Below are 365,444 nucleotides of genomic sequence, written 5' to 3' on the forward strand. Positions count from 1 at the left end.
GCCTGACCTTCCTCGGCCAGTTCACCAAGTTTGAGAATTACACCGGTACCGCTGCCCTGTACCAAGGTGATTAATTAGGGTATCAGTTAGTTTTAGGAATTCTGGTCGGGGTCTGTGCCCTGGTCATCGCAGTATTTCAACATTTTAATATTCAAAGAGAGTAATCATGTTTGGACGACTTCTGCCGAAAGAAGGTAAATTTTTCGATCTCTTCAATGAGCATGCTGAATTTTGCGTGAAGGGTGCACGTGAGATGGTTGCATTGATGACCAATTTCGATGACCTGGAAATTCGTGTACATGCTATCGAAGGCATCGAAAAGCAGGCAGACAAGGTGACACATGCGACGCTGGACGCGCTGCATAAAACCTTCATCACGCCGCTGGATCGCGATGACATCCATCAACTGATTACCCGCATGGACGACATCCTCGACCTGCTCGAAGATGCAGCACAAACCATCTCCCTGTACGACATCAAGGCCATCACACCGGAAGCCAAACGCCTGGCCGAGTTATGCCTGGCTTGTACCGAAAAGGTCAAAGCTGCGGTCGGCCTCCTGCACAACATGGACAACTCGCGCGAAATCCTGACTATCTGCCAGGAAGTGGATCGCCTGGAATCGGATGCCGATCACGTCATGCGCGCTGCAATGTCCAAACTGTTCCGCGAAGAGCCGGACGTGCGCAACCTGATCAAACTCAAAGCCATTTATGAATTGCTGGAAACCGTGACCGACCGTTGCGAAGACGTAGCCAATATCATCGAAGGCATCATTGTCGAGAACGCTTAAGTCCGGCGCAACCCGGCCTGTCTTGCGCTGCTATTACATCGCGCAAGACGGAGCCATAAAGTTTCGCGGTTGCTGACACCGTTGTCCGCGACGTACGCAGAATCAACAAGAAATAAATATCCATGCAAACTCTTCACATGAGCTTTTATGTCCTGGCCTTTTTGATCATATTGGCTTTGGTCTTCGATTTCATGAATGGCTTTCATGACGCGGCTAATGCGATCGCAACGGTCGTCTCTACCGGCGTACTGAAACCGCAAACTGCGGTCATGATGGCGGCCTCATTCAACTTTATTGCGATTGGTGTATTCCACCTGAAAGTCGCATCGATGATAGGCAAGGGCACCATCGATCCTATCGTGATTGACCACTACGTCGTCTTTGGCGCCCTGGTTGGCGCCATCGTCTGGAACGTAGTGACCTGGCACTTCGGTCTGCCATCGTCCTCGTCGCACGCGCTGATCGGTGGTCTGGTTGGTGCTGCAGTAGCCAAAGCCGGTACCGATGCACTGATCGCTTCGGGTCTGATCAAAATCATCGCTTTCATCGTCTTGTCTCCTTTGCTTGGCTTCCTCTTTGGTTCGCTGATGATGGTGCTGGTGTCCTGGCTCTTTGTCAGGTCGACGCCGCGCAATGTGGATCGCTGGTTCCGTCGCCTGCAGCTGGTTTCGGCGGCGATGTACAGCCTGGGCCACGGTGGTAACGATGCACAAAAAACCATGGGTATCATCTGGATGCTGTTGATCGCCGCAGGTGCGACTACCGCTGAAGATCCGCTGCCATGGTGGGTAGTCATCAGCTGCTACAGCGCGATTAGCCTGGGTACCTTGTTTGGTGGCTGGCGTATCGTGAAAACCATGGGGCAGAAAATCACCAAGCTCAAACCAGTTGGCGGCTTCTGTGCTGAAACCGGTGGCGCGATTACCTTGTTCCTGGCAACTGCGCTGGGTGTGCCGGTTTCGACCACGCACACGATTACCGGTGCGATTGTCGGTGTCGGCGCTTCGCGCAAGATGTCGGCTGTGCGTTGGGGTGTGGCGGGTAATATCATCTGGGCCTGGATCTTCACCATTCCGGCTGCAGCGTTTATGGCTGCGATTGCCTGGTGGTTGGGAACGATGATCTTGTAATCATTTCCGTTTAATAAAAAAGCCGCTTCATGCGGCTTTTTTTATTGCGTGTCTGGTTTGTGTGCATATTCACATTGCAAACTTGGCAAGTTCGCGAGGCGTAAAGCTTGACACACTGGTAAGGACATTCTGTCCTAGGGCTTTATGTCCAATGTTGAACACGGTTGGCATAACTTAAAATAAATACACTGCTATGGCGCTGCGATGCAGGATTTTGAGGCAGCGCGCCTCAGGATAGATAGCTTCAAGTAATAACCTGGAAATACTGAAAAATCATGGATTGGGTTCCGATAGTCTTCGTTGTGTTCAAAGCCCTCGTGCTTGTCACGGGCATGTACTACGCCATCAAATGGCATTACGACCAAGGGAAAAAGGGCAAGCTGACGGAGAGAGGCGCGGTGTTACGCGCGAGCGGTAAAGTAGTCGCTATCTTCATGCTGTCGCTTCTGATTCTCGGAGGCTTTACATATGTTCTTGTCAGCGTAGCTGGCCTGGATATGGGGTGGCCGTGGTGGTAAAGAGCGGGAGCTGAAAAAGCAGCAGCTTCGCTGATTCACGCTAGTGCATACATAAAGTAAACCTAAGTGGCTGCCGGACCACCCCCGGCAACCCCGCTCTCTACGGAGAGAGCGCCGAATCAGCAACAATCAATACGCAAACCAAGCACCCAATAAAAAAGGCCTGCTAAACAGCAGGCCTTTTTGCAACTACTCAAATTAAAACTAAGCTTACAGCACCTCACTGGCATGATCTGCTAGGCGCGAACGCTCACCGCGTGCCAGAGTGACATGGCCACTATGACCCCAGCCCTTGAAGCGATCAACCACATAGGTCAAGCCGCTCGAGCCTTCGGTCAGGTAAGGCGTATCGATCTGCGCGATGTTACCGAGACAGATGATTTTGGTGCCTGGACCTGCGCGGGTGACCAGGGTTTTCATTTGTTTCGGCGTCAGGTTTTGCGCTTCATCGATGATGAGGAATTTGTTGACGAAGGTACGGCCGCGCATGAAGTTGAGCGACTTGATTTTGATGCGTGAGCGGATGAGGTCTTGCGTTGCGGCGCGGCCCCATTCACCAGCATCATTGTCGGACTTGTTCAGCACTTCCAGGTTGTCGTCGAACGCGCCCATCCATGGCGACATTTTTTCTTCCTCGGTACCAGGCAGGAAGCCAATGTCTTCACCGACCGGCACCGTGACGCGGGTCACGATGATTTCGCTGTAGAGCTTGGTTTCCAGTACCTGCGCCAGGCCTGCAGCGAGTGCCAGCAAGGTTTTACCGGTACCCGCCTGACCCAGCAGGGTGACGAAGTCGCACTCAGGGTCCATCAACAGGTTCAGGGCGAAGTTTTGTTCGCGGTTGCGAGCCGTGACGCCCCAGACGCTGTTCTTGGTGTGTGCATAGTCACGCAAGGTCTGGATGACTGCGGTTTTGCCATTGATTTGTCGCACCTGGCCGTAGAACGACGCTTCGCCGTTTTGCGGTTCCATGAAGACAAACTGATTGACCAGCATCGAAGGCACGACCGGACCGCTTAGGCGGTAGAAGGTGTAGCCGGTACCGTGTTTGTTTTCCTGCCAGGACTCCATGCCTTTCGCATGCTTGATCCAGAAGTCGTCCGGCAATTGCATGATGCCGGAGTAGAGCAGGTCGGTATCTTCCAGTACGTGGTCGTTCAGGTACTCTTCCGCTGGCAGGCCCATCGCGCGCGCCTTGATGCGCATGTTGATATCTTTCGATACCAGCACGATGGCACGACCCGGATACTGGGCTTCCAGTGCACGTACCACGCCGAGGATCTGGTTGTCGGCTTTGCCCATAGGCAGGCCTTCAGGCAGCGTGACGTTTTGCAGCTTGGTCTGGAAGAACAAACGGCCTTTGGCATCCTTGTTGCCCAGTTTGGACAGCGGGATACCTTCGTCGATCGCATTTTCTTCCACACCGCTGACCAGAGCATCCAGTGAACGGGATACCTGGCGTGCGCTGCGCGCGACTTCGGACATGCCTTTCTTGTGATCGTCGAGTTCTTCCAGCGTCATCATAGGCAGATAGACGTCGTGTTCCTCGAAGCGGAACAGCGAAGTCGGATCGTGCATCAGAACATTGGTGTCGAGTACAAATAATTTGGTGACGCCGGATTTATCAGTCGGGCGACGGGTGCCGGATTTTGGTGCCAGCGCGACGGTTTGTGCCGAGGAAGCGGCGCGCGGTTTAGTAGCGGGGGCTTTGTCTGCGATTTTTGCGCGGACAGGTGCCGGGGCTGGGGCTGCTTCAGTTTTGCGTGCTACCGGTTCAATCAGAGTCAGCGATTTGACAATCTTGTCCTTATCCGCCTTCGGATAGTCTCGCGGTGACAGCAATGCAGCAGGCTTGGTCGGTAGTTTAGGCAGGGGCATCAGGACCTCGATCTAGAAAGTTTGAGAACATTTACAACAGGTACTAACGGTGATGCAGACGCGAAAAAGCGCGGTGGAGGAGAAAAAATGGCAAAAGAAAATGCCGGCCGGAGGAGGGTGTACAAATCAAAAAGTAAAAAAGCCGTTTGGGAAGGCTCATGGCCTAATCCGCAAACGGCTTTCTTAGAGAAAAATTCTTTTGAATTCAATGGGTTTTGCAAACCTAAGCAAGAGCCTTCACAAACTCCAGTACGTCATCGATGTGTCCAGGCACTTTCACTCCACGCCATTCTTTCACCAATTTGCCTGACTCGTCAATAATAAAAGTGGAGCGTTCGATACCGCGTACTTTTTTGCCATACATATTTTTCATCTTCATGACATCGAACATGGTGCACAGTGTTTCGTCCGGGTCGGAGATCAGTTCGAAGGGCAGTGCCAGTTTGGCCTTGAAGCCTTCATGCGAACGTAGGCTGTCGCGGCTGACGCCGAATACTTCGGCATTAGCGGCGCGGAATTGCTCATGCAGGTCGCGGAAATGTATGCCTTCGGTGGTGCAGCCCGGCGTGTTGTCCTTCGGGTAGAAATACAGGACGATTTTTTTCCCTTTGTAATCAGCGAGTTGAAAGGTTTGCTCACCAGTCATGGGCGCGGAAAAATCCGGTACGATTTTGTTCAGGGCAGAAGGGCGTTCTGCTACGGGAGTGGCTTGATCCATTTATCTCACTTTCTCTGCCGATAGTGCAGCGCTGCAGGCGCAGCGGCATGATGGTCGATCGATTTGCTACCAGTTCGGCGTATGCGTGAAAAACGCGAGGAGCAATACGCAATAAGCTATACGGCCGAGCACACAGATGGGGGCGAGTTTTTATCCTTCAAGCAATGAAATTAATTTAATTTCATGCGTGAAATATTCGTTAATACCTGTCGGACACTATACAAAAGACAATAATTTCCCGACTTGGTTCTGTGCGGACTGCACTCGAGTGTAGTCCGTGCAGCTTGCCCCAGCCTTACAGGATTAGTGCGAGGGCGACCTTACGGCCTTCAGCCATGAGGATGTTGTAGGTGCGGCAGGCAGCCTGGTTATCCATGCATTCGACGCCGATGCGGCGCGAGGTAAGCGAGGCGGTCAGACGTGGATGGACGAAGCGCTGGGTGGCGCCGGTGCCGAGGATGACAACATCGGGGGTGATCGCATTGATTTGCTCGAAATTTTCGGCTGTCAGCGCGTCGAACGAGGTCACTGGCCATGCAACCGGTTTGATTTCAGGTAATACGACCAGGCTGTAGTTGTATGGAATTAAATTGATTTCAATGCCATTTTCATCATACGAGGTGACAGTCTGGTATTGCTGGGTAGCGGTGCTGTGTAACTTCATGGCTGGGCAGTCGGGAGTCGGAGCGGGTTTCCGCCTGTTTCCGAATAATTGGATGGTAAAGAAGGCTTATTGTAACGTTTTCAGCTTTAAAGCAGCCTTTATCGATTGATAAAATCGCTTCCTTTCGGCAAAATGGATCTCTTTCGCGGTGCACCATTGCCACCGTCATTTTTCGCTTGCTCCCGCGCGCTTTACTCCGCGGCCACAGATCGTAGGGTGCAGGCGTTTCAATTAGAGCTTAGTAAAGACAAGTTCTGAAATTCACAAGGAACATTAGCTGTGCGACCGATTCAAAAATCGAAAAAACTGGATGATGTTTGCTACGACATTCGCGGCCCCGTGCTCGAAAAAGCGCGGCAAATGGAAGAAGACGGTCACAAGATTATCAAGCTGAATATCGGCAATCTCGCCGTATTCGGTTTCGACGCGCCGGACGAGATCGTGCAAGACATGATCCGCAATATGTCGAACGCCTCCGGCTACACAGATTCCAAAGGTTTGTTTGCGCCGCGCAAGGCGATCATGCATTACACGCAGGAAAAGAAAATCACCGGCGTGACCATAGATGATATCTACCTCGGCAACGGTGCGTCCGAGCTGATCGTGATGAGCATGAATGCCTTGCTCAATACCGGCGACGAAGTACTGGTGCCTTCGCCTGATTATCCGTTGTGGACCGCCGCGGTCAGCTTGTCCGGCGGCAAGCCGGTGCACTATGTCTGCGACGAGCAGGCAGACTGGTTTCCGGACATCGAAGATATCAAGAGCAAGATTAATTCGAATACCAAGGCGATTGTCGTCATCAACCCGAACAATCCGACGGGTGCCCTGTATCCGGTAGAGCTGCTGGAACAGATCGTTGAGCTGGCTCGTCAGCATCAATTGATCGTGTTTGCAGATGAAATCTACGACAAGGTACTGTACGACGGCAACACGCACACCTCGCTGGCTTCGCTGGCGGACGACGTCTTGTTCATCACCTTCAATGGCTTGTCGAAAAACTACCGTTCCTGCGGCTATCGCGCAGGCTGGATGGTGGTTTCCGGTGAGAAGCGTCATGCGCGTGATTACATCGAAGGCCTGAACATGCTGGCGTCGATGCGCCTGTGCGCCAACGTGCCGGGGCAGTATGCAATCCAGACCGCATTGGGCGGCCACCAGAGCATCAATGACCTGGTCGGGCCGGGTGGTCGCTTGCTGCGCCAGCGAGACCTTGCGCATAAGTTGCTGACCGAGATCCCGGGTGTGACCTGCGTCAAGCCTAAGTCGGCCTTGTACATGTTCCCGCGTCTGGATCCCAAGATGTATCCGATCAAGGACGACCAGGACTTCGCACATCAATTGCTGGCAGAAGAAAGTGTATTGATCGTGCAGGGTACGGGCTTCAATTGCCCGACTACAGACCATTTCAGGGTAGTATTCTTGCCGAATTCAGATGACCTGACGGTCGCGATCGGTCGAATCGCGCATTTCCTTGAAGGCTATCGCAAGCGCCTGGGCTAAGCCCCGGACTCTATTTCAGTCACCACGCTCTTCGTCTTGGAGAGCGCTGTTTTTCATGTGACATTATTTATACAGAGATTATGAAATCCATCAAAGTTGGCTTGTTAGGAATCGGCACCGTCGGTGCGGGTACATTCAATGTTCTGAAGCGTAACCAGGAAGAAATTTCCCGCCGCGCCGGTCATGGTATTGAAATCGTGATGGTGGCTGACCTGAATGTGGAACGCGCCAAGGAATTGGTTGGCTCGCACTGCGAAGTGGTGAGCGACGGCAATCTGGTTGTTTCCAATCCTGACATCGACATCGTAGTCGAACTGATTGGTGGCTACGGCATTGCGAAAGACCTGGTACTGAAAGCGATCGCCAACGGCAAGCACGTCGTGACCGCGAACAAGGCTTTGCTGGCGACCCACGGCGATGAGATTTTCAAAGCTGCACAAGACAAAGGCGTGATGGTTGCGTATGAAGCCGCAGTAGCTGGTGGCATTCCTATCATCAAGGCTTTGCGTGAAGGCCTGACCGCCAACCGCATCGAATGGATCGCCGGCATCATCAACGGCACCACCAACTTCATCCTGTCCGAAATGCGTGACAAGGGCCTGGATTTCGATACCGTTTTGAAAGAAGCGCAACGCCTGGGTTATGCCGAGGCTGATCCTACCTTCGATATCGAAGGCGTGGATGCTGCGCACAAGGCGACCCTGATGTCGGCGATTGCATTCGGTATCCCGGTGCAGTTTGACAAGGCGCACGTGGAAGGCATCACCAAGCTGGAAGCGGTTGACATCCGTTATGCAGAACAACTCGGCTATCGCATCAAATTGCTCGGCATCGCCAAGCGCACACCGCAAGGTATCGAGCTGCGCGTGCATCCGACCCTGATCCCTGCCAAACGCCTGATCGCGAATGTCGAAGGTGCGATGAATGCGGTACTGGTGCAGGGCGACGCCGTCGGCGCAACTTTGTATTACGGCAAGGGTGCAGGCGCTGAGCCTACCGCATCGGCCGTGATTGCCGACCTGGTAGATATCGCGCGTCTGGCGGATGCAGAACCAGCGCATCGTGTGCCGCATCTGGCGTTCCAGCCAAATGCAATGGCCGATACGCCTATCCTGCCGATTTCGGAAGTCACCACCAGCTACTACCTGCGCATGCATGTAGCGGACAAACTGGGTGTGTTGGCAAATGTCACCAGCATCCTGGCGGATTCGACGATCTCGATAGACGCCATGTTGCAAAAGGAACCAGCCTTGGGCGAAACCCAGACCGACATCATCATGCTGACGCACCAGACGCAAGAGAAGAACGTCGAAGCTGCGATCAAGAAAATCGAAGCCTTGCCTACCGTTATCGGCAAAGTGACCAAGATCCGCCTGGAACACCTGAGCTAATCTGGCAGCCAACACCGGTGAAGTTAGTTAAATCCGGCTTCACCGAGTCTCTTCATCGCTTATTTTGCTGATTTCGCCGAAATTGGCTCTTCATCCCCGGCGACTATCCCTGTTCTGCTCCCCAGGCCTGCTCCGGACGCTATAATAGTGCTCTGTATGTAATGTGCTGCCTTGCCGGTATCATCCTGTTTCCTGAGCAAGTCGGCCACCAACCAAGTCAATTACTCTATGCAATACATTTCCACTCGCGGCCTGGCGCCGGCACAGTCGTTTTCTGAAATTTTGCTGGGCGGTCTGGCGCCTGACGGTGGTTTGTATCTGCCTGAGACTTACCCGCAGGTCAGCGACGCTGAGCTGGATGCCTGGCGCACGCTGTCGTATGCCGACCTGGCTTACGAAGTGCTGCGCAAGTTTGCGACCGACATTCCGGATGCCGACCTCAAGGCACTGGTACATAAAACCTATACCGCCGATGTGTATCGCAATGTGCGCCATGGCGAAGAAGCTGTGCGCATCACGCCTTTGCGTACGGTAGAAGAAAAGAATGGCAGCAAGCTGGTATTGCAAGCCTTGTCGAATGGTCCGACGCTGGCTTTCAAGGACATGGCCATGCAGTTGCTGGGCAATCTGTTTGAATACACGCTGGCGAAGCAACATGCCGAGTTGAATATTTTTGGCGCGACTTCCGGCGATACCGGCAGCGCGGCCGAGTACGCGATGCGCGGCAAAAAGGGCATACGTGTCTTCATGCTGTCGCCGCACAAAAAAATGAGCGCATTCCAGACTGCACAAATGTTCAGCCTGCAAGACCCGAACATTTTCAACATCGCGGTGGAAGGCGTGTTTGATGATTGTCAGGATATGGTCAAGGCCGTCTCGAACGATCACAGCTTCAAGCAACAGCAAAAAATTGGTACCGTGAATTCGATTAACTGGGCGCGCGTCGTGGCGCAAGTGATCTACTACTTCCGTGGTTACCTCAGCGCGACCACCAGCAACGAACAAAAAGTATCGTTCACCGTACCCTCCGGTAACTTCGGCAACATTTGCGCAGGTCATATCGCGCGCATGATGGGCTTGCCTATCGATAAGCTGGTTGCAGCAACCAATGAAAACGATGTGCTGGATGAGTTCTTCCGCACCGGTGTGTATCGCGTACGTAAATCAGCCGAGACTTACCACACCACCAGCCCGAGTATGGATATCAGCAAAGCGTCGAACTTCGAACGCTTTGTCTATGACTTGCTGAATCGTGATGGCGATCGTGTACGTGCCTTGTTCCAGAAAGTGGAAACAGATGGCGGCTTCGATCTGTCCGGCAAGCCGGGCAGCGACGGTGACGAGTTCAAGAATATTGCGAAGTTCGGTTTTGCTTCCGGCAAATCGACACACAGCGATCGCGTCGCTACCATCCGTGACCTGCAAAACAAGTATGACTTGATGATAGACACCCATACCGCAGATGGCGTGAAAGTCGCACGTGAGCACCTGACACCGGGTGTCACCATGATCGTGCTGGAAACAGCATTGCCAGCCAAGTTCAACGAAACCATACGCGAAGCGCTGGGGCGTGATGCCGATCGTCCGGCTGGTTTTGAAAATATTGAAGACTTGCCGCAGCGCTTTGAAGTGATGCCTGCAGATGTTAACAAGATGAAGAGTTTCATCGCCAAGCATACAGGTCTGTAATACCGGAATTGCCGCCTGCGCGCGGCAATCGACAGGGCAAGCGGAATACCATGTTTCCGCTTACTATCGTTCCATGATCCATTATCGAGCCCAGCATGAGTGAACCTAAACCGATGTTGAGTGTGGCCGAGGCCCTCGACTTCCTGCTTACTTCCGCCCAGAAAATTACCGAGACTGAAACCCTGGCTACGCTGGATGCGAACGGTCGCGTCCTGGCCGTTGCACAGGAGTCGCAACTGAATGTACCGCCAGTCGATAACACATCCATGGATGGCTATGCGGTGCGTGCTGCTGATTGCGCCAGCGGTGAGGCGGTCTTGCGTGTCAGCCAGCGCATCCCGGCCGGGCATGTCGGCCAGCCACTAGAGGCTGGTTGCGCAGCGCGTATTTTTACCGGTGCCATGATCCCGCAGGGTGCGGATGCCGTCGTTATGCAGGAAGTCTGTGTCGCATCCAAAGGTGCGGACGGCGACCTGGTCACGGTCAAACACGCCCCGGTCTCCGGCGAATGGATACGCCGTGCAGGAGAGGATATCCGTGCCGGCAGTACCATATTGACTGCCGGCCAGCGCTTGCGTGCGCAGGAACTCGGTCTGGCCGCTTCGGTCGGCCTGGCGCAATTGCCAGTGGTGCGCAAATTGCGCGTTGCGGTCTTCTTTACCGGTGACGAACTGGCGATGCCGGGAGAAGTGCTGAAACCAGGCGCTATCTACAATTCGAATCGCTTCACATTGCGTGGCCTGCTGGAAAACCTCGGCTGCGAAATCAGCGATTTCGGCATCGTGCCGGACACGCTGGCAGCGACCCGCGACACCTTGCGTCGTGCCGCCGCTGAAAACGACCTGATCATTACTTCCGGTGGCGTTTCGGTCGGCGAAGAGGATCACATCAAACCTGCGGTCGAAGCCGAAGGCCATCTGAATATGTGGCAGATCGCGGTCAAGCCGGGCAAGCCGCTGGCGTTCGGTGAAGTGAACCGCAGCGCCAAAGGTGGTACTGCTTACTTCCTCGGTTTGCCGGGTAATCCGGTATCTAGTTTCGTCACCTTCATGCTGTTTGTGCGACCATTCATCCTGCGTCTGCAAGGTGTCGAAAATGTGGCGCCCAAGGCTTATCCTATGCGTGCCGATTTCAATCTGAACAAGGCCGACAAGCGCAACGAATTCCTGCGCGCGAAGATCAATGAGCAGGGTGGCCTCGATTTATTTCCTAACCAGAGTTCGGGTGTGCTGACCTCAACTGTGTGGGGCGATGGCCTGATTGATCATCCGTCGGGCAAGACCATAGCGGCCGGTGATACCGTGCGCTTTATTTCATTCAGCGATTTGATGTACTGATAGTGATATGAATATAGAACTTCGTTTTTTTGCCAGCGTACGTGAAGCGCTGAAGGTAGCCCAGGAGTCGGTCACCGTACCTGCCACTGTCAAAACCGTGGGCGACGTGCGCGCTTTCCTGCGTGAGCGCGGTGGCGTCTGGGCTGAAGCACTGGCGGACAGCCGCCCTTTGCGCATGGCTTACAATCAGGAAATGACAAGTGCTGACACCGCAATCGAAGAGGGGAGTGAAGTTGCTTTCTTTCCTCCGGTAACCGGCGGCTGATCAGACGGAGCAGAGCATATGCCAGTACGTGTACAAACCGAAGATTTTGACGTCAGCCAGGAAGTCGCTGCCTTGCGTGCGAATAGCCCGCAGGTCGGCGCAGTCGTAACCTTTATCGGTACCGTACGCGACATGAACGACGGCTCCAACGTGGCCGAGATGGAGCTGGAACACTATCCCGGCATGACCGAAAAAGCCCTGCAAAACATCGTTGAGCAGGCGAAGGCACGCTGGCCTATTTTTGATGCGCTGGTGATCCATCGCATCGGGCCTTTGTTGCCACTCGAGCAAATCGTGCTGGTTGCGGTTACCTCGGCACATCGCGGCGAAGCTTTTTCTGCCTGCGAGTTCATCATCGATTACCTGAAAACAGACGCGCCGTTCTGGAAGAAAGAACAAACACCGCAAGGTGCGCGCTGGGTTGATGCCCGTACCACGGACGATACCGCGCTGGCCAAGTGGAAGCTTCCAGGAGCGGCCAAGTGAGCTGGCTCGCAGTCGGCCTCGGTGCAGCACTGGGTGCCTGGTTGCGATGGGGGCTAGGCCTCTGGTTCAATGCGGTAAATAACGTCGTGCCTATCGGTACGCTGGCGGCCAACCTGATCGGTGGTTATCTGGTCGGACTGGCAGTGGCCTTCTTTAGCGGCCATCCGGGCGTGCCGCCGGAATGGCGCTTGTTCGCCATCACCGGTTTCCTCGGTGGCCTGACCACTTTCTCTACCTTCTCGGCCGAAGCCGTGATGCTGCTACAGCGCGGCGACTATATGTGGGCGTTGACGCATACCGTACTGCACCTGGTCGGTTCTATCGCTTGCTGTATTGCAGGTTTTGCTACCTATCGCGCATTCGCGGCATAGACTACTATGGACGCTGCCAGCCGCGTTAGTGCTGGCCAGGAGCTGATAACAGCTGTTTCACCTGATATCGCATCTTTTCCCACGATTTCTGCCCATTTGGGGCCATACTGCGGGCTTATTACAGCTATTCCGGCATCTCCCGCTTGAAAAGTAGTTGCTTGACCCAATTTTCTTTCCATTAATGAATTCTTCTTTGGAGAGTATGCAATGCGTCTCGATAAACTAACTACCAAGCTGCAGGAAGCGCTCGCTGATGCGCAAAGCCATGCAGTCGGTAACGACAATCAATATATAGAACCGGTACACGTACTGGTCGCCCTGTTAAGCCAGGACGACAGCAGCACGCGTTCGCTGCTGCAGCGTGCCGGTGCCAACATCAATGGTATGACCACCGCGCTGCGCAGCGCACTGGATCGCCTGCCCAAGGTTTCCGGCAATGGCGGCGAAGTGCAGATAGGGCGCGACCTGAGCTCCCTGCTGAATCTGGCCGACAAAGAATCGCAACTACATGGCGACCAGTTCATTGCCACCGAAATGGTCTTGCTGGCCCTGACCGAAGACAAATCGGAAGCGGGCAAGATTGCACGTGAAAACGGGCTGACGCGCAAAGCGCTGGAAGCTGCGATCAAGGCCGTACGCGGCAGTTCGAAAGTGGATTCGGCGGATGGTGAAGGCCAGCGCGAAGCTTTGAAAAAATACACGCTGGACCTGACCGAGCGCGCCCGTATCGGCAAGCTGGATCCGGTCATCGGCCGTGACGATGAAATTCGTCGCGCGATCCAGGTATTGCAACGTCGCTCGAAAAACAATCCGGTCCTGATCGGCGAACCTGGCGTCGGTAAAACCGCCATCGTCGAAGGCCTGGCGCAACGTATCGTCAACGGTGAAGTGCCGGACAGCCTGAAAGGCAAACGTGTGCTGTCGCTGGACATGGCGTCGCTGCTGGCAGGTGCCAAGTACCGTGGTGAATTCGAGGAACGGCTGAAAGCAGTGCTGACCGAGCTGGCCGAAGATGAAGGCCAGACCATCGTCTTCATCGATGAAATGCATACGCTGGTTGGTGCAGGCAAGGCCGAAGGCGCGATGGACGCGGGCAATATGCTCAAGCCTGCGTTGGCGCGCGGTGAGCTGCACTGTGTAGGTGCGACCACGCTGGATGAATACCGTAAATACATCGAAAAAGATGCCGCGCTGGAACGTCGCTTCCAGAAAATCATCGTGGCTGAGCCAACGGTGGAAGCAACCATCGCTATCCTGCGTGGCTTGCAGGAAAAGTATGAGCTGCATCACGGCGTTGATATCACCGATCCGGCTATCGTCGCAGCGGCTGAACTGTCGCATCGCTACATTACTGACCGCTTCCTGCCGGACAAGGCGATCGACCTGATCGATGAAGCTGCGTCGAAGATCAAGATCGAACTCGATTCCAAACCGGAAGTGATGGACAAGCTCGACCGTCGTGTCATCCAGTTGAAGATCGAGCGTGAAGCGATCAAGAAAGAAAAGGATGAAGCGTCGCAAAAACGCCTGGCCCTGATCGAGGAAGAAATCGATCGCCTGGGACGTGAGTACGCTGATCTGGAAGAGATCTGGAAAGCTGAAAAATCGTCGGCCCAGGGTAGCCAGCAGATCAAGGAAGAAATTGAAAAAGTCCGTCTGCAGATGGAAGAGGCGACGCGCAAGAGTGACTGGCAGCGTGTCTCTGAGCTGCAGTACAGCACCTTGCCACAGCTGGAAGCGCAACTGAAGAATGCCGTCAAAGGCGAGGTATCGGGCGGCAAGCCGCAACTGGTACGTACGCAGGTCGGTGCAGAAGAAATTGCCGAAGTCGTTTCGCGTGCTACCGGTATCCCAGTCTCGCGCATGATGACGGGCGAACGCGAGAAGTTATTGCAGATGGAAGATGCGTTGCATAAGCGCGTGGTCGGTCAGCATGAAGCCATCGTTGCGGTGTCTGATGCCATCCGTCGTTCGCGTGCTGGTCTGGGTGATCCGGATCGGCCATATGGTTCCTTCATGTTCCTTGGACCTACCGGCGTTGGTAAAACCGAGCTGTGTAAAGCATTGGCTTCGTTCATGTTCGATACCGAGGAATCGCTGATCCGTATCGACATGAGTGAATTCATGGAGAAGCACTCGGTCGCCCGCCTGATCGGTGCGCCACCAGGTTATGTTGGTTACGAAGAAGGCGGTTACCTGACCGAAGCAGTACGTCGCAAGCCATATTCGGTGATCCTGCTCGATGAAATCGAGAAGGCGCATCCGGATGTCTTCAACGTCCTGTTGCAGGTGCTGGATGATGGACGCATGACGGACGGGCAGGGACGTACGGTGGACTTCAAGAACACCGTGATCGTCATGACCTCCAACCTGGGCTCGCACAAAATCCAGTCGATGGAAGGCAATGAACCTGCGCTGATCAAGATGGCCGTCATGGCTGAAGTGCAAGGTCACTTCCGGCCTGAGTTCATCAATCGCATCGATGAAATCGTGGTCTTCCATGCACTGGATGAAAAGAACATCGGTTCGATTGCGAAGATTCAGTTGCAAGTGTTGGAACAACGCCTGGCACGCATGGATATGTCCATGGATGTCACCGAAGACGCGCTGCAGAAAATCGCAGAAGCCGGATTCGATCCGGTATATGGTGCACGTCCTCTGAAACGTGCGATCCAGCAGCAGATCGAGAATCCTTTGTCCAAGGCTATTCTGGAAGGGAAGTTCGGGCCTAAGGATGTGATTGCGGTGGATGTGCGGGATGGCGACTTGGTGTTTACCAAAAAGATGTAAATGCATCCCTAGCTGCATGGAGTGATAAAAAGCCCGTCATGTGATGAACATGGCGGGCTTTTTTTATACGTTGGGATCAGGCACCTATGGTCATCAGGCTGGCATTGCCGCCAGCTGCTGTTGTATTGATACACAGGGCACGCTCGTTGACGAGACGCCATAGCGGGATAGCATGCGGGAATTCTGTCGTCACGACAGGCACGATGGCACCTTCGCGCGCTGCCAGTGCGATGCGCAGATCCGCTTGGTGCTGGTCGTGTTCCAGCAAGGCGAGACGCAGCTCCTTGCATGCATGCTGATGCTCTATGGTGATGATGCTGGCGCGCAAGTGTGCAGGGAAGTCTGGTGGTACCAGCAATGCAGTGTTTTGCAATAAGACGACCTGGTTCCCGGTCGCATAGACCGCGCACATTTGATTCAGCAATGCTGGCGTTGTTTCAGCGACGCACAGCACGGCACCGCGTGCAGCAAAACCCAAGGTATTGATCTCGCCAGTGACGCCGTGTAAACGGATGATCTTGCCGGACGGACTGGTGCGCACATATTCGACGATGAGCTGGCTAAGTGTTTGCTCTTGGCGCGGAATACTCCAGGTCAGCAGTTCTGCCAGCGCAGTTTCTATGTACCGTGCTTCTTCCCTGTCTTCGTCGTCCGTTTTCTCTATGCTTACGGTGCCGCTATGTTGCAGGCGTTTCAGATAAAACGGGCCGCCTGCCTTGGGGCCGGTGCCGGACAAGCCCTCGCCGCCGAAAGGCTGTACGCCGACTACCGCGCCGACGATGTTGCGGTTCACATAGACGTTGCCGACGTGGGCGTGATGCGTAACGTAAGCTATGGTTTCGTCTATGCGTGTGTGTATGCCCAGGGTCAGACCAAAGCCGGTGGCATTGATATCCCTGATCAATTGCGGCAAGTCGTCGCGCTGATAGCGCAGCACGTGTAGTACTGGGCCAAATACTTCGCGTTTCAATTCGGCGATGCTGTTGATCTCCAGGATGCAAGGTGCGACAAAAGTGCCATTTTCAGCTGTTGCCGGTAACGTCAATTCATAAATTTTTTTATCTGCGTTTTGCGCGATGTAGTCCCGCAGATGTCCTTGTGCCTCTGCGTCTATCACCGGACCTACATCTGTCAGCAGACGATCAGGATTGTCGATCTGCAGTTCCTGCATCGCGCCTTTCAGCATATGCAGGGTTGTTTCGGCGATGTCGGTCTGAAGGCACAAGACACGCAGCGCAGAACAACGTTGGCCTGCACTGTCGTAAGCAGAGCTGATGACGTCATGTACTACTTGTTCACATAGGGCAGACGAGTCGACGATCATGGCGTTCTGGCCGCCGGTTTCTGCAATCAACGGGATGTCCCTGGCTTCTGCGATGCTGCGTCGTGCCAGCTTGCGATTGATGCTGCGTGCGACTTGTGTCGAGCCGGTGAAGGCCACGGCTGAAACACGTTCATCTGCGACCAGCTGTGCACCGATAGTCTCGCCATTGCCGGGCAGATAGAGCAAAACATTTTCAGGTACACCGGCCTGGTGCAATAGCTGTACCGCGCGGAAAGCGATCAGTGGTGTTTGTTCGGCTGGCTTCGCAATGACGACATTGCCTGCCGCCAGTGCTGCGCTGAGTTGCCCGGTAAATATGGCTAAAGGAAAATTCCATGGACTGATACAAGCGACCAGTCCTAGCGGTGGTGCACCTTCCGACGCGATGGCTTGCGTGCTGTAGTAACGCAGGAAGTCGATAGCCTCGCGCAGTTCGCCGATTGCATTCGGCAAGGTTTTGCCCGCTTCGCGTACGGCCAGTGCAATGAATTCGTCTGCATGTTGCTGGAACAAATCTGCGGCACGCAGCAAGATGGCGGCTCGCTGCTCCGCGGTGTGCGCTTGCCATGTACTCATGCCTGTCACTGCATGAGCGATTGCCTGCTCGGCATCAAGCTGGTTCGCGTGGGCTACCGTGCCGACCACATCGTTGTGATCTGCCGGATTGCGTATCGCGATGGCTGCGCCATATATCGCTGCACCCGTCAAAGGCAGCGCATGCCATTGTTGTTTGCCGTAGGCGCTTAAGCTTGCGCTGAGTGCACGCAAGACATGTTCATCGCTCAGGTCTATGCCGCTGGAATTTTGCCTTTCCGCGCCATATAGATCGACCGGTAAGGGTAGCGCCGGATGTGGCTGACCTGCGTACTGTGCAGCGAGTGCAACCGGGTCTTGCAGCAGTTGGTCTATGCTGATGTGCTCATCGACGATTTGATTGACGAATGACGAGTTGGCTCCATTCTCCAGCAGTCGTCGCACCAGATAGGCGAGCAGGGTTTCGTGGGTACCGACCGGTGCATAGATGCGGCAAGGCACGTTCAAATGTTCAGGGCCGACGATCTGGTCGTACAAGGTCTCGCCCATGCCGTGCAGGCACTGGAACTCATAATCAGTTACCTGCAATGCTTGTGCCTGTTGATAAATGGTGGCGAAGGTCAGTGCATTGTGGGTGGCGAATTGCGGATAGATGACGTCGTTGGCAGCGAGCAGTTTTTGCGCACAGACCAGATAGGAGAGGTCGGTATAGGCTTTACGCGTATAAACCGGATAGCCGGACAAACCATCCACTTGCGCACGCTTGATTTCGGTATCCCAGTACGCACCCTTGACCAGTCGAACCATGAATTTCCGGCTGCTGCGATGAGCCAGGTCTATTAGGTAATTGATGACGTAAGGGCAGCGGTTTTGATAGGCCTGTACGACGAAACCCAAGCCATCGTAACCTGCCAGCTCAGGATCAGCCGCCAGCGCTTCCATCAAATCCAGTGACAGTTCCAGTCGGTCTGCTTCTTCCGCATCAATGTTGAGACCGATGTCGTACTGCTTTGCCAGCAGTAACAGCTGTTTCAGGCGTGGCAGCAGTTCCTGTATGACACGCGTACCTTGTGCGCGCGTATAGCGCGGGTGCAGCGCCGACAACTTGACGGAGATGCCGGGACCGTTGCGTATGCCGCGTTGTGCGCTGGCTTTGCCGATTGCGTGTATCGCGGCGGTATAGGATAGATAGTAAGCCTCCGCATCGGCTGCGGTCATCGCCGCTTCGCCCAGCATGTCGTAGGAGTAGCGATAGCCGTGCTTTTCATGTTCACGACTGTTTTCCAGTGCTTCTTCTATCGTTTTTCCGGCGACAAACTGGCTGCCCAGCATGCGCATGGCGAGATCGACACCTTTGCGTATCAGCGGTTCACCGCCTTTGTTGATGAGGCGGGTCAGGGCGGCACCCAGGCCATCTTCGCTGGCGCTGTGCAGCAATTTGCCGGTAATGAGCAAGCCCCAACTGGCGGCGTTGACGAAGAGTGAGGGCGAGGTGCCGAGATGGCGTTGCCAGTCACCTTTGCTGATCTTGTCTGCAATCAGGCGATCCGCAGTCTGGTGGTCGGGTATGCGCAGCAGCGCTTCGGCCAGGCACATCAGGGCGATGCCTTCTTCTGACGACAGCGAGAATTCATGCATCAAAGCGTCGACACCAGAGGCGTGGCTGCGTTTGGCGCGTACGCTGGTCACCAGTTGTTTTGCGAGTGCCCGGCTGGCACTTTGCAAAGCCGGATTGCTTGAGATCTGCATCAGCAAATTTTGTACGGCGGTGATTTCATCGAGCCGGTAAGCACTGCTGATGGCATCACGTAATGGCGTGGCGGTAGTAGATACTTCTGCGGCAAAGGAGGAAAAGGGGGACTCGGACGAAGCAGTCCGATTTTGATTTGCTGCTGAGCTGGTAACGATATCGTTAGGGGTAGCCATAGCCTGATGCGCCAAGTAAATGAGTCATCCTATAGCAGACAGCATACAGCGGAGAGTGCGGCGATTAAAGCGGTTTTGAAAAATAAGCGCTGCATGATGAGCCCATGCCGGGACCATCATGCTGCGGGCAGATCAGGTTCTTTACCGATCAGAACAGGTGCGACAGGCGCACGTAGACCGAGCGATAGGTTGGTTCGCTGATGTAGGAAGTTTGTGTCAGTACATTGGCCGTATTAAATGCCTGCGTTAAACGTTTTTCCTTGGATGCAAACAGATTCAACGCCGATACATTGAGCGAGGTTTGCGGCGTCAATTGGGTGCGTGCACTCATGTCGAAGCGGGTGAGCGATTCGACTTTGTTGCGGGCGTATGTATTGTTGGCCAATTTGTAGTGCTGGTCGTAGCCACTGGAGAAGTTCGCACTTGCACCCAGCGTGGTTTTGATTGATGGCAGGAACCAATCCATACCCAGATTGGCGATGCGATCCGGCTGATCAAGGAAACGACGTTTTTCACCGGTCTGTTTTGAGATCAGGCTGGTTTTGACCGCAGTCAGATTCGACCACAAAGTCAGATTACGCGAACCACCGATCACACTAAAAGGAATGCGTGCTTCCAGTTCTACGCCATACATGGTGCCGTCACCGCCATTCTGTGGACGTGACACATAGCGTGTACCCTCCAGCGCAGTGATATTTTCCAGCTTGTCGGAGAAGTCGCGCTTGAAGCCTTTGGCGCTCAGCAAGCCCTGACGTCCTGCGATGAAATGATCGATCGCGACGTCGTAGCCGATGATGCTTTCAGGGCTTGCGTTTGGATTGCCGGCAGTATCTGGTGTCGCGAAGGAGTTGGTGGTGACTGTGCTGACAGTTGGAGACAAATCACGCAAGACCGGTCGACGTACAGTCTTGGCGAAGCCAGCACGTAAATCGGTACTTTCGTTTAAGGCCTGACGTAAGCTGATGGACGGCAGCAGCGCATTGTCATCTTTGGTGGTGGTGCCGCCAAAATAGTCGCGGGTGCGCACAGAAGCGCGTTCCTGGCGTACACCTACGGTGATCAAATTTCCAGGCATCAGACGCATGCTGTCCTGGACATAGAGACTAGTGATCTCTTCCTTGATGTTGTAGCGACGATTCAACGCCGGTGTCGCAACTACGCCGTTGGTGCGATCTGCATTGTCTTCACCGCGTTCTTCCGTAGAACGGCCGATACCATATTCAAGCGTGTGTTTGTCTAGTGTTGTTGTTGCCGATATCTTGGTTTTGAACAGATCGAGATCGATTGCTTCCTGGCGTTGACGTGTCTGATCCAGGTTGCCTGCTGCGTTGTAACGTTTGGAGTCACGTGTCGTATTCTCGCTGGCATTCTGGCGATCAAAGGATGCATTGATTTCTGTATTCCCCGAGAACTGATGTTTCCATGCACCGTACAAGCCCTTGTTTTCCCTGGTGCGTTTGCGGTCTTCGTCTTCCAGTCGGGTCACTGTCTGCCGGTTTGCCGCCAGTGTGCGGGTGGTGTCATCACGGTACTCGGTAGTACGCATGTAGGATGGTTCCAATACCAGACTGTTGTTGCTGTCGATATTGATATCGATGCGCGGCGTGAAGTTGGCTTGTTCAAAGCGACGCTTGTTTATATTTAAAGTGCTGCCTGCAATCGCGGCACCACTTGCATTATTCAAAAACGTATCGCGACTTTCCGAGCGACGTTGCTGCTGTACACCGCCAGTCAGCGTCATGCGGACTTTCTCATTACCCAGCGTGTAGAAAATCGTCGCATCTCCCACCGGGCCGTTGTGCTCCAAAGCACCTGCACCGACACTAACTTCATTCGGCAAAGCCTTGGCGCCCTGTTTCAGGATGATGTTCACTGTACCGGCAGCGCCTTGTGCATCCTGGCTGGCGAGTGGTGTATGGATGATTTCTATGCGCTCCACCATGGAGCTCGGTATGCGGTCCACTTGCACCGTACGTTCCGCGCTGCCGTCCAGTATGCGGCGGCCATTGATCGTTACCTGCGTGTACTCACGACCGATATTGCGCAGCTGGATTTCACGCGCACGGTTGGCGCCATCGAAAGACACGCCAGGCAAACGACGCATTGCATCGCCCAGTGGCTGATCGCCGAACTGGTTCAGTTGTTCTGCATCGATGACGGTTTTTTGATTGATGGCCTCATGTCGTGCTTCGTGTGCACTTTGGGCAGCACTATCAATTTTGTCGGCAGTGACGGAGATGGCAGGTAAGGATGGATCGTCTACAGTCTGTGCAAAGACGGTGTGCGAGATGAGGGTGGCAATTATTGCTACGGTTTTTCGTTGAAAGGGGATCATGGACAGCCTGTATTGAGAAGTCTGGCGGGCTGGCAACATGCCTGGCTGGCTACTGGATAGTGTTTGTTGCTTTCTTGCTAAATGGCAACGGCGAGGATTATAACTTCAATAATAATGAGAATCATTACTATTTGTATATAAGCGTGCTCTTATTTCAGGGCGCGCTTAAATCCAACACATGCTTCGGCGCACAGATGGCGTCGGGGAGGAGGGGCTATAAGGCAGGCGTGTGCAAATTTACAGCAATTCCACACTATCCAGATTCAGGTAACAGCTTTCGCGCGTGGTGCTCACAAAGTCCGCCAGATAAGGCTGTTCCGATACCTCGGGCAGACAGGCGGCATACAGTCGCCCCGTCAGGCCTTCACGGGTGATGCGCTTGGCTTTGACGTAATCACGGTTCAGATAGTTTTGTGCCGCCCACACCGGCAAGGTTGCGATGCCGCGTCGGCTGGCAACCAGTTGCAGCATGGCGACGGTCAGTTCGGTCGTGCGGCGTGCGACTTGCACACCGGCCGGCTTGAGCACCTGGCGTACCACGTCCAGCATATCGTCCGGTACCGGGTAAGTGATCAGTGTGTCGCCGATGAAGTCCTCGGCAGTGAGGAATTCCTTGTCGGCCAGTGGATGGTCGTGCGCTACCAGGGCGACGATTTCAAAACGGAACAGTGCGTGGTAATCGACTTTTTCATCAGGATCGATTTCGGCGACGATGGCGACGTCGGCACGGTGTTCATATAGCAGACCGACCGGATCGGCCTGGAAGCCGGAGACGATGTCTAGCTCGACTTCCGGCCAGCGGCCGCGGAATACATCCATCGCCGGCATCAGCCAGTCGAAGCAGGTATGGCATTCGACTGCGATGCGTAATTGTCCGGCGACGCCTTGCGCCAGCCGCACCAGGTCGCGCTCGGTCTCGGCGACTTGCGGCAAGACGGTATCGGCCAGCTTCAGCAAGCGTTCACCGGCCGGGGTGAAGCGCACCGGTGTGGTCTTGCGTTCAAACAGCGTCGTGCCGTGATGATCCTCTAACTGCTTGATTTGATGCGATAAAGCAGATTGGGTGACATTCAGCAGTGAAGCCGCACGGAGCAGGTTGCCTGCTTCGCGCAGGGCCAGCAGGGTTTTCAGGTGGCGTAATTCAAGGATGGATTGCACTATGAATTTTTCTCATGATGAATCTTAAAATTTATCGTTTGAATCATAGTTCATCTGCGCGCACCATGGCAAGCTTCAAAAATCTATATCGGAGTTGGGCATGGCTAAGGCGCATATTTTGGGTTTCCCTCGCATCGGGGCCCAGCGCGAATTGAAATTTGCCGTCGAATCGTACTGGCGCGGCGATACGGGACTCACAGCCTTGCAGGAAACCGGCAGGGCCTTGCGCCAACGTCATTGGGCGATACAGGCAGCAGCCGGGCTGGATTATGTGTCAGTGGGCGATTTCGCCTGGTATGACCAGGTTTTGAATACGCTGGCTTTGCTCGGCGCGGTGCCTACCCGTTTTAAATTCGCCCCGAAGAAGTTGACGCTTGCGGACTACTTCACGCTGGCACGCGGTAATCCCGAGCACTTTGCGATGGAAATGACTAAATGGTTTGATACCAACTACCACTACCTGGTGCCTGAGTTCACGGCTGATATCAGTTTCGACGGCGGTGTGGATTGGCTGTTTGAAGAAAATGCCGAAGCGGTCGCCCTGGGTCATGCGACCAAGGTCACGCTGGTCGGTCCATTGAGCCTGCTGTATCTTGGCAAGATCAAATCCGGCGTCGCGCATAAACTTGATCTGTTGCCCAAGGTGATCGCAGGCTATCAGCGCGTGTTGCAGCGCTTGCAGGAGGCAGGCGTAGAGTGGGTGCAGATTGATGAACCTATCCTGGCGCTGGACCTGGACGCCACATGGCGAGCCGCGTTTGCGCCGACTTACCAGGTCTTGTCGCCGGTCGCGCCCAAGCTGCTGTTGGCCACTTACTTCGATCAGGTGCGGGAACACAGCGCCTTGCTGCGCAACCTGCCGGTAGCCGGTGTGCATCTGGATCTGGTGCGTGGTATCGGGCAGTTGCCAGCATTCCTGCAAGACTGGCCGCAGGATCGTGTGTTGTCAGCAGGCGTAATCGATGGTCGTAATATCTGGCGTGCTGATCTGGATAGCGCGCTGGCCTTGCTACAACCCTTGCATGCAGTGTTGGGTGAATGCTTGTGGGTCAGTGCAAGTTGCTCCTTGCTGCACGTACCGGTGGATCTGGCGCATGAAAACAAACTGGATGCCGAACTCAAAGGCTGGCTGGCGTTTGCAACACAAAAGGTTGCCGAAATCACGGCACTCAAACGCGCGTTGAATGGCGAAGAGCAAGCAGTGCAAGCGCAGTTCACTGCGGCTGCTTTGGCGGTCGCAGCACGCAAGGTTGCACCGCGCATACATAATCCTTTGGTGCAGAAGCGCCTGCGTCAGATCGACGACATTCCAGCGACGCGCAAAAATGTATTTGCCGACCGCATCGTCAAGCAGCAAGCGCGTTTCAATTTGCCTGCTTTCCCGACCACGAATATTGGTTCCTTCCCGCAAACAACGGGTATCCGTCAGGCGCGTGCACAGTACAAGCGTGGCGAGATGGGGCATCTGGATTACCTGAACCGCATGCGCGAAGAAGTGCGTCTGGTAGTGCAGAAGCAGGAAGAGATAGGTCTCGATGTGCTGGTGCATGGTGAGCCGGAACGCAACGATATGGTCGAGTACTTTGGCGAGCAATTGTGGGGCTATGCTTTCACTGCGAACGGTTGGGTACAGAGCTATGGTTCGCGCTGCGTCAAACCACCGTTCATCTACGGTGATGTGTACAGACCGGAAGCGATGACCGTGGGCTGGAGCGAGTACGCGCAGAGCCTGACCAGCAAGCCGATGAAGGGCATGCTGACGGGGCCGGTCACCATGTTGCAATGGTCTTTCGTGCGTGATGATCAGCCGCGTGAGCAGACAGCTTTACAGATCGCATTGGCATTGCGTGATGAAGTGGTCGACCTGGAAAAAGCCGGCATCGGCATGATACAGATTGATGAACCTGCATTCCGCGAAGGCTTGCCGTTGAAGGCTGCGGACTGGCCGCACTATCTGGATTGGGCGGTGCAGGCTTTCCGCATCACTGCTTCCGGCGTGCAAGACGATACGCAGATCCATACGCACATGTGCTACTCTGAATTCAACGATATTTTGCCGTGGATTGCGGCGATGGATGCTGATGTGATCACCATCGAAACTTCACGTTCGGATATGGAGTTGCTGGATGGCTTTGGAGAGTTTGCCTATCCGAATGATATCGGTCCCGGCGTCTACGATATCCATTCGCCACGCGTACCTAAAGTGGAGGAAATGCAGCGCCTGTTGCGTAAGGCGCGTGGCGTGATTCCTGACCAGCGTTTGTGGGTGAATCCGGATTGCGGCCTGAAAACGCGTGGCTGGCCGGAAACCACTGCAGCTTTGGAGAATATGGTGCTGGCGGCGCGTATCTTGCGGACAGAGGTCGCAAAGCAGGGGCAAGCCGCCTGAGCGGTGCGGCATCGGTAAGCAAAACGGGTACATGTCTGGCACTGTACCCGTTTTTTCATGGTGAACAGCGTTACGGCGGCGGTGAGACGCCTGTATACGCGGTAATCGTATGTATTCAAGCCGGTAATTGTTAGAATGACGCATTACGGGGCCGCACCGGCTGTATTGCGCGGCTTTCCACCCATCATTCTTGCCAAGATAGACATTCCCTATGTTGAGTTACCGTCATGCCTTTCATGCAGGCAATCACGCCGATGTACTCAAGCATCTGGTCCAGATTCAGTTGCTGAAATACCTGAATCAAAAAGATACGCCTTACATGTATATCGATACCCATTCGGGTGCCGGTGTGTATGCACTCGATGGCAACTACGCCGCAAAAAATGCCGAGTTCGAAACCGGTATTTCCAAACTTTGGGATCGCAAGGATTTGCCGGAACCGCTGGTCGATTATGTGCAGGTCATCAAGGCGCTGAATCCTAGCGGCAAGCTGCGCTATTACCCGGGCTCGCCTTACTGTGCAGATGCCATCATGCGTGAACAGGATCGATTGCGTTTGTTTGAATTGCATCCGGCTGACAGCAAGCTGCTGGCAGATAATTTCCGCAAGCTGGAAGCGCACGCTGCCGAGCAGGGCAAGCGTCCGACCGTGCGCGGCAAGCGCGTCATGATAGAACGTGCGAACGGCTTCCAGGGCCTGAAAGCATTGCTGCCACCGCCATCGCGTCGTGGCCTGGTGCTGATTGATCCACCGTATGAAGACAAGACTGATTACCGCACCGTGGTGCAAACGGTTTCCGATGCGTTGACACGTTTTGCTACGGGTACGTACGCAGTCTGGTATCCGGTACTCAATCGTCTCGAATCGCGCCAGATGCCGGATAAGTTAAAACGCCTGCCTGCAAATGGCTGGTTAAATGTCACATTATCGGTGACGACGCCGTCGCCGGACGGTTTTGGTTTGCACAGCAGTGGTATGTTTGTGCACAACCCGCCGTGGACGCTGGAACCCATGCTACGCGAGTTGATGCCGTATCTGGTTAAAACTCTGGGTGGTGATGAGGGTGCCGGTTTTACGCTGGAATCGGGTCAAACTGTCGCGACGAATACCGGAACGCGGCGAGTATAGGGGCAGGAGGAAGCTCGTAACAATTGTTGTACCGAAAAACCACAGACATTTCTGTTTTCTACATATAGAAAACACAAGGGAAACGGAGGGCTTGCGTCGAGGAAATATTAACGGAATAATGGCCTGAATAGATTTGCAGCAGCAGCTACAAATTGCCAGTCCGTTTTATGACTCGTAGTCTGTGGTGAGACACCATCCATCCATGCGGTATCGTCTAAAGAATAAAAATGAAGATATCGTCCGGATGTACAGAATGTTTGATCGTTTGTGAATGCTGCGATGCCCGTGCATGGCAGGCATTTTTCAAGATTTGACAGGGACGTGCCTTGGTTGATCTATGCGTTCTGCTTAATAAACAGAGACCACAATCTTGATGATCACCAACCTCAATCAGCATTTGCCTGATGACCATCCCCGCGTAAAGGAGTTCTTCCTGGCGCGACAACCTATATTGAACACCGACCAGGATCTGGTCGCGTATGAATTATTGTTCCGTCGCGCCTCGTCCGGTCCCGCCAATGTGGTGGATGACCTGGCTGCTACCGCTTCTGTGATCGCGCATGCGTCCGAGCTTGGGATAGGTAATGTCATCGGTAATTCATTGGGCTTCTTCAACGTCGATGCTGCAGTGCTGATGTGCGATTTCGTGAATTTCCTGCCTAGCGACAAGGTCGTGCTGGAAATCCTGGAGACGGTAGAGATTACGCATGAATTGGTCGAACGTGTTACAGAATTGGTGAGACAAGGTTTTACATTTGCGCTGGATGACGTGATTTCGCATTCAGATGAGCTGAGGAATCTGCTACCGCTGATCAAGATCATCAAGATCGATATCACCGGCATGAGTCACACCGAGCTGAGCAAACTGGCCGCGCATTTCCGTAACGAAGGCAAGCTCTTGCTGGCAGAGAAAGTCGAAACAGTCGAGCAATTCGAGGCTTGCATGGAACTCGGTTTCCATTACTTCCAAGGCTACTACTTCGCGCGTCCTGTCATCCTCTCCGGTAAAAAGCTCGCACCGTCGCAACTCGCGATCATGCAACTGATGACGCTCATCATGGCTGACGCTGAGACTGCTGAAATCGAACGCAATATCAAGAAAGATGCATCACTGGTACTGACCTTGCTGCGCCTGGCCAACACGCCTGGTGTCGGCGTCACGCAGCGGATAGATTCATTGGGACAAGCGCTGACCGTGCTGGGGCGCCGCCAATTGCAACGCTGGTTGCAGATCATCCTGTACGCTGAACATAACAAAGGCAGCCACTTCACTTCACCTTTGCTGCAACTGGCGACGACGCGCGGCAAACTACTGGAACTGATCACCGAACAACTGCGTCCTGATAATCGTTCGATGGCAGACACGGCTTTCACCGTCGGCATCATGTCGCTGATGGATACGCTGTTTGGCCAGTCCATGGAAGAAATCCTGGATCAGGTTTCGGTAGTAGACGAAGTCACTGACGCCTTGCTGTATCGCAAGGGCTTTTATGGTGATTTGCTGAAACTGGCGGAATACATAGAGCAAATAGAAAAGACCGGTGCCTTGCTGATTCCTACCTTGCAGAAATTGGAACTATCGATAGAGGATCTGTACGCCTTGCAACTGACTGCGTTTGAATGGAGCAACAACGTATCTGCTTGCGTCTGATTCTTCCCTGGTAATTCCTCGCCTTTCCTGATACTGCCTGCGACTTGCAGGCACGCATGACGTTAAAATAGCGGCATGACGAATCAAGCTAATACCAACGACAACGATGATGACGACGGCGACAACAGCGCGCCGCCGATTCCTGCTGGCTCCAAGAATTACATGACGCCGCAGGGGCATCTGCGTATGAAAACCGAACTGCTGAAACTGATCGATGTAGAGCGGCCGGAAGTGGTGCAAATCGTTTCCTGGGCAGCGTCGAATGGCGATCGCTCTGAAAACGGTGACTACATCTACGGCAAACGCCGCCTGCGCCAGATAGACGGCCGTATCCGCTTTCTCACCAGGCGCCTGGATCTGGCCGAAGTGGTGGACCCGAGCATCCATCACGGCAGCGACCAGATATTTTTCGGTGCGACCGTACGCTATGAAACGCAGTCCGGCGAAGAGCAGACGGTCACCATACTCGGCATCGATGAACTGGATCCGTTGAATGGCAAGATCAGCTGGATATCGCCGGTTGCGCGTGCGCTGACCAAGGCACGCGAAGGTGATACCGTGATCCTGAAAACACCAGGCGGTCTGGAAGAATTATTGATACTGGAAGTGAGCTATCCGGCCCCGCAATGAGGCCAGATTAGAAGTGAAGGTAAGCGTAAGGCTAAGACTACTTAGCCTTTGTCACGCAACAGACGGGTGACGCCCGGGATACTGCGCAGATTGCGCATCAGGCGCGCCAGATGCACGCGATCTTCGACCTGTACCGTGAAGTGCAGGTAAGTGATCATGTGGTCCTTGTCTTCATCCATACCCACATGCGTGATGTTCGAGTCGGACTCACCGATCTCTGCTGCGACGCGTGCAAGTATGCCTTTTTCATTACGAGCCAGCAGCGTGATGCTGCAGTCGAAACGACGATCAATATCCGAGCCCCAGACCACATCGATCCAGCGATCCGGTTCTTTCAAGCGCTGTCTTCTGCCGACGTCACAATCATGCGTATGGATAGTCAGGCCCTGGTCGCGCTTCATCTGGCCGATGATGGTGTCACCCGGGATAGGCTGGCAACAGGAGGCCAGTTGTACCGATACGCCTTCGCTACCGTAGATGACGACAGGATCAATTTTCTTCGGCAAGACTTCGCCATCGGCATCGATCTGCGGACGCGGTACCAATTGATCGTTCTCGACCATGCCGAGGATGTGACGTGCCACCAATGCGGCCATGCGTTTGCCAACGCCGATGTCGGCATACAAATCGTCCAGCGATTTCGCGCTCGACTCATTCAGCAGACGTTCAGCTACCGGGGCTGGCAGTTCAGGATCGAGATTCAGGGTCACCAGTGCTTGCGATAGCAGGCGGCGCCCCAGTTCTATTGATTCGGTCAGGTTAATGGTGCGCAGGTGATGCCGGATCGCCGAGCGTGCCTTGCCGGTACGTACGAAGCCCAGCCAGTTCGGATTCGGGCGCGAGGTCGGTGAAGTAATGATCTCGACGATGTCGCCGTTGCGTAATTCGGTGCGCAGCGGTACCTGTTCCAGATTGATTTTGACTGCAATGGTCTGGTCGCCGATGTCGGTGTGGATCGTGTAGGCGAAATCCAGTGCCGTCGCACCGCGTGGCAACGCGATGATTTTTGACTTCGGCGTGAAGACGTAGACAGAGTCGGGGAACAGGTCGACCTTGACGTGTTCCAGGAACTCGGCGGAGTCGCCAGTCTGTTTCTGGATATCGAGCAAGGATTGCAGCCAGGCGTGTGTGCGTTGCTGAAGGTCGGACAGGCTGCCTTCATCGTCCTTGTACAGCCAGTGCGCAGCGACACCGGATTCGGCAACGCGATGCATGTCCTGGGTACGGATCTGGAACTCAATCGGCGTACCGTACGGGCCGATCAATGTGGTGTGCAGCGACTGGTAGCCATTCAGTTTCGGAATGGCGATGTAGTCTTTGAACTTGCCTGGCATAGGCTTGAACAGCGCATGCAGGGTGCCGAGCGCGACATAGCAATTCGCAAAGCTGTCGACCACGACACGGAAGCCGTAGATATCCAGCACTTGCGAGAAAGACAGACGCTTGTTCAGCATCTTGGTGTAGATGCCGTACAGGGTTTTTTCGCGGCCGTAGACTTGTGCCGGGATGCCGGTTGCGTCCAGCGTGTTATTGACCGATTCGAGGATCTTGCTGACCACTTCGCGACGATTGCCGCGTGCTGCCTTGACTGCCTTGGCCAGCGTTTTATAACGCATAGGGTACAAGTGCGAGAAGGCGAGGTCTTGCAATTCGCGATAAATATTATTGAGGCCGAGCCTATGTGCAATCGGTACATAGACTTCCATCGTTTCGCGTGCGATACGACGTTTTTTGACAGGTGCCATCGAACCGAGCGTGCGCATATTGTGCAGGCGGTCGGCCAGTTTGACGAGTATGACGCGCACATCGCGCGCCATCGCCAGCAGCATTTTGCGGAAATTTTCCGCCTGTGCTTCTACCTGGCTTTGGAATTCGATTTTTTCCAGCTTGGACAGACCATCGACCAGATTTGCGACCGGCGCGCCGAAGCGTTCGATCAACTCATCTTTGCGGACATCCTGGTCTTCCATCACATCATGCAGCAGCGCTGCCATGATGGCTTGTGCATCCAGCTTCCAGTCGGCGCAGATTTCCGCGACAGCGATAGGGTGCGAGATATAGGGTTCGCCCGACATCCGCATCTGACCCAGATGTGCTTCATCCGAGAAGCGATAGGCTTCCTTGACCTTCTTCAGTTCGGAAGGCGTCAGGTACTCGGATAGTTTGGTCGTGAGCTGCGTGACCGAAGCTACACCAGCGACAGGTGCTGGTGTGGTGGCGGTGGATGCGGTTTTCTTTTGAGGCATTTTGGCCGAGCGGTCAGGAACCGCTCGGTTAGTTGAAGCGATGGATGCTGTTGAATCTGTAGGTGTCAGGTTCATACTGATAGTCTATCAGCCGCATCGCGGTTAGCCAGAGATTATTAGCTAGGGACTTTTTTCAACATTTCAAGGCCGACATGGCCAGCAGCGATTTCGCGCAGGGCGATCACGGTTGGTTTGTCTTTTGCATCGACTTTAGGTGTGTGGCCTTGCAACAACTGACGTGCGCGATAAGTCGCTGCGAGGGTCAGTTGGAAACGGTTGGGAACTTGTTTGAGGCAGTCTTCGATAGTAATGCGGGCCATACGTACTCCTAAAAATTCGATATCAGCTTAAATTGGCATGAATGCCCAATTGGGCGAACAGGGATGCGTTGCGAGTTGACTGTTGTGCAAAGCGACAACGAGCGGCTTTTACGATCGCGCTCAACTCAGCTAAAGCAACGGTAAAGTCTTGATTGATAATAACATATTCGAACTCGGAAGCGTGCGCGATTTCGCCGCCCGCAGCGAGGATACGACGAGTAATCACGTGATCTTCGTCCTGGCCGCGTTTTTTCAGGCGTTCTTCCAGGGCGGCGATCGACGGTGGCAGGATAAAAATGCCGAGCGCATGCGGGAATTGCTTTTTGACCTGCTGCGCGCCTTGCCAGTCAATTTCCAGCAGCACGTCGGTGCCAGCAGCGATCTGATCAGCAATTTGTATGCGGGAAGTACCGTAATAGTTGCCAAAAACCTCAGCAGATTCGAGAAATTCATTGGCCTGGCGGCGTGCCAGAAAGTCATCTGGTGTTGTAAAGAAATATTCACGGCCGTGCTGTTCACCTGGGCGCGGCTGGCGCGTGGTGTAGGAAATCGACAATTTGATGGCCGGTTCCTGTTGCAACAGGGCATTAACCAGACTGGATTTGCCCGCGCCAGACGGGGCAACGACTAAAAACAGGCTGCCGGAAGAATGGACTTGCTCAGACATCGGTGTCCTTGATGAATGGTTGAATATGAAAGCGATAGTTCGCAATGGCTATCGCTGATATGCGATTGTAGCGCCGCTGTCTGCGGATTTACTCCAGATTTTGTACCTGTTCACGCATTTGTTCGATCAGCAGTTTCATCGCCATCGATGCGTCGGACAGTTCCTTGACTGCCGCCTTGGAGCCGACCGTGTTGGCTTCGCGGTTCAGCTCTTGCATCATGAAATCCAGGCGTTTGCCGACCTGGCCACCTTTTTTCAGGATGGCGCGGGTTTCGCTGAGGTGGGCAGCGAGGCGGGTCAGTTCTTCCGCCACGTCGACGCGTATACCGTACAGCGTGACTTCCTGGCGAATACGATCCAGTGCTTCTTCGCGCGTGACGCTGGCTTGCGCGTTGCCATTGCCAGCGGCTAGTCCCAGTGCTTCCATCATGCGTTCGGTGGCTTTTTGCTGGAACTGGGCGACGACCTGCGGCATCAGCGGTGTGATTTTTTGCACAATGGCTTCCATGTCGTCCACACGTGACAACAACATGGTTTGCAGCGCAGTACCTTCACGTTCGCGACTTTCGACGAAGGCATTCATGGTGGTTTGCATCGCTGCGGCGACATCCGCCTGCAGGGTTTCCTGGCTCATCTCGGCTTCTTCGATCACGCCGGGCCAGCGCAATAATTCATTGACCGAGAGTGGGGCGGCATCGGCGAAGCGGCTGCGTACTTCAGCTTGCAGCTTGGCGACGGCGTCCAGTGCGCCCTGGTTCAGTGCCTGCGTCGCACCGTTGGCGACTTTACGGCCAAAGCTCAGGCGGCATTCGACCTTGCCACGGGTGAGGCGAGCCATGATGGCTTCACGCAACACCGGTTCCAGTGCGCGTAAATCATCGTTAATACGGAATTGCAAATCAAGGAAGCGCGAGTTGACGCTTTTGACCTCTATGGTCAAGGTGCCACTGCTGGTCTCATGGGTGGTGACGGCATAGCCGGTCATGCTGCAAATGGTCAAAATGAGTTCCTCGTTTTTCTTTACAAAGCGGCGATTTGTCCACACAATCCACAACGAACAAGGTTGCCGGATAGCGGTAGCCGGAAAAGGGATGAGCCTGTTTGCTGGCGCGCTTTCGCCGTGCTGTATTTCCCAGGCTCGCTAGACATTATTTATAGGACGACATGGCTGCGCAAAACAATGCCCCGTTGCCGGATGGTTTGGAAATCGCTGGATATCGCATTGTAAAGAAGATTGCGTCTGGCGGGTTCAGTATTGTCTATCTGGCCTACGATGAAGATGGCAATGCGGTCGCCATCAAGGAATACCTGCCGAGCTCGCTGGCGCTGCGCCAGCCGGGCGAACTGGTTCCGGCGATTTCACCGGAAAACCTGCCGGTCTTCCGTATCGGCCTGAAATGCTTCTTCGAAGAAGGCCGTGCGCTGGCACGTATCGCCCATCCGAACGTGGTGAGCGTGACCAACTTCTTCCGCGCTAACGAAACCGTGTATATGGTGATGGGCTACGAGTCCGGTCGTTCCTTGCAGGACCACATCCTGCGTCGTCGAGACAAGGGCGAGAAACCGCTGGTTTCGGAGCGCTTCATTCGCAAAATGTTCAGCCACGTGATGAACGGCTTGCGCGAAGTTCATACGAATAAACTGCTGCATCTGGATCTGAAGCCAGCCAACATTTATCTGCGCGTAGACGGCACGCCCATCCTGCTGGACTTCGGCGCAGCACGCCAGACCTTGCAATCCGATATGCCCAAGCTGTATCCGATGTACACACCGGGTTTTGCAGCACCTGAGCTCTACGTGAAGAACGGTAGTCTCGGACCTTGGACAGATATTTACAGCATAGGCGCATCGATGTTCGCCTGCATGGTAGGCGCCCCGCCGCAACCGGCAGACCAGCGCAAACTGAATGACAAGATGGATGGCCACTTCAATAAGCTGGAAGGCGTCTATTCATCCGACCTGATCAAGGTCATCCGCTGGAGCCTGATGGTCGATCCGCTGGAGCGTCCGCAAAGCGTATTTGCATTGCAAAAAGCCTTGCGCGAGCCAGCGCCGGAACAGCAGGGCGACGCCAAGCTGCAGCAAGTGGCGCGCAAGATTAAAAACATATTCAACAATATGGGTAAACGCTCGTCCAACGTATCGACTACGATACAAGAACATACGCGTTAAACTTACCCTAACTCATTCCGACCCGACCCAGCCATGCGATTCTCCGTCTACCAAGAAAGCCATATAGGCGGTCGCAAGAACAACCAGGACCGCATGGGCTACAGCTTCACGCGTGATGCCTTGCTCTTGCTGGTAGCTGACGGCATGGGTGGTCACATCATGGGTGAAATGGCGGCGCAGATTGCGATGCAAACCATCGCTTCGATGTTCCAGGAAAATGCCACACCTTACGTCAAGAAGCCGGAGCGCTTCCTCGAAGACAGCTTCTTTGCCGCGCATCGCGAAATCCATCGCTACCGCGCCATCAATAATCTGCCGGAAACGCCACGTACCACCATCGTCGCCTGCCTGATCCAGCACAATAGTGCGATGTGGGCGCATTGCGGTGATTCGCGCCTGTACTGGATGCGTAACGGCCAGATCCTGGCGCGCACACGCGACCACTCGCGGATAGAAACCCTGATTGCACAAGGCAAGGTTGATCCGTCGGAACGCGATACGCATCCGGAGCGCAACAAGCTATTCAACTGCCTCGGTGCGCCGAACATGCCCATCGTTGAAATTTCGCGCCGTGCCAGCCTGCAGGCGGGCGATATCATGTTGCTGTGCTCGGACGGTCTGTGGTCGGTCTTGCCGGATCACGAACTGGCGCAGCGCCTGCATAACAACACCATCGTGCGTGCGGTTCCTGAATTACTCACGACTGCTACTGGCATCGCCGGTAAAACAGGGGATAATGTCACCGCTTTGGCGATGATGTGGGAAAGCAGCGAAAACCTGCATGGCAACAGCACCATCACCACGCACACCTTGCCGATAGGCAGTGTCACCACCACGATCCAGGCGCCACGGCACCTCGATCTGGAAAATGCAGACACCTATAACGATTCAGAAATCGAAAAAGCGATTGAGGAAATCCGCAACGCTATCGATAAATCATCACGTATCACTTCCAGGAATTAAAGCCACATGTCGTATGAAAATCGTCCCAGCGGACGCGCCGCTGACGCCTTGCGCGCCATCAAACTGACCCGTAACTACACCAAGCATGCCGAAGGTTCGGTCCTGATTGAGTGCGGCGATACCAAAGTCATTTGCACCGCCAGCATCGAAGATCGCGTGCCTGGCTTCCTCAAGGGCAAAGGCCAGGGCTGGTTGACAGCTGAATATGGCATGCTGCCGCGCTCGACACACACACGCATGGATCGCGAAGCTGCACGTGGCAAGCAATCCGGCCGTACCCAGGAAATCCAGCGCCTGATCGGCCGCTCACTGCGCGCCGCGTTTGACTTGCAGGGATTTGGCGAGCGTACCTTGCATCTGGATTGCGACGTCATCCAGGCCGACGGTGGCACACGCACCGCAGCGATTACCGGCACCATGGTTGCTGCTTACGATGCGTTCAGCAAACTGGTCGCGCAAAACGTCATTCCGGCGATTCCGCTCAAGCATTTTGTGGCTGCGATCTCGGTCGGCGTTTATAAAGGCCAGCCAGTGCTGGATCTGGACTACGCGGAAGACTCGGATTGCGATACCGACATGAACATCGTCATGACTGATGCTGGCCACTTCATCGAAGTGCAGGGCACGGCAGAAGGTGCTGCTTTCGACCGCGCGACCATGGACAAATTGCTGGACCTGGCGCAAGACGGCATCAGCGACCTGATCGTGCTGCAAAAACAGGCCTTGGCAATAGCTGCGTAAAATAGAGCCTGCGCTGCGCGGACTTGCTTTTATGTAAATATCGCAGCGCCTGGCCCCAGCGGTAGTGTCAAATCACCCGGCTGTATTTGAGGCCGGGTTTTTTATCGTTTTTATTTTCGGATCATCATGTCGCGTACCCTTATCCTCGCCTCCAATAACCAAGGTAAATTAAAAGAATTCAGTGCCTTGCTGTCATCCATCAATTTTGATGTGCACGCACAGGGCGAATTCAACGTACCGGAAGCGGAAGAACCGCACGTCACCTTCGTGGAAAACGCGATCGCCAAGGCGCGTCACGCGGCACGCCTGACCGGCAAACCAGCACTGGCCGACGACTCTGGCGTCTGCGTCAATGCACTGGGCGGTGCACCGGGCGTGTACTCGGCACGCTATGCTGGTGAACCCAAATCCGATCAACGTAACAATGAAAAACTCATCGCTGACCTCTCTGCGCATGTGGATAAATCCGCCTACTACTATTGCGTGCTGGTCTTCGTTCGTCACGCTGACGACCCGCAACCGGTAATCGCAGAAGGTCGCTGGAATGGTGAAATGCTGGCGGAGCCACGGGGGCAGGGCGGCTTTGGTTACGATGCTTATTTCTGGTTGCCGGAGCAGCAAAAAACAGCTGCAGAATTAACAGCTGAAGAAAAAAATCGCCTGTCCCATCGCGGCCAGGCCTTGCGTGCCCTGATAGAAAAATTGCGATGATCCCGATTAAACCGATCAGCGCCGACGTCGCTGCTGCGCTCGATCACTCGGGACCGGCACGCGTTGCCACGACCTATCTGAAGCCAGGTGCGTTAAGCCTGACTGCATTGCCGCCGCTGTCGCTGTATGTACATTTCCCGTGGTGCGTGAAGAAGTGTCCTTATTGTGATTTCAACTCGCATGAAGCGACCGGCGGTTTCCCGGAAGATGAATACCTGTCCGCCTTGCGCGCTGACCTCGAGATGGCTTTGCCACTGATCTGGGGCCGCAAGATTTATACGATCTTCATCGGTGGCGGTACACCTAGCCTATTGTCCGCCGCAGGACTGGATCGCCTGCTATCCGACATCCGTACCTTGCTGCCGCTGGACGGCGCGGTCGAAATCACGATGGAAGCCAACCCGGGCACCTTTGAAGCGGAAAAATTCAAGTCCTACCGTGCCAGCGGCATCAATCGCCTGTCGATAGGTATACAGAGCTTTAATCCACGACATCTGCAAGCGTTGGGCCGTATCCATGACGGTGACGAAGCACGTCGCGCAGTGGACATTGCCGCCAGCAACTTCGACAACTTCAATCTCGACCTGATGTATGCATTGCCATCGCAAACGCTGGACGAGGCACGGCAGGACGTGCAAACGGCGATCAGCTATGCGCCACCGCATTTGTCGCTGTATCACCTGACGATGGAGCCGAACACGGTCTTCGCCAAATATCCGCCTAACGTGCCGGATGACGATACCAGTGCCGACATGCAGGACATGATAGAGCAGGAAACCAGTGCCGCCGGTTACCAGCACTACGAAGTCTCCGCCTATGCGCAGCCCAAGCGCCAGGCGCGGCATAACCTCAACTACTGGCAGTTCGGTGACTACCTTGGCATAGGTGCAGGCGCGCACACCAAACTCTCATTCCCGCATCGCGTGATCCGTCAGGCGCGTTACAAACAGCCGAAAAGCTATATGGAGCAAATGCGCCTCGGCAATCCTATCCAGGAAGAAAAGGAAATCACGCGCGACGAACTTGGTTTTGAATTCATGCTCAACGCGATGCGTCTGGTCGAAGGCGTGGAGGTCAACATGTTCGCCGAACGCACCGGCATGCCGTTGAATGCAGTGGAGCGGGCGCTAAACGAGGCTGAAGCCAAGGGTTTGCTCTACCGCGACCATAAAACCATCAAGCCGACAGTGCTGGGCCAACGCTTCCTGAATGATTTGCAGGAAATGTTTCTGGCGGATTGAAACAAATAATCGCCGGACAGTCGGCAATTCCAGGGGAGTTAGGTATAATGCGACCTCTTGGAAGTTGATGGACTGCTTCGCCGGTTAATTGCACGCTCGTGCAATGCGTAGTAAATCGGACGGATGTGGTTTCTTCGTCAACATCTCAAAACGGAAGTGTGGCCGAGTGGTTGAAGGCACCAGTCTTGAAAACTGGCGACGGTTTATCCCGTTCGTGAGTTCGAATCTCACCGCTTCCGCCATTATTCCGTTCCTGCTATTCCCTCACGACATGTGCCGTTAAGCATAACTTGGCCACTTGGACAGCTTATGCTTTATTTCCCGATGGGCCACATTATGTTTTATTCAATAAATGTGATACCTCCGGTGATATTCCAATAATTAAAAAATCTGGGCGTAAAAAAACCGACCACTAAAGGTCGGTTTTTTTGTATTAGAAGAGATTGGTTTTAGGTTTGGCTGCTTTCGTTTGCACCGGTCTGTTGAAGATGCGCCTGAACTTCTTTCAGGACCTTGAATAAATTGGCGACCGGCGACAGAATTTCTTCTGGTACTCTCGCCACAATTTCTCGTCGTGTGACTGCTTTCCCTTCTGCCCATAAATCAAGACAAGCCACCTCAAGATACGGCCAAGCTGCAATAACTTTGGATTCTTGTCGTCGTTTCAAATAAGTTTTCCATCGTTCGCCTAATTGACGAGTGGTTTTATTTGCCCGCAAATAAAGCTGCCTTGCTTCCACATCCAGTCGGCGCGCTGCCTCCCGTGCGCTGATTGGTGTTGGTAAAAGCAGAAATTTAGAAAGTTGCTTCTCGATTTCCAGCCAATCTATCTCCCTTGGTGTCTTATGTGGTTTAGGGGCCGCGGACGATAGTTGCAAAACTAATTGCTCTTGTATCAGTGGCGGTTGCCAGTTACTTAGGTCGCCGGTGAGTAGTTGCGTGAGGCTAGTGCCGTGATGGGCAGCAATCTTCATGCTAATAGCTAATGTCGGAGTGCCATCTCCTTTGAACCAATGATGCACCGTACTTTTAGCAATTCCTATTCTGCGTGCAAAAGAAGCACTTTGCCCCTTGTGCATCTCAGTGATAATTCGTGTGATGGCTGCGAGATATGCGTTTCGACTCACCTCGACGGTCATGTTTTCTTGCGAGGCAAGCAATTCTCCGACTTGCCTTGCCCGCCACAATTCATCGGGTTCAATCGCAACATCAGCTTGGTATTCTTTTTCTTTCGCTAACGGCTCGCCGCAATGCGTACACCAGCCTGGGACAACGAAGGCGGCAGCGTGACGAACGTTGTCTTTTCCGCAGTGTTGGCAGTGGCGTGTCAAACGTTGGCCATGCCTGCTACATACCGAGACCTCTGCTGACTCCCATGCCAAACGGAAATATGGTTGTCGTCCGCATTCGATGTCTTCTGCAAAGCACGCGCTGCAGAATTGACCCCGTTTCACGATAGATAACCCGTTCTGCGCAATAACTTCTCGCCATGGCAAGAAGGTTAGTCTATCCAAACCTTGAACAGAGGTTAAAGCAGATAGTCCGGCCGACCAAGTCAATGCCGACTCCCGGATACCTGCGATTTGTCGTTCATGCCAATCAAAGTCCGCAGCGACTATTTGTTCGAAATATTCTGCAATCGTACGAGAAAGCACCAGAGTCGAAACACTATGGGATGCGGCCAAACGGCAAAAGTAGCTGACTATACTTTCAACTTCAGAAGTCCCTTTTCCGTATGGGACGAGTGCATGTAAAGTTGAGCGCGGATTGCGTTGAATTTGACTCATGCAACGCTCCTGCTAGGCCGGCGATTATTATGAAGATGCGAGCGCGGCATTGTTCTCGTTAATCCTGGATTGATGGCAGCTTCACCATCCATAATCTCCTCCAAAATTTGATGCCGTTGCGCCTCTGTCAAAAGTGCGCGTCGCAATGCATCAACTGACCAGCGTCCGTCCTTTTGAGCCAGTTTCGCTGCGCGGGTCAGTACGCAGCTCAAAGTGCCGACACAGCCTAGTGTATTTTCCAGAAGAGCTTCGGCATGTGGCATGAGCTGCTCGCCCCACAAGTCGGGGAGAGTGTTCTGGAATTTTTGAACGCAAGCCCGAAATGCGCGCAAGTCTTCTTCACTGTCTTGTCGATATCGCTCGAAATGCAGCACATGGGTGCGCCTGGCAAGCTGGCCGGACAGTGAAACCAGTTGGTACAGGTCATAAGCGCCGACCAAGACCATTTGAGTACCGCATTCGTTGGCAAGGGATTTCAGCGTGTCGAGCTGAATTCCCAGCCGACTCTGTCGCGTCTGGCGAATGATGTGAGCTGCTTCGTCAATCACCAAGAAACGTGTTTTTCGGGCGGTCAATGCTCTTTCGACTGCCGTACGCAATGCACTAAGGCTATTGCCCGTAGCTCCTCGCGGACGCACCATCTTTCCAGTTTCCGCATCGATGCCATATGCGGTCTTTGGCATGTTCAGGTCACCTTCAAGTTGTTGCAAAATCCGCTGGTAGAACAGTCGCCAAGAAAAATCATCTTCGCCGGAAGAAGGCGCTTGAACATACACCGCCGGTATTACTCCTGCATCTTGCTCCATCTCCGCAGCTGCCTTCTGCAGTGCATTGCTGACGATGTGGGTGGCTAATGTGCTTTTGCCCACACCAGTCGGACCGCAAACCAGCAGAATGCTATCTTGGCTTTCTGGATAAATGAGAGTTTCCAGTTCGTTCATCATCTGGCCAATGCGGGTATGTTTGATGCGTACGCCATTGAGTTTCTCTGGAGAGTCTGGCAGCGCCGACAGTTGCGATGGCGTGGTGTGGTTAGTTATTTTGGTCATGGAATTCATTCTAAAAATTATCAAAATCAGGTAAAAGGCTGGACTCTGTTGTATCGGGAAGCGTTATTGACAGCTTGGGCGTGACTGACCTGATTTCCGCAGGTGCAGCGGATTCGGAGGCGTCTTCTACAAGACAGGTTTTCATTGACTGAACAACTGGGTTAATGCTGCTCAGTTGTAGGTGGTTATAAAGGGCCTTGTTTTCTTGTTGACGGTCCATAGCGATTTGCATAGCTCCTTCAGGCTTAAAGACCTGCATGAATTCACGAAGTCGCTGCATAGCCTTCTCGTCGTCGTGATGCTCTTTGCTGTGTTTGCGGTATTCCTCGGTAAGGGCTTTTCGTTCTGTCTCCGTTAATTGACCCAGTTGCACCATGGCTCGGCATCGGGCGTGAACCCATTGGTTTTTTAAGCGCACGTATACCGATGAAGCGTCCCAAGGGTCATATCTCACTTGCAGGGTTTGACCTGCTATACGGTGGTCTCTGAATTCAGCATTCCAATAAAACATGTCGTTAACTTTGATTCCGTGTTGTCGATGCACCTTGCGCAGTCCACCGCGGTCAGCGGGAGGACAAGTTGCAATCAGAAAGTCTTGGTTGCAAAGTATTTGGCGTTGCGGACGAGCACCGCTATCCCTGATACCTTTGGCGTGTAGTTCAACTGGACTGCAGTCCAAAGCAGGATGGCGTTGCTGGTTGTAGTAGTCGAACGCCCAGAATTGCAGTCCGCAATACATCGATTCCAACGTCCATGTTGCAAATTTCTCTGGCAGGTGTGACCCAGAAAGAGACCTGACGTTTTTTGTCCCTTTTGTGTTGCCTGCTAGGTTGTGTACATATTCAGAGTGTGCGCGTCCAAACATCCGCTCAAGTACCGCGCCGTGGCGGGGCTGGCCAGCAGGACGAAACCGCAAGTGCACTCCCATTACCTGCAAAAACGATTCAAAGGCTTCGGACATAAAATCGCGACCGTTGTCCACCACGATGAATTCAGGTAGTCGCTCATGACGGTTCACAATGTCCCGCATGACCATCATTACTGACCGGTATGACGGTGGGTCATAGGTCAGATAGAAGGCAACGATGCGCCTCGTAAATGAATCGACTGCCAGTGAGAGCCAAGGTCTCCCGAGCGGCTTGTCGGAGCGGCTTGAAATGAGCTCTATATCAAGTTGTGTATGGTCGACGTGTATGTATTGAAATGGACGACTGCCATGCATTGGCGTGTCGTAGCGCAAAAAATCAGTCCATTCGCTGTTTTGGTAGGCCATCCGTTTTCCATGGCGAGTTCGCACGTCAGCTTCGGTTTGCTGCGTCTTGATGTAGTTAATCAATGTTGGATATGACGGCGCTTGAATGCCTATCGAATCGCACGCAACGCATAACTCCCTGTGACAGTTCTTGTAGTTCTTTGCTTCAGTCGTGCGCCATTTCGTCTCATAAATTTTATGCAACATGTCGACCTGTTCCGTGCTCAATCGCTCACTTCGATTGCCCCTTGCCGTGGTACGTGGGACAAGCGCTAAAACGTCGTTGGCACCGTTGGCGGTTGCTGCGCGTTGGCGCGCAAGCCAGCGGCGCATGGTGCGTTCGCTGACATGCTGCTGCTCAACATCATTTAAGATAGCTCGTCGGTGCAAGGCAGAATTCAGTGCTTCCTGAGAGTGACGTACCAAATCGAGGTCAGCGTGTGTTGCGGGGTTATCCATAACTATTTGGCCAGACTCAAAAGCATGGGTTAGCCAAGTGCGGGTGAGACTAAGAGTGGCTCCGTCTGCTTTGCGGCAGACGACGTCTTTCTCCCCGACCAGCGAAATTACCAATTGCTGTGATTCATAGTGAAAGCAGACTCCTTCTGCGATTTCGAAAACAAACCGTTCCTGACCAAGCGCGAGGGGGGCTTGTTGTTCCGCCCGTACGAAGTCACGGAATGTGGCATCCCGATAGAGCCGAGAGCGGCGCGGTTCTGAAAGCAGCTCATGGTCCAAGTCTGCGACGGCCAGGTTATCGGCGATTGCTTTGAACAAAGCATCGGCACTGAAGTTAAATGGTTGGGCGATTAGTTCTGCGATATGCAAGCAACCCTGCTGCGCCAGTATCGCGTTGAGACGGACAAGTTCCTGCTGGTCGCAAGGCGGGGCTGCGGAATGAAAGTAATCCGCCAGATGCAATAGGTTGTCTACGCGACGTCGAGGTAGGTCTAAGTCGCTGAAGATGCGATAGGCAATGCCCAGGTTGGCCAATTGCTTTTCAATTTGTGGTGAATACCATCTCCCGTCGCTGCCTTTTACAAAGCGGTAAGGGGTTTTTTCAGCTAGCCGCTCTAGCTTGCTTTCCGACTTCCATTCTTCCAGCGTAAATCCATCTTGGCGTATAACAAGAAAGTCGGGGAAATGAGTAATTCGTCGAATTTCGCCAGTAGCTGGGTCAATCAGCTCCAACTTCAATTCAGTGGGCTGCGCGTAGTACTCAAGCACTCGCGGGTCATACTCTCGCTCGATAGCAGCAGCGAACTCGATGTGACGACTCTCGGTGCGAATTTCGCACCCCATTTTATGACTTGCCAAAAGCGTAATGACGTTGCCACCGCGTGATTTGACGTCACGTACGGGAGCCTGCGTTCTTGCGTTTGTAACTAATACGCGGCCTGAGCGTGGTGTTTCCAGGCGGTCGAATAAGTCAACGAGTTGTGTTTTATCTAGCATCAGCATTCCCAATGAATTGGTTCCTGCTGACATATAGAAACGTAGTCAATGATGTTAAAAAGTCTGGGGACTGGGTGGCGATTTTAGGTTTTAAGATTCGATGTAATCGAACCTTAAAGTTATGGTGTGCCCATAGCAATCGGATAGCAGGTTCGCGTACGAACCATAATGCTGGGAAGCGTTGGTAGATGAAAAGGCGCCGCGCAAAGTCGATGCCAAAGAACTGCCAAGTAGGCTTAAAGAATTGGGAAAATATGAAACGCCAGAGCGGCTTAATCGAAAAGTTAATACTCGCCGTTTTGCTACAGCGCTTTCCTTCGCGTAATACCCAACATTTGAAATAGGGGCTTTGAGGTTGAGCGTAGTTAGCTGAAAACGACCACGCCAACTTTAAGGCACAGCGACTTAGTCTGCCTGATATCTCTTTAGATAGTGCGGCCTGTTTAGGGCAGCATATAAAGCGCTTATCCATCGATTCTCCATTGTGAACCCTCTCACAAATAGCGAATCGACTTGCTGATGGTGTCAGCAAAGCAGTAAAACTAATTAGTTTTCTAGCATTTGGTCATAGACCTGAAAAGTAGGTTATCTAGCATTTGGGTAATTGGCAAGACCCATGGCAATTTTCTCGACCGCCCCAACCGCACAGGCTTTACTATTGCATGAGGCGAATATATGGCCTCTTAGAGACGCAACATGCATAATGCAAATTACTTAATAACAACTTTTAAGCGGCTCAATGCTCGACGATATCAAAAAAACACTATGGGCGACTGCCGACAAGTTACGCGCCAATATGGACGCGGCGGAATACAAACACCTTGTCCTCGGTCTAATTTTTCTTAAATACATCTCCAACACTTTTTCAGCCCGTCAGGCGGAGCTGGCTTTACGCTTTGCTGACGAGTCGGATGAGTTCTTTCTGCCAGATGCCAGTCCCGAGTTAATTGTGGAAGAGCTGGAAGACCGCGATTACTACAAGGCCGCCAACGTTTTCTGGGTGGCCGAAGGCGCCCGATGGGAAGCCTTGCGTGCAGCGGCCAAGCAACCAGACATCGGCAAACGCATAGACGATGCCCTAACCGTAATCGAGGGCGAGAACCCCAAGCTTAAAGGCATCCTAGACAAGCGCTACGCCCGAGCGCAACTGCCAGATGGCAAGCTGGGCGAGTTGGTGGATTTGGTGTCCACTATCGGCTTTGGCACTAACGCATCGGAAGCGCGCGATGTATTGGGGCAGGTGTACGAATATTTCCTAGGCATGTTCGCCAGCGCGGAGGGTAAGCGCGGCGGCCAGTTCTATACGCCTGCCAGTATTGTTAAAACCTTGGTTGCTGTCCTGGCACCGCATCATGGACAGGTGTATGACCCTTGCTGTGGTTCAGGCGGGATGTTCGTGCAATCCGAGAAATTTATCGAAGCCCACGGTGGCAAGCTGGGTGACGTGTCCATCTACGGCCAGGAGGCCAACCCGACCACGTGGCGCTTGGCAGCAATGAACTTGGCGATTCGCGGCATCGACTTCAATCTGGGCCGCGAACCCGGCGACACCTTCGTCAAGAACCAGCATCCTGACCTGAGGGCAGACTTCATTCTGGCTAACCCACCATTCAATATCAGCGACTGGTGGCACGGTAGCCTAGAAGGCGACCCGCGCTGGGTCTACGGTGACCCACCAAAAGGCAATGCCAACTACGCATGGTTGCAGCACATGTTGCATCACCTTAAGCAAAATGGCCGTGCTGGTATCGTGCTGTCCAATGGCTCGATGAGTTCGAGTCAGAACAATGAGGGCGTCATCCGTGCTGCCATGGTCGATGCTGACGTGGTGGAGGTGATGATTGCCTTGCCAGGCCAGTTATTCTTCAACACACAGATTCCTGCATGTCTATGGTTCTTGACCAAGCAGAAGAAGCGTAAGGGTGAAGTGTTGTTCATAGATGCACGCAAGCAGGGCAAGATGATTTCTCGCGTACAGACCGAGTTGGACGACGATGCAATTAAATATATTGCAGATACGGTCGCGGCATGGCGTGGCGAGGTGGATGCTGGAGCGACCGTCGTCGAATATCAGGATGTACCGGGCTTTTGTCGTAGTGTGCCTTTAGTTGAAATTGCCCAGCATGGGCATGTGCTGACCCCCGGGCGCTATGTGGGCGCCGAAGAGGTCGAGGATGATGACGAAGTCTTTGCTGACAAGATGCAAAAGCTTACGGAAAAGCTGGGCGAGCAGATGGCAAAGGGTGCCGAGTTAGATGCGTCGATTCGGGAGAAGCTGGGGGGGCTGGGTTATGAGTTCTGAATGGCCGGTTCTTGCGTTAGAAGAGTGTTTGGATGCATTGATTGACTATCGTGGAAAAACACCAGAAAAAACAAACTCTGGTATTCCTCTGATTACAGCAAAAATCATCAAAGCGGGACGAATTGAAACACCGACCGAGTTCATTGCGGTAAATAACTATGATTCATGGATGCGACGAGGTATTCCGAAGGCTGGCGATGTGGTTCTTACAGTAGAGGCTCCATTGGGCGAAGTCGCTCAACTCGGTTTGGAAAAAATAGCGCTAGCTCAACGTGTCGTGACGTTGCGTGGTAAAGCGGGATTACTTGACAGTACATACCTGCTATACCTGCTGCAGTCAGAAGAGACCCAAGGCCAACTGAGGTCTAGGGCCACTGGGACGACTGTTCTTGGTATCAAACAAAGCGAGTTGCGTAAGGTACTAATTAAAGTCCCGCCTCTTGAAGTTCAGTTGGGTGCGGCGCAAATTTTAAAGACACTAGACGACCGCATTACCCTCCTGCGCGAAGCCAACGTCACCCTCGAAGCCATCGCCCAAGCACTGTTCAAATCTTGGTTTATCGATTTTGACCCCGTGCACGCCAAGATGGAAGGTCGCGTCCCCGAAGGCATGGACGAGGCCAAGGCGGCGCTATTTCCGGATGGGTTTGAAGAGTCTGAACTGGGCTTGGTTCCTAATGGGTGGCGGGTTGTCACGTTGGGGGAGATTTGCGCTGTAACCATAGGAGGTCTTTGGGGAAAGGATACAAAAGAAGATGATGACTTGGTGCCGGTTATTAGTTTGAGAGGTGTTGACCTTGAAAATCTTCGGTCTCTTGGCTTTGCGAAAGATGCTCCTTTGAGGTGGGTAAAGCCATCAGCAATGGAAAAACGTCGTGTTTGCGATAAGGAGGTTCTTATTGCATCCTCTGGTGCGGGACCATGCGGCCGGCCTCTGTGGGCTGGAACCTCTTTTGAGTCGATATATGGTATGCCAGTGATTTTTTCGAATTTTGTGAAACGCCTAGATTGCGGTAATTCTGCCAAAGCCATTTACGTCGACCGCTTGCTGGCAGAGATGCGCAATAGTAAAGAAATCTGGAACTACATTAATGGAACGTCGATTCCAAATCTTGACGATAAACGACTGTTAGCGTCCAAGCTTATCGTTTTGCCAAGCGATGCGATTCTGTCCGCTTTTGAACATATTGCTCGCGCAATTTATTCAAGACTGTATTCAGAACAATCTCAAACTCTTGCTACCCTACGCGATACGCTATTGCATAGGCTAGTTTCCGGCCAACTGCGCCTTCCAGAAGCAATGGAAGCACTTGAAGCAATTTAAAATTAAAAAAGACATCAGGGAGTGATGCCAGCATGACCGAAGACCAATTAGAACAAGAAGCGCTGAGTTGGCTGCAGAATGTCGGCTACACGCTTCGCTATGGGCCGGATATTGCGCATGACGGTCTTACGCCGCAACGTACAGGTTATCGTCAAGTCATCTTGCCTTATCGTTTGTGTGAAGCTATTCAGCGGCTGAATTCCGACATTCCAGCCGCTGCACAAGAAGATGCCTTGCAACGGATGATGGACTTGGGTATCCCTTCGCTATTGTCCGCTAACCGCGCTTTTCATAAGCTGCTGGTGGGTGGGATACCAGTGCAATATCAAAAGGATGGCGAAACTCGAGGAGATTTTGTGCGCTTGGTCGATTGGTCCGACGTCACCCGCAACGAGTTCTGGGCAGTTAATCAGTTCAGCATTAAGGGACCGCATCACACACGTCGGCCGGATATTATTCTTTTCATTAACGGCTTGCCTTTGGTGCTATTGGAACTTAAAAATCCTGCCGATGAGACGGCGGACATCTGGAAAGCGCACGACCAGATTCAAACGTATAAAGAACAGGTTCCCGACGTTTTTCAGTACAACGAGATACTGGTCATTTCAGACGGTTCGGATGCGCGCTTGGGTTCTTTGTCGGCAGATGCCGAGCGCTTCATGCAATGGCGCACCATCGATGGCATCAACATAGACCCATTGGGTGAGTTCAATGAGCTAGAAACTTTGGTGCGGGGCGTGCTGGCGCCGCAGTATTTGCTGGATTACCTGCGTTACTTCGTGTTGTTCGAGGATGACGGCAGGCTAGTCAAAAAAATCGCTGGCTACCATCAGTTCCACGCGGTGCGTGCAGCTATCGAGCAAGTGGTAGCGTCATCGCGAGTCGATACACCAGCCAACATCCAAGGGAGGGGTGGTGTCGTCTGGCACACCCAAGGTAGTGGTAAGAGCATCACCATGACCTGCTTTGCGGCGCGGGTCATGCAAGACACGGCGATGGAGAATCCCACCATCGTAGTCATCACCGACCGCAATGACCTGGATGGCCAGCTGTTTGGCGTGTTCAGCCTGGCGCAAGACCTGTTGCGTGAGCAGCCAGCGCAGGCACATACCCGTCAAGAATTGCGCCAGTTGCTGACTAACCGTCCATCGGGCGGGATTATTTTTGCGACCATCCAGAAGTTTATGCCTGGCGAGGACGAAGACATATTTCCCGTCTTGTCTGACCGGCGCAACATTGTGGTCATAGCCGATGAAGCGCACCGTACCCAGTACGGTTTTGAAGCCAAGCTCAAAGGTAAGCCAGGCGAAGAAACCTACAAAGTCGGGTACGCCCAGAATCTGCGCGATGCCTTGCCGCAGGCCACATTCGTGGCTTTCACTGGCACACCGGTTAGTAGCGTAGACCGAGACACGCGCGCCGTCTTTGGCAACTACATCCATGTCTACGACATGCAGCAGGCAAAGGAAGACGGTGCCACGGTCGCCATCTACTATGAATCCCGTCTGGCTAAGTTGAGATTAAAAGAGGCTGACCTCTCCGTCCTTGACGACGAAGTCGATGAATTGACGGAGGATGAGGAAGAAGGCACACAAGCACAACTCAAAAGTCGCTGGGCTGCTTTGGAAAAGGTGGTTGGTGCCGAGCCTCGCGTTGCTAGCGTTGCGGCAGACTTGGTAGCGCACTTCGAAGAGCGTAATAAAGCACAAGACGGCAAAGCCATGGTCGTGGCGATGAGCCGTGATATATGCGTGCATCTCTACAACGAAATTATCAAGCTACGTCCTGAATGGCATGACACTGACCCCGAGAAGGGCATAGTCAAAATTGTCATGACAGGTAGCGCCAGCGACAAAGCCCTCTTGCGCCCGCATATCTACAGCAACCAGGTAAAGAAACGACTGGAGAAGCGCTTCAAGGATGCTAGCGACCCAATGCGTCTGGTTATCGTGCGCGATATGTGGCTGACCGGATTTGATGCCCCATGCGTGCATACCATGTACGTAGACAAGCCGATGAAGGGACACAACCTGATGCAGGCAATTGCCCGTGTCAACCGCGTGTTCAAGGATAAGCAAGGCGGCTTGGTAGTTGACTACATTGGCATTGGCAATGAACTCAAAGCTGCCATGAAGGAATACACCGCCAGCAAAGGTCGTGGCAAGCCGACCGTTGATGCGCATGAAGCGCTGTCAGTTTTGCTGGAGAAGCTCGATGTGCTACGAGCCATGCTGCATGGTTTTGACTATTCGAGTTTTAAGTCTGGAGGACACAAGACTTTGGCTGGAGCGGCTAACCATGTTCTTGGCATTAAGTCAGAAAGCAAGGACAACAAGCGCGATGGCAAAAAACGCTTTGCCGACACAGCACTTGCGTTGAGCAAAGCCTTCAGCCTTTGCTGCACTTTGGATGAAGCGAAAGCGCTGCGCGAAGAAGTCGCCTTTATGCAGGCGGTCAAGGTCATCCTGACCAAGCGCGATATCAGTAATCAGAAAAAGACTGATGAGCAGAGGGATGCCGCTATTCGGCAAATCATCAACCAAGCCGTCGTGAGTGACAGTGTTGTCGACATTTTCGATGCCGTCGGTTTGGAGAAACCAAATATTGGCCTGCTGGACGAAGAGTTTCTGGCTCAGGTTCAAAAACTACCTGAGAGAAACTTGGCAGTTGAGCTGTTAGAGCGACTGTTGGAAGGTGAAATCAAAAGTAAGTTCGCCAGCAACCTAATTCAGCAGAAGAAATTTTCCGAATTGCTAACCGGCGTTATTACGCGCTACCAGAACCGTAGCATTGAAACTGCGCAGGTGATGGAAGAGCTGGTCGAGATGGCAAAGAAGTTCAAGGAAGCAGCGAATCGTGGTGAGCAATTAGGGTTGACCGACGATGAGGTGAAGTTCTATGACGCCCTGGTCAACAATGAATCAGCCGTGAAAGAATTGACAGATGAAACGTTGAAGAAGATTGCACATGAACTGACAGAGAATCTGCGTAAAAACATCACGGTCGATTGGTCGCAGCGGGAAAGCGTACGTGCCAGTTTGCGGCTGATGGTTAAGCGTATTTTGCGTAAATACAAATATCCGCCAGACATGGCAGACAACGCGGTTGAATTGGTACTACAGCAGGCTGAGGCGCTCGGAGAGACGTGGGCCTAACTAAATGAAAGTTTATTTGAATGAAGACTAATAAAAAACCTTGGCCATTAAGCACACTGTCCAACGCTAGGGGCATTAGGCAACGTATTGATACCAATCCAGACTTTCAACGTCCCGCAGTATGGTCTAAAGCGCAAAAGCAATTGTTGATTGACAGTATCCTGCGCGAGTACGACATCCCTAAAATGTACTGGCGCAAAATCGATGAAAAACCTGACCGCTACGATGTCGTTGATGGGCAACAGCGGTTAAGAGCAATTTGGAGTTTCGTCGATGGAGAGTTTGATATCCCGAAGGACGCTGAAATGGTGGACGGTTTGCCGGTAGCGGGATGTGGGTATGCAACGCTACCCGACGACCTTCGGGTTCGATTTGACCAGTACTCTTTAGACGTCGTGGTCTTGGAGGATACGGACGAAGAGGAAGTGCGTGAAATGTTCTTGCGTTTGCAGAATGGCACTTCGTTAAAAGCGCAGGAAAAGCGAAATGCTATGCCTGGTGAAATGAGACAGTTCGTGAAGTCACTGACTGAACAACAGATTTTTCAAAAAGTCGGCTTTACAAATGCACGCTTTACATTTGACCACGTGGCCGCTCAGTTGGTATGTCTTGAGAAGGCTGGTGAGCCTATAAACGTAAAGGATGCAGATTTAAACCGTATGTATCGGGACAACCGACAATTTGATGTTCAAGGGAAAATTGCAAAGGGCGTTCTGCGTACTTTGAACCTGCTAGCAGAGGTTTTTACTGATAAAACCCCCGAACTTGAACGTTACAACGTCGTCTCTCTTTACTGCGTTTTTTCTGAATTACAGAGATTGTACGCGGTGAATGAAGTGAAGCAAGAGTTGCGGACTTGGTTCTTGGATTTCGAGAGTCGACGACGTAACCAAGAAAACTTGGATGAGGACCAAATAGCACCTGAATGGTTAGCCTACAAAGAAAAGATAAGTCACAGCACGGATTCACAAGATTCAATTAAATTTCGGATGGATTTCTTACTAAGAGATTTACTTGCCCGTTTTCCAAATCTCTCTTTAAAAGATAATCAACGTGATTTTACTCATAATCAGAGACTTGCCGTCTTTCGGCGGGACCAGCAAATATGCCAAGTGCGTCTTAATTGTTCAGGCATAAGAGTCGAGTGGGATGATTGGCACTGTGACCATAAGACCGCTTGGAACAACGGGGGACGTACTACTGTACAAAATGGACAGGTAAGCTGCCCTGCATGTAATTGGGCGAAAGGCGGAAGTTGAAAGTGGCAACAAATAAATTCTGGAAAGATGACTTTAATCCCAATGATTACGACGACATCAAATCAGCTGAGGTTGAGCGAGAAAGATTGAGGCAGGAAAACTCGACCACCAACTGGATTTACGTCGGAACGGACATTCGCCATTTTGACGAAGCAAAAATTGGGTTAACCAGTGGCGCCCTCGGTACCAGAGCAAGCAGCAGCCAGAACCCGCACTTTACATTGCTATGCGCATTCAAGGTGAAGGACGGTATCACTCCCTTAAAGCTCGCAGAGATTGAAGAATCTGTCAAAACAATGCTTTGTGGCCGTTATGAGGCCATTCCTCATTATGGCTCCAGATGGAATTCAGAGTGGTTTCGTGTCAGCCCGCAAGAAATGCGCGAAGTGGTGCAGCATTTTCTTTACGACAATTACAATTGGTATATGTACTCCTATTACTGTCATGAACGTGACGAGGGCGTTATTAACGGTTGGGAAAACACGCGATTGATTAATGGCGGAGACAATCTCCGTTATGGCCCGCGAGATTTGAGCACCCGACCGATTGCATTCGAGTGCCTTACGTTTCCTGGCTGTGGCGAAGATTGTGATTGCTGGTGATTCATTGAGCGCTTTATTGCTCATAACATCCAGTTTTTAAGTTCAACTTCGAACGCCAGCAATCCCATATTTATGGGATTAGTTTCCTGATAACAAACAAGTACATTGCGCGTTGGCATTTAATTTTGGCAACGAACATGGCCTTACTCTCATTTCAAGAAGCTCTCTTCGATTCGGCAGGATTTACAAGACGCCATCTGCTGTTGGGCAATGGTTTTAGCATTGCGTGCCGGCCGGATATTTTCGCTTACGGAAAACTCTACGAGGAGGCAGACTTTTCAAAGTTGTCTCCAACCGTCAAAAAGGCATTTGAGGCCCTAAGTACGCAAGATTTCGAACGAGTTATCAAAGCTCTACGAGATGCGAAAGCAATCTTGGCCGCGTACGGTGGAACTCCTGCATTGCTCAAGACCCTAGAAGACGATGCAAACGGGCTGCGAGAGCTTCTTGTTCAAACGATTGCCTCATCTCATCCAGCTTGGCCTGGTGAGTTGACTGAGTTGGAATACACGTCATGTCGAAAATTTTTAGCAAACTTTGACTCAACGTATACGTTCAACTACGACTTGCTGCTGTACTGGGTTCAAATGCACACGCCGGAGGGTGTTGAGCCAGATTCGGATGATGGATTCCGGAAATCTGAAGAAAATTTCGATGCCGAATATGTTGTTTGGGAGCCAGGTCAAAGCCACGAGCAAAACATGCACTTCTTGCATGGTGCGCTTCATGTCTTTGATGCAGAGACTGAAATTCAGAAGTACACCTGGAGCAATACTGGGGTGCGGTTAATTGACCAAATTCGCAACGCCTTAAACAAAGACTACTATCCACTTTTCGTATCGGAAGGGACGAGCGCAGAGAAATATGCGCGAATCAGACACAACGATTATTTAGCGAAGGCCTATAGGAGCTTTAGTGAAATTCGTGGTGCTCTATTTGTATACGGTCATTCGCTCGCGGCAAATGATGAACATTATTTGAAGAGAATCGAGAAAGGGAAGATTGAGCACCTTTACATCGGTTTGTATGGTGACTTCAATTCACCAGATAATAAGAACATTGTACGTCGAGCTGAGAAAATGACTAACGCTCGTCGCGGGAAAATACCCTTAAGCGTCACGTATTTCGACTCATCAACTGCAAAAGTCTGGGGCAAGTAATCTTACTTATTTCGTGCTGTTGATTGACTTGGCTACGGTCTTTTCGGAGGAGATGGGCTGATTTCATGCGCTTCTTTACAGGAGCGCCTCTTTTCTGCATTGTCGTAATCATTTTGGATTTTCTACAGCGTACAGTGCGTCGGTTACAGGCTAGGAGTAGCCATTCATATAGGCCATTCCATACCGGTTCGAGCGATGCTGAATCGGCGTTAAGGCTAATTGATTAATGCGACCGTTGTCATTGAAGAATATCTGTAAGAATGACTGTATCGACACTTGGCGCTTTTATAATGCGCAAATAATCATCAGAATAACTGAGGGAGACAATGTCACGTATTCGTCGACTTGAAATTCGCAATTTTCGTTCGATACAGCAACTCGATTGGGCTCCTTCCAATGGATTGAACTGTCTTATTGGCCCGGGTGATAGCGGCAAGTCAACCATCCTCGACGCCATCGACTACTGTCTTGGCGCGCGGAGAAGCGCACCATTTGGCGATACAGACTTCTTCAATCTGGACGTCAGTCGTACTATCGGGATTGCGGTCACTCTAGGTGCGCTACCCGACGCGCTGAAGAATATTGACACCTATGGAGATTTCCTGCGCGGATTCAACCTTGTTACTGGGGTAATTGAAGATGAACCGGGCTCAGGCTTAGAAACGGTTCTGACACTAAAACTCGAAGTCAAGGATGACCTCGAGCCAAGATGGACACTGTATTCCGAGCGAGCTGCCCAGCAACAATTGGAGCGGTCTCTGGCTTGGAAGGACCGCAACCTGCTGGCTCCTGCCCGTATTGGTACATATGCGAACACGAGCCTTTCATGGGCAAGGGGCTCGGTTTTAAACAGGCTCACTGAGGAACGAGCGAATCTGGGCTCGGAACTCGCTGGTGCAGCCCGTGCTGCACGTGCTACTTTTGGCGCTCAGGCTGGTCCTCAGTTCGCACAGACGTTACAAGCTGTCACTCAAACAGCAATCGGCTTGGGCATTGCTGTTGGTGCGAGCACTCAGGCGCTGCTCGATGCTCACTCGGTGTCAATTGGTGATGGTGCTATCGCGCTCCATAGCGAGGCCGGTATTCCATTGCGGTCGCTGGGCACTGGTTCGGGACGACTTCTTGTGGCCGGACTGCAAAGGGCTGCGGCTGCGGCTGCCACCGTCGCCTTAGTGGACGAAGTCGAATATGGACTTGAGCCACACCGACTCATGCGACTGCTCGATTCACTTGGTGCGAAAGATGCGGCCGAGCCGCTGCAGGTTTTTATGACCACTCATTCACCTGTTTCGCTCAGAGAGCTCTCTGGCAGTCAGCTTTATGTCGTGCGTCAGCATGCAGGCAATCATAAAATCACATGTGCGGGTACTGACGACGGTATCCAAGGCACTATACGAAAATCAGCCGAGGCTTTTCTAGCCAAGTCCATCATCGTCTGCGAAGGTGCCAGCGAGGTCGGATTTGCTCGCGGGATGGACCAGTGGTGGGTCCAATGTGGTGCTACATCGTTCTTGGCCCATGGAGGCTCATACGTGGATGCCAGCGGAGGAAGCCCCGACCAGTGTTTCATGCGAGGAGAAGCATTTCTCAAGTTGGGCTATCGCGTTCTTGTTTTCATCGATGCTGATAAGCCGGTTACAACTGTCGGACTGGTCGATAGATTCGTAGCGGCCGGAGGCCAGTACCTCACGTGGAGTCAAGGCTTGGCACTTGAGGACGAGCTATTCCGCCACTTAAGCAACGATGCGGTGCACGCACTGTTGAATAAGGCGGATGAGATGATTGGCCGCGAGCTCATGGCTGAGCACGTCAGGTCGAAGTCGAACGGAGAAGTAACCTTGGATGCCATAGAGGCCGAACGGCAGAATGGCGGCTATACAGCTGCGAGCCGAGCATTGCTCGGAATGGCCGCTCGCAACAATAAAAACGGCTGGTTTAAGTCAGTGAGCGGTTTTCAAGAAGTTGCCAAGGACATCGTTGGCCCTAATATCGCGAATGCGCAGCCGGGCTTTATCAATATTACAAATCAGCTCTATGGGTGGACGAGTGCCGCCGCCTGAAATCGACATCTTTCAAGCGCGTCTAGGCTCAATTACCGCCCCTGCAGGATGCGGCAAGACTCAGCTCATCGCAGATGCGCTCAGTCAGCACACTGAAATTAAGCCAGTCTTGGTACTTACGCACACCAATGCTGGAGTTACGGCGCTACGTGCCAGACTCCAGCGTGGCGGCGTCCCAAATTCAGCATTCAGAGTATCAACCATAGATGGTTTCGCGATGCGGTTAGCGGCAAAATTTCCGCTTCGTACGGGGCTCAACGCGCGTGTTCTCGAGTTGGCCAACCCGAACGCTGATTACCCAGCCATCCGAGTCGCTGTGCAAGGGCTCCTGCGGGCAGGCCATATCAGTGACCCCATCGCAGCGACTTATTCGCGCTTGCTGGTGGACGAGTATCAGGATTGCAATACCGCACAGCACGCTATGGTCTGTTCTATCGCCCAAACGCTGCCCACTTGTATTTTTGGTGACCCGATGCAGGCGATATTCGGCTTTCGGGACCCGCTGGTTCAATGGACGCATGAGGCTCAGGCTTCGTTCCCGCCCATCGGCGAGCTGCAGACTCCTTGGCGATGGCGGCTTGCAGGTATGGATGCACTAGGTGCCTGGCTACTCCAAGCTCGTGCATCACTGCAGGCGGGCCAACCTGTGGACCTGCGTGAAGCGCCAGAGGGCGTCCAGTGGGTTCAACTAACCCAAGGCATGGAAGTGCAACAGAGAATGGTAGCCGCCCGGACGGAGGCACCAAACCGAGACGGCCGTGTTCTAGTGATTGGCGACTCCATGAACGCCAATGGTCGCCATCAACTCGCTATGCATACCCCGGGTGCCACCTGCGTCGAGGCAGTCGACTTGAGGGACCTAGTGAATTTTGCTCGTCAATTCGACTTGGGGGGAGTTAACGCACTAAGACAGGTCGCAGAGTTCGCGACTTCACTGATGACCTCGGTTGGAACTGCAAACTTGCTCACAAGAGTAAATACGATACGAAGTGGCCGCTCCCGAACGCCCCCCACGTCTGCAGAAGCCGCAGCCGTGGCGTTCGTCGCGGCACCTAGCTACACCACCTCGATTGACCTGTTCCAGTCTCTTTCGAACCAACCGGGTGCACGTGTCTACCGACCCGAAGTGCTGCACTGTTGTATCTCAGCGCTGAGAGCAGCCGGGGGGGACGGTGGGTTCATTGGCGCCGCCATGCAGGCCCGCGAGCGAAACCGCCATCTGGGGCGGCCGTTAGGCCGGCGCGCCGTTGGAAGCACGCTTCTTCTGAAAGGGTTGGAAGCTGACGTCGCGGTCATTCTTGAGCCCGAGCGCATGACTGCGCAGCACCTGTATGTGGCTCTAACGAGAGGTGCAAGGCGAGTCGTGGTTTGCTCGGCAACGCCTTTGCTTACTCCTGCCATGGGCCGCTAGCGAAAGCGCACTAAAAGATGAGTCCATGGTTTTGCAAGACGGACGGTGATGTAGCAACTGTTTTGGGCAAACCTTCCCGCGATTTTTCCATCTTTGTCTCAGAGATGGCTAAGGCTGGGACTTTGGGGGAGGGCAAGCCTAGCCCAGTGATATCTCTAATTCCAAGCCCTTAGTTACACATGGCACCACAAGGAGTGTTCGCTTAGGGTCGGAAGCAGGCGTCTGCTATCGGCCAGAAGCGGATATCCATTTATCGTTGGGATTCATGGTGTGGGCGTTGGTCGCCAGCATTAGAATCGGGTTTCATGGCATTGTTAGCTATGAAGCTACGGTTATGTAAAAGAACTTTAATTAGCGTTGGTGGCTAAGGCTTAAACCAAAGCTGGTCAATAATTTACGGAATATTATGAATATGCCTGAAAATTTTTTGCGGCTTACTCAAGTTCTACGAGATGGCATTGATGCATCTAATCTAGAAATGTGGGAAAAAGTTCAAGGAATAGAAGTGTTGGACAGCTTGGACTTTTTGTTTCGTTCTGGGCTTGCAACTAAAGCCGTTACAACTGTTCTTTTGGACACTTTGCCGCCACTTCCAAACAATGCGGCGACGGCATTTGCGTTGACAGGTTACGTCTACTTAACAACGCAGAATTCAACGACAGAGTCCAAACAGAAATAAGTTATATGTCCGCTTTCGGCCAATAGCGGACGTTCAATTGTTTCGGCCCCATATTCATGGGATGTTTGCGAGTAAGCAACTCGGCAATACTCCATGCCTAGTCGAAAATATGCAAATGCACCTTTGATTCAGATAAATGGAAACTGCATGCAAAGCAAAAAGATATTTTTCACCATATTGCAGGTAATTGCATTGGCCTTAGGTAACTTGCGATGAAATTGCGAATAGTAGTAATTAGTAGTGGATTTACTAATTAGTAAATCCACTACTAATTCTTATTAGGTTTCCCATCGTTCAGGGCTAAATGTTCTTGCCAGACTGAATCGCTTACGTCACTCCATATTTCTATCGACCGTTGTTGCGTCCACCGACTCCAAACATAATTCCCATCTAAATTATGTCCTGAGCCGCCGCTGAGTAAATAAATGCGGCCTGAATTTGTAGTCGCACGTAAGTTTTTTAAATCTAACTCGGTTACGGTCGAGCTAACTCTTCCTTCACGGTTTTCCATGCAATACCCTATTAGGTGACGTTTACCATCGGGTAGTTCGAGGACCTGCCAAGAACAAAGTGTAAGCGTGTTCTGTTCTTCGACGGAACGTGTAGGCCAGATAGTCATTTGCTTCTCCTTTAGAAATTCGCTATTCAAAAAAGTGAATTGCTGAGCAAAAAAAATCGCAATAACTTTTCAAAAGTGTAACGGGCGAATAGACCGAGAACGTGGAGAAATTAAGAAAAACTTTGAGCGAGCAACAGAGTGTTTTTTCTTTTGGACACGATATGTTTTATTTCGTGGCCTTCGGCCACTTTATGTTTTATATCGGTATTGACGGGTGTTTGAGGCCTCTAGGTAAGGCGGACAACTTATGCTTTATTTGTAGGTCGTGTATTAGCTAACGGCACACGACAGACAAAGAAATCCCACCGAGATTGCTCAGGGCGAGAGGTACTTTATCGCTATTTTTTGTCTTACTCGGACTGATTCCTGCAAGTACTTAGAACCCCGTTTCACGCCAGGCCACCGAGGCGGCAACACGCAGGAATCGTAGCGCTGGTATTTCCCAGTCTCCGGCTATGGTGACACGTCCACGCCATGCCGGACTGGTGGCAGGTAGCGCCTCATCGGTATCCAGCACCACGCGATAGATGGCATGCTCCGGATACAAGCTGCCGTTCTTTTCGCGCACCAATACATCACCGCCGAATAGTGAGGCCAGTTCTGGCTCATTCAGGGTGCGGCTGGCATCGCGGTCTATGCTGACGACATTCAGGCGCCGGGCCGGTCCTGCCATGCCATCAGCGATGAACAGTGCACGGTCGCCTTTTGAAATACGACGTACCGCTTCTTCGTCAACGTAAGTCACCACTTGCCAGCGATCTGCAGCGACCAGTGAGCCGAGATATTCCTGGCTCTTGAGTGCTTCGCCGGGACGCAAATCGGGATCGATGTCGACCAGCACGCCAGCGTAGGGGGCAACAGGTTGATAGCGTTGGAGATCGGTACTGACGGCGACTCGCTCCGCGTTGGCATAGGCCAGTTGATCGTTGAGTACTTGCCAGTCTTTACGGCTGTTTACGTCGAGTCCGGCCGCAGCTGATTGCCACGCCAGCGATTCATATTTGGCGTCGGACTCGGTGGCGCGCAGATCCAGCTCCGGTGATGACAGCTGTATCAGTGCTTGCCCGGCTGACACCGCCTGACCACTGGCGACCGGCAGCGCGTCCAATGTGGCGTGGGGCGGCGCATAGAGCGCCAGCCTGGTTTGCGGCTGCAACAGGCCGGAGCTGCGTACCCGATCCGGCCACGGCAGCAGGAAGATAAAAATAAACAGTGCTGCCAGTGCTGCACTGCGTCGGGCACGTTTGCTGTGTCTTATGTCCGGCCAGCGTGTACGCCATACCTGAATTTCGCGCCATACCGGCAACGCAACAAACCAGCATATCTCCACGATAAATAGCAGAATCCCGACCGCTTTGATGAAGAAGTGGTAGACCAGTACAGCGATGCCGAGAAAGAGTATGAGGCGATAGATCCAGATTGCCCATGCAAACAGGATCAGACCGGTATTCATGCGTGGCGAAAATGCTTCCGGCGCTGGTTCACCCAATGCAAACAGGCGCTCACGTAGATCCCAGCGCGCGAGTGCGAACGCGCGGTTGTGCAGGTTAGGCAAGCCCAGGTAGTCCGACAGGATGTAGTAGCCATCAAAGCGCATGAAGGGGCTGGCATTGATGAGCAGGGTGCTGATCCAGGTGGTGGTCGAGAGCAGGAAGGCGACTTGTTTGGGGCCGCCTTCCGGTAACCACGCCCACGCCAGAGTCGCCCAGGCGGCGATGCCGAGTTCAGTGATGATCCCGGCACTGGCTACGGTTAATCGTTTTTTTCTGTCGGCGAGTTTCCAGACTTCATTGGTATCGGTATAAGCGACCGGCCACATCACCAGAAACGCCAGCCCCATGGTTGGTACCCGGCAACCGTAGCGTTTGGTGGTCAGCGCATGGCCCAGCTCATGGCAGGTCTTGGCGAAAAAAATGGCTGCACCGTATAGCACCGCACCATCCCAGCTGAGCGTGTCCATCAGCGTGGCGGAGAATCGATCCCACTCGCGGTAGGCACCGATCAATCCAAGCACACCGGCAAGAATCGTCAGATGACGGAAAGTGGGGCTGAACAGGAACGCCAGTCGCGGTTCCAACCAAGTCAGCCAGCGGTCAGGTCGCAATAACGGAACACGGAAAAACAGATAGTTATGCAGCAGCCACTGATGCCAGTTGCCACGTTGCTTGGCGCGCATAGCGGCCAGTGCAGGGGCCGAACCTTTTTCTGCCTGCAGCAATTGCTGCTCTCCCAGAAACGTCAATAGTCCATTGAATGCTGCGCTATCAAGCTGGAGCGCCGTTATGCTGTTGATCTCGGCGAGGATGGTTTCAGCATCGCCCATATTCCAGCGACTGAGCATTTCAAAACTAGGCCAGTCGAGCTGGAAAAACATATTGCGCACAGGATCATGCAGCGTCCAGCTCGGTTGTCCGTCGGGCAAGCGCGGGCCGACGCTGATGGACAGTTCCTGGCGCAGAGCAGGTAGGCTAGAAGGCATGCGTACTCAAATCGCCAGGAATTGACGGATGCTGGCCAGCGGTCGTCGTAGTACCCAATAGACCAACGGTACATAGCTACCACCCAATTTAGCCGTTCCTTTGAGGCCCACGCGCTGGTCGGTGCTGGCATTCAGTTTTGCGCGTACCCGGTAGGCGTAGCTGCCATCGGGACGCGCTGTGGCACGATGGCTCATGTAACGCAGGGTGCCGGATATCGACGACAAGGGAGCGGCTGCCAGGTACAAAGACAGTGGCGCTTGCTCGCTGACCGGGACAGCATCACCTATCGGTACCCACGCTTCGATTTCAATATCGTTAGCTGCGGCTACCTGCATGATGCGCTCTCCGGTTTGTACCGGACGACCTACCCATTCGGATGGATCATCGAACAATACGGTACCCGCTTGCGGTGCCACCACGCGCGAACGTTGTGCCTGACTTTCGAGGAAGCTGGCCTGCGCCTGTTTCTCGGCGATCCTGCCCAGGAGCGTAGCTAATTGCGTTTTTGCACGCGGGTCATTCAACATGAGTTGTGCGGCTTGCCGGTACTCGGCTTGAGCCGTACCCAAGGCTTCGCGTGCTACTTCCAGGCGGCTGCCGATAGGTGCCTGATCGAAAGAAAATAGTAGCTGACCGGCGGCGACGGTCTGGTTGGGCGTGACGGCGAAATCTGCAATGACGCCATCCAATGGCGCACGTATGGTGGCCGGATTGGCTGGTACCAGCTCACCGGGCGCCAGCACCGTGAGGCGCACTGGAAACAATAGAACGACCAGTAATCCGACACCTGCTGCGAGACGGCGACGCCAGCGTTTGTCTGCTGCACCACCATGCCACCAGGCCCGTAAGCGCGCCGGAATAGCGGCAAGCGACCAGCGTGCAGGACGATGCATGGCGCGCCACGCGTGCTGCCAGATATCCATCCATTCTTCTAGCAGCGCCAATTCGTCCGGGCGCAATGGATGATCGCCTGCCAGCAGCAAGCCAGCCTGATCAGCAGTTGGGTGATTGTTTTCGGGATGGCGCAGTCCGCGCAGCGGTATCCATGTTACTGCTGCAGGCAACCATTCGTCCCACGCAGTAGTTATCGAGGCGGGTAGCTGTGTCGCATCGACCGTTAGCGCTCCACCGCTTGTATGCTGGGTCGCGAGCGTGCGGCACAACTGGTTCAGCCATTGTGCATATGGCGCATTGGCTTCGACCGCCACCACGCCGGACAGTGTGTGTACACCACTTGTGCCTAACCATAATGCAGCCTGGCGGTAAGGCAGCAAAACGCGCGTGTCGTTGACTGCGAGGAAGGCAAGTTCATTGGCACTGGCAGCAGCGCGTGCGCGCTGAGCCAGTTCGATTAACTTCAGTAGCGGATTACCTGCTGCGCCGTCGCTCATGCCCCCGGTCTCGCTCCTGTCGTACTACGCGCCAATACGGCCAGGCGTTCGGCACCAGCTTCGCGCGTGGTACGCATTTGTTCAGTCAGGCTGGCGCGACCGATAGGTTCGGCGATGCCGCGCTCTAAATGAGCGCCTTTGTTACCTTGTCCATCTTTGGTCACAACGATTTTGAAGGTCTGTACTGCGATCCGTCCCTGCGCATCCCGTGCCACCACCTTGAAGCTAATTGTGCCTTCGAAGGCGGGAGGTGGAGTGCCTTCAAAACGTCCGGTGCGGGAATTGAATTGGAGCCAGCCTGGCAATGGCATGCCATTGGCTTGCGTTGCGCTCAACTCTATGGTGCTGGATGAGATAAAGGCATCGCCTGGTATTTGTACTGCAATGCGACTGCCGCTGCTCACACTCAAGTCTGCAATTGGACTATTGATTAACAATACGTCACTGTTGACCGTCGATTCCGCACGCACAGTGGAATCGAAAGGCGAAGACAAGGTATTGCTATCGAGTGTGGACACGCTCGGATTTAAAACACTGGACCAAGTGCCGGATGGCGACGGCGCGAAAACGGGCGCGGGAACTGAGCCAGGGCCGCTTGGCGCCGGTGGTTCTATGCTCGGCTGATGGATTACCTGCGGCGGCGGGGTTTGCGTCTCCACAGGTAATGGTGGCGGTGCTGTTGATGGCAGTACACCGACGGTCAATTCATTCGCGCTGCTGTCGCTGGCAGTATTGCCAGCCAGATCGGTGATGGTTGCGACCACACTGTATTGATGGTTCATGACCAGGGTCAAGGTGCCGCTAACCGGTACCGCTGTTGCCAGATCCAGGGTCCAGCTACCGGCCACTGGCGTAACGTTATAGGTAGCACCGCCGACTGTGACGGTCATGGTCTCACCGGCCGCCAGTGTGGCGCTACCGGTCAATACCGGTGTGAGGCTGGTGGTCGACTGTGTATCGACGGTAGGCACGCTGGCCGCGGTATCGTAGACATAAGCCTGGGCTGTCACGTTGCCATCGTTGCCCGCAATATCGACTACCTTGACCAGCAAGGTGTTACTGCCGCTGAGCGTCTGGCCGCTCAGCGACCAGGTGTCAGTACCGACGGTGGCGGTAGCAACGATCCAGGTAGCGCCATTATCCAGCGAGACCTGGACAGTCTCACCGCTGGCCAGATTGGCTGACAAAGTACCGCTGATAGTTTGTGCGGCGACGTTGGTAATGAAGTCGGTGGACGAAGCGCCGCTGTCAGCCGAGAAGGAGATGCTAGCCACGCTGGTCATCGGCCCAGTCGTATCGAGTACATAAGCACGGCTGGTGGCGGTACCGTTGTTGCCTGCTGCATCAGTGACGCGCAATTGCAGGGTGTCGCTGGCGGCCAGCGTGACGCCGTTCCAGGTCAGTGTCGTGCCGGATACCTTGCTGGTGATGTCGGTCCACGTCGCACCGTTGTCGAGTGAGCCGTAGACAACATCACCGGCTGCTGGTGCCGCGCTAAGCGTAGCACTGATGGTTTGCGCCGCGGTGTTGGTGATCAAGTCGGTTGCGCTGCTGCCGGTGTCGGCTGATAGCGCGATGTCGCTGAAACTGATGCTCGGTGCCGTAGTGTCGAGTACATAGGCTTGCGAGTAAGGCGTGCCATTATTACCAGCGTCGTCGCTGATGCGCACCTTCAGCGTGCCGCTGCCGTTTAAGGTTTGATTGGCGAGTGACCAAGTGTTGGCGCCGACCGTGGCGGTGGCGAGGGTCCAGGTAGCGCCATTGTCGAGCGAGACGTAGACGCGTTCACCAGCGGCCAGATTGGAAGTTAATGTGCCGCTGATGGTTTGCGCTGCCGTCTTGGTGATGAAGTCGCTGCCTGAGGTTCCGGTGTCATCCGAGAAGGCGGCACTGGCGACGGTATTGGTCGGTGCCGAGGTATCGATAACGATATCTTTGTTTGCACCCAGCGATCCGGCCGTGCCCGGCGTCGCCAGAATGATATTGGCGGATTGCTGGGAACCCCCTGCATCGATAATCGAGGCACCGTTGAGCGCCAGCGCGAAGGCCGAGCTGTAGTCGAGGTCGGCACTGTTCTCGCCAGCCCCGACGGTGTAGCTAAAGGTCAGCGTGCCGGTACCACTGCCGCCGGTATAGGTGGCAGTGCCACCACTGGCAAGCGCAAGGGTCGGCGTGCCGAAGGTGGTGTCGACATTGATCGCAGTGGAAAAATCGACCGTGATCGTGATGGTCGAGCCGGCGCCATAGGCACCGTCGGATGTGCTGGAGCCGACGCTGGTGATGGCGGGGTTGGTGCCGTCAACATTGATGGCGGCCGTGCTGCCTACGCTGTTGAGGGTAGTCACGATGTCGTTGCCAGCGGCATCCTGCATTAGGGCTCCGCCGGTTGATAAGGCGCCTATCGTAATGCCATTGGCGTCGATGTCACCACTAGGTACGATGTAGCGGAACAGCAGCGCGCTACTGCCCGAACCTGATACATAGTCAGCATAGCGAGTAGTGGAACCGACAACGAGGGCGATCCGCGGCGTGCCGCCGAAGGTGTCGACGATGACTGCCTCACTGAAGTTAACGGTGAACTCCAATGTGCCGCCAGCGCTATAGGTACCGTTGGCCGGGACTGCGACTGAGGTTACGGTAGGCGCGGTGGTGTCGATGGTGATGGTCAGTCCGCTGGAGGCGGCTGAGACGTTACCGGCGGTATCAGTGGCGACGGCAGTGATAGTGTGGCTGCCCTGGGTTAAGACGCCAGTAGTGTAGGTCCAGCCACCGGCACCAGCGACAACAGTGCCGAGCATTGTAGCGCCATCGTACAGCGTGACTGTGCTGCCATTTTCTGCCGTACCGCTCAGCGTAGGCGTGGTATCGAGCGTGATGTTGTCATTGTTGAGCGGACCTGTATCACTGGACGTTGCCAGATCCGGCGTGCCGGGCGTGGCCGGGGCGCTGGTGTCCAGCGTATAAGCTTTGCTTTGCGGTGTGCTTTGGTTGCCGGCAGCATCGACCACCTTCAGTTGTAGCGTGTTGCTGCCAATGAGGGTGGCGCCGTCCCAGCTCAGGCTGGTGCTGCTAACTTTACTGGTGATGTCGGTCCAGGTCGCGCCGTTATCCAGCGAGCCGTACAGGATATCGCCAGCAGCGAGTGGTCCGCTCAGCGTGGCTCCTATGGTCTGACTAGCGGTCTTGGTGATGAAATCACTGTTGCTGCCACCTGTATCGGCTGACAGCGACAGGCCGCTGAAGGTAGTGGTCGGTGAGGTGGTGTCGTACTGGTAGGCCTGCGACAGCGCGGTGCTAACGTTACCGGCAGTGTCGCTAACCCTGACCAACAGGGTACCGTTACCCGTCAGTGTGCGGGGCAGTGACCAGGTGTTCTGGCCGACGGCGGCGGTGGCGGCGGTCCAGGTGCTGCCATTGTTGAGCGACACATAGACTGTTTCGCCGCTGGCCAGGTTGGCCGATAACGTACCGCTGATGGTCTGTGCCGCTTGGTTGGTGATGAAGTCCGTTGGCGAAGTCCCGGTGTCGCCGGAAAAGGACGCAGTGGCTACAGTGGTGGTCGGTACACTTGTGTCGAGCGTGTAGTTGCGGAAGCTCAGCGCGCTGTCGTTACCAGCCTCGTCGGTGACCTTGAACATGATGGAGTTGGCGCCCGTACCGAGAGTGGCACCATTCCAGTTCAGTGAGGTGCCGCTAACCTTGCTGGTGATATTGGTCCAGTGCGCACCGCCGTCGACTGAACCCCAGACGACATCGCCACCGACTGGTGCGCTGCTCAGCGTGGCACTGATGGTCTGCGACGCGCTGTTAGTGATGAAGTCGGTGTTGCTGACGCCGGTGTCGCTTGACAAGGCAATGCTGCCGAAGGTGGTCGTCGGCGGGGTGCTGTCGACTGTGTAGCTTTGGCTGCGCACCGTGCCGTCATTACCGGCGGCGTCAGTGACTTTGAGCTGTAGCGTGTTGCTGCCGGTGAGAGTGACGTTGTCCCAGGTCAAGGTAGTACCGCTGACTTTGTTGGTGATGTCGGTCCAGTGGGCGCCATTGTCGATCGAGCCCCAAACGATATCTGTGCCGGCTAGTGGGCTGCTGAGTGTAGCAGTGATGGTCTGGCTACTGTCCTGCGTGATGAAGTCAGTCCCCAAGGTGCCTGTGTCGCTCGACAGTGACTGGCCACTGAAGGTGATGGTCGGTGCAGTAGTGTCCAGGGTGTAGGTGTGCGAAAACGCGGTACTGGTGGAACCGCCGTTCGTCACGCGCGCCATGAAGGTGTTGCTGCCGGACAGCGTGGTGGTGGTGCTCCAGGTGCTGCTGCCGACCGCATAGCTAGTGGCGTTGTTCCACGTGCTGCCGTTGTCGTAGGAAACCTCGATCCGCTCACCGCTGCCCAGGTTGCCAGAAAGTGTGCCGGTGATGGTTTGCGCGGCGGTCTTGGTTATGAAATCGGTATTGCTGGTACCGGTGTCGGCCGACAGGTGGGCATCATTGTTGACCACGATGGTCGGCGGAGGAAGTGCCTTGACGTCGGTGATTTCAAAGTTCTGGAAGGTGGCATAGGCATTGCCGGTGAAGGTTACGCTACGGATATCATTGAGCGAGGTTGCGATGCTGGACAGGGCGTTGCCGGCTTCGACACCATTCACTACAACCGGCGCCAGAACGTTGCCATTGATATCAGTGACTTGCATAGTAAACGTGCCGTTGTCCGCGTGTGCCAGCATGGAGGCCATATCAAAGGTATAGCCACTTTTTATGCTGATAGTGAAAACGAAGGATTCCGCGTTTGCATTTAGAGGATACAGGCCCATGTCTGCACCACCGGTATTCAGTATGTAGAGGTAGGGCGCGGAAAAGGTCAGTGGCTGGCCGCCTACGTTTTTGGTAATGCTGGTTTTGGGGATATTCTCATCGCCATCAACACCATAGATGATGCTTACGGTTGTGAGCACGTCATCGTATTGCATCAGCGCGAGTTCATGCGCGTCGATAGCGCCGCTATGCGCTTCCAACGTCCAGTCACCGCCGAGACGGGAGGCGCCGGTCAGGTCGGTCGACGCAGCGACATCAGCACCGGTAGCCCGGGCAATGCCGTCTATCAATTGCGCACCACCGGTACCCGCCGCCACGTCACAACCGTACAAGAGTAAATCGCCGTCTGCGCTTAGCGCCTGGCCCAGCTGTGCCAACTCGGCCTGCGTGACGGCGGAGTTTAACGATGATGCGGTCAGTACATTGGTGCCGAGATTGATCGTGCCTTCAGAACCATGCGACAGGATGTGGATGGCATCCAATCCATTTTGGCTGGCCGCCCACTGCGCGATTTGCGCCAGACCGTCACGGCTGCCGTCGAATTCGACGATGCCCACGCCATCGCGTATGCCTGCTTCCAGTGTTTTGTAATTTGCCAGCGAAGTATCAACCAGCACCACTTCCTTCTTGCCATCGTCTTTCGCTGGTTCTGCTGCACGTATTGTGACTGCCGGTGGTACCGGCGGCGGGGCGCTGTCAGGTGTGGCGGCGTGAGCTGCGTCGGCGACTGCGCCATCAAACATGAAACGCTGCTCCAGCGACATTAGCTGCGAAGCACGGCGTAATGGGCGACGCGTGCTGAGGGCCGCTGCGGTAAGGTTCAGTGGAGTGATCGTTTGATTCATGGCAGGCTCCTCGAAGGGCGCGGGTGGTGCAACTAAATAGTGTGTAGAGAACTAACGCTGCGGCGGTGCCATCAGGACTTTGCCGCTCATGCCAGCAACCAGTTCGCTGAAGCGACCGTCAATGACGGCAGTCAACTTGACCGACTGACTGATAGGGTCGACACGGGCGCCGATGCGTTGTACTTTGGCCGGATAGGTTTTGCCGGTCTCGTCTATATTGACCTGGAAGGCGGCGCCATTGCGCACCCAGGCGAGCCAGCGCGACGGGACGATGAATTCCAGTTCCAATTGACTGTCGTCGAGGATTTCCAGTAGGGCCTGACCTGGTTGTACGTATTGCTGCTCGCGCGCTTTTTGTTCGGCGATACGACCGCTGAACGGGGCGGTAATCTGACACTTGCCGATTAACGCGCGGTTGGCTGAGACTTCGGCCTGGGCCTTGAGTACATCAGCCTTGGAAATATCGAGTTCAACTTTGCCGACCGAATTAAGCTCGGCCAGTTTTTGATTGCCGCGCCATGCCGTATCGGCCGCCATCAATGCAGCCTCCGCTTTGGCCAGCTGGGTTTGCTGCAGCGCGCAGTCAAATTGCACCAGGGTTTGCCCCTGCTTGAATGCTGCGCCTTCGGTCAGTGGCAAACGATTGATCTTGGCACCTATTTCTGCCGCCAGAGTGGTGTAGCGACGTGGCGACAATTGCGCACGGATTTCACGTGTTTCCAGCGTTGAGCCAACGACTGCTTGCGGCGGGGCGGCTTGTATGAGCGGAGTCAGTACCAGCAGCGTGCAGGCCAGTGAGCGACGCAGGTTGGTACCGATTAAAACTTGCTTCATGGAGCGCTTTCAATTTCCGGCAACTGGCCCTTGTTCCATGTCTGCAGCGATTTGGACACTGCATCGGTCAATGAGGCCAAAGGCATGTCTGATGCAGCGTCTATAGTCGGTTCCATGCCCAGTGTGGCTTGCAGGCGCGATGCGGCGGCCTGTGCATTCGACAAAGCCTGATAGCGACGCAGTTGCGATAGTGCGGCTGCGCTTTGTTGCGAAATACGATCAAGCGCAGATTGTTTTTGCGCATCTGCCTGATTGGATACATGCTGGGTAATACGGTTATCTACCTGCGCGATCGCATCGGAGCGTTCGTATTGACGTGCAGTGTTTGCGTATTGCAGGCGCGCGATATGTAATTGGCTCAGCACGGCCATTTGCATTGCCATCCGCTTTTGATCAGCCAGTGCAACACCGGCATCGGCCAAGCGCATTTGTGCCGGTGCTGCCAGCAGTCCCAGCAAGTTGAACGATAACTGTATGCCAGCTTCGTTCCAGCTTTGATTGATCAGATAGCTGTCATCACTATGCTTGGCACCGTAGTTGAAAGACAGGCCAGGGAACAGCTTGAGCATCGCGCGACGCGTTTCTTGTTGCGCGATACGCGAGTTATAGATGCCCTCACGCAGATCAGGATTGCGCAGCAAGGCGACTTCTTCCATCTTGTCCAGCGGCTGATTCAACCAGGCGGTATTGATATCACTTGCTGGTTCGACCACCGTATAGTCAGTGTTCAACGGCAACGCAGTCAGGTTGGCCAACTCGATTCGTGCGGTCGACAACTCTTGTTCTATGGTTTCCAGCAAGCGCAGGTTTTCCAGCAATTGACGTTGATAACGCAGCGGTTCTAGTGGTGAACGGATGCGGTCGTCTTCTGCTTTGCGTGCGTCCTGCAAGGCTTTTTCCGAATCTGTAATGGTGGTGCGCAGCAAAGGCAATAATTTTTGTGCGGCGACGACGCGCCAGTAAGCAGTGCGTACATCCAGGATCAGGTTATGCAAGGCCTTGCGGCGACGCTCGCCAGCGATCATGACGCGGTCAGCATTTTGACGCGCAGCGTAATAGCTCTGTCCGAAATCGAGCAAGCTCCACGAAATACCGATTTCGGTCGTGGTTGCCTCGCGGCTGGATGAGATGTATGGATTGGCCAGTGAAGGCTGACCGGTAACTGAGTCGACGCTACGGGTGATCAGGTCCTTGTCGCGATCACGGTATCCGGCCGATGCCATCAGCTTGGGCAGCATGTCGAACTTGCCAGCTTCAAAGGTGCCCATCGCGACAGCTTCTTCCAGCGCACGATAACGACGGTCTGCGTTGTACTTGATGGCACGGGCAATCGCGCCGTCCAGGGTCAGCGGTCCTGCCAGTGGTTCTATATCTTTTTGCAAGGCGGCTTTGTCTTGCAGCAGCGTGTCGCGGATTTCCGGTGTCGAAAGCCGGGCATTATCGACATTGAAGGTAGAGCAGCCGCTTAAAACCAGCACGCTGGTGACGGCAATCGCGCCCATCTTTACACCAGATAAACGAACGAAGGGATGCTTAAGGGTTTTGTACATAGATTGATTTTTTTGGTTATTCGATTTATCTGGCGCGACTTAACTATTTGGCAATTTTCTGGCTTTCCAGATTTTCCTCGCTGCAATATTTTACTAGCTAACTTTCTAATAAAAATACAATTAGCCTCATCTATTTTTTAACAACAAAACGGGCTGCTGATTGCTGATCAGGCCGATTTTTGATAAGGCACACGAGTCTATTCATTTCAAAATGAATGTAAATACTGCAAACGCAGTAGGTGAGTGTTCCTGCCATTCCCATCCAGCAGAAAAAAATCCCGCCGAGATCGCTCAGGGCGGGAAATGCTTTACTGCTATTTTTACGACCCAGTCAGGTAGTGACCCTGGCCGCTCTTGTTGATCCGAAACCGATTTGAATTGTGTTCAATCGATACCGGTTGCCGTCGCGACAACGGCAAGTCGATGGCGTGGTGGCGTGACCGCGCGTTTGATGCTGGATAGTTTGGAAGTCAGGGCAGGCCGCACCGGTGTCGAGCGCGCTGCTTCCTGCTGTTGCTGTTCGGCCTGGATTGCGTTGGCGTCGATCTTGAAGACGCTGACGGTTTGTTCCAGCTTGACTGCCTGATCCTTGAGCGAGGCCGCCGCAGCCGCTGCTTCTTCTACCAGTGCCGCGTTCTGTTGTGTGACGTTGTCCATTTGCGAGATGGCTTGGTTGACCTGTTCTATGCCTGCGCTTTGCTCTTCGCTGGCAGCCATGATTTCAGCCATGATGTCGGTTACGCGTTTCACGCTGTCTACAACTTCTGTCATGGTTGAGCCGGCTTGCGCCACCAGTTTGCTGCCGGTGTCGACACGACCGACTGAGTCGTCGATGAGTGCCTTGATTTCCTTGGCGGCGGCAGCGGAGCGTTGTGCCAGGTTGCGTACTTCGCTGGCGACGACGGCAAAGCCACGACCTTGTTCACCGGCACGTGCCGCTTCGACTGCAGCATTAAGGGCCAGGATGTTGGTCTGGAAGGCGATACCGTCGATGACGCCGATGATGTCGGTGATTTTTTTCGCGGAGTCGTTGATGCCGTTCATGGTGACCACGACTTCGCTGACGACGTCACCACCCTTGATCGCTATTTCGGAAGCAGACATGGACAGGCTGTTGGCCTGACGTGCGTTATCTGCGTTCTGTCTGACGGTAGAGGTCAGTTCTTCCATCGACGAGGCGGTTTCTTCCAGTGAGCTGGCTTGTTCTTCGGTGCGGGAAGAGAGATCCATATTGCCGCTGGCGATCTGGTTGGAGGCGGTCGCCATAGTCGAGGTACCGCTGCGCACTTCGTCGACGATACCGATCAGGCTTTGGTTCATGTCTTTCAGTGCTTGCAACAACTGACCGGTTTCATCTTTGGATTTGACATCGATTTTGCTGGTCAGGTCGCCGCTGGCCACAGTTTGTGCAACCAGTACTGCTTCGTTCAGTGGGCGCGTAATCGAGCGGCTGATGAAGATGCCCAGGCCTATGCTGAGGAGCAGGGCAATGGCAGAGATCGCGACGATGATGGTGATCGATTGTCGCGCTGCGAGGTCGGCTTCAGCGCTTTTCGCATCAACTACTTTCTGCATAGCAGTGACGACTACACCGATGTCTGCAACGATTTGTCGACGCAGCGGACTGCATTCATTGACGAGGAATTTGCCGAAGGCTTCCATTTGATCCGCATCGCGGAACTGACGCGGGCGTTTGAGTTCTTCCGCCATGGTCAGCAAACCTTTGCTGACTTTTTCAAAGTTGGCATCGCCTTTGAAGTGGGGCGTCATCTGCGCCAGGGCTTCCAGATAGATGGCTTTTTGCTCATCCAGGATGTCCAGTTCTTTCACCGCATCTGCTTTGTTGGTGAAGATGTACGCATTACGCGCCGCAAGGCCGGTCTGGCCGAGCGCTTCACGCGCGGCGTAGAGGCGCTCCAGTTGCTGGGTGCGGATTTGGTTTTGTGCCGCGATGACACCGTCGATCTGATTTATTCGCATCAGGGCGAATATCGCGATCAGCAATGTAAGCAGGGCTGTGATGCCGAATCCGAGGGCTAGCTTGGTTCCTACCTTCATATTTGCAAACATCGTTATCTCCCAATGTACGTCATTGAAGTTCTTCGCTGAGTGATGATTAGTCCGAAACGCGTTTGTGAAAAAAAGAGGTCCAGAGGCCAGAAAAAAGCGTGATGCCATGAGGAAATTTTCATGACGCTACCATGCTGTATGGAAATAAACGCTCCCATAAATATGAGATTTGATGCGGATTTGCGACGGTTTTTGCTAAAAAACGTCAAATGAAATTAAGCCCAACTATTTTTAATATGCGCTTAACAAGATGTGCACCAAATTGACGCGTGCTGACGTGTCAGTTGTGCTGTATTTGCGGGCTTATTCGAGGTACCTGATCTTGTGCAGATAGGCATAAAGTTGCTGGCGCTGCGAGGTGTCGAGCTGCAGGCATTCGCCACCTATTGAGATCGTCAATTCACCATCAGAGAACAAGCCTGCAATGACGGGAGGCGACTTGGAGTCGAAGCTGAGTGATGGGAATGCGATGTGTTCGGTTGAAGATGGTGTGCCATTCTCGTGACCGCTAATGGAGTGCACATTGGATGAGATAAGTGCGGGCACCTTTTCGGTGTAGGCTCTCTGCAATTGCAGGATATTTGGTTGCGATGAGGTATCGCTATCGGCTACTCCTGATTCGCTCCGGCGAGTAGCGATAAATTGTTCATCCAGTACGGTGTCGGGAGTGGCGAAATAGAGGCGACCACGGCGGTCTTTGACTTTAACGATGGCTTCATGCGTCAGCGCACGCAACAACAAGGTATTGATCGCAGAACTATCGCGTTGCAGCACATGGGCCAGTTCTTTCGGTGTCATCGGGCCATTGCCGAGTGCATCGATTGCTTCTGCGACCTTGCTGCCTGGACGAGGAGAATATCGAGAAGGTGGTTTTTTCATGGCATCGGTTTCAGATGTGACCAGGGCGGTTTAGCTGCTTCTTTTGGAATGCTCGCGTTCTGATCTGGTAAATATGCGCGCTGGTCGTTGATCTATACTCAAATGAATAGAATGATGCGTCTTTTTATACGGAAATGACGCGGGATTAGTCTCGAAGGTTGGGGAGGATGCGTCGCCAGACGGCTAGCGAGCGCCGAAATAGCGGTAGCGGTGCGGAAGAAAAAGGGTGCTGCCGGGGTGGGATTTAATTGCCGGATGTCGGCTTGTCCGGGGTGTTGTCAGGGAAGGGTTCGGCTATCGTATCGATGATTTTGATCATTTGATTGAGCTGATAATCGGACATTTGCTGCATGGTTTTCACCGCATGTGCGATGCGTTTGTCCATAGCAGGATAGCTGTCTGTCGCATCTTCCTCCGAGTCGGAATGCTCCGCCACGCCTTCATTCAGCCATGAGAAAGTAACGCGACAGGCTTTGGCCAGTTTCTTGATGGTTTCGGTTTCCGGACCTTTGCTGCCGACACCTTTCAGGATGCGGCTAATCGTCGCTTGCGGCACGCCCGAAATACGGGCGAGTTCACTTTGCGATTTGATGCGCGCGGCCTTCATGGCCTGGTCCAGTCGGTTTCCTATAGTCATGCAAAGACTATACATATGCGCATAATCACGATCAAAGAAACAATCATTTGTGCATAGTTTTAAACCATTCATGCATATATCGTGTTTTTCTGCATGTCCGGCGCTGATCAGGAGTGCTGGTAGTAAACTTGAAACTCCGTATTTGGAGTATATTATATCCATATATGGAGGTAATCATGAGTGCAGCTTACGCTTATCCGAAGAGCCGATTTGAACCAGCAACGCTGGTAGACCTGAACGCGAAGTCAGAAAGAGAGCGCTTGTCGCGCTCCGCGCTGAAAGGTTTTTTCTTGCTGGCCGCGGCGTGGAAGCTGCGCGATGAAGATGCGCGCGAGTTGCTGGGCGGTTTGTCCAGCAGTGCTTTCTATGAGTGGAAAAAGAATCCTGATCGTCTGCTTGAGGTCGATCGCATCACGCGCATTTCCTATCTGATCGGTATCTACAAGGCGCTGCACATTTTGTACGGTGAGAAGCTGGCGGATGAGTGGGTCAGTCTGCCGAATAAAAACGTGATTTTCTCCGGCGTGTCGCCGCTGGCTTATATGCAGGCTGGTGGCTTGCTGGCGATGCAGACCGTACGCAAATTACTGGATGCACGACGCGGAGGCTTGTGATGGCGTCACCTCCGTTAGTGCTGTTGCGGCAGTTTGATACCTGCCGCTTAATCCCTTCGCGTTTTGTCGATAAAGAAGATTCAGTACTGGTTGCGCTGTCCGAAGACGAGAAGCATCTGGCCGATATCTTTGAACTGGATAATGCAACCAATGCGCGCCTGATCGCCGAGCATGGCAGGGCTACCGGCATCGGTGTCGACGAGCTGGTGTTTGGTGTGCCTAACTTTCGCATGATTAATGCAGCCTATACCTATGCGCGGCCGGAAGGCAGTCGCTTCAATACCGATGAACGCGGTGCCTGGTATTGCGCTTTCGAGTTGCAGACAGCGCTGGCCGAGATCATCTTTCACAAGACGGTCGAGTACTACGAGATAGACCGTTTTGACGATAGTGTGCGTTATCAAGTCTTATTGGCGGATTTTAATAGCGAGTTTCATGACCTGCGCGGCGCGACGCGTTATGCCAAATGCCTGGCACCTGATAGCTATCTTGCGTCGCAAAAGCTGGCAGTACAGTTATTGGAAGCAGGAGCGCTGGGGATTATTTATCCCAGCGTGCGGCATGCGGGCGGTACCAATCTGGCATGCTTCCGTCCGGCACTGGTTGGGAATGTGCGGCGTGGGCAGGTGTATGAACTGACATGGTCGGGTACACCTGAACCCAAGGTGAAGGCGGTACGTAAATAGGTGGTTCTGGAGATCAGGCGCCCTGTTGCATCGCCTTTGCCACGCTGTCCTTGTTCAGCACGTCGCCCCATGACTCGATGCGGTAGATGTCGCCAAATTTGTGGATGACCATGCCGTATTGTTCGCGCAGCTTGTCGACTTGTTCATCTATCGAACTTTTGTCGATACCTGTCAGGTCATCGATCGCGGTGGGAGTGGGGCGCTCCAGTAAGTCGATCGCAGATGCCAATACAAACAATCTGCGCGCATCATCCAGCGGATATTGCGGTACCCCGAATTTATTCCTGGTAACAGTCATGCGATCATCCTTTTCTCTACGGACGGCGGCAGATGTGTTCTGCCGCTTGCGGCCAGAGGTATAAGCATGCGTGTTGACGCTATTTTGAATACGCTACCCTCAATATAGTACCGACTCTGCTGACTGGCAAAAATTCCATTTGCCGATGACCAACATTTTGGTTTCGGCTCCGTGCCACCAGATAGGCATTTTTAAGTTAGTCTTATGCAACTTGGCCTGGATAAGGCTAAGCAAGCAGACTGGCTCTGCTAATGTCTTTCCCATCAGAATTCCTTAACGTCGCGGGTTTGCCGTTTTGCATGCTCGCTGCGGCTGTCGTTGCTGTTTTTTAGAAAGTGCCTGAACTCATGTTTGTGCAATCCCTACGTATGACGCAACGCGACTGGCGTGCCGGTGAACTGCGTTTCCTGCTGGTGTCGCTGATTGTTGCGGTAGCTGCTTTATCTTCTGTCGGTTTCTTTGTTGATCGCATGCGTGCCGGTTTGAATCGCGATGCACATCAATTGCTGGGTGCTGATCTGGTGATACGGGCAGATGAGCCGATCGCTGCAGCCATGCGCAAGGAAGCACAGCAACGCGGTTTGCAACTGGCAGATACCACCGTGTTTCCGAGTATGGCGATAGCCGGTGAGGGCGAGCAAGCGGTATCCAAGCTCGCTTCGATCAAGGCTGTGACGACCGGATACCCGTTGCGCGGCAAGCTGAAAGTGGCGGAGACGGTAGCAGGTGAGGGCGAAGTGACAGATGTCATTCCCGCCGCTGGTACGGTATGGGTCGATCCGGGCATCCTGGAAAGCCTGAATGTCGCAGTCGGCAGTCCGCTGAAGCTGGGTGATAAAACCTTCACGATTGCCAAGGTACTTAACTTTGAGCCGGATCGCGGCGCAGGTTTTATGAACTTCGCGCCACGGGTAATGCTGGCGCAAACTGATCTGGCCGCCACCAACCTGGTGCAGAACGGCTCACGTGTCAGTTATCGCATGCTGGTCGCTGGCAAGCAAGCGGACGTTGCTGCGTTTGATAAGCAGGTGCTGGAACAGATAGAGAAGCAAAACCTCAAGGGCGTACGCACCGAATCGCTGGAATCCGGACGACCGGAAATGCGCGCCACGCTGGAGCGCGCCGAGCAATTCCTGTCATTGGTTGGCTTGTTGTCGGCAATGCTGGCCGCAGTCGCAGTGGCGATGGCGGCACGTCGCTTCATGCTGCGCCATGTTGATGCCTGTGCGATGCTGCGCTGCCTGGGCATGACGCAGAATCAGGTAACCAGCCTGTACCTGATTGAATTCCTGATTGTCGGTTTGCTGGGCAGTGCAGTAGGTGCCGCGATTGGCTTTGCTGCGCACTTTGTGCTGATCGAATGGCTGGGCAAATTGGTGACGAATGGTTTGCCTGCGGCTTCCTTCTTGCCGGCGGCGCAGGGCATCGTAACCGGATTGCTGTTGCTGATTGGCTTTGCCGTGCCACCTATCCTGCAGTTGCGCAATGTGCCGCACAACCGTGTGATACGCCGTGAGCAGGATATGCCGCAGCCGATGACGATCGCGACCTATGTATTGGGTTTGCTGACCTTTGTCGGCTTGCTGTTGTGGCAGGCGGGTAATGTGAAGCTGGGTTTGCTGACGGCAGCGGGCTTCCTCGGAGGCCTAGCTGGCTTTGCGGTGATTAGCTGGTTTGCGCTGAAGTCTTTGCAATCGCTGCGCGGCTTGATCAATCACCCGAGCTGGCGTTTTGCCGTCACCGCATTGCAGCGCCGTCCGGGTGCGACGGTGGTGCAGGTGGTGGCACTGGCTTTGGGCTTGATGGCCTTGCTCTTGCTGACGGTGATACGTGGCGACCTGGTTTCAGCCTGGCGCAACGCGACACCACCAGATGCGCCGAATCGTTTCGTGATCAATATCCAGCCTGAGCAGAAGGCGCAGATAGAAGCACGCCTGGCACAAAACAATATCGCCGGTAATGATCTGTATCCGATGATACGTGGCCGCTTGCTGGCGATTAACGGCAAGGAAATCACCGGTGAAACCTTTATCGAAGATCGCGCCAAGCGTCTGGTCGACCGCGAGTTTAATCTGTCGACCATGATGAAGATTCCCGAGCAAAATGAAATCACCGCCGGACGCTGGTTTGATAACAGCAAACCGGAAGCTTCGGTCGAAGTCGGCCTGGCCAAGACCCTGAACCTGAAGCTGGGCGATCATTTGAAGTTCGATGTCGCAGGTGAAACTGTCGACGTTCCTATCACTAGCTTGCGCAAGCTGGAGTGGGGTTCGATGCGGGTGAATTTCTTTGTCATCATCAATCCTGCTGCGATGAAAGATATGCCGCAAACATGGATCACGGCCTTCCATTTGCCGCAGACGAATACCGGACTGGAAAACCAGTTGACGCGCGATTTCCCCAACCTGACGGTAGTCGATATCGGCAGCATGCTGAAGCAGGTGCAGGAGGTGATAGACCAGGTGGTGACGGCAGTTGAATTCCTGTTCCTCTTCACACTGGCATCGGGCATGCTGGTCCTGTATGCGGCGCTGGCCAGTTCCCAGGATCAGCGCACACGTGAGGCTGGCTTGTTGCGCGCTTTGGGTGCAACGCGCAAGCAGTTGTCGCAATCACAATGGATCGAGTTTGCACTGGTGGGTGGCCTGGCTGGTTTGCTGGCGGCAACGGGCGCGACCGCAGTGGGCTGGAGCCTGGCGCATTTTGTCTTTGATTTCGAATGGATGTTCAGCCCGGTGGTGTGGCTGGCAGGACTGGGCATAGGCGCTGCCTGCGCGTTTATCGGTGGCTGGGTGGGCTTGCGTCATGTCCTCAAGCAACCACCTTTGCAGACCCTGCGCGAAGCCTGATTTTGGCGGGGCATGATGCCGTATCGAATAGCGATGCGGTATCATGCAGGCTATGACTACTGAACAAGAAACCCAGCCTGCAACTATCTATGAAATGATAGGCGGCGACGCCAAAGTACGTGAACTGGTAGACCGGTTTTATGACTTGATGGACCTCGAACCTGCGTATGCCGGTATACGCAAGATGCATCCGACCACACTGGAAGGTTCGCGCGACAAACTTTACTGGTTCCTGTCCGGCTGGACCGGCGGTCCGAATATGTTTGTTGAACGTTTTGGTCATCCACGTTTGCGTGCACGCCATCTGCCTTATGCGATCGCGACCGATGAGCGTGACCAATGGTTGCGTTGCATGGAAACCGCGATGCAGGATGTCGGCATCGAAGAGCGTATTCAAAAACGTTTGCAGCAAGCGTTCTATGACACCGCTGACTGGATGCGTAATACGCACGGTTAAGCATCCGGCAGTTTTCCCCGTTACACCCGAATAAAGTCCAATCATGACTCAACTGCATTTCATCATCCTGGCAGTGCTGGCTGCAGTCATCATCGTGTTGCAGGTGGTGGTCTTGCTGCGCGCACGCAGCACCGATATCACACCGCAGCTAACGCAATTGCAGAATGAGATTAAAGCGCATCAACAGCAAGGTGCTGAGCGCATAGAGCGCGAACTGCGCGAGCAAGTGCAGTCGACCGCACAATCGACCCGGCAGGAATTGGGCAATAACTTTACGCAATTTCAGCAAGCGCTGGCGACCCAGCTGACCAGCGTCGCCACACTGCAAAACAATCAGATCGATTCCTTTGCCCAGCAACTGGCCAAGCTGAACGAAGCCAATGCCCAGCAGCTGGAAGCGATGCGCCTGGCAATAGGTGCGCAAGCGCAAGCCGGACGCGAAGAACAGGCGACAGCACTGAAAAATTTCGGTGACACGCTGAATCAAACCTTGAGTACGCTGACTGAATCGAATGCGCAACGCATGGCTGAGGTGCGTGCGACGCTGGAAGCCAAGATCAAGGACTTGCAAACCGATAACGGCACGCGCCTGGAAGAGATGCGCAAGACCGTCGATGAGAAGCTGCATGCGACGCTGGAGCAGCGCCTTGGCGAATCCTTCAAGCTGGTTTCGGATCGCCTGGAGAAAGTGCATCAGGGCCTCGGCGAGATGCAGCAACTGGCGATCGGTGTCGGCGATCTCAAACGCGTGCTGACGAATGTCAAAACCCGCGGTACCTGGGGTGAAGTACAGCTGGAGATGTTGCTGGAACAGGTGTTAACACCGGATCAGTACGCGAAGAATGTGGAAACCGTTCCGCGTTCCGGTGAGCGTGTCGAGTTCGCGATCAAGTTGCCAGGTACTGACGATGGACAGACACCGATCTGGATGCCTATCGATGCCAAATTCCCGAAAGAACAATATGAACGCCTGGCGGAAGCTGCTGATCGCGCCGATGCAGATGGCGTGTTGCTGGCCGGGCGTGAGCTGGAGCGGGTAGTGCGCTTTGAGGCGAAGAAAATCGCCGAAAAGTATTTGTCGCCGCCATTAACCACAGACTTTGCGATCCTGTTCTTGCCGACTGAAGGTTTGTACGCAGAAGTCATGCGTCGTCCTGGTCTGGCTGATGATTTGCAACGCACGCATCGTATCAGCATCGCTGGCCCATCGACCTTGTCGGCTTTGTTGAATAGCCTGCAAATGGGCTTCCGTACTCTGGCGCTGGAAAAGCGTTCGTCCGAAGTGTGGCAAGTGCTGGGTGCAGTCAAAACTGAATTCGGCAAATTTGGCGACGTGCTGGCAGCGACCAAGACTACCCTGGAACGTGCGGCGAAGAATATCGAACAAGCTGAAACACGCAGCCGTCAAATGACGCGCAAACTCAAATCAGTTGAAGCGTTGCCGAGTGAGGCCGCGCAGCAATTGCTCGGTGTAGACCTGCCTTTGGGTGATCTGCTGGACGAGTAAGAGTAGCAGTGGAATTGCAAATTCGTTGCTCGCCTGCAGCCTTTTTTAAATCATGATAAATTGTCGACATCTGATGCGATGTGTGTGCTGACGTATTCGCGCATACCTCGCATCAGTTTAACGTTCTCGGGGCGGGGTGCGATTCCCCACCGGCGGTAATTACGTTTAGGCGTATAGCCCGCGAGCGCTTGCTGGAGTTTCCGGTCTGCTTTCTGCAGACAACTTCAACAAGGTCAGCAGACTCGGTGTGATCCCGAGGCCGACGGTCATAGTCCGGATGATAGAGAACGGAATGACTTTACACGCACGGTAACGTGCGCTTTGCCATTCCTGTACGCCCTGCATTTTATTTGCAAACAGGAGCTTCACATGCCACAAACGCAACAAGCTATAGATATCAAATCTAAATCAGCAGTACGTCGTATCGCTTTCATACAAGCGAGCTGGCACAAGGAAATCGTTGATCAATGCCGCATCGCATTCATCGCTGAAATGGCCGAACGCGGCTACACCGAAGACAGCATCGACTTCTTTGAAGTCGCGGGCGCATTTGAAATCCCGCTGCATGCGAAGGTATTGGCCAAGACTGGTCGTTATGCCGCCGTGGTCGGTACCGGGCTGGTGGTCGATGGTGGTGTCTATCGTCACGAGTTCGTGTCGCAGGCTGTCATCAGCGGCTTGATGCAGGTACAACTGGAAACAGAAGTGCCGGTTATCTCCGCAGTGTTGACACCGCATCACTTCCACTCGCACGATGAGCATCAAAACTTCTTCTTCCAGCACTTCCTGGTGAAGGGTAAGGAAGCGGCGCATGCTTGTGCGGACACGATTGCGCGTTTGCAGAAGATAGAAGCGCTGACGCAGGAGCGGATTGCTGCCTGATGTCGGTTTTGCTCCCCGAGTAGTTTGGAGAGTTGGAAATGGGAATGCCGCTTGGATTTACTAAGCGGCATTTTTTATTGGTGGGTTGGTTTTCGTTCGCTTGTTGCTGATTCTGTTTGCTCTTCGTAGAGAGAAAAGACTCAGCAACATCAACACGCAAACCAGACCAACAATAAAAAAGGGAGCCGAAGCTCCCTTTTTACTTATTACCGTTTGGTTTCCATCTGGATCAACGGTTCAGTTGATTGCGGTGGAACCGGTTTGCGTTCACGTGGTACACGTGGTGGCGCTACGTATTTGGCGGCTTCTTCCTGAGCTGCACGCAGCTTTTCAGGGTTGGTGGAAGCCAGTACCAGGCCTGCAGCTTGCAGGACTGCTGCCAGGTTGTCGGTCGACAGTGCGGCTGGTGCTGCGACTGGAGCTGGAGCAGCAGCAGGTGCCTCTACTGGTGCAGGTGCAACGACTGGAGCCGCAGCAACTGGTGCCGGAGCAAGTTCGATTACGACTGGCGCAACTTCAACTGCTGGTGCAACCGGTGCAGCTTGCGCAACAACTTCTGCGGCCACTGTTTCTGCAACTGGTGCCGCTACCACTACCGGAGCAGCTGCAACGACTGGTGCCGGTGCTGGAGCAGGGGCAAATACGACTGCCGGAACAACAACTTCACCTTCAACTTTGGCCACTTCCTGCGGTACCACCGGAGCTGGGATAGCTGCGGTGAGGGCGCTGACTGGTGCTTCGGCTGCGACAGCTTCGTTGACTACTGCTGGCGCTGGTGCTGGCGCGGCTTGCTGTACCTGAACTTGCGGTGCAGTTTCGTCTTGCGATGCGCTTACGTCTTCTTCGCTACCTTCGTTTTCAGCACCTGCTTCGGTGTTGTCACGATCGCGACGATTACGGTTGCGGCCACCGCGACGGCGACGACGACGTGGTTGTTCTTCGCCTTCAGCGGCTGGAACAGGGATGCCGTTTGCATCCAGTACCACGACTGCTTCAGTTGCTTCGCCGGCTGGAGCCGGGTTGCGGGTAGGTGCAACGCTGGCAGCAACTGCCGCGCCTTGCAACAATGCCGAATCCTCAGCGACTTCCTTGCGTTCTTCGCGTGGTGGACGCGGTGTGCGTTCACGGCGGCCTTGTTGACCTTCAGCATTGCCTTCACGTGGTTCACGCGGTGGGCGTGGCGGACGGGCCTGTTGGGTTTCTGCTGCTGGTGCTGCTGGTTTAGCTGTTTCTTCGCGTTCTTCACGATCGCGACCACGACCACCGCGGCTGCGGTTGCGTTGGTTACGGCCACCGTTGGCATTGCGTTCGCCACGTTCGCGGTTACGTTGCTGTTTGTCTTCTGCTACTGGCTGGGCTGCTGCCGCTTTTGGCTGTTCAGCACCGCCGCCGAGGAAGGCGAACAGTTTTTGGAAGAAACCTTTGGATTCAACAGGCGCTGCTTTGGCGGCTTCTGCTGGTTTGCGTTCCACGATAGGGGCTGGTTGATCCGGCGTAATGCCTTTTACCATGGCTTCCTGGCGTGGCTTGCTTTCTTCTTTTTGACGTTTGCCGTAGCTGATGTCGGTGTCTGCTTCTTCCGTCATCGCGTAGCTGGCTTGTGTTTCTTCCAGGCGTGGATCATCGTGCTTGATGCGTTCCAGCTTGTAGTGTGGTGTTTCCAGATGCTTGTTCGGGATCAGGATGACGGAAACGCGGTGACGTGTTTCGATCTTCAGGATTTCGCCGCGTTTTTCGTTGAGCAGGAAGGCTGCAACGTCGACTGGTGCCTGAACATGGATCGAAGCTGAATTTTCTTTCATTGCTTCTTCCTGAATGATGCGCAGGACTTGCAATGCGGATGATTCGGTATCGCGGATGTGGCCGGTGCCGTTGCAACGCGGGCAGGTCACATGGCTGCCTTCGGACAGCGAAGGACGCAGGCGTTGGCGCGACAATTCCATCAGGCCGAAACGCGAGATCTTGCCCATTTGGACGCGGGCACGGTCGTAGTGCAGTGCATCTTTCAGGCGGGTTTCGACTTCACGCTGGTTCTTCGCGTTTTCCATGTCGATGAAGTCGATGACGATGAGACCGCCCAGATCGCGCAAGCGCAATTGCCGGGCTACTTCTTCAGCCGCTTCACAGTTGGTGTGGAAAGCTGTAGTTTCGATGTCGCTGCCGCGGGTAGCGCGCGCCGAGTTGACGTCGACCGATACCAGCGCTTCGGTGTGATCAATGACGATGGCGCCGCCGGATGGCAGTGGAACGGTACGCGAGTATGCGGTTTCGATCTGGTGTTCGATCTGGAAGCGGGAGAACAGAGGCACGTCGTCGCGATAGCGCTTCACACGGTGCACCATATCCGGCATGACGTGGCTCATGAACTGCTGAGCTTGTTCGTAGATTTCGTCGGTATCGATGAGGATTTCACCGATATCAGGCTGGAAGTAGTCGCGGATAGCGCGGATCACCAGCGAGGATTCCTGGTAAATCAGGAATGCGCCGCCACCGGATTGACCGGCGCCTTCAATCGCACGCCACAATTGCATCAGGTAGTTCAAATCCCATTGCAATTCATCGACATTGCGGCCGATACCAGCGGTACGGGCGATCACCGACATGCCTTGCGGCAAGTCCAGTTTGTCCATGGTTTCGCGCAGTTCCTGGCGATCTTCCCCTTCGACGCGACGCGATACACCGCCACCGCGTGGGTTGTTCGGCATCAGAACCAGATAGCGGCCGGCCAGCGAGATGAAGGAGGTGAGTGCAGCGCCTTTATTGCCGCGTTCTTCCTTTTCGACCTGGACCATGATTTCCTGGCCTTCGCGCAACGCATCTTTAATCGAGGCGTTACGGACATCGACGCCTTCCTTGAAGTAGGTGCGGGCAACTTCCTTGAATGGCAGGAAGCCGTGACGATCTTCACCGTAGCTGACAAAGCAGGCTTCGAGCGAAGGCTCGATACGGGTGATGACGCCTTTATATATGTTGGACTTGCGTTGTTCGCGTCCGGTTGTTTCGATATCGATGTCTATGAGTTTTTGCCCATTGACAATAGCAACACGCAATTCTTCTTGCTGCGTTGCATTAAATAACATGCGTTTCATGTAAGTGCTCCGTGGCTCTAAGGCCGTTTTTTTATGTGCAGTAGCACTACATATAACCGTCGAGGCACAAGTGAATCGCAAGCATGTGTCCTGCGTGAAGCGAATAGTGGCGACAGCTATGGCTATCGGGAAAATTCGCAGCAAGCTGCAGTTCTACGGTGCGTTTCTATGTGGCATCAACGGCGATATGCGCCATCTACAGCAACAGTACAGGGATGTACGCGGGGCAGGAAGGTTTGGGGAGGGAATTGCCTTGGTGTGTGATACTTAGCGCTAATGCGCTGTAGTCACAACGGGGCGCGGATAAAGTGAAGCGGATGCCGAATGCGCACTTGATCTGCATCGTGCGCGTCGATTGAATCGAGCGCTACAAACACAATCGCGAGTGGTGAGCAAATTGGTTGAGCCATACAGAGCATGGGCAGAATCGGCAAACAGTTTCAACTTTATCAACCAGCAAGCTTGCCATTAAACGGCGAGCTTGCCGGACTTATCCTAACAATCCAAACATTCTTGACCAACACCCTTACGCGTTATCCGATTACAACAACGGTGCAACCTTGACTCGCACAGGGGCGCTGCATACACATCTTTTCCATCGAATTTGCAAATTGGCGAGGCCGATGGAGACGCCCCTGTGTAGAATGTGCTTTTTATTCTTACACCTGCAATGGCTACTAACCATTGCGAATTGATTATATATTCAAAATGAAGGACTTAGCGATATTTTCTGGGAAAGAGGCTCAAACCCGCTCGCCCTCCCGGTCATCACAGGTCCAATCACCCGTTCCGGCTCAAGTTCAGCTTGTTACGATCAATGATGAAGACGCCGGACAACGCATAGACAACTTTTTGTTGCGTATTTGTAAAGGCGTGCCGAAAAGCCACATCTATCGCGTTTTGCGCTCTGGAGAGGTGCGCGTTAACAAAGGTCGCATAGATCAAACCTATCGTTTGGCTGAAGGCGATATCGTCCGCATCCCACCGATCCGGATCGCCGAAAAAGCGCCATCGACCGCGCCCGGTGCAGAATTCAAAATCTTGCTTGAAGACAATCATTTGCTGGTGATCGATAAACCGGCCGGTGTTGCCGTGCACGGTGGTTCGGGTGTCAGCTATGGCGTGATCGAGCAATTGCGGGCAGCACGTCCAGATGCCAAATTCCTGGAATTGGTGCACCGTCTGGATAGGGATACTTCCGGCGTACTGGTTTTGGCCAAGAAGCGCTCGGCGTTGACAAATTTGCATGAGCAAATCCGTGGCGGTGAACCTGACAAGCGTTATCTGGTGCTGGTGCATGGCGACTGGAAGAATGCGCGCCAGCATGTGCGCTTGCCGCTGCATAAATATACGACGCCGGAAGGTGAGCGTCGGGTACGCGTACAAGCCGATGGTATGGAATCGCATACGGTGTTCAACCTGATTCAGCGTTACGGCCCGTTTGCCTTGCTGGAAGCAGAATTGAAAACCGGTCGTACGCACCAGATCCGCGTGCATCTGGCATCCAGCGGCTTTGCGATCGCTGGTGATGATAAATATGGTGATTTCGCGCTGAATCGTGATTTGCAGAAAGCTGATGGCGAACGCGTGCCCTTGAAACGAATGTTTTTGCACGCACATCAAATTACATTCATCCATCCGGAAACCGGCAAGTCAGTGACGCTGAATGCGCCTTTGCCGCCGGAGTGCGAGCGCTTCCTGAAGAGTTTGAAGAAGTCCGCTAATTAATTGATGCGTGCTGGTCGCGAGTCGGTCAGCGCGTCATATCTATTTATATAGTTAAAGGAGCTGGCAGCGCGCTGCCGGGTTACATGGCAAGAAAGCAATTTGATCTCATCGTTTTCGATTGGGATGGCACTTTGATGGATAGCACGGCAGTTATCGTTAACTGTATACAAGCAGCAGCCAAAGACCTGGGATTGCCGATTCCGGCAGATCAGGCCGCTGCGCATGTAATCGGACTGAGTCTGCAAAAAGCGATGGAAACAGCATTGCCGGGCATCGATCCTAAATACTACCCACGCATGGTCGAGCGCTACCGTTATCACTACCTGAATCAGGATGGTGGTCTGACCTTGTTTAAAGGTGTGCGCGAGATGCTGGAAGATTTGTCGCAGCAGGGTTACTTCCTGGCAGTGGCGACCGGCAAGAGCCGGGTTGGTTTGAACCGGGCGCTGGATGGTACCAAGTTGCTGTCTTTGTTTGATGCGACACGCTGCGCTGACGAAACTTTCTCCAAACCGCATCCTGCGATGTTGCAGGAGCTGACGCGTGAGCTGGGGCAGGATATGAAGCGTACGGTGATGATCGGCGACACCACGCACGATTTGTTGCTGGCACAGAATGCAGGTGCCGCTGGCGTGGCCGTGCATTACGGCGCGCATACTCCGGCTGAGCTGACAGCGCTCAATCCAATGTATGCAGCAACTTCGGTGGCAGAGCTACACACCTGGCTGAATGAAAACGGATAAGCAAGATTGACTACTGAGATCCTGATTCCGGTTTGTGACTCGGCTGCGCTGGAAGACGGCGGCAAGGGCGTGCGTTTCCCGGTGACGGCGGGTGGTGAAGATGCGGGTGCTTTTGTAATTCGCTACAACGGCGTCGCTTATGGTTACCTGAATCGTTGCGCGCATATTCCGATTGAGCTGGACTGGAATAACGGCGAGTTTTTCGAGTCGGAACGACGTTACCTGATCTGCTCCACGCATGGCGCGGTTTATCTGCCTGAAACCGGACGTTGTGCTGGTGGCCCATGCCGCGGCGGGCGCTTGCGCGCAATTGTCGTCATCGAGAAGGATAATCAGGTATTCTGGCAGGCAGACGAATACGTAAGACCCGCGCGCGCATAAGCGGCGCGGAACAAAACACACGACATCATGAGCAACGATAACGACAACCTGAATCAGCCGTCTGCATGGCAGTCATCCGCGGCCCCTGCGCCGAAGAAGGAAGGCTGGGAACGCGAAGTGCTGGAAAAACTGGCCTTCGCCACGCTCAAGGAGCAGAGGGCGCGTCGACGTTGGGGCATCTTCTTTAAATTTGTCACGGTGGCGCTGATTGCGTTCGCGCTGTGGATGAGCTTCGGTCCATCGGTCGGCGATATGGAAAACGTAGGTCCGCATACTGCGCTGATCAAGATCGAAGGCACGATAGAAGCGAAGGGCGCGGGCGATGCAGATACCGTGATTTCCGCTTTGACCAAAGCCTACGCAGATCCGGGTTCGGTTGGTTTGATTTTGCAAATCAATAGCCCGGGTGGCAGCCCGGTACAGGCGGGCATCATCAATGATGAAATCACGCGCCTGCGCAAAAAGTATCCGCAAAAACCTTTGTATGTCGTCGTCAATGAAATGTGTGCGTCCGGTGGTTATTACATCGCGGCTGCAGCTGATCGCATCTATGTTAACAAGGCGAGCATCGTCGGTTCTATCGGTGTGTTGATGGATGGCTTTGGCTTTACCGGCACGATGGAAAAGCTGGGCGTTGAACGACGCATGCTGACCGCTGGTAATAACAAAGGCTTTATGGATCCGTTCAGCCCGCAAACCGAAACGCAAAAGCATTACGCGCAAGAGATGCTGAATGAAATCCACGAGCAGTTCATAGACGTGGTGCGTAAAGGACGCGGCAAGCGCCTGAAAGATACGCCTGAAATTTTCTCTGGCCTGGTCTGGACTGGTGCCAAATCGGTGGAACTAGGTTTGGCCGATGGCTTCGGTACGGTTGAAAGCGTCGCGCGCGATGAATTCAAGTCGACGAATATAGTTGATTACACGCAGCGTGAAGGTTTGTCTGATCGTGTATTGCGCAAGTTCGGTGCGGCAGCAGGCGCATCTGCGATGAAAGCCATTACCGAACAAGCAGTTCCTACGCTGAAGTAATTCGCTCGAAAAGCCACATTGCGGTGTTGCATTAATGCGGCGACGCAAGAGTGTAACTGAGCTTGAAATCTGTTTGCGCTTGTCTATATTGGTAGTGCGCTATCAGCATCTGGAGATGTGAATGCAACAACGTCTGCAACTGCTAAGGGGCATCCGCTCGCATTTCGGTAGCGTGTCTATGCTGGAAAAATGAAGGTCTTCGACCTCTCCTAATGTCTCCTACGGAGACAGGCAAAACGGCGATGAAACATCGCCGTTTTGCATTTGTGCTCAGCTATCTGCGAGCAGTAAAAAGACGGTAGGTTTTTTGTGGAAGTCGGGCGTTTTGCCGGACGTCAAATCTGCTTTCCAGCGCGCCGCGGTTTGCGTTTTGATCACTTCTGATGGCAGCGTGAGATCGGTGGCGACGCTGATCAGCGTATTCGGATTGCAGGTGTTGACGAGAGTCTCGAGCAAACCGGCATTGCGATACGGTGTTTCAATAAAGAATTGCGTTTGCTTTTCCTGGCGCGAGCGATCTTCCAATTGCTTGATGCGTTTGCTGCGTGCTGCGGCATCGATAGGCAAGTAACCGTTGAAAGCAAAATTCTGTCCGCTCAAACCACTGGCCATGACTGCGAGCAACAGGGAAGAAGGGCCGACCAGTGGGCGTACCTGTATGCCGCGCGCATGTGCGAGACGCACCAGGTTGGCACCCGGATCTGCGACAGCAGGAACGCCTGCTTCTGAAATCAGGCCAGCATCCTGTCCGGCCAGCAAGGGCTCAAGTAATGCAGGCAATGCCTTGGCTTCAGTGTTGACGTTGAGCTCGCTGATCCGGATTTCCTGTATCGGTTTGGCCAGGGTATTACGAGTGCCTATCAGTTTGAGGAAGGCGCGCGTGGTCTTAGCATTTTCGGCGACGAAGTAATCCAGTTTCGCGGTGATGCTTTGTACTTCTTGCGGAATGATGTGAGCCAGCGGATCGGTGTCGGCGACCTCGGTCTGGCCCAGTGTGTTTGGTATGAGGTAGAGAATGCCTGGCATGTTGTTTGTAATGCGCTGCTTATTTAAGTGTTGAAAAATGCGATGTTGGCGCGACGCAGCATGCCGGTCAAGGCGATCAAAGGCAGGCCGGTGAGGGCGGTCGGATCGTTGCTGGTGATTTTTTCCAGGATGGCGATGCCCAGGCCTTCGTTTTTTGCGCTGCCCGCGCAGTCGTAAGGTTGCTCTATGTGCAGGTAGGCATCGAGTTCTGCATCCGGCAAATCGCGGAAAGTCACGAAGGTTTGGATATTTTCCAGCTGGATCTGCGGTGATGAAATGTCGCTGCGACCATCGAACAGGCAAAGTGCGGTGTGGAAAACGACTTCGCGACCACGCATTTTCTGCAATTGCAGCATGGCGTTGGCATGGTTGCCCGGTTTGCCTATTTGTTCGCCGTCCAGTGTGGCGACCTGATCCGAGCCTATGATTAGCGCGCCCGGTGCCCTGATGGCGATGGCTGCAGCTTTTTGTTGTGCTAATCGCAACGCTGTGGCGGACGGGGTTTCCCCTGTCAGGGCGGTTTCGTCTATATCCGGCGTCATGACTTCAAACGGCAGGCCCAGCCGGGAAAGCAATTCTTTGCGGTAAACCGAGCTGGAACCGAGGATCAGGCGTGCTGGCGGGGCGGAAGAAGGCATTTATTTGATGTTTATTTGAATGAGCGCTCAAAAAAACTGCGCTAACGCTTTGACGAATAAAGGAAAAGCCTGTTATTATCGCAGGTTTTCCGGGTTCGGCTAAGCCTATGAATGCTTTTGTAATTGACGCCTTCGAGTTCAGTCGGCATAGAGAGCAGCGTGAAGGCGACGTTGCAATCGCTGATTTGCCGCGGCTTGCTGCAGAATCCGTAAATATGCCTGCATCGCTGCATTGGTCTTTGCATGGTGGTACTGATGGTTTGGGCCACCCGCAACTGACTATGTCGGTATCCGGCTCAGTTCATTTGATGTGCCAGCGTTGCATGACGCCACTGAAATTCGATATTGCATCGGAATCCGTGCTGGTTCTTGCAAAAAACGATGAGCACGCTGATGAAATAGACGCGTTGCTGGCAGACGACACCATAGATGTGATAGTCGGATCCAAGACATTGAATGTTACTGATCTGATTGAGGACGAGGCTTTATTGTCGCTTCCTCAGGCGCCTAAGCACGATGTGTGTCCAGACAATGCAGCAGTTGAGAGTGCGATGAATGCAAGAAAACCATCGCCGTTCGACGTGCTGAAAGGTATGAAGCAATAGATTCGCTGCAGCTGTGAGGCCTTAAGCGGGCATATTGAGATTTTGTAGTAAGGATTATCGGTTTTGCCGTGAGTTTGCAAAACGGATGTGTTAGAATTTTAGAACTTAAGGTTTAGGAGTTATCATGGCTGTTCAACAAAACAAAAAGACACCGTCGAAACGCGGTATGCACCGTTCGCACGACTTCCTGGTTGCTCCGCAACTGAGCGTTGAGCCAACCACCGGTGAAACACACATGCGTCACCATATCAGCCCTAACGGCTTTTATCGTGGCCGTAAAGTCCTGAAAACCAAAAACGACGAATAATCATTCGTCTTTCAGGCAAAGAAAGCGGCGCGGTAAGTTCATAACTTTGCGCCGTTTTTTAATATGCTAAAACAGCACATTCCGTCATTTTGAATCAAGCTGAATCTGGCCCATAATGCGGTTAGAGTGACGCCCTGAGTCAATCCAATGACAATTAAAATATCTATCGACTGTATGGGTGGTGATCACGGCCCCTCAGTCACCATTCCTGCTGCTATTTCGTTTGTTCAAAGCGAGCCAGATGCCGAGCTTATTTTGGTCGGGCTGGAAGCATCGCTATTGGCCGAACTGAAAAAACACAAGGCCAGTGAACATCCACGTTTATCGATCGTGAATGCGACCGAGGTCGTGACGATGGACGACCCCCTCGAAATCGCTTTGCGCCGCAAGAAGGATTCTTCCATGCGTGTCGCGATTAACCTGGTCAAACAGGGCGATGCCGATGCTTGCGTCTCGGCCGGTAATACGGGTGCCTTGATGGCGATCTCGCGTTACGTGCTGAAGACCTTGCCGGGTGTGAATCGTCCCGCCATTTGCAGCATCCTCCCGAATCAAAAAGACGGCCCTACCTATATGCTCGACCTCGGCGCGAACGTCGATTGCGAGCCGCAGCATTTGCATCAGTTTGCATTGATGGGTTCTGCGCTGGTATCGGCGATGGAAGGCAATCCGCGTCCTACCGTCGGTTTGCTGAATGTCGGCGAAGAAGATATCAAGGGCAATGAGGTGGTCAAGCAAACCGCAGTTTTGCTGCGTGCAGATCACGAGCAGGGCAGGCTGAACTTCTACGGCAACGTAGAGGGCAATGACATTTTCAAAGGCACGACCGACATCGTCGTATGTGACGGTTTCGTCGGTAATGTCACTCTCAAGGCTTCCGAGGGACTGGGACGTTTCGTCAAGAGCGTACTCACCACTGAATTTAAAAGCAGCCCGCTGAATCTGCTGGGCGCATTGATCGCACGTGGAGCCCTGAAAGCAATTTCACAACGAATGAATCCTTCTCGCTACAATGGCGGCAGTCTGCTGGGTCTGCGTGGCCTGGTATTCAAGAGTCATGGTGGCGCGGATGCTTATGGTTATCAATGGGCGATCAAGCGTGCGTTTGACGCCGCCAAGTACGATGTGTTGACGCGTATTTCGACCAAGATTGCCGATTTGATGCCGCAATCTGACGCCTCACCAGAAGATTCCGCTGTGGCAATATCTAATGCAACATCAATAGAAAAATAGAAAAGCGCATGACTATTTACAGCAAGATTATCGGTACAGGCAGCTACCTGCCACCTAACCGCGTTACCAATCAAGAACTGGCTGCGCAATTGGCCAGCAATGGCATCGAAACTTCCGACGAATGGATCGTTTCGCGCAGCGGTATTTCAGCACGTCACTATGCAGATGCAGGCGTGCAATCCAGTGACCTCGCAGTAGAGGCCGCGAAGCGTGCACTGGATATGGCCAAGCTCGGCGTCAATGATGTCGACCTGATTATCCTTGCGACCTCAACCCCGGATTTCTTCGGCGGCTTCCCAAGCACTGCCTGCGTGGTGCAGCGCAAACTGGGCATCACGAATGATTGCGCCGCTGTCGACGTACAAGCGGTATGCAGCGGCTTCGTCTACGCGGTATCGATCGCGGACAACTTCATTAAGGCCGGGACGCATAAAAACGTGTTGGTCATCGGCGCGGAAGTGTTCTCGCGCATCATCGATTTCGAAGATCGCACTACCTGCGTCTTGTTTGGTGACGGTGCCGGCGCTGTCCTGATGACGGCTTCGCAAGAGCCTGGCGTGCTGGCAACCAAGCTGCATGCAAATGGTAACTACGGCGATATTCTGTGCTTGCCTGGCAAGGTCAACAAGGGTGTGGTTGAAGGTAGCGCCTTCCTGTATATGGATGGCCCTGCTGTGTTCAAGATGGCCGTTTCGGTGCTGGATAAAGTGGCGCACGAAGCGCTGGAATTGGCCGGTATGGAGTCGTCGGAAGTTGACTGGATCATCCCGCATCAGGCCAATATCCGTATCATGCAAAGCACAGCCAAAAAACTGGGCCTGGGCATGGACAAAATGATCGTGACTGTCGATCAGCACGGTAATACTTCAGCTGCTTCGATTCCTATGGCGCTCGACGTTGGTGTGCGTGATGGTCGTATCAAGCCAGGCCAGAACGTTATGATGGAAGGCGTAGGCGGCGGCTTCACCTGGGGCGCGGTGCTGGCACGGATGTGATCCCGGGGACAGGGACGCAAATCGTTTTTTTAAATAAAACTAGAAAACAAGCATGAGCAAATTCGCATTCGTTTTTCCAGGGCAAGGGTCGCAAGCGATCGGCATGCTCAACGGTTTCGCTGACAACGCAGTCGTGCAGCAAACTCTGGCAGAAGCATCGGACGCATTGCAGTTCGATCTGGCTAAATTGATTTCCGAAGGTCCGAAGGAAGAGTTGGACCTGACTACCAGCACCCAACCGGTCATGCTGACGGCCGCTGTCGCGATGTATCGCGCGTGGATCGCTGCAGGCGGCAAGACTCCGGCGCTGGTCGCTGGTCATAGCCTGGGTGAATATTCCGCATTGGTTGCGGCTGGCGTGATCGCATTCAAGGATGCCGTGCCGCTGGTGCGTTTCCGCGCCAAGGCGATGCAGGAAGCCGTTCCTGTCGGCCAGGGTGGCATGGCTGCTATCCTCGGTTTGTCCGACGCGGATGTACTGGCTGTGTGTGCGGAAGCAGCGCAAGGTGATGTAGTCGAAGCGGTTAACTTCAATGCTCCAGCGCAAGTTGTCATCGCTGGTCACAAGGCTGCGATCGAGCGTGCCTGCGAAGCTGCCAAGGCGAAGGGCGCCAAACGCGCGTTGTCGCTGCCGGTTTCTGCGCCGTTCCATTCGTCTTTGCTGAAGCCTGCATCGGATCGTTTGCGCGAATACATGGCAACGCTGACTTTCAATGCACCACAAATTCCATTGATCAATAACGTCGATGTCGCTATCGTCAGCGATGTTGATGGTATCAAGGACGCCCTGGTGCGCCAGGCTGCCAATCCGGTGCGCTGGGTTGAGACGGTGCAAAAAATGGCTGCGGATGGCGTCACTGACGTCGTTGAATGCGGTCCTGGCAAGGTATTGGCTGGTTTGACCAAGCGTATCAACGGTGAGTTGGCCGGACATGCAATTGTCGATCAAGCGTCGCTGGACGCTGTTTTGGAGCTTTTGAAATAATGACTACAGTTGATTTGAGCGGCCAGGTCGCCCTGGTCACCGGCGCTTCGCGCGGTATCGGTCGTGCGATTGCACAGGAATTGGCTAAGCAGGGCGCCAAGGTAATCGGCACGGCAACGTCGGAATCCGGTGCCAACGCGATTTCCGAGTATCTCGGTAACGGCGGCAAGGGCGTCGTGCTGGACGTTAATGACGCCGCGCGCTCGGTCGAGCTGATCGATGAGATCCAGAAAGAATTCGGTGCTGTCAGCATCCTCGTCAATAATGCAGGCATCACCCAGGATCAACTGGCGATGCGCATGAAGGACGAAGAGTGGGACAACGTCATTGCGACCAACCTGACTGCGGTCGGACGCTTGTCGCGTGCGGTTTTGCGCGGCATGATGAAGGCTAAAGCTGGTCGTATTATCAACATAACATCAGTTGTCGGCTCGTCCGGCAATGCTGGCCAGATGAATTACGCTGCAGCCAAGGCTGGTGTGGCTGGCATGAGTCGTGCTCTGGCACGTGAGATCGGTAGCCGCAACATTACCGTCAATTGCATTGCACCTGGTTTTATTGATACGGATATGACGAAAACCCTGAGCGAGCAGCAAATTGCTGCCTTGCTGCAACAGGTTCCGTTAGGACGTTTGGGCGCGGCGGAAGACGTTGCTGCTGCAGTGAGTTTCCTTGCATCGCCTCAGGCGAGTTACATTACTGGTACCACGTTGCACGTCAACGGCGGTATGTATATGAACTAAATTTGTAATTAGTCACTTTTAGCCGAAGTTTCAGGTTTCTTGATGACAAAAGCTAAAAATGAATTTTCGGTGCGCAAACCTGCTAAAATGCGCGCACTTTCTGTAACCACCCATTGGAGTTAAAACATGTCGGATATCGAACAACGCGTTAAGAAAATCGTCGCTGAACAACTGGGCGTCGCCGAAGCAGACATCAAAATCGAATCGTCTTTCGTTGACGATCTGGGCGCTGACTCGCTCGACACCGTTGAACTCGTGATGGCGCTCGAAGACGAATTCGAAATGGAAATCCCTGACGAACAAGCCGAAAAAATCACTACAGTGCAGCAGGCGATCGATTACGCCAAGGCACACGTAAAAGCGTAAGTTGTTTTGAACGACTCTAGGAGAATTGCTTGAGCCGCTCTAGTAAACGTCGTGTCGTCGTCACTGGTCTTGGTTGTATTTCTCCCGTCGGCAACACTGTCGCAGACGCATGGAATTCGCTTCTTGCAGGGCAATCTGGCATTGCAACCATCACCAAGTTTGATGCGACACCCTTCAGCACACATTTTGCTGGAGAAGTAAAAAACTTCAATATCGAGGACTACATTCCCGGTAAAGAAGCGCGCCACATGGATACATTCATCCACTACGGCGTGGCAGCTGGCATGCAGGCAATGCGAGACAGCGGTTTGGTTGTGACGGAAGAGAATGCCGAACGTATTGGCGTCATCGTCGGTTCCGGTATCGGTGGCTTGCCGCTGATCGAAGAAACCCACGCTGAACTGACCAATCGTGGCCCGCGTCGCATCAGCCCGTTCTTTGTGCCTGCGTCCATCATCAACATGATTTCAGGTCACCTGTCGATCATTTATGGTCTGAAAGGTCCGAATCTGGCGATTGTGACTGCATGTACCACTGGTTTGCATTCGATCGGCGCTGCTGGTCGTATGATCGAATACGGTGATGCGGACGTCATGATTGCAGGTGGTGCCGAATCGACGATTTCACCGCTGGGTCTGGGTGGTTTCGCTTCTGCACGCGCCTTGTCGTCGCGCAACGATGATCCTGCTACGGCTTCCCGTCCATGGGATAAAGACCGTGACGGTTTCGTCCTGGGCGAGGGTGCTGGCGTGATGGTGCTGGAAGAGTACGAGCATGCGAAAGCACGCGGTGCAAAAATCTATGCGGAACTGTGTGGTTTCGGCATGAGTGGCGATGCTTATCACATCACTGCTCCTAACATGGATGGCCCACGTCGCAGCATGACGAATGCACTGAAGAGCGCGGAAATCGCTGCCGATCAAGTGCAGTACCTGAATGCACATGGCACGTCGACCCCATTGGGCGATAAAAATGAAACGGATGCAGTGAAAGCCACATTTGGCGCACATGCGAAGAAGCTGACAGTCAACTCGACAAAATCGATGACAGGTCACTTGCTCGGTGGTGCCGGTGGACTTGAGTCGGTATTTACCGTGCTCGCCTTGCATCATCAGATTTCGCCGCCTACGATCAATATCTTCAATCAGGATCCGGAATGTGATCTCGACTACTGCGCTAATACCGCGCGCGAGATTCCTATTCAGTACGCCATGAAAAATAACTTCGGTTTTGGCGGTACGAACGGTACCTTGATTTTTGGTAAAGTCTGATCAAAATCCGATTATTCCGTAAGGGTAATCGGATTTTTTACTTATTCCTCCCATGTCTATTGCGGTATCAGCCGTAGTGCAGCAGTCCAGATGCTTAGCCGGGCTGCTGGTGCTGATGTGCGCAACCTTGTTTTTGATTGCCGCAGTGCTGTTGTTCGGGTTGGTTGGGGATTTGAGTTTGACAGTACGGAGCTTGCTTGCCGTCCTATGCGTAGCATGTGGATCTTATGTATTTTTCCGGACTCTAAGGAATGGGAAAATATATAAGATACAAATATCGGGTAATGGTCAGATCCGTCTGGCTGGACTGCCTGCAGGTGAGAGGGGGGAACCGGGTGAGGGCGAGTTGGTGGAATTGCTGCCGGACTCGACTTTATGGCCAGGTTTGTTACTCTTACGTCTACAAAATGCCGTCCGGCAAACGCATAATGTAGTGATCTTGCCGGATTCAGTAACACCAGATAGTTATCGGGCCTTATTAGTCGCTTGTCGCTGGATAGTCATGCGACATGCAGACGCTGATAAGCAGCGTATCAGCGGGATTTAGTTACGAATTTTTTGAACCAAACAAGTTTCGTCCAGTCAATTAGGCGAGCCGCGTGCGTGTTGCAGAATAACAAGGGAATGGATTGACGACAGAACGCGATATTGATCAGCAACTTGTCGAGCGTGTACAACGTGGCGACAAAAAAGCTTTCGAGCTATTAGTGATCAAGTACCAACGGAAATTGATGCGACTGGTGTCGCGGCTAGTCCGCGACCAGGCTGAGGCTGAAGACGTAGTGCAGGAAGCATTCATCAAGGCGTATCGCGCATTACCGCAGTTTCGCGGTGATTCGGCGTTTTACACCTGGTTATATCGTATCGGCATCAACACCGCGAAGAACTATTTGGTCACCCAGGGCCGTCGTGCTCCGACATCAACTGAAGCAGATGTCGAAGAAGCAGAAACTTTTGACGACGGAGACCACCTAAGAGATATCAATACACCGGAATCGTTGTTGGCAACCAAGCAAATCGCGCAGACTTTGAATGTGGCGATGGAGGAGTTGCCAGAAGAGTTACGAATGGCGATTACTTTGCGAGAGATCGAAGGACTGAGTTACGACGAGATAGCTGAATCGATGGGTTGCCCTATCGGTACAGTACGCAGCCGGATCTTCCGGGCGCGTGAAGCCATCTCGGAAAAATTAAGGCCGTTGCTGGATACGGCGCTCGATAAACGTTGGTGAAAAATAAATAAAGAAACGCTTTTTGCTGCAAATATAGGGGTAGCCTTAATTTTTTCGAGGTAGTGATGAATACGATGAATATGACGCGGGAACAGATATCAGCTTTTGCCGATAACGAATTGTCTGATGGACATGTCGATATCGCTTTGGCTGCATTGCGCCAGCAAGAAGGACGCGATACGTGGAATATGTATCATCAAATCGGCGACGCCCTGCGTTCCGACGATTTGAATACGCAGTTGAGTGCAGATTTCAATACGCGCATGTTTGCCATGCTGGATGCAGAGCCGACCATCATGGTGCCTGCAGAGAAACGCGTAGCCGTGGCCAAAAAGGATGCGGCGTTCCGCCGCTTCGCCATGCCAGCCGGTATGGCTGCTGCTGTCGCGGTCGCCGCTTTCCTGACCGTACCGCAAATGATGACGCCGAATGCGCCGGTAGTAACGGCTGCCGCAGCGCCTGAAACGATTACTGTCGCCAGCAAGGATGGTGAAGTCCTGCGTGATCCGCGTATAGACGACTATCTGTTGGCACACCAACGTTTTTCACCTTCTGTGTACAGCAGTGCGCAGTACGCCCGCGCAGCTACCTTCGCTGTTGACTCAGACAAGTAATAAATATGCGGCAAACATTAGGTTTTTTTAAATTCGTAGTGCTTTTTTCCAGCGTCATGGCGTTCACCGCTTATGCGGAGGATGCCGGCGCTGGTCACGAACAGCAAGATACGCAGGTATGGCTGAAGAAAATCCAGTCATCTGCACAGAAGCTGAATTACTCGGGCACCTTCGTCTATCAGCAGGGCAATCACGTACGCACCTCGCGTATCACGCATATCTTCAATGGCAAGAACGAGCTTGAGAAACTCGAGATACTCGATGGCAAGCCGCGTGAATACATCCGCAACAATGAAGAGGTTGCCTGCTACATCCCGGAAGTGAAATCGATACGTGTAGAAAAGCGCGTGACGAAAGACGTCTTCCCGGCCATCCTGGGTGCCAATCCGGCAGACCTGGCTGAGCACTACCATTTCAAAAAAGGCGAGACTGGCCGCATAGCTGGTTTTGATTGCCAGGCCATTATCCTGGAGCCGAAAGACAAGCTGCGTTATGGCTACAAGCTGTGGGCTGACAAATCGACTGGTCTCTTGCTCAAGGCACAGACGCTGAACGAGAAAAATGATGTGGTCGAACAGATTGCATTTACCCAGCTGTCCATCGGTCATATCGATCCTAGTCGTGTGAAATCGAGTTTCCCGAATACCCAGGGCTGGCGCGTAGAAAATGCCGTCATGAGTGAAACCAATTTGTCCGGCTGGTCGGTGAAGGATATTCCGCCCGGCTTCAAAAAAATACGTGAGATGAAGCGCCTGGTGACCGATACCGCACCTGCGAATGCAGCGGACAACGCCGCGCCTACGCAACGTGAAGTGTCGCAAATTGTTTATTCGGACGGATTGGCAGCGATCTCGGTCTTTATTGAATCAGGTACGCAAAGCCGGACCGAAGGCTCGATGCAGCAAGGCGCGATGAACATCGTCGGCAAGCGGCAGGGTGATTATTGGTTGACGGTAGTGGGCGAGGTGCCTGCGGCAGCGATCAAGCAGGTTTCCAATTCGATAGAGTTCAAGTCTAAATAAGAATTTTTGAATTTATGAAAACAATTCCTCTCGTGCACAAAAAGCTCTCCGTAGTTTTATTCGGTGTTGCGAGTGCATTCTTTATTCCTGCGCTTGCAGGTGTCGCACCTGCTGTCGCTGCACCATCCGTTGCCGGTTTGCCTGACTTCACCGATCTGGTTGAAAAGACCGGTCCGGCGGTGGTGAATATCCGTACTACGGAAAAAGCCAAAGTCAGCCAGCAAGGCAATGCTGCGACTGACGATGAAGAAATGCAGGAATTTTTCCGCCGCTTCTTCGGCGCACCAATTCCCCCGCGCCAGCAACAGCCTGCGCCACGTGGACGTGGCAAAGCCGCACCTGAAGCGGAAGAAGAAGTGCCGCGTGGTGTGGGCTCTGGCTTCATCATTTCTGCTGACGGTTACGTCATGACCAATGCGCACGTCGTCAATGGTGCGGACGAGGTCTATGTCACCCTGACTGACAAGCGCGAATACAAAGCAAAAATCATCGGTGCGGACATACGCACCGACGTCGCAGTCGTCAAGATTGAGGGCAGCAACCTGCCGCGTCTGGTGATGGGTGACTCCAACAAGATACGTGTAGGTGAATGGGTGATCGCGATCGGTTCGCCGTTCGGCCTGGATAACTCTGTGACGGCGGGTATCGTGTCGGCGAAAGCACGTGATACCGGTGATTACCTGCCTCTGATCCAGACTGACGTGGCTGTCAACCCGGGTAACTCGGGTGGTCCGCTGATCAATATGCGCGGTGAAGTGATCGGTATCAACTCTCAAATCTACAGTCGCTCCGGTGGCTACATGGGCATCTCGTTCGCAGTGCCTATCGACGAAGCTATGCGTGTGGCAGATCAATTGCGCACTACCGGTAAAGTGACGCGCGGTCGTATCGGCGTGCAGATCGGTGAAGTCACGAAAGATGTTGCCGAGTCCCTCGGTTTGCCGCGTCCGCAAGGTGCGCAGGTACAACGCGTGGAACCAGGTGGTCCGGCTGAAAAAGGTGGCCTGGAAGCTGGCGACGTGATCCTGAAATTCAATGGCGTCAGCATCGAGCGCTCCAGCGATTTGCCACGTCTCGTTGGTGGTACCAAACCAGGTACCCGTTCCGTGATCTCGGTATGGCGCAAGGGCGCAATGCGCGACCTGAACCTGACGGTAGCCGAGCTGGAAGCCGACAAGGTCGTGAAGAAAGAAGAGAAGAAGCCGAAGGCTGAGCAGGTTGCGAATGCGCTCGGCATGATTGTCAGCGACCTGAGTGCAGCACAGCTCAAGGAACTGAAGATAGATGGCGGTGTCCTGCTGGAAGCGACTGAAGGTGCAGCAGCGCGTGCCGGTTTGCGTGCCGGTGACATCATCCTGCGTCTGAATAACACAGACATCAAGGATGCGCGTCAATTCAACGGTCTGGTAGCCAAACTGGATACCAAGAAAACCACCTTGCTGCTGGTGCGTCGCGGTGATTCCTCGCAATTCGTGACGATCAAACCTCTGGCGCAGTAAGCCGACTAACGAAGATGAGGCTGCCTGCTGAAAAGCTCGCAGCCTTTTCTTTTGCCTGCGAAGGTCATCCTTGATGCAATTCACACTTTATTCGCGTACCTACTGTCATTTGTGCGATGACATGCTGCAGGCATTGCAAACCTTGCTCGGGCCGGATACTTATCCGATCCACGTGCTGGATGTCGATGCTGATCCGGCCTTGGTCGCGCAATATGATGAACTGGTACCGGTGCTGCTCGGTCATAAGGAAGGGCAGGCGGCACAACAGCTGTGCCACTATTTTCTGGATGAGGCCGCGGTACGGGCCTTTGTTGCACATTCATAAACGGTATCGTCAGCTTCAGCGGCGCGTATCGGCGGAAATGATAGGGCTAATGTGATTTCGTACGAAATTGTCACACCAAACGCAGAAGCCGGGAATTTCCGGGATTTCCCCTCTGAAATCCGGTAAAATGCCGTGGCCGTCATCCCTCTGTAACAAGGCGCTCGCTTGGGGAAGCATCCCAGCATAGAGCGCTTTTTTTGTAATTGTCACTTGGTTAATGAACAACATTCGCAATTTTTCCATCATCGCCCATATCGACCACGGTAAATCGACTCTTGCCGACCGCATTATCCAATTGTGCGGCGGCTTGTCCGATCGCGAAATGGAGGCGCAAGTCCTTGATTCCATGGACATTGAGCGTGAGCGCGGGATTACCATCAAGGCGCAGACCGCAGCCCTGACGTACAAGGCGCGTGACGGCGAGGTCTATAACCTGAACCTGATTGATACACCGGGCCACGTCGATTTCAGCTACGAAGTCAGCCGTTCGCTGTCTGCCTGCGAAGGTGCTTTGCTGGTAGTCGACGCGTCACAAGGCGTGGAGGCGCAAACCGTAGCGAACTGCTATACCGCGCTGGATCTGGGCGTGGAAGTGGTGCCGGTACTGAACAAGATCGACTTGCCATCTGCTGATCCGGCCAATGCCTGTGCAGAAATCGAAGAAGTGATCGGGATTGATGCCAGCGATGCTGTGCATTGCTCGGCCAAAACCGGCCTCGGTGTGCAAGACGTACTGGAATCGCTGATTACCAAGGTGCCGCCGCCTAAGGGTGATGCGAGTGCACCGCTGCAGGCATTGATCGTCGATTCCTGGTTCGATAACTACGTCGGCGTGGTGATGCTGGTACGTGTGGTGAACGGTACTTTGCGTCCGAAAGACAAAATTCTGTTGATGGCCAGCGACTCGCAGCATCTGGTCGAAAGCGTCGGCGTGTTCACGCCTAAATCGATTTCGCGCGATGCGCTGACAGCCGGGCAGGTGGGTTTCATCATCGCCGGTATCAAAGAGCTGAAAGCAGCCAAGGTCGGTGATACCGTGACCCTGGTCAGCCGTCCTGCAGCCGAGCCTTTGCCTGGTTTCAAGGAAGTGCAACCACAAGTGTTTGCCGGTCTGTTCCCGGTGGAAGCCAACCAGTACGATGCTTTGCGCGACTCGCTGGAGAAACTGAAGCTGAATGACGCCGCCCTGATGTACGAGCCGGAAGTATCGCAGGCGCTGGGCTTCGGCTTCCGCTGCGGTTTCCTTGGTTTGCTGCATATGGAAATCGTGCAGGAACGTCTCGAACGCGAGTTCGACATGGACCTCATCACGACCGCGCCTACCGTGATTTACGAAGTGGTCTTGCGCGACGGTTCCATCCTGATGGTGGATAACCCGTCGAAGATGCCGGATCCTTCGAAAATCGAAGAAATCCGTGAACCTATCGTCACCGTCAATCTCTACATGCCGCAGGAGTATGTCGGCTCGGTGATTACGCTGTGTACGCAAAAACGCGGCATCCAGATGGACATGAGCTACCACGGCAAACAGGTCAAACTGATCTATGAAATGCCGATGGCAGAAATCGTGCTCGACTTCTTCGACAAGCTGAAGTCGACCTCGCGCGGTTACGCGTCCATGGATTACGAGTTCAAGGAATACCGTTCATCCGATGTGGTCAAGGTCGATATGCTGATCAATAGCGAGAAGGTTGATGCGCTGGCGATCATCGTGCATCGAGCCAACAGCCAGTATCGTGGACGTGCAGTAGCTGCCAAGATGCGCGAGCTGATTCCGCGTCAAATGTTTGACGTTGCGATTCAGGCCGCTATCGGTGCCAACATTATTTCGCGTGAAAACGTGAAAGCGCTGCGTAAAAACGTTTTGGCGAAATGTTATGGCGGCGATATCAGCCGTAAACGCAAGCTGCTGGAAAAACAAAAAGCCGGTAAGAAACGCATGAAGCAAGTGGGCTCGGTAGAGATTCCACAGGAAGCGTTCCTGGCAATTCTACAAGTGGATGAGAAATGACGTTTCAAGACATCTTAGGTAATTTTTCGCTGATTCTTTTCATCCTGATGGTGGGAACCGGCGTCGTCTGGTTCCTCGATGTGCTGTACCTGAAGAAGCAACGACGTGCCAAGGCAGACGCAGTGCTGGCGGAATATGATGCACGCAATGCGAAGCTGGCAGGCGAGGGTATCAAACCTGACACGACCGGCCGTTCTGCACTGGAAGCCAGCCTGTTGCGCCAACCGGCCTGGATAGAGTATTCGGGTAGCTTCTTCCCGGTGATTGCGTTGGTGTTCTTCCTGCGCTCCTTCCTGTACGAGCCGTTCAAGATTCCGTCGACCTCGATGGTGCCGACACTGCAAGTCGGTGACCTGATCCTGGTTAACAAATACCAGTACGGCATCCGCTTGCCTATCATCAACAAGAAAATCATCGATGTCGGCACACCGCAACGCGGTGACGTTATGGTCTTCAAATACCCGGAAAACATGGCGCTGGACTACATCAAGCGCGTGGTGGGCGTACCTGGTGATACTGTCACTTATCGCAACAAGCGCCTGATCGTGAATGGCCAGCCGGTGTCCTACAAGCCTTTGCCAGACTATCTGGATGAAGAGACATTGAGTTACTCCAAGCACCTGAGCGAAGATTTGAACGGTGTGGCCCACCAAATCCTGAATAATCCACGTGCACCGTCCTATGTGGCTAATCCGCACGACTTCCCGAACCGGGAATTGTGTAATTACGATGTAGAAGGATTTACCTGCAAGGTCCCTGCTGGACAATATTTCATGATGGGTGATAATCGGGATAACAGCCTGGATAGCCGTTACTGGGGTTTCGTGCCGGATAAAAACATTGTCGGAAAGGCATTTTTTATCTGGTTGAACCTGAACAACTTCCCGAGCAACCTCGGTCGTATCGGTAATTTCCAGTAATCAATATCAGGAGCGTGTACATGGGATACCCGTTGCAGAACAAGCGTTATCAACAAGGCATTAGTTTGGTAGGCCTGATCGTGGTATTGGCTGTGATAGGCGCAATTGCAGTATTGGCAATGAAAGTAACGCCTACCGTGACTGAGTATTTCTCGATCAAGAAGGCGATTGCCAGCGTCAAGGCGGCAGGCGGCTCGGTACCGGAAATGCGTGCGGCGTTTAACCGCCAGGCTGAAGTAGGTTATATCGATGCAATCGATGGCAAGGATCTGGACATCGTCAAGAATGGCGATGACACTGAAATCAGCTTTGCCTATCAAAAAACGATACCGCTGGGGGGACCGGTCAGCCTGCTGATCGATTATGCTGGTTCGACCGGTAATGGCGTGGCAAAGAAAGCTCTACCTTAAGGCGATGAAACGATAGAAATAAGCGATAGAAAAATGGATTTAACGTTATTGCAAAACCGGCTGGGCCACACTTTCAAGGATGCTGTCTTGTTGCAGCAGGCTTTGACACATCGCAGCCACGGTAGTGTACATAACGAACGCCTTGAATTCCTCGGCGATTCCATTTTGAATTGCGTGGTTGCCTCGCTGTTGTTTGATCGTTACAGCAAGATAGATGAAGGTGACTTGTCACGTTTGCGCGCCAATCTGGTCAAGCAACAATCGCTGTACGAAATCGCACAGCGCCTCGAGTTGTCGCACTTCCTGCGCCTCGGTGAGGGTGAATTGAAATCGGGTGGTTTCCGTCGTCCGTCTATCCTGGCTGATACGCTGGAAGCGTTGTTTGGTGCGATCTATCTCGATGCCGGTTTCGATATCGCACGCGATGTTATCCGCGCGCTCTACATTCCGATACTCGATAGCGTCGATCCCAAGACACTGGGCAAAGACGCCAAGACTTTATTGCAGGAATACCTGCAGGGTAAAAAAATCGCTTTGCCGCAATACAATGTGGTCGCTACCCATGGTGCCGCCCACAATCAGGAATTCGAAATCGAATGTCTGGTTCCCAAGCTGGACATCCAGGTATTTGGCACTGGCGGCAGTCGCCGTGCCGGTGAGCAGGCTGCAGCCAAGCTGGCACTGGAAGCAGTGCAGGCCGCATTCGTCAAAGCACCTGCTGCCAGCCGCAAAGCCAAACCGCGTACCGCGCAACTGAAGCTGGCAGGTATCGCGACGGTGCAACTGGATGAAGCTGACAAGGCAGCCAAGGCGCCGGCAAAGACCGAAGCTAAAAATACCAAGGCTGAAATCAAGCCTGTTACTGAATCAACTGAAGCGCCGACCAACGATGGGCAAAAGAGTCTGATCGCCGAGCATGATGCCGGGAAAACGACATCTGCCACATCTGATGACGGCGCAACAAAATCTTCTACCACTACACATTCTAAAATTGCATGACTGAATCCGCCGCACTGTCTCACTTTCGATGCGGTTATATCGCGATCGTCGGTCGCCCTAACGTCGGTAAATCGACTTTGATGAATGAGTTGATCGGCGCCAAGGTCAGCATCACATCGCGCAAGGCGCAAACCACGCGCCATCGCATCACCGGCATCCAGACTGTGGAAGATGCGCAGTTTGTGTATGTCGACACGCCTGGTTTCCAGACGCGTCATGCGAATGCCTTGAACAAGACACTGAACCGTACGGTGACGAATACGCTGACTGCCGCGGACGTCATCCTGTATGTAATTGAAGCGGGTACTTTCGGCCAGGCCGATCAACAAGTGCTGGATCTGATCCCGAAAAATGTTCCTTGCATACTCGTGATTAACAAGTCTGATCGCACCAAGGACAAGGCAGTTTTGCTGCCGTTCGCACAGCAAATCGCCGCCAAGCATGACTTTGCAGCCGTGGTGCCGGTGTCGGCCAAGCTGCGTTTCCAGCTCGATGGTTTGCAAGGCGAAATCAAAAAATACCTGCCGGAAAACCCGCCTATCTTCGGCGAAGATGACATCACTGACCGCAGCGAAAAATTCCTCGCTGCTGAAATCGTGCGCGAAAAAGTATTCCGTTTCGTGGGCGATGAATTGCCGTACACCAGCACTGTGCTGATCGAGAAATTTGAAGTCGAAGGCAATCTGCGTCGCGTATTCGCTGCGATCCTGGTTGAGCGCGATACCCATAAATCGATGGTCATCGGTAACAAGGGTGCCCGTCTCAAAGATATCTCTACCCAGGCGCGTCTCGATATGGAACGCCTGTTCGGTGGCCCGGTGTATCTGGAAATCTGGGTCAAGGTCAAATCAGGCTGGGCTGATAACGAAGCCGGTCTGCGTGCATACGGATACGAATAGCCCTAGCTAAAGATGGCTGCATCTATCGCCGACGTCAGTTCTTTCAACGACTCTTCAGCCGAAGAACAGCCGTCGGTGCCCGCAGAAAGTGTTGCGGAAACATCTGCTGCGAAACCTGCAAAATCCATCAAAGCGGCACCACGCCGTGCCCGTACCCCGGAAAAAGAATTCCGCATCGCCGGACAACCCGGCTTTGTACTGCACAGCTATCCCTACAAAGAAACCAGCCTGATCGTCGATGTGTTTACACGCGATCATGGCCGCATTGCGCTGGTCGCCAAAGGTGCCAAGCGTCCGCATTCCCAATTGCGTGGCGTGCTGCAAACCTTCCAGCCTTTATCAGTCGGTTGGAGCGGTAAGGCTGAAGTCCGTACGCTGACTGCGGCAGAGTGGGTTGGTGGGCTGTTGCCGCTGGAGAAATCGGCTCTGCTATGCGGCTTTTACCTGAACGAATTACTGGTGAAATTGCTGGCGCGTGATGATCCGCATCCGGCTTTATTTGATCACTACATCAGTGCCCTGAATCAGTTGGCGCATGACGAACCGGCAGCGATAGTATTGCGCAAATTCGAGCGCGCCTTGCTGCAGGAAACCGGCGTCGCCAGCGACTGGCGTGTCTGCGCTGCCAGTGGCAAGGCGATCACCCTCGAACAAATTTATGTGCTGGATCCAGAACGTGGTCCGCGTCCTGCGCGTCCATCCGATGTCTGGCCACGCGTCTCCGGCAAGACCTTGCTGGATATGGAAAACGAAGATTACAGCGATGCGCAAACGCAAACGCAAAGTAAATTCCTGATGCGTTTCCTGCTCGCGCATCATCTCAATGGTGCGCCTCTTAACACTCGTCAAATATTGATCGACTTGCTGCAGCTTTAACGGAACCCCATACATGAGCTATCTTCAACCAGCTTCTACCATCATCGATCTCGGCATCAATATCGACCACGTTGCCACCTTGCGCAATGCGCGCGGCACGGTCTATCCGGACCCACTGCAAGCTGCCTTGCTGGCGGAAGAGGCCGGCGCTGATGCGATCACGCTGCACTTGCGCGAAGACCGTCGCCATATCAAGGATGCGGATGTCGAGTTGATCCGTCCCAAGCTGTTGACACGCATGAACCTGGAATCGGCAGTGACGACCGAAATGGTCGACTTCGCCTGTCGTATCAAGCCGCAAGATGTTTGCCTGGTCCCGGAGCGACGCGAAGAAGTGACCACCGAAGGTGGGCTGGATATCGTTAAGTATTTCGATGTGGTTGCTGCAGCGATCCGCCAATTGCAAGCCGAAGGCATACGCGTGAGTCTCTTCATCGATGCCGATGCAGAGCAAATCCAGGCAGCAGCGGAAGCAGGTGCGCCCGTCATAGAGTTGCACACAGGCCGTTATGCCGATGCACATGATGCCAAACAACAGCAGGCCGAACTGGAGCGCGTGCAACGCGGTGTAGCGGAAGGGATTGCGCGCGGCCTGAAGGTCAATGCAGGCCATGGCTTGCACTACACCAATGTGCAGGCCGTCGCGGCCATTCCGGATATCTCCGAACTCAATATCGGCCACGCCATCGTTGCGCATGCGGTATTCGTCGGTTGGCAAAACGCGGTGCGCGAAATGAAAGCCATCATGATCGCGGCACGCCTGGCTGGAATGAAAAAATGATATACGGCATAGGCACCGACATCCTTAAAATCGATCGCATAGAAGCGGCGCTGGGCCGCCATGGTGATCGCTTTGCCGAGCGCATACTGGGTAAGGAAGAGCTGGAGAAGTACTATCGTCGCAAGGCCAAGGTAGAGGCACGCGGTTTGCGCTTCCTGGCTACACGCTTCGCGGCGAAGGAAGCATTTTCAAAAGCGATAGGGCTGGGCATACACATGCCCATGACCTGGCGTGCTGCGCAAATACTGAATGCACCCAGTGGTAAACCTATCATCGTCACCAGCGGCAAGCTGGAAGAATTCATGCAGGAAAATGGACTGACCGCACAGGTTTCGATAACGGATGAAGTCGAGTATGCGGTCGCTTTTGTGATTGTGGAGAAAAAATGAACGCAGCAGTGTTAAGTACAGCAAGCTCAAATGCAGCAGAAAAATTCGGTCCGGTAATGCTGGACGTGGTCGGTGCCACGCTGAGCGCGGACGATATCCGTCGCATCCAGCATCCGCTGACCGGTGGCGTGATCCTGTTTGCGCGTAACTATACCGATCGTGCGCAATTGACCGCGCTGACGGCTGCTATCCATGCGGCGCGTCCGGGTATCGTCATCGCAGTCGATCATGAAGGTGGCCGTGTCCAACGCTTCAAAACGGATGGTTTCACGCATCTGCCAGCGATGCGCAAACTGGGTGCGCTGTGGGACAAGGATGTACTGGCAGCGACCAAGGCTGCGACCGATGTCGGCTATGTGCTGGCCGCCGAGTTGCGCGCTTGTGGCGTCGACTTGTCGTTCACGCCAGTGCTGGATCTGGACTATGGTGAGTCGGGTGTGATCGGTGATCGCGCCTTCCATCGCGATGCACGTGTGGTCACCATGCTGGCGAAGAGTCTGAACCATGGCCTGATGCTGGCAGGCATGCTCAACTGCGGCAAACATTTCCCCGGCCACGGTTTTGTCAAAGCGGATTCGCATCTGGAAATCCCGGTTGACGAACGCGAACTCAAGCAAATCCTGGCGGAAGATGCCGCACCATACGACTGGCTCGGCCTGAGTCTGGCGGGGGTGATGCCAGCGCACGTGATCTATCCGAAAGTCGACAAGCATCCAGCTGGTTTCTCACGTAAATGGCTGACCATGCTGCGCAAGGATTTCGGTTTTGAAGGTTTGATCTTCAGTGACGACCTCAGCATGGAAGGCGCGAGTGTTGCAGGTACTGTGATTGATGGTGCGCATGCAGCACTGCACGCGGGCTGCGATATGGTGCTGATCTGTAATTCCCCGGACAAGGCAGATCAACTGCTGGCTGGCTTGCAGGTCAAGGATAACAAGGCAGCGCAAGAGTCGGCTGCCCGTATTGCGGCGCTGACCCCGCAGTCACCAGCATTGAGCTGGGATGCCTTGCAACAGGACGCGCGTTATCTCGCGGCGAAGAAGGCTGCAAAAGCACTCGCTGCATCTTGAGTGCATACTTGTGCCACCGTGAGTAAATACGTAAACCAACATGTCTGAAACCGACGCGCCAGATCCGCGGGCAATCGTGCTGGAAACGGTTGCGAAGCTGCCGAATTTGCCCGGCGTGTATCGCTATTTCGACGCGGAAGACAATCTGCTCTACGTCGGTAAGGCACGCGACCTGAAGAAGCGTGTCTCCAGTTATTTCCTGAAGAACCTGGCCAGCCCGCGCACTGCGCTGATGGTAGAACGCATCGCGCGCCTGGAGACGACCGTGACCCGCAGTGAGGCCGAAGCCTTGCTGCTGGAAAATAATCTCATCAAGACTCTGCAGCCGCGTTACAACATTTTGTTCCGCGATGATAAGTCTTACCCCTACCTGAAAATCACCGGGCAGGAATATCCGCGCATGGCTTACTACCGAGGCGCGGTCGATAAAAAGAATCAATACTTCGGGCCATTCCCCAGCGGCTGGGCAGTGAAGGAATCGATGCAGATACTGCAGAAGGTTTTCTTGCTGCGCACCTGTGAAGATTCGGTCTTTGCCAATCGCACACGACCTTGCCTGCTGCATCAAATCCATCGCTGCAGCGGCCCCTGCGTCAACTACATCAGCAAGGAAGACTACGCGCTGGATGTGGAGAATGCTGCCAAGTTTCTGCGCGGTCGCCAGACCGAAGTGCTGGAAACCTTGCAAGGCAAGATGCTGGCCTATGCGGAAGAGCTGAAGTTCGAACAGGCGGCGGTCGTGCGTAATCAGATCAATGCCTTGTCGCGCGTACTGCATCAGCAAAGCATGGAGACCGGCAGCGATGCTGACATCGACATTATTGCAGTGGTGGTGCAGGGTGGTCGTGCCTGCGTCAACCTGGCGATGGTGCGTGGCGGTCGGCACCTGGGTGACCGCGCTTACTTTCCGACTCATGTAGACAATGCGCTGACCAGTCCGGAAGAGTCGATTGCCAGCGAAGTGATCAAGGCTTTCCTCGCGCAGCATTACATTGATAAGTTCATACCCGGCACCCTGATCCTGAATACCGAGCTGGATGAGCCGGAACTGATGCTGGCGCTAATGGAGCAATGCGGCCATCGCATCAACCTGGTGTTTCAGCCGCAAGGCCAGCGTCGCCAGTGGCTGGAGATGGCGCATAAGGGGGCGGAAATATCATTGGCGCGCCTGCTGTCGGAGCAGGGCTCGCAACAGGCACGCACGCGTATGCTGGTGGATGCGCTGGGCATAGATGTGCCGGATCTGGAAAGCTTTCGTGTCGAGTGCTTCGATATCAGTCATACTCAGGGCGAAGCGACGCAGGCGTCTTGCGTGGTGTTTCATCATCACGCGATGCAGAATGGCGAATACAGACGTTACAACATCAACGACATTACACCGGGCGATGATTATGCTGCGATGCGCCAGGTGCTGTTGCGCCGCTATGAGAAGGTCGCGAATGGTGATGGCGTGATGCCGGACGTGGTGCTGATCGACGGCGGCAAAGGCCAGGTCGAAGTGGCGCGTCAGGTGTTTGTCGAGCTGGGACTCGATATCAGCCTGATCGTTGGTGTCGCCAAAGGCGAAGGACGCAAGGTCGGCCTCGAAACCCTGGTCTTTGTTGACGGCCGTGCCGAGCAGGAGCTGGGCAAAGAATCGGGTGCCCTGATGCTGATTGCACAGATACGAGATGAAGCACACCGCTTTGCGATCACCGGCATGCGTGCCAAGCGTGCCAAGGCACGCCAGACCTCGCGTCTAGAAGAGATCGAAGGGATTGGTGCCAAGCGTCGACAGAAGCTGTTGGCGCGTTTTGGTGGCTTGCGGGGCGTGGTGGACGCAAGTATTGAGGATTTAGCCTCGGTCGAGGGCATTTCAAGGCAATTGGCTGAAGACATTTACAAGCAATTGCATTAGATTACGGGTGCGCATGCAAATGCCTGTGCACATTCATGAAAATGTAAAGTTTGATATGCCTTTCAATATTCCTATTCTCCTTACATGGTTACGTGTCGCGCTGATCCCGCTGATGGTCGGCGTGCTATACATACCGGATTCGTGGTTGGGCTCATTCAACAAGACCCAGGGTCTGGCTGCCACTTTGATTTTTATCGTCGCTGCGCTGACCGACTGGATCGATGGTTTTCTCGCGCGTCGCTGGAATCAGACTTCGGCCTTTGGTGCCTTCCTTGATCCGGTCGCGGATAAGCTGATGGTGGCCGGTGCCTTGCTGGTACTGATAGAGCTGAATCGCGTGAACGCGGTCATCGCATTCATCATTATCGGACGTGAGATTACGATTTCTGCATTGCGTGAGTGGATGGCGCAAATCGGCGCATCAAAATCGGTCGCGGTGAGCTCGCTAGGCAAGATCAAAACCATCGCGCAAATGGTGGCGATACCGATGCTTCTTTACTATGAAAGTATTTTCGGTATCAATCTTCAATACTGGGGGGATATCCTGTTATGGGTGGCTGCTGTGTTGACGGTGTGGTCCATGTTCTATTACTTGCGTAAGGCCTGGCCGCTGATTAAGGAAAGTGCAGGGCATTTATTGTAATTTTGCTGCGAGGAACGCTTGACATGCAAAGGCATTCCTCTATAATGTGCACCTGTTGTTGATGCGGGAGTAGCTCAGTTGGTAGAGCGCAACCTTGCCAAGGTTGAGGTCGAGAGTTCGAGACTCTTCTCCCGCTCCAAAGGTTTTCAAAAGGAGCCGCACTGGCTTCTTTTTTTATTGAGTGAGCAATCATTCAATTAGTGGTGGTAGTAACAGATATGCGGGAGTAGCTCAGTTGGTAGAGCGCAACCTTGCCAAGGTTGAGGTCGAGAGTTCGAGACTCTTCTCCCGCTCCAGTTTCAAAGCCAGAACATGGCGAGCTGTAGCAAATAAAAAGGGGCTTACGCCCTTTTTTTACGTCTGTAGCTTTTGCAGTGCGCTCACAGTGAGCTTTTATTCTTTATACGTGCTGAGCCAGGATCAGTTCAGACTTGGCGCAGTATCCCATGCACATCAATCGATGTGTCCCTGCGTCAAAATCCAATCTTGTTTTTATCTTCGGTTCCACCCGTTGACGAGTGTAATTCTTCGTGCGCTGCATCGGCGATGGTCCGTTTGTCAGCCTTACGGTACTTCCGTTGTATCGCGCCCGCGCTGATCGTTGTCGACAGCTGTTTGCTATGTCTGCGCAAATACTAAAGGGGCAATATTTTTCTGTTTCTTTGTAATTCTGCCTGCCGGCATATGCCTGAACAGTCGTTACTCAAGCTTTACCCCTCGTCATTTTGTACTATTGTTCATAATTTCGCGCATAAATACGTGTTTATGTACAAACAGGAGCCAAAGTTACGCAGGGTCCGGCCCATGCCAAAGCGACATTTAATATTACTTACAACTAGTGTGCGCGGTTGCTCGCGGCCATGTATCTGGCCATCAATATGGCGCAGGCAGGAGCGTAGCAGAACGTCTTGCAAAGACGCGCCATACTAGGGCATAATACGCGCTGTCGGAAAACCTTTCCGACACCGGATTTCCAAAAGGAAGCTCGTAGCCCAGCTTCCTTTTTTATTCGCTGATAGTTTCTTATTTTGTATACGTTTTGTTCCAGGCATGCGGAAATGTTGCTTGCAAGGTACAATACGGCCCCATGGCGGGGTAGCAAAGTGGTTATGCAGCGGCCTGCAAAGCCGTTTACGCCGGTTCGATCCCGACCCCCGCCTCCAGTTTTTCCTAAAGCGCCGCGGGCGCTTTTATTTTTTGATCTTGTTTTAGAATCGTGACATGCCCGGGTGGTGAAATAGGTAGACACAAGAGACTTAAAATCTCTCGCCGGTAACGGTGTACCGGTTCGATTCCGGTCCCGGGCACCATACTCATGAAAGTCTATGACCTCTGCTGTGAGCTGGAACATCGCTTCGAAGGTTGGTTTGCTTCCGAAGATGATTTCCTCACGCAATCCTCGCAAGATTTGATCGCATGCCCGATGTGCGGCACGCATCAGATCAAGCGCTTGCCATCTTCCCCTCGTTTAAATTTATCCGGTGCTACCACGCGCGTGAGCGACAATGGTGCTGCCGCACGCTTGCAGGAACAGTTGCTGGAATACGCACGTAAAGTGGTGGCTAATACTGTGGATGTAGGCAAGCAGTTTGCCGAGGAAGCGCGTCGCATCCACTACAAGGAAGTACCCGAGCAGGCGATACGGGGCGTGGCGACGGTAGAAGAATGTGCCGAGCTGGCGGAAGAGGGCATCGATGTGATGGCATTGCCACTTCCGGTTCCCGTCAAACAAACACTTCAATAAACGATCGGAAATGATATGCGTCAAATTGCATCGCTGGCCGGGCTCAAGGACCTGGTCGGGCAAGAGCTTGCAGTATCCGACTGGTTACAGATCACGCAGGAGCGCATCAATCAATTCGCGCAAGCCAGCAGCGATCATCAATGGATACATATTGATGCGGAGCGCTGTCGGCGTGAGTCGCCGTACGGCATGCCGGTCGCACATGGTTTCCTGACTTTATCCCTGTTGCCGATGTTGCTGTCGACAGCCGTTGCTTTCCCGCCGTGCAAGCTGGCCGTGAATTATGGTTTGAATCGGGTCAGGTTTCCGGCGCCGGTATTGGTCGGTCAGCAGATCCGCGGGCGTATGTTATTGCAGGCGCTGGAAGAGATAGACGGTGGCGTGCAGATGGTGTGGGAGGTAACGGTGGAAGCCGAGAGTGGCGACAAACCAGTGTGTGTGGCGGAACTGCTACTACGGCATTACGGTTAACTGAATTTACCCGCCACGATGAGGGCGATGATCTCTGCTATAACCTGGCGGTGATCATCGCCTTTTTTATTTAACGCTTTGCGTACTGTGTCGCGCCAAACAGGATTTCCTTGGCTTTGTCATCGGCGACCGGCTGGCGCACGTCGACAAACATGGTGGTGCCTTTCTGGACCGCAGGGCGAGCGTTGATTTCATCAAACCAGCGTTTCAGGTGCGGGTAGTCAGTCAATACGATGCCTTGCTTTTCCCACGAACGCAGCCATGGGAAGGTCGCGATATCGGCGATGGTGTAGCTGTCGCCTGCCAGGTATTTGCTTTCCGCCAGGCGGCGATCTATCACACCGTACAAACGCTTGGCTTCATTGGTGTAGCGATTGACGGCGTATTCGATTTTTTCCGGAGCATAGATGCGGAAGTGGTGCGCTTGTCCCAGCATAGGGCCGACGCCACCCATCTGGAACATCAGCCATTGCAGCGTAGTGAATTTTTCACGGTCGGTATCGCCGAGGAATTTGCCGACCTTGCTGGCGAGGTAAACCAGGATCGCGCCGGATTCAAACAAGGACATTTCCTTGCCGTCCGGGCCGTCGCTATCGATGATGGCCGGGATTTTGTTGTTTGGTGAAATCTTCAGGAATGCAGGAGTGAACTGGTCACCCTTGCCGATATCGATGTGGTGGCTGCGGTACGCGAGGCCGCATTCTTCCAGCATGATGTGGACTTTGTGGCCGTTCGGCGTGGCGGTGGAATAAAGGTCGATCAATTTTTTCTCCAGGGAAGATACGAAGGCTAAGCGCAGGGCAGTGCGCAACTCGGAATATGTCGAACCAGATTATGCAGAAATTCGGCATTCCTTGCTGCGAGTCGCATGAAAAACCGCAGCGACGGAATGGGTATGGCTGAACGTACGACGCTTAGCTTACGATCAACGCGCGCGTGACTTGCGGTATTGATGAAGCATTTCTTCCATCGTGCTCAGGCGTGATTCGGTTTGCAGTGGCAGCAGCGGCGAGTAGTTGATGCTTTGTATGACCCAGTCATTGCTACGTTCGCCGACGTCCAGCACATTGATGCAACCAGGAGCCTGCTCGATATTGCCCAGGAAGATGCGCTGGCTAGTGATCGCATACGACAGGAAGGCGCGGTTCACCCCACCGTGCAATACCAGCAGCACGGTATCCCAGTCCGGATCGGCGCGCAGCTTGTCTATGGCAGGATGGATGCGATCCAGCAATTCACCTACGCTTTCACCATCGAGGAATTTTTTGTGTTCGGCCGCCATGCTGGCGAAGGCATGCGTGAAAGCTGCTTCGAGGTCGTCGTCATGGATGACCTCGAGTACACCGCCGCGCACTTCCTGAAACTCCAGCCATTGCTCCGGCTCGATTTGCTGTCCGGTTTCTGCCAACACACGTCGTGCCGACTCTATGGTGCGCGGCAGATTGGAAGTGATCACGCGGTCGAACTGTATGCCTTGTTCGGCAAAGACTTGGCCTGCAGCGGTAGTCTGCGCACGACCTTTTTCATTCAACGGAACTTCGTCCGGCGGATAGGCTGTGCCATCAGCATCGAAGTAGGTGACGTTGCCGTGACGCATCAGATAAATGCGTCTTCTTTTTTCAGTCGTCATTTATAGTGCGGTTTTCTTTTTTCGAGGAATGCGTTGATGCCTTCCAGCGCATCGCGATGGTTGAGGCTTTCAACGAAGTGAAATTTTTCGGATTCGAAATGTTGTGCCAGTGTATTGCTGCTGCCTTCGCGTACCAGTGATTTGATGCGTTCGAGCGCGTGGCCGGACAGGGCCGCCAGATCGTCGGCCCATTGTTGCGCTACCGTGAGGGTAGTGCCGTCAGGCACCAGGCGATTGATCAGACCCAGTTCATGCAGGCGTGTCGCTTCGACCGCTTTACCTTCGAGCAGGATCTCAGTCGCCAGTTGGCGCGGCAAGGCCTGGGTCAGAAACCAGGAGGCACCGCCGTCTGGCGTCAGGCCGACCTTGGAATAAGACATCGCGAATTTGCTATTGCTGCCTGCAACGATCAGATCGCATGCCAGTGCCAGCGAAAATCCAGCGCCAGCGGCCGCACCTTCGATAGCAGCGATGACGGGTTTAGGGCAATCACGTATGGCTTCGATCCAGCTGCGCAAGCTATCGACTGCCGCGCCTTGTTCATTCTTATCGATGGCGCGATGTTCCAGCAATTTATTGAGATTGCCGCCCGCGCAAAAGAAATTGTCGGCACCTGTCAGGATCACGGCGCGTATGGTGTCATCGCGCTCCGCGGTAGACAGCACTTCAACGGCCGCTGCAAACATGTCCGGATGCAAGGCGTTCTTGGCGCCAGGATTGGAGATGGTGAGGATCAGCGTAGCTTCGTGGCGGGATGCTTGGATTTCTGCAGACATGATGGCCGTATGAAGTGGATAGATGGATTAAGAATATACAGGAAGCGTCGCTGCGGCGCGTATTTGAGCTGGGTACCTGGGCCTGCTTAAACTTTATTGAGTCGTTCCAGTGCGGTTTGCAGCGTCTGATCCTGTTTGGCAAAGCAGAAGCGGATCACGCCAGCATCTTTGCCGTCTGCATAGAAAGCTGATACCGGAATCGCTGCTACGCCTATCTCTGTCGTCAGCCATTGCGCGAATTCGCTTTCCGGCAAATCGGAAATGGCGCGATAGTCGACGCACTGGAAGTAAGTACCGTCTGCTGGCAGAAGTTTGAAACGCGTGTTTTGCAAACCGGCACGGAACAGATCACGTTTGCGCTGGTAAAACCTCGGTAGTTCCAGATAGGGTTGCGGATCGCCCATATAGTGTGCGATTGCATGTTGCATAGGTGTGTTGACTGAGAACACATTGTATTGATGCACTTTGCGGAACTCTGCGCTAAGGGCAGCAGGTGCGGCGACGTAGCCTATCTTCCAGCCGGTGACGTGATAGGTTTTGCCAAAGCTTGATACCACAAAGGCACGCGCTGTCAGCTCGGGATGGCGGCATACGGATTCATGCTGCATGCCGTCATATACCATGTGTTCATACACTTCATCCGACAGCAGCAGGATGTCGGTGCCGCGTACGATGTCGGCCAATGCTTGCAGATCGCGCGGATGCAGCACGGAGCCGGTCGGGTTATGCGGCGAGTTGATCATGATGAGGCGGGTTCTGCTGCTGACGGCAGCCGCGACTTTTTCCCATGGCACCAGATAACCAGCATTACCCAGTTCCATCTGGACGCAGACCGCTTTGCCACCCGCCAATGCAATCGCTGGCAAGTAGCTATCGAAGGCTGGTTCGATCACGATGACTTCATCGCCGGGGCCTACGCAGCAGTGGATGGCGGTCAGCAGTGCCTGTGTTGCGCCCGCGGTGACCGTGATTTCATTCTGCGCATCGTAGTGATGCCCATACAACATGGCGATTTTTTTCGCGATGGCTACACGTAGGACAGGTGCGCCCGTCATCAGCGGATATTGATTCAAACCACTTTGCATCGCATCGCTGACAGCAGTGATCAAGGCCGGATCACAGGAGAAATCAGGAAAGCCTTGCCCCAGGTTGACGGCTTTCTTCTCAGCCGCGAGCGCTGACATCAGGGTAAAGATGGTAGTGCCGACTTGTGGCAGCTTGCTCTGTATGGCCGGCGTGGCGAAATCAGGTGCTGAGTTGTTGGACATGTCTGAATGTGTGTAGGGCTGAAGCTGCCTATTCTAGCGCTTGCCGCGCCTGGCTTGCTTCCAGGGTCCAGGCCTCGGGTGTCATGATGGAAAACAGGCCATCACGTCGTGTCTTGCGTGCGAGTTTTAACAAGGCCTTGTCCTTGGTAATCAGGACGTCGGCTTTGATGTCGCGTGACAGCTCCAGGAATTTTTGATCATCCTTGTCCTTGCAGACCGGCAGTTTGAGCGGTGCTTCGTCCGGCTCCGGTATCGGCAGGCAGCGTATCAGCGCATCGAATTCCGTCGTCACTTGTACGCGCGCAGCGTCATCCAGTTTGAGATGTGGGTAGCCGAGCACGATGCTCCACTCCTTGCGGCAGTCATCGCGTGTCAACGCTTCTACCTCACCGTTTTGCATGGCGTTGAGCAGCAGTGTCCAACGCGGATCGCGAAAGACGAACAGATCGAGGCAGACATTTGTGTCGAGCACGATGCGCTGAGGAATCAGCTTCGGTATCATAGGCAAAATTATTCTTGTCCGGATGTAGAAATGCTTATTGTTTTATCGCCTGCCAAAACCCTGGATTACGACACGCCCGCCCATACCGAGATCAGCAGCAAACCTGACTTCATCAAACAATCCGCTGAGTTGATTGATATCCTGCGCTTGTCATCACCGGCACAGATTGCGAGCCTGATGCGTATCTCTGATCCGTTGGCGAGCCTGAATGCTAATCGTTTTGCGGCCTGGTCGCCCAAATTTACGCAGAAAAATTCCAAGCAGGCGATGCTGGCATTCAATGGCGACGTTTATGAAGGACTGGATGCTGCCAGCCTGAGCGAGCAGCAACTGGCTTATGCGCAGTCGCATATCCGTATTTTATCCGGCTTGTACGGTGTCTTGCGTCCGCTCGACCTGATGCAACCGTATCGGCTGGAAATGGGTACCCGTCTGGCGAATCCCGCTGGCAAGGATCTGTATGCATTCTGGGGCAGCAGGGTGACAGAGACGCTGAATCAGCGTATCGCCGAGCAGCAGTCGGAGGCGTTGGTCAATCTGGCATCGGAAGAATACTTCAAAGTAGTGAAGCCGACTTTGCTTAAGGCTCCAGTCATTACACCTGTGTTCCAGGACTGGAAAAACGGGCAATACAAGATCATTTCTTTTTATGCAAAAAGAGCGCGTGGGCTGATGGCAAGGTATGCCGCAACCGAGGGTATAACGCGTCCAAATGACCTTAAATCTTTCGACGTTGACGGTTATGCATTTGATGCAGATGCGTCAAATGAAAAAACCTGGATGTTCCGACGCAAGGTTGGGATTTAATTTCCGTGTGGAAATAATATTTCCACATAGAAATCAATTACTTGCCTCATGGAAATATTCTCAGATTTCGTCAGAAATTTTTTAATGACAATTATTTGTTAAATAATTGTCTAGGCTTTATATCATTTTTCACAGCAATATTGCTGCAATGCAATGAATTCCCTGCTGGCAAGCGCTTTCTGCCGAGAAAATTTCAAAATTGTTACAACAGCCATATTGAAAACAATTGTTAAATCAATGGCTTATCGTACAAATTTACAGTTGTGAAGCTACAACTTATTGTAAGTTGGCCGCTCGGGGTGCATGCAAGTTCCCATATAATGCTTTCTGCATATAAACAATAAGAAAAAATTCTGTTTTTTGGTGTTGGGGGCAAGGTGCAGTAATGCATTGCATGCGCGTTTTTGCGGCACACACAGTTGCCGGTTAGAGATATTGATCGGCCAGTTGTTAGATGATTAGTACATTGAAATACAGATTACTTTCGAGTATCCCTTTGCTGATTGCCTCACAATTGGCATTTGCGGCCCCATCGACTCCGGACACAGTTGCTCAATCAAATCTGTTTCGTTCCCGTCCTGGTTCAGGCGAGCAGCCTTTTACACAAGATATACAACGGCAAAAGCCGACCTCTGGCGACGAGGCGGTAGCACCTGTCGCACCACCAGCGCTGCGTCTGCCGTCTGATGTGCCCAAGCGCAGCAAAGGTGAGAGTACTAATGCTGCCAAGGCTTCCGAAACCATGCAGGCAGATGGTTCGCGTGACGATGAAATCCTGCAATTGCTGCGCCAGTCAGACAAGGCATTTACCAATCCTGCCGTGCCTTTGCCGGATGGGATCACGGCCTTAAGCGATGGCCCGCTGCAAAACATGTTGTCGCTGGAGGAGGCGCTGGCACGTACCCTGCAAAACAGTTACAGCTACGCTGCTGCAAGTGCGCAGGCAGAAGGTGCGTTGTACGGCAAAAAAGCAGCGTTGGGACAATTGGGCCCGACCCTGGATGTACGCGCACAACGTGGTCGTGAGTACTCGGCGCCAGCTTCCATCATTAATCCAAATACTGGCCGTGCGTTGAGCAGCGATACGCATATCCGCTGGGATAACAGCGTGATCCTGCGTCAGCCGCTGTTTGCACCAGCTTCCTATTTCGAATACCGCAAGCAGGCGTCGCTGGCGAATGCCGCAGATCTGCGCAAGGAAGATGCACGCGAAGCGCTGTACTACACCACCATCAAGGCTTATTACGATCTCTTGCGTAGCTATGTCTCTCTGACGTTTGCGCGTAGCTATACCGAGCGCATGGATACGCTGCAGGATTACATGAACAAGCGCTTGCAGGGCGGCGGTGCGAGCAAGGTTGATTTCGAACGTGTGCGTGGTCGTGCATTGAATGCGCGCTCGACCATGATCGAAGCGGAAGGCGTGCTCGAAAGTGCGATGGTCACACTCGCGCAATTGACAGGTGTGCGCACTCAGCAATTGGGTGTGCCGACCAAGATGATGCCGCTGGTACCAAACACTTCGCGCCTGGCGCTGGAACAGATTTACGAAAACAATCCGGCAGTGCGTGCGGCGCGTCAGGACACCGCAGCGGCAAGCGAAGAATTGAAATCGGCACGTTCACGTTTCTCTCCTAACTTTTCGATCGAAGTATCGCAGGCTCGTACTGATAATGCAGGTGGCGATGGTCGTCTGACCACAGATCGTCGCTACATGTTCGTGATGAATATGAACTTGCTCAACGGTGGCTCCGACTACTACTACCAAAAGCAAATCGGCAGTAAGTACGTTGAGAAAGCGAATACGGCATCGGACCTCGAACGCAAGCTGAAAGAACAAATCGAGATCAACTACCGCACGCTGGATGCGGTGAAAAAACGCATCACCATCGCGCGCCAGGCTTACCAGACCAATGCCGATGTGGCGGACGTCTTCCTTGAGCAACTGGCAACCGGTAACAAGCAATTGTTGGATGTACTCGATGCTTACCAACAGGCTTACCTGTCGCGTGTCGAGTTGTCACAGCTGCTGTTCCTGCAGGCCGATATCAGCTATCAAATTTTGCGTAATACCGGGCGCGCTTCTTCCTTCGTGGAAGGCATGCAGCAGCCGTAATGCAGTAATCCAGGGGGAAAGATGGAAGGTGGTAAGGAACAGAATTTCTGGCCGGGCTTCGTAGACGCGCTATCCAACGTTGTGTTGGTGATGATCTTTGTCGTCGTCGTTTTCGTCGTCACGCTGTTCTACTATTCGCAAAAACTGGCTGCATTCAAGGCAGTGAAGTTCATTGAGAAGAAAGAGCTGCAGGAGCAGGTGCATACTCCATCCAAGGACCAGCCGAATATCAGTCGCCTGGATGATGGACAGAATCCGGATGCGGCACGCCTGAAAGCAGAGAGTCAGGAGCAGATCAAGGAAATCGCCGCATTGAAAGGGCAGGTCGCGCTGCTGCAAGCCAAGCTGAATAACAGCAGTACGTCCTTGCAAGGCAGCTTGCGCAGTGATGAAGGCGCACCGACCAAAGCGATCCAGATAGAAAAATCGCGTACTTCGACTGCCAGCGATACGCTGGCCGGTATCAAGCTCGATGGCCGCAGCGATGCGGTCACTTTGCATTTTGATACAGACGGCGTCGAGCTCGACAAGAAAGCAGTGGCGGCGCTGGAAGCCAATCTCAAAGGCTGGACCCAGAAAATCAAAAGTAGTCAGGGCAAGCTGGTGGTGACCGGTGTGGTCGGTACGCTGGCGTATACCGAAGGTCGTCGTCGTGCCTACTACCGCACGATCGCTGTGCGTAACTACCTGATCGACCAGGGCGTAGCGCCTAGCAGCGTCATCAGCCGCGTGGTACCGGGCAATGAAAACGTAGAAACCGATTCCAGCGTCGTGATCCAATACTCAGCGTCGGCCAAATGAAATTTACCCGTCTATCCAGCTTTATAGCGCAGCGCCTCAAACGTGTCGAAAGTGCGACACGCAAGGCAGTGCCTGCGCTGGATCGCGGGATAGAGTCGTATCGCGAAATGCCAGGGCCTAAAGTATTTGTCCTGGCTTTGACGTTCGGTTTGTTGCTGCTGGTGATCTGGGCATACTTCGCGCCTATCGATATGGTGGTGCGCGGACAGGGACGTATCGTGCCATCTGACCATAACCAGATCATCCAGCATCTGGAAGGCGGCATCGTCTCGACTTTGGCAGTGCGTGAAGGTGCGGCCGTGCGCAAGGATCAGGTTTTGATCACGATACGCGATGTACGTGCAGCGTCGGATCAGGGCGAAGGCCAGGTCAAGCTGGCCGGTTTGCGCGCGCGCGTGGCGCGCCTGACTGCTGAAGCAAATGGTGCCAGCCAGTTGACCTTGCCAGCCGATATCGCGAACGATGCATCGGCGCAGAATGAACAGGCTGCATTTATTGCACGCCAGGCCAAGTTGAGTGGCGAGCTGAGCATATTGCGTGAACAAACCACGCAGCGCCAGGCTGAGCTGAATGAAACCATCAGCCGTCAAAAAAGCCTGACCGATGAATTTAATCTCGCGCAACAGCAATACCAATTGGTACATGCGATGTTTTTGAAAAGCGCCGCGTCGCAGCTGGAAGATATCCAGTCGCAAGCACGTGCGCAGGATGTACGCAGCCGTCTGAATGCGGCCAGTTCCATGATCCCGCGTTTGCGCGCAGCGATTTCGGAAGCACAAGCCAAGGTGACTGATGGTGTCTCACGTTTCCGCGCTGAAGCACGCGCCGACCTGACGACCGCTGAAACCGAACTGGCGCGTTTGTCGGAAGAAATGAAATCGCGTAACGACCGGGTGCTGCGTTCTGAAGTCAAGGCACCTATGGATGGCGTGGTCAACCGCATCTTCGTCAATACCGTCGGTGGTGTGGTCAAGCCGGGTGATCCTATCCTGGAGATGACGCCTATCGATGACAAGGTGGTGGTCGAAGCGAATATCAGTCCTACTGACCGTGCTGAGCTTGCCATCGGCAAACCGGCGCGCGTCAAGGTGACCGCATATGACTATGGCGTGTTTGGTTCGATGGCAGGCAGGGTGACGGAGATCAGTGCCGATACAGTGCCGGAAGAACGCGGCGAGCGTCACTACCGCGTAAAGATAGAAGTCAGTCGTGACCCGGCACAACTCAAGAGCGCCAGCGATGGTTTGCCTTTGATGCCGGGTATGACAGCCACTGCAGATATTGTGGTTGGCCGCCGCACCGTATGGCAATACCTGATGTCCCCGATTAATCGTTTCACGCAAAGTGCTTTGCGTGAGCCGCGATGATCCTGATAACAAAAATTTAATTTCAATTACCCGATCGGAATATCCAGCACCATGAAAACGCTCCGCAAATACTACCTTCTTGCGCTGATTCCCTCCCTGGTCCTGCTGACAGGCGGAATCATGTTCAGGGAGTTTGTACTCCACGCGATCCATATCAATCCGGTGCTGAACCTGTTCATCATCGGCGTTGCGGTATTCGGTGTGGCTCTGATCATGTACGACATCTACAAGGTCAGCTGGGAATACAACAAGCTGAAAGTGTTTTATGCACGTTCGCAGGCGGGTGAAGCGCTGGAAGACCTGGTCAAGGATCCGACCTTTGAAGGTACCGAGATCGCCAAGGTGCTGGTCAGTGTCGCCAACACCAAAGGTCGTCTGACGACCCGTATCGAACAGGAAACCATAGAGCGCTCACTGGCTGAATTGCACGCGCATCTGGAAGCGCGCATGGAATTCCCGCAATACCTGACCGGTTTCATGATTGCGCTGGGCTTGCTCGGTACCTTTATCGGCTTGCTGGAAACACTGGTCAGTACCGCTGACCTGATTAACGGTTTCGGGCAGGCGACCCAGGGTAGCGATATGGATGCATCGTTCGCGACCCTGGTGACCGATCTGAACAAACCACTGGCGAGTATGGGTACCGCCTTTAGTGCGTCGATGTTTGGTTTGATCGGTTCGCTGACACTGGGCCTGACCCTGGTCTGCCTGCGCGGTGCGGGCAAACGTCTGGTGGTTGCAGCACGTGAATGCATCAGCGTCATGGTCGAGCACGTGGTGCATGAAATGTCCGGCCCGGGTGCTTCGCAACGCCAGGGTATTTCCGAATCCTTCCTGACTGAATTCCTGCATGACCTGATGGTCTTGCAACGTGAATCGGTACTGACCTCGCGCAATAGTTCGGATGCGTCGCTGCAGGCTGGCATGAAGCTGGAAGCGATGAACGAACGCCTGGCTACTGTGGCGCGTCTGTTCCAGGAAAGCATAGATGAATCGAAAAACGTGCGCCAACTGGTCAGCTTTGGCCCGCGCATGCATGAAGTAGGGCAGCAGACGCTGGAAGAAATTCGCGGCCTGGGCCAATTGATCAATCAAAAACTGGAATCGACACAGGACATTACACAAAGCTTGTCGTTGTTGAATGAGCGCCTCAGTGTGAACGGCGATATTGCGTTGCGCAGCTTTGATGTGTTGCCGCAAATCGTCGGGGCGATGCAAAGCGGCCAGACCGCTGTATCGTCGGCCTTGTCGTCCTTGCACGCACAGCAGGCTGATCTGGCTAACGTGCATGAAAAAACTGCACAGCATATTGCGCAATTGCCAGGTCTGTTGTCACAGGTTTCGATACGTCTGGGTGACGAGTTGAATGCGATTCAGCATCAGGCAGAAATCCATTCGAACGTGGCGACCCGCCTGGGTCAGCTCGGTACCGTCATTGGTGAAAACTCCGGCAACATCACCCGCGATGCGCTGGCCGCACGTCAATTGCAGATCGACCTGGCCAAACATATGGCTATGCAAAATGAACGCATCAAGGGGCTGGATGCGATTCCGCAGGCACTGGCCAATATCAATGAAGCATTGGTACGTCAAAACGTGATGTCACAAACCATCATCGAAGAAATGCGCAATGGTCGTCAGACCATGATCAAGGATTTGCGTCTTGAATTGCGTGAAGCGATGCGTGAACTGTCGAATCGCGATAGCAAGTAACAAGGACCAGCAGGTTTATGAGCAAGTTGCCCGATCTTCCTGACGCAGCCATTCCGGCCGCCAACAACATCGCCCCGGTTGAGGGCGATGTCGGCGTGTTGCGCGAGGCGTTAAGTGAGATCACGCGTGATCCTATGTACCTCACGATGTTGCGGGCATATGGCAAACGCCTGGTAGAGATCGTGGTCGCCGGTTTCCTGATCAATCTGTTTGGTCTGTTGCTGCCGGTGTATTCGCGTCTGGTGTACGACAAAGTAATCGGTAATCACATACCGGATACCTTGTGGGCACTGACGTTGGGCATGTTGCTCTTCCTGGTGCTGGAATTTGTCTTGCGCGTGATACGCACTTTCTATATCGAGCAATTGGCAGGCAAGTTCGATATCGATTTTGATCAGGCGGTAGTCAAGAAGCTGCTGGCGACACGTGTCAGCTGGCCGGTCGGTGTGGTGCTGGCCAAGTATCGCGATATCACCAGTGCACGTGATTTGCTATCGTCCAACTACATGCTGGTCATCATCGATTTCCCGTTCCTGCTGTTGTATCTGCTGGCGATAGGCTTGATAGGCGGTCCTATCGTGTGGGTGGTGTTGGTCGGCGGGACGCTGTTGGTTGGCGCGCAATTGCTGTGCAAGATACCAGCCAATGATTATGCAAGTACCGCGATGAGTGTAGGCGCGACCAAGACCGACAAACTGGCGGGACTGGTATTTGGTATCGAAACCTTGAAGACTTCGGCCTTGCAAAAACGTGTGCTTGAACTGTTTGCGCGCGACGCGGAAGTGTCCGGCGTCACGCAAGCGAAAAGCCGTTTCTGGGCCTCGGTTGGTTACACCATTTCATCCAGCGGCTATACGTTGATGACGATAGCGACGCTGGTCGTCGGTGTGTATATGGTGGAAGCAAATGCGCTGACTGTCGGTGCGCTGATTGCATCGTCAATGTTGGTCGGCCGTGCGGCCTCCATGCTCTCATCGGTAGCGATGGTACTCGGACGTATAGACGCGTTCAAGCAGGCACGTACCTCGTTTGAAGAATTGTTTGTCGAAGCGCCGAATGCAAATACCACGAATGAAGTGGACAGGCAGCAGATAGACGGCAAGATCCAGGTTTCCAACCTGAGCTTCAGCATCAAGCCGAATGAACCGGCGATGTTGAAGCAGATCTCCTTTGTGATCAATCCAGGCGAGAAGGTAGGCCTGGTCGGTCGCTCCGGTTCAGGCAAGTCGACCTTGTTGCGTTGCCTCGCTGGCGTACATGCGCCGGATGCGGGTCAGGTGCTGATGGATGGCATTTCGGTCGCCGCCTATCCGCAAGAAGTACGCATGCGTGCTATCGCCTACAAACCGCAAGATCCTTTCCTGTTCGATGGCACGCTAGCGACGAATATTTTTGTTGATAACAGCATCAGTAGTTCGATTTACCAGACCGCCTTGCATGTGTCGTGCATGGATGAGTTGCTGGCCGGCGGTCAGTTGCGACTGGATCAGATGCTGGTCGCACCTGGCAATCTGTCCGGTGGTCAGCGTCAGATGGTGGCACTGGCACGCGCAGTTGCGACGGTGCCGAATGTATTACTGCTGGACGAACCGACTACCGGTATCGATCAGGCTACAGAAAACAAAATTATTGAAAGACTGGTTGCATTTGTTGCGGGTCGCACTCTGGTGGTGGCGACGCATAGTCCAGTGTTGTTAAAACAGATGGATCGCATCATCGTCATTAATGACGGCAAGATAGTTGCAGACGGCCCGCGGGCAAAAATATTGCAGTAAGTATGTAGGACGGACCGAGAAGAATTCCGGTTCTCATTATGAAGGGACACTCAGATGGCTACCGCTCCTGTTTCCAAATCCGCTAATAACCAGCCAGCGCTGGATAAAAATGGTGCGCCTATCCGTGTGGTTACACCGGATCAACAGGGCAATTTCCAACTGAAAATCAGCAAGGGCGATATCGCCAAGGTGCACATCGTCGACGTCGACATGGTGCTCTATCTGAACGACGGTACCAAACTGGTGCTGGCGGGCGGCGCGATAGGCGCGATGGATGACAGCGTGATGGTCGACTTTAGCAACGGTCGCGACAGTGCTGCCCATATGATGGACCAGGTCGGCATTATCCCGCTGCAGAAACTGGATCAGCCGCGTGTCTTGAGTACCGAGCCACGTGAATCGGATGGCCGCGGCAATATGCAGGAAGATGCGTCCTATCGTCAGACCGAAGGTGCGCAGGATCTGGCCGCGCAGGCACAGGCGGCGAATGCAGCGATTTCCGCTATCAGCAAGGCGATGGTGCAACTGGCGAACGTGGTGCAAAGCAATGCAACACCGGTTAACAACTTCAAGTCGAATTATGAAGGCCAGGCATCAGTACAGCAGCCGCTGGTCAAACAAATACCTCAAGTTTTGCCGGAACGTCCGGGTGTCACGCCACAGGAGTTTGTGATCGGGCCGAATGCCCCGGCATTATCGGTGCATCTGGTGAATACCATAGGTGCTACGCCGGACGCCACTGGCACCATCCTGAAGGGTAGTGGTGGCAGTAGCGCATTCCAGTCGGATACGAATACCTCGAATATCGCGCAGATCGCTCCGCAGATCATCAATGCGGGTAATGACATCACTGAAATATGGGCGAATGGTCAGGCACCAGTTGGAGGCTTGCCTGATGGTACTTTCAGCAAAATATTGAATGTGCAAATTACTGGTGACGGTAAGGTGCAAAGCCTGACGATCACAGCCGTACTGCCTGCTGGCATGACGATAGTTGGTGCCACTTCATTGGGTAATAACGTTTACAAAATTGATGTATTGCCAGACACCAAGGATTATCGTATTGAATTGCGTTACAACACGGTTGATCCTAATGCGAATGCCCCGATACATGAGGACTTCAAACTCAATTTTGAACTGACGGTTATTACCACCGAGGGCATACAGGTACTCAATAGTGTGCGTCAGGTTGTACTCAAGGATGCGACGACTGCGGACGACCTGAACTATGCGAATCCGGTAACAGGTGAAAGCGCATTGGTATTGCCAGCGCAGGGCATTTCGCACATCGTACATGCGGGTGACAACGCCGGTACCACGATATACGGTAGTAACGCGAATGACTTTTTGTACGGCGGTACCGGTGCCGATATCCTCTACGGCGGCAAGGGCAATACCTATTTCGAAGGCGGTGCCGGTAACGATACGATCGTCGGTGGTGTCAACGCTGGCGGTACGAATATCAATACCGTAGGCTACAAGGGCTCGACCTCAGGCGTGACGGTAGACTTGAGTACCGGTAATGCGCTGGATGGTTTTGGTGGTCATGATACGCTGCAGAATATCCAGAAAGTAATCGGTAGTGCACACGACGATACCTTCATCGTCGGTGCCAATACCAAAGGCGTGGACGGTGGCACCGGCGGCAGCGATACGATAGATTTTTCGGCTTCGAATGCAGCGGTAACGGTGAACCTGGCAGCTGGTAACGGTACCGGTGGTTATGCAGGAAATGTGACCTTCACCGGTATCGAAAATGTAGTCGGCAGCAGCTATAGCGATACGTTCATTGCTAGCAGCGTTGCGAACAAATTTGATGGCGGTGCGGGTGGTTCGAACACCGTTTCCTATGCAAACTCGCCTTCGAGTTCGACTTCCGGTGTGACAGTCGATTTGCTCAATGGTGTCGGTAGCGGAAACGATGCCACCGGCGACCAATACGTCAATATCCAAAACGTCATCGGCAGTGCTTACAACGGCCAACCTGGACGCCAACCATTTCGATGGTATGGGCGGTGTCAATACCGTCAGCTATGCCGGTTCTGCTGCCGGTGTGGAAGTAGATTTCTACAAAGGACAGGGCTCGGGGGGGAATGCGCAGGGCGACAGCTATAAGAATATCCAGAACGTCATTGGTAGTTCGTTTGACGATAAATTTGTCGCGGATACGGATAGCCTGAACTTCAATGGCGGTGCAGGCGGATTTGATACAGTCAGCTATGAACGCTATCTGTCGGGTGTCACCATAGACGCATCGCGTAACGTCGGCGGCATAGAACTGACGCCTGCAGCAGGGGGCACACCTGCAACGTACTCGAACAGCTACACCAACATAGATAAATTCGTCGGTACCGCTTATGCGGATACCTTCATCGCCAGCAATAATGCCGATAATTTTGACGGCCTGGGTGGTGTTGATACCGTCAGCTACGCAGCAGATACAGCCGGCGTTACCGTCAATCTGGTCACCGGCCTCGGTTCTGGTGGTCTGGCCGCAGGCGATCAGCTGGCGAATATCGAAAATGTTATCGGTGGTAGCGGTAACGACACTTTTGTCGCGAATGACTCTGCCAATGTATTCGACGGCGGTGCGGGTTCCAACACGGTGGATTACAGCGAGTCCACTACCGGTGCTGTGACGGTCGATCTGTTCCACGCGAATGGCGTCGGTACCAGCGGTGGTTTCGCGCAAGGCGATAAATTTATCAATATCCAAAACGTTATTGGTAGCACCTTCGACGACACCTTTGTCGCCAGCGCTGCAGCCAATACTTTTGACGGCGGTGGCGGCAACCACAACCGTGTCAGCTACGCGAACGATACGGTAGGTGTAACCGTAGATCTGTTCAACGGTACGGGATCCGGTGCGGGCAGCCTGGCTGCAGGTGACATCTTGATCAATATTCAGGATGCGACCGGTGGTAGCGGCAACGACACTTTCATCGCGAGCAATGTCGCCAATGCATTTAATGGCGGTGCTGGTTCGAATACTGTCAGCTATGAACATTCAACTGCCGGTGTGACCATCGATCTGGTTGCGGGTACGGGCAGCGGCGGTTTTGCCGATGGTGATAGCTACGTCAGTATCCAGAACGTCAAAGGCAGCACCAGCGATGATTTGTTTATCGCAAACAGCGCAGCCAATTCTTTCGTCGGCAATGGCGGGAACGATACGGTCAGCTATATCAAGGCAACTGACGGCAATGGCGTCACGGTCGATTTGAACGCCGGTGTTGGTACCGGTGGTTACGCCGACGGCGATCGTTACGACGGTATTCGCAATGCTATCGGTACCAGCTATGACGATACCTTCGTCGCCAGCAACCTGGCGAATAGCTTTGATGGCGGTCTGGGTTCGAACACTGTCAGCTATGCCGCATCCGCCAGTGGTGTGACGGTTAACCTGTTGACGGGTGAAGGCAGCAACGGCTATGCACAAGGTGATCGCTATACTTCGATCCAGAATGTGATTGGTAGTGCCAGCGATGATTTGTTCATTGCGAACGGTTCGGTGAATCGTTTTGATGGTGGTGTGAGTACCGCCGCTTCACATAACCGTGTCAGCTATGCCAGTGATACCGCTGACCTGACCATCGATTTGCTGACGCCAGGTGCGGCTGGTATAGGCGGCAATGCCGAGGGTGATACCTACGTCAATATTCAGGATCTTACAGGTGGCGCGGGGAATGACACCTTCATCGCCAGCGCAGCAGCGAATAATTTCGACGGTGGTGGCGGCACGCACAACCGTGTCAGTTACGCGACTGACACGGCCAACCTGACGATAGATTTAATTGCAGGTACCGGTCAGGGCGGTATGGCGGAGGGTGATACCTATACCAATATTCAGGACATTACTGGCGGTTCGGGTGATGATCTCTTCATCGCCAACGGCCAGGCCAACCGTTTCGATGGCGGTACCAGCACCGCGACTTCGCATAACCGTGTCAGCTATGCGACTGATACCGCAGACCTGACCATCGATTTGATTGCGGGTACAGGCCTGGGTGGCAATGCGGAAGGTGATACCTACGTCAACATCCAGGACGTGACCGGCGGTAGCGGCAACGATACCTTTGTTGCCAGTGCTGCAGCGAATAATTTTGATGGTGGTGGCGGCACGCATAACCGTGTCAGCTACGCGAGTGATAGCGCGAACCTGATTATCGATTTGCTGAACGCTGGGGCAATTGGGCTGGGCGGCAACGCGCAGGGTGATACCTATACCAATATTCAGGACATTACTGGCGGCTCCGGCGATGATCTCTTCATCGCCAATGGCCAGGCCAATAACTTTGATGGTGGTACCAGCACCGCGACCTCACATAATCGCGTCAGCTATGCGACTGATACCGCGGACCTGACTATCGATCTGATCGCAGGTACAGGCCTGGGCGGTAATGCCGAAGGCGATACCTACGTCAACATCCAGGACGTGACCGGCGGTAGCGGCAACGATACCTTTGTTGCCAGTGCTGCAGCGAATAATTTCGATGGTGGTGGCGGTACGCATAACCGTGTCAGCTATGCGAGTGATACGGCGAACCTGACTATCGATTTGTTGACGGTCGGTGCAATCGGTCTTGGCGGCAATGCGCAGGGCGATACCTATACCAATATCCAGGACATTACAGGCGGTTCGGGTGATGACCTCTTCATCGCCAATGGTCAGGCTAATAATTTTGACGGTGGCAGCAGCACTGCGACTTCACATAATCGTGTCAGCTATGCGAGTGATACAGCGGATCTGACCATCGACTTGCTGACAGCAGGTGCGATAGGTTTGGGTGGTAACGCACAGGGCGATACCTATACCAATATCCAGGACATCACCGGCGGTAGCGGTAACGACACCTTCATCGCCAGTGCGGCGGCGAATAATTTTGACGGCGGCGGCGGTTTGCATAACCGCGTCAGCTATGCGGGCGACAACGGCAATCTGACTATCAATTTGTCCGACAAGACTGCTTCTGGTGTATTGGCCGGGACTGGTTCCGGTGGCAATGCGCAGGGCGATACCTATACCAATATCCAGGATGTGACGGGCGGTAACGGCAACGATGTATTCATTGCCAGCCTGGCAGTGAATAATTTTAACGGTGGTGCCGGTACGAATACGGTCAGTTATGCGTCATCGGACAGTGGTGTGATCGTCAATCTGTCTGCACTGGCCGTCAATGGCCTCGCAAGCAATACCGGTGGCGGCGTCGGCAGCTATGCTGAAGGTGATACCTATACGGCCATTCAAAACGTCACGGGTAGCGCTTACAACGACACCTTCATCGGTGGTGCGGCCGCGAATGCATTCGTCGGCAATGGTGGCAGCGATACGGTGAGTTACGCATCGTCAACGACAGCTGTCACTATCAATCTCTCGAATGCTGCAGTGACACCGACCGCGGGTGGCGGCTCACTGGCTGCAGGTACTGGTCGGGGCGGTGATGCACAGGGTGATACTTACAATGGCATCAGCAATGCGACGGGTACGGCATTGGGTGGCGACGAATTTTTTGCCAACGGCACCTTGGTAGGTACTTTCGACGGTAACGGTGGTTTGCATGACCGCGTCAATTACACAGGCTTCACTTCGAATCTGACGATCAACCTGTCCGACAAGACGGTGGCAGGTGTCAATGCAGGCAAGGGTGATGTCGGCAAGGCCGCTGGACAGGACACTTATATCGGCATCCATGATGCCACCGGTGGTTCGGGCAACGATACCTTTATCGCAGGTGTTGCCGCGAATGCGTTTGATGGCGGCACTGGCAGCAATACCGTGAACTATGCGGCATCGGATGCGGGTGTGGTCGTCAACTTCGCGGCAGATACGCGCGGAGGCCTGAACAGCATGACTGGTGGAGGTGCGGCTGGCAGCTATGCCATCGGCGATACCTATACCAATATACAGAACGTGGTCGGTAGCAGCTTCGATGATTTGTTTTATGCAAGTGCGGCGACTGGCGCGGCAGCGAATAAATTTGATGGTGGTGTCAGTGATGCCAATTCGCATAACCGGGTCAGCTATGAAGCGACGAATACCGGAATTATCGTCAACCTGGTAGGCGCTGCGGTTACCGTCAATGGCACTTCCATCGCTGCCAACAGCGGTGCTGGCGGAGCGCTGGGTGATACCTATACGAATATCCAGGACATCACTGGTGGTGGCGGTGCCGATATCATCGTGGCCAATGCGGCGGCGAATAATATCAATGGCGGTGGCGGTACGAGTAACACCGTGCATTACGGCGGCTCCGGCGCAGGTGTCATCGTCAACTTGTCGGGTGCCAGCGTCACCATAGGCGGCACTACAGTAGCCAGCATGACGGGTGCTAACGCAACTGGCTCTGCGAGCCATGCCGCAGGCGATACCTACACAGCAATCCAGAACGTCACGGGTAGTACATCCGCCGATATATTCATCGGCGGTATTGCGGCTAACGCATTCACCGGCAATGGTGGTAGCGATACGGTCAGCTATACCTCGTCAGCGACGGCGGTTACAGTCAATCTTTCAACCGGGTCGGTCAATCCGACGGCGGGTGGTGCTGCGTTGGCCGCAGGTACCGGACGTGGTGGCGATGCTGAAGGCGATACCTATTCCGGCATCAGCAATGTGACCGGCAGTACTTTGGGCGGTGATGAATTCTTTGCGCACAACACGCTGGCTGGTACCTTCGACGGTAACGGCGGTTTACATGACCGCGTCAATTACACAGGCTTCACTTCGAATCTGACGATCAATTTGTCCGATAAGACAGTAGCTGGCGTCGCAGCTGGCAAAGGCAGTGTCGGCAAGGCTGCCGGTCAGGATACCTATATCGGTATCCATGATGCGACTGGTGGCAGTGGCAATGACGTCTTCATTGCGGGTAGCGCAGCGAATGCTTTCAATGGCGGCACAGGCAGCAATACAGTGAATTACGCTGCATCGGATGCCGGTGTGATCGTCAATCTGGCAGCAGATACCCGTGGCGGTCTGACGACCATGACAGGCGGTGGCGCAGCTGGCAGCTACGCGATAGGTGATACCTACATCAATATACAGAACGTCGTTGGCAGCAGCTTTGATGATATTTTCTACGCCAGCGCAGCGACCGGTGCTGCGGCCAATAAATTCGATGGCGGCGTCAGCGATGCGACTTCGCATAACCGGGTCAGCTATGAAGCGGCGACTGCGGATGTATTGATCAATCTGGCTGGTAGTGCAGCAACCCTGAACGGTACTAGCGTTGGCGCTCTCAGCGGTGCAGGTGGCGCGCTGGGTGATACCTACGCCAATATTCAGGACGTGGCAGGTGGCTCCGGTAACGATACCTTCAACGCGGCGGCGGTTAGCAATCGATTTGACGGTGGCAGCGGCGTGAATACGGTCAGCTATCAATCACTGGCCGGTCCGGTCAATATTGATATCAAAAACATGACTGGCACTGGCGCGTTCCAGACCGGTTTCTTTTTCTGGAATATCCAGAACCTGATAGGTACCGCTAGTAACGATACGTTGGGTGGCGCCGCAGGTGGTAATTCGACGCTGACGGGCGGCGGTGGTGCGGACGTATTGATCGGCTATGGCACGAACAATACGACCAACTACGCAGGCAATACTGCTGCATTGACGATCAACTTATCGAATGCAGTTGTTGGCGGCGTCGCGGCGCGCAGCGGTAAGGGCGGCGATGCGGAAGGCGATACCTACACTAACATCCAGAACGCGATCGGCGGTACTGGTAACGATCTGTTTATCGCGAGTGGCGATGTCAATGCCTTCAATGGCGGCGCGGGCAATAACACGGTCAGCTATGCAGGCTCAACGGGTGCGGTGGTAGTCGACCTGAATACGACAGTTGGTGCAACTGGTGACGCTATCGGCGATACCTTTACCTTGATTCAAAATCTGACCGGTACAGCTTTTGCTGACAAACTGACTGGTTTGGCTACTGGTGGCTCCATCCTGACTGGTGGCGCAGGGGCCGATCAACTGATAGGGCTGGGTTACACCGCTGGTAACGCTGCAACGGCGAACACGGCCAACTATGCAGGTTCGGGCTCGGGCGTGACGATCAACCTGTCGGCGGTAACGGTCGATGTATCGAATCCGTTGGGCGGATTAGCATCAGGTGCTGGTCGCGGTGGTGATGCTGAGGGCGATACCTTGTCAGGTATCCAGAATCTGGTTGGCAGCAGCTACAACGATACCTTCTATGCCAGCGCACAGACCAATGTATTCAATGGTGGCGTGTCCGACGCGACTTCGCATAACCGGGTGGTGTATACCAATACCACTGGCGACATGATTATCAATCTGTCGGATACGACCGTTTCGGGTGTGGCAGCAGGCCGGGGTAGTGGTGGTGACGCGAATCTGGATACCTACATCAATATCCAGGACATCACGGGTGGTGGCGGTAACGATACGCTGATCGGCGGATTGGCAGCCAACTATTTTGACGGTGGTGGCGGTAGCAATACTGTCAGCTATGCGAGCACCGGCGTTGGCAGTGGCGCGGTAACGGTTGATCTATATCACGGCACCGGAACCGGCGGCTTTGCGCAGGGTGATACTTATACGAACATACAGAATGTAATTGGTAGTTCGGGTAACGATTTGTTCTACGCCAGTACGGTTGCGAATAACTTCAATGGTGGCAGTGCCGGTAATGATACTGTGAGTTACAAGTATTCAACCGGAGCGCCTATCGTGGCCAGCCTGGTGACGGGTGTGGGTGGTACCGGTGGTGATGCCAACGGTGACCGATATACCTCTATCGAAAACCTGACCGGCAGTGAAAACGTCAACAGCACCTTGTATGGTGACGGGCTGGACAATATCCTGACGGCGCTCGGTTTGACCAATACCAACTTGCTGGATGGTGGCCTCGGTGCCGATACACTGGATGGACGTCTGGGCGGGCACAATACCCTGAACGGCGGCCTCGGTGCGGACACCTTCTATGTGCAGGCTACCGGTGGTGTCATGACAAATATCACGGCGATCAATGGTGGTGGCGGTCTGACTGCGACCACCTATGCAGCCAGCACCTTCGATACACTGAAGATATTTGGCCTGACGACTGCCGAGCCTGTGCTGAATATGGCTAACTTCCTGGATGGCAAGGTCAGCAGCATTAATCGCATCGATGTGACAGGGGATGGTACTTCAACCAAGCTCTTGTTTACGGCTGAAGACGTACAGGCGATGGTCGGTGTGGGCGGGACGCTTACCGTGATGTTGGACAATAACACTTCCAATGACTCTATCCTGGCCAATGGTTTTGTCGGCTTGGGACAGAACGGCTCGCAAAGCTACTATGCCTTCTACAGCGACAACACCTACACACATGAAATCGCACGTATCAATGTGCAGTACGTGTAATCTGAAGAAGGCAGCCTGAAATAAAAAAGCCTCGCGATGCGAGGCTTTTTTTGATGGCCTGAATAAAGGTCAGGCGCTATACAACCGTTAAGTGATTACCAGACTTTCCACCAAGGATTATCTTTTTTGGGACCGCCGCGGAAGTAGACGCTATCAGGGAAGTTGTTCTTCATCACACGCTCAGCATCGTCGCGCAGTTCTGGCAGGTTGAGTGCATCGTAAGATTTGATCATTACATACAGTGCGCCTTCTACTGCTGGTGCACCCTGATAGTTTTTCACTGCGGCTTGTGCACGGTTGGCTGCTGCCAGGTACGCACCACGACGGTAGTAGTAATTCGCCACGTGTACATCGTATTGCGCCATGGTATTGATCAGATAGGCCAGGCGTGCGGTTGCATCCGGTGTGTACTTGCTGTCAGGGAAACGTTCGGTCAGCAATTTGAACGAATCAAATGCTTCACGCGCTGCTTTCGGATCACGTTCGGTCGGATCCTGGCGCGATACAAAGTCAAAAATGCTGACTTTATCGTTGAAGTTGATCAGACCACGCAGGTAGTACATGTAGTCGACGTTGGGATGATCCGGGTGCAGTTTGATGAAGCGTTCCACAGCAGCCAAAGCCTGCGGCTGGTCGCCCTGGCGATAGTAGGCGTAGGCGATTTCCATCTGTGCTTGCTGGGCGTAGGTGCCGAATGGATAACGGGATTCCAGCTTTTCGAAGTGCGAGATGGCCTTGGTGTAGTCACCTACTGTCATCTCTTCACGAGCCTCCGAGTATAATTTGGACGGAGACCAGTTTTTGGTCTCGTCGAATTTGTCAGGTGTGAGGCTACATGCGGACAGTAGGAAGGCGAGAGCGACGATGGTAATTTTTAGCATTGGTTTTTGCATGAGATTTCGCGAGAATGCCGCTAGACAATGAATGATTATAGCCGATGGGACTTGTAGTGATACCAACCGAAACACCGATTTTGAATAAAACCATGCCTGAAAGTGATCTGGAGGGCGTGGATGATGGCGACGATCTGGCGCTGGAACTGCCGCCGATCGCCTTGGAATTAGGTCCTGAAGTATGTGGCGTCCGTTTGGACAAGGTGCTTTCCACCCTAGTTCCGCAGTATTCCCGCAGCCGCATGCAGCAATGGATAGATGGCGGCCATGTCAGCGTGGATGGCGAAGTTGCCCGCGCGAAAATGACGGTGTATGGCGATGAAAAGGTCGTCATCTACCCGCAACCTGCGCCTGAAGAGCAGGCTTTCAAGCCGGAAGCGATGGATCTGGCCATCGTGCACGAAGACAGTGAAATTCTGGTGATCAACAAACCGTACGGCCTGGTAGTACATCCGGCTGCCGGTAACTGGTCTGGCACCTTGCTGAATGGCTTGTTGCATTATTTGCCATCAATTTCCGGTGTGCCACGTGCCGGTATCGTGCATCGCCTGGACAAAGACACCAGCGGTCTGATGGTGGTCGCCAAAACCCTGATCGCGCATACCGACCTGGTGCGCCAACTGCAGGCACGCACTGTGAAGCGGGAGTACCTGGCGCTGGTTTGGGGTACGCCAAATATTACCGGCAAGGTAGATGCTTCCATCGGTCGCCATGCACGTGACCGCATCAAGATGGCGGTATCGGAAAACCTGACCGCCAAACCGGCGATCACGCATTACCAGCGACTGGCGACTGGCATGCTGGATGGCCGTCCGGTCAGCCTGATGCAATGTCGCCTTGAAACCGGCCGTACGCATCAGATTCGCGTGCACATGCAATCGATAGGTTTTGCACTGGTCGGTGACGCCTTGTATGGCAAGCAGCATTTGATGACAGCATTTCCACGCCAGGCACTGCATGCACGTCGTCTCGGCCTGATCCATCCGGTCAGTGGCGAGCAGCTGGAATGGGAAACAGAGTTGCCGCAGGACTTTGCTGAACTGGTAGAGCGGGCCGGCATTAAAACGTATTGATCGACGCATGTCGTGATCAAGGATGGGCTCACTATTTACGATGGTGAGCCCATTTCCATTATGTGATCCAGACGGCGCAGCGCGTTGCGTTCGCTGCCTTCCCTGGGCAGGGTCAGCGAGAGTACATTCGCGCCAAAATGTGCGATATTCCGGGCGTGCAGATTGTGGGATTCCCACATCTTTTTGAATGCCTGGATAGCGATATCGCAAGGGTACTTTCTGGCAATGATGTCGCCCACAGAGAATTGCATTATCTGGCTACGATAAAGTGATGCGTGTTGGATCAAGATATCCAGTAAGACGTCCTGTTGCGCGTCGGACAGTTTGTCAAAGTCACTGAACAGCGCAGGGATGAAGCTGGCGGTATGTGGTTTTTCTCCCAGTACGGCGTCGCTCAGTATTTCGCTATAAATCAGGAATATTTCATTGGGAATGACGGGGATAGCCAAGGTCAGGTTGTCCAGGGAAAAGGCTATGTCAGATAAGGTGTTGCTCTTCCATCTGGAGTCGCGCCGGCATGCTTGTATGCGCAGACGCAGTGCTTCAAGTGTTTCCATTATTTGCAATCGTTAACGCTGGGAATAAGTGCCTGGTGCGGGTGAGTGGGATTGTCTGGCGTGGCTATTGCTGAACCAACAGGAAAGCTCTCGAATGCGGCTACACATACTCGCTCGTAGTGAAGTTGCGACATTGCGTAAAATACGCACTTCGATCAGTACTTCGCATCATCAAACGTAATTGAAAGCACGCCGACTATGGAATTGATACTCCCGCAATGGGGCACCTCGCTGCCGCACACAGGCGCACTGGCAACCACACGGCCATGTGGGATCAGTACTGCGCCTTACGATGACGGGCAGGGCGGTGGTGGTTTGAACCTGGGCCTGCATGTCGGTGATGTGCTGGCGCATGTGGAACACAACCGTGCGCAAATCCGGCGCCAGCTACCAGCCGAACCGGCTTGGCTGACACAAGTGCACGGCACGACTGTGGTTGATGCAGCACAGGTATCCGGTGCGCCGGAAGCCGACGCCAGCTACACCACACAAGCTGGTGTGGTGTGCGCCATCATGACGGCAGATTGCCTGCCGGTGCTGTTTGCCGATGCCGGTGGTCGTGCGGTCGGTGCTGCCCATGCAGGTTGGCGTGGCCTGGCTGCAGGCGTGCTGGATAACACGGTGGCGCAGATGCGCGCGGCGGGTGCCGAGACTTTGCATGCATGGCTGGGGCCGGCGATCGGGCCGCAGCAATTTGAAGTCGGTGCGGATGTGTTGCAGGCTTTTGTGGCGCAGGACGCTGCAGCAGAGCAGGCGTTCCAACCTATCGCTGATAAACCGGGAAAATACCTGGCGGATATCTATCAATTGGCACGCCAGCGGCTGGCACGGCTGGGTGTGCACAAGGTCACGGGGGGGAATGCCTGCACGGTCAGTGATGCGCAGCGTTTTTACTCTTATCGGCGCGATGGTGTGACAGGGCGCATGGCGGCCCTGATCTGGTTGCGCTAAATCCTATTCTTTCAAGCTTCCGGCGGGCGTTCCGTGCTCGCCGCTACTTCCTGTGATTTTTGCAGTTCCTCGCGGCGTTGCATTTCCCGCGCATAACGCTTGCGCTTGCGTCGTCCGCTACCCATCACGTATACAATAATCGTTACCGGCAAGACACCGTAGAGTAAAAAAGTCATAATTCCGGCTACGACCGATGTTTCTGTAATCGCCATCATAAAGACGACGTAGATCCAGGCGATGGCGACGATGTACATAGATATCTGCGGCGACGGTTCGAAACCGCAAAGATACTTGAAAAAGTGACGGAAAAGCGAGGAGCGAGCATGAATCAGCAGCAATCTTCCCCGAACGCCATGCCTGGCATGGGGATAGATCCGGCAGTGGCAGCGCAATTGCAAAGTGATTATGCGCAGCAGTTCATGACCTTATGGCAGCAGACGCTGAATTCAGAGGTGCCGCCGTTAAGTGATAAGCGCTTTGCGGATCCGGCCTGGCAGTCCAGCACCATGCATGCCTTCAATGCAGCGGCCTATCTGCTGAATGCCAAATTCCTGGCGGCGATGGCAGATGCAGTACAGATGCCACCCAAAGCCAAACAAAAAGTCCGTTTCGCCGTGGAGCAAATGGTGAACGCGATGTCGCCGGCCAACTTCCTCTTTTCCAATCCCGAAGCGCAACAAAAGCTGATAGAGACCAAAGGCGCGAGCCTGACCAATGGTCTCAAGCATTTGTTCGAGGATATGCAAAAAGGGCGCATCTCGCAGAGCGATGAAACTGCGTTTGAAGTAGGGCGCAACGTGGCGATCACCGAAGGCGCGGTGGTGTTTGAAAATGACTTGTTTCAGTTGCTGCAATACAAGCCACTGACCGATACCGTTTACGAGCGCCCTTTGTTGCTGGTTCCGCCATGTATCAATAAATTCTACATACTCGACTTGCAGGCGCATAACTCCTTCGTACGTTATGCAGTCGAGCAGGGACATACGGTATTCCTGATTTCATGGCGCAATGCCGATGCCTCGATCGCGCATGCGACCTGGAACGACTACATAGAAGAAGGCGTGCTGCAGGCCATGCATGTGGCGCAAGCCATCACACGCCAGAAAAAAATCAATGTGCTGGGCTTTTGCGTAGGTGGCACCATGCTGACCAATGCACTGGCGCTGGCGAGTGCGCGGGGCGAAGAACCCGCGGCCAGCCTGACCTTATTGACTACCTTCCTCGACTTCTCCGATACCGGCATCCTTGATGTGTATATCGATGAAGGCAAGATCAAGGAAATCGAGCAAGAGATAGGCAGCGGTGGTTTGATGAAAGGGCTGGACTTCAATGCCGCTTTCGCCAGCCTGCGCTCGAATGAACTGATCTGGAATTATGTCGCGTCGAATTACCTGAAAGGTGAAAATCCAGCGCCGTTCGACATGCTGTACTGGAATGCCGACAGCACCAATTTGCCTGGCCCCATGTATTGCTGGTACGTACGCAATACCTATCTGGAAAACAACCTCAAGCAATTCGGCAAATTCATGTTGGGTGGCAAGCCCATCGATTTGCGCGAAATCGATGCACCGAGTTTTATCTACGGTTCGCGCGAAGACCACATCGTGCCGTGGACCAGTGCATATGAATCAGTCAACATCCTGAACCGCAAAAAACCGCAGCAGAATCGTTTCGTACTCGGCGCAGCCGGGCATATTGCAGGCGTCATCAATCCGCCGGGCAAAAGTCGTCGCCAGTACTGGGTCAATGATGTGCAGGACGGGCTGGACGCCTTGTCATGGCTGGCGGGCGCGCAAGAGGTGGCGGGTAGCTGGTGGCCTGCGTGGACCGAATTTCTGGCAGGTCATTCCGGCAAGCAGGTGAAGGCCAGGAGCAAACCGGGCAATGCCAAATTCAAACCGATAGAGGCCGCGCCAGGCCGTTATGTGAAGGCAAAAGCGGCGTAAATAGCCGCCGCAGCGTAGCCGCAATGGAAAATCGTACTTCTTGAGGTAGGTCAAGGTGTCGCGTAATGTTGCGTAAACCTTTGTTTTTTCGCACTATAATGAAATGTCGAGGTAGACTCCGTTGGCTCTTTTTGGGTCGATTGATATAAACGCGTCGTGACGCAATAAGTTGGGATGACTGATGACGAGTACAAAAAAAATCTCCGAGCGCTTGATTAAGAAATATCCAAACCGTCGTCTGTATGACACGCAAACGAGTTCTTACATTACGCTCGCCGATGTCAAACAGTTGGTGCTGGATAGCGAGCAGTTCTCCGTGCTCGATGCTAAGACTGATGAAGATTTGACGCGTAGCATCCTGTTGCAGATCATCCTGGAAGAGGAAGCTAACGGCTCTCCTATGTTCTCCAGCGCTGCCTTATCGCAAATCATTCGTTACTACGGCCATGCAATGCAGGGCATGATGGGCTCCTATCTGGAAAAAAACATCCAGGCTTTCATCGACATCCAGAACAAGCTGACCGAAAACTCCAAGGACCTGTACGAAGGCAAGCCTTTCAGTCCGGAGATGTGGACCCAGTTCATGAATGTGCAAGGCCCTATCATGCAAGGCATGATGAGCAACTACATCGAGCAAAGCAAAAGCCTGTTCGTACAAATGCAGGAACAAATGCAGACCCAGTCGAAAAACATGTTCGGCGCTTTCCCGTTTGCACCGCCAGCACCTCCGCCTGGCGATAAAAACAACAAGTAAGACCTTACTGCCGCTCGCATCATGCCGAGTGGCGGGCGTGGCGGGCAAAAGGGTACAATAGCGGCTTCGCTTTTAATGCCAGCTTTTTGCCCGCCTCAGCCATGACCAACGCTACACAAGTAACTCCCAAAATCGGCTTCGTTTCCCTCGGATGTCCGAAAGCCCTGGTCGACTCAGAACAAATCCTTACCCAGCTGCGCGCTGAAGGTTATGACACTGCCAAGTCTTACGACGGCGCAGATCTGGTGATCGTCAATACCTGCGGCTTCATTGATGCCGCCGTGCAGGAATCGCTGGACGCCATCGGCGAAGCGTTGAATGAAAACGGTAAAGTCATCGTCACAGGTTGCCTCGGTGCAAAGAAAGACGCTGACGGCGACGACATCATCCAGAAAGTCCACCCGAAAGTACTGGCCGTCACCGGCCCGCACGCACTGGGCGAAGTCATGGATGCGGTGCATAAACACATGCCCAAGCCGCACGCACCGTTCATCGATCTGGTGCCGGCACAGGGTATCAAGCTGACGCCCAAGCATTTTGCCTATCTGAAAATCTCCGAGGGTTGCAACCATCGTTGCAGTTTTTGTATCATCCCGTCTATGCGCGGTGACCTGGTATCGCGTCCTATCGCTGATGTGATGCTGGAAGCCGAGAACCTGTTCAAGGCAGGCGTCAAGGAATTGCTGGTGATTTCACAAGACACCAGCGCGTATGGCGTGGATGTGAAATTCCGCATGGGTTTCTGGAACGGCAAGCCGGTCAAAACTCATATGACGCAGCTGGTCGAGGCGCTGGGCGAATTGGCCAAGCAATACGGCGCATGGGTCCGCCTGCACTACGTTTATCCATACCCGCACGTGGACGCCATTATTCCTATGATGGCCGAAGGCAAGATCCTGCCTTACCTCGACGTGCCGCTGCAGCACGCGCATCCGGATGTCCTGAAGCGTATGAAGCGTCCCGCCAGCGGTGAAAAGAATATCGAACGCATCCAGGCCTGGCGCGCGATGTGCCCGGACCTGACGATACGTTCCACCTTTATCGCTGGTTTCCCTGGCGAGACTGATGCCGAATTCGAATACTTGCTCGACTTCCTGAAAGAAGCCGAAATTGACCGCCTCGGTTGTTTTGCCTATTCGCCGGTAGAGGGCGCGACCGCGAATGGCCTGCCGAATGCAGTGCCGGAAGAAGTGCGCGAAGAGCGTCGTGGCCGTGTCATGTTGCTGCAGGAAGAAATTTCCAAGAAGCGTCTGCAAGCCAAAGTCGGCAAGACCATGCGTGTACTGGTGGATGAAGTCAATCGCAATGGCGGCGTTGCACGTTCGGCTGCTGATGCACCGGAAATCGACGGCGTGGTGTACGTCAAGCCGCCGTATGAACCGCACCTGAAATTGAAAGTAGGTGAATTCATCGACGTCAAAATCACCGGCGCCGATGCACATGACCTGTGGGCCGAAGCATGATGAAAAAAGTTTTACTGAGTACCCTGATTGCACTGGCTGCTCTCAGCACTGGCGCATCTGCACAAATCGCTGCACAAGGTAATGCACCGGCGGCGCAAACAGCACCTGCACCAGGCACCAACGTGCCAGCGCTGTTCCACAAACCGGTATTTTTTCGTGGCGTGGTCGGCGACATCAATGTGCAAGTCAATATCCGTCCGAAAGCAGATATCGATGAAGGCATAGAAGGTGAATACTTCATCTTTGGTAACTCGCACAAGATTCTGTTGGCTGGTGAAATCGAAGGTGACCAGCTCTTCATGGAAGAGTCGGAAAACGGTACCAACATCTCCGGTCAATGGGATGGCAAGCTGGAAGGCGATAGCCTGGTGGGTAGCTGGATGTCCGCCGATGGCACGATTACCAAACCATTTACCCTGAAAGCCGTCGTACAAAAGCCTGCCGCTGCACCAGCGCACGCTGCCAAGAAAGCCGCAAGCAATACTGCCAAACCATAATTCACCTCCGGGAGCGCGCGTGACTGACCGACCTACGTTACAGACGGCATTGATCCACAATGACTATCGCGCTCCGGACGGGTTCTCCGCACTGCCGCAAGCTATCCATCACGCATCGACGGTCCTGTTCAAGGATGTCGCCAGCATGCGCTCGCGCAACTGGCAGGATAAGAACGCCTACACCTACGGGTTGCACGGCACGCCGACCACCTTTACGCTGGAAGCACGACTCGCAGCGATAGAAGATGGCAAGCACTGTGTGCTCGCGCCGAGTGGCCTGGCAGCAATTGCCCTCGTGGATTTTGCTTTTCTCAAAAGCGGTGACGATGTACTGATACCGGATAACGTCTATAACCCGAACCGCGAACTGGCCAACTGGCTGCAGCAGGATTTCGGTATCACGGCACGTTATTACGATCCGCTGATAGGTGGCGACATCGCTGACCTGATCCAGTCGAATACACGCCTGATCTGGACTGAAGCGCCGGGTTCGGTGTCGATGGAAGTGCCGGACCTGCCTGCGATCTGCCGCGCTGCGCACGCCAAGGGCGTACTGGTCGCGCTCGACAATACCTGGTCTGCCGGTCTCGCTTTGCGTGGCTTCGAGCTGGGTGTGGACATCATCATGCAAGCCCTGACCAAATATCAGTCCGGCGGCTCGGATGTGTTGATGGGTGCGGTGATTACACAAGACAAGGCGCTGAACCAGAAGCTGGAAACCGCGCATATGCGCCTCGGCTTCGGCGTGGCGGCGGATGATGTGTATCTGGTCTTGCGCAGCTTGCCAACCATGAAGCTACGATTCGAAGCACATGATGCGGCAGCGCGTACCGTGGCTGCATGGTTGCAGGCACGTCCTGAGATCGCTGCGGTCCTGCATCCGGCCTTGCCGGATTGTCCGGGACACGCGCTGTGGCGGCGTGACTTCAGCGGGGCCGGTGGTTTGTTCTCGGTTGTCTTCGATGCGCGCTACAGCGAAGCGCAGACTGATCGCTTTGTCGATAGCCTGCAACTTTTCAAAATCGGTTTTAGCTGGGGCGGGGTACACAGCCTGGCGGTACCGTATCGCATGCAGCATATGCGGCAGAACTGGCCGCACCAGGGACAACTGGTGCGCCTGAATATAGGGCTGGAAGATCCGCAAGACTTGATCGCCGATATCGAGCAGGCATTCAAGGCGATGCAGGCATAGCCAGGCCTACGAACTACGGCAGTACAACGAGCACCCAAACGGGTGCTTTTTTATTGTGCGCATCCATTTAATCCCCTGTGCATTCTTGCACCAAAGCACGCCCCCAAGATAGAGCAATTTTGTGATCGCCTGCTCAAAGCGGCGCATCAGGATTGCGCGCTGACGGCTGAATGGCCGATTTCCGGCGAGTACGGAAATTGCTCAGTGTAATGAAGGGCTTAGCACACTGATCAGAGTGCAATCTCCCGCGTAAACAAGGGTTGGCATGCCACGTGCTTATCTCTGGCATGTCACATAGTTTTGGTGGCGTATTTACTGGGAGATTTTTATGGCGTTGGATAAATGGATTGCACGATGGTTGATGGTGGTTCCGGTCGCGCTGGCACTGCATTCGGGGGCACATGCCGAAACAGTGGCACGTTACGGGATCTCGATGGCGGATATTCCGCTGACTACAGGCCAGCCGGATCGCGGAGCTGGTGCTTATCAATTCACAGGTCACACAATTTATGATCCGCTGATCGCATGGGAAGCGAATATCGGCACACGTCCGGGCAAGCTGATTCCGGGTCTGGCAACTGAATGGAAGGTTGATCCCAAAGATCAAAAGAAATGGTTGTTCACGCTGCGCAAGGGCGTGAAATTCCATGACGGTTCCGACTTCAAGGCAGACGCCGTAGTGTGGAATCTGGACAAGGTGCTGAACGACAAGGCACCGCAGTTCGATGCCAAGCAAAGTGCGCAAGTACGTCCGCGTATTCCTTCCATCGTTTCGTATCGCAAGGTGAATGACAACACGGTAGAAATCACGACCAAGGAAGTCGATGCACTGTTCCCTTACCAATTGCCATGGTTCCTGATCTCCAGCCCGGCGCAATGGGAAAAGGTCGGTCGCGACTGGAATAAGTTTGCGTCGCAAGCATCCGGTACCGGCCCATTCAAACTGGACAAACTGGTACCGCGTGAGCGTGCTGAACTGGTCAAGAATGCAGGTTACTGGGACAAGTCGCGCCTGGCACAAACTGATCGCGTGATTTTGTTGCCTATCCCTGATGCACTGACCCGCGCCAACGCCTTGCTGAATGGCCAGGTCGACATCATCGAAACGCCACCACCAGATGTCTTGCCGCAACTGAAAAGCTCGGGCTTCAAACTGGTGACCAACGTGACACCACACGTCTGGCCTTACCACTTCAGCACCCAGCCTGGTTCGCCATGGACCGATATCCGTGTGCGTAAAGCAGCCAACCTGGCAGTCGATCGCAGCGGCATTGTGGCATTGATGAATGGCCTGGCAGTGCCTGCTTATGGCCAGCTCGATCCGACCAGCCCTTGGTTCGGCAAACCGACTTTCAAAATCAAGTATGACCTCGCTGCGGCACGTGCCCTGATGGCACAAGCCGGTTACAGCCCAAGCAAGCCACTGAAAGCGAAGATCGTGATTGCACAAGGTGGTACAGGTCAGATGTTGTCCTTGCCTATGAATGAATACATCCAGCAAAGTCTCGCGGAAATCGGCATCCAGGTGCAGTTTGAAGTAGTGGAGCTGGAAACCCTGTACCTGCACTGGCGTAGTGGCGCCAAGGGCGATATCAACGCAGGCAAAGGCATCACTGCGATCAACCTGGGTTATGTCACTGCCGATCCGTTCTACGCGCTCACCCGTTTTGCTGACAGCCGTTATGTCGCACCGAACGGCGTGAACTGGGGTGGCTGGTCGAATCCGAAAGTAGATGCAGAGCTGGATCAGATCCGCACCACCTTCGACGTCAAGACTCAGGACAAATTGCTGGCGCAAGTGCACCAGGCCATGGTCGATGATGCCCTGATGTTGTGGGTCGTACATGACGTCAATCCGCACGTGATTTCGCCAAAAGTGAAGGGCTTTATCCAGGCTCAACACTGGTTCCAGGATCTGACCACGATCCGTATGTAACAAGCGTGAAGGGCGGGGCGCTCGCGCCTCGTCCACCCTTTCTGTATCACTGAGAGCTGTCCATGTTTTCCTATATTTTGAAGCGTTTGCTGTATGCGATTCCAATCGCGCTGAGCGTGACGCTCTTGTCTTTCATGCTGGTGTATCTGGCACCTGGCGATCCGCTGAATGCGATCGCTCCGGCCGATGCGCCTGCCGATGTGATCGCCGCACTGAAGAGTGCCTATGGCCTGGATAAACCGGTACCGGTGCAATACGGTATGTGGCTGGCACGTGCGGTGCAGGGTGATCTGGGTACCTCGATTGCATCTGGTCGCCAGGTGGTGACCGAAGTCATGAGCGCGGTTAGTAATACCTTGTTGCTAGCCGGGATTGCTGGCTTCATCGGTGTGTTGTTCGGTTGTGTGCTGGGTGCGCTGGCCGGCTATTGGCATGGTGGCTGGATAGACCGCATTGCGACCTTTCTGTCAGTCATAGGCGTGAGTGTGCCGCACTATTGGCTGGGTTTGGTATTAACGATTATTTTTTCCATCTGGCTGGGCTGGTTCCCGGCGATGGGTGCAGGGCCCGGCGGCTCGTCCGAGTGGCTGTGGGATTACGAACATATACGGCATTTGATATTGCCTGCGGTCACGCTGGCGGTGATTCCTATGGGCATCATCACTCGTACCGTGCGGGCACTGGTAGCCGATATGCTGGAACAGGAATTCGTGATTGCCTTGCGTGCACGCGGCCTGAGCAATCGCGCCATCTTCCGTCACATCGCAAAGAACACGGCACCAACCGTGCTTGCAGTGGCTGGCTTGCAGATCGGTTACCTGATGGGCGGTTCCATCCTGGTCGAAACTGTATTCGCGTGGCCGGGTACCGGCTTCCTGCTGAACACTGCCATCTTTCAGCGCGACATGCCGCTGCTGCAAGGCACGATCCTGGTGCTGTGCATGTTCTTTGTCGGCTTGAATCTGATCGTCGATATCCTGCAACCGCTGCTTGATCCACGTATGGGACGTTGACTATGGCTTACTCTTTGAATTTTGCATCGCAGGTCGCGGTTCCCGTTTTGCCGACACCGGCACGCGGTTACTGGAGCAAGGTCTTGCGCCAGCTGATGCGCGATCCGGTTGCGATGACAGCGGCGCTGGTGGTGTTCCTGATCGTATGTGCGGCAGTGTTTGCACCATGGCTGGCGCCTATGGACCCATACAAGGGCAGCATGATCAAGCGCCTGCTGCCTATAGGTAGCGAAGGCTATCTGCTCGGCACCGATGAACTGGGACGCGATATGTTGAGTCGCCTGATGTACGGCGGTCGCTTGTCCTTGCTGATGGGGGTGACGCCGGTATTGGCAGCTTTCGGCATCGGTACCTCTATCGGTTTGCTGGCGGGGTATGTAGGCGGACGCGTGAACATGGTCATCATGCGCGTGCTGGACGTGTTCTATGCCTTCCCGTCGGTGTTGCTGGCAGTCGCCATCTCCGGCGCGCTGGGACCAGGCATGACGAACAGCATACTCGCGCTGACGCTGGTCTTCGTGCCACAGGTAGTGCGCGTAGCGGAGAGTGTCACCACACAAGTACGCAAGCTCGATTACATCGAAGCGGCACGCATGAGCGGCGCGAGTGCGTTCTCGATTATCCGTGTGCACGTGCTGGGCAATGTACTGGGGCCGGTGTTCGTGTATGCGACCGGTTTGCTCAGCGTCAGCATGATTCTGGCGGCAGGTTTGTCCTTCCTCGGCCTGGGCGTCAAACCGCCAGAGCCTGAATGGGGACTGATGCTGAACACCTTGCGTTCGGCCATCTTCCGTAATCCGTGGGTCGCGGCTTTGCCGGGCTTGCTGATTTTTATCACGTCCATCGGCTTTAACCTGTTGGCTGATGGCGTGCGCTCTGCTATGGATATACGCCGATGAAACAAGAAACTGTAAGCCTGGCTTCAACAGATAAAGGCGGCCCTGCGCAGCCACTGTTGATGATCAAGGATTTGAAAAAGTACTTCCCGGTGCGCGGCGAACTGTTCCAGCGCGAACGCAAATTCGTGCACGCAGTCGATGGTGTCAGCTTCTCGGTTGCCAAGGGCAAGACCTTGGGCATCGTCGGTGAATCCGGCTGTGGCAAGTCGACCACGGCACGCCTGATCGCACGCCTGCTTACACCTGATAGCGGCAGCATGATTTTTGATGGTGAAGGCGTGGCCGAATTTGGTGGGCTCGAATTCAAGGAATTCCGGCGCAACCTGCAAATGGTATTTCAGGATTCCTTTGCATCGCTCAACCCGCGCCTGACGATTAGCGAAACTGTCGCTTACGGCCCGCAAGCGCATGGTGTGTCGAAAGCGTTGGCAACTGAACGTGCACATGCCTTGCTGGCGCGCGTGGGGCTCCGGCCAGAACTGTTTGCGTCACGTTATCCACATGAGCTGTCCGGCGGTCAGCGTCAGCGTGTCAATATCGCGCGTGCACTGGCTTTCGAGCCACGCCTGGTGATCCTGGATGAAGCGGTCGCAGCACTGGATAAATCGGTGCAGGCACAAGTGTTGAATCTGTTGCAGGAGCTGAAAGCGGAGCATGACTTGACCTATCTCTTTATTTCACATGATTTGCATGTGGTGCATTACATCAGTGATGAAGTGATGGTGATGTATATGGGCCAGGTAGTGGAAATGGGGCCGGTCGAAGATATCTACGGCAACTCGCGTCATCCTTATACGCGTGCCTTGCTGTCTGCAGTACCGTCTATGGATCCGGCCAACCGTACGCAACATACGCCGCTCAGTGGCGATCCGCCCAACCCGATCAATCCGCCCAGCGGTTGCCGATTCCGTGAACGTTGCCCGCATGCAGAAGCAATATGCGCGGCGCAGGTACCTGCGGTGATAGCGGCAGATGGCAATGCGGCGCATACCGTGGCCTGCCATATGAATGATCCGGAGTCTGGTCACACGCAAACCTTGATGGAGGTGGCAGCATGAGCAAGCCTTTGGTATCGGTACGTGACTTGACGGTGGAGTTTGTCGGTAATCGTCGCGCGCATGCTTTGGATAAGATCAGCTTTGATTTGCAGGCTGGGGAAGTGCTGGGTTTGCTGGGCGAATCCGGTTCCGGCAAGAGTGTGACCCTGCGCACGCTGCTGCGTCTGCATCCGCTGCGTACTACCCGTATCAGCGGCAGCATGGAAGTGGATGGCATGGATGTGCTGGCATTGAAAGGCCGTGAGCTGGATGCGTATCGCGGTGGTACAACTTCGATGGTATTTCAGGAGCCGGGTCTGGCGTTCGATCCGGTCTACACCATAGGGCAGCAGATCACCGAAGCGATACGTGCACATGAAGCGCTGGATCAGCGTGGCGCGATGCAACGCGCCTTGCAAATGCTGGAACGGGTGCAGATACCTCAAGCGCGGCGCCGCTACGATGCGTATCCGCATGAGCTGTCTGGTGGCATGCGTCAACGCGCCATGATCGCGCTGGCACTCGCATGCAAGCCCAAGCTTTTGCTGGCGGATGAGCCGACCACGGCGCTGGATGCGACCGTGCAAATTCAGATCCTGTTGCTATTGCGTGAGCTACAAAAGGAAACCGGGATGTCGGTGATTTTTGTTACGCACGATATAGGCGCAGCGGTTGAAGTCGCAGACAAAATAGCGGTGATGTACGGTGGTCGTATCGTCGAAGAGAATACTGTGGCTGGCATCGTGCATAGTCCGCGTCATCCATACACGGCGGGTTTGCTGGCATCCACAGTGAGTACCGAGAATCGTGGCAAGCCTTTGCTCGCGGTGCCGGGCTCGCCGCCGGATTTGTCGGCCTTGCCGCCGGGCTGCAGCTTTGCGCCACGTTGCAGCAATGCGCGGCAACAATGCGCTAGCGAGAAACCGCAAGTGATGTCAGTCAACGGCGAACGTCTGGCTTGCTGGAATCCAGTATTACCTTTGCTGAAGGAGGAGACTGAACTCGCCACTGCATAAGCAGGGCCGGCAAAAAAAAGCGTCCATACGGACGCTTTTTTATGGGCTATGCCATCATGGCATGGGCTTGTTGTCGTTCAGGTCGACTATGCCCTTGATCAGGCGATACAGTTTCCATATCCACGCTACGGTCCACAAGAGGAAGGCAGCCGGTATGCCTATGATGGTGACGTAAAGCAGGCAACCTACTGTCATCCATACCAGATACCACCAAAAGGAGCGGATTTGCCAGCCATGATGGCTGTAGACAAAGGTATTGGCGGAGTCTGCCCGTTTGACGTAGTTGATGATGAGTGGGATGAAGGAAAATAAGCCCAGCGAAAACACCAGGCTGGCTGCGTGGCCCAGATATAGCCACCAGGCAAGGTTCTTTGCGGATTGCAATGAACTGTCTAAAACGAGATTTTGGTTCATGGCGAGTCCTTATTAATATGCACTGCAATAAGATGGCTTGCTGACTACAAAGTTCCTTGTATCAACTTTTGCGAGCTGATACGCATTTACTTACGTACTTACTTGTGAAACAGGTTGAGGATGCCGTCCAGTCCGACGAAGTTCAACGCGATGTCTGCCTGTGCGCGGACCACCGGTTTGGCACGGAAGGCGACTGACAGACCTGCAATGCTCATCATCTTCAGGTCGTTCGCGCCATCGCCCATGACGATAGTCTGTTCCGGTGAGATACCCGTTTCCTGGCACACGCGTTCTACTGTCCGTTTCTTTTCTTCGCCATCGACGATGCCGCCTATGACTTTACCGGTCAGCTTGCCGTCGACGATTTCCAGTTGGTTCGAATGTGTGTAATCGAGTTGCAAGCGTTGCTTCATACGGTCGGTGAAGTAGGTGAAGCCACCGGACACCAGCAGGCTTTTCATGCCGAGCGCCTGCAAGCCCTGCAACATCTTTTCTGCACCAGGCGATAGCTGCAAACGCTCGTCATAGACACGTTGCAAGGCGCTGGCGTCCAGCCCTTGGAGCAGGGCGACGCGGCGTGTCAGGCTTTCCTTGAATTCCAGTTCACCGCGCATCGCGGCTTCGGTGATTTCTGCGACTTGCGGCTTCAGGCCTTGCATATCCGCGATTTCATCGATGCACTCGATGGTGATCAACGTGGAATCCATATCCATCGCGACGAGCTTGAAATCGGATAGCGAGCGGCTGCGTTCGATGAAGGCGTAATCCAGTTTGGCGGCCCAGGCTGCGATATCGATTTGTGACTTCACTTCATCGTTATAGCTGCAGTCCAGGCAGCGGTAAGCGTGCTCGCCGATCGCAACGATAGAGCGCGGGCGTGCCAACTCGGCGATTTGTTCGACGATGTGGCGTTGAGTGCTGAGGCCTTGCAGGATCAGATTCATAAGTCAGTCAGTTTAGTTAAGCAGGGCACGTATGGTGTTTTTAATCTGCCCTACGCGTGCAGCCAGATCCGGCATATTTGCAGTGATACGCAATTTGTCCTGGCCGTTCAATTTTATATGACGATTCTTTTGGATCAACTCTATGATACGCATCGCATCGATAGGAGGGTTAGGTTCGAACTGCAGCGTTGCCGATTCTGCGTGTGCATCGATCTTGATAATACCAACCGGAATCGCTGCGACCCGCAAACGGTGTGTTTCTACCAATGCCTGTGCCGCATCCGGTAATTTACCAAAACGGTCTATCAACTCTTCCTGCAAGTCGTTGATGGCGTCTGCCGTTTTGCAGTTGGCCAGGCGTTTGTAGATCGACAAACGCTCATGCACATCGCCGCAATAGGTGTTCGGCAAGAGTGCAGGTACGTGCAGATTGATTTCGGTGGTGCTGGCCAGAGGTGCTGCCAGATCCGGCTCCTTGCCATTCTTGAGCGAACGTACAGCCTCATTCAGCATGTCCGAATAGAGCTGGAACCCGATCTCACTCATCTCGCCGGACTGATTGTCGCCCAGTACTTCACCTGCGCCACGGATTTCCAGATCGTGCATGGCCAGATAGAAGCCGCTGCCCAGTTCTTCCATTTGCTGAATGGCGTCGAGGCGACGTTGCGCCAGTTTGCTCAAGCCTTGTACATCGTGCACCAGCAGATAAGCATAAGCCTGGTGATGCGAACGACCGACACGACCGCGCAGTTGATGTAGTTGTGCCAGGCCGAATTTATCGGCCCTGTGCATGATGATGGTGTTGGCAGTCGGGACATCGATACCGGTTTCGATAATCGTTGTACACAGCAGGATGTTGAAACGCTGCGCCACGAAGTCGCGCATGATGCGTTCGAGGTCGCGCTCATGCAGCTGGCCATGCGCGACGCCTATGCGCGCTTCCGGCATCAGCTCTTCCAGCATGGCTTTGCGGTTTTGTATGGTCTCGACTTCATTGTGCAGGAAGTAAACCTGGCCACCACGCTTCAATTCACGCAAGCATGCTTCGCGTATGACTGAGTCGTTTTCACTACGGACGAAGGTTTTGATCGCCAGACGTTTTTGTGGTGCTGTGGCGATGATGGAGAAATCACGCAAACCTTCCAGTGCCATACCCAGCGTACGCGGGATAGGGGTGGCAGTCAGCGTCAATACGTCGACCTCGGCACGCAAGGCTTTCAGCGCTTCTTTCTGACGTACGCCAAACCTGTGCTCTTCGTCGATGATGACCAGACCTAGACGCGAGAATTTGATGTCACCGGACAGCAGCTTGTGCGTGCCGATCACGATATCGATGGTGCCATCGGCCATGCCTTTGATCGCTTGCGTTACTTCCTTTGCGGTGCGGAAGCGCGACAATTCGGCGATGCGCACCGGCCAGTCGGCAAAACGGTCGGCGAAGGTTTGTGCATGTTGTTCCGCCAGCAGCGTGGTTGGTGCCAGGATAGCGACCTGTTTGCCGCCGAGTACCGCAACGAAAGCGGCGCGCAATGCGACTTCGGTTTTGCCGAAGCCGACATCGCCGCAAATCAGCCTGTCCATCGGTTTGCCGCTGGTCATATCCTCGATCACAGACTTGATGGCGGCAGCCTGGTCGGCGGTTTCTTCAAAGCCGAAGCTTTCGGCAAAGGCTTGGTAGTCATGCGCCGAATATTCGAAGCTGTGGCCTTCGCGCAGTGCGCGGCGGGCATACAGGTTCAGCAGTTCGGCAGCAGTGTCACGGATTTTTTCGGCAGCGCGGCGTTTGGCTTTTTCCCATTGGCCGGAGCCGAGTGCGTGCAGTGGCGCATCTTCCGGTGAGGCACCGGAGTAGCGCGAGATCACGTGCAGCTGCGAAACCGGCACATATAGCTTGGTGTCCTTCGCATATTCGAGGTGCAGGAATTCGGTTTCGCCTTCACCCAGATCCATGCTGGCCAGGCCCATGTAGCGGCCTATACCGTGATTGACGTGCACGACCGGATCGCCGATTTTGAGTTCGGACAGGTCGCGCACCATGGATTCGACCTGGGTTGCTCCCTCCTGCTTCTTGCTGCCGACACGACGGCCGGAGCCTGCGTACAACTCGGTTTCGGTGATGAAGGCGAGGCCACCCAGTGCATTACCGAGCTCGAAACCGGCGTGCATGGGCGCGACGCCCAGCATCAGTTTGGCAGACGCTGTGCTGAAGTCGGCAAAGCCTTCAGTCGGGGTCAGCGCTAAATCATATTCATTGAAATACTGCTGCAAGGTTTCGCGCCGGCCATTGCTTTCCGCGCAAATCATGACGCGCTTGTCGGTTTGCAGCAGGTAGGCGCGGAGGTTGACTAGCGGGTCGTCGGCACGACGATTGACTGCGATATTCGGCAATGGTGCTGATAATTCGGACGCGACGTCCTGGTTCTGTATCACCCAGCGGCCAAATGGTTTGGCCAGCGTGAAAAAGTTTTCATCGCTGAGGAAGATTTGTTCCGGTGCGAGGATAGGGCGCTCACGATCCGACTTGAGGAAGCGATAGCGCGATTGCGTATCGTCCCAGAAGCGTTTGATTGCAGCTTCTATATCGCCTACCAGTGCGAAGGTGGCATCGCCTGGCAGGTAGTCGAACAGCGTATTCGTTTGTTCGAAGAACAGCGGCAGATAGTATTCGATACCGGCAGATGCAATGCCGCTGCCTATGTCTTTGTAAATCACCGAACGGCTAGGATCACCCTCGAACACTTCACGCCAGCGACCACGGAAAGCGGTGCGCGCTTCTTCGTCCATCGGGAATTCGCGCGCCGGTAACAGGCGCACTTCCTTGACCGGATACAGCGAGCGCTGCGTATCGGCGTCAAAGGTGCGTATGCTGTCTATGGTGTCGCCAAACAAGTCGATACGGTAAGGCAGTACCGAACCCATAGGATAGATATCGATCAGGCCACCGCGCACCGAGTACTCGCCGGGCGACATGACTTGCTTGACCGGGCTGTAACCAGCCAGTTGCAATTGCGCCTTCAGCTTGGCTTCGTCCAGCGTTTCGCCTTGTTTGAAGAAAAAGGTATAGGACGCAAGGAAAGCAGGCGGTGCCATGCGCACCAGCGCCGTGGTGGCCGGCACGATCAGGACGTCGCAGTGACCGTTCAAGACTTCGTACAGCGTTGCCAGACGCTCGGAAACCAGGTCCTGGTGCGGTGAAAAGGCGTCGTAAGGCAGGGTTTCCCAATCCGGCAGCAAATGGCAGCGCAGATCGTTCGGTTCTTTGCCGAACCACGGGATTTCTGCCAACAGGCGTTGCGCGTCGCTGGCGTTCGCCACGACGACTGTCAACATGCGTTTCTGCGACTTGAGTTCAGCTGCGGCTTGCGCCAATACATAGGCATCCGCCGAACCGTGTACCGGGGGCAGGACAAAACGCGTAGCGGGCTTGGGAAGTGATTTTTTTAGGTCGAATGACATCAAATAGCGACATTAAAAATGTCAGGGTGGTCAAAAAGCACCGGCTAACTTGCCTGCAGGCACTTCATTTGACAGTGAAAAATTATGATGAGATTATAAACCAAGCCCTCCCTCCCGTCGGGCGCGTGCGCATTCCATAAGGGATAGCCCCATAATAATGAGCGCACCCACGCATCTTCCCAAGACCAAAACATGAGCTCACCCCGTTATTTCGCCCTGATTCCTGCCGCCGGCGTCGGTGCGCGCATGGGCGAAAAGATACCCAAACAATATGTGCAGATAGCCGGGAAACCGATGCTGCGCCATGTGCTGGACACTTTTTGCCGGGCCGATGCGATAACGCATACCTTTGTCGTCGTCAGCGCCGAGGATGGCTATATCGACGCGACCATGGCCGCTTTGCATGATGATTCCTACGCCACCGTATTGCATGTCGGCGGCGCGACGCGCCATCAGTCTGTACTGAATGGTCTGCACGCCATGCGTAGTGAGATCAATGACGATGATTGGGTGCTGGTACACGATGCCGCACGTCCTGGCCTGAGCATAGGTCTGATCGATAAGCTGATCAATATCCTGCAAGATGATGAGGTCGGCGGCTTACTGGCGGTACCGGTGGTCGATACCCTGAAGCGTGCGGGTGCGGAAGGGCGGGTGGATCAGACTGTCACGCGTGATCGCCTGTGGGCGGCACAGACGCCGCAAATGTTTCGTTACGGTTTGCTATTGCGTGCGCTGGAGCAGGCAACGGCGGTGACGGATGAAGCGAGCGCGATCGAAGCGCTGGGCTTGCAGCCCAGGCTGGTCGAAGGCGAGGCCAGGAATTTCAAAGTGACTTTGCCGCACGATGTGGCATTGGCAGAACTATATTTAAAAGGATTTGTATGAGTGTTTCCCAGAACGCGGGCCTGCCTTTCCGTATCGGCCAGGGCTACGATTGTCACGCACTGGTCGCAGGCCGCAAGCTGATCATAGGTGGCGTGACGATACCGCACAGTACCGGTTTGCTTGGCCATTCTGATGCGGATGTGCTGTTGCACGCGATTACCGATGCCTTGTTTGGTGCGGCGGCACTGGGTGATATCGGCCGTCATTTCCCGGATACTGCCGTGGAGTTTGCAGGTGCTGATTCGCGGGTCTTGTTGCGGGAGGCGGTCAAGCGTGTGGCGGCGGCAGGTTACAGCATAGGTAATGTGGACGCGACTATCATTGCGCAGAAGCCGAAGATGGCACCGCATATCCCGTCCATGGTGGCGCATATCGCTGCCGATCTGGGCGTCGCCATCGATCAGGTGAATATCAAGGCGAAAACCAATGAAAAACTCGGTTACCTGGGGCGTGAAGAGGGTATCGCGGCTGAAGCAGTGGCGCTGATTTATCGTAACGCCTGATAACAACTACAGGGATTACAGCGAAAATCGGTGTGAAAAGAATAATTTTGTGTCGGGTTAGCGGTGTTTTTCGCAGTTTTAGCGGTAATTTTTAAGAATTAATCTCTGCTCGTATTGAATTTTTAGGTAAAAGCGCTATCTATCATTGCATACGCATAGCGCACCCGGCATGGCTACATTGGCAGCATCCGGATCAGGAAAATATCGTTTGCGCTGAATTGGCGTATACTACAGAGACAGGAGTGATTACAACTATGGCATCTTTCTTTTTCAGCCAGCAGGCTCAGAATTGGCAACAAGTCTTCCGCCGTCATCAATCGGGTGGATTTTTTTCGCGTCTGATCGCGTGGCTGGTATTGGGTCTGGTGCTTGCCGTAGGATTGCTGGTCGTGGTGACTGTGCTGTTGCTGAGCTGGTTGCTGATCCCTGTGCTGCTGTTCAAGAAACGCAAGGCAGCGAAAGCACGCTTTGCCGCTGAGCGTTACGCCTACCAGCAATCGCAAGGACGTAGCGATATCATCATTGAAGGTGGTATCACTGAAGTGAAAGACGAGCGCGCTTAAATATTTCGCGCTATACGCATAGCCTTCATGCTATGCGGATCCAAATAAAAAACGCACATCCTCATTGAGCATGTGCGTTTTGTTTTGTGCGGGTCATATTAGATGCGCATTTTAACCAGCTAATACGCCATGACGTTTCTTCGCCTGATTGAGTGCGATGTGTATCGTCAGGCCACCACCTTCACGATTCAATAATTGCAGTTTGCCGCTATGCCGCTTGACGATGCGGTCTACGATAGCGAGGCCGAGTCCTGCACCATTCGCTTGCCCGCGTGCGCTATCCATCCGTGTAAACGGCCGTAACAGGCGATCTATCTCTGCTTCCGGTACACCGGCTCCGTGGTCGCTGACTTCGATGATGACTTTGTCGCCTTCCAACTGGCAGCGCAGATCGATTTCTACATAATCATTGCCCGGCAGTTTGCCGTAGCGTCGTGCATTCTCGATGAGATTGTTGATGACGCGTTTGATGTCGATCGCATTGCCGAGTACGACCAGCTTGTCATCGACTTTGCTATTGATGCGCACATCCTGCATGCGCAAGGCTTCCTGTGCCGCGCTATTCATCAGCGTGCTCATGTCTATAGGCTGGAAGTGGCTGCTGTCGCTCGGTTTCGCATAGTCGAGGAACTGGCCGATGATGGCGTCCATTTGCTCGAGATCAGACTGCATGCCGACGCGCGCTTCCGGTGGCAGGCCAGCCAGCTCGACTTCCAGTTGCATGCGTGCCAGTGGCGTGCGCAAGTCATGCGAAATACCGGCCAGCACGACGGCGCGATCCGACTCTACGCGATTCAGGTCGTCGACCATTTGATTGAAACTGTGATTGGCTTCGCGGATTTCGGTCGGGCCACGTTCAGGCAGTGGAGCAGGGCGCTGGCCATTGGCGATAGCGCGGGTCGCGGCCGTCAGGCGTGCCAGCGGTTGATTGATGAGGCCGGAGATCATCAGTGCGCCGAGTAATGACAGCAACAATGTCATCGCACCCCAGCCCAGCCATTGCACACCCGAACTGCCTTCGATGCGGTCGCGGTCCAGCATCAGCCAGTATTCATCATCCGAGATGGTGAAGCTGACCCAGAAGCCGGCAACGTCATTGACAGCGCGCGCAAAGCGGGTGTCCTGTCCCAATCCGGAGCGTACATGCTCCTGTATGGTACGCATCATGCTGTTCTGGATAGGCGGCTCGATACGATCGTTTTCTTCCAGCGGGTAGACGCGTATGCCTTCATTGCTGGCGAGGTCGAACAGCAATTCACGCCGCAGGTCCGGTGCGGAGTGGGTCAGCGCAGCGCGTGTGATGGTGACGACTGAAATCACCTGCGCTGCGATCTGGTTCGCGCGCGGTGTTTGTTCGATGATGCGATAGCTGGCGACCCAGGCCGCCATGCTGGCTGCAATCAGGAAGGCGAGCAGGAAAAAAGTGCGCCAGAACAGGCCGCTTTTGATCCAGTTCAGGCGATTGGTAGTGGTGGGCATCCTTGTTTTTTTCGGCTGCGGCTGTGTGCTTAGCGTGGCTTGCCTTCAGGGATGAAGACATAACCCAGACCCCATACCGTCTGGATGTACAACGGGGTCGAAGGATCTGGCTCTATCAGTTTGCGCAGGCGTGAAATCTGGACGTCCAGGCTGCGATCAAATACTTCGTATTCGCGGCCGCGTGCCAGTTCCATTAATTTTTCTCGGGACAGTGGTTGACGCGCGTGACGTGCGAATACTTTCAGGACTGAGAATTCGCCGGTCGTCAGCGGGACGGTTTCATCATTCTTTTTCAATGTGCGCGTACCGAGGTCGAGTACGAATTCACCGAAGGTAAATGATTGCGGTGTTTCGGATGGTGCGCCTGGGATTTCTTCGGGGCCGACACGACGCAGGACTGCGCTGATACGTGCCACTAATTCGCGCGGATTGAAAGGTTTTGCGAGATAATCGTCGGCGCCCATTTCGAGGCCGACGATACGATCGACGTCTTCGCCCTTGGCGGTGAGCATGATGATCGGGGTTTTGTCGCCAGCACCGCGCAGGCGGCGGCAGATGGACAAGCCGTCTTCACCCGGCAACATCAAATCGAGTACCAGCAAGTCATAGCGTTCGCGCAGCCAGAGCTTATTCATGGCTTGCGCGTTTTCCGCGGTGACTACATTAAAACCTTGTTCGGACAGGTAACGGCGCAGCAGATCGCGCAAGCGCAGATCGTCGTCTACCACCAGGACTTTGGTCTGGTGGGAATTGGTCGAGTGAGCCGTGTCCTTCATGGATGCATTTGTCGTATTCATATGGCTATGGTAACTTCAGAAGGTCTTCTCGACATAGCGAGGAGGTGTGGCATTACAAAGTGTTACAACCTTTACGGAATTGGACTTAGGACTAAGAGCAAAGCAGCATAAACTTTGAACATGGTAAATAAGAAGTGCGAAGGACCTGGTAACTGTTCAAAGCGCTGCGGAAGATGATGATGAATATAACATTGAAAAGAATGGGATTGGTGTTGCTACTGGTCAGTACCTTTGCAAGTACGACGATGGCGCTTGCGCAATCGCGATTTCAGAATAATTCATTCGGTTCTTATGTGCAAAGCGATAATCGCTATCGTGGTAACCAGGATCAGGGACACTATGATTCCAGACGTCAGTCGAATGATCGTGCCTACGACAACAATCGCAATATGGAACGGCAGCAGCAAGAGCAATCGCGCCGCGATGCACGCCTGTCGCCGGATGAGCGTCGCGCATTGCGTCGCCAGATCGATGAAGCAGGGCGCGATATTTATGCGCCGCGTCGCTAAGCCTGCATACGCTTGCTAGCGTGCAATAAAAAAGCCACCAGTATCTGGTGGCTTTTTCTTTGGGTGCTGAGTGTGATTACTTATCTGAGATAGATAGTGGCATTAGCCTGCAACGAAGTGACGACCGACGCTTTTGCTCGCGGTCTGGCCATTCGGGCCATAGACATTGCTGTCTTGTACGTTGCCGTGTTGCAGTATGTTGAGCACGTTTTGATTGCGCACCATCTGCTTGTTGATCAGGGTGCCGTTGACGCGATTGAGTTCGTTGGCGACTTGCGCCAGTTCGATCAATTCTTGCCAGCTTTTCTTTGCTGATTGCGCCTGTGGTGAGCTTTCCAGCCAGGCTTGCATGCTCGCTTCGGCTGGCTCAAAACCGGCAGCAGCCAACGCGTTGTGACGCCAGTTAGCCAGCTCTGCCATTTGCGTTGCAGCTTTTGCTTTTTCTTCAGTGAGGGCAGCGATGCCTTCAACATTCGCAGAAATCAGATGTTCCTGTTCCAGCTTCAATAATTCGGTCAGAGCACGGATGGCTTTGTGTTCTTCAATCAAACTATCTGCAGGGCTGGTACCGAACGATTTCATGGATATTTAACCTTTACGTGTGGAGATCAGGTCTTTCACCGTATCCATCAATCCGTCGGCAACGCGTTCTGCATTGACCTGGAATTGACCACCGGCAATAGCTGCCTTGATCTCATCTACTTTTTTAGCATCAAAAACGCTCGCGCTGGCGACCTGGCTGGTCAAGGCCTGCACTTGCGACGATAACGTTACATTCGAAGACACCGAGCCGGTATCGGCCTTTTCCGGTGCCTTGCCTGCGCGAGTCTGCGTAGCTGCTACGCCGACTCCCGCGATTTTCTTGCTTGCGTCATTAATTTTCACGACTTCACCCCGTTTGGTTTGCGGCAAAACGCCTATCTCTGCTTGGTCTATCGGCGTTATCACAGCAAACTTTAGTCCTAAATGGGGCAAACGTAAAATATTGTGTACTAATTTATATTGTCAGTATGCCAACTCGACGATGCCGCCCAGCTTGGCAATCCCGCTGATGACCTGGCCTGCAGCGGTTCTTACCTGAGTCAGTTGACCCTCGTTAGCATTATTCAAAGCGCGTGCTTCGCTGGATACGCTGAAGCCGTCGCCATTCAAAATGATGCGTACTGCCTGGCCTTGCTGGATCGCCTGCTGGTTGCGCAAGGCATCCTGTCTTAATGGTGCGCCCAGTGCGATTGTGCTGGCTGCGGTACGACCTATCGCCTGCGAGGCGTCGGTGATTACACCGGATGGCAGATTGGTCAGGTCGCCCTTGACCGTGGCGATATCGCCCGGGCCGATATTTTGTCCTTGCGCCAGTGGTGCAGCGGCGGCGATGTATTCACCGTGTACACGCACTTGTGCGGATACATAGATAGTCCAGTTGGTCGGCACATTGCAGCGCACACCTACCGTGGTTTTGCCCCAGGCTTTGCTGGAAGGTGGCAGGAACGCTTCCGGTACCGGACAGACCGGCAATTTCAAACGCGGATCGATGGCGCCGACCGTCACTTTTACTTCACCCGGCAAGCCCTTGGCTTGCGTCAGCAAAAACTGTTCAGCGGTTTGTTTCAGCAGCGCCAGATCCTGACGCGGTTCGGCGACGGCTTGCGCCCACGCCAGCTGAGTAGTCAGCGAGAGTGCGGCGGAGAAAGCGGCGATAGCGATGTGGATAGAGTGTTTCATGGCAGCCAATGTAGTGGTGGTGAGCTAATTGCACGATCATGGTACCGATTCGAGGTTCAGCTAAAGCGGGGAATAGCATGGATTTTTGTCTTCTTATCGTTTGATCGAAGCATACGGTCGCTCCGTATGATCGACGCTATAGAAATCCATGATTAGTGCAGGGTAGCCATTCCTTGAACGCATACTTCGGAGAACGGAATGATGGGAAAACTTGATGACATGATGCGCTTTCAGGAGACCGCGCTGAGTTTGCGCGGTCAGCGTCAGCAAATACTGGCGTCCAATATAGCGAATGCGGATACGCCCAACTTCAAGGCGCGTGACGTTGATTTTAACAAGGCCCTGCAAGGTGCGCTAGCACGCAGCAAGACCAGTGCTGCCGCGCCGAGCGAAATGGCCAAGACTTCCAGCGCACATCTGTCTTCCAAGGTCTTGCCGACTTTGGGCGGCGCGCCTTTGTTATACGCCAATACGGCACAGGGCAATATCGACGGCAATACCGTGGATATGGATGTGCAACGCAATCAGTTTACCGATAACGCCTTGCGTTACGAAGTCGGCCTGACCCTGGTCTCTTCGAAGATCAAGGGCATGTTCACCGCTATCCAGGGGCAATAATCATGTCGCTATTTAATATATTCAATGTCTCCGGTTCGGCGATGAGCGCACAAGCTCAGCGCCTCAACGTCGTCTCCAGCAATATCGCGAATGCTGAAAGTACCACCAGCGCCGATGGCAAGACCTATCGCGCCAAACAAGTGGAATTTCAGGCGCAGCAAATGAAGGGCGGTGCGACTTCGACTGGTGTACGTGTCAATCGCGTGGTGGAAGATACGTCGCCACTGAAGATGGTGTTCGATCCCAAGCATCCGAACGCAGATGAAACCGGCCACGTCGCCATGCCTAACGTGAATGTGGTGGAGGAAATGGTGAATATGATTTCCGCTTCGCGTTCCTACCAAACCAACGTCGAAACCATGAACACGGCCAAGACCATGCTACTCAAAACACTGACGATCGGTCAGTAAAACAATCAGGATTAATCATGACCACAGTCAATAGCAATGCCACCGTCCTGCCACAGGCTTTACTGGACCAGATGAATGGTTCCGGCGCGGCCAAGAAGAGCACTGCAGAAGAAGCGCAGGATCGTTTCCTGACCCTGCTCGTGACCCAGATGAAGAACCAGGATCCTTTGAATCCACTGGATAACGCGCAAGTCACCAGTCAGCTGGCACAGTTGTCGACCGTCACCGGTATCGACAAACTGAACGGCACACTGGAATCGATGATGGGCAGCTATCAGTCGAATCAGGCATTGCAGGCTGCGAACATGATAGGTCACGGTGTATTGGCGCCGGGCTCCGAGATCGGCCTGGCCGAAGGCAAAGGCTTGATGGGCGTTGAATTTCCGCAGGATGTGGACACCGCGCAAATCCTGGTCAAGGACTCTTCCGGCAACGTCATCCAGACCATCGAACTTGGTCCGCAAAAATCTGGCACCGTGCCTCTGTTGTGGGACGGTACCAAGGCTGACGGTGCCAAGGCAGCGGATGGCACATACAAGTTTGAAGTGACATCCAGCCTGGCTGGCAAGGCCGTCACATCGAATCCATTGCAATTCGGCATAGTGACCACGGTTTCCACTTCTGCCAGCGGCATACAGATCAACGTTCCAGGCCTGGGTGGATTGACCCTCGCAGACATCCGTCAAATTCTTTAATACAGCGGCACATCAACCAGGAGAAAGAGCATGAGTTTCCAACAAGGTTTGAGCGGATTGAATGCCGCAAGCAAAAGTCTCGAAACCATCGGCAACAACGTTGCCAATGCGAATACAGTCGGTTTCAAACAATCGCAAATGCAGTTTTCGGATATCTACGCCAGCACATTGTCTGGTTCCGGCGCAGCACAAATCGGTATCGGTACCCAGATCGCGCGCGTCGCGCAACTGTTCAGCCAGGGCAATATCACCGCTTCCAACAATCCGCTGGATATGGCGATCAATGGTGACGGTTTCTTCCGCATGAGCAGCGGCGGCACGATTACTTATGCCCGTAACGGCCAGTTCGAATTGACCAAGGAAGGCTATATCGAGAATGCTGCCGGTGGACGCCTGACTGGTTACATGGCGGATGCGAATGGCGTGGTTGCGATCGGCGCACCGACTGAAATTATCATCAACAAGGCTGACCTCGCGCCTAAGGCAACCACCAAATACGAACTCAAGCTGACACTGGATTCGCGTAAAGATCCATTGGTCGCGAATAACTTCAATCCGGATGATCCGACCACCTTCAGCGATTCGACCTCGGTACCTGTCTATGACAGCCTGGGTAACTCGCACGTGCTGCGTACTTTCTATGTCAAAACAGCGGGTGGTCAATGGAGCGTATTCGCTACCAATGACGGCGTGCCTATCGGTTACACCCTGCCTACCAGTGCAACCAACCCACCAGTACCTCTGGGCACGATGCAATTCGGTACCGGTGGTGTATTGACCGGCACCACACCTTCGCCGCTGGTAGCTGCAATGGCAGTCACGACAGGTGCGGTGACACCTTTCAATATCTCTATCGATCACGCAGGCACCCAGCAGTTTGCACAAGCTTTTGGTGTGGCGCGTCAGCTGCCGGATGGTTATAAGGCAGGTACCCTGACTGGTTTTGACGTTGCCAACGACGGTTCTATCGTCGGCCGTTACAGCAATGGCCAGGTGAATGTGCTGGGCCAGGTCATCCTGTCGCGTTTTGCCAATCCTAACGGCTTGCAAAACATCGGCGACAACCAATGGGTGGAAACCGCTGAATCTGGCGTGCCACTGACCAGTACGCCGGGTAGCAGCGGGCTCGGTGCAGTGCAGTCGGCACGTGTCGAGGAATCGAACGTCGACCTGACAGCCGAGCTGGTCAACATGATCACTGCGCAACGTTACTACCAGGCGAATGCGCAAACCATCAAAACGCAAGATCAGATCATGCAGACACTGGTGAACCTGCGTTAATGCATGAAGCAAGTCATGACCGCCTGGCTGTTTAGCGACAGCCGGGCGTAGTCACAGGAGGAATGAAATGGATAGGCTGATATACACCGCAATGTCGGGCGCCAAGCAGATCATGGAGCAGCAATCCACGACTGCACATAATCTGGCGAACGTCTCGACCACGGGTTTTCGTGCCCAGCTCGATACGTTCAGGGCGATCCCTGTCGTCAGCAACGGCTTGCCGACACGCACCTTTGTGGTGGATTCGACCATAGGTACCGATTTCCGTGCCGGTCCGATCCAGCAAACCGGACGCACACTGGATCTGGCAGTGCAGGGCCCCGGCTGGCTCGCGGTGGAACGCGCCGATGGTACCGAAGGCTACACCCGCAGCGGCAGCCTGAAGATCAATGAAAACGGCGTATTGCAAACCGAAGGTGGTTTGAATGTGCTGTCTGACGGTGGCCCGATCACGATTCCGCCTAACGTCAGAATTTCGTTCGCCAAGGATGGCACGATTTCATCGGTAGATTCTGGCAACGTGCCAGGCGCAACCATAGAAATCGCACGCCTGAAGCTGGTCAATCCTGAGATAGGCAATCTGGAGCGTAGTAGTGACGGCATGTTTGTCACCAAAGATCGCTTGCCAGCGGATGTTGATGCCAACGTGGGCGTGATCAGCGGTGCGGTTGAAGGCAGTAATGTCAACGTGGTGGATGCGATGGTGAATATGATCAGCCTTGCACGCCAGTTCGAATTAAACATGAAGTTGCTGAAGGATGCGGATAGTAACGCTGCTAAAGCCGATCAATTCCTCGCTTTGAGTTAATGCAGGTACAGGCACAATGAAGGTGGCGATATATGCCATGCGTTTGCCAAAATATTGGAGAAAAGAATGATACGTTCACTATTTATTGCTAAAACAGGTCTGGATGCGCAACAAACGCAGATGGACGTCATTTCCAATAACTTGGCCAACGTCAGCACCAGCGGCTTCAAGCGTTCACGTGCGGTTTTTGAAGATCTGCTGTATCAAAACATCCGCCAGCCGGGTGCTGCTTCGTCGCAGCAGACGCAATTGCCATCTGGCTTGCAGATCGGTACTGGTGTGCGTCCGGTCGCAACCGAGCGTATCCACAGTCAGGGCAATCTGCAACTGACCAGCAACAGCAAGGATATGGCTATCCTCGGTGATGGCTTCTTCCAGGTGATGATGCCGGACGGTACCACTGCTTACACCCGTGACGGTTCGTTCCAGACGGACAATCAGGGGCAGATGGTTACCTCCAGCGGTTTTCCTATCCAGCCAGCAATTGTGATCCCGGCCAATGCGACGGCGATCTCGATCAGCCGTGACGGTATCGTCAGCGTGACTGTTCCTGGTACCACCGGCCAAACCGAAGTCGGTTCCTTGCAACTGGCGACCTTCATCAATCCGGCCGGTCTGGAAAGCAAGGGCGAGAACCTGTATGTGGAAACCACCGCATCGGGCAATCCGACCACCAATAATCCAGGTACCAACGGCGCCGGTTACGTCAAACAAAACTATGTTGAAACCTCGAACGTGAACGTGGTCGAAGAGATGGTCAATATGATCCAGACCCAGCGCGCTTACGAAATCAACAGCAAGGCGATTACGACTTCGGATCAAATGCTGCAACGCCTGACACAGTTGTAAACAGCAGTGATAAGCCGCAGTGGTAAGAGTAAAGGAATGATGATGAAGATGACGATGTCTAAGCTCAAGCTGTCAGCGCTGGTGATGTTTGCCACACTATTGGCAGGTTGCGGTGGCATGCCGGAAACCGTGGTGCAGACACCATTGACCGCGCGGCCACAGGCGGCAAGTGCGGTGACGCCACCTATGAATGGCGCGATTTTTCAAACTGCATCGTATCGCCCGATGTTTGAAGACCGTCGCGCACGCCTGATAGGCGACACCATCACCATTACCATCAACGAGCGTAGCTCGGCGGGTAAACAGGCTGGCAGCTCTGGCAGCAAGACTGGCTCGGTGGTCGCAGCAGCACCGAATATTTTTGGCATATTCGGAAATACCACGGATAGGTTCAGTGCGAGCGCTTCAAGTGCTTCCAAGTACGAAGACAAGGGTGTGATTACTTCGGGTAACAACTTCGTGAGTACGCTGACAGTGACTGTCATCGATGTACTTTCGAACGGCAACCTGGTCGTCGCCGGTGAGAAGCAAGTCGCGCTCGATAAAGGTGGTGAGTTCATTCGTTTCTCTGGCGTCGTCGATCCGGCCACAGTTGAGAAGGGCAATATCGTTTCCTCGACCCGCGTCGCAGATGCGCGGATTGAATATCGTACCAACGCTCGTATAGATGCAGCCGAAGTGATGTCCATGCTGGCGCGTTTCTTCCTGAGCGTCATGCCTCTTTAATCTTGAGGCTGATAGGAATTTCCATGCATACCGTTTCTCTACCATCGTTTAAAAAATCACTGCGCGTCATCGCGTGTTCAGTTTGCCTGTTGCTGCCATTTGCAGCGCATGCAGAGCGCCTGAAAGACCTGGCTACCGTGCAAGGCGTCCGGCAAAACCAATTGATCGGCTATGGTCTGGTTGTTGGCCTGGACGGCAGCGGCGATCAAACTACACAAACACCATTCACCATCCAAAGTATCGTTAGCATGATGCAGCAGATGGGTGTCAACCTGCCGCAAGGCGTGAACATGCAATTGAAGAACGTCGCTGCGGTGATGGTGACGACTTCGCTGCCTGCCTTTGCGCAACCTGGCCAGACGCTGGACATCACTGTTTCTTCCATGGGTAATGCGAAGAGCTTGCGCGGCGGTACCTTGTTGATGACACCACTGAAAGGTGCGGATGGACAGATCTACGGTATGGCGCAGGGTAACGTCGTGGTCGGCGGTGCCGGTGCTGCAGCGAATGGCAGCAAAGCGCAGATCAATCACTTGGGCGTAGGGCGTATCTCGGCTGGTGCAACAGTGGAGCGTGCGGTGCCGAGCAGCCTGGGGCAGGGCGACCAAATTTTCCTCGAGTTAAAAGACAGTGATTTCTCTACTGCCAGCCGGGTAGTGGATGCCGTCAACAAACGTTTCGGTCCTGATACCGCAGCAGCACAGGATGGCCGCGTGATCCGTGTGCGCGCACCGATGAGCAACGATGAGCGCGTGAGCTTCCTCGGTGCATTGGAAAGCATTAGCGTGACGCCAGCTCAAGTCAGCGCCAAGGTGATCCTGAATGCACGTACCGGCTCGGTCGTCATGAACCAGGCCGTGACACTGGATACCTGTGCGGTATCGCACGGCAACCTGTCGGTAGTGATTAATACCCAGCCAGTCATCAGCCAGCCTGCACCGTTCTCCGGTGGTCAGACCGTGGTGGCGCAGCAGTCGCAAATCGAAATCAACAAAGATCCGGGCAAGGTCATCTTGCTGAAAAATTCCGCTTCATTGGCAGACGTGGTTAAAGCCCTGAACTCGATAGGCGCAACACCGCAAGACTTGCTGGCCATCCTGCAAGCGATGAAAGCGTCGGGCTCTTTGCGCGCAGAATTGGAAATTATCTAAGCTGAATATGATTACGCCTGCAGACAATTCGAATACCGCCCTGGCGATAGATTCCAAAGGACTGGAATCGCTCAAGCAATCTGCGCGGCAGAATTCGCCTGACTCGCTGAAGGCGGCGGCCACGCAGTTTGAAGCACTCTTCGTGAATATGATCATGAAGAGCATGCGTGAAGCAACGCCGCAGGATGGGCTGTTCGACAACCAGCAAACCAAGATGTACACCTCCATGCTGGATCAGCAACTGAGCCAGAACATGGCCAGCCGTGGCATAGGCCTGGCTGACGTGCTGATACGCCAGCTCTCCAGCACGCAGATGGCAACGGCGGTCACGCCGGATGGTGCTGATGCGACGAAAGCAGTATCGGACACGAGTGATCTGCGTGCTGAAATCCTGCGCAATATGGCGGAACGTAATGCACTCGCGCACCAGCGTTCGAGTGAAGCCCATGCCATGCAGGCACGTGGCGGTGTGAATAACACCACCACCGCGGCCAGTGCTGTCAGCAAACCAGCTCACGTACAAGCCTTCCAGGACAAAGTCGCCGCGCATGCGGAAGAGGCCAGCCGTACCACCGGCATCCCGGCCAAATTCATGTTGGGGCAGGCGGCATTGGAGAGTGGCTGGGGCAAGCGTGTGATACGTACCGCCGATGGTGGCAGCAGCCACAACCTGTTTGGCATCAAGGCTGGTGCCAACTGGAAAGGCAAAACAGTAGACGCGGTGACAACTGAATACGTGGACGGTGTTGCGCAGAAGCGGGTCGAGAAATTCCGCGCCTATGATAGCTATGCGGATTCCTTCCGCGATTACGCGCAACTGATGCGCAACAATCCGCGTTACGAAAAAGTGCTGGCCAATGCCAGTGACGTCAAGGGCTTCGCCCAGGGCTTACAGCGCGCCGGGTATGCGACTGACCCGAATTACGCGACCAAACTGACCAACATCATCAATCGCAACTTGTCGGCCTGATTACATTTGTTTGCATGAAACGCAAGATTTGGGGCTGATAGTCTGATCTTCCGGCTCAAGTTTTCCATCAACGTGCCGTACACACCAACATAGAGTTAGAAAAGCCAAATTATGTCCAGTTTATTCAGCATTGCTCAATCCGGACTAGCTGCAGCACAAGCAGGTATCGCTACCACCGGACACAATATCGCCAATCAGGCGACTCCCGGTTATAGCCGCCAGGTTGTGGTCCAGTCGTCGCTGGGCGGGCAAAACCTGGATGGCGGCGGTTACATCGGTAGTGGTACCAATGTGGAAACCGTCAAGCGCATCTTTAATGACTTCCTCGCTGCGCAAATCGTCGGTGCGCAATCGAGCAAAAGCCAGCTGGACACGTATTACAACCAGATCAGCAAGGTCAACAATATGCTGGCCGATTCTTCGGTTGGTCTGTCTCCTGCGATACAGGACTTCTTCAAGGGCGTGCAGGATCTGGTCGCCAACCCAGGCTCGGCGTCGTCGCGTCAAGCCATGTTGTCGGGCGCAGAAGCGCTGGCTTCGCGCTTCCAGAGCATGGATGCGCAGCTGACCAGCATGCGCAACGGTGTGAATAACGAAATTGCCGGTGCGGTAACCAATATCAATGCCTATGCCAAGCAGATCGCACAACTGAATGATGCGATCACGAAAGCGCAAAACGGTACCGGACAACCGCCGAATGATTTGCTTGATCAGCGCGATTTGCTGGTTTCAGAACTCGCCAAACAAACCAAAGTATCGGTGGTGCAGCAGGGCGATGGCTATAACGTCTTTATCGGTAATGGTCAGCCATTGGTCGTCAGTAATCTCAGTTATGAACTGATGACGCTGTCCTCGCCGACCGACCCGGGACGTCTGGGTGTTGGTTATAAGACCGCGACCGGCACTATCATCAGCATGCCGGAAAACTCACTGGTCGGCGGCAATCTGGGGGGCTTGTTTGAGTACCGCAACAAGACGCTGGATCCGATCCAGAATTCCCTTGGCCGCATTGCGCTTGGCCTGGCGGCAACCTTCAATGCACAACACCGTCTTGGTCAAGACCAGAACGGCAATCTTGGTGGCGACTTCTTCAACCTGGCATCACCGGTCGTCAATCCGAGCGACAACAATACCGGTAATGCAAGTGTTGCTGCCAGCATCAGTAATGTGGATGCGCTCACGACCAGCGATTATCGCCTGACCTATGACGGTACCAACTACACGGTGACCCGCATGTCGGACAATGTGTCGATGTATTCGAACACGACATTCCCGGCGGGTGCCATCGATGGTGTGAATTTCTCTATGCCTAGCGGCACCATGGCGTCCGGTGATGAGTTTGTCATCAAACCGACTATCAATGGTGCATCTGGTCTCAGCGTGCTGATCAAGGATGTGAAAAACATCGCTGCCGCGACCCCGATCCGCACCGACGCACCGGGTACCAATACCGGTACTGGTGCCATCAGCGCGGGCAACATCAATTCCAGCTTCACTGGTGCGACAGTGGCGTCGCCAGTCACGCTGACTTTTGATTCCGCAACCGGAACCCTGAGCGGTTTCCCGGCAGGTATGCCAGTGACCGTGACCACCAATGGTGTCACGACCACATTCCCGGCAGGTACGCCGGTGACTTATACCGCTGGCTCCGTCATTGCGTTCGGCGGTGCTGAAGTCAAGATTAGCGGTACGCCTGCCAATGGCGACAAATTTACCATCAGCGCCAACACCAATGGGGATGGTGACAACCGTAATATGCTGGCCCTGGGCGAACTGCAAACCAAGAATGTCCTGCTCGGCGGCACAGCCAGCTACAACGGCGCTTACAGCCAGCTGGTGAGCCTGGTCGGTAATAAAACCCGTGAGCTGCAAACCAATAGCGCAGCCGAAGGTACTCTGCTCAAGCAGCTGCAAACCGCACAGCAATCCGATTCAGGCGTCAACCTTGACGAGGAAGCGACGAATCTGTTGCGTTATCAACAGGCTTACCAGGCATCCGGCAAAGTGATGCAGACCATCAGCGATATGTTCAAGGTGTTGATTTCTCTGGGTGTATAAGGATTAAAGATCATGCGCATTAGCACCAATACGATATTTGAAATGGGTTCGGGCAAGATTAGCGATCTGCAAACCGCTATGTTCAAGACCCAGCAGCAAATTTCTACCGGTATGCGCATTTTGTCGCCAGCCGATGACCCGGTCGCGGCCGCATCGGCTTTGGGTGTAAACCAGGCGATATCGATCAATGCACAGTTTGCGACCAATCGGGCGAACGCGAAGAGTGCATTGTCGGAAGAAGAAAGTGTGCTGCAAAGTGTGACCACCATGCTGCAATCGATCAAAACTTCGATCGTGGCAGCCGGTAATTCGTCGCTGGATGATTCGCAGCGCCAGGCTTTTGTCACGCAATTGCGTAATAACTTCGAAGAATTGATGGGCCTGGCCAATACCCGTGGCGCGACTGGCGACTATATCTTCGGCGGTTATCAGGTGTCATCCAAGCCATTTACGGAAACCGCGACTGGCGCGGCGTATAACGGCGACCAGGGCCAGCGCATGCTGCAAGTGGGTGCTGCGCGCCAATTGTCGTCCAGCGATTCGGGCGCGGCAGTGTTTGAAGGCGGTGTGACCGGCAACGGACGTTTTGCCACTTCTGCCAGCACCGCCAATACCGGTAACGGTATTATCAGTACCGGTTCGGTCAAGGATCTGACGCAGCTGACGGGTGCCAAGTATGACATTACCTTCTCGATCGACGCTGCTGGCGCGACCACTTATCTGGTGACCCAGACCCCGCCGCCAGCGACACCGGCGACACCGCAGCCTTATGTCAGTGGACAGGCGATTACTTTCGACGGCATGACTTTCGACATCAAAGGTGTGCCTGCCAATGGCGATACCTTCAGCATAGAGCCGAGCAAGAGTCAGAGTATCTTCACGACCATCACGGATTTGCTGAATGTGCTGTCGACTTCGACCACCGGTGACGGCGGCAAGACCCGTCTGACCAATGGTTTGAACACTGCGAATACGAATATCGATAATGCCTTGAACAATATCTCCCTGGTCCGCACAACCATAGGTACGCGTTTGCAGGAAATCGAAAACCTCGACAACGTCGGCTCCAGTCTCAGCCTGCAATACACGGCGACGCTGAAACAATTGCAGGAAATCGATCCGGTCGAGGCTTATTCGCGCTTCACACAGCAACAATTCACTTTGGACGCTGCGCAAAAAACCTTTATCAAGATTGCCGGTTTGTCTCTGTTCAATATGTTGAACTGATTACTGCCACGCTTAATAAAAAAGGCTTGCCGATCAGGGCAAGCCTTTTTTGTTTTTGCGGTAGCGATATTTCTTTAGCTCAGGGGTGTCATTGCCATCGTAATCCGCCCCATTGCATCTATGCCTTCCTGTATCAGGTTGATGATGGGATTCATCAGGTAGGGCAGGACGATGCCTATCATGATGAAGCCGACGCCGATGGTAATCGGGAAACCGATACCGAAGATGTTCAGCTGTGGCGCCGCGCGAGTCAGGATACCCAGGGCGATATTGGTAATCAGCAAAGCAGCAACCACCGGTAGCGAAAGCTGGACCCCGGCGCTGAAAATACGACCACCCCATTTCACTACTTCCAGCATGCCGCCAGCCGATACGAAGCTGCTGCTGATGGGCAGCATGTCAAAAGTCTGTGCCAGCGTCGACAGCACCACCAGATGCAGATTGGTCGCCAGGTAAATCATCAGGGTCAGCAAGGCCAGGAACTGGCTGATAGCGGACGAGCGTGCACGTGTCTGTGGATCAAAGAAGCTGGCAAAGCCCAGACCCATGGTCATGCCGATGATCTCACCCGCCATCTCAACGCCTGCAAAAGTGATGCGCATGGCGAAGCCTATCGCCAGGCCGATGATGAGCTGCTGTGCCAGGATCAGGAAGCCGGGGAGTGACAGTGGATCGAGTGAGGGTATCGCAGGCACGGTCGGCGAAATGATCAGCGCCAGCATGATGCCGAGGCCGATTTTCACACGTGCCGGTACGCTGACATTGCCGAACAGCGGCGCTACCGAGATCATGCCTATGATGCGCGTGAGCGGCCACAGGAAGGCAGCGATCCAGGTATTGAGTTCAGCGCTGGTAATGGAAATCATGCGGGGACAGCAGTGCCGGAATACGGCACTAGCTGACGTAGAGCGGTATGTTGGTAAACATCTCGCGCATGTAATCGAGCAAGACCGTCAGCATCCACGGTCCGGCGATGACGAGCGCTACAAAGATACCGATCAGCTTCGGGATGAAGGAGAGGGTGGTTTCATTGATCTGCGTCGCTGCCTGGAAAATACTGACGATCAGGCCGATGCCGAGGGCAACCAGCAACATCGGCGCGGCCACCATCAAGGTCACTTCGATCGCGTGACGGCCCATGGTCATGACGGTTTCTGGTGTCATAGCGTCCTCAGTAGAAACTTTGTGCGAGCGAGCCGATCAGCAATTGCCAGCCATCGACCAGAACGAAGAGCATCAGCTTGAACGGCAGCGCCACAATCGCCGGTGACACCATCATCATACCCATCGACATCAGGACGCTGGCGACCACCATGTCGATAATGAGGAAGGGAATGAAGATGGCAAAGCTGATCTGGAATGCCGTCTTCAGTTCGCTGGTCACGAAAGCAGGAACCAGTACGCGCAGTGGAATATCTTCCGGCCCTTGCAGCTCGGGTCCCTTCGACAGCTTGACGTAGAGCGCCAGGTCGGATTCGCGGGTCTGCTTGACCATAAATGTCTTCAACGGTGCGACCGCTTTCTCCAGCGCTTCCTGCATCTGTATCTTGTTTTGCGAGAAAGGCTGATAAGCGTCGACGTAAATTTTGTCGATTACCGGACTCATGACGAACAAGGTCAGGAACAGGGACAAGCCGATGATGACCTGGTTCGGTGGTGAGCTCTGGGTGCCGAGGGCCTGACGCAGCAGCGACAGCACGATGATGATGCGGGTAAAGCTGGTCATCATCAGCAAGACGGCTGGCAGGAAGGAAAGGCCGGTCAACAGCAGCAGTGTTTGCAGGCTGAGCGAATAGGTCTGGCCACCGCCTGGTGCAGGTGAGCTGGTAAATGCTGGCAAGCCAGCCTGTTGCGCCATCGCTGCCATAGGCAGGGCGAGCAGTACCAGCGGCAGAGCGCGACGCAGCAGTGGGGAAATATTATTGGCCATTGCGTTTTTCTATGGTTTGCGCGAGCCAGGTCGAGAAATTACCGGAAGACGGTGCTTCGGGTGTCAGAGTGGTTTCCTGCTTTTGCATGGTAGCGAGCGCATTAACGCGGCCGGGCGCAACGCCGACGACTATCCATTGATCAGCGATTTCAACCACGACCACGCGTTCACGTGTGCCGACGCTGGCAGCACCGACGACTTTGATGCTGGTATTGCTGATGCCCTTGGCGGTGTTGAAGCGGCGCAAGAGCCAGGCTGCGCCCGCCATCAGGGCCAATACGACTATCAGGCCGAGCAATACCTGGAACAGATTACCTGCAGTTGACGGAACGGCAGTGCCGGCTGCGGTTTCAGCATAAGCACTGGCCGTGAACAAAGACGATGCAAGCAAAGACGACGCTGATAAGCCCGTCGTCAGGAAGGCAGGACGGGAACAAATCATCGGTTCAGTTTTCGGATACGTTCCGCAGGGGTGATGATATCGGTCAGGCGGATACCAAACTTATCGTTGACGACCACGACTTCACCTTGTGCGATCAGGCAGCCGTTGACCAGCACGTCCATAGGCTCACCAGCCAGGCCGTCGAGTTCGACGACGGAACCTTGTGCCAGTTGCAGCAGGTTCTTGATCGCGATCTTGGTGCGGCCGAGTTCTACCGTCAGCTGTACCGGGATGTCGAGGATGAAATCGATATCGTTGTGCGTACCTGTTTTCAGGTCACCACCAGCAAAGTCTTTGAATACGGTTGCCGATGCAGGTTTGGCGTCAAGGGCAGCAGCTTCGCTCTGCTCTTGTTCCGCCATCGCTGCACCCCAATCGTCTTCTACTGCGGTTTGCGGTTCGTTTTCATCAGCCATGATCTTCTCCTTGCGTTGTATCACTTGCGCTGTAGATCAGTTTTTCCACGCGCAATGCGTATTGTCCATTCAGTTTTCCGTACGAGCATTCCATCACTGGCACGCTGTCGACTTCGGCGGTAATTGTTTCCGGCACGGCGATAGGGATGATGTCGCCTTTTTGCATATTCAGGATGTCGCCCAGTGTGACTTTGGCCGAACCCATGTTCGCCAGGATTTCTACTTCGGCGGTCTGGATCTGCTGTGTCATCAGGCGTATCCAGCGTTTATCCATTTCCAGTGTTTCACCCTGCATGCTGCTGGTGAGCAGGTCGCGGATAGGTTCTATCATCGCGTACGGTGTGCAGAAGTGCATGTCGCCACTGACCGGGCCGAGCTCGATCGTGAAGGTGGTCGCAACCACGACTTCGTTCGGCGTCGCGATATTGGCAAACTGGGTATTCATTTCTGAACGGATGTATTCGAATTCGACCGGATACACCGGTTCCCACGATTTGGCGTAGGTTTCAAAAATGATGCCGAGTATGCGCTGGATGATGCGTTGTTCGGTTTGCGTAAAGTCGCGGCCTTCAACCCGGGTATGGAAGCGGCCATCGCCGCCGAACAGGTTGTCGACCAGCAGGAATACCAGATTCGGATCGAGCACGATCAGACCGGTACCGCGCAGCGGCTTCATGTGGATCAGGTTGAGATTGGTCGGCACCACCAGGTTGCGGATGAATTCGCTGTACTTGGAAACACGGACCGGACCGATAGATACTTCAGCACTGCGATGCAGGAAGTTGAACAGACCTATGCGCAGCAGGCGCGAGAAACGTTCATTGATAATTTCCAGCGTAGGCATCCGGCCACGGACGATACGCTCCTGGGTCGCCAGATTGTACGGGCGCACGCCCGCTGAGTCTTCCGGCTTGCCGGTCTCATCCTGATCGCCGTTGACGCCTTTTAGTAGCGCATCAACTTCTTCTTGTGAGAGGAAATTATCAGCCATGGTCTTATTGCACGACGAATGAAGTAAACAAAACGTTGGTAACGTTCACGGTAGGGCCTTGAGGCGTGAATGGCTGCCTGAAGACAGCGATGATTTCTTCGGATAATTTGTTTTTGCCATCGACGGTCAGGATTTCCGACGCTTTTTTGCCGGACAACAAAAGCAGCAGGCGGCTACGCACATGCGGCATGTATAACTTGATCAAATCCAATTGCGCCTGATTCGATACTTGCAGCGTGAAACTGGTTTGCAGGAATTGTTCGCCATTCTCAGGTTGCAGATTGACCGTGAAAGCCTCCATCGGCAGGAACACCGGTGGTTTGCTCAGATCGACTGCATCAGCCGCTTTGGGTGCGTGCGTTTCCGCTTTTTGCCCGAGAAAATACCAGGCAGCCGCGCCCCCGCCACCACCGAGCACGAGCAATGCGGCCAGGATGATGATCAATAAGCGGGACTTCTTCGGTTTATCCGCTGTGTCTGCGGCTGCTTTAGCGCCTTTTGCTGCTGTTGCCATCTGTTTTCCTCAAGTACGACATGAGTTTTTTAAAGTCACATGCCATTATTAAAAAAAAACGACACACAGGATGCATTGAAAAGAGAGGGGAACACGACGCATATCGACGTATTCGCCTTTTCCGGGCCTGGGTCGATTCTTCTTGCTTGCCCCGGTTTGGTACTGCACTACCGAAGCAAGGCTGCAGTCGCTATTAAACCATTATTAATTGCGGCAAACACCCGTGACAGACGAAAACTGTACGAATTTTTCAGATGATCCTGCTGACGTTGCAGTTCGGCGACTGCGCTGATGGCCGGCTGTGCTTATTTCGAGGGGGAGAAGGGGATGCGTGCCGCGCCCCTTCGCGCTCAGTGATCAGGCAAAGGTGTCGACCAGGCCATTGCCGCTGGCTGGGGTCGGGACATGACTGACGTGGACTGCTGAGTCGGCGATATCAATTTGATTCGACTGGCGTGCGCCGCTGCTTTGACGTTGTTCGCCAAAGCCGCCTTGCTGGTTAGGTGTGCCGGCGCTGACGTTGGATTGGCCCAGCTGGATGCCCGCATCATTAAGCATCTCGCGCAGGCGCGGCATCGCAGCTTCCAGCGCATGGCGTACTTCAGGCTGGTGCGCGGTGAAGTTGGCGGTGGCCTGGTTGTTATTGACGTGTACCGTGACCTGCATAGGACCGAGGTCGGGCGGATTCAGTGTCAGGGTGGCGCTTTGTTGCGCGCCTTGCACCATCCACAAGACTTTCTGGCCGATCGCCTGATCCCAGCCGGGATTGCCGACTTGCGGCGCGATCTTGTTGGACTGCGGGCCTTGTGCATCGTTTAACTGCTGCAGAGCGGCTGCGGTGACAGCCGCAACGTTTTGCGGATTGCTGACGGTGGCAGGCTCCAGTGCCTTGGCACCTTGGGCGATGGCAGTGGCGATGTCGATTTCAGTTTTAGTCGTCGGAGTGGCTGTGGCAGCAGCAGGTGTGTTCTTGGCATCTGCACCGCCTTTGGTGGCCTTATCCAGCGCCGCGACAAAGTCGGATTTCTTGCCGACTGCTTCTTTTTCGCTATCGGCAGCAGCGGTCAGCAGGTTGCCATTTAATTTGGTATCGACGGCGGTATCCAGTTCAGCGTCGCCTTGGCCCGAAACGCCGATTTCGGCGTCGGCGCTGGCCGCGGGTGCGGTGGTCGCGACTGCGGCGGTATTGGCTTGCGTCAGCGCCGCGACAAAGGCCAGCAATTCTGCCGATACGGTGACTGGTTCGCTATCGCTGTCTTCGGTTTTGGCTTCCGGTGCGGCGACTTTGCCATCTTCTGTCGGTTTGGCCGCTTCAGCAGTCGGGCCAGTTTCGGTTTTGGTTTTGTCGCCCTGATTGGCAGGCGTATCCTTGCCCGGATTCTTGCTGGCTTCGCTGGCGTTATTGGTGGTATTGCCGCGGTTAGACATTTCACGTGACAACACTTGATTGAAAGAGCCAGCATCGGCGTTGGGTGCGCTATCCGGTTTGCTGCCGGGTACCGGTGCCTGCAATACTGCGAGAGGGCTGTTGACTGCTGTAGTGTTCATCGTTGTGCGTCCGTCTAGATCGTTTATCGTTTGTAGAGCAGGGCTCTTGCCGCGTGTTCGTCAGTTTGCTTCTGGTCGCGTTTATTCTCTTGCAACTGCCTGGTTTTCTCCGCGCGATTGGCCAGGGTGCCGTAGGACATGCGTTTGCGTTCGCTGGCTTGCCAGGCTGAACGTTCCCGCTCTACACGCAGGTGGGCATCGCGTACTACCAATTGTTGACTGCTGATAGCTTGTTCCAGTTTGCCGAGGAAGAGCTGGTAATTCTGGTAGCCGAGCGCGCTTAAGCCGGTGCTCAGGTTTTGCTGGAAGCGGGCCGCGTAGTCATCGCGGTATTGCACCAGCAGGGCCAGTTTTTGCTCGCTTTCTTCGGCGGTTTTCATGCATTTACCCAGGCGTTTGGCGGCCTCGTCAGTTTCCTTGGTCGCCAGTTCGATCAATGTGTCTAATGCAGTAGATGTAGCCATCGTGACTAATTATATTTTTTGAAGGGGAGCGGCAATCAGTCGAATAGCGAGGCAAGTTGCCCCAAGCTCTCGTTTATGCCGCACCGTTCGGTAATATCCTGTTGTAAAAATGACTCTATTTTCGAGTTCAGGGCGATCGCCTCATCCAGCACAGGGTCGGAACCTGCACTATAAGCGCCCACGCTGATCAAGTCACGATTGCGTTGGTAGCGCGAAGTCAGCTGTTTCAGCTTGCGTGTCTGCTTCTGGTGCTCAGGCGTGGTGATGTTATGCATCGCACGGCTGATCGATTGTTCGATATCGATCGCAGGATAGTGACCGGCTTCAGCCAGCGAGCGGTTCAGCACGATATGGCCGTCCAGGATGGCGCGGGCGGAGTCGGCAATCGGATCCTGTTGATCGTCACCCTCGGTCAGCACGGTATAAAAGGCAGTAATCGAGCCGCCGCCTTCTTTACCATTACCGGCGCGTTCGACCAATGCTGGCAATTTGGCAAAAACCGATGGCGGATAACCTTTGGTTGCTGGTGGCTCACCGATGGCCAGCGCAATTTCACGTTGCGCCATTGCGTAACGGGTCAGCGAATCCATAATCAGCAAGACATCCTTGCCTTCATCTCGGAAGTGTTCGGCGATCGCGGTGGCGTAAGCGGCACCTTGCAGACGCATGAGCGGCGGTGTGTCAGCCGGGGCGGCGACCACGACCGAACGGGCCAGACCTTCCGCGCCCAGGATTTGTTCGATGAATTCCTTGACCTCACGACCCCGTTCGCCGATCAGACCAACCACGATCACATCGGCGGTGGTGTAGCGCGCCATCATGCCGAGCAAGACGCTCTTGCCGACGCCGGAACCTGCGAACAGCCCCATGCGCTGGCCACGACCAACGGTCAGCATGCTGTTGATGGCACGCACACCGACGTCCAGTACATCGGTAATCGGAGCACGTGACAATGGATTGGCAGCGCGTACGTTCAGCGGCGCAGCATGAGCCGCATTGAGTGGTCCGAGATTGTCGAGCGGGCGACCAGCGCCATCGAGTACCCGACCCAATAGCTCTATGCCGACCGGCAGGTGACGACCGCGGTCGCTAGGACGACGGCGCGGGTGGGTAACGGCACCGGGACGCGGTAGCGATTGCACGACTTCGACCGGATACACGCGGGTGCCAGGGATGATGCCTTCGACATCGCTTTGTGGCATCAGGAATAAACGGTCATTTTCAAAGCCGACGACTTCAGCTTCGATGCGTGCACCGTTCGCCAGCGGCACGGTACAGGCGCTGCCGACCGCGAGTTTGAGTCCGACTGCTTCCATGACCAGGCCAGCGACACGCGTAATGCGGCCGGATACCTGCATCGGTTCGGCGATGTCCAGCAACATCCGGCAATCGCGCAGATAGGCTTGCCAGCGGCCGCTGTTAGGATGGTCGGTCAGCATCAGATCAGCCAGTCAGATTCTTTGCCGAGGGCCGCGGCGATGCGTTGCCAGCGGGTGGTGGTGGTGGCGTCGATCTGGTTGGTGACGGTTTCGACACGGCAGCTGCCTCTATCCATATGCGGATCTTCGACTACACGCCAGGCAGCACTGCTCAGTTCATCGCCGAGGTGGGTGGCGATGATGGCGGCGTCATCCGGATGCAAATGCAGCATCGCAGGTTGTTGCAGCGTAGGCAGGTAGTGGATGGCTTCGCGTACCAGTGGAATGATGAGTTCCGGGCGCACGTTGAGCGCGGTTTTCAGCATTGCTTTGGCGAGGTCGAGTGCCAGGTCCAGCATATCGCTGGCGATCAGTTCGTTGGCTTGTGCAACTTCGGTGCCGAAGGTATCGGCGATATCCAGCAAGGTTTGCTTTTCCTGCTCGGCTTGCGCGCGGCCTTCGGCCAGACCGGCAGCACGACCTTCCTCCATGCCAGCGGCATAGCCTTCGGCATGCGCTTCCGTACGCGCGTTTTCGATTTGCTCGGCCATGGCTGCAATGTTTGCAGTGTGGGCGGCAGCGGCTGCATTCGCGGCTGCCAGTTCGGCGGCATGGTCTTTGACCGGTTCGACTTTGGCGCTGGGTTTTACTTCGTTGAACGAAGTCATTTCCCAACGTTGATAAGCGGACTGGCGCTCTTTCGGGATGACGTTAGACATAAGCATCTTCCGCTTTGCCGCCCAATGTCAGCTGACCTTCATCTGCCAGGCGGCGGATGATTTGCAGAATTTCTTTTTGATTGGTTTCGACTTCGGACAGACGCACCGGACCTTTGGATTCCAGATCTTCGCGCATCATTTCACCGGCACGTTGCGACATATTCTTGAAGAATTTTTCGCGTAGTTCTGGGGTTGCACCTTTGAGTGCAATGATCAGCGACTCGGACTGAACTTCGCGTAACAACAACTGGATGCCACGATCTTCGATATCCATGATGTTGTCGAAGACAAACATCTCGTCCATGATTTTTTGTGCCATGTCGTTGTCATAGCTTTTCAGATTCGCCATGACCGAGATTTCATTTTCACCGCTGAAGAAGTTGAGTATCTCCGCGGCAGCACGTACGCCGCCCATCGGTTTTTTCTTCAGGTTTTCATTACCAGTCAGCAGCTTGGTCAATACTTCATTGAGTTCGCGCAGGGCGGCTGGCTGCACGCCATCCAGTGTCGCGATACGCAATACCACGTCGTTGCGCAGGCGCTCGGTAAAGCGTTCCAGTACTTCGCATGCCTGGTCACGTTCAAGGTGAACCAGGATGGTTGCAATGATTTGCGGATGTTCGTTACGCACCAGATCGGCGACTGATTGGCCATCCATCCATTTCAGGCTTTCAATACCGCTGGCATCGCGCGCACCGAGGATGCGGTTAAGCAGGGAAGCGGCTTTGTCGTCGCCCAGCGCCTTGGTCAGTACGTCGCGGATGTAGTCATCGGAGTCCAGGCCGAGCGAGGTGTTCTTCTCGGTTTCAGCACGGAACTCACTGAGGACGGCAACCAGTTCTTCGCTCTGGATGGCTTTCATCGTGGACATGGCTGCGCCCAGTTTTTGCACTTCGCGCGGACCCAGGTACTTCATCACTTCGGCTGCTTCGTCAGCACCGAGTGCGAGCATCAGGATGGCACCTTTATGTACGCCGTTATCAATCATTTCCCACCCACGATTTCACAATGTTAGCGACGACTTTAGGATCTTTTCTTGCCAGCTCTTTGGCAGCTTCCAGATTCTGTTGATACGTATTCTGTATGCCCATCGGTTTGCCATCTTCTTCCAGATGCATTTTCTCTACTGCTGCAGCGGTTTCATCTTCCAGCGACAGCGGTTCTGGCGGCGGTGGGTTCAGTTTGTTGAGCATAGGCTTCAACATTTTGCGATAGAGCATGAAGAGGATGATGCCGAGCGCCAGGTACTTGGCTGCCTGGATCGCCATCTCAATCACTTCGGGACGTTCCCACAGTGGTGGCTGCACGATTTCATCTTTTTCCACGCCGGCGAAAGGACTATTCACGACGTTCAGCGTATCGCCCCTATCTTTGTTGTAACCCATCGCTTCCTTGACGAGGTCACTGATCTGGTTTTTCTCTGTTTCGCTCAGAGGGACGATGGTGACTTTGCCGTCTTTCGCTACCACACGTTTGTAGTTGACGACGACCGCGACCGACAGGCGTTTCAAACCACCCATAGGTTGTTGTACGTAGCGGATCGTTTTATCCACTTCGAAGTTGGTAGTCGTGTCTTTTTGTGTCGGCTGCGCATTCGCTGCGGCACTGGCAGCGGCTGCTGCTGCAGCGGCAGGTGTGCCCGGTGCCGGTGGATTGGTCGCAGTCGATGGTGTGCCGTCCGCTGCCAGTGGTGGCGCTGTTAACGGTGCAGTCGCATTCGGTGCAGGCTGGTTGGTCAATGCGCCTGGTACACCTGACGCGCCATTGCCGTTACCGCGCGATTCGCTGGTTTGCAGGCTGCGTACGGTAGCGCTGTTAGGCACCTGATTTGGTTTGTAGATTTCTGCCGCTTGTTCGCTGGTAGAGAAGTCCACATCAGCCGTTGCTTCCGCACGGATATTATTAGCACCGACGATAGGGGTGATGATGGATTCAATACGTTTGGTGATGCTTTGCTGCAGTTCCTGTACATATTTCAGTTGTGACGGATCCAGCGTATTGGAACCGGCAGGTTTGTTGGTTTCTGACAGCAGGTTGCCGGATTGATCAACGATGGTGACGTTTTTCGGCGACAGCTCAGGCACGCTGCTGGCGACCAGATGGACGATGGCGCTGACTTGCTGTTGATCGAGCGCGCGACCCTGACGCAGGTTGAGCAAAACGGAAGCGGTTGGTTTTTGCTGGTCACGTACGAAGACCGATGCTTTTGGCATCGCCAGATGGACACGTGCGGCCTGCACTGCGCCTACTGATTGAATCGAGCGCGCCAGTTCGCCTTCGAGTGCACGCTGGAAGTTGACCTGTTCGAGGAATTGGGAAACGCCGAGCTTTTGGTTTTCCATCAGCTCGAAGCCGACGCCGCCGCCTTTAGGCAAGCCTTCAGCCGCCAGTTTCAAACGGATTTCGTGGACTTTATCGGCCGGAACCAAGATGGCACCGCCGCCTTCAGCGAATTTGTAAGGAACGTTGGATGCCTGCAGTGACGACATGATGGCGCCGCCGTCGCGATCTGAAAAATTGGAGAAAAGCACCTTGTATTCCGGCTTTTGGCTCCACAGCACCAGTGCGATCATGACGGCGATTACGGCTGCGCTACCCAACATCAGCAATACCTTGCGTCCGTTCGGCGACTTCGCCATATCCATGAAGGAGTTTTGCATATTAGGGGTGGCGTTTGCCTCGGCCGGAACGCCAGGTGGCAGACCGCCTTCGCCTGCTACGACTACTGCCATGATTGTGCTCCTGCGTGGCTATCGTCAAATCGGATTGGTGTATTCATCGCTGTTCTCGCTATTCAAGCTTTTTTCCGTAGCTTGAATTGTCGGGCTTGCGGGGAATTTCAATCTTTGGAATAGAGCAATATTTCTATGGCTTATCAGCCCGATCCAAATCAGGGTGCGTGATAACTTGTCGAGGTAGTTTGAACACCCTTGTGGGCAACAGATCAAGATCAGCTTAGGCAATTATAGTGCTTGCAAGCAACAAGATGGAGAGAATGATGAAAGTCGGTGGAATTGATTCAAGCGCGATAGACGCGATGGTGGCACAGCTCAGAGCCGCCGCAGCGCGCTCCCAGCCTGCGGTGAATCCGCTGGGCGGGATGGCGCAACCGGAAAAGACGGCGACCCGCGCCGACTTTTCACAGGCCCTGAAAGCGTCGCTCGATAATGTGGCCAGTGCGCAGAGCACCGCCAATCAGATGGGCGAGAAATTTTCGATGGGGGATGACAGCGTCAATCTGTCAGATGTAATGATTTCGATGCAAAAGGCGAGTATTTCATTCCAGGCAACGGTGCAAGTACGCAACAAGCTGGTATCGGCCTATCAGGAAATGATGAATATGCAGGTGTAAGCAAGAAACAAATAAGAAAACGGGGCTGTTCAGCCCCGGTATTTTTCCTGCAGCACCCACTTCAGATTATCTTCAGATGCCGCATTGCGCGGCATCGTCTTCCCGCAGTATCCAGCTCAGTACTTATCTGAACCTTGAACCGACCCGGATTTAGCCGAGTCCGGTCGCTTTGGCGTTTTGCTCGCGTTCTATTTTGGTGATGTATTTTTGCACCACGGCGAGGGTGCCGTTCGATGGACGTATGAATTCACAGCCGAGGCGATTGATGCTTTTGCCATTGGTCAGCGTCAGTTCCAGCACATTGCGGACTTGCAGTGTAACGGTGATGACACCGCTGCCGGGTAAATCAATCTTGCAATTATCATAAGTCTGGCCTATGGCCGTACCCAGCAGTTTCTTTTCGTCGACGATGGAGATCCCGCCGCCACTGATGTTGTGCAGGGTAGTGGGGATTTCGGTCGTGACGCCTTCCCGGGTGTAAGGAACGATGCAGGACACCGGAGAAGTCAGTGGTGTCGGTACGCGATAAAACTCACGACGCTGCAAGCGTATGACGCTGGTCGGCAAATCGATCACGAAAGCTGGCAGGTTTTCGTAGACGCAGCTTTCGGCCGATGGTGCGGTGAACAGGATGCGGATATTTTCCAGTACGGTTTCAAATGACAGACGTTTACTGTCCAGCACCCGCTGGTTCATGATCGCGGTCGGTGCACAATCCAGCAGGACCGTGTCATTTGTTTCGTCTATGTTGAGAATGGATGTGACAATTGTGTCGGCACCGTGATTGATGACCATACGGACCAGCTGGTTGCGCTCGCCTATGCTGCGCAGCAAGGCAATAACTTCCCGGCGTGAGCGAACCCGGAACGGGTTCATGTCGTCATTTTCGTAGTCGCTTACAAGTGTCATTATTATTTCTTTAAAACCGTAGGTGATTCACCGGCACTAAAAATTGCAACTGGTCATGATACATTGCCGCCGCCTTGTTGGGCAGCCTCAACGCGATATAACCACGCCAGGAGTTCCGCCACTGCCCGGTACAGGGCAGGCGGGATATGCTCATCCAGCTCAACTTGCAATAGAAGTGCCACCAACTCTTTCGACTCATGGATGGCAACGCCATGTTCTCTGGCGCGTTCTATGATTTGTTCGGCAATTGCACCGCGTCCCTTCGCCACGACACGTGGCGCTGAGTCATTACTCTGGTAGGCAAGCGCAACGGCTTGCTGGGGCGGGGTGGGTTTGTCCATCCTGTTATCCCCCTTGCTTCACCAGGAATGATTCCAGCGGCGATCCTGCTGCACCCAGTGCATCGGCCAGTAACTCGCCATGCGTACGCAAGGCGCTGGCGGTTTCTGCACTGGGCGTATTAACCTGTATTTGTACCCGGTCTCCTACCAGTCTGATGGATGCGGATACTGCACCCAGCGTCGGCAGGGAAAACTTTACTGTGCTGTTCCAGACCGGCTCCGGTTCGGCCTGATCTTTGCCCTTTTGCGGCGTTTCGTCCTTGATTTCCCATTCCAGCGGTTGCCCGGGGAATAGTTCGCCTTGCCACATGATGCGGCGCTGCTCCAGCGCATCGAGTTGCAGGCTGATCAGCTTGACCGCTTCGGCGCCTGCCACTTCAGGCTGTTTGTTGCTAACAGGTGCTATCGCTTCCTGCAGGTCAGCGCTACGTGTCAGTACCGCTACCTTTTGTGCGTCTGCGGGTTGGGCGCGTTCGCCGGTCACCAGGCCACGCAGATTATTGACGAGGCGATTCAGCTCGCCGCCAGTTTCTGGTTCCGATGCCGGTGTCGGTTGTGGCGTACCGAGGATCGAGGTAGCAACGCGCTTGGCTGGTGGCTCACGCAGCAAGTCTGCCGTCGGACGTGCGCCGAGTGCCCATTGCGCCACGTGCGACTCATAGAACAGACCGCTGAAGGCTATCGTGTTCTGTAGGGCTGCGGCGATTTGCGGAGCTGGTGCGCCAGGAGTACTCAGCACCGGAGCTTTTCCGACCAGGGTAGTTGGCATGCTGCCTTCTTGCGTCTGCTGCAGCATATTACCGATCAGACGTCCGGCGTTACTCAGTGAGATAGTCGCACCGGGATCAGGTTTGCCGAGCAGGAAAGTAGGGCGTGGCTGGACCGCCAGCAGTGTCAGATCCAAGGTGTCGCCCGCTTTGGTGCCGGGCGGCAGCGCCATGTTGGCAGGCGCATTATTGATCTTGACGAGGAAATTGCCGTCAGCCAGGCGTGACAACACTTGCGCCTGGTATTCCTTGCCAAGCGTAAGCTGGATGAGCCGGTCTAGTGATTCCTGTTTGGCTTGTCCCAACGCCGTTGCCGGCGTGGTTGCCTCGATCAAGATTACGGGCCGGGTACCTGTGATATCGGCCCGTGGCAGCATAAGTTAATCCGGATTAATTCGAACGGCCACCGGCACCATAGGCGTGATTGAGTTTGCGCTCAGTCCCAGTGCTATTGATGAGCATGGATAGTTTGGCCATCCATGGTTCGGTGATGTTACGGATTTCACGGTCATCAGCCAGGATCTTTTTAATGATCTCTACCTTGCGTTCACGCTCTGCACCTGTCAATGCAACCGGTGCCTCACCGTTTTTCAGGATGTTTACCTGCGCCGCACAGCGTTGTTCGAGTGCCGTCAATTCTTCCCAATCACCGCTGCGTGCAGCAGCCAGCATCTGATCGGTTATGGTCGCAACGTTTTCGTACAGACAAATGATTTCTTGTTCGTTCATCATCGATCAGGCTTTCATTAAACGGGACATGTTAGGCGCGAGTGCATCGTAGGAGGATGCTTGTATTTGTCCTGGCAATCCGTTCACCGGTGCCGGTGCGGCGGATTGTGGAGCGATTTCTTCCCATGCACTTTTAATATCGTTGAGCAGGGTTTGTACTTCCTGAATGATGGCCGGGTCGTTATTCAGGTTTGCGAGTAACAGACGTCCGCCCATGTATTCATACAGCGCATCAAGGTTGATAGCGATTTCGCCGCCTACTGATTTGTCGAGGCTGGCACGCAGGCCATTTTCGATAATCATGATGGCTTTGGAAATAGCCTTGCCTTTTTCGGGGATGTTCCCCGCCTGCATTTGCTGCAATGCATTGTTGAGTGCGATTTGCGCACCTTCAAACAGCATGATGATGAGTTTGTGCGGATTGGCAGCTATCACGCCAGTTTCCATGCCAACCTTGGCATAGGCGTTTGCTCCGCTTTGCGATGATCCAAACATTGATGTCTCCCGGAGTTCTACTTAGCTACTCGAGCTGGTATTCGCAGCAATCGCGGCGAGCTGTTGTGTCAGATAAGTTTGCGTAGCCTGCATGCTGGAAACCAGGGTATCCAAAGCAGTGAATTGTTTGCGATAACGTGCCTCAATTGCCGCGAGGCGGACCTTGAATGCATCCGCATCATCCGTCAGGCGTTTGATGTTGCTGTTGAGACTGTTGGTATTGCCGGCGATCAGGCCGTCACTACCGATGAAGCTATCGGTGAGTTTGCTCAGGCGATCCGCATAACCTTGCGAGAAGTCGATTTTGCCGCGGCTACCCAGGGTGCCGCCGATAACTTCTATCTTTAGTCCAGCTGCATCCGAGCCTTTGGCTGCCGTCAGGATCTGGCCGGAGCCGGTGGCCAGCATGCCGCCTATGGTGCCTTCTACGTCGACACCATTGGTACCGCTGGATACCGAACCAAGCAAGGTTGAGACTGGTGTCCCGGTTTCAGAGTTAATGCTGATTTTGGAAGCGGAGCCGTAACGATCCGATTGCAAATTCAGGAAGCCATTGCTGTCTATGGTTGCGGTTACTTTGGAACCTGCCTTCGAAATTTCGGAGGCGCCGTTGATGGCAGACTGCACCATCGCCGCGAGTTCTTTCGCGGTGTAGGTACCTTCAGTCAAATTGATCTTTGCGCTGACGCCATCGAGCGTGATGTTCATCTTCGTGTTGGGCGCAATGGTGGTGCTGCCGGCATTCAGATTGACCGTGCCGGTCATCTCGGCGCGAGTGGCCAGTTTGGTGACCGTGATGTCGTAGCTGCCAGCCTTGGTGGCCGAACTTGAAGCATTGAAATTGATCAGGCTGTCGGTAGCCTTACCGACCGTGGCAAACAGGCCAGCGATGTCGTTGTAATTGCTCTCCATCACTTTGCTGAGCTTGGCGGAATCAAGCGCAAGTGTGCCGTCGCGTTGTACCGTCACGCCGAGCTGCGGCAAGGACATATTTGTATTGCTCAATCCTTCCAGCGACGCCGACAATGTCTTGCTGAGCTGTTCCTGGATGGTACGAGCCGTCGAGTCACCAACCAGCAGGCCACCGGTCTTGGTGGTGGCATCGTATGCGGTCAGTTTTTTGATGGTGCCGGTGAGATCGTTGTACGCTTTGATAAAGGCCTTGACGCTGGTCTCCACCGCAGCCGTATCCTTGGCGATGCTCATCGTGGTGTTGCCGATTTTGGAAACATTCAAGGTCACACCTTGTATCGCTTCCTTGACTTCATTCGTCGGGCTGTCGACGAAGAAGCCATTGACCGTCAATTGGGTGTTTTGTCCTGCGCTGTTTTGTTTCAGCGATTGGGTGCCGGCCGGATCGTATCCGAGCAGACTTTGCAAAGCCGGGTCACCATCGACATCAATCTTCATGCTGGAAACCGCACCGGTTTTATTCGATGTGAAGACCAGGTGATCAGGTGCCGCGCTACCGTTGGAAACCAGGGTCGCGGTCACGCCGATATTGGCAGCATTGACTGCATCGCGTATGCCTTGCAGCGAGTTGTCGCCATTCTTGATGGTGACGGTGCCGGTCGCCTGTTTGGCGTCTTGCGTGAAGGTCGCGCCGCTATATACACCGTCGGTCAGGGTGCCGCCGCTAATGGTGCCGAACTGGAAGGTCAGCGTCGTCGTTGCGCCCGTGCCGATCAGCGCGGTTTTGCTGGTTTGTCCCGCGGTGGACAGGCTGTGCGCCTGCGCCAGTTGTGTGACATTGATCTGATAGTTGCCGGTTGCTGCCTTGGTGCTTGCAGTACCGCTCAGGATAGTTTTGTCCGCAACCGTGGTTTGCAGGTTTTCAAAGGTCGAGCTTTTCCCCAGCGATGACATCGCTGTCTGAAATGCGCTGAGTGCGCCACTGAGGGTGCCGTATGCTGTTAACTTGGCTTGATAGCTCGCTTCCTTTTGCGCCATCAATGTCAGAGGCTGGCTTTCAGCCGTCATGAGATTGGTCAATAAGGTGTCGAGGGGTAAACCGGAGCCAACGCCGATTGATGAAACGGCCATTTGCTTCTCCTGCTAGAGAAAAACCACAATATATAGGAAGGCAGACGAGGGTAAGCCCAAGGTAAGAGGGTGATTTACCCGTCTGTTTGATGCAATTTATGCTTTTTGCTTCACCAACAAACCTTGCAACTTATCCAAGGCTTTGGAAATTTCGATCGCTTCGAGCGACGGCATCTGGCGTATGACTTCCTTCGTCTGTTGATCAACTACCTTGACGATGGTGCGATTGCTGTCTGAGTCGACTGTAAATTCCAGGTTGGAAGATAAGCCTTGCAGTGCTTTGTTGATGCTTTGTAGTGCCTGGCCGACCTGGCTTTGCGCGCTGGCGGCATCCGGTTGCTGGACAGCTCCGGTGGTGAGCACAGGGGAAGAGACTGCTTTGGCTGCGGGATTTACCGCGCTGCTGACTGGTGACGGTTGCGGATCGATACGTGTACCTGCCTTGGCGCTACTAGCAATTTGTCCGATATCCATAATTGACTCCTGTTGTAACGAATCCCCGGCTACCAAAATGCAGCCGGGGATTCATTTCTTACTACGCTGCTGACGGGCTAGGATTAGCCACGGAGCAGAGCGAGCACGCCGTTAGGCAGCGAGTTCGCTTGTGCCAACATTGCGGTACCAGCTTGTTGCAAGATTTGACCGCGTGTCAGGTTAGCTGTTTCCGAAGCGAAGTCAGCATCCAGGATACGGCTGCGAGCTGCGCTCAAGTTTTCGCTGGTGGTGCTGAGCGAAGAAACAACTGATGTGAAGCGGTTTTGCAACGCACCCAGCGAAGCGCGGGAGGAGCTGATGTTTGCCAGAGCGGAGTCAATGACTTGCAATGCATCGTTAGCGCCGCTTGGGATACCGTTGGTCAGCGTGGTGATGTCGATGCTAGCAACCGACGACAGTGCGCTCGAGTTAGCAGCTGCGGCGAGCACGGTACCTGCAGCCGATGTGCCGACTGTGAACGAACCCGATGAGTTGAATGCCAGCGAACCACCGACAGTTGCCGAGTCACCTGCTGCTGCAGCATTTGCTGCACCACGAACCAGAGCAACGCCTGCACCGCTAGCACCGGTCAATGTGGTCGTGTTGTTTGCGGTAAGGTTGTTGGTTACACCGATGTCATAGCCTTGCGCTTGTGTCAGCGAGATTTTACCCGTAGATGTATCGGCAATTGCGTTGATGCCGGTTACGCCGGATTGGGCATTGATCGCAGCAGCCAGGCCGCCGACGTCAGTTGCGGTTGCCATTGTTGCCGTAACAGTAACTGGGTTAGCTGAACCGTCAGCTTTTGGTGCGCCTTGGATCGTGAACGATTGGCTGCCTGCAGTGAAGGCCGACAGGGTAGCAGTAGTTGTTGCTGTTGCAGTTACACCGGTCGAACCCGAAGCTGCATTGACACCTTTAGCGATAGCATAAGCGCTTGCGCCAACAGCAGCAGCGTAGGTTGAGGTTGTACCGTTACCTTGAACGGTGAATGTTTGTACTGCTGTGCTATTCGCACCAATGGTACCAGCGACTGTACCTGCAGTAGCAGCGGTGCTTGTGCCATTGCTTTTGATCGCATTGTTACCGATAGCGGACGCTTGGGTGTTGCCGATCGAGAAGTTGATCGTTTGGTTAGCATTTGCGCCGACTTGGAATTGAGCGTTGCTCAGCGAGCCGTCCAGAACGTTTTGGCCGTTGAACTGGGTTGTGTTAGCAACACGGTTCAACTCTTGTTGCAGTTGGCCGACTTCTTCTTGCAGCGAAGCGCGGTCAGATGCGGAGTTGGTGCCGTTAGCAGATTGAACTGCCAGGGTACGCATACGTTGCAGCAGGTCGGTTGCTGTTGCCAGACCACCCTCAGCTGTTTGCGTCATCGAGATGCCGTCGTTGGCGTTACGTGCTGCTTGATTCAAGCCGTTGATCTGGCTGGTCATACGATCAGAAATTGCCAAGCCTGCAGCATCATCTTTCGCGCTGTTAATACGCAGACCTGAGGACAGGCGTTGCAGCGAAGTAGCGAGGGAAGATTGCGATGCGGTCAGGTTGCGTTGTGAATTCAGCGACGAGATGTTGGTATTAATGACTGCGGCCATGTTAATTCTCCTGTTGTAGTCCGATGGAAGTCCGACTGAAGCACTTCAACGTCTGCTGTGCGATTTATTGCATATGCAGCGTCGTTGTAAGTTTTATCGGACGGTTCCGGGAAAAGTTTAGTGATGGACTGAAACTAATTTTTTCCCGGTCTCGCCCGAACTGCAGCCAGATATGTCCTTTGTCGGTCGCTATCTGGAAAATCTTTAAGAAAATAATGTGAGATTTAAAACAAATAAAAAGAGAAATCGCCCTTAATTTTTCCGAATTCCTGTCGAATGGGAAATTGCCAAAAACACACTATCTGGCTTGTTTGAGCAGTCAGTCGCAGCAAAAAATAATTGCAAAATATTGTGAAAAAGTGACAGCGTGCTGAAGAATCAATAAAAAACCCCGCATCTCTGCAGGGCTTTTATTGCTTAATTCGTCATTAAAGGCAGTTTTTACCGCCCCTGTTTAAGCTTATTGCGCCGGGATGACGCGATTTTTGCCGGCTTTTTTCGCTTCGTAGAGGGCGATGTCTGCACGTTTGATCATCGCGGCCTGGTCTTCCAGCTCTTTGCGCAGGGCAACACCGGCACTGAAAGTCATCAGCAGGCGTGTGTGGTTGTGCATGAAAATCTGTTTGGTCAGCTCACGTTGTAGGCGCGTGATGGTCATGATCGCCTCCTCCATTGGGGTATCCGGCAGGACGATGAGGAACTCTTCGCCACCGAAACGGGCGATGACATCCATAGTGCGCAGCGTTTCCTTGATGACGCGGACCAAATGGATCAATGCTTCATCACCAGCGATGTGGCCATACTTGTCGTTGATCTGTTTGAAATCGTCCAGATCCAGCATAGCGATGCACAGTGGCGTTGCACGTCTGTCGGCACGTGCTATCTCGCGTTCCAGCACATCATCCAGGCCGCGGCGGTTGAGACTGCCGGTGAGCTGATCTTCACGCACCAGTTCGCTCATCTGTTCAAGTTGCTGTTCCAGATTATGTATGCGTGCTTCTGCATCTTCGACATCCTTGCGTGCTGCCAGTACGATGTCACGCGAGCGCAGCGCTTCGGTTTGCGCGATACGTGTTTCGCGTTTGACCTCGTCGAGGATTTTGCTCAGCTTGTTGATATCCGCAGTTTGTGTGAGTTCTTTTGAATACCGGTCAATTTGCTGGTGGTAGTTGCCGGTGCTATTGGCTATGTCTGCCAGACGATCGATAAATGTGTTGACCATGTTTTTGACGGAAACCTTGGCGTCGTTGATGCTGTTCTTCAACGTGCCTTGTTTGTAGATAACTTCTTTCAGACTGCGCATCACTTCATTGAGCGCAACGTCATTGATAGGCGCCGAAATCAAATCGCGTACTGCTTCAATCTGTCCGTGCATCCATGAGTCCTGCTCCAGCAGGCCGCCTATGTTTTCCAGCAGCAGGCGGAACAATCGCAACAGCATTTCCTGCTGCTGCGCCATGTCGCCGCTCTTGAGTTCGATCTTGAAGCAGAGTTGCTTGAGCTTGCCGGAGACTTCATTCAGGCTGGCTTCGGTTTTCGCATCCTTGATCGAGCGGCCGAGTGCCTCTGCCTCCGCGGCTAGCTCAGGGGCACCCTGCAAGAGGGAAGCCACTGCCAAAGTCAGTGTGCGTGTCAGCAAATCGCGCAGGAGGGCAGGTTGTGGATCGTCAACCAGGGACAAACCGGCGCTGCTGGCAGCAACCGGGGCTGCCGCGGTATTGGCGGCACTATTGGTTTGTATCGCCAGCTGTGTCTGGTAATGCTTGACCAGTTGCGTCAGTCCCTTGCTGAAGTCTGGCCAGTACGAGGTGGAGGCTGCTTCTTCCAGGGTTTTGCCTATGATGGCGACACCGTCTGGTGCCGTCGACAAGGAAGCGGCAAACTCGCTCAGGATTTCTTCCGGAGTGGGTTGCGGCGTATAACCAGCGATCTCGTCGTAAATGGCGCGATAAGCGTCCGGGGTCGGGGCTATTCTGCGGACGGCCAATTGGCGAAAGGCTTCTCGTGCGATTTCAGCAGGGTTTTGTGGCGGGGTGTCTCGCTTGTCTTGCATGAATGCACGCGCGTTTCTTTATTGTTGATGGACCGGATATCGGCCTGTTTCGCAATAATATAACTATGCAGACAAGTCTGATAAGGGGATTAAGCAGGCAAATGCTGACCACTTTGACGCTTTATCCAAAATGCAACAAAAACCGCCAAATGGCACGGCTTTCCTTGTCTTAAAGCTAAAGATTGTGAGCGCAGGCAGAGCAGGCGAGGTGGCAACTGATCAGTTGCGTAAATCAATCGACCAAATGATTTTTGATCGCGTAATGCGTCAACTCCGCATTATGGCGAAGTTTCATTTTCTGCAATAAGCGTGAGCGATACATGCTGATGGTTTTGACTGACAGCACCAGTTCGGTGGCGATGTCACTGACGGTTTTGCCGGAAGCAATCATGGTCAGGGTCTGGTATTCGCGATCAGACAGGGTTTCATGCAGCGGTGTTTCGTGGTCGTCGCTGATCTGGTTGGCCAGCTCTTGTGCGAGCGCAGCGCTAATGTATTTACGGCCAGCGGCAACCTGGCGGATTGCATTTACCAGTTCGGCTGGTGCGCTTTGTTTATTCAGGTAGCCGGAGGCGCCGGCCTTGAGTGAGCGTATCGCGTATTGATCTTCGCGATGCATGGAGAGCATGAGAACGGCGGTCTTTGGGGATTCCTTCTTGACCTGCTTTAGTACTTCTATCCCGCTACGATCCGGCATCGAAATATCCAGCAACAGCACCTGACAAGTACCTTCACGGGTAAGCTTGATCGCTTCGATGCCGTTTTCGGCATGACCCGCTACAACGATATCTTTCGTGTCAGCAAGAATTTGCTTTAAACCCTCACGTACGATCGCATGATCGTCGGCAATCAAGACTTTAATTACGTTCTTCGTTGTCATTGTTATGCTTTATGGCTGTCTGGATAGCAGTGCCAGATTCGAGTTAACTATTTGTCTATATGTGACAAATTTTGGCGCAACAAGGTTCCTGACCGCCAAATTCTGTCGCTTAATGCCCAATATTATTCGTCTGGATATTGTCAGATACCGGCCTAGTGGGCAAAGGCAGGTTAATAGCAACGACTGTGCCACCTTTCGGCGCGGTGCTGACAGAAAGGCTGCCGCCTAATGCCACCGAACGCTCGACCATGCCACGTATACCAAATGATTTTGGTTTTGCGCGATCCGCCAGCTCTATGCCGCGTCCGTTATCGATAATCTCCAGCCGTACATACTGCGGCGTATGCATGAGCTGTACCGTTACCAGGCTGGCTTGCGCATGTTTGGCAATATTGGTCAGCGCTTCCTGGAAGATGCGGAACAACGCTGTCGCCTGATCCATATCCAGATCTATTTCCGCCTTGTTTGAAACAAATTCACATGGCATGCCCATTTGCTTCTCGAATTCCTTGCTTTGCCAGTCGATCGCAGCGACCAGGCCGAAATCGAGTATGCCGGGACGTAGGTCGCCAGCGATGCGGTGCACGGTTTCTATCGTGCGGTCTACCAGTGACTCAACGTAGGCGGCTTTCTCATATAGCTCCGGAGATTTGGTCGGCAAGCGTCGTGTTAATAGCGCCAAAGCCATTTTGATCGCGGTCAGGTTGCCGCCGAGATCGTCATGTATCTCGCGGGCGATGCGGGTGCGTTCTTGTTCTTTAACGGTATTGACGTGTGCCGACAGCTCAGCGAGCTGCGCGCGGGAACGGATGATTTCTTCCTGCTCGAGTTTGCTGGCGGTGATATTTGTCATGATGCCTTCCCACTGCACACTGTCATCATCCAGTGCACGCGGGGTGGCGCGCAGATTAATCCACTTGATGTCTTTCCATTCCTCGACCCAGATCCGGCCTTCCCAGTTCCAGTTGCTCATCTGCTCGGCAGAGATACGCATGGTGTCGCGGAATGAAGACATGTCCTGATGCAAAATCAAACCGGTAAACAGGGTCGGGTTGTCGCATAGTTTTTCTGAACTGATGCCCAGCAAGGCTTCGCAGCCATCGCTGACATAAGGGAAGGAGAACCTTCCATCCTTGCGGAGGCGGAACTGATAAACCAGGCCCGGTGTATTGGACACCATCGTACTCAGGCGCGCTTCGCTGGCGCGCAATGCCTTGTCTGATTTGTAGCGCGAACTGACATCATTGCCGATAGCGATGATGGCCGGTGTCGTGTCGGATGCCAAGTAGAACAACTGGAATTCGATCGGATAGCTGCTGCCATCCTTGCGTGTGTGCTGGGTACTGATGGAGACGGAGGTATTGCTGTCGTTTTGCAGATCTCGGATAAACTGCGCGTACGCTTCTTGCGTGACATCCCTGGCGATGCAGGTGGGCGACATCGCACTTAATTCATCGTGGTTGTATTGCAGGTTTTTGCATGCACTTGGATTGACGTACTCAAAGCGTAATGTGTTGTAGTTTAAAACGTAGATTTCGCTGGACGATCCTTGCAAGATCGTTGGCAACCACTCAGCATGCATCGTGTTAATGACAATTCCCTTTTGTTCAATATGTCTTTTGCTTGTAGCGCGGTGACCAGGCATCTCGTCTCCTGCAAGCTAAATGTTGGATGTTATTTCAACTGAAAACAACTGCGACGACTTTAGCATAAGTTATTCGTATTCATGCTCGTAGTTATTTACAGTTGTAGGGGCGGGCGTTGATGTCTGCGGCAATTTATTGATGGCCCTATATCGGCCCGTCTTGAGAAAGACGGCAGATTGGAGAACTGTCGAATGAGGGAGTGCTACTTTGCGTGGAATGAGGAAAAATGCCTTTGTAGAATTATTTAGATAAAAAATTGCAATCAAGGCTTCCAATCTGAAATATAGTCATGCTATAATTTTTTCTTTCGCGGCTGTAGCTCAGCTGGATAGAGTACTTGGCTACGAACCAAGGGGTCGTGGGTTCGATTCCTGCCAGCCGCACCAGATATAAAGGGTCCATCGCAAGATGGGCCCTTTTTTCTTTTCTGGATTCGATTTGCCTCGTGCGCGATACGGCTAAACAAAGGCTTCCTCCTGTCCTGTTTTGCAAAGCTAAAAAGCGAACGGTTTGCTAAGTCCGCACCTCATTGGTGGGCGGTGTAGAGCTCCCAATTCTTTCTATTCTCCAAATTTTTATCCATATCCTAAGTAATAGCGGATGGCGTCCTGCATCAGGTGGTTGGCTTGATCTCGTTGCTTGCATAAAAGTGCTTGTCGCATCGTCTGATGTGAGGGGCGTTGCGGTAATTGGAATGCGTCCCGGCGTGGTCCCCGAATGGATGGATCGAACTTTTTAGCCGCAGGCACATGCTGTTCTCATCTTTGTTCGGGATTGAGGCGGACTGCTAACTAGGGTGCAGGCGGCTCCTTGTGGTCAGGCGCGAGCGGTTTCTGATTGTGCATGCTGGTCGTTAGTTTTCCGCCGCAGCACAAATTTTCGGGTTGATTGTATGCGTCCTGTGTAGGTCACAGCCGGTCGTTTTCAGACTTGGCAGCACCCGGAATAATTGCAAGCGCCTGTTAGACGTCGATATTTTTCAACATATTTGTAACATGGCAGATAGCTTTTAGCTGCTTATCTTGTCGAATTGCACTAAAATAGTGCGCTCTGTGAAAGATGCAGATTCAGCCTATTCCTTCACGTAGTAAAGCGACGCTATACATCAATTGCGATCGCAGACTGTGATCCGGTACTGAACCGGATGCGCACTTCCCCCATTTATTGTTAGGAGCAATTTTGACTCACGCCACCGTGGACGGCTTTCTTGCCATGGTCGCCAAGCGCGACCCTCATCAACCAGAATTTTTGCAAGCTGTTAAAGAGGTCATGCTCAGCTTGTGGCCTTTTATTGAAAAAAATCCGAAGTATGCAAAGGATGGTTTGCTGGAACGCCTGGTTGAGGCAGAGCGCGTCATTCAGTTTCGTGTGTCATGGGTGGATGATCGTGGCCAGGTGCAGGTCAATCGTGCTTTCCGTATCCAGCACAGCTCGGCGATTGGTCCGTTCAAGGGCGGTATGCGTTTCCACCCATCGGTCAATCTGTCCATCCTGAAGTTCCTCGCATTCGAGCAAAGCTTTAAGAATGCATTGACGACCCTGCCTATGGGTGGTGGCAAGGGCGGTTCCGATTTCGATCCTAAGGGCAAGAGCGATGGCGAAGTGATGCGTTTCTGCCAGGCTTTGATGTTTGAACTGTATCGTCACCTTGGTTCGGATACCGATATTCCGGCTGGCGACATTGGCGTTGGTGCGCGTGAAGTTGGTTACATGGCTGGCATGATGAAGAAGCTGTCGAATGATACTTCGGCCGTTTTCACAGGTAAGAGCCTGGCCTACGGTGGTAGCCTGATGCGTCCTGAAGCGACCGGTTACGGTACAGTCTATTTTGCTGAAGAAATGCTGCGTCATAGCGGCAAGTCATTCGACGGCATGACAGTTTCGGTTTCCGGCTCCGGTAACGTCGCGCAGTTTGCAGTTGAAAAAGCGATGGAGCTGAATGCGAAAGTCGTGGCGATGTCTGACTCCGGCGGTACCGTTTACGATAAAGACGGCTTCAACGAAGAGAAGCTGGAAGCCATGAAAGAATTGAAGAACGTCAAACGCGGTCGTGTTGAAGAGTTCGCCAAACAATTCAAGTTGCAATACGAAGAGGGCAAGCGTCCTTGGCATATCCCGGTACAGATCGCCTTGCCTTGCGCAACGCAGAATGAGCTGGACGGTAACGATGCGGCAACCCTGATCAAGAACGGTGTTGTATGCGTAGCCGAAGGCGCCAACATGCCTTCGACGCTGGAAGCGGTTGATGCTTTCATCAATGCACGTATCCTGTACGCACCTGGCAAAGCCAGCAATGCAGGTGGTGTTGCTACTTCCGGTCTGGAAATGTCGCAGAATGCCTTGCGCCTGTCCTGGCACCACGCTGAAGTTGACGAGCGTTTGCATAGCATCATGAAAGAAATCCACGCCAACTGCGCACATCACGGCAAACGTGCTGATGGTTCTATCAACTATGTTGATGGCGCGAACATCGCTGGCTTCGTCAAGCTGGCAGACGCGATCTTGGCGCAGGGCGTTTATTAAGTAGTACTATTTGCTTAATACTTTGCTTCCTGGCATCAATCTGAACGCTTCCTTAACGGAAGCGTTTCTTTTTCTACGTGTTATCCCTCATCAACTAGCGTTGGTCGAGCATCCCAAACTGTGCCATTATGGACGGATCGAATATCTGTCAGTCGGCGATCGAATATCTGTCGGGCAGCAAACGCCGAAAAGATCTATAATTGCTTCATTGATGAAATAAATGAGTCGAATGGATTTTGCTTGTAACTGGTTTCACCTGTCACTAGCGAGGTCACCTCAAACATGAAATCCCGTTCATCCTTTGTCTATATCTGGTTCGCCTTCCTGCTGCTGTTTTCGCAGCACGTTGCGTTCGCTGGTGCGCTGACATATGTACAACAAACGGCTTTCGACCATCAATGTACGCTCGAAGAGGGCGACTCCGCTGATGGTAATCTCTCCAAACACCTTGCATTAGACGAATTCGATGACGGCGCATCGTCGCTGTCGATCCAACCGTTTGTGCCACAGATGATCGTGGCCAAGCTCGAAGTCACTTTCGAGCAATTCCTCTCGGTAGCCGCGCTACCATATCGCTCCCGCGCACCTCCAGTCGTATAGCAGGCATTTGACGTAATGGCGTGCGCTGTTTCTATCCATGCGCACACATCTGGCCGTGTTGGTCAACGTCATCAATCACACGAATAAGTCACAGATCGTCGATGGTCTTGACCCACATCGGAAACCTTACGTTTCCTTATTCGGATGCCTGCCGTCAAACAATTCATTCGAAACAAGCTGGTGGCCCGTTATGGCCAGACCGACTCTGTTTCAACGTTTATGACTTCTTGAGAGGTGGTTAGAAATGAGCAACAATCAAACAAGCACGGCTGTACAAGCCGGCACAGGTTACAAAAATCGCTGGATGCAACTCGTCATCGGTATCGTATGTATGGGTTTCGTGGCGAACTTGCAGTATGGCTGGACCTTGTTCGTAACACCGATGGACAATGCCCATCACTGGGGCAAGGCTGCGATTCAACTCGCATTCTCGATCTTTATCGTGACCGAAACATGGCTGGTACCTATCGAAGGTTACCTGGTCGATAAATTCGGTCCTCGTCCTGTTGTTGCCGGTGGTGCAATCTGTGCTGGCCTGGGCTGGATCATCTACAGCTTCGCTTCGTCGCTGCCTATGCTGTACGCAGGTGCAGTTGTGTCGGGTATTGGCGCTGGTTGCGTCTACGGTACTTGCGTTGGTAATGCGTTGAAATGGTTCCCGGACCGTCGTGGTCTGGCAGCTGGTTTGACCGCTGCCGGTTTCGGTGCTGGTGCTGCGATCACAGTGATTCCTATCGCTAACATGATCCAATCGGCTGGCTACGAAAAAACCTTTTTCACCTTCGGTATCATCCAAGGCGTAAGTATCTTCATCCTGTCGATGTTGCTGGTAAAACCAGTTGCACCTAAAGCTGCATTGGCTAAAGCCGGTTCCGCTACCAAGGTTGATTACACCACCAAGCAAATGCTGAAATCGCCAGTATTCTGGGTTCTGTACCTGATGTTCGTCCTGGTTGCTTCCGGTGGCTTGATGGCAACTGCGCAATTGGGTCCTATCGCTAACGACTACGGCCTTGCTTCGCTGCCAGTTACCCTGTTCGGCGTTACCTTGCCACTGTTGACCATGACCTTGTCGATCGACAACGTTGCCAACGGCATCACCCGTCCACTGTGTGGTTTCATCTCCGACAAAATCGGTCGTGAAAACACCATGTTCATCGTCTTCATCGGCGAAGGCCTGGCACTGTTGGGCTTGATGACCTGGGGCCACAATATGTACGCGTTCATGTTCTTCGCAGCCTTGATCTTCCTGTTCTGGGGTGAAATCTTCTCGATCTTCCCAGCAATCTGCGCTGACATCTTCGGTAGCAAATTTGCTGCTGGTAACTCGGGTACCCTGTACACCGCTAAAGGTACCGCTGCTTTGTTGGTGCCACTGGCATCGGTACTGGCTGCTGGTGGTGGCTGGAGCCGCGTATTCGTGGTTGCAGCAATCATCACAATCTTCGCTGGCTTGTCGGCAAAACTGATCTTGAGCCCTATGCGTAAAAACATGCAGGCTAAAGAAGCAGCATTGCAAGCTTCGTCGGAAGACAAACGCGTTACAGCTTAATCGGCTGGTAGTGAATTCTCAGGGCTTGCGCGCCGCCATGATCGTGGCGCCAGGCTCCTGAAGCAGCGCTCCCTGTGAGGAGGGCGATAAAAAAGGCTGATGCCATAAGCATCAGCCTTTTTGTGTTTACGGACGTTTATTGCAAATTTGCCGTTGTTTTACATGCGCCCGAAGCCAAACATGCCATCCCGCTCAAAACGCATATCCTGCGCGTTTTGCATCATCTTGACCACGCCGTTATTGTCGAAATGCACATGCATCACGGAGTTCCAGACGCCAGCTTCCTTGTATGGATAGCTCCAGACTTCAAGTTGCAACCTGGAGAGGTAGGAAGTCTCGGAAGGGTGGCCTATGGTGCGCAGCACATCATCCTTGGTCGCGATGCCGGGTTTGATGGTGGCGAATTTTTCTACTGTTAACACTTGTTCATAGGAAACCAGCCTGCCGCTGCGGTCAAAGCGCGCCATATTGGTGGCCTGGCCCCACGGGTTGCGCGTATACTCCAGCAAATACCCGTTTTTATCCTCGATCCGGGAGGTGGGTTGTCCCAGCTTGGAGACGACTGAAGCCTCGGGTTCGCCGATGTTAATAGGTGGTGGCATGAAGCTGGCGCAAGCGCCCAGCATCAGGAGTAATCCCCCCAAGATTGCTTTTTGACCATATTTCATGCTGTTTTCCTTAAATAAATACGCTAAGTGTTTGAATCGGCTAGGTCTTTCCGCTATACTGCGGGGCTGGTTAATTCGACCAGTTTTTTTAATCGTTGTTCACGGTGTGTGGGGTTCAGACTCTATGCATCGCATGTGAAAGGTAGTTTTTATGTCTCTCGAAAAAGCAAGCAAGGCAGCTATTGTTGCCGATAACGCCCGCGGTCAAAACGACACCGGATCGCCGGAAGTTCAAGTCGCATTGTTGACAGCTCGTATCAACGAACTCAACAGCCACTTCAAAGCACACACTAAAGATCATCATTCCCGTCGTGGTTTGATCATGATGGTTAATCGTCGTAAGAGCCTGTTGTCCTACCTCAAAGGTAAAGACGCTACTCGTTACCGCGATCTGATTGTAAAGCTCGGTCTGCGCAAGTAATTTCGTTGCGCTATTTTATCCGGCTTTCATAGATAAAAATGCCTGCGTCAGTTCTCTGATGCGGGCATTTTGTCTTTTGGTGGTTTGTACTTGTTTGTAATGTAGTTAGTAATAAAAACAATCGTTCATATTGCTCGATTGTTTGTGGTGAGGTGTACGACAGCGCCTGAAAATCTGTCGGTAAAATTAGAAAGGAACACCGTGTTTAATAAAGTCACTAAAACCTTCCAGTATGGCCAACATCAGGTCACGCTTGAAACCGGCGAAATCGCCCGTCAAGCATCTGGCGCCGTACTCGTCTCGATTGAAGACACCGTTGTACTGGCTACTGTAGTGGCAAAAAAAGATGCCAAGCCAGGTCAGGACTTCTTCCCGTTGACCGTTGACTATGTAGAAAAAGCCTACGCTGCTGGCCGTATCCCAGGCGGTTTCTTCAAGCGTGAAGGCCGTCCTTCCGAAAAAGAAACACTGACATCGCGCCTGATCGATCGTCCGATCCGTCCGTTGTTCCCGGAAGGTTATTTGAACGAAGTGCAGATCATCATTCACGTACTGTCGGTCAATCCTGAGATTGATCCGGACATCGCTTCCATGATCGGCGCTTCGGCTGCATTGTGCGTAGCTGGTATCCCGTTTGCAGGTCCTCTGGGTGCGGCTCGCGTTGGTTACATCGATGGTCAATACATCCTGAATCCGACTGCAACACAACTGAAAACATCGCAGATGGATCTGGTTGTTGCCGGCACTGAAACAGCAGTGTTGATGGTTGAGTCCGAAGCGCAGCAATTGTCGGAAGAAGTCATGTTGGGCGCGGTTGTTTATGGCCACGATCAAATGAAAGCAGTCATCGATGCGATTCACGATTTGGTGCGTGATGGCGGCAAGCCAGAAGTGCAATGGGCGCCTCCGGCAAAGAACGAAGCGCTGATCGCACGCGTAACTCATTTCGCAGAAGCGAAACTGCGCGCTGCTTACCAAACCAAAGACAAGCAAGCACGTACCACCAAGCTGAAAGATGCATTTGCTGAAGTGAACAACGAGTTGGCGGCAGAAGCTGCTTCCATCGGCGCTGCAGCACCTGACGCAGCTGAAGTCGGCAACATCCTGTTTGATCTGGAAGCAAAAATTGTACGTTCGCAGATCCTCGAAGGCGAACCACGCATCGACGGTCGTGATACCCGTACCGTACGTCCTATCAGCATCCGTACTGGTGTATTGCCACGTACCCACGGTTCGGCATTGTTCACCCGCGGTGAAACACAGGCTCTGGTTATCGCAACCCTGGGTACCGCACGTGACGAGCAAAAGATCGATGCATTGATGGGTGAGTACTCGGATCGCTTCATGCTGCACTACAACATGCCTCCGTTCGCAACTGGCGAAACCGGCCGTGTCGGTACACCTAAGCGCCGTGAAATCGGCCATGGTCGTCTGGCCAAGCGTGCACTGGTTGCTGCCTTGCCAGCGCCGGAAGAGTTTAGCTACTCGGTACGTCTGGTATCGGAAATCACCGAATCCAACGGTTCGTCGTCGATGGCTTCGGTCTGCGGCGGCTGCCTGGCGCTGATAGACGCTGGCGTGCCTATGCAATCGCACGTTGCCGGTATCGCTATGGGCCTGATCAAGGAAGGCAGCAAATTTGCTGTTCTGTCCGACATCCTGGGTGATGAAGATCACCTCGGAGATATGGACTTCAAAGTGGCTGGTACCGCTAACGGCATCACCGCTTTGCAAATGGATATCAAGATCCAGGGCATCACCAAGGAAATCATGCAAGTCGCTTTGGCGCAAGCTAAAGAAGGCCGCGTGCACATCCTCGGCGAAATGGAAAAAGCGGTACCTAGCGGTGTTGCTGGCGAGTTGTCCGATTTCGCGCCACGCCTGATCACCATCAAGATCAATCCAGAAAAAATCCGTGACGTCATCGGCAAGGGCGGTGCAGTTATTCGTGCATTGACCGAAGAAACCGGTACCCAAATCGATATCAGCGATGAAGGCGTGGTCACCATTGCATCGGTAGATGCAGCTGCTGGTCAGGAAGCCAAACGTCGTATCGAAGAGCTGACCGCTTCGGTTGAGGTCGGCAAGATCTACGAAGGTACAGTTCTGAAATTGCTGGATTTCGGTGCCATCGTGCAAGTAATCCCAGGTAAAGATGGTCTGTTGCACATCAGCCAGATTGCCAACGAGCGCGTCAATGCAGTTGCTGATTACTTGCAAGAAGGTCAGCAAGTACGCGTTAAAGTTCTGGAAACAGACGACCGTGGTCGCCTGAAGCTGTCGATGAAAGCAGCGGTTGCGGAAGAGAATCCGGAACCAGCGGCAACACAAGAGTAATCGACTCTTGACATACCAGATGGTTAAAAACCGCCCACCGCGCAAGCTGTGGGCGGTTTTTTCATTCTGTCAGAGTGGTATGACGTTTGACCATGCTCGCTGCAAGGGGATAGAATAGCGGGTTATTGAAATTATGGGTCTTATATGCGCCGCAAACTCGTCGCTGGCAATTGGAAAATGAATGGCAGCCTGGCTGCCAATGCGCTATTGCTGACGGAGATTGAAAGCGGATTAAAAAGCAATATGAGCAGCGCAACTTGTGATGTTGCTGTCTGTGTCCCAGCTCCTTATTTTGCGCAGTGCCAAGGCTTGTTAAATGGCTCTGCGATCACCCTCGGTGCGCAGGATGTCTCCGCCCACGAAGCAGGTGCATATACCGGTGAGGTATCGACCAGCATGCTGCAGGAATTCGATTGCCGTTATGTAATCGTTGGCCATTCGGAACGTCGTGCCTATTTCGCCGAATCAAATGAATTGATCGCACAAAAAACTGTGCGTGCACTGCAAGCAGGTTTGACTCCTATCGTCTGCGTTGGTGAAACACTGGCGCAACGCGAAGCAGGGCAGACCGATAGCGTGGTTGCAGAACAACTGAATGTCGTGTTGGCAGCGATTGCTGTAAGCGATCTGGCAAAGATTGTTGTAGCATACGAGCCGGTTTGGGCAATAGGTACCGGTAAGACAGCAACGCCAGCGATGGCGCAGGAAGTGCATGCGATGTTGCGCAAGCAGCTGCAGGTCAAGAATGCCGAGGCCGCAGCACAAGTCAGAATTCTGTACGGCGGCAGCATGAAGCCGGACAACGCGAAAGAATTGCTTGCCATGTCAGATATCGATGGCGGTTTGATCGGTGGGGCAGCATTGAAGTCGGCAGACTTTCTCGCCATCATCCAAGCGGCTTGAGTTGCAACAGATTTATTACGAATTACCTCAATACTGGAACTTAAATGAATAGCTTTCACACCATCATCGTCGTTGTTCAGGTTTTGTCTGCGTTGACGATTATCGGCCTCGTATTATTGCAGCATGGTAAAGGCGCTGACATGGGCGCATCGTTTGGTTCGGGTGCTTCGGGCAGCTTGTTTGGTGCGACCGGATCGTCCAACTTCCTTTCCAAATTTACCGGTGTTGCCGCGATCATATTTTTCTCTGCAACATTGGGTCTGGCATTCATCGGTAACAAGCCATCTACACCAAGCGCTGGTGTGATGGAAAACCTGCCAGCTTCAGCTGTTCCTGGCGCTGCTGCACCTGCACAAAATGCACCTGCTGCTGCACCTGAAACACCAGTTGCACCGAGCGGAACTGGTCAATCAAATCAGATTCCAAAATAAGCGTGTTTTATTCGCTGTTTGTTCTTGTTTTAATGCAATTGCGCATTGAACAAATGTGTCAAGGCGGGTTAGAATAGAAGTCTTGCCGACGTGGTGAAATTGGTAGACACGCTATCTTGAGGGGGTAGTGGCGAAAGCTGTGCGAGTTCGAGTCTCGCCGTCGGCACCAACAAAAATTCTAAGCCAGCAAGGGGGCATACCTAAGCTGGCTTTTTATCGACAAAACTGTCGTTTGATTTAACGGATTATTTTGCAAGCCAATTAATCGTTCAACATACTGCGCTAATCGTGAACCTCGAAAACTATTTCCCCGTATTGCTTTTTATTCTGGTCGGTATCGGCGTTGGTGTCGTGCCACAAGTGTTGGGTCGTGTTCTGGCTCCGCATAATCCGGATGCACAAAAACTGTCCCCTTACGAATGCGGTTTTGAAGCGTTTGAAGATGCACGTATGAAGTTCGACGTGCGCTACTACCTCGTCGCGATTCTGTTCATTCTGTTCGATCTCGAAGTTGCGTTCCTGGTGCCTTGGGCAGTAGCAATGCGCGAAGTAGGGATGCTGGGATTTTGGTCAATGATGATTTTCCTTGGAGTGCTGACCATCGGTCTGGTGTTCGAATGGAAAAAAGGCGCGCTGGATTGGGAGTAAGTCATGGCAATTGAAGGCGTATTGAACGAAGGTTTCGTAACCACCACAGCTGACAAGCTGATCAACTGGACACGCACAGGCTCGATGTGGCCTATGACATTCGGCTTGGCATGCTGCGCAGTTGAAATGATGCACGCAGGTGCTTCGCGTTACGATCTGGATCGTTTCGGTGTTGTGTTCCGTCCATCCCCACGTCAATCCGACGTGATGATCGTGGCAGGCACACTGTGCAACAAGATGGCACCTGCATTGCGCAAGGTGTATGACCAGATGGCTGAGCCGCGTTGGGTTATCTCGATGGGTTCCTGTGCCAATGGTGGCGGTTACTACCATTATTCGTATTCTGTTGTGCGCGGCTGTGATCGTATCGTTCCAGTCGATGTCTATGTTCCTGGTTGTCCTCCAACCGCTGAAGCGTTGTTGTACGGGATCATGCAGTTGCAAAACAAGATCCGTCGCACCAACACGATTGCTCGCTAAGGCTGGTTTTTAAATGACGATCAAACTTGAACTCCTTGAAGCCGCTCTGCGCAATGCGCTCGGCGACCAACTTCAAAGCCTGACTCAGGCATTGGGCGAAGTCACCATTGTTGTTAAGTCGCATGACTATGCGTCTGCAATGCGTGTACTGCGTGACCACGCTGACCTGCGCTTTGAAGAAATGATTGATTTGTGCGGTGTCGATTACTCGACATATGGTGATGGTTTGTGGGAAGGCCCGCGCTTCGCTGTGGTTTCGCACTTGCTGTCGATCAAGCATAACTGGCGTGTTCGCGTACGTGTATTCGCCGCTGACGACGAAATGCCGGTAGTCGCATCAATGATCGATATCTGGCCTTCGGCTAACTGGTATGAACGTGAAGCTTTCGACTTCTACGGCATCCTGTTTGAAGGCCACAACGATTTGCGTCGTATCCTGACTGACTACGGTTTCATCGGTCACCCATTCCGCAAAGATTTCCCAGTCTCTGGCTATGTTGAAATGCGTTACGATCCGGAACAAAAACGCGTCATTTATCAACCTGTAACGATAGACCCGCGCGAAAATGTGCCGCGCGTCATTCGTGAAGAACAATACGGGGCGAAATAATGGCCGAAATTAAGAACTACACCCTCAACTTTGGTCCTCAGCATCCTGCCGCGCACGGTGTGTTGCGTCTGGTTCTGGAGCTCGACGGCGAAGTTATCCAGCGTGCTGATCCGCATATCGGCCTGTTGCACCGCGCGACAGAAAAGCTGGCTGAGCAAAAAACCTATCTGCAATCCGTGCCTTACATGGATCGCCTCGATTACGTCTCGATGATGTGTAACGAGCACGCGTATGTGATGGCTATCGAAAAGATGCTGAACATCGAAGTGCCGCTGCGTGCACAGTACATCCGCGTGATGTTCGATGAAATCACCCGTATCCTGAATCACCTGATGTGGCTCGGCGCGCATGCGCTGGACGTTGGTGCGATGGGCGTGTTCCTGTACGCATTCCGCGAACGTGAAGACCTGATGGACTGCTACGAAGCAGTGTCGGGTGCACGTATGCATGCTGCTTACTACCGTCCAGGTGGCGTATATCGCGATCTGCCGGATGCCATGCCGCAACACAAGGCATCGATCATCCGCAATGCAAAAGCGATCAGCCAGTTGAACGAAAACCGTCAAGGTTCCTTGCTCGACTTCATCGAAGACTTCACCAATCGTTTCCCGACCTATGTCGACGAATACGAAACACTGTTGACCGATAACCGTATCTGGAAACAGCGTCTGGTCGGTATCGGTGTTGTGTCGCCAGAGCGTGCAATGGCCATGGGCTTCACCGGCGCTATGCTGCGTGGTTCGGGCGTTGAGTGGGATCTGCGCAAGAAACAACCATACGAAGTGTATGACCTGATGGACTTCGACGTTCCAGTCGGCACCAACGGCGATTGCTATGATCGTTATCTGGTACGCGTTGAAGAAATGCGTCAGTCGAACCGCATCATCAAGCAATGCGTGGAATGGCTGCGTAACAACCCGGGTCCTGTGATGACGAACAACCACAAGGTTGCACCGCCATCGCGTGTCGGCATGAAGTCGAACATGGAAGATCTGATTCACCACTTCAAACTGTTCACTGAAGGCTTCCACGTGCCGACAGGTGAGGCATATGCAGCGGTGGAACATCCGAAGGGTGAGTTTGGCGTGTATCTGATTTCGGATGGCGCGAACAAGCCATATCGCATGAAAATCCGCGCACCGGGCTTCCCGCATTTGCAAGGCCTGGATGAAATGGCCAAGGGCCACATGATTGCCGATGCAGTAACCATCATCGGCACACAAGATATTGTGTTTGGTGAGATTGACCGCTAATCGCGGCTCAATATTTGAGGCATAGACATGCTGTTATCAGAGCAAACGTATAAAAAAATCGACCGCGAGGTCGCCAAGTTCCCTCCGGACCAGAAGCAGTCCGCCGTGATGGCTGCGCTGCAGATCGCCCAGGATGAAACCCGTTGGCTGCCGCCTGAAGTCATGCAAGATATTGCTGACTACCTGGGCATGCCTGCGATCGCGGTGCAAGAAGTTGCGACCTTCTACAACATGTACAACACCAAGCCGGTCGGCAAGTACAAGATCTCGGTGTGTACAAATCTGCCATGCCAATTGTCTGGCGGCGAGAAGGCTGCGCATTACCTGAAACATAAACTCGGTATCGATTATCGCGAAACCACGGATGATGACCTGTTCACCCTGGTTGAAGGCGAATGCATGGGCGCGTGCGGTGATGCGCCTGTGATGCTGGTCAATAACAAGCGTATGTGCAGCTTTATGTCGGATGACAAAATCGACGCCCTGGTAGAGGAATTGAAGAAATGACCAGTCTGCATAATCGTCATATCAAGCCATTGATTTTCGCTGGCCTCACCGGTGATAACTGGGGCCTGGAAGAGTATGTCAAGCGCGGTGGCTACGCTTCGTTGAAGCGCATCCTGAGCGAAGGCATGACCCCTGACCAGGTCATCGCTGAAGTCAAAGCATCGACCCTGCGTGGTCGCGGTGGTGCGGGCTTCCCTAGCGGCCTGAAGTGGAGCTTCATGCCTAAGAATTTCGCGGGCCAAAAATATCTGGTCTGTAATTCAGATGAGGGCGAACCAGGTACTTTCAAGGATCGTGACATTCTTCGTTACAATCCGCATTCCGTGATCGAAGGCATGACCATTGCTGCTTATGCGATGGGTGTCAGCGTTGGTTACAACTACATCCACGGCGAAATTTTCGCTGAGTACGATCGTTTCGAAGAAGCGCTGGAGCAAGCACGCGCAGCTGGCTTCCTGGGCGATAACATCCTGGGTTCGACACACAGTTTCCAACTCCATGCATTCCATGGCTTTGGTGCGTACATCTGCGGTGAAGAAACTGCGTTGCTGGAATCGCTGGAAGGCAAAAAAGGCCAGCCACGCTTCAAGCCGCCTTTCCCTGCAAGCTATGGTCTGTACGGCAAGCCAACCACGATCAACAACACTGAAACATTTGCTGCAGTACCGTTCATCTTCCAGGTAGGCGCTGAAGCATATGCAGCACTGGGCAAACCGAACAACGGCGGCACCAAGATTTTCTCGGTATCCGGCGACGTCGAGCGTCCAGGCAACTACGAAATCCCATTGGGTACACCGTTTGCTGAATTGCTGGAGCTCGCCGGTGGCGTGCGCGGCGGTAAAAAGCTCAAGGCTGTGATCCCTGGTGGTTCGTCGGTGCCGGTAGTGAAGGGCGACCTGATGATGGCTACCGATATGGATTATGATTCGGTCGCGAAAGCAGGTTCGATGCTGGGTTCGGGTGCTGTCATCGTGATGGATGAAACACGTTGCATGGTCAAAGCGCTGTTGCGACTGTCTTACTTCTACTTTGAAGAGTCCTGCGGTCAGTGCACACCTTGCCGCGAAGGTACTGGTTGGTTGTATCGCATGGTGCATCGTATCGAGAACGGTCAAGGCCGTCCGGAAGATATCGATATGCTGAATTCGGTCGCCGACAATATTCAGGGTCGTACCATCTGCGCACTTGGTGATGCAGCTGCGATGCCTGTACGCGCAATGATTCAGCAGTTCCGTGAAGAATTTGTATATCACATTGAGCATAAACATTGCTTGGTGCCCGCTTACATTTAGCCGATCACTTCGTTTAGCAGCACAAACCTAGTGAGAACACTGAAGTCAACAAAAGCAAAGCCATGGTTGAAATCGAAATAGACGGTAAAAAAGTCGAAGTGAAAGAAGGCAGCATGGTGATGGACGCTGCCAATAAGCTTGGCACTTACATCCCACACTTTTGTTACCACAAAAAATTGTCCATCGCGGCGAACTGCCGTATGTGCCTGGTAGAGGTTGAAAAAGCACCTAAGCCATTGCCAGCCTGTGCGACTCCTGTCGCCCAAGGCATGATCGTCCGCTCCAATAGCGAGAAGGCCGTCAAAGCGCAAAAAGGCGTGATGGAATTCCTCCTGATTAATCACCCGCTCGATTGCCCTATCTGCGATCAAGGTGGCGAATGCCAATTGCAGGATCTGGCAGTCGGCTACGGCGACTCTTCTTCGCGTTACGAAGAAGAAAAACGCGTAGTAGCGCCGAAAGATGTCGGCCCGCTGATCTCGATGAAAGAGATGAGCCGTTGCATCCACTGCACACGCTGCGTCCGTTTCGGCCAGGAAGTTGCAGGCGTGATGGAATTCGGTATGTTGAATCGCGGTGAGCACGCAGAAATCACTTCCTTCGTTGGCAAAACTGTAGACTCCGAATTGTCGGGCAACATGATCGATCTGTGCCCGGTCGGCGCGTTGACATCGAAGCCGTTCCGCTACAGCGCCCGTACCTGGGAATTGTCGCGTCGCAAATCAGTCAGCCCACACGATAGCCTCGGTGCAAACCTGATCGTGCAAGTTAAAGCTGGCAAAGTCATGCGCGTGCTGCCGTTGGAAAACGACGACGTCAATGAATGCTGGATTTCGGATAAGGATCGCTTCGCCTATGAAGGCTTGAACAGCGAAGACCGTCTGACCAGCCCGATGATCAAGCAAGACGGCAAATGGCAGGAAACTGACTGGCAAACCGCCCTGGAATACGTTGCGCACGGTCTGCGTAACATCAAGCACGAACACGGTGCTGACTCCATCGCTGCGTTGGCTACGCCGTACTCGACACTGGAAGAAATGTCGCTGTTGCAAAAACTGGTGCGTGGCATCGGTTCGGAAAACATCGACTTCCGCCTGCGCCAATCCGACTTCTCGCTGGATGCTGGTGTTACTCCTTGGCTCGGCATGTCGATCGCAGAGTTCGGTGCATTGAAACGTGCATTCGTCATCGGTTCCTTCCTGCGCAAAGATCACCCATTGCTGGCAGCGCGTCTGCGCCAGGCAGTGAAGCAGGGCGCCAGCGTCAGCATCTTGCACGCAAGCGACGACGACCTGTTGATGCCAGTTGCAAACAAAATGATCAAGGCACCGTCGGATTGGTTGTCGGCCCTGAGCGAAGTCGTTGCTGCCGTGGCGCAAGCCAAAGGCATCTCGGCACCAGCCGGTTTCGACGCGATCCAGCCTTCGGCTGAAGCGAAACAAATCGCAGCCAGCCTGTTGTCCGGTGAGCCTAAGGCAGTCTTGTTGGGTAATGCAGTATTGCAGCACCCACAGGCAGCGAAATTGCACGCAGCAGCACAATGGATTGCACAAAACACCGAAGCCAAGTTCGGCTTTCTGACCGAAGCAGCCAACAGCGTTGGTGGCTATCTGGTCAATGCAGTTCCAGGTGCCAACGGTGCTAACGCAGCGCAAGCATTTGCGCAGCCACGTAAAGCATACGTTTTGCTGAACGCAGAACCAGAACTCGACAGCTTCAACCCGCAAGTAGCACGTGCTGCGTTGAACCAGGCTGAAATGGTTGTTGTGATGTCTGCATACAAGCACGGCAATGATTTTGCTGACGTCTTGTTGCCGATCGCACCGTTCTCCGAAACCTCGGGTACTTTCGTCAACTGCGAAGGTCGTGCACAAAGCTTCAACGGTACCGTCAAGCCTCTGGGCGACACACGTCCGGCATGGAAAGTATTGCGCGTACTCGGCAACCTGCTGGAACTGAGCGGTTTCGACTACGAAACATCGGAAGCTATCCGCAATGAAATCATCGGTGCGAACGCTCCTGCAGATGCAAACCTGGTACCACGTCTGAACAACCTCGGCAAAGCAGCGCCGCAGGCAGAAGTCGCTGCAGCTGGCTTGCAACTGGAACGCGTTGCTGATGTATCGATTTACGCAACTGACGCGATCGTACGTCGCTCGCTGCCTCTGCAACAGACCAACGACGGTGCTGCACCTAAGGCATGGTTGTCGGCTGATCTGGCAGGCAAGCTCGGCGTCGCGGCTGGTGATCAGGTCAAGGTAACGCAAGGTGCGGGTAGTGCAGTGCTGGTTGCCGCCATCGATGCGAAGTTGCCGGTTAATGTGGTGCGCGTAGCGGCAGGACATCAGTCCACAGCCGGTCTGGGCGCGATGTTTGGTTCTATCAGCGTGGAGAAAGCGTAATGGATCAATTGTTTGCATCCATCCACGCGACGGGTCAATCTTTCCTTGGATACTATTGGCCGTTAGTTTGGAATCTGGTCAAAATTATTGCAGTTGTCGCGCCATTGATGGGTGCCGTAGCTTATTTGACTTTGTGGGAACGTAAGGTCATCGGCTGGATGCACGTGCGTCATGGCCCCAACCGTACCGGTCCTGCAGGTTTGCTGCAACCGATCGCCGACGGCGTCAAACTCTTGCTGAAAGAGATTGTTGTTCCGGCCAAGTCGAGCAAAGCTTTGTTTGTCATTGCTCCTATCATGACTATCATGCCGGCACTGGCCGCATGGGCTGTGATTCCGTTCGGACCAGAAACCGTATTGGCCGACGTCAATGCAGGTTTGCTGTTCGTGATGGCGATTACTTCGCTGGAAGTATATGGCGTGATCGTCGCAGGCTGGGCATCGAACTCCAAGTACGCTTTCCTCGGTGCGATGCGTGCATCGGCACAAATGATTTCGTATGAAATCGCGATGGGCTTCGTGTTGGTGATCATCCTGATGGTTACCGGCAGCATGAACCTGACGACTATCGTGAACTCGCAAAACACTGGTCGCTTTGCCGAGATGGGCCTGACTTTCCTGTCGTGGAACTGGTTGCCATTGCTGCCTATGTTCTTCATTTACATCATCTCGGGTACGGCTGAATTGAACCGCCATCCGTTTGACGTGGTTGAGGGCGAATCGGAAATCGTTGCCGGTCACATGGTTGAATACTCGGGTATGTCGTTCGCGATGTTCTTCCTGGCTGAATACGCCAACATGTGGTTGATCTCGATCATGGCTACCCTGATGTTCCTGGGCGGCTGGACATCGCCGATCGATATGGCGCCGTTCACCTGGGTACCAGGCTGGATCTGGTTGGGTCTGAAGACCTTGATGGTCGTAACCATGTTTATCTGGTTCCGTGCATCGTTCCCACGCTATCGCTACGATCAAATCATGCGTTTGGGTTGGAAAGTGTTTATCCCACTGACACTCGTTTATCTGTTGATCGTCGCGATCTGGATGAAGACTCCGTGGAATATCTGGAATTAATGCAGCAGGGCTGAGCAAAAAGGGAAGCCAAGATGGAAGCAATTAAGGATTTTTTCGGTAGCTTGATGCTGCGCGAGCTCTTCAAAGGGCTGGCGCTGACAGGTCGCTACATGTTTGCACGCAAAATTACCGTGCAGTTCCCGGAAGAGAAGACTCCGCAGTCGCCACGTTTCCGTGGTTTGCATGCGCTGCGTCGTTATCCGAACGGGGAAGAGCGTTGCATCGCATGTAAGTTGTGCGAAGCAGTGTGCCCTGCAATGGCAATCACGATCGAATCGGACCAGCGTGAAGACGGCACCCGCCGTACCACCCGTTACGACATCGATCTGACCAAATGTATTTTCTGCGGCTTCTGCGAAGAGTCGTGCCCGGTCGATTCGATCGTGGAAACACATATTCTGGAATACCACGGCGAGAAGCGCGGCGACTTGTACTACACCAAGGAAATGTTGCTGGCAGTAGGTGATCGCTACGAACCAGAAATCGCAGCAGCACGCACCGCCGACGCGGCCTATCGTTGATTTAATAGTATGGGTCGCTGTTACTGGCTGACCTCTTGCTGACTTTTTGCTGATTTTTAGACTGCTTATGGAATTTACAACTGTCTTGTTCTACGTGTTTTCAGCGATACTCGTACTCGCTGCTATACGCGTTATCACCGAATCGAATCCGGTTCACGCGGCGCTGTTCCTCGTGCTCTCATTCTGTTCGGCTGCTGCACTGTGGATGTTGCTCAAAGCTGAGTTCCTGTCCATCGTACTGATCCTGGTCTATGTCGGTGCGGTTATGGTGCTGTTCCTGTTTGTGGTCATGATGGTTGACATCAAGCTCACCAAACTGCGTGAAGGTTTCTGGGGTTACCTGCCATTGGCAGCAACCATCGGTGTCGTGATCGTGCTGGAAATGGCAGCGGTATTGTTCCGCGGCTTCTGGCGCTCGCATACCCAAGTCCCTGAAGTGTCGTCGACCATCGGCAACGCCAAGGAACTGGGCAAATTGATCTACACCGACTATCTGTATGCGTTTGAAATTGCAGCGGTGCTGTTGTTGGTCGGTATGATCGCGGCAGTGGCATTGACCATGCGCAAACGTAAAGACAGCAAGTACTTCGCTCCTGGCGACGCAGTTCGAGTTAAAGCCAGCGATCGTTTGCGTGTCGTAAAAATGAAGGCGGATTCCGCTCGCGCCAATGGCGATTCACCAGCTGCTCCTGCAGCAGAACAAAAGTAAGGGGAGTGTTGTGGAGTTATCGCTCGTACATTACCTGATTCTTGGCGCGATTTTGTTCGCGATCTCGATCGTTGGTATTTTTCTGAATCGTAAGAACATCATCATCTTGTTGATGGCTATCGAATTGATGCTGTTGGCGGTGAATATGAATTTCGTCGCTTTCTCCTATTTCCTGGGTGATGCAGCCGGTCAGATTTTTGTTTTCTTCATCTTGACGGTGGCTGCTGCTGAAGCTGCGATTGGTCTTGCCATTTTGGTTTCCATGTTCCGTACTCTGGATACCATCAATGTCGAAGATCTTGACGGCCTCAAAGGCTAATCCCAAAAAATAACGATAAGGTTCACTCATGGCGGGGCAACTTAACCCACACCTCCTTCTAGTCGTACCGCTGGCACCACTTGCCGGCTCTATGATTGCTGGATTGTTCGGTACAAAATTTTTCGGTAACTTGATCGGTCGCAAGACGTCGCATACTGTGACGATCCTGGGCGTTCTGATTTCTTTCATCTTGTCATTGCACACGATGTCGCTGGTGTTGGATGGTGCGACTTTCAATGGCAACCTGTACACATGGATGACGGTCGTCGGGCTCAAGCTTGAAGTCGGTTTCCTGGTCGATAGCCTGACCGCGATGATGATGTGCGTCGTGACCTTCGTGTCGCTGATGGTGCACATCTACACGATCGGCTATATGGAAGAAGACGAAGGCTACAACCGCTTCTTCTCGTACATCTCGCTGTTTACGTTTGCGATGTTGATGCTGGTCATGAGCAACAACTTCCTGCAACTGTTCTTCGGTTGGGAAGCAGTGGGTCTGGTTTCTTACCTGCTGATCGGCTTCTGGTACACCAAGCCAACTGCTATCGTGGCGAACATGAAGGCTTTCCTGGTCAACCGTGTCGGTGACTTTGGCTTCATCCTCGGTATCGGCCTGTTGCTGGCGTACGCTGGTTCGATGGACTACGCAGAAGTCTTCGCGAAGAAAGAACAACTCGCGACCCTGACCCTGCCTGGTACCGACTGGATGCTGTTGACCGTTGCCTGTATCTGCCTGTTCATCGGCGCGATGGGTAAATCGGCGCAGTTCCCGCTGCACGTCTGGCTGCCTGACTCGATGGAAGGCCCGACCCCGATTTCCGCACTGATCCACGCGGCGACCATGGTTACCGCAGGTATCTTCATGGTGGCTCGCATGTCGCCACTGTTTGAATTGTCGGATACCGCCTTGTCCTTCGTATTGATCATCGGTTCGATCACTGCGCTGTTCATGGGCTTCCTGGGCATTATCCAGAACGATATCAAGCGCGTGGTTGCTTACTCGACCCTGTCGCAACTGGGTTACATGACTGTTGCACTGGGCGCGTCTGCTTACTCGGTTGCTGTATTCCACCTGATGACCCACGCGTTCTTCAAGGCTTTGCTGTTCCTTGCCGCGGGTTCTGTCATCATTGGTATGCACCACGATCAGGACATCCGCAACATGGGTGGCTTGCGTAAATACATGCCGATTACCTGGATCACTTCCTTGTTGGGTTCGCTGGCATTGATCGGTACACCGTTCTTCTCGGGTTTCTACTCGAAGGACAGCATCATCGAAGCAGTGCACGCAACCACTCTGTTTGGTTCCGGTTTTGCTAACTTCGCTGTATTGGCTGGTGTATTCGTTACGGCGTTCTACTCGTTCCGTATGTACTTCCTGGTATTCCACGGTGAAGAGCGTTTCGGTAAAGAACACGCACACCATGACGACCATGCACATGCTAAAGCTGCTCACGCTGACCACGGTCACGATGATCATGCACATGACGCGCATGATGACCATGGCCATGACGAACACCACGGTCTGGCCCCAGGTCAGAAACCGCACGAGTCGCCTTGGGTTGTTACCTTGCCGCTGATCTTGTTGGCGATACCATCGGTATTGATCGGTTTCTTCGCGATCCAGCCTATGTTGCACGGCGACTTCTTCAAGGGCGTGATCACCGTCAGCGATACACACGGTGCGATGGCTGAGTTGAAAGAACACTTCCATGGCGCAGTAGCAATGGCGATCCACGGTGTGTCCACCGCGCCGTTCTGGCTGGCGCTGGCTGGTGTTGTGACTGCCTACTATTGCTACATGATCAATCCGCGTGTACCAGCATGGTTCTATAAGCACTTCCATGCTCTGCACACGCTGCTTGAGAACAAGTACTACATGGACAAATTCAATGAAGTTGTCATCGCTGGCGGTGCACGTCTGCTGGGTGGTGGCTTGTCCAAGGTCGGTGATAAGACATTGATTGATGGCCTGATTGTTAACGGTAGTGCCAAAGTAGTAGCTTGGTCCTCCCGCGTGATCCGTGTATTCCAAAGTGGCTACATTTATCACTACGCATTTGTCATGATTCTCGGCATGCTGGGTTTACTGAGTTATTTCGTGATATTCCCGTTGTTCGCCAAATAAGTTAGCGAAATAAAGTAAATAAAAACATGATGCAGTCAACTTTTCCCCTCTTGAGTCTCGCGATATGGCTACCAATCGCGTTCGGTGTGTTCATCCTGGCCGTAGGCCGTGATACCAATCCAAACGCGGTGCGCGTCCTGTCGCTGTTTGGTTCTATCGTCAGCTTCCTCGTGACTTTGCCTATCGTGGCAAAGTTCGACAATGCCGCTCACGGCATGCAGTTCGTCGAGAAGCTGAAATGGATCGACATTTTCAACATTAACTACTCGCTGGGCGTAGACGGCCTGTCGATGTGGTTCGTCATCCTGACTGCCTTCATTACGATTTTCGTCGTGATCGCAGCATGGGAAGTGATTGAAAAGCGCGTGGCTCAGTACATGGGTGCCTTCCTGATCCTGTCCGGTCTGATGATCGGCGTGTTCAGCGCATTGGATGGCGTACTGTTCTATGTATTCTTTGAATCGACACTGATCCCGATGTTCATCATCATCGGTGTATGGGGTGGTGCGAATCGTGTTTACGCTTCGATCAAGTTTTTCCTCTATACCTTCTTCGGTTCGTTGTTGATGCTGGTGGCATTGCTGTACCTGTACTTCAAGTCCGGCCACAGCTTTGACATCCTGGCTTGGCACACATTGCCGTTGCCTATGGATGCACAGATCCTGATCTTCCTGGCATTCCTGATGGCGTTTGCGGTCAAGGTTCCGATGTGGCCAGTACATACATGGTTGCCTGATGCCCACGTGGAAGCGCCTACCGGTGGTTCCGTCGTACTGGCAGCTATCATGCTGAAACTCGGTGCATACGGCTTCCTGCGTTTCTCGTTGCCGATCACACCAGACGCCAGCCACTATCTGTCGGGCTTCATGATTACTTTGTCGCTGATCGCTGTTATCTACATCGGTCTGGTCGCTCTGGTACAAACCGACATGAAAAAACTGGTTGCTTATTCGTCGATTGCACACATGGGCTTCGTTACGCTCGGCTTCTTCATGTTTAACGACATGGCAGTGCAGGGCGGTATCGTACAAATGATTTCGCACGGTTTCGTATCCGGCGCAATGTTCCTGTGTATCGGTGTCCTGTACGACCGCATGCATACCCGTAACATCGCTGACTACGGCGGCGTTGTGAATGTCATGCCTAAGTTTGCCGCATTCTTCGTACTGTTCTCGATGGGTAATGCAGGCTTGCCAGCAACCTCGGGCTTCGTCGGCGAATTCATGGTGATCCTGGGCGCAGTCAAATTCAATTTCTGGATAGGCCTGCTGGCAGCAACCGCTCTGATCCTGGGTGCAGCGTACTCGCTGTGGCTGGCTAAACGCGTGATCTTTGGTGCTATCACCAATCACCACGTGTCTGAGATGAAAGACCTGAACAAACGTGAATTCCTGATGTTGGGCCTGCTGGCTATCGCTGTATTGGCGATGGGTCTGTACCCAGCTCCATTCACCGATGCGATGCAAACTTCGGTTACTGACCTGCTGAAGCACGTCTCGATCTCGAAACTGAATTAATAAACGCCGCGACCGCGAAAGTAAACGCACAAGAACTGCGACAAAATGAATAATTTGAATCTGATACCCGTCCTTCCTGAAATATTCCTGGCAATTGCGATTTGCGCAATTTTGCTGATTGACTTGTTTCTGAAGGACGAGAAACGCCACATCACTTACGTGCTGTCGATTATTGCATTGCTGGTTTGCGGTGTGCTTAGCCTGTCTGACTTCAATACAGGTGCGACTGTCTACACCTTCAACAATATGTTCGTCTCGGATCCGATGTCGAGCTTGTTGAAGATCTGTTCGTATGTTGCAGTTGGCCTGACACTGATTTACTCGCGCCAATACGGTCTGGACCGTGAAATGGTAAACGGCCGCCTCGGCGGTGAGTTCTACCTGCTTGCGCTGTTCTCGCTGCTGGGTCAGATGGTCATGATCTCGGCCAACAACTTCCTGATCATCTACCTGGGTCTGGAACTGATGTCCTTGTCGCTGTACGCACTGGTTGCTATGCGTCGTGACCACGCGGTCTCGACAGAAGCGGCGATGAAGTACTTCATCCTGGGTGCGCTGGCTTCCGGTTTCCTGTTGTACGGTATCTCGATGTTGTACGGCGCGACCGGTTCGCTCGACCTGACCGAAGTGGCACGTGCTACTGCGGCTGGTACTGTGAACAAACCTATCCTGATCTTCGGCCTGGTATTCCTGGTCTCTGGTCTGGCGTTCAAACTGGGCGTGGTACCGTTCCACATGTGGGTACCTGACGTTTATCAAGGTGCACCTACATCGGTGACCCTGTTGCTGGGTGGTGCGCCTAAACTGGCTGCATTCGCAATTACCATCCGTTTGCTGGTGGAAGGCTTGCCAGCACTGGCGATCGACTGGCAGCAAATGCTGACCATCCTGGCTGTACTGTCGATGGCGATCGGTAACGTTACTGCGATCGTGCAAACGAATATCAAGCGCATGCTGGCGTATTCGACGATTTCGCAAATGGGCTTCATCCTGCTCGGTTTGTTGTCCGGCGTGGTGGTTGGTGCTGATGGCACCACTACCAACGGTTACAGCGCAGCGATGTTCTACTCGATCACCTACGTGCTGACTACCCTGGGCATCTTCGGCGTCATCATGTTGTTGTCGCGTGCCGGTTTCGAAGCTGAAAACATCGACGACTTCAAAGGCCTGAACCAACGCAGCCCATGGTTCGCGCTGGTTACACTGATGCTGATGTTCTCGTTGGCAGGTGTGCCTCCAGTCGTCGGCTTCTACGCCAAGCTGTCGGTATTGCAAGCTGTATTGAGCACAGGCCAAATCTGGCTGGCGATCGTAGCGGTATTGTTCTCGCTGATCGGTGCTTACTACTACCTGCGTGTGGTCAAAGTCATGTACTTCGACGAGCCACTGGATAACTCCAAGATCGTGGTCAGCAAGGACGTTAGTGTTGCACTGAGCATCAACGGCGCATCCTTGCTGGTGCTCGGCCTGGTGCCGGGTCCTTTGATGACAGCTTGTGCTGCTGCTATCGTCACGACGCTCGCGTCCTGATCTGTCACTGAGTGGATGTCTCGCTTGCCAGCTGGTTTGTGATTTTGTTGGCGCTATTCAGCGCCAACCTTCCATTCTTCAATGAACGGCTGTTCGCCGTTCTCCCCTTGTCTTCTTCCAGTAAGCCGGTCTGGCTGCGTCTGATCGAACTGTTCGTCCTGTATCTGGTCGTCGGTTTGGTCGCACGCGGACTGGAATCCCGCATCGGCAGTGTGTTCCCACAAGGCTGGGAATTTTTCGCTGTGACCAGCTGTCTATTTATTGTGCTGGCCTATCCAGGCTTTGTCATGCGCTATATGCGCAAGCGTCATCACTGACAGACTTTACTGACATCTTTCCCACATCGGCTTCCTCCCGGCCGCCGAGTGCCTACCGGAGCTGCAGATGGATAATCACCTTAAAGAAATTCGCATCGACAGCACGCTTGCCTACGACGGTCATTTCCTGAAAGTACAACGCGATACCGTGCGTCTGCCGAATGGCCAGCCGACTACGCGTGAGTACATCAAGCATCCAGGTGCGGTAGTGGTCCTGCCTTTGTTTGATGACGGCAAAGTGCTGATGGAACGGCAGTTCCGCTATCCTATCGATCGCGTCTTCATCGAATTCCCGGCCGGTAAGATAGATGCGGGGGAGGAGCCGCTGGCCTGTGCAAAACGTGAATTACTGGAAGAGACCGGTTATACCGCGACTGACTGGCAGTTCGTCTGCACCATACACAATGCAATCGCTTATGCCGACGAGCATCTGGATTTATATCTGGCGCGCGGCCTGACGGCTGGTGAGCGCAAGCTGGATGACGAGGAATTCCTCGATATCTTTACGCTGGGTGCAGATGAATTACCTGGCTTGATACGCGAAGGAAAGATCACCGACGTGAAAACCGTGATCGGGGCATTCTGGCTGGAGAAGATCATCAGCGGGGAATGGAAGCTTTGAGTTGATCACTATGTGATGCAAAATAAAAAAGCCGCTGAAAAGCGGCTTTTTGTTTTTACATATTCGGATAGTTGGGACCGCCGCCACCTTCAGGTGTGACCCACACGATGTTTTGCGTCGGGTCCTTGATGTCGCAGGTTTTGCAATGCACGCAGTTTTGCGCATTGATTTGCAAACGGTCGTCACCGGCATCTGTTTTGACGAATTCATACACTCCGGCCGGGCAGTAGCGTGCTTCAGGACCCGCATACTCTGCCAGGTTAACCTGTACCGGTACATTCGGATCTTTCAGTGTCAAGTGGATAGGCTGGTCTTCGCTGTGGTTGGTATTCGAGATAAATACCGATGACAGTCTGTCGAAGGTCAGCTTGTTATCCGGCTTAGGATAAGCAATAGGCTGGAACTCGGAGGCTGGACGCAAACAAGTGTGGTCAGCGTGTGTGTTACGCAGGGTCCACGGTGCCTTGCCGCGGAAGATGAGCTGGTCTATGCCTACCATTAGAGATCCGGTGTACAAGCCTTTGCTCATAAACGGTTTGAAGTTGCGTGCGACGTGCAGCTCTTCATGCAACCAGGATTGTTTGAAGGCGATAGGGTAGTCGCTCAACTCATCAGCCTGACGACCTTCACCCAGGGCAACGAAAGCCGCGTCGGCCGCCATCATGCCGCTTTTCATCGCCGCGTGGCTGCCCTTGATGCGGCTGGCGTTGAGGAAGCCGGCGTCGCAACCGATCAGTGCCCCACCGGCAAACACCAGCTTGGGCAGCGATTGCAAGCCGCCCGCAGTGATGGCGCGCGCACCGTAGGAGATACGTTTGCCACCGACGAAGAAGCGGCTGATTTCCGGATGCGTTTTGTAGCGCTGGAATTCTTCAAATGGCGATAGGTAAGGATTGTCATAGCCGAGACCGACCACATAACCGACTGCGACCTGATTGTCTTCCAGATGGTAGAGGAAGGAGCCGCCATAGGTATCGCTGGCGAGTGGCCAGCCTGCGGTGTGGATCACCAGGCCAGGTTGATGCAGGGCCGGATCGATTTCCCACAATTCCTTGATGCCGATGGCATAGGTTTGTGGTGCCTTGCCTTCATTCAAATTGAATTTTTCCATCAACTGCTTGCCGAGGTGGCCACGCGAGCCTTCGGCAAACAAGGTGTACTTGGCATGCAACTCCATCCCCAACTGGAACGATGCGGTAGGCTCACCAGCGCGATTCACGCCCATATTGCCGGTCGCTACGCCTTTGACCGAGCCATCGTCGTTGTACAGGATTTCAGCAGCCGGGAAGCCTGGGAATACTTCCACGCCCAGTGCTTCGGCTTGCTGCCCCAGCCAGCGCACTACGTTGGCCAGTGAGACCACGTAATTGCCGTGGTTCTGGAAGCAGGCTGGTAACAGGAAGTTGGGTGTCTTGTAGGCTTTTTTCTCGCTCAGGAACAGGAAGCGGTCTTCGCTTACAGCTGTATTCAAAGGTGCGCCGAGTTCCTTCCAGTCGGGAAACAGTTCGGTGATCGCTTGCGGATCCATCACGGCGCCGGACAGGATATGCGCACCCAGTTCGCCGCCTTTTTCCAGGATGCAGACGGATACTTCAGTATTTTTTTCAGCGGCTAGTTGTTTGAGGCGTATCGCCGCAGCAAGGCCTGCAGGGCCGCCGCCGACGATCACGACGTCGTATTCCATCGCTTCACGCGGGCCGTATTGTTCGAGCAGGCTGGAATCGGAAGTTTGGGTATTGGTCATTGTTTATTGCAGTCTAAATATCTTTCACGCGGAAGCCGATATTGTCCCTTGTTTTAGCGGCAATACGAAGGGCAAAAACACGCATTACTGCGCTTTCGTGTAATCATAACGCGTAAGTCATGCATTTTTATTTGCAGTGCGTCAACAATCAGGGGAATTCAGTGGGCATAGAAGTCAATTTTGAGGGCAAGGTAGCCCTTGTTACCGGTGCTTCCAGTGGTCTGGGTGCACGTTTTGCAAAAGTATTGGCGATGGCGGGGGCGCAGGTCATCCTGGCCGCACGTCGGGTCGATCGCCTGAAGGAATTGCGCGCCGAGATCGAAGCTGAAGGCGGAGCCGCCCAGGTCGTCAGCCTGGATGTAACTGATTACGCCAGCATCAAGTCCGCAATCGCGCATGCTGAAACTGAAACTGGCGCGATTGATATCCTGGTTAACAACTCCGGCGTCTCGGCCAGCCAGCGCCTGGTTGATGTGACGCCGGAAGATTATGCCCACATGATGGACACCAACCAGCGTGGCGCATTTTTCGTCGCGCAGGAAGTCGCGAAACGCATGATAACCCGCTACAAAGGCGATCCCAAAAAGCAGCACCGCATTATCAACATCGGTTCGGTTGCAGGCTTGCGCGTGGTACCGGAACTGGGTCTGTATTGCATCAGCAAGGCTGCAGTGGTGCACATGACCAAAGCGATGGCGCTGGAGTGGGGTAAGTTTGGTATTAACGTCAATGCCATTTGTCCCGGCTATATCGGCACCGAAATAAATGCTGACTATTTTAAGAGTGAACAAGGCCAACAAGTACTGGAAATGTTGCCACGCAAACGCATAGGAAAACCCGAGGATCTGGATGGTTTGTTGCTGTTGCTGGCGGCTGAGGAATCGCACTTTATCAACGGCGCCATCATGACTGCTGACGATGGCATGAGCGTGCAGTAATTCTGATGTCAAAGATTTCCATCTGACCGGCTTCAGATGGAAATCAGTGTTCGTTTCATTTCTTCAAGTGGTAGGTCAGAGCTGCGGCTATACAGATAGCCACTGCATCTTGCGGCGGCTCGTCTTCCAGTTTGAGGATCAGGGCACGGTTACCCTGGAATGTGAAGTCATGTTGAAACATGGTCCGGAACATTGCGACCAAACTGGTCTGGCAATGAAAGTAGATTGCGTAGTTCAGTGGATCCTTTGCTTTCCAGTCCATACGTATCGTCGTGCCCGCCTTGTTTTTTCCGATGTAGGCCGGCTCGCCCCATTTCAGCGATTCTTCCAGTTCACCGACCCCGTCCGTATTTTCCGCCGTCTGAAAAATCAGTTCACGCAGGTCTAGCAAGCGCCGACGCGCCTTGGCTGGGTATGCGTCAAATTTGGCCTGGACCTGATGATGCGCAAAGGGTTTCACGATGAAGCGCTCGGTCACGATCAGACGCTTACTGCCACTTCCCGCCTTGAGCCTGGCATCCCGATTTGGTAGAGGCTAAAGTCTTGGGGTCGCGCTTGTAATAGTGGCTGCTTAAAGGTTGCCCAAAGAATCCCACGCAGACGCCTTGTGCCTGGGCCGGGCAAGCGGCCATATAGGTCGTCTTGGCAGGTGGCCCGCCGAATGCTGCCGTCGCTTGCGACAGGCTATTGCAGGTTTCAACGAATTGCCCATGTGGGATGCCATTGTTTTGCAAACAATCCTTGATCTCTGTTTTTTCGCCTGCGACGGTGAAGCTGCCTTCCATCAGGCAAGCTTTTTGTTGCGCCATGGCCAGGAGGGGGAAAGTGAGGGTGAATATCGCAACAAGGCGAAGAGAACCAGGGGTCGTGTGCATATATCGGCTCCAGTCTATGGGCAAAGGAGAAGGGCAGGATACAAGAACGCAGTAGCAAAAGGATGATCTCTACTAGCGTTTAATTTTATATTTGACGCGCCACGCCGAGCAAGCGATTCACCAATTCACTGGATGTGGTTGCGGTGAATTTCCGCATCAGCTTGGCTCGGTGCATTTCCACCGTGCGCGGACTGAGGCCGATTTGCTTGGCGATCAGTTTGCTGGTTTTGCCGTCTACTAGCAGCGCGGCAATTTCACGCTCACGTGGTGTCAGTTCGGCCGTGACCGGACGTTTCTCACTCAAATCTTCAAAAGTCCAGATGCCGGCAGCATGCGGGTCTTCGCTATGCAGCGCCCGTCCGCTCACATGGCACCAGAATAATTGCCCGTCTGCACGCTTCATGATGCGCTCGTCCGAATAACAACCCTTGGCATTCATGATGGGAACGATGCGGGCGCCGGTCCGCTCAAATTCCACATAACTTGGGTAGAGCTGCGCGAATGAGAGTCCGTTCAGCGCACCATGCTCATAGCCAAACATCACCGCCAGCGCGTGATTGCAGTCATGCATGACACGATGTTGCGATATGCACATGCCGATAGGCGCATGCCGGAATATGCTTTCATAATCGATGTCTGCGCGTTCATTCATGCCGGATTCAGCCTTCATTCCTCGTAGTTCTACGGTATTGTGACTATGACAGTGCCGCCGTATGCTGGCAGATGCACTTTTGTTGTTCCGTTGCGGTTTACTCTACACAAAGAAGGGTGCCTATGAACAAAGTTTATCCTGATGCGGCTTCCGCACTGGCGGATATAGTCCGGGACGGACAAACCATCGCGGTCGGCGGTTTTGGACTGTGCGGTATCCCGGAAGCCCTGATTGCCGCCTTACGCGACTCCGGTGTGCAAAACCTGACCGCTATTTCCAATAATGCCGGGGTGGACGATGCCGGTCTGGGCCAGTTACTGCAAACACGCCAGATCAAGAAAATGATTGCCTCCTATGTAGGTGAAAACAAGGAATTCGAACGCCAGTACCTGGCCGGCGAACTGGAATTGGAATTCACGCCGCAAGGAACACTGGCTGAAAAATTGCGCGCTGGTGGTGCAGGCATACCTGCTTTTTTTACTAAAACCGGTGTCGGCACCGTGGTTTCTGAGGGTAAGGATGTGCGCGAATTTGATGGCGAAAAATACGTGATGGAACGATCGCTGGTTGCGGATGTGTCGATAGTCAAAGCGTATATGGCAGACAAGGCCGGTAACCTCGTTTATCGCCGTACCGCGCGCAACTTCAATCCGAATGTGGCGATGGCCGGGAAAATCACCGTGGTCGAAGTCGAAAAGCTGGTCGAGATCGGCGAAATCGATCCGGATCACGTGCACACACCGGGCATCTTCATACACCGCATCGTGCTGAATGCACATCCGCAAAAGCGGATAGAGCAACGCACCCTGCGTGCAAGCTAATCAACACGGAGACATCACATGGCCTGGACCCGGGAAGAAATGGCAGCGCGTGCAGCGCAGGAATTACAGGATGGTGCTTACGTCAACCTCGGCATAGGCTTGCCGACGCTGGTGGCGAATTACGTGCCGGACGATATCCATGTCTGGTTGCAATCGGAGAATGGCTTGCTCGGCATCGGACCGTTCCCGACTGAAGATGAAATCGATCCCGACCTGATCAATGCCGGCAAGCAGACGGTCACTTCCTTGCCTGGTTCATCTTATTTCAGTTCGGCCGATTCCTTCGGCATGATACGCGGCGGCAAAATCGATATCGCCTTGCTGGGAGCGATGCAGGTATCCGCACAAGGCGACCTTGCGAACTGGATGATCCCCGGCAAAATGGTAAAGGGCATGGGCGGTGCGATGGACCTGGTTGCAGGTGTCAAACGTATCGTGGTACTGATGGAACATGTGGCGCGTGCTAAGGACGGTACGGTATCGCACAAGATATTGCCGCAATGCAGCCTGCCGTTGACGGGTGTTGCGGTGGTCGATCGCATCATCACTGATCTGGGTGTGATGGATGTGACACCGCAAGGTTTGCAGTTAGTCGAACTGGCGACAGGTGTCACGCTGGAAGAAATCCAGGCCGGCACCGGCGTACCGCTGGATAGCAGCAAGCTGCAATAACGCTGAGAGCAGGGCGCTGGACTTATTGTGCAGTCCAGCCGCCATCCATATTCCACGCAGCACCACGCACCTGTACCGCAGCCTCACTGCAGAGGAATACAGCGAGCGCACCCAATTGCTGCGGCGTGACAAATTCGCCGGACGGCTGCTTCTCTGAAACCAGATCCTTCTTCGCTGCCTCGTCCGACAAACCTTCACGGGCGGCGCGCGCATCCACTTGCTTCTGCACCAGCGGCGTCAAAACCCAGCCCGGACATATCGCATTGCAGGTAATGCCAGTATGCGCCATCTCCAGTGCTGTTACTTTGGTCAGGCCGACGATGCCGTGCTTGGCTGCGACATAAGCTGATTTCTGTACCGAGCCGACCAGTCCATGTACGGATGCGATGTTGATGATGCGGCCCCAGTTCTTCGCCTGCATCATAGGCAGTGCGAGGCGGGTAGTGTGGAAAGCGGAGGACAGGTTGATGGCGATGATGGCATCCCATTTTTCAACCGGAAAGTCTTCTATGGTTTCGGTATGCTGGATACCTGCATTGTTGACGAGGATGTCAACAGCCCCAAACTGCTCGGCAGCAAAGGCCATCATGGCGGCGATTTCTGCCGGTTTCGACATGTCTGCCGGATGATGCACACACTTGACGCCATGCTTGCGCATCAATGCTGCTTGCAGTGTCTTGATCTCATTCGCATCACCGAAACCGTTGAGCACGATATCGGCACCTTGCTGCGCCAGTGCCTGCGCAATTCCCAATCCTATGCCCGAAGTCGAGCCGGTTACCAGCGCGGTCTTGCCGTGTAGAGGAGCTTTTTGCATGGTCTACCTTTCAATCTGAAAGTTTCTGCGTAGCGATCTTTGGTAAGATTCTACGCGTAAGCGCAAAAAAAGAAGCAATAAAGAGACAAGAAATCAACAAGAGAAAACCGCAATTGTCGCGCACCACGCGCCGACTACCTGATGGCGAGACATATGACCCAGCTACAAATCAAGTCCGTGCAATGCCTTTCCCCGACCGGCTTGCATCCAATGGCATACAAGGAATGGGGCGATAGTAACAATCCCAAAACACTGGTTTGCGTGCATGGCCTGAGCCGTGTTTCCGACGATTTCGACATGCTGGCGCAAGAGCTGGCCCGTGATTATCGCGTGATCTGTCCGGATGTGGTCGGACGTGGTCGCTCTGGTCGCCTGCTGGATCCGCAGTACTACCAGATTCCACAATACGTCAGCGATATGGTGACATTGATCGCGCGCCTCGGTGTAAGTGAGCTGCACTGGCTGGGAACATCGCTGGGTGGCGTAATAGGCATGGCACTTGCATCACTGCCTGCGAATCCGATACGCCGACTGATACTGAATGATATCGGTCCGGAAATGGATGCAGTGGCCCTGGCACGCATAGGTGAATACGTTGGCAAGGATGTACGCTTCGCAACTTTTGATGAGGCATGGAATTATGTGCGGGCAATTTCGCTTTCCTTTGGTCAGCATAGTGATCCGCAGTGGCGCAAGCTGGCGGCGGACGTGATGCATCAGGATGCCGACGGGCAATGGGTGTTTACATACGATCCCGGTATTGCTGTGCCATTCAAGGCAACTACCGTGCATAGCGTGCAGGCAGACACCCAGCGTCTGTGGGCTGCCTACGATGCCATTACTTGTCCGACGCTGGTGATACGTGGTGCCGAGTCGGACTTGCTATCGAACCAAACAGTGCAGGCGATGTCACAACGCGGGCCGAAAGCACAAATTGTCGAGTTGCCAGGGGTAGGCCACGCGCCGACTTTCCTGCATGCAGACCAGATTGCAATCGCGAAGAATTTTTTGCTGGCTTGATATTTCCAGGTCGGTTTTTATATTGGATACATGATGAACATTACACGCTTGCACATAGGCGATACGCTGTCCGAAGTGGCGATACACAACGGCACGGTATACTTGGCGGGACAAATCGCCGAAGACACGACGCAAAACATCCAGGGGCAGACCCGCGAAGTGCTGGGTCATATTGACCGCCTGCTGGCAGAAGCGGGCAGCGACAAGACGCGTATTTTGTCGTGTCAGATCTTTATTGCCGACGTCAAGGATTTTGACGGGATGAATGAAGCGTGGAACGAGTGGGTGCCGGAAGGCCACACGCCGCCGCGCGCCACAGTGGGTGCGCAGTTTCCTGATCCTAAGCGCCTGGTAGAGATAATTGTAGTTGCAGCATCTTCTTAGGTTTTAAATGGTTTCCTTAGCTTCATCACAGAGCGATACGCAAGAGCTACTTCGCTCTGGTTTGACCGAACACGACAGTGCGCGCGTGATGGATGCGCTCGCCTTCGTCAAACCGATTTATAGCGGCAAAAATGTCTCGGCCGGACAGGATGCATTTGAAAGTGAACAGGATACCTTCGAGTTTGCGCAAGGCGTCGCCACTGTTCTCTCTCAATTGGAAACTGATGCCGATACCAGGATTGCAGCCTTGTTGTTCGAGTTGGCAACCGTCGACCCGGCCGCGGCCGAGAAGATAGAAGAGCGCTTCGGTACGGAAGTAAATAATCTGGTGCAGGGTGTGCGGCAATTGATGCGTCTGCACGAAGTCACCTTCGTCCAGCATGAAGCAACCCGCAGCAAGAATGCGGCGCAGGAAGCAGCAGCGCAACTCGAAGTCGTACGGAAGATGTTGCTGGCGATGGCATCCGATATGCGCGTGGTGCTGGTGCGTCTCGGCACCCGCGTGACCACGCTGCGCTATTTCGCTGATAACAAGGTACAGAACGAACGTTCGAAACAATATGCACGTGAGACTTTCGATCTCTATGCACCGCTGGCTAACCGTCTCGGCGTGTGGCAGCTGAAATGGGAGCTGGAAGATTTATCTTTCCGTTTCCTGCAGCCGGAAGCGTACAAACGCATAGCCTCGCAACTCGAAGAAAAGCGCGTCGAGCGCGAAGCCTTCATCGCCAACGCGATCAAACGTTTGCAATCGGAAATGGCCGCTGCCGGTATCAAGGCGGAAGTATTTGGTCGCCCCAAACACATCTTCAGTATCTGGAGCAAATTGCGCGGCAAGGCGATCGAGTTTTCTGATCTGTACGACGTACGCGCATTCCGCGTGATCGTCGACGATGTGAAAACCTGCTACACGGTGCTGGGCATTATCCACAACATTTGGGCGCCAATACCGGAAGAATTCGACGACTACATTTCGCGTCCGAAACCGAATGGCTATCAATCGCTGCACACCATCGTCATTGCTGAGGACGGACGTCCGCTCGAAGTGCAGGTGCGCACCAACGATATGCACGACTTCGCCGAGTATGGCGTAGCCGCACACTGGCGTTACAAGGAATCCGGCGGTTCGAACTTCTCCGGGCAAAAGTACGACGAAAAGATTGCCTGGTTGCGCCAGTTGCTGGCGTGGAAAAGCGAGGTGGTCGATACCGTCGTCGGACAGGAAGAAGTGCACCGCGACTGGGTCGAGAAACTCAAGTCGGCGACGCTGGATGATCGCATCTATGTCTTGACGCCGCAGGCGCGCGTGATCGAATTACCAAATGGCGCGACGCCTATCGACTTTGCTTATCACTTGCACAGCGATGTCGGACATCGCTGCCGTGGTGCGCGTGTCGATGGCGTATTGGTACCGTTGAATACTGTGCTGAAGAACGGCCAGACCGTAGACATCATCACCGCCAAGGGCGTTAGCACCGTGACCGGTACTGTCGGTCCGTCGCGTGACTGGCTGTCACCTGGCTATGCGGCAAGCTCGCGTACCCGCGCCAAGGTGCGCGCATGGTTCAATGCGATCGATATGCAAGAGACCTTGTCGCATGGTCGTGGCCTGGTGGAAAAAACCTTGCAGCGCGAAGGTAAAACAGCTGTCAACCTTGAAGAGCTGGCGCAAAAGCTGGGCTTCTCCAAGGTCGATGATCTCTTCCTAGCGGTGGGCAAGGATGAGTTCAGCCTGCGCACAGTAGAGCAGGCCCTGCACGGCGAAGATCCGAATGCTGCCGAACCGGAAGATGCGGTCATCCCGCGCAAGAGCCGTGCGTCCAGCGTGGTGCACGGTGCGAAGTCCGGCGTGCTGGTCGTCGGTACCGATGGCTTGATGACGCAATTGGCAAAGTGCTGCAAACCGGCACCGCCGGATGAAATCGTCGGTTTCATTACGCGTGGCAAAGGTGTGTCCATCCATCGCGCCGATTGCAAGAATTTCGTCGAGATGCGCAACAAGGCACCGGAGCGCGTGATTCAGACTGCCTGGGGCAGGCCGGAGTCGGCCACTGTGTATCCGGTCGATATCTTCGTGCTGGCCGGTGACCGGCAAGGCTTGCTGCGCGATATCTCGGATATTTTCCTGCGTGAAAAAATCAATGTGATCGGCGTCAGCACGCAAAGCGTGAAAGGGCAGGCACGTATGGCCTTTACTGCAGAAATTGCTTCGACCGCGCAATTGCAGAAAGCGCTGAACGTGATCCGCGAAGTCAGCGGTGTGCTGGAAGCCAAGCGGCATTGATGAGCTGTTTTTCGCTGGCGAAATCAAATGGCGATGAATTTTTTGCACTTAGTTCACGGAAGCACTAGCTAAGTAAATAATTTGCCGCTATAATTTCGCTTCTTTAGGCGCGTAGCTCAGCTGGTTAGAGCACTACCTTGACATGGTAGGGGTCGTTGGTTCGAGTCCAATCGTGCCTACCAACGAAAAATTGGTAAAACCTGTAAGAGCGAGAAAGGCAACCCGGTTATGACACCGCGAACGGCAACCACATTGGTTTCCAGGCGACGCTAAGTCGGGTTCTTTTTCGTCATTACTATTGAAAAAGCGCGGCTAGCCCGCGTTTTTTTTCGTCCGCATTTTTTGTTGTTCAATTTATCCAGTCTAGCGTCAGCATGCAGGGTCCCGCTGAAACGGAGAGCAAAATGATTACAGTCCGACTTCCCGATGGTTCGCAACGTGAATTTGATGCGCCTGTCACCGTAGCGCAAGTTGCCGCCAATATTGGCACCGGCCTTGCCAAAGCGGCATTGGCAGGCAAGGTCAACGGCGATGTGGTCGATACCTCGTATCTGATCGATAAAGATAGCGACCTGGCTATCATCACGGACAAGGATGCCGAAGGTATCGATGTGATCCGTCATTCGACTGCCCACTTGCTGGCATACGCGGTCAAGGAATTGTTCCCTGATGCGCAAGTCACCATCGGCCCTGTGATCGATAACGGCTTTTACTACGATTTCTCGTACAAGCGTCCGTTTACGCCGGAAGACCTGGTCGCGATCGAAAAGAAAATGACCGAGCTGGCGAAGAAAGACGAGCCGGTTACGCGCAAAGTTATGCCGCGTGATGAAGCTGTTGCCTATTTCAAATCGATAGGTGAAGCGTACAAGGCTGAGATCATAGCCTCCATCCCGGCTGACCAGGAAGTTTCGCTCTACACCGAAGGCAAGTTCACCGACCTGTGCCGCGGACCGCACGTGCCGTCGACTGGCAAGCTGAAAGTATTCAAGCTGATGAAACTGGCCGGTGCCTACTGGCGTGGTGATTCCAAAAATGAAATGCTGCAGCGTATCTACGGTACCGCCTGGGCCAAGAAGGAAGAGCAGGAAGCTTACCTGCACATGCTGGAAGAAGCCGAGAAGCGCGATCACCGCAAGCTGGGCAAGCAGCTCGATTTCTTCCATTTTCAGGAAGAAGCGCCCGGCTTGATCTTTTGGCATCCAAAAGGCTGGTCGATCTGGCAACAGGTTGAGCAATACATGCGCAAGGTCTACCAGGACAACGATTACCAGGAAGTCAAAGCACCGCAAATCCTGGATCGCGGCCTGTGGGAAAAAACCGGTCACTGGGATAACTATCGCGAAAACATGTTCGTGACCGAATCGGAAAACCGTTCATACGCGCTCAAGCCTATGAACTGCCCGGGTCATGTACAAATTTACAATAGCGATATGCGCAGCTATCGCGACCTGCCTTTGCGCTACGGCGAATTCGGCCAGTGCCATCGTAATGAGCCATCCGGCGCCTTGCACGGCATGATGCGCGTGCGCGGCTTTACGCAGGATGACGGCCATATCTTCTGTACAGAAGAGCAAATTGCTGAAGAAGTTACAGCATTCCACGCGCAGGCGATGGCGGTGTATGCAGCTTTCGGCTTTGAAAATATTGATGTCAAACTGGCTTTGCGTCCGGATAGTCGTATCGGCACTGAAGAAAGCTGGGATATCGCCGAGGAATCGCTGCGTTCCGCGCTGCGTGCCTGTGGTGTTGCCTGGACTGAGTTGCCGGGCGAGGGCGCGTTCTACGGTCCGAAAATCGAATATCACCTGAAGGACAGCCTGGGTCGCGCATGGCAAGTGGGTACGGTGCAAATTGATCCGTCGATGCCGGGTCGCCTGGGTGCCGAGTATGTCGCAGTTGATAACAGCCGTAAAACGCCGATTATGTTGCACCGGGCCATCGTTGGTTCGCTCGAGCGTTTCATTGGTATTTTGATCGAACATTACGCTGGTGCATTGCCATTATGGCTAGCTCCGGTGCAAATTGCCGTGCTGAACATCTCTGACGCACAGGCCGAATATGCACAGGCTGTTGCACAAAACCTGAAAAAACAAGGGTTTAGGGTGCACCTGGATTTGCGTAATGAGAAAATTACCTATAAAATACGCGAGCATTCCGTTCAGAAGCTGCCGTACATCATCGTAATTGGCGATAAAGAACGGGACGCAGGTACAGTGGCCGTGCGAGCGCGAGGCAATGTCGATCTGGGTGTAATGCCTGTCGATTTATTGGTGGAACGTCTCAAAAACGAGATGGATACCAAAGCCTAAGGGGCAACCCATAGCGCAAGAGCACGGCTTAATTATTTGATTTTAAAAGGAAATTGCAATAGCTACTGACAAGTCGCATCGGATCAACGGTGAAATTACAGCGCCTGAGCTACGTTTAACTGGTGTAGAAAACGAGCCGCTCGGTATCGTCACTCTGGCAGAAGCCTTCCGCCTGGCGGAAGAGGCTAATGTCGATCTGGTTGAGATTGCGCCAACTGCGCAACCACCAGTCGCACGCCTGATGGACTACGGCAAGTTCAAGTACCAGGAACAAAAGAAGGCGCACGAAGCCAAGCTGAAACAGAAGGTTATTCTGGTGAAGGAAGTCAAATTCCGGCCTGGTACCGATGATGGTGATTACAACATCAAGCTGCGCAACCTGATCAAATTCCTGGAAGACGGCGATAAAACCAAAATCACACTGCGTTTCCGCGGTCGTGAAATGGCGCATCAGGATATCGGCGTAAGAATGCTGGAACGTCTGAAACAAGATCTCGAACCATACGGCCAGGTTGAACAATGGCCGAAGATGGAAGGTCGTCAGATGATCATGGTTCTGTCGCCGAAGAAGAAGAAATAAGAATTTCGTGCGAGTCGTCCGGCAACGGACGATTTACACAAAATAGCAGTGGACTTGATTCCGCTGCATAACAAGTGAAAGCAGGCATCCAAGCGTAACGAAATTGTTGCCACCTGCAATCATATAAAATGGAACTGTCCCTTAAAAGGACAGAGTGTGTCATGCCTAAAATGAAAACGAAAAGCAGCGCCAAAAAGCGCTTTCGTGTACGTCCGGGTGGTACCGTTAAACGCGGTCAAGCGTTCAAACGTCACATCCTGACCAAAAAAACCACCAAAAACAAACGTCAATTGCGCGGTGCTGTCGGTGTCCATGACACCAACATGAATTCCGTACGCGCAATGATGCCTACCGCTTAACCTCACACTCAATTATTAAGGAGTAATCATGCCTAGAGTAAAACGTGGGGTCACAGCACGGGCCCGTCATAAGAAAGTCCTCGACCAAGCCAAAGGCTATCGTGGTCGTCGCAGCAAGGTGTACCGTATTGCCAAGCAAGCAGTTATGCGCGCTGGCCAATATGCATACCGCGATCGTCGTAACAAAAAACGCGTTTTCCGCGCTCTGTGGATCACCCGTATCAATGCAGCAGCACGTGAACATGGCGTTACATACAGCGTGTTCATGAACGGTCTGAAACGCGCATCCATCGAACTGGACCGTAAAGTCCTGGCCGACATGGCTGTGATGGACAAACCGGCATTCGCTGCAATTGTGAATCAGGTGAAAGCAAACATCGCTGCTTAAGTGTTGTGATCGTATGCACCGTCTGCGGACGGTGCAGCAATATCCGAGCGGGGCAGGGTTCCATACCTATGCCCCGTTTTATTTTTGCTTTCCTTTTCGGCTTCCTTGCAAAGGACGAGAACAAACCGCATGAATCACCTCGAACAATTAGTCACCCAAGCCCAGACCGATTTCGCCGCCGCAGAAGATGCCGCCGCGCTGGAAAACGCGAAAGCGAAGTACCTCGGTAAAACGGGACAGATCACCGAACAAATGAAGAGCCTGGGCAAGCTCGCGCCGGAAGAGCGCAAGGCCCAGGGCGCTGTCATTAATTCCGCCAAAGAAAAGATAGAAGCAGCACTGACTGCGCGCCGCGATGCATTATCGAATGCACAGATGGAAGCGCGTCTGAACGCAGAAGCTATCGACATCACCCTGCCAGGTCGCGGTCGCGGCACCGGCGGCATCCACCCGGTCATGCGCTCATGGCAGCGCGTGGAAGAAATCTTCGGTTCCATCGGCTTTGACGTTGCCGACGGCCCGGAAATTGAAAACGACTGGACCAATTTCACTGCATTGAACAGCCCGGAAAACCATCCTGCGCGTTCGATGCAAGACACCTTCTACATCGAAGGCAAAGACACGCTCGGCAAGCCTTTGCTGCTGCGTACGCATACCAGCCCGATGCAAGTGCGCTATGCGCGCATGAACAAGCCACCGATCAAAGTCATCGCGCCGGGTCGTACCTACCGTGTCGATAGCGATGCTACCCATTCGCCTATGTTCCATCAGGTCGAAGGCTTGTGGATCGATGAAAACATCAGCTTCGCTGACCTCAAGGGCGTCTACCTCAACTTCGTCAAAGCGTTCTTTGAAACCGACGATTTGCAAGTACGTTTCCGTCCATCGTACTTCCCGTTCACCGAACCATCGGCCGAGATCGATATCGCTTTCGGTAGCGGACCGCTGAAAGGTCGCTGGCTGGAAGTATCCGGTGCGGGTCAGGTTCATCCTACCGTGCTGCGCAATATGGGTTTTGATCCGGAACAATTCATTGGCTTCGCGTTTGGCTCCGGCCTCGAACGCCTGACCATGCTGCGTTACGGCATCAATGATCTGCGCCTGTTCTACGAAGGCGATTTGCGGTTTCTCAAACAATTCAACTAAAAGCAGTGACAAGCCGGAGCGTGCATGGGATGTGCGCTCTGATTCTTTCTGTATTTTTGTGACGTCTGTGGCAAAAGGTTTTAATCATGCAATTTTCCGAAAGCTGGCTCCGTACGATGGTCGATCCGAACATGACTTCGGACGAATTGGCACACTTGTTGACGATGTCCGGCCTCGAGGTCGAAGAAGTCGAACCAGTCGCGCCGCCATTTTCGAATGTGGTAGTGGCAGAAGTATTGGAAGTCGCCAAGCATCCGAATGCTGATCGCTTGAATGTGTGCCAGGTCAATGTCGGTACCGGCACCATGCTCAACATCGTCTGCGGTGCGCCTAATGTGCGCGCTGGCATGAAGGTGGTCTGTGCGATGGCTGGCGCTATCCTGCCGCCTGGTGAAGACGGCAAGCCATTCGAAATCAAGGTCGGCGCATTGCGCGGCGTTGAATCGCAGGGCATGTTGTGCTCGGCACGTGAACTGAAACTGTCGGACGAGCAGGGCGGCCTGATGGACTTGCCTGCTGATGCACCAGTCGGACAAAATTTCCGTGATTACTATCAACTGAACGACCTCAAGTTCACCATCAAGCTGACCCCGAACAAGGCAGACTGTCTGTCGGTTTTGGGCGTGGCACGTGAAGTGTCGGCCCTGACCGGTACCGCGTTGAAAGTACCGACCTTCCAGTCGGTTGCAGCGACGATTACCGATGTATTGCCAGTCAAAGTATCGGCACCTGATTTGTGCGGTCGTTTTGCTGGTCGCATCATACGCGGCCTGAATGCCAAGGCGCAGACCCCGGACTGGATGAAGCAGCGCCTTGAGCGCAGCGGCCAGCGTCCGATCTCGGCACTGGTAGATATCTCCAACTATGTCATGCTGGAACTCGGCCGTCCTACGCACGTATTCGACCTGAGCAAAATCCACGGCGGACTGGATGTACGCTGGGGCAAAAAAGGTGAGTCGCTGAAACTGTTGAATGGCAATACGGTTGTCATCGATGAGTGGATAGGCGTCATCGCGGACGACAAAGAAATCGAATCGCTGGCCGGCATCATGGGTGGTGATGCCACCGCCGTATCGCTGGATACGCAAGACATCTACCTCGAAGCTGCATTCTGGTACCCGAATGCAATCCAGGGCCGTGGCCGTCGCTTTAACTTCTCTACCGATGCAGCCCATCGTTTTGAACGTGGTGTCGACTTCGCGACCATCGTTGAGCACATGGAGCGCATCACCGCGCTGATCGTCGAAATCTGCGGTCAGAAAGAGCAGACCCAAGTCGGTCCTATCGATGACCACGTAGTGAACCTGCCTAAACGTGAGGCCGTCAGTGTGCGTACTGCACGTGCAGTCAAAGTCATAGGTGTACCGCTGACAGATGAGCAGATCGCTGACATCTTCACACGCCTCGGCCTCAGCTTCACGCACAAGGATGGCGTGTTCTCGGTAACGCCGCCGTCATATCGCTTCGATATCGAAATCGAAGAAGACCTGATTGAAGAGATCGCACGCGTCTACGGTTTTGAAAACATTCCGGCCTTGCCGCCAGTTGCGGCCAGTGCCATGCGCATCCCGCCGGAAAACACCCGCTCGCTGTTCACGATCCGTCGTCAACTGGCTGATGCGGATTACCAGGAAGTGGTCAACTTCAGTTTCGTCGAACAGGAATGGGAAGCGGATTTCGCCGGCAATACCAATCCGATCAAATTGCTGAATCCTATCGCCAGCCAGATGAGCGTCATGCGCTCTTCGATGATAGGCAGCCTGATCGCCAACGTGCGTTACAACCTGAATCGCAAAGTCAGCCGCATCCGCCTGTTTGAAATCGGTGCGATCTACCTGCGCAACAACGTTGAGCAAGATGGTCCATTGTCGGTGGCCGGTTTCGACCAGCCTAAACGTGTGGCCGCGATTGCATACGGTTCGGTGGCTGAAGAGCAGTGGGGCATGGCCTCGCGCAACGTCGACTACTTCGATGTGAAGGCGGATCTGGAAGCCTTGTTTGCGCCGCAAACCTTAACATTTGTCAAAGTTGAGCATCCGGCATTGCATCCGGGACGCTCTGCCAGTATTTTGCTTAATGGTGAAGTAATTGGCTTTATCGGTGAATTGCATCCGCGCTGGCAGCAAAAATATGACCTGCCATTGGCGCCGGTATTGTTCGAAGTTAACGCCAGCGCATTGCAAAGTGTGGGCGTACCTTCCTACAAGGAAATTTCGAAATTCCCTGCGGTAACACGCGACCTTGCGCTGGTGGTCAAACAAGCGGTCCCCATGCAAGACCTGATGGATGCTTTTATTTCCGAAAAGAAATACAATCCAGTTTGCAATATTCTGCAAGTGGTTGTTTTATTTGATGAATATCGCGGGAAAGGTCTGGAGTCGGATGAAAAAAGCCTTGCTTTCCGCTTCACCTTACAAGATACTCAATTAACCCTGCAAGACGATTTGGTTGATGCCGCAATGGCCGCATTTGTTGCTGCCGCCACTACGAAGCATGGGGCCAAATTGCGTGCATAAACAGGCGGGGACTAACGATATGAATGACGTGAATTCAGCCGAACTCCAATCCGTATTAGCTGCTGATCTCAACCGTGCGATGTTGGAGGCACAAGTACGCTCACAAGCGGAAAAAAACCTCCCTACATTGACCAAGGCTGAGCTGGCGGAATTGCTGTTTGAACAAGTCGGTTTGAACAAACGCGAGGCCAAGGATATGGTCGAGACTTTCTTCGACGAAATCCGTAACGCACTGGAACGTGGCGAATCGGTCAAATTGTCCGGTTTCGGCAATTTCCAGTTGCGTGACAAGCCACAGCGTCCTGGTCGCAATCCGAAGACCGGGGAAGAAATCCCGATTACCGCACGCCGGGTCGTGACTTTCCACGCCAGCCAGAAGCTCAAGGGCATGGTGGAAGATTCCAGCCAACAGCCGCTCGTGCAAACAGCCTGATTAGATGAACGAACGGATCCAGAAACCAGAATTGGTTGCGTTGCCGCCAATTCCCGCCAAGCGTTACTTCACCATCGGTGAAGTCAGCGAATTGTGTGGGGTGAAGCCGCACGTCCTGCGCTATTGGGAGCAGGAATTCACGCAGCTGAAACCAGTCAAGCGTCGTGGTAACCGTCGTTATTACCAGCATCATGAAGTGCTGTTGATACGTCGCATACGTGAACTCTTGTACGAACAAGGTTTCACCATTAGCGGTGCACGTAACAAACTCGACAGCCGCATCCTGGAAGCAGGTGGCGATGATGATGTGGTGCCGGACAGCGGACCTACGGTAGATGCGGATGAACTCAGCGCTATTCGTAATGAGCTGGTTGAGATACTGGCGCTGCTGAAATAAGGCGGATGGAAGAATAAAACGGCTCGTGTATAACTGAGCCGGAAATGAAAAAGGGTTGTCAGCGAAATGCTGCAACCCTTTTTGTTTTTTGGTCGGGACGGTGTGATTCGAACACACGACCCCTTGCACCCCATGCAAGTACGTTATTGTCCACAGTAATTCATCATCATCTATAATTCCATAAAATTCAGTTACTTAACGGATCGGATTGTCTAAAGGCATCTTGGTTAAACTAACCAAATCTAAATGTTTTAGGGGCATAGGAAGGGCATGGATGGTAGCGAAAGCAGGGATCACAGTTCAGGGTATTCAAGCATTGTCGCCTCGAAATGCGCATTACAAAAAATCTATTGGCGATGGACTTTATATTTGCGTTGCATCCAATGGTACAAAGAATTGGATGATCCGCTACTCAGTTAATGCCAGCCAAAGAGATTTTCGTCCTCCTCAGCTATTTGGCCTCAAATCAAGTGACTCCACGTTATCACTAACAGATGCTAAAGCTCTTGCTGCGACGATTCGCGCCCTAGCTAAGCAAGGTATCGACTATCAAATACAGCGCGCAAAGAATGCTGAGATTGCGAAAGCTGCAGAGCTTGCAAACACCAGTGCATCACTCACAGTTAATGATCTCTGTTGATTTGCTCGCAGAATTGACCCTCTCCAATTGATCCACCTTCCATTGTCTAGCGAAGGCTGCAACCCGATCATACGAACCTTCAAATCCCAAAGCACATAGGTCGATGTGCATCTGTTTCAAAGTCCGTCGTTGCTTCCGAGACTTCGCTGCCTCGGTCTTTAACCAGGCTGAAAGCTTGAACGCATATTTGTCGAGAGATGTTGGGGAACGTCGATCAGCATAGGCCGGCTCGACAATTTCCGAGCGTAGATAACGTCTGACGGTATTTCGGGAGATACCCAGTCGTTTGGATATTTCCCTCAATGAGACCTGGTCACGAAGGTGCCAGCGTCGAATAATTCCAAGTAAAGCCACGTCGATCACTCCATATCTCCTACTCACTTTGGTAAGTAGGATTGTGTTCTAAACGTGGGTCAGTTTTGGATGCAAATTATGCGGCTAAGTGGGTCAGTTTTCGACGCAAATCAACAATATGGAATAGGGATGGAAGATGGTTCGCCATTCGCAGTGGCGGGATTGTGGCGTACTTGGAATGAGTGTTTTGCGAGGCTATTTTTGCGAATTTAATGGAAGTTCATCCGGAATCTAAGGTTTGATCGCAAGCTCTTGTTTATACGGATATTTACATGAATGCAATCCCATATATTCTTATAAAAAAATATATCTGAAACTGCTGAAAAATTGATTGCATCCTCGAGTTTCGCGCACTAGAATTAGTGTGAATCTTGACAACGGCACTAGATGTAGTGCGTTTTTGAGATTTCTGGGAAAGCAGGGAAACGACGCCAATCGTCCCCCGCCTCGTACAACAGCTAGGTTGAGCCCTAACTTCATTTCAGAAACTAAAGTTTGCGGCTTAGTTGATCTTCGTGTCAATAACGAAGATCAACACATGTGTTGTTTTTCCCGGTTTTTTTTAATTAAATTAACCTAGGAAAAGCTATGCCAACGCATCAATATAGCCTTTCTCTTATACAGAGAGAGGCAAATGGTTCAGTAGTTCAGCAACGTAGCGAGGATGGATACGTCAACGCGAGTCAATTGTGTGAAATTGCAGGAAAGCACTGGCACAAATATGTAATGACTGAAGCAACTGGTCAGTTCCTCAGAGCACTGGCAGTTAAAAATCAGACGACCACACTTGAATTTATCCAAGAAGTTGCAGGCGCAAACGGTGTAAAAAGCATTTGGATACATCCCAAAGTTGCTGTTCACCTTGCACAATGGCTTTCGGCTGATTTTGCTGTGCAAGTATCTGAATGGGTATTTGATTGGTTAAACGGCAACGGTGCACCTCGTCCGCCTGCACAGTTACCAACTCATTTAGCTCGTTATCTTGCCAATGATGGAAAAGTCCCGCCCGGTTACTTTTCCGTGCTTCAGGAAACTGGCTTAAATCTATTTGGCCCATTACATAACGTCGGTTTTGAAATCCCAGTAGGGTGGGTTCCTGATATTTCTGTCGGATTGGGATTCTGTAAATGGTTACGTAAAGGCGGCGTCGATACTGAGGCTCTTCCAACGTACACTCACACCTACAACGACCACCGCCGTCCTGCTGCTGCCAAACTATACCCAGATGAGTATCTAGCTTCGTTTCGTCGCTGGTTTCGCTCAGAATGGCTACCGGAAAATGGAGTCAAGTATTTCAAACAGAAAGACCCGAGCAGTTTGGCCTATTTAGATCGTTTGCCAGCTTTGGCTTCGCCTACCCCAAAAATGCAATTAGGAGGTAACAAGTAATGGTTACAAGAAAAATTGGCAGAGATGCGGGAAATGGACAATTCATCCCAGTAAAGCAAGCGCAGCGTGACAAGCAAGGTGCTGTGGTTGAAACAATCAAAGTACCCACGCCAAAGCCGAAACCTAAAAGCAAGTAACAAAACTCCCCACTTTATGTGGGGGTTTTTTCGTAAAAATATTTTGAATTTAAATATTCAAATAGGGGTACAGCAAGGGTACGGAAATTAAAAATGAAAAAGGGATTACAGAGAAAACTCTGGAACCCCTTATATTTATTGGTCGGGACGGTGTGATTCGAACACACGACCCCTTGCACCCCATGCAAGTACGCTACCAGGCTGCGCTACGCCCCGACGAGCGAAAAATTATACCAGAGCCGTGATGTGTTTTCGCCATCTGCGCGTCTGAAATTCATCTGCGGCAAGTCCATGCTCAGGATAATTTTGTCGATACGCGCCTAATTTTTGCAGGCGTACCTGCGATCTGCTTGGGCGTGCGTGATGGGGCCTGGCTGACTGCCGATGGCGCACGTGTTTGTGCAACCGGAGCCACCTCCGCTGAACTCGATCGGTAGCCTATCCGGAAGCCGCCCCAATGCTTACCGTGTACATAAATCGGCACCGATAAGTCATGCATGACTTCACCGGTGTCGCGTTTATAGGTCTGCAATAAAAATGGTTTGGTATTCGAGCCGCAGCGCTTGCCGGTGCGATCGGTGAAGATGCGCTTGGTGCGATTATTCACCAGGTCGACATCATAGTCGCCGGTCAGCGGCTTGGAGAATTTTTTGTTATGGGTAGGGAAGTAGCCATTGTCATCGACTGCACCTGCGTAGGCCAGTTGTGGCATCGCGTCCAGTATCGGCTCCTGTATATCGGGTAATACCCGATCAGTGTAGGCGTCGAATTGCGTGCTGTGTTTGGGCGGCGATGTATTCGGTAAGAGCCGGTACTGGCGATCAAACAGGGCGGCTTCAGTGATGCTGCCGTTCGCGATTGCTTGCTCAAAGAGCTTGCCAATTTGTTGAGCTGCCGTACTGGCGACCATGCGAATTTGATCGTGCTGCGTCGCGGCACCGCTTTCGGCGATCGCGTCGTAGACGATTTCAGCGCGTTCCGATAAGGCCATAGCGGAAGCAGCGACGCGTGGCAACTCGGTATCCGTTTCCAGCATGCCGTCGCGTATCTTGAGGATGGCTGCGGCGATTTTGTGCGTGGTCTCTACATGTTCGCGTGAGGCGTGCGCGATTTGCTGTATCTCTTCTTCCGAAGTGCTGGCAGCGCGTTCTATATTGCTGAGAAAGCCATGCACGCGCTCCACGTTTTGTGATGCTTCCATCACTTTGCTGCTGAGTGCCTGCATGCCACCCGCTGCGCGTTCGGCTTCCACGTTAATGGCTGTCACCATGGAACCGATATCATCGGTAGCTTCCTTGGTACGCTGCGCCAGTTGTCGTACTTCACCCGCTACCACGGCAAAGCCGCGACCGTGCTCACCGGCGCGCGCTGCTTCGATCGCTGCATTTAATGCGAGCAGGTTGGTGCGTGCGGCGATTTCACTGATGACTTCAGTGATGCCATGTATGCGCCGTGATTTTTCCTGCAGCACACGCATCATTTCCGATGCGGTCTGTGCATCGTCGCGCGCCTTGCTGATTTGCTCCAGACCCTGGTTGACTTCGGTACGACCGGCGACGCTTTCGGTACGCACTTCAGCCGCGATACTGGATGCGCGCTCTGCATTTGCGGCGATTTGCTCGGTGGTGCTGGCATTTTGCTCGGAACCGGCAACGATGGCGTTTGCTGCCTGCACATCCTGTGCGATTTTGTTTTTGATGGAGTCGACGAAGAACGAAGTTTCGGCTGCACCTATCATGATGTGGTCGATCTCACCGCCTACCTTGTTGCCAAAATCGGTACGCTTGCTGCCACCACCTGGGCGCAGCACGAGCAGCAAACTGGTACTCAGTAATGATGCGATCAGCAGCAGCCAGGGCAGGCCGAGTATTTCATTGCTTAGCTGTGTGCTTAGATGTGCGGCGACGTAGGCCAGGCCGCTGCCAAATGCAATTGCGACTAACAGCAGGGTACTTTGTCGCAACCATAGAGGAAAACTTTTGTTCCTGAACATATCGCGGTCTCCACGCAGATAATCTGCCGTGCCTTGATTTAGTTGAAGGTGGCACGTGCAGACAGAACATAAGAAAACAACAAGTTTTGATGCTGCTATGTGACCACCGGACGGTGGCTGCATGCAGTAAGTTTTATTCGTGTGATTTGATCTTACTCACGCTTGCTTACGCGCAGCTTATGCGGAGGCGGGAAATAGCCGAAGACACGAAAAGTCACATTTCAATTTCCCGGTTAATGTAAAAATGGAAACATGACTACATACTGGATGGTGTCCAAATGAAGAAATTGAAGGCTGGCGACAGCTGCGCCGGAAGTACGCACTTGTTAATCGCTGCAAGGTGCGGCCAGAGCGGACGTCATGCAGATATATGCAGCAGCGCTCATATTGGTAATGCCAGCAATGCTGCGTACTATGTCTGTCTTTCTGTGATTGTCTGTAAATCATGACCTTTCCGGCGACCCGACTTATTTCAGCTGCGAGCCAGGTACCACAATTATTTGCGGCCGGGAGCCTGCGTGGTGCCATGGAGGAAATCATGGCGGCCTATCAGCTGCAGGGTGGCGCTGCATTTCATGCGCAGTATGGACCGTCAGGCAAGCTGAGGCAGGAAATAGAAGCAGGTGTGCAAGCAGATGTGTTTGCTTCGGCTTCGGTAGGGCATACCGAAGCGCTGGCGCAGCAGAATCTGCTCGGTACATCTACACTGTTCACGCACAATGATTTATGTGTGCTGGCGCGGCCGGATCTGGATTTGCATGGCGATGATTTGCTGGCGCTGCTGGCTGATCCGGCGGTGCGTATAGCGACCTCGACCCCGGTGAGTGATCCCATGGGCGACTATACCTGGCAGTTCTTTCGCAATGCAGACAAGCGGCAAGCCGGGTTTTATGCAGCCATGAATGCAAAAGCGATCAGGCTATCGGGAGCGCATATTCCCGCAGCAGATGAGCGCCTGCCTTATATCACTGCATTTGAAGCAGATAAGGCAGATGCATATATCATGTACTGCACGAATGCGATTTCGACGCGCATAGTGTTGCCGCAGCTGCAGGTGATCGCTATCCCGGATGAGCTGAACGTACGTAGCGCCTATGGCATCGCGGCGGGCAAGCAATCCGAGCAAGGCCAGCGCTTTGTGCAATTCGTATTGGCGACAGCGGGCCAGGCGATACTGAAGAAGCATGGTTTCGGTAGCTGCTGAAACCCAGGACACAGAATACGACCCGCTACATGGCGGGCAGATCAATTTGTTATGAATGAAGTCGTTTAATCATGCAGGGGCTTTTTGAATTTGAACAGGATGGACGCTATCCCTTGCGTCGCATTCCTATGATCATGCGTTTCAATCTGGATACTTGCGGTATCCGCATTTCCCTGACCGCGTGGATTACACTCAGCCGTGATGAGCGCGAAGAGCTGGTAGCCTTGCCATGTGTATCGCCTGCAGAGCAGCAGGCTTATCGTGAGCGACTCGCAGCCTTGCTGGCAGTGCACGCGGATAATCCGGATGCGGTGATAGAAACGGTAGAGATCGATCCGTCGCCTGTATGGGCTGACTTAAGCGCAGTGCCGGATGTGGTAGCGCAGGGATTGGCTGAATTGTCACTGCCTGTGCCTGCGCATGAACAATGGACAGGCTTGAATGATTTACAGCGCTTTGCGCTGACCAAGCTGACGCGTTCGGGACACAAGAATGCCAATTTGCTGCCCGCACTGAAAGAGTTCGGACTGGTGTGAGTTGGCAGCAGCAAACAAACAGGACAGCGTGATGACGATCAAAATTAGTACGAACTTCGATGCCGGTGCGATAGAGGTAGTGCGCGCAGAGAGCGCTGCCGCGATAGAGCTGAATTTGCGCAAAGATAGCCACGCCGATATCGCGCAATGGTTTTACTTCCGCTTGCAAGGTGTACGTGGTGAACGCTGCAGCATGCGCATCCTGAATGCGTCGGAAGCGACTTATCCGGATGGCTGGCAGAACTACCAGGCAGTCGCCAGCTACGACAGAAAGCATTGGTTTCGCGTACCGACTTCGTACGACGGCAAAGTGATGACGATAGCGCATACGCCACAGTACGACAGTGCGTATTACGCATACTTTGAGCCTTACTCATGGGAGCGCCATCTGGATTTGCTGGCGCGTGCGCAAATGTCCGCCAGCGCGCAGGTGCAGGATTTGGGCAATACCGTGCAAGGGCGCGATTTGAATGTGGTCGTCATTGGCGATCCGGCTGCACAGAAAAAAGTGTGGGTGATTGCGCGCCAGCATCCGGGTGAGAGCATGGCTGAGTGGTTCGCCGAGGGCATGATAGATGCGTTGCTGGAGTCCACAAATCCTCTGGTGCAGAAGCTGCTCAGGCATGCGGTGTTTTACATCGTGCCGAATATGAATCCGGATGGCGCCTACCTGGGCAACCTGCGCACCAATGCTGCAGGCGCCAACCTGAATCGTGAATGGATGACGCCATCGCTGCAAAGCAGCCCGGAAGTCTGGCATGTCAAAAACAAGATACACGAGACCGGCTGCGATCTCTTTCTCGATATCCATGGCGACGAAGGCTTGCCCTATGTCTTCGTTGCGGGCAGCGAAATGCTGGAAGGATTCTCCCAGCAACAGGTGGATGAGCAGCAGCGTTTCATCGAGCAATTCCTGCGCGCCAGCGAAGACTTCCAGACCGAGTTTGGTTATGCCGCCGGTAAGTATCGTGCCGATATGCTGAAGCTGGCTTCCAAATACATAGGCCATACCTTTAAATGCGTATCGCTGACACTGGAAATGCCATTCAAGGATAACGCGCATAGCCCGGAACCCAAGCTGGGCTGGAATGGCGCACGCAGTGCCAAGCTGGGACAGGAGATGCTGCAACCCATCCTGCATCATCTGGAACGGAGTGCACGATGAGCCTGGAGATAGAACGCAAATTCCTGGTGCTGGGCGACGCGTGGAAGAAGCTGGGATCACCGCAGGCTATACGCCAGGGTTATTTGTCCTCGCAGCGTGATCGCGTAGTGCGCGTGCGGATAGAAGATCAGACGGCTACGCTGACCATCAAGGGCCGTGTGACCGGTATTACGCGCGGCGAATGGGAATATGAGATTCCGCTCGCTGAAGCAGATGAATTGCTGACAGGTTTGTGCGAGCGCCCATTGATAGAGAAAAACCGTACCCGTATCGTGCACCAAGGCATGGTGTGGGAGGTGGATGAATTCTTCGGTGAGAACCAGGGGCTGGTAGTGGCAGAGATCGAACTGGAAAGCGAAAACCAGGTGTTTGCCAAACCGGACTGGGTCGGCGTCGAAGTGACAGATGATGCACGTTACTTCAATGCCAATTTGTTACGCCATCCCTTTACCGCCTGGTGAGGTAGGACTCAGTGCAGGTGGGTCGATCCCACCGGCGCATCTTCCGGCATTTCTGCATGTACCAGTTCGGCATTCATGTCCGGATACAGCGGCGTGCCGCAGTCATCGCAGAATTCCATAGGGAAGCATTCGAGATGACGCTTCACATTCACGATGCCGCATTCTTCCAGCAGGGCGAGGATTTCCTCTATCGGTGATTTACGCTCGACGTCGGCCGAGATCACAGGATCGCTTGGTACCTCGACGCTGCGATATTCCAGCTCTGCATCGTCTTCTTCACCGTACAGCGGCCATACCGTGCCATACACCACATCCGTGTCATTAAGACGGGTAAAGCTGATGCGATATTCATCAACCCGGCCATCGGTCGATTCCTCGCCAAAGCTGCCTATGATGGCTTGCAACTCGGATGCTTCGACATTCAGTGTATGCGTCAGGTAATGCACGGCAGCGCGTATCGAAGCCGGGCGGATTTGTTTGTCGCCTTCGCGGCAGGCAACAAAGTAGGCTTCAGGCAGCAGCAATTCGATGCCGCAACCCGGCAGCAGGTGCGCAATATTCGGCAACGCCTGCGCACTCCATTGCGTCAGTGCGTTATCGCGTTCATTCGGATTGGTCGATACTTGCCAGCGGAACAGCGGCTCACCTGCAACTGCAGTAACTACGGCCAGCAGGTAACGTGTGTCAGCCAGGAAGGGCGCCGTTTCCGGTGCCTGGCCTGGTGGTTTGAGCGTGACGTCTTTCAGCGCAGATTGCGCCATGCGATGCGTGAAGGCAAAGGTTTCTGCATGCGTGCGCGGCAGCTGATCGATAGAGAATAGGGCAGAGGCCATCACCATCTTCGTATTCGGGGCCAGTATATGCGCCTGGAAGTGTGCTGACAGGGTCGCGGTCATCTCGGCTGGTATCGCTCCCGATGCAATCGAGAAACGTGTCCAGGCAAGTATCGGCATGGCGACCAGCAAGGCATCGTGGAGCACACCTTCGTGTTCGACTTGGCAGGATTCGCTGGCGGCTTCCACGCATTCCATCAGGCCATCGTAAGCATCCGATTCCTGTTTGAATAAATGATCGAGTGCGGCATCGATAGTGTCCTGATGATCATTCTTCAGCAGTTTGCGCAGCACGACATCCAGCTGGCGCTCCCAGTTGCGTTCTTCCAGACGGCTGGCCGCCTGTATAAGCGCCTGGGCGAGCGTCGCCAGGCGCTGGCTGTCGGCGGATAGTTTGTGACTGGTATTTTTATTCGGACGACGCATGTCAGGACAATCTGAAGTAGGGCGATGAATGTATTGTAGTGGATTACACCGAGCTCGCACGTTTGTACGGGGAAAGTATGCAGATTCTTATGGGCTGATAGTGTCTGCCGCGCTTTTATAGGAAGTACGGCATAAAAAAAGCCGCATGCAAGCATGCGGCTTTTTTGCAGATGCTGTTTCCATCCATCACTGGACGGAAACAACAGGCATTACGCGGCCAGCAATTGACGCAAGACGAATGGCAGGATGCCGCCGTGCTTGTAGTAATCGACTTCGATAGGGGTATCGATACGCAACAGCACTTTGACGTCACGGCTTTCGCCATTCGCGCGGTGGATGACCAGGGTCACTTCCTGTTGCGGACGCAGATTGCCTTCCAGGCCTTTCAGGTCGAAGGTTTCATCGCCGGTGATGCCGAGCGTGGTGACGCTGTCATCGCCGAGGAATTGCAGAGGCAAGACGCCCATGCCGACCAGGTTGGAACGGTGGATACGTTCGTACGAACGTGCGATCACTGCCTTGACGCCCAGCAATTGCGTGCCTTTAGCAGCCCAGTCACGCGACGAACCGGTACCGTACTCTTCACCAGCGAAGACCATGGTTGGTGTGCCTTCTGCAACGTAGCGCATTGCTGCATCGTAGATCGACATTTGTTCGCCGCTAGGCTGGAACAGGGTAACGCCGCCTTCGACGCGCGAACCGTCCGGTTTGGCCGGGATCATCAGGTTTTTGATACGCACGTTGGCGAAGGTGCCGCGCATCATGATTTCGTGATTGCCGCGACGTGAACCATACGAGTTGAAATCGGCTTTCATCACGCCTTTTTCGCTCAGGTATTTACCAGCCGGGCTGCTGTCCTTGATCGCGCCTGCAGGCGAGATGTGATCAGTCGTGATCGAATCACCAAACACGCCGAGTGCACGTGCTGCGGTGATACCGGTCGCTGCTGCTTTCGGCTCCATCGCGAAGTCGCTGAAGAACGGTGGTTCCGCGATATAGGTCGAGGTTGGCCAATCGTAGACCTGACCTTCAGCCACGCCCTTGATTTGCTCCCACAGCTTGCCTGGTGCGGTTTTGACTTGTGCGTAGTTGTCCTTGAAGGTCTTCGCATTCATCGCAAACTTCATCAGCTTGGCCACTTCCTGGCTGCTCGGCCAGATGTCACCCAGGTAGATGTCACGGGTTTTGCCATCAGCACCTTTGCCGCGGCCGACAGGCTCGGTCATCAGATCGCGTGTCATGTTACCGGCAATCGCGTAAGCGACGACCAGTGGTGGCGAGGCGAGGAAGTTGGAGCGGATGTTCGGGTGGATACGCGCTTCAAAGTTACGGTTACCAGACAGGACGGCCGAGGCGACGATATCGTGCTGCACGATCGCTTCGTTCATCGCTGGTGTCAGGTCGCCGGCATTACCGATACAGGTGGTGCAGCCGTAGGCGGTGACGCCGAAGCCGAGTTTTTCCAGGTAGGGCAGCAAGCCTGCTGCTTCCAGGTACTCGGTCACAACGCGCGAGCCAGGGGCCAGCGAAGTTTTGATATGTGGCGATACTTTCAGGCCAGCTTCAACGGCTTTCTTCGCGAGCAAGCCTGCGGTCAGCAAGACGCTAGGGTTGGAAGTGTTGGTGCATGAAGTAATCGCAGCGATCAGCACGTCGCCGTTTTTGACTTTGACGCCGTCGCTGTTGGTGTAGGTCGCATCCAGGTCTTCGATCTTTTTGTTGAAGCCGTTTTCCGAAACAGGTTTGGCAAACAGTTCTGCGAAGTTGTGTTTGACGTTACCGATTTCGATACGGTCTTGCGGACGCTTAGGACCTGCGAGCGAAGGTGCAACCGAACCGAGATCCAGCGCGACGACGTGGGTGTAGTCGATTTCGCCGGACTTAGGAATGCCGTACAGGCCTTGTGCCTTGAAGTAGTTTTCAAAGGCGTCGATTTCTGCCTTGGTACGGCCGGTACCTTTGAAGTAATCGATGGTTGCATCGTCGACCGGGAAGAAACCCATGGTCGCGCCGTATTCCGGTGCCATGTTGGCGATGGTGGCGCGATCGGTCAGCGACAGCGAGGCGGTGCCTTCGCCGAAGAATTCGACGAACTTGCCGACGACTTTTTCCTTGCGCAGCATTTCGGTGATGGTCAGTACCAGATCGGTAGCGGTGACGCCTTCACGCAGTTGGCCGGTCAGGTTCACGCCGACCACATCTGGTGTCAGGAAGTAGACCGGTTGACCCAGCATGCCGGCTTCCGCTTCGATACCGCCTACGCCCCAGCCGACTACGCCGATGCCGTTAATCATGGTGGTGTGCGAATCGGTACCGACCAGGGTGTCAGGGTAGTAGACGCTATCTTTTTGATGTACACCACGCGCCAGGTATTCCAGGTTGACCTGGTGCACGATACCGAAGCCTGGTGGCACGACGCCAAAGGTGTCGAATGCCTGCATGCCCCATTTCATGAACTGGTAGCGCTCGTTATTGCGCTGGAATTCCAGTTTCATGTTGAGGTCGAGTGCATTTTTTTGGCGGAAGTGATCGATCTGGATGGAGTGATCGACGACCAGGTCTACCGGCACCAGTGGTTCGATGTTCTTTGGGTTCTTGCCCATCTTTTCAGCAACGCCACGCATGGCGGCCAGATCAGCCAGCAGCGGTACGCCGGTGAAGTCTTGCAGCACCACGCGTGCCACGACGAAAGGAATTTCATCGGTGCGGCTGGCGTTAGGCGACCAGTTGGCCAGTTGGCGGATGTGTTCTTCAGTTACTTTTTTGCCGTCGCAATTGCGCAGCACCGATTCCAGCACGATACGGATGGAAACCGGCAAACGGGAAACATTCACGCCGAGTTTTTTGCCCAGAGCAGGCAAGGAATAGAATTCGCCTTTCTTGGAGGCTGTGATATTGAATTCCTTAAGCGTATTCAATGTGTTACGCGACATGATTTCTCCTTAATACAAATAACCGAGGCATTATTTACTACCCGATGCCGTCAGATTTCGGCGGCGGCTTGCGGCATCGTTTTACTTCCTTTAATTCCTATCCCTTAGCCTTTGGCAGCGAGTGCTTTGGCTTGTTCAGGGTTGCGGCATTCATTCGCCAGCTGCTGGCCTTTACGGGAGTCGAGCAACATTGCTTTCGATGGGATGTTGATCCAGACCAGGCCTGCTTTACGGTTTTCAAAACGGTTGGCACCGGTGCTGGTACCGATGCGGCCCAGGCGATGCACTTTGTTTTGCCAGCGGATCGCCATGTACTTGTCGTCACCGACGTTGTTGTAGGTCGTGATCTTATTGCCCAGTTCACAGTTGTAATGGGTCACGGTCGAGCCTTCGATATTGGCTTCGCCCAGATCTTCCTGTTCGTCTTCACCGGCTGCTGCGGCAGCGGCCGGGGTTGCAGCAGCGGCTGCTTTGGCTGGTGCTTTTTTGGTTACCTTGGCGGCTGGCTTTTTTGCCGCTTCCTTGTTGCCGGCAGCCGATTGTGCAAACGCCGGAGCGATTGCGGAAGACATGCCGATCAGAAGGAATGCGCAGAGCAATTTTTTCATTCGATATTCTCCAAAAATTTTTAACTCACCCACATCAGGTTTGATGCGGGCAAACGGGTATTCATAAAATTGTATGTGCGACTGCAGGCAGCGTTAAACCGCTGGCCTGGGCACGTTGCAGGATGGTCCAGTAATAGCGATAACTGGCGCGATCATGCAGCTTGCCATTATGTTGTATCGGGCCCCATTGAATAGCATGGGCTTGCGCCAGGATTTCTGCCGCTTCATTGACTTCGGACAGACGTGGTGCAAATGATTTCAATATCGGTTTGATCTGGTTCGGATGTATGCTCCACATCCGCGTATAACCAAATTCCGCCGCAGCGCGATGCGCATCACTGGCGACGACTGAGGTGTCATTGATTTCAGTCGTGACGTTATGCGAAGGCACCTTGCCGTGGGCGTGGCAGGCGGCCGCAATTTCCAGCTTGGCGCGTACTAATAAAGGATGCGTGAACTGTCCCGGGGAACGCATGGCATTGCCGGGTATCGCGCCGTAATGGTCAGAAACGAAATCCATCACGCCGAACGACAAACATTCGACCTGGGGCAGGGCAGCGATGGCAAATGCGTCTGCCAATGCGCCATGCGTTTCTATTAATACGTGTACCGGCAATTGTTCGCGCCCATGCTGATGGGCGTGACGATTGATGAGCGCAATTGCGTTCTCCACATCGGCGACGCTTTCAACTTTGGGGACGACCAGGTAAGCCAGTTTTTGTGCGGCGTGTTGCAGGATGATTTCTATATCCTGCGCAAAAAATTCGCTGCTGACATCGTGCACACGGGCGCCGATGCGGGCAAACAGGTTTTCTTCGCTGGCGACGAGTGTGCCGAGCAGATGCGCATGTGCTGTTTCATTGCCATGCGCAGCACCATCTTCACAGTCAAACGTAATATCAAAAACCGGGCCGAGCTCTTGCTGTAGCGCCAGCGATTTACGCATCAATTTCTCGGAACCGGCATAGTGATCGCATGCCGGTATGGAAACCGGTGGGCATTTGCCTTGAAATAGGACTTCTGAAGGATGCATGTATGTTGCGTAATTGTCGATCTTGGTCGGACTTGCTACGAAGGAGATGGGCAGGTCTGCCTGCCCATCGATGCGCGCATTAGCCTAGGAGATGTTTCACACCTTCGCGTTCTTCGAGCAACTCTTTCAGGGTCAGGTTGATGCGCTCTTGCGAGAATGCATCGATTTCCAGGCCTTGAACGATTTTGTATTCGCCGTTTTCAACGGTGACAGGGAAACCGAAAATGGTGTCTTTCGGAATGCCATACGAACCATCGGAAGGGATACCCATGGTGACCCATTTGCCGTTGGTGCCGAGCACCCAGTCACGGACGTGGTCGATCGCTGCGTTGGCTGCCGAAGCTGCCGACGATACGCCGCGTGCGTCGATGATGGCTGCGCCGCGTTTGCCGACTGTAGGCAGGAATACGTCTTTGTTCCAGACTTCGTCGTTGATCGCTTCTTTAACCGATTTGCCATCAGCTGTTGCGAAACGATAGTCAGGGTACATGGTAGGCGAGTGATTGCCCCAGACCGTCAGTTTTTCGATCGAGGTAACTGGCTTGCTGATCTTCGCTGCGATTTGCGACAAGGCACGGTTGTGATCCAGGCGCAGCATGGCGGTGAAGTTTTTGGCTGGCAGGTTAGGTGCCGATTTCATTGCGATGTAAGCATTGGTGTTGGCTGGGTTGCCGACGACCAGTACTTTGACATTGCGCGATGCAACTGCATCCAGCGCTTTACCTTGTACCGTGAAAATCTGTGCATTGGCTTCCAGCAGGTCTTTACGTTCCATGCCTGGGCCGCGTGGACGTGCGCCAACCAGCAAGGCAACATCTGCGTCTTTGAATGCGGTCATCGGGTCGCTGTGTGCGGTGACACCTGCCAACAGTGGAAACGCGCAATCGTCGATTTCCATGATCACGCCTTTCAGCGCTTTTTGTGCCTTTTCATCAGCGATTTCCAGCAATTGCAAAATAACTGGCTGGTCTTTACCCAGCAAATCGCCGTTAGCGATGCGGAACAGAAGGGAATAGCCGATCTGGCCGGCGGCGCCGGTAACGGCGACACGCATTGGGGCTTTAGCCATGTTGAATCTCCAAGGTAGTGATGAGTGAGGTCAGGTATTGGGAATTTATTCCGCGTGGCGCAATGATACAGTTGAATACCCGATAAGTCAGCGGGGTCAAAGCGCTTATGATCAACATAAGCTCAACTTAAGCTCAATAGTTACCGCAACTTTCTGTTGGTAAAATTTGTGCCCAGCTGTATTGCCCACGAGTTTAGGCTTGGCAAGTTTAGCTGTCAATATATATCTTATGTCTTATATAAGACATGTTATTTTCAAGTTTTGCTGGACGGCGGGGCTGCTTTGTGGTGAAATCCGTCCTATGAGTTCAGCGCCAACTACCTTGCCTAACAATAATGCAGCCGCTACTGCTGGCGGTGCGACACCTTCGCCCACTTTCAGTCCGCTGTATCAGCAAATCAAGGCTCTTATTACCCGTAGTCTGCAATCCGGTGAGTGGCGTCCCGGCGAATTGATCCCCAGCGAAGTCGAGCTGGCAAATCGCTTCAAGGTCAGCCAGGGCACCGTACGCAAGGCTATCGACGAACTTTCCGCCGAAAACCTGGTGGTTCGACGTCAGGGGAAGGGTACTTTTGTTGCGACGCACCATGAGGCGCGCGCGCAATTCCGTTTCCTTCGCCTGAAGCCGGATGTCGGCGAGCCGCTTTATCCAGATAACACGATTATTGATGCCAAGCGCCTGCGTGCGCCGGCTGATATCGCACGTCAGCTCGACATCAAAACCGGTGATTCCGTGGTCTTCCTCAAGCGCATGCAGTCTTTTGATAATGCGCCTACCATCCTGGAAGAACTGTGGTTGCCAGGGACTATCTTCAAAGGTTTGTCGGTGGAGCGTGTGCTGCAGTACAAAGGTCCGATGTACGCGCTGCTGGAGACTGAATTTGGCACCCAGATGATAAGAGCGGTCGAGAATATCAAGGCGGTGGTGGCGGATCAGGTAACGGCGGATTTATTGCAGTTGCCGTTGAATACACCGTTGCTCAGCGTGACCCGCGTTTCATTTACATATGGTGATAAACCGGTCGAAGTAAGGCGCTCTTACTACGTGACAAACAATCATCATTACCGTAACGATTTGAACTAAAGTTGCAGCTAATTCAATAAACCAGCAAGCCCGTATTATTAAATAAGCAAGCCAGTTGATAATGAAAAATAATTTGTATTGCTGTGGCGCACCAATATCGGTGAAAATTAGTGGTTTATCTCGTTTTGGAAAGTCCTGCCATGTCTGATTCACTCAAAACCGGCAAGAGAGAGTTCCGTAATATCAACGTTACAGATCTGCTCCGATATCGCTTTCCACTTGCTGCGATACAGTCGATATTGCACCGCGCCAGTGGTGCTTTCATCTTCTTGCTGTTGCCATTCATCCTTTTCCTGCTGGACAAGAGCCTGCTGTCTGAAATCTCTTTTGAGCATTTCAGGGGCATTGCTTCGCACTGGTTCGTCAAACTGATTATCCTCGCGCTGGTCTGGGCGTATCTGCACCATTTCTGCGCGGGCATACGCCATTTGCTGATGGATGTGCATGTCGGCGTCGATAAAGTCACCGGCAAGAAATCTGCCCTGATCGTATTCGCTGTCAGCCTGCCTTTGACCGCACTGGTCGCCCTCAAACTGTTTGGAGCATTCTGATGCCTATCGACAATATCGGACGTCACCGCCTGGTCGTTGGTGCGCACTACGGCGTAAGGGACTGGCTGGCGCAACGCATCACGGCCATCGTGATGGTGCTGTACACGGCGGTGCTGCTGATCACCTTCCTGACTGCATCGGATTTTAGCTATGAAGGCTGGGCGGGCTTGTTCGCGCAGCAGTGGGTCAAGATGTTTACGTTTGTTACCTTCTTGGCTTTGTTCTATCACGCCTGGGTCGGCATGCGGAACATCTGGATGGATTACATCAAACCGGTTTCTATACGCCTCACATTGCAGGTCGCCACGATTTTGTGGCTCGTCGCTTGCGCCGGATGGACGGCGCAAATTCTCTGGAGAGCGTAACGTGGCAGCAATCAAAACCAGCATTCCGTCACGTCACTTTGACGCCATCATTGTCGGTGCCGGCGGTTCCGGCATGCGCGCATCGTTGCAACTTGCAGAAGCAGGTCTGAACGTTGCAGTCTTGTCCAAGGTATTCCCGACCCGTTCGCATACGGTTGCTGCCCAGGGCGGTATCGGTGCTTCACTCGGCAATATGGCGGAAGACAATTGGTACTGGCATATGTTCGATACCGTCAAAGGTTCGGATTACCTGGGCGACCAGGATGCTATCGAATTCATGTGCCGCGAAGCGCCGAAAGTCGTCTACGAGCTGGAACACTTCGGCATGCCTTTTGACCGCAACTCCGACGGCACGATTTACCAGCGTCCGTTTGGCGGTCATACCGCAAATTTCGGTGAAAAGCCGGTGCAACGTGCATGCGCGGCGGCGGATCGTACCGGTCATGCCTTGCTGCATACGCTGTACCAGCGCAATGTGCGCGCCCGTACCCATTTCTTTGTTGAGTGGATGGCGATCGACCTGATGCGTGATGCGGATGGTGATGTGATCGGTGTCGTCGCACTGGAAATGGAAACCGGCGACGTCATGATGCTGGAAGCCAAAACTACTTTGTTTGCAACCGGCGGTGCAGGGCGCATCTGGGCTGCTTCGACCAATGCCTTCATCAACACCGGCGACGGCATGGGCATGGCAGCACGCGCTGGCCTGCCACTGGAAGATATGGAATTCTGGCAGTTCCACCCGACCGGCGTGGCTGGTGCAGGTGTGCTGATTACCGAAGGCGTGCGCGGTGAGGGCGGCATTCTGGTGAATAGTCAAGGCGAACGTTTCATGGAACGTTATGCGCCTACACTGAAAGATCTGGCACCACGCGACTTTGTATCGCGCTCGATGGACCAGGAGATCAAGGAAGGCCGTGGCTGTGGTCCGCTCAAGGATCACGTGATGCTGGACCTGCGCCACATCGGTGCTGAAACCATCCAGAAGCGCTTGCCATCGATCCTGGAAATCGCGCACAAGTTTGCGAACGTTGACGCGACGCGTGAGCCGATTCCCGTCGTGCCTACTATCCATTACCAAATGGGCGGCATTCCAACCAATATCCATGGCCAGGTCGTGGTGCCGAAAGACGGCAACCCTAATCACGTGGTCAATGGCCTGTACGCGATCGGTGAGTGCGCTTGCGTGTCGGTACATGGTGCGAACCGTCTGGGTACCAACTCCTTGCTCGATCTGGTGGTATTCGGTCGCGCTGCGGGTAACCACATCGTGCAGAGCAATTTGAAAAGCCGTTCGCACAAGCCTTTGCCAGCTGATGCAGCTGATCAGGCACTGTCGCGTTTGTCACGCCTGGAGAACAACACCGGTGGCGAACGTGTACAAGACGTGGCGAACGATATTCGCTCGACCATGCAACAGTATTGCGGCGTGTTCCGTACTGATGAATTGCTGCAAACCGGCTACAAGAAAATCATGGAACTGGATGAGCGTCGCAAGCATGTCTCGTTCAAGGACAAGTCACGTGTTTTCAATACCGCGCGTATCGAAGCATTGGAGCTGGATAACCTGATTGAAACTGCCAAGGCGACCATCACCTCGGCAGCTGCACGCAAGGAATCACGTGGTGCGCATGCGCATCGTGATTTCGAAAAGCGTGACGATGAAAACTGGATGAAGCACTCGCTGTTTTATTCCGAAGGCAATCGACTGGACTACAAGCCGGTGGTGACCAAGCCGCTGACGGTAGACACCTTCAAGCCTAAACCACGTACTTTCTAAAAGGTCAGAACATGGCACGGACTCTCAGATTACAGATTTACCGCTATGATCCTGACAAGGATGCAAAGCCGTACATGCAGGATGTGACGGTAGAATTGCATGATCATGACAAGATGCTGCTGGATGCCTTGCAGCGCATCAAGGCGACCGTCGATGACTCGCTGGCCCTGCGTCGTTCCTGCCGCGAAGGCGTGTGCGGCTCGGACGCGATGAACATCAACGGCAAGAATGGCCTGGCTTGTACCACCAATTTGAATGAGTTGACCGAGCCTATCGTATTGCGTCCTTTGCCAGGTTTGCCGGTGATCCGCGACCTGATCGTGGACATGACGCAATTCTTTAAACAATACGATTCCATCAAACCGTTCCTGATTAACGATACAATCCCGCCTGAGAAGGAACGTTTGCAGACTCCTGCCGAACGCGAAGAGCTCGATGGCCTGTATGAGTGTATCCTGTGCGCCTGCTGCTCGACTTCGTGCCCGTCATTCTGGTGGAATCCTGATAAATTCGTCGGTCCGGCCGGTTTGTTGCAGGCCTACCGTTTCATAGCGGATAGCCGCGATGAAGCCACTGGTGCACGTCTGGATAATCTGGAAGATCCATACAGATTGTTCAGATGTCATACAATTATGAATTGCGTGGATGTTTGTCCCAAGGGTTTGAACCCGACCCGCGCAATCGGCAAAATCAAGGAACTGATGGTGCGCAGGGCTGTATAGTGCGCAATTCGACGAAGCGCAGCGCGTTAGTCGCTGTGTTTCTTACGCCAGCAGATGACGTGGAAGTAGTATTGAACAGGTTAAGTGAGTATCCATGTCGATAACCCACCAAGCTGATCCGGTAAAACGAGCGCGCCTGCGCTGGCGTGGTCGTCGTGGTTTGCTGGAAAATGATTTATTGCTGACGCGTTTCCTCGATCAACACGAAGAAACGCTGACGGATGAAGAAGTCGAGGCTTTTTCCATATTGCTGGAATTGCCCGACAATGAATTGCTGAATTTGCTATTGGCACGCAATGAACCGGAAGGTGAGGCCGATGTGCCCCATGTCCATGCGTTGCTGATTAGATTGCGCGCGATTTAAAGCGTGCTGTATGACCGGTTTTTTAATTTTGCGATTTATTCTTAAATCGACTCACCTCGTTATTAGAAGGAAGAGCCATGCCCCACTCCCAATCTGACACCAAAGCCACACTGTCGTTTTCTGACGGTTCGCCATCAGTGGAGTTGCCGATTTATAAGGGTTCCATAGGCCCTGACGTAATCGACATCCGTAAACTCTACGGTGCCAGCGGTAAATTCACCTACGATCCAGGCTTTATGTCTACCGCAGCGTGTGATTCGACCATCACTTACATCGATGGCGATAAAGGCGAACTGCTGTATCGCGGTTACCCGATTGAGCAGTTGGCGGTAAAGTGCGACTTCCTTGAAACTTGCTACCTCTTGCTCAAAGGCGAATTGCCGAATGCAGAGCAAAAGAAAACCTTCGTCAGCACCGTGACCAAGCACACGATGTTGCATGAACAAATGCAATTCTTCTTCCGTGGCTTCCGTCGCGACGCGCACCCGATGTCGGTACTGGTTGGTACCGTCGGCGCGCTGGCTTCGTTCTACCATGACTCGCTGGACATCACTGACGCGCACCATCGTGAAGTATCGGCTATCCGCCTGATCGCGAAGATGCCTACGCTGGTCGCCATGTCGTACAAATACTCGGTAGGCCAGCCTTTCGTCTACCCGCGCAATGACCTGTCGTACAGCGCGAACTTCATGCACATGATGTTCTCGACACCTAGCGAAGAATACAAAATCAGCGACGTCCTGGTACGCGCGTTGGATCGTATCCTGATCCTGCACGCAGACCATGAGCAAAACGCGTCGACTTCGACCGTGCGTCTGTCGGGTTCCAGTGGTGCCAATCCGTTCGCCTGTATCGCTGCCGGTATCGCCTGTTTGTGGGGCCCTGCCCACGGTGGTGCGAATGAAGCTGCATTGAACATGCTGAAAGAAATCGGTACCGTCGACAAGATTCCTGAATTCATCGCTAAGGTGAAAGACAAGAATTCCGGCGTCAAACTGATGGGCTTCGGTCACCGTGTTTACAAAAACTTCGACCCACGCGCCAAACTGATGCGTGAAACCTGCCACGAAGTGCTGGAAGAACTGGGCTTGCATGACGACCCATTGTTCAAACTGGCGATGGCCCTGGAAAAAGTGGCGCTGGAAGACGAATACTTCGTATCGCGCAAACTGTACCCGAACGTCGATTTCTACTCGGGCATCGTGCAATCCGCGCTGGGTATTCCAGTCTCGCTGTTCACCGGTATCTTCGCGATGGCGCGTACCGTTGGCTGGGTTGCTCAGTGGAACGAAATGATCTCGGATCCGGAACAAAAAATCGGCCGTCCACGTCAATTGTTCATCGGTGAAAAGCAACGCGACGTGCCAGACTTGGCAAAGCGTCCATAATCATCGCTAAAGGCAAAAAGTGAGTCAGGAGATTCACTTTTTGCCAAATTGTTTTATGTTATTCTGATGTCACAAAATTGAGTTAAGTTACAGCTATAGATTAAAGAGTCCTTCCCCACAACTTGATGTGCAATCCGCTAACCGGTCAGGCCGTGTCGCGGAAGGTTAAATTAACCCGCTAATCTCGCGAAACGCGAAGAAAGGTGAGCAAGATGATGCAACAGTCCCAATCCAATTCTTATCTGTTTGGAGGGAACGCACCGTACGTTGAAGAACTGTACGAGGCTTACCTCGACAACCCAGGCTCCGTACCAGACAACTGGCGCGCGTATTTCGACGCCATGCAGCATGTGCCTGCCGTCGATGGTTCAGCCAAACCTGACGTCGCTCACGCGTCCGTCATCGCTTCTTTTGCCGAACGTGCCAAACATGGCCCGATTCGCACCGTTACCGCTTCCGAAGATGTCGAAATGGGACGCAAACGCGTCGCCGTTACACAGCTGATTGCCGCCTATCGCGTGCTCGGTAATAACTGGGCCAACCTCGACCCGCTGCAACGCCAGGAACGTCCGCCTATCCCGCAACTGGAGCCTAGCTTCTATGGTTTTACCGATGCGGATATGGATATCGTTTTCAATATCAGCAATACCCATTTCGGTAGCGAAACATCGTCGCTGCGCGATTTGCTCAACGCCTTGCGTGACACCTATTGCCGTTCCATCGGTCCTGAGTTCATGTACATCAGTGACCCGGTGCAAAAGCTGTGGTTGCAGGAACGTTTTGAATCGGTACGCTCGACCCCGACTTTTTCCAGCGAAAAGAAAAAACACATCCTTGAGCGCCTGACGGCAGCTGAAGGCCTGGAGCGCTATCTGCACACCAAATACGTGGGCCAGAAACGCTTCTCGCTGGAAGGCAGCGAAAGCTTTATCGCGGCACTGGATGAAGTCATCCAGCGCGGTGGCGAAAAAGGCGTGCAGGAAATCGTGATCGGTATGGCGCATCGCGGCCGTCTGAACGTCCTGGTTAACACCCTGGGCAAAATGCCGCAGGAATTGTTTGCCGAATTCGAAGGTCGTCATGGCGATGACTTGCCATCCGGCGACGTCAAATACCACCAAGGCTTCTCATCCGACATCAGCACACCAGGCGGTCCTATTCACCTGTCGCTGGCGTTTAACCCGTCACATCTGGAAATCGTTAATCCAGTGGTCGAAGGTTCGGTGCGCGCACGTATCGAACGTCGCGGCCAGAACGATCCGTCGCAACAAGTACTGCCTATCCTGATTCACGGCGATGCCGCGTTTGCCGGGCAGGGCGTCATCATGGAAACGCTGAACCTGGCGCAGACCCGTGGGTATGGCACCGGCGGTACCGTGCACATCATCATCAATAACCAGATCGGTTTCACCACTTCGGATCCGCGTGATTCACGCTCCACGCTGTATTGCACCGACGTGTCGAAGATGATTGAAGCGCCGGTGATCCACGTCAATGGCGACGATCCGGAAGCCGTTGTTTTTGCTGCGCAACTGGCACTCGACTACCGCCTCGAATTCCGCAAGGACATCGTGGTTGATATTGTTTGCTACCGCAAACTGGGCCACAACGAGCAAGACACCCCGGCCTTGACGCAACCCTTGATGTACAAAAAGATTGCCGCTCATCCAGGCACACGCAAACTCTACGCCGACAAATTGCTGACACAAGGCACCATAGCTGCTGATGATGGCGATGCGATGGTCAAGGAATATCGCGATGCGATGGATGCTGGTAAGCACACAGTCGATCCTGTTATTTCCAACTTCAAGAGCAAGTATGCGGTTGACTGGATGCCTTTCCTCAACCGCAAATGGACCGATGCTGCCGATACAGCAGTGCCGATTACTGAGTTGAAGCGCCTGGCGGAACGTATCACGACCTTGCCGGAGAATTTCAAGGTTCATCCGCTGGTAGAGAAAGTACTGAACGACCGTGCAGCGATGGGGCGTGGCGAAATGAATCTGGATTGGGGTATGGGCGAGCATCTGGCTTATGCGTCGCTGGTGAGCTCCGGTTACGCAGTGCGCCTGACTGGTCAGGATTCTGGTCGCGGTACCTTTGTGCATCGTCACGCAGTCCTGCATGATCAAAACCGTGAACGTTGGGATGCAGGTACCTATGTGCCGCTGCAAAACGTCTCCGACCAGCAGGCCTGGTTCCGTGTCATCGATTCCGTACTGTCGGAAGAAGCAGTACTGGCCTATGAATACGGTTACTCGACTGCAGAACCCAATACCCTGGTGATCTGGGAAGCGCAGTTCGGTGACTTCGTCAACGGCGCGCAAGTCGTGATCGACCAATTTATCAGTTCCGGCGAAGTGAAGTGGGGGCGTGCTTCTGGCCTGGTCATGATGCTGCCGCACGGATACGAAGGACAGGGGCCAGAGCACTCATCTGCTCGTCCTGAACGCTTCCTGCAACTGTGCGCGGACAACAATATGCAAGTGGTGCAACCAACTACTGCGGCGCAGATCTTCCATCTGCTGCGTCGTCAGATGATACGTTTGTTCCGCAAGCCATTGGTTATCCTGACACCGAAGTCGCTGTTGCGTAACAAGGATGCCGGATCGCCACTGAGCGAATTGGCCAAAGGTTCGTTCCAGACCGTGATCGGTGAAGTGGATGACAAGATCGATGCGAAAAAAGTGAAGCGCGTAATTGCCTGCTCCGGTCGTGTCTACTACGACCTGATCGCAGCACGTAAAGAGCGTGGTCAGAATGACGTCGCGATTATCCGTATCGAACAACTGTATCCATTCCCGCACAAGGCCTTTGCGGCTGAACTCAAGAAATTCCCGAATTTCGCCGAGTTGGTATGGGCGCAGGATGAACCGCAGAACCAGGGCGCATGGTTCCAGATTCAACACAATATTCTGGAAAACATGGCGGATGGACAGAAGCTGGCATATGCCGGTCGTCCAGCCAGCGCATCGCCTGCGGTCGGTTATTACGACAAGCATTACGCGCAGCAAAAAGCATTGATAGATGCGGCTTTTGCCAAATTAAAAGGTTTCGTACAAACGAAATAAAGACCCTGCGGCACCCCAAAGACTGGGGTGTCGTACGAACAACCCGAAACGGAGAGTTAAATGGCAATTCTTGAGGTGAAAGTTCCGCAATTGTCGGAATCAGTTGCAGAGGCTACCCTGCTGCAATGGCATAAAAAGGTGGGTGACACTGTTGCCCGTGACGAAAACCTGATCGACATCGAAACCGATAAAGTCGTGCTGGAACTGCCGGCACCTGACGCGGGCGTGATTACGCAAATCGTGCGTGCTGACAACAGCACCGTGGTTGCCGGCGAAGTCATCGCACTGATCGATACCGATTTGTCGGCGGTCGCAATTCCGGCAGCAGTCGCGCCACTGGCCGCGACCACGCCTGCAAGCGCACCGGCGCCAGCGGCGAGTGCGCCTGCTGCGGCGTCCAACAGCGCTGCGGGTATTGCAATGCCGGCGGCTGCAAAAATGCTGGCAGAAAACAATTTGTCCGCCAGCGATGTTGCAGGCAGCGGCAAGGATGGTCGTGTCACCAAGGGTGATGTGATCAACCAGCTCGCCCAGCCAGCAACTGCTCCGGCACCGGCAGCTCCAGCCGTAGCCGCGAAACCGGCTCTGCAGCAAGTCGCCGCACCGGCCGCACCGTCTGCCGCACTGGCGAATCGTCCGGAAGAGCGCGTGCCTATGAGCCGCCTGCGCGCACGTATCGCCGAGCGTCTGCTGCAATCGCAATCGAGCAATGCCATCTTGACGACCTTCAATGAAGTCAACATGCAGCCAGTGATCGATCTGCGTACCAAGTACAAAGACAAGTTCGAAAAAGAACATGGCGTCAAACTTGGCTTCATGTCTTTCTTCGTCAAGGCTGCAGTAGCGGCATTGAAAAAATATCCGATCATCAACGCGTCGGTCGATGGCAATGACATCGTCTATCACGGTTACTTCGATATCGGTATCGCAGTCGGTTCACCACGCGGTCTGGTGGTGCCTATCCTGCGCGATGCAGATCAAATGTCGATCGCCGAGATCGAAAAGAAAATCGGTGAATTCGGTAACAAGGCGAAGGACGGCAAGCTGACACTGGACGATCTGACCGGTGGTACTTTCTCGATTTCGAACGGCGGTATCTTCGGCTCCATGCTGTCGACTCCTATCATCAACCCACCGCAATCTGCGATCCTCGGCATCCACGCAACGAAAGAACGTGCAGTGGTTGAAAACGGCCAGATCGTGATACGCCCGATGAACTATCTGGCGATGTCTTATGACCATCGCATCATCGATGGCCGTGAAGCGGTGCTGGGCCTGGTAGCGATGAAGGAAGCATTGGAAGATCCTGCGCGTCTGCTGCTGGACCTCTGATATTTGACCAAATGAAAAGACACAAAGGCCCAGGTATATGGATGCCTTTGTGTCTTTTTCTTTAATGGGGTAAAGATATGTCGAAGAATTTTGATGTGGTAGTAATCGGCGCCGGTCCTGGCGGTTATGTCGCAGCGATACGTGCAGCGCAGCTAGGTTTCACGGTCGCTTGTATCGACGAATGGAAAAACGAAAAGGGCGGCCCTGCGCCTGGTGGCACATGTACCAATGTAGGTTGCATACCATCGAAAGCGATGCTGCAATCGTCGGAAAATTATGATCATGCAGGTCATGCGTTTGCCGATCACGGGATCGAAGTCAAAGGTTTGTCGCTCAACGTCAAGAAGATGGTGGCGCGTAAAGATAGCGTTGTTAAACAAAACAATGACGGCATCCTGTACCTGTTTAAAAAGAACAAGGTTACCTTCTTCCACGGTCGTGGTTCTTTCGTGAAAGCCGCAGACGGCGGACATGAAATCAAGATCGCAGGTGCGACGGAAGAAAATATTTTTGCCAAGCATGTGGTGGTGGCAACCGGTTCCAATCCACGTGCCTTGCCAGGTGCGGCATTCGATGAAAAACTGATTCTGTCGAATACCGGTGCGTTGGCAATCACTGATGTGCCTAAGCGTCTGGGCGTGATCGGTGCCGGTGTCATCGGACTGGAAATGGGTAGCGTCTGGCGTCGCCTGGGTTCCGAAGTGACAGTACTGGAAGCATTGCCAGCTTTCCTCGGTGCAGTCGATGACGCAGTTGCCAAAGAAGCGTTCAAACAATTCGCCAAGCAAGGCCTGGCCATCAGTCTCGGTGTGCAGATCGGTGCGATCACTGCGGGCAAAAACGACGTCACGGTCAATTACGTTGACGACAAAGGTGCGGCGCAGAAGGCTGTGTTTGACAAGCTGATCGTCTCGATCGGTCGTGTGCCTAACACCATCGGTCTGAATGCAGAAGCAGTCGGCCTGAAGCTGGATGAACGCGGCTTCATCGCGGTTGATGCTGATTGCAAAACCAGCTTGCTGAATGTGTGGGCAGTCGGTGACGTGGTGCGTGGTCCTATGCTGGCGCACAAATCGGAAGAAGAGGGCGTCGCGGTCGCTGAGCGCATCGCTGGCCAGCACGGCCATGTCAATTTCAACACCATTCCATGGGTGATTTATACTTCCCCTGAGATTGCGTGGGTAGGCAAGACTGAGCAGCAACTGAAAGCAGAAAAAATTGCTTACAAATCCGGCTCTTTCCCTTTCCTCGCTAACGGTCGTGCCCGCGCCCTCGGTGATACCACTGGTTTCGTGAAATTCCTGGCTGATGCCAAGACCGATGAAATCCTCGGTGTACACATCATCGGCGCGATGGCTTCGGAACTGATTTCAGAAGCTGTGGTCGCAATGGAGTTCCGTGCATCTTCTGAAGACATCGCGCGGATCTGTCATGCACACCCATCGTTGTCGGAAGCTGTCAAAGAGGCAGCGCTGGCGGTCGATGGCCGGGCCCTGAACTTTTAGGAGTATTTTTTAATGCGATATGCCGCCTTGCTTTTGCCTTTGCTACTGACCGCGTGTGCCACCAGCGGTAATGGAGATGGTCGCGTGTCAGTTGCGACCGCCTCCAACGGGCAAGAGTTTGGCGGTGCCAATTGTTCGGTGACCACCAATTCCGGGAGCTGGAGTGTGTTGACGCCTGCTACTGTGCAATTGGGCAGTGCCAACGGTGAGTTGCGGATTATTTGCAATAAGCCGGGCTATCGCACCACGGAATTGCGCTTGCCGCCCTATGCGCCAACTTCATCCGGTTCCCGTGTAGGTCTGGGTCTCGGTGGTGGTAGCGGTGCAGTTGGTATGGGTCTGGGCTTTAGTGTGCCGATCAGCTCCGGTGGCGGCGGTTATTATCCGCCTCGTGTCGTGGTCAATATGGCGCCGCAGTAAAGATCATTCTGCCGCCAGTATGGTGCAGAGACAGATGGGCGAGCAATGACTCGCCCATTTTTTTCTGCAAGTATCAGCCCGCTGGATAGCGAAAATACAGACTGGATTTTAGCCGCATGAATGTACGTGAATTTTATGAGCATGCATTATCGCAACGAGGATTCGTTGCTGATGAGTCGCAGCTCAATGCCGTTAATCGTTTGCAGCAAGCCTATGATGAATGGGTAGAGTACAAGGCACAGCGTGCGAATGCCTTCATGCGCTTCTTGCGGCCGCCTGAAATCCCGCGTGGGATTTATATGTGGGGTGGGGTAGGTCGCGGTAAATCCTTCCTGATGGATAGTTTTTATTCAGTCGTGCCTTTGGTGCGCAAGACGCGTGTGCACTTCCATGAATTCATGCGCAGCGTACATCGCGAGCTGGACGAACTGAAGATGGTGGTGAATCCGCTGGATGAAGTAGCCAAGCGTATCGCGAAGAGGTACCGCCTGATTTGCTTCGATGAATTCCACGTCATCGATATCGCCGATGCGATGATTCTCTACAACTTGTTCAAGGCCTTGTTTGAGAATGGTGTGTCTTTCATCATTACCTCGAACTTCCATCCTGACACTTTGTATCCGGACGGCTTGCATCGGGATCGTATGTTGCCGACCATCGCTTTGCTAAAGGAAAAGCTGGACATCGTGAATGTCGATAGCGGCAATGATTATCGTAAGCGCGCGCTGGAGCAGGTTGATGCTTATTACTGGCCGCTGAATGAGAAGGCTAGCGAAGCGATGCGGGTGGCATTTGCGCGCATAGCTGAAACTACAGATGAAAACCCGAGTCTGAAAATTGAAGGGCGAGACGTACGTGCCTTGCGTCGGGCTGGTGGCGTAATATGGTTCGACTTTGCCACCTTGTGCGGTGGTCCGCGTTCGCAAAATGACTATCTTGAACTCGCCAGTCGTTTTCACACAGTATTTTTATCAGATGTGCCAGTGATGTCGGCCGGTATGGCTTCCGCGGTTCGACGTTTTATCTGGCTGATAGACGTCCTGTATGATCACAAGATTAAACTGGTCATGTCGGCCGAGGTGGCGATGGATGAGTTGTATACTGATGGTGCGCAGATTGCCGAATTCCAACGTACTGTGTCGCGTTTGATCGAGATGCAATCCAGCGAATATATGGAAGCAGAGCGTCGACTCACAGCCAACGCGATTTTATGAGCCATGGCTGCAGAGCCGGACTCGCCTTAATTTGAATTAACGATAGATGAAATACATATTTCCTACCTGCCTTGGCGCTACCTTCTTGTTGGCTGGCAATCTTGTGTTTGCGCAGCCAGCGCCCGTCGCTGCTGAAACGCCTGACCATGTGTATTTGCCTAAAGAACTGGTAGAACGTTATCCGGCTGACTCCATCAAATCCAACGAAGTGGCGGAACGTGCGGTGGAAGAAGTGAACAAGACGCGCGCAGATATTGAAGCGCGTTTTGTGGCCGACCAAAAGGCTTGCTACAAAGTGTTCTTTACCACTTCCTGCCTGGACAAGATCAAGGAGCAGCGACGTCTGGATCTGGTTTCTATTAAGCCGATAGAACTCGAGGCCAATTCGTATATACGCCACGCCAAAGTTGACGAGCGTGATCGTCGTCTGGCCGAAAAAAATGCGCAGAATGCAGCGAAAGCTGCCGCCAATGCTGACAAGCCTGTAGACGAACGCACAGCCAAGGATGGTCCGGGTGCAGCAGAGGAAGCGCAGCGCAAGGCACGCGCCGAAGCCTATGCGAAACGCAATACTGAGTATGCGGAGAAGCAGCGGCTGTTGAAGGAAAACGAAGCAGCTGATGCGCAGAAGCGGGCCGAGAATGTACAGCGCTACGAAGAAAAAGTGCGTGCCGCAGAAGAAAAACAAAAAGAGATTGCCAGAAAGAAAGCGGAAAAAGCCAATGTGCCGGCCGCCAAGCCTTGATGCATGGTAGCAATTATCAGCTGCAAATTATCTCTGACTAGAGTGACAGACTGATATATAAGTTTCATTTGCTGTTGAATTTGGCAACTTAACCGTACAAGTTGTGCGCTTATTCGATAAAGTGCTGGACTTATCTCTAAACAATATTGAGAGATTATTAAAATTTAACTTTTTTTATTTTAATCCCGGTATAATCAGCCATCGTTGAGATTCGAGTTAGTGGTGCAGTTAGTCTGTCATTCCTGTCTTGGTTGAAACGATCCAACGGGCAAATGCCCAACTTAACTGAAATTAGGAATTGTAATGGCAACTGGTATCGTAAAATGGTTCAATGACTCGAAAGGCTTCGGCTTTATTACCCCTGACGAAGGCGGCGAAGACTTGTTCGCGCACTTCTCGGCTATTCAGTCGAGCGGCTTCAAATCGCTGCAAGAGAACCAACGCGTTTCTTTTGAAGTGACAGCTGGTCCTAAAGGCAAGCAAGCTTCGAACATTCAGCCTATCTAATAGCTGGATCAAACGAAATAGAAAAATCCTCAGCATGCTGAGGATTTTTTTTCGCCTGTCATTTCCTGAAGTGCCGCAGGTGAGGGTGATTCAGTTTTGTGTCAGCGCTTGTCGCAGATTGCGTTCATTCTGCCACTCACGGTATTCCGCGCTGCTTTGCGTATATGCCTTGAGTTCGGCTGCACTTTTTCCTTCGTGTGCAGTGAGCAGGCGATGCGCGATGCGATGATCTGGCATGGTGGTGCCATAGAACATGACATCGTCACCGCGCTGGATCAGCAAGGTAGGGAAATTTTCGACATCGAAGTCGCCGATCAGGTCGGCGCGGTCTTCGATATCTATCCAGACAAACAGCTTGTCCGGATGTTGGGCCGCCAGCTCGTCAAAGCCGGGCCGGTAATTGGTACAGACGTCGCACCAGGCCGCGCACAAGCAGGCCACGACCCAGACGTCGTCTTGCATGCGTTGCGTGAGCTGCTGCTGGTTATGCGGTTCTAGAGTGATACTTGCCATGGCGGTATTCTACCGTTTTCTGTTGCATAGGGAGTGTTCGTCCCGGTGGAAATGCGCAGCAGCGACAAATGCATACCTTCCCAGCACCGATGGCGATACGCACGGTAAAATAGCCCCTATGTCTACGATACTCGCTATAGAAACATCTTCTGAACTGGCTTCTGCGGCACTGTTGCACAAGGGCGTCAACAGCAGCCGCCAGACGGCAGGTGTCAGCACGCATTCACAAAGCATACTGCCGATGGTGCAGGCCTTGTTGCAGGACGCTGGCATCGCGCTGCGCGATTGCGACGCGATCGCTTTTGGTGCCGGACCTGGTTCGTTTACCGGTGTGCGTACCGCTTGCGGTATTGCACAAGGTTTGGCCTATGGCGCAGAGAAACCCTTATTGCCGACTGTGACCCTGCTAGCGATGGCCCAGGCGTGTCGCGAGCAGACTGGTGCCAGTGACGTGCTGGCGGTGCTGGATGCGCGCATGGGCGAAGTTTATTGGGCGCAGTATCGCTACACCGATGGCTGGCAGATTGTGATTGCCCCTAGCCTGTCATCTGCACGTGAGGTGCAGCCGCAAGGCGAAGTGACCGCATGTGGAAATGGTTTACAGGCGTATGCAACGGATTTCGCTGCGCAGCCGTTTTTTGCGACTGCATTGAAAGATATGCTGCCGCAGGCCGAGCAGATTGCGACGCTGGGTGCGATTGCTTATGCGCAAGGACTGGCGGTGGTCGCGAGTGCGGCGGAACCACTGTACTTGCGTAACAAGGTGGCATTGACAACGGCGGAACGTCTGGAAAAGGCTGCAAAGGAGGCCGCATGAGTTCCGTGCCCAGTCCTATCCCGCAGTTCAAGGCGCCGCCTCCGCCAGCGCGCAAGCTTTATTTCTATCGGATGCAGCCGACCGATATCAGTGATGTGCTTGCGATCGAAAACGATGTTTATCCTTTTCCCTGGACGCGCGGCAATTTCCTCGATTCCATCAATAGCGGTTACGAAACCTGGATACTGCGTGATGGCACCGGTGCCTTGAGCGGTTATTTCCTGTTGATGCTGTCGGTAGACGATGCACATTTGCTGAACATCACCGTACATCGTGATTTGCAGGGGCAGGGCATAGGCATACTGCTGCTGGATAAAGCGAAGGCAATTGCGCAGGAAAAAAAGCTGGAAGCGGTCTTGTTGGAAGTGCGTCCATCGAATACGCGTGCAGAAAAAATCTACCGTCAATATGGCTTTAGTCGCATAGGTGTGCGCAAAGGCTATTATCCGGCACCGAATAATCAGCGTGAAGATGCGCTAGTCATGAAGCTTGCGCTATGAGTAATCCGGATCGTCGTATCGCATTCTTGCAGGAGATGGGCCTGGGGCCAGTCTGGTCGCAACGAGCGGCTGTGCTGCAGGCGCTGGAACCTGAAGCAGCAACTGTAAGTGAAGTTGCTGCGCCGCTTGAGGACAGCGTGGCCGCTGCAACGCCGCTGCGTGTTGTTGAGCCTGGTGCTTCGGCCTGGGGTGACGACGATGTCGCGACTAGTCCCGTTGCTCTTCCTGTCGCAGTGCCTGCAACGCCGACTGCGCTGGTGCAGCCTGCCAGTAGTATAGGCAGCATGAACTGGGATCAGTTGAAGACGGTGGTCAGCAATTGCACCGAATGCGGTTTATGCAAAGGACGCACACAAACTGTATTCGGTGTCGGTGACCAAAAAGCCAAATGGTTGTTCGTCGGTGAAGGTCCTGGACGCAATGAGGATTTCCAGGGTGAGCCTTTCGTCGGACCGGCGGGCAAGCTGCTCGACAATATGTTTGTCGCGATGGGCCTCAAACGTGGCGAAAACACCTACATCGCCAACATCGTCAAATGTCGTCCTACCGATGAAAACAAGCGTGACCGTGCACCAGTCGCAACCGAAAGCGATGCCTGCATGCCGTACTTGCAAAGGCAGATAGAGTTGCTCAATCCGACCGTGATCGTGGCACTGGGCAAGACCGCCGCGCTGTCCTTGTTGAAGCTGGATCCGGCGACACCTGTTGCCAGATTGCGCGGTAGCGTACATCGCTATGCGGATATCCCTGTGGTGGTTACCTATCATCCGGCGTATTTGCTGCGCACACCGAAAGACAAGAGCAAGGCCTGGGCAGATTTGTGTCTGGCGATGCAAACCTATGCCGACAAAGGCTAACGTCTAGCTTGGCAGCGAATTTGACAAATACCTTCCAAACACAATTCGAGCAGCGTTGGGGCCACCTCAACGATATCCATGTGCGCTCACTGGCATGGCTGCTCGATGCTCCCGATCTGCTGGATCCGCAAGCACCGCAATGGCAGGGAAAAATTGCCAGCCTGCAGGGCAGCCTGCCGCACGATATCAATGACTGGTTGCAAGCATTGGATAAGGATCCGGATGCCTTGCATCGCTACCTCAATGTACAAGTATTCACCCGCCTCGGACGCTATGCAGAAAAACTGCTGGCTTATTATTTCGAGGCACGCGGCATACTCGCCGCGCACGGTGTGCAGGTAAGGGCGGGCAAGAACAGCACCGTAGGCGAGTTTGATTTCCTGCTGCGCGATGGCGATGCCTTGTTGCACTGGGAATTTGCCACCAAATTTTATCTGCTGGAATCCAGCGGTGCTGGTGAAGATGCAGACTACTTCGTCGGTCCCAACCTGGCAGATACGCTGGGTGCAAAAATGCACAAGATACTTGAGCGTCAACTGATGTTGTCGCAGCATCCGGCAGCGCAGGTGCATTTGCCAGCACCGGTGAAGCAGGCGCAGGCATTGGTCAAAGGCTGGTTGTTTTATCACCAGGATGATAGGGCAGATGCCGCGATATGCGGTATCTCTGCCGATCATTGCCGTGGTTTCTGGTGTGCGCTGACAGAGACGGAACAGATGACAGCCGAACGTTATGCCGTGGTGCCGCGTTTGCACTGGCTGGCACCAGCTAAACTGGATTTGTCACAGACCATGGACAAGCAGGCATTGCAAGAAATGCTGGCGACGCATTTCGTGCATGACACGATGCCGGTATTGGTAGTCTTGCTGAATGTCCGGGGAGAGCTTGCGCTGGAAAGCAGTCGTGGCTTTATCGTGCCGGATGACTGGCGCACCCGGGCTGGTCAGCGGATAAAACTGGTTCATCCGCTGCCGCAATAACTTAGTGTTTCGGTTCGCCTATCAGTGACAGCGAATCATGTTCACGCTGGTTGGCAGCATGCTTGCGCATGATCAGGTACATGATGCCGGAGACCGACAAGCCAAACATGATGATGACGATGTTGATGTTCAAATCCAGTTTCACCATCAATGCATACAGCAGCAACATGGTCAGTACTGACAAATTCTCATTGAAGTTTTGCACCGCGATCGAGTGACCTGCACTCATCAGGACGTGGCCACGATGTTGCAGCAGCGCATTCATAGGCACGACGAAGTAGCCTGACAAGGCGCCGACCAGAACCAGCAACGGATACGCCAGCCATACGGTATGTACCATGGTCATCACGATCACGACCACACCCATGATCACGCCGAGCGGCATTACCGACAGTGACTTCTTAAGAGGTACAAAGCGAGCAGCAGCCACTGCGCCGAGTGCGACACCGACCGCTACGATACCTTGCAGGATGGCGGCCTTGTCGAGCGGCATATTCAGGGATTTCTCAGCCCATTTCAGCACGATGAACTGTAAGGTTGCACCGGCACCCCAGAACAACGTGGTTACGGCCAGCGAGATTTGCCCGAGGCGGTCGCGCCACAAAGTGGTGAAACAGTTGGCGAAGTCGCCGATGAGCTTGATGGGATTACGTTCCTGATGCGGATAGCGGGCGCCAGTGTCAGGAATGCGGAGGTTGAAGAGTGCGGCGAGCAGGTAAGAGACGGTGATAATGCAGAGTGCTGCTTCGGCTGGTGTGTCTATGCCAAAGTTAATAATGGGGAAATCGAAGGCTAGTAGTTTGGCGGCAACGTTGGGATTGATGAGTGCACCTCCCATCACGGTGCCGAGGATAATGGAGGAAACGGTCAAGCCTTCTATCCAGCCATTGGCGGCGACCAGTTTCTCCGCCGGTAGCAATTCTGTGAGGATGCCGTACTTGGCCGGTGAATAAGCTGCTGCACCAAAACCGACCACGGCATAGGCAATCAGCGGATGGACATCGAAGAACATCATGCCGCAACCGAAAATCTTGATCAGGTTGGTGATGAACATGACGCGACCCTTGGGTAGCGCATCAGCGAAAGCACCGACGAAAGCGGCGAGTAATACATAAGACAGGACAAAGAATAGCTTCAGCAATGGAGTCATCCATTCGGGTGACTTCATTACCGTTAATAAGGCTATGGCCGCTATCAGGAGGGCGTTGTCGGCGAGCGAGGAAAAAAACTGCGCCGCCATGATGGTATAAAAACCGCGATTCATTCGCATTAATCTATTTTTGCTGTGTGTCTCTGGCTGACTTTATACCATGAATCTTGGCGGCTTCCATTGATTTGCGCCTCGTTAACGCAATGCGTCCGGTAAAATAAATAAATTCGTAAAAAAACCATCTTGAACGAATGTCACGATTTAACTTTCTTTACATTGCCGTATGCCCAGACCCCTTATTGCTACCATAGATATCGCCGCATTACGCAGTAATCTTGCGCTGGCCAAAGCGCGTGCCCCTCATTCCCGGACATGGGCGGTGGTGAAGGCCAATGCCTATGGGCACGGCCTGGAGCGCGGCATGCGTGGTTTTGCTGCGGCAGACGGTTTGGGGCTGATCGAGCTGGATGCGGCGGCCCGCCTGCGCGAGCTGGGGTGGAAGAAGCGCATCCTGTTGCTGGAAGGATTTTTTGATGCCTCCGATCCGCAACTGCTGGCCGAGCATCAACTGGATACGGTTATCCATTGCGAAGAGCAACTGCTCATGCTCGAACAAGCACGTTTACAGACGAAAATCGACGTTCATCTGAAATTGAATAGCGGTATGAATCGTCTGGGCTTCACGCCAGCGAAATATCGGGCCGCCTACGAGCGCCTGCGCGCTATCCCGGCCGTAGACCATATTTCTTTTGTCACACACTTCGCCAACGCGGAAGATCCGGACAATCCGGTATTGCCGGTGCAGGAGCAGTTGCGCCGCTTCAGGGAAGCAACCCGTGATTTGCCAGGCGAACAAAGCATGGCCAATTCGGCGACTGATTTATTACACCCAGGTTCGGCGGCTGACTGGATACGTCCTGGCATCATGCTGTATGGTGCGACGCCAGGCGGGCAAAGCGCCGAGCAGTTCGGCTTGCGGCCAGCGATGAGTCTGAACAGTGAAATCATCGGTGTGCAGCATATCGTCGCGGGTGATGCTGTCGGCTATGGCAGTGCTTTCGTCGCGACTGGTCCGATGACCATCGGCGTGGTCGCCTGTGGTTACGCTGATGGCTATCCCCGTCATGCACCCAGCGGCACGCCAGTGATCGTCGATGGTGTGAAGACACGTATGGTCGGACGCGTATCGATGGATATGATTACAGTCGACCTGACACCGGTGGCGAAACCGTGTGTAGGCAGCAAAGTCACGCTGTGGGGCGCAGGCTTGCCAATAGACGAAGTGGCAAATGCGGCCGGTACAGTCGGCTATGAGTTGATGTGCGGCCTGGCGTCGCGCGTGAAGGTAGTCGAAGTTAGCTAGAACTCATTTCACAAATATCCGTGAGATGCGTTCTTACCAAAAGCGGTGCTGGCAAGGCGTGCGACGCGTCGCATAGCGAGCTATGCGCAAGGAGCGCAACGCGGCCAGCGCCGCTTTTGGTAAGAACCCGGAGGGAACGGGCTATTTGGGCGTATTGCTGTGTTGCGCCGCTTGCCAAGGGGACCACCCTTGGCAGCGCGACACGCCTTGCACTACCTCCCAAATAGCCGCGTTCGCACTCACGGATATTTGTGAAATGAGTTCTAATAAAGCGAAATTTACCCAGATGGCAAAAGCCAAAACCAATTACACCTGTAGCGACTGCGGCGGCATTACCAGCAAGTGGGGCGGACAATGCCCCGCTTGCGGCGCGTGGAATACGCTGGTCGAAACCATAGTCGAGTCAGGCTCCAATCGTTTTTCCATACAACACCAAGGACTGGCGCAAACAGCGCCGGTACTGAGCCTGGCAGATATCGAAGCGATAGATGTGCCGCGCTTTGGTACCGGCATAGAAGAATTTGATCGTGTGCTCGGCGGTGGCCTGGTGGCTGGCGGTGTGGTGCTGATCGGTGGCGATCCTGGCATAGGCAAGTCGACGCTGTTGTTGCAGGCACTGGCCAATCTCTCGCGCATCAAAAAAGTTTTATATGTCAGCGGTGAGGAATCCGGTGCACAAATCGCATTGCGCGCAAAACGCCTCGCGGTCGACGCCAAGGATCTGAAGCTGCAAGCCGAGATCCAGCTGGAAAAAATCCTGACAACTCTGGCTGAGCACAAGCCTGATGTCGCGGTCATCGACTCCATCCAAACCGTGTATTCGGACGCACTGAGTTCGGCTCCGGGTTCGGTTGCACAGGTAAGGGAATGTGCCGCGCAATTGACGCGCATCGCCAAGCAAACCGGCATCACCATCATCATGGTTGGTCATGTCACCAAGGAAGGCGCGCTGGCTGGTCCGCGCGTGCTGGAACACATCGTCGACACCGTGCTGTATTTCGAAGGCGACACACATTCCAGCTTCCGGCTGGTGCGTGCGATCAAGAACCGCTTCGGTGCAGTCAATGAGCTGGGCGTGTTTGCGATGACGGAAAAAGGCTTGAAGGGAGTATCCAATCCCTCGGCGCTATTCCTGTCGCAACACGATAATCCGGTGCCTGGTGCTTGCGTGATGGTGACGCAGGAAGGCACACGTCCCTTGCTGGTCGAGATCCAGGCACTGGTGGACACTTCGCATTTGCCGAATGCGCGTCGTCTTTCGGTGGGGTTGGAGCAAAATCGTCTGGCGATGTTGCTGGCTGTGTTGCATAGACACGCTGGCATCGCTGCTTTCGATCAGGATGTATTCATCAATGCCGTAGGTGGTGTGAAGATCACCGAACCGGCGGCCGATCTGGCCGTGCTGCTGGCGATACATTCCTCTATGCGTAGCCGACCTTTGCCGCGAGGCCTGGTGGTATTTGGTGAAGTGGGTCTGGCAGGTGAAATACGTCCTGCGCCGCGCGGTCAGGAACGTTTGCGTGAAGCAGCGAAGCTGGGCTTCTCACTTGCCCTGATTCCAAAATCGAATGCGCCCAAGCAAAAGATAGAAGGGCTGACCATCATAGGCGTAGAGCGTATAGATGAGGCTTTGAATCGCGTGCGCGAGCACGAGTAAATGCGTAGTAGATGCGCGAATGAGCTAGTCGTCGAAATGCTGGTTCAGCAAGTCTGCAGCTTTCACGCCGCTGCGCACAGCTGATTCCAGTGTCGCCGGATAATCACTGGCGACGTAATCCCCGGCAATCACCAGATGTGGCAATACGGTTTTCTCAGTCGGCCGTTGCAGACCGGGTGCGCAGGAAAAAGTTGCGCGCTTGTCTGTGATGATCTTGCTCCATAGCGGAGCTTTCAATTGCTGGATCTGCAGTGCTTGCGCCAGTTGCTGCGTGATAGCGGCAGACAATGCTTCCTGTCCGAGTTCTATTGCCGCGGTCGACACACTGACCACCACTGCAAACAAGCCATCCTGCGTGCTATCCAGTTGCCCGCGATCAAATACAAACTGTCCCCAGTGGCCCAAGGCTTCGTCATCAGTCAATGCAAAGAATGGAGCACTTAAGCGTGTGCCTGCCGGGTATTGCAGATAGCAGGTGGTGATCGGTTCATAGTTGAAGGCAGGGATGTGTGCTTCGGCTGCGGAGCCGGCCAACAAACTGGCAGCTGTGGTTGCAGGCGTAGCGATGACGACGCCATCAAATAATTCTTCTGCTGCTTCCGCATTGCTTAAGCCGAGTGCCCACTTCTGATCGTGTGCAGTAATTGTTTGTACGGTACAGCCCGTCTGTATCGCACCGTTGCGCGCAGCGACGAAATTGGCGGCTTGTTGCGGTAGCAATGAGGTGAGGTTGGTACGTGGCAGCAGCATATCGGATGCTGTTCGTTGCGCCCCCAGGCTGTCACGCAGCACATTCAGGAATACCTGTGCGGATGCGCGCTCTGGCGGTGTGTTGAGGGCGGCGATACACAGCGGTTGCCACATCAGTTTAATCAGGCGTTCAGTCTGGTCATAACGTTCCAGCAATTCACTGACACTGCAATCAGTGTGCAAGCGCCATTCCATCCAGCGCGCAGTGGTGGAGAAACGCGCCAGCGCCATTTTGTCCGCACCTGTTAATCCGCTGGCACGTAGCAGCGCGATCAACATGTGCAAAGGAGCAGGCAGGCGCGGCGCAACAAAATCCATGCCGTCGCAGCCCGCCGGATAACGCATTTGCAGCGGCAGGCGCAGCAATGCCTGATCTGCCTCGACGCCTATGGTGTTTAACAGACTTAAGGTTGCGCTGTAGGCGCCGAGCAAAATATGCTGGCCGTTATCGAGTACCTGGCCCTGAATCTCGACGGCGCGCGCGCGGCCGCCTAAGGTGCGGGATGATTCGAAGAGAGTGACTGCATGTCCTGCGCTGGCCAGTTCTACTGCCGCTGCGCATCCGGCCCAACCAGCACCGACGACGGCAATTTTCTTTGCGTCCGACATGAGCGAGTTCATAGGCGGCTGCGTCAGCCGCGTACGTAGGTAATCCACGCCAGCCACAGCTTGCGTATAGGCGTGAGCGAAATGCGCTGGTTCAGTACGTGGAAACCATCGCGTTCCACTTCATTCAGTACGGCACGATAGATGGCTGCCATGATCAGGCCAGGACGTTGTGCACGACGATCTTCTTTCGGCAACAAGGCAAAAGCTTCGTCATACAATTTTTGTGCACGCGCTGCCTGGAACTGCATCAGCTTTTCAAAGTTGTCGCTATGACGTGCATTTAGGATATCGGCTGCAGTGACGTTGAATTGCTGCAGCTCATTCACCGGCAGATAGATGCGACCTTTACGGGCGTCTTCGCCGACATCGCGAATGATATTCGTGAGCTGGAAAGCGAGTCCCAGTTTTTCTGCGTATTGCAAAGTCTGCGGGCTGCTGGCACCGAAGATTTTGGCAGACAGGATGCCTACCACGCTGGCGACATGCCAGCAGTACTTTTGCAAACCAATAAAGTCGAGATAACGGTTCTGGTCGAGATCCATCTCCATGCCATCGATGATGGCCATCAGGTGTTCACTCTCGAGTGCGTAAATCGCCATATGCGGTTGCAGGGCTTTGGTCACCGGATGCGTTGGTTCGCCGGACATCATCGCGCCGATTTCCTTGCGCCACCACACCAGTTTGGTACGGGCGATCGTGATATCGGTACATTCATCGACGGTGTCATCGACTTCACGGCAAAAGGCGTAGAGCGCAGTAATCGCACGGCGACGATCCGGTGTCAGGAACAGGAAGCTGTAGTAAAAGCTGGAGCCGCTTTGTGCGGCTTTTTGTTGGCAGTATTCGTCGGGGGACATAAAAGTAAGGCGCTGGACGCTGAATTAAGCCGCTATGCTAGCCGACTAAGGCTGTAGGAACAAATAATGTCTGCGTATCTTTATCGATACGCATGAATCTGTCGTATCAAAATACCTTCTGCGGTTCTTGTTGCAGATTACGCTTGACTACTTATTTCGCTTTCATACGGATTGCGCGCAGCAGTAGTAGCAGCCAGTCGCTTTTGCCGAGCTTGGGTCGGTGCCGGAACATATCGTAGCCGGAAGCTTCTATGCACTCGAGTATGCGCAAGCCGCCTTGTACCACCAGGCGCAGCTCCCAGCCTATGCGACCGGGCAGGCGTAGCGCCAGCGGTGCACCGGCCAGTAGCATCGCGCGTGCGCGCTCCACTTCAAACTTCATTAATTCACGCCAGGCAGTATCGACTTCCTGACGGGCGATCTGCTGTTCCGCAATATTGAAAGTCTGCAAATCGGCCAGCGGCAGATAGATGCGTTCTTTTTGCCAGTCTATCGCCACGTCTTGCCAAAAATTAATCAGTTGTAGTGCTGAACAGATGTCATCGGAGGCGCGCAGATTGTCAGCATTGGCTGCGCCATATAAATGCAGCATCAGCGTGCCTACCGGGTTGGCCGAGCGTCTGCAATAGTCGAGCAGGTCGGTGAAGCTGGTGTAGCGCTTGGTGACGATATCCTGTTTGAAGGCGGACAAGAGGTCGCGGAAGGGTTGCAGCGGTAACTGGTACGAGCTGATAACAACTGCCAACTTCTGGAATAGCGCGCTGTCCGGGTGTTCGCCTGCTGCAATCTGATCCAGTCCGTGCTCATACTCTGCCAGTGCCGCCAGCCGTTCCTCATCGCTGGCATCACCTTCATCGGCCAGGTCATCGGCACTGCGCGCAAACGCATAGATGACTTCCACCGCAGGACGCAGTCGCGCAGGCAGGAGGACGGATGCTACCGGGAAATTTTCGTAATGATCGACAGGCATGAAGGCTAAGGGTGAGGGTGGGGTAATCGTACAGCGCCGCTACCGGTTGATAATCACTGTTTCCTGCGCGAATATCGGACACAGCACGCATAGTAATTGAAAATCTGGCAAAGACCGCCAAATTGACCGTCGTATCGCTTCGACTTCAGTAGCGCAAACAGCGGAAAATTCCGCTAGTGGCGGGGTGTTTATAGGGCGCAAGTAGGCAAAGTGTCAAAAATCAGCGCAGCTTGTGCAAAATCCAGTAAAATCCCGGGTTGAAGTTGAACAGCCGATACAAAAGGCAGTGCAGGGCGACCCTATATTCACTTCGTGGTCGCCCTTTGCTTTTGCGCTTTTGTATTCGCTAGCGCACTCATTCCCGCGAGGATGGCGAAATTGGTAGACGCACCAGGTTTAGGTCCTGACGCCAGCAATGGTGTGGGGGTTCGAGTCCCCCTCCTCGCACCACAGAATTTTTTATTTTTTGGACGATTCACATGGCAACTGCAGTCGAAACTCTGGACAAACTTGAGCGCCGTATCACGATTACGGTGCCACTCGCCGATGTACAAGCGGAAGTTGAAAAACGCCTGAAAGTCCGTGCTCGTACGGTGAAGGCGCCTGGCTTCCGCACTGGTAAAGTGCCGATGAAAATGGTCGCACAACAATACGGCTATCAAGTCGAAAACGAAGTGCTGAACGACAAAGTCGGTCGCGCATTCAACGACGCCGCTACAGAAAACAACCTGCGCGTTGCCGGTTTCCCGAAAATCGAACCTAAGACTGATGACGCTGCTGCTGAAGGCACCATCGTTTTCAACGCAACGTTTGAAGTTTACCCAGAAGTTAAACTGGGTGACCTGTCGGCCGCCGAAGTTGAAAAAACCACGGTAGACGTCAGCGATGCAGAAATCGATAAAACCATCGACATCCTGCGCAAACAACGTGTGCACTACCACGTCAAAGGCGAGCAAAGCGCGCACGGCGACGGTGGTTCGGACCTGACAGCTAAAAACGGCGATCGCGTCACCATCGACTTCGTCGGTACTATTGACGGCGTTGAATTCCAGGGCGGCAAAGCGGAAGATTACGCTTTCGTACTGGGCGAAGGCCGCATGCTGGCTGAATTCGAAGCCGGTACCATCGGCTTGAAAGTGGGCGAGTCCAAAACTTTCCCATTGGCTTTCCCTGCTGATTACCACGGTAAAGACGTAGCAGGCAAAACCGCTGAATTCACCATCACCCTGAAGCAAATCGAATGGGCGCACCTGCCGGAAGTCGATGCTGAATTTGCAAAATCGCTGGGTATCCCTGACGGCGACCTGCAAAAAATGCGTGAAGACATCAAAGTCAACCTGCAACGTGAAGTCAGCAGCCGCATCAAGGCACGCACCAAAGACAGCGTGATGGATGCACTGATCAAAATCAGCGAACTCGACGTGCCTAAAGCACTGATCGACCAGGACGTAGAGCGTCTGATGGAAATGACCCGTCAGGACATGACCCAGCGCGGCATGAAAGTCAGCGATTTGCCTTTCCCGCCGGAACTGTTCACAGAGCAAGCTGAACGTCGCGTACGCCTCGGCCTGATCCTGGCTGAAGTTGTCAAAGCCAACGATCTGCAAGCCAAACCAGAACAAGTTAAAGCGCAAGTTGAAGAGTTCGCACAGAGCTACGAAGACCCGCAACAAGTTCTGAAGTATTATTTCAGCGACCGTAGCCGTTTGGCGGAAGTTGAAGCCCTTGTATTGGAAGAAAACGTCGTCAATTACGTGTTAGGCAAAGCCAAAGTAACCGAGAAACCGGTTGCGTTCGATGAATTGATGAGCAATAACGCACAAGCGTAATAACTTGTGCGCTCTCCATAAGGAAAGCAGATGATCACCACAAGCATGACTCGTACTTCCGCTCTCGATACCGATATGCTCGGTATGGTCCCGATGGTGATTGAGCAGAGTGGTCGCGGTGAGCGCGCGTACGATATTTATTCGCGCTTGCTGAAAGAGCGCATTATTTTTCTGGTTGGCCCGGTCAATGACCAGATGGCCAACCTGATCGTTGCGCAATTGCTGTTCCTGGAAAGCGAAAACCCGGACAAGGATATCTCCCTCTACATTAACTCGCCTGGCGGTTCGGTTTCGGCCGGTATGGCGATTTATGACACCATGCAGTTCATTAAGCCGAACGTTTCGACTTTGTGTACTGGCCTGGCGGCGTCGATGGGTGCGTTCCTGCTGGCAGCGGGTGAGAAGGGCAAACGTTTTTCCCTGCCTAACTCCCGCATCATGATCCACCAGCCATTGGGTGGTGCTCAGGGCCAGGCTTCGGATATCGAAATTCAGGCACGCGAGATTCTGTATCTGCGCGAAAGACTGAATGCCATTCTTGCTGAAAGAACCGGTAAATCTGTCGAAGAAATCGCTAAAGATACTGATCGTGATAACTTTATGTCAGCAGATGCTGCAGTGACATACGGCATGATCGATAAAGTTTTGGCAACGCGCGCTTAAGCTAGTTCGTATGTAATATTTGACGCCCGGGCGCAACAACGTTCGGGCGTTTTGCTTTATAGGCTCCGTGTGAGCCAGCCGTTTTTTTGAACGGCGTGACGAATTTGTAATTCGCAGGTAATATCAATCCATAGCTAACCATAGATAACGCGCACCATGTCAGAGAAAAAATCCTCAAGCGGCGAAAAACTGCTCTATTGCTCGTTCTGCGGCAAGAGCCAACACGAGGTAAAAAAGCTCATCGCTGGACCATCCGTCTTTATCTGCGATGAGTGTATAGACCTGTGCAATGACATCATTCGCGACGAAGCATCAAGCGTGGAAACCGTAGCCGGTCCACGTACTGATCTGCCTACGCCGCAGGAATTGTGCGAGTTGCTGGATCAATATGTGATCGGACAAAATCCTGCCAAGCGTATTTTGTCGGTTGCGGTCTACAACCACTACAAACGCCTCAAGCATCTCGGCAAGAAAGACGACGTCGAGCTGGCCAAGAGCAATATCCTGCTGGTCGGTCCTACCGGTTCCGGCAAGACTTTGCTGGCACAGACCCTGGCACGTACGCTGGACGTACCGTTTGTGATCGCTGATGCAACCACGCTGACCGAGGCCGGTTACGTTGGTGAAGATGTCGAAAACATCATCCAGAAGCTTTTGCAAAACTGTAACTACGAAGTCGAGCGCGCGCAAAAAGGTATTGTTTACATTGATGAAATCGATAAGATTTCACGCAAGTCGGACAATCCATCGATTACCCGCGACGTATCGGGTGAGGGCGTGCAACAGGCTTTGCTGAAACTGATCGAAGGTACGATGGCATCGGTGCCGCCACAAGGTGGCCGCAAGCATCCGAACCAGGACTTCGTGCAAATCGATACCACCAACATCATGTTCATTTGCGGTGGTGCGTTTGATGGCCTGGCCAAGATCATTTCCGAGCGTTCGGAGAAGAGCGGTATCGGTTTCTCCGCCAGCGTGAAGAGCCGCGAAGAACGTACTGCAAGCCAGGTCATGATGGATACCGAACCTGAAGATTTGATCAAGTTCGGCCTGATTCCTGAGCTGGTTGGTCGTTTGCCGGTAGTGGCTACCCTGCGTGAACTGGATGAAGAAGCGCTGATCCAGATCTTGCTCGAGCCTAAGAATGCGCTGATCAAGCAATATTCGAAACTCTTGCAAATGGAAGGCGCGGAACTGGAAATTCGTCCGGCTGCCTTGCAGGCGATTGCGAAGAAGGCGATTGCGCGCAAAACCGGTGCACGTGGTTTGCGCTCGATTCTGGAGCACGCATTGCTGGACGTCATGTTCGAATTGCCGAATGAGCAAAACGTTGAAAAGGTTGTCATCGATGAAGGCACCATTAACCATGGCGCCAAACCATTGCTGATCTATCACGAGCAACCTAAAGTTTCCGGCGCGAAATAATAAGGATGCCGCTGGAAAACAGTAAAGTTTTGTAAAAATAGGCAGAAATTATCAAAAACGGGCTTTTTTAGCCCGTTTTTCATTTAAAACACAGTACAATTAAAACCAGCAGGGATCATTCAGGCTTCCATAGTAGAGCCACTTCGAAGACAACTTCGCGGGTGGCTTTTTTATTTTTCTGGATGATTTTTGTTGCTGTCCGGGCTTGTGTTTTGGCCGTTAGCGCCAACATCATTAACACGTTTATAGATAAGGCTCGCCATGACGACTACTATTTCCACTGAACAAACCCAACTGCCGCTGTTACCGTTGCGTGATGTTGTTGTCTTCCCGCATATGGTGATCCCTCTGTTCGTCGGTCGTCCTAAATCAATCAAAGCCCTCGAAGCTGCGATGGAGCAAGGCAAGAGCATCATGCTTGCCGCGCAAAAGGCCGCCGCCAAAGACGAACCATCAGCCGACGATATCTACGAAATCGGCTGCGTCGCGAACATCCTGCAAATGTTGAAGCTGCCTGACGGTACGGTCAAAGTACTGGTCGAAGGCGCACAACGTGCACGTATCCATCACATCAGTGAGCTGGATACGCATTTCGTCGCGGATCTGACGCCGATTGAATCCGAAGCGGGCGATGAGTCCGAAGTGGAAGCAATGCGCCGCGCGATCGTGCAACAGTTCGATCAATACGTAAAACTGAACAAAAAAATCCCGCCAGAGATCCTGACTTCGCTGGCAGGTATAGATGATGCCGGCCGCCTGGCTGACACCATCGCTGCGCACTTGCCGCTCAAACTTGAGCAGAAGCAAGTCATCCTCGAAATCTTCAACGTAGCGAAACGCTATGAGCATCTGCTCGGCCAGCTCGAAGGCGAACTCGACATCCTGCAAGTCGAGAAGCGTATCCGTGGTCGCGTCAAACGCCAGATGGAGAAGTCGCAACGCGAATACTATTTGAACGAGCAGGTCAAAGCGATTCAAAAAGAATTGGGCGAAGGTGAAGAGGGCGCAGATCTCGAAGATCTCGAGAAGAAAATTATTGCTGCCAAGATGCCTAAGGAAGCATTGGCCAAGGCTCAGAATGAGTTGAAGAAACTCAAGCTGATGTCGCCGATGTCGGCTGAAGCAACGGTCGTGCGTAACTACATCGACACCTTGCTCGGCTTGCCTTGGAAGAAAAAATCGAAAGTGAACAACGATTTGTCCAATGCTGAAAAAGTATTGGAAGACGATCACTACGGTCTTGAGAAGGTCAAGGAACGCATCCTGGAATATCTTGCCGTGCAACAGCGCGTCGACAAACTGAAAGCACCTATCCTGTGCTTCGTCGGTCCTCCAGGTGTGGGTAAAACCTCGCTCGGTCAATCGATCGCACGCGCCACGAACCGCAAGTTCGTGCGTATGGCTTTGGGTGGCGTACGCGATGAAGCAGAGATCCGCGGTCATCGTCGTACCTACATCGGCTCCATGCCTGGCAAAATTTTGCAAAGCCTGGCCAAAACCGGTGTGCGCAATCCATTGTTCCTGCTCGATGAGATCGACAAACTCGGCATGGACTTCCGTGGCGATCCGTCGTCGGCTTTGCTTGAGGTGCTGGATCCAGAGCAAAACCACACTTTCTCGGATCACTATGTCGAAGTCGATTTCGATTTGTCCGACGTGATGTTTGTTGCGACTTCAAACTCGTACAACATTCCGCCTGCCTTGCTCGATCGTATGGAAGTGATACGTCTGTCGGGTTACACCGAAGATGAAAAAACCAGCATCGCGCAACGTTATCTCTTGCCGAAGCAGATCAAGAACAATGGTCTGAAGGAAGATGAGATCAGCGTCGCTGAATCGGCGATCCGCGACATCATTCGTTACTACACACGTGAAGCGGGTGTGCGTTCGCTGGAACGTGAAATTTCGAAGATCTGCCGCAAGGTCGTGAAAATGTTGCTGCTGAAAAAGCAGGACAGAAAAGTCACGGTCTCGACCAAGAACCTCGACAAATTCCTGGGCGTGCGTCAATTCGATTTCGGTGTCGCCGAAAAAGAAAACCAGGTTGGTCAGGTGGTCGGTTTGGCGTGGACCGAAGTCGGTGGCGATTTGCTCACCATCGAATCGGTTGCAGTGCCAGGCAAGGGCGGGATCATCCGTACCGGTACGCTGGGCGATGTGATGAAGGAATCGATCGAAGCAGCGCGCACGGTAGTGCGTAGCCGCGCGAAGAAACTCGGTATCAAAGCCGACGTCTTCGAGAAGAGCGATATCCATATTCACGTTCCTGAAGGTGCGACACCTAAGGATGGTCCATCGGCTGGTGTAGCGATGACGCTGGCCATGGTCTCGGTGTTCACAGGTATTCCTGTGCGTGCTGATGTGGCGATGACTGGTGAGATTACTTTGCGTGGTGAGGTATTGCCTATCGGTGGCTTGAAAGAGAAACTGCTGGCAGCACATCGCGGTGGTATCAAAACCGTTTTGATACCAGAACAAAACGTGAAGGATCTGGCTGAGATTCCGGACAATGTGAAGAACAAGCTTGAAATCGTACCAGTACGCTGGATCGATAAAGTGCTTGAGATCGCATTGGAACGCGCACCAGTACCATTGACCGATGAAGAGGTCGCAGTGGTTGATACCGCCGTTGCGAAACCTGCTGAGTCGAACGATCCGACTGTCGTCAAGCATTGATGATTTGATGCACTTGCAGATGTAACGCAGAAGTAATTTTGTGTTTTAAAAAAGCGCTCTTCGGAGCGCTTTTTTTTCGCGCTCTCATCAAAAAAAAATATTCTTAGAAGCGCAGAGGATGAATCCTAAACATAAAAAATGTTAATTTTCAGAGGAGAAAAGCTTGCAAAGCGCTTGACACAAGGCTTTGCGGCTTGTTTAATACTTGCTGCAGATTTTTTCTGCGTCCGCATCATCGTTTTAGCAATACTGCGTAAAGCACGAGATGCGGCATTCAACCTTTGTGAGGGGACGTAAGTGAATAAAACTGAATTGATTGACCACATTGCTGGTTCCGCCGATATTTCCAAAGCAGCCGCAGCACGCGCGCTTGATTCAGTGATCGGTGCAGTCAAAACCACATTGAAGAAAAATGGTTCCGTGACCTTGGTTGGTTTCGGTACATTTTCCGTAGGCAAACGTGCAGCCCGCACAGGCAGAAATCCACGTACTGGTGAAGCGATCAAAATCAAAGCAGCTAAAGTGCCTAAATTTAAACCAGGCAAAGCATTGAAAGACGCAGTTAACTAGTAGCAAATTGGTTCAACATGCTGTAAAATATTTTCTTTTGCGGCGTGGTGACAACGCTGTATGTTTGGCTGGTTAAGCAGAATTAGGGTGCTTAGCTCAGTTGGTAGAGCGGCGCCCTTACAAGGCGTAGGTCGGCGGTTCGACCCCGTCAGCACCCACCATCAGTCAAACTCGCAAATAATCATCAAGTAGTTTAGGAGTGGTAGTTCAGCTGGTTAGAATACCGGCCTGTCACGCCGGGGGTCGCGGGTTCGAGTCCCGTCCACTCCGCCAAAAAATAAAAGGCGAACGAGAGTTCGCCTTTTTTCATATATGCGACATATTGATCGCGTTTTGCCTGTGATTGGTTAGCCATGTTTGATTTTATCCGCACACACCAACGTCTGATGCAGTTCCTGCTGCTGCTGGTCATCTTCCCGTCGTTCGCCTTGTTCGGTCTGGAGAGCTACACCAGCATGGGCGATTCATCGACCACCGTGGCCAAGGTAGATGGCCAGGCGATTACGCAACCGGAATGGGATGCGGCACAGCGCGAACAGATGGAACGCTTCCGTCAAATGTTCGGCGGCCAGTTCGATCCGAAAATGTTTGATACACCGCAAGCCAAGCAAGACGTGCTGGATGGCCTGATCGCTGAGCGCGTACTGGCAGCCGAAGCAAAACGCAATAAACTGTCGGTCTCTGACCAGACTCTGCAACAAACCATCATGGGCATCGCTGGCTTGACCACTGCTGATGGCAAGTTTGATGTGGAGCGTTATAAATCCCTGTTGGCAGCGCAAGGCATGACGCCTGCGATGTATGAAGCCAGCCTGCGTCAGGACCTGATCGTGCAGCAAGTGAATGCCGCGATCCAGTCGACCGCATTTGCTCCTGATTCGCTGGCCAAGCGTTTGTCCGAACTGGGCGAGCAGGAACGCGAAGTGCAATACCTGACTTTCAAGGCTGCGGATTACGCGTCGCAAGTCAAGGTAACGGATGACATGCTCAAGGCTTACTACGACAAGAGCAATGAATTCTCGGTGCCGGAACAGGTAAAAGCGGAATATGTCGTCCTGACCGCTGATGCGCTGGCCGCACAAATCAATGTCAGCGATGCTGATGTCAAATCCTATTACGAGCAAAATGCCAAGCAATATGGCGTCGAAGAGCAACGTCGTGCCAGCCACATCCTGATCGCTGCAAACAAGGATGCGCCAGCTGCAGAAAAAGCTGCAGCCAAGGCCAAGGCTGAAAAGCTGCTGGAAACCTTGCGTAAATCGCCGCAGGACTTTGCCAAGCTGGCGAAAGAAAATTCGAATGACCCGGGTTCAGCAGAACGTGGTGGTGATCTGGATTTCTTCAGCAAAGGCATGATGGTCAAACCTTTCGAAGATGCTGCATTCAAACTGAAGCAGGGTGAATTGAGTGATCTGGTTGAGTCGGACTACGGCTTCCACATCATCAAAGTAACTGCGATCAAACCAGCGACACAGAAGCCATTGGAACAAGTCAAAGGTGAGATCGCGAATGACATCCGTAAGCAACTGGTAACCAAGAAGTATGCGGAAACAGCAGACGTCTTCAGCAACACGGTTTACGAGCAATCGGACAGCCTGAAGTCGGTTGCTGACAAGCTGAAACTGAAAATTGAAACAGTCAACAATCTGTCGCGTCAGCCTAATCCGGCGGTGGCAGCGACGGCTCCTTACAATAGCCCTAAATTCCTGAGTGCCTTGTTCTCGGATGACTCGTTGAAAAACAAACGTAATACGGAAGCAGTAGAAGTTGCGCCGAATACGCTGATCGCAGGTCGTGTCGTCGATTACAAACCAGCGAGCAAACGTCCTTACGAAGAAGTCAAAGCGCAAGTACGTGATCGCGTGGTACAGGTAGAAGCGCTGGCGCTGGCGAAAAAAGCGGGTGAAGAAAAACTGGCCGCATTGAAAGCCAAAGACGATGCAACTGGTTTCTCGGCAACCCAAACCGTTTCGCGTGCGAAGAGCCAGGGCGTGAATCCAGCTTTGTTCCTCGCAGTAATGAAAGCGGATACCAGCAAGCTGCCATCGTATGTTGGGGTTGAAGTGCCGGGTCAGGGTTACGGTGTATTGCGCGTGATACGCGTGGTGCAGCCAGCCAATGTGGACCAAGCCAAGCGCCAGGCTGAGCAACAGCAAATTACTGCTGCTTTGGCACAGGAAGAAATGCAGGCTTATCTGGATGTCCTGAAAGAAAAAGCCAAGGTCAAGATCCTGAAACCAGCGACCGCCAAGGCTGACGGTGCTGAGTAAAAGTCAGATGAATTTACCGGTTTAAAAAAAGCGCTCCTCGGAGCGCTTTTTTATTTGCCTGGCTAGATCTGTGTAAGCCGTATCACATCCGCTGCCGCAACCTGAAATGCCGACTCGGACAAATCAGTCAAACGAATGATTGCGGCGTCTTTGATCCGACTGAAATTGCGCTCTATCGAACGGCTATAAGCCGGATCGTAGTGGTCTCCCAGTAATTCACCCACCAGCACGTCCATTTCTCCGTTGGCCGCCAGCTGGTGCCAGCGTGCGATCTTTTCCCGCCCATGTAGCTGCAGCAGGCAACTAAGCTGTTTGTTCAATAGCCCAGGGTCATTCAGGAAGTGCTGGTAATCCTGCATCAAGAGTTGGATACGCTTGTCGTGTGGTAATTCCAACGAGAAACACGCTGCTTGGCGCATATGCGTCATCAATGCGTCGGGTACGCGCAAGTCACCGATTTTTTTGCTTTCTGATTCTATGTAGATGACTTTTTGCGCATCGAACTGACGCAGCGTTTGCCAGATGTCAGTTTCAAATTTCTTTTGTGAGGGTTGTTGTTCTGTCGGCAGGTTGCCGAGCACCGAGCCTCTGTGCGCAGCCAGTCTTTCCAGGTCGAGTACTTGCTCTCCTGCATTTGCCAGGGTCTGCAACAGGCGGCTTTTACCGCTGCCGGTCGGTCCGCATATGACATTGAACTGGAAGCGCAATGGTAGTTCGGCCAGCTCTGCATTCACATGCCGACGGTATTCCTTGTAGCCACCGTCCAGTTGTACGGCGGGCCAGCCTACGCGTGCCAGTATCAATGCCATTGCACCGCTGCGGTTGCCACCGCGCCAGCAGTAGATGAGTGGCTTCCAGTCTTGCGGCTTGTCGATGAACGCAGTGTCGATATGGTGCGCAATATTGCGCGCGATGAGTGCTGCGCCCAGCTTCTTCGCTTCAAACGCACCGGTTTGTTTGTAGAGAGTGCCGACGCGATGACGTTCGTCGTCGTCCAGCACCGGGCAATTGATGGCGCCTGGTATGTGGTCAAGCGCAAACTCTGCAGGGCTGCGCGCATCGATGATGGCATCGAACTGCTCCAGCGCAGGCAGGAGATCGGCGAAGCGGAGCAGGGCGGGATACTTCTTCATATTTACTTGGGCAGCAGAGGCTTGAGTTGTGGCCAGATGTTGTTGAGTATGATCGGATGCGCTACTGCTGCCGGATGGATGCGGTCAGCCTGGAACAGGCTGGGGTCAGTTTGGTCGGCAACCCCTTTCAACATGAACGGAACAAGTGCTGATTTGGTTTCCTTGGCAATCTTGGGAAACAGATCGGCGAATTGACGCGTGTAATCGGTGCCATAGTTGGGCGGGATTTGCATGCCTATCAGTAAGACTTTGGCTTTAGCCTTTTTTGCCGCTGCAACCATGCCGCGTAAATTCTGTTGGGTAGCGGTCAGTGACAAGCCACGCAAGGCATCATTCGCGCCCAGCTCTATCACCACGACTGCTGGCTGGTGCTTGTCCAGCAGTGCTTGCAGGCGTGCTGCGCCGCCACTAGTGGTTTCACCACTGATGCTGGCATTGACAATAGGTACGCTGATTTTTTCTGCTTCCAGCTTCTTCTGTAACAGGTTGACCCAGCCTTCGCCACGCGCCAGACCATATTCCGCCGACAGGCTGTCACCAAGCACGAGTATGGTTTTTGATGCAGAATAAGCACTCATCGTGAACGAGGCGAGCATGACCAATGCCAGTGCCCTCAGTACATTCCCTACTTGATACGAAAACTTGAAATTAATCGGCATGCCTGAATCCTCTACTTTGTATCCTGCAATTGAAGCTATCAATCTGACTAAACGTGTGGCAGATGCGACCGGTGAGCTGACCATCCTGCAATCGGTTGATTTTACCGTGCAAGCAGGCGACACGCTTGCCATCATAGGTGCGTCGGGTTCCGGCAAGTCTACCTTGCTCGGTTTGCTGGCGGGTCTGGATACACCGTCGGAAGGTACGGTCAAGCTGGATGGCACCGATATCTTTGCGCTGGATGAAGACGGACGGGCCGGTTTGCGCAAGTCTCGACTGGGCTTTGTGTTCCAATCATTTCAATTGCTCGGGCATTTGAATGCGCTGGAAAATGTCATGTTGCCACTGGAGTTGCGCGGTGATGCCAAGGCGAAAGAAAAAGCCGAAGCGATGCTGGCACGGGTCGGCTTGAGTACGCGTCTGAAGCACTATCCCAAGTATTTGTCAGGCGGCGAGCAGCAGCGGGTAGCACTGGCACGCGCTTTCGTCAGTGAACCGCCATTGTTATTTGCCGATGAGCCGACCGGTAGCCTGGATGCGGCAACGGGTGCCGCAGTGATACAACTCATGTTTGAATTGAATCGTGAACGTGGTTCCACGCTGGTGCTGGTGACGCATGATTCTTCTATCGCTGCCCTGTGCAAACGCACGATCACGATTTCGGCTGGTCGCCTGGTTCAGGCTTAGAAAGTTCAGCCGCTAACCAATTGGTTTAGTACCGAGCGGATTTCCGGTATCAGTTCACCTGCCGTCAGACCTATCGGGCCGATACCGCGTTTGACCAATTCATCCGCCGCCAGGCCGTGCAAATAAACGGCGGCCAGGGCGGCCTCCCACTCCGGGCAACCTTGCGCCAGCAAGGCGCCGGACAATCCCGCCAACACATCGCCGGAACCCGCAGTCGCCAATGCCGGGTTGCCGGTGGTATTCAGTACCACGGTGCCGTCCGGTGCCGCGATCACGGTACCCGAACCTTTTAAGATTGTCGTTGCCCGGAAGGTGCCTGCCAGTGCGCGCGCCGCAGCGATCCGGTTGCCCTGGATTTGTTGTGTGGTCGTTGCCAGCAAGCGCGCCGCTTCCAGCGGGTGCGGCGTGATGATGGTGGCGGCGCTGCGTGCCAATAATTTTTCCTGCAACGCGGGTTCATGGCCGATCAGGTTGAGTGCATCGGCGTCTATGACCAGCGGGGTATTCGCAATAATGGCTTTGCCCAGGATGTCGCGCGCCAGCCGTGAAGTACCGAGGCCGGGACCGGCAACGGTAGTCGTGGTGCTGTAATCGATATTGCTGGCCAGGCGGCTCATTAGTTCCGCCTGCATGCTGTCGTACAGCAGTGAATCGGCAAGACATGCGATGAAGACGCGTCCCGCACCGCATTTGGCAGCAGCGCGTGCAGCGAGGACGGCCGCGCCTACCATGCCATGCGCACCACCGAGTACGCTGACATCGCCGTAGCTGCCTTTATGCGTGTTGTGGCGACGTGGCCGCAGGCATTTGGCGAATAGCGCAGGGTGATTCAAATGCATGGATGCAGGAGGGAAGCGTTCGGCGGCTATGTCGAGTGTCGCTACCGTAACAGCTCCGGCAAAGTCACGGCCTTCGCAGGTATGCAATCCTGCTTTATCGGCGATGAAGGTAATCGTGTGCGTCGCCTGTATCGCGATGCCTGCGTCGTCACCGACGATGGCACCCGTGTCGGCATTTAATCCGCTCGGTACGTCGAGCGCCAGTATCGGGCAGCCCAGTTGATTGATGGTGGCGATCAGCTCATGCAACGAACCGTCGATGGCACGGCTCAGGCCGATGCCAAACAAGCCGTCGATGACCATCGCCCAGTCGGTGCTGCTGATTGCTGGGTCATCGCTGGCGATGAAAGTCGCTTTGCTGGCTTTTGCTCTTTGCAGCGCTTGTTGTGCGTCAGCAGGCAGAGTATCGGTAGGGAAGGGTAGCGTGATGAATACTTTGAGTCCGGCATTCATTAACTGGCTGGCCGCTTCCAGTGCATCGCCGCCATTGTTGCCCGGACCTGCCAGGACCAGTACGCGTCTTTCCTTTTCAGTGCTTTGCAGCAGTTCATAGGCGAGCTCACCGGCAGCGGTACCGGCGCGTTGCATCAGTGCATAGGATGGGGAGTTGGCCAGTGCTGCCTGTTCGACCTGGCGTATTTCGTTAACGGTGTAGAGCGCGTGGGTATCGGTCATATCGGCGACTTAATCAAATGAATGCGGGCACAGCGTGCTGATGCATTTGATTTTAGTCCAATTAGACCGGTACTAAAGCGCAGAGGTATCAGGAATAACGCGTAGGGGTCAAACCATCGAGGTCGATATCTGGCGTGCGACCGGAAATGACATCGGCTACTACCTTGCCTGAACCCGCTGCCATCGCCCAGCCCGTGCTGCCATGACCGATGTTGATGTAGACATTCCGTACCCGGCACGCGCCCAGCAATGGCGGGCCATCCGGCAAGGCCAGGCTGCTGCCGGACCAGAATGCGGCTGTGTTGTAGTTGCATGCATCAGGGAACCAGTCATAGCCAACCTTGAGCAGTGTGTTCAAGGCTTTCTGACGCAATTCAGGTGTATGCGATCCGAGCTCTGCCGTGCCAGCTACGCGTATGCGTTTGCCCATGCGTGTGATGGCAACCTTGTAGGCTTCATCCACGACTGCGGCAACTGGTGCTGATTCGAAGTTGCGGATGGTGGCAGTGGCGCAGTAGCTTTTCACCGCACGCAGCGGTAAATGCAGCCCCAATGGTGTCAGCAGCTTGGCGCTGTCTGCGCCGCCAGCAACGACTACGCATTCGGCGGAGAAGCTGTGATCGTCGATTTGCAGGTGTACTCCGCGCTTCGACTCTTCAATCGATTTGACTTCACTACCAAAAAGGAACTCTACGCCCATCGCTTGTGCTTGCGCGCGGATCTGACGTGTGAATAAAGGGCAGTTGCCCGCTTCATCTTCAGGGAAGTAGAGGGCGCCAGCCAGTGGTGTATTCGGATTCAGTGCGCAGTCGATGGTGTGCGCCTGGCCAGCATCCAGTTTTTTATGCGGGATATTGTGTTCGCTGAGGTAATCGAAAGCGGTTTGCGCCAGCTGCAGGTCACGTTCGGTGCGGAACAGTTGCAGGTAACCCGGTGTTTGTTCGTAATCCAGCTGGTGGCGTTCGCGCAGCATTTGCATGATGTCACGGCTGTAAAACGCGATGCGTTGCATGCGTTCGCGATTGATGCGGTAGCGTTCTACGTCCGCTTCCTTCATCCAGCGCCGCATCCAGCCCAGCATCGAAGGTCGCCACGGCTGGTTCAGCATGAGCGGTGCTTCGGATTTCAACAGATGGGAAAGAAAGGAACGCGGGACGCCTGGTGCGGCCCATGGTGCAATGCTGCTGGCGGCGAGGATGCCGGAGTCGCCGTAGCTGGCTTCTTCTGCCACATTGTTATGGCGTTCGATGACGACCACTTCGTGTCCTGCTTCGGCCAGAAAATAGGCGGTACTTACCCCAATGACACCTGCACCGATAACCGCTACTTGCATTACTTCTATCCTTCCCAGAATTAGCCCGTCATGTTACCAAGCGGATACATTGCTGTGCCAGCAGTAGTGGTGCAAATTTTTGAAAATTAGCAAAAAAGCGTGGCAAAGCGGCTCATATTGGGCCCGGCCAGTACGTAGTCGCGAAAAACAAGTCGTTTATTCGTCGTTTACCGATCTCCGGAAAATTGGCTTAAAGCATAAAAAAACCGCACCAACAGGTGCGGTTTTTGTCGCGGCCATGACGCGCCGCCTGGCTAGCCCTGATACGTCAGAACGGTTTGCGCCCACTGATGATGCGCAAGAGAATCAACACAACGGCTATCACCAACAGGATGTGGATGAAACCGCCGATAGTATAGGAACTGACCAAGCCAACCAGCCAAAGAATGACGAGTACTACTGCAATGGTATAGAGCATAGGGTCTCCTTGTGAATTCGAACGATAGATGCGGAGTGATTGCCGCATGTGCTTATGCACCTTCAACCATAGTGTGCGCCGGATCCGGTAATGTTGTCCGTACGTTATCGTACATAAGGGAAATTTGTTGTTTGCAGGTGTAGGCAGGACTGAAATCAACATGCTTTCTTGTTATGCATATGGGACAATCCTTGTCCCTTAAGCCATCGTCTGCTGTGAGTTTGTTGCTCACAGGATTTATTTCCGAGTATCCATATGACTGATAAAAATACAGAAACGGCCGCGCCTGAACACGCCGTTAGTCCGGTCAGGATGCCACTGGAGCCGGTGCCTTCGGCCGGAGTTCTCCATTTGCCCGTCAATGCACGCGGCGTGGCGCTGACGATTATCGCCACCGTGGCCTTTGTCTTTGCCTTGTCGGTGGCGCACGCTTTCTTCATTCCGCTGCTGTTCGGTATCTTTATCGCCTACACGCTAAATCCCTTGGTGGTATGGCTGGAGCGCATCCGTGTACCGCGTCTGCTGGGTACATCGGTCGTGATTATTGCCATCGTTTGCAGCGCTGCGCTGACAGCCAACAATCTGCGCGATGAGTTCAATTCCATCCTGGTCAGTTTGCCGACCGCCACGCAAAAACTGGCGCGCGCGGTGAAGAGTCTGCAAAGAGGTCAGGGCAGCACCATCCAGCAAATGCAGGCGGCGGCAACCGAAATTGAAAAGGCGACCAACCAGGCTGCGGGCGGACGCCCTGTGGCGAAAGGCACGGTCGAACAATCGGTCTTTAATCTCAGTCAGTGGTTATGGGCCAGCTCTATAGGTGTGGTGGGTTTCCTGGGGCAGGCCACGATGGTGATTTTCCTGGTCTTCTTTTTCCTGCAGTCGGGAGATATGTTCCGGCGCAAGCTGGTCAAGATCAGTGGGCGTACCCTGCATACACGCAAGATCACGGTACAGATACTGGACGCGATCAATACCTCGATCCAGAACTATATGTTCATGCTGCTGGTTACGAATGTCCTGTTCGGCTTGCTGATGTGGGGTGCCTTGCACTGGATAGGACTGGAAAATGCAGGGGCCTGGGCGTTGGCTGCGGGTGTCCTGCATATCATCCCTTACTTTGGCCCGCTGCTGATCATGGCGGCAACCGGTGTCACCGCCTTTATGCAATTCGGGACTTTTTCGTCTGTACTGGCAGTGAGCGGGGCGACGCTCTTTATCGCCACCGTCGTCGGCACCTTCGTCACTACCTGGATGACGGGGCGCATCGCCAAGATGAATGCGGTCGCGGTCTTTGTCTCGCTGCTGTTCTGGGCCTGGCTGTGGGGTGTATGCGGTTTGTTGCTGGGGATCCCGATTATCGTCATCATCAAGGTCATTTGCGAACATGTGGACGGTTTGCAGGTGATAGCAGAGTTGTTGGGCGAATAATTAGAACTCATTTCATCAATATCCGTGAGATGCGTTCTTACCAAATGAGGCACTGGCAAGGCGTGCGACGCGTCGCATAGTGGCCTATGCGCAAGGAGCACAACGCGGCCAGCGCCGCTTTTGGTAAGAACCCGGAGGGAACGGGCTATTTGGGCGTATTGCTGCGTTGCGCCGCTTGCCAAGGGGACCACCCTTGGCGGCGCGACACGCCTTGCACTACCTCCCAAATAGCCGCGTTCGCACTCGCGGATATTTGTGAAATGAGTTCTAGAACCGATAAGCGCCATCTATTCCCGGCACCACATTTCCTGTTTATCGGGAGTATTATTGCTATGGCAATATGACTTCGTATCGGTTGCACTTCGGCCTGTGAGACGGGCCTGGAGCGCTGGGACATCAACCTCAAACAAGGATGGACGATATGCAAAATACTGACGATCTTGGCAAACTGATTTTGCGGGTGGTACTGGGCGGCCTGATCCTGCTGCACGGGATGGCAAAAATCATTGCTGGACCGGCTTTCGTAATCAGTGCAACGACCAGCGCCGGATTGCCGGCAGCAGTGGGCTATCTGGTGTATCTGGGTGAGGTCATCGCTCCCATCCTGCTGATCGTCGGCATCTGGTCGCGGCTGGCGGCATTGATTATTGCCGGTAATATGGTTTTTGCCATTGTGCTGGTGCATACCAAACAGCTGTTTACGCTCAATGAGACAGGTGGCTGGTCGCTGGAATTACAGGGTATGTTCCTGGTGGCGGCACTGGCGCTGGTCTTGCTGGGAGCGGGGCGCTTCAGCATAGGCGGGCGCGGCGGCAGGTGGAATTGACGCTGCAATAAGCCGGGATAGACCGTTATAGATGAAGGGGCGCATGAAAATGTGCCCCTTTATTGCATTTATGGCTAAACCCGCCTTGCTGCTTTAGCCATGAATTCGGAGGTAAAGACGCCCGGTCGCGGTATAATCACGGTTTCTGATCTAACTCGCGGAGCGACGGCCGAATTTGACCGTTTTTTCGCCTCAACTACCTTCTCGCCATGCTGATTTTGCCAGGTTCCAACGCCCTGTCTGCTTTTCGTACTGAACGCCTCTTAAACCAACTGCAACAAGTCGACCATGCCATCGTCGGTGTCACCGGCCGTTACCTGCATTTTGTCGACTCGGCTGCGCCCATCGCAGAAGTCGACGTCCGGCGCCTGGATGCGCTGTTGACATATGGCGAACCGTTCAGCGCGAAGCTGGAAGGCGACGAGTTTGTTGTTATCCCGCGTTTCGGCACGATTTCCCCGTGGGCCAGCAAGGCGACCGACATTGCGCACAACTGCGGCATGGCTGGTATCCGTCGCATCGAGCGCGGCATCGTCTATGTCGTCCATGTGAAATCCGGTTTGCTCGGCGGTGCGCGTCATCTGTCGGAAGAGAGCACCTTAGCGGTTCAAGCGCTGCTGCACGATCGCATGACTGAAATGGTATTGCGTAGCGCCGATGAAGCGGCAGGCTTATTCGGTGAGCTGGAAGCCAAACCGCTGGCCTTCATCGATCTGCTGCAAGGTGGCAAAGCTGCGCTGATCAATGCCAACACAGAACTCGGCCTGGCCTTGTCCGACGATGAAATCGATTACCTGCTGGCGGCGTTCACAACTGCCAAGCGTAATCCGACCGACGTCGAACTGATGATGTTCGCGCAAGCCAATAGCGAACACTGCCGCCACAAAATCTTTAACGCTGACTGGACCATAGACGGCGTCAAACAGGATAAATCGCTGTTTGCCATGATCAAGAATACGCACCAACTGGCGCCGCGCGGCACCGTGGTTGCGTACAGCGATAACTCGTCGGTCATCGAAGGTGCAACCGTCACCCGTTTCTACCCACGCGGCGCAGCTGCAGGTAATGTGTATGAAGCGTCGCAAGAGTTGACACACATCCTGATGAAGGTGGAAACGCACAACCATCCGACAGCTATCTCGCCATTCCCGGGCGCATCGACTGGCGCCGGTGGTGAAATCCGTGACGAAGGCGCAACCGGTCGCGGTGCCAAGCCGAAAGCGGGCCTGAGTGGTTTTACCGTTTCCAACCTGATGTTGCCGGATGGCGTACAGGCATGGGAAAACAGCCATGACGTCACCAAGCCAGTCGCCGATACTGCGCCGGTCTACGGCAAACCGGACCGTATTGCTTCGCCGTTGGAAATCATGGTCGATGGTCCTATTGGTGCTGCAGCTTTCAACAATGAATTCGGTCGTCCTAACCTGGGTGGCTACTTCCGTACCTACGAACAAAACGTCGCTGGCACCGTCAACGGCTATCACAAACCGATCATGATCGCCGGTGGTATCGGCAGCATCTCGGCCAAGCACACCAAGAAACACGATCTGCCAGTCGGCAGCCTGCTGATCCAGCTCGGTGGCCCAGGCATGCGTATCGGCATGGGCGGTAGCGCCGCATCGTCGATGGCTACCGGCACCAATACAGCAGATCTGGATTTCGATTCGGTACAACGCGGCAATCCGGAAATGGAACGTCGTGCACAGGAAGTCATCAATGCGTGCTGGGCGATGCAGGATGCCAATCCTATCCTCTCCATCCATGACGTCGGTGCAGGCGGCTTGTCGAATGCTTTCCCGGAAATCACCAACGATGCTAAACGTGGTGCGATCTTTGATCTGCGCAAAGTGCCGCTGGAAGAGAGCGGTATGGCACCGAAGGAAATCTGGAGCAATGAATCGCAGGAGCGTTACGTGCTGGCGATTGCACCGGAAAGCCTGCCGCAATTTACTTATCTGTGTGAACGTGAGCGCTGCCTGTTTGCAGTTGTCGGCACTGCGACCGAAGAGCGTCAATTGAAAGTCATCGATCCGGAACACGACAACAATCCGGTCGATATGCCTATGGATGTATTGCTCGGCAAACCGCCAAAAATGCATCGCGATGTCACACACGTACAGCAAGACTTGCCAGCGATAGACGTCACCGGCATCGACTTGCTGGAAGCGTCGGTACGCGTACTGCGCCTGCCTACGGTTGCTGACAAATCCTTCTTGATCACCATCGGTGATCGTACTGTGGGCGGTACCACCGTGCGCGACCAGATGGTTGGTCCGTGGCAGGTACCGGTCGCCGATTGCGCCGTCACCACAATGAGCTTTGAAGGTTATCTGGGTGAAGCGATGGCCATGGGTGAACGTACCCCGCTGGCAGTCATCAATGCAGCAGCATCCGGTCGTATGGCCGTCGGTGAAGCGCTGACCAATATTGCTGCTGCTCCTATCGCTGATATCTCCGATATCAAACTGTCCGCCAACTGGATGGCCGCTTGCGGTCAGCCGGGGCAAGACGCAGCCTTGTTCGACACCGTCAAGGCAGTCGGCATGGAACTGTGCCCGGCACTTGGCATCAGCATCCCGGTCGGCAAGGATTCCTTGTCCATGCGTACCACCTGGAAGGATGAAGGGACAGACAAGGCGGTTGTATCGCCAGTGTCGCTGATCGTATCCGCCTTCTCGCCGGTGTATGACGTACGTAAATCTCTGACGCCGCAACTGCGTACCGATGCCGGTGACACCGTACTGATCGTGATCGACCTCGGTCGTGGCAAGAACCGTATGGGCGCATCGGCATTTGCGCAAGTCATGCAGCAAATCGGCAATGAAACACCGGACGTGGATAGCGCAGAAGACCTGAAAGGTTTCTTCAACGCGATCCAGCGCCTGAACAAGGAAGACAAACTGTTGGCCTACCATGATCGTTCCGACGGTGGCCTGTTCACGACCTTGTGTGAAATGGCATTTGCCGGTCACAGCGGTCTGTCGGTGAACCTGGACATCCTGACGCTGGAAGGCGAGCACGCCAGCGATGGCGGCGATGCGAAGAACTGGACCACCCAGGTCGCAGAACGTCGCAACGACCTGACCCTGCGCGCCTTGTTCAATGAAGAACTGGGTGCTGTGATCCAGGTCCGCGCCGAGCAAAAATCGGAAGTCATGAATGTACTACGTGAATACAATCTGGGTGCATGCAGCCACATCATCGGCAAACCGAACGACAACGACATAATCGAATTCACGCGTGATGCCAAGGCTATCTACAGCCAGTCGCGCATAGACCTGCATCGTTTCTGGAGCGAAACCAGCTGGCGCATCGCCCGTCTGCGTGACAATCCGGATTGTGCCGATGCTGAATACGATCGCATCCTCGACAAGCTGGATCCGGGCATCACACCTAAGCTGAGCTTCGATCCGCAGGAAGACATCGCTGCACCATACATCGCAACCGGTGTACGTCCGCACGTGGCGATCCTGCGTGAACAAGGCGTCAATTCGCATATCGAAACCGCCTATGTCATGCACAAGGCTGGCTTCACCGCAGTCGACGTCCACATGAGTGATCTGATCAGCGGCCGTGCACATCTGAGCGACTTCAAGGGCGTTATCGCGGTCGGTGGTTTCTCCTATGGTGACGTACTGGGTGCAGGCGAGGGCTGGGCTAAAACCATACTGTTCAACAATCAGTTGGCAGAACAGTTTGCGACCTTCTTCAGCCGTCAGGACACCTTTGCACTGGGTATCTGTAACGGTTGCCAGATGATGAGTAACCTGAAATCCATCATCCCGGGTGCGCAGGCATGGCCGAAATTCACTCGCAACAAGGCTGAACAATTCCAGGCGCGTTTCACCATGGTTGAAGTGGCGGATTCGCCGTCCATCTTCTTCAATGACATGGCGGGTACGCAAACTGCGATTGCTGTGGCACACGGTGAAGGCTTTGCCGACTTCTCGCTGACCGGTGATATCAATGAAGCGCTGGTAGCGATGCGCTTTATCAATAACAAGGGTCGTGCGACAGAGGGCTATCCATACAACCCTAACGGTTCGCCGCAAGGTATTACGTCGGTGACGACGCCTGATGGCCGCTTTACGGTGATGATGCCGCATGCGGAGCGTGTGTTCCGTAGCGTGCAGCAGAGCTGGCATCCTGAGACCTGGGGTGAGGATTCGCCTTGGATGCGTATGTTCCGTAATGCGCGTAAGTGGGTGGGGTGATAAGGGAGTAGTTGGGTTTGTGCTTTTGGCACAGGCCTGTGTTGAAAATGCCGCTTGGTTTTTACTAAGCGGCATTTTTTATTGGTGGGTTGGTTTGCGTGTTGATGTTGCTGACTTGGTGCTCACTCCGTGGAGAAGTGCGTTGTCGGGGGTAGCCCGACAGCTACTCACTTTCTTTGCTTCGCCAAAGAAAGTAAGCAAAGAAAGGCGACCGCAAGAGCCGTTGCACACTAAAGTGTGTCACCCAAGTCCAGCGAGCGTCAGCCGGGGTCGCAAACAAACTCGCTACGCTCAGACAAGTTTGCGCCCTTAATCCGTCTGACACTCACTGGCCTTGGCAACGTCAGATGCGGAACGTCAAAAGCAGCAGCCTTGTTGAAGAGAGGTATATGCGTTGCTGGCAAAGAGGCTGTGGTTGGTAGTCCACTGTGACGATGCCGTTTGTGCGGGACAGAAAATGGAAAAAGAAGTGGGTGTGTCTGAGCGGAGCGTTAGCGTAGCGAGTTTCGCCCACTTCCCATTTTTTGTCCCGCACAAACGGGGACCCCGAAGGGGCAGCGGCGCCGTGGTCGCCATCTTTTGCTTACTTTTCTTGGCGAGACAAGAAAAGTGAGTGGCTGCCGGGCCACCCCCGGCAACCCCGCTCTCTACGGAGAGAGAAAATAATCAGCACCAGCAAACCGCAAACCAAACAAACAATAAAAAAGCCCGCATAAGCGGGCTTTTTAACAAGCGAATCAAAGATTATTGAATCTTCGCTTTGCTACGCAGTTGTTGCTGGAACGCCTGCAGTTTTTTCTGTTGCAGCGATTCCGCGATTTGCGGTTTCACTTCTTCCAGGGTAGGGATCTTCGCTGTACGTACGTCGTCCAGTTTGATGACGTGGTAACCGAATTGTGTCTTCACCGGTGTTTCCGACAGTTCGCCTTTTTTCAGGGCGACCATCGCATCGGAGAATGGCTTCACGAACGAAGCTGGGGATGCCCAGTCCAGGTCGCCGCCGTTTGCTGCCGAACCAGGATCTTTGGAAGATGCTTTGGCCAGGTCTTCAAACTTCGCGCCGCCTTTCAGCTTGGCGATGATGGCTTTTGCTTCGTCTTCTTTTTCAACCAGGATGTGGCGAGCGTGGTATTCCTTGTCGCTGGCTTGCGCCTTGAAGCGGTCGTATTCAGCCTTGATGTCGGCATCCTTGACCGGATTCTTTTTCAGGTAGTCAGCCACCAGGGCACGGATCAGGATGGATTGGCGTGCGATTTCGATCTGGTTTTTGACGTCAGCGTTTGTACCCAGGCCCAGTTTGTCTGCTTCCTGGATCAGGATTTCACGGTTGATCAGTTCATCTTTGACCATCGCGCGCAGTTCCGGTGTGTCTTGCTGACCTTGGGAGGTCATTTGCTTGATCATGACATCAGCGCGGGAAGATGGAATGGGCTTGCCATTCACTACGGCCAGGTTTTGTGCCATCGCAGGCAGTGATGCAGATACGATTAAGGCGGCCAGCAAATGAGCAGGTTTTAAAGTCATATATATTCCTAATGGAAGTTATTTTATTTGAGAGTGACAGCTATTAATTCCCGGCGCGCGTCAGACTTCGGATGGCGCTAAGGCAGTAATGGCTAATGCATGTATTTCTTTGTGCATCATGTCATCGAGACAATCATACACCAGCCGATGGCGATTTATGCGGCTCTGCTTTTCAAATTGCGCCGAAATGATGCGCAACCGGAAATGTCCGCCACCGGAGGCTGCACCGGCATGGCCAGCATGCAGGGCAGATTCGTCTTCCAGTTGACATTCGAGCGGTGCAAAAGTTTCGTTCAGCCTGGCCTGGATGCGATCCATACGTGCGCTCATTGCGGTTCTTTCATGTATTTGGAGAGGAAAAGGCTTTGCGCCACGATGAAAGCCACCATCAGTCCCATGCCACCGAATAACTTGAAGTTGACCCAGGTTGCAGTGGAAAAACTATAGGCAACGTACAAATTGATCAGTCCCATCGTCATGAAAAAGGCGACCCAGGACAGGTTGAGGCGATGCCAGATACCTTCCGGCAGCGACATTTGCTTCTCCATCATGGTGCGGATCAGGTTCTTGCGCAGGAAGATTTGGCTGAAGAGCAGGGCTGCGGCAAAGCACCAGTACAGCACGGTCGGCTTCCATTTGATGAAGGTTTCATTGTGGAAGTAGATGGTCGCACCGCCGAAGACGACGATGATGGCAAGTGACAGCCACAAGGTTTTGTCGATCTTTTTGCCTTTGACCAGCAGGTAGGCGATCTGGCAGATGGTCGCCACGATGGCAATCGCGGTCGCCAGCAGGATAGGTGCTTGCGCTGCCGTCACCAGGCCGTCGGATACCACGCCGGACAGATATTGCTGGCCGAACGCTTGCGCTGCTTCGGTGTTGCCTTCGCCCCATTTGAAGACGCCGAAGAAGAGGATGACCGGGAACAGGTCGAACAAGAATTTCATGTGAGCTTGCCTTATTTCAGTTCTGGAGCCGGGTCAAAACGCAGTGACGCGGAGTTGATGCAGTAACGCAGGCCGGTAGGCGGGGGACCGTCATTGAAGACGTGACCCAGATGCGCATCGCAGACGTTGCAGATGACTTCCGTACGTATCATGCCGTAGGCACGGTCCATCTTTTCCTTGATGTTCGCCGGGTTCAACGGTTTGAAGTAGCTCGGCCAGCCGCAGCCGGAATCGAATTTGGTGTCAGATGCAAACAGCGGGGTGTTGCAGCACACACAGGTGTAGATACCGAATTCGTGGTGATCCCAGTAACGGCCGGTGTATGGTGCTTCGGTCGCGGCATGACGGGTCACGTCGTATTCCATGTCATCCAGCATGGCACGCCATTCGGCGTCGGTTTTGATTACTTTGTCTATCATGATGAACAACTCACTTCCAGATCGTTGGCCCAGTCGGGCGGTAGTGCAGCATATTTCTCATTCTCGGGCTGCTCGTCAAACGGTTTTTCCAGCACCTGCAGTAATTTGCTGACTTCGGAGTAGTCCTTATTCTGCGCTTTTTCGATGGCGATTTGCGCAAGATAATTGCGCAGGATGTATTTGGGGTTGACCGCATCCATTGCAAGCTTGCGTTCGCCGTTTATGCTGTTTTCCTGCTGCAGGCGCGCGCCGTATTGTAGCGCCCAGGCATCGAATGCGGCACGGTCTATGAAGAGATCGCGCAAGTCTTCATGGCTGTCGCTGTTACCCGGCTGCAGATTGCCGAGCTGGCGGAAGAAAGTCGTGAAGTCGACATGGCTGTCCTGCAGGATGCCGAACAGGCCGTCGATGAGCTGGCGATCGTCGGACTGGCGCGTTTTCAGCCCCAGTTTGGCATGCATCAATTCTTCGAATTTCTCGGAATACGCCGGTTTGTAGATGCGCAGCGCGGCCTGGGTTTCTTCCACGTCGCCTATCAGCGGCAGCAGTGCCTGCCCCAGTGCATAGCAATTCCATTCGCCTATCTGCGGTTGGCGCGCATAGGAGTAACGGCCTTGCTGGTCGGTATGGTTGCAGATATGGGTGGCGTTGAAGGCTTCCATGAAGCCAAACGGGCCGTAGTCCAGTGTCAGGCCGAGTATCGACATATTGTCGGTATTCATCACGCCGTGCATGAAGCCGACTGCCTGCCAGTGCGCGATCATGTGCGCGGTACGTAGCGTGACTTCCGTCAACAAATCCTTGTACGGATTGGCGCTGGCGCGGAACCAGGGGTAAAAGCGGTCAATGACGTAATCAGCAAGCACTTTCAGCTCTTCATGCTTCTCGTTATAGAACCAGTGTTCAAAGGAACCGAAGCGGATGAAGCTTTGCGCAACACGTGTCGCGACGGCTGCGGTTTCCGCCTGTTCGCGCATGACGAGCTGATCCGAGCCGGTGACGCACAGTGCACGCGTAGTCGGTATGCCGAGCGCTGCCATTGCTTCTGAACAGAGGAATTCACGTATCGAGGAGCGCAGCACGGCGCGTCCGTCGCCCATGCGCGAGTAGGGTGTCAGGCCCGCGCCTTTGAGTTGCAACTCAAGGCGACCGGATGGCTCGACTTCCGGTGCCGGTACATCGCCGAGCAGGATGGCGCGGCCATCGCCGAGCTGGCCAGCCCAGACGCCGAACTGATGGCCTGAATAAACCGCCGATAAGGGTTTGGACTCAGGCAGCAGGCGATTGCCGGTGAATGCCTCGATAAAAGATTCTGTGCTGGTTTCTGCAAAGTCCAGACCTATCAATGCTGCGGTCGAGGCGCTGGCACAGACCATGTAGGGATCAGGCAAAGGCGTAGGCATCAATGCCGTGTAATGCGCAGGCGGCAGTGCAGCGAAGGAATTTTCCAGCGGCAGGGTGTCGGTGCGATAGAGCGGGTACGGCGGCTTGGGTGCATTCATATTACATTCCTGTGTTTCTATCGCGGCTATCTGACAAGTACTACAGTAGTGCTACGGTATTGACGTGTATGTGGCGACGTCGATATAAAGTTAAGTACGAGTTAAGAGCGTATTTTGACAGAGAAGCGAAAATTGGTTGTGCGCATCTGCGCAAGCACGGGTTTTAAAGCCTTAGGGTCAGAGTCGTTTTTAGTCACAAATATCCCATATATATGGTATAAAAATGACCATTATTTCCGAGAAGAAAATTACCGACTAATGCTCATGCGTATTCCATCCCTCGTACTTGCTGCCGCTTTCACTGTCTCTGCTTCCACTTCCTTTGCTGAAAATGTCCGGATCGCCTTTATTGATCCGCTGTCCGGCCCGTTCGCACCGGTAGGACAGAACCTGTTCAACAGTTTCAAGACGATTGCTGAACTGTCGAATCAGAAACAATGGGGCGGTCAGAATACAGTGGAGATCGTCGGCTTCGATAACAAGGGGAGTCCGCAGGAATCACTGATCCAGCTGAAATCGGCGATCGACCAGGGCTACCGTTACATTACGCAGGGTAATGGTTCAGGCGTGGCATTGGCGCTGATCGATGCCATCAATAAACACAATGACCGCAATCCGGGCAAGGAAGTGCTGTTCCTGAATCACTCGGCGGGTGATCCGGCGCTGACGAATAGCAAATGCAGCTTCTGGCATTTCCGTTTTGACGCCAATTCCGAGATGAAGCTGGAGTCACTGACCACCTTTATGGCCAAGGATCGGAAGATCAAGAAGATTTACATCATCGGCCAGAACTATGCGCTGGGTCAGGAAGTATCGCGTACGACCCGTGCTTATATGAGCCGCAAGCGCCCGGACGTACAGATTGTCGGTGATGATTTGCATCCTATCGGTCAAGTCAAGGATTTCTCACCTTACGTGGCGAAGATGAAGGCATCCGGTGCAGATACGATAGTCACAGCCAATTGGGGCGCGGATCTGGCCTTGCTGGTGAAGGCGGCACGCGACGCCGACCTGAAAGCCAATTTCTATACCTTGTATGCGGCGACTACCGGCGTGCCGACCGCGATGGGCGCGGCAGGCCTGGATCGCGTCAAGTATGTGGCCTACTGGAACCTGAACAATGAAACCTACGCGGGCAAGGAAATCATCGAAGGCTTCAAAAAGAAATACAACGATGATTATTACGCGATGGCGTCCTACACTGTGCTCTCCATGCTGGGCCAGGCATTCAGGGAAAGCGGTTCGACCGATCCTTTGAAAGTCGCGCTGGCGATGGAAGGCATGAAAGTAAAAAGCCTGAACGGTGAGGTGGAAATGCGTAAATCCGATCACCAGGCACAGCAACCCTTGTATATTGCTACCTGGGTCAAGCAGAACAACACTGATGTGAAGTTCGATCAGGAAAACACCGGTTATGGCTGGCGTACCGATCAAAAGATCGATGCTTATGTTGCTGCGCAACCTACTTCGTGCCAGATGAAGCGTCCGTCACACTAGTACCGTGATGCCGCCCATCCGGTGCGGCATGATCCCCCTTGTATGAAATGAAGAAGAACCAGGTGTGCCGCTGCATGCCTGGACAGGAGAGAACGGGCACGTGGAATTTACGCTGATCTCATTGCTGAATGGTTTGAGCTACGGCTTGCTGCTGTTTATGCTGTCGTCCGGACTGACGCTGATTTTCAGCATGATGGGCGTTTTGAATTTCGCGCATGCCAGTTTTTACATGATAGGGGCTTACTTCGCCTATAGCATCAGCACCGCTATCGGTTTCTGGCCCGCGCTGGTGCTGGCGCCGCTGGCAGTAGGTTTGCTCGGTGCGCTGGTCGAACGTTATGGCTTGCGTGTCGTACACAAATACGGACACATCCCCGAGTTGCTATTCACTTTTGGTTTGTCCTACGTCATCGTCGAAGTGGTGCAATTGATCTGGGGCCGGGTCGCGGTTCCATACACCATTCCGGCGGAATTGCAGGGTTCGCTCTTTACCCTCTACACGACTACTTTTCCTATTTATCGCGGCTTCATGATGCTGGTGGCGATCCTGATGCTGGTCGCCATTTACTTCACATTGACGCGCACGCGCATAGGCCTGGTGATACAGGCGGCTTTGACGCATCCGCAGATGGTGGAGGCGCTGGGGCACAATGTGCCGCGCGTGTTTATGTGGGTATTCGCTGGTGGTTGTGCGCTGGCTGGATTGGCTGGTGTCATCGGTGGTAATGCTTTTGTCACTGAGCCGCATATGGCACATGCGCTGGGTAGTATCATTTTTGTCGTGGTGGTGGTCGGTGGCATGGGCTCACTGGGCGGTGCCTTGCTGGCATCCTTGCTGATCGGCGTGCTGCAGACTTTTGCGGTGGCACTCGACTTCTCCTTGCTGCATGCGTTGGCTGCTATCGGCATCAACATCAATACCGATGCGCCCGGTTATAGCGTGCTGCGACTGACGATTTCGCAAGTCGCACCTATCCTGCCTTATTTATTGCTGGTGTTAATCCTGATCTTCCGACCCAAGGGTTTGCTTGGAAAGAGGGACGCATGAGCATGGCAGCTGTTAGCTATCGTCAACGTTGCCTGATCTGGGGCGGCTATATCGCGCTGCTGGTGTTCGCGCCACTCGTCTTTACGCAAAGCGCGGCGCTGTCGCTGTTATGCCAGATGGGTACTTTCATCATCTTTGCACTGTCGTACAACATGTTGCTCGGGCAGGGCGGCATGCTGTCTTTCGGTCATGCTGTGTATTCCGGGCTGGGTGCTTTTTGCGCGATCCATGCGATCAACCTGGTCGCGGCAGGCAATCTGCATATCCCGATTACGCTGATTCCTTTGGTTGGTGGCGTCGCCGGTTTGTTTTTCGGTGCCTTGTTCGGTTATGTGACGACGCGGAAATCCGGTACCACCTTCGCGATGATTACCCTGGGTATCGTCGAACTGGTGTTTGCCTGCTCGCTGATGTTCCCGGAATTCTTTGGCGGCGAGGGCGGCATCTTTACTGATCGCGTGGTGGGTGAAGCTTTCTTCGGTATTACTTATGGTCCACAGATCGAGGTGTATTACCTGATTGCGGCCTGGCTGTTGCTGAGTACCATCGCGATGTATGCATTTACGCAAACACCGCTGGGGCGCATCATCAACGCAGTGCGTGACAATCCGGAGCGAGCTGAGTTCATCGGCTACGATCCGCAATGGGTGCGCTATCTGACCTTGATGCTATCCGCTTTCTTTGCCGGAATTTCCGGTGCGTTAACAGCCATCAATTTTGAAATCGTCAGCGCAGAAAATGTCAGCGCCTTGCGCTCCGGCATGATCCTGCTGTTCACCTTCATAGGTGGTACCGGCTTTTTCTTTGGCCCCATCATAGGCGCTATCGTCGGTGTCTTCCTGACCGTGGTCTTGTCCAATTTTACGAATGCATGGCAGCTCTATCTGGGCGTGTTTTTTGTCTTGCTGGTGATGCTGGCACCGGGTGGTATCGCAGGTTTGCTGATGCAGTTCGTGTATTTGCTGCGCCATCGCAAGCTGGCGTACATGGCTCGGCCTTTGTTGCTGACTTGCGTGGCGGTGGCGCTGATGCTGGTTGGCTTTGTGGTGCTGGTTGAGATGCTGTATCACCTGAGTCTGAATGCACGGCATGGCACGACGCTGATCTTGTCGGGCTGGACGCTGGACACCGCACAGCCGTTGAGCTGGCTGACGGGTTTGTTGCCGCTGGCGCTCGGCATTTTGCTGTGGTGGCGTGCGCGACCTCGTTTGCAACAGACGTGGACGGCGGTCAATCTGGATATCGAAAATACCTTGCAGGTGCGGCCATGAGTCAGCTTGCACTGGAATTGAAAGATGTACGCAAAAGCTTCGGCAATGCCGAGATTATTTGCGGCGCCAACTTGCAGTTGCCGCAAGGCCAACGCCTCGCATTGATAGGGCCGAACGGGGCGGGTAAGTCGACTTTGTTCAACCTGATCTCAGGGCGTTTTCCAGTGAGCAGCGGCGACATCCTGCTGAATGGCAGCAGTATCGTCGGGCAGAAGCCGTATCAAATCAACCGGCGTGGTTTGTCGCGCAGCTTCCAGATCACGAATATTTTTCATCGCCTGAGTGTGTTTGAAAACCTGCGTTGTGCGGTGCTATGGTCGCTCGGTTATCGCTATTCATTCTGGCAAAGGCTGAATGGCTTGCGCGATGTCACACAGCGTGCCGAGCAGGTGATGGAAGAGATAGGTTTGCAGCAGCGTCGCAACGTAGAAGCAGATTTTCTCAGCTATGCGGAGCAACGTGCGCTGGAGATAGGCATCACGATAGCGGGTGGCGCCAGCGTGATTCTGCTTGATGAGCCGACCGCCGGCATGAGCCGTTCGGAATCGGATGCTGTGGTCGAGTTGATACGCAAGGTCAGTGTCGGTAAGAGTTTGCTAATGGTGGAACACGATATGGATGTGGTGTTCGGCCTGGCAGATCAGATTGCAGTATTGGTTTATGGCGAAATCATCGCTTGCGATACGCCTGACAACATCCGCAATAATCCTTTGGTGCAACAAGCCTATCTCGGCACGGTGGAGTCAGCATGAGCGCCTTGCTGGAAATTAAAAACCTGCATGCCTTTTACGGCAAGAGCCATGTTTTGCATGGCATCAACCTCTCCATCGCACAGGGCGAGATAGTCAGCCTGCTCGGACGCAATGGAGTAGGGCGCTCGACCATGGTCAAGACCGCGATGGGTATGGTCGAAGCGACGGGTTCCATCCGTTTCAAGGGCGAAGAAATCCTCGGTGTGCCTACCTACAAGATTGCACGCAAGGGTTTGGGCTATGTCGCCGAGAGTCGCGAAGTATTCCCAACGCTGACGGTGGCGCAAAACCTGTTGCTGGGTGCGCAGCAGAAATCGCGCTGGAGCGCGGACGATATGTATCGTCTGTTTCCGCGTTTGGAGGAACGGCAGCACGTGCAGGCAGGCGTGTTATCCGGCGGTGAGCAGCAAATGCTGGCCCTGTGTCGTACCTTGATGGGTGATCCCGACCTGATCATGATCGATGAGCCTACCGAAGGCCTGGCCCCGCAAATGGTGGTACTGGTTGCAAACTTCCTGCAGGAGTTGCGGCAACGCGGTGTGTCGGTTTTAATGATAGAACAGAAGCTTGCTATAGCACTCGAGATTTCGCAGCGTGTGTATGTGATGGGGCATGGCCAGATTGTGTTTGAAGGCAGTCCGCAGGATTTACAGATGCAAGCGGCGATCAGGAAAGAATGGCTCGGCGTCTGAGCGCGACCCGAATGCCACTTTTACACCTGTCACTTCCATATTCTTCTTGCTCCCACAGTTGCTCTGAATTACCTTACTCCTCACATGGGATAGTTATCGCCTATCCGATATATTTAAACAATCAAATTCTGATTTCGATAGTTTCTGTATAAAGTTCATAGGCGGTCACTATTCAGGAGTCTGTATGTCCCGATCTTTGTTGCAGTCGCCCTTGCCATCGTCATCGCCGCTCTGGCTTGAAGTCCTGGCAGCTATTGCGTACGGCCATTGAGCGGGACTCGAGCAGTAGTCTGTAGTGGTTGCCTTCCTTTTCGATTAATTTTACGTGGCTCATACAGAGCCACGCCAACTCAGGAGACTCCATCATGTCAAGCGAAACCAAGTGTCCTTTTCCCCATGCCGCGAGTGGCGGCACTACTAACAGAGACTGGTGGCCCAACCAGTTACGCGTCGATGTGCTCAACCAGCATTCGAACAAATCCAACCCTTTGGGCGAAAAATTCAATTACGCCGAAGAATTCAAGAAGCTTGACTACAAGGCGCTGAAGGCAGACCTGGTCAAGCTGATGACCGATAGCCAGGATTGGTGGCCAGCCGACTTCGGTCACTACGGCCCACAATTCGTACGCATGGCCTGGCATGCAACCGGCACCTACCGCATCATGGATGGTCGCGGTGGTGGTGGACGCGGACAGCAACGTTTTGCGCCGCTTAATTCCTGGCCGGACAACGTCAACATCGATAAATCGCGCCGTTTGCTGTGGCCTATCAAACAAAAATATGGTCAGCGCATTTCATGGGCAGACTTGCTGGTACTGACCGGCAATGTGGCGCTGGAATCCATGGGCTTCCGTACTTTCGGTTTTGCCGGTGGTCGTGCAGACGTGTGGGAACCGGACACAGATGTTAACTGGGGCGCAGAGACGACCTGGCTGGCTACCGACAAACGTTTTAGCGGTGATCGCGACCTCAATGAAGACCTGGCGGCAACGCACATGGGCCTTATCTATGTGAACCCGGAAGGCCCGGACGGCAGCGGCGACTATATGGCAGCAGCCAAGGATATTCGTGCAACGTTCTACCGCATGGCGATGGATGATGAAGAAATCGTCGCGCTGATCGCCGGTGGTCATACCTTTGGTAAAACCCACGGAGCGGCACCTGAATCGCACAAGGGACCTGAACCTGAAGGTGCACCTATAGAAGCGCAAGGCCTGGGCTGGATCAGCAACTTCGGCCAGGGTCACGGCAAGGATACGGTGTCCAGTGGCCTCGAAGTAACCTGGACCAAGACGCCTGCACTGTGGAGTAATAACTTCTTTGAAAACCTGTTCAACTTTGAATGGGAAATCACCAAGTCGCCGGCAGGAGCCAAGCAGTGGGTGGCGAAGAATGCCGAGGAAATCATCCCTGACGCACACGTCAAGGGCAAATTCCACAAGCCGACTATGCTGACCACCGATCTGACGCTGCGTTTTGATCCGGAGTTTGGCAAGATTTCGAAACGCTTCCATGAAGATCCGCAAGCCTTTGCCGAAGCATTTGCCCGTGCCTGGTTCAAGCTGACGCACCGCGATATGGGTCCGCGTTCGCGCTATCTTGGTCCGGAAGTACCGAAGGAAGAATTGATCTGGCAAGACCCGATTCCGGAAGTGGATTACAAACTGGTGGATGCCGCTGATGTCGCAGCACTGAAAGCCAAGTTGCTGACTTCTGGTTTGTCCGTGAGCGAACTGGTAGGCACCGCATGGGCATCGGCTTCGACCTTCCGTGGTTCGGACAAGCGTGGTGGTGCCAACGGTGCACGCATCCGCCTGGCACCGATGAAGGACTGGGAAGTCAACCAGCCTGCGCAACTGGCCAAGGTGTTGAAGGTACTGGAAGGCATACAGGCTGAATTCAATCAGTCTGCTACCGGCGGCAAGCAGATTTCATTGGCCGACCTGATCGTGCTGGCGGGTAGCGCGGGCGTGGAGCAGGCTGCCAAGGCTGCGGGTGTCAACATCACCGTGCCATTTACTGCGGGACGCAATGATGCACGTCAGGATCAGACGGATGTGGAATCCTTCGCTGCGCTGGAGCCACGTACCGATGGTTTCCGCAATTACGTCAGCAAGAAGAACGGTGTGCCAGCCGAAGTTGCGCTGATAGATAAGGCACAGTTGCTGTGTCTGAGCGTGCCTGAACTGACAGTGCTCATCGGTGGTCTGCGCGCAATCAACATCAACGTGGGTGGTGCTAAGCATGGTGTACTGACCAAGACACCAGGCGTGCTGAACAATGAAGTGCTGCTCAATCTGTTGGATATGCGTACGCAGTGGAAAGCAGTGGAGAACGATGCGAATGTGTTCGAAGGTCGCGATCGCAAGAGTGGTGAAGTCAAATGGACAGGCACGCGTGCGGATCTGGTCTTTGGCTCCAACTCCATCCTGCGTTCGGTGGCTGAGGTCTATGCCGAATCCGATGCGAAAGAAAAATTCGTCAAGGATTTCGTTGCCGCCTGGGTCAAGGTCATGAACGCGGATCGCTTCGATCTGGCATAAACGCAGCAAGATAGTCTGAATCAGGAAAGCGATGCATCTGTACGGATGCATCGCTTTTTTATTTGCGCCTTAAGTTAATTCAGCCATAATCGCTGTACCTACACCTAGCGATAACAGCCATGCAGATATCCGCCGCGATTCCCATCATCCGTATCTTTGACGAAGCCAAAGCCAGCGAATTTTATTTTGATTTCCTCGGCTTCAGCTGCGATTGGGAACATCGCTTCGGAGATAACTTCCCGTTGTATATGCAGGTGCGACGTTCGTCGCTAATCCTGCATTTGAGTGAGCATCACGGTGATGCGACGCCGGGCTCGGCGATCTTTATCCCTATAGACGATATCGATAGCCTGCATGCAGAGCTGCTGGCGAAAGACTATAAGAACGCCAAGCCGGGTGTGCAGGATTTACCATGGGGACGCATGATGGATATCGCCGATCCGTTTGGCAATCACTTGCGTTTTTGCCAGCAGTCGCCTGACTGATTGCATCCGGCTAATCCGCGACGCAGCAATGGTCCGCGGCCAGTTCCCTGATGTATTGCAAGTACTGTCCTGCATTCGCATCCAGGTCTGCATCCGAAATGCCGTGTTCCACACCGTAGCAGGCAAAGGTCGGCAAGTATTCCGCGCTGATGTATTCAATTGTCACGCGCAGCGGGCGTAGCAGTTCTTCCAGTGTGTAGTGATAGCGTCCGTTCTGATTGTAGTCGACGGCCTTGATGCCCGCCGAGACAGCGACGCCTATCCGTTTCCCAGCCAACTTCTCGGTACCGCGACCATAGGCAAATCCATGTGTCAGTACTTCGTCCTGCCATTGCTTCAATAGCGGTGGGGTGCTGAACCAGTAAAACGGAAATTGCAGGATGATGGTGTCGTGCTCCAGCAGCAGCTTTTGTTCTGCCGCCACATCGATACGCCCGTCCGGATATTGTTCATGCAGTTGATGGATGGTGACGAGGTCCGTATTCTTTTGTAGTTCCTGCAGCCATCTATTATTGACCACGGACTTGTGGATGTCGGGATGCGTCACAATAACGAGAATCTTGTTGCTGTTCATGATGTGTCCTTAAACTTGTTGATGACGCATCCTAGCAATGCAGGCAGTGCCTGAAAAGTAGGCACTTTTTTGTGCCTGCTGATTTATCCATTAGAGATAGGTGAAGTTATGAAAGTCACGGGATTCAAGTTTCCTATCGATGCGACGCTGTACCTGATAGGTGGCAAATGGAAGTGCACGATACTGTGTCATTTGCTGGAACAGGTACAACGACCCGGCGAATTGCGCCGGTTGATGCCAGGCATTTCGCAAAAAGTATTGACCGAGCAGTTACGTGAGCTGGAAAGCGATGGCGTGATCGAGCGCATCGTTTATCCGGAGGTGCCACCGCGGGTGGAGTACAAGCCGACCGAATTTGGCTTGTCGCTAGGCGAGATTATCAATGCGATGTGCGATTGGGGGCAGGTGCACTTTGAACGCATCACGGCGGCGCGTGTGCGTCGCGATGGCGAGTAACTGAGGTCCTTTACAACCAGTACTCGAGGCGTCGCGCCATCCATTCTTTCATGCGATTTGAGAAAGGGCGTTTGTCCCATTCTTCGGCTGTGATTTCTATCGAGTTTTTCAGATCCTCGTTGAAGGCGCTTTCCATCACATCACCGAAAGCCTTATCCAGTGTGATCAGATTTACTTCTCTATTGTGCAGGAAGCTGCGCATGTCCAGATTGGTTGAGCCTATGGTGGACCAGTAGCCATCGATCACAGCGGTTTTGGCATGCAGCACCGATGCCTGCAATTCAAAGACGCGTACGCCAGCCGCCAATAGTTCTGTATAAAACGAACGACCTGCGTGCATGACCAGGCCGACATCCGACATGCCGGGGAAGACCATCTTCACATCGACACCGCGTTTCGCTGCATTGGTAATCGCTTGCACCAATTGCACATCCGGCACGAAGTAGGCATTCGTGACATGGATAGACACTTTGGCTTCCTGCATGGCGAGTGCATAGGCTTTGTACATCTCATAGTTGCCACCTGGTTCGCTGCCTATCACGCGCACCATCTTGTCGCCCATGCGTGTCAGCGGCGGGAAGTAATTTCGTTTTGAGAGGTTTTCGTTTTTCTGGCTGACCCAGGTTTGCATGAAAAGCCACTGGAAGGAAGCGACGGCCGGGCCTTCGACTTGTATATGTGTGTCACGCCATCCCAGGTCCTGGTCGCTTTGTTTCTTGTTCGAACGGAATAGTGAGCTGGATGAGTAGTCGCTGCTGATATTGATGCCGCCAGTGAATGCGATGCGACCATCGACCACCAGTATCTTGCGATGGTCACGATTGTTTAAGCGTGTCGAGAAAGCGCGCTTGAAAGGATTGACCGGGCTGAATTCCAGCAGGTTGATGCCACTGTCACGCAGTTTCTGGAAGAATTCCGGCGGTGTGCTGAGAGAGCCTATGCTGTCGTAAATGATATTGACCTGCACACCATCGCGCTGCTTTTGCATCAGCAGTTCGGCGAACTCGGTGCCTAGCGCATCTTCGTTGAAGATATAGGTCTCCAGATTGACGTGATCCTTGGCTGCGCGTATCGCCGCCAGCATCGCACGTATGGTGTCCGGGCCATCATTGAGCAAGGTGAGTTTATTGCCAGCGATGAGCGGGCTGCCAGTCGCGGCTTCTTCCAGTGCTGCCAGTTCAGGCAGGGCCACATTGTCACTGCGCAGGCGACGCGCCAGCAACGATTCGGTTTTTTCCTTGGAGAGGGTATTGCCCTGGGCGGTTTGTATGGTCGCCGAGTCTTGTGGTTGCAGCGATGTTTTGAGGTACTGCACATCGGGCAGGGAAGCGCATGCGCTCAGTGCGAGACTAAGCCCCGCGAGAGTAAGCCTAAGCAAAAAGTGATCACGCAAAAAGTGTTTGGACATTTCTTAGTGGATATTTTTGTTAGTGGTTTTAAAGGCCGATAGTTTTTTGCTTGTAAACAAATGAAAGCAAAGCCAGGGGCGCGCTTAATCTTGCCATTAAATACTGTTTATAGCAGTGTTTAATTGCATAGTTGGGTGAGGTAAATAACTTATGGATTAAGAAACCGTAAAGAAATCCGGAAAGCTGCCGATATAGCAGGAGTAGCGTCACTCCCGGCGCGTAGATGTGAGGTGGATATGGACGTAAGCAATATTGCCAGCCTGGCCAGCAGCATGGCACAGCAACGTACCAGCAACGAAGTAGCGTTGACGGTATTCAAGAAGGCTATGGATATCCAAAGCACGACAGCAACGACCTTGCTCGATGCCATTCCTAAAGTCAGCTTGCCTGCCAACATAGGACAAAACGTCAATACCACCGCCTGATTGCCGACTTCCGGATTGTGGCAAGCTATGCGACCATAGCTGCACGATACGGTGGTTAGCACAGGAGATGGCATGACGATGGAAACGGCAGATGCGGTATTGAGATTCTGGTTCGGCGACGAATCTGACGACACTAAAACCGCGACACAACAAAACAAGCTCTGGTGGTCCAAGGATACGGCAATGGACCAGGCCATCAGTGCCCGCTTCAAGGCCAGTACCCTGGCTGCCGCCAACGGCGAGCTGGATGAGTGGGCCGCGCAACCGCGTGACTTGCTGGCGCTGATCCTGCTGACGGATCAATTCCCGCGCAATATGTATCGCGGCTTGCCAACTTCATTTGCCTTCGATGCGCTGGCGCTACAATGGACGCTGATAGCGCTGGATCATGGCTTTGAACGTCATTTACGCCCGATAGAACGGGTCTTTCTTTACCTTCCGCTTGAACATTCCGAAGTGCTGGAGCATCAGCACCGTTCCGTACAATTGTTTGAACAGTTGCTGCAGGATGTGCCTGCATCGCATAAGGAAACCTTTGCTGGTTTTGTCCAGTTTGCGATCAAGCACAGGGATATCGTAGCGCGCTTCGGTCGTTTTCCGCACCGGAACGAGATCTTTGGACGTGAGACGACGGCAGAGGAGCATGCGTTTCTGCAAACGCCGGGCTCCTCGTTCTGATTTCTGATGGGAATATGCAAACAGCGGGCAGGATGCCCGCTGTTTTGTTTCAGGCTGCTACTTTTGCTACCGGCCAGGCACGCATCGCGGCAGAGGCTATCGCCAGCAGTTTATCGCGGTCGCAGGTATCTCGAGCCTGCATAGTCATACCCTGCAGCACCGCAGCATAAAAATTCGCCAGCGTGGCAGCATCTATGCTGGTCGGCAGTTCACCTTCCTGTATGCCTTGTTCTATCCGCGCCGTGATCATGCCTTCGATATTCTCGCGGCGTTCGGTCATCACGGTTTGCACATGTTCGGCAGAAGCGGAGCAATTGGTAGCGGCCATGACGACCAGGCATCCGGGCGGGTGGCTCGGACAGGTGTTATCAACGGCGCTGCTTTGCAATAAACGTTCGATGGCATCACGCGCGGTCGGTGCTTGCGCAAACATATCCTGCAGCGCGTCGCATCGTTTGGTGGAGTAGCGCTCCACCGCTTCCAGGAAGAGTTGTTCTTTGTCGCCGAAAGCCGCATACAGGCTGGGCGGCGTAATGCCCATCGCGGACGTCAGTTCGCTCAGCGACGCGGCTTCATAGCCGTAACGCCAAAACACCAGCATCGCGCGTTCCAGCGCAGCTTCGCGGTCGAAAGAGAGCGGCCGACCACCTTTTTTACGTGGTTTGTCGGTTTGTGCGGATTTATTTTCCATTTCCATAGCGATCGATAGTAAACCCCTTGACAGACGAAAACAAGCAATATACAGTCACATCATACTTTCATAGCGATCACTATGAAATATGAAAATGTCATGAAATTGAAATATTTAACGAAAATATTTTCTGGGCCTTGCGGCCATCAAGGATCGTTCTTTTAGTTTCTATCTATCAATACTTATTTACTTAGTAAACAGCGAGTGTACCAAATGAAAAACCGTCTCTACCAAATAACCGTTGTTGCTGCCAGTACGCTCGCGCTGTCTGCCGCGATGCGTAATGAGGCATTGCAAGACATGATTTACGACAGCGCTCTGACCGGCGGTGCTGTGTGGGCCGGTGCAACCGTCTCACTGGGCAACTTCGGACAGAGCCTGCCTGCCCAGCACTGAATCATGCGCAAGACCGACATCATGCCACTAATTGCCGACACGCGTCGGCTGCCTGGCATTTTGTCGTTCCCGGATCCTGCAAGCAAAGCAGCGACCGGAGGGGAAAACGCGAAGCGATGTTGATTTTTCATCTTCAGGCTTAGCCCGGCACTTCTTAACTACCTATTTTTTACAGATTACTTTTCAGGGAATGAAAATGAAAACATCGACTACTCCACGTTTTTCCCGTAGCGCCATCGCGATCGCGGTCGGCGTCTTATTGATAGTAGGCGCGGCGACGGTATCGCTCACCGGTCGCGCTGAAAAAACGCCAGCCGCAGCACCTGCCGCAGTCAGCGTCACCGTTGCCAGCGTACTGGAACGTTCGGTTACCGAATGGGATGACTTCTCCGGACGGGTAGAAGCCGTCGAGCGGGTTGAGATACGGCCACGCGTGTCCGGCACCATCGATGCCGTGCATTTCCAGGATGGCCAATTGGTGAAGAAAGGCGCTTTGCTGTTCACCATCGACCCACGTCCATATAAAGCAGAACTGGCGCGTGCCGAAGCTGCGCGTGCTGGCGCACAAGCGCGTCTGGCACTGGCCAAAACCGAACTCGAACGTACCAAGCGTTTGCTGGAAGAACGTGCAGTGGCACAACGTGAACTCGATACACGTGAAAATGCCTTGCAGGAAGCCGATGCGAATCTGAAAGCAACCGATGCAGCCGTATTGAGCGCGCGCCTGAATTTGCAATACACCGAAATCACCGCACCGGTTGCCGGTCGTGTTTCGCGCGCAGAAATCACCGTGGGTAATCTGGTCGCGACCGGCCCGACTGCACCAACGCTGACCACCGTGGTGTCGGTGTCACCGGTCTACGTCAATTTTGAAATCGATGAACCTACTTATATCCGCTATGCAGGTAATGGCACGGTTGGTAATAGCGGTGTGAACCGCGTTCCGGTTTCTATCGGCCTGACCAGCGAAGACGGCTATCCGCGCAATGGTCATGTGAAGTCCTTCGATAACCGTCTTGATACCGGTTCCGGCACGATACGTGTACGTGCCGTATTCGATAACGAAGACGGCACACTGACTCCAGGCATGTATGCGCGTGTCCGTACCGGTGATGCAAATGCGAAGAATGCATTGCTGATTGACGACAAGGCAGTCGGTACCGACCAGGACAAGAAATACGTGATGGTGGTCGGTGCTGATAACAAAGCTGTATATCGCCCGGTCAGCCTTGGTCCTATCGTCGATGGCTTGCGCGTGGTACGTAGCGGTTTGCAAAAAGACGAGCGCATCGTCGTCAACGGTTTGCAACGCATACGTCCGAATGACACGGTGACACCGGAAGTTGTGAAGATGGATGCACGTGTTGCGAGTGCCAATACAGTGAAGCCGGCAGGGCAGGCGGCTTCCAGCGCAGTCAACTAATTCAGGAACGACCTGGCTGACTACGCTCCCCACATTTAAAAAGAAAAACTGAAATGAATATCTCTCGATTTTTTATCGATCGCCCCATCTTTGCCGGCGTATTGTCGGCCATCATCCTGATCGGTGGTTTGATCTCGATGCTGAACCTGCCGATCTCTGAATATCCGGAAGTCGTGCCGCCATCCGTGGTGGTCAAAGCCAACTTCCCGGGTGCCAATCCGCAAACCATCGCGGAAACCGTATCCACCCCGATAGAAGAACAGATCAACGGCGTCGAAGGCATGTTGTACATGCAGTCGCAGGCTACCTCTGACGGTCTGATGACGCTGACCGTTACTTTCAAACTTGGTGTCTCGCCAGACCAGGCGCAGCAATTGGTGCAGAACCGCGTCAACCAGGCGTTGCCGCGCCTGCCTGACGTGGTGCAACGCCTCGGTGTGACCACGACCAAGAGCTCGCCCGACCTGACGATGGTGGTCCATCTGGTCTCGCCTAACGATCGCTACGACATGGCTTATCTGCGTAACTATGCCGTGCTGAATGTGAAGGACCGGCTGGCACGTTTGCAAGGGATAGGTGCAGTGCAATTGTTCGGCTCCGGTGACTACTCGATGCGCGTCTGGCTCGATCCACGCAAAGTAGCGGAACGTGGTTTGTCCGCCAATGATGTAGTCGATGCGATACGCCAGCAAAACGTTAACGTTGCGGCTGGTGTGATCGGTGCGTCGCCATCGGTGCCGGGTGTCGATTACCAGATCTCGGTGAATGCACAAGGTCGTCTGACGACCGAAGACGAGTTCCGCGATATCGTGATTCGTACGTCGCCGGATGGTGTCGTCACACGTTTACGTGATGTGGCACGGGTTGAGTTGGGCGCGAGCGAGTACGCTTTGCGTTCCCTGCTGAACAATAAGTCGGCGGTCGCGATTCCTATCTTCCAGTCACCTGGCTCCAACGCACTCGATATTTCGAATAATGTGCGCAAGACCATGATTGAGCTGAAGAAAGATATGCCGGAAGGCGTCGATTACAGCATCGTCTATGATCCGACCCAGTTCGTACGTGCATCGATCAAAGCGGTGGTACATACCCTGCTGGAAGCGATCCTGCTGGTCGTGATCGTCGTGATCATCTTCCTGCAAACCTGGCGTGCATCCATTATTCCTTTGCTGGCGGTACCGGTCTCGGTCATCGGTACGTTCGCAGTGATGATGGGGCTGGGCTTTTCGATCAATGCGCTCAGTCTGTTCGGACTGGTGCTGGCAATCGGTATCGTGGTCGATGATGCGATTGTGGTGGTGGAGAACGTCGAGCGGAATATTGAAGACGGTCTGACCGCACGCGAAGCAACGTATAAGGCGATGCGCGAAGTGTCGGGGCCGATTATCGCGATTGCGCTGACCTTGTCGGCAGTGTTCGTGCCACTCGCATTTGTCAGCGGCCTGACTGGTCAATTCTTTAAGCAGTTCGCATTGACGATCGCGATTTCGACTGTGATCTCGGCGTTCAATTCGCTGACCTTGTCGCCTGCCTTGGCTGCCTTGCTGCTGAAGAGCCACGGTGCGCCTAAAGACAAATTCCAGTTAGCGATTGATCGGGCGTTTGGCTGGTTCTTTGTCCGCTTCAATAAAGTATTCCATCGCGGTTCGGAAAACTACGGTGGTGGTGTAACCGGCATCCTGAAACGCAAGACAGTTGCACTGGGTGTGTATGCCGCACTGATAGGTGCGACCATGTTCCTGTTCCATCATGTACCGGCCGGCTTTATTCCTGGCCAGGATAAACAGTACCTGGTTGGTTTCGCACAATTGCCGGATGCATCGTCGCTGGATCGTACTGAAGACGTAATTCGTCAAATGTCTGAAATCGGTATGAAGACACCGGGCGTGGAATCCGCGGTAGCGTTCCCTGGCTTGTCGATTAACGGTTTCGTTAACAGCCCGAGCTCCGGCATTGTATTTATGACGCTCAAACCGTTTGACGAACGTCGCAGCAAAGACCTGAGCGGCCCGGCGATTGCACAGAAGCTGAACCAGCAAATGTCTGGCATCAAAGGCGCTTACATTGCGATGTTCCCGCCACCACCAGTGCAGGGCCTGGGTACCATCGGTGGCTTCAAGCTACAGATCCAGGACCGTGGTGCATTGGGCAAGGAAGCATTGGATGATGCGTTGAAAGCCTTCCTGGCCAAAGCCTACCAGGCACCTGAGCTGGCTGGCATGTTCTCCAGCTATCAAATCAACGTGCCGCAACTGTATGCGAACCTGGATCGCACCCGAGCCCAGCAACTGGGGCTGTCGGTACCGGCGGTGTTCGATACCTTGCAGGTTTACCTCGGTTCGCTGTACGTCAACGACTTTAATAAATTCGGTCGTACCTTCCAGGTGCGCGTGCAAGCAGATGCACCGTTCCGTGCCCATGCTGAAGACGTCGGTTTGCTGAAAGCGCGTAACAAGAATGGCGAAATGGTGCCTTTGTCGTCGGTACTGAAAATGACACAGAGCTACGGCCCTGATCAATTCATCCGCTACAACGGTTTCCCGGCAGCGGACGTGAATGGCGGTCCGGCTCCTGGTTACAGCACCGGTCAGGCGCAGGCAGTGGTAGAGCGCTTGCTGGCAGAAACACTGCCACGCGGCATCAGCTATGAATGGACCGAGATCACGTATCAGGACAAGATCGCTGGCGATACCTTGTTTGTGATCTTGCCGTTGGCGATGCTGCTGGTGTTCTTCGTGCTGGCTGCGCAGTATGAAAGCCTGACCTTGCCGCTGGCGGTGTTGCTGATCGTCCCTATGGGCTTGCTGTCGGCCATCTTCGGTGTCTGGTTGACGGGTGGCGACAATAACATCTTCACGCAGATCAGTCTGATCGTGCTGGTGGGGCTGGCCTGTAAGAATGCGATTCTGATCGTCGAGTTTGCGCGTGAACTGGAGCATCAGGGACGTGGCATCTACGAAGCAGCGATTGAAGCAGCGCGCTTGCGTCTGCGTCCTATCCTGATGACGTCGATTGCGTTTATCGCTGGTGTGGTACCGCTGATCCTGTCGACCGGTGCGGGTGCAGAGATGCGTCATGCGATGGGTGTGGCAGTGTTCTCCGGCATGATAGGTGTGACTGCGTTTGGCTTGTTTCTGACGCCTATCTTCTACGTGCTGTTGCGTACGCTGGAAAAGAAATTTACCCGCAAGAAGGTGGTGGAAGATGAAGCGTATGTCGCACATCACGCCCCGGTTGCGGTAGCGGATACTCCGCACAATTACGAGGTGTGATGATGAAGAAATTTAATTTATCTCTGAGCACGATGGTGGCGACGCTGGTACTGGCCGGTTGCTCGACGGCGCGGCCGCCGGAACAGCTCAAGCTGGATTTGCCGACAGCCTACCGTGAGCAAGCCACTGCGCTGGATGGCGCATGGAAGCTGGCAGCACCGGCCGACAATAAAGATCGGGGTGCCTGGTGGAAGGTGTTTGGCGACGATCAATTGAGTGAGCTGATCGTGGAAGCAGGCAAGGCCAATCTGAATCTGGCGATTGCTCTGGCGCGTGTGAAAGATGCACGTGCGATTGCCGGTGTGGTCGATGCAGATCGCGGCGTGCAGGTAGACGTTGGTGTCGGCCCGACCCGCAGTGGCAATGCGCAAGCTGCCAGCACTACTTATCGTGCACCTTTGAGTTTCGGCTATGAAGTGGATTTGTTTGGCCGTCTGTCCGATGCCAGCCGTGCCGCCAAGCTGGATGCGGAAGGGCAGGAAGCGGCTTACCGTTCGGTTCTGCTGGCTTTGCAGTCTGACGTCGCGCAACAGTACTTCACGATACGTTCGCTGGATTCGGAACTGGAAGTCTTGCAAAAGACCGTGTCCTTGCGCCAGGAAGCACTGGAGCTGACACAGCATCGCTACAAGGCCGGTGACACCAGCGAGCTGGAAGTAGCGCAGGCGAAGACTGAATGGGCCACGACCAGTGCTGAACTGGAAGGCGTCAAGCGTCAACGTGCGCAACGTGACCATGCATTGGCGATTTTGCTGGGCAAGGCTCCGGCTGAATTCACCTTGCCTGCCGCGCCACTGGCGGCGGCCGTGGTGACGGTGCCGTCTGGTTTGCCGTCCGATTTGCTGGAACGTCGTCCTGACATCGCCCAGGCGCAGCGTCAGCTGGCAGCTTCCAGTGCACGTATAGGCGCGGCCAAGGCAGCGTTCTTCCCGAAACTGCTGCTGACCGGATCGGCTGGTTACGAGTCGAATGAATTGCGCGATTTGTTCAAATGGTCGAGCCGCAGCTGGATGCTGGGTCCGGTAGTTGGCACCATACTCAGCATGCCTTTGTTTGACGGTGGTCGTAACCGCTCGAACCTGGAACGTGCCGATGCCAACTACGAAGCGCTGGTTGCCAACTATCGTCAACAAGTACTGGTCGGCTTCCAGGATGTCGAAGACAACCTGACCGCTTTGCGGACGCTGGATCGTCAGCTGCAGTTCGAAGACCAAGCCGTCAGCTCGGCGCAACTGGCCGCACGTCTGGCTGATTCACGTTATCGCTATGGTTCGGCCAGCTACTTTGAAGTGATCGATGCGCAGCGTTCCAGCCTGTCGACACAACGTTCGAAGATACGCAGTACCGGTCAGCGCGCCATCGCATCAGTGGGCCTGATACGTGCACTCGGTGGCGGCTGGGATACGCCCGCCGCCAAGGATGGCCTGGCACTGGCAGTCCAGCCATAAGTAAAGTTTGCGAGGTGCTGTAGTTGACGCCGATTGGAAGCAGTTTTCCAGTCGGCGTTTTTTTATCTGCTCACGGTTGTGTACATCTGCCCGGCTGGTTTTCCATCCGGCAATGCCTGCTCCCATCTTTATGTGATGATCTTCACTTTTGCTTGCAATTGTTTGCGGCAAACTGCTGCCGTAAAAACGCGCCTTGCGATAATATGATGCAGCTATCGCAGTTCGGATAAGAATCGCACCATCCCACACATCGCTTATATTGAGGAGACAGCATGCTCAACCATCATTTTTCCAAAACGGCACTGGCAGTTTCATTGAGCCTGGTCGTTTCCGTGGCGTTTGCCGCATCACTGGCAGACCTGAGCAACAAGGACGCCACGAGTGGCGTCAAAGCGGCGCTGGAAAAAGGCGCAACCGTCGCCGTCTCCAAACTCGGTGTGGAAAACGGCTTCCTGAATAATGAAAAAGTAAAAATCGGTTTGCCCAGCGTGGTTGAAAAAGCGATGCCTATCCTGAAGATGACAGGGCAGGGCAAGAAAGTGGAAGAGTTGCAGGTGTCGATGAATCACGCAGCAGAATCAGCGGTCGCATTGGCCAAACCATTGTTGCTGGATGCGGTGAAATCGATGTCGGTATCCGACGCGAAAAATATCCTGACCGGGGGCGATACGTCAGTCACTGATTTCTTCCGGCAAAAAACAGCGACGCCATTAGGTGCGCAATTCCTGCCCGTCGTTAAAAAGATCACGGATAAGAATGGGCTGGCACCGCAGTACAACGCGATCATGGGCAAGGTAGGTTCCAGCGGTCTGGTGTCGCAAGATGAAACCACCGTCGAAGGCTACGTTACCAAACGCGCACTCGATGGCTTGTACACGATGATCGGCGAAGAAGAGAAAGCGATACGCCAGGATCCAGTTGGTGCCGGTAGTGCCATCCTGGGCAAAGTCTTCGGCGCCTTGAAGTAAGCGCGCGTTTAACTTTCAAAAATGGCCGGCGGCTCATATGAGTCCGTCGGCCAAAGTATTTTTAGCGACCGCATCGAACACCAGTATCGGCGCTTGCGCATTCGTAGAGACAGGCGGAGGTTCGATAGCCTGATTCTGCGCATTGCGTTCATTGCGTCTGTATTCGATCGGCGAGATCTGCAAATGCTTGCGGAATAGTTTGGAGACATGCTCGCCATTTAAAAAGCCACAACGCCGGGCTATTTTATCGACTGGTAAATCTGTCCGCGCCAATTGCTGACGTACTGCATCGAGACGCAGGTGTAGCAGAAATTCATGAGGTGTCCATCCGGTTTCGCGTTTGAACTGCCGCTGGAAATTACGTTCGCTCATCGAAACATAGTTGGCTGCATCGATGATGCTGATCGCTTCTGCCATATGCTCGACAAACCAGCGCGACGCTTGCTGTATCTTTGTGCAGCTTACAGGCTCGGTGATTTTTGTCGGTCTGACTGGAATCTGTTCACGTCGACGCTGCGTTACCTGCAGGCTTTCAGCGACACGTTTGGCGACGCTGCTGCCTAAATCATCTTCCAGGAAAGTAAGTGCGAGATCCGTCGCCATGCCGACATCGCTGGCAGTAAATATCCCGTCATCTTCAGTAGTGTTGGCATCACGCTCGACTTTAATCTGCGGAAATTCTCGTATCAATTTATCTTGCAGTGCCCAATGTGTGGTCGCACGTTTCTGATCCAGCAAACCTGCTGCTGCCATCACGAAGACGCCGGTACATACTGCGCCTATGCGTCTTACATTGGCATTCGCATCCTGCAGCCAGCCAACCAGACCCGGATCACGATAAGCATCAAAGTTGCCGGTGCCGCTGGCTATCAAGATTGTGTCGAAGTTGTGGTTGTCGTGTGGGGGCAGAGGAAGAGTCATGATCTGCACGCAAGTGGAAGATCGTATGATGCCGCCGTTGAGAGACAGCAATGAAATTGCATATCCGGACTGACCTGCAAAGACTGAGGAAATTAATCTGTCTCCGACGCCGAACACATCTGCTGCACCAATTACGTCAGCAAGTATGACGCCTTCAAAAACGATGATTCCTATGTGCCTGATGGTCCGTGTAGATTCGGATAGAGCCGGTAACTTGAAAGACATTTGTTCCATGTCATATCTCCCGCCTAACTTATATTCTTATTTCTTCTATTCACTAAATAAAAAGTATATTGCCGGTGAATAATAATTTTAGAAGTCGATGAAGGTGAGATGATTGCCTAAGGTCATGATTAAAATCACCTTTTAAATATATGCTTATTTAATCCAGAGTGCACTTATTTTTGCTGTGAAGCACATTACGATTTGTGAACCTTTGTTTCGCATTACTTGCTCTCAAGCATGTCTTTCAAACGAGCATTCTCCAGAGCAAGTTCTGCGACGATTTGTTTAAGCTTGTTATTCTCTTCCTGCAGGCATTTCAAGTCTTGCGGAAAGCCGGGCAGTGCGCTGTAACGTTTCTTCCAATCAAGAAACGTATGCTCGGATACACCGGCTTGCCGCAAGACATCTTCCAATGGAATGCCTAGTTCTTCTTGCTTCAAGGCAGCTGCGATCTGATCGCTGGTTATCGTTCGCTTCATCGCAGGGCCTTTGTTTCTGTTGATTACAGGAATTGTTTCTCTCAGAAAATTACAGCTGTGTACACTTGCTCAAGGCAATGGTTCCAGGCCCATGCGTTTGCGTACGATAGGGTCTGTATATTGGTCAGCCGAGCTTTGCATAACGGAATAAGTCTGCACAGGGTTAGCTGCATCTTGTTTCGGCGCGCTAGGGCAGGAACGACCGGTTGCTTCTATGGCCTTGCGATTGGCTTCGCTTTGGCATAGCAGTGCAAGCGCTACATCATTCATACCCATCGCACGGAATTCCCTCGAATCGAGACGACGTACGCAAGCTTCATCAACCATGGTGATACCGCCAGTCAAGCCGAAGCCGACTGCAGATACACCGAGGGACACAGAACCCATGCAGGTATCCGACAAGGTTGTGGTCAACGATGGAGCAAGTACGCCAGGTACATTTTTAACGGTGTAGCTGCCGCCGTAGTCGACGGTCGCTTTAGTATTGTTGGCGCTGCTGCCGGGTGCTCCGACTTCGCCTAATGCTGCTGCCCCAGTTCCGCCACCGCCGGTGCCGGCATTCACTGAGACATTCACATTTGACGCGCCGCCGCTTGCTGAACCTCCGGTTGCACTACCGCCGGTTGCCGCGCCACCCGCACCGCCTGCACCGCCGGTTGCAGATGAAGAAGAATTGGATGTGGGGACTGCAGTGGCGCCTGATCCGGAGCCAGATCCACCATGTCCGTGCGGGCTTCCTGCCCATGCTGGCAAGGCAAACATTGAGGCTACCAGCAGGCCTATAAGATTGCTTTTCATGGCTGCTCCATCACAATGACGACTCTTTTAAATGAGGAAGAGAGTTGCCTCTCTTCCTGCTTGGCTATCTGTTCGATAGCTGAGTTGCTTCTGGCTTAGTGAGTAGCGATTGCAGCCGAATTGCCGCCATTGCCACCATTGCCGCCAAACGCTGCACCGCTCTTCGTATCGCCGCCGATAGTCACCGACTTGCCATTGCCGGCGTAGTTGCCGTTGCCGCTGCCGGAGGCTGCGTCACCGGTGGACGATTGTGTTTGTCCGCCGACTGCAAGGGAATTGCCGTTGAATTTCTGCGTTGCTGCTGCATCGCCAGCCTTTGCGCTGCCACCACCGCTGCCGCTATTGTGGCTTTGTCCGCCACGGTTGCCGTGGCCGCCACCGGATGGTGCTGCTGCTCCGACTTTAGCGGTGTTGCTGACGGTGGCATTTGTGTCGCCACCGAATGACTTAACACCGCCGGTACCTGTCCAGTTACCACCAGTGTTTGCCGTGCCGCCGGAGTTGTTTTGGTTTGCATTCCCGCCGCTGGCGTTGCCGCCTGTGGTCGAGCCGCCTGTAACGTTCCCTGATGTTGCGCTGCCACCGGCACCACCAGCGCCGCCGACTGAGGCTGCTGATATGTTGCCGCTAGGTGCTGGCATGGAAGGACCCCCATAACCACCATGGCCGCCACCTGCAAATGCAGCTGCTGCGAACAATGAGGTGATGGCTGCTGCAATGATGTGCTGTTTCATTTTTGATTCTCCTGAATGTGGATAGAGTGTTGTTTACCTTGATGTCTCATTCAAAGTCACCGGAGGACAGATAGAAAAGTATTTGAATTAACACCTGTCTTCGGATCAATCCACTTGTGCCAGCGGCCTACTGGTTTCGTTTGGATTGGCTTGATATTAGGTCGCGGAATCTTTTTCTTAGCGACAAAACCTTGGCTGCTTCAGACACCGACGCGTGGCGGGTTTTGACAGATTGTTGACAGATGTTTGTGATGTATTAGTAGGTATTTTTGATGTGTATAGGCTGCTATATGAAGTAAAAATTCGTGCTTAAAATTTAGGCATTTTCATAGAGAGAAGTACGCAATTTTTATTTTTGTTTTTGCGTGCTTGCTGATGATTTTTTATGCGTGAAGAATTTGATAAACGACGAAAAAAAAGCACCCGTTAAAAACGGGTGCTTGTCGTTTTGATTGCAAAATAAATGGCGCAATACAGATCGTTCTATCTATGTCGACGTTTGTAAATTCATGCGTGAATTATTTTTTTCAAAAACCTTCGAGTACGATTTTACCTTTGGCTGTATTGCTCTCGAGCAATGAGTGCGCGCGTTTCAGATTGGCTGCATTAATGGTGCCGAAATTTTCCGCGACCGTGGTTTTGATGGTTCCTGCGTCGATCAGGCGCGCGACTTCATTCAGCAATTCGTGTTGCTTGTGCATGTCGGCTGTGGCGAACAGGGCGCGTGTGAACATGAATTCCCAATGCAGGGAGATGCTCTTGCGTTTCAGCAAGCGGCAATCCAGCGCGACCGGATCATCGATCAGGGCCAGCTTGCCTTGTGGTGCAAGCGCTTCGACTATCTCTGCAAAATGCTGATCAGTCTGGTTCAGACTGGCGACGTATTTAACATTGTCGATGCCGATTTTTTTCAATTCCTGACTTAAGGGGAGTGCATGATCGATGACGTGATGCGCGCCGAGTTCGCGTACCCATTGCTGTGTTTGCGGGCGTGAAGCGGTACCGATCACCGTCAGGCCGGTCAGTTGGCGCGCCAGTTGCACCAGGATGGAACCGACGCCACCAGCGGCACCGATGATGAGGATGGCCTCCTTGCTGTCGGTCTGGACTTCAAGCCGTTCGAACAAGAGTTCCCATGCCGTGATCGCGGTCAGGGGCAGGGCGGCGGCTTGTGCAAAGTCCAGTGAGGCGGGCATATGGCCGGTAATGAATTCATCGACCAGGTGCAACTCGCTATTGGTGCCCGGACGTGCAATTGATCCGGCATAGAACACGCGATCACCCGGTTTGAACAAGGTCACTGCGTCGCCGACTGCACGCACGATGCCGGCGGCATCCCAGCCTATAACTTTGTATTCACCATCTGGCGGTGTGGCGCTGCTGCGTACTTTGACGTCGACCGGATTCACCGAGATGGCCTGGACTTCCACCAGCAGGTCATGGCCGCTGGCGACCGGGGCGGGCAGGGTGACGTCGAGCAATGAGTTTTGATCCTTGATCGGCAATGCTTGTTGATAGGCGACGGCTTTCATGCTGGGCTTCCTTTTAAAAATGAATGGCTAGGCGGTGATTTACAAGCTCATGCACGCAGTTTCCGCTATATTCTCTTTATTGAAAATACGTTGAATTCACTATCACTTTCAAAAATAAAATGAAAATACCGCGTATTGAGGATTTAATGCTTTTCGTTCGTGCTGCCGATTGCGGCGGCTTGTCGGCCGCTGCACGCGAACTGGATATCGCTCCGGCTGCTGCCAGTGCTGCGCTCAAGCGTCTGGAAGCGGCCTTGGGGGCGCGCCTGTTCGTCCGCTCTACGCGTAGTTTACGGCTGACGACGGATGGTGAACGTTATCTGGTACACGCGCGTGCGGTATTGCTGGCAGTCGACGAAGGTGCGGCCAGCGTGGCGCGTGATGCGCAAACGATAGGTGGTGATTTGAGTTTGTCTATTCCGTCTGATCTCGGGCGCAATGTGATGTTGCCGTGGCTGGATGAGTTCCAGGCGCAGCATCCGGCCATACGTTTGCGTATACGAATCAGCGACCGGCTGGCTGACCTGTATCGCCAGACGATAGATGTGGCGATACGGTATGGCGAGCCGGAAGATTCCGGCATGGTGGCTTTGCCGCTGGCGCCGGATAACCGGCGCGTGCTGTGTGCGTCACCGGCTTATTTCAAACGGCATGCTGCGCCGAAGAAGCTGAGCGACCTGCAATTGCATAATTGCCTGCGCTTTGTGTTGGGCGATGCGATCCATGAGCGCTGGGATTTCTGGCGCAACAAGAAAATGGAAACCATCGTGGTGGACGGTGATCGCATCAGCGATGACGGCGACTTGGTGCGGCGCTGGGCGCTGGCAGGGAATGGCCTGGCTTATAAGTCGCGGCTTGATGTCAGCAACGATTTGAAGAAGGGACGCCTGATAGCTGCGTTAAGCAACTATCAGGGTGAACTCGCGCCGTTGAACCTCGTGTGCGCGCATCGATTGATGCTGTCACCAGCGGTAGTCAGCTTGCGCGATTTCCTGCGTCAGCACCTGGAGCAACTGAAGGAAAATTGAGCGGAAGAGCTGAAGTCAGTCAGCTCAGATTTTCATGTCGTTCTTGATCCAGGCTAAGACCGAAGTATGCGTTGGTTTCCAGCCCAGTTCCTGGCGTGCCAGTGCGGCGGTAACACGGCTGTTGGAACCAAAGGAGTAGACGGCGTGACCGAAGCCCCATTCCTTGATGGCTTCTTCTACTGGCCATGATTGCGGCTCACCCAGTTGCAGGCGTTGTGCGATAGCGGTAACGATCTCGGCATACGATGCTTCACCATTTTCCACAAAGTAGAAGGAACCGGCGGGCGCTTTTTTCAGGGCGAGCAGATACAGCTCGACCACATCCTTGATATGCACGTTGGACCAGACGTTGACACCGTTGCCGACGTAACGTGCGATGCCACTTTTTTTCGCTTGTGCGACCAGCGGTGGGATTTGCACGCTGTCAGGGCTGGCACCGAGGCCGGTACCGTAGATCATGGTGTTGCACAGGATGACGGAACGTACATCGCGTTTGGCTGCGTCGCGTATCAATTGATCGAGGGAAGCACGTGCGGCTTTTTCCGGTACGACCGCGACGGGTGTGTCTTCCGCATAGACCTTGTCCGATTTCCATACACCCCGTGCATCGTCGCCGACCACGCTGGAGCCGCTGGTGTGGATGAAGGCCTTGCCGGAGCCAGCCAGCGCGTCCAGCATGGCTTCGACTGATGGTCGGTGATCCGAGCTGGCGGCATTGATGACGGCATCTGCCTGCTGGGCTTCACGCGCCAGGATGGCGGCGTCGTCGAGCGTGCCGATGACCGGTTCTATGCCCAGTTGTTTTACTTTTTCTGCCTGTTCTGCGGTGCGCACCAGGCCGCGTACGGCATAGCCTTCCTGCAACAAACGCGCTGCGACCGAACCGCCGATATAACCTGCTGCACCGGTAATAAATACTTTCATAATCTTGTCCTTGTGTAGGTAGCGCTGCACGGCTTGCGTATAGCGCCAGGTGTCCGGGTTTCCAGGCTATTGCCGGGAACTGATGGTCACACTATGCCGGTATTTATTGTTGAGAAAAATAGCTGTACTATCAAATAATATTTGCGTTTGAGTCAATAATAGGTGTCGACTATGGAAATCAATTCAGACGATTTAAAGACCTTTGTTGCGGTGATAGATAGTGGCACCTTAGGCGCCGCTGCGCGGCACCTGGGTCTGACCACATCGGCCGTGAGCCGCACCTTGTCGCGGCTGGAAGAAAAACTGGCAACGACTCTGCTGACCCGCACCACGCGCCGCATGGAGCTGACCGACGAAGGGCGGCTCTTGCTGAACCAGGCGCGTAGCATCCTGGCGGCGATGGATGAAGCCGAGGAGGCGATACGCGTGCGGCGGCAGCGTCCGAGCGGTCGCTTGCGCATCGATGCCGCTTCTCCTTTCATCCTGCATGTGATCGTGCCGCATGTGGCGGAGTTTCGCGCGCTGTATCCGGACATCACACTGGAACTGACCAGCAATGACCAGATTGCCGATTTGCTGGAGCATAGAACCGATATCGCGATACGGGTCGGTGAATTGACGGATTCACCCTTGCATGCGCGCCCGCTGCGTTCCGGTCCAATGGCAATCCTGGCCAGTCCGGACTATCTGAAAAAACATGGCGTGCCGAAAAAACCTGCCGATCTGGCGCAGCATCAGACGCTGGGCTTTCTGCAGTACGAGACGGGGAATAGCTGGCCTTTGCGGCACGACGGTGGAGAGTGGCTGGCAATTACACCAGCCATTCTTGCATCCAGTGGCGAAACCTTGCGCGCACTGGCCTTGGCCGGTCAGGGCATCGCCTGCCTGTCGGAATTCATGACGCAGAAGGATATAGCGGCCGGGATGCTGGTGCCCGTACTCGGTAAGTATTACACCGGTTATCAGCGGCCCATCCATGCTGTGTATTACCGCAATACACAGCTGTCACGCCGTATCAGTTGTTTCCTCGAATTCCTGCAACAGAAGATGTGAACGCGAAGTGGTGAATGGGGCTCAGGCCTGATCTGGCTGGTAGCACCAGTGCCAGGGTTCGTAGATGAATCCCAACTGGTTATCGCGCGGATATGAGAGCGTAAAGCCGAAGCGACCGGCGTGGGTACAGAGCCAGCGATAGGCTTCCGTGTCATGGAATTCTTCTTCTGTCGCCATGCAGCCTGGGGTGTTGATATCGATTGCGCGACCGGTGTGATGCTCGCTGTAGCCGGGTGGCGCGCTCAGGGTCAGGATCTTTTCCATCGGCATATAGCGTTCCAGTTTGTACTGGATGATTTCTATCTGCCGTTCTATCGAGCGAAACGCGGACACGACTTCCAGCACCACGCCATCATCTGCCGCCGCCTGTTTCATCGCATGCCAGGCCGTTGCCGTGGCTGGGGTCATCTGGAATTCACGGCCGTTGGCATCGACTTCCGCCACCGTCAGTTCTTCCGCTTCCGCGTAGAAGGGCAGTTTTTTCTCGGCAATCAGTTCCAGCGAAATACCTAGCTTGTCCAACTCCTGATGGATGCGTTCCTGATAGCTGGCAGATGTGAATTCGTGTTTCATGCGTGTACGGGTGTGTGCAAGTGAGGGCTTAAGGAGTGAGACCGAGTTCAGCCGTCAAGGTTTGCGGCGGACGACCATGTTTTTCCGCATACATGGCCTGGTCTGCGTATTTCAATAGTTGCTCTTCGTTATCGCCGTGATCCGGATAGTGCGCGATGCCTATGCTGGGGACGATGCTGAGGCTGTGTTTGTCTATGCTGATGGGCGGACGCAAGGCGTCGCGAATTTTTTCCTTTACCAGCGCCGCATGTTCCGGCAACGGGATAGGCTGCAGCAGGATAACGAATTCATCGCCGCCCACGCGCGCCACCGTATCTGATTCGCGCAGGCACTGTTTCAGGCGTCGTGCGACTTCCTGCAGCAAGCGGTCACCGACCTGATGGCCGAGGGTATCGTTGACTTGCTTGAACTTGTCCAGATCCAGGAACAGCATTGATAAATGGCCGCGTTCACGCCGTGCTTTCAGCAAGGCGACATTCAGTCGGTCGTACAGTAGCGCACGGTTGGGCAGCGCGGTGAGCTGATCGTACTGCGCCATGTATTGCAGCCTGGCCTGCATTTGCTGACGTTCGATAGCGGTGGCGATCTGGGTTGAGACAAATTGCAGTAATTCCTGATCCTGTTCGTTATAACGGGCTCCGCCCGGATAGCTCTTGCAGGCCAGCACGCCTATGGTGCCTTTCTGTGACTTGAGCGGGACGCCGAGCCAGCACAGCGGTACGTTATGGGACGGGATTTGCTGTTCGGTCAGGTAATCCTGCATGTTTTCGGATGTCAGCAACAAGGGCTGGCCGTTCAGGATGACTTCTTCGCACAGTGCGCTGACCGGAATGCAGGTCTCGGACATCGTGTCGATGTGATAAGGAAAGCTGAGTTTATTGCTTTCCTGGTCGTAGAGCGCGACGGTAAAGTTATCGACTGCCAGCAGCGTGCCTATGATCTGGTGGATGTTCCGGAACAGGGTGGGCAGGTCTTCAGCGGTCGAGGTCGCCTCGGAAATCGCGTACAGCACGGCTTGCTTGGACTCGGCACGTTTGCGTTGTGTCACATCGCGTGCAATGCCTATCCTGACCTGGTCCGGTGGTGACCAGCGTGTCGACCACATAATGTAGGCAATTTGACCATCTTTGCGGATGTAGCGATTTTCGAAATTCAATTGCGGCTGACCGGCCATCACTTGCTGCACCGACTGTCGGGTGCGTTCCCTGTCTTGCGGCACCATCATGTCAAACATGACCCGACCTAGCATTTCTTGTGGTGTGTAACCAAAAATTCGTTCGCAGGCAGCGCTGGCAAAGAGGACACGACCGTCGACATCGACCGCAAAGACTGCATCTATCAAAAGGTCGATGAAACTGGCTGGCAGTGTGTAAGGCTTCGTTTCCATCTGAGGAAAGCTAATTCAAGGTAATGCTGTCAGTATGCCCGGATATTGGAAAAAATGGCGTACTAGCTGCATGCCTGTATGAATTCATCACATCATTTAAATGTATGGCGACAGACGATGCTGGCCGCGATCAGATATTTTGGTTGTCTGAGCTGATAAACGAATAGCGGTCTATATCGGTACGCAATTGCCAGCCCTGGCTGCGCCAGTAAGCAGCACCGATTTCATTCCCCTTGAGTACATCGATATGCGATTTATGGATACCGATCTCTTGCAGCGCGGCCAGGCAGCGCTCGACCAGCGCGTTGGCTATGCCCAGTCTGCGATGTCCGGGATGCACCAGCAAGTGCTGCAAATAGCCGCGCCGTCCGTCATGGCCGCTCATGATGCAGCCGACGATATTGTCACCGGATAGTGCGACCAAGCTGTGGCCGGGATTGCGTGCCAGATAGCGCGCGATGTTTTCCCGTGAGTCGGCATCGCGCAGGCTGATGCCGGGTGTTTGCTGCATCAGGGTCATGACCGCGTCGTAGTCATCGATGGTCATCGGGCGTAGGGAAAACATAGTCAGAGTTTAGTTATTGCGATGAAATTGGATAGTTGTGTGATGTAGAAGGTAACGGGGCAATCCCAGCAGTTGAAATCGTTTGAAATCTTCTCTTATCGATCTAGTTATGGCATATAAGTATTATTTTTAATTGAACTAGCTGACCGAAAAAGGCGACGCATTGAGAAATAACTCTAAATTAGCAGCAGTGTATTTCCTTAATTTTTTGCCACACGATGATCGCGGTATTGTCAGACGACATGTTGAGGATCTCGAAGGCCTGAGAGTTATGGCGCAAACTAATGTCGAATTAAAAGAAGTCTACATAGAAAATCGACTGACTTTAAATCAATTTTTGATTCAAGTTATTTTAGAGAGTACCAAACATGAAGAAGGCCATGTGGTTTTTCATATTGATGCACACTCCGACAATAATGGTATTGAAGTTAATGCGAAAATGATTGGCTGGAGCGAGTTTTTTGCACTGTTGCGACCGGTCAATATCGCTTTGCGCGGCCGACTGTCTTTGCATTTGGCTGCTTGCCGGGCCGCCTGGTCGATTATGTCATTGGATATTACTAAGCCGACGCCTTTTCTTGGAATTATCGCTCCAGAGGTTGTCTTGAGCGCCGAAGACAGCATTGAAATTTATCGTCCGTTTTATCATTCCATCTTTGTAACGAGAAATTTCGGTGCGGCAGTGAAAGCTTTGCGACGAGAAGCCGAGAAGCGCAAAATAAGAATTTATACAAGTACAGCCGGACGTCTTTTTTTAGACGGTATTGATGGATATCTTGAGAATCAAGCAAGAGGGCGCGGGCGACAAGATCGACTTGAGAATATGGTGTCAAAACTAAATGAAGCAGGTTTAGACGGCGTAGCAATGCGCAAAGACGTTCGGGCGTTTCTGTGGGGTGATCAAAGGCCGCATATAAGAGACGCATGGAGGATATTTACGTTGATTGACCAGTATCCAGAATTAGAGAGCGAAGTGAAGCAAGCTACGCCACCTAAATTGCTTTCATATGTATCTGTACAGGGAGATTCCGTTTTTAGTAAGGTGCAGTAGTACGTAATATTTTCACTTGGCCTGATCAAGTCAGTATTGACGCGACAAAGATATTTATCGAAATTCCGGCACATATCAGCCAGATAAGTAGTATTGCACCCAGCATTAGCGGTTTGATACCTGCCTTGCGGATCACGGAAACATGAGTGCCGAGTCCGAGGCCAGCCATCGCCATCGCGAGCAGCACGGTATCGAGGGTAGTCAACTGATGCACGATCACTGGTGGCAATACGGCGAGGGAATTCAAGCCGGCGACAGCGACGAAGCAGAGTGCAAACCACGGTATCGTGATGCGCATGCGCTGGCCTGCAACGAGCGTGGATGAGCGACGCGCCAGCCACAACGTAAGTATGAGCAGGAAGGGAGCCAGCATCATGACGCGCACCATCTTCGCAATCACCGCAGTATTGGCCGCTGCCTCACTGACGGCGCGTCCGGCGGCGACGACTTGTGCCACTTCATGGATGGTCGAGCCGGCGAATACGCCGTAACTGGATGGCGTCATGGTGATCAGCTGATAGTCGGCATTGAGGTGATACAAGGCCGGGTAGAGGAAGATGGCCAGCGTGCCGAACACGACTACCGTCGCAACTGCCACCGTCACTTGCTCGGCACGACCACGCACCACCGGCTCCGTCGCCATCACAGCGGCAGCACCGCAGATCGAACTGCCAGCACCGATCAGCAAGGCTGTTTGGCGTTCCAGTCCGAATACCCGGGTGCCCAGTACATAGGCCAGTCCAAAGGTACTGCTCAACACCATCGCATCGATCACCACGCCCGACCAGCCGACGTTGGCGATGTCCTGGAAGGTAAGACGCAGGCCATACAGGATGATGCCCAGGCGCAGTAGCTTGGCCTTGGAAAACTGCACGCCAGCCGCGCTAGCTGGCGCTATGCGCGGGTACACGGTATTGCCGACCAGGATGCCGAGCACAATTGCCAGCGTCAGTGCGCTAATGCCGTTTGCCTGCAGGACTTCAATATTTCCCAGCGCAATTGCAAGCACGGCAATGACGCCGGTCAGCGCCAGGCCAGGCAGTAATTGCTGCCATTGCCCACCTGAGGATGTGGCGCGCTCCAGTTTGACGCTACTTGGGGCGGTAGATGGTGATGTGGGTATGCTGGACATAGGCTCTCCGTTACAGCAGGTGCTAAGAATATGGAGTCAGTGTAGGGGCTGAAAAATTATTTGAGAAACGGCTTGTTTATCTATAACCTAACTGTTAAACAGGTAGATGGATGCAAGCTATGCGACTCACGTTACGACAACTCCAGATATTTACTGCGGTGGCTGACACCGGCAGCACTACGGCCGCCGGCCTGCGCGTGGCGCTCTCGCAGTCGGCGACCAGCGGTGCATTGAATGAACTCGAAAGCCTGCTCGGTGCGCAATTATTCGATCGCATAGGCAAGCGTCTCTTGCTCAATGACAGTGGTCGCGCCTTGTTGCCGCAAGCGCGTGCCGTGCTTGAGTCGGCGCAGGAGATAGAAGAACAGTTCGGCATCGGTTCCTCGTCCGCAGGCTCTGGCATACTCACGACCCGCTTGCGTGTGGGTGCGAGTACGACGATAGGGAATTACCTGTTGCCCGGACTGGTGGCCAGTTACCAACGAACCTGGCCGCAGGCAGGCATAGATGTACAGATAGGGAATACGCGTGAAGCGGCACTTGCGGTCACGCGACTGGAAGTCGATATAGCTTTGATCGAAGGGCCGTGCCATGAAGCAGACCTGAAGGTTTATCCGTGGCTGGAAGATGAGCTGGTGATTGTTTGTGCTCCTGATCATCCTTTGCGACAGAATGCTACTAACCGGCGTGTGAATATCAAGGCCTTGAGCAAGGCGCGCTGGTTGTTGCGCGAATCCGGCTCGGGCACGCGCGAGGCGGTCGAACATGCCTTATTGCCCCATCTGTATCACTTCGACAGTGAAATGCAGCCCGGCAGTACCGAAGCCATCAAGCAAGCAGCGGCGGAAGGCATGGGTCTGGCTTGCCTGTCAGCGTGTGCGGTGCAGGATCTGGTCACCCTGGGACGGCTGGTCATCCTGGATACGACACTGCCGCGCCTCACGCGCCGTTTCTACCTGATCCATCACCGCCGGAAACGTTTCTCGGCCAACCTTGAGCGCTTCATTGCGCACTGCGCGCCACCTGCTGATCCAGGCTGACGGGTAGACATCCGATGGCTTGCAGGCATACGTGGTGACGTGATGTAACTATGCGTGTGCAGCAGCGTATTGCTCCAGCTCCATCTCCAGTTTTTTCTTTTCAGTGACGCTGATGAAACTGGCGGCGATGCCATTGCGTGCCAGTTGTACAATTTCCTCACGGCTTAGTGCCAGCGCCGACGCTACTGCCAGGTAATTGGCATTCATATAGCCGCCGAAATAAGCCGGATCATCCGAATTCACAGTGACGGCGACACCAGCACGCAGCAGGCGCGCCAGATTGTGCTGCACCATGTCATCCACCACGCATAGTTTCAGATTCGAGAGCGGGCATACGGTCAGCGGCATGCGCAGTGCGATCAGGCGTTCTATCAATGCCGGATCTTCTTCACTGCGTACACCATGATCGACACGTTCTACCTGCAGCAGGTCGAGCGCATCGCTGACATAGGCAGCAGGGCCTTCTTCTCCGGCATGGGCAACGACGCGGAAACCGAGCTCGCGGCAACGGGCGAAGACGCGCTGGAATTTTTCAGGTGGATTGCCGCGCTCCGACGAATCAAGACCGATGCCGGTCCATAAATCGGCGTATTCCTTGCGCAGCGGCAGCGCCTGCTCCAGGGTGACGAAGGCATCCTGTTCCGACAGATGGCGCAGGAAAGACATAATCATCACGCTGGTAAAACCGTGCTCATCGCGCGCCTGACGTAGCGCGCGTGCAATCCCGGCAAATACGACTTCTATGGCGATACCGCGTTCGGTATGTGTTTGCGGATCGAAGAAAATCTCTGCATGCCTGACCTGATCGGCACGCGCCTGCGCAATATAGGCGGCGGTCATGTCGTAGAAATCCTGTTCGGTGCGCAAGACGTTGGCGCCGGCATAGTAGAGGTCGAGGAATGATTGCAGGTCGGTGAAAGCATAAGCTGCGCGCAGGCTTTCGACGCTATCGTAGGGCAGCGCGATCTTGTTACGCTGGGCCAGCGCAAACAGCAATTCAGGTTCCAGTGTGCCTTCTATATGCAAATGCAATTCGGTCTTGGGCAAGCCTTCGATGAAGGAGCGCATGGCATCGGTGAGAGGAACGGTGGCTGGTGTGTTCATGGCGACGTAAGCTTCCGGGATGAGTGATCTGATGCCTGATCTTACCTGATGTCAGATGGCATTCGGCTAATGCTGCAGCTATATCATGATTGCGGTTTGCGTATGTTTGCTATTTCCTCCTTCACATAGTGTATGAATGCGCTTACTTCCGGCATGCGTCCGGGGAGTTCGTCTGCAGCCGTGCCGAGGTAGGCTGCCTGCGCAGTTTGCAAGAGGTCTTTGTGCTCATCCGGTACGCGTTGCAACACCCAGGCCAACGCGACATCCTTGGGAACGATGCCGCCCGCAACCAGGCTGTACCAGATGCGGCAGAGCGCGAGTACGACGGTTTGTTCGTCGCCTAACCAGTCTTCTTCCTCATTCCATTGCGCAACGGTGTCGGCCAGCGCCTGCGCAAAATCCGTCTCGGGTACCGGATCGAAGTATTCGTCTGCGGGGATGCCGTGCAGGCAGATGCTGTGGCGTCGTGCCTTGGTCAGCAGGATTGCCAGGTCAGGGTCGGGTATCGCGGGTTCGAAGATGCCAGCTTGCAGGTCTGTGCGCAGCCATTCACCAAATTGCAACTCGCGACGCGGCGGATAGCGCCACGGTACCACCTGGTCGCGTGCCAGCAGCGTCACTTCGAGTGCGCGCAATGACGGATCACTGCCAGGCCAGGCTGAGACATGCAACAGATCCAGCATCAGCAGGCGGCGCGCATCTTCGCTCAATGGAAGGCCGACGCTAACCAGCAAATCAATATCGCTGCGTGGTTTCAGCCCGCCATCGACAGCGGAACCAAACAAATGTATCGCCTGCAAATTGGCGCCGAGATGGCGTTCCAGCATGGTGCGTACCTGGGCTAGCTGGGCGGCGATTTCTTGCGGAGGTGAATTATTCATAGCGGCTAATCTTAAATTAAAAACGCGCATGCTTGAATGATGGAGTGTTCATTCAATTTTGTGGCGAAGTAGCGAACTGCGTTATGATGCGTGCCAAAGAATAGTTTCAAAAAACAGGTTTTAGCTTAGAGGTGACTAGTGAAATTCAAGATGAATCAAAATTCGATCTTTGCCATGCTGCTGCGCTCGCCGTGGTGGATTAGTGCAGGGATCGCCTTATTTATTGCTCTTATCGCAGCAGCCGTCGTACCCCGTCCTTACGTCATCTACGGCATCTTCACCGGCTTCCCATTCATAGTGATCAGCGTGATCGCCTTGCGTCGGCAATGGGGTAAGCCCAGCGCGACGCGTGCTGCCGAGATCCTGCAAGCTGTCCGTGCCATGTCGTGGCGCGATTTTTCGGTGGAGATTGAAAACGCCTTGAAGCGTGACGGTTTTGAAGTCACGCGCATCAATTTGCCGGATGCAGATTTCTCCATCACCAGTGAAGGGCGTACGGCACTGGTCAGCTGCAAGCGCTGGAAAGCAGCCAGCACAGGTATTGAAGTCTTGCGTGATTTGCAAAAGGCGCGGGAAGACAAGGCTGCACACGATGCCTTTTATATTACTTCCGGCGGCTTCACGCAGAACGCGATGCAATTCGCAGTCGAAAACAAGATGCGCCTGGTACATGGCGAAGGCCTGGCCAAGTTACTGCGCAAGATGAAGACTGAGCCCGTAAAGTAAGCTTGCGCGCTTGATCGGCGAGGCATTCCCCATGCTTTGTCTGCTAAGAAACCCGGCCATGTGCCGGGTTTTTGCATTTTTGGCCAGTCCAAGCAAATACATCATATTGTGATATTATTTGCGACTTCTGTCTTTTGATGCCAGATGCCGCCTGGCACATATCTTCTTATGAGCAGCTCCGCACCACTGGAACAAGCCGACTTCGAGGCCTTGTCCGAATTCCGTTATCAATTACGTCGCTTCCTCCGGTTCAGTGAAGACGCTGCCCAGAGCGCCGGGCTGACGCCTTTGCACTATCTGGTGTTGCTGCACATCAAGGGTTTCCCCGGGCAGGATTGGGCGACGGTAGGGCAGTTGGCCGAACGTTTACAGATGCAACATCATGGCGCAGTGGCGCTGGTGTCGCGTTGCGAAAAAGCCGGGCTGGTGACGCGTAGTCCCGGTGTACACGATAAGCGCCAGGTCTGTGTGCGCCTGACCGCACTCGGAGAAAAGAATCTGCGCCATCTGGCCGAGCTGCACAGGAATGAACTGCGCTCGCTGTCGAATGTATTCAAGGTGGCGCGCATTTCAGCATTCAACGATAGCGAAGGCGGGGCATGAGCATGCACAAGACTAACAGTAGCCATCAGCGCGATTTTTCGCTGGATAAACGCATACTCTTGTTGTGTGCGATCGCCGTAGTGATCGGTGTGATCAGTACCGTCGCTGCCTATGTGTTGCTCAATGCGATACATTTCTTCACTAATCTTTTTTTCTTCCAGACCTTGTCATTTGCAGACCGGTCTCCGGCTAACCATACGCTGGGAGCGTGGGTGATTGCCTTGCCGGTCATCGGTGGCCTGATCGCAGGGCTGATCGCGCGCTATGGCTCGGACAAGGTGCGCGGTCACGGCATCCCGGAAGCGATAGAAGCGATCCTGTTTCGCAAGAGCCAGATGTCGCCCAAGGTGGCAGTGCTTAAGCCTTTGACTTCCGGCATCGTGATCGGCAGTGGTGGCCCGTTCGGCGCGGAAGGTCCTATCATCATGACGGGTGGTGCGATCGGTTCGCTGATTGCGCAAAACTTTTCCATTAGTGCCGCCGAGCGCAAGACTTTACTGGTGGCTGGTGCCACAGCTGGGATGACGGCCGTATTTGGCACGCCGGTAGCGGCAGTGTTGCTGGCAGTGGAGTTGTTGCTGTTTGAATGGCGGCCGCGTAGTTTGTTGCCGGTGATACTGGCTTGTGCGGTGGCGGCTTTCTGTCGTCCCTTGTTGCTGGATTCGGGGCCTTTGTTCCCATTGCATACGGCACCGGTCGGCATGGCGGCATTTGCGATTTGCATCGTGGCTGGTTTGTTGAGCGGCATGCTGTCGGCCAGTATGTCGCTGGCCTTGTATCGCGTTGAAGACTGGTTCGGCAAGCTGCCGGTGCACTGGATGTGGTGGCCTGCGATCGGTGGATTGGTAGTTGGCATTGGCGGTTACTTCCAGCCGCGTGCGCTAGGTGTAGGCTATGACGTGATTTCAGACCTGCTGAATAATCACATCGCGCTGTCTATGGCCTTGTCATTGTTGCTGGTCAAGGCGGTGATCTGGGTGGTGGCACTGGGTTCGGGTACGTCCGGCGGCGTGCTGGCTCCTTTGCTGATGCTGGGTGCCGGATTGGGCGCAGTGATTGCGCATCTATTCCCCGGCAGCGATCCGACTTTGTGGCCTTTGGTATGTATGGCGGCGGTGCTGGCTGGCGTGTTGGGGGCGCCGTTGACAGCTGCTATCTTTGCGCTGGGGCTGACCGGGGATTTCAATGCCTTGCTGCCTTTGTTGCTGGCTACCGGCGTGTCGTATGGCTTCACGGTGTTGCTGATGAAGCGCTCCATCATGACGGAGAAAATCGCGCGTCGCGGTTTGCATATTTATCGCGAGTACAGCGTCGACCCGCAGGAGCGGGCTTTTGTCAGTGAAGTGATGACGAAGGAGCCTATGAGCATAGACGCGCATCTGACTTTGCACGAAGCTGCACAGCAGTACTTTGGCAGTGAGCAGAAGCATCGTAGCTTCCCGGTCGTCGATACGCACGGTACTTTGCTGGGCATGCTGGAGCGCGATAATTTATTGCATCACATCGCCTTGCATGGTGGCGATCAGCAATTGGTGAACATACTGGATGCCGCGCATTTGTCGCTGGCCTTGCCGACCGAGACTTGCCAGGTAGTGGGGCGGCGCATGGCGATCCAGCATGTGGAGCGTCTGCCGGTGGTGGCGGATAAGGAGTCGCGACGCTTGCTCGGCATTATCAGTCGCAGCGATTTGCTCAAACCTGCACATACGGTATTCCATGAAGAACACGTACGCGAGCGTCTGTTCCGTTCATCCTGACATTCGTAGGAAAAATTCGCCGGCAAAGAAAAACGGCAAGCAGTGTAAAGCTGCTTGCCGTTTATTATTGAGCGATGCGGTTTGTGTTAACCCTTGCTGGCATCCTTTTCCTGCAACGCCTTTTCCAGCTCGGCAATGCGCAGGCGTTGCGCACGGTCATTCGCCTGACGCTCGGTGATGTCGCGTGCGACTGCCAGTGCACCCAGGATTTTGCCGTCGTCATCCTTTACGAAACCAAAACTCATATCGACGTAAATACGAGTGCCGTCCTTGTGCATGGAGCGGGTGGTCAGTACTTTGTCTGCATATTTCATCTGGCCGGACGACATGGCATGGTTAAAGCCATTGTTATGGCCTTGCAGCAGTTGTTCCGGAATGATGATGTCGAGTGGACCACCGATGACGTCTTCTGCCTGGTGGCCGAAGATGCGTTCTGCACCGCTGTTCCAGATCTGAATAAAACCTTGTTGATCGGCAAAGATGATGGCGTCGGGGGCCTGGTCTACGATGGCTTTGGATAAGGCCAGATTGACAGCTTCATTGGTGGTTTGCATTGCTTCTCCTCGTTGGCGGCTGCGGCTATAGGCTATACGGAATCAGGGTTTGATGTATTCGCTGGTCAGGCTGTGTTCGTACAGTGCAGCGATCATATCGGTTTGTGAAATCATGCCGACCAGACGACCACGTTCATCGATCACTGGTACCTGGTGCAATTCGGAATCTGACATCAGTGGCACCAGATCCAGGATGGATTGGTTTTCATCTGCGGTCATGACTTCCTTGGTCATGATTTGTCCGACCACTTCATGTTTCTCGGTATGACTCAGCATGGACGGTGTTATCAGGTGTTTCAGGCGATCGGCCAGACCTTCATGCGGTTCGATGACTGCATGCTTGAGGAAGTCGGCCTTGGTCACGATACCGATGACGTGGCGACCACGATCTATCACAGGCAATGCGGTCAGGTCATGTTCCTGCAGGATGGTCCAGGCTTCGGCCAGCGTGGTGCCGAATTCTGCGGTCACTACGTCCTTGGACATCACTGCCGAGCAAACGGTTTCACCGAGACGACGACGATAGGCTTGCATCTCGGTTTGCAGCATGATGGCTTCGAGGTCGTCACGGCTGATATCGAGCACCTGGTTGTAGCGCGTCAGGACGGCATCCAGATCGGCCGGTGCGATGCCTATGCGTTCGGTCGGGGCGACGTCTTTGGTGTTGTGCTTGTTGGCATTGTCAGGCGGCAAGGGGCGATGCGGATAACGGCGACCGGTAGCGTTGTTATAGAACAGAGCGGTGATCAGCAGCAAGGCGGAGTTGAGTGCGACCGGAATCAATACGAAGTTATAGCCCATCGCATGCACGGCCGGGCCACCGAGCACTGCGGTGAGGGCGACTGCGCCACTAGGCGGATGGATGCAGCGTGCCGCGAACATGGCGCCGATAGCCAGCGCCGCAGCGACACCTGCGGCCAGGATGGGTTCGTCTATCATCTTGGCGCAGGTCACGCCTATGATGGCGGCCAGGATGTTGCCGCCCATAATGGACCACGGTTGTGCCAACGGGCTGGCGGGTACCGCGAACAGCAAGACCGACGACGCACCCATAGGGGCGATCAGCCAGGCTGCGTGGATATCTTTACCGAGGATGAAATAGCTACATAAACCGGTGAGGACGAGACCGAACAGGGCGCCGGCACAGGCGCGCATTTTTTCATATCGATCGACGGTACCGGGTGTAGGGAAGATGCGAGTGAACGACTTCCATGCCGATTGAACCATACTGCTCCTAGCTAAATTTCTTTTTACTGCATTACATCACAGCCTGCGACTGTAGTGCTGTTTTATAAACTTGTGTCGGCACATGTGCCCGGTATACCTTGCGTACCAGCAAGGCGGGAGGCAAGAATGGGCGTGCCCCATAAAGGTGAAAGTTTAAATATGTTGCATATGAAATGCAATATATATTGAAATTATTGTTTATATTCACCGTGTATATAGAGGGGGTGTGGCGGCAGGCATGAGCCGAAATGCAGCTTATTGGTTAAAAACATTCATCTCAATACCTGCGGGGAAGAAATAAAATAGCTGGCAGAAAAATCAAGAACCCAGTCTTTGCACACACCAATATAAATAGCGCTTCAACTACCTCGAGCGCCCACAAGGAGATCCACATGTCGGTCATTACCAATATCGAAGACTTGCGCGTACTGGCGCAGAAGCGTGTTCCCCGCATGTTTTACGATTATGCCGACTCCGGTTCCTGGACCGAATCCACCTACCGCGCCAATACCAGCGACTTCGCGCAAATGAAATTCCGTCAGCGCGTCGCGGTGAATATGGAAAACCGCACCCTCAAAACCCAAATGGTGGGGCAGGACGTGCATATGCCGGTGGCGATTGCGCCGACCGGCCTGACTGGCATGCAGCACGCCGATGGCGAGATCCTGGCGGCGCGTGCAGCGGAGAAGTTCGGCATCCCGTTCACACTGTCGACCATGAGTATTTGCTCGATCGAAGACATTGCGGCGCATACCAGCAAGCCATTCTGGTTCCAGCTCTATGTGATGAAAGACCGTCCTTTCATCGAGCGTCTGATCGAGCGTGCCAAAGTGGCGAAATGCTCGGCGCTGGTACTGACACTGGATTTGCAGATTCTGGGCCAACGTCACAAGGATTTGAAGAATGGTTTGTCAGCACCGCCTAAATTGACGATAGCCAACATTCTCAACATGATGACCAAGCCGCGCTGGTGCATGGGCATGCTGGGCACGCCCCGTCGCAATTTCGGCAACATCGTCGGTCATGCGAGCGATGTATCGGATATGTCTTCACTGTCGTCGTGGACGTCGCAGCAATTCGACCTCGCCTTGTCATGGAAAGACGTCGAATGGATCAAGCGCTGCTGGGGCGGCAAGCTCATCATCAAAGGCATCATGGATGCGGAAGATGCACGCCTGGCAGTAGAGAGCGGGGCGGATGCCATCATCGTCTCCAACCACGGTGGCCGTCAGCTCGACGGCGCGCTGTCCAGCATCGCTGCCTTGCCTTCCATCGTCGCAGCGGTAGGCGACCAGATCGAAGTGCATATGGATGGCGGCATACGCTCGGGACAGGACGTTATCAAGGCGCTGGCACTGGGTGCAAAAGGTACTTACATCGGTCGTTCCTTCCTGTATGGATTGGGGGCGATGGGTGAAGAGGGTGTGACCAAATGCTTGAAGATCATCGAAAACGAACTCGACCTGACGATGGCATTCTGCGGCCTGACCGACGTCAAGAAAGTCGACAAGCAAATCCTGATACCCGGTACTTACTGATAGTCGGATAGGCAAATTAAAAAGCGGTGCATCTTTTAACAGATGCACCGCTTTTTGTTTGAGTAGATTAAGCGCGTGGGCTGATACGACGTGCCAGCAACATCGCCATCGCCGGTGCCAGTGCAAAGCTGAAGAACAGCCAGATCACGGCAGATTGCGCACCCGCCACACCACCCGGTGAACTGATGCCAGCCGCATTCACCACCAGGCCGGCAATCGCTGCACCTATCGCCATACCGTACAACTGTACCGTCGTGATCGCAGCGGAAGCAGTGGATTCCTCGCCTTGCGGTGCAACTGTTAACACGCGTGTCACCAGATGCGGCCAGCCTATACCGACACCCGCACCCACGCCGGTCAGCGCAAGCGCACACAGTGCCATATGCCAGTGTGGCGACAATCCGAGTTTGAACGGCAGCAATATGCCCAGTGCCAGCAAACTAATGGTGCACAGCGCCGGGCCAGCACGCAGAAGCCGAGCCGCGCCGACATTGCCGTGCCCGGAAAATAGCAGCGAACCGACGCTCCAGCCCGCCGCCATCGCCGCCGTCAGGTAACCGGCAACAAGCGGCTCATGACCATGCAAGGTCTGCAGGAAGTAAGGTACAAAGATCTCAGTCATGATGCCGATCAACAGCAAGGCGATGCTTGCATAGATCGCACCGAGTGGCGTGCTCAATACCGTACCGCGCGTCGGCAACATATGGATGCTGGCACGGCGTTCGCAGAATATGGTCGCTACGCCGAGCAACAAACCGACGCCTACGCCGACGGCTTGCCACAACAATACTGGCGACAAGCTACCTGCAGCGATCGCCAATACGGAGAGGGTGAGTAAAAATATCTGCTGCAACGGTACCGGTGGTGTCGACGTACTGCGCGGTACTGTCGCCAGATTCTCCGGGCGCAATTGCACAGCGACCAATACTGACTGTGCGAGCGCAATCGGCAGCAAGGTCCAGAATGCCCAACGCCAATGCCCCGCTTGCGCAAACAAACCGCCGACCGCCGGTCCGCACAGGGTGGAGATACCCCACATGCCGGACACCAGCGCAATCGCGCGCGGCCATAAAGGTGCGGCAAACACGACGCGTATCAGCGCATAGCTGAGTGCCGCCAGCAAACCGCCACCCAGGCCTTGCACACTGCGTCCGGTCAGCATCATGGGCATGGAACTGGCCATCGCGCAGATGGCAGAACCGAGCGCGAACGTGATCAACGCTGAAAGATACGACCAGCGCGGGCCGAGTGCAGCCAGTACGCGTACCGAAAAGGATGCGCCGATGATGGAGGCAACCATGAAGAGGGTGGTATTCCATGCATACCAGTCGAGTCCGCCGATTTCATGCACAACGGACGGCAGCACGGTGGTGACGATGTGCACGTTAATCGCATGCAGTGCGACGCCGCCAGTTAAAGCCAGTGCGCGCAAACCATTTTGTCCGCGCAATAAAGCGCCCCAACTGGCAGTGGGGATGTGATTGTTACTCATTAATTCCTCGACACGATGGCTGTGACAGCCTAATATCCAAACATTGTCTTGGATATTAGGCTGGTCGCATGAATTATGCAAGTAATTACTTTGAAAATAAGGATGCCACGCATGAACGTATCCTTTTGTTCATCAAAACCAAGGGCCCGATCTCGACCGCGGATTTAGCGCTTGAACTGGAGATGACGCCAGAAGCCGCGCGTCAACAGGTGCAAAAACTGTTGATCGCCGGCCTGATCGCCGGACGTCAGGAAGCGGCGACAGGCGTCGGCCGCCCGCGCCAACGCTGGGTGCTGACCGAAGCTGGTTACGCCCGATTCCCTGATACTCATGCACAACTCACAGTGCAATTACTGGACACAGTACGTCACTTATTTGGCGAGGAAGGCCTGGAGCGCCTGATCAGCCAGCGTGAAGAAGAAACGCGCATCGTCTATCAGCGCGCCTGCAGCGGCAAAGGCCTGGCCGAACGCTTGCATAGCTTGGCCGAGGTTCGTAGTGCGGAAGGCTATATGGCGCGGGTAGAGCAGGACGGCGAGGATTGGTTGTTGATAGAAGATCATTGTCCGATCTGTGCGGCGGCGCGTACCTGCCAGGGATTTTGTCGCTCGGAATTACGTGTATTCCAGGAAATCGTAGGGAATGAGGCTACCGTCACGCGTGAGCAACACCTGTTGGCAGATGCCGGACGTTGCGTTTATCGGATAGTCGCGAAGTAAATCTGCTTTCCGATTGCGGCGCGACAGAATAAACTGCTGCTTCCAAATAAAATCCATCCGGCCTCCCGGGTCGACACATCATGCACACCGCTTCCAGCGCGCAGGACGAGCCCCATACACACTTGAGCGAGGAGCTCGAGCAGCGCATAGGGAACGACCTGTTCGATCATGGCTGGTCGCAGCAGGATGGATTTTTATCTGCGGACCTGAGCGCGGCACTAGCTGACGAGTGTCGCGCCTTAATCGCAGCCGGTGCGTTGAAAAAAGCGGGCATAGGTCGTGGCGGAGAACAAACGATACGACCGGATATCCGTGGCGACCACATCCTCTGGTTACGGCGAGGACAGTCTGCTGCCTGCGATCACTACCTGCAATTAATGGATCAGTTGCGCGTCGCCCTGAACCGCAGCTTCTTCCTCGGACTGGAAGACTACGAAAGCCACTTCGCCTTCTATCCACCCGGCACCTCCTACCAGACCCACCTCGATCGCTTTCGCGACGACGACAAGCGCACCATCTCAGCAGTGATTTACCTCAATGACGCATGGCTACCCGAACACGGCGGCGCATTGCGCATGCATCCGGAAGGCAAAGCTGCGGTAGAAGTATTGCCGCTGGCTGGTCGGCTTGCGCTGTTCCTGTCGGCTAGCATGCCGCATGAAGTGTTGCCGGCGACGCGGGATCGTTTGTCGTTGGCAGGGTGGTTCAGGCGGCGCTGCTGATGCTCATTCGTCAGGCGTTCTGTCTGCACGTACAGGGATGTCGCTTTTTGCCGGCGCAGCGAACCACATCGATTTCGGTACTATTTTTGCGTCGTCTGGATCTCCGAGGTAATGCGGCGACATGATTTGCACGCCGTACTCGTTAAACACATCCTGGATATTGGCATGTAGCTGGGCTAGTACTTCCGCACGCGGCCGGGGTTCGCTCGGGACTGCCTGGCACACCAGTTTGTATTCGGGATAGAAATCCGACAACGCTGTCTGGAATACCCTGGGTGGAGGCTCTGCGATGATGCCGCTGGTTTTGGCTGCGGCCTCCATCAGCATTGCTTCTACTTGTCGCCATGGCGTGTCGTAGCCTATCGTCACTACGGTATCGACGATGTATCCTTTTCCCACAACGGTGCGGGAGTAATTTTTAGTGACGGTGCTTAATACCAGGGCATTGGGCAAAGTCAGTTCCTCTCCCAACCCGGTACGTATCCTGGTCGTGAAGGTGCGCAGTTCGGTAACGGTGCCTTCGTGATCGTTGATGCGTACATACTCACCGATGCGCAAGGTGCGTGAATACATCAACACCAAACCGCTGGCAGCCTGTCCCAGCAGGCTGGCGCCACCAACACTCACCATCAGGCCAACCAATACCGACATGCCGCGGAAGGCATCACTTTGTGAACCGGGTAAGTATGGGTAAGCCATCACGATCGCAAACAACCATACACCGACACTAAAAATCCAGCGGGTCGGCTTTGCTGTGTCTCTGTCTATGCTGCCCAAATGTGCTGTTCCCGCTTCCAGTCTGTCAAAGAACGGAGCAAGCATACGTATGGTGGTGCGCGCCAACGCAAAAATGATGAGCGCGATTAATAAATTGGGTAAGGCATGGATGATGCTGCTGCCTATTTGCAAGGCTACGCCAATCAGATATTGGTTTAATTGTTCTCCCCACGGACGCGTGTAGGGAAACTGGCGTAAGGAAAAGCTTAACCACTCATAAGACATCAACAAGATGATCAGCCAGGCGATGATGCTGCCTGCACCTTGCGCCAGCATGCTGACGCGTTCCTCGGCCAACAGTCGGGCGCCGCCGAGTTGTATGTTGGCTGCACCCGATTGAAACATACGTGCGAGATGTCGCGATAGCCATTTGCGTATGCGAAACACCAGCCAAACCGCAAAGCAGAATATCAATGTCGCCAATACCCAATGGCCAAAGTTGCGCAACAGTCGCTTGCGATCCTGCGCCTCTTTCGCTTCCGCAATCACTTGTTCCAGGGCGGAGACGGTTTGTATTGTGATGGAATCCAGCGTCTCGCTGCGTACAGCATCAACATCGTTCGGCAACAGGATGAAAGCCAGTTTGCCGTCGACCAGCAACACATTTCCTTGCGGCTCGTGATTGACAGTGACTGTTCCTGTTTCAACGCTATTCAGAATTTCATTCAGTGTTTTCCGACTGCGTTCCGCACGGCTTGCCGGTGACACCCCGCGCAGAGACGAGCGAAAGGTGGCGACTTTGCGATTCAAGACTGTGACAGCTGCTTCTGTCGAAGTGGCATCGTCGCTTTGCTGTGTCTTCGTTTGAGACGAAGAGTCGGACTGTACTGCCTTGGGTAAAGAGGTATCGGTTTGCGCGCAAAGTGCAGGTGCGGCAAGGACGAACAGTATCGTAAAAAGACCAGGAATCATTAGTCGATACATGCAGGCTGTCATTGTGTCGCGAAACTCGATCATAAGGTTTCTGCCCGAGAAGAGTAATCACCAAACCTGCATGACAGGCTGCGGAGTATGCAACTGCGATATTGATCCTAAAGGTGAAAATGCGGACGCGTCAACACGTGTGCACCTAACTCTATGCAGTTTGCCCATCGAGACAATTTCGCATGCACCAAAGGGCAGGACATGGCTGCCAAAGGACAATTGACGCTCATTTTCTTTCGATCAAACATCAAATTCTTCGGGCGAACACTTTAATCGGTGTCGGTAAGACGAACGGCCGAAGTGTGTTCGTTACAGACGCATATTTTTGTGAGCAAACACTGATGTCCAATTAAATCTTATGGATGCGCTGCGCATTCTTTCATCTGAAAGGAAAGATCATGGCAAGCAAGAAGCCGAACATCCTCGTTATGTGGGGTGACGATATTGGTCAGTCGAATCTCAGTTGCTACACCCGGGGTGTGATGGGTTACCGTACCCCGAACATAGACCGCATAGCCAAAGAAGGCATGATCTTCACGGATTTTTATGCGGAACAAAGCTGTACCGCCGGCCGCGCATCATTTTTGACCGGGCAATGCGGCTTGCGTACCGGTTTGACAAAAGTGGGTTTGCCGGGCGCCGATCTCGGGCTGAAGGCGGAGGACATTACCGTCGCCGAAGCGCTCAAACCACTGGGCTATCGTACTGGCCAGTTCGGAAAAAATCACCTGGGCGATCGTGACGAGCATTTGCCTACGGTACATGGCTTTGATGAATTCTTTGGGAATCTGTATCACCTGAATGCAGAAGAAGAGCCTGAGGAAATCGATTATCCGAATGAAAAGGATTTTCCTAACTTTAAAAAGAAGTACGGCCCTCGCGGCGTGCTGCATTGCTGGGCCGATGGCAAAGGCGGTCAGAAAATTGAGAATACCGGAGCACTCACCAAAAAACGGATGGAAACCATAGACGATGAATTCCTGGCCGGTGCCAAGAAATTCATTAAAGCAGCGCATGATGCCGGCGAACCTTTCTTCGTCTGGTTCAATACTTCGCACATGCATGCATGGACCCATATCAAACCTGAAAGCCTGGGTCAATCCGGTCGCTGGCAATCGGAGTATCACGATGCCATGATCGACCACGATAAATGCATAGGTGAATTGCTTGATCTGCTGGATGAGCTTGGCATTGCAGACGACACCTTCGTGCAGTACAGCACCGATAATGGACCGCATATGAACACCTGGCCGGATGCCGGTACGACTCCTTACCGTAACGAAAAAAATTCGAGCTGGGAAGGCGCCTATCGCGTGCCATGCATGGTGCGTTATCCAAACAAAATTCCCGCCGGATCAGAGTCGAACGAGATCGTGAGCCATCAGGACTGGTTCCCCACCATACTGGCAATCGCCGGTGAGGCCGACATCACCGACAAGTTAAAAAAGGGCTACAAGATTGGAGAAAAAACCTTTAAGGTCCATCTCGATGGTTACAACCTGTTGCCCTATCTGACGGGCAAGGAAGCGAAGAGTCCGCGCAAGGGATTTATCTACTTCACGGATGACGGCGATGTCGCCGCCTTGCGCTATGACAACTGGAAAATGCTATTCCTGGAACAGCGTGTTCCCGGCACACTGAAAATCTGGCAGGAACCATTCGTCGTACTGCGCACACCATACATTTTCAATTTGCGTATGGACCCTTACGAGCGCGCACAAATTACGTCGAATACTTTCTACGACTGGATGTTCCGGCATATCTTCCTGCTGGTTCCGGCGCAGGCCATCGTTGCCGAATTCCTTGCCACTTTCAAGGAATTCCCGCCGCGCCAAAAAGCCGCCAGTTTCAGCCTGGACCAGGTGATCGCAAAAATGACCGATGCATCCAGCGGTAGCTAAAACTTTGTATGCAAGGTAGTGCAGGGTGCAGATGATTGCACTCTGCTGTTTTCCTGGTTCATGGGCTAGCGCAGGGATTTCCAATGGATGATTTATCGAGCGCATCAATTGTGGAAAATATTCAGGTCGCTATCGTGCATTTGTTTGAACGCCTGGGCGCTGGCTTGCCATTGTTATTGGCAGCCATCGCCGTGCTTGTTGCTTTTGGGATAGTGGCGGTAGTCGTGCGTCGGGTAGCGCGATACGGTTCCAGGTTCATCAAGAATCCGATGAAGGCCAGCCTGATCCGTTTGGTCTCTTACTACACAGTCTGGTTAATCGGCATCTTTGTCGCGCTGGATGTGATGGGTGTTGACGCCCGTTCCCTGGTGACAGGTTTGGGGCTGGGCGGTGTAGCCCTGGGCTTTGCACTAAAGGATGTGTTGTCCAATCTGGTGAGTGGTTTATTCATACTCATCGCCCAGACTTTCGAAATTGGCGATCAGATTGTGGTCGGCGAAACGGAAGGCACAGTGGAGCGCATACAAATACGCGCGACGCACATCCGCACCTATGACGGGCGACTGGTACTGGTTCCCAATGGTGAAGTCTTTATGTCACGGGTGACGAATAACACTGCATCTGATTTACGTCGCACATCGGTGTTTGTCTATCTGGAGTACAACCAGGACGTCGAACTTGCCATGTCCGTTATCTTGAAAACGGTGCTGGATGTGCCCGGCGTGGCCAAGAATCCTGCTGCTTCGATCAGGCTGCGGGATCTGACTACCGAGCATTTTTATATAGAAACCAGATTCTGGACAGACTCCAGGAGAACCAGGCTGCGATTAGTCGCTTCCGACGTTAGGGTCGCCATCATCAATGCGCTGGAAGGTGCTGGCATAGCGTTGCCGAATCCAAATCAACTTGATGTATCAATGCAAAAGTCATCCGATCAAGTCGCCGAGTAAGGGCTACTGTCATGTCATGGGGTAATCTAATGAAACCTGCCTGGGATCATGTTGCAAAAACTGCGCTAGGAGGCCTGGCCGCAGCCTTGTTGCTTGGTGGATGCGCCGGTCTGGGACCGACCAGTGTGCAACGTGATCGGGTGGAATATATTTCGACCATCGCGGATTCCTGGAAGGAACAGACGCTGCTTAATATGGTGCGCTTACGCTATTCCGATGCCCCGGTGTTTTTGGATGTGTCATCCCTGATCAGCTCTTATTCGATGGAGTCGCAGGCGAGTGCGGCATTCGGCATCTTCCCGCATACCTCCGGGGATAATATGGCGCTAGGCGCAATGGGGAAGTATACCGATCGCCCCACGATTACGTATTCTCCGGTCACCGGCGATAAGTTCGCCAAGAATCTGCTGCAGCCTATTCAACCAGTTGCTGTCTTTGCCCTGATCCAGGCCGGTTACCCGGCTGAGATCGTCATGAAACTGACGGTGCGTGCGATTAATGGCGTCTATAACCAATCCTCCACCAACGCCCGTGCACGTAATGCAGATCCGGCTTTTTTCCCTTTGATTGCAGCCATGCAAAGGATACAAAGATCGGAAGCAATGGGAATGCGGGTGGAAAAGCGCGGGCCGGAAGAGGCGGCTATCGTCTTCTTTCGTCAGGAAGTAGGCCCCGAGTTATTGAAGGATATCGAGTTCGTTGCAAAGACCTTGAATCTGGAGCTGAAAAAGAAGGGCGAGATTATCCTGACCTTTGGCGCACATCAGACACGGTCGTCTGAAATCGCTTTGCTTACGCGTTCCATGCTTGAAATTATGATTGAGGCGGGGGCTGGTATCCGTGTGCCGGAACAGCACCTGGCGGAAGGAAGGGCGGCGCGTCTGTCGACGCTGGCGGCCGGTTCCGAGCCGCCGTTCTTAACCATTTATGCAGGGGCAGAGCGGCCGACGCAGGCATACTCCACAGTGAAGTATCGCGATACCTGGTATTGGATAGATGACAGGGATCTCAGTAGCAAATCCAAGTTTTCATTTTTCCTGTTGTTCTTTTCCCTCGCGGAGACCGGCACACCGCCTTTGGCGCCTGTGATTACCGTGCCGGCCAATTGAGGATGGCGTGCTGAGGTGCAGCAGTGCTATAGGAGAGCCATTAAAAGTTTGCCGAGCGTGCTGCGGAGTGGCCATTGGGTTGCGACGACCAGCAGCATTGGTATCGCTGTTGGTACGACCACCATTAATAGCGTGACTTTGTTGATGACAACCGGGCGCATCGCACTCGCTGCCTGGTACAAGGTTTGAATATCTGCCGAAGGGCCGAGTTCAGGTGCATCAAGTATCGGCGCGTCTTCTATTTCTTTCCCTTGTATCCAGCGTTCATGCACCAGGCGTCCATGTCCTGCCAGCAAGGCGCCATATTCACGCGCCGCACGCTTCTTGGTTTTCGCCAGCAAAGGGGAGAACGATAGCAAGGGCATCAGTATCAGGAACGCCAAAATAGCTACCAGCATGCCCATCTGGATATAGAGGGAAGGAACGGGCAGACCGTGGTAGATCACGTTATGCGCCCAGGATGAAGCGATGACAGCAGACACGGCAAATGCCATCGGGCTGAAGATGATGGGTATGCGTTGAATGAAACCCAGGCCACCCACGCCGTCAGGATGGGCAGGCACCAGATTCAAGGGCAGCATAGCGATACGAAAGAGGACGATGCTGGTCAGAATCAGGCGCCATATCCAGGCTAACAATAAGACATTGAAAATGGGGCGTATCACCAGCAGAAACCACCAAGTTCCGAAGCCATATCCGTTCACCTCCAAACCGGCCCACGATACCTCTTCCTTATTCGGAATGAGTGCGAACGATACGGTCCATGTAAGGATTAAGCCGGCGATCACTACCCAGGGGAAAATGCGATCCCGCAGGCGTATGCCATCGGCGATGATCGCGCGAAATGCAGGTTCCAGTTTTTCGTCGATGAGGCCCGTGCGCAAAAATTGTGCGAGACACACGGGAAGGATGGCTTGTGCACCGGCCTCGGCGATGATCAATAGGGGAATCGCGATCAGGCAGCGGACATGGATCCCGTAGTGTCCGGCGAGGGATTCGGGATCGTCGTCGGGCATCAGACGCCCCGTGAAGAAAGCCCAGATCACAAGCGGAACCCAGCAAAGCAAGCTATAGATAATTGCACGTCGTAGTATGCCATTGCCTTCTTCCGGGATTAAGCCGATAGCCCTTTGCAGCCGGAACAATGCGTCATTACGCACGATGGAAAATGATTCGGCCGGTGCATGCGGATTGATCATATAGACCCCATTTCTGAACGCAAAATTGTGGCACCTGCATGTCATGATTGCGGGAAGGGAGCCGCAACATACCCTGGATTCAGGACGACTAAAAACGCTTGCGGCGACGATATGACACAGCTTTTCAAGCAACGCTGTTACTGTCAATTGCCCTTTGGTGCATTGCAAGGACTCTGCATGCGATCAAGTTGAACTTTGGGGATTTGGTGCGGATTGGATTTGTCTGATGGCAGCTATCTGACTGCGGTGAAAAATGGCCCGTTGAATAACCGGGCCATTTTTTATGGCAGGTCGGTAATCAGTCCAGCGATCACCGAGATGTTGAACAGTGTAAGTTGGCTGCATACACATCTATACGTGATGATGAATATAGATAAAGAGTGTTGCCGACGATAAGGCTGCCAGTCTCCTACTCACTTCGGCCGGCAAGATTGTGTTCTCTACGTGGTCCATTCTCGATGCAAATCAACATCTATTGCACCATAAGGAGATGGCTATCGCACCAAAGTGCTATTCCCTCTTTCTTTTTCGCTTGTTAAGGTTGAAAACACTGCGGGAAATTTTCCTCGTGTAGTCGCATATTCAAGATACTCACTTTGTCGAAGGATACATATGTCTTCGCGTAACCTAGCCTCCGCGTGCACATTGGTGTTTTGCTGTGCACAGGCATCCATGGCAGCTGCAGAGGATTCTGCAGAACTGGCAAAGAAGCTCTCGAATCCTGTGGCTGCACTGATCAGCGTACCCTTGCAGTACAACTATGATCATCACTATGGACCTGACAAGAACGGGCATAAATCGTATTTGAATGTGCAACCCGTTGTCCCAATTTCCTTGAATGCGGACTGGAACGTGATTAGTCGCACCATCGTGCCTATTGCAAGCCAGAGCGGCGTCATTCCCGGCAGTAGTGAATCCGGTCTGGGTGATGTAACGCAAAGCCTGTTTTTCTCACCCAAGGCACCTACATCCAGCGGCATCATATGGGGCGTAGGTCCTGCGTTCTTATTGCCCACAGGTACCGATCCGAATTTAAGTGCGAGGAAATGGGGGGCGGGGCCAACCGGTGTCATCCTGAAGCAGGATGGGCCATGGACTTACGGCGCACTCGCAAGCCACATTTGGGGAGTCGGGGGCAGCAGTAGCAGACGGGACCTGAGTAATACATTCCTCCAGCCCTTTCTTTCGTACACAACAAAAGATGCATGGACCTACAGCCTGAATACCGAATCAACCTACGATTGGAAAGCCAAGGAATGGTCGCTTCCGATCAATTTTATGGTATCCAAACTCGTCAAGTTTGGTACGCAACCGGTCAGTCTTGGCGGTGGCGTGCGCTATTGGGCAGATAATCCGGATACAGGGGCGCACGATGTTGGTGTGCGTTTCGTCATGACCTTTCTGTTTCCTAAATAAGAAGAGTTTTATCTTTGATTGCCGGGCTGTGGAACGTGGATAGCTGGACGCGGCAACAGCAATGAAGACTGGCCGTTCGCGTGACGAACAGTCTCAGGGCTTGTTCGGATCCAGCACTTTTACCGTGCGCCAGCGGAAGTTGTCGTTATCCGCCGGAATCCACTGCAGGCACCAGGGATTGATGCATTCCTGCCCATCGGTTCCCGGTGCAACAGCCAGGAAACTTTCCTCGTCATAGTGCTGTACCTCGGACCGCTGCCAGGTCATGCAGAATTTACAGCGTATTTCGCCAAAGCCATTTTTCATCGCATGGCCCAACTATTACTTGTACGGACAGAACTGCCAGATATGAATGGTAAAAAGCCGGGATGTACACAAGTGTAATTTGCCTGGAAAGCAGGGGGCTTATTCATTCTTGATCAATTTTCATACAAAAACATGGTGATAAAACCTGCGCTAGAAGGATACTCTTCAAGCTAAGGAATCAATCGATTAAATGGAATTCTTTCAGCGCCGGCAGAAAATTCATATTCTCATGTTGCGCCCGAGTGAGTTTAATTAAAGCGAATCTCTGTAGAGGATTGAGCGTCAGCCACAGATCATCTTTTAAATGAATGTTTTTCTCTTGCGCCTTTTTTGAGATGGGGTCAGGAATGACGTCTTCCGATAACCAATATGGTGTGAGGTCTATCCCCATGTTGATTACAGCTTCATCCGTTTTCTTAATCTCGCTACTTAAGTAGGCGCGGTACTTATCTATATCCCCAGGCAGCTCGGTCGGCAACAACATCAAATTTTCACGTATGGAGCGATCGAGCTGATTCCAGGCTCTCAACGATAATTTCATACCGCATCGGTCCAGCTTGAAGCGAACGATCATCGGTATGCAGCAGAGCGTATCTATAAAATCCGACTCGAATTCAAACAACAAGTGCGCGACTGGTGAATTTTCCACGACCGCAGTACGGCTTTTTAAGGATTTTTTCATGGCTGATAACTGATGCTGCATCGAATATGTTTCCGTGAGGGAGTGCGTCTATCGTTAGGTGAAAAATGACATAACGACGAGCAAGAAAAAATCGCCACTGGGAAAATGGCATAACAAAAAATCAAGTTAAAGCGTTCGGTGATAAATGACATAACGACGAGCATAAACCATTTCGGACTGGCTTGGACATTTCAGGAGGTAATTTAGTACTTGGCCAGTTTCTGGAGGGCGTCCAGTTCTTTGACAGATGCAGCGTTCATGCGCTCTTCAAGGGCGATGTATCTAACCAGCAGGGCTTCGCCTAGCGGGGTCAAAGATGTGCCGCCGCCGCCTTTCCCGCCAGAAATCGTTGCCACTACAGGCTGTCCGAATCCCTGATTAAGCGAGTCGATCAATAGCCAGGCGCGTTTATACGGTATGCCCAAAGCCCTGCCTGCAGCGGAAATCGAGTGGGTTTCACGTATTTTTTGCAACAAATCGATCTTGCCCGGCCCTATGGATATTGCGTCCCCAATGGAGATGCGCGGACGCACGATGATCGCGGTTTTAGCTTTGGACATGTTATTGATGATGGGTAATCGGTATCTTGAGCCGTATTTTACGTTGGATACTTGAATGTAATAACGAAGTTCTTGAATCCGTATGTATTAGTTCGTCGATCATGATGGCGGATGGGGCGACCCAGGGCGCAATCAGACGGACAATCAACCTTATGACTGCTAGCCTGCGCTCGTAAGCGCTTCCCATTTTCAATGAAGTGCAAATACAATGAGCGCTCTGCGTATCTCACACTGAAAAATGCAATCCAGGCAAAAACAGGCCCACAAAGAAGCCATCACGGATGTATCCGGTGCCAAGCCCGGTCGTAAGCCGGGCAGTAAGCGCAGAGGAGAAGTGGCGATCATTCGCCCTGGTATTTTTATTGGCAACTCCATTTCCATCGGTCCTGGCAAGATTGAATTGCTCAGACAAATTGCTGAACTGAATTCGATATCCGCTGCTGCACGTGCGCTCGGCATGCAGTATAAAAATGCATGGCTGGTGATCGAGTCTCTGAACCAGGGCTTTGGCAAGCCGGTCGTCACGACTGTCAAAGGTGGCAAGGGTGGGGGTGGTGCGCAGTTGACCGAGTTGGGCAGCGACATCCTGGCGACGTATTCCTCATTGGAGCAGCGTATCAACACAGCCGCATCGATAGAACTGGCTCGCCTGGTGCAGCTGGCGTCGATGAAAGAAGTCGACAAGAGTTAATCTTCCTGATTGCACATCCAGTGCAGTTCGCGCCGCAAACCTTCTTTGCGTGCCCCCCATCGGACCTATCTTCACTCTGCCAGCTCACTTTTGGCAGGCATGCGGCATCGCCTGGCAACAACATTCACCATACGTTATTTTCATTTGGCTATTGCGCTGTCGATATGTCGTTATGTAACATATCGACTTTTTAGGGCAAATCCAATATGCAGCCACTTGGCTCCGATCCGATCAATGCAGCACAGTGGCGCGCGCTGGATGCGATAGGCAAGCGCTGGTCGCCGCCACATGAGGACGACTGGCTGCTAGCCATTGACGACACAGACAACCTGACTTCGCGTGGTACCGGATTTCTTGCGCGACAGCTGGCTCTGCGCATGGCAGAGGCTGGCATCGCCGAGGTAAAGGCCATCACGCGTCATCAGTTGCTGGTGGACCCGCGTATTCCTTATACCTCGCACAACAGCTCGGCTTGCCTGGTTTTGCCATCGATAGTCGATCGCCAGACGATCTTTGATTACACCTGTCGCTACCTGCCGGAAGAAAGTGCCGAAGGCTCGGATGCAGGAACCGTGCTGGTGCAACGCAAGGATTTGCCAGACGTCGTCCAGCAATTCGGACGTGCGGCCAAGGAACAGGTGTTGACGCAAGCTGACGCACGCAAGCTGATCGTCGGCCACAAGATAGACATGGCCGGACTGACCGGAACCCACGGTGGCGTAATCGGTGCGCTGGCGGCGGTCGGCCTGAATGCGAGTGGATGTGACGGGCGCTTCCTCTGGCTCAAGCAATTGCGTGGCATGTCCGCTGAATGCTGGAAGGCAGGTGCACTTGAACAGGCCACCGGTGTGACGATACAGAGCAAGCTGGGTGCTGAAGTAGTGATAAACGCAGAAGACAGTATTGAACTTGGTGAATGGCCGCGCGCGGTTTTTCTGCAGGGACAAGCAACTTTATTAGTGGAGAAGGTAGATGAAGGCGATTTCAACGGATGGCGCGCAGCTTCCAAAAACTACATCAAGCGTTTTTAGCTGGCCGGGTACCCGCGATCAGGCTGCTCAATATCCGCTCGCACTCGAGCTGATCCTGCTGCTGGGCGTGGGGGCGTTGGCAGCGGTGCTGCATCAGTCGTTCCGTATTCCACTGCGCATGCCTGGCTATCACGGCATGGAGTGGTTTGCGCTGTTGATACTGGCACGTTTGCTGTCCAATCGTGGGGCTGCTGGCATGGTCGTCGGCCTCGGCGCAGCAACCACCGCCTGCATTTATGCGGGCGGCATAGGACTGGATGGCAAGTCTGCGCAGATGCTGACTTACTTCTTGCAAGGCTGCATCGTCGATGCGCTGGTTTTTCGTCCGGGTGCGCGCATACGTTCAGTGCTGCCTTATTTCATCTGGTTGCCTGTGGTTGGCGCACTGACGCATATGATCGCGCCACTCACGCGTAATGTTTTCAGCAGCCTGAGCGCCGGAGCGATTGAATTTGGTTCACTCATCAACGGCATAGCCTATCCGCTCTCTACCCACGCGTTGTTTGGCGCTATAGGTGCCTTCCTCGGATTGCTGCTTTATCTTGGTAGCAGCCGTAAACGCCGTCACTAAACTGTTGTTCCTGTAGTTCCGGTACCAGCTCTTTTCAGGGCTGGTATTTGTTTATCGTTATATTCAAGCAGCTATAACTAGAAAGTCATTATGAAGAAACCCGCACGCCATTCCTTGCTGATAGCAGGGTTAGCCAGTTGCGCCCTCGGCACGCAGGCATTTGCCGATAATGAAGCCTATACACTGGGCCAGATCGAAGTTGCCGGCAGCCAGCAGGCTGACGTCGCTGAAAAATCCACTACCGTCTGGCGTATCAGTGCCGAGGATATCGAGCGTCGCGGTGCCCGTACGCTGGATGAAGCGCTGGCACAAATACCTGGCCTGAATATCCGCACCGGTGGTGAGGGTTCGCCACGTATCGATATGCGAGGACAACGTACACGTCAGATCAAATTGCTGGTAAATGGCATACCGGTCAACTCGAATGCTGACGGGCAGTTCAATCCGGCCTTGATACCCGTGACGCAAATCGATGAGATCGTGGTGCGCAGCGCGACTTCGTCGGTACTGTATGGCGAAGGCGGTACAGCTGGCATTATCAACGTCATCACGCGCCGCGGTAATGCAGACCATACGACAGCAAATGTCGATGCACGCTTTGGCACGAATGCGTCGCGCTCGGTCAGCGCCAGCATTGGTGGCCAGGCTGGTGCACTCGACTGGTTCATTTCTGCTGATCATCAGGAACATGGCGATACCCGTTTGTCGACTGACTATGTCGGCACTGCCGAACAGCCACGCGGCAAACGTCGCAACAGCGATCTGGATAGCACGACCATCACCGGTAACTTTGGTTATCAGGTCAATCGTGACCTGAAAATAGGTCTGGGCATCAATGCAGGCGAGGGTAGCCAGGGCAAACCACCAGGCATCTATCCAAGTACGGATGTCTTTGCGCAAGTACCGCGCTATGAACGCTACGACAATATTTCACAACTGTCAGCACAGCTTTCTGCAGATTGGGCCATTACTGATCGCACGCGTTTGCGTGGGTGGATCTATGCGAGCCAGTTGCGCCAGGACGAGCGTCGTTTCGATGGTTCGAACTATGCGCTGTTGCAAAGTAATCGTATCAATGGTGGCTTCGATAAAACATCGGATAGCCGCAGCCTCGGTTATCACCTGCAAGTCGAACATCTGGCAACCGATCGCCTGACGCTGAGTGCTGCCGTCGATACACGCCGCGACAGCTATGGCGAGAACGGTCGCATTCGTGACGTGGCCGCTGGAGGCGGCCACGTCACGAATGCGACCGTTCTCGCCATAGCTGTCGCGGCGTGTATC

325 protein-coding genes, 12 tRNA genes, 1 pseudogene and 1 riboswitch (1 of these 339 only partly in view) are annotated in these 365,444 nt (G+C 53.7%); of the genes and pseudogenes, 221 read left to right on the forward strand and 117 right to left on the reverse strand.

Translation table 11 applies throughout. The features are described 5' to 3' along the window. From H7U06_RS12985 to H7U06_RS13000, 4 genes are all read left to right on the forward strand, one after another. A protein-coding gene (locus H7U06_RS12985; RefSeq protein WP_175626555.1) for a replicative DNA helicase crosses the window boundary here: on the forward strand, window positions 1-74 show its 3' portion. The gene continues 1,312 nt to the left of window position 1, outside the view; 74 of the gene's 1,386 nt are visible here — the last part of the coding sequence; its start codon lies off the left edge, out of view; its stop codon occupies window positions 72-74. Between the two features lie 92 nt (window positions 75-166). Continuing rightward, entirely contained in the window at window positions 167-793 is a 627-nt protein-coding gene (locus H7U06_RS12990) for a DUF47 domain-containing protein (protein ID WP_124575180.1), read from the forward strand. Between the two features lie 122 nt (window positions 794-915). Beyond that, window positions 916-1,923 carry an inorganic phosphate transporter gene (locus H7U06_RS12995; RefSeq protein ID WP_175626556.1) on the forward strand — a complete coding sequence of 336 codons (1,008 nt, stop codon included), beginning with the start codon at window positions 916-918 and terminating at the stop codon, window positions 1,921-1,923. A gap of 275 nt (window positions 1,924-2,198) precedes the next feature. Further along, the gene (locus H7U06_RS13000) at window positions 2,199-2,441 is read left to right on the forward strand and encodes a hypothetical protein (protein WP_175626557.1); all 243 of its coding nucleotides are present in this window, start codon (window positions 2,199-2,201) and stop codon (window positions 2,439-2,441) included. Window positions 2,442-2,651: 210 nt separating this feature from the next. Here H7U06_RS13000 and H7U06_RS13005 read toward each other — a convergent pair whose 3' ends face one another. The 3 genes from H7U06_RS13005 to H7U06_RS13015 form a co-directional block, all read right to left on the reverse strand. After that, window positions 2,652-4,319: a PhoH family protein gene (locus H7U06_RS13005; protein ID WP_175626558.1), complete on the reverse strand. Its 1,668-nt coding sequence runs from the start codon at window positions 4,317-4,319 to the stop codon at window positions 2,652-2,654. Window positions 4,320-4,542: 223 nt separating this feature from the next. Further along, on the reverse strand, window positions 4,543-5,037 hold the full coding sequence (locus H7U06_RS13010; protein ID WP_175626559.1) for a peroxiredoxin: 495 nt from the start codon (window positions 5,035-5,037) through the stop codon (window positions 4,543-4,545). A gap of 295 nt (window positions 5,038-5,332) precedes the next feature. After that, window positions 5,333-5,701 carry an Mth938-like domain-containing protein gene (locus H7U06_RS13015; protein WP_175626560.1) on the reverse strand — a complete coding sequence of 123 codons (369 nt, stop codon included), beginning with the start codon at window positions 5,699-5,701 and terminating at the stop codon, window positions 5,333-5,335. A 279-nt stretch (window positions 5,702-5,980) separates the two neighbouring features. Here H7U06_RS13015 and H7U06_RS13020 point away from each other — a divergent pair, with 279 nt between their 5' ends. From H7U06_RS13020 to clpB, 8 genes are all read left to right on the forward strand, one after another. Further along, window positions 5,981-7,204 carry a pyridoxal phosphate-dependent aminotransferase gene (locus H7U06_RS13020; RefSeq protein WP_175626561.1) on the forward strand — a complete coding sequence of 408 codons (1,224 nt, stop codon included), beginning with the start codon at window positions 5,981-5,983 and terminating at the stop codon, window positions 7,202-7,204. Window positions 7,205-7,284: 80 nt separating this feature from the next. Further along, window positions 7,285-8,595: a homoserine dehydrogenase gene (locus tag H7U06_RS13025; RefSeq protein ID WP_175626562.1), complete on the forward strand. Its 1,311-nt coding sequence runs from the start codon at window positions 7,285-7,287 to the stop codon at window positions 8,593-8,595. 228 nt (window positions 8,596-8,823) lie between these two features. Continuing rightward, window positions 8,824-10,284 (forward strand): threonine synthase, encoded by a 1,461-nt coding sequence (thrC, locus tag H7U06_RS13030; RefSeq protein ID WP_175626563.1) that lies wholly within the window; start codon window positions 8,824-8,826, stop codon window positions 10,282-10,284. Window positions 10,285-10,379: 95 nt separating this feature from the next. After that, a complete protein-coding gene (gene glp, locus H7U06_RS13035; protein ID WP_175626564.1) occupies window positions 10,380-11,621 on the forward strand; it encodes a gephyrin-like molybdotransferase Glp in 1,242 nt (413 codons plus the stop codon). A 7-nt stretch (window positions 11,622-11,628) separates the two neighbouring features. Beyond that, on the forward strand, window positions 11,629-11,886 hold the full coding sequence (moaD, locus tag H7U06_RS13040) for a molybdopterin converting factor subunit 1 (RefSeq protein ID WP_175626565.1): 258 nt from the start codon (window positions 11,629-11,631) through the stop codon (window positions 11,884-11,886). 18 nt (window positions 11,887-11,904) lie between these two features. Beyond that, on the forward strand, window positions 11,905-12,372 hold the full coding sequence (gene moaE / locus H7U06_RS13045) for a molybdopterin synthase catalytic subunit MoaE (RefSeq protein ID WP_175626566.1): 468 nt from the start codon (window positions 11,905-11,907) through the stop codon (window positions 12,370-12,372). Then, window positions 12,369-12,743 (forward strand): fluoride efflux transporter CrcB, encoded by a 375-nt coding sequence (gene crcB / locus H7U06_RS13050; protein WP_175626567.1) that lies wholly within the window; start codon window positions 12,369-12,371, stop codon window positions 12,741-12,743. Before moaE ends, crcB begins: the two co-directional genes overlap by 4 nt. Window positions 12,744-12,950: 207 nt before the next feature. Then, on the forward strand, window positions 12,951-15,533 hold the full coding sequence (gene clpB, locus H7U06_RS13055; RefSeq protein ID WP_175626568.1) for an ATP-dependent chaperone ClpB: 2,583 nt from the start codon (window positions 12,951-12,953) through the stop codon (window positions 15,531-15,533). 76 nt (window positions 15,534-15,609) lie between these two features. Here the strand turns inward: clpB and putA are convergent, their stop codons facing one another. From putA to H7U06_RS13070, 3 genes are all read right to left on the reverse strand, one after another. Further along, the gene (gene putA / locus H7U06_RS13060) at window positions 15,610-19,317 is read right to left on the reverse strand and encodes a bifunctional proline dehydrogenase/L-glutamate gamma-semialdehyde dehydrogenase PutA (RefSeq protein WP_175626569.1); all 3,708 of its coding nucleotides are present in this window, start codon (window positions 19,315-19,317) and stop codon (window positions 15,610-15,612) included. Window positions 19,318-19,465: 148 nt separating this feature from the next. Further along, a complete protein-coding gene (locus H7U06_RS13065) occupies window positions 19,466-21,652 on the reverse strand; it encodes a TonB-dependent siderophore receptor (RefSeq protein ID WP_175626570.1) in 2,187 nt (728 codons plus the stop codon). Window positions 21,653-21,889: 237 nt separating this feature from the next. After that, window positions 21,890-22,813: a LysR family transcriptional regulator gene (locus H7U06_RS13070; protein WP_175626860.1), complete on the reverse strand. Its 924-nt coding sequence runs from the start codon at window positions 22,811-22,813 to the stop codon at window positions 21,890-21,892. A gap of 97 nt (window positions 22,814-22,910) precedes the next feature. Here H7U06_RS13070 and metE point away from each other — a divergent pair, with 97 nt between their 5' ends. The 4 genes from metE (at window position 22,911) to greB (ending at window position 28,609) form a co-directional block, all read left to right on the forward strand. Beyond that, entirely contained in the window at window positions 22,911-25,199 is a 2,289-nt protein-coding gene (gene metE / locus H7U06_RS13075; protein ID WP_175626571.1) for a 5-methyltetrahydropteroyltriglutamate--homocysteine S-methyltransferase, read from the forward strand. Between the two features lie 211 nt (window positions 25,200-25,410). Then, window positions 25,411-26,328, forward strand: a complete 918-nt coding sequence (locus H7U06_RS13080; protein WP_175626572.1) for a 23S rRNA (adenine(2030)-N(6))-methyltransferase RlmJ — start codon at window positions 25,411-25,413, stop codon at window positions 26,326-26,328. Window positions 26,329-26,701: 373 nt separating this feature from the next. Then, on the forward strand, window positions 26,702-27,979 hold the full coding sequence (locus H7U06_RS13085) for an EAL and HDOD domain-containing protein (RefSeq protein ID WP_175626861.1): 1,278 nt from the start codon (window positions 26,702-26,704) through the stop codon (window positions 27,977-27,979). A gap of 75 nt (window positions 27,980-28,054) precedes the next feature. Further along, on the forward strand, window positions 28,055-28,609 hold the full coding sequence (greB, locus tag H7U06_RS13090; protein WP_175626573.1) for a transcription elongation factor GreB: 555 nt from the start codon (window positions 28,055-28,057) through the stop codon (window positions 28,607-28,609). A 41-nt stretch (window positions 28,610-28,650) separates the two neighbouring features. Here the strand turns inward: greB and H7U06_RS13095 are convergent, their stop codons facing one another. From H7U06_RS13095 to H7U06_RS13110, 4 genes are all read right to left on the reverse strand, one after another. Next, complete coding sequence (locus H7U06_RS13095) at window positions 28,651-30,855, reverse strand: bifunctional (p)ppGpp synthetase/guanosine-3',5'-bis(diphosphate) 3'-pyrophosphohydrolase (protein ID WP_370458626.1); 2,205 nt, start codon at window positions 30,853-30,855, stop codon at window positions 28,651-28,653. A 116-nt stretch (window positions 30,856-30,971) separates the two neighbouring features. Continuing rightward, window positions 30,972-31,175: a DNA-directed RNA polymerase subunit omega gene (gene rpoZ / locus H7U06_RS13100; protein ID WP_124575160.1), complete on the reverse strand. Its 204-nt coding sequence runs from the start codon at window positions 31,173-31,175 to the stop codon at window positions 30,972-30,974. Between the two features lie 22 nt (window positions 31,176-31,197). Beyond that, complete coding sequence (gene gmk / locus H7U06_RS13105) at window positions 31,198-31,842, reverse strand: guanylate kinase (RefSeq protein WP_175626862.1); 645 nt, start codon at window positions 31,840-31,842, stop codon at window positions 31,198-31,200. Between the two features lie 88 nt (window positions 31,843-31,930). After that, the gene (locus H7U06_RS13110) at window positions 31,931-32,827 is read right to left on the reverse strand and encodes a YicC/YloC family endoribonuclease (RefSeq protein ID WP_175626863.1); all 897 of its coding nucleotides are present in this window, start codon (window positions 32,825-32,827) and stop codon (window positions 31,931-31,933) included. Between the two features lie 179 nt (window positions 32,828-33,006). Here H7U06_RS13110 and H7U06_RS13115 point away from each other — a divergent pair, with 179 nt between their 5' ends. The 6 genes from H7U06_RS13115 to H7U06_RS13140 all read left to right on the forward strand — a co-directional run bounded on the left by H7U06_RS13115 (window position 33,007) and on the right by H7U06_RS13140 (window position 37,912). Continuing rightward, complete coding sequence (locus H7U06_RS13115; protein ID WP_175626575.1) at window positions 33,007-34,014, forward strand: serine/threonine-protein kinase; 1,008 nt, start codon at window positions 33,007-33,009, stop codon at window positions 34,012-34,014. 33 nt (window positions 34,015-34,047) lie between these two features. Continuing rightward, window positions 34,048-34,977: a PP2C family serine/threonine-protein phosphatase gene (locus tag H7U06_RS13120; RefSeq protein ID WP_175626576.1), complete on the forward strand. Its 930-nt coding sequence runs from the start codon at window positions 34,048-34,050 to the stop codon at window positions 34,975-34,977. Window positions 34,978-34,983: 6 nt separating this feature from the next. Continuing rightward, the gene (rph, locus tag H7U06_RS13125) at window positions 34,984-35,718 is read left to right on the forward strand and encodes a ribonuclease PH (protein ID WP_175626577.1); all 735 of its coding nucleotides are present in this window, start codon (window positions 34,984-34,986) and stop codon (window positions 35,716-35,718) included. A gap of 126 nt (window positions 35,719-35,844) precedes the next feature. Continuing rightward, window positions 35,845-36,429: an RdgB/HAM1 family non-canonical purine NTP pyrophosphatase gene (gene rdgB / locus H7U06_RS13130; protein WP_175626578.1), complete on the forward strand. Its 585-nt coding sequence runs from the start codon at window positions 35,845-35,847 to the stop codon at window positions 36,427-36,429. Beyond that, window positions 36,426-37,670 carry a radical SAM family heme chaperone HemW gene (gene hemW, locus H7U06_RS13135; protein ID WP_175626579.1) on the forward strand — a complete coding sequence of 415 codons (1,245 nt, stop codon included), beginning with the start codon at window positions 36,426-36,428 and terminating at the stop codon, window positions 37,668-37,670. Before rdgB ends, hemW begins: the two co-directional genes overlap by 4 nt. 152 nt (window positions 37,671-37,822) lie before the next feature. Then, window positions 37,823-37,912, forward strand: a tRNA-Ser gene (locus H7U06_RS13140). Between the two features lie 207 nt (window positions 37,913-38,119). On the opposite strand, the gene H7U06_RS13145 is transcribed toward H7U06_RS13140, so the two are convergent. Genes H7U06_RS13145 through H7U06_RS13155 form a run of 3 tightly spaced genes read right to left on the reverse strand, consistent with a single transcriptional unit; the run spans window position 38,120 to window position 43,213 of the window. Further along, on the reverse strand, window positions 38,120-39,457 hold the full coding sequence (locus H7U06_RS13145) for a TniQ family protein (RefSeq protein ID WP_175626580.1): 1,338 nt from the start codon (window positions 39,455-39,457) through the stop codon (window positions 38,120-38,122). Continuing rightward, window positions 39,454-40,506: an AAA family ATPase gene (locus H7U06_RS13150; RefSeq protein WP_175626581.1), complete on the reverse strand. Its 1,053-nt coding sequence runs from the start codon at window positions 40,504-40,506 to the stop codon at window positions 39,454-39,456. The genes H7U06_RS13145 and H7U06_RS13150 overlap by 4 nt, the downstream gene beginning before the upstream one ends. A 10-nt stretch (window positions 40,507-40,516) precedes the next feature. Continuing rightward, entirely contained in the window at window positions 40,517-43,213 is a 2,697-nt protein-coding gene (locus H7U06_RS13155; RefSeq protein ID WP_175626582.1) for a Mu transposase C-terminal domain-containing protein, read from the reverse strand. Window positions 43,214-43,394: 181 nt separating this feature from the next. Between H7U06_RS13155 and H7U06_RS16395 the strand changes: the two genes are divergently transcribed. The 10 genes from H7U06_RS16395 to H7U06_RS13200 all read left to right on the forward strand — a co-directional run bounded on the left by H7U06_RS16395 (window position 43,395) and on the right by H7U06_RS13200 (window position 57,165). Continuing rightward, the gene (locus tag H7U06_RS16395) at window positions 43,395-43,538 is read left to right on the forward strand and encodes a DUF6471 domain-containing protein (RefSeq protein ID WP_220789137.1); all 144 of its coding nucleotides are present in this window, start codon (window positions 43,395-43,397) and stop codon (window positions 43,536-43,538) included. 414 nt (window positions 43,539-43,952) lie between these two features. Next, window positions 43,953-45,515 (forward strand): class I SAM-dependent DNA methyltransferase, encoded by a 1,563-nt coding sequence (locus tag H7U06_RS13160; RefSeq protein ID WP_175626583.1) that lies wholly within the window; start codon window positions 43,953-43,955, stop codon window positions 45,513-45,515. Then, window positions 45,505-46,839 (forward strand): restriction endonuclease subunit S, encoded by a 1,335-nt coding sequence (locus H7U06_RS13165; protein ID WP_175626584.1) that lies wholly within the window; start codon window positions 45,505-45,507, stop codon window positions 46,837-46,839. The genes H7U06_RS13160 and H7U06_RS13165 overlap by 11 nt, the downstream gene beginning before the upstream one ends. A gap of 32 nt (window positions 46,840-46,871) precedes the next feature. After that, window positions 46,872-49,994 (forward strand): type I restriction endonuclease subunit R, encoded by a 3,123-nt coding sequence (locus H7U06_RS13170; protein WP_175626585.1) that lies wholly within the window; start codon window positions 46,872-46,874, stop codon window positions 49,992-49,994. A gap of 20 nt (window positions 49,995-50,014) precedes the next feature. Continuing rightward, window positions 50,015-51,253 carry a DUF262 domain-containing protein gene (locus H7U06_RS13175; RefSeq protein WP_175626864.1) on the forward strand — a complete coding sequence of 413 codons (1,239 nt, stop codon included), beginning with the start codon at window positions 50,015-50,017 and terminating at the stop codon, window positions 51,251-51,253. A gap of 2 nt (window positions 51,254-51,255) precedes the next feature. After that, a complete protein-coding gene (locus H7U06_RS13180; protein ID WP_175626586.1) occupies window positions 51,256-51,855 on the forward strand; it encodes a GIY-YIG nuclease family protein in 600 nt (199 codons plus the stop codon). Between the two features lie 137 nt (window positions 51,856-51,992). Beyond that, window positions 51,993-53,015: a DUF4917 family protein gene (locus tag H7U06_RS13185; protein ID WP_175626587.1), complete on the forward strand. Its 1,023-nt coding sequence runs from the start codon at window positions 51,993-51,995 to the stop codon at window positions 53,013-53,015. 326 nt (window positions 53,016-53,341) lie between these two features. After that, window positions 53,342-55,075, forward strand: coding sequence for an ATP-dependent endonuclease (locus H7U06_RS13190; protein ID WP_175626588.1), 1,734 nt, complete (start codon window positions 53,342-53,344; stop codon window positions 55,073-55,075). Continuing rightward, entirely contained in the window at window positions 55,050-56,486 is a 1,437-nt protein-coding gene (locus H7U06_RS13195; RefSeq protein ID WP_175626589.1) for a UvrD-helicase domain-containing protein, read from the forward strand. The genes H7U06_RS13190 and H7U06_RS13195 overlap by 26 nt, the downstream gene beginning before the upstream one ends. Window positions 56,487-56,892: 406 nt before the next feature. Next, window positions 56,893-57,165 carry a hypothetical protein gene (locus H7U06_RS13200; protein ID WP_175626590.1) on the forward strand — a complete coding sequence of 91 codons (273 nt, stop codon included), beginning with the start codon at window positions 56,893-56,895 and terminating at the stop codon, window positions 57,163-57,165. Between the two features lie 995 nt (window positions 57,166-58,160). Here H7U06_RS13200 and H7U06_RS13205 read toward each other — a convergent pair. The 8 genes from H7U06_RS13205 to H7U06_RS13240 all read right to left on the reverse strand — a co-directional run bounded on the left by H7U06_RS13205 (window position 58,161) and on the right by H7U06_RS13240 (window position 73,276). Next, window positions 58,161-60,263 (reverse strand): HlyD family efflux transporter periplasmic adaptor subunit, encoded by a 2,103-nt coding sequence (locus H7U06_RS13205; protein ID WP_175626591.1) that lies wholly within the window; start codon window positions 60,261-60,263, stop codon window positions 58,161-58,163. Window positions 60,264-60,269: 6 nt separating this feature from the next. Beyond that, window positions 60,270-61,655 (reverse strand): efflux RND transporter periplasmic adaptor subunit, encoded by a 1,386-nt coding sequence (locus tag H7U06_RS13210; protein WP_175626592.1) that lies wholly within the window; start codon window positions 61,653-61,655, stop codon window positions 60,270-60,272. Continuing rightward, entirely contained in the window at window positions 61,652-67,306 is a 5,655-nt protein-coding gene (locus H7U06_RS13215) for an Ig-like domain-containing protein (protein ID WP_175626593.1), read from the reverse strand. Before H7U06_RS13215 ends, H7U06_RS13210 begins: the two co-directional genes overlap by 4 nt. A 51-nt stretch (window positions 67,307-67,357) precedes the next feature. Beyond that, window positions 67,358-68,140, reverse strand: coding sequence for an efflux RND transporter periplasmic adaptor subunit (locus H7U06_RS13220; RefSeq protein WP_175626594.1), 783 nt, complete (start codon window positions 68,138-68,140; stop codon window positions 67,358-67,360). Further along, window positions 68,137-69,690 (reverse strand): TolC family protein, encoded by a 1,554-nt coding sequence (locus H7U06_RS13225; RefSeq protein WP_254873241.1) that lies wholly within the window; start codon window positions 69,688-69,690, stop codon window positions 68,137-68,139. Before H7U06_RS13225 ends, H7U06_RS13220 begins: the two co-directional genes overlap by 4 nt. 384 nt (window positions 69,691-70,074) lie before the next feature. Further along, window positions 70,075-71,760: a methyl-accepting chemotaxis protein gene (locus H7U06_RS13230; RefSeq protein WP_175626595.1), complete on the reverse strand. Its 1,686-nt coding sequence runs from the start codon at window positions 71,758-71,760 to the stop codon at window positions 70,075-70,077. A 303-nt stretch (window positions 71,761-72,063) separates the two neighbouring features. Beyond that, window positions 72,064-72,639 carry a hypothetical protein gene (locus H7U06_RS13235; RefSeq protein ID WP_175626596.1) on the reverse strand — a complete coding sequence of 192 codons (576 nt, stop codon included), beginning with the start codon at window positions 72,637-72,639 and terminating at the stop codon, window positions 72,064-72,066. A gap of 244 nt (window positions 72,640-72,883) precedes the next feature. After that, the gene (locus H7U06_RS13240; RefSeq protein WP_175626597.1) at window positions 72,884-73,276 is read right to left on the reverse strand and encodes a helix-turn-helix domain-containing protein; all 393 of its coding nucleotides are present in this window, start codon (window positions 73,274-73,276) and stop codon (window positions 72,884-72,886) included. 176 nt (window positions 73,277-73,452) lie between these two features. Between H7U06_RS13240 and H7U06_RS13245 the strand changes: the two genes are divergently transcribed. Further along, entirely contained in the window at window positions 73,453-73,890 is a 438-nt protein-coding gene (locus tag H7U06_RS13245) for an antitoxin Xre/MbcA/ParS toxin-binding domain-containing protein (protein WP_175626598.1), read from the forward strand. Beyond that, entirely contained in the window at window positions 73,890-74,576 is a 687-nt protein-coding gene (locus H7U06_RS13250) for an RES family NAD+ phosphorylase (protein ID WP_175626599.1), read from the forward strand. Before H7U06_RS13245 ends, H7U06_RS13250 begins: the two co-directional genes overlap by 1 nt. 13 nt (window positions 74,577-74,589) lie before the next feature. On the opposite strand, the gene H7U06_RS13255 is transcribed toward H7U06_RS13250, so the two are convergent. Then, complete coding sequence (locus H7U06_RS13255; RefSeq protein ID WP_175626600.1) at window positions 74,590-74,874, reverse strand: hypothetical protein; 285 nt, start codon at window positions 74,872-74,874, stop codon at window positions 74,590-74,592. A gap of 347 nt (window positions 74,875-75,221) precedes the next feature. Between H7U06_RS13255 and H7U06_RS13260 the strand changes: the two genes are divergently transcribed. The 4 genes from H7U06_RS13260 (at window position 75,222) to H7U06_RS13275 (ending at window position 80,569) form a co-directional block, all read left to right on the forward strand. Further along, window positions 75,222-77,723, forward strand: a complete 2,502-nt coding sequence (locus H7U06_RS13260; protein WP_175626601.1) for an ABC transporter permease — start codon at window positions 75,222-75,224, stop codon at window positions 77,721-77,723. Window positions 77,724-77,775: 52 nt separating this feature from the next. Then, window positions 77,776-78,180: a group II truncated hemoglobin gene (locus tag H7U06_RS13265; protein ID WP_175626602.1), complete on the forward strand. Its 405-nt coding sequence runs from the start codon at window positions 77,776-77,778 to the stop codon at window positions 78,178-78,180. A gap of 43 nt (window positions 78,181-78,223) precedes the next feature. Further along, window positions 78,224-79,687 carry a DNA recombination protein RmuC gene (gene rmuC / locus H7U06_RS13270; protein ID WP_175626603.1) on the forward strand — a complete coding sequence of 488 codons (1,464 nt, stop codon included), beginning with the start codon at window positions 78,224-78,226 and terminating at the stop codon, window positions 79,685-79,687. A 118-nt stretch (window positions 79,688-79,805) separates the two neighbouring features. Beyond that, window positions 79,806-79,980: riboswitch (FMN riboswitch) on the forward strand. A 76-nt stretch (window positions 79,981-80,056) separates the two neighbouring features. Then, on the forward strand, window positions 80,057-80,569 hold the full coding sequence (locus H7U06_RS13275; protein WP_175626604.1) for a 6,7-dimethyl-8-ribityllumazine synthase: 513 nt from the start codon (window positions 80,057-80,059) through the stop codon (window positions 80,567-80,569). Window positions 80,570-80,775: 206 nt separating this feature from the next. Here the strand turns inward: H7U06_RS13275 and H7U06_RS13280 are convergent, their stop codons facing one another. Beyond that, window positions 80,776-83,658 carry an Rne/Rng family ribonuclease gene (locus tag H7U06_RS13280; RefSeq protein WP_175626605.1) on the reverse strand — a complete coding sequence of 961 codons (2,883 nt, stop codon included), beginning with the start codon at window positions 83,656-83,658 and terminating at the stop codon, window positions 80,776-80,778. 708 nt (window positions 83,659-84,366) lie between these two features. Between H7U06_RS13280 and H7U06_RS13285 the strand changes: the two genes are divergently transcribed. The 4 genes from H7U06_RS13285 to H7U06_RS13300 all read left to right on the forward strand — a co-directional run bounded on the left by H7U06_RS13285 (window position 84,367) and on the right by H7U06_RS13300 (window position 87,542). Then, entirely contained in the window at window positions 84,367-85,386 is a 1,020-nt protein-coding gene (locus tag H7U06_RS13285) for an RluA family pseudouridine synthase (RefSeq protein ID WP_175626606.1), read from the forward strand. Between the two features lie 83 nt (window positions 85,387-85,469). Then, a complete protein-coding gene (locus H7U06_RS13290) occupies window positions 85,470-86,129 on the forward strand; it encodes an HAD-IA family hydrolase (RefSeq protein ID WP_175626607.1) in 660 nt (219 codons plus the stop codon). 6 nt (window positions 86,130-86,135) lie between these two features. Further along, complete coding sequence (locus H7U06_RS13295; RefSeq protein ID WP_175626608.1) at window positions 86,136-86,510, forward strand: Rieske 2Fe-2S domain-containing protein; 375 nt, start codon at window positions 86,136-86,138, stop codon at window positions 86,508-86,510. Window positions 86,511-86,537: 27 nt separating this feature from the next. Then, a complete protein-coding gene (locus H7U06_RS13300; RefSeq protein WP_175626609.1) occupies window positions 86,538-87,542 on the forward strand; it encodes a S49 family peptidase in 1,005 nt (334 codons plus the stop codon). A 270-nt stretch (window positions 87,543-87,812) separates the two neighbouring features. On the opposite strand, the gene H7U06_RS13305 is transcribed toward H7U06_RS13300, so the two are convergent. Together H7U06_RS13305 and H7U06_RS13310 are read right to left on the reverse strand one after the other, a co-directional pair. After that, window positions 87,813-88,568, reverse strand: coding sequence for an SAM-dependent methyltransferase (locus H7U06_RS13305; RefSeq protein WP_175626610.1), 756 nt, complete (start codon window positions 88,566-88,568; stop codon window positions 87,813-87,815). Window positions 88,569-88,591: 23 nt separating this feature from the next. Further along, window positions 88,592-89,206 carry a Maf-like protein gene (locus tag H7U06_RS13310; RefSeq protein ID WP_175626611.1) on the reverse strand — a complete coding sequence of 205 codons (615 nt, stop codon included), beginning with the start codon at window positions 89,204-89,206 and terminating at the stop codon, window positions 88,592-88,594. Window positions 89,207-89,313: 107 nt separating this feature from the next. On the opposite strand from H7U06_RS13310, the gene H7U06_RS13315 reads away from it, so the two are divergent. The 31 genes from H7U06_RS13315 to H7U06_RS13460 all read left to right on the forward strand — a co-directional run bounded on the left by H7U06_RS13315 (window position 89,314) and on the right by H7U06_RS13460 (window position 113,513). Continuing rightward, a complete protein-coding gene (locus H7U06_RS13315; RefSeq protein WP_175626612.1) occupies window positions 89,314-89,811 on the forward strand; it encodes a DUF177 domain-containing protein in 498 nt (165 codons plus the stop codon). A 124-nt stretch (window positions 89,812-89,935) separates the two neighbouring features. Next, window positions 89,936-90,118, forward strand: coding sequence for a 50S ribosomal protein L32 (gene rpmF, locus H7U06_RS13320; protein WP_012079211.1), 183 nt, complete (start codon window positions 89,936-89,938; stop codon window positions 90,116-90,118). A 147-nt stretch (window positions 90,119-90,265) separates the two neighbouring features. Next, window positions 90,266-91,351 (forward strand): phosphate acyltransferase PlsX, encoded by a 1,086-nt coding sequence (gene plsX, locus H7U06_RS13325; protein WP_175626613.1) that lies wholly within the window; start codon window positions 90,266-90,268, stop codon window positions 91,349-91,351. An 8-nt stretch (window positions 91,352-91,359) separates the two neighbouring features. Next, window positions 91,360-92,346 carry a beta-ketoacyl-ACP synthase III gene (locus H7U06_RS13330; RefSeq protein WP_175626614.1) on the forward strand — a complete coding sequence of 329 codons (987 nt, stop codon included), beginning with the start codon at window positions 91,360-91,362 and terminating at the stop codon, window positions 92,344-92,346. A 52-nt stretch (window positions 92,347-92,398) separates the two neighbouring features. Continuing rightward, window positions 92,399-93,331: an ACP S-malonyltransferase gene (gene fabD, locus H7U06_RS13335; RefSeq protein WP_175626615.1), complete on the forward strand. Its 933-nt coding sequence runs from the start codon at window positions 92,399-92,401 to the stop codon at window positions 93,329-93,331. After that, window positions 93,331-94,074: a 3-oxoacyl-ACP reductase FabG gene (gene fabG, locus H7U06_RS13340; RefSeq protein WP_175626616.1), complete on the forward strand. Its 744-nt coding sequence runs from the start codon at window positions 93,331-93,333 to the stop codon at window positions 94,072-94,074. Before fabD ends, fabG begins: the two co-directional genes overlap by 1 nt. 126 nt (window positions 94,075-94,200) lie before the next feature. Then, a complete protein-coding gene (acpP, locus tag H7U06_RS13345) occupies window positions 94,201-94,440 on the forward strand; it encodes an acyl carrier protein (protein ID WP_009664389.1) in 240 nt (79 codons plus the stop codon). 29 nt (window positions 94,441-94,469) lie between these two features. Next, entirely contained in the window at window positions 94,470-95,711 is a 1,242-nt protein-coding gene (fabF, locus tag H7U06_RS13350; protein WP_124575133.1) for a beta-ketoacyl-ACP synthase II, read from the forward strand. A gap of 52 nt (window positions 95,712-95,763) precedes the next feature. Continuing rightward, complete coding sequence (locus tag H7U06_RS16400) at window positions 95,764-96,258, forward strand: protein YgfX (protein WP_368492573.1); 495 nt, start codon at window positions 95,764-95,766, stop codon at window positions 96,256-96,258. An 82-nt stretch (window positions 96,259-96,340) separates the two neighbouring features. Then, a complete protein-coding gene (rpoE, locus tag H7U06_RS13355) occupies window positions 96,341-96,943 on the forward strand; it encodes an RNA polymerase sigma factor RpoE (RefSeq protein ID WP_124575132.1) in 603 nt (200 codons plus the stop codon). Between the two features lie 65 nt (window positions 96,944-97,008). Continuing rightward, a complete protein-coding gene (locus H7U06_RS13360; protein ID WP_175626617.1) occupies window positions 97,009-97,557 on the forward strand; it encodes a sigma-E factor negative regulatory protein in 549 nt (182 codons plus the stop codon). Window positions 97,558-97,562: 5 nt separating this feature from the next. Beyond that, window positions 97,563-98,579: a MucB/RseB C-terminal domain-containing protein gene (locus tag H7U06_RS13365; protein ID WP_175626618.1), complete on the forward strand. Its 1,017-nt coding sequence runs from the start codon at window positions 97,563-97,565 to the stop codon at window positions 98,577-98,579. Between the two features lie 14 nt (window positions 98,580-98,593). Further along, window positions 98,594-100,078 carry a DegQ family serine endoprotease gene (locus H7U06_RS13370; RefSeq protein ID WP_175626619.1) on the forward strand — a complete coding sequence of 495 codons (1,485 nt, stop codon included), beginning with the start codon at window positions 98,594-98,596 and terminating at the stop codon, window positions 100,076-100,078. Window positions 100,079-100,151: 73 nt separating this feature from the next. After that, complete coding sequence (locus H7U06_RS13375; RefSeq protein ID WP_175626620.1) at window positions 100,152-100,403, forward strand: glutaredoxin family protein; 252 nt, start codon at window positions 100,152-100,154, stop codon at window positions 100,401-100,403. Window positions 100,404-100,620: 217 nt separating this feature from the next. Beyond that, entirely contained in the window at window positions 100,621-102,414 is a 1,794-nt protein-coding gene (gene lepA, locus H7U06_RS13380) for a translation elongation factor 4 (protein ID WP_175626621.1), read from the forward strand. After that, window positions 102,411-103,334, forward strand: coding sequence for a signal peptidase I (lepB, locus tag H7U06_RS13385; RefSeq protein ID WP_175626622.1), 924 nt, complete (start codon window positions 102,411-102,413; stop codon window positions 103,332-103,334). Before lepA ends, lepB begins: the two co-directional genes overlap by 4 nt. 20 nt (window positions 103,335-103,354) lie before the next feature. Beyond that, window positions 103,355-103,744: a DUF4845 domain-containing protein gene (locus tag H7U06_RS13390; RefSeq protein WP_175626623.1), complete on the forward strand. Its 390-nt coding sequence runs from the start codon at window positions 103,355-103,357 to the stop codon at window positions 103,742-103,744. A 33-nt stretch (window positions 103,745-103,777) separates the two neighbouring features. Beyond that, window positions 103,778-104,743, forward strand: a complete 966-nt coding sequence (gene rnc / locus H7U06_RS13395) for a ribonuclease III (RefSeq protein ID WP_175626624.1) — start codon at window positions 103,778-103,780, stop codon at window positions 104,741-104,743. After that, window positions 104,740-105,642: a GTPase Era gene (gene era / locus H7U06_RS13400; RefSeq protein WP_175626625.1), complete on the forward strand. Its 903-nt coding sequence runs from the start codon at window positions 104,740-104,742 to the stop codon at window positions 105,640-105,642. Before rnc ends, era begins: the two co-directional genes overlap by 4 nt. Before the next feature lie 12 nt (window positions 105,643-105,654). Beyond that, window positions 105,655-106,518 carry a DNA repair protein RecO gene (recO, locus tag H7U06_RS13405; protein ID WP_175626626.1) on the forward strand — a complete coding sequence of 288 codons (864 nt, stop codon included), beginning with the start codon at window positions 105,655-105,657 and terminating at the stop codon, window positions 106,516-106,518. Between the two features lie 13 nt (window positions 106,519-106,531). Continuing rightward, window positions 106,532-107,299 (forward strand): pyridoxine 5'-phosphate synthase, encoded by a 768-nt coding sequence (pdxJ, locus tag H7U06_RS13410; RefSeq protein WP_175626627.1) that lies wholly within the window; start codon window positions 106,532-106,534, stop codon window positions 107,297-107,299. Continuing rightward, window positions 107,296-107,688 (forward strand): holo-ACP synthase, encoded by a 393-nt coding sequence (gene acpS / locus H7U06_RS13415; protein ID WP_175626628.1) that lies wholly within the window; start codon window positions 107,296-107,298, stop codon window positions 107,686-107,688. Before pdxJ ends, acpS begins: the two co-directional genes overlap by 4 nt. Then, a complete protein-coding gene (gene nagZ, locus H7U06_RS13420; protein WP_175626629.1) occupies window positions 107,685-108,758 on the forward strand; it encodes a beta-N-acetylhexosaminidase in 1,074 nt (357 codons plus the stop codon). Before acpS ends, nagZ begins: the two co-directional genes overlap by 4 nt. 40 nt (window positions 108,759-108,798) lie before the next feature. Further along, the gene (uvrC, locus tag H7U06_RS13425) at window positions 108,799-110,655 is read left to right on the forward strand and encodes an excinuclease ABC subunit UvrC (protein WP_175626630.1); all 1,857 of its coding nucleotides are present in this window, start codon (window positions 108,799-108,801) and stop codon (window positions 110,653-110,655) included. Between the two features lie 55 nt (window positions 110,656-110,710). After that, window positions 110,711-111,298, forward strand: coding sequence for a CDP-diacylglycerol--glycerol-3-phosphate 3-phosphatidyltransferase (pgsA, locus tag H7U06_RS13430; RefSeq protein WP_175626631.1), 588 nt, complete (start codon window positions 110,711-110,713; stop codon window positions 111,296-111,298). A gap of 63 nt (window positions 111,299-111,361) precedes the next feature. Next, window positions 111,362-111,437, forward strand: a tRNA-Gly gene (locus H7U06_RS13435). Window positions 111,438-111,518: 81 nt separating this feature from the next. Next, window positions 111,519-111,594: transfer RNA gene (locus H7U06_RS13440), tRNA-Gly, on the forward strand. A 793-nt stretch (window positions 111,595-112,387) separates the two neighbouring features. Next, window positions 112,388-112,461 (forward strand) — tRNA-Cys (locus tag H7U06_RS13445). 60 nt (window positions 112,462-112,521) lie between these two features. After that, a tRNA-Leu gene (locus tag H7U06_RS13450) sits at window positions 112,522-112,608 on the forward strand. A gap of 5 nt (window positions 112,609-112,613) precedes the next feature. After that, entirely contained in the window at window positions 112,614-113,042 is a 429-nt protein-coding gene (locus H7U06_RS13455; protein ID WP_175626632.1) for a DUF1178 family protein, read from the forward strand. A gap of 15 nt (window positions 113,043-113,057) precedes the next feature. Then, window positions 113,058-113,513: a MaoC family dehydratase gene (locus H7U06_RS13460; protein ID WP_175626633.1), complete on the forward strand. Its 456-nt coding sequence runs from the start codon at window positions 113,058-113,060 to the stop codon at window positions 113,511-113,513. Window positions 113,514-113,583: 70 nt separating this feature from the next. On the opposite strand, the gene H7U06_RS13465 is transcribed toward H7U06_RS13460, so the two are convergent. From H7U06_RS13465 to H7U06_RS13485, 5 genes are all read right to left on the reverse strand, one after another. Beyond that, on the reverse strand, window positions 113,584-114,276 hold the full coding sequence (locus tag H7U06_RS13465; protein WP_175626634.1) for a glutathione binding-like protein: 693 nt from the start codon (window positions 114,274-114,276) through the stop codon (window positions 113,584-113,586). A gap of 162 nt (window positions 114,277-114,438) precedes the next feature. Next, complete coding sequence (locus H7U06_RS13470; RefSeq protein WP_175626635.1) at window positions 114,439-115,143, reverse strand: histidine phosphatase family protein; 705 nt, start codon at window positions 115,141-115,143, stop codon at window positions 114,439-114,441. Beyond that, window positions 115,140-115,919: an oxepin-CoA hydrolase, alternative type gene (locus tag H7U06_RS13475; protein WP_175626636.1), complete on the reverse strand. Its 780-nt coding sequence runs from the start codon at window positions 115,917-115,919 to the stop codon at window positions 115,140-115,142. The genes H7U06_RS13470 and H7U06_RS13475 overlap by 4 nt, the downstream gene beginning before the upstream one ends. An 86-nt stretch (window positions 115,920-116,005) precedes the next feature. Continuing rightward, window positions 116,006-117,187, reverse strand: a complete 1,182-nt coding sequence (locus tag H7U06_RS13480; protein WP_175626637.1) for a pyridoxal phosphate-dependent aminotransferase — start codon at window positions 117,185-117,187, stop codon at window positions 116,006-116,008. 28 nt (window positions 117,188-117,215) lie between these two features. After that, entirely contained in the window at window positions 117,216-117,689 is a 474-nt protein-coding gene (locus tag H7U06_RS13485; protein ID WP_175626866.1) for a putative toxin-antitoxin system toxin component, PIN family, read from the reverse strand. Between the two features lie 30 nt (window positions 117,690-117,719). Between H7U06_RS13485 and yaaA the strand changes: the two genes are divergently transcribed. The 8 genes from yaaA (at window position 117,720) to H7U06_RS13520 (ending at window position 135,638) form a co-directional block, all read left to right on the forward strand. Beyond that, complete coding sequence (gene yaaA / locus H7U06_RS13490; protein ID WP_175626638.1) at window positions 117,720-118,496, forward strand: peroxide stress protein YaaA; 777 nt, start codon at window positions 117,720-117,722, stop codon at window positions 118,494-118,496. Between the two features lie 454 nt (window positions 118,497-118,950). Next, the gene (locus H7U06_RS13495; RefSeq protein ID WP_175626639.1) at window positions 118,951-120,612 is read left to right on the forward strand and encodes a TolC family protein; all 1,662 of its coding nucleotides are present in this window, start codon (window positions 118,951-118,953) and stop codon (window positions 120,610-120,612) included. Between the two features lie 21 nt (window positions 120,613-120,633). Next, complete coding sequence (locus H7U06_RS13500; RefSeq protein ID WP_175626640.1) at window positions 120,634-121,413, forward strand: hypothetical protein; 780 nt, start codon at window positions 120,634-120,636, stop codon at window positions 121,411-121,413. Next, window positions 121,410-122,780, forward strand: coding sequence for an HlyD family type I secretion periplasmic adaptor subunit (locus H7U06_RS13505; protein ID WP_175626641.1), 1,371 nt, complete (start codon window positions 121,410-121,412; stop codon window positions 122,778-122,780). The genes H7U06_RS13500 and H7U06_RS13505 overlap by 4 nt, the downstream gene beginning before the upstream one ends. Window positions 122,781-122,831: 51 nt before the next feature. Then, a complete protein-coding gene (locus H7U06_RS13510) occupies window positions 122,832-124,493 on the forward strand; it encodes a biopolymer transporter ExbB (protein ID WP_175626642.1) in 1,662 nt (553 codons plus the stop codon). A 17-nt stretch (window positions 124,494-124,510) separates the two neighbouring features. Further along, on the forward strand, window positions 124,511-126,268 hold the full coding sequence (locus H7U06_RS13515; RefSeq protein WP_175626643.1) for a peptidase domain-containing ABC transporter: 1,758 nt from the start codon (window positions 124,511-124,513) through the stop codon (window positions 126,266-126,268). A gap of 54 nt (window positions 126,269-126,322) precedes the next feature. Continuing rightward, window positions 126,323-128,383 carry a calcium-binding protein gene (locus tag H7U06_RS16315; protein ID WP_254873242.1) on the forward strand — a complete coding sequence of 687 codons (2,061 nt, stop codon included), beginning with the start codon at window positions 126,323-126,325 and terminating at the stop codon, window positions 128,381-128,383. Next, window positions 128,277-135,638: a M10 family metallopeptidase C-terminal domain-containing protein gene (locus tag H7U06_RS13520; RefSeq protein ID WP_254873255.1), complete on the forward strand. Its 7,362-nt coding sequence runs from the start codon at window positions 128,277-128,279 to the stop codon at window positions 135,636-135,638. The genes H7U06_RS16315 and H7U06_RS13520 overlap by 107 nt, the downstream gene beginning before the upstream one ends. Before the next feature lie 95 nt (window positions 135,639-135,733). On the opposite strand, the gene H7U06_RS13525 is transcribed toward H7U06_RS13520, so the two are convergent. Next, window positions 135,734-136,531 carry an outer membrane protein assembly factor BamD gene (locus tag H7U06_RS13525; RefSeq protein WP_175626644.1) on the reverse strand — a complete coding sequence of 266 codons (798 nt, stop codon included), beginning with the start codon at window positions 136,529-136,531 and terminating at the stop codon, window positions 135,734-135,736. Between the two features lie 92 nt (window positions 136,532-136,623). Between H7U06_RS13525 and H7U06_RS13530 the strand changes: the two genes are divergently transcribed. Beyond that, a complete protein-coding gene (locus tag H7U06_RS13530; RefSeq protein WP_230089407.1) occupies window positions 136,624-137,604 on the forward strand; it encodes an RluA family pseudouridine synthase in 981 nt (326 codons plus the stop codon). A 35-nt stretch (window positions 137,605-137,639) separates the two neighbouring features. On the opposite strand, the gene H7U06_RS13535 is transcribed toward H7U06_RS13530, so the two are convergent. Further along, entirely contained in the window at window positions 137,640-138,161 is a 522-nt protein-coding gene (locus H7U06_RS13535) for a hypothetical protein (protein WP_175626646.1), read from the reverse strand. Between the two features lie 198 nt (window positions 138,162-138,359). On the opposite strand from H7U06_RS13535, the gene pgeF reads away from it, so the two are divergent. Beyond that, window positions 138,360-139,112, forward strand: coding sequence for a peptidoglycan editing factor PgeF (gene pgeF / locus H7U06_RS13540; RefSeq protein ID WP_175626647.1), 753 nt, complete (start codon window positions 138,360-138,362; stop codon window positions 139,110-139,112). Between the two features lie 11 nt (window positions 139,113-139,123). Here the strand turns inward: pgeF and H7U06_RS13545 are convergent, their stop codons facing one another. Continuing rightward, window positions 139,124-139,366 carry a hypothetical protein gene (locus H7U06_RS13545; protein ID WP_175626648.1) on the reverse strand — a complete coding sequence of 81 codons (243 nt, stop codon included), beginning with the start codon at window positions 139,364-139,366 and terminating at the stop codon, window positions 139,124-139,126. A gap of 69 nt (window positions 139,367-139,435) precedes the next feature. On the opposite strand from H7U06_RS13545, the gene H7U06_RS13550 reads away from it, so the two are divergent. The 10 genes from H7U06_RS13550 to H7U06_RS13595 all read left to right on the forward strand — a co-directional run bounded on the left by H7U06_RS13550 (window position 139,436) and on the right by H7U06_RS13595 (window position 150,865). After that, entirely contained in the window at window positions 139,436-141,058 is a 1,623-nt protein-coding gene (locus H7U06_RS13550) for an alpha/beta hydrolase (protein ID WP_175626649.1), read from the forward strand. A 181-nt stretch (window positions 141,059-141,239) separates the two neighbouring features. Beyond that, complete coding sequence (phaR, locus tag H7U06_RS13555) at window positions 141,240-141,812, forward strand: polyhydroxyalkanoate synthesis repressor PhaR (RefSeq protein ID WP_012079253.1); 573 nt, start codon at window positions 141,240-141,242, stop codon at window positions 141,810-141,812. Window positions 141,813-141,913: 101 nt separating this feature from the next. Next, complete coding sequence (gene rimO / locus H7U06_RS13560; RefSeq protein WP_175626650.1) at window positions 141,914-143,275, forward strand: 30S ribosomal protein S12 methylthiotransferase RimO; 1,362 nt, start codon at window positions 141,914-141,916, stop codon at window positions 143,273-143,275. Then, a complete protein-coding gene (locus H7U06_RS13565; RefSeq protein ID WP_254873243.1) occupies window positions 143,275-143,772 on the forward strand; it encodes a hypothetical protein in 498 nt (165 codons plus the stop codon). The genes rimO and H7U06_RS13565 overlap by 1 nt, the downstream gene beginning before the upstream one ends. 19 nt (window positions 143,773-143,791) lie before the next feature. Next, complete coding sequence (locus tag H7U06_RS13570; protein WP_175626652.1) at window positions 143,792-144,964, forward strand: cystathionine beta-lyase; 1,173 nt, start codon at window positions 143,792-143,794, stop codon at window positions 144,962-144,964. Window positions 144,965-145,292: 328 nt separating this feature from the next. Next, window positions 145,293-146,900 carry an ABC transporter substrate-binding protein gene (locus tag H7U06_RS13575; protein ID WP_175626653.1) on the forward strand — a complete coding sequence of 536 codons (1,608 nt, stop codon included), beginning with the start codon at window positions 145,293-145,295 and terminating at the stop codon, window positions 146,898-146,900. 62 nt (window positions 146,901-146,962) lie between these two features. Continuing rightward, on the forward strand, window positions 146,963-147,913 hold the full coding sequence (locus H7U06_RS13580; RefSeq protein ID WP_175626654.1) for an ABC transporter permease: 951 nt from the start codon (window positions 146,963-146,965) through the stop codon (window positions 147,911-147,913). Window positions 147,914-147,915: 2 nt separating this feature from the next. Further along, on the forward strand, window positions 147,916-148,812 hold the full coding sequence (locus H7U06_RS13585; RefSeq protein WP_175626655.1) for an ABC transporter permease: 897 nt from the start codon (window positions 147,916-147,918) through the stop codon (window positions 148,810-148,812). Beyond that, window positions 148,809-149,870 (forward strand): ABC transporter ATP-binding protein, encoded by a 1,062-nt coding sequence (locus H7U06_RS13590; protein ID WP_175626656.1) that lies wholly within the window; start codon window positions 148,809-148,811, stop codon window positions 149,868-149,870. Before H7U06_RS13585 ends, H7U06_RS13590 begins: the two co-directional genes overlap by 4 nt. After that, window positions 149,867-150,865 carry an ABC transporter ATP-binding protein gene (locus tag H7U06_RS13595; protein WP_175626657.1) on the forward strand — a complete coding sequence of 333 codons (999 nt, stop codon included), beginning with the start codon at window positions 149,867-149,869 and terminating at the stop codon, window positions 150,863-150,865. Before H7U06_RS13590 ends, H7U06_RS13595 begins: the two co-directional genes overlap by 4 nt. A 54-nt stretch (window positions 150,866-150,919) precedes the next feature. Here H7U06_RS13595 and H7U06_RS13600 read toward each other — a convergent pair whose 3' ends face one another. The 3 genes from H7U06_RS13600 to mfd all read right to left on the reverse strand — a co-directional run bounded on the left by H7U06_RS13600 (window position 150,920) and on the right by mfd (window position 155,679). Next, on the reverse strand, window positions 150,920-151,279 hold the full coding sequence (locus tag H7U06_RS13600; protein WP_175626658.1) for a hypothetical protein: 360 nt from the start codon (window positions 151,277-151,279) through the stop codon (window positions 150,920-150,922). 98 nt (window positions 151,280-151,377) lie between these two features. Beyond that, window positions 151,378-152,223 (reverse strand): phosphoserine phosphatase SerB, encoded by an 846-nt coding sequence (serB, locus tag H7U06_RS13605; protein ID WP_175626659.1) that lies wholly within the window; start codon window positions 152,221-152,223, stop codon window positions 151,378-151,380. Between the two features lie 12 nt (window positions 152,224-152,235). Further along, window positions 152,236-155,679, reverse strand: a complete 3,444-nt coding sequence (gene mfd, locus H7U06_RS13610; protein WP_175626660.1) for a transcription-repair coupling factor — start codon at window positions 155,677-155,679, stop codon at window positions 152,236-152,238. A 192-nt stretch (window positions 155,680-155,871) separates the two neighbouring features. Here mfd and ispD point away from each other — a divergent pair, with 192 nt between their 5' ends. The 3 genes from ispD (at window position 155,872) to H7U06_RS13625 (ending at window position 157,633) form a co-directional block, all read left to right on the forward strand. Continuing rightward, on the forward strand, window positions 155,872-156,567 hold the full coding sequence (ispD, locus tag H7U06_RS13615; protein ID WP_175626661.1) for a 2-C-methyl-D-erythritol 4-phosphate cytidylyltransferase: 696 nt from the start codon (window positions 155,872-155,874) through the stop codon (window positions 156,565-156,567). After that, window positions 156,564-157,070 carry a 2-C-methyl-D-erythritol 2,4-cyclodiphosphate synthase gene (ispF, locus tag H7U06_RS13620; RefSeq protein WP_175626662.1) on the forward strand — a complete coding sequence of 169 codons (507 nt, stop codon included), beginning with the start codon at window positions 156,564-156,566 and terminating at the stop codon, window positions 157,068-157,070. The genes ispD and ispF overlap by 4 nt, the downstream gene beginning before the upstream one ends. Window positions 157,071-157,324: 254 nt before the next feature. Beyond that, window positions 157,325-157,633 (forward strand): hypothetical protein, encoded by a 309-nt coding sequence (locus tag H7U06_RS13625; protein WP_175626663.1) that lies wholly within the window; start codon window positions 157,325-157,327, stop codon window positions 157,631-157,633. A gap of 111 nt (window positions 157,634-157,744) precedes the next feature. Here the strand turns inward: H7U06_RS13625 and H7U06_RS13630 are convergent, their stop codons facing one another. Both H7U06_RS13630 and ompR read right to left on the reverse strand, forming a co-directional pair. Then, a complete protein-coding gene (locus H7U06_RS13630) occupies window positions 157,745-159,112 on the reverse strand; it encodes a sensor histidine kinase (RefSeq protein ID WP_175626664.1) in 1,368 nt (455 codons plus the stop codon). Between the two features lie 29 nt (window positions 159,113-159,141). Continuing rightward, a complete protein-coding gene (gene ompR / locus H7U06_RS13635; RefSeq protein ID WP_041296449.1) occupies window positions 159,142-159,909 on the reverse strand; it encodes a two-component system response regulator OmpR in 768 nt (255 codons plus the stop codon). A gap of 173 nt (window positions 159,910-160,082) precedes the next feature. Between ompR and H7U06_RS13640 the strand changes: the two genes are divergently transcribed. Further along, on the forward strand, window positions 160,083-160,418 hold the full coding sequence (locus H7U06_RS13640) for a hypothetical protein (RefSeq protein ID WP_326838371.1): 336 nt from the start codon (window positions 160,083-160,085) through the stop codon (window positions 160,416-160,418). Window positions 160,419-160,520: 102 nt separating this feature from the next. On the opposite strand, the gene H7U06_RS13645 is transcribed toward H7U06_RS13640, so the two are convergent. From H7U06_RS13645 to flgA, 3 genes are read right to left on the reverse strand one after another with little or no spacing between them, the layout of a single operon-like run. Beyond that, window positions 160,521-161,000 carry a flagella synthesis protein FlgN gene (locus H7U06_RS13645; protein ID WP_175626665.1) on the reverse strand — a complete coding sequence of 160 codons (480 nt, stop codon included), beginning with the start codon at window positions 160,998-161,000 and terminating at the stop codon, window positions 160,521-160,523. A 6-nt stretch (window positions 161,001-161,006) separates the two neighbouring features. After that, window positions 161,007-161,366 (reverse strand): flagellar biosynthesis anti-sigma factor FlgM, encoded by a 360-nt coding sequence (gene flgM / locus H7U06_RS13650; protein ID WP_326838372.1) that lies wholly within the window; start codon window positions 161,364-161,366, stop codon window positions 161,007-161,009. Between the two features lie 57 nt (window positions 161,367-161,423). Then, on the reverse strand, window positions 161,424-162,140 hold the full coding sequence (gene flgA, locus H7U06_RS13655; RefSeq protein ID WP_175626667.1) for a flagellar basal body P-ring formation chaperone FlgA: 717 nt from the start codon (window positions 162,138-162,140) through the stop codon (window positions 161,424-161,426). A gap of 198 nt (window positions 162,141-162,338) precedes the next feature. Between flgA and flgB the strand changes: the two genes are divergently transcribed. From flgB to flgL, 11 genes are all read left to right on the forward strand, one after another. Beyond that, window positions 162,339-162,758 (forward strand): flagellar basal body rod protein FlgB, encoded by a 420-nt coding sequence (gene flgB, locus H7U06_RS13660; RefSeq protein WP_175626668.1) that lies wholly within the window; start codon window positions 162,339-162,341, stop codon window positions 162,756-162,758. Window positions 162,759-162,760: 2 nt separating this feature from the next. After that, entirely contained in the window at window positions 162,761-163,168 is a 408-nt protein-coding gene (flgC, locus tag H7U06_RS13665; protein WP_124575058.1) for a flagellar basal body rod protein FlgC, read from the forward strand. A gap of 17 nt (window positions 163,169-163,185) precedes the next feature. Further along, on the forward strand, window positions 163,186-163,863 hold the full coding sequence (locus H7U06_RS13670; protein ID WP_175626669.1) for a flagellar hook assembly protein FlgD: 678 nt from the start codon (window positions 163,186-163,188) through the stop codon (window positions 163,861-163,863). 30 nt (window positions 163,864-163,893) lie between these two features. Beyond that, a complete protein-coding gene (flgE, locus tag H7U06_RS13675) occupies window positions 163,894-165,144 on the forward strand; it encodes a flagellar hook protein FlgE (RefSeq protein WP_175626670.1) in 1,251 nt (416 codons plus the stop codon). A 67-nt stretch (window positions 165,145-165,211) separates the two neighbouring features. Beyond that, entirely contained in the window at window positions 165,212-165,952 is a 741-nt protein-coding gene (gene flgF / locus H7U06_RS13680) for a flagellar basal-body rod protein FlgF (protein WP_175626671.1), read from the forward strand. Window positions 165,953-166,018: 66 nt separating this feature from the next. Further along, window positions 166,019-166,801, forward strand: coding sequence for a flagellar basal-body rod protein FlgG (flgG, locus tag H7U06_RS13685; protein ID WP_175626672.1), 783 nt, complete (start codon window positions 166,019-166,021; stop codon window positions 166,799-166,801). A 54-nt stretch (window positions 166,802-166,855) separates the two neighbouring features. Then, a complete protein-coding gene (locus tag H7U06_RS13690; protein WP_175626673.1) occupies window positions 166,856-167,527 on the forward strand; it encodes a flagellar basal body L-ring protein FlgH in 672 nt (223 codons plus the stop codon). A 23-nt stretch (window positions 167,528-167,550) separates the two neighbouring features. After that, complete coding sequence (locus tag H7U06_RS13695) at window positions 167,551-168,678, forward strand: flagellar basal body P-ring protein FlgI (protein WP_175626674.1); 1,128 nt, start codon at window positions 167,551-167,553, stop codon at window positions 168,676-168,678. A 7-nt stretch (window positions 168,679-168,685) separates the two neighbouring features. After that, the gene (flgJ, locus tag H7U06_RS13700) at window positions 168,686-169,648 is read left to right on the forward strand and encodes a flagellar assembly peptidoglycan hydrolase FlgJ (protein ID WP_175626675.1); all 963 of its coding nucleotides are present in this window, start codon (window positions 168,686-168,688) and stop codon (window positions 169,646-169,648) included. A gap of 111 nt (window positions 169,649-169,759) precedes the next feature. After that, entirely contained in the window at window positions 169,760-171,706 is a 1,947-nt protein-coding gene (gene flgK / locus H7U06_RS13705) for a flagellar hook-associated protein FlgK (protein ID WP_175626676.1), read from the forward strand. Between the two features lie 12 nt (window positions 171,707-171,718). Beyond that, entirely contained in the window at window positions 171,719-172,933 is a 1,215-nt protein-coding gene (gene flgL, locus H7U06_RS13710; RefSeq protein WP_175626677.1) for a flagellar hook-associated protein FlgL, read from the forward strand. 74 nt (window positions 172,934-173,007) lie between these two features. Here flgL and fliR read toward each other — a convergent pair whose 3' ends face one another. From fliR to fliF, 13 genes are all read right to left on the reverse strand, one after another. Continuing rightward, window positions 173,008-173,799 carry a flagellar biosynthetic protein FliR gene (gene fliR / locus H7U06_RS13715; RefSeq protein ID WP_175626678.1) on the reverse strand — a complete coding sequence of 264 codons (792 nt, stop codon included), beginning with the start codon at window positions 173,797-173,799 and terminating at the stop codon, window positions 173,008-173,010. Window positions 173,800-173,827: 28 nt separating this feature from the next. Next, window positions 173,828-174,097, reverse strand: a complete 270-nt coding sequence (fliQ, locus tag H7U06_RS13720) for a flagellar biosynthesis protein FliQ (protein WP_124575048.1) — start codon at window positions 174,095-174,097, stop codon at window positions 173,828-173,830. Between the two features lie 7 nt (window positions 174,098-174,104). Then, complete coding sequence (gene fliP, locus H7U06_RS13725; RefSeq protein ID WP_175626679.1) at window positions 174,105-174,863, reverse strand: flagellar type III secretion system pore protein FliP; 759 nt, start codon at window positions 174,861-174,863, stop codon at window positions 174,105-174,107. Beyond that, window positions 174,853-175,305 (reverse strand): flagellar biosynthetic protein FliO, encoded by a 453-nt coding sequence (gene fliO, locus H7U06_RS13730; RefSeq protein ID WP_230089408.1) that lies wholly within the window; start codon window positions 175,303-175,305, stop codon window positions 174,853-174,855. Before fliO ends, fliP begins: the two co-directional genes overlap by 11 nt. Further along, the gene (gene fliN, locus H7U06_RS13735; protein ID WP_175626680.1) at window positions 175,302-175,721 is read right to left on the reverse strand and encodes a flagellar motor switch protein FliN; all 420 of its coding nucleotides are present in this window, start codon (window positions 175,719-175,721) and stop codon (window positions 175,302-175,304) included. The genes fliO and fliN overlap by 4 nt, the downstream gene beginning before the upstream one ends. Beyond that, window positions 175,714-176,712: a flagellar motor switch protein FliM gene (gene fliM, locus H7U06_RS13740; protein WP_124575044.1), complete on the reverse strand. Its 999-nt coding sequence runs from the start codon at window positions 176,710-176,712 to the stop codon at window positions 175,714-175,716. Before fliM ends, fliN begins: the two co-directional genes overlap by 8 nt. A 4-nt stretch (window positions 176,713-176,716) precedes the next feature. Continuing rightward, window positions 176,717-177,226 (reverse strand): flagellar basal body-associated protein FliL, encoded by a 510-nt coding sequence (gene fliL / locus H7U06_RS13745; RefSeq protein WP_175626681.1) that lies wholly within the window; start codon window positions 177,224-177,226, stop codon window positions 176,717-176,719. A 357-nt stretch (window positions 177,227-177,583) separates the two neighbouring features. Next, window positions 177,584-178,774 (reverse strand): flagellar hook-length control protein FliK, encoded by a 1,191-nt coding sequence (locus H7U06_RS13750; protein WP_175626682.1) that lies wholly within the window; start codon window positions 178,772-178,774, stop codon window positions 177,584-177,586. 23 nt (window positions 178,775-178,797) lie between these two features. Next, window positions 178,798-179,238 carry a flagellar export protein FliJ gene (gene fliJ, locus H7U06_RS13755; protein WP_175626683.1) on the reverse strand — a complete coding sequence of 147 codons (441 nt, stop codon included), beginning with the start codon at window positions 179,236-179,238 and terminating at the stop codon, window positions 178,798-178,800. Window positions 179,239-179,273: 35 nt separating this feature from the next. Continuing rightward, entirely contained in the window at window positions 179,274-180,677 is a 1,404-nt protein-coding gene (fliI, locus tag H7U06_RS13760) for a flagellar protein export ATPase FliI (protein ID WP_175626684.1), read from the reverse strand. Next, complete coding sequence (gene fliH, locus H7U06_RS13765) at window positions 180,677-181,375, reverse strand: flagellar assembly protein FliH (protein WP_175626685.1); 699 nt, start codon at window positions 181,373-181,375, stop codon at window positions 180,677-180,679. The genes fliI and fliH overlap by 1 nt, the downstream gene beginning before the upstream one ends. Beyond that, entirely contained in the window at window positions 181,368-182,363 is a 996-nt protein-coding gene (fliG, locus tag H7U06_RS13770) for a flagellar motor switch protein FliG (RefSeq protein WP_175626686.1), read from the reverse strand. The genes fliH and fliG overlap by 8 nt, the downstream gene beginning before the upstream one ends. After that, a complete protein-coding gene (fliF, locus tag H7U06_RS13775; RefSeq protein WP_175626687.1) occupies window positions 182,356-184,107 on the reverse strand; it encodes a flagellar basal-body MS-ring/collar protein FliF in 1,752 nt (583 codons plus the stop codon). Before fliF ends, fliG begins: the two co-directional genes overlap by 8 nt. Before the next feature lie 266 nt (window positions 184,108-184,373). Here fliF and fliE point away from each other — a divergent pair, with 266 nt between their 5' ends. Next, on the forward strand, window positions 184,374-184,727 hold the full coding sequence (fliE, locus tag H7U06_RS13780; protein WP_175626869.1) for a flagellar hook-basal body complex protein FliE: 354 nt from the start codon (window positions 184,374-184,376) through the stop codon (window positions 184,725-184,727). A 150-nt stretch (window positions 184,728-184,877) separates the two neighbouring features. On the opposite strand, the gene H7U06_RS13785 is transcribed toward fliE, so the two are convergent. From H7U06_RS13785 to H7U06_RS13835, 11 genes are all read right to left on the reverse strand, one after another. Beyond that, the gene (locus tag H7U06_RS13785) at window positions 184,878-185,636 is read right to left on the reverse strand and encodes a flagellar brake protein (RefSeq protein ID WP_175626688.1); all 759 of its coding nucleotides are present in this window, start codon (window positions 185,634-185,636) and stop codon (window positions 184,878-184,880) included. A 53-nt stretch (window positions 185,637-185,689) separates the two neighbouring features. Further along, on the reverse strand, window positions 185,690-185,977 hold the full coding sequence (locus H7U06_RS13790; RefSeq protein WP_175626689.1) for an EscU/YscU/HrcU family type III secretion system export apparatus switch protein: 288 nt from the start codon (window positions 185,975-185,977) through the stop codon (window positions 185,690-185,692). Between the two features lie 4 nt (window positions 185,978-185,981). Continuing rightward, window positions 185,982-187,079, reverse strand: coding sequence for a flagellar hook-length control protein FliK (locus tag H7U06_RS13795; protein ID WP_254873244.1), 1,098 nt, complete (start codon window positions 187,077-187,079; stop codon window positions 185,982-185,984). Between the two features lie 55 nt (window positions 187,080-187,134). After that, entirely contained in the window at window positions 187,135-187,473 is a 339-nt protein-coding gene (locus H7U06_RS13800; protein WP_175626870.1) for a flagellar protein FliT, read from the reverse strand. 6 nt (window positions 187,474-187,479) lie between these two features. Further along, entirely contained in the window at window positions 187,480-187,968 is a 489-nt protein-coding gene (fliS, locus tag H7U06_RS13805) for a flagellar export chaperone FliS (protein ID WP_175626691.1), read from the reverse strand. Window positions 187,969-187,989: 21 nt separating this feature from the next. Then, complete coding sequence (fliD, locus tag H7U06_RS13810; protein WP_175626692.1) at window positions 187,990-190,011, reverse strand: flagellar filament capping protein FliD; 2,022 nt, start codon at window positions 190,009-190,011, stop codon at window positions 187,990-187,992. A gap of 96 nt (window positions 190,012-190,107) precedes the next feature. Beyond that, window positions 190,108-190,485 (reverse strand): flagellar protein FlaG, encoded by a 378-nt coding sequence (locus H7U06_RS13815; RefSeq protein WP_175626693.1) that lies wholly within the window; start codon window positions 190,483-190,485, stop codon window positions 190,108-190,110. Between the two features lie 83 nt (window positions 190,486-190,568). Further along, window positions 190,569-192,080, reverse strand: coding sequence for a flagellin (locus H7U06_RS13820; protein ID WP_175626694.1), 1,512 nt, complete (start codon window positions 192,078-192,080; stop codon window positions 190,569-190,571). A gap of 460 nt (window positions 192,081-192,540) precedes the next feature. After that, the gene (locus H7U06_RS13825) at window positions 192,541-194,133 is read right to left on the reverse strand and encodes a GGDEF domain-containing protein (protein WP_175626695.1); all 1,593 of its coding nucleotides are present in this window, start codon (window positions 194,131-194,133) and stop codon (window positions 192,541-192,543) included. Window positions 194,134-194,365: 232 nt separating this feature from the next. Continuing rightward, window positions 194,366-195,013 carry a response regulator transcription factor gene (locus H7U06_RS13830; RefSeq protein ID WP_175626696.1) on the reverse strand — a complete coding sequence of 216 codons (648 nt, stop codon included), beginning with the start codon at window positions 195,011-195,013 and terminating at the stop codon, window positions 194,366-194,368. Between the two features lie 109 nt (window positions 195,014-195,122). Beyond that, a complete protein-coding gene (locus H7U06_RS13835) occupies window positions 195,123-196,658 on the reverse strand; it encodes a histidine kinase (protein ID WP_370458627.1) in 1,536 nt (511 codons plus the stop codon). Between the two features lie 310 nt (window positions 196,659-196,968). Between H7U06_RS13835 and H7U06_RS13840 the strand changes: the two genes are divergently transcribed. From H7U06_RS13840 to oxlT, 4 genes are all read left to right on the forward strand, one after another. Further along, a tRNA-Arg gene (locus H7U06_RS13840) sits at window positions 196,969-197,045 on the forward strand. Window positions 197,046-197,838: 793 nt separating this feature from the next. Further along, complete coding sequence (gdhA, locus tag H7U06_RS13845; protein WP_175626698.1) at window positions 197,839-199,182, forward strand: NADP-specific glutamate dehydrogenase; 1,344 nt, start codon at window positions 197,839-197,841, stop codon at window positions 199,180-199,182. A 282-nt stretch (window positions 199,183-199,464) separates the two neighbouring features. Beyond that, entirely contained in the window at window positions 199,465-199,782 is a 318-nt protein-coding gene (locus tag H7U06_RS13850) for a hypothetical protein (protein ID WP_175626699.1), read from the forward strand. A gap of 244 nt (window positions 199,783-200,026) precedes the next feature. After that, window positions 200,027-201,334 carry an oxalate/formate MFS antiporter gene (oxlT, locus tag H7U06_RS13855; RefSeq protein WP_175626700.1) on the forward strand — a complete coding sequence of 436 codons (1,308 nt, stop codon included), beginning with the start codon at window positions 200,027-200,029 and terminating at the stop codon, window positions 201,332-201,334. 158 nt (window positions 201,335-201,492) lie between these two features. Here oxlT and bamE read toward each other — a convergent pair whose 3' ends face one another. Next, window positions 201,493-202,002 carry an outer membrane protein assembly factor BamE gene (gene bamE / locus H7U06_RS13860; RefSeq protein WP_175626701.1) on the reverse strand — a complete coding sequence of 170 codons (510 nt, stop codon included), beginning with the start codon at window positions 202,000-202,002 and terminating at the stop codon, window positions 201,493-201,495. 151 nt (window positions 202,003-202,153) lie between these two features. Here bamE and rpsO point away from each other — a divergent pair, with 151 nt between their 5' ends. From rpsO to H7U06_RS13965, 21 genes are all read left to right on the forward strand, one after another. After that, window positions 202,154-202,423, forward strand: a complete 270-nt coding sequence (gene rpsO / locus H7U06_RS13865; RefSeq protein ID WP_012079314.1) for a 30S ribosomal protein S15 — start codon at window positions 202,154-202,156, stop codon at window positions 202,421-202,423. A gap of 201 nt (window positions 202,424-202,624) precedes the next feature. Then, window positions 202,625-204,760 carry a polyribonucleotide nucleotidyltransferase gene (pnp, locus tag H7U06_RS13870; protein WP_175626702.1) on the forward strand — a complete coding sequence of 712 codons (2,136 nt, stop codon included), beginning with the start codon at window positions 202,625-202,627 and terminating at the stop codon, window positions 204,758-204,760. A 144-nt stretch (window positions 204,761-204,904) separates the two neighbouring features. Next, window positions 204,905-205,663, forward strand: coding sequence for a triose-phosphate isomerase (gene tpiA, locus H7U06_RS13875; RefSeq protein ID WP_175626703.1), 759 nt, complete (start codon window positions 204,905-204,907; stop codon window positions 205,661-205,663). Window positions 205,664-205,707: 44 nt separating this feature from the next. Then, window positions 205,708-206,094 (forward strand): preprotein translocase subunit SecG, encoded by a 387-nt coding sequence (secG, locus tag H7U06_RS13880; RefSeq protein ID WP_175626704.1) that lies wholly within the window; start codon window positions 205,708-205,710, stop codon window positions 206,092-206,094. Window positions 206,095-206,178: 84 nt separating this feature from the next. After that, window positions 206,179-206,263: transfer RNA gene (locus tag H7U06_RS13885), tRNA-Leu, on the forward strand. 119 nt (window positions 206,264-206,382) lie between these two features. Continuing rightward, complete coding sequence (locus H7U06_RS13890) at window positions 206,383-206,742, forward strand: NADH-quinone oxidoreductase subunit A (protein WP_175626705.1); 360 nt, start codon at window positions 206,383-206,385, stop codon at window positions 206,740-206,742. Between the two features lie 3 nt (window positions 206,743-206,745). Continuing rightward, a complete protein-coding gene (locus tag H7U06_RS13895) occupies window positions 206,746-207,222 on the forward strand; it encodes an NADH-quinone oxidoreductase subunit B family protein (protein ID WP_012079319.1) in 477 nt (158 codons plus the stop codon). 13 nt (window positions 207,223-207,235) lie between these two features. Further along, entirely contained in the window at window positions 207,236-207,832 is a 597-nt protein-coding gene (locus H7U06_RS13900) for an NADH-quinone oxidoreductase subunit C (protein ID WP_175626706.1), read from the forward strand. Next, the gene (locus tag H7U06_RS13905; protein ID WP_175626707.1) at window positions 207,832-209,085 is read left to right on the forward strand and encodes an NADH-quinone oxidoreductase subunit D; all 1,254 of its coding nucleotides are present in this window, start codon (window positions 207,832-207,834) and stop codon (window positions 209,083-209,085) included. The genes H7U06_RS13900 and H7U06_RS13905 overlap by 1 nt, the downstream gene beginning before the upstream one ends. Before the next feature lie 27 nt (window positions 209,086-209,112). Then, entirely contained in the window at window positions 209,113-209,592 is a 480-nt protein-coding gene (gene nuoE / locus H7U06_RS13910) for an NADH-quinone oxidoreductase subunit NuoE (protein WP_175626708.1), read from the forward strand. After that, window positions 209,589-210,884 carry an NADH-quinone oxidoreductase subunit NuoF gene (gene nuoF, locus H7U06_RS13915; protein WP_175626709.1) on the forward strand — a complete coding sequence of 432 codons (1,296 nt, stop codon included), beginning with the start codon at window positions 209,589-209,591 and terminating at the stop codon, window positions 210,882-210,884. Before nuoE ends, nuoF begins: the two co-directional genes overlap by 4 nt. A 62-nt stretch (window positions 210,885-210,946) precedes the next feature. After that, window positions 210,947-213,286 (forward strand): NADH-quinone oxidoreductase subunit NuoG, encoded by a 2,340-nt coding sequence (gene nuoG, locus H7U06_RS13920; RefSeq protein WP_175626710.1) that lies wholly within the window; start codon window positions 210,947-210,949, stop codon window positions 213,284-213,286. Beyond that, window positions 213,286-214,359 carry an NADH-quinone oxidoreductase subunit NuoH gene (gene nuoH, locus H7U06_RS13925; RefSeq protein WP_124574999.1) on the forward strand — a complete coding sequence of 358 codons (1,074 nt, stop codon included), beginning with the start codon at window positions 213,286-213,288 and terminating at the stop codon, window positions 214,357-214,359. The genes nuoG and nuoH overlap by 1 nt, the downstream gene beginning before the upstream one ends. A 32-nt stretch (window positions 214,360-214,391) precedes the next feature. After that, complete coding sequence (gene nuoI, locus H7U06_RS13930) at window positions 214,392-214,880, forward strand: NADH-quinone oxidoreductase subunit NuoI (protein WP_012079326.1); 489 nt, start codon at window positions 214,392-214,394, stop codon at window positions 214,878-214,880. A 67-nt stretch (window positions 214,881-214,947) separates the two neighbouring features. Next, a complete protein-coding gene (locus H7U06_RS13935) occupies window positions 214,948-215,589 on the forward strand; it encodes an NADH-quinone oxidoreductase subunit J (protein WP_175626711.1) in 642 nt (213 codons plus the stop codon). After that, complete coding sequence (gene nuoK, locus H7U06_RS13940) at window positions 215,549-215,908, forward strand: NADH-quinone oxidoreductase subunit NuoK (protein ID WP_175626712.1); 360 nt, start codon at window positions 215,549-215,551, stop codon at window positions 215,906-215,908. The genes H7U06_RS13935 and nuoK overlap by 41 nt, the downstream gene beginning before the upstream one ends. Window positions 215,909-215,936: 28 nt before the next feature. Then, window positions 215,937-218,036, forward strand: a complete 2,100-nt coding sequence (gene nuoL, locus H7U06_RS13945; RefSeq protein ID WP_175626713.1) for an NADH-quinone oxidoreductase subunit L — start codon at window positions 215,937-215,939, stop codon at window positions 218,034-218,036. 26 nt (window positions 218,037-218,062) lie between these two features. Beyond that, the gene (locus H7U06_RS13950) at window positions 218,063-219,553 is read left to right on the forward strand and encodes an NADH-quinone oxidoreductase subunit M (RefSeq protein ID WP_175626714.1); all 1,491 of its coding nucleotides are present in this window, start codon (window positions 218,063-218,065) and stop codon (window positions 219,551-219,553) included. 45 nt (window positions 219,554-219,598) lie between these two features. Next, entirely contained in the window at window positions 219,599-221,083 is a 1,485-nt protein-coding gene (gene nuoN, locus H7U06_RS13955; RefSeq protein ID WP_175626715.1) for an NADH-quinone oxidoreductase subunit NuoN, read from the forward strand. 11 nt (window positions 221,084-221,094) lie between these two features. Continuing rightward, on the forward strand, window positions 221,095-221,400 hold the full coding sequence (locus H7U06_RS13960; protein WP_175626716.1) for a DUF2818 family protein: 306 nt from the start codon (window positions 221,095-221,097) through the stop codon (window positions 221,398-221,400). Between the two features lie 67 nt (window positions 221,401-221,467). Next, window positions 221,468-222,022 carry an NUDIX domain-containing protein gene (locus H7U06_RS13965; protein ID WP_175626717.1) on the forward strand — a complete coding sequence of 185 codons (555 nt, stop codon included), beginning with the start codon at window positions 221,468-221,470 and terminating at the stop codon, window positions 222,020-222,022. A 55-nt stretch (window positions 222,023-222,077) separates the two neighbouring features. On the opposite strand, the gene H7U06_RS13970 is transcribed toward H7U06_RS13965, so the two are convergent. After that, window positions 222,078-223,766: an electron transfer flavoprotein-ubiquinone oxidoreductase gene (locus tag H7U06_RS13970; RefSeq protein ID WP_175626718.1), complete on the reverse strand. Its 1,689-nt coding sequence runs from the start codon at window positions 223,764-223,766 to the stop codon at window positions 222,078-222,080. A 161-nt stretch (window positions 223,767-223,927) separates the two neighbouring features. Between H7U06_RS13970 and H7U06_RS13975 the strand changes: the two genes are divergently transcribed. Then, window positions 223,928-224,704: an SDR family oxidoreductase gene (locus H7U06_RS13975; RefSeq protein WP_175626871.1), complete on the forward strand. Its 777-nt coding sequence runs from the start codon at window positions 223,928-223,930 to the stop codon at window positions 224,702-224,704. A gap of 55 nt (window positions 224,705-224,759) precedes the next feature. Here H7U06_RS13975 and H7U06_RS13980 read toward each other — a convergent pair whose 3' ends face one another. From H7U06_RS13980 to H7U06_RS13990, 3 genes are all read right to left on the reverse strand, one after another. Continuing rightward, on the reverse strand, window positions 224,760-225,182 hold the full coding sequence (locus tag H7U06_RS13980; protein WP_254873245.1) for a DUF1801 domain-containing protein: 423 nt from the start codon (window positions 225,180-225,182) through the stop codon (window positions 224,760-224,762). 10 nt (window positions 225,183-225,192) lie between these two features. Continuing rightward, window positions 225,193-225,579, reverse strand: a complete 387-nt coding sequence (locus H7U06_RS13985) for a hypothetical protein (RefSeq protein WP_175626719.1) — start codon at window positions 225,577-225,579, stop codon at window positions 225,193-225,195. An 85-nt stretch (window positions 225,580-225,664) separates the two neighbouring features. Continuing rightward, window positions 225,665-226,231, reverse strand: a complete 567-nt coding sequence (locus H7U06_RS13990) for a LuxR C-terminal-related transcriptional regulator (RefSeq protein WP_175626720.1) — start codon at window positions 226,229-226,231, stop codon at window positions 225,665-225,667. A gap of 122 nt (window positions 226,232-226,353) precedes the next feature. Here H7U06_RS13990 and H7U06_RS13995 point away from each other — a divergent pair, with 122 nt between their 5' ends. Both H7U06_RS13995 and H7U06_RS14000 read left to right on the forward strand, forming a co-directional pair. Next, window positions 226,354-227,052 carry a CoA transferase subunit A gene (locus H7U06_RS13995; RefSeq protein ID WP_175626721.1) on the forward strand — a complete coding sequence of 233 codons (699 nt, stop codon included), beginning with the start codon at window positions 226,354-226,356 and terminating at the stop codon, window positions 227,050-227,052. An 18-nt stretch (window positions 227,053-227,070) separates the two neighbouring features. After that, complete coding sequence (locus H7U06_RS14000; RefSeq protein WP_175626722.1) at window positions 227,071-227,724, forward strand: CoA transferase subunit B; 654 nt, start codon at window positions 227,071-227,073, stop codon at window positions 227,722-227,724. A gap of 22 nt (window positions 227,725-227,746) precedes the next feature. Here the strand turns inward: H7U06_RS14000 and H7U06_RS14005 are convergent, their stop codons facing one another. Next, on the reverse strand, window positions 227,747-228,541 hold the full coding sequence (locus H7U06_RS14005; protein ID WP_175626723.1) for a 3-hydroxybutyrate dehydrogenase: 795 nt from the start codon (window positions 228,539-228,541) through the stop codon (window positions 227,747-227,749). A 153-nt stretch (window positions 228,542-228,694) separates the two neighbouring features. On the opposite strand from H7U06_RS14005, the gene H7U06_RS14010 reads away from it, so the two are divergent. The 13 genes from H7U06_RS14010 to H7U06_RS14070 all read left to right on the forward strand — a co-directional run bounded on the left by H7U06_RS14010 (window position 228,695) and on the right by H7U06_RS14070 (window position 241,000). Then, entirely contained in the window at window positions 228,695-229,561 is an 867-nt protein-coding gene (locus H7U06_RS14010) for an alpha/beta fold hydrolase (protein WP_175626724.1), read from the forward strand. Between the two features lie 33 nt (window positions 229,562-229,594). After that, a complete protein-coding gene (locus H7U06_RS14015; RefSeq protein WP_175626873.1) occupies window positions 229,595-229,945 on the forward strand; it encodes a RidA family protein in 351 nt (116 codons plus the stop codon). 7 nt (window positions 229,946-229,952) lie between these two features. Next, window positions 229,953-232,229 (forward strand): bifunctional (p)ppGpp synthetase/guanosine-3',5'-bis(diphosphate) 3'-pyrophosphohydrolase, encoded by a 2,277-nt coding sequence (locus H7U06_RS14020; RefSeq protein WP_175626725.1) that lies wholly within the window; start codon window positions 229,953-229,955, stop codon window positions 232,227-232,229. Window positions 232,230-232,334: 105 nt separating this feature from the next. Continuing rightward, window positions 232,335-232,411, forward strand: a tRNA-Val gene (locus H7U06_RS14025). A 222-nt stretch (window positions 232,412-232,633) separates the two neighbouring features. Then, the gene (gene thrS / locus H7U06_RS14030; RefSeq protein WP_175626726.1) at window positions 232,634-234,541 is read left to right on the forward strand and encodes a threonine--tRNA ligase; all 1,908 of its coding nucleotides are present in this window, start codon (window positions 232,634-232,636) and stop codon (window positions 234,539-234,541) included. Window positions 234,542-234,599: 58 nt separating this feature from the next. Beyond that, complete coding sequence (gene infC, locus H7U06_RS14035) at window positions 234,600-235,121, forward strand: translation initiation factor IF-3 (RefSeq protein ID WP_124574983.1); 522 nt, start codon at window positions 234,600-234,602, stop codon at window positions 235,119-235,121. 161 nt (window positions 235,122-235,282) lie between these two features. After that, on the forward strand, window positions 235,283-235,480 hold the full coding sequence (gene rpmI, locus H7U06_RS14040) for a 50S ribosomal protein L35 (RefSeq protein WP_124574982.1): 198 nt from the start codon (window positions 235,283-235,285) through the stop codon (window positions 235,478-235,480). A 28-nt stretch (window positions 235,481-235,508) separates the two neighbouring features. Next, window positions 235,509-235,868: a 50S ribosomal protein L20 gene (rplT, locus tag H7U06_RS14045; protein WP_175626727.1), complete on the forward strand. Its 360-nt coding sequence runs from the start codon at window positions 235,509-235,511 to the stop codon at window positions 235,866-235,868. A gap of 129 nt (window positions 235,869-235,997) precedes the next feature. Beyond that, the gene (pheS, locus tag H7U06_RS14050) at window positions 235,998-237,014 is read left to right on the forward strand and encodes a phenylalanine--tRNA ligase subunit alpha (protein ID WP_175626728.1); all 1,017 of its coding nucleotides are present in this window, start codon (window positions 235,998-236,000) and stop codon (window positions 237,012-237,014) included. 86 nt (window positions 237,015-237,100) lie between these two features. Next, window positions 237,101-239,530 (forward strand): phenylalanine--tRNA ligase subunit beta, encoded by a 2,430-nt coding sequence (gene pheT / locus H7U06_RS14055; protein ID WP_175626729.1) that lies wholly within the window; start codon window positions 237,101-237,103, stop codon window positions 239,528-239,530. 19 nt (window positions 239,531-239,549) lie between these two features. Continuing rightward, window positions 239,550-239,963, forward strand: coding sequence for an integration host factor subunit alpha (locus tag H7U06_RS14060; RefSeq protein WP_124574980.1), 414 nt, complete (start codon window positions 239,550-239,552; stop codon window positions 239,961-239,963). A 4-nt stretch (window positions 239,964-239,967) separates the two neighbouring features. After that, on the forward strand, window positions 239,968-240,360 hold the full coding sequence (locus H7U06_RS14065; RefSeq protein WP_175626730.1) for a MerR family transcriptional regulator: 393 nt from the start codon (window positions 239,968-239,970) through the stop codon (window positions 240,358-240,360). Window positions 240,361-240,634: 274 nt separating this feature from the next. Then, window positions 240,635-241,000 (forward strand): Arm DNA-binding domain-containing protein, encoded by a 366-nt coding sequence (locus H7U06_RS14070; RefSeq protein ID WP_175626731.1) that lies wholly within the window; start codon window positions 240,635-240,637, stop codon window positions 240,998-241,000. On the opposite strand, the pseudogene H7U06_RS14075 reads toward H7U06_RS14070, so the two are convergent. Continuing rightward, a pseudogene (locus tag H7U06_RS14075) lies at window positions 240,995-241,363 on the reverse strand (helix-turn-helix domain-containing protein); the annotation flags it as partial. The gene H7U06_RS14070 and the pseudogene H7U06_RS14075 sit on opposite strands and share 6 nt — an antisense overlap. Window positions 241,364-241,942: 579 nt before the next feature. Between H7U06_RS14075 and H7U06_RS14080 the strand changes: the two are divergent. Further along, entirely contained in the window at window positions 241,943-242,743 is an 801-nt protein-coding gene (locus tag H7U06_RS14080) for a KilA-N domain-containing protein (RefSeq protein WP_175626732.1), read from the forward strand. A 276-nt stretch (window positions 242,744-243,019) separates the two neighbouring features. Here H7U06_RS14080 and H7U06_RS14085 read toward each other — a convergent pair. Continuing rightward, a tRNA-Pro gene (locus H7U06_RS14085) sits at window positions 243,020-243,096 on the reverse strand. Window positions 243,097-243,175: 79 nt separating this feature from the next. Beyond that, entirely contained in the window at window positions 243,176-244,873 is a 1,698-nt protein-coding gene (locus tag H7U06_RS14090) for a methyl-accepting chemotaxis protein (RefSeq protein WP_175626733.1), read from the reverse strand. Between the two features lie 445 nt (window positions 244,874-245,318). Here H7U06_RS14090 and modA point away from each other — a divergent pair, with 445 nt between their 5' ends. The 4 genes from modA to H7U06_RS14110 all read left to right on the forward strand — a co-directional run bounded on the left by modA (window position 245,319) and on the right by H7U06_RS14110 (window position 248,239). Next, entirely contained in the window at window positions 245,319-246,077 is a 759-nt protein-coding gene (modA, locus tag H7U06_RS14095; RefSeq protein WP_175626734.1) for a molybdate ABC transporter substrate-binding protein, read from the forward strand. 71 nt (window positions 246,078-246,148) lie between these two features. Then, window positions 246,149-246,613 carry a nitrate reductase associated protein gene (locus H7U06_RS14100; protein WP_175626735.1) on the forward strand — a complete coding sequence of 155 codons (465 nt, stop codon included), beginning with the start codon at window positions 246,149-246,151 and terminating at the stop codon, window positions 246,611-246,613. A gap of 31 nt (window positions 246,614-246,644) precedes the next feature. After that, complete coding sequence (locus tag H7U06_RS14105; protein WP_175626736.1) at window positions 246,645-247,778, forward strand: carboxypeptidase family protein; 1,134 nt, start codon at window positions 246,645-246,647, stop codon at window positions 247,776-247,778. Continuing rightward, a complete protein-coding gene (locus H7U06_RS14110; RefSeq protein WP_175626737.1) occupies window positions 247,775-248,239 on the forward strand; it encodes a CYTH domain-containing protein in 465 nt (154 codons plus the stop codon). Before H7U06_RS14105 ends, H7U06_RS14110 begins: the two co-directional genes overlap by 4 nt. An 8-nt stretch (window positions 248,240-248,247) precedes the next feature. Here H7U06_RS14110 and H7U06_RS14115 read toward each other — a convergent pair whose 3' ends face one another. From H7U06_RS14115 to H7U06_RS14135, 5 genes are all read right to left on the reverse strand, one after another. Beyond that, on the reverse strand, window positions 248,248-249,498 hold the full coding sequence (locus tag H7U06_RS14115) for a DUF2863 family protein (protein ID WP_175626738.1): 1,251 nt from the start codon (window positions 249,496-249,498) through the stop codon (window positions 248,248-248,250). 209 nt (window positions 249,499-249,707) lie between these two features. Then, window positions 249,708-252,431 carry an aconitate hydratase AcnA gene (acnA, locus tag H7U06_RS14120; RefSeq protein ID WP_175626739.1) on the reverse strand — a complete coding sequence of 908 codons (2,724 nt, stop codon included), beginning with the start codon at window positions 252,429-252,431 and terminating at the stop codon, window positions 249,708-249,710. Window positions 252,432-252,535: 104 nt separating this feature from the next. Further along, the gene (locus H7U06_RS14125; RefSeq protein ID WP_175626740.1) at window positions 252,536-253,039 is read right to left on the reverse strand and encodes a hypothetical protein; all 504 of its coding nucleotides are present in this window, start codon (window positions 253,037-253,039) and stop codon (window positions 252,536-252,538) included. 61 nt (window positions 253,040-253,100) lie between these two features. Next, window positions 253,101-254,072, reverse strand: a complete 972-nt coding sequence (locus tag H7U06_RS14130; RefSeq protein WP_175626741.1) for a CoA ester lyase — start codon at window positions 254,070-254,072, stop codon at window positions 253,101-253,103. A 79-nt stretch (window positions 254,073-254,151) separates the two neighbouring features. Continuing rightward, entirely contained in the window at window positions 254,152-255,141 is a 990-nt protein-coding gene (locus tag H7U06_RS14135; RefSeq protein WP_012079360.1) for a malate dehydrogenase, read from the reverse strand. Between the two features lie 301 nt (window positions 255,142-255,442). Here H7U06_RS14135 and H7U06_RS14140 point away from each other — a divergent pair, with 301 nt between their 5' ends. The 14 genes from H7U06_RS14140 (at window position 255,443) to H7U06_RS14205 (ending at window position 270,189) form a co-directional block, all read left to right on the forward strand. After that, window positions 255,443-256,225 carry a GntR family transcriptional regulator gene (locus H7U06_RS14140; RefSeq protein WP_175626742.1) on the forward strand — a complete coding sequence of 261 codons (783 nt, stop codon included), beginning with the start codon at window positions 255,443-255,445 and terminating at the stop codon, window positions 256,223-256,225. Window positions 256,226-256,365: 140 nt separating this feature from the next. Continuing rightward, window positions 256,366-256,776, forward strand: coding sequence for a succinate dehydrogenase, cytochrome b556 subunit (gene sdhC, locus H7U06_RS14145; protein WP_175626743.1), 411 nt, complete (start codon window positions 256,366-256,368; stop codon window positions 256,774-256,776). Next, complete coding sequence (sdhD, locus tag H7U06_RS14150) at window positions 256,776-257,141, forward strand: succinate dehydrogenase, hydrophobic membrane anchor protein (protein WP_175626744.1); 366 nt, start codon at window positions 256,776-256,778, stop codon at window positions 257,139-257,141. The genes sdhC and sdhD overlap by 1 nt, the downstream gene beginning before the upstream one ends. Window position 257,142: 1 nt before the next feature. Next, a complete protein-coding gene (gene sdhA / locus H7U06_RS14155) occupies window positions 257,143-258,921 on the forward strand; it encodes a succinate dehydrogenase flavoprotein subunit (RefSeq protein WP_124572518.1) in 1,779 nt (592 codons plus the stop codon). Between the two features lie 11 nt (window positions 258,922-258,932). Continuing rightward, window positions 258,933-259,643, forward strand: coding sequence for a succinate dehydrogenase iron-sulfur subunit (locus H7U06_RS14160; protein ID WP_124572517.1), 711 nt, complete (start codon window positions 258,933-258,935; stop codon window positions 259,641-259,643). Window positions 259,644-259,737: 94 nt separating this feature from the next. Further along, window positions 259,738-260,007 (forward strand): succinate dehydrogenase assembly factor 2, encoded by a 270-nt coding sequence (locus H7U06_RS14165; protein ID WP_175626745.1) that lies wholly within the window; start codon window positions 259,738-259,740, stop codon window positions 260,005-260,007. Between the two features lie 77 nt (window positions 260,008-260,084). Next, a complete protein-coding gene (gltA, locus tag H7U06_RS14170) occupies window positions 260,085-261,395 on the forward strand; it encodes a citrate synthase (protein ID WP_175626746.1) in 1,311 nt (436 codons plus the stop codon). 212 nt (window positions 261,396-261,607) lie between these two features. Further along, entirely contained in the window at window positions 261,608-264,466 is a 2,859-nt protein-coding gene (locus tag H7U06_RS14175) for a 2-oxoglutarate dehydrogenase E1 component (RefSeq protein ID WP_175626747.1), read from the forward strand. A 60-nt stretch (window positions 264,467-264,526) separates the two neighbouring features. Continuing rightward, window positions 264,527-265,798 carry a 2-oxoglutarate dehydrogenase complex dihydrolipoyllysine-residue succinyltransferase gene (gene odhB / locus H7U06_RS14180; protein WP_175626748.1) on the forward strand — a complete coding sequence of 424 codons (1,272 nt, stop codon included), beginning with the start codon at window positions 264,527-264,529 and terminating at the stop codon, window positions 265,796-265,798. A gap of 77 nt (window positions 265,799-265,875) precedes the next feature. Beyond that, a complete protein-coding gene (lpdA, locus tag H7U06_RS14185) occupies window positions 265,876-267,303 on the forward strand; it encodes a dihydrolipoyl dehydrogenase (RefSeq protein WP_175626749.1) in 1,428 nt (475 codons plus the stop codon). Window positions 267,304-267,315: 12 nt separating this feature from the next. After that, the gene (locus tag H7U06_RS14190) at window positions 267,316-267,723 is read left to right on the forward strand and encodes a hypothetical protein (protein ID WP_175626750.1); all 408 of its coding nucleotides are present in this window, start codon (window positions 267,316-267,318) and stop codon (window positions 267,721-267,723) included. Between the two features lie 116 nt (window positions 267,724-267,839). After that, window positions 267,840-268,937 (forward strand): cell division protein ZapE, encoded by a 1,098-nt coding sequence (gene zapE, locus H7U06_RS14195; protein WP_175626751.1) that lies wholly within the window; start codon window positions 267,840-267,842, stop codon window positions 268,935-268,937. A 46-nt stretch (window positions 268,938-268,983) separates the two neighbouring features. Continuing rightward, window positions 268,984-269,682 (forward strand): hypothetical protein, encoded by a 699-nt coding sequence (locus H7U06_RS14200; RefSeq protein ID WP_175626752.1) that lies wholly within the window; start codon window positions 268,984-268,986, stop codon window positions 269,680-269,682. 303 nt (window positions 269,683-269,985) lie between these two features. Next, window positions 269,986-270,189 carry a cold-shock protein gene (locus tag H7U06_RS14205; RefSeq protein ID WP_009665193.1) on the forward strand — a complete coding sequence of 68 codons (204 nt, stop codon included), beginning with the start codon at window positions 269,986-269,988 and terminating at the stop codon, window positions 270,187-270,189. A 90-nt stretch (window positions 270,190-270,279) separates the two neighbouring features. Here the strand turns inward: H7U06_RS14205 and H7U06_RS14210 are convergent, their stop codons facing one another. Beyond that, window positions 270,280-270,702 carry a thioredoxin family protein gene (locus H7U06_RS14210; RefSeq protein WP_175626753.1) on the reverse strand — a complete coding sequence of 141 codons (423 nt, stop codon included), beginning with the start codon at window positions 270,700-270,702 and terminating at the stop codon, window positions 270,280-270,282. Window positions 270,703-270,820: 118 nt separating this feature from the next. Here H7U06_RS14210 and tsaB point away from each other — a divergent pair, with 118 nt between their 5' ends. From tsaB to H7U06_RS14230, 4 genes are read left to right on the forward strand one after another with little or no spacing between them, the layout of a single operon-like run. Continuing rightward, on the forward strand, window positions 270,821-271,519 hold the full coding sequence (tsaB, locus tag H7U06_RS14215) for a tRNA (adenosine(37)-N6)-threonylcarbamoyltransferase complex dimerization subunit type 1 TsaB (RefSeq protein WP_175626754.1): 699 nt from the start codon (window positions 270,821-270,823) through the stop codon (window positions 271,517-271,519). Then, on the forward strand, window positions 271,516-272,019 hold the full coding sequence (gene rimI, locus H7U06_RS14220) for a ribosomal protein S18-alanine N-acetyltransferase (protein ID WP_175626755.1): 504 nt from the start codon (window positions 271,516-271,518) through the stop codon (window positions 272,017-272,019). Before tsaB ends, rimI begins: the two co-directional genes overlap by 4 nt. Then, window positions 272,016-272,876 (forward strand): uracil-DNA glycosylase family protein, encoded by an 861-nt coding sequence (locus H7U06_RS14225; protein WP_175626756.1) that lies wholly within the window; start codon window positions 272,016-272,018, stop codon window positions 272,874-272,876. The genes rimI and H7U06_RS14225 overlap by 4 nt, the downstream gene beginning before the upstream one ends. Before the next feature lie 20 nt (window positions 272,877-272,896). After that, window positions 272,897-273,856, forward strand: a complete 960-nt coding sequence (locus H7U06_RS14230; protein ID WP_230089418.1) for a DUF1853 family protein — start codon at window positions 272,897-272,899, stop codon at window positions 273,854-273,856. Window position 273,857: 1 nt separating this feature from the next. On the opposite strand, the gene lplT is transcribed toward H7U06_RS14230, so the two are convergent. Next, window positions 273,858-275,120 carry a lysophospholipid transporter LplT gene (lplT, locus tag H7U06_RS14235; protein WP_175626758.1) on the reverse strand — a complete coding sequence of 421 codons (1,263 nt, stop codon included), beginning with the start codon at window positions 275,118-275,120 and terminating at the stop codon, window positions 273,858-273,860. Window positions 275,121-275,289: 169 nt separating this feature from the next. Between lplT and alr the strand changes: the two genes are divergently transcribed. Both alr and radA read left to right on the forward strand, forming a co-directional pair. Continuing rightward, window positions 275,290-276,369, forward strand: a complete 1,080-nt coding sequence (gene alr, locus H7U06_RS14240; protein ID WP_175626759.1) for an alanine racemase — start codon at window positions 275,290-275,292, stop codon at window positions 276,367-276,369. Between the two features lie 286 nt (window positions 276,370-276,655). Then, the gene (radA, locus tag H7U06_RS14245; protein ID WP_175626874.1) at window positions 276,656-278,026 is read left to right on the forward strand and encodes a DNA repair protein RadA; all 1,371 of its coding nucleotides are present in this window, start codon (window positions 276,656-276,658) and stop codon (window positions 278,024-278,026) included. Between the two features lie 24 nt (window positions 278,027-278,050). Here radA and hpnE read toward each other — a convergent pair whose 3' ends face one another. The 3 genes from hpnE to hpnC all read right to left on the reverse strand — a co-directional run bounded on the left by hpnE (window position 278,051) and on the right by hpnC (window position 281,212). Then, the gene (gene hpnE / locus H7U06_RS14250) at window positions 278,051-279,397 is read right to left on the reverse strand and encodes a hydroxysqualene dehydroxylase HpnE (protein ID WP_254873247.1); all 1,347 of its coding nucleotides are present in this window, start codon (window positions 279,395-279,397) and stop codon (window positions 278,051-278,053) included. Between the two features lie 11 nt (window positions 279,398-279,408). Continuing rightward, window positions 279,409-280,242: a presqualene diphosphate synthase HpnD gene (gene hpnD, locus H7U06_RS14255; RefSeq protein ID WP_175626760.1), complete on the reverse strand. Its 834-nt coding sequence runs from the start codon at window positions 280,240-280,242 to the stop codon at window positions 279,409-279,411. Between the two features lie 151 nt (window positions 280,243-280,393). Beyond that, entirely contained in the window at window positions 280,394-281,212 is an 819-nt protein-coding gene (gene hpnC / locus H7U06_RS14260; protein ID WP_175626761.1) for a squalene synthase HpnC, read from the reverse strand. Between the two features lie 363 nt (window positions 281,213-281,575). Between hpnC and H7U06_RS14265 the strand changes: the two genes are divergently transcribed. The 9 genes from H7U06_RS14265 (at window position 281,576) to H7U06_RS14305 (ending at window position 290,645) form a co-directional block, all read left to right on the forward strand. Continuing rightward, window positions 281,576-281,662: transfer RNA gene (locus H7U06_RS14265), tRNA-Leu, on the forward strand. A gap of 29 nt (window positions 281,663-281,691) precedes the next feature. Further along, window positions 281,692-283,041: a trigger factor gene (gene tig / locus H7U06_RS14270; RefSeq protein WP_175626762.1), complete on the forward strand. Its 1,350-nt coding sequence runs from the start codon at window positions 281,692-281,694 to the stop codon at window positions 283,039-283,041. A 30-nt stretch (window positions 283,042-283,071) separates the two neighbouring features. Next, entirely contained in the window at window positions 283,072-283,704 is a 633-nt protein-coding gene (clpP, locus tag H7U06_RS14275; protein WP_012079386.1) for an ATP-dependent Clp endopeptidase proteolytic subunit ClpP, read from the forward strand. A gap of 156 nt (window positions 283,705-283,860) precedes the next feature. Continuing rightward, window positions 283,861-285,129: an ATP-dependent Clp protease ATP-binding subunit ClpX gene (clpX, locus tag H7U06_RS14280; RefSeq protein WP_124572497.1), complete on the forward strand. Its 1,269-nt coding sequence runs from the start codon at window positions 283,861-283,863 to the stop codon at window positions 285,127-285,129. Window positions 285,130-285,390: 261 nt separating this feature from the next. Next, a complete protein-coding gene (lon, locus tag H7U06_RS14285; protein WP_124572496.1) occupies window positions 285,391-287,805 on the forward strand; it encodes an endopeptidase La in 2,415 nt (804 codons plus the stop codon). A gap of 297 nt (window positions 287,806-288,102) precedes the next feature. Further along, the gene (locus H7U06_RS14290; RefSeq protein WP_012079389.1) at window positions 288,103-288,375 is read left to right on the forward strand and encodes an HU family DNA-binding protein; all 273 of its coding nucleotides are present in this window, start codon (window positions 288,103-288,105) and stop codon (window positions 288,373-288,375) included. 85 nt (window positions 288,376-288,460) lie between these two features. Next, window positions 288,461-288,536: transfer RNA gene (locus tag H7U06_RS14295), tRNA-Val, on the forward strand. 35 nt (window positions 288,537-288,571) lie between these two features. Further along, window positions 288,572-288,648 (forward strand) — tRNA-Asp (locus H7U06_RS14300). An 80-nt stretch (window positions 288,649-288,728) separates the two neighbouring features. Continuing rightward, complete coding sequence (locus H7U06_RS14305; RefSeq protein ID WP_175626763.1) at window positions 288,729-290,645, forward strand: SurA N-terminal domain-containing protein; 1,917 nt, start codon at window positions 288,729-288,731, stop codon at window positions 290,643-290,645. Between the two features lie 62 nt (window positions 290,646-290,707). Here the strand turns inward: H7U06_RS14305 and mnmH are convergent, their stop codons facing one another. After that, window positions 290,708-291,778, reverse strand: a complete 1,071-nt coding sequence (gene mnmH, locus H7U06_RS14310; RefSeq protein WP_175626764.1) for a tRNA 2-selenouridine(34) synthase MnmH — start codon at window positions 291,776-291,778, stop codon at window positions 290,708-290,710. A 2-nt stretch (window positions 291,779-291,780) separates the two neighbouring features. Further along, window positions 291,781-292,437: an arylesterase gene (locus tag H7U06_RS14315; RefSeq protein WP_175626765.1), complete on the reverse strand. Its 657-nt coding sequence runs from the start codon at window positions 292,435-292,437 to the stop codon at window positions 291,781-291,783. On the opposite strand from H7U06_RS14315, the gene H7U06_RS14320 reads away from it, so the two are divergent. Continuing rightward, window positions 292,436-293,125 carry an ABC transporter ATP-binding protein gene (locus H7U06_RS14320; protein ID WP_175626766.1) on the forward strand — a complete coding sequence of 230 codons (690 nt, stop codon included), beginning with the start codon at window positions 292,436-292,438 and terminating at the stop codon, window positions 293,123-293,125. The two genes, H7U06_RS14315 and H7U06_RS14320, sit on opposite strands and share 2 nt — an antisense overlap. 5 nt (window positions 293,126-293,130) lie before the next feature. On the opposite strand, the gene H7U06_RS14325 is transcribed toward H7U06_RS14320, so the two are convergent. The 3 genes from H7U06_RS14325 to H7U06_RS14335 form a co-directional block, all read right to left on the reverse strand. Further along, window positions 293,131-294,639, reverse strand: coding sequence for an NAD(P)H-hydrate dehydratase (locus H7U06_RS14325; RefSeq protein WP_175626767.1), 1,509 nt, complete (start codon window positions 294,637-294,639; stop codon window positions 293,131-293,133). 88 nt (window positions 294,640-294,727) lie between these two features. After that, window positions 294,728-295,972, reverse strand: a complete 1,245-nt coding sequence (locus tag H7U06_RS14330; RefSeq protein ID WP_175626768.1) for a D-amino acid dehydrogenase — start codon at window positions 295,970-295,972, stop codon at window positions 294,728-294,730. 268 nt (window positions 295,973-296,240) lie between these two features. Further along, entirely contained in the window at window positions 296,241-296,390 is a 150-nt protein-coding gene (locus tag H7U06_RS14335) for a lmo0937 family membrane protein (protein ID WP_124572489.1), read from the reverse strand. A gap of 255 nt (window positions 296,391-296,645) precedes the next feature. Between H7U06_RS14335 and H7U06_RS14340 the strand changes: the two genes are divergently transcribed. From H7U06_RS14340 to purL, 3 genes are all read left to right on the forward strand, one after another. Beyond that, a complete protein-coding gene (locus H7U06_RS14340) occupies window positions 296,646-297,818 on the forward strand; it encodes an AI-2E family transporter (RefSeq protein ID WP_175626769.1) in 1,173 nt (390 codons plus the stop codon). A 421-nt stretch (window positions 297,819-298,239) separates the two neighbouring features. Next, the gene (locus tag H7U06_RS14345; protein ID WP_175626770.1) at window positions 298,240-298,644 is read left to right on the forward strand and encodes a DoxX family protein; all 405 of its coding nucleotides are present in this window, start codon (window positions 298,240-298,242) and stop codon (window positions 298,642-298,644) included. Window positions 298,645-298,853: 209 nt separating this feature from the next. Further along, window positions 298,854-302,858 (forward strand): phosphoribosylformylglycinamidine synthase, encoded by a 4,005-nt coding sequence (gene purL, locus H7U06_RS14350; RefSeq protein WP_175626771.1) that lies wholly within the window; start codon window positions 298,854-298,856, stop codon window positions 302,856-302,858. A 744-nt stretch (window positions 302,859-303,602) separates the two neighbouring features. Here purL and H7U06_RS14355 read toward each other — a convergent pair. Genes H7U06_RS14355 through H7U06_RS14375 form a run of 5 tightly spaced genes read right to left on the reverse strand, consistent with a single transcriptional unit; the run spans window position 303,603 to window position 307,250 of the window. Next, complete coding sequence (locus H7U06_RS14355) at window positions 303,603-304,382, reverse strand: peptidylprolyl isomerase (protein WP_175626772.1); 780 nt, start codon at window positions 304,380-304,382, stop codon at window positions 303,603-303,605. 60 nt (window positions 304,383-304,442) lie between these two features. Continuing rightward, window positions 304,443-304,712, reverse strand: coding sequence for a BolA family transcriptional regulator (locus H7U06_RS14360; RefSeq protein ID WP_175626773.1), 270 nt, complete (start codon window positions 304,710-304,712; stop codon window positions 304,443-304,445). Beyond that, window positions 304,709-305,329 carry a septation protein A gene (locus H7U06_RS14365; protein WP_175626774.1) on the reverse strand — a complete coding sequence of 207 codons (621 nt, stop codon included), beginning with the start codon at window positions 305,327-305,329 and terminating at the stop codon, window positions 304,709-304,711. Before H7U06_RS14365 ends, H7U06_RS14360 begins: the two co-directional genes overlap by 4 nt. Before the next feature lie 11 nt (window positions 305,330-305,340). Next, a complete protein-coding gene (msrB, locus tag H7U06_RS14370) occupies window positions 305,341-305,748 on the reverse strand; it encodes a peptide-methionine (R)-S-oxide reductase MsrB (RefSeq protein ID WP_175626775.1) in 408 nt (135 codons plus the stop codon). Then, complete coding sequence (locus tag H7U06_RS14375; RefSeq protein ID WP_175626776.1) at window positions 305,745-307,250, reverse strand: YdiU family protein; 1,506 nt, start codon at window positions 307,248-307,250, stop codon at window positions 305,745-305,747. The genes msrB and H7U06_RS14375 overlap by 4 nt, the downstream gene beginning before the upstream one ends. A 258-nt stretch (window positions 307,251-307,508) precedes the next feature. Here H7U06_RS14375 and H7U06_RS14380 point away from each other — a divergent pair, with 258 nt between their 5' ends. From H7U06_RS14380 to H7U06_RS14410, 7 genes are all read left to right on the forward strand, one after another. Next, window positions 307,509-308,747 (forward strand): branched-chain amino acid ABC transporter substrate-binding protein, encoded by a 1,239-nt coding sequence (locus tag H7U06_RS14380; protein ID WP_175626777.1) that lies wholly within the window; start codon window positions 307,509-307,511, stop codon window positions 308,745-308,747. Between the two features lie 100 nt (window positions 308,748-308,847). After that, window positions 308,848-309,795 (forward strand): branched-chain amino acid ABC transporter permease, encoded by a 948-nt coding sequence (locus tag H7U06_RS14385; protein WP_175626778.1) that lies wholly within the window; start codon window positions 308,848-308,850, stop codon window positions 309,793-309,795. Window positions 309,796-309,797: 2 nt separating this feature from the next. Further along, entirely contained in the window at window positions 309,798-311,066 is a 1,269-nt protein-coding gene (locus H7U06_RS14390) for a branched-chain amino acid ABC transporter permease (RefSeq protein ID WP_370458629.1), read from the forward strand. Beyond that, window positions 311,063-311,818, forward strand: coding sequence for an ABC transporter ATP-binding protein (locus H7U06_RS14395; RefSeq protein WP_175626780.1), 756 nt, complete (start codon window positions 311,063-311,065; stop codon window positions 311,816-311,818). Before H7U06_RS14390 ends, H7U06_RS14395 begins: the two co-directional genes overlap by 4 nt. Next, on the forward strand, window positions 311,815-312,510 hold the full coding sequence (locus H7U06_RS14400) for an ABC transporter ATP-binding protein (protein ID WP_175626781.1): 696 nt from the start codon (window positions 311,815-311,817) through the stop codon (window positions 312,508-312,510). Before H7U06_RS14395 ends, H7U06_RS14400 begins: the two co-directional genes overlap by 4 nt. A 365-nt stretch (window positions 312,511-312,875) precedes the next feature. Beyond that, on the forward strand, window positions 312,876-315,053 hold the full coding sequence (gene katG, locus H7U06_RS14405) for a catalase/peroxidase HPI (RefSeq protein ID WP_175626782.1): 2,178 nt from the start codon (window positions 312,876-312,878) through the stop codon (window positions 315,051-315,053). A gap of 119 nt (window positions 315,054-315,172) precedes the next feature. After that, entirely contained in the window at window positions 315,173-315,538 is a 366-nt protein-coding gene (locus tag H7U06_RS14410) for a glyoxalase superfamily protein (RefSeq protein ID WP_175626783.1), read from the forward strand. Between the two features lie 10 nt (window positions 315,539-315,548). Here the strand turns inward: H7U06_RS14410 and H7U06_RS14415 are convergent, their stop codons facing one another. After that, the gene (locus H7U06_RS14415) at window positions 315,549-316,112 is read right to left on the reverse strand and encodes an NAD(P)H-dependent oxidoreductase (RefSeq protein ID WP_175626784.1); all 564 of its coding nucleotides are present in this window, start codon (window positions 316,110-316,112) and stop codon (window positions 315,549-315,551) included. Between the two features lie 108 nt (window positions 316,113-316,220). Here H7U06_RS14415 and H7U06_RS14420 point away from each other — a divergent pair, with 108 nt between their 5' ends. Then, window positions 316,221-316,568 (forward strand): helix-turn-helix domain-containing protein, encoded by a 348-nt coding sequence (locus tag H7U06_RS14420; RefSeq protein ID WP_175626785.1) that lies wholly within the window; start codon window positions 316,221-316,223, stop codon window positions 316,566-316,568. Between the two features lie 10 nt (window positions 316,569-316,578). Here H7U06_RS14420 and cls read toward each other — a convergent pair whose 3' ends face one another. Then, window positions 316,579-317,976 carry a cardiolipin synthase gene (gene cls, locus H7U06_RS14425; protein ID WP_175626786.1) on the reverse strand — a complete coding sequence of 466 codons (1,398 nt, stop codon included), beginning with the start codon at window positions 317,974-317,976 and terminating at the stop codon, window positions 316,579-316,581. 237 nt (window positions 317,977-318,213) lie between these two features. On the opposite strand from cls, the gene H7U06_RS14430 reads away from it, so the two are divergent. Next, window positions 318,214-318,402: a YjfB family protein gene (locus H7U06_RS14430; RefSeq protein WP_124573964.1), complete on the forward strand. Its 189-nt coding sequence runs from the start codon at window positions 318,214-318,216 to the stop codon at window positions 318,400-318,402. Between the two features lie 72 nt (window positions 318,403-318,474). Then, window positions 318,475-319,080, forward strand: coding sequence for a DUF924 family protein (locus H7U06_RS14435; protein WP_217703469.1), 606 nt, complete (start codon window positions 318,475-318,477; stop codon window positions 319,078-319,080). A 49-nt stretch (window positions 319,081-319,129) separates the two neighbouring features. Here the strand turns inward: H7U06_RS14435 and H7U06_RS14440 are convergent, their stop codons facing one another. After that, window positions 319,130-319,771 carry a TetR/AcrR family transcriptional regulator gene (locus tag H7U06_RS14440; protein ID WP_175626787.1) on the reverse strand — a complete coding sequence of 214 codons (642 nt, stop codon included), beginning with the start codon at window positions 319,769-319,771 and terminating at the stop codon, window positions 319,130-319,132. Window positions 319,772-319,984: 213 nt separating this feature from the next. On the opposite strand from H7U06_RS14440, the gene H7U06_RS14445 reads away from it, so the two are divergent. The 5 genes from H7U06_RS14445 to H7U06_RS14465 all read left to right on the forward strand — a co-directional run bounded on the left by H7U06_RS14445 (window position 319,985) and on the right by H7U06_RS14465 (window position 327,278). Beyond that, a complete protein-coding gene (locus tag H7U06_RS14445) occupies window positions 319,985-320,167 on the forward strand; it encodes a hypothetical protein (RefSeq protein ID WP_175626788.1) in 183 nt (60 codons plus the stop codon). Between the two features lie 196 nt (window positions 320,168-320,363). Then, window positions 320,364-321,590 carry an efflux RND transporter periplasmic adaptor subunit gene (locus H7U06_RS14450; protein ID WP_175626789.1) on the forward strand — a complete coding sequence of 409 codons (1,227 nt, stop codon included), beginning with the start codon at window positions 320,364-320,366 and terminating at the stop codon, window positions 321,588-321,590. A gap of 53 nt (window positions 321,591-321,643) precedes the next feature. Then, a complete protein-coding gene (locus tag H7U06_RS14455; RefSeq protein ID WP_175626790.1) occupies window positions 321,644-324,862 on the forward strand; it encodes an efflux RND transporter permease subunit in 3,219 nt (1,072 codons plus the stop codon). A gap of 2 nt (window positions 324,863-324,864) precedes the next feature. After that, entirely contained in the window at window positions 324,865-326,310 is a 1,446-nt protein-coding gene (locus H7U06_RS14460; protein WP_175626878.1) for an efflux transporter outer membrane subunit, read from the forward strand. Between the two features lie 272 nt (window positions 326,311-326,582). Continuing rightward, complete coding sequence (locus H7U06_RS14465) at window positions 326,583-327,278, forward strand: DUF4197 domain-containing protein (protein WP_175626791.1); 696 nt, start codon at window positions 326,583-326,585, stop codon at window positions 327,276-327,278. Window positions 327,279-327,311: 33 nt separating this feature from the next. On the opposite strand, the gene H7U06_RS14470 is transcribed toward H7U06_RS14465, so the two are convergent. From H7U06_RS14470 to H7U06_RS14490, 5 genes are all read right to left on the reverse strand, one after another. Then, window positions 327,312-328,433 (reverse strand): GlxA family transcriptional regulator, encoded by a 1,122-nt coding sequence (locus H7U06_RS14470; protein WP_175626792.1) that lies wholly within the window; start codon window positions 328,431-328,433, stop codon window positions 327,312-327,314. 212 nt (window positions 328,434-328,645) lie between these two features. Further along, window positions 328,646-328,903 (reverse strand): transposase, encoded by a 258-nt coding sequence (locus H7U06_RS14475; protein ID WP_124573971.1) that lies wholly within the window; start codon window positions 328,901-328,903, stop codon window positions 328,646-328,648. A gap of 69 nt (window positions 328,904-328,972) precedes the next feature. Then, the gene (locus tag H7U06_RS14480) at window positions 328,973-329,701 is read right to left on the reverse strand and encodes a histidine kinase (protein WP_175626794.1); all 729 of its coding nucleotides are present in this window, start codon (window positions 329,699-329,701) and stop codon (window positions 328,973-328,975) included. A gap of 95 nt (window positions 329,702-329,796) precedes the next feature. Then, entirely contained in the window at window positions 329,797-330,435 is a 639-nt protein-coding gene (locus H7U06_RS16345; protein ID WP_175626795.1) for a hypothetical protein, read from the reverse strand. A 527-nt stretch (window positions 330,436-330,962) separates the two neighbouring features. Beyond that, complete coding sequence (locus H7U06_RS14490) at window positions 330,963-331,967, reverse strand: zinc-binding alcohol dehydrogenase family protein (RefSeq protein WP_175626796.1); 1,005 nt, start codon at window positions 331,965-331,967, stop codon at window positions 330,963-330,965. A 125-nt stretch (window positions 331,968-332,092) separates the two neighbouring features. On the opposite strand from H7U06_RS14490, the gene H7U06_RS14495 reads away from it, so the two are divergent. Further along, entirely contained in the window at window positions 332,093-332,995 is a 903-nt protein-coding gene (locus H7U06_RS14495; protein ID WP_175626879.1) for a LysR family transcriptional regulator, read from the forward strand. 24 nt (window positions 332,996-333,019) lie between these two features. Here H7U06_RS14495 and H7U06_RS14500 read toward each other — a convergent pair whose 3' ends face one another. Continuing rightward, window positions 333,020-333,919 carry an NAD-dependent epimerase/dehydratase family protein gene (locus H7U06_RS14500; protein ID WP_175626797.1) on the reverse strand — a complete coding sequence of 300 codons (900 nt, stop codon included), beginning with the start codon at window positions 333,917-333,919 and terminating at the stop codon, window positions 333,020-333,022. Between the two features lie 171 nt (window positions 333,920-334,090). On the opposite strand from H7U06_RS14500, the gene H7U06_RS14505 reads away from it, so the two are divergent. Then, complete coding sequence (locus tag H7U06_RS14505) at window positions 334,091-334,972, forward strand: LysR substrate-binding domain-containing protein (protein ID WP_175626798.1); 882 nt, start codon at window positions 334,091-334,093, stop codon at window positions 334,970-334,972. Between the two features lie 21 nt (window positions 334,973-334,993). Here H7U06_RS14505 and H7U06_RS14510 read toward each other — a convergent pair whose 3' ends face one another. From H7U06_RS14510 to H7U06_RS14520, 3 genes are all read right to left on the reverse strand, one after another. After that, window positions 334,994-335,545 (reverse strand): D-alanyl-D-alanine carboxypeptidase family protein, encoded by a 552-nt coding sequence (locus H7U06_RS14510; RefSeq protein ID WP_175626799.1) that lies wholly within the window; start codon window positions 335,543-335,545, stop codon window positions 334,994-334,996. Between the two features lie 28 nt (window positions 335,546-335,573). After that, the gene (locus H7U06_RS14515) at window positions 335,574-336,932 is read right to left on the reverse strand and encodes a diguanylate cyclase domain-containing protein (RefSeq protein ID WP_175626800.1); all 1,359 of its coding nucleotides are present in this window, start codon (window positions 336,930-336,932) and stop codon (window positions 335,574-335,576) included. A 130-nt stretch (window positions 336,933-337,062) separates the two neighbouring features. Further along, a complete protein-coding gene (locus H7U06_RS14520) occupies window positions 337,063-337,497 on the reverse strand; it encodes a GNAT family N-acetyltransferase (RefSeq protein WP_175626801.1) in 435 nt (144 codons plus the stop codon). Between the two features lie 163 nt (window positions 337,498-337,660). On the opposite strand from H7U06_RS14520, the gene H7U06_RS14525 reads away from it, so the two are divergent. Next, on the forward strand, window positions 337,661-338,548 hold the full coding sequence (locus tag H7U06_RS14525; RefSeq protein ID WP_175626802.1) for a hypothetical protein: 888 nt from the start codon (window positions 337,661-337,663) through the stop codon (window positions 338,546-338,548). Window positions 338,549-338,573: 25 nt separating this feature from the next. On the opposite strand, the gene H7U06_RS14530 is transcribed toward H7U06_RS14525, so the two are convergent. Further along, complete coding sequence (locus H7U06_RS14530) at window positions 338,574-339,680, reverse strand: YeiH family protein (RefSeq protein WP_175626803.1); 1,107 nt, start codon at window positions 339,678-339,680, stop codon at window positions 338,574-338,576. A 119-nt stretch (window positions 339,681-339,799) separates the two neighbouring features. On the opposite strand from H7U06_RS14530, the gene H7U06_RS14535 reads away from it, so the two are divergent. After that, window positions 339,800-340,720, forward strand: coding sequence for a LysR family transcriptional regulator (locus H7U06_RS14535; protein ID WP_175626804.1), 921 nt, complete (start codon window positions 339,800-339,802; stop codon window positions 340,718-340,720). A gap of 48 nt (window positions 340,721-340,768) precedes the next feature. On the opposite strand, the gene H7U06_RS14540 is transcribed toward H7U06_RS14535, so the two are convergent. Both H7U06_RS14540 and H7U06_RS14545 read right to left on the reverse strand, forming a co-directional pair. Continuing rightward, a complete protein-coding gene (locus H7U06_RS14540; protein WP_175626805.1) occupies window positions 340,769-341,824 on the reverse strand; it encodes an adenosine deaminase in 1,056 nt (351 codons plus the stop codon). Between the two features lie 83 nt (window positions 341,825-341,907). Next, on the reverse strand, window positions 341,908-342,705 hold the full coding sequence (locus tag H7U06_RS14545) for an AadA family aminoglycoside 3''-O-nucleotidyltransferase (RefSeq protein ID WP_175626806.1): 798 nt from the start codon (window positions 342,703-342,705) through the stop codon (window positions 341,908-341,910). Window positions 342,706-342,855: 150 nt separating this feature from the next. Between H7U06_RS14545 and H7U06_RS14550 the strand changes: the two genes are divergently transcribed. From H7U06_RS14550 to H7U06_RS14560, 3 genes are all read left to right on the forward strand, one after another. After that, on the forward strand, window positions 342,856-343,431 hold the full coding sequence (locus H7U06_RS14550) for a restriction endonuclease (protein ID WP_175626807.1): 576 nt from the start codon (window positions 342,856-342,858) through the stop codon (window positions 343,429-343,431). 168 nt (window positions 343,432-343,599) lie between these two features. Then, on the forward strand, window positions 343,600-344,034 hold the full coding sequence (locus H7U06_RS14555) for a MarR family winged helix-turn-helix transcriptional regulator (RefSeq protein WP_175626808.1): 435 nt from the start codon (window positions 343,600-343,602) through the stop codon (window positions 344,032-344,034). 2 nt (window positions 344,035-344,036) lie between these two features. Further along, window positions 344,037-345,791, forward strand: a complete 1,755-nt coding sequence (locus tag H7U06_RS14560; protein WP_175626809.1) for a chloride channel protein — start codon at window positions 344,037-344,039, stop codon at window positions 345,789-345,791. 86 nt (window positions 345,792-345,877) lie between these two features. On the opposite strand, the gene H7U06_RS14565 is transcribed toward H7U06_RS14560, so the two are convergent. Both H7U06_RS14565 and H7U06_RS14570 read right to left on the reverse strand, forming a co-directional pair. Continuing rightward, entirely contained in the window at window positions 345,878-346,345 is a 468-nt protein-coding gene (locus H7U06_RS14565) for a PAS domain S-box protein (RefSeq protein WP_175626810.1), read from the reverse strand. A 42-nt stretch (window positions 346,346-346,387) separates the two neighbouring features. Further along, window positions 346,388-347,572 carry an HPP family protein gene (locus H7U06_RS14570; protein ID WP_175626811.1) on the reverse strand — a complete coding sequence of 395 codons (1,185 nt, stop codon included), beginning with the start codon at window positions 347,570-347,572 and terminating at the stop codon, window positions 346,388-346,390. A 392-nt stretch (window positions 347,573-347,964) separates the two neighbouring features. On the opposite strand from H7U06_RS14570, the gene H7U06_RS14575 reads away from it, so the two are divergent. After that, window positions 347,965-349,110: an alpha-hydroxy acid oxidase gene (locus H7U06_RS14575; protein ID WP_175626812.1), complete on the forward strand. Its 1,146-nt coding sequence runs from the start codon at window positions 347,965-347,967 to the stop codon at window positions 349,108-349,110. A 67-nt stretch (window positions 349,111-349,177) separates the two neighbouring features. On the opposite strand, the gene H7U06_RS14580 is transcribed toward H7U06_RS14575, so the two are convergent. Further along, complete coding sequence (locus tag H7U06_RS14580; RefSeq protein ID WP_175626813.1) at window positions 349,178-350,602, reverse strand: MFS transporter; 1,425 nt, start codon at window positions 350,600-350,602, stop codon at window positions 349,178-349,180. Between the two features lie 68 nt (window positions 350,603-350,670). Between H7U06_RS14580 and H7U06_RS14585 the strand changes: the two genes are divergently transcribed. Continuing rightward, window positions 350,671-351,321, forward strand: a complete 651-nt coding sequence (locus H7U06_RS14585; protein WP_175626814.1) for a metalloregulator ArsR/SmtB family transcription factor — start codon at window positions 350,671-350,673, stop codon at window positions 351,319-351,321. A gap of 80 nt (window positions 351,322-351,401) precedes the next feature. Continuing rightward, a complete protein-coding gene (locus H7U06_RS14590; RefSeq protein ID WP_175626815.1) occupies window positions 351,402-352,043 on the forward strand; it encodes a 2OG-Fe(II) oxygenase in 642 nt (213 codons plus the stop codon). A 3-nt stretch (window positions 352,044-352,046) separates the two neighbouring features. On the opposite strand, the gene H7U06_RS14595 is transcribed toward H7U06_RS14590, so the two are convergent. Then, complete coding sequence (locus tag H7U06_RS14595) at window positions 352,047-353,732, reverse strand: mechanosensitive ion channel family protein (protein ID WP_254873250.1); 1,686 nt, start codon at window positions 353,730-353,732, stop codon at window positions 352,047-352,049. 410 nt (window positions 353,733-354,142) lie between these two features. Between H7U06_RS14595 and H7U06_RS14600 the strand changes: the two genes are divergently transcribed. From H7U06_RS14600 to H7U06_RS14610, 3 genes are all read left to right on the forward strand, one after another. Further along, on the forward strand, window positions 354,143-355,645 hold the full coding sequence (locus H7U06_RS14600) for an arylsulfatase (RefSeq protein WP_175626817.1): 1,503 nt from the start codon (window positions 354,143-354,145) through the stop codon (window positions 355,643-355,645). An 83-nt stretch (window positions 355,646-355,728) separates the two neighbouring features. Next, a complete protein-coding gene (locus H7U06_RS14605) occupies window positions 355,729-356,595 on the forward strand; it encodes a mechanosensitive ion channel family protein (RefSeq protein ID WP_175626818.1) in 867 nt (288 codons plus the stop codon). Between the two features lie 29 nt (window positions 356,596-356,624). After that, window positions 356,625-357,704, forward strand: coding sequence for a hypothetical protein (locus H7U06_RS14610; protein WP_175626819.1), 1,080 nt, complete (start codon window positions 356,625-356,627; stop codon window positions 357,702-357,704). A 26-nt stretch (window positions 357,705-357,730) separates the two neighbouring features. Here H7U06_RS14610 and H7U06_RS14615 read toward each other — a convergent pair whose 3' ends face one another. Beyond that, window positions 357,731-358,903 carry a hypothetical protein gene (locus tag H7U06_RS14615; RefSeq protein ID WP_175626820.1) on the reverse strand — a complete coding sequence of 391 codons (1,173 nt, stop codon included), beginning with the start codon at window positions 358,901-358,903 and terminating at the stop codon, window positions 357,731-357,733. Window positions 358,904-359,575: 672 nt separating this feature from the next. Here H7U06_RS14615 and H7U06_RS14620 point away from each other — a divergent pair. Beyond that, entirely contained in the window at window positions 359,576-360,319 is a 744-nt protein-coding gene (locus H7U06_RS14620; protein ID WP_217703470.1) for a transporter, read from the forward strand. 93 nt (window positions 360,320-360,412) lie between these two features. Here H7U06_RS14620 and H7U06_RS14625 read toward each other — a convergent pair whose 3' ends face one another. From H7U06_RS14625 to H7U06_RS14635, 3 genes are all read right to left on the reverse strand, one after another. Beyond that, on the reverse strand, window positions 360,413-360,625 hold the full coding sequence (locus H7U06_RS14625) for a hypothetical protein (RefSeq protein ID WP_175626822.1): 213 nt from the start codon (window positions 360,623-360,625) through the stop codon (window positions 360,413-360,415). 178 nt (window positions 360,626-360,803) lie between these two features. Further along, on the reverse strand, window positions 360,804-361,307 hold the full coding sequence (locus H7U06_RS14630; protein WP_175626823.1) for a nitrate reductase associated protein: 504 nt from the start codon (window positions 361,305-361,307) through the stop codon (window positions 360,804-360,806). 203 nt (window positions 361,308-361,510) lie between these two features. Continuing rightward, a complete protein-coding gene (locus H7U06_RS14635; RefSeq protein WP_175626824.1) occupies window positions 361,511-361,867 on the reverse strand; it encodes a winged helix-turn-helix domain-containing protein in 357 nt (118 codons plus the stop codon). Between the two features lie 238 nt (window positions 361,868-362,105). Here H7U06_RS14635 and H7U06_RS14640 point away from each other — a divergent pair, with 238 nt between their 5' ends. The 4 genes from H7U06_RS14640 to H7U06_RS14655 form a co-directional block, all read left to right on the forward strand. Then, the gene (locus H7U06_RS14640) at window positions 362,106-362,558 is read left to right on the forward strand and encodes a winged helix-turn-helix domain-containing protein (RefSeq protein WP_175626825.1); all 453 of its coding nucleotides are present in this window, start codon (window positions 362,106-362,108) and stop codon (window positions 362,556-362,558) included. Between the two features lie 206 nt (window positions 362,559-362,764). Continuing rightward, a complete protein-coding gene (locus H7U06_RS14645) occupies window positions 362,765-363,589 on the forward strand; it encodes a hypothetical protein (protein ID WP_175626826.1) in 825 nt (274 codons plus the stop codon). After that, window positions 363,531-364,160, forward strand: coding sequence for a hypothetical protein (locus H7U06_RS14650; protein ID WP_175626827.1), 630 nt, complete (start codon window positions 363,531-363,533; stop codon window positions 364,158-364,160). The genes H7U06_RS14645 and H7U06_RS14650 overlap by 59 nt, the downstream gene beginning before the upstream one ends. 90 nt (window positions 364,161-364,250) lie before the next feature. Next, a partial coding sequence (locus tag H7U06_RS14655; RefSeq protein ID WP_175626828.1) for a TonB-dependent siderophore receptor occupies window positions 364,251-365,444 on the forward strand: 1,194 nt, incomplete at its 3' end.

Origin of the sequence: Herminiimonas sp. Marseille-P9896, from assembly GCF_903993245.1 — a bacterium.
Classification (GTDB): domain Bacteria; phylum Pseudomonadota; class Gammaproteobacteria; order Burkholderiales; family Burkholderiaceae_D; genus Oxalicibacterium; species Oxalicibacterium contaminans.

What these genes read in the sequence shown, in the direction of transcription:
- H7U06_RS12990 (WP_124575180.1), top strand. Translation starts at nt 167, where the DNA reads ATGTTTGGACGACTTCTGCCGAAAGAAGGTAAATTTTTCGATCTCTTC.
- H7U06_RS12995 (WP_175626556.1), top strand. Translation starts at nt 916, where the DNA reads ATGCAAACTCTTCACATGAGCTTTTATGTCCTGGCCTTTTTGATCATA.
- H7U06_RS13000 (WP_175626557.1), top strand. Translation starts at nt 2,199, where the DNA reads ATGGATTGGGTTCCGATAGTCTTCGTTGTGTTCAAAGCCCTCGTGCTT.
- H7U06_RS13005 (WP_175626558.1), bottom strand. Translation starts at nt 4,319, where the DNA reads ATGCCCCTGCCTAAACTACCGACCAAGCCTGCTGCATTGCTGTCACCG.
- H7U06_RS13010 (WP_175626559.1), bottom strand. Translation starts at nt 5,037, where the DNA reads ATGGATCAAGCCACTCCCGTAGCAGAACGCCCTTCTGCCCTGAACAAA.
- H7U06_RS13015 (WP_175626560.1), bottom strand. Translation starts at nt 5,701, where the DNA reads ATGAAGTTACACAGCACCGCTACCCAGCAATACCAGACTGTCACCTCG.
- H7U06_RS13025 (WP_175626562.1), top strand. Translation starts at nt 7,285, where the DNA reads ATGAAATCCATCAAAGTTGGCTTGTTAGGAATCGGCACCGTCGGTGCG.
- thrC (WP_175626563.1), top strand. Translation starts at nt 8,824, where the DNA reads ATGCAATACATTTCCACTCGCGGCCTGGCGCCGGCACAGTCGTTTTCT.
- glp (WP_175626564.1), top strand. Translation starts at nt 10,380, where the DNA reads ATGAGTGAACCTAAACCGATGTTGAGTGTGGCCGAGGCCCTCGACTTC.
- moaD (WP_175626565.1), top strand. Translation starts at nt 11,629, where the DNA reads ATGAATATAGAACTTCGTTTTTTTGCCAGCGTACGTGAAGCGCTGAAG.
- moaE (WP_175626566.1), top strand. Translation starts at nt 11,905, where the DNA reads ATGCCAGTACGTGTACAAACCGAAGATTTTGACGTCAGCCAGGAAGTC.
- clpB (WP_175626568.1), top strand. Translation starts at nt 12,951, where the DNA reads ATGCGTCTCGATAAACTAACTACCAAGCTGCAGGAAGCGCTCGCTGAT.
- putA (WP_175626569.1), bottom strand. Translation starts at nt 19,317, where the DNA reads ATGGCTACCCCTAACGATATCGTTACCAGCTCAGCAGCAAATCAAAAT.
- H7U06_RS13065 (WP_175626570.1), bottom strand. Translation starts at nt 21,652, where the DNA reads ATGATCCCCTTTCAACGAAAAACCGTAGCAATAATTGCCACCCTCATC.
- metE (WP_175626571.1), top strand. Translation starts at nt 22,911, where the DNA reads ATGGCTAAGGCGCATATTTTGGGTTTCCCTCGCATCGGGGCCCAGCGC.
- H7U06_RS13080 (WP_175626572.1), top strand. Translation starts at nt 25,411, where the DNA reads ATGTTGAGTTACCGTCATGCCTTTCATGCAGGCAATCACGCCGATGTA.
- H7U06_RS13085 (WP_175626861.1), top strand. Translation starts at nt 26,702, where the DNA reads ATGATCACCAACCTCAATCAGCATTTGCCTGATGACCATCCCCGCGTA.
- greB (WP_175626573.1), top strand. Translation starts at nt 28,055, where the DNA reads ATGACGAATCAAGCTAATACCAACGACAACGATGATGACGACGGCGAC.
- H7U06_RS13095 (WP_370458626.1), bottom strand. Translation starts at nt 30,855, where the DNA reads ATGCCTCAAAAGAAAACCGCATCCACCGCCACCACACCAGCACCTGTC.
- rpoZ (WP_124575160.1), bottom strand. Translation starts at nt 31,175, where the DNA reads ATGGCCCGCATTACTATCGAAGACTGCCTCAAACAAGTTCCCAACCGT.
- gmk (WP_175626862.1), bottom strand. Translation starts at nt 31,842, where the DNA reads ATGTCTGAGCAAGTCCATTCTTCCGGCAGCCTGTTTTTAGTCGTTGCC.
- H7U06_RS13110 (WP_175626863.1), bottom strand. Translation starts at nt 32,827, where the DNA reads ATGACCGGCTATGCCGTCACCACCCATGAGACCAGCAGTGGCACCTTG.
- H7U06_RS13115 (WP_175626575.1), top strand. Translation starts at nt 33,007, where the DNA reads ATGGCTGCGCAAAACAATGCCCCGTTGCCGGATGGTTTGGAAATCGCT.
- H7U06_RS13120 (WP_175626576.1), top strand. Translation starts at nt 34,048, where the DNA reads ATGCGATTCTCCGTCTACCAAGAAAGCCATATAGGCGGTCGCAAGAAC.
- rph (WP_175626577.1), top strand. Translation starts at nt 34,984, where the DNA reads ATGTCGTATGAAAATCGTCCCAGCGGACGCGCCGCTGACGCCTTGCGC.
- rdgB (WP_175626578.1), top strand. Translation starts at nt 35,845, where the DNA reads ATGTCGCGTACCCTTATCCTCGCCTCCAATAACCAAGGTAAATTAAAA.
- hemW (WP_175626579.1), top strand. Translation starts at nt 36,426, where the DNA reads ATGATCCCGATTAAACCGATCAGCGCCGACGTCGCTGCTGCGCTCGAT.
- H7U06_RS13145 (WP_175626580.1), bottom strand. Translation starts at nt 39,457, where the DNA reads ATGAGTCAAATTCAACGCAATCCGCGCTCAACTTTACATGCACTCGTC.
- H7U06_RS13150 (WP_175626581.1), bottom strand. Translation starts at nt 40,506, where the DNA reads ATGACCAAAATAACTAACCACACCACGCCATCGCAACTGTCGGCGCTG.
- H7U06_RS13155 (WP_175626582.1), bottom strand. Translation starts at nt 43,213, where the DNA reads ATGCTAGATAAAACACAACTCGTTGACTTATTCGACCGCCTGGAAACA.
- H7U06_RS13160 (WP_175626583.1), top strand. Translation starts at nt 43,953, where the DNA reads ATGCTCGACGATATCAAAAAAACACTATGGGCGACTGCCGACAAGTTA.
- H7U06_RS13165 (WP_175626584.1), top strand. Translation starts at nt 45,505, where the DNA reads ATGAGTTCTGAATGGCCGGTTCTTGCGTTAGAAGAGTGTTTGGATGCA.
- H7U06_RS13170 (WP_175626585.1), top strand. Translation starts at nt 46,872, where the DNA reads ATGACCGAAGACCAATTAGAACAAGAAGCGCTGAGTTGGCTGCAGAAT.
- H7U06_RS13175 (WP_175626864.1), top strand. Translation starts at nt 50,015, where the DNA reads ATGAAGACTAATAAAAAACCTTGGCCATTAAGCACACTGTCCAACGCT.
- H7U06_RS13185 (WP_175626587.1), top strand. Translation starts at nt 51,993, where the DNA reads ATGGCCTTACTCTCATTTCAAGAAGCTCTCTTCGATTCGGCAGGATTT.
- H7U06_RS13190 (WP_175626588.1), top strand. Translation starts at nt 53,342, where the DNA reads ATGTCACGTATTCGTCGACTTGAAATTCGCAATTTTCGTTCGATACAG.
- H7U06_RS13195 (WP_175626589.1), top strand. Translation starts at nt 55,050, where the DNA reads ATGGGTGGACGAGTGCCGCCGCCTGAAATCGACATCTTTCAAGCGCGT.
- H7U06_RS13200 (WP_175626590.1), top strand. Translation starts at nt 56,893, where the DNA reads ATGAATATGCCTGAAAATTTTTTGCGGCTTACTCAAGTTCTACGAGAT.
- H7U06_RS13205 (WP_175626591.1), bottom strand. Translation starts at nt 60,263, where the DNA reads ATGCCTTCTAGCCTACCTGCTCTGCGCCAGGAACTGTCCATCAGCGTC.
- H7U06_RS13210 (WP_175626592.1), bottom strand. Translation starts at nt 61,655, where the DNA reads ATGAGCGACGGCGCAGCAGGTAATCCGCTACTGAAGTTAATCGAACTG.
- H7U06_RS13215 (WP_175626593.1), bottom strand. Translation starts at nt 67,306, where the DNA reads ATGAATCAAACGATCACTCCACTGAACCTTACCGCAGCGGCCCTCAGC.
- H7U06_RS13220 (WP_175626594.1), bottom strand. Translation starts at nt 68,140, where the DNA reads ATGAAGCAAGTTTTAATCGGTACCAACCTGCGTCGCTCACTGGCCTGC.
- H7U06_RS13225 (WP_254873241.1), bottom strand. Translation starts at nt 69,690, where the DNA reads ATGTACAAAACCCTTAAGCATCCCTTCGTTCGTTTATCTGGTGTAAAG.
- H7U06_RS13230 (WP_175626595.1), bottom strand. Translation starts at nt 71,760, where the DNA reads ATGTTTGCAAATATGAAGGTAGGAACCAAGCTAGCCCTCGGATTCGGC.
- H7U06_RS13235 (WP_175626596.1), bottom strand. Translation starts at nt 72,639, where the DNA reads ATGAAAAAACCACCTTCTCGATATTCTCCTCGTCCAGGCAGCAAGGTC.
- H7U06_RS13240 (WP_175626597.1), bottom strand. Translation starts at nt 73,276, where the DNA reads ATGACTATAGGAAACCGACTGGACCAGGCCATGAAGGCCGCGCGCATC.
- H7U06_RS13245 (WP_175626598.1), top strand. Translation starts at nt 73,453, where the DNA reads ATGAGTGCAGCTTACGCTTATCCGAAGAGCCGATTTGAACCAGCAACG.
- H7U06_RS13250 (WP_175626599.1), top strand. Translation starts at nt 73,890, where the DNA reads ATGGCGTCACCTCCGTTAGTGCTGTTGCGGCAGTTTGATACCTGCCGC.
- H7U06_RS13255 (WP_175626600.1), bottom strand. Translation starts at nt 74,874, where the DNA reads ATGACTGTTACCAGGAATAAATTCGGGGTACCGCAATATCCGCTGGAT.
- H7U06_RS13260 (WP_175626601.1), top strand. Translation starts at nt 75,222, where the DNA reads ATGTTTGTGCAATCCCTACGTATGACGCAACGCGACTGGCGTGCCGGT.
- H7U06_RS13265 (WP_175626602.1), top strand. Translation starts at nt 77,776, where the DNA reads ATGACTACTGAACAAGAAACCCAGCCTGCAACTATCTATGAAATGATA.
- rmuC (WP_175626603.1), top strand. Translation starts at nt 78,224, where the DNA reads ATGACTCAACTGCATTTCATCATCCTGGCAGTGCTGGCTGCAGTCATC.
- H7U06_RS13275 (WP_175626604.1), top strand. Translation starts at nt 80,057, where the DNA reads ATGCCACAAACGCAACAAGCTATAGATATCAAATCTAAATCAGCAGTA.
- H7U06_RS13280 (WP_175626605.1), bottom strand. Translation starts at nt 83,658, where the DNA reads ATGAAACGCATGTTATTTAATGCAACGCAGCAAGAAGAATTGCGTGTT.
- H7U06_RS13285 (WP_175626606.1), top strand. Translation starts at nt 84,367, where the DNA reads ATGAAGGACTTAGCGATATTTTCTGGGAAAGAGGCTCAAACCCGCTCG.
- H7U06_RS13290 (WP_175626607.1), top strand. Translation starts at nt 85,470, where the DNA reads ATGGCAAGAAAGCAATTTGATCTCATCGTTTTCGATTGGGATGGCACT.
- H7U06_RS13300 (WP_175626609.1), top strand. Translation starts at nt 86,538, where the DNA reads ATGAGCAACGATAACGACAACCTGAATCAGCCGTCTGCATGGCAGTCA.
- H7U06_RS13305 (WP_175626610.1), bottom strand. Translation starts at nt 88,568, where the DNA reads ATGCCAGGCATTCTCTACCTCATACCAAACACACTGGGCCAGACCGAG.
- H7U06_RS13310 (WP_175626611.1), bottom strand. Translation starts at nt 89,206, where the DNA reads ATGCCTTCTTCCGCCCCGCCAGCACGCCTGATCCTCGGTTCCAGCTCG.
- H7U06_RS13315 (WP_175626612.1), top strand. Translation starts at nt 89,314, where the DNA reads ATGAATGCTTTTGTAATTGACGCCTTCGAGTTCAGTCGGCATAGAGAG.
- rpmF (WP_012079211.1), top strand. Translation starts at nt 89,936, where the DNA reads ATGGCTGTTCAACAAAACAAAAAGACACCGTCGAAACGCGGTATGCAC.
- plsX (WP_175626613.1), top strand. Translation starts at nt 90,266, where the DNA reads ATGACAATTAAAATATCTATCGACTGTATGGGTGGTGATCACGGCCCC.
- H7U06_RS13330 (WP_175626614.1), top strand. Translation starts at nt 91,360, where the DNA reads ATGACTATTTACAGCAAGATTATCGGTACAGGCAGCTACCTGCCACCT.
- fabD (WP_175626615.1), top strand. Translation starts at nt 92,399, where the DNA reads ATGAGCAAATTCGCATTCGTTTTTCCAGGGCAAGGGTCGCAAGCGATC.
- fabG (WP_175626616.1), top strand. Translation starts at nt 93,331, where the DNA reads ATGACTACAGTTGATTTGAGCGGCCAGGTCGCCCTGGTCACCGGCGCT.
- acpP (WP_009664389.1), top strand. Translation starts at nt 94,201, where the DNA reads ATGTCGGATATCGAACAACGCGTTAAGAAAATCGTCGCTGAACAACTG.
- H7U06_RS16400 (WP_368492573.1), top strand. Translation starts at nt 95,764, where the DNA reads ATGTCTATTGCGGTATCAGCCGTAGTGCAGCAGTCCAGATGCTTAGCC.
- H7U06_RS13360 (WP_175626617.1), top strand. Translation starts at nt 97,009, where the DNA reads ATGAATACGATGAATATGACGCGGGAACAGATATCAGCTTTTGCCGAT.
- H7U06_RS13365 (WP_175626618.1), top strand. Translation starts at nt 97,563, where the DNA reads ATGCGGCAAACATTAGGTTTTTTTAAATTCGTAGTGCTTTTTTCCAGC.
- H7U06_RS13370 (WP_175626619.1), top strand. Translation starts at nt 98,594, where the DNA reads ATGAAAACAATTCCTCTCGTGCACAAAAAGCTCTCCGTAGTTTTATTC.
- H7U06_RS13375 (WP_175626620.1), top strand. Translation starts at nt 100,152, where the DNA reads ATGCAATTCACACTTTATTCGCGTACCTACTGTCATTTGTGCGATGAC.
- lepA (WP_175626621.1), top strand. Translation starts at nt 100,621, where the DNA reads ATGAACAACATTCGCAATTTTTCCATCATCGCCCATATCGACCACGGT.
- lepB (WP_175626622.1), top strand. Translation starts at nt 102,411, where the DNA reads ATGACGTTTCAAGACATCTTAGGTAATTTTTCGCTGATTCTTTTCATC.
- H7U06_RS13390 (WP_175626623.1), top strand. Translation starts at nt 103,355, where the DNA reads ATGGGATACCCGTTGCAGAACAAGCGTTATCAACAAGGCATTAGTTTG.
- rnc (WP_175626624.1), top strand. Translation starts at nt 103,778, where the DNA reads ATGGATTTAACGTTATTGCAAAACCGGCTGGGCCACACTTTCAAGGAT.
- era (WP_175626625.1), top strand. Translation starts at nt 104,740, where the DNA reads ATGACTGAATCCGCCGCACTGTCTCACTTTCGATGCGGTTATATCGCG.
- recO (WP_175626626.1), top strand. Translation starts at nt 105,655, where the DNA reads ATGGCTGCATCTATCGCCGACGTCAGTTCTTTCAACGACTCTTCAGCC.
- pdxJ (WP_175626627.1), top strand. Translation starts at nt 106,532, where the DNA reads ATGAGCTATCTTCAACCAGCTTCTACCATCATCGATCTCGGCATCAAT.
- acpS (WP_175626628.1), top strand. Translation starts at nt 107,296, where the DNA reads ATGATATACGGCATAGGCACCGACATCCTTAAAATCGATCGCATAGAA.
- nagZ (WP_175626629.1), top strand. Translation starts at nt 107,685, where the DNA reads ATGAACGCAGCAGTGTTAAGTACAGCAAGCTCAAATGCAGCAGAAAAA.
- uvrC (WP_175626630.1), top strand. Translation starts at nt 108,799, where the DNA reads ATGTCTGAAACCGACGCGCCAGATCCGCGGGCAATCGTGCTGGAAACG.
- pgsA (WP_175626631.1), top strand. Translation starts at nt 110,711, where the DNA reads ATGCCTTTCAATATTCCTATTCTCCTTACATGGTTACGTGTCGCGCTG.
- H7U06_RS13455 (WP_175626632.1), top strand. Translation starts at nt 112,614, where the DNA reads ATGAAAGTCTATGACCTCTGCTGTGAGCTGGAACATCGCTTCGAAGGT.
- H7U06_RS13460 (WP_175626633.1), top strand. Translation starts at nt 113,058, where the DNA reads ATGCGTCAAATTGCATCGCTGGCCGGGCTCAAGGACCTGGTCGGGCAA.
- H7U06_RS13470 (WP_175626635.1), bottom strand. Translation starts at nt 115,143, where the DNA reads ATGACGACTGAAAAAAGAAGACGCATTTATCTGATGCGTCACGGCAAC.
- H7U06_RS13475 (WP_175626636.1), bottom strand. Translation starts at nt 115,919, where the DNA reads ATGTCTGCAGAAATCCAAGCATCCCGCCACGAAGCTACGCTGATCCTC.
- H7U06_RS13480 (WP_175626637.1), bottom strand. Translation starts at nt 117,187, where the DNA reads ATGTCCAACAACTCAGCACCTGATTTCGCCACGCCGGCCATACAGAGC.
- H7U06_RS13485 (WP_175626866.1), bottom strand. Translation starts at nt 117,689, where the DNA reads ATGATACCGAAGCTGATTCCTCAGCGCATCGTGCTCGACACAAATGTC.
- yaaA (WP_175626638.1), top strand. Translation starts at nt 117,720, where the DNA reads ATGCTTATTGTTTTATCGCCTGCCAAAACCCTGGATTACGACACGCCC.
- H7U06_RS13495 (WP_175626639.1), top strand. Translation starts at nt 118,951, where the DNA reads ATGATTAGTACATTGAAATACAGATTACTTTCGAGTATCCCTTTGCTG.
- H7U06_RS13500 (WP_175626640.1), top strand. Translation starts at nt 120,634, where the DNA reads ATGGAAGGTGGTAAGGAACAGAATTTCTGGCCGGGCTTCGTAGACGCG.
- H7U06_RS13505 (WP_175626641.1), top strand. Translation starts at nt 121,410, where the DNA reads ATGAAATTTACCCGTCTATCCAGCTTTATAGCGCAGCGCCTCAAACGT.
- H7U06_RS13510 (WP_175626642.1), top strand. Translation starts at nt 122,832, where the DNA reads ATGAAAACGCTCCGCAAATACTACCTTCTTGCGCTGATTCCCTCCCTG.
- H7U06_RS13515 (WP_175626643.1), top strand. Translation starts at nt 124,511, where the DNA reads ATGAGCAAGTTGCCCGATCTTCCTGACGCAGCCATTCCGGCCGCCAAC.
- H7U06_RS16315 (WP_254873242.1), top strand. Translation starts at nt 126,323, where the DNA reads ATGGCTACCGCTCCTGTTTCCAAATCCGCTAATAACCAGCCAGCGCTG.
- H7U06_RS13520 (WP_254873255.1), top strand. Translation starts at nt 128,277, where the DNA reads ATGGGCGGTGTCAATACCGTCAGCTATGCCGGTTCTGCTGCCGGTGTG.
- H7U06_RS13525 (WP_175626644.1), bottom strand. Translation starts at nt 136,531, where the DNA reads ATGCAAAAACCAATGCTAAAAATTACCATCGTCGCTCTCGCCTTCCTA.
- H7U06_RS13530 (WP_230089407.1), top strand. Translation starts at nt 136,624, where the DNA reads ATGCCTGAAAGTGATCTGGAGGGCGTGGATGATGGCGACGATCTGGCG.
- H7U06_RS13535 (WP_175626646.1), bottom strand. Translation starts at nt 138,161, where the DNA reads ATGGAAACACTTGAAGCACTGCGTCTGCGCATACAAGCATGCCGGCGC.
- pgeF (WP_175626647.1), top strand. Translation starts at nt 138,360, where the DNA reads ATGGAATTGATACTCCCGCAATGGGGCACCTCGCTGCCGCACACAGGC.
- H7U06_RS13545 (WP_175626648.1), bottom strand. Translation starts at nt 139,366, where the DNA reads ATGTACATCGTCGCCATCGCCTGGATCTACGTCGTCTTTATGATGGCG.
- H7U06_RS13550 (WP_175626649.1), top strand. Translation starts at nt 139,436, where the DNA reads ATGAATCAGCAGCAATCTTCCCCGAACGCCATGCCTGGCATGGGGATA.
- phaR (WP_012079253.1), top strand. Translation starts at nt 141,240, where the DNA reads ATGACGAGTACAAAAAAAATCTCCGAGCGCTTGATTAAGAAATATCCA.
- rimO (WP_175626650.1), top strand. Translation starts at nt 141,914, where the DNA reads ATGACCAACGCTACACAAGTAACTCCCAAAATCGGCTTCGTTTCCCTC.
- H7U06_RS13565 (WP_254873243.1), top strand. Translation starts at nt 143,275, where the DNA reads ATGAAAAAAGTTTTACTGAGTACCCTGATTGCACTGGCTGCTCTCAGC.
- H7U06_RS13575 (WP_175626653.1), top strand. Translation starts at nt 145,293, where the DNA reads ATGGCGTTGGATAAATGGATTGCACGATGGTTGATGGTGGTTCCGGTC.
- H7U06_RS13580 (WP_175626654.1), top strand. Translation starts at nt 146,963, where the DNA reads ATGTTTTCCTATATTTTGAAGCGTTTGCTGTATGCGATTCCAATCGCG.
- H7U06_RS13585 (WP_175626655.1), top strand. Translation starts at nt 147,916, where the DNA reads ATGGCTTACTCTTTGAATTTTGCATCGCAGGTCGCGGTTCCCGTTTTG.
- H7U06_RS13590 (WP_175626656.1), top strand. Translation starts at nt 148,809, where the DNA reads ATGAAACAAGAAACTGTAAGCCTGGCTTCAACAGATAAAGGCGGCCCT.
- H7U06_RS13595 (WP_175626657.1), top strand. Translation starts at nt 149,867, where the DNA reads ATGAGCAAGCCTTTGGTATCGGTACGTGACTTGACGGTGGAGTTTGTC.
- H7U06_RS13600 (WP_175626658.1), bottom strand. Translation starts at nt 151,279, where the DNA reads ATGAACCAAAATCTCGTTTTAGACAGTTCATTGCAATCCGCAAAGAAC.
- serB (WP_175626659.1), bottom strand. Translation starts at nt 152,223, where the DNA reads ATGAATCTGATCCTGCAAGGCCTCAGCACTCAACGCCACATCGTCGAA.
- mfd (WP_175626660.1), bottom strand. Translation starts at nt 155,679, where the DNA reads ATGTCATTCGACCTAAAAAAATCACTTCCCAAGCCCGCTACGCGTTTT.
- ispD (WP_175626661.1), top strand. Translation starts at nt 155,872, where the DNA reads ATGAGCTCACCCCGTTATTTCGCCCTGATTCCTGCCGCCGGCGTCGGT.
- ispF (WP_175626662.1), top strand. Translation starts at nt 156,564, where the DNA reads ATGAGTGTTTCCCAGAACGCGGGCCTGCCTTTCCGTATCGGCCAGGGC.
- H7U06_RS13625 (WP_175626663.1), top strand. Translation starts at nt 157,325, where the DNA reads ATGGCATCTTTCTTTTTCAGCCAGCAGGCTCAGAATTGGCAACAAGTC.
- H7U06_RS13630 (WP_175626664.1), bottom strand. Translation starts at nt 159,112, where the DNA reads ATGCCCACCACTACCAATCGCCTGAACTGGATCAAAAGCGGCCTGTTC.
- ompR (WP_041296449.1), bottom strand. Translation starts at nt 159,909, where the DNA reads ATGAATACGACAAATGCATCCATGAAGGACACGGCTCACTCGACCAAT.
- H7U06_RS13640 (WP_326838371.1), top strand. Translation starts at nt 160,083, where the DNA reads ATGATGATGAATATAACATTGAAAAGAATGGGATTGGTGTTGCTACTG.
- H7U06_RS13645 (WP_175626665.1), bottom strand. Translation starts at nt 161,000, where the DNA reads ATGAAATCGTTCGGTACCAGCCCTGCAGATAGTTTGATTGAAGAACAC.
- flgA (WP_175626667.1), bottom strand. Translation starts at nt 162,140, where the DNA reads ATGAAACACTCTATCCACATCGCTATCGCCGCTTTCTCCGCCGCACTC.
- flgB (WP_175626668.1), top strand. Translation starts at nt 162,339, where the DNA reads ATGATGGGAAAACTTGATGACATGATGCGCTTTCAGGAGACCGCGCTG.
- flgC (WP_124575058.1), top strand. Translation starts at nt 162,761, where the DNA reads ATGTCGCTATTTAATATATTCAATGTCTCCGGTTCGGCGATGAGCGCA.
- H7U06_RS13670 (WP_175626669.1), top strand. Translation starts at nt 163,186, where the DNA reads ATGACCACAGTCAATAGCAATGCCACCGTCCTGCCACAGGCTTTACTG.
- flgE (WP_175626670.1), top strand. Translation starts at nt 163,894, where the DNA reads ATGAGTTTCCAACAAGGTTTGAGCGGATTGAATGCCGCAAGCAAAAGT.
- flgF (WP_175626671.1), top strand. Translation starts at nt 165,212, where the DNA reads ATGGATAGGCTGATATACACCGCAATGTCGGGCGCCAAGCAGATCATG.
- flgG (WP_175626672.1), top strand. Translation starts at nt 166,019, where the DNA reads ATGATACGTTCACTATTTATTGCTAAAACAGGTCTGGATGCGCAACAA.
- H7U06_RS13690 (WP_175626673.1), top strand. Translation starts at nt 166,856, where the DNA reads ATGTCTAAGCTCAAGCTGTCAGCGCTGGTGATGTTTGCCACACTATTG.
- H7U06_RS13695 (WP_175626674.1), top strand. Translation starts at nt 167,551, where the DNA reads ATGCATACCGTTTCTCTACCATCGTTTAAAAAATCACTGCGCGTCATC.
- flgJ (WP_175626675.1), top strand. Translation starts at nt 168,686, where the DNA reads ATGATTACGCCTGCAGACAATTCGAATACCGCCCTGGCGATAGATTCC.
- flgK (WP_175626676.1), top strand. Translation starts at nt 169,760, where the DNA reads ATGTCCAGTTTATTCAGCATTGCTCAATCCGGACTAGCTGCAGCACAA.
- flgL (WP_175626677.1), top strand. Translation starts at nt 171,719, where the DNA reads ATGCGCATTAGCACCAATACGATATTTGAAATGGGTTCGGGCAAGATT.
- fliR (WP_175626678.1), bottom strand. Translation starts at nt 173,799, where the DNA reads ATGATTTCCATTACCAGCGCTGAACTCAATACCTGGATCGCTGCCTTC.
- fliQ (WP_124575048.1), bottom strand. Translation starts at nt 174,097, where the DNA reads ATGACACCAGAAACCGTCATGACCATGGGCCGTCACGCGATCGAAGTG.
- fliP (WP_175626679.1), bottom strand. Translation starts at nt 174,863, where the DNA reads ATGGCCAATAATATTTCCCCACTGCTGCGTCGCGCTCTGCCGCTGGTA.
- fliO (WP_230089408.1), bottom strand. Translation starts at nt 175,305, where the DNA reads ATGATTTGTTCCCGTCCTGCCTTCCTGACGACGGGCTTATCAGCGTCG.
- fliN (WP_175626680.1), bottom strand. Translation starts at nt 175,721, where the DNA reads ATGGCTGATGAAAACGAACCGCAAACCGCAGTAGAAGACGATTGGGGT.
- fliM (WP_124575044.1), bottom strand. Translation starts at nt 176,712, where the DNA reads ATGGCTGATAATTTCCTCTCACAAGAAGAAGTTGATGCGCTACTAAAA.
- fliL (WP_175626681.1), bottom strand. Translation starts at nt 177,226, where the DNA reads ATGGCAACAGCAGCAAAAGGCGCTAAAGCAGCCGCAGACACAGCGGAT.
- H7U06_RS13750 (WP_175626682.1), bottom strand. Translation starts at nt 178,774, where the DNA reads ATGAACACTACAGCAGTCAACAGCCCTCTCGCAGTATTGCAGGCACCG.
- fliJ (WP_175626683.1), bottom strand. Translation starts at nt 179,238, where the DNA reads ATGGCTACATCTACTGCATTAGACACATTGATCGAACTGGCGACCAAG.
- fliI (WP_175626684.1), bottom strand. Translation starts at nt 180,677, where the DNA reads ATGCTGACCGACCATCCTAACAGCGGCCGCTGGCAAGCCTATCTGCGC.
- fliH (WP_175626685.1), bottom strand. Translation starts at nt 181,375, where the DNA reads ATGTCTAACGTCATCCCGAAAGAGCGCCAGTCCGCTTATCAACGTTGG.
- fliG (WP_175626686.1), bottom strand. Translation starts at nt 182,363, where the DNA reads ATGATTGATAACGGCGTACATAAAGGTGCCATCCTGATGCTCGCACTC.
- fliF (WP_175626687.1), bottom strand. Translation starts at nt 184,107, where the DNA reads ATGGCAGTAGTCGTAGCAGGCGAAGGCGGTCTGCCACCTGGCGTTCCG.
- fliE (WP_175626869.1), top strand. Translation starts at nt 184,374, where the DNA reads ATGAAAGTCGGTGGAATTGATTCAAGCGCGATAGACGCGATGGTGGCA.
- H7U06_RS13785 (WP_175626688.1), bottom strand. Translation starts at nt 185,636, where the DNA reads ATGACACTTGTAAGCGACTACGAAAATGACGACATGAACCCGTTCCGG.
- H7U06_RS13790 (WP_175626689.1), bottom strand. Translation starts at nt 185,977, where the DNA reads ATGGACAAACCCACCCCGCCCCAGCAAGCCGTTGCGCTTGCCTACCAG.
- H7U06_RS13800 (WP_175626870.1), bottom strand. Translation starts at nt 187,473, where the DNA reads ATGAACGAACAAGAAATCATTTGTCTGTACGAAAACGTTGCGACCATA.
- fliS (WP_175626691.1), bottom strand. Translation starts at nt 187,968, where the DNA reads ATGTTTGGATCATCGCAAAGCGGAGCAAACGCCTATGCCAAGGTTGGC.
- fliD (WP_175626692.1), bottom strand. Translation starts at nt 190,011, where the DNA reads ATGGCCGTTTCATCAATCGGCGTTGGCTCCGGTTTACCCCTCGACACC.
- H7U06_RS13815 (WP_175626693.1), bottom strand. Translation starts at nt 190,485, where the DNA reads ATGGATATCGGACAAATTGCTAGTAGCGCCAAGGCAGGTACACGTATC.
- H7U06_RS13820 (WP_175626694.1), bottom strand. Translation starts at nt 192,080, where the DNA reads ATGGCCGCAGTCATTAATACCAACATCTCGTCGCTGAATTCACAACGC.
- H7U06_RS13825 (WP_175626695.1), bottom strand. Translation starts at nt 194,133, where the DNA reads ATGCAAGACAAGCGAGACACCCCGCCACAAAACCCTGCTGAAATCGCA.
- H7U06_RS13830 (WP_175626696.1), bottom strand. Translation starts at nt 195,013, where the DNA reads ATGACAACGAAGAACGTAATTAAAGTCTTGATTGCCGACGATCATGCG.
- H7U06_RS13835 (WP_370458627.1), bottom strand. Translation starts at nt 196,658, where the DNA reads ATGCCTGGTCACCGCGCTACAAGCAAAAGACATATTGAACAAAAGGGA.
- H7U06_RS13850 (WP_175626699.1), top strand. Translation starts at nt 199,465, where the DNA reads ATGAAATCCCGTTCATCCTTTGTCTATATCTGGTTCGCCTTCCTGCTG.
- oxlT (WP_175626700.1), top strand. Translation starts at nt 200,027, where the DNA reads ATGAGCAACAATCAAACAAGCACGGCTGTACAAGCCGGCACAGGTTAC.
- bamE (WP_175626701.1), bottom strand. Translation starts at nt 202,002, where the DNA reads ATGAAATATGGTCAAAAAGCAATCTTGGGGGGATTACTCCTGATGCTG.
- rpsO (WP_012079314.1), top strand. Translation starts at nt 202,154, where the DNA reads ATGTCTCTCGAAAAAGCAAGCAAGGCAGCTATTGTTGCCGATAACGCC.
- tpiA (WP_175626703.1), top strand. Translation starts at nt 204,905, where the DNA reads ATGCGCCGCAAACTCGTCGCTGGCAATTGGAAAATGAATGGCAGCCTG.
- secG (WP_175626704.1), top strand. Translation starts at nt 205,708, where the DNA reads ATGAATAGCTTTCACACCATCATCGTCGTTGTTCAGGTTTTGTCTGCG.
- H7U06_RS13895 (WP_012079319.1), top strand. Translation starts at nt 206,746, where the DNA reads ATGGCAATTGAAGGCGTATTGAACGAAGGTTTCGTAACCACCACAGCT.
- H7U06_RS13900 (WP_175626706.1), top strand. Translation starts at nt 207,236, where the DNA reads ATGACGATCAAACTTGAACTCCTTGAAGCCGCTCTGCGCAATGCGCTC.
- H7U06_RS13905 (WP_175626707.1), top strand. Translation starts at nt 207,832, where the DNA reads ATGGCCGAAATTAAGAACTACACCCTCAACTTTGGTCCTCAGCATCCT.
- nuoE (WP_175626708.1), top strand. Translation starts at nt 209,113, where the DNA reads ATGCTGTTATCAGAGCAAACGTATAAAAAAATCGACCGCGAGGTCGCC.
- nuoF (WP_175626709.1), top strand. Translation starts at nt 209,589, where the DNA reads ATGACCAGTCTGCATAATCGTCATATCAAGCCATTGATTTTCGCTGGC.
- nuoG (WP_175626710.1), top strand. Translation starts at nt 210,947, where the DNA reads ATGGTTGAAATCGAAATAGACGGTAAAAAAGTCGAAGTGAAAGAAGGC.
- nuoH (WP_124574999.1), top strand. Translation starts at nt 213,286, where the DNA reads ATGGATCAATTGTTTGCATCCATCCACGCGACGGGTCAATCTTTCCTT.
- nuoI (WP_012079326.1), top strand. Translation starts at nt 214,392, where the DNA reads ATGGAAGCAATTAAGGATTTTTTCGGTAGCTTGATGCTGCGCGAGCTC.
- H7U06_RS13935 (WP_175626711.1), top strand. Translation starts at nt 214,948, where the DNA reads ATGGAATTTACAACTGTCTTGTTCTACGTGTTTTCAGCGATACTCGTA.
- nuoK (WP_175626712.1), top strand. Translation starts at nt 215,549, where the DNA reads ATGGCGATTCACCAGCTGCTCCTGCAGCAGAACAAAAGTAAGGGGAGT.
- nuoL (WP_175626713.1), top strand. Translation starts at nt 215,937, where the DNA reads ATGGCGGGGCAACTTAACCCACACCTCCTTCTAGTCGTACCGCTGGCA.
- H7U06_RS13950 (WP_175626714.1), top strand. Translation starts at nt 218,063, where the DNA reads ATGATGCAGTCAACTTTTCCCCTCTTGAGTCTCGCGATATGGCTACCA.
- nuoN (WP_175626715.1), top strand. Translation starts at nt 219,599, where the DNA reads ATGAATAATTTGAATCTGATACCCGTCCTTCCTGAAATATTCCTGGCA.
- H7U06_RS13965 (WP_175626717.1), top strand. Translation starts at nt 221,468, where the DNA reads ATGGATAATCACCTTAAAGAAATTCGCATCGACAGCACGCTTGCCTAC.
- H7U06_RS13970 (WP_175626718.1), bottom strand. Translation starts at nt 223,766, where the DNA reads ATGACCAATACCCAAACTTCCGATTCCAGCCTGCTCGAACAATACGGC.
- H7U06_RS13985 (WP_175626719.1), bottom strand. Translation starts at nt 225,579, where the DNA reads ATGCACACGACCCCTGGTTCTCTTCGCCTTGTTGCGATATTCACCCTC.
- H7U06_RS13990 (WP_175626720.1), bottom strand. Translation starts at nt 226,231, where the DNA reads ATGAATGAACGCGCAGACATCGATTATGAAAGCATATTCCGGCATGCG.
- H7U06_RS13995 (WP_175626721.1), top strand. Translation starts at nt 226,354, where the DNA reads ATGAACAAAGTTTATCCTGATGCGGCTTCCGCACTGGCGGATATAGTC.
- H7U06_RS14000 (WP_175626722.1), top strand. Translation starts at nt 227,071, where the DNA reads ATGGCCTGGACCCGGGAAGAAATGGCAGCGCGTGCAGCGCAGGAATTA.
- H7U06_RS14005 (WP_175626723.1), bottom strand. Translation starts at nt 228,541, where the DNA reads ATGCAAAAAGCTCCTCTACACGGCAAGACCGCGCTGGTAACCGGCTCG.
- H7U06_RS14010 (WP_175626724.1), top strand. Translation starts at nt 228,695, where the DNA reads ATGACCCAGCTACAAATCAAGTCCGTGCAATGCCTTTCCCCGACCGGC.
- H7U06_RS14015 (WP_175626873.1), top strand. Translation starts at nt 229,595, where the DNA reads ATGAACATTACACGCTTGCACATAGGCGATACGCTGTCCGAAGTGGCG.
- H7U06_RS14020 (WP_175626725.1), top strand. Translation starts at nt 229,953, where the DNA reads ATGGTTTCCTTAGCTTCATCACAGAGCGATACGCAAGAGCTACTTCGC.
- thrS (WP_175626726.1), top strand. Translation starts at nt 232,634, where the DNA reads ATGATTACAGTCCGACTTCCCGATGGTTCGCAACGTGAATTTGATGCG.
- rpmI (WP_124574982.1), top strand. Translation starts at nt 235,283, where the DNA reads ATGCCTAAAATGAAAACGAAAAGCAGCGCCAAAAAGCGCTTTCGTGTA.
- rplT (WP_175626727.1), top strand. Translation starts at nt 235,509, where the DNA reads ATGCCTAGAGTAAAACGTGGGGTCACAGCACGGGCCCGTCATAAGAAA.
- pheS (WP_175626728.1), top strand. Translation starts at nt 235,998, where the DNA reads ATGAATCACCTCGAACAATTAGTCACCCAAGCCCAGACCGATTTCGCC.
- pheT (WP_175626729.1), top strand. Translation starts at nt 237,101, where the DNA reads ATGCAATTTTCCGAAAGCTGGCTCCGTACGATGGTCGATCCGAACATG.
- H7U06_RS14060 (WP_124574980.1), top strand. Translation starts at nt 239,550, where the DNA reads ATGAATGACGTGAATTCAGCCGAACTCCAATCCGTATTAGCTGCTGAT.
- H7U06_RS14065 (WP_175626730.1), top strand. Translation starts at nt 239,968, where the DNA reads ATGAACGAACGGATCCAGAAACCAGAATTGGTTGCGTTGCCGCCAATT.
- H7U06_RS14070 (WP_175626731.1), top strand. Translation starts at nt 240,635, where the DNA reads ATGGTAGCGAAAGCAGGGATCACAGTTCAGGGTATTCAAGCATTGTCG.
- H7U06_RS14080 (WP_175626732.1), top strand. Translation starts at nt 241,943, where the DNA reads ATGCCAACGCATCAATATAGCCTTTCTCTTATACAGAGAGAGGCAAAT.
- H7U06_RS14090 (WP_175626733.1), bottom strand. Translation starts at nt 244,873, where the DNA reads ATGTTCAGGAACAAAAGTTTTCCTCTATGGTTGCGACAAAGTACCCTG.
- modA (WP_175626734.1), top strand. Translation starts at nt 245,319, where the DNA reads ATGACCTTTCCGGCGACCCGACTTATTTCAGCTGCGAGCCAGGTACCA.
- H7U06_RS14100 (WP_175626735.1), top strand. Translation starts at nt 246,149, where the DNA reads ATGCAGGGGCTTTTTGAATTTGAACAGGATGGACGCTATCCCTTGCGT.
- H7U06_RS14105 (WP_175626736.1), top strand. Translation starts at nt 246,645, where the DNA reads ATGACGATCAAAATTAGTACGAACTTCGATGCCGGTGCGATAGAGGTA.
- H7U06_RS14110 (WP_175626737.1), top strand. Translation starts at nt 247,775, where the DNA reads ATGAGCCTGGAGATAGAACGCAAATTCCTGGTGCTGGGCGACGCGTGG.
- H7U06_RS14115 (WP_175626738.1), bottom strand. Translation starts at nt 249,498, where the DNA reads ATGCGTCGTCCGAATAAAAATACCAGTCACAAACTATCCGCCGACAGC.
- acnA (WP_175626739.1), bottom strand. Translation starts at nt 252,431, where the DNA reads ATGTCGCGTAACACATTGAATACGCTTAAGGAATTCAATATCACAGCC.
- H7U06_RS14125 (WP_175626740.1), bottom strand. Translation starts at nt 253,039, where the DNA reads ATGAAAAAATTGCTCTGCGCATTCCTTCTGATCGGCATGTCTTCCGCA.
- H7U06_RS14130 (WP_175626741.1), bottom strand. Translation starts at nt 254,072, where the DNA reads ATGCATCCTTCAGAAGTCCTATTTCAAGGCAAATGCCCACCGGTTTCC.
- H7U06_RS14135 (WP_012079360.1), bottom strand. Translation starts at nt 255,141, where the DNA reads ATGGCTAAAGCCCCAATGCGTGTCGCCGTTACCGGCGCCGCCGGCCAG.
- H7U06_RS14140 (WP_175626742.1), top strand. Translation starts at nt 255,443, where the DNA reads ATGAGTTCAGCGCCAACTACCTTGCCTAACAATAATGCAGCCGCTACT.
- sdhC (WP_175626743.1), top strand. Translation starts at nt 256,366, where the DNA reads ATGTCTGATTCACTCAAAACCGGCAAGAGAGAGTTCCGTAATATCAAC.
- sdhD (WP_175626744.1), top strand. Translation starts at nt 256,776, where the DNA reads ATGCCTATCGACAATATCGGACGTCACCGCCTGGTCGTTGGTGCGCAC.
- H7U06_RS14160 (WP_124572517.1), top strand. Translation starts at nt 258,933, where the DNA reads ATGGCACGGACTCTCAGATTACAGATTTACCGCTATGATCCTGACAAG.
- H7U06_RS14165 (WP_175626745.1), top strand. Translation starts at nt 259,738, where the DNA reads ATGTCGATAACCCACCAAGCTGATCCGGTAAAACGAGCGCGCCTGCGC.
- gltA (WP_175626746.1), top strand. Translation starts at nt 260,085, where the DNA reads ATGCCCCACTCCCAATCTGACACCAAAGCCACACTGTCGTTTTCTGAC.
- H7U06_RS14175 (WP_175626747.1), top strand. Translation starts at nt 261,608, where the DNA reads ATGATGCAACAGTCCCAATCCAATTCTTATCTGTTTGGAGGGAACGCA.
- odhB (WP_175626748.1), top strand. Translation starts at nt 264,527, where the DNA reads ATGGCAATTCTTGAGGTGAAAGTTCCGCAATTGTCGGAATCAGTTGCA.
- lpdA (WP_175626749.1), top strand. Translation starts at nt 265,876, where the DNA reads ATGTCGAAGAATTTTGATGTGGTAGTAATCGGCGCCGGTCCTGGCGGT.
- H7U06_RS14190 (WP_175626750.1), top strand. Translation starts at nt 267,316, where the DNA reads ATGCGATATGCCGCCTTGCTTTTGCCTTTGCTACTGACCGCGTGTGCC.
- zapE (WP_175626751.1), top strand. Translation starts at nt 267,840, where the DNA reads ATGAATGTACGTGAATTTTATGAGCATGCATTATCGCAACGAGGATTC.
- H7U06_RS14200 (WP_175626752.1), top strand. Translation starts at nt 268,984, where the DNA reads ATGAAATACATATTTCCTACCTGCCTTGGCGCTACCTTCTTGTTGGCT.
- H7U06_RS14205 (WP_009665193.1), top strand. Translation starts at nt 269,986, where the DNA reads ATGGCAACTGGTATCGTAAAATGGTTCAATGACTCGAAAGGCTTCGGC.
- H7U06_RS14210 (WP_175626753.1), bottom strand. Translation starts at nt 270,702, where the DNA reads ATGGCAAGTATCACTCTAGAACCGCATAACCAGCAGCAGCTCACGCAA.
- tsaB (WP_175626754.1), top strand. Translation starts at nt 270,821, where the DNA reads ATGTCTACGATACTCGCTATAGAAACATCTTCTGAACTGGCTTCTGCG.
- rimI (WP_175626755.1), top strand. Translation starts at nt 271,516, where the DNA reads ATGAGTTCCGTGCCCAGTCCTATCCCGCAGTTCAAGGCGCCGCCTCCG.
- H7U06_RS14225 (WP_175626756.1), top strand. Translation starts at nt 272,016, where the DNA reads ATGAGTAATCCGGATCGTCGTATCGCATTCTTGCAGGAGATGGGCCTG.
- lplT (WP_175626758.1), bottom strand. Translation starts at nt 275,120, where the DNA reads ATGAATCGCGGTTTTTATACCATCATGGCGGCGCAGTTTTTTTCCTCG.
- alr (WP_175626759.1), top strand. Translation starts at nt 275,290, where the DNA reads ATGCCCAGACCCCTTATTGCTACCATAGATATCGCCGCATTACGCAGT.
- radA (WP_175626874.1), top strand. Translation starts at nt 276,656, where the DNA reads ATGGCAAAAGCCAAAACCAATTACACCTGTAGCGACTGCGGCGGCATT.
- hpnE (WP_254873247.1), bottom strand. Translation starts at nt 279,397, where the DNA reads ATGAACTCGCTCATGTCGGACGCAAAGAAAATTGCCGTCGTCGGTGCT.
- hpnD (WP_175626760.1), bottom strand. Translation starts at nt 280,242, where the DNA reads ATGTCCCCCGACGAATACTGCCAACAAAAAGCCGCACAAAGCGGCTCC.
- hpnC (WP_175626761.1), bottom strand. Translation starts at nt 281,212, where the DNA reads ATGCCTGTCGATCATTACGAAAATTTCCCGGTAGCATCCGTCCTCCTG.
- tig (WP_175626762.1), top strand. Translation starts at nt 281,692, where the DNA reads ATGGCAACTGCAGTCGAAACTCTGGACAAACTTGAGCGCCGTATCACG.
- clpP (WP_012079386.1), top strand. Translation starts at nt 283,072, where the DNA reads ATGATCACCACAAGCATGACTCGTACTTCCGCTCTCGATACCGATATG.
- clpX (WP_124572497.1), top strand. Translation starts at nt 283,861, where the DNA reads ATGTCAGAGAAAAAATCCTCAAGCGGCGAAAAACTGCTCTATTGCTCG.
- lon (WP_124572496.1), top strand. Translation starts at nt 285,391, where the DNA reads ATGACGACTACTATTTCCACTGAACAAACCCAACTGCCGCTGTTACCG.
- H7U06_RS14305 (WP_175626763.1), top strand. Translation starts at nt 288,729, where the DNA reads ATGTTTGATTTTATCCGCACACACCAACGTCTGATGCAGTTCCTGCTG.
- mnmH (WP_175626764.1), bottom strand. Translation starts at nt 291,778, where the DNA reads ATGAAGAAGTATCCCGCCCTGCTCCGCTTCGCCGATCTCCTGCCTGCG.
- H7U06_RS14320 (WP_175626766.1), top strand. Translation starts at nt 292,436, where the DNA reads ATGCCTGAATCCTCTACTTTGTATCCTGCAATTGAAGCTATCAATCTG.
- H7U06_RS14315 (WP_175626765.1), bottom strand. Translation starts at nt 292,437, where the DNA reads ATGCCGATTAATTTCAAGTTTTCGTATCAAGTAGGGAATGTACTGAGG.
- H7U06_RS14325 (WP_175626767.1), bottom strand. Translation starts at nt 294,639, where the DNA reads ATGACCGATACCCACGCGCTCTACACCGTTAACGAAATACGCCAGGTC.
- H7U06_RS14330 (WP_175626768.1), bottom strand. Translation starts at nt 295,972, where the DNA reads ATGCAAGTAGCGGTTATCGGTGCAGGTGTCATTGGGGTAAGTACCGCC.
- H7U06_RS14335 (WP_124572489.1), bottom strand. Translation starts at nt 296,390, where the DNA reads ATGCTCTATACCATTGCAGTAGTACTCGTCATTCTTTGGCTGGTTGGC.
- H7U06_RS14340 (WP_175626769.1), top strand. Translation starts at nt 296,646, where the DNA reads ATGACTGATAAAAATACAGAAACGGCCGCGCCTGAACACGCCGTTAGT.
- H7U06_RS14345 (WP_175626770.1), top strand. Translation starts at nt 298,240, where the DNA reads ATGCAAAATACTGACGATCTTGGCAAACTGATTTTGCGGGTGGTACTG.
- purL (WP_175626771.1), top strand. Translation starts at nt 298,854, where the DNA reads ATGCTGATTTTGCCAGGTTCCAACGCCCTGTCTGCTTTTCGTACTGAA.
- H7U06_RS14355 (WP_175626772.1), bottom strand. Translation starts at nt 304,382, where the DNA reads ATGACTTTAAAACCTGCTCATTTGCTGGCCGCCTTAATCGTATCTGCA.
- H7U06_RS14360 (WP_175626773.1), bottom strand. Translation starts at nt 304,712, where the DNA reads ATGAGCGCACGTATGGATCGCATCCAGGCCAGGCTGAACGAAACTTTT.
- H7U06_RS14365 (WP_175626774.1), bottom strand. Translation starts at nt 305,329, where the DNA reads ATGAAATTCTTGTTCGACCTGTTCCCGGTCATCCTCTTCTTCGGCGTC.
- msrB (WP_175626775.1), bottom strand. Translation starts at nt 305,748, where the DNA reads ATGATAGACAAAGTAATCAAAACCGACGCCGAATGGCGTGCCATGCTG.
- H7U06_RS14375 (WP_175626776.1), bottom strand. Translation starts at nt 307,250, where the DNA reads ATGAATGCACCCAAGCCGCCGTACCCGCTCTATCGCACCGACACCCTG.
- H7U06_RS14380 (WP_175626777.1), top strand. Translation starts at nt 307,509, where the DNA reads ATGCTCATGCGTATTCCATCCCTCGTACTTGCTGCCGCTTTCACTGTC.
- H7U06_RS14390 (WP_370458629.1), top strand. Translation starts at nt 309,798, where the DNA reads ATGGCAGCTGTTAGCTATCGTCAACGTTGCCTGATCTGGGGCGGCTAT.
- H7U06_RS14395 (WP_175626780.1), top strand. Translation starts at nt 311,063, where the DNA reads ATGAGTCAGCTTGCACTGGAATTGAAAGATGTACGCAAAAGCTTCGGC.
- H7U06_RS14400 (WP_175626781.1), top strand. Translation starts at nt 311,815, where the DNA reads ATGAGCGCCTTGCTGGAAATTAAAAACCTGCATGCCTTTTACGGCAAG.
- katG (WP_175626782.1), top strand. Translation starts at nt 312,876, where the DNA reads ATGTCAAGCGAAACCAAGTGTCCTTTTCCCCATGCCGCGAGTGGCGGC.
- H7U06_RS14410 (WP_175626783.1), top strand. Translation starts at nt 315,173, where the DNA reads ATGCAGATATCCGCCGCGATTCCCATCATCCGTATCTTTGACGAAGCC.
- H7U06_RS14415 (WP_175626784.1), bottom strand. Translation starts at nt 316,112, where the DNA reads ATGAACAGCAACAAGATTCTCGTTATTGTGACGCATCCCGACATCCAC.
- H7U06_RS14420 (WP_175626785.1), top strand. Translation starts at nt 316,221, where the DNA reads ATGAAAGTCACGGGATTCAAGTTTCCTATCGATGCGACGCTGTACCTG.
- cls (WP_175626786.1), bottom strand. Translation starts at nt 317,976, where the DNA reads ATGTCCAAACACTTTTTGCGTGATCACTTTTTGCTTAGGCTTACTCTC.
- H7U06_RS14430 (WP_124573964.1), top strand. Translation starts at nt 318,214, where the DNA reads ATGGACGTAAGCAATATTGCCAGCCTGGCCAGCAGCATGGCACAGCAA.
- H7U06_RS14435 (WP_217703469.1), top strand. Translation starts at nt 318,475, where the DNA reads ATGACGATGGAAACGGCAGATGCGGTATTGAGATTCTGGTTCGGCGAC.
- H7U06_RS14440 (WP_175626787.1), bottom strand. Translation starts at nt 319,771, where the DNA reads ATGGAAAATAAATCCGCACAAACCGACAAACCACGTAAAAAAGGTGGT.
- H7U06_RS14445 (WP_175626788.1), top strand. Translation starts at nt 319,985, where the DNA reads ATGAAAAACCGTCTCTACCAAATAACCGTTGTTGCTGCCAGTACGCTC.
- H7U06_RS14450 (WP_175626789.1), top strand. Translation starts at nt 320,364, where the DNA reads ATGAAAACATCGACTACTCCACGTTTTTCCCGTAGCGCCATCGCGATC.
- H7U06_RS14455 (WP_175626790.1), top strand. Translation starts at nt 321,644, where the DNA reads ATGAATATCTCTCGATTTTTTATCGATCGCCCCATCTTTGCCGGCGTA.
- H7U06_RS14460 (WP_175626878.1), top strand. Translation starts at nt 324,865, where the DNA reads ATGAAGAAATTTAATTTATCTCTGAGCACGATGGTGGCGACGCTGGTA.
- H7U06_RS14465 (WP_175626791.1), top strand. Translation starts at nt 326,583, where the DNA reads ATGCTCAACCATCATTTTTCCAAAACGGCACTGGCAGTTTCATTGAGC.
- H7U06_RS14470 (WP_175626792.1), bottom strand. Translation starts at nt 328,433, where the DNA reads ATGGAACAAATGTCTTTCAAGTTACCGGCTCTATCCGAATCTACACGG.
- H7U06_RS14475 (WP_124573971.1), bottom strand. Translation starts at nt 328,903, where the DNA reads ATGAAGCGAACGATAACCAGCGATCAGATCGCAGCTGCCTTGAAGCAA.
- H7U06_RS14480 (WP_175626794.1), bottom strand. Translation starts at nt 329,701, where the DNA reads ATGAAAAGCAATCTTATAGGCCTGCTGGTAGCCTCAATGTTTGCCTTG.
- H7U06_RS16345 (WP_175626795.1), bottom strand. Translation starts at nt 330,435, where the DNA reads ATGAAACAGCACATCATTGCAGCAGCCATCACCTCATTGTTCGCAGCA.
- H7U06_RS14490 (WP_175626796.1), bottom strand. Translation starts at nt 331,967, where the DNA reads ATGAAAGCCGTCGCCTATCAACAAGCATTGCCGATCAAGGATCAAAAC.
- H7U06_RS14500 (WP_175626797.1), bottom strand. Translation starts at nt 333,919, where the DNA reads ATGAAAGTATTTATTACCGGTGCAGCAGGTTATATCGGCGGTTCGGTC.
- H7U06_RS14505 (WP_175626798.1), top strand. Translation starts at nt 334,091, where the DNA reads ATGGAAATCAATTCAGACGATTTAAAGACCTTTGTTGCGGTGATAGAT.
- H7U06_RS14510 (WP_175626799.1), bottom strand. Translation starts at nt 335,545, where the DNA reads ATGAAACACGAATTCACATCTGCCAGCTATCAGGAACGCATCCATCAG.
- H7U06_RS14515 (WP_175626800.1), bottom strand. Translation starts at nt 336,932, where the DNA reads ATGGAAACGAAGCCTTACACACTGCCAGCCAGTTTCATCGACCTTTTG.
- H7U06_RS14520 (WP_175626801.1), bottom strand. Translation starts at nt 337,497, where the DNA reads ATGTTTTCCCTACGCCCGATGACCATCGATGACTACGACGCGGTCATG.
- H7U06_RS14530 (WP_175626803.1), bottom strand. Translation starts at nt 339,680, where the DNA reads ATGTCCAGCATACCCACATCACCATCTACCGCCCCAAGTAGCGTCAAA.
- H7U06_RS14535 (WP_175626804.1), top strand. Translation starts at nt 339,800, where the DNA reads ATGCGACTCACGTTACGACAACTCCAGATATTTACTGCGGTGGCTGAC.
- H7U06_RS14540 (WP_175626805.1), bottom strand. Translation starts at nt 341,824, where the DNA reads ATGAACACACCAGCCACCGTTCCTCTCACCGATGCCATGCGCTCCTTC.
- H7U06_RS14545 (WP_175626806.1), bottom strand. Translation starts at nt 342,705, where the DNA reads ATGAATAATTCACCTCCGCAAGAAATCGCCGCCCAGCTAGCCCAGGTA.
- H7U06_RS14550 (WP_175626807.1), top strand. Translation starts at nt 342,856, where the DNA reads ATGAATCAAAATTCGATCTTTGCCATGCTGCTGCGCTCGCCGTGGTGG.
- H7U06_RS14555 (WP_175626808.1), top strand. Translation starts at nt 343,600, where the DNA reads ATGAGCAGCTCCGCACCACTGGAACAAGCCGACTTCGAGGCCTTGTCC.
- H7U06_RS14560 (WP_175626809.1), top strand. Translation starts at nt 344,037, where the DNA reads ATGCACAAGACTAACAGTAGCCATCAGCGCGATTTTTCGCTGGATAAA.
- H7U06_RS14565 (WP_175626810.1), bottom strand. Translation starts at nt 346,345, where the DNA reads ATGCAAACCACCAATGAAGCTGTCAATCTGGCCTTATCCAAAGCCATC.
- H7U06_RS14570 (WP_175626811.1), bottom strand. Translation starts at nt 347,572, where the DNA reads ATGGTTCAATCGGCATGGAAGTCGTTCACTCGCATCTTCCCTACACCC.
- H7U06_RS14575 (WP_175626812.1), top strand. Translation starts at nt 347,965, where the DNA reads ATGTCGGTCATTACCAATATCGAAGACTTGCGCGTACTGGCGCAGAAG.
- H7U06_RS14580 (WP_175626813.1), bottom strand. Translation starts at nt 350,602, where the DNA reads ATGAGTAACAATCACATCCCCACTGCCAGTTGGGGCGCTTTATTGCGC.
- H7U06_RS14585 (WP_175626814.1), top strand. Translation starts at nt 350,671, where the DNA reads ATGAATTATGCAAGTAATTACTTTGAAAATAAGGATGCCACGCATGAA.
- H7U06_RS14590 (WP_175626815.1), top strand. Translation starts at nt 351,402, where the DNA reads ATGCACACCGCTTCCAGCGCGCAGGACGAGCCCCATACACACTTGAGC.
- H7U06_RS14595 (WP_254873250.1), bottom strand. Translation starts at nt 353,732, where the DNA reads ATGATTCCTGGTCTTTTTACGATACTGTTCGTCCTTGCCGCACCTGCA.
- H7U06_RS14600 (WP_175626817.1), top strand. Translation starts at nt 354,143, where the DNA reads ATGGCAAGCAAGAAGCCGAACATCCTCGTTATGTGGGGTGACGATATT.
- H7U06_RS14605 (WP_175626818.1), top strand. Translation starts at nt 355,729, where the DNA reads ATGGATGATTTATCGAGCGCATCAATTGTGGAAAATATTCAGGTCGCT.
- H7U06_RS14610 (WP_175626819.1), top strand. Translation starts at nt 356,625, where the DNA reads ATGAAACCTGCCTGGGATCATGTTGCAAAAACTGCGCTAGGAGGCCTG.
- H7U06_RS14615 (WP_175626820.1), bottom strand. Translation starts at nt 358,903, where the DNA reads ATGATCAATCCGCATGCACCGGCCGAATCATTTTCCATCGTGCGTAAT.
- H7U06_RS14620 (WP_217703470.1), top strand. Translation starts at nt 359,576, where the DNA reads ATGGCAGCTGCAGAGGATTCTGCAGAACTGGCAAAGAAGCTCTCGAAT.
- H7U06_RS14625 (WP_175626822.1), bottom strand. Translation starts at nt 360,625, where the DNA reads ATGAAAAATGGCTTTGGCGAAATACGCTGTAAATTCTGCATGACCTGG.
- H7U06_RS14630 (WP_175626823.1), bottom strand. Translation starts at nt 361,307, where the DNA reads ATGAAAAAATCCTTAAAAAGCCGTACTGCGGTCGTGGAAAATTCACCA.
- H7U06_RS14635 (WP_175626824.1), bottom strand. Translation starts at nt 361,867, where the DNA reads ATGTCCAAAGCTAAAACCGCGATCATCGTGCGTCCGCGCATCTCCATT.
- H7U06_RS14640 (WP_175626825.1), top strand. Translation starts at nt 362,106, where the DNA reads ATGCAATCCAGGCAAAAACAGGCCCACAAAGAAGCCATCACGGATGTA.
- H7U06_RS14645 (WP_175626826.1), top strand. Translation starts at nt 362,765, where the DNA reads ATGCAGCCACTTGGCTCCGATCCGATCAATGCAGCACAGTGGCGCGCG.
- H7U06_RS14650 (WP_175626827.1), top strand. Translation starts at nt 363,531, where the DNA reads ATGAAGGCGATTTCAACGGATGGCGCGCAGCTTCCAAAAACTACATCA.